The organism is Candidatus Filomicrobium marinum, from assembly GCF_000981545.1.
Lineage (GTDB): Bacteria > Pseudomonadota > Alphaproteobacteria > Rhizobiales > Hyphomicrobiaceae > Filomicrobium > Filomicrobium insigne.
This window is the reverse complement of sequence record NZ_LN829119.1, coordinates 2,685,743-3,147,115: the sequence shown is the minus strand read 5'-3', so window position 1 is coordinate 3,147,115 and position 461,373 is coordinate 2,685,743. Positions and strand designations below refer to the sequence as shown.

The following is a 461,373-nucleotide window of genomic DNA, read 5'->3' as shown; positions in this document are numbered from 1 at the left end:
GCAAGAGTGGCGATGTCCCTGAAGCTCAAGTTCAATCCTTGTGCACCTATCGGCGGGGCGACGTGTGCGGCTTCCCCTACGAGGGCAATTCGGTTTCGGCCCATGCTTTCTGAAGACATCATAGAAAGTGGAAACACGACGCGAGGGCCTAAATCGCTCAGTTTTCCAAGCAAGCCCTGTAGATTGTCCTCTAGCGTGTGCAAGAAGTCTGCTGCGCTGATTGAGGCGAGGCGATGAGCAACATCTGGGTGTTCAACCCAAATGAGGCTTGAGGCGCGCCCTGGCATTGGAACGGTGGTCATGGGGCCTGCACGACGGTGGAATTCTGTCGAAATCCCATGGTGCGGCACAGCATGTTTGAACGTGCATGCCAACGCGGCCTGATTGTAGGTGTGTGAGGCCGTGGCGATACCGGCGGCGTGCCGGCAAATAGACCGACGGCCATCAGCCCCGATAATTAGTTGCGTGGTAAGGGTTTGACCTTCCGCAAGAGTAAGAGATGCGCGGTCCGCATCTACCGCAATATCCTGCGCGCCAGCGCTTTCGATCACCGTCAATCCGTGGCCAAACCCGGCCGCAGCCTGTCTGAGCGCAGCAACAAGGGCCTGTTGAGGCACGTTGTAGCCAAACAGGTCATGGCCAATTTCGGATGCCTGGAAAACGACCTCAGGTGCTCGCAGCAGCGCGCCCGTATCATCAATCAGCCTGATGGCATTCAATGGCGCGCTTGCAGGCTCACAGGCCGTCCAGGCGCCGATGTTCGACAATAGTGTCAAGGAATTTTTAAAGAGCGCCGCAGTCCGTGTGTCGGCGCCGGTAGCGGCGGGATTGTGGGGCGCGGCGATAAGAGCGACGCGTAGGTCGGATTGGGCAACAGCGAGAGCGGCGGCGAGCCCTGTCGGGCCTGCACCGACGATGATGGCGTCGTAATCGGAAGAATTTCGCATTGCTTTAAATGGACTTTTTGTGCATGCGCCGGTTCTTGGTCGAGCCGAGCGATATTTCAGCGAGCAGGTCGTTTGGAGATGTTCAGATCTTATGCACATGGTCTCGCAGAAAGGACAAGGTGGCTCTGCGGCCCGTATTGCGGAGGTTGTACGCAAATCAGCTGGTGGAATTGGTGATAGTAGCAGATGCTATTTATTGTGGCGTTACTGCCACGAATCACAGCTGATTCGGGTCACACGGTCGAATGAGGTTTACGGGCGATCCGGCATTGGGATACCACTTGTGAAGCCAAGCCGAGGCTGGGACGTAAAATTCCCGCTGAGATGAGAAGGGACTTGGCACAGAGTCAATTCGCGGTGCCCAGTCTAACGGCTTGAGTGCCACAAGTGTTAGTAAACGGAGATGTTCAGTTATGATCGGGGGACTCTTCAAGACCACCAGCACGCTAGCGCTTGCGGCTGTTGCTGGTCTTATGGTGAGCGGCGTATCCGCTAAGGCTGCAGACCTTGGTGGCGATTGCTGCGCAGACCTTGAGGAGCGCGTTGCAGAACTTGAAGCAACGACGGCTCGTAAGGGCAACCGCAAGGTAAGCCTGGAAGTCTATGGCCAAGTGACGACCGCTGTGATGTGGTGGGACGATGGCTACGAAGACAACGTTTACGTTGTCGATCCGCAGACGTCGAACACGCGCTTCGGCTTCAGAGGCTCTGCTCGTGTTACCCCGGATATTTCCGCTGGTTACCAGATCGAGCTGGCTTGGCAGCAAGCTGACGCCACGAAGGTGCGCGAAGACAACGACGAGGGCGCGGATATGCCCGAGTTCCGTCAGGCGCACTGGTACATCAAGAGCGAGACCTGGGGTAAAGTTCGCGTCGGTTTCGCCGACACGGCAAACTCGGGCATCGCAGAAATCGACCTGTCGAACGCCAGCGTTGCTGACGGTATGTCGTCCTCGCAGGCTGGCTCGGCCATCATGACGAGTGACATGGGTGGCCCGGCATTCGGCAACTACGAGTTCAACCGCGCCAACGTCGTTCGCTACGACACGCCGACCTTTGGTGGTTTCGTGGTGTCTGCGGCCTGGGGTGAAGATGACCTTTGGGACGTTGCTGTCCGCTACGCCGGTGAGTGGGGTGGCTTCAAGATTGCTGCTGGTATCGCCTACGGTGAGAACACAGACCGCAACAACGGCGCTGGCCCTTCGGATGATCCGGCTGTTGAAGTGCTGAACGGTGGTTTGTCCATCATGCACTCGCCAACGGGTCTCTTCGTTACGGGTTCGGCCGGTACGCGTGATGCCGATGACTTCGCCGATGAAGAGCACTTCTGGTTCGTGAGCGGCGGTATCGAGCAGAAGTGGAACTCGCTCGGCAAGACCACGCTGTTCGGTATGGGCGGCGAGCAGGAAGACTCGAGAGATCGCACGGCGACCTTCTGGGGTCTGGGTGTTGTCCAGAAGATCGACGCTGCTGCGATGGATCTCTTCGTCAGCTACCGTCACTACGAACTGGACGGCGGTACAGTTGGCCTGTTCGGTCCTGAAGATCAGTTCGACACCGTTGTCGGTGGCGCACGCATCAAGTTCTGATCGATCTCACGATTGGCAGATTACGGAAAGGGTCGCTTCGGCGGCCCTTTTTGTTTTTTGAAGTCTGAAGGGGCGCAGCAGGTTGGCTTGTTCAGGCTGGATGCCCTCACAAACCGCGAAGTAGAGCCCCAATTATTGTGGATAAGACTTGCTGAGCGACCGTGGGCTATAGGCGCAACTCAGTTGCTGGTGCGTGCCAAGGCGTCTTGCATCAGCTGTGCGTCTGTGTCTGCTCATTGCTGCATCGATGATTGATTAAGTGACGATTTGAGTAGTGTGAGCCGTTGCATTTAACGATCAGGATTCGCATGGAAATTCTGCGGAGATCGCTTCCGAAAGAGAGACTGATCGGTGACACTACTCTGTAGTAATCAGGCAACATCCCTCAGATGGGCTGTTCATAAAGAGCGATGTTTACGGTTCTTTAGGCCTCATTTCGGACTATCATTGCAGGCCATTAACACGGTGGCAGTTTGGCCACTCATGTGTGCCTATGGCTTGTTGCATCTGCGGATATGTTTGAAACCGGGGTGCTAAGAGCGTAGCGTCAAGTCGCTGACACGAATCGTCAGCAGTTTCGCCAGAGAATGGCGATTATGGCGTGCAGTTCATCGACGCGTGTCGTGCGTCGAGACGCGGGTGCAAGGGCTTTGCAAGTCGGCCGCAGTGCGGTTCCCGCGGTTTTGTTCCTGTAGCGTTTGTAAGCTTTCAGAGTTCGGTTGAGTTTCGGGGTTGGTCAATGCTGTGCATCTTTGCGCGCAGTCTGCCCCCTGCCCGAGCCGTTATGGGGTGTGCGCGTCGCGTGTGCTCCGTTGTCAGTGCGAATTCACGATACGACATTCAAGACTGTTGGGGGACACCAATGAAACTGATGACTGGCGTTGCGATGTTCGCCCTCATGGCGGCATATGCGACGAATGCTTCGGCCGCCGACCTTGGTGGCGATTGCTGCGCAGACCTTGAGGAGCGCGTTGCGGAGCTCGAGGCAACGACGGCTCGTAAGGGCAACCGCAAGGTAAGCCTGGAGGTTTATGGCCAAGTCACGACCGCTGTCATGTGGTGGGATGATGGCTTTGAGGACAACGTCTACGTCGTTGATCCGCAGACCTCTAACACCCGTTTTGGGTTCCGCGGTAAAGCGGCGATCAATTCCGACCTGGAAGCCGGTTATAACATCGAGCTGGCTTGGCAGACTGCTGACGCTACGAAGGTGCGCGAAGACAACGACGAGGGCGAGGACGTCCCCGAGTTCCGTCAGGCGCACTGGTACATCAAGAGCAATACCTGGGGTAAAGTTCGCGTCGGTTTCGCCGACACGGCGAACTCGGGTATCGCGGAAATCGACCTGTCGAACGCCAGCGTTGCTGACGGTATGTCGTCCTCGCAGGCTGGTCACGACATAATATTCCTCGATATGGGTGGTCCGAACCTCGATAACTTCGAGTTCAACCGTAGGAATGTCGTTCGTTACGACACGCCAACATACGCCGGCTTTGTGTTGTCGGCTGCTTGGGGTGAAGACGACATGTGGGACGTCGCTCTGCGCTATGCCGGTGAGCTCCGCGGCTTCAAGATTGCCGCAGGTATCGCCTACGGTGAGAACACGGATACCAGCAACGGCGGCAGTGGTGTCGCGGACCCGGTTATCGAAGTCGTAAACGGTGGCTTGTCGATCATGCATATGCCGACGGGCTTGTTTGTAACGACGTCTGCCGGTCAACGGGACCGCGATAATTGGGACACGGAAGAGTGGTTCTGGTTCGTGAGCAGCGGTCTTGAACGTAAATGGTTCACGATCGGTGCTACAACGCTGTTCGGCATGGGCGGCGAGTACGAAGATGATGACGAGGCCACAGCTCACTATTGGGGTCTGGGTGCTGTCCAGAAGATCGATGCGGCGGCGATGGATCTTTACATCAGCTACCGCCACTACGAGCTAGACGGTGGTGTGAATGGTCTCGCTGATCCTAACCAAGACACGTTCGACACCGTTGTCGGTGGCGCACGCATCAAGTTCTGATCGATCTCATAAGATCTGATAGCAGAGGGGCCGCTCTAAAACGGCCCCTTTTTTCTGCCTTTTCGTTGACACGCGTTGGTCACGATTTGTGGTGGCATTATGCAGGTTTAGGCAACAAAAAGGCTTTCTGGCTCAATATCGATTGTTGTGGTCAGCTGGTCACATGGCATCAGGAACACAGGCATTTCAAGAAACGTTCACTGGGGCTTAACTACGATGGAAACATGCTTGTGTTTCGCGGGACTGGCACTCATGTTCACTCCAGTGCCGGAGTCCGTGCATTGCGGGGTTTGATGAATACTATGAAATGGGTAAAGACTCTGGGGGCCGGGGTGATGTTGGTTGGACTTGCCAGCCTGCCCGCGTTCGCCTTCCAGGAACAGCAAGGTGGCAGCGCTTCTACGCCGCCTCCTGCAGCTGCTGCGCCCTCCGCACCGGCTGCAGACGTGGCTCCGCCCGCTGCTGATTTTTCTGCTCCTAACGCAGCCAGTGAGGCGGATCGTGGTACCGAAGTCAGCATTCCTGGCCTCGGTAAGCTCGGCGTGTTGCCCAAGATGGATTTTGGTTTGGAGTTGCTCTACGGAGCGAATGGGCAGCAGGACAAGATGGAGAATGATCCAGGACCAGAAACGGATGACTTACGCATTCGCGGGTCGGTCAAGCACCGTTTCTGAATCGCGTAGATCTTTTTGGATCTGAATGTTCTGGGGCGCTTTTGCGCCCCTTTGCTTTTACGAAATCGATGATCAGCTTTGCTGATTCCTGAGTTCAGGGCAGGCGGCAAAATGGGCGCTATTGCACATGGCTGAGCGTTATGTCGGTTTGGCGAGCTTGGACGGACCGGAATGCGAAACGGGCCGGTACAAAAGTACCGGCCCGTCAATAGCGGGGCACGGTGATACCTAGAGCCCGTTTCCTCGTCTCACTGTGCCTCGGGGGAAGCAGGAGCCGAGAAGGTTTGCAAAGGTATCGCCCTGTGACCAGCTGCAAATCTTAGTCGCGCGTCACGCTGAGGATCTTGAAATCCTTGTCCAGCTTGAAGTCGTATTGACCATCTTTGCACTTTGCATCGTCAACTTCGAAAACGCCGGTTCCTTCGGATTCTTTTTCGTATTCACCGCCACTGCAGCCCCAAGCTGAGATAGTCTCTTTGATCTTGGCGGCTTCGGCATCGCTTGGTTTTTCGTCGGCGAAAGCCAGGGAGCTGCCGAGAGTCAACGCGGCGAAAGCCACGACAAAGCGCTTCATTATACATACCTCCTCTAATTTAACTGCATCGAACGGAGCGAACACTTCGTACAACGCAGATGCACTACGCATTTATGACGTGTTCGTTCCGTTCCTAAAATGCGGCCCATTGCCCGTATGTTTTCGGGAAATATTCCCCATTAATTCGGGAAAATATCCCTAGCGCATTTGAATCCCAGAATTCTGGACTTTATCCCTTTACATTGAATATTGCGCGTTGCGTTTCGCCCGTTGTGTTTGGGATCTTCAAGTAAAAAGATCCGGGGCGAATTGTGACGAAGCTAATGACCGCTTCGCCTTCTCCGTCAAATTCTAATGATGATACGCCGAGAGGGCGGACTTCGATATCGTTGATGACGATTTCGTTGATCCAGATGTTGCGGAAAAACTCAGGTCCTTCAATGGCTAACTCCTGAGATCCATCCGCCTTGATCGTGAGTTTATAGTATTTTCCAGATTCGAGTTCGTAGGGCTTATCAGCGAGTGGCTTTCCGGCTGAGAGGGTAATCGGATCTAAACGAACCGCCTTGCCGAGCAATCCCGATTGTGCGCTTGCCTCATTGCCAAAAGCTACAGCCGTCAAAACCAATGCGGCGACGGCGGCTAGAACTTGAAGTCGCATATATTACACCCTTCCCTAGCGCGTTCTGTATTGGGCCGTAAGTCTTCAATTGTGCACTTTAGTTTACGGCCGTTGCGAAATAACGTTCCGGTTATAACCCGTAACGTCTGGCAAACAATATGGGGAACGCATTCTAATACGCCATAGCAATTCACCCCGAAGTTTCTTCCTATGTTGGTGTCCGGAGTAGAGCGGCAACGGATGAGAGGGGGAAGCGCTGTGCGTGCTACGAGATGCGGGCCGAGCCAGATTTACGGCGTGGATTCACGTGAAACCTTTGACTGTCGAAAGCTGATCGCATTTGTGCATTGGACTGCGACCGCATGAGTGCTCTGGTGGTGAACAATAGGTCCGTGCAGGATCACCGCTCCGTGAGCTAATGGAGTGGAAGTCTCGGTTTTTTCAAAGAAATTATGGAACCTTTAGAGAGGGGCGGCGTTCAGCCGTCATCGTCGTTGCGCTCTTGGTAGAGAAAGCGAGCATGCAACATCCGCCATCGACCCGAGATCCTCGTCCCCACCATGACCCCGTGCCGTTTGTTTCGTCGCGGCGTGCATTGCTGACGGGGCTCCCAGCTTTGGCATTGGGTGCCGGAGTGGCATTTACGGCTGAGGCCGAGATGTCCACCGGTCAACGATCAGATCCCCGTGCGCCAGAGTATCGGGAAACTCCTCATATCCGGACGTTTTACGCGCTCGCCCGACGATAATCCTGCCTTGCCGCGCAACGGCATAAACGTGCAGGAGCCGAATAGATGCTCAAGAAGAAGCGTTCCGGTGAAGCCGGGACTGCAGTTCTGTCGGATTTCGCCAGAACGAGCGGCATGTCGCGGCGTCATTTCTTAGAGGCGTCAGGATTTGCATCAGCCGCGTTTGTGGGCGCAGCCACGCTGAAGACGCGTCGAGTTCGCGCGCAGCCTCGTCCGGCTCCCACCTCTCCCACTGACATCCAGTTTAAGAAGACAATCTGTCCCTTCTGCGCGGTGGGTTGTTCCATCTGGGCGGAAGTCCAAAACGGGGTGTGGATTGGGCAGGAGCCTGCCTTCGAGAGTCCTATCAACCTTGGAACGCATTGTGCGAAAGGCGCGGCGACGCGCGAACTCGCTATCGGCGATCGCCGGCTTAAGTATCCGATGAAGCTCGAAGGTGGGAAGTGGAAGAGAATTCCCTGGGACGTCGCAATCGACGAGGTCGGCGATAAGATTCTCAAGGTGCGCGACGCCAAAGGACCTGACAGCGTTTATTGGCTCGGTTCGGCCAAGTTCTCTAACGAGATGGCATATCTGCACCGGAAGTTTGCGGCGTTCTGGGGCACGAACAATACGGATCACCAAGCGCGTATCTGTCACTCGACCACCGTTGCCGGTGTGGCCAACACGTATGGCTACGGGGCGATGACGAATACGTTCAACGACATGCATAATTCCAAGTCGATCTTTTTGCTTGGAGCTAATCCGGCGGAAGCGCACCCGGTCGCCATGCAACATGTGCTGCGTGCGAGAGAGAACGGATGCAAGTTCATCGTTGTTGATCCCCGCTTTACGCGGACCGCAGCCCATGCCGACGAATACGTGCGATTGAGGCCCGGAAGCGATGTTGCCTTCATGTGGGGTGTGTTGTGGTACATCCTCGCGAATGGTTGGGAGGACAAGGATTACATAAATCAGCGGGTGTTCCGCTTCGAAGATGTCCGTAAGGAAGTGAAAAACTATCCGCCGGACGTTGTTGCCAACATCACCGGCGTTCCGCCCGTTCAGATTGAGCGTGTGGCGAAATTGATTTCGGAGAACCGACCTGGCGCTCTCATCTGGTGCATGGGGCTGACGCAGTCGACCATCGGCAACAACAAGGTGCGGGCGGCCTCCATCATCCAGCTCGCGCTTGGAAACATCGGGAAGCCTGGTGGCGGTGCCAATATTTTCCGCGGCCACGACAACGTGCAAGGCGCCACAGACCTCGGTGTTACCTGTGACAGCCTCCCAGCATACTACGGACTTAGCGAAGGAGCTTGGAAGCACTGGGCACGTGTGTGGGGTGTCGATTATGAGTGGCTCAAGGGGCGGTTTGCTTCCAAAGATCTGATGGAACGCAAAGGCATGCCGGTGTCCCGCTGGTTCGATGGTGTTCTCGAAGATGCCAAGAACATCGATCAGCCGAACACGATCGGCGCCATGATCTACTGGGGGCATGCGCCGAATTCGCAAACGCGCGGGCCAGATCTCAAAAAGGGAATGGAGAAACTCGACCTGCTGGTCATCATTGACCCGGTGCCGACGAGTTCAGCCGTTATCGGCGACCGGCAGGACGGGGTGTACCTATTGCCGGCGGGCTCTACGATGGAGATGTCAGGCTCGGTCACGAATTCGAACCGATCCCTGCAGTGGCGGGAGCAGGTTATAGCACCGATGTTCGAGGCCAAGAGCGATTACGAGATTGCTTATCTGCTCGCTCAGAAATTCGGCTTCGCCGACAAGATGTTCAACCAGGTTGAAGTGAAGGACAACGCGCCGGTTGCGGAGGATCTCCTTCGCGAATTGACGCGCGGATGCTGGACGATCGGTTACACCGGGCAAAGCCCGGAGCGACTGAAAGTGCACATGGCGAACCAAAGCCTGTTTGATCCAACGACGTTGCTCGGCATGAGCGGGCCCGTGAAGGGTGAGTACTACGGGCTCCCGTGGCCCTGTTGGGGAACGCCGGAGATGAAGCATCCCGGTACGCCGCTGCTCTACGATCTTACCAAGACTGTGGCGCAGGGTGGCCTTCCGTTCCGCGCGGCGTGGGGTGTTGAGCATGAGGGCGTAAACCTGCTTGCCGAGAACTCTTATCCCGAAGGTTCTCCTATCAAGGATGGATATCCGGAAATTACCGTCGCGGTGCTCGATAAGTTGGGCTTCGTGGATCAATTGACGCCGCGCGAAAATTTCATCATCGCGGCGATTGCGTTGGGTGATTATCACCCGCGCCTTCTTAAGATAACGGACGATGAAGCCGCGCAGCTCATGAAAGAGGGGGGGGGTGGTGCGGCGATGCCACCGAGTGCCAACGATGCAGAAGGTGCAGCCAAAGCGCAGCAACTCGGTTTGCGTGCGTTCGCGCCGAACGCGCGGGCGGCCATTGAAGGGTATCTTGCGCATCATCCGAACAAGACCAACGGTGCATCGAAGCAGGGCGATGGCGGTTCGCAGTCGAGTAGTGGCGAAACGGCGGCGCGCGACCAAGGCATGGTCGAGCCCGATACGGACGTGATCGAAAAAATCCTGAAGATCAACTGGAAGACGGACCTCTCGGGTGGCGTTCAGCGCGTAGCGGTGGCCAATGGCTTGGCGCCTTTCGGTAACGGCAAGGCGCGTGCGCTGGTTTGGAACTTCCCGGATGGCATTCCTGTCCATCGGGAGCCTCTCTACACCGTGCGGCGCGATCTCCTGCCCCGTTACAAGACCTATGAAGACCGTAAAGATTTCCGTTTGCCGACGCTCTACTGGTCGATCCAGAAGAACGACGTTTCAAAAGACTTTCCAATGATCCTGACCTCCGGACGTCTCGTTGAGTTTGAGGGCGGAGGCGATGAAACGCGGGCGAATATCTGGTTGGCGGAATTTCAGCAGCGGATGTTTGCGGAAATCAATCCCGAGGATGCTACTGCGCTCGGCATCCAAGACGGCTCGATGATCTGGATTGCTACGCCTGAGAAAGCACGTGTGCGCGTGACGGCCCAGGTTACGAAGCGCATCGGAAAGGGGGCGGTGTTTATGCCGTTTCACTTCGCCGGCATGTGGCAGGGCGAGGACCGATCCGACCGCTATCCCGAAGGCACAGTGCCTTACGTTATCGGTGAGGCCGCCAATACAGCAACGACATACGGCTACGACGTGGTGACCTTCATGCAGGAGACGAAGGCAACGATCTGCCGCGTCGAAAAAGCGTGAGAGACCGATCGGAGGTTAGTAAATCATGGCACGGATGAAGTTCCTATGTGACTCCGATCGCTGCATCGAGTGCAACGCGTGCTCCACCGTTTGCAAGAACGAACATGGGGTGCCGTGGGGCATACTTCGGCGTCGGGTCGTGACGATCAACGATGGTGGGCCGGGTGAAAAATCTATAGCTACGTCCTGCATGCATTGCACGGATGCGCCTTGCATCGCGGTGTGTCCGGTCAACTGCATTTATCAAACCGACATCGGCATCGTGCTGCACAACAAGGATATCTGCATCGGGTGTGGGTATTGCTTCTACGCGTGTCCGTTCGGTGCGCCGCAGTATCCGCAGGCGTCGAATTTCGGTTCCCGCGGCAAGATGGACAAATGCACGTATTGCGCGGGCGGTCCTGAAAAGCCGGGTTCGGAAGCGGAATACAAGAAGTATGGGCGTAACCGCATCGCCGAAGGAAAATTGCCCCTTTGCGCTGAGGTTTGTTCGACGCGCGCGCTGTTGGCTGGCGACGGAGATATCGTCTCGCAAATTTATAGAGAGCGTATCGTCAGGCGCGGTTATGGCGCCGGCGCTTGGGGCTGGTCTACGGCCTATTACAGTTCACAAGCAGTGCAAGGATAAGGAGGCAGGTGATGTCTGCGTATCGCGTTGCCGGTGGTCTCGCTGCAGCTTTATTGGCGGCCTTGTTGATATGGATGGCGACGTATGCCGCAGCGCCCAAGCCCATGGTGCTGCCGAGTGTCCAGATCGGGGGCGAACCTGGTGAACGAACCGTCTGGGTCGATCGTTCGAAACTGCTGTCCGACCGGAATGCGGCAGAGACGCTACCAGCGGTTGCTCGTCCGCAAGAGGATGTCGTGGCCGGTGGTACCCAGGCTGGCGGTTCGGTGTCCAATCCAAAGCAAATTGTGCAGAGCTGGAAGCTGGATAAAGCGGACAGCCAGATCCTGATTACTCCGGAGAAGCGCACTGGAACAACGTCACTTCCTTATCGCAATACGAACCTGCTGGAGCAGCCGCAGGGTCGCGACTGGCGGAGAGCCCGGAACGGTACAGTCGTCTATACGGGCGGTTGGTTGATCCTTGGAGTTTCCTTGGCACTGGCGCTTTTTCTATTCGCACGCGGGCGTATTCGTATCGCGGAAGGCCGGAGCAGCGGCACGGTCGAGAGGTTCAATCAGGTTGAACGTGCCAATCATTGGATGACGGCGACGGCGTTTGTTGTGCTGGCTCTTACGGGGCTCGTCGTTCTTTACGGAAAACCGCTTCTGCTTCCGTTCATAAGTCCATCAGCATTTCATGAGGTGGCTTCGATCAGTGCGTGGCTCCACATGGCGGCGTCGGTAGCGTTTGTCATTGGTGTGGTGGCGATGGCCTGGCTTTGGTTGCGGGAGAATTTGCCATCACGTCTTGATGTGGAGTGGCTCAAAGAGGGTGGCGGTTTTCTTTCTGACGGTCGTCACAATCCGCCAGCGCGTAAATTCAATGCGGGTCAGAAGATTGTCTTTTGGGGTGTTACGCTTGGTGGGCTGGCGGCGCTTATTTCCGGTGTCACGCTGATGTTTCCGTTTGCGTGGCTCGGCTTTGATGGGATGCAGTGGGCTCAGCTTGCTCATGCCGTTATCGCGCTACTGATGATCGCTCTGATCATCGGCCACATATACATCGGCACCGTCGGTATGGAAGGCGCGATCGATGCGATGTGGTCAGGGCGCGTCGATCGCAATTGGGCGAAAGAGCACCACAGTCTTTGGTATCGCGATATCAGTGGCAACTGGCGCGACCCGGACGGGACTGGGACCGAGCAAACGTCTTCCACGCATCACCACCACCCAAAGGCTGCCGAGTAAGAAGAATTTCGCAACACAATAATGAGGTTTGCCAACATGAAGACATTCCTGACCGGGCTGGCCATCACCGTGCTCATCGGGTCGCTGGCGTGGGTAGCGTTGGACCGGACACACATTTCTGTGGTGCAGGGAGCACTGTGGCATGGAGACACCCGATTGGGTCCACATCACGGATAACGGCTTGCCAAACGGGCGTCAGGGGAACTTCGTTGGTGCCGACATCGTTGGCCTCTTCAGGAGGTATAACGATGGATTCGATTTCACCGTTCAAGCTAGCGGTTTGCGTTTCGGTACTGGGATTGAGTGTAACAACGTCGGCCTTTGCAGACACGCCACCTCCGCCGGCGAATGCGGGGACGTTGACTTGCACGATTCCAGCAGATGCAGAAGCGCAGCGAAAGTTGCCTGAAGGGGCGACGGCTCTTTCATGTGAGTACGAAGCCCTTAGTGGGCCTGGCGGGCGCTTTGACGGTGTCATCAAGCGGATCAGCAGCGACAAGGAGGCTGAACCGAAGGTTATCCTGTCCTGGGCGGTGCTGGCTCCTACGCCGGACGTTGAGCTCAAGGATCTGGAAGGACAGTATATGGGGACGTTGAATTCTACATCTTCGTCGCCCGATGGTACGGCCGCTGGCTTGCGTGGAGGCGCTAACGACACGATCGAATTGCGTCCCGTGAGTGATCCGCTCTCACCTTCTTCGGAGCCCGCAATCTCCGTTTTGGAGTTGGCGCTTCATTCCATAAAGGCGTAGCACTGATCGTTGAACCAACTGTACCCGTGCGGAAATGACTTGGAACAGACCTTCGGCGCCAACGTTTTCCTCCGATATGGCCGATCAACGGCCGCTATAAAGGAGGATATCATGAGAAGGGAAGTTTTAGGCCTCGCTGCTATCGCTGTGTTTGCGTCCTCGCCGTTGCTTGCCGGCAATAGTGCGCAGCTATCATCTGAGCGAGGCGGTCAGCTTGCTCAAAGTCAAACTGGCGGTTCGAGCGGTAAGGCTCAAGAAGATGTGCACGCCCCGACAAATCGCGTCGGTGAGAGCGTCCCAACGATGAAGGCTGAGCCTAAGGCTGACACTCAGCAGAGTGGGTCTTCTACGCACAAAAAGGACGAAACCCAACACGCGCCGACAAACCGTGTGGGCGAAGCTGTGCCGGACATGAAATCGGATAAGACAAAATAACTCCCTGCCTGGAGGGCGCAGCGGTTCGCGAGACGTTCACTCGGTTATCGAGTGTGCGTCTCAGCCATTCTTTTCCGAACTATTCAAGAACGCGATGTAGCTCTGGTTTTCATAGTGATCGAGCTGCAGCGTTCCTATGAGCTGCCGCAGCGCGTTAGGGTCAGTCGATTCTAACGCGATACTACATAGAGAATGACCGTCAGCGTCGAGGCTCACGTATTCTGCATTGCAAGCTCCGAGGGACCATTTCACTCGATCCTTGTTGAGTTCGATGAGGGCCAACGGAGGGCAATGAGCTTGTACAAGTTCGATGAGTGCATGGGCCGAGAAACGTGTGCCTGCCTTGAGCGAAACAGAAAGGCCGAGTGGAGCAAAGAGGTGCTCTTCGACTTGATCTGCCGTGACGGGGAGTGGTGCAACGAAGCGATATCGCCAGCGTTCGAGGCAATCTAGCTGGCCGAACCGCTCTTTGACCTCTAACCGGTCCTCGCGCAGCTTGATGCTGATATGATCGTAGTTGTGCCGGACGATATAGGTCTGTGCACCCTGATCGCGCTCCGGTTTTTTTGCGCCGGGCAACGCACGTAGGCGTTCTATCAGATTGGCACCGTTGGTCGTGAAGATGCGAAACTCGTATCGGGCCGGTGAGACTGCGCTCGTTGTTTCGTTCATCTGCAACTCTCGATCAGCTTTCGGCGTCGCCTCTCACTTACGGAACGGATTGAGACGACCTTTGGTTTTGTTGTTGCCGCGTCTTTACAATGACAAGCACTGGGAAGCGAGTGGACCTGTTCGACATATCAGTGGTTTCACGGACACATGTGCCGGAACTGGAGATCACAATGCGGTTGCTGCTTGCTGCAGGGCTTGGCGGAGTGATCGGAATTGATCGTGAGCTGAAGGACAGGCCGGCCGGTTTGCGAACGCATATGATGGTCTCGCTGGCGGCGGCGCTCTTTACCATCATCACTTTCGAGATTTTCTATCAAGTTCGCGGAGAGTTTCCGAGCGGGAACGTTGATCCGATCCGTATCATCGAGGCGGTGACGGCCGGCGTCGCTTTTCTGGCCGCCGGCTCGATCATCGTCAGTGGCCGGAAAATTCAGGGGCTGACGACTGGCGCGGGGATGTGGCTTGCTGGTGCCATCGGGTTAGCTTGCGGTGGCGGATATTACTACGTTGCCATCGTCGCGGTCGTCATATCCATCGTGATTTTGGCATTCGTTAAGCGGCTGGAAGATCGAATTTTTCCGCCCGAGCCGCCGTTAGATCCTAAGAACAATGACGAGGCCTGAGATTGCTCCGCGAGGGTGTTTCAAGGACGCCCCGTGGCGGAACCTCACTCGTTTAGAGGCGTTTTACCCATTCGCCTGCCATGACTGGACTCTGCGCAAAGAGGAGGAATGATCATGAATAGAGAATCCCAAAGCGCGCCAGTTCTGACGACGAACGAGGCGCGTCAGGCGAAGAGAACCGGACTGATTTGGGTCCTTGCTATCTCGTTGCTGCTCGCATTGGCAGTGGGATTTGGTATCGGCGTCTATTGGCCGGGCGTTTTTGCTGGGTAATTCACGAAGGATGTCTCGTATGGGCGAACGGCTGAAGATTGACCGGGAAGCCGCCAAGGCGGAACCTGAATCTCAATTTCAGACTCCTGATGATCTCGTGGCGTCTGAAGGTTTGACGCGTGGTGAGAAGATTGCCGCGTTGAAGCGCTGGGCTTTTCTCGTCAACCGGCGGCTTGCTTCCGGCGATGAAGGAATGCCCGTTTCAGGCGCGCAGGAGGCGGCTGACGCTGAACTGTTGCGCAAGATCGAAAGTTCTCGCAGCGCGTTGATTGCGGGTGATGTCCCGGAAGAAGAGACCTAATCAATCTGCTGTCACATTCGCGCCCTGCCCCTACAGCGCGCGCAGAGCCACGATGCCGCTTTCGGTGAGCTTCACGGCTCTGCCTCTTTCGATCTCAATGAATGATTTTTCTTTGAGTTTATCGAGAGCTTCGTGGATTTCGGCGTCATCGATGGTGAGCGTGGGATCGGCGATGGCACCAATCATACGGCGAAAGCTCGTGTAGTCGCCGCGGTCGTTGCCGCTCTTCTCGATCGCTCTCAGGATTTCAATTTCACTTGATGTGAGGTCCATTTAGGTCCTCCTCATTGTGCTGGCCCAGGGAAGACGAGGCGTTGTGCATCATGCGGGACGCATCTGCTGCCTTTGCAACTCCGGGTGCGAGCTCACGACCTGATTACGCTCCACGTTTCGATTTGTGCGGTCCATCGCGGACGCTGTGGAGTGCGTGAACTGAAACGCCCCCTCAGCTTCACCGGTTCCGATGGCATGATGCAGAGCGCCCCCACAAAAAGTTGCCCGCGGCGAAGGGGAGCGACGCCGCGGGCCATGGGAGCTGGTGCAAGCAGGGGGAGGGGGAGGGGGGGAAACTTGCGACCGTGGCTCCAACTTACCCATCCCAATGCATCAGTTCGGCATGCGGTTCCGTGGGGGTTCGAATTTTTTTCGTTCGCTTTCGACTTTTTGGGTCCGGACCAAAGAACGGCCCGGTCACAGGTGAATGCTTGTGCAACATTGATGCGGAACTGGGCGCGCGCCGGGCCAGTTTTTAAGGAAGCCGCCGCTGAGGATTGCCTTGGCGGGATCCTAATTAACTGGAAGGGTTTGTGACATGCCAGCGCAATCAAAAGCCCAGCAGATGGCCGCAGGAGCCGCGCTAGCGGCCAAGCGCGGCGAGGCCAAGGTGTCAGAGCTTAAGGGCGCATCGCGGGAGATGTACGACTCCATGACGGAGAAGGAACTGGAGGAGTTCGCCTCCACTAAGCGCAAGGGCCTCCCGGAAAAGAAAAGCGAATGAGTAATAATACTCGCCCACGTTGCATTTCTGAGGTTTTCGCAGCTTGAAGTCAGTTCTATTCGGCACAGAACAGCCTGCGAGATGAGGTGTCCTGTGAAGGTGGTGTCGTATCGCGCTGGTTTTCTTATTCTATATCATTTATCTGAGATGAGTTCTGAGAAAATATTATTGAAATACTTCTGGCTTGGAACTGTCGGCTCGACTTTTCAGGCAGCTGACCCGCCATTTCACGGGAAGCTCTGCCATTGGGCATGTTTAATATCTTTGGCGTTTTTATTGGGATGCCAGCGTCTTAATAGTATTGTTGTGATGCAAATTTTACCGACAGGCTTCTGCTGCTGTTTTTTTACTCGTAGCTATCAAGAAAAACTTGTGACTGGCTGGGGATGTGCTAACGATCGATTGTGTGTAGAGCGTTTCAGTCAGGTGAATTTATGGGGAGCCAAAACCTGGCATCCATCAGCGGCGAGCCGATGCAATTTACCGCGCGTGTGCTCGTCGTGGAGGATGAGCCGATCGTGGGGATGGATATTGAATCCATCCTTGCTGCGGTTGGCTTTCAGGTTATCGGGCCGGCTGCGTCGGTGTCGGAAGCTTTGGAATTGATTGGAACGCAGGACGTCGATTGCGCTTTGATTGATTACTTGCTGACAGACGGCGATGCGCATGACGTCGTCGAACGGCTCATGGAAAATGCGGTCCCCTTTGCATTTGTCACTGGCCTCAGTCGAGATGCGCTTCCCAAGGCATATTGCGATGTTCCAACAGTCGGGAAGCCCTTTGTCGCCGCAGACCTGCTGAATTGTGTGCAGACCATGTACCTAAAGGCGCAGGTCGCCTAACAACCTCGCGGGTACAATTCCGCTGTGTGAGGCCAGGCCACCGCGTCGTCAGGATTCTATTTTTCTTCCCGTGCTGACACGCCAGAGCTCATAGGATGAGAGCAGCAGGACAATTGCGCCGATGATGATGGCGTTCGCTGTGCCCATCGGGTGGATGAATTCCAGGACGAACGGAGAGACGATCAGCCATGCTCCGATGAGTATCGTTGCCCACTCTTCCCACGGCCGGAATGCCGAGAGCGTCACCACTTCCGCAAAGATCAAAAGGAATCCGACGATGACGGCATTGCGTAGCGCCGGTGAGTCATCGGAGTAGTGCAGTGTCCACGGTGAGAGCAACAGCCAGAAGCCGAGAATCCAACTGACCCAATCCTGCCAATGCTTCGGAACGTGGAACGATGCGGGCATCTCTTGACCTCCAAATGAGCAAACCTCTGTCATCTGAGATAGGAGCGATGGAGAGGATACCCAAACATAACGCCCGTTAGTGGAACTCGGGTCCATGGGCCCAGAGGGTTAGTGAATAGCGGGCGTTATGGGTCACGGGCGTCACCCTGTGCAGGACAAAGCTCGGAAGGAGCATAGCCGTTCCGCATGCCCGCGAGGCGCGCCGCACGTTTCCGTCGGCATTAGTCTCAAGATCTCCGCCCGTATAGCTGTCGTCCTCACTCAGTTGCGTGACGATTGTCAGCTTGCGGTGACGGGCGAACTGGCCGTCGCCGATGTCGATGTGCCAGTCGAAGAAGGCTTCCGTCTCGGCGCCGTAATAGGCGACCTGCATCCGTTCGGAGAATTCCTCAAGCCCGAACTTGAAGTGATGCCTGTTGGCTTCCGAAACGGTGTCGAGCAACCGTCGGAAGACCCACTCATCTTTGTCGGTATCATCCAGCCATGTGATGCGGGCGCGGCGCGTATTGTCTTGCCGGGCCCCGTCGATCAGGCGCGCGTCGGCATAGGCTTTTTCATCGGTGGTGGAGATAATCTTTTTACATTCGTCGGGAGAAAATACGTTGGCAACTTCGATCGGCAAAAGCATGGAGCGGTGTGCCTAGCTAAGGGATGATGGGATCAATAAGACCCATCAAGTGGGTTGGCCCGATGCATCCTGCAATGGATGCGAGCCTCCCTTTATCGGCATACGGCTCCTCAGGATAGGTTGTGTGGTGCGCGGCGGACGCAGGAGAAGGCCAGCACGGCGCTGAGGCACATTAGGCTTGAAACAACGAGTGTCCCTGCCCCATAGGCTTCGATGAGCAACCCGAACGCCAGCGGAGCGGCCGCTTGGCCGATGCGTGTTGGCGCATTGATCAGGCCGACGCGGTAGCCGTAGTTGTCCGGTCCGAAGACGGCGAGGGGCACCGTGCCGCGGGCAATCGTGAGGATGCCGTTGCCCGCGCCGTGCAGAAATGTGAAGGGCAGCGCGAGGGCTCCGCCTCCGATGGCGACCAATCCCGCCCCTATCGGGTGAAGCATCATCGCGATGCGCGCACTGATCAGGGGATTGTATTGACTGAAGATTGCGGCTTCGGCCAACCGGGCGATGACCTGAGCCGGGCCGATGAGGGAGGCTGCGATGAGCGCTTGTGATGCCGTTGCGCCCGCGGCTTCGAGCAGACGTGGCAGGTGTGCGGCCATGCCTGCCGAAACCATCCACCCGACAGCGAAGGCGAACCCGAGCAGCATCATCGTGCGGTCGATGGGCACGTGCGGCTTTGCGGCGTGCGTCTCCGTCTTCACTTCGTGTCGCGGTGTTTTTGGTATGGCGAGCAGATTGAGGGGCAGACCGATGCAGATCTGCGCTGCCGCCCAGGCGAGGCACGTCCAGCGCCAGCCGATGGCATCAACGCCCCATGCGGAGAGCGGCCAGCCAACAGTGCTTGCCAGTCCGCCGAGAAGCGTAATGCCGGTGATGGCGCGGCGTGCGGATAATCCATAGATGCGGCTGAGTGTGGCGAAGGCGGCGTCATAGAGCCCGAGGCCCATGCCGATCCCGAGCAAAAGCCATCCCGCCCACAACGTGATGGGGTCATAGGCACAGGCAAGGGTGACGAGCGCGGCGGCGTAGACAAGGTTGGAGCCGGCCAGGACGCCCCGTCCCCCTATCAAATCTATGGTGCGGCCGACCTTGGGCCCGACGAGGCCGGAGACGAGAAGCGCCACGGAGAAAGCGGCGAAGACCATCGTTGAGCTAATATTCAAGCTCTTGGCCATCGGGTCGCCGAGGATGGCGATAAGGTAATAGCTTGACGCCCAGGCGAGCATTTGGGCGAAGCCGAGCGCGACAGTGATCCCGACCCGGGATTTTTGAGAAGCGTCAGTCACGTGATTGTCCTTGGTCGCCCTGATCGACAGGGACCGGCGTCCTGAGAATGGAGGGACGGCATTGCCGGCGCGACGCTGTGTTCGGCCCGCCGTGTCGGGTTGCCTAAGGCTTTAGGACGGGCGGCTGTGCCGTCGCGTTTCATGGGCCATGGCTGTGCGTTGCTCTGACGAAGAGTCAATGATACGTCCGGAACTGTCGAAATAAGGCGGGTTGCCGCTGGGTGTCGTTCCTTGTTTTTCCCCTCCGTTGAACGGGAACGACGCAGTGCAGCAATTGATCATAGCAAAGAGTGTGGCTGCCCCTGAAGGCAAAACGTCTCATACTTAGGATGATGCCGTGACGCAGGACGATCGGACTTTTCCCGCACTGAACGCGGAACATCTGCATCCGCTCGATGTCGAGCGGCTCTTTCCGCTTAAGCGCTCGACGCATCCGCCGCGCATTCTCATGCTTTACGGATCGTTGCGAGAGCGCTCCTACAGCCGCTTTGCGACGTTGGAGGCGGCGCGGATTCTGGAGCGGCTTGGTGCGGAGGTCCGCATCTTTCACGCCAACGGTTTGCCGTTGCCGGACGATACGCCGACGTCGCATGAGAAGGTGCAGGAGCTTATGGATCTGATGATCTGGTCCGAAGGGCAGGTGTGGTGTTCGCCCGAGCGTCATGGCTCGATGAGCGGCACCATGAAAACGCAGATCGATTGGATTCCGCTCTCGAAAGGCGCGGTGCGTCCGACGCAGGGCAAGACGCTTGCAGTGATGCAGGTGTGCGGTGGTTCGCAGTCGTTCAACGCTGTCAATCAGATGCGTGTGTTGGGCCGCTGGATGCGGATGCTGACGATCCCCAATCAATCTTCTGTCGCGCGCGCCTTCAACGAGTTCGACGACGCGGGCCGCATGCGCCCGTCCTCTTATTACAACCGCATCGTCGATGTGATGGAAGAACTGGTGAAGTTCACGCTGCTCACGCGCGATGTGTCCGCCTACCTCACCGACCGCTACAGCGAGCGGGTGGAAAGCGCGGAAGCTCTCTCAGCGCGGGTCAATCAGGATGGGATTTGAAGGTGGTGGTGTTGTGAGCTGCCTCTCGTTAGCGCGCTCTGGGCCTCTCTGTTATGCTTGGCGGCAACCAAGGGGGAGGATCTGGCCATGCGGTTCATTATTGGGCTCGCGATTGGCATCATAATTGGTGCCGCGACTTCTGGTTACGCGCAGACGGTTGTGGGCACAGGATATCTGATCGGGTGGGACGTAATCAAAGATGGAACTGTGATCTGTTCGGATCCTTTCATATGGGAAGGGACAATGGAACTGGAGTGTGATTAGTGCCTAAAGGCCCTAAAAGGGCAAAAGCGCTCTGCTGACGTCGCCAGAAAGGCGGTCGGAAATCCCAAAAAGGGCCACGGTAAGCGTGGAAAACAGGTCGATAAGTAATTATCTGTTGACATTTTTTCTGAAATATCGGCTTTTGTTGATTGTTTCTCAATTCAACGGAGATTCCGATGGTCGATGCGGTCAATCCCGCTCAGCAGCTTGCGGATGAAGAGTTTGCACCAAATCTCAGACCGCTCGTGCCACCTGCTCTGAAAAGGGCCTATGCCACCGTAGAGCACGTCATTGATGAACAACCTTGGCTCGCAACGCCAAGCGCTCGATACGGGCGGGGCGATCTTGTTCGTCTAGCGTCCGAATACGAGTTCTACAAATTGATTCAGACTGGTGCTCTACCTTTTGAGCCTTCTTGGGAGCCCTATTCCAGACCGACTGGAAAGCATCTGGTGATGCGTACAAAACGAGCGCTGATAACAATCAACCAGGTTGAGTCGCCATCGACGATGCCACGCAAGGCCGTCTTTCGAAATACTTTTGGTCTGCCCAACACAAGCTTCCTCTTTGAGGATTGGAATCGCGAGATTGAAGAGCGCGCAGATCGGAAACACTTGCTGCTCGTTCATGGGTATCAAGAGCTTACTTTTTCAAATCTTGCGATGCCGAATGTGGAGACCAAGCAGATTGCATGGAAATCAGCAAATCTTTTGGATTTGCCGCACCAAGTTACCGAACCTGCGAAAGACGAAGGCCCCACCGACTCACCTGATCCAGAGGCCATCGAGAATATAATTCGCATGATCAACGATAACGACCTTGGTAATGAATAGAATCGTTCAATTCCCTGCGCGGGAAGGCTTCATTCCGCAACGCTTGAGCGAAGCAAGACTGTCGCTAATGATGTCGCGGGCAGATCTTGCGCGCAGACTCGGCGTGACAGGACAAGCTATCGGGTACTACGAGACGGGAGAACGCTGTCCGGACATGCAGACATTGTTGCGCCTTTCTGAAGAGTTAGAGCAGCCGGTAAGTTATTTTCTTAAACCACATTCTCCTATTTCCGGCGTTGTCGGAGCCCGTTTTTTTCGGAAAATTGGACCAAAGAGCAATAAACTAAACCAGTCTCTCGATGTGAGAACGAAGTGGTTATGGGAGAATGTACAGTTTCTGCTTCGCCATGTGAGACTACCATCACCAAATATACCGCTCGTAGATGGTCCTGCGAACGACTCCTACACGCTTTCTGAAATCGAAGAAATTGCTGAACGAGTTAGGCGGACATGGGGGCTTGGTGATGGCCCGATAGCAAACATGATTGCGCTGCTTGAGACGAATGGCGTAATCGTCTCACGCTTCGAAGTTGGGCTATCTGGAGTTGATGCCTTTTCGGCCTGGATTGATGGACGCCCATACATTTTGCTTGGATCGGACAAAGGTTCCGCCGCACGCTCTCGTTTCGACGCTGCCCATGAACTTGGACACATGATACTTCATAGGGACATTTCCCAAGAAGATCTTGATGACAAAGCAATTAGAGACCGCATTGAGAGGGAGGCGAATTGGTTCGCGAGCGCTTTTCTCGTTCCTCGTAAAGCCATATTGGCCGAGTTTTATTCGACACGGTTGCGCCATCTGGAGGGTTTGAAACAAAGGTGGCGAGTATCAATGCAAGCTCTCGCACACCGTGCTCGTGACGTCGGCGTAATTGATGATGACCAGTATATTCTGTTTCGGAAGCAGGTCAGCGCAAGAAAACTTCTGACTAAAGAGCCTCTTGATGATGTCTTGCCACTTGAGCAGGCAACCCTGCTGCTGAAAGCATGGCGCTTGGTCATGGAAAGAGGCGTTGTCGACCGGGTAAATTTCGAACAAGAGGTCGGTTTTTCACTTGAGATAGTGCAGCGCCTAAACGGGAAAGTTCCTGAGCAGCGGGAAGTCAAGCCGGCAAATAACGTTACGTTGCTCCATCCACGCAACAAGAATGCTTGACGCTAAGCATGAAAATTTACCCTCTGTGGATTGCCGCGTGCCGATTGCGCAAATGCTGTGGGGCCTTACCAAAAGTCCCACCCCTCTACATCTTCCCCTCCGTGCAAGATCATGACAATGCTGGGAGTTCGTGCAGACGGACGATGCTGATCAACGGGGTGGATTACTAAGGTGGCGCAGGGGAACAAGTTTCAATCCATCGCTATACTGGTCGTCGCTGAAATTCTGACATTGAGCCTCTGGTTCATCTCCGCGGCGGTGCTGCCGGAGATGGTGGCGGAAAGTCAGATGTCGCCTATGCGCCAGGCGCTTCTCTCCAGCGCGGTGCAGGCCGGGTTCGTCGTCGGTGCGCTGATCTCGGCGTTCCTCGGGCTGGCGGACCGGTTCGATCCGCGCCGCGTCTTCATGGTGTGTGCGGTGACGGCGGGTGTGGCTAACGCCGTTCTGCTCGTGGCTCCTATCGGCGGCGTGCTGGCGATTTTCATGCGGTTCGTGACCGGCGCGCTGCTCGCGGGGGCTTATCCCGTCGGCATGAAGATCGCGGCTGGGTGGGGCACGAAGGATCGCGGGCTGCTCATCGGTCTTCTTGTCGGCGCGGTGACGCTGGGGTCTGCCTCGCCGCATCTGGCCTCGCTGCTTGGCGGCGCAGACTGGCGGACGGCGGTGAGTATCACATCCGTTGCAGCTATCCTCGGCGGGTTTCTCGTTCTCGCAAGCGGTCTTGGGCCGTATCACGCCCGGGCCAAGCGCTTCGACATCAACTGCATTAAGGTCGCGTGGACGGACCGGCGCATCCGGCTCGCTTATGGCGGCTATCTCGGCCACATGTGGGAGCTTTACGCCATGTGGGCGTGGATCGGCGTGGTGGCGGCGACGTCCTATAGCGCGACGATGCCGAACAACGAGGCGGTGGAGTTTGCCAAGCTCACGGCGTTTCTCGCGATCGGGCTCGGCGGTGTGGCGTGTGTGATCGGCGGGCTCTTTGCGGACAAGATCGGTAAGCCAGAAGTCACGATCATCGCCATGGTGGTGAGTGGGGCGTGCGCTGTCGGGACCGCGCTGACGTTCGGTGGTCCGGCGTGGCTGACGTTCGTTCTGATCCTGCTGTGGGGCATCAGCATCGTGCCGGATTCTCCGCAATTCTCCGCGATTGTGGCGGATACGGCGGTGGCGGAGAACGCGGGCAGCCTCATGACGCTGCAAACGGCGCTGGGTTTCGCCTTAACCATCCTCACCGTGCAGCTGGCGCCTTTACTTGCGGAGACGACCGGCTGGCCCGTCGTTCTTATCATTCTGGGGCTGGGGCCGGTGTTTGGCGTCTTCTCGATGTCGCGATTACGCCAGCTTACGGGCCGCAAGCCGACCCCGTCTCCGGCAAAAACATGAGTGTGATCAGGGGCGAATGGAACGAAGTTCATCCGGCGCGGTTCTCAAAACGTACATTGACTCCCCATGTATGATTTTGAGGTTCCCCAATGGCAGAAATGGTTGCAATTGGTTTTGATAACCCGCAGGAAGCCGATCAAGTTCTGACCGACCTCCGCCGGATGCAAAAAGAGTATCTGGTTGATCTTGAAGACGCCGTTGTTGTGATTAGACAGCCCGACGGCAAAATACAGCTCAAGCAAAGTGTGAATATGGTCCGCATGGGCGCGGCGACCGGCGGATTGACCGGCGCGCTCTGGGGCACGCTCGTGGGACTGCTGTTCCTCAACCCGCTCGCAGGTTTCGCGATTGGCGGGCTCGCGGGCGCCGGTGGCGGTGCGCTGTCGGGCACGCTCGTCGACTACGGTATCGACGACAAGTTCATCGAATCTCTGGCGCAAACGCTCCCCAACGACAGCTCCGCGTTGTTCGTTCTGGTGCGGAAAGCGCAACCTGAGAAAGTCTTGGCCGAACTCTCGAAGTTCCCCGGCCGCGTGCTGCGCTCGTCGCTGTCACCGGAGCAGGAGGCACGGCTGCAGGAGGCGCTGTCGAAACACACGGCGGCCAACGATGCAGCGGCCGCACCTCAATCCAAGGCATCGTAAGCGCAGGCGGGAGAGAGGCCTGTCGCTCCTCTCCCGCTGATCCCCGTTAGGTCAATTCCAGCAACGCTTTTTGCATCGCCGGCAGAATGCCCGGCTCGTTGACGTCGTGGCCCGCGCCATCGACGAGTTCGAGCTTGGCATGCGGCCAGCGCTGGGCGAGGGCGTAAGCCGCCGAGGGTGGGCACAACAAATCGTAGCGGCCTTGCACGATGGTTCCGGGGATGCGTGCGAGCGCGTGCGCGTTGGTGAGTAACTGGCCGTCCTGCAGGAAGAAGTCGCTGGCGATGTAGTGCGCTTCCATTAGCGCTGTCGGGGGCAGTCGCGCTTTTTTATCGAAGCTCGTTGGAAGTTTGGCATTGCGCGGCGCAAGCTGCGACAGCGCGCGTTCGTAGGCGTTCCACATGTGCGCGGCGGGGGCGTAGACGGCCGGGTCGGGATTGTTGAGCCGGGCAAGATAGGCTTTGAGCGGATCGTCGCGCTCCCGCTTATCCAGGAACGCGACGAAGGCGTCGTAGAGTTCGGGGCGGAAGCGTTTCGGGCCCTCGATGAACGCCCATTCGACTTCCGCGCGTGTCCCCAGGAAAACGGCGCGCAGGACCAGTCCGGTGACGCGCGCCGGGTGGGCTTCGGCATAGGCGAGCGCGAGGGTCGAGCCCCAGGAGCCGCCGACCACAAGCCACTTCTCGATCCGGAAGTGTGAGCGGATGCGTTCGATATCATTGATAAGGTGCGCGGTCGTATTGGCGTGGCGCGCGAGGTAGGGATGGCTGCGGCCTGCGCCGCGCTGATCGAACAGGATGGCGCGGTGGCGTTCGGGATCGAACACGTTGCGGCTCGTGTGCTGGGCGCCGCTGCCCGGCCCGCCGTGCAGGAACAGGGCGGGGACTCCGTCGCGGTTGCCTACCTCCTCGACGTAGAGCCAATGCCCGTCGCCGACATCCAGCATGATCGCGTCATAGGGACGGATCTGCGCGGGGCGGATCTCGGGTTTCTTTTCTGCGGCTTCAGTCATAAGGGGCGTGCGGCCTCGCGGTTCAGTTGATGTCATCCGCGCAGACTGCACGACTTCGCGCCGGTGCTCCAGTGCTGCCGGCGTTCGCTCAAAACGTTCAGAGCAGGCTCTCGTTCATTCCGCCGCGAGTTGCTCGGGCGAAAAGTGTCCGCACCAGTCTTCGGCCGCCACAACCGGCCATAAGCCGTGGCCGAGCGGATCGGGCTGGTTCACCGGCGGGTTGAAGCGGCATAGACCGTGTTCGTCCTCAGCGGTCGCGTCGTTGAGTTTGTGGTCGTCATAAAAGCGACAGCTCTCGCAAGCGGCTGTGTGTGAATTGGGCATGGTTTACTCCATCGATGGTCAGTCTTTGGTCGATGCAACTTTGAAATGCGCGGAAGCCGCACTTGGTTTCGTGCGGCCGGCGGCGCAGGGGCTTGCCTTGACCAGATGGCGGTGTGTCGGGCGGTATGGTTCGCAGCTCACGCGCTGGGGAAATTCGCGGCTTCGATCTTGTTGCCGTCGGGATCGTAGACGAACGCGGCGAAGTAGGGCGTCATCGCGGCTTGGCGCGGGCCCGGTGCTCCAGCGCTGATGCAGCCTTCCGCGAGTGCGATATCGAAAAAGGCGCGCACGGCGTCTTCGGTCGGTGCGCGCAGGCAGATGTGGAAGCCGGTATCGGCGGGCACGCCAACGAGGGTGGGCCGTTGATTGAGCCAGAGTTCGGGATAGCGCTTGCCGAAGCCGATAGCCGTTTCGCGGGTGACGAGCCGCGTCAGCCCGAGTGGGGCGAGCATGCCTTCATAGACTTTGCCGCTGAGCTCCAAGTCGCGCACGGCCACCGAGACATGATCGATCATTGCGCCGCCTTTCTTGAGTGATGTGGCACGTGGTTTCCCATAAACACTGTCGGCCGCTCACGAACTTTCTTTGCGCCGGATTGGAGGCATTTGGCATGCCAGATTGCGAGCCCTCGCAATCAGATGTGCGAGCGCGTCGAAATTTGGTCAGCGAGCCTGAGTATGTCATAGAACGCGCAGGCGAGGCTTGGTCCTCGCCCGAAGATCGATTCAATGGGGGATACAAAATTGATGCGATATCTTGCGATGACTCTCTCGACGATCCTCGTGACGGGTTTAATGGGATCATCTGCCTTCGCGCAGTACCCGGAGCCGGACACCACCCCGGCACAGACACAAGACCAGGCGCCGGCTGCGGCTCCGTCTGGGCCGGCTGCAGCACCTGCGGAAGAACCCGCTCCGACCGAACCAGCGGAGAAGGCTGCGGAGCCTGCCGCCACGCCATCAGAGCCGGCTGCTGCCCCGGCAGAAGAGGCGGCTCCGAGCGAACCTGCTGAGAAGGCAGAGGACCCTGCGGCAACGCCGTCTGAACCGGCTGCTGCACCGGTGGAAGAACCGGCTCCAGCCGAGGCGCCGGCTGAAAAGGCCGAGACACCTCCTGCGGCTCCGGCCCTTACGGCGTCGGACGTCGACGGTCTGAACGTCGTTGACTCTGCAGGGAAGGAACTCGGCAGGGTCGTCGGTGTGAACGAGGCCGATGGTAAGGTTTCCAGCGTGGAGGTTGAGACCTCCGGCATTCTGGGCTCGGGCTTCTTCGCGACGACCTACGTTCTGCCGATCGACAAGATCAGCAAGGATGGCGACAAGCTCTCAGCCTCGCTCACGAGCAAAGAGGCTGAGGCGTTCAAGAAGAAGTAGGTTTCGAAGCCAGCGTATTGGGCCTAACGACGAGCGAGGACGCACCGGTTGCAGACATGCGCCGGTGCGTTTTTGTGTTTGGCGCTAGCGCGTGTGCGGCGACTGCCTCGTGCCGAGATGGTACGCGCATGCGTTCACGCACCCACTACCGTCATCCCGGCATTTATTGCCGGGATCCAACCCTCGGCTGGGGTGTCCGTTGCGCGGTTTTGCTTCACCCGTCGCGTCGGCAACCGCTGATCCTTGGATCCCGGGGACAAGCCCCGGGATGACGGATGAGATGTTTTTCTCGGGTCTTGCCAGCCACGAACGCTTGCGTTCACTGCATACGCTTCACGCCCTCAACACCCACCACGGTCATCCCGGCATTCATTGCCGGGATCCAACTCTCGGCTGGGGTGTTCGTTGCGAGGTCGTGCTTCACCCCTCGCGTCGGCACTGAACCTTGGAGCCCCGGGATGACGGTTGAGGTGAAGCTAAAGCTTCCTGAGCGGCGCGACACCCGGCAACGAAGGATAAAGATCAATCCAATTCGGATTGTCTCGCTCGATGAGGTTCAGCTTCCAATCGCGCGGCCATTCCTTCAGCGTCTTTTCACGCTGGATCGCCTGCTGCACATTGGGGAGTTCCTCAAACCACACGAGGCGATGAATGGCATACCGTCGCGTGAACACCGAGCCGGTTCCGTCGCGATGCTCTTCCACGCGCCGGACCAAACCGTTCGTCATGCCGATGTACAGAGTTCCGCGTGGACTGCTGGCGAGAATGTAAACCCAAAATCGGCGCATGCGGATCTCCTGCATCATCGGAGTATGCCGTGCCCTGGCTATCTTTCAACGCCCGCCACTGTCATCCCGGCATTTGCTTGCCCCGGCATTCATTGCCGGGGTTGCCGGGATCTAACGTGCCGCTGGGGAAACCGTTGCCCGGTTCTGCTACCCCCTTCGCGCTGGCAATCGCTGAACCTTGGATCCCGGGGACAAGCCCCGGGATGAAAGGCGGAGTTGTTTGCAGGGAAGCCGTCCGCCACGAACGACTGCCTTGTCGGCTCAGGCGTCACGCCCACCACATCCGCGACCGTCAGCCTGCCATCCTAGCCTTTGCTCACCAGACTCCGCACGTCCCCCACTCCCCAACCGTCATCCCGGCATTTGCTTGCCCCGGCATTCATTGCCGGGGTTGCCGGGATCCAGAGCAGAGCTGGGGAGTCCGTTGCGCGGTTCTGCTGCCCCCTTCGCGCTGGCAACTGCTGAACCTTGGATCCCGGGGACAAGCCCCGGGATGACAGGTGGAGTTGTTTGCAAGGACTCCCTCCGCCACGAACGACGGCCTTGTCGGCTCAGGCGTCACGACCTCCACATGCGCGACCGTCAGCCTGTCATCTTAGCCTTTGGTTGCCAGCCTCCGCACGTCCCCCACTCTTCAACCGTCATCCCGGCATTCATTGCCGGGATCTAACGTTCTTCTGAAGAGCCGTTTCGAAATTGAATTTCACCTCTCGCGTCCCGATGCAACATCCCACAGGAAATCCGGATATCGGACATTGACACCGTTGCTATGCGGTCGTCACGGTGCAAACGTTGCCCATTGCCTTAAGGGGGGGTGTTATGTGGCGAGGATTTGCTCTGGCTTTATTTCTTTTGGGCGGTTGTTCAACACCATATCAAGAAATGGGCTTTGCTGGTGGCGTCGGTGCTCAGCAAATGACTTCGGATACATTCCGGATATCGGCGCGGGGGAATGGTTACACGGGTAGAACGCAGGTTCAGGACTATCTCATGCTGAAGGCTGCGGAGACGACGACGCAGCACGGCGGCACCCACTTCATTGTGATCGATGCAGCGGATGCGTCTGGAACTTCGCAAATCGTTACAGGTGGGACTGCGACGACAACGTATAACCACAACGTTGCTACGACAAACTATACCCCGCCAATGGTCCATAATGTTTTCAAGCCGGGCCAGGATGCGTATATCCGAATATTGAATATCGGTCCGGGCCAGCCGGTACCGGGAGGCGCAGTTTCAGCTTCGGAGATAATTCAGTTTGTCGGGTCGCGTGTGAAGCGGGGATGAAACTCGCCAAGGTAGAATCCCAATATGGAGATGATTTATGGGTATGATGGAGGAAATTGAAAAGTCTCTAAAAAGAATTCAGGGATTTGATCCATCGAAACTGTCGCGAGAGGAAGATCTTGGCAAGCAGCTGAGTTTTTCTGAAGCGGTTGAGCCGGCTCGAAAGGTCGTAGCTTTATTTAATCAGTTGCCCATTAGTATTCTTTCTGAACTGCCGTCCCAGGAATTAAACAAGCTGAAGACGCAAGCCGATAGTGTGTTCAACGTTTTTGGAAAGTGCCTGGAGTTCAGCAGTATTGGTGAGACTGAAGGTGGGACGCCAGAGCAACGGCGAAACGCTATCCTGAAGGAGGTGCAAAATTTATATCAGCAGGCATTTTCTGGGTTGCATCCGTTTATTTCGTTTGCCAGTAGTAGGACGGTAGACTTCAGCAATCTCCAAGTGCAGGGTCGCGCTGCAATTCAAGCGATCGAAGATAAAGCTGATGAACTCACTGAGGCTCTTCAAGAAAGATCCAAAGAGGCTGCTTCAATTGTAGAAGAGGTGCGGCGAGTGGCTGCTGAGCAAGGTGTTTCTCAGCAGGCTATTTATTTCCGCGAGGAGGCGGACGCGCACCGTACTTCAGCAAATTCGTGGAGAATAGTTACTTTGGTGGTGGCGGGAATTCTAATTTGTTTGGCTGTGTCGAGCATGTTTATCCACAAGTGGGAATATCTGGCGGCGGATAATATACAGAACGCGCTGCATGTGCTTGCCGGAAAAATATTGGTTTTTGGTACAGCGGCGTACTTGTTGGCTCTTTCAGCGCGAAATTATTTATCCCACAAGCACAACGAAATAATTAATCGGCATCGACAAAATGCCTTGATGACATTTACGGCGCTTGTGAAGGCTTCTGGCAATAAAGATGGACAAGAAATTGTTTTGTCTCACGCTGCGGCCTGCATATTTGCTCCGCAGTCTACTGGATACAGTAAAGTATCCGGTTCGCCTTTGCAGGCTTCTGGGATGACAATGGCGGATATAATACCGAGGGCCGTTTCTTCGAGATTTAGTGGTTCGTCAGATGTTGCGTGAGTTTTAAAGATGGGATTAAAACCCAAATTGGTTCCGACCTCAGCTTTTTTGGTCTTTGCCGATTGAATCCACCCCACTCGGATCCCTCCCCTGCACGGCATCGATCAGGCAGAACACCGCGTAACACGCGGTCAGGACGGTCACGATGCCGAGGCCGATGAATTGCCAACTGGGGAAGGGGAAGGTCATGGTGACGGCGGCTTCGCCGATGGTGATGGCGGTCACGACGATGAAGATCAGGAAGGCTTTGGCGCGCACGCTGAAGAGTGCGAGGAAGATCAAGAGCCCGAAAGCGCCGAAGCCGAGCCCCAGTTCGCGGTGGTAGGGGACGTCCTCCCGCAACTCCGCGGGGCCGACAAAGCAGAGGACAGCACCGGCGAGCGCGCCCAGCGCGACAATCGCCAGTTTGATTTTGTCGGACAGCGACAGATTGGGTCCCATGATGCCCTCCCTGATCCCGGACCGTTTTCTGGGGCCAATCGAATTGTCAGTGTGCCCTCAATATATCCGCGCTGCAATCCTGTATGGACGTCAGGACTCCGCGTAAACGCTAGCGTTTTTGTCGAAAACTTCGGTTCTTGCATCAGTGTGTGATGCCTAATCATCGGCATAAACTTACCCCCGTGCCGTTGGGTGGCTTTTATTCTGAGCGCAACCGCGTTTCCGAGGGGTGCCGTCCGGAGGCTGACCTGAAGGCAGGCGCGGGGGAGCAAGTCGTTCAAAACAACAGGGCTTTAAGCCAAGCCCTGTGAACGGCGGGCCGGCCGGGCGGACGTGATGCCTCTGACGGCGCCACCCGCATGCATCATCAACCTGGGTCCCTTGCGTCGGCCGTGGCCGCCCGCCGCAACGTCCAGGGGAAACCGGATCGGTGGCCTTGTCCGATCATGTTCGGATCGGTAGCTCGCGGGGCGGCGTCAAGGCCGTACCAAAACACCCTTCGCGGCTTTGACGCCGCTCCGCACCCCTCGAAATTTCGCGAGGGCTTCACCTCCGCCATCACCTCGGCGCCGTCCGGCGCGCGGGGCAATTCGGGGTGGGCCGGCGCACGTCGCACCGGCCATGTCCGTCGCTTCAGAGCTTGACCCCGCGCAGGCGCGCGGCGTTGGCGATGACGCTCACCGATGAGAGCGACATGGCAGCGGCCGCGATCATCGGTGACAACAGGATGCCGAACGCGGGATAAAGGATGCCCGCCGCGATGGGCACGCCCAGCGCGTTATAAATGAACGCGAAGAACAGGTTCTGCCGGATGTTGCTCATGACCGCTTCCGACAGGCGACGGGCGCGGACGATGCCGTTGAGGTCGCCCTTGAGGAGTGTGATGCCCGCGCTTTCCATGGCGACGTCGGTGCCGGTGCCCATGGCGATGCCGACATCGGCGGCGGCGAGAGCGGGCGCATCGTTCACGCCGTCTCCGGCCATGGCGACCACGCGGCCCGAACTCTTATGCCGTGCGACGACGGCGCTTTTCTGGTCGGGCAGCACTTCGGCTTCCACTTCGTCGATGCCGAGTTGCCGGGCGACAGCCTTTGCCGTCGTCCAATTGTCTCCGGTCAGCATGACGACGTGAATGCCTTCGTCCTGCAGGGCCTTCAGGGCTTCCGGCGTCGATGCCTTCACGGGGTCGGCTATGGCGAAGATGGCGGCGGGCTGGCCATCGACACCCATGAAGATGGCGGTCGCTCCATCCTGGCGCAGGCGGTCGGCTTCTGTGCTGAGCGGACCAACGTCGATGCCTTGCTCGGACAAGAACGCGCTGTTGCCCAGGACGATCCGTCGTCCTTCGACAGTGCCCAGGGCGCCTTTGCCCGTCGGCGAGTCGAAATCGGTAACCGATGCCGTTGGCATCCCCCTATCTTCAGCTGCGCGTACAATGGCGTTCGCCAGAGGATGCTCGCTGGCCCGTTCGACACTGGCGGCAAGACGGAGGGCTTCGGGTTCCGTCAAGCCTTGGGAGGGTATGATGGCGGTGACGGCGGGTTTGCCCTCGGTGAGGGTGCCGGTTTTGTCGACGACGAGGGTGTCGACCTTCTCCATGCGCTCCAGTGCTTCGGCATTCTTGATCAAGACGCCGGCGTGGGCGCCGCGGCCGACGCCGACCATGATGGACATGGGCGTGGCAAGGCCCAGTGCACACGGGCACGCGATGATGAGAACGGAGACGGCAGCTAGGAGGCCGAAGGAAAAACGCGGCTCAGGCCCCCAGATCGCCCACGCGGCGAAGGCTACGATGGCCGCGAGGATGACGGCGGGCACGAACCAGCCCGAGACCTGGTCGGCGAGACGCTGGATTGGCGCGCGGCTGCGCTGGGCTTCGGCGACGAGTTGGACGATCTGCGACAGCATCGTGTCGCGTCCGACTTTTTGAGCCTCTATGACGAGGCCGCCGGATTGGTTCATCGTGCCGCCAATCGCTTGGCTGCCAGCTTCCTTCGTGACGGGCATCGATTCGCCGGTCACCATGGATTCATCGACGGCGCTACGGCCTTCTATCACCTCGCCATCAACCGGGACTTTTTCGCCCGGTCGGACGCGGAGATGGTCGCCGACCTGGATGTCATCGAGTTGGACTTCTTCCTCTGTACCATCGCTCTGGATGCGTCGCGCGGTCTTGGGTGCGAGATCGAGGAGGGCACGGATGGCGCCACTCGTGCTTTCGCGTGCCCGCAACTCGAGGACCTGACCAAGCAGGACGAGAACCGTGATCACCGCGGCAGCTTCAAAATAGACCGCCACGGAGCCATCGGCAGCACGGAAGGCCGGCGGAAATATACCCGGGGTGAGCGTGGCGAGCATACTATAGACCCACGCCGTTCCCGTTCCGATGGCGATCAGGGTGAACATGTTGAGATTGCGGGTGACGAGCGATTGCCATCCGCGTTCAAAGAAGGGCCAGCCCGCCCAGAGGACGACCGGGGTCGCCAGGAACATCTGAATCCAGTTGGATGTCTGCTGGTCGAAGAAGTGCCAGCCTACAAGGTGGCTGCCCATTTCCAAGATGAAGACAGGGAGAGTGAGGGCTAGCCCGATCCAGAAGCGGCGGGTCATGTCGATCAGTTCGGGATTGGGTTCCGAGTCGAGGCTGACCAATTCGGGCTCCAGGGCCATGCCGCATATGGGGCATGAGCCCGGGCCGACTTGCCGGATCTCAGGGTGCATGGGGCACGTGTAGATCGTGCCTTCGGGGACGGGTTCCTCAACGCGGTCGCCGAGGTAGTGCTCCGGATCGGTAAGGAATTTGCTCCGGCAGCCCGCGGCGCAGAAATAGTAGGTGCGGCCTCGATAGTCGGCGCGGTGCTTTGCGGTATGCGGATCGACATCCATGCCGCAGACGGGGTCTTTGACTGTGGTGCCAGCGGCCGGTGTGGTTTCAGCGCCAGCGTCGTGGCGGTGGTCGTGGCCTGAGCAGCAGCTTCCATGGCTCTTGTGGTCTTCGGATTTCGGCCCTTGTGGTGGATGGCTCATGGTGTCCTCGGATTTGGAATTTTAAACCCCTGGGGGGTATAGTCGTTGACACTTATACCCGGTAGGGGTATGCGTCAAGCATGGAACCCGAAACGGCGTCGACGTGCCTTAAACGTCTGAGCAAAATCGAAGGCCAGGTCCGCGGCATCTCCAGGATGGTTGAGGAGGACCGCTACTGCATCGACATCATCACGCAGATCGCGGCCGTCCGCGCGGCCCTTCGGCGTGTCGAAGAGGCGGTTCTCAAAGATCACGTGAGCCATTGCGTCGAGCATGCGATTGCGAGTGGCGACGCGGATGAGCAGCGGACGAAGGTGGCTGAGTTGATGGAAGTGCTCGCCCGGACAAATCGGTGAACGTCCGAAGCTGAGACTCGTTGCATCTGAGGCCGAGGATGTGGGGCTTGCCCCCGAACTGCCGGATTTTGTGGTTTGAGTTGTTACTGACCGTTGGTGAGATGAAGTTCATGTTGACGGTGGATCTGACAAGCTTGTGTGCTTGACTGATCGGGAGAATTGCTGCTCATGTCCGCGTATGCGAGGGCTATTGCTACGACTGTTGACCATACTGATGATTGCTGTCACCTGCGTAGGTGGCGGTAGGCATATTGCTGCGATCACAGATGCTCACGCGGTGCCCTTGGAACTCGCCCACGCGACTGTTTATGTGGGTGAAGCCTGCGGTGCTCACGATTGCGACGAACACGGGGCCGATCATTACGGTTGCCCGCATGCCCACGTAAATTGTTGCGGTACTTTGGCACTAGCGGCAATCGAGACACCGTTCACATTTGAGGCCCAAGGCCGCACGTCGCCTTTTGATCTGGGATCGGCTGTACCGTTGAGGCAACCATCTTACTTGCCCCAGCGCCCCCCCAGTTTCGCCGCGTGATCCGCGGCGGCACGGCGTCTTTCCGTGTCGCTTGGTATGATCGGCGCGGCTTCTTTACGCTCAAATTAATGTCGCTCGACATGTTGGGTATGGCGGAATCGCCTGCCCCTTCTGGGCGAGCGTTACGCGGGCAAGAGCCGGTGCCGAACTTAAAGCGAATAAAAGGTTCGACGCATGCATTGGCTCTTTGCCGTCATTCTATGGGCGTTTACGCTCGCGCACCCCGTTCTTGCGGGGCCCGGACATGATCACGGACACGATCATGGTGCTCAATCTGAGATTGCCGCTCCTGAAATCCCTCGGCTTCAGAGCTCCAGTTCCGATCTTGAGCTGGTGGCAACAGCGGAAGGTCATACGCTTACGATCTATCTAGACCGGTTCGCGACCAATGAGCCTGTAGAAGGCGCAACGATCGAGGTTTCCGGTGATAGTATCCCTACGGTCACGGCGTCCCCGGTTGGGGAGGGTGTCTATGAGATTGAGGGTGAGTGGCTCGACCATCCTGGGACGTACGCACTGATCTTTATGGTGAGCGCGGGCGACACCATGGATTTATTGAATGGCACGCTCGATATCCTTGGTCCTGAAGCGCCAAAACAGGATGCTGCAAATTCCTGGTCCGATCTTTTGGCTCAGCCCATGGTGTGGGCGATCGGCGGTCTCGCAGCCTTGTTTGGTTTCTTCTTTTCCTTCGCGTTTCGTCCTGCGCGGTTGCCGGGTGAACCTGCGGCCGGTGCTGTTCCTCATTCCGATACAGTCGCGAAGCAGGGTAGCAAGGCGGCGGCCGCTGTGTTGGTGGCTATCGTTAGCGTGTTGGCCCAGGCGTCCGATGTGCACGCGGGGCCGGGCCATGATCACGGAGAGCCCGCGGCGACACCCACGGGAGGGAACGCGCCTCGTAAGCTTCCGGACGGAACAGTCTTCGTTCCGAAAAATTCGCAACGGCTATTGCGTGTGCGGACGACAGTCACCGAGATCACAGACGCAGCGGAAGGCCGCGAATTAATCGGCGTGGTCATCTCAGACCCTTCTGCTTCCGGACATGTTCAGGCGCCGATGGATGGGCAGATCGAACTCACGGACCGAGGGATTGCCTTTGTCGGCCAGCGCGTCGGGCGAGGCGAGGTTCTGGCGATGCTTTCGCCAACGATCCCAGTGGCGGACCGGGGATCGCTGCAGCAATTGACTGCCGAGGTCGAAGGCAAACTGCGCATTGCAGAGCAAAAACTGGCACGCCTGACGCGGATCGCCGGCGTCGTTGCACAAAGGGAAATTGAAGATACCCAAACGGAGCTTGAAGCATTGCGCGAACAACAACGCGTGCTGGCTCCGAAATCAGCCGAGAAGCTGAAGTTGACAGCGCCGGTGGCTGGCGTGATTTCAATTGCAAACGTCAAGGCCGGACAAGTCGTTAGTGCACGCGATACGCTTTTTGAAATCGTGGATCCGCAACGGCTTTGGGTCGAAGCGATCGGTATTGGCGGCCATGACGAGATGAAAATTCAGGCGGCTTACGCGATTGATGCCGAAGGCCACAGTATCGCGCTTTCATATGTTGGCCGATCACCGACACTTCGTCAGCAATCGCTGCCAATCCTCTTCAAAGTTGAAGACACGCATGAGGCTCTGACTATTGGTTCGACACTTAGGGTCATCATGCAAGGCGAGAAGGAAGCACGTGGGATTGTGCTTCCGCAGGCCGCGGTTGTTCGCGCGCTCAATGGTATGGCTCAGGTCTGGGTCAAGGTTGCTCCGGAAAAGTTCGAGCCAATAACCGTGACAACTATTGCGCTCGATGGTTCGCGAGTTCTGGTTTCAAAGGGGCTCGACGCGGAGAGTCGTGTTGTCGTGGAAGGCTCCGAACTTATCAATCAGATCCGTTAGGGTGACCCAGAGATGTTTAATGCCATCGTGCGCGGTAGCCTCGCGAACCGGTTGTTTGTGTTGGTCGCCGGCGTCGTCATCATGCTCTACGGCTTGATGACACTTAGACAACTTCCTGTCGATGTTTTCCCTGATCTCAACCGGCCTACCGTCACGCTGATGGCGGAATCCGAGGGCTTGGCGCCAGAAGAAGTTGAACTCCTCGTCACGTTTCCAATTGAGACGGCGATGAACGGAATGCCCGGTGTTACGCGTGTGCGCTCGGTATCCGGCGTTGGTTTGTCAGTCGTCTACATTGAATTTGACTGGTCGACGGAGATCTATCGTGCGCGACAGCAAGTCTCTGAGCGACTGCAATTGGTTCGCGAACAATTGCCGAGCAACATCACGGCGCAAATGGGGCCCATCTCGTCGGTGATGGGCGAAATAATGCTGATCGCCATGTCGAGTACGACGGCTGATCCGATGACGCTTCGCGAGCTTGCAGACTTTACGGTGCGTCCGCAACTTCTCACGGTTCCTGGAGTATCTCAGGTCATCCCCATTGGGGGGGAGGTGCGCCAATATCGGGTTATTCCGGACCCCCGGCGTATGGCGGCGGTTGATATCAGCTTTGAGGCTATCGAGAAGGCGATTCAACAGTTTGGCGGGAACACGGGTGGTGGCTTTGTTGACCTCAAGGCACGTGAATTTTTGATTCGGAATATTGGCCGCACCACGAAGATCGAAGATCTCCAGAATTTGGTGGTGGCTTACCGCGATGGCCGTGTGATCTCGCTTAGTCAGGTGGCAAAGGTCGATTTCGCGGCGCGTACTAAGCGCGGCGATGCCGGGTTCAATGCAAAGCCCGCAGTAATCCTGGCCGTCCAAAAGCAACCGGCGGCCGATACGGTCACGATCACGCGTGGCATCGAAGAAATGCTGCCTGAACTCCAGCGCGTGATGCCCGAAGGCGTGCGTGTGACCGATGTGCAATTCCGTCAAGCAACGTTCATCGAGACTTCGATCAAGAATGTGATGACGGTGTTGGTTGAAGCGCTCGTGGTCGTGGCGATCGTGTTGTTCGCATTTTTGGTGAACTGGCAAACGACGTTCATTTCTCTGGTGGCTATTCCGCTCTCGGTGCTGACGAGCGTCATTGTCTTTCAGATCATGGGCCTTTCCATCAATACGATGACGCTAGGTGGCTTGGCGATTGCCATCGGTGCTTTGGTCGACGACGCGGTTGTTGATGTTGAAAACATCTATCGGCGTCTTGGATTACACCGTGCCTCCGGAGGGCGCGACCAACGTAGTATCCAGGAGGTGGTGGCAGAGGCTTCGATTGAGGTGCGATCAGGCATTCTCTACGCCACCGCAATCATCGTACTGGTGTTCATTCCTCTGTTCGCTTTGTCGGGCATCGAAGGGCGTTTGTTTACCCCGCTGGGTATCGCATTCATCGTGTCGATCGTAGCGAGCTTGATCGTCTCGATGACTGTTACCCCGGTGTTGTCGTACTGGATACTTCCGCGGATGCGGCACCTTGGCGAGCGCGAGAGCCCGTTAGTGCATGTTCTTAAGCGCTGGCAGAAGCGAGGGCTTGAGTGGTGCTTTGATCGCCCCACTTTCGTACTGGGTATCCCAGCTGTTGCGGTATTGGCGGCGATTTTCGCAGGGGGGCTACTCCCGCGCGCCTTCTTGCCAGCGTTTAACGAAGGTACGGTCCTGGTCAGCGTTACACTGCAACCTGGAATCAGTCTGGCGGAGTCTGACCGTATTGGCCGTTTGGCCGAAAAGATTGTGACGCAGGTACCAGAAGTGCATTCCGTGGGCCGACGCACGGGTCGAGCCGAGCTCGATGAGCATGCGGAAGGCGTCCACACGAGTGAGTTGGATGTCGATCTGAGGCAATCCGATCGTAGCCGTGAAGAGGTTCTCGCTGACATTCGCAGTCGCTTGTCGGTGCTTCCCGCCAGCATCACGGTGGGACAGCCGATCGCGCACCGTCTTGACCACATGCTTTCTGGGGTGCGGGCGCAGATCGCGCTTAAGATTTACGGTGATGATTACGACACGCTTCGTAGTCTAGCGACGGATCTGGAAAAAAGGCTTGAGAGTATCCCGGGTATCGTCGATCTCCAGACAGAAAAGCAGGTGCGTATTCCGCAGCTGCAGGTGCGCGTCGATTATGAGAAGGCAAAGCGCTATGGTCTCAATCCGAGTGTAATTACGGAAGCGCTGGAAACTCTTTCAAATGGCCGCGTCGTTTCACAGATTATCGATCAGTCAAAGCGGTTCGATGTCGTCTTACGTCTGAGCGACGAAGACCGCAGTACGCGCGCGCTGGGTGAAATGCTGATCGAAAGCCCCGCTGGTCGTATTCCTCTGAACGCGGTTGCGGAAGTTCTCGAGACGGATGGGCCCAATCAGGTTCTGCGGGAAAACGGTCGCCGACGAATCGCGGTACTCGCCAATACTGATGGTTCCGACATGGCCAAAATCGTGGAGGATATTCGTGCCGAGGTCGCGAGGTCAGATTTCCCGCAGGGCTATTTCACTAGCCTAGAAGGGCAGTTTCAAGCGCAGGAAGAAGCATCGCGGCTTATCGCAGCCCTGTCGATGTTATCGCTGCTCATGATCTTCGTCGTGCTCTATTCTCGTTATCGTTCCGGGGTGTTGGCTCTGATCATTATGGGCAACGTGCCGCTTGCGTTCATTGGCAGTGTGGCTGCGTTGTGGATTGCCGGGCAGCCATTCTCGGTTGCGAGCGCGATTGGATTTATCACCCTTGCCGGCATCGCGACGCGGAACGGCATTTTGAAGATCAGCCACTACATCAACCTCGTGCTGTTCGAAGGGGAGCAGTTCGGGCGGAAGATGGTGATCCGCGGAACGCTAGAGCGATTGACGCCAGTCCTTATGACGGCCTTTGCCGCGGGTATTGCGCTTGTGCCTTTGATGATTGGTGCAGGCGAGCCTGGGAAAGAGATACTCAATCCCGTGGCAGTGACGATTTTTGGGGGGCTGATCTCAGCCACGCTCCTCGACGCTTTCCTCACGCCAGTGCTGTTTCTGCGGTTTGGTCGAAAAGCCCTGGAACGGTTGATGGTCAATGAGGACACGCTGGTTCACGCCGAAGCCTTCTAAACCTAGAGAAAACGGAGGAATATATGGTCAAGCAACTCTTGGCAGTGCTCGCTCTCGCCGTCATCACGGTCGCGCCGCTGCAGGCTCATGAGGACGAGCACCATAAGAGCAAGCACGGAGGAGTGATGGTTGAGAGTGGCCACCATCACCTTGAAGTCGTCGCCAAAGATGGAACGCTAGAAATTCATGTCATTGGCGAGGATGGCAAGCCGGAGGATGTTACCGGAGCCAAAGCGAAGGCGACTATCTTGTCAGATGGCAAGAAGGTTGATGTTCCGCTCTCTTCGGCATCAGATGGTGTGCTGAAAGGGGCCGGTGCGTTCAAAGCGTCTAAAGGCGCCACTATCATCGTGACGCTATCAATGGATGGCCACAAACCGGAGCAGGCACGCGTCAAGCTCGATTAGGTTGATGGGGGCGGTGGCGTGCGTCGCCGCTTCTCACCTCAGCAAAAAGTTTTGCTGGCTCTTGGATTTCGAAAGTGCGCTAAACACAGCCGAAACCAAATCAAGCAGTAATTGTACTGTTGAGTAACGTGGCCGTGACAGAAAGAGGGCGTGGGGAGTGCCGCTGAGCGATGTTCAGTCCCGGGAGGAGCACATAGATAACGGTGCCGGCGGCTAGGTCTGCCTTTCTCATTATTGTTGGCAATTGCACGCCATGGTTCCACCCGTGATCGCTCGATGAGCTGATGCGGGCAGCCTGATCCGTTGGTTGGGGCGCAGATGCGGAATTGTGTCGGAATTTGGGTGGTGACTCACGCTGCGACTTTTTGGAGCGCGGGATAGGGAACCGTTGGCTCCGAGCGCACTTATGGGCCAAATTTGCGCACCGTGTCGCGTTATGATGTGCCTAAAGCGGTGCTGAGTGATATATAGCGCGGATGCTTGGGGAGCCCACGGGTTTGCATGCGAGAGACAATTTCCAAACTAAGCGATCTTCTTGACCGGCGCGAAAAGTGGCAGGCGTTGCTATTGCTTGTGCTGATGCTCGCTTTGGGATTGGTCGAAATGGTGGGGGTTGCGTCAATCCTCCCGTTGATCGCAGTTCTTTCGGATCCGAGCATTATTCAAACGAACCCCTATCTTCGCTGGGCGTATGAGGCGCTCGGGTTTTCTAGCGTAAACAGCTTTCTTATCGTCCTCGCTGCGTTGGTTTTTCTCGTCATTGTCGTGCGCACGGGGGTTACTGCTGTTACGAGTTATGGAGTGCTGCGCTACGCACAAATGCGGAGCCATGCCCTGAGCGTGAAGTTACTCACGTCTTACCTTCGCCGTCCCTACGCGTGGTTTCTGAACCGCCATAGCGCGGACATGGGCAAGTCGGTGCTCTCTGAGGTCGAACAGGTTGTCAACGAAAGCTTGATGCCGTGTTTGCAGCTCGTATCCCGGCTCATCATTACCCTTTTCATAACCGGCTTGGTCGTGGTTATCGAACCTGTCGTTGCTATTGGCGTGCTGGTTGGCGTCTCGTTGGCTTACGGTCTCGTGTTCCTGGCGGTTAGTACGTATCTACGCCGTCTGGGGAAGGAACGCGTGGCGGCTAACCGTGCACGGTATCAGATCGCGCAGGAAGTGTTGGGGGGCGTCAAGGAAGTTAAGATCGGAGGGCTTGAGCCGGGCTACGTGCGCCGCTTTTCAAAGGCGTCGCAGCATTTCGCACGTCTTAGAAGCCGTTTTCAGCTGGTGCGTGAAGTTCCGCGGCATCTGTTGGAGTTGGTGGCAATCGGTGGTGTTCTTGTTGTCATTCTCGTGCTGCTCTTTCGCGCTGATGGCAACCTCAAGACTGCATTGCCAATTATCGCCCTTTACGCCTTTGCGGGATTGCGGCTTTTGCCGGCTGTTCAGACGATTTATCAGAGCTTGGTGGCATTGCGTTTTGGTGGCCCTGCGTTGGATGCACTACACCGAGAGCTTTGCGAGGCTGATGGTCAAGCATCGGATTGGGCGAATGTGGTTCCGCTGCCTTTGCGAAGCCAGATCGAGCTTGATCATGTAGACTTTTCCTATCCACAGGCCGGGCGACCTGCGCTCAGGGACGTTTCGCTCAGAATACCCGTTCACACGTCTGTCGGGATTGTTGGAGAGACGGGGGCTGGGAAGTCGACGCTCGTTGATATCATCCTCGGTCTGCTTGAACCGCAAAATGGGCGGTTGCGCGTGGATGACGTACCTATCGAGCGTTCGAACGTGAGGGCATGGCAGCGCTCCGTGGGTTATGTGCCACAGCATATATTCTTGGCGGACGAGAGCATTGCGGCCAATATCGCCTTTGGGGTTCCACTTGATAAAATTGATCAATCGGCCGTCGAGCGCGCAGCGAGGATGGCGAAATTGCATGATTTTGTCATGAGCGAGTTGCCGCACGGGTATGCGACCGAGGTTGGTGAAAGAGGGGTACGTCTTTCAGGTGGACAGCGCCAGCGTGTCGGAATCGCGCGCGCCTTATATCACGATCCGGACGTGTTGGTTTTGGACGAGGCGACAAGTGCGCTTGATAATAGGACTGAGAAAGCAGTCATGGACGCCGTAAACAATCTGGCTCATCGCAAGACTATCATCATGATCGCCCACCGGCTGACGACTGTCAGGGGGTGCGACGCGATCTTTGTTGTTGAACAAGGCAAGGTGTCGGCAGTGGGACCCGACGCACTGGCCAGTTTAGGTGCGCCGTCATCAACGTTGGATGTGGCCTGATCAGGTTTTGATCTGACAGTTAGACCAAGGTCAATAACAAGGGTGGCCGCACGTGAAAATTATTCTACACATAGGACAGTCGAAGACGGGAACGTCGGCAATTCAGGCGTTTTTGACGTTTCATCGACTTAAGCTACAATCTAAGGGCGTCCTATATCCCTCGCCTCGTATCAACGGAATGCCACTGGATCTTGGCAGCCATAATCCGGTGGCTGATGCCTTGGCAGGAGTTAGTCGTTACCCTCACCTGACGGCAGATGAGTATTTTAAGCAGTTTTTTCTTCAGGCCGAGCGTTCCAATGCTCACACCATGATTCTTAGTGCGGAGCATTTTTTTGGCGGTCAGCCGCGTGTTTGGGAGGTGGCTAATGAAACGGATTATTTCTTTCATTACCGACGAAAAATTGAAGCTCTGCAACGTTATATGGTGAATTATGATGTTCACATCATAGTTTATCTTCGCCCACAGGTTGATTGGCTCTCTTCTAACATAACGCAGGTTATTACGCACGGAAAGTCTATTCATCACGACATGTCGTATGATGATGATTGGGGGCACTATAGAAAAAGAAAATTTTTACTCAGGTATTATAATCGACTGAGTATTTGGAATGATGTGATGGCACCCCGGGAATTCCATGTGGTTCCTTATATTCGCGATCGATTGTTTCAACAAAGTAGTGTGTCTGATTTTTTGAATCGTTGTGGAGTTGGAGTGGATTTTCTGGGAATCGACCCGGCTGATGTAAAAATAAATGAAACGTTGTCTCGTGAATATCTTGAAGTAAAAAAAATTCTAAATCTCACGCCTAAGTCTCGCGCTCAGGAGCGTGCAGTTGTCTATTGTCTAAAAAGACTTTCGCGAGAGAGCTGCTTGGGGACAGCATATCATTTGGATCCCGCTTTAGTTTCTGACCTCGAGGCATATGTTGCTCAGGATAACGCTAAGATTGCTCAGCATTTCATGCAAGGTGAGACGGATTTTCCATCCCGCGCAAAATATTCAGGTGACGACTTCATGCCATTGAGTTCGGAGGTTGTCGCAGCGGCGAAGGAAAGATATGAGCGGGAATATCGTAGCCCCCGCATTAGGTTTTATGCGTTTCAGCAAGCCGCTCTTGCGTTCCTGCGGCAGCGGGCCAAGCCTGCGCATGTTGTTCTTCATCAGCTTCGACGAGTTCGACGGCATCTTAAATATGGATAGGAGTTAGATGGTGCGCAATATCCAATAAATGGATCAACCTTGCTTTGTGGCATTTGTTATTTTCCAACCGCGTGCGCGGAGGGTGAAGGAGGGTGAAAGAAAGTCAATCAGCATGTTTATTGAATCACGATCTATGCGGAAGTGTAAAAAACGTGCGTGCCCATTAAAATAATCGAGAACATCGTTGGTGTGAGCTTCGTAAGTCTGTCGCCAGATCGTTTTGACGCCGCGTTCGTCAGTTTTCCATGCCGCCATGCAACGCTCAAGATGAGATCCATTGTGATGGTTCGAGCGAGATTTAACCCAAGCTTCCAGGTTTCTGTCGTTTAAGATAAAGTATGCCCGTGGAAACAATTCATGGAACAGTCGGAAGTGTTTGTTTCCTTCTATTTGCTCTCTGTGCGTTGAGTATATTATGTCGCTATAGGCAGTTGCTCTGGACAGATATTTTTTTAAATTGTTCTTATCGGATAGTAGTTTTTCGATGTCATCGGCTAGTTGTCCGTTATTCCAGTGTGTTGATCGGATTGCATGTTGAGTCATTAAATGGTGCAGCGATGTCGTTCCGCATTTATTGAATCCGATGAAGAATATTTTTTCATCAGGTGCGAGGGTTTGCTGCAGAATGTTGCGCCCGCGATCAATAATGTTGAGCATCTGAGAGTTGCCCCCTAATAAGGTAACGTCCGTATTGACTTAGCATCGATGGTAGTTTTGATAGTTGGTTCATTGTGTGTTTGAAGGATCACAGCATGGGCGACGAGTAGTGCTGAATTGACGGGGATAGCGCGCAGCGGTCGTAGGCGATTTTCGTGGGTGCAACAGGTTTTATCACCTTGTCATCAAAGCGTTACGTGTCAATAACGTGTGAGACGGGTATGCAGTCAAGCCTAGCAACAATTATAGCGTTGTTTGGGCGGGTTTAATTTGGTGAAAGGAATTGTTTGTGGCCGTTCGCACACACATGACGACTAATAGAGCCCGCCGTGACGAGAATGCCTTTTGGTATAACCGTCGACGTCAGGAAACTGTCAGTGCCGCTTCGGTTGTTCTCAAAGCCGTTAAGCAATGCATACCCATGGAAAGCGCCTTGGATGTGGGATGTGGTACTGGGACTTGGTTGGGCGTTGCGAAAAAACTGGGCGCACGGCGGATACTTGGTCTCGATGGACCGCATGTACCTATTGAATACTTGGATGTAGAGCAATTTGAGTTTCGCCCCACGGATTTGGCAAGCCCACCGAAAGATGTCGGTTTGTTTGATTTGGCGATTTGTTTGGAGGTTGCGGAACATCTGGAAGCAGATGCTTCTGATAGCCTTCTTGATCTTTTGGCAAACTCGTCTGAAAATATTATTTTTTCAGCTGCTATCCCGGGACAAGGTGGGAACGGTCATATCAACGAGCAGTGGCAAGAAAGCTGGATTTTACGTTTTGAGGCCCGTGGATATTACTGTTACGATTTTGTGCGGCCACTGATATGGGCAAGGGTAGACGTACCTTCCTGGTACTGTCAAAATATTTTTTTGCTTTCTAAGCGAAATGATTTATCTCAAACGCTTTCTGCGTTGGGATTTTACTGTCTTCCCGATGCGATGCGTAATTTGGTGCACCCTAGGACTTTATCGCCAATAGTTTTGCGCGCCAATAATCCTGGAATTAAGAGAAGTGCGCGTTTGCTTAAATCCGCTCTTGTATCTAAGTGTCGACGTGTTTTCTTGGATGGTGAAAACGCGTAATGGTTTGCATTGCAGCGCCTCTTATAACGATAGGTATAACCTGCCACAATGCTGCGGATACTATTGAGCGGGCGGTGAAAAGTGCGCTGGCTCAAGATTGGCCAAATGTGGAAGTCGTCGTTGTCGACGATTGCTCGAACGACGGGTCGTGGTCTGCGCTCGCGGAAATGGCGCGAACAGAACCTAGGCTCAAGGTGCTCAGACATTCGACAAATAGGGGTTATCCAGGAGCTCTTAACACAATCATAGAGGCTGCGAGAGGTGAATTTGTTGCGATTTTTGACGATGATGATGACAATGTTTGCGATCGCTTGAAGGCTCAGTATGAGCGACTTACGGGTTATGAGCGTGATACTGGAGCCAAGCTTGTATTTTGCTACTCTAACCGAAACGTCGTTAAGAGTGGGCAGGCTGAGCCTGACCATATTGCTTTGGCTATCGGGCGTTGTTCTCCAGAGCCCTATGGTGCCGCCGTTGCGGATTATCTCTTTTCCATCTCTGCTGAGCCGGGTTTTGTCTGGGGGATGTTCGGAAGCTGCACGCTGATGGCGCGTCGGGAGTCGTTTTTGACAGTTGGCCCCTTTGACGAAGCGTTTCGTCGCTGTGCCGAGTGGGATATGGCCGTGCGAGCCGCCTTTATGGGCGGGCATTTTATAGCAGTGGATCGACCACTGATAACTCAATATAAAACGAAGAGTGCTGATAAATCTGGCTCTGTGCCGCTTAAATATTCCTTACTTCTCCGTGAGAAGCATCGTGAGTATTTAAACGAGCGCGGTTTATATTTTGCGTCCCGCGCGCTCGCTTGTTCGAACTTTCACGGCAACAAAAAGCGGATGCTGAAAAGTCGCGCCTACCGCCTGCTCGCTTTCTTAGTTGGACCGTCACTCTTGGCTGCGCGGCTGATGGGTCGCTAACCCAAGAAGCGATCTCGCAATTTCCACAAATATGCCTTAGCTCTGTCCACCCGCTGTGGCGTATTGTGCAGCGCCATAGTATCAACCTCTGAGTCTCTGTTTGCGGCTGCTTGTATCGTTGGCGAGCGTCAGTAAATCATTGGATTTATAGCGGACCTGTGCTTCTTGAGCGGGGTGGGAAATTCCGGGCTGACCGAGGAGGGGGATGGTCGTTGCGCTCTACTTCTATGGGCTGAGCAATGCCGGTGGGGCGGAGCGGATGATTTGCCAGCTCGCCAATGCGCTGGATTTGCGCGGTTTCACAGTCCACCTCGTGTCGTGGGACGCTGAGGGGGCGCAGACGTTTTATCCACTTCGGTCCAGTGTTAGTTGGCATCGCCTTGGATTTCGCCCAGGAGCGAGGGACAAATTGCGCCGGACGCGGGCCCTCGCGTCCGTGTTGCGCAAAGCCGGTGCGCGGGCGCTGGTTGGTTTCGTTATGAGTGGCGACAAAACCGTTTACGCTGCGGCTAAGTTATCCGGTGTGCGGCTGATCGCGGCCGAGCGTAACAGTCCTTCGATGTATCGGCTGCGCTACAGTGCATTGCAACGGCGGATCAGCTTCGCGTCCCTGCGTTTGTGTGATCGCATTGCGGTTCAATTCACAGACTACATGGCCGGTTATCCCGCCAGTTTGCGTAGTCGCATGGAGGTGATCGGTAATCCGGTCGGATCTGCTGACACTTTGGCGCGTCCTGGTGTGTCAAGTGCAGATGGACGTTACACGCTGTTGGCGGCAGGCCGGCTTGATCCTTTGCAGAAACGCTTCGATCATCTCGTGCAAGCGTTTGCTGCGATCGCCGAGCGGCATCGTGATTGGGACTTACGCATTGTCGGAGGCGGGCCGCAGGAGGACGAACTCCGGAAGCTGATCAGGGAACACAGCTTGCAGGACCGCGTGAAGTTGGAAGCGACCACGCTCGATATCTTTAAGGCTTACTCTGAAGCGCACCTGTTCGCTATTCCATCGTTGTGGGAGGGGTTCCCGAACGTTTTGGCAGAGGCCATGAGCCATGGACTGCCGGCCGTCGGATATCGCGGTGCTGATGGCGTCGCTCAGCTCATAGAAGACGGTGCTTCCGGTTGGCTGGCAGAAGGGCTCCACGACCCGCAAATGCTGGCTGTGGAGCTTTCGCGCGCCATGGGGGACGCCAGTGAGCGGGTGCGTCGCGGTAGCAAGGCAAGCCTTGCTATGGCCGCTTATTCGCCAGAAATTCAGTATGACAGGTGGGAGAACCTGATCCGGACGTGTCTGGATGGGGAGAGAGTATGACGCAGCAGCCCTTGGTGACATGTGGCGTTACGGCTTTTAACGCTGCCGAGACGATTGAGCGGGCCTTGATGTCGGTCCTGGCGCAGACGTGGCGGCCGCTGGAGGTTGTCGTCGTCGATGACGCGTCTGACGATGATACGGTGCATGTCCTTGAAAACTTTGCGAAGGTCCATCCAGAAGTGCGGGTGTTCCGGCTCGAAGAAAACGGCGGTGTTGCTGTCGCGCGTAACCGTATCCTCGCTGAGGCCCGTGGGGAATTTGTTGCGTTCTTCGATGACGATGACGAAAGCCTTCCGGAGCGTTTAGCAATTCAGATTGAGCGCATCGTCGATTACGAACGTGATTTTGCTGATGGTGCGCCCGTCATTTGTCATGCCGCTCGCCGCGTTCTTTATCCCGATGGCACGGAAAAAATCGCAGGCACGATGGGAGAGGTAGAGGGCGCTTTAGCTCCCTCCGGTAAGCCTGTCGCCCATCGTATCTTGATGGGTACGCCGCTAAAGAATGGGTATGGTGCTTGCGCAACCTGTAGCCAGTGCGCGCGGCTCTCCACCTATCGTCATATTGGGGGGTTCGATCCGGTTTTGCGGAGGAGTGAGGATACGGATTTTAATGTGCGTTTGGCGCTGAGTGGGGGGCATTTCGTCGGTGTCGCACGGCCGCTTATTGAGCAAACGATGACCGCGACGTCAGATAAGTCTCTTGCGGCAGAATATGAGAACTTGCTTCGGATTATTGAAAAGCATCGGCAAGTGATCGAAGAGCAGGGCCAATATGAATTCTGCCGGTCCTGGATGTCTGCCAAGCAGGCTTGGCTCGAACGACGTTATTTGACGTTTGGCTGGGCTATGTCTTGGCTAGCTCTTACGCGTCCGGTGCTTACGAGCCAGCGGTTTATGCAGGCCGTTCCGCACGTTGGTCTCAATGTGGCGTTTCGCCAATTTCATAGCGCGCGGCACCCGCAATGACGGCGGCAGTTCACGACGACGGCTTGGTGACGATCGGGCTGACTTGCTACAATGCGGCGGATACGATCGAGCGGGCCCTGACGAGTGCTTTCGTGCAGGATTGGCCCAATGTCGAAATCCTGATTGTTGATGATGCTTCGACAGACAATTCCGCCGAAGTTGTTGCGCGTGTGATCGATGGCAGGCCAAATGCGCGTCTTATCCGTCATGAGACGAATGCGGGGCCGGCGGCAGCCCGGAACACGTTGCTCAGTGCGGCGAAGGGCTCGTTCTTGGTTTTTTTTGACGATGATGACGAAGCACTTCCAGAGCGTGTTCGGCAACAAATTGATTATCTGCGGGATTATGAGCAGCGAACAGGTGCTTCACTTGTAGCCTGCTATGCATCCGGCAAACGGCGATACTCCAGTGGATATGAAATGCAGCTGGCTGCCATTGGTTCGCGCGGGGATGTTGCGCCTCATGGGCGAGGTGTTGCTGACTACTTACTGCTTTACCGGAAAGAAACTGGTTGGTTTTTTGGAACCGGCACACCCTCGTGTTCGCTGCTGGCTCGGCGTAGCACGTTTGAAGCAGTTGGCGGTTTTGATGCAGGTTTACGCCGCGTTGAAGACGTCGATTTTGCGGTGCGGCTGGCGTTGAAGGGCGGGCATTTCATTGGCACGGCAGAGCCTTTGTTTGTGCAGCATTCCACTAGCGCGCAAGATAAGTCGCCGGAGCGGAACCTTGAATCAGAGCTGATGCTGGTGGGAAAGCACCGGCCGTATCTAGAGTCCATCGGTCGGTATCATTACGCGGCGAACTGGCCGAAGCTTCGCTATTGGCATTTCAAGCGTCGGTACGGGAGATTTATCGTTCAGTTTTTGAATGTGCTTCTTCGTCATCCCCTCACGGCTTCCCGTCATCTTCTTTCAACGGGGCCGCGACGTTTGCTTCATGAATACCGTATCAAGCGAGGGGGATAAACGTGCGGTTATTGTTTGCCGCGCGCGCCATTGACCGGATGGCCGGTGGTGTCGAGCGCATGATCATTACGATCATGAATGCGATGGTTGCCCGTGGACACGACGTAGAATTGATCACGTGGGACGTTGAAGGAGCAAAGGCCTTCTACGCGATGGATCCCCGGATTGTCTGGCATCAACTGAACATCGGCGATCCCATGGTCAAGGCTGATTTGTCCATGGTTGTTAAAAGGGCCACCACCGTGCGTGCTCTTTTAAGCAAGCGGCGGCCAGACGTTATTGTCGCGTTCCAAGACGGGCCTTTTCGCGCCTTGTGGTCCTATTGCATAGGACTTGGAATTCCCGTGATTGCTGCTGAGCGAAATGCGCCTACGCGTTTTGAGCACACCCGGCAAGGAGCAAGACGAAGTTTCATCGTATTCAATGCGTTTCGTTTTGCAAAATCAGTTGTTGTTCAATGCGAAGGGTATCGTCACGGTTATCCGTCTTATCTGCATAAACATATCGTCACGATTCCCAATCCTGTGCCTCCTGCAGTGCTTAGGGCTCAACCTGAGTGTGCTGATAAAGCAGGTCGATATCGGGTGCTCTCGGTTGGACGGTTGAGCTATCAGAAAAACCCTGAATGTCTGATTGATGCGTTTGGGCAGGTTGCCGACGGGTTCCCTAAATGGGATTTGGTTATTCTAGGTGATGGTGAGCTGCGCGAGAAACTGGAAGACAAAATTGCGGCCCTAAGTCTATCAGATCGCATTCTCTTGCCCGGGACCGTGCCGGATCCCAATCCACACTATGCAAACGCCCACCTTTTTTGTCTCGCTTCACGCTGGGAAGGATTTCCCAATGCGCTGGCGGAAGCACAAGCTCATGGTCTTCCTGCTATCGGGTTTGCAGATTGCGCAGGCACGAACGAACTTATTGATACTAAAAAAAATGGGCTGTTGGCTCAGGGAAATGGAGATTGTGCCAGCTTGGCTTCGGCGCTTGCCACGCTGATGAGAGATCCTTCGTTGCGGTCCAGGATGGGTTCTTCGGCGCGTGATTTGACAGAGACTTTTGCGCCGGATGGCATCATGGACCGTTGGGAGAGTTTGTTTGCGAGGAGTGCTAAGCGCCAATGAAGCTCTTCGCTATCAAAGGATTGGATAGGCCCGGTGGTGGAGCAGAGCGCGTGCTCGTCGACGTCGCAAACGGCTTGACGGCCCGCGGGCACAACGTTGGTATCATCTCATATGATCGTCCCTCTCAGGGCTCGTTCTATGAGCTTGATCCCCGTATCGAATGGGTGCGACTGGGGCTCGGACGTATCGATGAACCCTCTACGATGGGAGAAACTCTGGCGCGTATTAGAGCTCTCCGACGTACGATTCTGTCGCTTGATCCGGCAGTTGTGGTTGGTTTTTTACACAGCATGTTTGTCCCGCTTGGTGTTTCGCTTGTTGGCACGCGTATCCCGTTGATTGCGAGTGAGCACAGCGCACCAGCCCACTATGATACGCGGCCGATGCAGCGCGTCTTGGTGCAATTCACGCCATGGTTGGCCCGGCAGATGACAGTGGTGTCCGATCAGATTCTTTCTCAGTATTCTGAGAAGGACCGTCGACACATCACGGTTATTCCCAACCCTGTACAGCTGAATATTACGGCGCGTGCTGACGTTGTTGGGGAGGCGAGCAAGCGCAAAATTCTGCTGTCTGTGGGACGATTGGTTCCGCAGAAAGATCACCGCACTTTGATCGCGGCGTTTGCGAAGATTGCGTCGGATGTGCCTGACTGGGATCTGCGCATTGTTGGCGAGGGCGAGCTACGCTCGGATCTGGAAAAGCAGATCCATGAACTGAATTTGGGCCAGCGCGTACAATTGCCTGGGGCTACTGACAAGATTTATGTCGAGTATGAGAATGCGCAGTTGTTTGCGCTTTCGTCGCTTTATGAAAGCTTGGGACTTGTCGTGATCGAGGCTCTGGCTCACGGATTGCCATCCGTGGGTTTTGCTGATTGTCCCGGTGTTAATGACCTCATCAAGCCTGGCCTCAACGGTGCGTTGGTTTCGGGGAAAGACAGAGTTGGTGCGTTCGCGGAGGTTCTGCGTTCGCTCATGCAAGATAGCGATACACGTGTTCGTTTGGTCGCGCCGTCAACGGCAGTTCCTGAGGAATGCGACATTGAGCGTGTGGTGGATCGGTGGGAAGTGCTGCTCGAAAAATATGGCCGCCGATGAGTGAGCTTCCGGATGTAGCCGATGTCAATTAAGCAGCGACGCTTTCCGTTCTGTTGCGCCCGTTGTTTTTAGCGCGGTAGAGGCCGGTATCGGCTTGCTTCATCAGTTTGTCGATGTCGACACAGGAAACCGTTGATGAGTGAACGAGGCCGGCGCTCATCGTAACTTTGAACAGCCTCGCATCGTGTGTGATGACAGTTTTTTCTACCGCTCGGCGTATGCGCTCCGTCGCCTCTAAGGCCGCACGTGGTGATATGTCCGGCAGTATGACGGCGAATTCTTCTCCACCTATGCGCGCTACAAAATCCGTGGGACGAAGATTCTTTGTGCAGATTTCAGCGCATGTGCGTAGAGCCGCGTCGCCTGCTGCATGACCGTATTGATCATTGATGCGTTTAAAGTAGTCGATGTCAAAAAATATCACGGCGAGATTTGTGCTGGCTCCACTGTCCAGATGTTCCTGCAGTCTTGCTTCGAATGCACGGCGATTATGGATGCCGGTTAGCGGGTCTCGTAGTGCGGCATCACGTAGTTCCCTTGTGCTGCGTTCATAAGCGATTGAAAGGGCAAAGGCGCCGCTCGCCGTAGTGTGAAACAAGGCTACGAAGAGGTGGATCTGGAGCCAAGCGTCCTGCGGGAGGTAGCTCGTTAGGCCATTGCTTGTCAGAATGCCCTGACCGACACGTGCGGAGAACGATACTGCGATCAAGCCGTAAGCCAGCATAAGTCCGTAGCGTGATGGCAAGCCATCACCTCTATCACGCCAGAATTCGTAGGCGATCACGATAGTTTGGATGGCAAGGATGATATTTACGGCGATGTAGGTGGTGCGATATGCGAATATTGCCGGTAACGCAAACAAACCCAACGTCAGAACCGTAGGCACGATAATCACTGCAAGGGGGCTTGGACGGCCGCTAAACTGGCGTGCGGCCTGCCAACGTAGACCGTACCCCAGAACAAGCAGACAGTTGGCCAATATCATCGGCAGGAGCGATTGCCCGCCGAGTGCGATCATGAATAGAATTACGGCGAGGGCGAGCGTCATGTTGGCGGAACTCCAGGAGCTCCAGTAGACTTCTTGAGGGTGGCTTTCCCACGCTGCGAGGAACGCAAACGCAGTTACGATCAGAATGACCGCGTTGGCTCCAAACAATGTGAACGGATCCGCATCCATTTTCTTCGAATCTTATCTTTCGTCTCTGAGCAGCGGCGTCAATTGGGGGAAGAGATCACGAGTTTCTAATATTTCTTTGAGGTTGAGAACGGCTTCGAGCCCACCTCCTACAAAGCGGCAGGACGTCGGTACTTTCGACTAGCCTGGTCTGAAACGGATCATGGCCCTGCGCTTTGCAAAAGGCCGCGACAGCCTGTTTCTCGACGTCCATGAGATTGGGGAAGATAGATCGGTGTTTCCCGGCCTCTGCCAACCGATCCTCGGAGATCAATAGACTGATGCTGGGCGAGTAGGCCCGTCCGCCATTCGCGCAGTTGCAGCGAGTTCGCGCTTTGCCCGGATCGCAGACATTGCGCATTGGCTGTATATTCGTGGAAGTGGAAAGCGCCGAGAAAGGCCGCCACATTATAGAGTAGTGGCGGAGGGGGTGGGATTCGAACCCACGGTGGGCGTGAACCCACGCCGGTTTTCAAGACCGGTGCCTTAAACCACTCGGCCACCCCTCCGATGCCTGCGTAAAACCCTTATCGAGGGGCAAGCGCGCCCTCTCCCGATATCAGGGGAAGGCCCCTGCAATCAAGTGCCATTGCAACGGCTTGGCAAATAAGGGTGTTGTGCGCATGCCTCTCATGTGGATGAACGTATCAATCCTGTCAGGTTGACCACGTCTTGGCCATGATTGCCCGGTGTTGCTCTCGTGTACTTGCGGTGCCCGGTTTAGGCTGGCTAATTTCGAGGCGCCAATGTGCTCGCTTGGGCGCGCCGTGCCGCTGTGAAGAGTTACCTTACTGAAGGGCTGAGACGAGGGACGTGGGGTTGTCGGGGGTATTCCAGAAGGGTCCAGGCAGTTTGGCGCGCTGCGGTCTTCGTAGCTGTTCTGCGCGACGACGTTGGGTCTTGCTCATGGAAGTGCTGGTCATTGCAGGTCTGTGCAACTTTCTTACGGGGTGTTCCGAAAAACCTCAGATATCGCAAACGCCAATTTCCTGGACGACGGAAGTCAACCGTGAGCGTCCCATCGTCACCGCAAGCCTTAGCGATGCGAGCCAGACCAACAAGCCTTCTGAAAGCGCGGCGAAAGCCAGTCAGACCCTTACATCGAAGGCGCGAGCCGAACGGCGGCACAAACTGCGCAAAGGGGGCGGATATCACAAGATTGGCAAGCGCTATCAAGTTGCCGGTATTTGGTACACGCCGAAGCACGATGCGGACTACGAAGAAACAGGGATCGCCTCCTGGTATGGCGATAAGTTTCATGCGCAGAAGACCGCGAACGGCGAAATCTACGATCTGAATGCTCTGACGGCTGCGCACAGAACACTGCCGTTGCCGTCTTTGGTGCGCGTAACGTACTTGGCGAATGGCCGTTCGGTGGTGGTGCGTGTCAACGACCGTGGTCCATTCAAGAAAGGCCGCATAATCGATGTCTCGGCACGGGTCGCGCGGGAACTCGGATTTGCCGACAAGGGGACTGCGAAGGTCCATGTCAAGTACCTCGGTCCCGCACCGCTCGATGGCAGCGATGAACAAGAACAGGCTTCGCTGATGACGATACGCGCGCCATAAAAAGTCATATCTTCGTGTAGAGCCGCCAGGCCGTGGGTTTATCGGGGGTGCCGGCGTTGACCCCGTCGCCCATTATTCCGATAGTCGCGAGCGATTTGGATCAGCCGGCGGGGAGTGGCTGATGACAAAATCTGCTTGTAAAATCACGGTCGACGCCTCGCGGGGAGAAATTTTGACGCGCTTTGTTTTTTTGGGATTTGTTTTTTTCGTTAGTTTGCTTGCTGTTGCGCCAACTGGCTCTTCGGCCAGTGAATTTCGGACAGTTGCTAAGCAAGCAATTCTTATCGACGCCGACAGCGGTGCAGTTCTTTTCCAGCACAATGCTGATGTTCTGGCTCCGCCGGCTAGTATGGCGAAGCTTGTCACCGCGGCGGTGGTTTTCCGTGCCTTGAGGGAAGGGCGGTTGTCGCTCACGGATACATTTCCTGTGAGCGAACATGCTTGGCGTACGGGAGGGGCGCCGTCTGGCACGTCCGCGATGTTCGCGCCGCTGAACTCTCAAGTGACCATTGAGGATCTGCTCAAGGGCCTGATCATCCAGTCGGGTAATGACGCCGCTATCGTCATTGCGGAAGGCATGTCCGGATCAGAAGCTGCCTTTGCAAAATTGATGACGGAAGAAGCGCGGAAAATTGGCCTTAAGAAGTCAACGTTCGGCAATCCGACGGGCTTGCCTCATCCTGATCAGTTGATGACGGCCCGAGAGATCGCGTTGTTGTCTCAGTTTCTTATCAAGACCTATCCCGAATACTATGGTTGGTTCGGCGAGCGGCGTTTTCCCTACCAGCCTGAAGGGCGTCGGCAGCCTTACAAGTTCTTCAACCGCAATCCGCTCTTGTCTCTCGATATTGGTGCAGACGGCCTCAAGACGGGGCATTTAAAAGAGTCGGGATACGGTCTGGCGGGTTCGGCGGTTCAAGATGGCAGGCGCCTTATCGTGGTTGTCCATGGATTAGCAAGCAGTACGGCGCGGCGGTCCGAAGCGCAAAAGCTCTTAGGATGGGGCTTTCAAAATTTCTCGAAGTACAAGCTGTTCGATTCTGGCGAGATTGTTGGGTCGGCTCGAGTTTGGGGTGGCGAGAAATACTACGTGCCACTCACCGGCAACGGACCAATTGGGATTCTCATTCCGAAGTCGGAAGAATCGTCTCGGTTGAGGGCGGAAATTGTCTATACCGGCCCTCTCAAGCCCCCTATCAAACAGGGGGATCGCGTTGCGGTTCTTCGGGTCACAAGTGCTTCAAATACCGTCAATGAAGTGCCTTTGTATGCGGCGGAGGATGTCGATGAGGCCTCGATTGCATGGCGTGGACTTGACTCGCTGGCCGTGATGGCGTTCCGCTGGGTCGCCGATCAAGCTTCCGAGTTGATCGGAGGAACGTGAACAGCGGGTGCGGGCGTATGAAGGCGCCCCGGATGGGGCGATGACAACGGGTAAGCTCATCACCTTCGAGGGCGGTGAAGGATCGGGCAAGTCGACGCAAGCGCGTCAACTGGCCGAACGCCTCGGTGCGGCTAATATCAGCACAATTGTAACACGTGAGCCCGGTGGCGCCCCGCTGGCAGAAAAGATTCGGGATCTTGTGCTTAGCGACCGACCGGCAGCGGCGGTGACGGAACTCTTGCTCTTCGCTGCGGCGCGTGCGGAGCATATCGCTGTGACCATTGCGCCAGCGCTGGGAGCTGGCACGTGGGTGGTCTGTGATCGCTATATCGATTCAAGCCGGGTGTATCAGGGCGATATCGGCGGCATCGATAAGGCTTTTATCCGTGCCATCGAGCAGCAGACAGTGACGCCGTGGTTTCCCGATCTCACATTGGTCCTTGATGTTGGGGCGAAGGTGGGTATGGAACGTGCGCAGGCCCGCGGCGGCCTTACGCGCTTTGATGCAGCGAGTCTCGCGCAGCATGAACAGGTCCGACAAGGGTTTCTTGACCTTGCAATGGCCGAGAAGGACCGTTGCGTCGTTCTGAACGGTGCCGAACCGGAAGCCGAGGTGGCTGAGGCCGTGTGGAAGGCCGTTACCGAACGTTTGATTGCGACGGCCGGATAAGACGATGGCGCGGGCCCCTGTTGTTCAAGATATTGAGTATCTGCCGGAGGCGGATCGGCTGGAAGGTTACGCGCATCCGCGCGAGACCGCTTTGCTTTTTGGCCATGAGGGCGCGCAGCAAGAACTGGCCGTGGCGTTAAACCAAGGCAAGTTGCATCACGGTTGGCTAATCACGGGGCCGCAGGGTATCGGGAAGGCGACGTTAGCTTATCGGTTCGCACGTTATGCGTTGGCTGAGCCGGAAGAACGTGAGCCCGGTGGTTTGAGTGTCAGATCAGGAAGCATTGCAGCGCGACAGGTGACAGCGCTGTCTCATCCGGGCTTGCTCGTGATCCGGCGCGTCTATGACGTTAAGACGAAGCGGTTCACCGCTAGCATTCCAATCGATGAAGTGCGCCGACTGAGGGGATTTCTCTCGCATCGCTCGGCGGGTGGTTGGCGCGTCGTTATTGTCGATCAAGCGGACGAGTTGAACATCAACGCGGCCAACGCCATTTTGAAATCTCTGGAAGAGCCTCCAGAACGCACGGTCTTTCTCCTTATTTCTTCAGAGCCTGGACGCTTGCCGACGACAATCCGCTCCCGGTGCCGGCGGCTCGATTTGCAGCCGCTTGGGGCTGAGCCGTTACAGGCGGCCGTGCGGCAGGCGTTGGCGAGCGCAGAGCAACGTGAACCAGATGCAGATCAATGGCCGCAGTTACTGGCAATCGGTCAAGGTAGTGTGCGCCGTGTTCTGGGGCTTGAAGGAGACAAGGGCCTAGAGGTGTTCCGCTCGGTCGAGAGTTTGATTGCGGGTCTGCCCACGATTTCCTGGGGGTCGGTCCATGATCTTGCAGAGAGCTTAGGAACACCGGCGGCTGAGCAGCGTTTCGGGCTGTTCTTTGACTTACTTCAGGACTATTTGGCCCGACTAATTCGTGCCGGGGCCACAAGCGAGGGGAGCGATCGCGATCTCACCCTGGCCCAGCGCCTGATTAAGGACGGGCAACTTGCCACTTGGGCGGCCTTGTGGGAAACAATCACGCGCGAAAGGGCCGAGGCGCTAGCGCTCAATCTGGACCGGAAGGCTTTGATTCTCGATACGATATTGCGTATCGAGCAGACGGTACGCCGCTAGGGCAATCGGGCTTCGTTCAGTGGGTGGCGGTGAATGGGCCACCAGCAACAGGTCGATACAGCTCGATCTCAAGAGGATAATTCATGGGCTCTGCCACGCCATTTTACATTACGACAGCGATTTCCTACCCAAATGGCGCTCCGCATATTGGGCATGCCTACGAGGCTATCGCAACGGACGCGATTGCCCGTTTTGAGCGGCTCGATGGGCGGCCAGTCTATTTTCTGACTGGGACGGACGAGCACGGCATCAAGATGGTGCAGACGGCGCGTAACCAGAACATGACGCCTGCGGAACTTGCCGACCGCAACACGCCGTTGTTTCGTGCGATGGCCGAAGCGTTGAACATTTCCAACGACGATTTCATTCGGACACGTGAAGAGCGTCATCATCGCGCCAGCCAGGAGATGTGGCGGCGGTTGGAGGCGAACGGCGACATCTATCTTGGCCGCTATGCAGGCTGGTACTCGGTGCGCGATGAGGCGTACTACGATGAAGGCGAATTGTCTGTCACAGAGGACGGTACGAAGCTGTCGCCGCAGGGCACTCCGGTTGAGTGGGTGGAGGAGGAAACCTTCTTCTTCCGGCTGTCGGCCTATCAGGATAGGCTCCTCGCTTATTACGAAGCAAATCCCGAATTCATTCTTCCGCTTGAGCGTCGGAATGAGGTTTTGAGCTTTGTCAAAGGTGGGCTCAGAGACCTCTCGATTTCGCGCACAACGTTTAATTGGGGCGTGCCGGTGCCCGGGCATCCCGAGCATGTCATGTATGTCTGGGTCGATGCGCTGACCAACTACATCACGGGCGTTGGTTTTCCTGATGAAGCAGACCCTAAATGGAAGTTCTGGCCGGCGAACGTGCATGTCATCGGCAAAGACATTCTGCGGTTTCATGCGGTCTACTGGCCCGCGTTTCTCATGTCGGCTGGGGTAGAGCCCCCACGCCGTGTCTTTGCGCACGGGATGGTTCTGAACAAAGGTGAGAAGATGTCGAAGTCGGTTGGCAACGTTGCCGATCCGCACGATCTCGTCTCTACGTTCGGCCTCGATCAGCTTCGCTATTTTCTGCTGCGCGAGGTCGCGTTTGGGCAGGATGGGAGCTACAGCGAAGAAGCGATCATCAACCGGACCAACGCTGATCTGGCGAATGACCTTGGCAACCTGGCGCAGCGTTCGCTGTCCATGATCGCGAAAAACTGCGAGGGCCGGGTGCCGACACCAGGTGCTTTGACGGAAGAGGATCGCGCTATTCTCTCGGTGGCGGACGGGATGTACGCGAAGGCTCGCGAAGCGATGGAGCTGCAGGGCCTAAAGAAATACCTCGACGCCGTGTGGGCGGTCGTTGCAGAGGCCAACCGGTATTTTGCCAGCCAAGAGCCATGGGCGAAGAAGAAATCTGATTTCGCGCGCATGGAGACGATCCTTTACGTCACGGTCGAGGTTGTGCGGCAGGTTGCTATCCTGGCGCAGCCGGCGATGCCGGAATCGTGCGCCAAACTGCTTGACCAACTGGGGCTCGGTGAAGATCAACGGAGCTTCAGCCAATTGGGCGAGGGCGGCCGGCTTGCGTCCGGATTATCGTTGCCACCGCCAGCAGGTGTGTTCCCGCGCTATGTGAGTCCTGAGGAACAGGCGAAGCGGGAGGGGCAGGAGAAGCCGTCCGGCGGTAATGGAAAGTCCAAAAAGAACAAGGAACGGGGCTGACGTGACCAACGCAGCGATGCTCGTAGATCATCATTGCCATCTTGATTTCCCGCAGTTTGCAGAAGATCTCGACGGCATTATCGGACGCGCGAAAGCGGCGGGCGTCGGCACGATGGTGACGATCTCGACGCGCATTCGTCAGTTCGATCGCATTCGGGTGATCGCCGAGACGTATAAGGACGTCTATTGCTCCGTCGGAACGCATCCGCACAATGCGGATGAGGAACTCGATATTCCGGTCGAGGACATCATCCGCTTAGCGCAACATCCGAAGTGCGTGGCCATCGGCGAAGCGGGCCTCGACTATTACTATCAGCACTCCAGTGCGCAGGGGCAGGCAGAAGGGTTTCGGCGGCATATTCGGGCGGCGCGCGAAACGGGATTGCCGCTCGAGATTCATGCCCGTGATGCTGATGAGGATACAGCAACAATCCTGGCGGATGAGCATGCACAGGGTGCGTTTCCAGCCGTTCTGCATTGCTTCACCGGTGGGCGCGACTTGGCTATGCGGGCCGTTGATCTTGGCCTGTACGTCTCGTTCTCGGGCGTGGTGAGCTTTAAGAAGTCGGAGGCGTTGCGGGCGCTAGCTGCAGAGTTGCCGCTTGACCGGATCCTTGTTGAGACGGACGCTCCGTATCTCGCGCCAGTTCCTTATCGCGGTAAAACCAATGAGCCGGCTTATGTCGTGCATACCGCAGCGGCAGTGGCTGAAGCGCGCGGTATTACTCTTACGGAACTCGCTGCGGCCACAACGGAGAATTTTTTCAGGCTTTACACCAAAGCGCAGCCTCCTGAGGAGCTCGATCCTTCTTTGTTGAAGGGTGCGCCTCCACAATGAGCATACGGGTTACGATTATGGGGTGCGGCCCGTCAGGCGGTGTGCCGCGCATCGGGCCGAACTGGGGGCGGTGTGAGCCTTCCAATCCGAAAAACCGCAGAAGGCGGTGCGCGATCCTCGTTGATCGGTTCAGTAAACGAGGCCGCACGAGCGTACTTGTCGATACGCCGCCGGACCTGCGCGAACAGTTGATCGATGCGCGCGTCTCATCGATCGACGGAGTTCTTTACACTCACGACCATGCCGACCATACGCATGGGATCGATGACCTGCGCATGGTCTGCTATTCCATGAAAAAGCGCGTGGACGTTTATTTCGATGCGCTCACTCGCGACAGCTTAAGGTCTCGATTTGGCTACTGCTTCGAGACCAAGCCCGATTCCGGCTATCAGCCTATCCTCGATCCGCATGACATCGTGGCAGGAGGCAAAGTCGTTGTTGACGGGAAAGGCGGGAAGATCGAAGCCCTCTGCATTCCGCAGGTGCATGGCGATATTCCGAGCCTCGGCTTCCGCTTCGGCAGGTTCGGATATTCACCTGACGTGTCCGATATTCCGGATGCTTCCATCCCAATGCTCGAAGATCTTGATGTGTGGGTGGTGGATGCGCTGCGGTACGATCCTCACCCCAGCCATTTTCACGTTCGCCGTGCATTGGAATGGGCGGAGCGGCTCAAGCCAAAGCGCACGATCCTCACGCATATGACAACGGATCTCGATTACGACGCGCTCAAGCGCTCGTTGCCGGACAACGTAGAGCCGGCCTTCGATGGGATGGTGTTCGAGGTTTCAGGCTGAAGATTTGGTGCCGACGTGTTGGCGCAACCAACCGGGGCCGTCGAAGATTTCACCATTTGCCGTGCACTCTGGGCTCGCCAATTCAACAAACAGCGGTGCGATGTCCTCCGGCGTATAGAGCGTCGCAGGATCTTCACCCGGAAAAGCCTTGGCGCGCATTTGGGTGCGGATGGGACCGGGATTGATGAGGTTCACACGTACGTTCGTGTTGACCATTTCCCGCGCGTAGGTTTTCGCTAGAGCTTCCAAGCCGGCTTTGGAGACGGCGTAGGGGCCCCAGTACGCGTTCTTCGCCTTAGCGGCGCCTGACGTTACGAACACGGCCCGGCCAGCGTCTGAGCGACGCAACAGCGGATCGAGCGTGCGAATGAGCTGCCAGTTCACAGTTAGGTTCAGTTCAAGCACGCGCGCCCAGGCATCCATTGTGACATGTGGCAAGGGAGAGAGCGGCCCGAGCAAGCCTGCATTGGCAATGAGGACATCGAGGCGTCCGAAGCGCTGATAAAGCGTCGGGCCCAGTGCATCAATCCGTTCGGTTTGCTGCAGATTGAGGGGGATGAGTGTTGCTGTTCCGCCAGCGGCGCGTATGGCGTCGTCGGTTTCCTCAAGCGCGCTAGTCACTCGACCCGTGATGATCACATGCAAGCCTTCGGCCGCGAGGGCGATAGCGACTGCACGGCCGATGCCGCGTGTTGCGCCAGTCACGAGGGCTATGCGGTTCGGCTGTTCGCCGTCCGTGGGTGTTTCCGATTGGCTGGTCACGCAGTGTTCCGTGGTAATGGATGTGGCAGCCGATGGCTTATGCCGTTCGGCTGCTTGGGCTCAGCTCACTTCGGCGAGAAGTGATAGCTGGCGGGCGGCGGGATCGCCAGTCTGATCTGTCAGAGGCGTTGGATATTCGCCCGTCAAGCAGTGGTCCGTGAACTGCGGGGCGTTTGGATCGCGGCCTTCGAAACCGACTGAGCGATAAATACCGTCGATCGAAAGGAACGCGAGCGAATGGGCGCCCATGAACTTGCGCATTCCTTCGACATCGAATTTCGCTGCAAGTAGCTCTTCAGTGCTTGGCGTGTCGATGCCGTAATAGTCGGAATGTGTGATGGGTGGGCAGGCGATGCGCATGTGCACTTCGCGCGCGCCGGCTTCGTACATCAGCTGCACGATCTTCTTGGATGTGGTGCCGCGGACGACGCTGTCGTCGATGAGAACAATGCTCTTGCCGCTGATAATCGACGCATTGGCGGAGTGTTTCAGTTTCACGCCCAGTGCGCGAATTCGCTGTTCTGGCTCAATGAAGGTGCGTCCGACGTAGTGATTACGAATTATGCCGAGTTCGAAGGGCAGATTTGATTGCTGTGCGTAGCCAATCGAGGCTGGTACGCCGGAATCAGGGATCGGGACGATGATATCGGCATCCGCAGGAGATTCGATCGCCAGCTGCACGCCCATCTGCTTGCGGATGTCATAGACAGAACGCCCGCCGACGATTGAGTCAGGTCGTGCGAAGTAGATGTATTCGAAGATACAGGGACGCGCTGGACGGCGCGGGAACGGGCGGTGGCTTTCCAGACCGGCCTCGGTGATGACGACGACTTCGCCATTCTCGACTTCACGCACGAACTTAGCGCCGACGATGTCGAGGGCACAGGTCTCGGAGGCAAGAACATAACAACCGTCGATCTTGCCGATTATGAGTGGCCGGATGCCGATGGGATCACGTGCGCCAATCATCATATCGTTGGTGAGGCAGACCAGCGCGTAAGCGCCTTCGATCTGGCGGATGGCATCGACAAAACGTTCGACGATACGACGTTTGTTCGAGCGGGCGAGGAGGTGAAGAATGACCTCGCTGTCCGAGGTGGACTGGCAGATGGCGCCGGAGGAGATGAGATCTCGGCGCAAGGTGAGAGCGTTTGTAAGGTTGCCGTTGTGCGCTAGCGCGAAACCGCCTGTATCAAGATCGGCGAAAAGCGGTTGTACGTTGCGGATAAGGGTGTTGCCTGTGGTGGAGTAGCGGTTGTGGCCTACGGCCATGGAGCCCATCAAACGTTTGATGACGCTGCCTTTGTTAAAGTTGTCTCCGACGAGACCGAGGCGGCGCTCCGAATGGAATTGATGGCCGTCGTAGGTGACGATCCCGGCCGCTTCCTGTCCGCGATGCTGGAGGGCATGGAGACCGAGGGCCGTCAAGGCGGCGGCATCAGGATGTCCCAAAATGCCAAAGACCCCGCATTCCTCGCGAAGTCTGTCGTCGCCGTATCGAGAATATCCGGAATCCCATTGGGTTTCCGCTGCTCCGACGTTGTCGTCGCACGTCATGGCTGCCTCCCGCGATCGCATCCGTTGCCGCACAAACTGATCGTCACAATGGCTTGAGGTACCAGCCCGCTCATGGCTGCGCCACCGCTTCTGTGACGGATATATGAAAAACTGTGTACTTTTCCAGTTCTTTTTTGCACTGCAACAGGCCCCTTGGCCGGCGCACCTAGCCTTTTTGCGCTTCGTCGCCCCGAATTTCGATGGAACTGTCTTGCTGGTGCGACGCTTCGTCTTGCTTATTCGTTGCGCGATCTATGACCGGTACAACATAGGCAACGAGCATCGACTGGAGAGCTTCCCCAGTTGAGAGCAAGTAGGGTCGGGTGATTGACTTGGCGAGCCAGTCCGGGTGCTGCTCTTCTTTTGGGTAGAAGTGCAGTGCCAGCATGAACGGGATCACTACCAGGATAAAGCCCCGTACGAGGCCGAATACGAAGCCAAGAATCCGGTCAATCATGCCGACTTGGCTATCGAGAATGGAGTCGGAAATGCGTGCGGTAACCAGATGGACCACGATCAGCACGATCAGGAACAGCAGAACGCCAATAACGGCTTGTGCGATGATGAGCTGAGCGCCCATCTGCTCGGCTACTTCCGTTGCGAATTGGCGGTGATTCAGGATGAAGTAGAGAACGGCAACGGCCGCGATGATCCACGACAGGATGGCCAGAAGTTCGCGCGTGAGTCCGCGATAAAGGGCGAGCAGCCCCGATATAAAGGCGATCGCGATTACCCCGGCATCGAGGTACGTCAAAGGCCCGATCATTCTTGCTTCTCTCCACTGGGCCTAGAACTCCGGCCCACGTGCCGCTTAACCCTGTTTAGTCTCAGTCGCACGCCGTAACCCTTTCCGCAAGCATCTTGAGGTGCGAGAGCCGGCTCAAGTCCAGAGAAATGCCGGTCGCTTCGATTTCACCCAAGGCCGGGATGACCGCACTAGAAAATCCCAATTTTTGAGATTCTTTGAGACGTCCTGCGGTGTTGGCGGCGGCTCGGACGGCGCCTGACAGCGATATTTCACCGAAATAGACGGTTTCAGGTGGTAGGGGTTTGCCGGAAAATGACGATAGCAGCGCGGCTGCGGCAGCAAGGTCGGCGGCGGGTTCTGTGATTTTAAGGCCTCCGGCGACGTTCAGATAAACGTCGTTTTGCGCAAACGAGACACCGCACCGTGCGTCCAGAACGGCGAGCAGCATCGACAACCTGTTGCTGTCCCAGCCGACAACGGCGCGGCGCGGGGTTCCCAGCGCCGAGGGCGCGACGAGTGCTTGTATCTCGACCAGCAGGGGTCTTGTGCCTTCTATCCCGGCAAAGACTGCTGTGCCGGGCGCGCTGGCGTCACGGTCACCGAGGAACAATTCCGACGGGTTCTTGACCTGACGGAGGCCTTCGCCAGCCATTTCAAAGACGCCAATTTCGTCGGTCGGGCCGAAGCGATTCTTGACCGCACGCAGAATGCGGAACGGGTGGCCGCTCTCACCTTCGAAGTACAACACGGTATCGACCATGTGTTCGATCACTTTGGGGCCTGCGATTTGGCCTTCCTTTGTGACGTGACCGACGAGGAGTAGTGTGGCGCCGTGGCGCTTGGCGTGACGAATAAGGGATTGGGTTGCCGCGCGGACTTGGCTGACGGTCCCGGGCGCTGCTTCGAGCGTGTCCGACCAGAGCGTCTGGATCGAATCGATGACGATCAGTTGCGCGGAAGGTTCTGCATCCAACGTCGCCAGGATCGTCGAAAGGTGAGTTTCCGCCGCTAGTCCGACCGGGGCTTCGGCGAGTCCGAGGCGTTCTGCGCGGAGCCGGACCTGATCGATAGCTTCTTCGCCAGAGAAATACAGGCTGCGTCCACCGCGTTGCGCGATGGCTGAGGCGAGCTGTAACAGAAGCGTCGATTTTCCGATGCCGGGCTCGCCGCCAATGAGCAATGCCGAGCCGGGAACCAAGCCTCCACCGGTCACGCGGTCGAGTTCCTCTAAGCCCGTGGGGATTCGCGGGGTCCGCTTGGAAGAGCCCTTGAGCGACTCTAGGGTGATCGCCCGGCCTTTGCTTGCTTTGGTCAAACCGCTGCCGGGTGGGGGCCCGGTATCAGTTTCCTCAACAAGCGTATTCCATTCCTCGCATGACGCGCATTTGCCCGCCCAGCGCGGGGCGGTCGCGCCGCAGTTCTGGCAAACGAAGACGGTTTTGGCGGCACGTGCCATGGCTGCTTAGATGTCTCCGTCACGCTCGAGGTAGACCCGATGGAACCGGCGGCCGAGACGCGTGAGGGTCTCGTAGCCGATTGTGCCTGCTGCGGCCCCCATCTCTTCAAGGGTGATGGTCGGGCCCAGGATTTCTGCCCAGTCGCCGCGGACGACTGACGGATCGTTAAATGCGGTGACGTCTGTGGTTATGAGGTCCATCGAAACACGGCCCACTACGGGCGCGCGTTTGCCTGAGAAGGCGACGAAGCCCCCAGTTTCGCCGGCAGCGGCGCTGAGGTGACGGAAAAAGCCGTCGGCATATCCAGCAGCGATCACTGCGATGCGGCGTGGCTGTTCGGCGCTGTAGCTCGCTGAGTAGCCAACGGTGGCTCCCGGAGCGAGGTCGCGGACCTGAAGAACACGCGCGAAGGATTGGACAACCGGTTTGACTGGCGCCGGCCTGCCTTTCGAGGCTTGGCCGCCGTACAGGGCGTAGCCTGGACGCACCAAGTCAAAATGGAAGTTTGGCCCGAGCATGATGCCGTCAGAAGCGGCGAGGCTTGTGGCGGCGTTGGGCAGCAGCGGACGAAGTTGGCGCATGACGTCGTGCTGCTTCGCGTTTTTGGGATGGTCGGGCTCATCAGCACAGGCCAAGTGACTCATCACGAGGCGGATATCGAGTCGGCCAAGCAGATGCGTGTCTCCGGCGAGCGCTCGAATGTCAGGCTCGCTCATCCCAAGCCGATTGAGCCCGGTATCTATATGCAACGCACAGGGCGCAGGGGATCCGCGCTGGACGCCCTCTTGGCCCCACTCCTTGATTTCAGCCAGACTTGAGAGGACCGGCCAGGCGTTGATCTGCGTATAAGCTTCGGATGCGCCCGGTGTGATGCCATCGAGAACGAGGATGTTCCCTTGGGGGGCGAGCGTCCGTGCCTGACGCGCTTCGGCCAAAGTCGCGACAAAAAACACGCGGCAGCCGGCGGCGGCGAGGGCTGGGATTACGCGATCTGCTCCCAATCCGTATGCATCTGCTTTCACAACAGCCGCGCACTGCGCTGGCGCTACGTAATCACGCAGGGCCTGCCAGTTGGCAGCGAGTTGGTCCAGATCGATTGCAAGGATGCCGGGGGCCTCGGGAGGCGCTGCGGCGAAAAACGCATTACTGTTTGAGGGCATTAGATCGGGCCAGAGTCGCGTCAATCCGTCTTTCCTGCCAATGGGTGATGGCGATCGAGATTGTCAAAGCGCGTGAATTCACCGGTGAATTGCAGCCGTACCGTGCCCGTGGGACCATGTCGTTGCTTGCCGATGATCACTTCGCCAATTCCTTGTACAGCCTCTAACTCGGTTTGCCACTTGAGATGAGCTTCGACATCGCTGACGGACGGTTCACTCCGTTGGACATAGTATTCTTCTCGGAAGACAAATAACACCACGTCGGCGTCCTGTTCGATCGAGCCCGATTCGCGAAGGTCGGAAAGTTGCGGGCGTTTGTCTTCGCGGGTTTCGACCTGACGCGAGAGCTGCGACAGGGCGATGATTGGTACTTCCAACTCTTTTGCGAGCGCTTTAAGGCCGGTTGTAATTTCCGTGACCTCCTGCACACGGCCTGCGGCAGCTTTGGCGGCGGAGCCAGAGAGCAGCTGGATATAGTCGACGATCAACAGATCGAGGCCGTGTTGACGCTTCAGTTTTCTCGCTCGTGAGGACAACTGCGCAATTGAGATGCCGCCGGTCTGGTCGATGAACAGCGGGGCTTGCGATAGCGCTTGCGACGCCTGGATCAGCCGCTTCATCTCTTCCTCGTCGATCTGCCCGCGGCGAATCTTGTTGGAAGGGATTTCAGCCTGTTCGGACAGAATACGAGAGGCCAGCTGTTCCGCCGACATTTCCAGCGAGAAAAAACCCACTACGGCGTCCTCTACGGGCGCATTGGGATTGGTTTGCAGGCGATGTAAGCGCTTTGCGCTCGCGACGTTCGTCGCGATATTGGTGGCGAGCGCTGTTTTGCCCATAGACGGCCGGCCGGCGAGCACGATGAGATCGGAGGGCTGGAGGCCGCCCATCATGGCGTCGAGATCGATAAGGCCAGAGGGCAAGCCGGACAGCCGATCGCCGCGCATCCGCGCAGAGTTGGCCATATCGACGGCTTGGGTGAGCGCGGTCGAAAAATTCAGAAAACCCTGGCCGTATTTTGATGGTTCGGCCAATTCGTAGAGGCGGCCCTCGGCCTCTTCGATCTGCTTAGTCGGTGTCTGATCGACGGAGCTATCGAAAGCGACATTGACCATATCCTCGCCGATGAGAATCAGCTGTCGGCGGATGGCGAGATCATAAACGGTGCGTGCGTAGTCGTGCGCATTGATTACGGTGGTGGCATTGGCTGCTAACCGTACGAGGTATTGGGGAACCGTCAAATCAACGTCGATCGGCTCAAGGTTTTCAAAGAACGTCTTGAGCGTAATCGGGGTGGCTTCTTTCCCCGCATGGATCAGCTTCGACATTGTCTCAAAGATCTGCGCATGGAGGGGATCGTAGAAATGCGCAGGTTCCAGAAAGCCCGAGACACGGTCTAGCGCTTCCTTATTGATGAGAATCGCACCGAGCAGGGCTTGCTCAGCTTCAATGTTGTGGGGCGCTTGGCGAAAGTGCACAGGTTCCTCGGAACCGGCAGCGGCGCGGAGTTTGTCAGTCGGGAGGAGGGCTGTCTGTGTCATGCCCCTTGAGTATTCGACTCGTCCCCGTGGCGTCCTTCGCGAATCGTAGGAGCGGTTGGCGTCAACAGCGGCTTATCCAAGATATGCACAGAGCTGCTGAAGCTAGATGACCGTTGCGGCGATGTAGACCGCCGACAAAAACAATTCGCCGCATCGGTCATAACGCGTTGCGACACGACGCCAGTCCTTTAGCCGGGCGACCAGGTTTTTTGACGCTATGCCGTTTTGGTACAACTTGACATCATGGTTCGCAGGATGCCTTCGACCTCGCCGTGCTGTAAAGCCAATGCAGCCCTTGACCTTCTGACAAAAAAGTCAGGGCGCATGTTTCGGTGGCATCAGTCCGACGGCAGCATCTGCGGATTCCAGACTACTTCCCACAGGTGTCCATCAGGATCAGTAAAGTAGCCTGCGTAACCGCCATAGAAGGTATCCTGTGGTGCTTTGATAATCTCTGCCCCTGCACGCTGGGCCTTGCGCATGATGTCATCAACATCCTCGCGGCACAGAACATTGTGCCCGATGCTGCCAGCGGTGGTGCAAATCGGATGCTTGGGCAATCCGGTGTCATATGCAAGGTCATCTTGTGCCCAGATGGCGAGTTTCAGACCACCCGAGAGATTGAAGAATGCGACCGCGCCATGCTCGAATTCGCGCCCAATGACGCCCTCAGTCGGCAGACCAAGCCCATCACGATAAAAGGAAAGCGAGTTTTCGAGATTGGAGACGCCAAGCGTGAGAACGGAAATACGTGGTTTCATGTCCATGCCCATTCTATCGGCGTCCGCACCATGCGTACGCCTTGATAGTCTTGGGCCGTCACCTTGATGACAGAAGGACCCGCCAAGCGGGGGCCGGGCCAACCTTCCCGAACCTAACCTGTTTTAGACGTGATAACGATAAGGACAGGACCGCTCCCGCGTCAACACACACTCGTACGCAACGCGGTTGGCGCTATGATTTCAGTGAACGTCCTTGTTGGGGGAACCTAACGATATAGTGGAAGTCTGTTTAATAGGTCCTGACCTTAGATCATTACTCTGAATCAAAACGAGCTCCGACTAAGTCGGAGCTCGTTCTTTTCTGCACAGTCTTGGAGCGCGCCAAGGGCTATTCGCGGGCTTCTTCGGAAGATTCTTCTGCGTCATAGCTTCCACCGTGCTCTTCGGCGTCAGGGTCGAACGTCTCAAGTTCAATTGCTTCGTCCTTGATGACGGTGACGTCTTCACCCTGAGCCTGGCGCTCAGCTTCGTCCTGTGTTCTGGCAACGTTGATCATCACCTGCACAGAAACTTCCGGGTGCAAGGAAATCGTCACGTCATGAAGGCCGAGTTCCTTGATGGGACGTTCGAGAACGACCTGACGGCGCGCGATGGTGAAACCACCTTCAGTGATGACGTCTGAGATGTCGCGCGGAGAGACCGAGCCATAAAGCTGGCCGGTGTCGCCGGCTTGGCGGATCGCGATGAAAGACTGGCCGGCGAGCTTTTCGCCGATGGCTTCAGCTTCTTTCTTTTGCTCAAGGTTGTTTGCTTCGAGCTGAACGCGCTGGGCTTCGAACTGTGCCAGGTTTTCCTTGTTGGCGCGTAGCGCCATCTTCTGCGGCAGCAGGTAGTTGCGGGCGTATCCATCACGAACCGATACGACGTCGCCCATCTGACCGAGATGTCCAATGCGCTGTAAAAGAATGACTTCCATTTTCTACTCCTTCGAATCTGCCGGGTAGGCAATCGCTTGATGTGCTTGCAGGTTTTTTATGCGTCAGGTTGGAGGTCCGCCGTTCGGGCCCGGTGGTTTTTTCGGGGGGGAGGGCGGCCTCAAAAAGTCTCGCCGTATCGGTGAGAAAGGTTCGAGCAGTGCCATCACGACAAGGATCAATGAGAATCCCGTGTTGAGCACGAGGAAGGCGAAATACACCGACCATAGGATCAGTGGACGCCACGCATTTCCGCGCGTGATGTAGTGGAGGATCGCCAATCCAAGGAGGATATAGGCGAAGTAAATCGCGCCGGCTGCTGCGGAGGAAAAAAGGCCCAGCATTCCAGGCGCGTAGGCGGCTCCAATGACCGATATGGCCAGGAGGAGAGGTATTCCAGAAGGATATGTGATCGTCGCCAAGTCTGGCCAGGGGCGGCGTAAGCGGCCGGTGGCGAGCGTGATGCGCCCCGCGAGCCAGAGATTGAACAATAGCGTTCCCATGATCGACATCACGGTAATTGCGGGCAGCAATTTGAGGCTGATATCGGTGATGGTATCGAGCTCGGCATCCGATATGGCGCTCTTAACCGTGCCTTGATCGGGCATGCCCTGTTCAACGACACGCTGAATGAACTCTCTGAGTGCGCGTTTTAGGCTGTCCACGTCCTGGCCCAAGAGCATCAACATGCCCACCGACAGCACAATCGCGATCAAGGCTGTCCAGACGATGAGCCGACCGACAGGATACCATTCGAGAGCTTGCGGCTGGTTCGGTGCTGGTTCTGGGACTGAGGGGCCTGCAGAGCGGGCAAGCTGGGAGAGGTAGCTGAGTATCCCAGCGGGGGCCAACTGCGATGCGGCAAAGACAATGCCGATTACCGGAGACGTAAAGACTGCGAGAGCTATGCCCCCGACTAATCCCGCGACCGATGCAGCAACCCAGCTCACGCTCAGGCCAGCAAGATAAACCGGCAGCGGAGTAAGAAGGAAAAGCACGAACTGGATCAACGGCGAGCCGGTCGTTGCGGACGCGAACGTCACTGCCGAAATCAGTCCGGCGCCAATGCCAGAGAGGAGAATCAGTTGCACAGCTTAGCTGTCCCGCGGTTAAAACGCGGTTAGAGGCGGCTGTACATCTTGGATGACCGCCGCCCCAACCCGTAGCTTTAAATTCGCAGGCTTAGCGCCTGCAGGTGTTTATCGGCTAATAAGCCGACTGACTTACTTGATCACGTAGGGCAGAAGGCCCAGAAAGCGAGCGCGTTTGATGGCTCTGGCCAGTTCGCGCTGTTTCTTTGCCGAGACAGCGGTAATGCGGCTCGGAACGATTTTGCCGCGCTCAGAGACGTAACGGCCGAGGAGACGGACGTCCTTATAGTCAATCTTTGGAGCGCTTTCGCCGGAAAACGGGCACGTCTTGCGGCGACGGTGGAACGGGCGGCGAGGTCCTGCTGCAGCCATTTCTTATTCCTCCGAGCCAGAGTTTGCTTGTTCATCGCGAGGGGGGCGCGGGCCGCGCGGGCCGCCTGGACGATCGCCGCGCGGTGGGCGATCACCCCGATCACCGCCACGGAAGCCGCCGCCTTCGCCACGTGGGCCGCGGAAGCCACCGCGGCCACCGCGTGAATCGTCGCGGTCAGACTTGCGCATCATCACGGATGGCTCGGTTTCATGCTCTTCGACGCGGATGGTCATGAAGCGGATGATGTCGGTCGATAGCCCCATGCGGCGCTCCATCTCAGCGACCACGTCATGGGGAGCTTCGATGTTGAGCAGCGTGTAATGCGCTTTGCGGCTCTTTTTGATCTTGTAGGCGAGGGCTTTGAGGCCCCAATACTCCGACTTGGCGATCTTTCCACCGCCTTCAGTGATGATGTCGGAGAATTCTTTTGTGAGTTGCTCGACCTGGGCGTTTGATACGTCCTGGCGCGCAAGAAAAATATGCTCGTATAGCGGCATACCGCTTCTGGCCCTTCTGTTTCTATGTTGTCAGTCCCGGCGCAAAGCCCCTTGCAGGCCCTGGCCGCTCGTTTGCGAGCGTGAAAGGCCCACCAGAGAAACCCACGAGAGCGGAGACACTGGGAAACAGGCAAATACCTCACGCCAAATACTCGGCGTTCCCATTCAGCCTCCAGCCGGAGCTGGTAGAGGGGCGGTTTATACATGGGTTTGGAGAAACATCAACTAATTTGCTTTGCAGCCCAGCGGACCTTTCGTCTTTATGAGGCGGGCGGGGGTGTCGGCGTTAGAGGCAGGTGTGAAGGAACCCGCGGGCGGCTGCAGCTTGACAGATCACGACTGCGCATGCCTTAAGCGCGGCCGGATATTAAACATTTCACAGGGCCGTGATGGCCCCAGCCCGAAGGAAGCTCGTTATTGTGACGGTTGCATTCGTATTTCCCGGCCAGGGCAGCCAAGACGTTGGAATGGGACGAGAACTTGCCGAAAACTTTAAATCGGCGGCGGAAGTTTTTGCTGAGGTGGACGAGGCACTTGGCGAGAAGCTCTCTCAGGTCATCTTTGAGGGCCCGAAGGAAACACTGACGCTTACTCAAAACGCCCAGCCTGCCCTTATGGCTGTGTCTATGGCTGTCATGCGGGTGTTGGAGAAGGACTTCGGCCTGAATCTGCGTGATAAGGTTCGCTATGTAGCAGGGCATTCTCTCGGTGAATACAGTGCCTTAGCCGCTGCTGGCTCCTTCAGTTTGGCGGATACGGCGCGTTTGTTGCGTCTTAGGGGGCTCGCTATGCAGGCGGCTGTTCCCGTTGGCCAGGGCGCCATGGCCGCTCTTCTCGGTGTTGGGCTCGATGTTGCGCAGACCGTTGCGGCGGAGGCTGCGCAAGGTGATGTTTGCCAAGTGGCAAACGACAATGAGCCTATGCAAGTCGTTCTGTCGGGCCACAAAAGTGCGATCGACAGGGTTGCGGAGATCGGTAAGAAGCACGGCGTGCGTCGTGCAGTGCCGTTGCCGGTTTCGGCTCCGTTCCATTGTGAAATGATGCAACCCGCAGCAGATGCGATGGCCGAAGCGCTGGCGCAAGTCGACATCAAGCCTCCGATGGTGCCTTTGATTGCCAATGTGCTTGCCGGCCCAGTCAATGAGCCTGCAGATATCCGCAATCTACTTGTCGAACAGGTCACCGGCACGGTTCGGTGGCGCGAGACTGTTACCTACATGGCAGAAAATGGAATCACCGAAGTCTACGAGATCGGTGCCGGCAAAGTGCTGGCGGGGCTCTGTGGACGTATCGACAAGTCGATTAAGGCTATGAGCGTCAGTGCTCCTGCCGATATTGAGGCGGTGCGGACTGCCCTTGGATTGTAAGGATTGGTCGCTTCGTGTACGCGCTGCGAGACTTCGAAAAAGGACGATTAGGACGTGATGTTTGATCTTACCGGCAAGACTGCCCTTGTGACGGGAGCAACAGGTGGAATCGGTGGGGCTATCGCCCGCGCGTTTCACGAAGCTGGAGCCGTGGTGGGGATATCCGGGCGACAGAAAGATAAACTTGAGGCTTTAGCGGCGGAACTCGGTGATCGCGTTCATGTTCTTCCTTGCGATCTCGCGGATCGCGTGAGTGTTGCCAAATTGGTTGACGACGCGATCGCAGCGATGGGGCGGCTCGATATTCTTGTCAACAACGCAGGGTTGACGCGAGACAATCTCTTCATGGTCATGAAAGATGAGCAGTGGGATGACGTCATCGCGGTCAATCTGACGTCGACATTCATGCTGATGCGTGCCGGGGCACGTCATATGATGCGCAACAAAACCGGGTATGGGCGGATCATCAATATCTCGTCCGTATCGGGTGTGTTTGGTAACCCGGGACAGGGAAACTATGCGGCTTCAAAGGCCGGCGTCATTGGTATGACGAAGTCAATGGCTCGCGAGGTTGCATCGCGCGGTATTACGGCTAACTGTATTGCGCCAGGGTTTATCAAGACGGCGATGACAGATGTGCTGAACGAAAAACAGACTGAAGAAATCGCCAAGATGATCCCAGCGCAGCGATTCGGTGAGCCAAGTGATATAGCCGCGGCAGCGCTCTATCTCGCGAGCAACGCGGGCGGTTACGTGACGGGACAGACGTTGCATGTCAATGGAGGCATGGCGATGCCCTAAACCGCTACCGTGCACTGCAGCGAATTTTGTCGCGATTTTTAAGGGTTGCGATCATCGAATTCGCAATTAGAAATGGCCTGCCGTCGTCGACTTTGTGTCGCTGGCCAATACAGGGGAAGTGTGATACCGAGCCGTCGCTTGGCGGTTTGACAGATGGGCTGAGACCGTGTTGGTCGCGAGGGATTTTTGGAAGGTCTGAAGATCCAGACGACCGCGTGTGAACGGGTTGCGCTCTGCAGGGCGGTCGTACCGAGGATAGCAATGTCCCAGCCCAAAGTACGAATTCCGGGCTACAAAGCCTAATGATGAGCTAATAGGACAAGAGGATTTAAGATGAGCGATGTCGCAGAGCGCGTAAAGAAGATCGTCGTGGAGCATCTGGGCGTGGAAGCCGACAAGGTGACCGAGAACGCCAGCTTTATCGACGACTTGGGCGCTGACAGTCTGGATACCGTCGAACTGGTCATGGCCTTCGAGGAAGAATTCGGCTGCGAGATCCCTGATGATGCCGCAGAGCACATTCTGACGGTCGGCGATGCCGTTAAATTCCTGGAAAAGAACGCAAGCGCAGCCTGAGACGGCGCGATTGGGTTTTTTCGGTCGGATTTTATAGCGGGGTGGGGTGCGCCGCTCGTGTGCGAGGTTCCCCGCCCGTTAAGCTTACAAGGCCGTCCACAAGGCGCCTGTGCCACGCTCTATTCGCTTTAAGCGGGTGGGTATATTCATTCATAGGTATTTGCGTGGGCACCGGCATCGGTCTATTTGTCTGCCGGTTTTAGCGGCAGATTTTACGACAATCGGGTTATTCGAATATGCGCCGCGTTGTCATTACAGGACTCGGTTTAGTCACGCCGCTCGGCTGTGGTGTGGAGGCGTCCTGGTCGCGTTTGCTTCAGGGGAAGAACGGCGCACGCCGTATCGAGGAATTCGAAGTTTCGGACATTTCCTCGCAGATTGCTTGCTTCGTTCCCAGAGGTCCCACGGAAGATGGTCTGTTTAATCCAGACGATTGGATGGAGCCAAAAGAGCAGCGCAAGGTAGACGATTTTATCGTCTATGCTATGGCGGCTGCCGATCAGGCGTTGGCCGATTCTGGATATAAGGCGGATACCAAAGAAAAGCAGGAGCAATCCGGCGTTCTTATTGGTTCAGGTATCGGCGGGCTATCCGGGATCGCGGATACGTCGATCCTGCTCAAGGAAAAGGGGCCGCGGCGCGTTAGCCCATTCTTCATTCCCGGTCGTTTGATCAACCTGGCATCCGGCTATGTGTCGATCAGACATCAATTGAAGGGCCCCAATCACGCAGTCGTCACGGCTTGCTCGACGGGTGCGCACGCAATCGGTGACGCGGCCCGCCTGATCGCGCTGGGCGATGCTGAGGTCATGGTTGCTGGAGGCACGGAAAGCCCGATCTGTCGCATTGCGATGGCCGGATTCGCGGCCTGCAGGGCGCTTTCGACCCAGTATAACGATACGCCTCAAAAAGCTTCGCGGCCCTATGATAAGGATCGCGACGGGTTCGTGATGGGTGAAGGTGCCGGGATCGTTGTGCTCGAAACGCTAGAACATGCGCAGGCGCGCGGAGCACACATCTACGCCGAAGTCATTGGTTACGGCATGTCGGGGGATGCCTATCACATCACGGCACCGGCTGAAGACGGAGATGGCGCGTATCGGTGCATGAAGGCGGCTTTGAAGAAGTCAGGGCTGGCTGCGTCGGATATCGACTATGTGAACGCGCATGGTACATCGACACCTATGGGCGATGAGATCGAACTTGGTGCGGTGGAGCGGTTATTTGGCAATACGGCCGCTAAGCTAACGATGTCGTCGACAAAGTCTGCCATCGGGCATTTGCTCGGGGCTGCGGGTGCTGTCGAGGCGATCTTCTCGACGCTTGCCATTCGTGACAACGTCGCGCCGCCTACGCTGAACCTTGATAATCCATCGGTTGAGACTGCGATTGATCTCGCGGCGCATGAGGCCAAGAAGATCGAAATCAATACAGTTTTGTCCAACTCCTTCGGGTTTGGCGGTACCAATGCTTCTCTGATCCTGCGCCGAGTCGCGTAACTGCGTCTTCGCGCAGGTCAGCGTGTCGTCGTTGTCGGCAAGGATGTAACAGGTCCTGGACACTGTTTGCGTCTTGGTGCGTTTGTTCGACGTTTTGCCATATTTGACGCTAGGTTCCTCGCAACAATCTTTTCGCAGATTGGCAGGTTTCGCTCCTGTGATGCGTAAAGAGTGATATTTCGTTGGCGTATGTTCGGGGCCGACCAGCCTGACCAGGATACCGCTCGTAGAGATTTTCCGGGTCCTTTAGAAGGAGGGTAGCGTTTGATGAGCATGCGTCGCCTGGAACCGGAATTGCCCTCTAGCGGCCGATCAATCAGACCTCGCAGTCCTGCTGAAATGCTGGAACCTTCACGAGCTCCCGAGCGTCCACGTGGACGTAAACATCGCCGCGGCCGCAGTTCATTGAGCGGATTTGTGCGTGTGATCAGTGGTGTCTTGACCACCATCCTTGTCGTGATGGTGGTTTTGGTCGGCGCCATGTTTCTGCTTAATCATCAGTTTGAAAGCCCTGGTCCGCTCGAGGTGTCGCGTACGATCGTGATTCCGAGAGGTGAGGGACGTATCGAGATTGCCACCCGCCTGGAGCGCGAAGGGATCATCGCCAACCGTTGGACCTTTATTATCAACCACCTCGTACGCAACGTGCTGAATGGCGAGCGGTTAGATCTGAAGGCCGGCGAGTTTGAGATTGAGAAGGCGGCAAGCATGCGCGCTGTTCTTTCCGAACTTTCGGAAGGACGGGCGATTGAATACAAGCTTACGATCCCAGAGGGGCTGACCAGTCAGCAGATCGTTGAGCGGATCAGGGCAGATACGAACCTAACCGGTGAGATCACCGCTATTCCTGCTGAAGGATCGCTGCTGCCGGATACGTATGCTTATTCGCGCGGAATGGATCGCCAAGCGTTGGTTGATCGCATGCGCGCGGAGCAACGTCGGGTTCTCATGGAAGCATGGGAAACAAGGCAGGCTGATCTGCCGATTTCTTCACCTGAAGAGGCTGTCATTCTCGCGTCGATTATCGAAAAGGAGACTGGCGAGCCAGATGAGCGCGATCGTGTGGCCGCAGTGTTTGTCAATCGCTTGCGGAAACGGATGCGGCTCCAGTCAGATCCGACAATTATCTATGGTATTGTCGGTGGTCAGGGTAGCTTGGGGCGACCGATTTATCGCTCTGATATCAAAGAAAAAACAGCCTACAACACGTATCATATTTCTGGATTGCCACCGACGCCGATATGCAATCCAGGGCGCGATGCAATTAAAGCGGCGCTGAATCCATCAAATTCAAAAGACCTTTATTTTGTCGCTGATGGCACTGGCGGGCATACGTTCTCCGAGACTCTGCAAGAGCATAACGAGGCTGTCTCAGACTGGCGGAAGATTGAGCGTGAGGCCCGCGCGAAGGCGAAGGCTGCTGCCGCTGAGAAGGGTGCTAATAGCTCGGATTCTGCTGAGGCATCGGATCAGGCCGATGCGAATGTTGCCGCGCAAGCTGCTGCGGCTGAACCCGGCACCGCCGCTGTGACGTTGCCGGTTGCAGGCGCGGTTCCTATTCCGGTGCGCAAGCCGCGGTGAGGCGCAGCGTCCCGAATTGGTGCGCATACGTATTATTTGTCATGTAAAAGTTTTTGTACGGCGGGGCGTGAGCTTGTTGCAGCGGTTGGAAGCGGATAAGTTCCCGCCGGGTTTAGCCGTTTTTTAGGGCGGTGCCTGTCTTGATCGTCAATCCTCAATAACCAGGCTCTAATTTCTCATGACCCTGAACAGTATGACCGGGTTCGCCCGGGCCGATGGCAGTAACGGCAACTCTTCCTGGTTCTGGGAAGTACGCAGTGTTAACGGCCGTGGGCTCGATTTGCGTATTCGTCTGGCGCCGGGGCTGGAAGTGCTTGAGCCTAAGGTTAGGGAAGCGATCTCTAAACTTCTCACCAGGGGCAACGTGTCGGCAACACTGACGATGCAGCGACCGACTAGTGACATTGAGGTGAGGCTCAATGAAGAAGTCGCGGCGCAGGTTATCAGGGCCTCCCGGCGCATGCAGGAATTGGTCGGCGGTGACATGCCTGATGTGGCTAACCTTATGAGCATAAAAGGTGTTCTTGAGGTCGGCGAGGTCGCAGTTGATGAAGAAGAGGTTGCGGCCCGCACAGCGGCAGTGTTTGCGACGCTGGGTGAGGCTTTGACGCAAGTGGCGCAAGCTCGCGGAGACGAGGGGGCTCGTCTTGCTCAAGTTATTTCTCAGCAGCTCGATGAGATCGAAGCGCTTGTCGATCAAGTTGAGCGTTCACCGTCGCGAAAGGTGGACGTGGTCAAGCAGCGACTTACGGAACTGGTCGCGCGTCTTGTCGAGACGGGGCAAGCATTAGATCCAGTGCGATTGCATCAGGAAGCGGTTATTCTGGCGACGCGGTCGGATGTAGAAGAGGAGCTGAAGCGCTTGCGCTCGCATGTGGCGGCTGCGCGAGATCTTTTGCGAAGTGGCGGTGTCATTGGTCGTAAGCTGGATTTCCTGGCTCAGGAATTCAATCGGGAAGCCAACACGTTGTGTTCGAAATCAAACGACGAAGGCATCACTCAAGCAGGGCTTGCCTTGAAAGTGCTCGTCGATCAGATGCGCGAGCAGGTGCAAAACATTGAGTGAGGGACCTGCGCAAACCGGTGACGCATCACTTGGACGGCGTGGCCTGCTGTTGGTGTTGTCCTCACCCTCAGGCGCCGGCAAGACAACGCTTTCGCGACGGCTGCTTGACGTCGAAGGCTCGCAGCTTTCGATGTCGATTTCAGTGACGACGCGGCCTCCTCGGCCTGGCGAGGTTGACGGACAAGACTATTGGTTTGTCAGCGAGAGCACGTTCACGGAGATGCGCGAGGGCGGCCGGCTGCTCGAATGGGCTCAGGTGTTCGGCAATCTCTACGGCACGCCTCGTGATAGCGTCGAGGCCATGCTGCGAACGGGGCACGATGTTCTCTTTGACATCGATTGGCAGGGTGCGCGCCAGCTCGCGGAAAAAATCGCCGAGGATGTTGTGCGCGTGTTTGTCCTGCCACCGACGGCAGCTGCGCTTGCGGAGCGTTTGGAGCGACGCAATCAGGATAGTGCTAGCGTTGTGGCCCAGCGCATGGCTCAGGCGGCTGATGAGATCAGTCACTGGGATGAATACGACTATGTGATCGTTAATTTCGACGTTGAGGAAAGCCTCGCAGAACTGCGTGCGATTCTATTAGCCGAGCGTGCACGCCGGCAGCGCTTGAAGGGGCTTCCTGATTTTGTAGCGAAGCTGCACAAGGATCTTGGCAAAGCCGTGTGAATAGATGCGGTTTAGACGGCGCGTGCGAGGCGTGTCAGCGCGGGGGGCCCGCGCCGGCATCAAAGGCCGCAGCGAGCTCGGCAAATTGTGCGACGGTCAATGCTTCAGCGCGTAGTTCGGGCGATATTCCGGTCTTGTGCAGGAGCAACTCCGGCATGGGTGTCAGTGTCTTCAGGCTTTGACGTAACATCTTACGGCGTTGTCCGAAGGCTGCGGCTGTGACGCGGGCCAGCGTTTGTGGGGAGCAGGAGGGAGTGGGGTTCTGCCGAGGTTCGAAGAAGACGACTGATGATGACACCTTGGGAGGCGGGGTGAAGGCTTCCGGCTTGAGGTTGAGTACGATACGGGGGCGCGTACGCCATTGCGCAATGACGGCAAGGCGGCCATAGGCCTTGGTGCCCGGTTCTGCAACGATGCGCTCCGCGACCTCTTTCTGAAACATCAAGGCCATGCGCTTGTACCAAGGTGGCCAAGGTTCTGCTTCGAGCCAGTTCGTTAGAAGCGCAGTTGCTACTCCGTAGGGAAGATTGGCAACGATGATTGTCTCGTCAGTATTAGTGTCTTCAAGAAGTTTTTGCCAGTTGACTTTGAGCGCATCCCCCTCATGCACGGCAAGACGGCCGGGATATCTGTCGGCGATTTCGGCAAGGGCTGCGAGGCAGCGATGGTCACGCTCAACGGCGACGACGCGGTGGGCTCCTTCCATCAGGAGGCCGCGGGTCAATCCGCCCGGACCGGGGCCGACCTCCACGACGGTACAATTTTCAAGCGGGGCAGCGGCGCGGGCAATTCTCCGCGTCAAGTTCAGGTCCAGAATGAAGTTCTGACCCAGACTTTTCTTTGCGATGAGGCGGTGTTTTTCGATGACATCGCGCAGCGGTGGCAGGTTATCGCTTTGGGCCGCTGCGTTCATTGATGTGCGTGGGGACGATGCTCTTGCGGATTTTTCGCTCACCGGTGAGGTCCCGCGGCTTCAAGCGAACGCTGAGCCAAGAACGCGTTTTCAGCGGACTTCATTGTGGTCGCCATGTGGATTGCTGCTATCAGGCTTTCGGGTGAAGCGCGGCCTTGGCCGGCGATATCGAATGCGGTTCCGTGGTCGGGAGATGTGCGGATGAAGGGTAGGCCAAGCGTTACGTTGACGCCGCGATCGAAGGCCAAGGTTTTGATGGGGATCAAGGCTTGGTCGTGATACATCGCGACGGCAACATCATAGGTCTTCCGAGCTGCTTCGTGAAACATTGTGTCGGCGGGGGCTGGACCAGTCGCGTTGATGCCCAGTGCGCGTAGGGTGTGGATGGCAGGCTTAATTGTCGATTGTTCTTCTGTGCCGATGCTTCCGGATTCTCCGGCGTGTGGATTGAGACCGGCAAGACGGATGCGGGGTGAATCTATCTCAAAGTAGCGTTCCAGGGCTTCCGCTGTGATCCTGACCGTTTCGACAATGAGTTCCTGGGTCAATTCCTGAGGGACGTTCGACAGCGGGATGTGAATTGTAACGGGTACGACGCGCAACTCATCACAAGCTAGCATCATGACAGGATGTGTTTTGCTTCCGGGTTTCGCGCAGTCGGCGAGATAAGCGAGAAATTCAGTGTGGCCCGGATAGCTGAAACCTGAGGCATACAGCACGGATTTTGCGATCGGATTGGTTACGACCGCGGCCGCGGAACCGGCAAAGACAGCGGCGGTCGCTGCCTCGATAGATGTGATGACGGCTTGAGCGTTTTCAGGATCAGGGTCGCCGGGCGCAGCTGGTTTTGCGAGACTTATTGGAATGACTGGCAAGCCGCGTTCAAAGCTGTCCGTTGCCGCACGAGGATCTGCAACCGTTATGCATTTTGTGATGAGCCCGATGTCTCTCGCACGGGCCTCAAGCATGGCGGGATCCGCATAGATCGCGAATGGAGGTAAAGCGCGCTTGGATCGTTGCTCATAAGCGAGCAATGTGATCTCCGGGCCTATCCCGGCAGGATCTCCCATCGTGAGTACGGGAGGAGCCGGTGATGCGGGTCCACTATGATTTGTTTGCGACGGTGCGTTGATCACCTAGCGATACTCGATGTGCGCGTCCTGACGCAGGTCCTTCAGGTGACGCTCAGCGAGCACGTTGAATTCCTGCTGCCGCAATTCTTTTACAGCTTCGTCGCGCTGGGTTTCCTTTGCTTCCACTACCTTGCGGCCGCATAGCACCCAAAGCTCGATCCCTTCCGACCCAACTGTGGCGGGGAGCATTTCCCCATCACTCGCGTTGAGTAGCAGCGTCCGCGTCGGTTCAGCGATGGTTGAAGCGGCCCGTGGGCCAATATTATCGAAACGTGTCGCGCCTTCGGATTTTGCGAGCGTGCCCGTCATGGAGCAGCCTTTGAAATTCTGGCGTAGCGCGCTGGCTTCGCGCAGACGCCGTGCCACGACGGCTTGATCGACCTTGTCCGGCACGATGAGCACAATGCGTTGAAGGTTCAGTTCGGTCTGGTCTTCAGCCTGAACCTGGGAAACGGCGCGGTCCAGGTCGCGGTCCGTAATTGCGATCTGATGTCCAAACTGGCGGCGCACGACGTTTTGCCAGGACATCATGGCCTGAAATCTCGTGCGCATCGTATAAACATCGGTACCCATTTTCTTCATATGGGCCTCGAATTGCTTTTCATTCATTTTATTGCGTTCAGCCAAGCCGGCGATGATTTTATTGACCTCGTCATCTTCAGCCAGAACATTGAGCCGTTTGGCTTCTTGGAGCTTTAGACGTTCCTCGATCAATTCTTCGAGGGCTTTTTTGCGTAGCCCAGGCAGAACGCTTGCACGCGCGCTAGAGACGGCCTGTTCTTGTAAACCTTTGGCAAAGTCCTTTTTCTTCTGTTCGAAGATGGCCAGGATCTCTTCGCGAGACTTGCCCTGATTTGCTTTGATCGTGGTGTCCAGGATAGCCTTGAGCTTCGTGTTCGTGCTCTCAGCTTTGACAAGTTTTTTGAAATTTGCTTGCGCGCGTTCTTGTAGGCCGCCGACATTCATGGCCAGAAGCTTTTGGCGCAATTCGATTTCGTAATTCGTAATAGGTTCGTCGTTGACCAGAACGGCGATGCCTTGTGTGCGACTAGCGGTGACGTGTACCAGCGCAGCTCCGTGAGCCTTGGCCATGGCGCCAGATGCGCGCGCCAAAGCGGCGGGATCGGCGCTGACTGTGGAGGTCAAGGCAGCCCAGCTTCCGAGGGCGATCACGCTGCAAAGAGCCGAGCGGACTAAGCGCGGGCAGAAGAGACGGGATCGGGGCATCGCAATTGGCCTTGTTTTAAGCTCTCGAAGTAAGGGCGCAGCCCTATTCTGTCCGTTGGCTGTCATCCCGCAGATTGTTGAAGACTAACCATCAACCTCGGCGAGGGCATGGCGAAAGATCTGCAGCAAATAGCATTATGCGCTTGAACGGCCAAGGGTTGCCATCAGTCAGCTGTGGAGCTGTGCCTGAGTTTCCCCGCCATCATAGCCCGGGACGCAAACCCCAAGCTCATGAGAGCTTATGCAAGCTAAGGTGCTGCCGACGCATACGAGATGCAACCGTTATTGCGGCGAATGCGGCGGCTGCTGATCGCCCATGACGTAGTCGAGCGCGTCGGTCTTATACTGGAAGTCGCCAAGATGCTTGAGTTCGAAGCGCAGGAATAGTGTGCGATCGGTGTCGATGTCGCGCAGAGGATCGTTGTAGAAGTTTTCGGCGTAGGTTGCGGTCAGTACGAAGCACTCGTCGGCATAGCGCAGCTGAATTGCGTCGCTCAGCACGAAATCATCATCAATGTCATAGCGAATGCGCCCGCGAACGCTCCAATTTTCCGTAAGTTGCACACCCAGCGAGCCAGAAATGTCTTGCTGGTCGTCGTCGCTGTAGCCGCCGCTAAGAGGATAGTTACTCAGGTTGGCTGTGTCCGGCGCATATGTGTAGGTGGCGTCGCCAAAGAACGGCCCAAACCTGGCAAGAAGCGCAGCGTCCTGACGACGTAACGCTAAGTTATTGTCGTCAAAGCGGCTTTGAGAGATCAAACGGAACGCATCCGTTGGTGCCAAGTATAGCCCGACCACATAATCCGACTCGCGGGTCTCAAGGCCGCTATTCGGATTGAACACGGGGTTGCGCTCGCTAGGCGGTGCGTTTGGATCGACGTATCCAGGGTTGGCGAAGGGGTTGTCGCCTGCGAGTTGAAAGCTTTGACCTGCGAGAAGCCGAGCATATCCCCCAGTATTAGCCTGGAACGTATACTGGACGCCGACGTTGGCGCGCGTACCGGTTTCGACACGGTCATAGCCGGAGAACTTGTCGAAGAGGAATAGGGTGGTGTCGTCGAACACCAAGCTCTTGGCATCTTCATCAGGCAACTCGCGCTGCGGCACGCTGGCTGTGCGCGCGATGATCTGACCGATCGGCTCGACGGTGTGGGTTGCGTTGAAACCGCTGGCGATCCAGGGGTACGACACGGTGGCGCCCGCAGCGGCAACGCCGCGCGCGATTGATTCATCGGCTACCGCCTCACCAGTTATCGGATCAATGTAGTTGTTGATCTGGTAGAGATCGCCGCGCAGGTTGGCGAATGGCGTGTAGGTGATGCCGAGGTTGTCGATTAGCTTACGACGCCATGTCACTTCCGAAATGGCACGCGTCATGTCCTGCGAGCTTGTGCCGTCGACATGATAGTCGCCGCGCGAGAAGCTGAGGAAGTTGCTAGCGACTTTGAGTTCACCGCCAAGGATCGGGTCGGCGAAGACATAGTTGTGGTCGATGATCGGGTGAACGCGGCTTTCCGACTGAGGCGTGTCCTCAAAGGTCAAGCCACCGAAGTGGTACAAGTTCACACCGAAATAGTTGCGGTCTGACTGACCTTCCATGAACACGCGGTTCACGCGATCGGTCAGCAGGATGCTGTCGAGTTGATAGAAGCGCCGGAAGGAGTCGTCGCTTTCCAGAGTGATATCCCAGCCGCCGCGCCACCAGCTTGATAGCGAGAACAGGCCTTTTGTTTCGAGACTGCCGCGGAATCCATCGAGATCTTCGCACCTGCCCCGGTCGGCGCGGATCGAGTCGGGAAGATCGCCGCAGTTCTGATCGATCGCTGCGAACTTGATATTGTACTGACCGTTCGCCAACCGATGGCGGAAATCACCCTGCCAGAGCACACCCTGCTTGGTCATGTACCGAGGATGGAATGTGAAATCATAGTTCGGCGCCAGGGCGAAATAGTACGGAACCGAGGTCATGAAGCCCAGGTCGGAAGAAGTTCCGTAAGTTGGCATCAGGAAGCCTGAGCGGCGCTTTACCGAAGGATCGGCGTGCTGGAAGTAGGGCAGATAGAAGATCGGTTGGCCAAAGATCTCAAACTGAGCATCCTGGTATGTGATGGTTGCCGCTTGCTGATCATGAATGATCGTTTGGGCGGAGATACACCAAAGCGGCGGCGAGCCTCCGTCTGTCCGACACGGCGTGAATTTGGCTTCGTTGAATTCTGTGATGTTGCCTTCGCGGCGTGTCGCGCGTGCAGCAGCGATGCGCGTGTCGTCTTTTGCGACGACGCTGAGCGACTGCACAAAGCCATCGCGGAAATCATCGGTTAGCGTGTAGCGGTCGGCACGGATTATGTTGCCATTAGGTTCTTTGAGCACAACATTGCCAACCGCTGTTAGCGTGTTTGCGCTCTGATCGTAGGCAACTTCGTCGGCCGTTAAGATGTAGTTGTTATAGTAGATCTCGACGTTGCCGCGGGCGATGACCGTGTTGCCCGAATTGTCATAAACCAACTGGTCGCCCTGGAGATACAAAGGCTGGGAGCGATCAATTTTGGTCGATGGCATGAGGCTGGATGAATTACCGAACGTCGGTGCCGGTGCCGCGTGTTTCTTGAAGCCATCGCTCTGAGCGGCGGCTTCGTGGCTGAACGACAGGCAAGCGAACGCCGTCGCGGCCGCTAGAGCCACAGCACATGCCGATAGTCGGTTACGGATGGGCGCAACGAATGCCGAGGGAATCGCCGAGCGAGCAGGACCGCGGAAAAGCCGCCGGTCTGCCTTCTCTGCGCGCCCCCTGCCGCAAACGCTTTGCGGTTTCCGCGCTCGACGCATCACTCAGCCGTCCTCCTGGTGCAAGAGCACCGTCAACGAAACCAAGATCACCAAAACAACCGGCAACCAAACTGCCGCCCAAGGCGGCACTAACCCCGCGGCGCCGATTTGTCGTGAAACTTCAGCAAGCAAGAAGAAACCCAATCCCCCTACCATTCCGGTGACGACCATAGTCTGGATGCCGCCTGATCGGAATGACCGCAACGACACAGTCGCCGCCAAAAGCACCATCGCAAAGCACAAGAGTGGCCTTGACAGGAGGAGTTCGTACTGAATGCGCAGGGTTGTGGCTGAAAGTTTTGCTTTTTCAGCGACTTCGATGAGGCCAGGGAGCTCCCAGAAGGAGACGGAAATAGCCGTTCCGAGAGCGTCCTGAACGCGATCCGGTGTAAGGTATGTGGACACCATGTAGAAATCGTATTTTTGCGGCTCTCTCCCGACGCCGGAGACCCACGCATCGCGAAGCTCCCAGTACCCTTCTTTGAGATCAGCGCGGGCTGCATCGATGCGTTCGACGAAGCCGCCATCATTGTCGTAGACGAACACGATGACGCCGGTCAGCGTAAGCCCCTGATTTGAGGCCCGGACGGCATTGATCACGGATTGTCCGTCAATGCCGTTCTGACGAAGCCATGATTCACCCGATTTGGCTCTTAAGAGATTGACGTCTCTTCCAAAAGCGTCCGCGAAAATCGCTTCCGCCTTTTCGCGCGCTGCGGCTGCCAACGGATTGTAGAGGGTCGTTGCAAAGACGCCCAACGTGACAGCCACGATGAAACCAGGCAGCAGGAATTGCCAGACCGACATGCCGCCGGCGCGCATCACAGCGAGTTCGCTTTTGCGGCTCAGTTGCAGGAGGGCGGCGATGGATCCCGTCATGATTGCAAACGGTAATAGGAACTCGGTGTACGCCGGCAATCGGAGAAGCGCCATCCATGCCAACAGCCAAGCGGGAACGCTGCCGTATTTTCCCGCTTGGCGAAGCAACTCGACAAAGTCGATCATGAAGATGAGTGCGCTACACAACAAAAAGGTGCCGAGGATGGTCGTCAGGAACCAGCGTCCGACGTACCAGTTGAGTGTGGCGGTTCCGATCCCCACGATGATCAACGGCTCCTAGATGTTGCGGGGCCTGGGCCTGCCGGCTGCGGTCGTGCCAAGCGGAGGCGGCCCAGCAAGCTCGTGATGACAGTGCCAATAGCGGTGGTCACCACGTCTCGTAGGCTCTCCAGGCGAGAAGGTCCAGCGCGTGGGCGGGCGTTGTGCACGACAAGAGCGAGCGCGGCAATACAAGCGAGGATTGGAAGCGCGTAGAGCAGCGGGATGAAGACGGGATTTAGCGCTACGAGATTGTTGACTGCGAGGCCGCCCATACGGACGCCGGTGGCAGCAACAAAACCTAGGATTACGCCCTCAGTGCGGTTCTGTCGTGTTGATTTCGCCTGACCTACGGCAGCCAAGGCTATGAGTACGAAGGCGATGGGATATAGCGGGTTCGCGAAGCGCTCGTGCAACTCTGCGCGGAAGAGGCCTGGTTGGGCGTGGTAGGTTTTATCGTCGGGCGCTGGATTGAGAAGCTCGTCCAGATAGCGCTCGCGCGGCTTATAATCGACGTGAGAAGGCTCGTTCTCGTCGAGCGCAGCGAGATTGATGGCGTATTTTTGAAATTCGATGATCTGAGCTGCGTCGCTATCTTCAGCCCGTCGCAGAATGTGGCCGTCCGTCATGACGAGGAACGCACCCGACTCCTGTTTCACGATCTGACCGACTTCGGCGAGATATGCCTGAGATAGCTTCTTGTCGCGCGTATCGTTGATGATCAGGCCACGCAAATCGCCGTTCGGGGTGCGTTCGCGGATATGGAACGTCAGGCCTTTTTCGGCGGTAGAAAAGCGTCCAGGTTGAATAACTTGTGTTAGCAGATCGGTGCGGACCTGGATGATGTATTCACGCAGCAGCCGGAGGCTCCACGGCATGCCGATGTGATTGACGAACCCGACCGCCATCGTAACTAGCAACGCGAGAGCGATGAGGGGCCTCGCAGTTGTCCACACAGTAGCGCCGGAGGCCGTCAGCACGATCAACTCACTGTCGCCGTTCAGCCGGTTCAGTGTGTGCATGACAGCGATCAGCATCGCGAACGGTGCGATGATTGCCAGCAGGTTGGGCAAGGCCAGCGTCGTCATTTTCAGCAATAACCAGCCGTCCTGGCCTTGCGAGGTGACGACGTTCAACTGCTTGAGCGCCAATGCGATCCAGACGATGCCGCCCAACGACAGCAGAATCAGCAGCAACGCGCCCGCAGCTTGCCGAAATACGTATTTGGAGATGATTGACATCTATGTTTTGGCTTTAGCTGTGGCGTCAGGGTAGAGCAGTTCCGTGATCCTGCTTATGAGAGACTCTATGCTATCAACGGGAAGCTGGTTCGCTCTCATAGCACGGTGGCGGAAATTCGGCTGGTGGTCCGTGCGCTGTTGAATGTGTGCTCATAAGTGTCCTCGCCGGGCTTATTTCAGCCGGAAAGCGGCCGAAATTGCTGAGAATCTAGGTTAATATCACTTGGCGGGCGGCTAGCGGCTTGATCGAGCCGTGCGGGTGACTAATCTGCGGCTATTCTAATCCCTTCGGAGCCCAATCGACGCTTGGCGTGGCGCACGCCTCACCGGCCCAATACGGATCTCGCGTAAGTGACCATGTATCTGGACCGCAAGCCCCAGCGTCTTCTTCTGAAGCTGCAAATTCGTCAAACCCTGAATGGAGCCAGCTAATGCCCGCCAAAAAGGCACCCGCGTTCGAGATTACGTTTGCGCCCTTGAAAGCCGACCGCGAGAACGTCACCTGCTTCCTGGTCGCCCGTGATCTTGTTTTCTCAGAGGTCGGACGTGAGGCAAACGAAGACGCATCTGGCGGTCTGGAAAAAGCGGCTAAGGCGGCAGCTTTCTCAGGAAAAGCCAAAACGACGGTGGAAGTGCTTGCGCCTCACGGACTTAAAGAGACGCGGGTCATTTTGCTCGGTGTTGGTGATCCGGCCGATGCCCGTGAAGATGACTGGGTGCTACTGGGGGGAACTGCAGCTGGGCAGATCCTGTCGCGTAAAGCCAAGTCAGCAAGCATCGTTGCACAACTCGACGCCGATGAGCCCAGCGCCGTCGATTTGGCTGCGAACCTCGCATTCGGTGCTCAGTTGCGCCACTACAACTTCCGCAAATATCAGTCCAAAGCAACGAAGGAAGACGAGGGCGAGGACGCTCAGGCCAACGGGTTGGAAAAACTCGTCATTCATTGTGCTGAGCCCAAGAAGGCGGAGAAGGCATTTGCTCGCCTAAAGGGAATTGCGGAGGGTGTGCATCTCGCGCGGGATCTCGTCAATGAACCAGCCAATGAGCTTGGCCCGGTTGAGTTTGCCGATCGCGCGCAGGCTCTTGAGGATGTGGGCGTTAAAGTCGAAGTGCTCGACGTTGACGATCTCAAAAAGCTGAAAATGGGCGCGCTGCTCGGCGTCGCTCAGGGCAGCGAGCGTCCGGCTCGGGTTGTCGTGATGCGTTGGCAGGGCGGCAAGAAGGATGCTCCACCCGTGGCGTTCATCGGAAAGGGCGTTGTCTTCGATACGGGCGGTATCTCCATCAAACCCGCTCAGGGCATGGAAGACATGAAGGGCGACATGGGCGGGGCGGCTTGCGTCGTTGGCCTGATGTACGCCTTGGGTGCGCGCAAAGCCAAGGTGAACGCCGTCGGTATTATCGGCTGCGTGGAGAATATGCCGTCGGGCACCGCTCAGCGTCCGGGCGACATCGTGCGCTCGATGTCCGGTCAGACCATCGAGGTGTTGAACACGGACGCCGAAGGCCGGCTCGTGCTGGCTGATGTCCTCTGGTATGCGCAGGAGCGCTTCAAGCCAAAGCTCTTGATTGATCTTGCAACGCTGACTGGCGCCATCATGATCGCGCTGGGTAAGGAATATGCGGGGCTCTATTCCAACAATGATGCGTTGGCGGACAACCTGCTCAAAGCGTCCAAGGAGACGGGTGAGAAGATCTGGCGGATGCCCTTGGATAAGGCTTACGACAAGCTCATCGACTCTAAAAACGCGGATGTGAAGAACCTGGGCGGTCGCTGGGCGGGGGCATGCACCGCAGCACAGTTCATTCAGCGCTTTGTCAAAGACAAGGACACGCCTTGGGCGCACATCGACCTCGCGGGCACGGCGATGGATTCTTCGCGCAATGCGATCAACCAGAGCTGGGCATCCGGTTGGGGTGTGCGTCTGCTCGATCGGTTTGTCGCCAATGAGCATGAGGGCTAAGGCCTCAATCTGATCGTTCGCTGGCGGGAGGGGTTTCACCGTCCGCCAGCAACTTTTTAACGCACTGTTAAGCTGCGTTCATATTTTACAATTTTCCATAATATATATTATGCGAATGAGCTTCGAGGTTGCCCGACAATAGCGGTTTTTCGTGCGTAAGGGGATTTCTCTCCTCGATGGCCGGAGATTGTCCGGAACGTTGATTAACCTTTCTGCGCTTTATCTTGAGCGAGATCATAGGGAAGTGGCCCGCCGGCGGCTAAGTGTCACGAAGACGAGCTGATACGGGAGGCTCGCACGTGGCACGAAATCGGCGTTATGTCCTGGGCTTTACGGTTCTTCTGCTTGCGAGCGTGGCTCATGCGCTCGGCGTGCGTGCGCTCGCCCTCGACTGTCCAGGGATTCCGATTGAGGTCTCTGGCAGTTCTGACGTTGAGGGTAGAGCGGTATGTGCGTCTGCCAAGCGTGCGAACGCATTTTTCGAATATTGCGGACTGCCGCAGAAGCGCAAGCTTCGTGTCGAGATCTTAAGTGAGGTCATTCAGCCGTTTGGGTTGCCGGTTATCGCCCTGTTCGATGCCAAACGATGGCGCATCCAGATTTCGACGTTTGAGGCGATGCGGACAATCCTTCTACCTGGCTCTGCATATCGCCGGCTTCCTCTCCGCGATGTATACGACAGCCTTGTTGTTCACGAAGTTGCGCATGCGGTTTTCCGCGAGCACATCGGGCATCGGAATCTTCCGATCGCAGCGCATGAGTATGTGGCCTATGCGGTCCAGATAAACTCGATGCCAACAAAGACTCGTGATCTGTTCCTGTCGACCTTTCAAAGGCCTACATCGCTTGATGTTGAGATGTTCAACGACATCTACCTAGCGATGGCGCCATTGCGCTTCGGAGCAAACGCGCACCGACATCTCTTTCGACATGGGCAGTCTTGCGAGATGCTCAGCAAGATAGTTGCAGGGCGTGTTGTGTTTTCACAGGAACTCGAATGATTGTGCCACTGTGATGACCAATTCAGCTCTCGATGAGAGCGTGAGGTTGTTTCTTCAGGGCGAGGCGTCTTCAAGCCAACGAACGGCCTCGGCGATGAGGACAGCGTAGATCGCGATGACGAATCCGCTCAGGACATTCACGCTGACGAGCGTTCCAGCAAGTTGCGCAGCTTCGGGGCTCATGAAGCCTGAGAGTGCCAGCACGATCATGGCATCGAACTTCTGCTTGAGGACGAAGAGAACCTCGCTGGCTTGAGAGATGCTCGGTTTGGCGGGAAGGTCGAATACGATCGTCATGCCGATATCGGCAAAGCTCTTAGTGGGAAGGAAGGAGAGGGCAAACGAGAAGAGGAGCCCGAGAGGGGCTGCCAAACGGAAATAGCCCCAGCGGGAAGGTTGTGCATTGAGCGAGATCGACAGGCGTCGCAATAGACTCGATCCAGCAAAGATGGAAACGCCAAAAAAGATCGCGACCCAGAAGAGGCGTTCCGGATCCGTTCCGGAAAACGTAATCAGCGCCATTAGTCCTGCCAACAATGCTTTCACAATGGCATCGATAAAAGCCATCAGTCGCGCGAACAGAGCGTGGCCAGAAAATCCTTTGCCAAAATAGAACGGTAACTCGTGTCTCAGGCGTGCATGTTCCAGCACTAAGCCAAAGGCGAGTGTCAGACCCGCCGTAAGGGCGGCAAAAGTAAGCGGATGATGCAAGCCCAGCCAAGCGGCCGCAGCGACCAAGGCGATTTCGAAGGCCAGTATAGCGACGTTGACGATGAACCTCAGGACGATCATACCGGCCTCATAGCGCAGGTTTTCCGACTTGTGCCCGAACATGCTGCTGACACCCAGCCGCACATCCACAAGGTGTTCTTAGACTAACTTCGTGGGAGCTGTTGTGAATAACGACGATGCCGGAAAGAAGACGATCGGAGATCTGCTCGTGGTGATGGCGGCGTTGCGGACACCCGTAACGGGATGTGCTTGGGATCTCGAGCAGGACTTTGCTTCGATTGCTCCCTACACGCTTGAAGAAGCGTACGAGGTTGCGGATGCGATCGAACGAGGAGACCTCGTAGACCTCAGGGAAGAACTCGGCGACCTCTTGCTTCAGGTTGTCTATCACGCGCGTATGGCTGAGGAAGCTGGTGCATTTGATTTTCATGATGTGACGGACGGCATCACTCGCAAGATGCTGCGGCGACATCCCCATGTGTTCGGAACTCCTGCCGAGCGAGCCGTGGGCCTGCAGAAGGGTGCATGGGATCGGATCAAGGCTGCAGAGAAGGTGGAGAAGGCCGCAGCAAAGGGAGATGACGCTAATGGCGAGACGGGTGGTCTTTTGGCCGATGTTCCCTTGCCGCTACCGGCTCTTCTGCGTGCGGTGAAGTTGCAGAGCAAAGCTGCGAAGGTGGGCTTTGACTGGCCGAGCCTTAAGCCGGTGTTCGATAAGATGCGTGAGGAACTCGCTGAGCTCGAAGAAGTGGCGTTGCCACACGATCCTCGAGGGGAGGGAGAAGCTTCACAAGAGCAATTGCCCGAACGTGTTCGCGAAGAATTCGGGGACTTGCTTTTTGTCATGGCGAATGTCGCGCGGCATTTGAATGTCGATCCGGAGGATGCGCTTCGCGCAGCGAACGAGAAATTCAGCCGACGGTTTAGGTATATCGAACAGAGACTAGCGGAGCGCGGGAAGAGCCCATCCAGTAGTGATCTCATCGAGATGGATGCACTTTGGGATGAGGCTAAGGACCAGGAGCGCAAACCGACTACTGGATGAGAGATGAGGCTGAGGTTAGGCCAGCGCTCCTCTGGGCTTGAGCACTTCAGCGCTTATGTGTTCAGGACGGACACCCAATCCGATGAGACGGCCTGCTAGACGCCGCAGAAGCGGTGTTGAGGAAATGAGCCGCAGAGGGAGCGGCGGATATTCGGATAGTTCACCTGCAAGCAACGGCGTCAGGAGCCTGTTATGAGCAGCGGCTTGTAGGGTTTGAGTTACCTTCGTCGGCCACATGCGACGCTTTTGGACCGCAGCCAAATTCTCGCTGTGGACGTTCCGCCGGCTAAGCCGATCGAACAGAATGTTTGCCGTAGCCACTGCGTCCTGGACCGCGAGGTTGATCCCCACGCCACCAATGGGCGACATCGCGTGAGCCGCGTCTCCTATGCAGAGCAGCCCTTTCGTCCACCAGGTTTCGAGGCGATCGAGGCGCACATTGAGAAGCTTCACATCGTTCCAGTCGGCAAGTCCGTCGATTCGGTCAGCTGCAAAGGGTAAGAGCTCGCGTAAGCTCGCGTGGAACTCGTGCAGTCCTTTGCTTTTGAGTTCGTCGAAGCTGCCCTTCGCGATGATATATGCGCATTGCCAATAGTCTCCGCGGTCGAGCAGTACGGCCATGTGGGGGGGGGCAAACTTCGCCATAGTCTGGGAAGGATCACTCGTGTGACGGGGAACGCGAAACCATAGAACGTCTATGGGAGCGCCAAGGTCTCGAACGTTCAATCCTGCGCTTTCGCGAAGAAGGGAGCCGCGTCCGTCCGCGGCGATCACCAGATCGGCATGGAACGTTTGGTCCCCGTTAGGAGTGCGTGCTCGCACGCCTACGATATTATCTCCCTCGCGAATGAGACTTATCGCTTCCGTTTGCATATGAAGTTCGAAGCCAGGATAGCGATGCCCCTTCTCAGCGAGGAAATTCAGAAAATCCCATTGCGGCATGAGAGCGATATAAGGGCAGGCAACGGGGAGCTTTGAAAAATCAGCGACGGGCAAAAATTGGTCGGCGTAGTCCGCTCCGATCTCGGATACCTTTTGATGAGGAAGTGCCAGGAATTCTTCTAGCCAGCCAAGTTCTTTGATCACTTGCAGTGTCGAGGGATGAATTGTGTCTCCGCGAAAGTCGCGGAGAAAGTCGCTATGCTTTTCCATCACAATGACGTCGAGCCCAGCGCGCGCAAGCACGACCCCAAGGACCATCCCGGCGGGACCACCACCAACAATGCAGCAATGGGCTTGTCGTGAATCGGCCATGGAATGCCTCTGTTGGCTCCAGGTTTACGATTAGTTCGCCTACTGAACGCGCAATCTCAAATGCTGTAATTGCGCCAAGAGCCGGCCGCGCTTTTCCGCGGCAATCCTCAAACGTAGAGTCGTTTCACCGTTGTCGTCGACGGTGCGTTCAAGGATCTCGCTGTTGTCATGCAGCCAGCTCAGCAGTTTTCCTTCGCGGGCAGGCACGACGAGTGTCAGATAGGTATCGTCGGCCCCGAGGCGCGTATCGATGGCGGCGAGTAAATCCTCAATGCCTTCACCAGTTTGCGCGGAAACAAGGGCAGGTCGGTTTTCCTGGCGCTGGGCCGTTGCTTCGGTTACGCCGCGCACATCAGATGGTAGGAGATCGATCTTGTTCCAGACCTCAAGAATAGGCCGGTCGGTTGGCGTGAGATCAATGTCGAGATCGGCAAGAACGCGTTCTACGTCTTGACGCTGGAGTTCGCTTTCCGCGTGGCTAATGTCGCGCACGTGCAGGATGAGATCCGCTTCGATGACTTCTTCCAGCGTAGCACGGAATGCGGCGACGAGACTTGTAGGTAGATCGGAAATGAAGCCGACCGTATCCGACAAAATGATCTGCCGTCCGCTTGCCAACCGAACTTCGCGCATTGTCGGATCGAGCGTCGCGAAGACCTGATCCTTGGCCAACACGGATGCGCCGGTGATCCGATTGAAAAGGGTCGATTTGCCTGCGTTCGTATAACCAACGATCGCAACAATCGGATAAGGAACTTTGCGCCGGCCTTTCCGATGAAGGGCACGTGTCTTGACGACTTGGTTCAATTCTCGACGGATGGCGTCGATGCGTGTCTGCAGCATGCGCCGGTCGAGTTCGATCTGGGCTTCACCTGGACCGCCGAGAAAGCTCGCGCCGCCTCCTCCGCCACCACGTTGGCGTTCAAGGTGGGTCCATGCGCGAACGAGCCGGCCCTTCTGGTAGGACAGATGCGCCAGTTCGACCTGAAGGCGGCCTTCTCGGGTTCGCGCACGAGCGCCGAAGATCTCGAGGATGAGGCCGGTTCGGTCGAGGACTTTAATATTCCAAGCGCGTTCGAGATTGCGCTGCTGAACCGGACTGATGGCATGATCGATGACCGCGAGGGTTATTTCCGATTCAGCGATCAGTTCGCGAAGCTCTTCGACCTTGCCCGAGCCGAAGAGCGTAGCCGGGCGTGGGGTCGCGACAGGGACGATCAGGGTTTCCCTGACATCCAGATCAATGGCTTCAGCGAGCCCACGTGCTTCCGTCGCACGTTCTTCCGGTGAGTGTACGGAGTTTTGTGATGTGTCCGTGCGGACAGACACGTCCGTCCCCGTTCTGCGGGTTGGCAGAACGGGGACAAGAACGATGGCGCTCGGGCGATCCGAACCTGTTTTACGCAGCAACAGCGGCGCCTTCGTTGGCGGCGTCGCCATTGGGTCGGCAGGCTTGTATGTGCGATCGTCTATGGGGACCTACCCGGTCGTTGTCTCAGTGGATTCTACATCCATCAAATGTACTGGCTGGCCCGGCATGATGGTTGAAATAGCGTGTTTGTAGACAAGCTGGGAATGACCATCGCGGCGCAACAACACGCAAAAATTGTCGAACCAAGTGACGATGCCTTGTAGCTTTACGCCGTTGATAAGGAAAATTGTCAATGGAGTTTTGTTCTTACGTACGTAATTCAGGAATGTGTCCTGAAGGCTTTGGACTCGCTCTGCCGGCATAGTTTTTCTTTCCGCCTTTTCTCGTCTTTTGGATCGGGCTGAAAAAAGCGCCCGTCGTGACGTGCTTGTGCACGGAGCTACTGTACCTCAGGTATTTGATAAATTCAGCAGCGACCTCGCATGTTCTTGCTCGTTGAGTGAACTTAGGGCGCGAATGCCTGGTTTTCGAGCTTTGAGGGAACATAACCGACCGGAGAATGCTCAGCTACACGGGCAAAACTTCGGCGCAGTTGTCGGCACAAGGGACCGGGTGTCCCCGATGAGATCCTTTGTCCATCGATCATAATGACGGGCATTACGGTATTGGTCGCTGATGTTATGAAAGCCTCGGCAGCATCCAACGCTTCGGCGACGGTGAAGGGGCTCTCTTCGACAACGAGGCCAAGTGAGGCTGCCGTATCCATTACGGTTCGACGCGTGATGCCGGGCAGGATGGTGTTGTCCAGCGGGCGCGTTAGTAATCGGCCGCTACGGTCGACGATCCATGCGTTACTTGAAGCGCCTTCGGTGATGAGACCTTCTGCATCAACGAACCAAGCCTCACTCGCTGATTGTGCATGGGCTTGTTGCTTTGCCAGACAGGCCGGGAGCAACATAACTGTTTTGATGTCGCAACGCTTCCAGCGCGTTTCGGGCATGGTGATAATGTGAATGCCTGTTTCCGCTCGTTGATCGACTTGAGCTGGGATCGTTGCACGCGCCAGACAGACGAGCGTTGGGGGGACCGGGGGATCCGGGAAAAGAAAGTCGCGAGGGCTTTCTCCGCGGCTCACCTGCAAATAGACCAAGCCATTGCGCACGCGATTGCGGCGTATGGTTTGCCCCATAACATGGCGCAGGGCGGGTTCACTCATTGGTGGGGAGATGGAGAGTTCAGATAGCGAGCGCCACAATCGGGTCAAATGTCGAGTTGCATCAACTAAGGAGTTATCGCTGACTTCGATGACTTCATAAACAGCATCGGCAAGCTGGAAACCTCGATCTTCGACGTGAACCTTGGCGTCGTGGTAGGGCAGGTAGCGGCCGTTGACGTAGATGACACGGGTCATTGCAGCACTCAACTTTACGCATTCGCGCGGACCTTATAGCCGCTCGAGCGGGTTCTCAGTCTCAGAAGTAGTCGGGGCTGACACGGAACATCTGTTCGACTTCGCGAACATAGTCGGCGCCGGCAAACAGTACGACCCGATCTTTGACCTCCAATTCGAGTGCGCCGTTTGGTTTTATGACCTCACCATCGCGCAAAACGGCACCAATACGCACACCCTCCGATATCGGAGCATCTCGCAGCGGATGATGCAAGATGGGAGCCGTTTCGAGGACTTCGGCTTCGATGATTTCGCCTGTCCCGTTATGGATGGAATGAACACCGCGGATGCGTCCCCGACGCACGTACTGGAGAATGCGGCTTACCGTAGTCGCACGGGGATCAATCTGCGCGTCGATGCCGAGACTGCGGATCATGCCTGAATAGTCGGCACTGTTGACCAAGCAAAGGCTTGATTTGCATCCGAGCTGCTTTGCCAACGCCGAAGTAAGCAGATTGATCTGATCGTCATTTGTCACGGCGACGAGCGTGTCGGCGGATGTGATGTCGGCTTCTCGCAGCATGTCTTCACTCAAGGAGGAGCCATGAAGGACGACAGCACGGTCGAGTTGTTCGGCGATCTCGAAAGCGCGCTCACGTTGTTTTTCGATGACTTTGACGCGAAGGTTGGGATCGCGCGTTTCTATTGAGTGGGCAAGGTAGAAACCAATGTTGCCACCTCCTGCGATAACGACACGTCGGGCTTGACGTTCCTCGTGCCCAAATATCTTGAGGATGCGGGCAATCTGTTCGGTTGGGGCGATTAGGTAGACCTCATCGCCTTCCTCAATCTGGTCTTGCCCACGCGGTGTAAAGAGTTTGCCGTCGCGTGCGAGAGCGACTGTGATGGCGGGCAGGTCGGGGAAGAGTTCCGTCAGCTGCTTCAGCGGAGTATCTACGACAGGGCAGTCGGGGCCGCAGAAGATGCCGGCCATTGTCACTTTACCGTCGGCAAACGTTGCCGTTTCAAACGCACCGGGCAGCTCAAGGCGGCGGAGGATCGTATTGCCGACCTCGATCTCAGGCGAAATGATGTGGTCGATGCCCATGGATTCTCGGGCGAACAGGCGAGACCATTGCTTCTCGAGATACGTCTGCGCGCGTACACGAGCGATCTTGGTCGGGATGTCGAAAAGAGTGTGCGCGACTTGGCAGGCGACCATGTTGACTTCGTCATGCAGGGTGACGGCGATCAGCATGTCCGCGTCATTGGCACCAGCGCGCTCCAGGACATCGGGGTGCGCGGCATTGCCGGCGATGGCACTTACCTCGAGCGCTTCGTTGGCGCGCTCAACGAGTTTCGGGCTGGCATCGATGATGGAAACATCGTTACCCTCGACAGATAGCCGCTCGGCGATGCCGGAGCCTACCTGACCTGCTCCGCAGATAATAACTTTCATGGTGCTCCATGGCCGCCCCGAGGGGGGCAGCTCAACCGGCTGTTACCGCGATGCGAATATTCATCGACACGGCGAAGATCAGCCAGATTGAGGCGCTGCGGTCAACTCCTCTTTGCGGCCTGGGTTTCACGTCAGCTGGCGCGCGCTTCACTGCTCCGCTGGTCGGAGGATACGCCCAGCGCGCGCAGTTTGCGGTGTAGAGCGGACCTTTCCATGCCAACAAACTCGGCCGTTCGTGAAATGTTGCCGCCAAACCGGTTAATTTGGGCTAGCAGATATTCACGTTCGAAGATCTCGCGGGCCTCACGCAGCGGCAAAGACATTAGGTGCTCAGCGCCGCCATTAACGGGTAGGGGCACGTTAGAGCCAATTTCTTCCGGCAGCATATCGGAGGTAATCACGGTGTTCGGGTCCCCGCCGGCGAGGATCATGAGACGCTCAATGTTGTTTCTCAGTTCGCGAACGTTCCCGGGCCAGTCATGGGCCTGGAGAACCGCAATGGCGTCTTCACCAATGCGCCGTGGCGCAAGGCCGGAGGCCTGCGCGAGCTGGGCGATAAAATAGTTGATCAGCTCGGGAATGTCGTCGCGGCGCTCGGCGAGACTTGGCACGCGGAGCGGCACGACGCTCAAGCGATGATAAAGGTCTTCACGGAACCGCCCCTCGCGCATTTCGAGGTCGAGATCGCGGCTCGTCGACGAGATAATGCGAACGTCTACGGCAACTTTCTGTGAGCCGCCCAAACGGAGGAATTTCTGTTCCACGAGAACGCGCAGTACCTTGCCCTGGGTTTCCAGCGGCATATCGGCAACTTCATCGATATACAGCGTGCCGCCGTGTGCTTCTTCGAGAGCACCGACCTTGCGTGGGCCGCCGACGCGGTCCTCCGTGCCGAACAGTTCTTCTTCGACGCGTTCGGGTGCCATGGCCGCTGCGTTGAGGACGACGAACGGGCCTTCCGCACGGTGCGACTTCATATGAATGACGCGCGCTGAAAGTTCTTTGCCGGTCCCGGACGCGCCGCGGATCATGATGCGACTGTTGGTGGGCGCGACTTTTTCGAGCTGATTGCGCAGCTGATTTACGGCTACCGATTTGCCGATCATCTCGGCCGACACTGTGGAACGTTCGCGGAGTTCCTTGACCTCGCGGCGAAGCTGATACGCTTCCAGCGCTCGTAAGGTGACGAGGATCAGGCGGTCTGCCTTAAACGGTTTTTCGATGTAGTCGTAGGCACCGCGCTTGATGGCAGTGACCGCGGTTTCAATATTACCATGGCCGGAAATGATCACCACGGGCAGTTCTGGATAAGTGCGCTTGATGATGGAAAGAACTTCGAGGCCATCGAGACGGCTACCTTGTAGCCAAATGTCGAGGATGATCAGTTGTGGACGGCGCTCTTCAATGGAGCGCAGGGCCTCGTCGCTGTCACGTGCAACGCGGGTTGCGTGACCTTCGTCTTCGAGGATTCCAGCAATCAATTCGCGAATGTCGGCTTCATCGTCGACGATCAGAATATCAGCAGGCATCGGTGGCTCCTTAGTGTCGCAGGGGACGTGTTTGCGGTTCAGCCGCTTGTCGTCGCCGGGGATTCTGTTTGATCGGTTGTATTGGGGGATCCGCCGCTTTCGGCGGTTTTATGAGGGCTCTCCTGGAGCGGTAGCGTTATGCGGACGACGGCGCCTGTGGTGTCTTCTCCGGTTACGCATGCGGCATCCTCGAGTGTCAGGGTGCCACCATGCTGTTCAGTGATTTTCTGCACCATAGCGAGGCCGAGTCCCGTGCCTTTGTGGCCCTTCGTCGTGACGTAGGGCTCCAACAGACGCGTGCGGTTCTGGCGTGGCAACCCGGTACCGTTGTCGATCACCTCGATGTGGACGCGATCACTTTCGGGGCGCACGCGCGTCGTTACGCGGCCATGCCAGTCGGCAGGTTTGTCACCTGACTGAGCAGCGGTTTCAATGGCCTCGGTTGCGTTCTTCACGAGGTTGGTGACGGCCTGAGAGATCAGCCTTCGGTCCAGCAAACTAGAGATTGGAGCGCGTGGGATTTCCAGCGGGTACTCGATGTTGGGATGCGCCTCCCGGAACAACAGAACGGCCTCCTGGACGGCATCCCGTACGTCCGTAGGGTTCATTTCGGGTTTAGGCATCCGGGCGAAAGCTGCGAATTCGTCGACCATCCCTTTGATGTGACCGGCTTGACGTTCGATTGTTTCCGTCAGCTTGTTGAAGGTCTCACGGTCACCCTCAATACGTTCTCCGTACTTACGGCGAAGACGCTCGGCCGACAGTTGTATGGGCGTTAGTGGGTTTTTGATCTCATGGGCAATGCGGCGGGCTACATCAGCCCAAGCGCTCGTGCGCTGGGCGACAACGAGTTCGGTTACATCGTCGAACGTGACGACAGAGCCGACGTCCTGGTCTCCGGCCTTTTCATGAGTGATCCTGACTGCATATGTGCGTTCTTCGCCCTCAACGACGGTTGAGATCTGCTCCTGCGGTCGCGCTTTGAGATTAGGTTCGTTGGACTTCTCCAGGACCTGTGCGAGTTCAGGCAAGGCGACGGTGAATGGTTTGCCGACAAGGTCATCTTGTTCGACACCAAGGAGTTCGCAGGCGGAGCGCGAAACCAGGGTAATGCGGTCTTGGCTGTCCAGGCCGATGACGCCGGCGGATACGCCTGAAAGAACGGCCTCCATAAAGCGGCGGCGGATTTCGAGTTGTTCGTTGGCCGTGACAAGCGCGTCGCGTTGATGTTTGAGTTCGCGCGTCATGGTGTTGAAGGTTTGAGACAGACGCCGCAGATCCCCTTCGCCGCGCTTTTCAGGCAGAGCGACTTGTAGGTTCCCCGTTGAGACTTCCTGGGCCGCTGCAATCAAACGTCGGATGGGCGCGACGAAGCGTCCGGCGAACCACATGCCCGCCCAGATAGCAGCAAGCAGCGCTGTCATGGAGATCGTCAAGTACATCAAACCGTGCGCCCATTTGAGGCCGCCGCGGGCGCGACGCAACGCCGTGTATTCGGCGGCATTGCGCTCCGTTTGGTCGAGATGGCGCAGGACGGTCGGGCTGATGCCGCGGCTGACGTAGAGATATTTTCCGGGGAACGCATCGAGCTTTGCTATCGCTGAGATGCGGTGATCGCGCATCGATACGGAGAGTGGAATTTGCCCTGCCTCAGCTTCGTGGATGGCCGCAGGGGTGGGCAATGTGAATGGTAGTTTCTGGTCTTCCAGCGCTGTCAGTTCGCGTTTTCCGGCATTGTCGATGAGGAATGCTGACGGCAGGTCTCGCAGGGCGGCCTGGGACAGGATGACTTCTTTCAGCCTTTTTGGATCCTTCGAGACTTCATCAGCTGCCGCGTTGACGTCGCGGGTCATGTTGACGATGTCGGTGCGAATGACCTGGCTGTGTTCAGCGACGTACGTGCGGGCGACATCCACTGAGTTGTCGATGATTGCGCGAACGCGGTCCGAGAACCAGTTGTCTAGCGAGCGGGCGAAACTCACAGTCGCCGCGATGGCGAGAAGGATCGCAGGCAACGCGGCGATCAGAGAGAACAGTCCGACGATCCGGATGTGCAGGCGGGCTCCTGCCACCTTTTCGCGCCATGCCCGCACGAGCCCGCTGATTTGCGAGGCTACGATGATGATCATCGCAATGATCAGACTGACGTTCAGAAATAGCGCGCCAACGACAACCTCAGGGCGCGGTACAATGGGTGTGAGGCCGGTCAGGATAAGAAAGGTCAGAAGCGCGGATATCAGCGATAGGACAACCGTGACCAAGCCGACTCTGACCATCAGCTTACCAGGGTCGAGACCGGGTTGTTCATCGTCACCGACCTGGTTCAGGATTGTGCGGAGCCGCATCGCAACAAGCTGGGTGTGCTTGTTGAGCCATGCAGCAGCACTATGCGTACGGGTCCTGAGCGTTTCAACAATTGAGGGCATTACGTCTCGTTTCCCGCACGGATTAGCTCCGGGCGTCCTGGATTCCACATACGGCGCGATCAATTCTGCCGACTGGTACGCAACACTGGCGCGTGTCAGTCACAAGTAGGTCTAAAACTGTGACATTCTCGCGACGGAAGCGAGCCTAAAAGCAGTATCCACGCAACAAGTGTGGCAGGAAACGGGCGATGAGCGGCAAAAAATATTGTTACCTCGGGCTGTTTTCCTCAGACAAGATCAAGGCTGAGGAGAACGGAAGACCTTGATATCAAGCATTTTTATGCGGGCCCTCAGCGTGTTCCGGTTAAGTCCTAAGAGTTCGGCTGCACGGATCTGATTGCCACGGGTTGCGGCGAGGGCGGCGGAGAGCAGTGGGCGTTCGACCTCGCGGATCACGCGGTCATAGAGGCCTGCGGGTGGCAAGTCGCCTCCAAAGCCCGAAAAATAACCCTGCAGATATCGCTCGGTTAGTTCGCCCAGGCTCGCCGGGTCATCGACGTCCCCCGTCGACTGCGGCAGTACTGTTGCAAGCTCCTGATCAATAACTTCAGCGGACAACGTGTCCTGCGTGTAAAGAGCGACAAGGCGTCGGACGAAGTTTTCGAGTTCGCGAACGTTGCCGGGCCAGGGATGGAGCCGCAGGCGCTCGATGGCTGCGCTTTCGATGGCGCGTTGGCCAAGTCCCTCCCGCGCCGCTTGGCGGAGGAAGTGGCGGACAAGGTCGCCGATATCTTCGACGCGCTCGCGCAGTGGCGGCAGCCGTAAGGGTACAACATTGAGCCGATAGTAGAGGTCTTCGCGGAAGAGACCCTGTTGGATCTGGGTGCGCAGCTCGCGGTGTGTGGCGGCGACAATGCGAACGTTGGTGCGGATAGGTGTGCGGCCGCCGACTGTCGTGTACTCGCCTTGCTGGAGCACGCGGAGAAGACGGGTCTGAGCTTCGAGCGGCATATCGCCGATCTCGTCGAGGAAGAGCGTTCCCCCTTCAGCCTGTTCAAAGCGGCCTTGCGTGCGCACCTGTGCGCCGGTGAAGGCGCCCTTCTCGTGACCGAATAATTCGCTTTCGATCAGTTCGCGTGGAATGGCGGCCATGTTCAACGCGACGAACGGGCCTTGGCGCCGTCGGCCGAAGTCATGGAGGACGCGTGCGACAAGTTCCTTACCTGTCCCGCTCTCGCCGGTGATCATAACGGTGAGGTCGGTCTGCGTGAGACGCGCCAACACACGGTAGATCTCCTGCATCGCCGGCGAGCGGCCGATCAGCGGGAGTTCATCGCCCTCACCCTCGGCTGCTGTGCGTGCTGGCTTGCGCGCCGGTTCATGCAGTGCACGGCCGACGATGGCTACGACTTCGTTGATATCGAAGGGCTTGGGCAAATATTCGAAGGCGCCCTTCTCGGCTGCTGTCAGAGCGGTCATCAGCGTATTCTGGGCGCTCATGACAATTATCGGCAGATCCGGCCGGACTTTCTTAACTCTTGGAATCAAGTCGAAAGCGTTTTCGTCGGGCATCACGACGTCTGTGATGACAACGTCGCCCTCGCCCTGAGATACCCAGCGCCACAGCGTGGCAGCATTGCCAGTGGCGCGCGGTGAATATCCTGCACGAGCGAGGGCCTGATTAAGGACGGTGCGGATCGCCGTGTCGTCGTCTGCGATGAGGATCGTACCTCGAGCCATGCTTTGCCTTTCTCTTGCTGTCAGCCAGGTTTGCCTAATCGCGGCTGGTCGTGGGTGGGCAGCAGAATGCGGAAGATTGTTCGGTTGGGTTCGCTGTCACATTCGATGACGCCGCCGTGGTCACCGATAATCTTGGCGACGAGGGCGAGGCCGAGTCCGGTTCCTTGTGGCTTCGTCGTGACGAAGGGATCGAACAGGTGCGGCCTGAGATATTCGGGAACGCCAGGTCCGTTGTCCTCGATCTGAATCATCAGTGGCAGGGCGACGCGCGTTTCAGTGCCGGGGACCGAGAGGCGGACGCCGGGACGGTAAGCGGTTTGTATCGAGATGCGGCCGTGCTCGCGATCGCGTATGGCTTCGGCGGCGTTTTTGACGAGGTTGAGAAGCGCCTGGATCAGCGTATCGCGTTTGCCTGGTACGGGCGGAAGCGAAGGATCGTAGTCTTCGACGAAGGTGATGCCTTTAGCAAAGCCGTTTTCGGACAGGCGACGTACGTGGTCGAGTACGTCGTGGATGTTGATTGGTTCTTTGACTAGGGGGCGTTCGTCGCCAAACACTTCCATGCGGTCAACGAGTTTCCGGATGCGATCAGTTTCGGCGCAGATGAGCTGGCTGAGTGCGCGGTCGGCGTCAGAGAGGTTTTGTTCCAGGAGCTGTGCCGCACCGCGAATTCCCGACAACGGATTCTTGATTTCGTGGGCCAGTACGGCAGCCATACCCGACACCGAGCGTGCCGCTGCGCGATGTGTGAGCTGGCGTTCAATCATGTGCGCCATGGAACGCTGCTGCAGCATAAGGACGACGGCGTCCGGCACCTCGATGATGGGCCCGCCGTAGACATCGACCAATTTGGGGCCGGAGAAGCGTGGGGTGACAACCTCGACTTCGTATTCGTTCAGAGTCGAGCCGGTCTCGCGCACTTGCTCAGCAAGCGCGATGAGCGGACAGCCAAAGCCGAGCAGATCATCCAGACGTACGCGACGTAGCATTGCTTCCGACGTCGAGAAGAAGGACTCAGCGGCGGAATTTGCGAAGATGAACTGGTTGTCGTGTGCAATGACAAAGATTGGATGTGGCAGCGCTGCCAGCAAGGCTTCCTGGGTCAGCGGATACCGTGCATTTATCTCGGCTGCTGAAGCAAGCTTGTTCGGACCCGGGCGCCGCTTGATGCGATAATCCGGCGCCAGCGTGAAGGCAGGCCGCGAGGGTGGTGGTTCTGCCGAGGGCGTTGAAAGGATCTGTGTTTCGACGGGTTTCAGCGTCGGTGTGATGGGCGTGGACGTCGGCTTTGACGCTTCGGCTTCGGGCTTCACGGTTTTCGCTTTTGGTGCGGTTCCGGCTTTTGGCTTGCCCTGGGCTGCAGCGCTCTTTGCAGGCTTCTTCGTGGGAGCCTTGCGTTTTGATTTGCCGCCGGCGTTGTCGGACTTGTCGATCATGCGGCGACCTCGCCGGCGTGATCATAGAATTCAGCGAGCCCCTTTAAGACGCGAATGGGGTTGTCATCCGTGCACAAGCGCCGTCGCCAGGATTTCAGCTCGCTGGTTAATCGGCCGCTAGTCTCAAGATACCAGCCGATATGCTTGCGGCCATTGCGCAGGCCGAGTGCTTCGCCATAGTGGGCCAGCATCGCGGTTATGTGTTCACAGGCGATGCGTTTTTGTTCGGGCAGTGATGGCGGACCCATATCGCGTCCGGCGGCTAAGCTTCGTGCAATACGTCCGGGCTGCCAAGGAGCGCCATATCCTCCACGCCCGATCATGACGCCATCGGCGCCCGAGAGCTCCATGGCGGTTTTCGCGTCGTCCGGCGTCGTAATGTCGCCGTTGACGATGACGGGAATGCTGACGGCGGTTTTGACTTCGGCAACCCTGGCCCAGTTCGCCTTGCCCTTGAAAAACTGGCAGCGGGTGCGGCCGTGGACTGTGACGAGCTGTATTCCGGCACTCTCGGCCTTGCGGGCGAGTTCGGGCGCGTTGATCGTGTCCTGATCCCAGCCCAAACGCATTTTGAGCGTGACGGGGACGTCGACAGCTTCGATGACAGCTTCGATGAGGCCCAGCGCGTGTTCTGGGTTCCGCATCAAGGCGCTGCCTGACAGCTTGCCTGTCACTTCGCGCGCCGGGCAGCCCATGTTGATATCGATAATCTCAGCGCCTAGATCGCAGGCAATTTTCGCGCCCTCGGACATCCAACGGGCTTCGCGTCCGGCCAACTGCACAACGAACGGTGTCAGCTCGGAGCCAGTTGCACGCCGCAGGACGTCAGAGCGCTGTGCGACAAGTTCGGAGCTGGCGACCATCTCGGATACGACCCAGCCTGCCCCTAAACGGTGGGCGAGTTGGCGGAACGGCAGATCCGTCACCCCTGACATTGGCGCGAGGAGTACGGCGTTTTCTGACGTATGTCGGCCGATAGTTAAGGGGCCGGCGGGTATCATGCTCATCCAGATTGGCCTACTTTTTGTGCATGTAATTTTTATGCCTTGGTATTGTGCAGATTAGGGCAGGCAGATTTCTTTCGCAAGTGCGTCATGCACGCTTTTGCCGGGGCAATTGCTGAAATCCCAGTCGGTAGGTATGAAGGCGCGTCTGGGCGCAGCAAAAAGGCTAAGACTTTGAAGGTTGCAGCATTGGTCGTCGCCGCGGGGCGGGGACATCGAGCCGGCGGGACGATCGGATCGCCGAAACAATATGCCTTGGTCGGCGGTGTTCCTGTTCTTCGGCGCTCTATTGATACGTTCGACGCTCATCCCCGAATCGATCTGCTCGCCGTCGTGATTCATCCTGACGATCAGGAGTTGTATCTCGGCGCTACTCGGGATTGCTCGATGAAGTTGCGCGCTCCCATCGTCGGTGGCGACACACGTCAGCAATCTGTTCTTGCCGGGCTTGAAACCCTGGCCGGGGAACACCCCGACGTCGTGCTGATCCATGATGCCGCTAGACCGTTCGCCGATGCCAAGATCATTGATAGGGTTATCTCCGCGCTCGAAGCAGGAGCGAGGGGAGCGATTGCGGCGAGCGCTTTGGCTGATACGCTCAAGCGCGTCGATGACAGAGGGCGCATAGGTGCCACTATTCCCCGCGAGGAGTTGTGGTGCGCACAGACTCCGCAGGGCTTCACCTTCGCTGAAATATTAGACGTCCATCGAAAGGCCGCGGCTTCGGGTGAAAACCGCTTTACCGACGATGCGTCCATTGCTGAGTGGGCGGGCCTGGATGTCGTTGTAGTTGAGGGTTCCAGCGCAAATCGAAAGCTGACAACGGCGGAGGATCTCATTCTGGCTGATCGACTTCTATCATCGAGAGATCGTGACCTTGTCCCGCACGTTGGAACGGGCTTCGACGTTCATCGCTTCGGCGACGGTGACCATGTTTGGCTGTGTGGGGTGCGCATTGAACATAGCCACAGTCTTGTTGGCCACTCGGACGCCGACGTTGGACTTCATGCTCTCACAGATGCGCTCCTTGGAGCCCTGGGTGATGGTGATATCGGCGCGCATTTCCCGCCAAGTGACATCCAGTGGAAAGGGGCGCGATCAAATATCTTTCTTGAGGATGCGGCGCGTCGGGCGCGTGAACGCGGGGGCCGTATCAGTAACGTTGACGTCACGTTGCTGGCAGAAACACCTAAGATCGGTCCGCATCGAGATGCGATGCGTGCGGCGATCGCTGCGATCCTCGAAATCGATATTCGGAATGTCGGCGTGAAGGCAACGACGATGGAGGGGCTTGGCTTTGTCGGTCGGGGCGAAGGTCTCGCGGCAATGGCAAGCGCCACGGTTCTGTTGCCGTATTAGGGGGCTGGATGGCGGAGTGGCGTTGCCGGTTCGCCTCACTTCAGCATCCCATTGATTGATTTGCGCTTCGCAGAGTTGCCGCCCCCTACGATTTAGGTTCGATTGTGACGGGGTTTTGATTGCCCTGTGGAGAGAATCGCGCCATTAGGGGTTGTATGAACACAATCCGGCTTTTTGGGGGGCCCAGATGAATATGATGGCCGAAACCGTCGATCGTCCTGTCATGCAGGAGCCATCGATTAAGGAAATCGCCGATAGCACAGCTACGTCGTGTCTCGCAACGCGCGTGCGTCAGCTTTCGCGCATCGTGACGCGCGTCTATGACGATGCGATGCGGCCTTTGGGCATTACGGCGAGCCAATACACGTTGCTGGCGCAGTTGGCTGCACGCGATGGTATCACGGCCGTGGAGATCGGCCACGAACTCGACATCGAGAAATCAACACTGTCGCGCAACCTGAAGCGGCTACTGGCGCTGGGCCATATCGTTATGGATCCTCCGGCTGGACGTCGTGGCCGCGGATTGCATCTGACGCCAAAAGGTCAGGCTGTTTTGAGCGACGCCTATCCCATTTGGTCAGATGCTCAGCGACGGGCAACCAAGGCCATGGGCGCTGAGAGCCGCGATATCCTGGATGGGCTTCTGGTTCAGGCCGAACGGCTCGTGGCGGCCTAAGACTTGGTGAATGCTCGTCCGGGTTGGCGAGGTTTGGCAGTTGTGATTGCATAAGACGGCGTGCTTATCTGGCGCGCCGTTTTTTTCGTATCGCGTCGGGTAGGGCGATAATGGAGATCGGTTCTGTCCATGCTGAATGCCGTGATGATAAAGGATGCGGTTCGCCTGGTGGGCGAATTGCGCGCAGCAGATCTCAAAGTTGCCTCGGCGGAAAGCTGTACGGGCGGGCTCATCGCGGCTGCATTTACGAGCGTTGCCGGCTCGTCGGAAGTTTTTGAGCGCGGGTTCGTTACCTATTCCAACGAGGCGAAGAGCGAGTTGCTCGGTGTTAGTCCTGCACTCATCGCAACGCAGGGGGCGGTCAGCAGGGATGTGGCGCGTGCGATGGCCCTTGGTGGTTTGGACCATGCTCATGCGGATATCTGCGTTGCTGTGACGGGGATTGCGGGACCGGGAGGCGGTAGCGCCACGAAGCCAGTAGGGCTTGTTTATCTTGCGGCAGCACGAAGGAACCGTGAGTGTATCGTGGAAGAGAAGCGCTTCGGTGATGTCGGCCGTAATCAAGTGCGTGAACTAACCGTCGCAGCAGCTTTTGATCTCGTTCGCGGTATGATCGCTGATCCTGACGCCTGAGGGTAAAGGTCGGAGATTTAATAAAATGGCTCTTGCTTGGTGTCGCGGTTTTAGAGGTTCAGCTATCGCTGGATGCTACGTGGCGGGGCTTTTTCTCGCTGGAACTGGCGTCGTCTTTGCTGCCGACTTCAGCGTGCGAGATATGACCGAGAGGCTTTTTGCGGCCGACGCAGGAACTCCGGTTGACTTTGCCGGGCATGATCTTTCGCAGCTTGATCTCGCAGGGCTAAATTTTAAGGCCGCGAAACTATCGGGAGCGGATCTGTTTGGAGCGGATCTGTCAGGCGCCGATCTCAGTGGCGTTGATCTGGTCAGGGCTCGTCTCGATCGTACTGTGATCATCTCCAGTCGATTTGTGCGCGCAAACCTTTCCGAGGCCAGTCTATTGCGGCCATCAACCTCAAATGAGCTTGTTCCTCGTGCTGGGGAGGCTGCAGATTTCACGGATGCGAATCTCACGAACGCGAAGCTGTTCGGGCGTTTTGACGGCGCGAGCTTCCGTGGGGCGAATATGTCAGGAGCAACTCTGGCACCATTCGGCCGGACAGGCTTTATCGAGAATATCTGGCGTAGCGATTTGCGGTCGGCCGACCTTTCGGGCGCCAACCTGACCGGTGCTAATCTCGGCCACGCGATGTTGGCCTTTGCGAAGCTGAGGGGAGCCAACTTGCGTGATGCACGATTGTGCGATGCGGATCTTTCCGGGGCCGATCTCAGTGGAGCCGATGTCGCGGGCGCTGACTTTACCGGCGCGATTTTAGATGGCGCCAAGCTCAATGACACGATCGGGTTGGCGCAGGCCATTGGGATGGCGAGAAAACGCGAATTGCAGTAGACGCCGTCGTTCCGATGCGGATTGAGCGTTCATCCGCTCGCTGAAGCGGCAAGGCCGTATGGGCCGTACACTTTGCGGGCCCGCTCTTCAAAAGCTTTCGTGAATTTGCGAAATGCTTGATCGAATAACGCGCCCATCAGCATCTGCAGCATCATCGATTTGAATTCGTAGGTTATATAAAAATCTACGTCGCAGCCGTCAGGCGCGTCGTGAAAACTCCAGCGGTTTTCGAGGTGCTTGAAGGGGCCATGGAGGTATTTGACAAGGATGCGGTTCTCGTTGGGCTCCAGCAAAACCTGGGTCGTCATGTTCTCCCGGATCGCCTTGTAGCCGACGTCCATGCGAGCAACGAGCATCGTATGGTCGGGGTGTTCGTCCCGCCGCGTGATGGTGAGATTCTCACATAACGGAACGAACTGCGGATAGGTTTCGACGTCAGCGACCAGATCGAACATCTGCTTGGCTGTCCAGGACATGCGATGTCGAGTTGAGAAGCTGGGCATGGGCCTTCGTGAGCCTGTAAATTTGATTGGCTCAGTTTCGAGCCTGTTCCGGTAACGATCCCGTCGTTCTTATCAGGGCGCAGGCGTTGGGCAATCGGCTGTTTGTCGCTGGTTGAGCGATTGCAGCTGAGCCTCGCGGGCAGCGCGTAGACGCGCGAAGTCCTCACCTGCGTGGTGGCTGGAACGCGTAAAGGGGCTTGCTGAAACGATCAGGAAGCCTTTCGTCAGAGCGATACGTTCATAGCTGTGGAATTCGTCGGGGTGCACGTAACGTTTCACCTCTGCGTGCTTCAGCGTGGGCTGCAGATATTGGCCAATGGTGAGAAAGTCGACATTCGCAGAGCGTAGATCGTCCATGAGCTGTTGGACTTCTTCGCGTGTTTCACCCAGTCCCACCATGATCCCTGACTTCGTGAACATAGAGGGGTCGAGTTCTTTGACGCGTTGAAGTAGGCGCAAAGAGTGGAAGTACCGCGCGCCTGGACGGATACGTAAATAGAGGCTCGGGACTGTTTCCAGGTTGTGATTGAACACATCGGGTTTGGCTGCCACGACCGTTTCAAGTGCGCCATCCTTGCGCAGGAAATCCGGGGTAAGGATCTCGATTGTTGTGCTGGGTGTTGCCGCGCGAATAGCTTCGATGACCTGAGCGAAATGAAGGGCGCCGCCGTCAGGTAGATCGTCTCGGTCCACGGACGTGATGACGACGTGGCGTAGCCCCAAGCGCGCAACGGCATCGGCGACGCGTGCGGGTTCGTTCTTGTCGAGCGGTAAAGGAAGGCCGGTTTTCACGTTGCAGAATGCGCAGGCGCGCGTGCAGGTGTCGCCCATGATCATCATGGTAGCGTGACGGCTCGTCCAGCACTCACCAATATTGGGGCAGCCAGCTTCCTCGCAGACGGTATGCAGGTTGTGTTCGCGCACTATGGCGCGCGTCTTGGCGAACGCGTCCGAACTGGGTGCCTTGATCCGGATCCATGACGGTTTGGGTAAGCGTTCCGTGTCAGGCCGGTGGGCCTTTTCCGGGTGGCGCGGGCGTTCCGGCGGCGAAACCTTGTCGATAACAGTAACCATGATGATCGGGGGCAAACCTATGTTGTGTGCTGTGACGCACTATTAGGTGGCTAAATAGGCCCTCCGATCAACCCCTCCGTCCGCCGTAGTCTCGTCCCCGTTTAGCGCGCAATCAGCCTTGCTAGAAGAACGACGATGATCGCACCAATGGTCGAGACCAGAATTTGCGTTCCGAACGGAACTTGACTGGTTACATCGGTGACCGAGGGTGGGAGAGCAATAACGCCCAACTGGACCAGCAGTCCGCCAAGAAGCGCGCCCAGGATGCCGACGATCAAATTACGGATCAGGCCCCCGCCGCCGAGCAGGAGACCAGCCAACCAGCCTGCAATCAGGCCGTTGATCACCATGACAACCCATGGGTTGTCGAGATAGACGAGCGCGTCTTCCATGGTATCGCCCCAGTTAAATCGATTTTGTTTGAAGCAGGTTAGGCGATCAGGCGGGCCAGAAGTACGACGACGATAGCGCCGATCGTCGCTGTGATGATCTGGCTCAGTAGTGCACTGCGTATGCCGAGGCGGATACCCAGCGCGTCGAAGAGATACCCGCCAACGAAGGCGCCGATCACACCGGTGACGAGATATCGGATCAGCCCGCCCCCGCCGACGACAATAGAGGCAAGCCAACCGGCGAGGATGCCGATCAGGAGGAAGATTAGAAGTTGCTGTGTTCGGCGGTCCATTGCGCGATTATCCCGTTGCCAGTTGATCAATTGAAGTCCCGGCTCGTCCGAAGACTAACGCACAGATCTCATGAGTACGAGGGAACGCTGATCACGCCCCCCGTTCTGATTGCTTCAACCCGACGTAGACAACATGGTGACGCAGAGCCGCTTACACGTGGCAGCGCGCACCCAAATAACTATTGAGAAGCGAGTTATAGCGGTTCGCGAGTTCGCGATCTTTTGAGGAGACGCTGCGTCCGGCATTTACAGCTTCTACCTTGGACGGAATTCCGCGTGCGTCCATGCGGTTGAGTTCCGCACGAATGGATTTGCAGCTTTCACCCGCCGGTAACGCTCTCGCACCCGGATCGCCGTAGCCACTGCCACCCTCATTGGCGCAACCAGCAATCAGCATCGCTGCTGCGGCCACGACCAAAAATTTCATGAAACGCGTGTCTGCAGTAGACTTCGACACGTCTCCCTCCGATTCGAAAGTCCCGTAATTAATAGCGGTTTCATCACAGCCGCAGCCGGTTAGCAAGGGCTCGCGGCAACGATGTGTCCTTGTTGCACCACAGCAAGCGTGCTGCTGGCTCGTGGATGTGTTTTTTGCTGAACTTATTGAGATTGCCGACGCTCGGAAATCGCTCAATTCGGAGGCAAAATGCACATTGGCGGGCCAGGAATCCGGCCCGCCAATGTGATGCGATCAAAACCGATGCGTTGTTATTGAGCTGCAGCGGCAGCTTGCTGGGTGTTTGTTGCGGTCGTAGCTGCTTGCTTGGCTGGCGCCGCCGTCGCTCCGGCTGCCGGAGCTGGTGTCGCCGCGGCTGCGGTTGTCGGGGCGAGCTTCGAGCACTTCAATTGAAACTCGCTGTTCGCCTTATCCAACTCGGTCAGTTTCGCGAGTGCTGAGCGCTTGATATTCACCGTCGAGCTTTTGCCACTGGAAATCTTTTCAACCCGATCCGGGGTTCCTTCCTGGCGCAACTCCTGGATCTTCGCCATGAGCTTCATGCACTCGGGGCTGATGCGATCACTCTCGGCAACTTTGGTTTCATTGCCGCCTAACGATCCGGTCGTCAGCAAACTGGTACCATCAGCGGCGCAACCACCGAGAGCTAGTGCGCTACCCAGCAGGAGTCCTAAAACGAGTTTGCCTTGATACATAGATCACCCCTAAGTCCCGTTATGTGTCACCGACTCCCCGTCGGACCGCTACAGCATCTGAAGCATGGCAGGTGAGTCGCCTCAAGGTTCAAAGCTACCTTGCGGTAGGCTTGCGTCGGACGATAGGTGGTAAAGTGTGGATAGGTGCGCGGCGTTGCGATTCAGACACTGAAGAGAGGAGTGCCGATCGGAGGGCTGAGCATGCTCATGGGCTCTTCGACTAAGGCCTTGATAGTTGCGAGCAATTCGGCGGCGACAGCGATCGGTATCGCGCGAACATCACATGTTAATGTGCAGTTGATTATCGACGCGCTGCGGATTTGGCCGTCAATTACTATTGGCCGGTGTTCCTTTGCCCCGAGGCTTAAGCTGAGCGCGCGTGGAGGTTCGACCACGGGTTCGAATGAGCGTACGCCATAGGCGCCGAGGTCAAGAATAACGGCGGCGGCACCTTCTAGTTCAGCTTGCTCCAAATTATTGGTGTGGGCGCGCTGCGTTAGGTCGATTACGGTTTCGGCAATCTCATCCAAAGTCAGCGTGTCGGCGTTACGTATGACCGGTGAGACTTGCAGTTCTGGAATAAGGACTGCGAAGGCGACGTCTGCTGTTTGATGATGCAGCAGCGCTTTTGGTGTCCACGTGACGTTCGCGGCTGGGATATCATAGAGCGCCAAGCCCAACGCCTTTGCGAAAACGACGCCAGGTGAAGTCGCGGCGGGCAGAGTGGCGAAATCTCCCGATTGACCGCTATGGACGCGTCGCAGGCGAGGCAAGCCATCCACGATGCAGTCAATCGTGAGGCGCGCGCACGGGATTTCCTGTGCCGCTCTTTCAAGCAAGGTGGCGCGCGTGGCCATATGTGGTGTCACGGGAGAGGAAGGAATCTCTCTGACTTTTGGCGGCGATGGTGCTGGACTCGCAAGTGAGGGCCTGATCTCGGCTTCCCACGCCGTCTCATTGGCGCTTGGCGACTTGTTGTGTTCAACTTGACGCCTCTTCGGTGCGGGCTTTTCGCTTGGCGTGTCTTGGTTCGCTTTGAGCGCAGCTTCGACATCCCGGCTAACAATCCGGCCTCCAGGCCCTGAGCCGCGCACCATGTCCAGATCAATGGCGTAGGTTTTTGCCAAGCTGCGCGCCCGGGGTGAAGCGAGATGCTTCGAGCAGCGCGAGTGAGTGTCTTGCGGTGGCTGCGTGGCCCTCTGTTCCCGTTGGGGGGCGGCTTGCCGTTGCGGTTCGGGAGAGGGTGTTCGCGTCTGTTGATTTTGAGGCTTGGTCGCACTGCGTCTCGGCGCATCGAGAGGTCGCCAAACTTCGTCAGTCGGCTCGCCGCTGCTCTCAACGCCGCTATCGTCGGGATCAAGAAGCGCCAGGGCAACGTTAGGCGGCATGCCCCACGTGTTCTCCGGCACCAAAATGCGCTTTATGCGGCCTGAGACAGTGGATTCGACCTCGATTGTCGCTTGTCCGGTGTCGATGTCGGCAATGATGTCACCAACAGCAATCTGCTGGCCGACGGACACGCGCCAGCGCATTAAGCGCGCGGGTGGCGTCCGTGGGGGTAGTGCCGGCAGCAGGATCTGGATGGGCATCGGTATCCCGGCTCAGAAACGGATGTATCAGTGCTCCGTGCGACCTTTTATCCGACCGGTCGTTCCTGGTTGGTCTGAATGAACGTGGCGGTCGAATGCATCATACATCTGGGCCAGCGCGTCGGAGCGGTTCATTTGGCCGTCCATCTCGACGGCATTGGCGACATGCTGAGCGACGTCGGCGAGGAGGCGGCCCCATTCGGATACATCATCATGGAATGTTTCGGGATCAAAGATAACGTGCAACGCCCCGTCAGCGACCCAGGCACGAAGGACCTCGATAGCTTCATCCGCCTCGACGACGCCGTCGGGTAGGTCGAGTTCCTCGGGGAGGTCGTCGTCGATATCCATTTGGGCAACTCCTCGGCGTATGTCGCCGCGCATCATTCAAACATGTCAGTCTTGGAACGTAGCAGACCATGCCGGGCTGCCGCGATCCATTGGACAATGATGCCTAACCCCGTTTCAAAATTTGCGCCAGTTGAACGGCACAAAGGGGCGGGAAGTCTTGAGGATATTGCCGTTGATAGCGTTGGAGGTAGCGCTTACAGGCGTCACCTTTACTCGCGGAGCACGATAATCCGGTCTGAGGGATGGGCGTAGCCCAGTACGCCGCGCGCAATCTCTTCGACGAGATCTGGGTGCGGCGGATTTTGATTGAGGAGTGCCACGTCGCGAGCCAGTGCCGACCTGGCGGCCTCGAGACTCTTGATCTCAAACTCCAACAGAGTGGAGCGATCGATCAATCTGGAGCGAGCCTCGAGACCGTGTCGGCCGTGGATCGCGTGGTGGGCGAAGTAAGCTGTGAAACTCAGGCAGGCAAGCAACACCGTAGCCTGCGACAGCTTAGGCCGCCTTACTTGGAAGGTGCGACGAGACACTTTGTTCGAACTCACAATACGCTGAAAAAGATTTGGAGTGGGAACCCCCCTGTCATAGCCTCCGCTGTCTTAAGAGCGTGTGAACAAGACCCAATTTTTTTGCAAATGCGCTCTGGGGTTAGGTGTAGATGATGATCTTTAAATGGAAAGCCCCGCGCGTCGTAGCGACTTGCGGGGCTTTTGCTTGTTTCGAGCCTAATCTATGATAGCTTAACTCCGTCCAGCGCGGATTACGCTGCGGCCGGCGTATTGAGCTACGTCCCCAAGTTCTCCCTCAATCCGGATTAACTGATTATACTTCGCCAGGCGGTCTGAACGGCTGAGCGAGCCTGTCTTGATCTGACCTGCATTGGTCGCAACTGCGAGGTCGGCGATCGTTGAGTCTTCAGTTTCTCCGGACCTGTGGGAGATCACGGCCGTATATCCAGCGCGCTGGGCCATGGCGACCGCATCGAGTGTTTCTGTCAGGGACCCAATCTGATTAACCTTCACTAGAATGGAATTGGCGATGCCTTTTTCGATTCCTTTGGAGAGCCGCTCGGTATTCGTGACGAATAGATCGTCGCCTACTAGTTGGCAGCGATTGCCAATCAATTCGGTCAGAGCTAACCAACCGTCCCAGTCGTCTTCACCCATTCCATCTTCGATCGAGATGATGGGATAGCGGTTGACGAGATCAGCGAGATATTGCGCCATTCCGGCGGAATCGAGCGTTTTGCCTTCGCCGGATAGGTTGTATTTGCCGTCTTTGTGGAATTCGGTTGCGGCGCAATCGAGCGCGAGCATGACATCCTCGCCCGGCTTGTAACCGGCCGCTTCAACGGACTTCATGATAAAGCTCAAAGCCTCGTCTGCGGACTTAAGGCCGGGGGCGAAGCCACCCTCGTCTCCGACGTTCGTGTTGTGACCGGCGGCACTCAAGTTTTTCTTTAGAGCGTGGAAAATTTCAGCTCCGGTCCTGATGGCGTCCGCGCATGACGGTGCGTTGACCGGCATGATCATGAATTCCTGAATATCGATCGGATTGTCCGCGTGTGCGCCACCGTTGACGATATTCATCATGGGAACGGGGAGAACATGGGCGGTGACCCCGCCAATGTAGCGATAAAGCGGTAATTCTGACGCGGTCGCTGCGGCGCGCGCTGTTGCCAGGGAGACGCCAAGAATGGCGTTCGCGCCGAGGCGGCTTTTGTTTGGCGTTCCGTCAATCGCTATCAACGCCGCGTCGATACCGCGTTGGTCTTCAGCATCCATGCCTACGAGCGCGTCGAAGATCTCTCCGTTCACAGCGTCAACGGCTTTGGTTACGCCTTTGCCATTAAAGCGTGAGGCATCTCCGTCTCGCAGTTCCACAGCTTCGTGTGCGCCCGTTGAAGCGCCCGAGGGTACTGCTGCGCGGCCCATCACTCCGTCTTCAAGAATGATGTCGACCTCAACGGTAGGATTGCCGCGGCTGTCGAGGATTTCGCGACCGATGATGTCGATAATTGCCGTCATTCTTGCTCCTTAATCGCCGTCTCGACGATGCGTCTGCCCAAGCAGGTTCAGTTCTTAAGCGTCAGTTTTGGGGAAATTCCCTCAACTCGAAGCGCATTCTTAGCCGAGGCGGTGCGTGTCGGGCTAGGGGCTTTTACGCCCGTCTTTTCGGACTCTCAGAGACCGTAGCTCTGCTGATCGCGCCAGAGTTAATCGGTCGTTTCGACAGGGATAACTGTATCGTATTCGCCACAGGCGTCTGATCCAAGCACCACAAGCGGTTCTTGATCCATATCGAATCGCCTATGCCTTCATCGGAAGCCGGTCTGCAGTAGAGTTTTTATGTTGAGTGGCCGGGGGCAAGTTCATAAACAGCAAAAGGCCTCGCGCGGGGAAAACCACATGACGGAAAAAATCAAAACAACGGCTCTCGGTCTTGTCGCCGGTGCCAGCTTACTGGCTCTTACAGCTTACACGGCGCCAGCTAGCGCTGCCGACCTCGGCGGTGACTGCTGCGCAGACCTTGAAGAGCGCGTTGCAGAACTTGAAGCAACGACGGCTCGTAAGGGCAACCGCAAGGTAAGCCTGGAAGTCTATGGCCAGGTCACGACCGCCGTGATGTGGTGGGACGATGGTTTTGAGGACAACGTCTACGTCGTTGATCCGCAGACCTCTAACACCCGTTTTGGGTTCCGCGGTAAAGCGGCGATCAATTCCGACCTGGAAGCCGGCTACAACATCGAGCTGGGTTGGCAGACGGCCGACGCTACGAAGGTGCGCGAAGACAACGACGAGGGCGCGGACATCCCCGAGTTCCGTCAGGCGCACTGGTACATCAAGAGCAATACCTGGGGTAAAGTTCGCGTCGGTTTCGCCGACACGGCAAACTCGGGCATCGCGGAAATCGACCTGTCGAACGCCAGCGTTGCTGACGGTATGTCGTCCTCGCAGGCTGGCTCGGCCATCATGCAGAACGACATGGGCGGCCCGGCATTCGGCAACTACGAGTTCAACCGCGCTAACGTTGTTCGTTACGATACGCCAACCATGGGCGGTTTCGTAGTGTCGGCTGCTTGGGGTGAAGACGACCTTTGGGACGTCGCTCTGCGCTATGCCGGTGAGCACGGTGGCTTCAAGATTGCTGCAGGTATCGCCTACGGTGAGAACACGGATCGCAACAATGGCGCTGGCCCTACGGATGATCCGGCTATTGAAGTCCTGAACGGTGGTTTGTCCATCATGCACATGCCGACGGGTCTGTTCGTCACGACCTCGGCCGGTACACGTGACGCCGATGACTTCGCTGATGAAGAGCACTTCTGGTTCTTGAGCGGTGGTCTTGAGCGTAAGTGGTTCACGATCGGTAAGACGACGCTGTTCGCCATGGGCGGTGAGCAGGAAGATCGTTCTGATCGTACAGCGACCTTCTGGGGCCTTGGCGCTGTCCAGAAGATCGACGCTGCGGCGATGGATCTTTACATCAGCTATCGCCACTACGAGCTGGACGGCGGCACGGCTGGACTTGTCGATCCTAACGAAGATAAGTTCGACACCGTTGTCGGCGGTGCACGCATCAAGTTCTGATGTAACGATAAATATTTGGGTCCCCCGACCCAAACTCTTAAAGGGCTGCCATTGGCAGCCCTTTTTTCTTACATTGGGCCAAAGTCCGAACATGAGGAGTTTGAGGGTGGGCGGCGATGCTCGATAGTGCGTTGGTGTTATTCTCGGGTGGCCAGGATTCCACCGTTTGCTTAGCGTCAGCGCTGGACCGCTTTGAGCGCGTTGAAACGGTCGGGTTTGCTTACGGTCAACGGCATGCGCTTGAGCTTGATGCGCGATTGAGGGTGCGCGCGCGCATATCGGAGCTGAATTCGCGTTGGGGTGAGCGGCTCGGAGACGATCATTTCCTCGAACTGCCTGAGTTTGGCAAAATCAGCGATACGGCTCTAACGCGTGACCGCGAAATTGAAATGACGGTGGCCGGATTGCCGTCAACGTTTGTTCCCGGACGCAATTTACTTTTCTTTACGTATGCAGCTGCCGTTGCTTATCGGCGCGGCATTGAAGTGCTCGTTGGCGGTATGTGTGAGACCGACTATTCCGGCTATCCAGATTGCCGTGCAGAGACGCTCGACGCGCTGGAGAAGGCGATTTCGCTCGGTATGGGGCGAACTTTTAAGATTGATACGCCGTTGATGTTCATCGATAAGGCGGCGACCTGGGTCATGACGGAAGAACTTGGCGGCGCGCCGTTGGTCGACCTGATTATCAACGAGACACATACCTGCTACCTCGGAATACGAGGCCGGCTGCATGAGTGGGGCTATGGCTGCGGACATTGTCCGGCTTGTCAGCTGCGGCAGAAAGGATGGGAAAAGTGGCAAGCCGCAAAGAGCTAATCCGTGCGATTGACCTGATCCTTTCAGGTGAAAACGACAAGGCTCACGCCATCGTTCAAAAGAACGATACAGATGCCAATGCCTGCTACATCCACGCCGTTCTACATCGCCTCGAAGGCGATAAGGAAAATGCAAAGTATTGGTACGGGCGGGCAGGCCATCATGAGTGGCCGGCTTCGGATCCAGAAGGGCAGTTGCTGCGCCTTCGAGACGACCTGCTCTTTCAACCCTGATTTGTGCAAGTCATTCGGCCCACTTGACATGGCCGTCACGGCTGGCAACTGCTTGCGCCATGTATCACGTCAAAGAAATATTTCTCACGCTGCAGGGAGAGGGCGCCAACGCTGGCCGGGCTGCCGTGTTTTGTCGGTTTGCCGGCTGTAACCTCTGGTCGGGACGTGAAGTCGACCGGAGCGAAGCGACCTGTCAGTTCTGCGATACGGACTTTGTCGGTACGGATGGCACGGGGGGCGGCCGATTCGGGACTGCCCCGGATTTGGCCTCAGCGATCTTGTCCAATTGGGCTGGCGGGGAGAACGAGCGTTTCGTCGTGCTGACTGGCGGTGAACCGATGCTTCAGGTTGATGCCGCGCTGATTGATGAGTTGCATCGACTGTGTTTTGAGGTCGCAATTGAGACCAACGGGACGTTGCCAGTTCCTGATATCGTTGACTGGATCTGTGTAAGTCCGAAATCCGGCGCAAAACTGCAGCAAATTCATGGGCATGAGCTAAAATTGGTCTATCCGCAGCCGGGTCTCGATCCAGAGGATCTTGCATACCTTGACTTTGGGCATAGGTACGTTCAGCCCATGGATGGCCCTGATCTTGCGGCCAATACCGCCGCGGCGGTGGCTTACTGTCGCAAACATCCAGAATGGCGATTGTCGTTGCAGACGCACAAACTGATCGGCATCGCCTGATTGGTAGGTCAATTGCTGGTAATGGCTGAAAAAATCTCTTAGAGACGGCTTATGCGAATATATAAGGACTTCAATTTCGAGGCGGCGCACTACTTGCCCAGCGCTCCTCCTGGCCATCCAAATTCCCGCATGCACGGGCACTCATTTCGCGCGCGTATCTGGGTGGAAGGAGAGCCGGATGCGCATAGCGGCCTCGTGTTCCATTTCGACGAGCTTTCGGGGGCGATCGCTGATGCGCGCGAAGCGCTAGACCATCGGCTTTTGAATGATGTCGAAGGCTTGGAAGCGCCGACGCTTGAGCGCATCACGATCTGGCTCTGGAACCGACTTGCCAATCGGGTGCCAGGTTTGGCGCGTGTCGAAGTCGCACGTGATTCCTGCCAGGAAGGCTGTGTCTATGATGGACCCGATCGACGCATGCCACTGGCGGCGGAGTAAATAATATGGGCAGCAAACCAGACGTAACGCTACTTGGCCATGCGGCAGCTATTCCTCAGGCTCCGGAAGAGGCTGTCCTTGAGCGTGTAGAAAATCCACATGTGGACACCCATTACCTTGCACGGTTTACGGCGCCTGAATTTACATCCGTGTGTCCCGTGACTGGCCAACCCGACTTTGCGCATCTGGTTATCGATTATGTGCCTGATGCTTGGCTCGTCGAATCAAAGTCTCTCAAGCTGTATCTGACGTCGTTTCGTAATCATGGAGCGTTTCACGAAGATTGCACCGTGACGATCGGCAAGCGTATCGCTGATCTGATCGCTCCCCACTATCTGCGCATCGGGGGATATTGGTACCCGCGCGGGGGCATTCCCATCGACGTATTCTGGCAGGTTGGCAAATGTCCAGAGGACGTGTGGCTTCCCGATCAAGGAGTAGCTCCTTATCGAGGTCGCGGCTAAGGGCGGACAGATAAATCAATTTTACGCCCGAATTAGCCCAAAATTTGTGCGCTAATTGCTCATTATAAGTCCTGTCTGTAGGCGGCTCTTCATGCCGCAGGCAAATAATTGTAACTCGGCGACGGATTTCGCCGGGTCCAGACGTTCTGCCCGTACGCCGGGAAACGCCAAAGGAGAGAGTACCTCATGAAAAAACTACTCGCGGCGGCCATCGGCCTGTTCGCACTCGGTGCTGTTGCCACCAGTAGCGCCAGCGCTGCTCCGCTTTCGGGTGCCAATGGTTTGGCGGCCAAAACGGAAACCAGCAACGTGATCCAGGTCCATGGCCGGCACCGTGCGTGCAGGCTCGACCGGCGTGGCTGGCACCGTTCGTATCATCGTGGTTCGCGTAGCTGGTGCCGGCCGCGGTGGAAGCGTCACCGCCATCATCATCACCGTTGGCACAAGCGCCGGCACCACCACAAGCACCACCACCACCGGCGCCATCGCCACTAAGTTTTGGTGCTTTCCAAAAAAGATTGGGCCCAGTGCGACGACGTCGCGCTGGGCCCTCTTTCTACCAGGTTGTGCCCTTACGCAGGTTCTTTGACCGGGGCTAGTTCCCTGCGTTGATCAGGCGCAACAGCTTCACGTGTGAGCACACCGATCGCTTCGGACAGCGGCATAACCTGCTGTGCCTGACTTCCTAACCTGCGGATCGATACCTTGGCTTCTTCGGCTTCCCGCTTGCCGACGACGAGGATTACCGGAATTTTCTGCAGTGAGTGTTCGCGGACCTTCAGATTGATCTTCTCATTGCGTGTATCGATCTCAACGCGCAGGCCTGCGGACTGCAGTTCTGCGACGACTTCGCGTGCGTAATCGTCGGCCTCCGACACAATCGTCGCAACGACGACCTGAACCGGTGCGAGCCACAGCGGGAAATGCCCGGCATAGTTTTCGATCAGAATGCCCGTGAAGCGTTCCAGCGAGCCAAACATGGCGCGATGGATCATCACCGGTGTCTTTTTTTCGCTGTTGGCGTCGATATAGAATGCGCCCAGGCGACTGGCCAGATTGAAGTCGACCTGCGTTGTTCCACACTGCCAATCACGCCCGATGGCGTCACGCAGGACGTACTCAAACTTAGGACCGTAGAAGGCACCTTCCCCAGGATTGATGCTGGTTTTAATGCGTCCGGCGCCTTCGCGTTCAATACGTTCCAGAACCTTGGACATCACTGCTTCGGCGCGGTCCCACAAGGCGTCATCGCCAACACGCTTTTCGGGTCGCGTCGAAAGCTTCACGACGATTTCTTGGAAGCCGAAGTCTTCATAGATCGACAACATCAGCTCGTTGATCTTCAGGCATTCGTCTTCGAGCTGATCCTCGCTGATGAAGATATGCGCGTCGTCTTGCGTGAAGTGACGTACACGCATGAGCCCGTGCAAGGCTCCGGATGGTTCATAACGATGGACTTTGCCGAACTCAGCAATCTTCACGGGTAAGTCGCGATAGCTTTTCAGGCCATGCTTGAAGATCTGCACATGGCCAGGACAGTTCATCGGCTTACAGCAGAAGACGCGCTCATCGGGCAACGTCGTGGTGAACATGTTCTCACCGTAGTTTTCCCAGTGGCCCGATAGCTCCCAGAAGTGCTTTTCCATCATGTCGGGCGAATTCACCTCGACATAGCCGGCATCTGCCTGGCGGCGGCGCATGTAAGAGATCAGGGTCTGGAACAGCGTCCATCCTTTAGCGTGCCAGAATACAGAGCCCGGTGCCTCTTCCTGGAAATGGAACAGGTCCATCTCGCGGCCGAGGCGGCGGTGGTCGCGCTTTTCGGCCTCCTCTAGCATCGACAGGTAGTCTGCAAGTTCCTTATCGCTCGCCCAAGCCGTTCCGTAGATACGTTGCAGCATGGGATTGTTGGAATCGCCGCGCCAATAGGCCCCAGCGATCTTCATCAGCTTGAAGGACTTGCCGATTTGTCCGGTTGAAGCCATGTGCGGCCCGCGGCACAAATCGAGCCAGTCGCCTTGGCGGTAGATCTTAAGATCCTGCCCCTCGGGAATGGCGTCGACCAACTCAACCTTGTAGCTTTCGCCCTTGCCGTCAAAGTACGACTTGGCCTTGTCGCGGCTCCAAATCTCCTTTGTGAAGGGAGCATTGCGCGCGATGATCTCGTGCATTTTTGCTTCGATTGCAGCCAGATCTTCAGGATGGAACGGTTCGTTCTTGGCGAAGTCGTAATAGAAGCCGTTGGCGATCACCGGACCAATCGTTACCTGAGTGCCCGGATAGAGTTCCTGCACAGCTTCCGCCATGACGTGCGCGGCATCGTGCCGGATAAGTTCCAGCGCCTCAGGATCCGTGCGTGTGACGATGCGCACCTGAGTGTCTTCATTAATGGGATCTGACAAATCACTCAGTTCACCATCGCGAACAATGGCGACGGCCTTTTTTGCGAGTGATTTGGAAATGGCTTCGGCGAGTTGAGCGCCTGTGATGCCCTTTGGGTAGGAACGTGCGGCACCATCGGGGAACGTAAGAGTAATATCGGCCATTAGCTGGGCCCCTTCTCTCAATCGCTGCATACCAAGCAGGTAAGATGGGTTGGACGTTGTCGCGTCGCGAGCCGCATTCAAACTGCTGCGGGAGGCTGGCATCTGCGCGGCAGGCGTGCGCCATGTCAAGGCCTGCGCGGCAGTTTGTTGGTTCTTTGGCCCGGTAGTCTCATATGGGAACGCAGGGAGATCAAAGCTACGAGATCAACGTGCGCCGAGGCGCCGCGGCGCGGGACCTTACCTCTGAAGCGATCACGAGATCGCCCAGCTCCTGCCACACATTCTCCTTCTCCGCGTCGAAAAAACGCCCCCAGGCTGGCACCACCTAGGGCACGGAAAGGCAAAAGGTTTTTGCCGTTTGCTGACTGTGGTTGTCGGGGCCACACGAGTTTTGGCAGGTTGGGGAGCCTGCTTGAGTAGTGTTTGCGTACAGGGGCGCGCGTAAACGATGGGCTTCAATTCCATTGGTATGGGTGGTGGGTATCTCACCGCGGCTGCTGGATTTGGTGTGTCCGCACGGATTTTTGCTGCTGTTGTTTTCTCGTTCGCAGTATCCCTAACTGCTTCGGCTCAGCCAGCGAGGTCTCCAGCTGCCGGGAAGAGCGGTGGCAACGTCGATGCACAGGCTTTTGTCAGTCGCGTCGCGTCGACTGACGATTTGAGAAATAGACAGTCTCTGACTCTCCTTGCTGGCAGCTCTGGTAGCACCGCTCTGCAAATGGCGCAGGATGCCTCCATCGTTCTCGGTGGTGCGGACGATGTCCGCGTGCTCCCGATTGTCGGGAAGGGCGGACCACAGAACATCTCCGATTTGCTGTACCTGAAGGGTATCGATCTTGCGATTACCCAATCAGACGTCCTGGCGGCTTTGTCCCGTGGAGAGCTGGGCGGTGACATCAAGAGCGAGCAGATCGCCTACATCGCCAAGCTGTGCAATGAGGAGCTTCATGTCGTAGCGCGCGGTGACATCGGCGATCTGGGTGAACTTACCGGTCGTGCTGTCAACTTCGGCGAACACGGCAGTGGGACGCAATTTTCAGCGCGGCGCGTTTTTGCGGCGCTCGGCATTGAAGTGCGCGAAGTCAATTTGAGCCATGCCGACGCAATGGAACGGCTCCAGCGCGGTGAAATCTCAGCGCATGTTTTTCTCGGAGGCAAACCTACTCCAGATGCGCTTGTGATGGAGCGGATTGAGGGCCTTCGCCTTCTGCCCATTGCATATCCGCCGTCATTGGAGGCTGATTACCTTCCCGCCAAGCTGACACATGCGGATTATCCCGATCTGATAGGGGAGGGACAAAGCATAGATACGGTCGCGGTTGGTGCTGTTTTGACCGTCGTGAATTGGCCCGCCAAGCACGAGCGCTATCAGTTGTCGGCCCGGTTTGTTGAAGACCTGTTCGGTAATTTGAAAGGGCTGCGTGAGCCCGCGCGGCATGCGAAGTGGCATGAAATGAATCTACCGGCGCCTGTGCCGGGCATCGTTCAGTTCGGGCCCGCTAAGGCTTGGCTTGAGCGAGTACTCACCGGTGCCCGCTCGAAAGCTTCAGCGACGCAATCTTCGTCGCGCCAATCTGAGCTGACGAGCCGGTCGAGTGGGGGAGAGGCGGAGAAGCGGTTGCGCTAACCGGGTTGTCCGCAATGCGCTCGAGCTTGGTTCGAGGTGCAATTACCAAAGACTGGGGAAGTACATGAGTTATTCGTCAGGGACATCACAAGACAGCTCGATCAAGGCGCTCTTACGCCGGCTCGACGCCGTGGACCCGCTCGGCGATGAGTGTATCCGTTCCGATCCCATGCAGGTATTGCGTGAGGCTCGTATGAAGGTTGCTGCGCAGGCCTCGCGCAATGATGAGGAACGAGAGACTTCGGATATTGAGGACGGCGAACTCGTTGGCGAGTTCGTTGGTGTCGCTCCCTGGCATGAAATGAGTTCCATCGACGTTTCATCATCATCCGCGGTGAACGACATCAACTCCGAGCGCGAGCCTAGTAAAGGGGAATTGGTCGTTGTCGAAGCTGTAACGGATCAGGTTGTTCGGTCGCGACGTTGGCCGCTTATTGCCGCCGGTTTGGCTATTGTTGTCGTGTGTGCGGGGGCTACGTTTGTGTACGAGCCGACACTGATTAGTGGGCTCGAACAAGCTGGGATTGAGTTGTCTTCCATAATGTCAAATCCAGCAGCAAGTGAAGCGCCACCAATGAAGGCGGCGTCCGTGCAAGATCCTGTCGTTGAGGGTGTCGGTCGCTTTACCATTGCGGCGTTCAGCTTGGTCGGCGCAAATGCGGCGAATATGTCAGCGGAGCCTCGTGCGGAGAACGCTAACTCTGAGATGACCGTCTTAGCGCAGCGGGATGAGACTGCGATCGCCGCTGATGCTGGTGATGAAGTGCGTCTGCCGATTGAACTTAGTCCGGCTCATGGTACTGGCGAAGTCGCGGCGATTGTGCTGCGTGGCTTGCCCCCGGACTACAATGTGGCAGGCGCTATGCCGAGCGGAGATAACAGCTGGGTTCTTTCACCGGATAGCCTGGATGGTGCTCGCATTATCGTGCCGCCGGGCGGGGCTGGCGATGTCACTGTAACTGCCGAACTTTTCGACATGTCGGCCCAGCCGATCGGTTCGCCGCGCTTTATTCTCAAGGTCAAACCGACTGAGGTGACCCGCAGTCTTGATCCTCAGCGCGCACAGGCATTGCTGGCAAGGGGCCGTGGCCTTTTGCAAGCTGGAGACATCAGCGGTGCACGGCTCTTGTTTGAAATGGCTGCGGAGAGCGGTGTCGCGGAGGGCGCGTATGCCTTAGGCGAAACGTTTGATCCGCTTCAGCTTGCTGCTCGCGGCGCAGTCGGTCTGACGGGTGATGCAGCGCGTGCGCGCTTCTGGTATGCGCAGGCCTCTGAAAATGGGGTTGTCGCCGCGAGAGAACGGTTGGCCACGCTGGAGGCAACCAACTAGTCGTTCCGGTGTGGCCGGGATAGCGACTCCGTTGGGCTGGTCCACTGCTCCTCCATATGAGCGCCCGTCCAGCGGCCGTATCTCCATGGCGCAAATGGATGGCGTTCGGTGGAAATGTCCGGCACCGGATCGTAGCCGGCAGATCCGCCCGGCCGGCAGCGGGCCAGGCGAGATAGAGTCAGCCAAAAGCCGCGCCAAGCGCCATTACGATCGATTGCTTCTAGTGCGTATTCGGAGCATGTCGGCAAATGTCGACAATGCCAGCCGAAGAACGCTTTGAAGGTATAGCGGTAGGCGTGGATCGGCGCTTTCAGCAGCAGGCCTGCCCAACCTGACCTTCTGTCGGTAGGGGTGTTAGGGCTGTGATCGTGCTGCTTACAAGTGTTCAATCGGATCAGGTCTCCGTTGTGGCTGCCGTTGTCGGCTGCTCACCAGACTTTCCATGTTCGCCTTCGGCTTCATTGATGGCTTTGCGTAAGGCATCGAAGACAAGCAGTGTTGACGCGTGCCGCGCTTTGTAGTCACGCACCGGTTCCAGAACAGCAAGGTCGGCCCAGCGCCCCTGGGGAGGAGGGCCGTCCTCCTTGAGCATGCGGCGCATGGTCTCCGCGATGTCCGTAAACTCCTCGATTGGGGTGCCGATAATTTCTCGTCCGACGACGGAGGCGGCGGCTTGTCCCAGAAGACAGGCTTTCACCGTTTGCCCGAAGTCGACGACACGGCCATCGGATAACTTCACGTCGACATCGATCGTGGAGCCGCACAGCTTTGAGTGCGCGGATGCCCGTGCGTCAGGATCCGCGAGGCGTTCGGTGCGCGGTATTGCTGCGGCGAGTTCGAGGATCCGCGTGTGGTAAATTTCATCGAGGTCGGCCATAGAAGTCCCTTCGGCTACGCCGATGGCGGAGGATTAGTCCTCCCGCCCAATTCAATCACTATATAGGAGATGGTGCAGGTTGACTCTTGGCGGGTCAATTTGCGGGTTCCTCCTGTATGTAGTGCCGGTCAAGGCGGAGGGAAGCGATTATGTCTCTAATGGGTCCTGGCGAGGACAAAAGCAACTTGGAGGAGGGGCTGGCATTTCAGCCGCGTTTTGACGGCGCCGGCGTCATCCCGGCCATCGTCACAGACGCGGACACTGGGCAGGTTCTAATGTTTGCCTTCATGAACGCGGAAGCTCTGCAGCTGTCCCTCGAGACGGGAATAGCACATTTCTGGAGCCGATCCCGAGGACGCCTCTGGAAAAAAGGCGAAGATAGCGGCAACCGGCTTCAAATTATTGAGATGCGAACGGATTGCGACCAAGACGTTATCTGGATGCAGGTGCGGATCGAAGGGCATGGGGCGGCTTGCCACACGGGGCGACGGACCTGTTTTTACCGGCGCGTCGTTTTCGAGTCTGAGTCCGACGTTAAACTCGTTCCGAGCGATGACACCCGATTGTTCGATCCTGAGACAATTTATAGCAAACCTGAAGGAAAATGATCTGTGTGGAAGGCAAAATCTTGAGAGGGTGCGTTTAGGGGCTATGGTTGATGCGGACTAGCGCTGCGTTAATCTTATTGCGGTATTGTGCTTAATCTCGATTAGTACCTCCGTTTTGCTTGCATGAACTCGGTACGCAGACGGTTTGTCGTGCCCAAAGCAGCAGAACGGGAGACGAACACGGTAGCTGTAGGCTCTGGAGACGTTTTATGGAGTACGGCAAGATCGGTTTGGCCCTTGGCGGCGGTGCCGCACGCGGCTGGTCGCATATTGGCGTGATCCGAGCTCTCAGCGCTGCCGGTATCGAACCTGACATCATTGCAGGCACTTCTATCGGAGCTGTTGTCGGTGGCTGCTATGCGGCGGGCCACCTTGACGATCTCGAGGACATGGCCCGAGGGCTGACCGTTCGGGGTGTTTGGAATTTCCTCGATTTCAATCTGGCGGGTACGGGTCTCATCTCTGGAACACGGCTCAATTCGCGATTGAAAAAGGTTTTCGGCGATGTGCGTATCGAAGACCTCGATTGTAAATTTACAGCAGTTGCCACGGAGATCGGGACGGGTCATGAAATTTGGCTGTCTCGTGGAGAACTTGGAGATGCGGTTCGGGCCTCTTATGCACTTCCAGGCGTTCTTAAGCCGGTCAAACTCAATGGGCGTTGGCTGTTTGATGGTGCGTTAGTCAATCCTGTTCCGGTTTCTGTTTGCCGGGCGCTGGGCGCGCGCTATGTCATCGCCGTTAATCTGAATTTCGACCTGTCGAGCCGTGGGACGACCGCCGCTCAGTTTGATCTTTCTGAGGTGGTCGAGGACGAAGAGGCGGAGCCTCTCGCGGATATCGCCCCGCGCAGTTTTTCCAATGGCTTTGGTGCGCGCAGGCTGCTGCAGCGGCAGATCTTCGGAAAAGGCGACAAAAGCGTTCCGGGGATTTCTACGGTTATGGTCGATGCTTTCAACATCGTTCAGGATCGCATTGCGCGCTCCCGGCTGGCTGGCGATCCGCCGGATGCGATGATCAGCCCGCGTCTGTATGGCTTCAATCTGTTTGATTTTCACCGCGCCTCCGAACTTATTGATCTCGGACGGCTCGCGGCGGAACGTGAGTTGGAAACAATACGTCAGGAAATTTCTGTGCGACGTCAGCTCGGTCGCCTCAAGGCTGGGGTCGCATAACATCGGACCTGTCGTAGATCTGGCCGGTGCCTTACGCCACCGGCCAGAATAATTAATCCGAAGCATTTCAGCCGGTGGCCAGATATCCCTGCATTGCTGACACTTGCATTTCCACCTCGGCGAGATGGTGTTTTACGACGTCGCCAATGGACACGACTCCGACGAGTTCTCCATTCATGACGACTGGAGCGTGACGGAAACGACCCTTGGTCATCATGCCCATTAATTCGTCGAGGGTAACGCTCTCTTCGCAAGTTACGACGCTCTTGGTCATAACAGTGGAAACCGGCGCGCGAAGTACTCCTTCGCCTGACGCGGCTATGGCTCGAACGATGTCGCGTTCGGAAATGATTCCGATTACAGTGTTGTCGTCATTGACGATGACGAGAGCACCAATTCGCTTAGCAGCGAGTTGAGAGGCAATCTCCAGCAGTGTTGTGTCTGCTCCGGCCACTGCTACAGCACGGCCTTTGGCCTTTAAAACTGCGGCTACGTTCATTTACAGGCACCTCCAATTCAATGGGTCGCCGCCCTTGCCTTTTGTAATTTGTTGCATATGGCAAGACTGCAAACCCGGTCGGTGCGTTCCGTCAGTTAACGGAACGCCCTGGTTCCCTCCGGAGGTGCATGGTGCGACGATACGACAAAAGTCGCAAGCGTCAGTTGACGAGATAGGGGCGAGGCCTACTCGTAGGCGCGCGGTTGTCGAAGAAGCCAAAGCACAAGAAGCCCGCCGCGTAGCCACCCACGTGCGCTTCCCAGGCGATGCCACCGCCGCTGTCGACGCCAGGTATACCAAGGACGCTGAGAGCGTTAAGCAGAAGCCAGATTGCGGTGACGGCAATAACGCGTTTGTCCGTTAGGGCTTGGTTCAAGCTCATTAGCGGGACGCTGTGGGGAGCCTCGCGCAGAGCTGCGAAATTGTGCCGGTCGATCGCGGAAAACAGGAAGCGCATGACGCCCCCCATCATTCCCGAGACGGCTCCGGAGGCTCCGACGACGGGAACCAGTTCACCAAAGTGGAACGCTAAAAACGTTAATGCTCCGATGACGCCCGTAAAAGCTGTGAAGGCAAGAAAGCGGGGTCCGCCGATACGCAGAGCGATTGCGCCTCCAAAAGCCAGAAACCACGCCGAGTTAAACATCAGATGGGTGACATCGCCATGGACAAGCATGTGCGTAAGGAACGACGTGATGGAAGCGATTTCCCCACCCGGCAACTCTGCGGCGTAGCCTGAGTAGCGCGCAGGAACGAAGGCCATGGCGACGGTCAGCCATTCTTCCTGATCCACAGGCAACATCTGCCGTACGATATGGACCGCAATGAAAATCGCGATGAGCGCCAGCACTGAGTTTGGGACGTTGAAGATTGGCTGGTGATATCGCACTTAAAGTTCCTTTCGCGGGGGGCCGTTTTACGTGTCGCGAGCTTTGAAGCGTTACAGCCAGCCCGCGCCTTGGACAAGCTAATCCCCTTAGTTGTACCGGAGTTGAACGCGGCGCGTCGGACCCTATCTGGTCCTCGTTCCTTATTAGGCAAGATTAGACAAGTGTTGTTCGGGGTGCGGGCCTCTTTTCGCTGTAGTGCGGAGGCTGGCATGGAAGGTGCTCAATCAAGGCTATACCCGGTTATGGGCGGTAAATCGTCCCGTTTCTGGACAGTGATTGAAATAGCTTTGACTGGTCTGTCCGCGTTTGGCGGTCGACCCATCGTTCGGGGCCCGCGAGAGCAATGCGACATTCGACTAGCCGTAATTTGTATCGGTATTGGAACGAGGTAAGGGGAGATCGTATCGCCCCCCGGCGATTTGAGATCGAGCCTTCGCGCATATCACATTTGCTGCCAGAGACATTTATTCTGGAAGCTGTGGATGAAGGCAACTTGCGCTACAGGCTGGCGGGCACGCGACTTACGGAGCAGTTCGGCCAGGAATTCCGCGGAGCAAATTTCTTTCATCACTGGATAGGGCTCGAACGCGGGACCGTGATGAGTAAACTCTCAGAGGTCATGCGCTCCGGTTCAGTTGCGGTTATCGCTACGGAGGCCCTCTGTAGCCGCGGACGAAAGGCGAGCTTTGAGTTTGTTGTGATGCCCTTGGTTCATACTCAGGGTTCGATCGATAGGTTGCTTGGAGCTGGAAGTTGCATCAACCCTCCAGCCTGGCTTGGGCAAGAGCCGTTGGTTCGTCAACGTCTGATTGATGTTCGAATTATTAGCCCTGAACAGCCGGTTTCATTAAAACTACCGGAGCTTTCTCCGCCCGCAGAAGATCCACCTCCGTTTTTTTCTCATGTGCGCAATGCTCGGATCGTTCGGCAGGACCGACGCCAATTCCGCGTTTATGATGGCGGGCTCTTGACACGGGGAACTGAAACTTAACGACGTTCGCATGCCGTGATTCTGCCACCTCCTGACTGTTTCATATTTGGACGGGACGTTAGCCTAACGTTAACGGCCTCTACCGCATAATCCTCAGCGATGTTCTGAGCACTTGGTGTCTCAGTACGAAACGCGGCGTCTGCCAGCGCGTGCGGGCAGGCGGTGAGAAGGTGCGCATATGTCAGCGACTACGGCACAATTGGTGCTGCGGCACCTCGCGGGTGAACCCGGATCAGGCAGCGAAACTACGCGGCGTAGGTATCGTCGTGTGATGCTGTCGTTGCCTGGGCGCTTTATGCGTGCCGACAAGACCGAGCATGATTGCCAGCTTGTGGATATCTCTGTGGGCGGGGCTTCAGTGAAGAGCGCCGCCACCGTGGAGAATAATGAGCGCATCGTTGTTTATTTCGAACATCTCGGAGCTCTTGAGGGCGTTGTCGTGCGCGCATTTGCGGGAGGCTTTGCCCTGCGAAGCAGCCTGTCTGCCCATAAGCGCGAACGTCTTGTCGCAAAGCTGACGTGGCTCATCAACCGCAGTGAACTGGAGGACTTCGAGGCGCGCAAGGAAGAGCGTGTCCGACGGTCTGGAAACACGGCGTTGCTTCGTCTGGAAGATGGTCGCGAAGTCGAATGTGAGCTGATCGATATGTCCGTGTCAGGGGCTTTGCTTGCCACGACGTGGCGTCCGCCGCTGGGGTCAATTGTGACTGTCGGCAGACAAAGCGCCACCGTTCGTCGTCATCACCGAACGGGCATCGGCATTGAATTTGGAGCGCAGTAGGGCGGAACCTGATGATGTCCAAACTGTTGAGAATGGGATTGGCAACGGCGTGACGAGGCAAGCACACAAGCCGGTATTAACAGCCAGTTGCCTTGGTGAGGGTTGCGCTGACAAGTGCGTATGTCAGTATGAAACGAGTATGCGGGGGTAATCGAGTATGACGCGCGTCGGTACCGTTTTGACGTTGGCCGTTCTGTGCGCTGCCGTTGGTGGCGCAGCGCAGGGTCAGCAGGTTACGGGCTCTCATCATAAGCCCAGCGCGTCTTATAATGGGCACCGCGCTCCCGCCTTCATGAAAATCTTCGGTCCCGCTCAGCCACCCTACGGTTTCGTACGGTTCTGCGAGTCCAATCCGAAGTATTGCGCACCTCACGGGATTGCCGAGACGCGGCTTACCGCAACGCCAGAGCGTCTCATCGAGCTTGATGAGGTCAACAGGTATGTGAATGATCGTATTCAGCCGCTGACGGATCAGGAGATCTACGGGGTTACGGAATATTGGACCCTGCCTGACAAGTACGGCGACTGCGAAGATTATGTGCTTCTGAAGCGGCAGATTTTGATCGAGCGTGGCTGGCCGCCGAGCGCACTTCTGATCACGGTTGTTCGGGACGAGTATGGTGATGGCCACGCTGTGTTGACCGCGCGGACATCTCAGGGCGACTACATCCTCGACAATAAGGTGTCTGAAGTTCGCGTCTGGAGTTCGACGCCCTACCAGTACGTTATGCGGCAGTCTTACGTGAACCCGCGTGTCTGGGTGTCACTGGAGGAGATGCTGGTGGATCAGCCGTTGGTGATGTCGGGTAACTCCGGTTCCGACCGTGACTGAGCGCAAAATCATTTGCTCCGGCGGGAAAGCTTTTTAGCTTTCCGCTTGGGGCTTCATGCGATCCGAAAAGCGCTTCCAGTTTTCCACATAACGTTCGGCTGCGAGGGAGAACTTCGCGACGTCTTCTTCGCTTAGTTCCCGCACAACGCGTCCGGGAGATCCCATCACGAGAGATCTTGGCGGGATCACTTTGCCTTCTGGAATGAGGGTGTTGGCACCGATAAGACTGCCTTCGCCGATAATACAGCCATTGAGCAAGATCGAGCCGATGCCGATCAAGCTGCGGGTGCCGATTGTGCACCCATGCAGCATAACCATGTGTCCGATGGTGCAGTCGGATGCGATGGTCATGGGAAATCCAGGATCGGTGTGCAGCACGCACCCATCCTGGATGTTCGAACGGTCGCCGATACGGATTGGCTCGTTGTCTCCCCGGATGACGGTACCGAACCAAACGCTCGCTTCGTCGCCGATTTCGACATTGCCAACCACAACGGCGTTCGGAGCTACCCAGTATGCTCCGCTGGCAGGCGTGCGCACCTGATGATCAAGTTCAAATAGGGCCATGAGATCGTCGTTAATGTCGAACCGGCACATTAAGCCGTGAGCGGCGGCTGTGCGGGCTATCGCTTTGTTTAAATGCTCAAGCTTGGTGCGTAATTCACGCGTCCTCGAGATCCATCTCTAGGATGGCCATTTGGAACTGATATTCGGTCTCGCCGTCTTCCACGATTTTGTAGAGCGTGGCGACAAATTCATTGGCGATGAACACCTCGGCCATATCGTTCTTTTTAGGCTGCGGCCGAACTTCAAGGCTCGGGGCGCCGAACGTCTTTCGCAAATAGCCTTGCAGGCGCTCGATCTCGGTTTTCGTCACCGTTTACGTCTCCAGTTCTTATAGGTCGTTTTGCCGGACGAAAGTCCGGCACTCGATGTTGCGCGATTATTCTCCAGGCAGATCCTGGTTCATCGAACGCGCAGGCTCAGAGCATCCTGCCGGACCAACGACTTTCGCTGGAACACCGGCCACTGTGGTTTCGTCGGGGACATCCCGCAGCACGACACTGCCGGCGGCCACGCGCGAGCAATTGCCGACACGGATGTTTCCGAGAATTTTGGCACCGGCGCCGATCAGGACGTTGCAGCCGATCTTGGGATGGCGATCCCCGCCCACCTTGCCGCTGCCGCCAAGGGTCACGCCGTGCAAGAACGAGCAATTGTCCCCAACCACGGCGGTTTCACCAACCACGAAGCCCGTCGCGTGATCAAGCATGATGCCTTGGCCAAAACGCGCGGCGGGGTGGATATCCACGCCGAAAAGCTTCGATGACTGGCTTTGTAAGTAGAGTGCAAAGTCGCGACGTCCTGCGGCCCATAGCTCGTGGGCGAACCGGTACGTCGTGATGGCGTGAAAGCCCTTAAAGTAGAGGAGCGGCTCGATATAGCGCTGGCAGGCAGGATCACGATCATAGACTGCAGCGAGATCTGCGCGGAAGGCGATGCCAAGTTCCGGCTTTTTGGTCAAAACGCCCCGGAAGATATGGCTGATAAGGCCCCCATCTACGTCGGAGTGATCCAGGCGCTGTGCAAGCCGGTGCACGACAGAATCTTCAAGCGAACTTTGACTCAGGACGGTTGCGAACACAAAGCTGCCAAGGGCTGGCTCGCTCCCCATGAGTTCCTCGGCCTCGCTACGGATTTGCGACCAAATAGGGTCGTGTGTCTGCAGCGTGTCAGAACGGGCTTGTGGATTTGGTGACGCCATAGCGACCTCGACGGGTGTGCTGGTCAGGGTTTCGTCTCGGGCTGTAGGACCGAGCCGTAACGATCCGATGTATTCAAGTCAATGTAGAGATCGGTGAGATGATTGCCAGAGTGAGTGCTGAAAGCCCCTTATTGTAGGGGTTGTGAGGCGGTTCGGCGCAGTGCGGTCTACATTTTGTCACTAGGGTTTAACGCAGTCTAAGGCTAAAGCATTAGCCAAATGCGGTGGGCAGGCGAGAACTGAGTTGCTGATACCGAAATGCGTTTTACGTCTCAAACGACCTTTTTTCGCCTCGCTGTGCGGAAGGGGGCGTATCCCTGCTATTATCGCTGCTGCTGCCTTAACCTTGGGTATGGTCACGCAGTCGGGTGTCCGCGCGCAGTCGGGCGATGATATTCACATGCCTTCGTTTGGGGATAGCCGGCTTCTGTCAGCGTGTTTTTCACCTAGTGCGCTCAAAGGACAGCGCGGTGAAATCAAGCCGGTTAAGGGCGTCAGGACCTTCGACGCGACGACAGCGGCGCGTACCTTGGCGGCTCATTCGCCAATCCCGGCTGGATTATCCGGGGCCATTCGTCGGGTAAATGTGAGGAATGGTGCCAAGCTGATCGCCCTCACGCTCGATCTATGTGAGCAGACCGGAGAGATTGCCGGCTACGATGGTCCCATTATCGATTACCTTCGTGAGAACCGGATCAAAGCGACCCTGTTTACGGGCGGCAAGTGGATGCGATCGCATGAACTGCGGATCCAGCAGCTCATGGCCGATCCATTGTTTGAGATAGGCAATCACGGCGAAGCCCACCGCAATCTCAGACTCTTGTCACCGCGTGCTCTTGGGGCTGAGATTGAAGGTCCGCAGCGGGCTTATGAGGCAGCCAGGGAGGGCTTCGCGAAAGAGCAGTGCGTTGGGAATGTGCCGGGTGGATTGTCGACCGTTCCGCCGCGGATGGGCCTTTTTCGCTTTCCGTTCGGCGCGTGCAACGCTCAATCCCTGAATGCCGTAAACGCGGCGGGGCTTCTTGCTATTCAATGGGACATCTCTACGGGCGACCCCGATCCCAATACGAGCGCCAAAGCGATCGTCAACACCGTGATGAGAAAAGTGAAGCCTGGTTCCATCATCATCGGGCATGCCAACGGGCGTGGCCATCATACGGCGGCGGCATTGTCGCAACTCATCCCGAAGCTTCGGGCGCAAGGCTATAAGTTTGTGACGGTGAGTGAGCTCTTGGCTGCCGGCACGCCGGAAATCGTGCCGACCTGTTATGATTCACGTCCGGGGGACACGGATCGTTATGATCGACTGCCGTTTCAGAAGCGCGCTACGACTGCCACAGCGCGTCCAGCAGCGGGAGCTGGAGCGGCGGACAGATGACGGCGCGCTATTCGGACCTGCCCTATGAAATTGGTTCGGTCGTTGCGCGGGGCGGACGTCAAGAAGCAGTAAGGCTTGAGGCTCTTTCATCGGATTGTGCCGATTATTTCGGAGCGCAATTTTCAGCAATGACGCCGTGGGCCGAGTATGGGTTTTCGCATCAGGATCTCGCTAAGTTCCTGGCGACTTCCGAGGTCGGTGCGGCGCGCATACTGATTAGGGTTGCCGAAGCTCCTGCTGGTGTCGCTGTGATCCGAGGACAGTGGCTGCGTGGCTCCTACCTGCATTTCCTTGGCATTCTCCCGGCCTTTCAGGGACGCGGTGTTGGGGCCGCCGTCCTGTCTTGGTGGGAAACGCATGCGCGCGGCTTCGGTGATCGCAACCTTTGGATCACCGTGTCCGAGTTCAATACGCCGGCGAGATCATTTTACGGGCGACAGGGTTTCAAAGAGGCAGCAGAAATCCCGGGGCTTATTGAAGAGCCTCATTCCGAGATCCTGCTGCGTAAGCGCCTTATCTGAGTTTGCTCTACTCGATCTCGAGAACGACGCGCCCGCGAACTTCGCCGGCCAGGATTTTCGGTGCTAACCCAATGACGTCAGCTAAGGGATGCGTCACGGTGAGTTCGCTAAGCTTGCTGCGGTCCAGGTCTCGGGCGAGACGATCCCACGCTTCCACACGTTTGGCTTTGGGCGCCATAACGCTATCGATTCCGCATAGCGTAATGCCGCGTAGAATGAACGGCGCTACGCTTGCCGGAAGATCCATGCCTTGTGCGAGTCCACATGCAGCAACGGTTCCGCCGTAGCTCGTCATGGCGATAGCATTGGCAAGTGTGGTGCTGCCGGCAACGTCAACGGCACCGGCCCAGCGTTCTTTCCCAAGTGGCCGAGCTTTTCCGGACAGCTCGCTACGATCCATTATTTCAGCGGCGCCAAGTCCCCTTAGAAATTCCGTCTCGCTGGTCCGGCCGGTGGATGCGATGACGTGGTAGCCCAACCTGGCGAGCACTGAGACGGCAATAGATCCGACGCCACCTGCGGCGCCCGTGACCAGGACCGGGCCGGATGCGGGGACGACGCCATGGGCTTCGAGTGCTAGAACGCACAGCATTGCCGTGTAGCCAGCTGTACCAATTGCCATAGCCTCAGCGGCAGTGAAGGCTGCGGGTTGGTGGATCAGCCAATCGCCGTTTACGCGTGCGTATTGGGCGTAGCCACCGTGATGCGTTTCGCCGACGCCCCAGCCGTTTAGGATCACAGCATCACCGGGTTTGAAATCAGGGTGATTCGATTCGGCTACGGTGCCTGAAAAGTCGATTCCGGGAATCAATGGCCAGCGGCGCACGATGGGCGCGCTCGCCTCCAAAGCGAGGCCGTCCTTGTAGTTGATTGTCGAGTGGCTGACGCGAACCAGCACATCGCCTTCCATCAGGTCTTCAGTGCCGAGTTCCACCCAGTCAACTGATTGGCCACCCTCGTCTTTTTTCGAAATCATCAAGGCCTTGAAGCGGTCCATCCAGAAGTCCTTTCAGGCAGTTTACTGGGGCTCAAAGAGCGGCTAGTTCACGCTGAAAAATGGTCGGTTTCCTGGCATATCGTCGACCAAATTTCCGGGTGCGAATACGATGGCGTTATAATTTTTTTGCAGGAGGCCTGCGCAATTTTTTTGCGATGCACAGGTGGGAAAAGCCACACCCGGATTGCACAACTTTGCGTGTATTCAATTCTTCGAAAATCTTAATGGTTACCGACAAGTTGCTGCGAAACATCCTGATGACGAAAGTCGTTAAATTGGAATGGATCTGTATACATAAGCAAGCTGATCGTCGTGTTATAAATAGCTCTACTGAAGCTGCCTAAATGACACGCTGCGAAATGCCTAATTCCACTGCAACGCAGCAATTTTTTCGCTTGTCTCACTTTTAAACACGCAACTAGGATCTGCCAATGGTGTGGTTCTGACTACACTAGGATAGCTACCGTTTATCGGTACAAGGAGGCAACGATGACGCTGCAGATGCGACTTAATTTATTAGCCGCTATCATCTCCTTCGGTTTTCTGGCTGCCATCGTGCTCGGCGCCATCTAACGAAGGGACCGTTGGCTTACCAAGCGGCGGATGATGCTGCAGATATAAAAATCAAAGCCACTCAAGGGCAGAAAATACAAAGAGGCGTGGAACCGGACGAGTTCCGCGCCTCTTTCGCGTTTGGAGTCTGATGTCAGGTAACTCGGCGAAGTTTCAAGGGGCCGCCAGCGCTCGCGATCAACGGCGGGCGAGATATCCCAGGATCGCACCCGCAAGTGGAATGAATTGTGGATTGATTGCTCTGGGAATGCTGACGCCGAATGCCGGAAGGAACACCACGATCGCGGCACCGATGAGAGCGCCGACAAGAGCGGTGGCGAGCGTTGGCGTGCCGGGCATCCGCACGTCTTTCAGAACGAAAGAAAACAGGACGCCAATAATCCACACGATAAGAGCGTAGATCGCCGCTTCGATTGCCGCAGTCGCCAAGCTTCCGAGGTTACTCGGGATGTAGCTCATGACTTTCGGCATGCCGAACCAAGCGGCAATGATTTGCAGGATGACGAGAACGAGGTATCCGAGCATCGTTTGGCCCTCACACTTGGCGTGCAGCCCCCCACGGGCGCAAGTTGCCGTTATCCTCGCGGACTAGCACAGCTGTGGGTTTGGGGAAACGATGCAAACGATGTCGGACGAATTTGTGCCTGGGCACACGTTCGTCCGACACACTTTTGGGGCCCGGCCGAATAGTCAGCCGGGATTGATCAGGCGACTTTCGCGCTACGTTCACGCCGCGGGTCGTAATTGAGAATCGGGGCCAGCCAGCGTTCGGCTGTTTCGATGCTCCAACCCTTGCGTGCGGCGTAGTCCTCGACCTGATCGGCTTCGATCTTGGCGACACCGAAGTAGTGGCTGTCGGGATGCGCGTAGTAGAAGCCCGAGACGGCGGAACCGGGCCACATAGCGTAGCTTTCCGTCAGCTTGATGCCTGTCTGTTTTTCAACGTCCATCAATTCCCACAGCGTGGACTTTTCTGTGTGATCGGGCTGTGCCGGGTATCCCGGTGCCGGACGGATGCCGCGATACTTCTCAGCGATCAGTTCTTCGCTGGTCAGTTTTTCGTTGGGAGCGTAGCCCCAAAGCTCGCGGCGTACTTTTTCGTGCATGGCTTCGGCGAAGGCTTCGGCCAGACGATCAGCCAGCGCCTTGAACATGATCCGCCCATAGTCGTCGGTCTTCTTGAAATGGGCTTCCAATGCTTCTTCTTCGCCGATGCCGGTGGTGACGGCGAAACCGCCGAGGTAATCCGCAAGACCCGTCGATTGCGGCGCGATGAAATCCGCCAAAGCCGAGTGCGCGCGTCCGCGATTGTGATCGCGGGCGATCTGCTGGCGCAGGGTGTGGGCGGTGGCGCGGACGTTTTTGCGATCGTCGTCGTCGAAGAGAAGGATGTCATCACCGACAGCATTCGCTGGCCAGAAGCCGACAACGGCATTTGCCGTCAGCCATTTGCCTTCGACGATACGATTTAGCAGTTCCTCTGCATCAGCGAAGAGCTTGCGCGCTTCGGGGCCGACGGTGTTGTCGTCCAGAATGGCGGGATAGCGGCCGCGCAGTTCCCACGTTGAGAAAAATGGGCTCCAGTCGATGTAGGGGACCAGATCCGCCAGCGGATAGTTTGAGAACGCCCGCGCGCCCGTGAATGACGGCTTCGGCGGTTCATAGTTCGGCCAATCGATCTCGAAGCGGTTGTCGCGTGCGGCCTGCAGCGTTATCCGGTTTTTCTTGGCTTCGCTGGCATGGTGCGCTTCACGGACCTTTTCATATTCCGCTTGGATGTTCTCTACGAATGATCCGCGATCGTTGTCAGACAGCAGCTTGGAGACAACACCTACGGCGCGGCTCGCGTCGAGAACGTGGATTGCCTGGTTGCGTTCGTAGTTTGGCGCAACCTTGACGGCAGTATGTACGCGACTTGTTGTGGCGCCGCCGATCAAGAGTGGGAGCTGGAACCCTTCGCGCTCCATTTCAGCTGCGACAAAGCACATCTCATCGAGAGAGGGCGTGATCAGGCCAGATAGGCCAATGACGTCGACCTTCTCCTTCTTTGCGGTTTCAAGAATCTTGGCGGCCGGAACCATGACGCCCAGATCGATGACTTCGTAGTTATTACACTGAAGCACGACGCCGACGATGTTCTTGCCGATGTCGTGCACGTCACCCTTTACGGTGGCCATCAGAATCTTGCCTGCGGCAGGCTGATTAACGAGCCCCATTTCCTGCTTTTCCTTTTCCAGGAAAGGCTGCAGGTAGGCGACGGCCTGCTTCATAACTCGTGCAGATTTGACCACCTGTGGGAGGAACATTTTACCCGCACCAAACAAATCGCCGACGACGTTCATGCCGGTCATGAGCGGCCCTTCGATGACATGAAGCGGGCGTTCGGCTTGCTGGCGGGCTTCTTCCGTGTCCTCTTCGATCCAGTCGTTGATTCCGTGGACAAGAGAATGTGTGAGACGATCCTGAACCGGCTTTTCACGCCATGAGAGATCCTGTTCGCGCTTTTTGGGCCCGCCTTCGCCCTTGAAACGCGGTGCCGCTTCAAGCAACCGGTCGGTCGCATCGGGGCGGCGGTTCAGGATGACATCTTCGACCAGTTCACGCAGATCAGCCTGAATGTCGTCATAGACAGCCAGCTGACCCGCGTTGACGATGCCCATGTCCATACCCGCCTGGATGGCGTGGTAGAGGAACACAGAGTGCATCGCCTCACGGACGGGATCGTTGCCGCGGAAGGAGAACGACAAGTTCGAGACGCCGCCCGAAACATGTGTCAGCGGCATCTCTTCCTTGATACGGCGCGTCGCTTCGATGTAGGCCACGCCGTAGTCATTGTGCTCTTCGATGCCGGTTGCGACGGCGAAGATGTTGGGATCGAAGATGATATCCTGCGGTGGGAAGCCGACTTTTTCGGTCAGCAGCTTGTAAGCGCGTTGGCAGATGCTGAATTTCTGCTCGGCTGTTTCCGCCTGTCCCTGTTCGTTAAAGGCCATAACGACCACGGCGGCACCGTAGCGCAAGATTTTGCGCGCTTGTTCGAGGAAGGGACCTTCACCTTCCTTCATTGAGATCGAGTTGACGACGGCCTTGCCCTGTACGCACTTGAGGCCTGTTTCGATGACGCTCCATTTGGAGCTGTCGATCATGATTGGGACTTTGGAAATGTCCGGCTCTGACGCGATTAGGTTGAGGAACGTTTGCATCGCCTTTTCAGAGTCGAGCAAACCCTCATCCATATTGACGTCGATCATCTGTGCGCCGTTCTCGACCTGCTGTCGGGCAACGGAAAGCGCTGCCGTGTAGTCGTTGGCTTCGATGAGCTTTCTGAATTTCGCGGAGCCGGTGACGTTCGTGCGTTCGCCGACGTTGATGAACCGCATTGCTGCTGATGTCATTTACACTTCAACGGACTGATGGGTCCGCCGCCTTTCGCGTTTCTTTCCCGATCTTATCGGCATTTGCCGCAACCGCTTACTGGGTTGATCGAATTCAATCTTGATGGAGGCTGTCCGTGAGTCGATGGGACGAGATCACCCATGTACGAATGGTTCGAGCCCTGACAAGCGCATCTTGGGAGCGATTTCTGGAACCTCACGAGGGGCGTGTTTTTCAACGTGCTCGCGGACGTGCTGGATGTGTTCTGGCGTTGAGCCGCAGCATCCACCAACGATATTCAGTAGACCGTCCTCGGCCCAGGGTTCGAGCAGACACGCCATCTCGTGAGGTGTTTGATCGTATTCGCCCATGGCGTTCGGCAGGCCGGCATTGGGGTAGGCCGACACCCGTGTATTCGCGACGTGGGCAAGTTCAGCCACGTAAGGACGCATCAACTCGGCACCCAACGCACAGTTCAACCCGATCGAGAAGGGTTTTAGATGCGCCATCGAATACCAGAATGCTTCTGCGGTTTGCCCAGAAAGCGTGCGGCCGGAACGGTCCGTGATCGTACCTGAAATCATGATTGGGAGTTCGACGCCTAATTCATCGAACACCTCGAGGGTGGCATATCCTGCGGCCTTGGCGTTCAAGGTGTCGAAGACCGTCTCGATGAGGATGATGTCTGCGCCACCATTTACCAAGCCGCGCACCTGCTCCGAATAGGCTTCGCGCAGGACATCGAAGGAAGTGTTGCGAAAGCCGGGATCGTTGACGTCCGGAGATAAGGAGGCTGTGCGGTTCGTCGGGCCAACGGCGCCGGCAACAAAGCGGGGTTTGTCCGGTGTCTTCTTCGTCCATTTGTCGGCAGCAGCGCGGGCGATGCGTGCTGCCTCAACGTTGATCTCGTATGACAGCTCTTCCATCTGATAGTCGGCCATCGAGATGCGCTGTGCGTTGAACGTATTCGTTTCGAGGATGTCAGCGCCCGCGGCGAGATATTCCTCATGAATTTCCATGATCATGTCTGGCTGGGTGAGCACCAACAGGTCGTTATTGCCCTGCACGTCGCACTTCCAGTCCTTGAAGCGTTCGCCGCGATAGTCGGCTTCGGTCGGTTTGCGTCGCTGGATCATGGTGCCCATGGCGCCGTCGATTATGAGAATTCGCTTTGCGGCAGCAGCTTCCAGTGCGGCCCAGCTCGGCTTTCTTTTCATTGTTTTTTATGACTCCATTCTTTTGTTCGCTTGGGCACTCGCCTCGTTGGGCGTAATACAGTTGGGTGCCGTGTTTCAGGCGGCATTTGCCTTTGCTTTTGCGCTATCGACCGGCGCCGGCCGCAGGCCTAGCAAGTGGCAGATCGCGTAGACGAGATCGGCGCGGTTCAAGGTGTAGAAGTGGAAGCTTTTGACACCTTCATCCACGAGTCCCAACACCTGCTCAGTGGCTACGGCGCTCGCGACGAGGTGGCTGGTCTTTGGATCGTTCTCAAGCCCTTCGAAACGGCGCTCGATCCACGCCGGTATCGTTGCGCCTGTCTTTCGTGCAAAGCCTGAAACCTGCGCGAAGTTGTGGATCGGGATAACGCCTGGTGTAATGGGAACCCAAATCCCTGCAGCGCGTGCGCGCTCAAGGAAGCGCAGGTAATAGTCGCCGTCAAAGACGAACTGCGTGATGATGCGATCAGCTCCAGCGTCAACCTTCGCTTTCAGGTTTTCTATGTCGGCGTCGAGGTTGGCACTTTCAGGATGGCACTCGGGATAACCTGCCACTGAGATCTCAAACGGTGCGATGGACTTGAGCCCGCTGACCAGAGCCGCAGCATTGGCATAACCACCCGGTGTCGGAACATAGTGATCGCCGACGCCGCTGGCAGGGTCGCCGCGCAGTGCAACGATATGGCGGACACCGGACGTCCAGTAATCACGGGCGACGTCATCGACTTCAGCCTTCGTGGCATCGACGCAGGTCAGATGTGCTGCTGGTTTCAGGTTCGTCTCCTTTATGATGCGGGAGACGGTGGTGTGCGTGCGCTCACGCGTGGAGCCGCCGGCACCATAGGTGACGGACACAAACTCCGGGCGCAAGGGTGCCAGTCGGTGGATGCAATGCCAGAGCGTTTCTTCCATCTTCTCTGTCTTAGGCGGGAAAAACTCGAACGAAACGTCGATCTCTCCGTCTCCCACCAACCTGCTCTTGGGTTCCATATGCGGTCTCTCCTATTTCTTGAATGACGGATGCACGCTCGACGCGCATCGTCGTCACGCCGCTTCGGACTTTTCTGCCAGCCAAAGCGAGACTGTTAGGTTGTCGGTTTTGTCGCCGTGTTGTGGTGAGGGCGGCAAATGGCGGGTCGTGACAGGCTTCAAGCCGCTATCGGCGAGCCAGTTCGTCATGGTGTCTGTTCCAATGCCGAGGCGCTCGTGGGCGTGATCGCGCAGGAATTCGAGCTCATGTGGTGCGAAATCGACGATCAACAAACGGCCGCCTGGGCGAAGTATGCGGGCTGCCTCGTCCAGGGCGCGCTGAGGATCTGACAGGTAATGCAAGATCTGGTGCATGACGACGACATCGGCTTCGTCCGGCATAAGTGCAAGGTTGTAGATGTCTCCGTGGCGCACTTGTGCGTTACGTAAGCCAGCGTTGTCGATCTTGCTGCGCGCATAAGCGAGCATGGCCTGGTTTATGTCGATGCCGACGGCGCGTTGATAACGTTCGGCTAACAATTCGAGCGTTCGACCGGTTCCAGTCCCTAGATCGACAAGAAACTCTATTGGGGCTGGCCCGAGCGCTTCGCTCATGGCCGCTTCAACTTCCGCTTCGGCGACATGAAGCGAGCGGATTTGGTCCCAATCGCTGGCATGGCGCTCGAAGTACTGTTGGGCAATGGCTTCGCGATCGCGCTTCAGGTGTTCGGCACGTTCTCGGTCCCGAATTACGATGGGGTCGTTGAGGTCCGCCATCGCCAGTAACACGGAAGCCAATCGGCCGTTTGCGGTCCTATCGGACAAGTGGAAATAGACCCAGCTTCCCTCGCGGATGCGCTCGATCAAGCCGGCTTCGACCAACAGCTTCAGGTGCCGGCTGAGCCGAGGTTGGCTCTGGCCGAGGATCTGCGTCAGGTCCTTAACGTTGAGTTCGCCCGACGTAAGCAGCAACAGAATGCGCAGCCGCGTAGGTTCGGCCGCTGCTTTCAGGGCTATCACCATCTGGCTCGTAGCCAGTGGCAGCCGCGTTGGGGACAGATCGTTCATGACGGCAATAGATATAAAGATATCTTTATATGTCAAGCGATATGTCGTCTTCTTCAAGCTTGCTGGCTGATCGCGCGTCGCGAAGGCTTAGGTTTGGCTTAAGACCTGGCAGTTATGCTGGCTTTTAGTGTTTCCCAACCGCTGTGCCGCTTCAGATTTCTTGCTTGCTCATGCCATTTTCTTCCTTCGAAACGGTCTCAATCACCGCGCATCGTGATGGATTGCCGGCACACATAGAACAGCGCGTGTGCAACACCGCAGCTCTTGCGCAGCTTTTCTTCCTGCTTCCGGTTCTAGGATTGTTTGCCGCGCCTTATCTGGTGCTGGGTGTTGGTTTTGTTTCTGAACCAATCTTTTCAGAAGTCGTCGCAGAGCGCCCGAGCGCCTTTCTTGCCGTCCTTGCTGGTTTCGGAATGGGCGGCATTTTACTGGGGTTGCCGACTGTCAGATGCCTGCGCCGGCTAGGGAAACGACGCGAAATCACTCTTACGAATAGCTATGTTGAAGTCGACGACCGGAACCTTTGGGGGGCGAGCAAATGGGGGTGTCCGCTCCGCGAGTTCAGTGGCGTCACTCATCACATACGTACCAATGTGTCAGGTGTGCGCCATGAGCTGATCCTTGTGCACCCTGTTTCGCGGCGCTGCCTATTGTTGCGTATTGGGGATCAAATCAGCCTGGAGGACACCCAGAGTCTGGCGGATCTGCTGGGATTGCCGATGCTTTCAGCGTCGGCCCTCTTTGCTCGGCGATCGCCTCAGGGCACATCTTCAGGCGACTTTGCAGGTCAACATCGCAGTATTGAGATCAGTGAGGGGATCCGTTGCCCTTAACTTGCCATCTAAGCTCAGTAGCAGGTTTAATGTGCTTTTTTTGGCACGCGGGCGTGCCGTCATTTGGGTTCAGATAAGTTTGACGGGGCGGGGTAGGCATGAAGATTGTATTTTGCCAACCATCAATCAGTTATCGCAGGCCAGCGATTGGACTGCCAAAACAAGCGCGTAGCGCCATGGAGATGTTCATGACCATTGCCCGTTTGCGTTCGGGTCACGGTTTCTTACGGACTCGGTTCGGGGTGTTGGTGCTGGCCAGCATCGCAATGGTCAGTTTCGGAATGGGCGCTGCGCGGGCCGAACAGCCAGTTCAGTACATGCAGCGTGTGGCCAATGAGCTTGTCACCGCCGCACGCCAGGGCACGAGCGATGCCTTCATGCAAGTCATGGAACGGCACGCGGACCTGCCCTCTATCGGGCTCTATTCCCTAGGGTCTTATGCCAAAGCTCTGCCGAGCAGCGAGCGCACGTCCTACTATTCAGGGATGATGTCGTTCATCTCACGCTATGCGGCGTCGCAGGCACCTCAATATCCCGTCGTCAAGGCGGTTGCTATCGGTCAGACGGAAGAAACACGGTCTGGCGTTTACGTGGATAGCGTTGTGACAATGCGTGACGGCACCTCATATGAGGTGCGTTGGTGGCTGATCCGCCGTGGTAGCTCCTTTAAGGTTGGCGATGCGGAAGTTATGGGCTTTTGGGCTCGCGAGCAGCTCAAGCGGCTTTTTGAGACTTACATTTCGGAGAATGGCGGAAACCCAAAAACTTTGGTTCTCGCGCTCAACCGTTGACAATCAGCACGGCTTGAAAAATTACGCCGCCCGAAAGGTCTGACCATCGGGCGGCGTTTTCGTTTCTTGCGCTTTGAAGTTCGCGCGATTAGCGCTCGAAGCGCTTGTATTTGATCCGGTGAGGTTCGACTGCGGCGTCGCCAAGGCGACGCTTCTTGTCTTCCTCGTAAGCTTCGAAGTTGCCTTCGAACCATTCCACGTGACTGTCGCCCTCGAAGGCGAGGATGTGCGTAGCGAGACGATCAAGGAAGAAGCGGTCGTGGCTGATGACCACGGCGCAGCCTGGGAAGTCTTCCAAAGCAGCTTCGAGTGCGGAGAGGGTTTCGGTATCAAGGTCGTTGGTCGGCTCGTCGAGGAGGAGCAGGTTGCCGCCCTCTTTCAAAAGCTTGGCAAGGTGGACGCGGTTGCGCTCGCCACCCGAAAGCATATCGACCCTCTTTTGCTGATCGGCCCCCTTGAAGTTAAACCAGCCGCAATAGGCGCGTGAAGGAACTTCCTTCTTGCCGCCGAGCAATATCTGGTCGAGGCCGCCGGAGATTTCTTCCCAAACAGTCTTCTTGGGATCGAGGTGATCGCGCGACTGGTCGACGTAAGACAGCTTCACCGTTTCGCCGAGTTTAAAAGTTCCAGCGTCGGGTGTTTCCTGGCCGGTGATCATCCGGAATAGCGTCGTCTTACCGGCGCCGTTGGGACCGATAACGCCTACAATGCCACCAGGAGGAAGCTTGAAGGACAGGCCGTCGATAAGCAGGCGATCGCCGAAGCCTTTCGTCACGCCGTCGGCTTCGACCACGACGCCGCCAAGGCGTGGACCTTGAGCGATGTGGATGGTGGCGCGGCCAACATCCTCGCGACCAGCTTCCTCGGCCAGCTTTTCATATGCCGTAATACGGGCTTTGGATTTCGCCTGACGTGCCTTGGGGCTTGAACGGATCCATTCCAACTCGCGGCTGAGTGCACGCTGCTTGGCTTCTTCCTGGCCCTTTTCGACTTCGAGGCGCTTCGCTTTCTGTTCCAGCCAGCTCGAATAGTTACCGTGGTAGGGCACGCCCTGGCCACGATCCAATTCGAGGGTCCACTCGGTCAGGTTATCGAGGAAGTAGCGGTCGTGCGTTACGAGAATGACGCAGCCGGCGTATTCCTTGAGGAAGCGTTCGAGCCAGGCGACGCTTTCAGCGTCGAGGTGGTTCGTCGGCTCATCGAGCAGGAGAATGTCGGGCTTCGACAAAAGTAAACGGGTCAACGCGACGCGGCGCTTTTCACCACCTGACAGCTTGGTGACGTCGGCATCGCCCGGCGGGCAGCGCAATGCATCGAGGGCCTGTTCGACCTGTGTGTCCAGATCCCAGAGGTTCTGGGCATCGATCTGGTCCTGGAGAGCCGCCATCTCGTCGGCGGTTTCTTCGGAGTAGTTGGAAGCGATCTCGTTGTAGCGGTCGATGAGTGCCTTCTTTTCGGCGACGCCTTCCATGGCGTTGCCAAGCACATCCTTTTCAGGATCGAGTTCGGGTTCCTGAGGCAGGTAGCCGACCTTGACGCCATCCGCGGCCCAAGCTTCGCCGACGAAGTCGGTCATCTGGCCGGCCATGATCTTCAACAGTGTCGATTTACCGGCGCCGTTGAGACCGACGACGCCGATCTTGGCGCCGGGTAAAAATGATAGGGAAATGTCCTTCAGGACCTGCTTGCCGCCCGGATAGGTCTTGGACAGCTTGTGCATGTGATAGACGTATTGCGGGTTCGCCATTTAATTGGGCGCCTCTCTCGCTGGATTGTTCGGGAGTCTTGATCTGCGCCGGTTCTAGCCGATCGCGCGGCGCGGCGCAAAGGGATGCCTTACTAATCCCATCGAGCGCTTGAACGACTGATGGAGCCGTCAGTCTCGCGGTCAACTGTATCCTGAAAAATCAGGAGCGCTTCGGAAAATCTTCTCACCGCACGCAACGACTGAATTATCATCGAAGCGATAAGTAAGGCCGGCAAATAGAATAGAGCTGTCGCCGCGTAGGTTGCCAATAGCTCCGTTGTTCCGTGGATGCTTTCGCGGCTGGACAAAATACCCCAAGACATCAGTACTACGATCACTGTTGCCTGCAGACGGACTAATTGCGTTCGTCCACTCCTGACCATCAGTGCGAGGGCAAAAGGTACAAGTGAACCAGCGAACAAAAAGCTTCCAATAATCAGCAAATTAAGTGACCAAAATCCGTTTCCAATTGGCATGAGGAAGTCCACGAGGCCGGGTCGGTGGACGCAGGAAATCACTATGGCCGTGCAGGATAAGGCCGCGTGCAGGAGTATAATTGTCAAGGCAGTTGCCCGATCTACCAGGGTGCCCCGAAAAGTTCGATCCGCCCACAGCACCAGCAGGCCAGATAAGAAACCAGAAATTATTGTCTCGGACGACATTGGCGAATTCCGTATTGGTGTGCGTGTGGACTTGCCATTGTTCTCTTTTTGTTCCAGTTGAAATTGGTTAAAATATGGACTCCCGTGTACGAGTGTGAGCGCATAATTGCGCAGCGAGAGGCCTCTCAAAACGCCCATTTGATCATGGAGAAGTTCGAGACGCCGGTGAAGAAGTAGTGGCCGAGGCCGACGGTGAAGACGAGCCAACCCCAAAGGGTGTGTTCCAGCCAGACCGCCCAGAAGGATCGTGTGGCTTCGTAGCGGTAGGCCAGCAAGGTGCCGATGACGGCTGTCCCGGCGATTGCGATCCAATTGCCGAAGAGAAAATGGGCAAAGCCAAAAAGGATGCCGTTGGCGAGAATGAGCGCGCCGCGTTCCTCTCCGAAGAGGGGGCCGTAGCGGTGGAAGAAGAAGGTGCGATAGACGAGTTCCTGCACCGGCACGGACAACATCGGGTACAGGATCATAATCCTTTCCCATGTCTCCGGACGTTGAAGTGGGAAATTGAGGTAACGCGCTGGCATCTCTTGCGCGACATATGCTGCGACCATGCCGCCCGCGATGGCGCAGATCGCGAGCATGGAAAACAGTTCTTTCGGACTCGGCAGACGGATCAGCTCGCGCCGCAGGTAGAACGTCCGGTCCCAAAGCAGAAAAACAATAAAGGCGAGTAGTACGGGCTGCAAAACGACAAACAACGGGACGGATTCGCTGTGTACAGCGTAGTCCAGCGCGATAGGCAGTCCGATGAAGAGCCCCAGCATTTCGATGAGCAGGAGGAGACGTCGCAAAAGCGATGGGACGGCATAGCGCTGTTCGCGCGGCAAAGTTCCGCCGGCGGCGAGGCCGGGCTCTCGGAGCAATAAGCGGTTTGTGCTGGATACTTCCGCCATTCTTCGCCGCACACCTGCCTTGTCAGAGCGGATTTCCGTTAGCTGGCGGCTGTCATCTTTTTGACGGCGGCTGAAAGCGAATGGCGGATCTTGTGCCAGCCCTTGCTGCCTTCGCTGGTCATCCAATTCATTTGCAGCGAGCGCCGCTGGCCTTCGAAGGGATGATGACCATGCCAGGAATTGTCCGAGCGTTTGAAGACTAGGAGAGTGCCGTTGTCCGGAGGAACTTCAGCGACGTAATCGTCCACGTCGGTTCCGTTACGCAGGATGCGCAAGCGCCCGCCGTCCTGGTTCCAGTTCTCATTGAGATAGAGCAGGACCGTGATGATCTTGTCTTTTGAATCCGTATGGATGCGGCCGTCTTTCGCTCGCGTGTAGCCACGCAGGGAGTACATCTTCGGGCGGCCTTCAAGCTCGACTGCAAACTTTTCTTCGATGGCACGCTGGAAGTCAGGGCCGTCCAGCTCCTCGATGACCTCTTTGATGGTCATGTTGGATTCGAGGCTTTCGATCGGGTAGGAGCCACCCTTTTCGATATTCGGATAGGTTTCGGTGATTTGGCGGATACTGTCCGGCGACAGGAACCCAGGTACGATCGTGTGGAGATAAGGCTCGGTCTCGAGGCTGGCGTCCCGGAGAGCGTTAAGGTTCAAGTGCGCCATGCGGATCATCCCTGATGCTTGAAAAAGGGGTTCCTGATCGTCGTCTGTCGTCTTAGCTAGGGCAATGTTCTGCCGGAAATGGGGCCGCGCGCCCAGTTAAAAGACCGCGCGCCTTCTTAACTCATAATACCCGAGAGCATCTGCTTACGCTTTGCGTAGCGGTGATTGATCTCACCGGCAATCCGGGCGGCGGAATCAAGCGGTTCATAAGTCCAGTTTTCGAGGTTTTCAAAGACTGTCGGCAAGGGCCGTGTGGCCCCATGCTCGGCCAATCCCTGGTGAAAGCGCGCGAACTTCGCCGAACCGCCGGACGGCGTGAATATGTAAACGGGCTTTCCAGTGGCGCAGGCTTCACCGCACATGTTTACGCTGTCCGCCGTCACGATAAGAATATCGGCAGCGGCCAGAAAATGTGGATAAGGATTGGCGCCTTCGCCCGTCCAGAGGATGCAAGGGGCATCGCGCGTGGCGTCCTCGGCGGCTGCGATGAGGCGTTGGTGAGTTCGCCGTGATGGCGTGATCAGGAAACTGGCCCCGAGTGCGGATAAGGATCTGAGACTGGCCGCGAAACGTGCGTCATCATCCTCGGTAAATTTGTAGACGCCGTTCTTTCCACCTAGAACAACGGCGACGCGCGGGCTTGGCAGGACTTTGATTTCGTCAGGTAGTTCGTCGGCCAGCTGCTTCAAGCGCGCCGGCGTGAAGCTGTGCGGAGAGGTCAGGGTCGCCAAGACATTGGGGCCGCGGCGCTTATCGTGTTGCGGTACCCAAATCAAATCAGCGGTGCCGGGGCCTGATTTAGGGTCTTGAAGAACGACGGTGTATGTTTGGGGACCCGCAAGTTTCTTGATGGCACGGATATAGGGAATGCTGGCGCGCCCTGTGGCAATGGCGACGGCGGGCCAAGGTGGTGCAAACACGCTGCCGGGCTGCCCCAATTTTGCTGCGGGATCGACTGGTCCCCAAGGCGCCAATATGCGCCAGATCCCCGATGGGTCGACGTCCTTCATCACGTAGTCGAGGCCCAAAGCATCGGCGACGCCCTTGGCCTGGACCACCATGCCCGCTTTGCCATCGGTGATGATCCAGCCCTTTCGTCCAGCCAGAGAACTGGCTGGGGCGGGTGATTGACTGAAAGGTTGTGTCATGTCGGTCATACGGCGGTTTTGACTGTTACTGCGCCTATTGTCGAGTGCGCAAAGGGTCTGAGTGTCTCTTTGCGAGAACTCCCGTTGCCCCATAGGCGGCATACGCTGGCGCGCAATATTATTTCTCTCGTTGATGATAAGGTTGCGCATTATTGCGCCTTGCCCGGCGTTATCCTACCGTCAGGCTGAACGCTGTCCACGCTAGTCCAGGATTGTGATGGGACACACACTCGATACCATTGATTGGAAAATACTGCGGGAGCTCCAGAGCGATGGTCGAATCACGAACGTCACGTTGGCGACCCGCGTTGGACTTTCCGCGCCCGCGTGTTTGCGTCGCGTGCGTGCGCTGGAAGAGTCTGGGTTAATCGCCGGCTACACGGTGCTTCTAGACGAAGTTGCGCTGGGCTTTTCGCTCACGGCTTATGCAATGGTTGGATTACACAATCAGGCCGAAAGCGATCTTCGGGCGTTTGAAAATTTGATCCTGAGCTGGGTATACGTGCGCGATGCTTACATGTTGTCCGGTGAAACGGACTACATGCTGCGCTGCGTCACCCGCGATCTAGCCGAAATGCAGGAGTTCGTTCTCAACGAGCTTACCGCCGCCCCAAATGTAGCGAGCGTGAAGACGTTCTTGACGATCCGTCGCGTCAAACGGGAGCCTGGCATCGCGGTGAAACTGCCGACGGGTTAGCCCTGTCGGCAGCCGCCCAGACTATTTCCAGTCAATGTTGAGAATTTCGAACGAACGGGCCCCTTTAGGCGTCGTCACCTCGGCAGAGTCGCCTTTGGACTTGCCGATGAGTGCACGTGCGATAGGCGAAGAGATCGAGATCTTTCCGTCGCGCAGGTTGGCCTCCAGATCGCCCACAATCTTGTAGGTCACCTCTTCGTCGGTGTCTTCGTCGACGAGTTTGACTGTAGCACCGAACTTCACGGTATCGCCGGACAGCGTCGATACGTCGATGACGTCGGCGCGCGAAAGCTTGTCTTCAAGCTCCGCGACCTTGGCCTCGTTCAAGCCCTGAGCTTCTTTCGCGGCGTGATACTCCGCATTTTCGGAGAGATCGCCGTGCGCCCGCGCTTCCGAGATCGCTTGAATGATGCGCGGGCGTTCTTCCGATTTCAGGCGGTGCAGCTCCTCTTCGAGCCTGCGGAACCCTTCGGTCGTCATGGGTACCCGTTCCATCGCCATAGCTTAACGTCTCCTGCGTGGCCCGGCTGATTGGCCGGGACCAATAGACTTTCTGTCAGTGTACGCGTTTTGAGGTTGCTGCCCAGCATTACGCTCAGGCTGCGAGGGACTAACTTATGCGGCTTGTAAAGCTCTGCAACGGCGCAACTTTGATACCGTCTCCCTTCAGTGCCCTAATTGCGCGGGTGACAGCAACTGCGCCGGCAAGGGTTGTATAGTATGGAATGTGGTGAAGCAAGGCTGTTCGGCGGATATCCTTAGAATCCGCAAGTGCCTTGGCTCCTTCAGTTGTATTGAACACTAGCTGCACCTCGCCATTTTTCATGGCGTCTACGATATGTGGCCGTCCTTCGAGGACTTTATTGACCACTTCGCAAGCAACGCCGTGCTCCTCCAAGTAACGCTTCGTCCCTCTCGTCGCGAGGATTTTGAAGCCCATCGCCGACAATTCTTCCAAGGGCGCCACAATACGAGCCTTGTCGGACTCTTTTACTGAGGCGAAGACTGTTCCGGCGAGGGGTAGCGGTTGGCCGCCACCAATCTGGCTTTTGCAAAAAGCCATGGCAAAGTCCGTGTCAATGCCCATGACCTCACCGGTCGAGCGCATTTCTGGGCCCAGAATTGGGTCAACACCGGGGAAGCGCGCGAATGGGAAGACAGCTTCCTTGACCGCGATGTGATTGAGCTTCGGCGTCTTGAGATTGAAGTCGGCCAGCGGACGACCCGCCATGATCTGTGACGCAATCGCTGCGATGGGGAGACCGATGACCTTCGCGACGAATGGTACCGTGCGCGAAGCCCGCGGATTGACTTCCAGGATGAAGACTTCGCCATCCTTGATTGCGAACTGAATGTTCATCAGGCCGACGACGTTGAGCGCGATTGCCAGGTCCTGCGCCTGACGTTCCATTTCGGCGATGATAGTCGGGTCAAGAGAGTGAGGTGGTAGAGCGCAGGCGGAATCGCCAGAGTGGATCCCGGCTTCCTCAATGTGCTCCATAACACCCGCAATGAACGTGTCCTTGCCATCCGACAGACAATCCACGTCAACCTCGACCGCGTCCGATAGGTAGCGGTCAATGAGTAGCGGGCGGCGGTCGGAGACGATCAGCTCGGAAGGCCGATCCAGGGTAGCGGACAGGCGCGTGATGTACCGATCGATCTCATGGCCGTCATGGACGATTTCCATGGCGCGTCCACCCAACACGTAAGATGGCCGGATGACGACTGGATAGCCGATCCGATCGGCGACGGCGCGTGCTTCGCCGGGTGTTCGTGCAATGCCGCTGGCGGGTTGCTTGAGGCCCAGTTTCTCGATCAGTTCCTTAAAGCGGTCGCGGTCTTCCGCAAGGTCAATGGCATCGGGCGACGTGCCAAGGATCGGGACGCCGGCCTCTTCGAGCGCAGCGGCGAGCTTCAGCGGCGTCTGACCACCGAACTGAACGATGACGCCCTTAAGCTTGCCATTCTTGGATTCGGTACGGACGATTTCAAGCACGTCCTCCGCCGTCAGCGGTTCGAAGTAGAGGCGGTCGGACGTGTCGTAATCGGTTGAAACCGTTTCCGGGTTGCAATTGACCATGATGGTTTCATAGCCCGCATCCGTTAGGGCGAAACAAGCATGGCAGCAGCAGTAGTCGAACTCGATACCCTGGCCGATCCGGTTCGGACCGCCGCCGAGGATAATGATCTTTTCGCGATCGCTGGGCTGGGCTTCGCAAGCGGGTTCATCCACCAAGCCGGACTCGTAAGTGGAGTACATGTAAGCGGTCGGAGATGCGAACTCTGCGGCGCATGTGTCGATGCGCTTGTAAACCGGCGTTACACCGAGCGACACGCGCAGGTTTGTAACGTCAGCTTCTGACATCTTCGCGAGCGTTGCCAACCGTCCGTCTGAGAAACCCATTGCTTTGAGCACCCGCATTTGGCGTGCGGATTTCGGCAGGCCATGGGCTTTGACGCGCGCTTCCATGTCGATGATTTCCTGCAAACGCGCCAGGAACCAAGGATCGATCTTGCAGAACGCGTGGACCTGCTCGTGATCGAGGCCAAGCCGTAGGGCTTGGGCGACCTTCAAGAGGCGGTCAGGTGTTGGTCTGGAGACGGCAGCACGGATGACATTCTTGTCGTCACCCTGGCCAAGACCCTCAAACTCGATATCGTCGAGTCCCTGCAGGCCTGTCTCCATCGAGCGGAGCGCTTTTTGCAGGCTCTCGGCGAATGTACGACCAATCGCCATGACTTCGCCGACGGACTTCATCGATGTGGTCAGTGTGGAGTCGGCGCCCGCGAATTTTTCGAACGCGAAGCGGGGAATTTTGGTGACGACATAATCGATCGTAGGTTCGAACGAGGCGGGTGTGGCTCCCGCTGTGATGTCGTTTTCCAATTCATCGAGCGTGTATCCAACTGCAAGCTTCGCCGCGATCTTTGCGATCGGGAAGCCTGTTGCTTTGGAAGCCAACGCAGAGGAGCGAGACACGCGTGGGTTCATCTCAATGACGACAAGACGGCCGTCTTGAGGGTTTACGGCGAACTGGACGTTAGACCCGCCGGTTTCAACGCCGATCTCGCGCAGCACCGCGATGGAGGCGTTGCGCATGATCTGATATTCTTTGTCAGTGAGGGTCAGCGCCGGTGCGACAGTAATGGAGTCGCCAGTGTGTACGCCCATTGGGTCGATGTTCTCGATCGAGCAAATGATGATGCAGTTGTCAGCGGTGTCGCGAACAACCTCCATCTCATATTCTTTCCAGCCGAGAACGCTTTCTTCAACGAGCACTTGGCTGGTGGGCGAAGCATCCAAGCCGCGCTCAATGATCTCAAAGAACTCTTCGCGATTGTATGCTATTCCGCCGCCTGTGCCGCCCAGCGTGAACGAAGGCCGGATAATGGCTGGCAGGCCAACGAATTCCAGTGCGGCTGAGGCTTCGTCGCGATTGTGCGCCAGTTGGGAACGTGGCGTTTCCAAGCCGATTTTCCCCATAGCCTCGCGAAACAGCTGACGGTCCTCGGCCTTGTCTATGGCCTCCGCATTCGCGCCGATCAGCTCAACGTTCAGTGCAGCGAGCCGACCCTGCTTGAAGAGAGTTAGGGCTGTGTTGAGCGCGGTCTGGCCTCCCATTGTCGGGAGGATTGCGTCGGGGCGTTCGATCTCGATGATCTTGGCGACGACATCGGGTGTAATCGGCTCGATGTATGTCGCGTCGGCCAGATCGGGATCGGTCATGATCGTGGCTGGGTTCGAGTTGACCAGGATGATCCGATATCCTTCGGCCTTCAGCGCTTTACAGGCCTGAGTGCCGGAATAGTCGAACTCGCAGGCTTGCCCAATAACAATGGGCCCCGCGCCGATGATGAGGATGGACTTGATGTCTGAGCGTTTCGGCATATCGGGGGCGTCTTCTATTGCAGGGCAAGCTCTTTGGCTATAGGGCGCTTGCGCATGGTTTGTCGCGGTCGGCCGCGAAGCGGGCGATTTTGAGAATGTAGAGTAAAGATTGTGGTCGTCGTTGTTTTCAGGCAGCAACCGACAGCTGCTGCCTATGTTGTCGTGCGGGAGAGATCCGCGCTCTAATTGCTGGTGGCCGGGGGCTCAATCTTGATCGAGTCCGGATAAGTGTACTTCGCCGTGAAGAATGGGCGCTCGGGTTTGCCGACAGGCGCGACCTCGTTGCGAACCGGGCGACCTGTTTCAGGATCGACGTAAAGCCGGCGTACCGGTAGCCCTTCAGCATGGTTGCCATTCTTCTCAGGTTCGGTGCCTACGTAGAGCTTCATTGGGCGGCCGTCTAGTTCCGCGTCTACACCGCATTTGTAGCTTAGCGGATCCTTAGGCGGATCAACGACGGTTTGCCTCATTTGCTCGTGGAGTTCCTCTGCAAAATCGTCCGGCATGACTTTCCAGCCTTCTCCGTTATTGGACCAGGCCTGATTGCCGATCAGAATAATTTCGCTCGGCTTTGGGTCCGTGAGCGATTTCGCGGTCTGATGCAGCTTATTGGGCAGAACGTAGTCGACGGTCATTTGCACGAGACCGCGTTCGTTAATCAGGTTCGAAACCATGCGGAACGAGCCAGCTTCGCGTTGTTTGGCAAAAGCCGCATCGACTTCTTCGTTGCATGTAGCGGCATGTGCGGTGGCCAGCGGAAGTGATAGAGCAACAAGCGTGAGGGCGAGCAATCGGCGCATAATATTAACTCCGTTGGGAACCGTCGGGCTGCAATCTTTAAATCCAAGGGCGAGGGAGCAGGCAAGCCTACCGATTTCATCATCCTTTAAACGATCAACTACGGCTTCACATCTGTGGCTCTATTCCGCGCCGGTTCAGATTTCTTTTCAGTTGAAGGGGTTGGAGCACCTTTGCTCATATCTTTTCGCATCTTCTCGCACGGGTCAGGCCTGTCAGTGCGCGGTGTAAAAACGACGTAATCAACCGCAGGTTTCCCTTCAGGCGTACTGTCAACGTATGCTGCGGGGTTCGTTTCGCCAGGGCGGACCTCCACATGTGCAATACTGACGATCTGCTTCGGGGTGACACCTCGTGCCATGAGGAAAAAAGGAACTCCACGGTCGCGTCGAACATGGCCGTTGCCTGCGATGAGTATGGCTCCCTTGTAGGGGCCGACTGATAGCATGGCGTCCGCCATGGTGGCATCGCGGAAGCGTTGGACGCGGGCCATGGCGGGGAACGCAGCCTCCGGAATCAGCCCACAGTGACTTTTTCCGATTTCCGCTGTGAGTGCATTTTCCAGATCACTTGAGAACGCGATATCGAGGCCCAATCGCTTAATCTCGCCTTGTGAAAGAGCGTTGTCCCAGTCCTTGGAGACCTTGCGGCTCAGCTCCTTCGACGGGCTTGCTGGTACGATCACGAGCTGTTCGTAGAGCGCCTGGGATATAATTGGTTCGTATATCTTGAAATCCGGCCAGCCTGACTTGTCCCATTCAAGAAAACGGGCAAGCGCCTTTGGGGGGCGAGGGCGTGGAACTTCTACATCGCGCCCGTAGAACCTATCGAGAGCCGCATATTGATCGGCACGGATCATTTCCATGGCGATCACGTCGATCTGCGGGTGCCCCTCAACGATGCGGGCGCCGCGCAGTTTAGAGACCGCCCGGATGGCCCAGGCTTGCCACAAATGGTGATCTGGATTGTCGTGAATTTCGCCGAGCAGCACGAAGCGTGCGAGTGCCAGCGCGCGGCCCATATCTTGTGCTGAGACAACGGTGTTCGAGGCTGTCGCGTAGATTTTCCCAACGAGCGGGTGATCACGGTCGAGTGTGGAAACCCAGTCCGTTGGAGGGGAGGGGACATCTCGATTGTCGGCTCGCGGAGCCGATACGTTCACGAGCATCAGTATCAAGATGAGCGCGACGAACGTAGCGACTGGGCGCCGTAGCATCGAGAAAAGTGTCTTCACCGTGCCACCGATCCCGCAGGCATCGAGCGCTTATGCTCCCGGATGAGTTCCATAAACCGCGTGAAAAGGTAGTGGCTATCCTGTGGGCCGGGAGAGGCTTCTGGATGGTATTGTACGGAGAAAACCGGTTTACCTTCCAACGTGATCCCGCAATTGCTGCCGTCGAAGAGCGATCGGTGGGTTTCCTTTACGCCGTCTGGGAGACTCTCGCGATCAACCGTAAACCCATGATTCATGGATGTAATTTCGACTTTTCCCGTCGCGTGGTCCTTGACTGGGTGATTGGCGCCGTGATGCCCCTGGTGCATCTTTCTGGTTTTAGCTCCGAGGGCTAAAGACAGCATCTGATGACCGAGGCAGATGCCGAACATCGGCAACCCCGTATCGATCAACTTCTTGATCTCTGGCACCGCATAAGTGCCTGTGGCGGCCGGATCGCCTGGGCCGTTGGATAGAAAGATGCCGTCGGGCTGGCGTTCAAGAACGTCGGTGGCCGTTGCTGTGGCGGGCAGAACTGTAACACGGCATCCGGCACTGGCCAGACAACGCAAAATGTTGCGTTTAAGGCCATAATCAATAGCGACCACGTGGAATTCGGGATTCTCCTGCCGCTCGTATCCGACATTCCAGCGCCAGCGCATCTCATCCCACGTATAGGATTGTCCGGTGGTAACGTCCGGCACGAGATCCATGCCATCAAGCCCTGGCCATGCCGCAGCATCGGCGGCCATCTTCTCGATATCGAATTTGCCGGAGGGTTCGTGTGCGATGACGGCATTCGGCATGCCCTGCTTGCGAATGAGCGCGGTCAAAGCCCGGGTATCTATGCCGCCGATCGCAATAATGTTGCGAGCCTTCAACCATTGATCGAGGTGGGCCGTCGCACGGTAGTTGGAGGGATCACTGATTGGTGCGCGCAGTACACAGCCACGGACGGCGGACGTAGCAGCGAGATTGGAGGTTTCGCCGTCTTCGTCATTAACGCCGACGTTGCCAATGTGCGGAAATGTGAATGTGATGATCTGGCCGGCATAGGAGGGATCAGTCAGAATTTCCTGATAGCCGGTCATCGCCGTGTTGAAGCAGACTTCACCGATTGCAGAGCCGGTGGCGCCCAGTCCTTGACCTGAAATGACTGTGCCGTCCGCCAAAACAAGGCGTGCCGTCAAGGGTTCGTCATCCCATGAGGCCGGAGCGTCTTTGAAGGGGGTTGAAGTCAACTCGAACTGTCCCGATGTTGCATTGCCGCGGGCCCGATATAAGGCGTTCGGCGGGCAGATACAGCCCTGCCGCTCGTTCCAGTAACCGGAAATATCATTAAGGTTGTGTGCTTATCGGCTGGTGGCGGGAAGTCAAGAGAGCCTAGCTCAAGTTTCCATACTCCCCGACGTTCTATGCGACTTTTTTCGACAACAGGCTAAATACGTGAAGGGTGCTTGCAGGTATTGGCCTTGCCCTCTAAACCACGCGGGACTTGCCGCCGCGAAAAGCGCGATATCGGCACACAACGGCTCAGGTAGACACTGGCGCCACTTTTGGCCATGGATACAGACAGTTCCGGCACATAGGCGTCCCGCAGCCCAGCTCCCGGCTGTGGAATTTACGTTATGGAGGCGATATGCGCGAACGCATCAACCAAGCGATGAAGGACGCAATGAAATCTGGCGAGAAGGCCAGGGTTTCGACTTTGCGGCTCATAAACGCGGCAATTAAGGACCGCGACATCGCCGCACGTGCCGATGAAAAGGGACAGACGACCGGCAAAGACCGCGCGGACGAGCAAGATATACTCGCATTGCTGCAAAAGATGATTAAGCAGCGCCGCGAAGCGGCCGACACCTACCGTCAGGCAGGCCGGATCGAGTTGGCCGAGAAGGAAGAAGCCGAGATTCCCATCATCGAAGAGTTTCTGCCGCAGCAGATGAACGAGACAGAGATGCGTGCGGCCGTGAAGACCGTTATGGATGAGGTGGGCTGCAGCGGCTTGAAGGACATGGGACGCACCATGGGTGTGCTGAAGGAACGATTTGCCGGTCAAATGGACTTCGGCCGGGCCAGCGCGATGGTCAAAGAGGAACTGAAGTAGCCTCTTTGAACCAAGTTCCTGTGGAAAGCGGGTAGAGAGCATGGCGCTTTGCTTGCTCCAGGCCTACCCCAGGACGAATCGCTCTAATCTCTGTGGATAGCGTCGTTTTTTGTGCGCTCTCATGAAGCGTTCGAGCCTTATCTGCGCGTTGGTGCGGATGACGCGAGCGCTGCAAGCGGGGTTGAAGGCGATATCGCGCCTCAATCAAGGGGAAAATCGAGATCGCTCAAAAATCTGCAGGCAGGCTCGCCCGGCAGGTTGAGGGCGATACGGTTAGAGAACTGCGATCGAGATACCGCTGATGCGTTTTCCACCTCACATTCTCGATGAGATTCGCTCACGCCTGTCTGTCAGTCAGGTGGTTGGGCGCAAGGTGGCGTTGAAAAAGCAAGGGCGTGAATTCGCAGGCTTGTCCCCCTTTAAGACTGAAAAGACGCCTTCCTTTTTCGTGAATGATCAGAAGGGGTTCTACCATTGCTTCGCTTCGGGTGAGCATGGTGACATCTTCACGTTTCTGATCAAGACGGAAGGCTTGTCGTTTCCTGAGGCCGTCGAGCGTCTGGCGGAAGAAGCGGGTGTTACGCTGCCAAAACCGGCGCCGCGCGATCCCGAATCCCGGGCGCAGGAAGACGAACGGGAACGTCTTTACCGCCTCCTGGAAACGTCGGCGAAGTTCTTCGAAGATCAGTTGCATACGCGCGATGGCCGGGAAGCGAGCGGCTATCTTGTTCGCCGCGGCCTAAGTGAAGCGACGGTCAGCGGGTTTCGCTTAGGATATGCGCCTCATGATCGGACACGGCTGAAAAGCTATCTAAGTGCGGCGGGTTTCACCGAACGTGAGATGATCACGTCGGGAATGTTGATCGGCGGGCCGGATATTCCAACCTCGTATGATCGTTTTCGCCATCGCGTGATGTTCCCGATCACCGATCATAAGAGCCGGGTGATCGCATTTGGTGGACGCGCGCTCGATGATGGCCAGCCTGCTAAGTATCTCAATTCCCCCGAGACGCCGTTATTTCATAAGGGTTGGGTTCTTTTCAATCTTGCGGCGGCTAGGCCGGCCGCGCATGAGGCTTCGCGCATCATCGTTGTCGAAGGCTATATGGACGTGATTGCTTTGGCGCAGGCTGGCGTCAAGGAGGCGGTCGCGCCGTTGGGTACGGCATTGACGCAAGAACAGGTGCAGCTGTTGTGGCGGATAGCTCCCGAACCCATCTTATGCTTCGACGGCGACAGCGCTGGGCGCAAAGCGGCGCATCGAGCGCTCGATACTGCTCTTCCGCATCTGAAGCCTGGAGTTAGTTTGTCTTTCGCGTTCATGCCGGATGGCCTTGACCCGGATGATATGTTGCGCCAATCAGGTCGAGAGGGGTTTGAAGGCGTTATGGCGCGGGCACGGGGCTTTGCCGATGTGTTGTTCTCCCGCGAGTGGGATGCAGGGGATTGGTCAACGCCGGAACGACGGGCGGGCCTGGAGTTGCAGATCCGCAAGTTGACCGCTCAAATTACGGATGACGCGGTGCGTTCTCACTATGAACGCGATATGCGCGATAGGTTGTTTAAGGCCTGGAGGCCGCAACCTGGAGCTGGTGCGCAGCCTGCGCATGCGTCAGGAAGTATGCGGAAACCTGCTTACGGTGCGCCGGCCGCCGCCGGCAAGTGGAGTAGTGGGCCTCCTGGTAAGGCTGCTCGACAAGGAACCCGCGTTGCAGCTAGCAGTAGTTTGAAGCAAAGCCGGCTGGTTGCCGCGGGTGGAGGGTTCCCGCAGAGAGAAGTGCTCCTGATACGGACATTGTTAAATCATCCGTGGCTTGTCGCCGATTACGCCGAGGAAATCGCCGATATTCAGTTCAGTGCAGAAGGATTGGCGAAGATCAGAGATGGGGTTCTATCTGCTCAAGCGACCGAGAAATCACTTGACAGAAACGAGCTTCGTTCTCATTTGACCTGTTTGGGACTTGACAAGTTCGTCGAACTTGTCGAGCGCTCTATTACGCACCGGTGCGATAAGTTTGTCGAACCCGAAGCCGACGCCGCAGAGGTGGAGACTGGCTTTTGCCACTCCCTCGCGCTCCATGAGAGCCAAGTCGGGCTTCAGAGTTCGCTTCGTGCGGCTTGGCACGAAGAAGACAGCAGCGCAGCATTGGCGCAGATCTGCGAGATCAAGCGGCAACCGTCGACGGAGGCGGAGCCTGCTCTTTCCCCAGTCAAGTCGGGGGATAGTGAGGCTTGAGAGTCGTGGGTCAACATTCAGGGCGAAGGGGCCGCCCATGCAAAGACAGGAACCGAACTTGCATGACGAATGATGGCAAGCCTACGAGAAATTCAGGCGGCACTTCGTCAGTGGTACTCGGGGATCGTTTGGCCACTTCCGACCCAAAACGAGGATTCAACACGAGATTCGATCGTACGTGAGCTGGCGGCAACAACGACGAGGCCGGCTGAACGTCGTCGAGGCCCAACACAACTAGGGTAATCGCGACCATGGCGAATGTGAAAGAAGAAGATCAGGCGAACGCGTCGAGTGCAGAGATCGAGCGCGACAGCCCGCTTCTCGATATGTCCGACCAGGCGGTCAAGCGCTTCATCAAAGCGGGTAAGGCACGCGGTTATGTTACATATGAAGAGCTGAATACCGTTCTGCCGTCTGAGGAGGTTTCCTCAGACCAGATCGAAGACCTTTACGCGATGCTCGCGGATATGGGCATCAACGTCGTCGAGTCCGACGATACCGAAGAGCGCGAGGGTGAAGAGCAATCTGAAGGCGAGGACGAAGAGGAAAGCCGCGCGCTGACCACGCAGGCCGTACCGGCGCGGGCTGAGACGAAGTCTGAACCTAGCGAGCGTACAGATGATCCCGTCCGCATGTATCTGCGGGAAATGGGATCGGTCGAACTGCTTTCGCGCGAAGGCGAAATTGCTATCGCGAAACGCATCGAGGCCGGTCGCGAGGCAATGATCGCAGGGCTTTGCGAAAGCCCGCTGACGTTCCAGGCCATCATCATCTGGCATGACGAGTTGAATGACGGGCGCATTCTCCTGCGCGACATCATCGACCTCGAAGCGACGTACGAAGGTCCGGAAGCCAAGGAGGCCGGCGAGGCCGAAAGTGCGAACGGCTCTACCGAAGAAGGTGGAGAAACCGAAGGCGAAGCGAACGCTGAAGGAGCCGAGAGCGAAGAAGACGAGGAGGACTTCGAGAACTCCATGTCTCTCGCGGCGATGGAAGCCGAACTGAAGCCTAAGGTTCTGGAAACCTTCGAGCGTATTGCGTCCAACTACAAAAAGCTTCGTAAACAACAGGATCGGATGCTTGAGCAGCAGGTGGCGGGTGATCAAGCCTCCAGCCAGCAGCAGCGCGCCTACGACAAGCTCCGCGATGAGATCATCACGGACGTCAAAAGCCTTTCGCTCAATAACAACCGTATCGAAAGCCTCGTTGAGCAGCTGTACGCCATCAACAAGCGGCTTGTTGGTTTCGAGGGGCGTCTGATGCGGCTCGCCGATTCCTGCGGTGTTTCACGGCAGGCTTTTATTGGCGAGTACTTCGGTAACGAACTCGACCAGACTTGGCTCGACCGCATGGCGCAGCAGGGCAAGAAGTGGGCGAACTTTATCAATAATGAACGTGCCCAGATCGACGTGATACGCGGTGATATTCACGAGCTGGCGAGTGAAACCGGCCTTGAGATTCCAGAGTTTCGGCGCATCGTAAAGGCGGTGCAGAAGGGCGAACGGGAAGCCCGCCAAGCCAAGAAGGAAATGGTCGAGGCGAACCTCCGGCTCGTGATCTCAATTGCGAAGAAATATACGAACCGTGGCTTGCAGTTCCTCGATCTCATCCAGGAGGGCAACATCGGTTTGATGAAGGCGGTCGATAAGTTTGAATATCGCCGCGGTTACAAATTCTCGACTTACGCGACGTGGTGGATCCGGCAGGCGATCACGCGGTCTATCGCGGACCAAGCTCGTACGATCCGTATTCCGGTGCACATGATCGAGACGATCAACAAGATCGTTCGTACATCGCGTCAGATGTTGCACGAAATCGGTCGGGAACCGACACCGGAAGAGCTGGCTGAGAAGCTCGCGATGCCACTTGAGAAGGTACGTAAGGTTCTCAAGATCGCGAAGGAGCCGATCTCGCTTGAAACGCCAATTGGCGACGAAGAAGATTCGCACCTCGGCGACTTCATCGAAGATCGCAATGCGGTGTTGCCAATCGATGCTGCGATTCAGTCGAACCTACGTGAGACCACAACACGGGTGCTTGCATCACTCACGCCGCGTGAAGAGCGCGTTCTGCGTATGCGCTTTGGTATCGGTATGAACACTGATCACACGCTGGAAGAGGTTGGTCAGCAGTTCTCGGTTACGCGTGAGCGCATTCGGCAGATTGAAGCCAAGGCTCTGCGTAAGCTGAAGCATCCAAGCCGTTCAAGGAAACTGCGTAGCTTCCTCGACAATTGATCGTGCATCACCCAACGATCTCCAAAACAAAAATAGGACCGCGCAATGCGGTCCTATTTCTTTCCGGGGGCAGTGATCTTGGTCGTCAGTATTGAGTAATGGCTTGCTGTTCTGCAGGGCTCAAATCGATGAGCGCGCCGGGCATTTCTTTGTTCAGTTTGAATGTCTGCATCATGCTGCGCTCGGTTGCAGCCTTGACGCCGACTTTCTTTGCCGCCAGAGCCGCCGCGCATTTCGCATAGGCCCCGATACCGTTCGCTGAGGTCGACCGGGGTTTGACGCCCAGACGGCGACGCATCAGGCCATTGGTGTAGTAAACGCCATAGCGGCGCTTGGTCTCCGGCGTGAAGTAATCCGTCGTGATGGAGACGTTGAGCCCTTCGAGATTGTCAACGCGGTGAGGGGCATTGTGCGGCCAGCTCAAGGCGTACCCTGGTTCGAGAACGATACTTTGAGCTGTCTGATCCCATGACTGGTCGTAGGGGATTTCCTCTTCGGTTTCGCGCAACATGATCCCTTCAAGGACTTCGTCGGGAAGGTGCGTCTTGTCGTTGGGGTCGTATAGCCAAACGCGCTTGCGGCCGCGCAAATGCCAGAGGGAAACCATCGGAATATCGGCGTGGTAGAGCACGCGTGCGCCGGGAGACGAGATCAGAAGGCTCGATTTATGTCCGCTGGTCGTGAGACCGGGGTTCATGCTTTCGATCTGGGCGAATGCATCCGCGACGAGGTCATCGTATTCCGGTGCGATCAGGTCGAAGCGACGGAGGCAGAGCCAGAGTCGTCCGTTGCGGATCGCCTCAAGCGCATACTCTCCCGACACCCCGTTGAGGTCGCCGTTGCGCCATTCCGGCTTCTGACCCTGCTGGGTCATCGTGGTTATCATATAGTATTCGCGCGGATAGCGTTCGATCAGGCGCGCGAGACGTTCGTCCGTGAATAGTCCGGACGAAAGGAAGTCATGTTGAAAATGGGACAGTCCCTTGCCGAATTGGGACATGTCGTTGTTCGGAAACGTGACGCTGCGCGGATGCTCGGTGTGTTGAACCACGGTTTTTTGCTCCTGTTGCCGGCCACAGGCGTCATAAAGGGCGCTCGGTGTGCTGAATTGATCTGGTGGCGTTTCAGGAAGCAAAGCTGAGGCCATGATCTGACCATAGGAGGCCTGCCGGGGATCAGATTTCTCCCAGCATTAAGAATGTCTTGCGGCGTGTAAGGATACGTGTCGGAAGCGCGAAGCGAGCTATCGGCGTCGCGCGTTCGACGGTGCTGGTTGGAAATGGTTCTGACCGCGAGCTTCTGCGAGATCTATCTGGCGCTGCCGATCCGCTGCGCGATTCAGTCGCTCTGGATCAGCCTCAGTCGCGCACTTTTCACACTCTTTAGTTGCATAACCTCCACCCTGGCCGGTCGGCGACGAAATCGGTTCCCGGCAGACGGAGCACAGTTGGTAGGAGCCAACCTTTAATTCGTGGCGAAGGGAGACGCGTTCGTCGAATACGAAGCACTCACCCTTCCAGAGGCTTTCATCTGCGGGGACATCCTCCAGGTATTTCAGGATGCCGCCTTTGAGATGGTAGACCTCCTCGAAGCCTTGCTGTTTGAGCAAAGCGGTGGCCTTTTCGCAGCGGATCCCGCCGGTGCAAAACATTGCGACCCTGGGCTTTTTACCAGCGTCAAGATTTTCGCGGACCCACTCTGGAAACTCTCGGAATGATTGGGTCATTGGATTGATGGCGCGTGTGAATGTTCCGATCGCGACTTCGTAGTCGTTGCGGGTATCTATCAGGATCGTTTCCGGATCAGATATCAGCTCGTTCCAGTCGGCAGGATCGACATACGTGCCCACCGTCGTGCGTGGGTCGATACCCTCAACGCCCATTGTCACGATCTCGCGCTTGAGGCGCACCTTCATGCGCTTGAAGGGCTGCGTGGCGGCTGGCGACTCTTTCCACTCGACATCGTCGCATCCAGGAACCGCCCGGATCGCAGCAAAGAGGCGGTCTATCGCTTGCCGGGTTCCGGCAACGGTTCCATTGAGGCCTTCCGATGCAAGAAGCAGGGTGCCCCGTATCGCCTCGCGCTCGCACAGGGCGAACAGCTGATCGCGGAGTGCGGAGCAATCTTCGATTGCGGTAAACTTGTATAGGGCGGCGACGGTGATTCCGCTTGCTGGTTGGGCCACGTCGTGATCCCCAGGTTCGATTTCTGTTCTCATGCGTCTGCAGGTAGCGCGTGGTGGCACTGTGTGCAAGATCGCCGTCTTTACTTCGCCGGATAACTGCGGCGCTTCATGACTTGGCCAGGACGAGCGTGGCTGCTAAGCAGAGTTTCGATTTTCAGCATATCGCATGGGAGAACAATCGCCGATGAGCGACAATGCAGCGCAATCCGCCGCTCGCCAAGAGACGGCTGCTTTGATCCGCCGCTATTATGACGCGTTTAATGCCGGTGATTCTGACACGATGCTTTCGTTCCTGACGGATGACGTCATTCACGACGTTAACCAGGGCGAGCGGCGTCAAGGTAAAGAGAAGTTTGCCGCATTCAACGCGCGTATGGCGCATCACTATCGCGAGCAGCTCGAAGACGTCGCTGTCATGGTCGGACGCGATGGTACCCGGGCCGCGGCTGAATTTAACGTCGTTGGCACCTATCTCAATACTGACCAGGGTCTGCCAGAGGCCAAGGGTCAAACCTACCGGTTGCCGGCGGGGACTTTTTTTGAAGTGCGGGCGGGGAAAATCGCGCGCGTTACGACGTATTACAACCTCACAGATTGGATCGCGCAGGTTGCCGGCTGACGTTCCAGCCAGAGCCTCGCCATCACGGAGCCTGCCTATGCTCGTTACGATGCTGAAATGCAAACTGCATCGCGCCACCGTTACGGAATGCGACCTCAACTACGAAGGATCGATCTCGATCGATCCAGAGTTGATTGCAGCGGCCGGGCTTTTGCTCAACGAGCGCGTGGAGATCTATGACATCGATAACGGCAATCGCTTTGCCACCTACGTCATTGAAGGCGCTCCGGGTTCCGGTGTCATCGGTCTGAACGGTGCGGCCGCGCGCCTCGTTTGTGTGGGCGACAAGCTCATCATCTGTGCTTACGCTCAAATGGAAGAACGTGAAGCCCGCAACTGGCAGCCGACCGTTGTTATATGCGATGCCAACAATAGACCACAGAAGCTGCGGATATGAACCTGACTGTCGATTCTCTGACCGGCGATCAGTTGAAATCAGTACTGCCGGATCTGGCGCGCTTGCGGATCGCCGTATTCCGGGCTTGGCCTTATCTTTACGAGGGCTCAGCGGCCTATGAGGAAGAGTATCTGGCCAAGTTCGCCGCGGGTCGTGGCGCGGTCTGCATTGTTGCCCGTGACGGCGACAAAGTGGTCGGGGCGTCCACGGCCTCGCCCATGGTCGAGACCGATGCTGAGTTCATTGAGCCCTTCGAGTCCGCAGGGTACGATATTTCGAAAGTGTTTTACTGCGGAGAGTCAGTGCTGCTGAAAGAGTACCGCGGGCACGGTCTTGGGCATGCATTTTTCGATGGCCGTGAAGAGCACGCGAGGAAACTTGGTGGCTTCGATATCTCGACGTTTTGCCGTGTCGTGCGTCCCGATAATCATCCGTTGAAAGAGCCTGGGTATGTGCCGCTCGATGCGTTCTGGCGTAAGCGCGGCTATGCCCCGGTAGAAGGGCTCGTAGCGCACTATTCCTGGAAGGATATCGGCGAGGACGAGGAGACCTCAAAGCCGATGCAATTTTGGGTGAAGGCGCTGACATGACATTCCGTAAAACGCTGACCGTCGCCTCGGCGCAATATCCGATTGGCGAGCCCAAGAGCTTGTTCGAATGGCAAGACAAGGTTGCAGAGTGGGTGGCGGATGGCGCCAACAGCGGCGCTGAGTTGTTGTTGTTCCCTGAATATGCGGCGATGGAGCAGGCCGCCATTCACGGGATTGAAGTCGCTAGCGATTTGCGGCGTAGCCTTGCTGCCGTCGCGGAGATGGCCGGCGAGCGAGTTGCCTTCCACGCAGCGCTCGCAAAAGAACATGGCGTTCATATCCTTGTTGGCAGCGGCCCCGTCATAGGCTCAGATGAGCGCTATCTCAATGCTGCTCAGTTGGTGACGCCGGACGGCAATATTGGCGAACAGACGAAGCTCATGATGACGCCGTTTGAACGCGATTGGGGCATCTCTTCGGGTGGTCCTGCTCGTGTGTTTGAGACTTCGTTGGGGCGAGTCGGCATCGTGATTTGTTACGACAGTGAATTTCCGCTCATTGCGCGGTCTATGGCCGCCGCCGGCGCTGAGTTGTTGCTTGTTCCTTCCTGTACGGAATTCGTTTCGGGCTATCATCGGGTCCGTACGGGCGCGCTTGCCCGCGCGTTGGAAAATCAGATTGCCTGTGTGACGAGCCCGACGATTGGTGACGCGCCGTGGTCTCCTGCGGTCGATCGCAACAATGGTGCGGCTGGTATTTTCGTGCCTTCCGAACATGGGGTGTCGGATAGTGGTGCGTTGGCGGAGGGCGGCTTGAATTCTCCGGGTTGGGTGTCTGCGACGATCGACTTTGAAGGTCTTCGCCGGCTACGGTCAGCCGGGGAGATGCGTAATTTCACAGACTGGGCCCTGCAGCCCGGGGCTGAGGACAATGGCAGCTCCGCGGAAGTCATCAGCCTCATTTAAGTTGCGATAGCGATGTCGCGGTCCAATTCAACCCGCAACATCGCTTCGGACCTTCTCAGTTCTTTCAGTCGAGTTCCCACGTCACCGTAACGCGTGCTTCCAGAGTTTCCTGGCCTGGCGCGACAGGAACGGCTGAGGCCATCTTTGCGGCGCGGAACATCGGGCGCGGTCCGCCCTCTTCTGAGGAGACGTCTTCGGAAATGCGGACGACGTCCCCGACTTTGGCTCCGGCGGCCGTGGCATAGAGCTTGGCGCGACGTTGCGCGTTTGCGATAGCCTCGCGACGGGCGTCATCCTTCAACGTCTCTGCGTTGGTGACGATAAAGTTCATCCCCTGCATCTGATTGGCGCCGAGAGAAACCATAAGGTCCAGGATTTCACCGAGCTTAGGCAGGTCACGGACGAGTACGTTGACGGAGTTGTTGACGCTGTAGCCGACAAGTTTGGGAGGCCCACCATCCTTGGGGTTATGCTCGTGACGTGGATGTATGCTGAAGTTGGATGTCTGGATGTCTTTGTCAGTGATGCCAGCAGCCTTCAGCCCGTCAATCAGGTTGCTCATGCTCTTCGTGTTCGTATCGAGCGCCTCCCGGGCGGTGGCAGCTTCGCTGACGACACCGCTCATGATGCTGGCGGCGTCAGGATCGACCTCAACCGAGGCGGAGGCTGAGACAGTGACAGTGCGTTTCATATCGTCGGCCTTGGATGGGGAAATGGCAGTCATGCCGAAGAACAGGACGGCGGCTGCAAAAGTGGCAATTTGGCGCTGTGACAGGGTCATGTTGTCCTCGATTATTGTCGTCGAATGAATAATAACGACGATTGGCACAAAAAGAGGGCTCAAGAGGCATTTAGCGCTACGCGCAAGTCTGCTAAGAACCCGCTTTCGGCGTAATGGAGGGGCCCGTAGCTCAACGGTTAGAGCGGGCGGCTCATAACCGTCTGGTTGCAGGTTCGAATCCTGCCGGGCCCACCACGCGCTGCCTGCCTTTGGGCTTCCCCAACGGCGTTTTCCAAGTCGACCTCGATTGGTGAAGCAAACCGGGGATGCGATGCGCGCGCTCGAAGCCCTGATCTTATCGGATGGCCGGCCGGGCCATTATTCCCTGTCAGAGGGCATCGTGACCGCGATTGCGCAGGTACGCGAGGTCAATCTTCGGCGCATGCAGGTTGAGCGTCCCTGGTGGTTACCTGCGCGTGCGCTCTCCTACCTCGTCAATTATGGCGTATCGCCTGAGCAAATCCTGCGTCGGGTTTATGGCGTTGACGTGCATGCCTTGGGCTCTCCCGACCTTATCGTGTCTGCTGGCGGAGATACATTGGCGGCCAATATCTCCGCTGCACGTGTGACGGGTGCTGCGAATGTTTTCTATGGTTCTCTGCGCCGTTATCGCCCGAGCGACTTCTCGCTCGTGCTTACATCTTACGCGGAGCAGGCGAAGGGCCCCAACCGCCTGATGACTTTGAAGCCCAGTTCGAACAATCCGGACGAAGCGGAAGCAGCAGGGTCAAGGCCCGTTCGAGCGCCAGGGGACTTTCCACGTGTCGCGGGTCTCATCATTGGTGGAGATGCGGGAACGGTGCGCTACACGGATGAAGACTGGCGAGAGCTTCTGGTGTTCATTTCCGAGTGTGCAGAACTCTGGGGGACGCGTTGGATCGTTTCTAATGCGCCGAGAACGCCGGATCTCGTGTCGGGAATGCTTGCCGGGATGACGGGACCGCAAAGGGCGGTGCAGCAGTTCATCGATATCAGGCAGGTGGGACCGGGCACTCTTGGACCCTTGCTGACCGACTCCGAAGTTATCGTCTGTACTGCGGATTCAAGCACGATGCTTTCCGAGTGCGTGTGGATGCGCCGTCCGGTTGTATCGGTCACGCCACGTGGGTGGGCTCTACCGGCAAACGAGGCTTCGTACCGGGAATGGCTTTCAGCCAATGGCTGGGCCAAGCAGCTTCCGATTGCTCAATTGAATCCTGATAGCTTTTTGGACGTCCTTGATGCCATAGAGCCGCTCGACGTCAATCCGCTCGACAAGCTTGCCGAAGAGCTCAAAGAGCGTCTGTCGCTTCTCATTGAGTAGTGGCTTCAGCTATCGGCTTCGATGATCGCAATATGCTCGCCTGCATGTACGCCGCGCAATTGGCGCACGTCGTCCAGAGCCTGGGCCCAGATGTTACATGGGCTAACGAGTCGGATTTCACCCTTACGGGAAATGGGGGTCGGCCCAAAGCCGATTGCGATGGCGACGCCGTCTGGCCAAAAGGCGATCTCACCGGCTTCCACGACGTCCCGTGCGTCAGGCTCGCGGACATTTTCAACTGGGGCTTCAAAGTAGATTTCTTCGCCCCAGGTGCGGGCGTTGGCGTATATCGGCAGGTTTTCCCAGATCCGATTAGCGGTCGGTGTGTCGAGGAGGCGTGCGCGGATCGCCACCTCTCCCGAACGGATGAGAATTTCGCGCATCGAACCCTCCCAAGTACGTCACGCTGATTTCAGCCGTTCGCTGCGGCCTTGATTGTTACCTTCTCACCGGGCGTCACGCTCTGCAATACGGATGTGTCGTCTATGGCCCGCGCCAGAACGTTGCAGGGGGAGGGGAGGCGGATTTCGCCCGAGCGCGAGATGGGGGTTTGGCCGAACGGGATTAGGAGGCGTTCTTCATGGCTCCAGAAGTATATGTAGCCATGTTCTCCGTTTAACCGCGCGTTGCGTTCCCGGCCACTGCGTACGGGAATTTCGAAATGAAGGCTGTCGCCCCAGCGTTCCGCAGTCGAGAATAGCGGCAATGCCGCCCAGATGCGGTCCGCTCCCGGTGTATCGAGCAGTTGGGCGCGGAGTTTGGCTTTACCCGCAGTTATCTCAATGATGCGTGGTGCGCGCGAGGTTGGTTTGGGCTGGGGACGTGGGGGCTTGTCGCGCGAACGCAGGAAGTTCGTCGGCATGACCGGCTATCCCAGAAGTTGTGGCCGAGCAGCTGCCCGGCCACGTTATCTGCGCGTGATCGTCAGGCAGCCGGTGCTGGGCCGAAGACCAGAACCGCGTTCAGGCCGCCGAAGGCGAAGGAGTTCGACATTGTGTATGTGACCTCCATTTCGCGGCCTTTGTTGGGCACGTAATCGAGATCGCAGGCTGGATCTGGATCGGTCAGACCGATCGTCGGCGGGACCCAGTTTTCTTCCATTGCCTTGATGCACGCGACAGCTTCGATGCCACCGCCCGCACCTAGCGGGTGGCCATGCATCGATTTCGTCGACGAGATTGCCAGCTTACGGGCGTGATCGCCGTATACTTGCTTGATGGCGTTCGTCTCGTTTTCGTCGTTGATGGCGGTCGCCGTGCCATGCGCGTTGAGATAGTCGATTTTTTCCGGCTCAAGCTCCGCGTCAAGTAGTGCGAGACGCATGGCTTCGCTCGGGCCTTCGACTCCGGGGTTGACCATATCGCGGGCGTCCGAAGTGCTGCCGTATCCAACGATCTCAGCCAGGATGTTCGCGCCACGCTTGCGGGCGTGCTCCAGCTCTTCAATGACGAGGATACCGGCGCCTTCTCCGAGCACCGTACCGTTGCGCTTCTTGTCGAACGGGAAGCAGCCTTCCGGCGACAGAACGTGAAGGGCCTGCCAGGCTTTCATGGTGCCGTAGTTGATGACGGATTCGGAAGCGCCAGCGATTGCGACGTCGACGACGCCGCGACGGATATATTCAAGCGCCAAGCCGATTGCGTGGGTTGCTGTGGAGCAAGCCGAACACGTCGCAAAGGTCGGGCCCTTGATGCCGTATTCGATACCGACGTGCGCTGCTGCCGACGAACCGATGATCCGCAAAAGTGTCAGTGGATGGGTCGCGCGCTTGTTGTGGATGAAGAGATTTCGATAGGCCTCTTCGTAGGTGGTTAGGCCTCCGGCACCGGAGCCGATGATGCATGCCGTCCGGTACGGGTCAGCGACGGGCATCTCGAGGCCCGATTGCTTGACGGCTTCATCTGCCGCCGCACCCGCGAACCAGGAGTAGCGGTCAGCGTGCATGATGATCTTGTCACGGCTGAAGTGCTTCAGACGGGCCTTATGGTCGAAATTCTTGATCTGGGCCGCGATCAGGATTTTGAGATCTTCTAACGGGAAGCCGCCAAGCTCGCTTACGCCGCACTTGCTTTGCTTCATCGAATCCCAAAACTCTGGGACGGTGGTACCAATCGGAGTCACGACTCCAGTACCGGTCACGACGACGCGGCGCCTGCCGTTCGTTTCAGTCATTGTTTTTCCAATTCTCCGGCGCAGGACCCGTTAAAAAGCGAACCCCGTACAATAGCGCTAACATGGTTTGGCGCGCCGTGGCGCGACGAGTCCGTCAGGGAACTCCGCCTTCACGCGTGAATGCGGAGATCACGGACAGGTCAAGCCTTCGCAGCTGCAGCACCACCGCTGCTGGCTTCGACGAGCGCGCGGACCTTATCGACAACAGAGCCGACTGTCTTAAAGTCTTCGACGTCTTCATTGGCGTTGTAGGGGATCTCAATACCGAAGGTGTCTTCGATATCGAAAACAATCATCGCGAGATCTAATGACTCGATCGACAAGTCCTGAAGTTCTGTCGAGAGTGCGATATCGTCTCTCGGCTCCTTCATATGCTTCTTCAGAATATCGACAATTTTCGATGCGACTTCGTCCATCTCGCTCTCCTCCCCTAAGTCTTTAAACAAGGGGACCCTTAAATTTCGGTTTCTGACAGTTGAAGGCCCAGGACTATGACAGCTGCGGCGTGACATATACGCAATCGCCGAGCAAGTCTAGCCGCGACCGACCTTACCTTCGTGACCGTCATTATGGCGGCCACGACGACGATATCGCAAGATGCGTGCCGGTTCTGTATCGCACGTTACGTCCACGTTCCCGATGCAGGCACGATCAGCTCTGCTGATGGCGTTCGCCGATGGAAACGTATTGTATGAATGCTTAGCTATTCCTTCAGTAGGCCCGTGGCAATATCCTTTACGCCTACTACGGCTTGTTGCAGACCTGAAGGATATTCCGGTCATAGGACTTAGCCGTCTGCGCGGGGAGTGAAAACCAGCAATGACGAGCCATGATGTCGCAGTATCACCTCAATCCAAGGCTGAATGGCCGTGGTTGAAGGGCTATCCAGAGAATGTCGACTGGTACCGAACGTACAAGAGCGCGCCAATTTACGTGCTTTTGGACGAGGCTGCCTCGTCTCATCCTGAGAATATCTGTACCGATTTTTTGGGTCGAAAGCTTACCTACGGTGAAATTAGCAAGCTTGTAGACGAAACCGCGGCGGGCCTGCAGGCTCTTGGCGTCGGGGCTGGGAGCCGAGTTGGTCTCCTGCTTCCGAACTCGCCTACGTATATCGTTTACTATTTTGCCATCCTGAAGGCTGGAGGCGTGGTTGTTAACTATAACCCGCTTTATACGGTCGAAGAGCTCAGTGCGCAGGTGGTCGATAGCGATACCGAGATCATGGTCACCTTGGATCTGCGCATTCTGTTCGACAAAGTCGAGGCGCTGATCAGCAATGGAACACTGAAGCAGGCGGTGGTGGGGTCGTTCCCTGGATTATTGCCTGCGACGAAAGCGGCGCTTTTCAAGCTTTTCAAGTGGCACGATCTGGCCCGTCCAACGGCTTCACCGGTCAGCGATAAGATTCTTCTGGATGCCGACGTCAGGAAACCTGGCGGAAAGCCCGTGCTTCGCGAGATTGATCCCGACAAGGAACTCGCGGTCCTCCAGTACACAGGTGGCACAACCGGCGTACCCAAAGGCGCCATGCTCAGCCATGCCAACATCTACATCAATACACTGCAAGTCAGTGACTGGGGTCCGGTGTTAGCGCACGGTGAGGAACGTTTTCTCGCCGTTTTGCCGTTTTTCCACGTGTTCGCCATGACGGCGGTGATGAACGTGGCGGTGAAGATGGCGGCGTCCATGATCATTATGGCCCGTTTTCGTCTGAACGATACGCTAGCGTTAATTCACTCGAGCAAACCGACGGTCATGCCGGGAGTGCCGACGCTCTTCAATGCTATTATTAACCATCCGAAATTGAGCTCTTACGATCTCAGTTCGCTGAAATATTGCATCTCGGGGGGGGCGGCGTTGCCCTTGGAGGTGCGCACGCGATTTGAAGAGCTGTGCGGTTGTCCTCTCGTTGAGGGCTACGGCTTGTCGGAAACCTCTCCTGTTGTGACGTGCAATCCCATCGATGGGACGGCTCGGAGCAATTCGATTGGGTTACCGGTTCCAGCGACCATTATTTCGCTACGTGATGTCGATGATCCCGAGCGGGAGGTTGCGACAGGCGAGAAGGGCGAGCTGTGCGTCAAGGGCCCCCAAGTCATGATGGGCTATTGGAAGAACCCCGAAGAGACGGAAAAGGTCTTCACCAAGGACGGCTTTCTGAGGACCGGCGATGTTGCGCGAATGGATGAGGATGGCCGCTTTTCCATCGTGGACCGGATGAAAGACCTCATCATCTGCTCGGGTTTCAACGTTTACCCGCGCCGCGTGGAGGATGCGATTTATGCGCATCCCGATGTTGTCGAAGTCACCGTTATCGGCATCGAAGACTCCTATCGGGGTGAAGCGCCTAAGGCCTTCGTCAAACTCAGGGATGCCGCCGAGGTTACCGAAGAAGATCTTATGACGTTCCTTGAGCCCAAGCTCTCAAAGATTGAGATGCCCTCCGTTATCGAGTTCCGCGAGGAATTGCCGAAGACGCTCATCGGTAAACTTTCCAAAAAGGAGCTCAAGGAGGAAGAACGTCAGCGCCGCGCAGCGAACTGAGTAGTTCGAACAGGGGCGTTCTTTATGCCTATCACCGGTAAAGGTCGGCTCGGGTGGGCGGCAGTGCCGGTGGACGCTTCGCCGACTTCGAAGCAAGCGTCTGGTATAATCGCGCCGTTCCCCTGTTAAAGCTGATGGCGCAACCTGCTAAGTACGCGACATAAATACGATATTTCGCTTCGCCGACGATGGCGATCGCCGCGTCTTTTTGGGCGATGAGCCGATCATGCCATAGGGTGCAGGTGCGCGCGTAGTGCAAGCGCCAGGCTTCGACATCTTGAACTTCGAAGCCGGCGCGCTCCATCTGCTGAACAGTGTTGCCGATGTCGTCGAGGGCCCCACCAGGAAAGATGTACTTTGCAAGGGCGCGCTGTTCGGGACGCAAGCGATCCGGCCAAAGGTTGCGGCGTTTCTTTGCGCGCCGGGAGATGGCGTGGTTCAGGAACAATCCGTCTTCGCTTAGCAGTGAACGAATCTTGCGCATGTAAGTCGGAATGTTATCGAGACCGATATGCTCGTACATGCCGACCGATGCGATCTTATCGTACGTGCCAGTCAGATCGATGTAGTCGATGAACTCCAACGTCACCCGGTCCTGAAGCCCGAGGGCGCGTACCTTTTCTTCCGCGTGGCTTAACTGCTCGACGGAAAGCGTAATGCCGTGGGCGGTAACGCCGTAGTTTTTTGCTGCGTGCGCTACGAGCGCGCCCCAGCCGCAGCCGATATCCAGGAACCTGTCGCCGGGCTTTAGACGCAGCTTGCGGCAGATCATGTCCAGCTTGTCATGCTGCGCGGTGGCGAGGTCGTTTGTCCAATCCGTGAAGTACGCGCAGGAATAGACCATCTCCGGATCGAGGAAGAGCTCGTAGAAGGCATTCGTCAGGTCGTAATGGAATTCGATAAATTCCTTGTTTTCGCCAGCAGCGCGGTTTGCTCCGGTGATGTTGCCGCCGAAGGCGCCTTCCTCGGGCGGCGGCTCGCTAGAGGCGAAGAGAAATGGACGCAACTGGGCGATAACCTTGGCGATATCCATGGCCGTTAGTTTGGCTGAGCGATTGCCTTTGTTGAGGTTCGCCCCAAAGTCGATGAGCGAACCGCCCGAATAGTCGATGCCCTTATTGACGTATTGGCGGATGATGGTGTCCAGCGTCGGCCGGCGCAGGATCGAGGTGATCACGCCTGGCGAGGCGATTTTAATTTCGAAATCGCTCGTAACGTTCTGGCCGAGGGGATGGCGTGAACCATCCCACAGTCGCACACTGGCATCCATGTTGAGGCGGTTCGCCAAGCGCTTTACGAGATTGGTCGCCGCGGCGATCTGCTTGGCGTGTTTGTCCTCGCTGCCCGCCATGGTGCCCTCTTCCGTCGTTGTGCTCGTAGATGTCTTCGAGCAGAGGGCTTAGCGCATTATGACGGTCCCGTCTCGCATTGCGGCGTGGCATGCGAAACGGGAGTGTTGAAACGTTATCAGGCTGCTACGTCCATCGCCTTCGCTTTGGGGCTTTCCAGAATCGCCGCCACGCCCATACCTCCGGCTGTGCAAACCGAGATCAATCCGCGGCCGCCATTCTGATCGAGCAGCTTGGCGAGGTTGGCCATGATACGTGCCCCGGTCGCGGCAAAGGGGTGCCCCACGGCGATGGATGAGCCTTTGACGTTGAGCTTGGTGCGATCGATGGACCCTAGAGGTGCATCTTTGCCAAGTACGTTTTTACAATATTCCGGATCTTCCCAGGCTTTGAGTGTGGCGAGAACCTGGGCCGCGAAGGCTTCATGGATCTCGTAGAAGTCGAAGTCCTGAAGCGTGAGGCCGTTACGATCAAGCAGCTTGGACACCGCGATCGTTGGCGCCATGAGAAGACCTTCGCCGGATACGAAGTCATTACCGATGTGTTGCGCGTCGACGAGATAAGCTTGGATTGGCAAGCCGCGTTCAGCCGCCCATTCTTCCGATGCGAGGAGCACAGCTGCTGCTCCATCGGTCAGGGGGGTGGAGTTGGCTGCTGTCAACGTTGCGGTGTCGGATTTGTCGAAAGCGGTTTTCAGAGTCGCGAGCTTATCGAGGCTGATATCTTCTCGAATGTTGTTGTCGCGAAAAACGCCGGCGCAGGGCACGACCAAATCGTCCATATAACCAGACACATAGGCTTCGGCTGCGTGCTTGTGGCTTTCGTAGGCCAGCTCATCCTGCTCGACCCGAGGGATCTCCCACTTCTTGGCCATAAGTTCGCAGTGCTGACCCATTGAAAGGCCCGTCCGTGGCTCGCTGGTTTGCGGCGGCTGCGGTACGAGTTCACCAGGCCGAAAGCCGCTAAACACCTTAAAGCGCTCCATGACCGTCTTCTTGCTGGCCATCTCGGTCATACGGCGCGCAAACTTCTTGCTGAAGACGATAGGCGGATCTGAGGTTGTATCTGATCCCACAGCAATGCCGCTCTCGATCTGACCTGCCGCAATCTTGGCGGCTATCCCCATTGCCGCCTGCAGGCTTGTGCCGCATGCCTGCATCATGGTGATGCCCGGTGTGGATGGCGCGAGGGTCGTGCTCAGCACCGCTTCACGGGCCAGGTTCCAATCCTTGGCATGCGTGACAACGGCCCCGCCGACGACTTCGTCGACATGGGCCCCTTTCAGATTGAATCGATCGACGAGGCCGGAAAGAGCTGCTGTCATCATGTCGAGGTTGGACAGATCAGCGTACAGCGTCCCCGAACGACAGAACGGAATTCTGACGCCGCCGATGATGGCGACTCGGCGTAGCGTTTTGCTCATTGGGGTGGGGCCTCCAAAAGGATCATAACTATGGTCACTCGGCAGCGTCGCGTGCGGCGGCTTCCGCCTGTTCTCTTGCCCTGAAATGTAGCGGGCCGCCTCGGAACGGAGCGAAACCAGTTCCGAAGATCACACCGGCATCGACAAGGTCGGCATTGGCGACGATGTGGTCATCGCGCGCTCGTTCCGCTTCCGCGATCAACGGTTCAACGAGTTCACGGCCGAGCTTCTTGATATCGGCCTTGTCCCAACGTTTGTCGTTGGACTTTTCGGGTTTGCCGTCTTTCCAGACGTAGTAGCCCCGTCCGGTCTTCTTGCCGAGTTTGCCGGATTTGACGAGTTTGGCGGCGCCAGAGACTTCGTCGCCAAGGCCCAGAATTTGGCCAACGCTTGCGCAGACATCGAGCCCGACTGTGTCGGCCAATTCGATGGGGCCCATAGGCATTCCGAAAGCGCGCGCGGCTTCGTCGATTTTTTCCTTATCCTCACCCGCATCGACGCGAGCCATAGCAGCCATCATGTAGGGTGCGAGAACACGGTTGACGAGGAAGCCTGGGACTGACTTCACAACGAGCGGGAACTTGTCGATCGCAGCAACGAAGATCGCACCCTTGTCGACTTCGCCCTGGCGGCTCATTTCACCGCGAACGACTTCGACCAGAGGCATCTGCGCGGCCGGGTTGAAGAAGTGGATACCGACGAGACGGCCAGGGTCGGCCATCGTCGCGGCAATATCCTCGATTTTGAGGGACGATGTATTGGAAGCAAGCAGGGCGTCAGGCTTGACCTTGTCTTCGAGTTCCTTGAACAGTGCTTGTTTGATTTCGAGCTTTTCGATGATGGCTTCGATGATGACATCGGCGCGAGGTACACCGCGCCCGTCGGGATCTGCGATCAAACGAGCCTTTGCAGCGTCTTGCTGCGCTTTGGTCCGGAATTTTCGCTTGAACAGCTTGCTCTGTGCAGCGATGCCCTTTTCGATCTGACTTACCGACAGATCCTGCAGCGTAACCTCCATGCCGCATGCCACGCACCATCCGGCGATATCAGCGCCCATAGTGCCGGCACCGATAACGTGGACGCGCATCGGCCTCCAGGAAGATTGCTTGGGAGCCTGCGCTTTCAATGCTTCGGAAAGAAAGAAGACACGGCGCAAATTGCGCGACGTGTCCGACACCATCAAAGGAGCGAACGCGGGGCTTTCTTCACGCTTCATATCAGCGTAGCTGCCGCCGTAGCGCTCAAACAGATCAATCAATCGGAAGGGAGCAGGGTAGTGGTCTTCCCGAACCTTCTTGGCTGTTTCGGAACGCATTTTGCCAGCTAGGTATCCGCGGGCTGGCCATTTGGCCAACAAGCCGGCGAAGCCTCCTTTGGCCTTCGACTTGCGGTTCTGAAGAACGGCTTTGCGGGCTGCCCAACGCAGAGCTCCGCGACTTTCGACGAGTTGATCGATGAAGCCTTGAGCGCGCGCTGCGCTGGCGCGGATCATCGAGCCCTTCAGCATCGCCTGCATGGCATTGAGCGCGCCGGCTTGTCGGATCGAGCGTGCGGTTCCGTTGAAGCCCGGGAAGATCCCGAGCTTGACCTCGGGGAAGCCTACACGGGTCGCATCGTCGCGCGTGGCGATGCGGTAGTGGCACGCGAGGACCAGCTCCAACCCACCGCCCACACACACACCGTGGATGGCCGCGACGACCGGAACGGACATTGCCTCAATACGATCGAGCAACGTATTGACCGGCTTTAGCGCCTCGATCACCTGCTGTTCGGTTTTGAGGTCGGCGAATTCGCGAATGTCGGCTCCGACAATGAAGCTCTTCTGCTTGCCGGACATGATCACAAGACCGCGGATCGTGCCTTCGCGCGCACCGGATTGGACGCGATCGATGATTTCGCCAAGTTCTTCGAGGGGGCGGCGCCCTAGCGCGTTAGCCGATTCATTCTCGCGGTCGAAGATGGCCCAGGCGATTCCTTCGAAGTCCACTTCGAAGCGCCAGTCCTTAAGTCCAGTCAGATCCGCCGCAGTTGTTTCGGTCGTCATTTGCTGTCGTTCTCCTTGGCCACGCTTACTCGGCCGCTCTGGACGCCAGCCGCGATTCACTGCGGTCAGCTACTTCATAGTTGGGTTTGAGTTCGGCAGGGTCAAAGTGGTCAACCGCAATCGCGCGAGCGACGTGTTGATCCGCATCGCGGAGTTGATCGGCTTCTGCTTGGGTCAGAACGCCTTTGCTGACGGCTTCGGCGTACCAATCCAGTCCGTGATAGCGACGGACCGTTCCGGCGCGGATAGCACGTTCCAGCTTCTTTTCTGCAGGTTCGGCCGCGATGACCTTTGTGAGGGTAACCTCGAGCAATCCGCCTGCATCATCGGCATCATCGCTGACGTAGATGTAGCGCGTCAGGCGATCGCGCGCTTCACCCGGCTCAAGAGCGAGCGGCAGGATGCTTTTCGCGAGACGGTCCGATGCCGGGCGGTAGGGACGGCCGAACGGGAAGACCAGAACGCTCAGAATGAACCGCATCGGCATCATGGGGAAGTTGTCGATCACGCCGATCAAGGCTTCCTGGCAACGGAACAACCCGTTGCGGGCGGCCAGCTCAACGAGAGGTTTGTCGCTCGGCGGGCGGCCATCATCCTCGAAGCGTTTCAGTACGCACGAAACCAAATAAAGTTCAGAGAGCGCATCGGCCATGCGGCCGGTTAGTTTTTGCTGCGTTTTCAACCCGCCGCCGAGAGATATGACCATCATGTCGGCCAACAGGGCGAAGTTTCGGCTCTGGCGGGAGACTTGGCGATACCAGCGTTCGCGCATGCCGACGTTGTCCGGCGTTCCAGCGAACGCGCCGAAAGTGAGGTTGTGGAACAAAGCGCCAGCGATGTTTGAAATCGTGAACGAGATGTGTCCACAGAAGGCTTTGTCGAAGGCGTTGAGCCCCGCAACACGATCCGGATTCTGGATCGCCTTGACTTCATCGTAGAGATGCGGGTGCGAGCGCAAAGCGCCTTGCGCGAACGTGATCAATGTGCGCGTAAGGATATTAGCCCCCTCAACGGTAATCCCCACGGGGACCATCTGATAGGGTGAGAGCAGATAATTGTGTGGCCCATCGCAGATCGCACGACCACCGTGGATGTCCATCGCATCATTGACGGCGCGACGCATGCGTTCGGTGGTCTGGTATTTCATCAGCGCAGAGATCACCGACGGTCGTTCGCCGCGGGAAACCATGGCTGCCGTTACGGCACGTCCGGCTTCGTTGACATAGGCGGACTCGACCAATCGCGCGAGCGGTTCACCGATGCCGTCCATACGGGCTATGGGAATGCCAAACTGTTTGCGAATGCGTGCGTAGGCGCTCGTGAGACGCAACATCGCTTTTGTTCCGGCCGTTGCGGAGGACGGAAGTGAAATAGCGCGGCCCGCGGCAAGGCATTCCATCAACATGCGCCAGCCATTGCCGGCTTGCGCTTGCCCGCCGATTACCCAGGTCATGGGAATGAACACGTCCTTGCCCCAGGTCGGACCGTTGGGGAAAGCCTGACCGCAAGGCAGATGTCGACGGCCGATCTCTACACCTGAGTGTGAGGTAGGGATCAACGCTAGGGTTATGCCGACATCAGTGCCTTTACCGAGCAAGTTGTCTTCGTCGAATAGCCGGAATGCCAGGCCCAGCAACGTCGCCTTGGGGCCGAGCGTAATGTAGCGCTTGTCCCAGTTGAGCCGGATGCCCAGGACTTCCTGGCCTTTGTAGAGGCCGCGGCAGACGTGGCCGATGTCACGCATCGCGGCCGCATCGGAGCCCGACGTTGGGCCCGTCAGCGCGAAGCAAGGGATCTCCTCACCCTTTGCGAGGCGCGGAAGATAGTGATGTTTCTGTTCGGTGGTCCCGTATTTTTCGATGAGTTCGCCTGGGCCCAGGGAGTTGGGGACCATGACGATTGTGGAGACATCCGGCGAGCGTGATGCGATTTTTCCGAGAATAAGCGACTGGGCCTGGGCGGAGAAGCCAAGCCCGCCATGCTCCTTGGAGATCAGCATCCCGAGGAAGCCGTGTTGGGCTACGAAATCCCAGATTTCCTGGGGAATTTCGCGCTCGGTGAAGCGTATCCGCCAATCATCGATCATCCCACAGAGTTCTTCAGTTGGCCCGTCAAGAAAGGCCTGCTCCTCGTTTGTCAGCACGATTGGAGGAAGGCCACGTAGTTTGTCCCAATCCGGACGGCCGGAGAACAATTCAGCGTCGAAGCCGACGGTGCCGGCTTCAAGCGCCTGCGTTTCTGTGTCCGAGACTTTGGGGAGTGTGCCTTTGAGGAGGCCATAAGCCGGTTTGATCAACACGGCACGGCGCACAGCGGGCAACGTCAGCAGGGCCAGCACGATGGCTGGAATCCAGGCGAGCAGCTGGGTGGCTCCAAACTCCGGTGCGCGGGCAACACCGTCAATCAGGTCGGATTGCGCCAGAAAAGTTGCAATAGCAATTACACCCGCCCAGACCGTCAGAGGGGCGCGTCGGATCGCAAGGACCCACAGCACTGCTACGAGGACGACAACAAACAACATCAGTTGGTTCTCCACCATGCGGAATTATGTGTGCCAGCCGAAGGTGCCTTGTTTTTCAAGCTAAGCGCATATCAGTGGGCCGAATTTCTTGGCCATAATATAGTGCGGCGCGTTAACCTCGGCTTGACAGCCTGGAAAGATATTTTTCGCAGTGAAATTCGACCTTTAGATCGGTCCAATTCCAATACTCATGCTGGCATGGAGGCGACCGTCCGTTTGTGCACGTTATCGCGCTGGACGGTGCATTTGCCACGGGAGCAAGTATAGCCACATATTCACATGGCGTTCGAGTGGCGCCAAAGGCCGCCGTGACCGGCGAACGCGAGCCCCCAATATTAGTTGCAGGTGGCACGGGAGAAGAACGACGTGGTATTGGAAAGTGATGGTTCGGTTGAACCAGAAGCCATGGAAGCCCCGGATGGTGACTTTCTCGATGCGATGCGCGCGGCGGCTTTAGAGGCGACCAAGCTGCTCAAATCCATCGGTAGCCCGCATCGTTTGATGATTTTGTGCCTGCTTATGGATGGAGAAAAGACTGTCAGCGAGATCTCCGAGGCGATCGGCGCGCAGCAAAGCTTGACGTCTCAACATTTGACGCGGTTGCGTCTGCATGGCCTTGTGGCCGTCGAGCGGCGTGGACAGTTTGCGTATTATTCAATCGCGGACATTGCGGCGCGCGAAATCGTGGAAGTGCTCTATCGTCACTATTGCGCGGGCAAGATGGCCGGCGTCTGAGCTCTGGAAACACCGAGAGGTGTTTTGTCTACGATTGGGCTTACGGCAGCCGGGAGTTCTTTGTCGTCACTGCGGATGCCAGCTTGGCCAAGCAATTTTTCCAACGCAGACCAGAAGTATTCATTGCCTGGATAACCGATAATCCGGCCAACCTCTTTGCCGTCGCTACGCACCAAAATGAAGGTTGGCGTGTAGACGACGCGTTGGAAGCGCTGCGCGGTTGATGAGTCTATATCAAGCTTGACCAAGGGCGCATACCGGCCCGCGGGTGTCGAGGGGTAGTAGCGCCCGACCTCTTTGTCCCAGAGCTTGCAATAGCTGCAGTCGTCCTTTTCGATCATCACCAGACCCAGCTTGCCAGCCTGAGGCGCGGCGAACGTTGCTACGGGATCAATTGCGAGGAGGAAGGCGATCGCCCAAAGCGCGAGAAACGAGGGTGCGCGCGCGCGTTTCACTCTCTTGGCAATTTGCAGCGTAAGACTTTTTGACATAGTTCTGTTCGCCTTGTTCGCTATATGTGAAAGCGGCCTGGGCTTAAGTAATGTGTTTGCCTATATAGAAGCAGATTACTGAAAACCCCTACATCCTCTATTAAATACGTCGTGAGCGGGGGATTATGGCGCCGAACGTGCTTTGAATGAGTGGCTTGGTTTATAGCCGCTGATATCGGGGATGCTCAGACGACGTTGATACATAGTGTTTGCGGGAAGGAGGCCCGGATACATGGTCATGCAATTGCACTTGGAGACGCTCGACCGGCGTCAGTTTGTGGTGGGCGCTGGTGCTGCGGCTGCCATTTTTGCATTGTTCCGCTCAATTCCAGCCTCCGCCGAAAAACCGCAGGATTTCGATGCCACTTTTAAAAGTATTGTTGGCGATGCCGAAACCGGTGATAGCGGCGTAGAAATCACATTGCCTGAAATTGCTGAGAATGGGAATACCGTCCCATTTTCGATCGCGGTTGAGGGCGCAATGTCTAAGGATGATTGCGTCAAAGCAGTTCATTTGCTTTCGACCGGAAATCCTCAGCCAATGATCGCAACATTTCATTTCACGCCACTGTCCGGTACCGCGGACGTCTCAGGCCGTATGCGTCTCGCAAAGACCCAGGAGATTGTGGCCGTTGCTGAGCTGAGCAATGGCAAGTTTCTGGTCGGCAAGCAGATGGTCAAGGTGACGATCGGCGGATGCGGCGGTTAGCCGGGAGGAGAACAGAGCAATGTCTAACAATAAACCCCGCGCGAAAATCTCTCCTGCGAACCCGAAGGTCGGTGACGTCATCGAGGTCAAGACGCTGGTCAGCCACGTGATGGAAACCGGGCTGCGCAAGGATAAGAATGGCCAAGTCATTCCGCGCAATATCATCCACTCGTTCAAAGCGACCTTTGAAGGAGAGCCGGTATTCAGCGGTGATCTCTACCCGGGAATCTCGGCAAACCCGTACATCGCCTTCCACATGAAGGTGACCAAGCCTGGGGCGCTCGAACTCACCTGGGTGGACGACGCCGGCGAGACGTTGTCGACGACGGTTTCGGTCACGGTCGGCTGACGGCTATAGTCAGATCGGGATCGAGATCACAAGGCCTGTCCAAACTGGACAGGCCTTTTTTGTGACGTGGGTGGCGCTTGGCAATCGTTAGAATAGGATGCCCGTGTCGGTGCGCGGCCTTGTGCTCAATGAGTAGAGCCGCTAATGGCGAAGGCTAGATTTTGAGCACAGGCGGGCCAATGGCCTGACGTCGGGGAGGATGTGACGTGTCGGATGAAAGCGTAGTTGCCCAGAAGGGCCCCTATCAGGTCGAGCTTGTCGGGGGTAAGGCCTACTTTTATTGCCGTTGCGGCCGCTCTCAAAAACAGCCCTTCTGCGATGGCGCACATAGCGCGACCGATATTCAACCGTTACGCTTTGTTCCCGCTGAGTCCGGTACTTACAATTTGTGTGGGTGCAAAACGACGGATGACGAACCCTACTGCGACGGCTCGCACAACTTGCTCTAAGATTGTTACCAACAGTCTATGAAGTCCGACTGCTGCACGGTGTTTGCCGCGTTGAGGTGCATTGTTCTATGGGCTTTCGCCTCACTAGGATGCAACACGCCTGTCCATAATCGCACCTTTGCTCAAAATTGCAGCTTTCCTCTCTATTGCCTAGACACTATGAAAATTAAGGTCGGCGGCGACCGCATATTTTTGCTCAATTCAACCGATGAGACCTTATGGATTATTTCGTTCAACAGCTGCTCAACGGTCTTACTCTCGGGTCGGTCTACGGGCTTATCGCCATCGGATACACGATGGTCTATGGCATCATCGGCATGATCAACTTCGCCCATGGCGATGTGTTCATGGTCTCTGTCTTCATCGGCCTCATTCTATTCCTGCTGATCACATCGCTTTTTGGCGGGCTCGCGATCGCGCTGGCGCTCATTATCGTGCTCGTGGCGGCGATGGCTCTCACGGCTCTATGGAGCTGGACCATCGAACGAGTTGCCTATCGCCCATTGCGAGGTTCGTTTCGACTGGCGCCGCTGATCTCAGCGATTGGCATGTCAATTTTCCTGGTCAATTTTGTGCAGCTCGTGCAAGGGCCTCGCAACAAGTCCATACCTCCTATCATTGATGGAAGCTTTACGTTGCCTATGATCGACGGGAACGTAACCGTGGCCTACAAACAGCTCCTCATCATGGGGACGACGGTCGTATTGCTCACTGCATTTTGGTTCATTGTTCAGAAGACGTCTTTGGGACGCGCTCAGCGGGCGTGTGAGCAGGATCGCAAGATGGCGGCCTTGCTCGGCATCAATGTCGATCGCACTATTTCGCTGACATTTGTCATGGGCGCTGCGCTCGCTGCTGTGGCCGGCGTACTGTATCTTGTTCAATATGGGGTCGTTAGTTTTGCTGATGGCTTCGTGCCAGGCGTGAAGGCCTTTACCGCAGCGGTCCTCGGCGGTATCGGTTCGCTTCCCGGAGCGGTGATCGGGGGCTTGTTGATCGGTTTGATCGAGGTTCTTTGGTCAGCGTATTTCTCGATCGATTACAAAGACGTCGCAGCGTTTTCCATTCTCGCAATCACCTTGATCTTCATGCCTTCGGGTATTCTCGGTAAGCCCGACGTAGAGAAGGTCTGAACCAATGGTGGGGACCGGCAAGCGGCGCGAGCCCGCCGACCTCCAGGCCTCGCCCGGCTTTTTGGGCGCTGTGAAAGACGCCGGCTTTCTGGCTCTGCTTACGTTTGGGCTTTCATTTCCGCTCGTTGCTTTCAACGCTTATCAGCATCTTACAGCCGGGCTCATTCTTGAGCCACGTTGGGGCTTGGTGGCCTGGGCGTGCGGCATCGCGTTTTTTGCGCGGCTCGCATGGAACCTGTTTGGCGGTTACATTTCGCGTGGCGGCAGCGCCGCCATCGGCGCGATGTCGAGCTTGGGGAGCCGCACAGGCCTCAGTGTCAATCATATTCGCTGGATAGGGCTTATCTGGCTGCTTTCCTATCCGTTTCTTGCTGTCGCATTGGCAGGACCGGGTGGCGCGCTCAAGTGGATCGATAACTTCGGTATCCAGATTTTGATCTACGTGATGCTGGGTTGGGGGCTCAACATCGTTGTTGGCCTCGCCGGTCTGCTGGATCTCGGATATGTAGCTTTTTATGCCGTCGGCGCTTACTCGACAGCGCTGCTGTCTACCACCTTCGGTTTTTCATTTTGGCTGTGCTTGCCGCTTGCAGGCATCTTTGCTGCGTTCTGGGGGATCTTGCTCGGATTTCCGGTGCTGCGGCTGCGCGGTGACTATTTGGCGATTGTCACGCTCGCCTTCGGCGAAATCATCCGGCTGGTGTTGATCAACTGGGTGGACGTGACGGGCGGTGCAGCAGGCATTTCCGGTATTCCTCGGCCGACTTTCTTCGGCATTCCCTTCAATGCCTCTGATGAAGGGTTCGCGGCGACGTTCGGGCTGACCTTCACTCCCTTGCACAGGCTCTTCTTTCTTTTCTATTTGATCCTCGCCATGGCTCTGCTGACGAACTGGATCACGGTGCGTCTGCGGAAGTTGCCGATCGGGCGTGCTTGGGAGGCGCTGCGGGAAGACGAGATTGCATGTAGGTCTCTCGGTATCGATACGGTTCTGACGAAGCTTACGGCATTTTCGATCGGCGCAATGTTCGGCGGCTTTGCCGGCGCTTTTTTTGCCGCGCGGCTGGGCTTCATCAGTCCGAAGTCGTTTGAGTTCATGGAAAGCGCGGTAATTCTGTCTATCGTTGTATTGGGTGGGATGGGTAGCCAGATCGGCGTGGCGATCGCGGCCATTGCCATGATCGGCGGCACAGAAATCCTGCGAGAGCTCGGCTTCCTCAAGGCTTTGTTTGGCCCCGCCTTCGACCCTGCTCAGTATCGGATGCTTGTCTTCGGGCTTGCGATGGTCGGCATGATGGTCTGGCGGCCGCGCGGCCTTATTTCAAAGCGGGAGCCGTCAATTTTCCTTCGAGAGAAGAAGGCCATTTCCGGGGCCCTGGTGAAGGAGGGGCACGGGTAATGGTGGGCGGTGCTTATGAGCCCTTATTGCTGGTTGAGAATTTGACGATGCGCTTTGGTGGCTTGGTCGCCGTCAAGGATCTATCGTTCACCGTCGGCCGTGGTCAGATCACAGCGCTGATCGGGCCCAATGGCGCAGGCAAGACGACAGTATTCAACTGTCTTACCGGCTTTTATAAACCGACAGGCGGACGTATCGCGCTTGTCGGCGGCGGTGGTGATGTGGATGCCGCTTTAGCCGCCGTTACGGATAGCCCCCGGCGATATCTTCGCTCCCCTGACCGAGAAGTCTATCTGCTCGAGCGGATGGGCGATTCAGAGATCAACGCAAAAGCGAGAGTTGCGCGAACATTCCAGAATATCCGGCTGTTCCAAGGCATGACAGTTCTCGAGAATCTTATTGTCGCGCAACACAACGCACTTAACCGCGCGTCTGGTTATTCCCTTTTGGGGCTTGTGGGAGCGAAGTCATTCCGGGATGCCGAGCGGACTGCGGTTGATCGAGCGGCTTATTGGCTCGACAAAATCGGGCTACTGCATCGCGCGGACGACCCAGCGGGCGATCTTCCCTACGGGGATCAGCGACGTCTCGAGATTATCCGAGCGATGTGCACCGAACCGGCATTGCTCTGTCTCGATGAACCTGCAGCGGGTCTTAATCCGAAAGAAAGCGCTGACCTAAAGGCTTTGATTCTCGAGATTCGGGCTGAGACCGGTACATCTGTGCTCTTGATCGAACATGATATGAGCGTGGTTATGGAGATTTCCGACCACGTCATCGTGCTCGAATATGGGATCAAAATCTCAGATGGCACACCTGCGGAGATCCGCGATGATCCGAAAGTCATCGCGGCGTACTTGGGTGTCGAGGATGAGGAAGTTCTCGCGGTGGAAGCGGAGTTCGAACAATGACGCTTCCTTACGATCCATCATGGGAAAATGCCGGGGATGCCCCAATGCTATGCGTGCGAGGCATTCGCACCTACTACGGGAGCATTATGGCGCTCCGTGGCGTAGATCTGGATGTCTATGCTGGCGAAATCGTCACAATGATCGGCGCCAACGGGGCTGGCAAATCGACGCTGATGATGACGATTTGCGGAGACCCTGCGGCGCGAACCGGCAGCATTCATTTTGAGGGGCGCGATATCACGCGCATGCCGACGCATGACATTGCGCGCCTTAAGATCGCGCAGTCTCCGGAGGGGCGGCGTATCTTTCCGCGCATGACTGTGCTCGAAAACCTCCAGATGGGCGCAGGGCTCGCGGATCCTCGTCATTTTGACGATGACCTCAACTATGTGACGAGCTTGTTCCCGCGCCTCAGGGAAAGGTTGCATCAGCGCGGCGGCACGCTTTCTGGCGGTGAGCAGCAGATGCTTGCGATCGCGCGTGCCCTGATGAGCCGACCTAAACTCTTGTTGTTGGATGAGCCCTCTCTCGGGCTAGCGCCATTAATTGTGAAGCAGATCTTTGAGGTCATCGCTGAAATCAATCAACGCGATGGCGTCACGATCTTCCTCGTTGAGCAAAATGCTTATCATGCGTTGCGGCTGGCGCATCGCGCCTACGTGATGGTCAACGGCGTGATTACAATGAGCGGCGCAGGGGCAGAATTGCTTCGCAGCCCCGAGGTCCGCGAGGCTTATCTGGAAGGTGGACGGCACTGACGCCCATTGCGGCTTTGCGTCTGCGGTTGCAGCGCTGATCGTGGGAAAAGGGAGGGTTTATGGACACATTTTATCCGGCTGAACCCCACGCGTTCGCCGTATTCCTGTTTGCCACGGTCATACTCGGCGGGGCGGCCTCTTGGGCAACGGGGCGCGCTGTCGCCCTAACCTGGAAGCCGTTATGGCAGCTTGTTTTCTATATGGGTCTCATGACGTTGGCTGTGCGCTTTATCCACTACGCGCTCTTTCATGAGGTCTTTCTCTCTCTTCAGCATGTCGGCGTGGATTTTGTGGTCCTCGCTGCCATTGCGTGGCTCGGATACCGGCAGACACGCTCTAGGCAAATGCAGTCCCAGTACCCCTGGCTCTTTAGGCGAACCGGCTTGATAAGCTGGCAACGTCGGAGTTGACCGGATTGGGATGCGTGCGGATTAAAATTGGATGCTGATACCCGACACTTGGTGACAAGCGGGCAAATTTCGGCTCAACATTAGCCATTCACAGCCAAGGGATGATGAGACTTTTCTTTTGGGGCAGCACTTCGTTTGCGGATTTTGTCCGCCATCCAGCAGTTTGAACACATGGAGATCTTGTAAATGCGATTAGGTTGTCTCGTTGGCTTGACCCTTGCCACAGGCCTTGCGCTGGCGGCGTGCGGTGACAGCAACACTCCTGAGGTTGCTAAGGAAGAAGCGATCAAGATCGCGGTCGCCGGACCGCTCACCGGCAAAGACGCGGCTTTTGGTGCCCAGCTCAAGAACGGCGCGGTTCAGGGGGTTGAGGATATCAACGCAGCGGGCGGCATCCTTGGCAAAAAGCTCGAGCTTTCTATCGAAGATGATAACGCCGATCCAAAGCAGGGTGTCTCCATCGCCAACAAGATGGCCGGGGAAGGCGTCAAATTCGTCATCGGCCATTTCAACTCTGGCGTCTCCATTCCGTCTTCGGACGTCTACAACGAGAACGGCATGCTGATGGTGTCGCCGGCATCGACCAACCCGACATTTACGGACCGTGGTTTGTGGAACGTGTTTCGGGTGTGCGGACGTGACGATCAGCAGGGCACAGTCGCCGGGCAGTACATCGCCCACAATTTGGCCGATCAGAAGGTCGCTATCGTTCACGACAAGACGACGTACGGCAAAGGTTTAGCCGATGAAACCAAGAAAGCGCTCAACGAGGCCGGCATCCAAGAAGTTCTCTACGAGGGCATCAATAGTGGTGAGAAGGATTTCTCCGCTCTGATCGCCAAGATGAAGGAAGCTGGCGCGCAGCTCGTGTATTTCGGAGGTGTACACACCGAGGCTGGACTGATCGCACGACAGATGCGCGACCAGGGGCTCAATGCCACGCTGATGTCGGGTGACGGCATCGCCACGGATGAGTTCGCTTCCATCGCCGGCCCGGCTGCCGAAGGGACGTTGATGACGTTTGCCCCCGATCCTCGCAAGCGCGAGGAAGCGGCTGGAGCTCTCAAGAAATTCGAGGAAAAAGGCATCACGCCTGAGGCCTACACGCTTTATTCCTACGCCGTTGCTCAGATCTTCAAGCAGGCTGCGGAAGCTGCCAAGTCCACCGAGCCTAAGAAGGTGGCAGATCAGATGCGCTCGGGACAGACGTTCAATACGGTTATTGGTGATATCGCTTTTAACGACAAAGGCGACGTAAACCGGTTGGATTACACGATGTACACTTGGAAGAAGGTGGACGGGGATCGGATCTCGTACGTCGAAAACTGATCTTCGTATTGCTGATAGCTATCGACGCGAGCGCCTCCGAATTTCGGAGGCGCTTTTTTGTTGAGAAACTTTGTGCTGCGCAGCATTTGATACGAGATCGATTGGCCGTGTGATTGGTTTCGCGGGATTTATAGTGTGCTTCTATCTGGCGATAGCGCACACGCGCATGAAGCGCCGGCCCACAGTCGGCCGATTTGGGCCGGCCAGATAAAACATGTGCTCGTAGATTGTCCGATGGAATAGATAATAGGTTGGGGCATTCGTGAGATAAATCCCACCTAATGGCGCGTTGTTTTTCGCGCACTTTCTTTAAATCGTTGTATTCAAATAGCGGTCATTCGCATTCCGAACCAATGTGTTCGATTTCTGCCATCAGCTATTTTTGAAAATATCTAGCAGAGAACGCGCAGGTCGCGTTTCGGCTCTCTTATGTGGGCCAAACCAAATTCTGCGTATTCTTCATCGGCGTGCTCTAAATTAGCGAAACCGATATGTGTATAATTGCTATCTCTATTTCATGTGGCATACCGGCTTAAGAATGAGCACGTAAGCCACCTTGGTGCGTTAGACTGACCTCTCTCGTAAAACACGTCGCTCCCACGCTCTTGGCATAAGTCAGCGCCCTTGCGACTGAGCCAAACAATCTCTCAATAGCGCTGCTTCGAGACGGCGCAGATCGTCAGGGATTGTCTGACCAGCTTCGCGGCGGCGGCGGATGCATTCTTTGACCATCGCATAGCCTTCGCGTGGATCTTCCAACGCGTCGATCCGACCGTTTAAGTCGGCGACTTCTTGTTGAACCTCATTTAGCATTCCATTCTCCCTTAGTTCTGAAATCCTGAACAACTAAAACTCTGGCCTTCTATTGGTTTTTACGTCCAGCGATTCATTTGTTCAGCCTAGTAGACAGATAACGTTTAAAGGCAGCAATTTCAGTTGCTGTCCTTAAAAGTGTTGAGCTCCCGTTGCGATTTGAACACTTCTGGCTCGTCCTCCTGCGAGGTATTTCCCGGCGGCCACGCGATAGGGCCCGAAATTGTGCTCAGATCTTGACCCACTCACAGAAATCAAAGGTTCCTTTCTCAAAGTGTTGCAGGCGTGGCGCAACCATGATTGCGTCAGGCTCCTGCATGTTCGTTTTGCGGCACCCTCGTGCGAAAGCCCCGTCAATTCACATAGGTCCGAATTTTCGGATCACAACTCGAATGAAACAATGAGCGCTCTCCGCAATCACATCTGTGATGTTAGACAAATCCAAGTTGGCTCCGCGCACGATGCGTCAATTTGTTCCGGCGTGACGGTTGTACTTCCGACGCGCCCTTGCATTGCCGCCGTGGATGTCCGTGGGGGCGGGACAGGCACCCGTGAGATTGAGGCCTTGGGATTGGCTGGTACGGTCGATGAGGTGCATGGGATCGTTCTGGCGGGTGGCTCGGCTTTCGGATTGGCGGCGGCTACCGGGGTTCAAGCTTGGTTGGCCGAACGCCGGATCGGCTTGAATGTCGCCGGCGCGCGCGTTCCGATCGTGGCGCAGGCGATCTTGTTCGACCTTCTAAACGGGGGAAACAAAAGCTGGGGGGAACGCAACCCTTATGAGCGTCTGGCGCGGACTGCCTGCGACGAAGCGTCTGGGGAGGCTGCCGAGATCGGGAGCGTTGGCGCCGGCTTCGGTGCAACGACCGCGAACTTGCGCGGTGGATTAGGGAGCGCTTCGGCAGATGTTGGTGATGGTGTGGTGGTGGGTGCGCTGGTGGCCGTCAACGCCGTTGGGTGCGTTACGATGGGTGATAGCCCTCATTTCTGGGCATGGCCGTTCGAACAGGATGAGGAGTTTGGCGGGCGCGGGCCTCCGGTTTCTTATCAAAACAAAGGCGCGCCACCCCTTCTCAAGGGTGGGCCGGGGCAAAATACTACGATAGCGGTGGTCGCGACGAACGCACGGCTCGATAAGCGTCAAACTCACCGGTTGGCCGTAATGGCACAAAGCGGTCTCGCGCGCGCTATCCACCCTGTGCATTCTCCGCTTGATGGAGATCTGGTTTTCGCGATGGCGACAGGCGAAGTCGAACTGAAAGATCCCATCATCGGCTTGACCACCCTCGGCTGCGCTGCAGGCGACGCGCTGGCGCGTGCTGTCGCGCGGGGTGTTTATTTTGCTGCACCTGCGCAAGCCGGTTGGCAGGGCCCCCAGAGCTATCGTCAAAGATTTGGTGCAAGACCAGCAAACAAATAGAGGAAGCGGCCGGGTCCTCAATTGAAGCCGGGTAGCTGCTCTGCTACAGGCTCAGTGGATATTTGGAACCCGTAGAAAGACGCCAATGATCCCTCGTTACTCCCGGCCGGAGATGGCCGCCATCTGGGCCCCTGAGTCCCGTTTTCGTATCTGGTTCGAGATCGAGGCGCATGCTGCCTCTGCGATGGCCGAGATGGGTACGATACCGAAAGAAGCGGCCGAGACTATTTGGGCTAAGGGACGCAACGCGACATTCGACATCTCTCGGATCGATGAAATCGAAGCGGTCACGAAGCATGACGTGATCGCGTTTCTGACGCATCTGGCGGAAATCGTCGGGCCAGACGCCCGATTCGTTCATCAGGGCATGACGTCCTCCGACGTTCTCGACACCTGCTTCAACGTCCAGTTGGTGCGTGCTGCCGACATTCTCATTGCGGATGTCGATCGATTGCTGACCGCTTTGAAGGCGCGCGCCTTCGAGCACAAGAACACCATCACGATCGGGCGCAGCCACGGTATCCACGCGGAACCCACAACCTTCGGCGTGAAGCTTGCCTACGCGCATGCTGAGTTTGAGCGTGCGCGCGACCGTTTGCTGGCTGCGCGCGATGAGGTCGCGACCTGCGCACTGTCCGGTGCGGTAGGCACATTCGCGAATATCGATCCTCAAGTCGAAATCTACGTGGCGGAAAAGCTCGGGCTTAAGCCGGAACCGGTGTCGACGCAGGTCATTCCGCGCGACCGACATGCGATGTACTTCGCGACCTTGGCGGTTGTTGCCTCGTCGATCGAGCGGCTTAGCGTTGAAGTCCGCCATCTTCAACGGACCGAAGTTCTCGAAGCCGAAGAGTTCTTTTCGCCAGGGCAAAAGGGTTCTTCAGCCATGCCTCACAAGCGTAACCCTGTGTTGACGGAAAACCTCACGGGGCTTGCACGTATGGTTCGCGCCTATGCACTGCCGGCGATGGAAAACGTGGCGTTGTGGCACGAGCGCGATATTTCGCATTCATCTGTCGAGCGGATGATCGGACCAGATGCGACAGTTACACTGGACTTTGCGTTGGGCCGTCTCGCGGGCGTGATCGAGAAGCTTGTGGTTTATCCGGGCACCATGCAGCGTAACCTCGACAAGCTCTCGGGCTTGCATAACTCCCAACGCGTTCTGTTGGCGCTTACGCAAAAAGGCGTCAGCCGGGAAGACGCCTATCGCCTGGTGCAGCGCAATGCCATGAAAACGTGGGAAGAGGGGCGCGATTTCCTCAGTGAACTCAAGGGAGATAGCGAAGTTAGCGCGCATTTGTCGGCTGCAGAACTCGATGCGATGTTCGACAATGCATATCATCTCAAGCACGTGGACACGATTTTTGCGCGGGTCTTCGGAGAAGCCTGACGGACCTGCCATCACATGATTAGGTCATACGAAGCCGTTTTGGAGCGATCAAACCTCTCATGCGCACTTCAGACGTGGAAATTCTGATTGTGCCGGGCTGGTCTGGCTCTGGGCCCGATCATTGGCAATCTCGGTGGGAGCGCAGCCTCAAGACGGCACGACGTGTCGAGCAAGAGGACTGGTTGAAGCCGCAGAGCGAGCAGTGGTCGGCTCGGATCGCCAGCGCGGTGGCAACGTCGGAAAAGCCCGTAGTGCTGGTGGCTCACAGTTTGGGTGTGATTTCGGTGGCCCACGCTGCACCGCGTCTCGATCTGACGAAGGTGGCCGGAGCATATCTGGTCGCACCGGCTGATATTGAAAACGCGAAGGACTGGCCGGTTACCGAAGGGCATTCGTTTGAACAGGATGTGCGGGACTTCGGCACGATGCCCCGCGAACCGCTCCCATTTCCTTCGACGCTCATTGCTTCGCACACCGATCCCTATTGCAGCTTCGAACGGGCGAAGGAGATTGCAGCGATGTGGGGTTCGAAGTTGCTTGAAGCGGGCGACGCAGGCCACGTCAATGTTGCGTCTGGTCATGGCCCCTGGCCGGAGGGGCTTTTGCAGTTCGGCCTGTTCTTGAAGGATTTGCAGGAGCCCGCTGCAGGGACGAAATGACGATCATCCCTGCAGCCTTCTCCAAGGACTGCCGTGCACAAACTTCTCGGACAGCGATCCGTTAGCTCGCGCTGCCTTCGATCTGATTGATCGCTTGCGCGAGCATTTCGACCATCTGCTGCTGGATCTCTTCGTCGCTGACCGAAATTCCCTTCGCCTCGAAGTCTGCGCGAAGCTTTCGGATCACGTCGTCATCGCCCTTTTCCTCAAGGTCCGCACGCCGGACTTCCTTCTGATATTCGGCAACGGCGTCTCCCGTGAGGCCGAGCTTTTCGGCGGCCCAGGCGCCAATCAGATTATTGCGACGTGCTTCCGCTTTGAATTTAAGTTCTTGATCATGCGCGAATTTTTTCTCAAAGCCCTTTTGACGCTCATCGAATGTGGTCATGCTGTTTCTACCTGTGATTGCTGTTAACGAAAACTACTCGCGCTTTAATCGCTACCGCGATGTCGCACCCCTTGGCGGCGGACTTGGCCTGAATAACGTTCGAGTGTTGGCAAATCAATGACTTGCCTGTTGTCGATAACCGTTCCGCAAATCGCCTATTGTAAAGATTGTTTATGGGGGTGCATTCAGCTAGTGTCAGCCACCTGGACCAGACCGATCTGGACTCGCTGATGTTGCAGCGCCACATAGAGTGGCACGCAGCAAAATCCCGACATCAGACCGGTCTAGCGTTGCGGTCCCATTACAAAGAACACACTGAGACATGAGCTCCATCATACTTAAAGGACCAGGCATGAACAGGCGCCGTCGTATCTACGAAGGTAAGGCGAAGGTTCTGTACGAAGGACCCGAACCGGGAACGCTCATCCAGCATTTCAAGGATGACGCTACGGCCTTCAACAACAAAAAGCATGCCTTAATCGAGGGCAAAGGCGTCCTCAACAATCGTATCTCGGAAATGGTCTTTCAGAGGCTGGGCGAGATCGGAGTTCCGACGCATTTTATCCGCCGTCTCAACATGCGCGAGCAATTGATCCGCGAAGTCGAGATCATTCCGCTCGAAGTCGTTGTCCGCAACGTTGCGGCCGGCTCGCTGGCGACACGGCTGGGACTTGAGGAAGGCGCGCAACTTCCACGTTCCATTATCGAATTCTACTACAAGGCTGATTCCCTGAACGACCCGATGGTTTCGGAAGAACACATCACGGCGTTTGGATGGGCAGCGCCGCAGGAGATCGATGAGATCATGCAGCTCGCACTGCGGATCAACGACTTCCTGGTCGGTCTGTTCCTCGGAATCGGCATCCGTCTCGTAGACTTCAAAGTGGAATTCGGCCGTCTTTGGGAGAATGATCAGATGCGCATAGTTCTGGCTGACGAGATCAGCCCGGACTGCTGCCGTCTGTGGGACATCCAGACGTCGGACAAGCTCGACAAGGACCGTTTCCGTCGCGACCTCGGCGGTGTGCTTGAGGCGTATCAGGAAGTTGCCCGGAGGCTGGGCGTTCTCAATGAGAATCGGCCATCCGTGGGCGCAACGCCTGTGCTCGTTGCGTCCAACCCGACGGGCAAGCCGCATTAGGGTCTTTTGCTTTTCGTTGAAAAGCGGAAAGTCCCTAACTGTTCGTTTTGGCGTGCGTCGTGTCGGAAAATCAGTTTCCACTCTTCCGGAAGCACGCTACCAGTTGAGAGATCCCGAGGCGCTCAATATACGTTGGGCGCCTCGCCGCTTCATTTCGGCGCAGCCCCATTTTGTCGGCTCGCGGCTAAAGAGACGTCATGAAAGCACGCATCAAGATTACACTCAAAAACGGCGTTCTCGATCCGCAAGGCAAGGCGATTGAGCATGCATTGTCGTCCCTTGGATTTTCCGGCGTCAACGAAGTGCGTCAGGGAAAATATATCGAGGTCGATCTGGCGGATGGTGATGCGGCGAACGCGCGCGAGACCGTCGAGAAGATGTGCAAAGACCTGCTCGCCAATACGGTGATCGAAAACTACGACATCGAGATTGCCAGCTGAGGTGATTGCGGGGCGTTGTGTGCTTGCGCCTATAGGGCGAGAGTTCGCCGCTGGCGCTGATTTGCGGCCTAGGGAGACATAATCAAATGATCCGCTCCGCTGTTATCGTGTTCCCCGGTTCGAACTGCGATCGCGACGTGAAGGTCGCTCTTGAGGCGATCACGGGTTTTCCGGCGCGGATGGTGTGGCACGGCGAATCAGAAGTTCCTGCTTGTGATCTGATTGTTCTGCCTGGCGGATTTTCCTATGGCGACTATCTGCGCTGCGGTGCGATGGCTGCGCATTCGCCGATCATGCGCGATGTCGTGGCCAAAGCTAAGGCCGGAACCCCATTGCTTGGCATTTGTAACGGGTTTCAAATTCTGCTTGAGACCGGTCTGCTGCCGGGTGCGCTGATGCGGAATGCCTCGCTGCGTTTCATCTGCCGCGACGCCTTTTTGCGCTGTGAAACGAAGGATACGTTCTTCACCCGTTGCAACCGTGTGGGTGAGGTTCTGCGGATGCCGGTCGCGCACCATGACGGGAACTATTTCGCGGATGAAGATACGTTGGACCGTCTTGAGGAGGATGGTCGCGTGGTCTTCCGCTATTGCGATGCTGATGGAGCGGTTACGGAGGCTGCGAATCCCAATGGCTCACAACGTAACATCGCCGGCATAACAGACAGTACGGGACGAATTCTCGGGCTGATGCCGCACCCTGAACGCTTGTTCGAGCCCCAGCTTGGCGGAACCGACGGACGTCGGATTTTTGAAAGCGCTGTGGTCAGTATCGCTGAAGCAATGGTCGGCTGACGCCACGTTGCTGCGTTTCGATCGTTTATCTCTGAGACATAAAGCAAGAGAGGGCTGAAGCCCTCTCTCGGCCGCATCCCAACCCCTGCGTGTTTTTCGGCTGGGTTCTGCGGAACTGGTTAGATGCGCGGTGCGACGGCGACGTGGTCAAGCGGCGTTACCGTCATCTTCGCGGCGTTCGCGGTGCAATCGAAGCCGAGCGATTTACCGTTAGATGTATCGACACGGGCGGGACGGCCCGGGGCGACGGCGACAATCATGCGTGTTGCTGCGCCAGAAACGGTGTCTTCTGTGTAAGCCTCGGTAAGCATAAGGGTGAGGTGGCAAACACCATCACGATCCAGAAAATAGCTTACGGCGCGTTTGTTTCCCAAGTCGAAGCTCTGGCCGTGACCGGGCGTCAGCTCAATTGGGCGTACACCCTGGCCAGCCATGACCGTCGTCGCGGTAATGACGCAGACTGCAACAGTACTCAGTATGGTTTTAAACGGGGTCATCAGAGTGCTCCTCGCAAAGATCATCTCATCGTCAGCTCATGCGGCTAGCGTCGATGCCGGGCTTGCAAGACTTTGTGCCCAGTCGTTAGTGGCCAGCGTGGAGAAACACTTAGCGCCCTTCTCATTGGTGAGGCATGCTAATTTGTGCATTGCAGCAATACGCATGCTGCAGCGCGGTTCGGCCGCGCGGCAGAGCGCTTCACCCGCTCGGTGAAAAGGCACTACCCGAGTGGGTGAGGTCTCCACCGGATATTGTGCCGCATTAGGCGTTGAGGCTCTGGGATGTCGCGAGTTTGGCGTCTATAAGCGGGCCAGGCTACACCGGCGCTTGCCGTCCCCCGTCGCGAGAAGAAAACAGCAATGAATGATGCCACCGAAAGCACGGTTCCGTTCGAAGTGACTGATGAGCTTATTGCCGAGCACGGTTTAAAGCCGGATGAGTACACACGGCTGCTCGAGATCATGGGGCGCCAACCGTCGCTAACGGAGCTCGGCATTTTCTCCGTGATGTGGTCAGAGCACTGCTCCTATAAGTCTTCGCGGTTCTGGCTGAAGACGTTACCGACGTCGGGTGCCTGCGTGATTCAGGGGCCAGGCGAAAATGCCGGCATTGTCGATCTTGGCGAAGGCTGGGCGGCCGTCTTCAAGATGGAAAGCCACAATCACCCTTCGTACATCGAGCCTTATCAGGGTGCTGCGACAGGGGTCGGCGGTATTATGCGCGACGTGTTCACGATGGGTGCGCGCCCGGTTGCCAATCTTAATGCGCTCCGCTTTGGCGATCCCTCCCACCCCAAAACGCGCCACCTTGTTTCAGGCGTCGTGTCAGGCATCGGCGGATATGGCAATTGCGTGGGCGTGCCGACTGTCGGCGGTGAGGTGAACTTCGACGCGGGCTACAACAACAACATTCTCGTCAACGCCATGTGTGTCGGCTTAGCACGCACCGACAAGATCTTTTATTCGGCCGCCAAGGGCGTTGGGTTGCCTGTCGTATACGTCGGTTCCAAAACGGGCCGTGACGGCATTCACGGCGCGACGATGGCTTCGGCGGAGTTTGACGACAAGTCGGACGAAAAGCGCCCAACTGTACAGGTTGGCGATCCCTTCACAGAAAAGCTGCTCATCGAGGCTTGCCTCGAGCTGATGGCATCGGATGCCATCATCGCCATTCAGGATATGGGCGCTGCAGGTCTGACGTCGTCCACCGCGGAGATGGCGGACAAAGGCGGGGTCGGGATCGAACTCAATCTGGACCAGGTTCCGCAACGCGAAACCGGCATGACGGCCTACGAGATGATGCTGTCGGAGAGCCAAGAGCGGATGCTGATGATTCTGCGCCCGGGCTCCGAAGCCGCAGCGGAAGCCGTGTTTCGCAAATGGGATCTGGACTTTGCGGTGATCGGGCGCACGACCGACACAGGCCGGATGATCGTGACACACAAGGGGAAAGTAGAAGCCGATATCCCCGTTGCGACGCTCGCCAATTCGGCGCCGCTCTATGAGCGCCCTTGGGTGCCGCACGAGCCGGCAAAAGTTATCCTTCCACAATGGGTGCCACCGCCTGACGCTGGTATTTTGCCGTGCCTCAAGACGCTTATGGGTACCCCGGCGCTAGCCTCGCGTCGCTGGGTCTGGGAGCAGTACGATCACATGGTGATGGGCGACACTGTTCAGCGCCCGGGTGGTGACGCTGCGGTGGTGCGTGTGCACGGGACACAAAAGGGGATTGCGGCCTGTTGCGATGTTACGCCTCGATATGTGGCTGCGGACCCAGAGATGGGTGGCAAACAAGCGGTCGTAGAGACGTGGCGGAACCTGACAGCCGTCGGTGCGGATCCACTCGCAGTCACTGACAATCTTAATTTTGGCAACCCGGAGCGACCCGAAATTATGGGGCAGATCGTCGGTGCCATTAAGGGAATTGGGGAAGCTTGTCGGACGCTCGACTACCCGGTCGTGTCCGGGAACGTCTCCCTTTATAATGAAACAAATGGCGTTGGGATTCCGCCGACGCCGGCCATTGGCGGCGTGGGGCTCATTCCTGATGTCCAAAAAATGGCTTCCGTCGGTCTCAAGCGGGAAGGTGAGCTTCTCGTCCTGATCGGCGAAGAGAAGGGTTGGCTTGGCCAATCGCTCTACCAACAGCACGCTGCGGGAAAGCTCGAGGGCGCCCCGCCGCCGGTCGATCTGGCTGCGGAGCTCAAGGCGGGGCGGCTTGTGCGCGCGCTGATCCGTGAGCGCGTGTGCGATACCGTGCACGACTGCTCGGACGGTGGTTTGTTGGTTGCCGTAGCGGAAATGGCTCTGGCGGGTGACATGGGTGCAGAGCTTTTCGTTTATGAAGGCAAGCTACCGGGTCATAGCGTCTGGTTCGGTGAGGATCAGGGGCGCTATGTGGTTTCTGTTGCTCCGGCGGCGGCTGAAGAAGTTCTCGGCCGGGCGCGTCTGCTGGAGTTGCCAGCCCGGATCGTTGGCCGTACCGGAGGGGCGTCGTTGACGCTGGCGGGTGAGGCCTCATTGCCGCTCAGTGAGCTTCGCGTGGCACATGACTCCTGGCTTCCCAATTATATGGCTGGTGTTTAAGGCTTTTTACTTGGCTTGGCAGTGACGGTGGCTCGCTTTGCTCTAGCGACATCTCTATAATTTGAGGCCAAGGGGTGCTTTGCGCCCGTATGCTAATCAGCTAGAGGAGAAGCGGTACGATATGCCGATGACAGCCAATGAAATCGAGCATCTGATCAAGGAAGCGTTTCCCGACGCTGTCATCGAAATTCGGGATCTGGCGGGCGATGGCGATCACTTCGCTGCGCACGTCGTAACGTCAGCTTTTAAGGGCAAAAACCGCGTCCAGCAGCACCAGATGGTTTACAGCGCGTTGCAGGGACGAATGGGTGGCGTGTTGCACGCGCTGGCATTGACCACGGCGGTGCCCCAAGATTGACTTTAACTGAAGCGACACCCAAGTTCGATGCTGGCGGATTGTCGAGATCCTATCGGCGAATTACGCCGGTGCAGATTTTTAAGGAAGGGCGGAGATGAGTAGCCAAGACGTCAATGACTGGATCCGCAAGCAGATCGCGAATCACGACGTGGTCTTGTTTATGAAGGGGACGAAGCAGTTTCCGCAGTGCGGATTTTCGGGCCAAGTTGCGCAGATCCTCGGTTATCTGGGCGTTGATTATCAAGACATCAACGTTCTCGACGACATGAGTGTGCGTGATGGCGTCAAAGCCTTTTCCAATTGGCCGACGATCCCGCAGCTCTACATCAAAGGCGAGTTCCAGGGCGGTTGTGACATCGTCCGTGAGATGTTCCAGGACGGCTCACTGATGCAGGTGCTCGACGAAAAAGGCATCCTCTACGACAAGTCGAAATTGATGGCCTGATCGGCTGTCATCCGCCTCATATCTGCTCGTTATCTTGACCTCGGGGAGTGCAGTTGTCGCTATTTGCTCTCCCCGGACGTCGTTTCCGTTGAATCGTCCTAATTTTATCCCTCAGCATGCTTTAATGGATGTGGTCGTTTCGACGGCCGCGTACAGTCGCGCGCACTTTCAGGATTGTGGGGAGGACGAACTCAGAGGATGTGGCTTGGAGGCCGGCGTTTTTTCCTAAGCCTGGCTATACTCGGTGCGAGCGTATGTCTTGCGCTTGGGATCACATTGCCGGTCATCCGACTTACCCAATACATGTTCTGGTCGACCCAGCACTCCTTGCTTTCGACTGTCGAGGTTCTGCTTGCTGATGGCCAGCTCTTCCTCGGGCTGACGGTGCTGGTCTTCTCGATTATCTTTCCCGTAGTGAAGCTCTTGTACTTGTTGCTCGTTTCGACGCTTCCACATGAGGAGATTCTTCGTCAGCGCTGGCGTTTGAGGGCTCTCGAATGGCTCGGCAAATGGTCAATGCATGACGTGCTCGTACTGGCGTTGATGATTTTCTTCATCAAGAGCCAGGGTGTTTACGACGCGACGAGCCTTAACGGCGTGTACTTTTTCACCGCTGCCATCGTTCTCATGATCCTAGCCTACGCGTGGCTTCCGGCCGTGGCCAAGGACCGGGCTTTGATCGCTGCGCGCGCTTCCGGCACCGTACTGCCTGACATGACGCCGGCGGGCGCTTCCAGCCGAAGCCAGCTTCCGCAGATTTCAACGCAGGAAAAACCAGTTCAGCGCCGAACTGCGATGCGCAATTTCGTGCTGTCGTTTTTGATCATCCTGGCGACTGTGTTCTTCGCGCTCGGGGTGATCCTGCCCGTCATCCGCTTCACGACGGTCTATGTCTGGACCAATGAACATTCTCTCGCGACGATCATCTACGCACTCTATCGGAACGAGGAGTTTTTCCTTTGCGCCGTTTTGTTTGTCTTTTCGGTGCTCTTTCCGTTCCTGAAGCTGTTCTACCTGCTGACGCTCGTTACCTCTCCAGACCTCAGTCCCGAATTTCGCGACAAGTCGATTTCGACGATGGAATGGCTTGGGCGTTATTCCATGACCGACGTCATGGTACTGGCGTTGATGATCTTTTATGTGAACTCGTCGGGATATACGGAGGCGCGCGTTCTTCCGGGCGTCTATTTCTTTGCAGCCTCGGCGCTTATCACCATGCTCGCTTATGGCTGGGCCAGCACGACTGCACCCGCTCCTTCTCCGTCGGCGAGCAGCCGTGTAGATGTGGAGCCCGACACCGATAGCAGTCGTAGCCCGCAGCGGCGTCCTGCGCAGGTTCCTGAGCTTTAATTCGGAGAGAGAATTGGCGGCGGAGCCGTTAAGTCACTCCGCCGGCCAGAAGAAATATCAGTCTTCGCGATAGACGCGTTCACGACGTTCGTGACGCTCTTGCGCTTCGAGCGAGAGCGTCGCAATGGGCCGTGCGTCCAGACGCTTCAACCCGATCGGTTCGCCGGTCTCCTCGCAATAGCCATAGCTTCCGTCATCGATCCGGGCCAGGGCCGCGTCGATCTTGGAGACGAGCTTGCGCTGGCGATCGCGTGCGCGGAGTTCTAGCGCCCGGTCGGTTTCAGACGTTGCTCGGTCTGCAAGGTCAGCATGCTGCGTTGCATCCTCATACATGCCCGCCAGAGTCTCGCGCGTTTCGCGGATAATCTCCTCTTTCCAGTTTAGTAGTTTCCGCCGGAAATAGGCGCGCTGGCGATCGTTCATGAACGGCTCGTCGTCGCTTGGGCGATAGCCCTCTTCGAGCACTATCGACGACGCCGCAGCGCGCTGCGCGTCTTGGCCGCGCGGGGCATTCTCACCTGCCGTCTTAGTCGTGTCCCGCTTGCTCATCAAAGCCTCCAGGAGCAGATCGTTGACGTTCCTGTACCCATCAACAAGGGCTCCGTGCATGTTTTGTGCCCGGTATGTATGTGAACCTCTGTGACTGTCAAGAATTTGTAGATGGGGCAAGAAATATCGTTGAATTCTGGTGCAGCGCTACAATGCGAAGCGCGCACGCTCAAGGTATTTTTCTGCCCTCCCCCTCACATGCGGGTGATCCCTTGGTGGCATGTTCGCCTGCTGCGCTGGCGTTCTGAGTATTTCGCGGGGGTGGCGTTTTCTCCAATTGGGTCATAAAAGTGGAATTAACGAGGCTGGCAGCTCCGATAGTGGGAAACCGGCCCATATAAGGGATGACCATGAAATTCGAAGGTAGCTCGTCGTACGTCGCGACGGATGATCTGCGTATCGCTGTGAATGCCGCCATCATGTTGGAGCGGCCACTGCTCATCAAGGGTGAGCCGGGAACGGGAAAAACGGTTCTCGCACTTGAAGTTGCGAAGGCGCTCGGGCTGCCGATTATCGAATGGCACGTTAAATCCACGACAAAGGCGCAACAAGGCCTCTACGAGTATGATGCCGTCTCGCGGCTGCGTGATAGTCAGCTTGGAGAGTCGCGGGTTAATGACATCAAGAACTACATCCGCAAAGGCAAACTCTGGGAAGCGTTCGACAGTGAAGTGCGGCCCGTTCTGCTGATCGATGAGATCGATAAAGCAGATATCGAGTTCCCCAACGATCTTCTTCAGGAACTCGACCGGATGGAGTTTCACGTCTACGAAACGGGGGAAGTTGTGCGTGCCGCGCAACGCCCCGTCGTCATCATTACCTCGAACAATGAGAAAGAGCTCCCCGACGCCTTTCTGCGGCGGTGCTTCTTTCATTTCATCAAATTTCCGGACCCGGACACGATGCGTGAAATCGTGGATGTCCATTTTCCCAATCTCAAACAACAGCTCGTTTCGGAGGCGCTCCGGGTATTTTACGAACTCCGTGATGTTCCAGGCGTGAAGAAAAAGCCGTCGACGTCAGAGCTCCTTGATTGGATTAAGTTGCTCTTGAACGAGGACATCGGTCCGGAAACGCTACGTGAAAGCGATCCACGCAAGCTCATTCCACCGCTTCACGGGGCCCTGCTCAAGAACGAGCAGGATGTTCATCTGTTCGAACGGTTGGCGTTCATGGCGCGGCGCAAGGGCGAAGCTTAAGGCGTTTGTCTGCCCTGGACTACATCTTAAACATACGCACAAGCGCGCTCATCCTACGTTCAGGATCAGCGTGATATTTCTTTGCCATCACAAGTTCTTGAGAGCCAAAGGAGCTCAATACTCGGATGGCGGGAGAAATTATCCGTAACAGCATCATTCTGATTGTCGGCTTAATCGTGATTGGAGCCGGGATCCTCGTGTTACTGCCAGCTTGAAGGTCGAACGTGCGTTGTAGTGCATATCCGTCGCTGGATCTTGCACTGCGTCACGACATTAGCGACTTATGGGGAGGTATGAGCGAGGCCTTCTATTGAGACTCCCCCAAATTTCCCGAGACACCCGTTTCACGCTAGAGCACGCCGGTGCGTATGTTGGCGACTTGATCACGCCCACTCTGCGGTTGGGTGTGACCGGGCTTTCGCGTGCGGGTAAGACCGTTTTCATCACGGCCCTCGTCAAATGTCTCTGTGAGGGTGGTGCCAATCCACCTTTCGCTCGGCTCTCCGGTATCGAAGGATTTCGCGCCTATCTTGAGCCGCAACCGGACGACGATGTCCCGCGCTTCCAGTATGAGGATCACCTCAATGCGCTTCAGAGTGAACCGCCTCATTGGCCGCAAAGTACGCGCCGTATCAGTGAACTGCGGCTTACGTTGGAGTGGCCTTCGCGCGGCGGTCTATTCGAGTTTCTCGGACTTTCTCAACGGTTGCATATCGACATCGTCGATTATCCGGGTGAATGGCTGATTGATCTGGCGCTGCTGGACCAATCCTATCAAGAGTGGTCCCAACACGCGCTTTATACGGTTCAGCGGCCGGTCTTTTCCGCCTTGGCCAAGCCGTTTCTGGAATTTCTGTCGACCGTTGATCCGGAAGGCGTTGCGGATGAGCAAGTGGCGATCCGAGGCGCGGAACTTTACACTCAATTTCTTCAGTCGGCGCGAAATTCAGGCACGCCCTGTGCTGGACTTGGCCCTGGTCGTTTTCTTTTGCCGGGGGATCTTGAGGGGTCGCCACAGCTCACGTTCTTTCCCACGAAGACGGAAGGCGGCGCGGTTGAGTCTGAAAGCCTCCTGGCGCTACTCGAAAGGCGTTTTGCCAGCTATCGCAAGAATATCGTCAAACCGTTTTTTGAAGCACACTTCAGCCGGATCGACCGTCAGATCGTCCTTGTCGATGTGCTCAGTGCTTTAAACGGGGGGGCAGAAGGGTTACGCGCCCTCGAAGACGGCCTTGAAGGCGTTATGCGTGCCATACGTCCGCGTTCGGAGAGTTGGCTGGCCTATATCCTGGGGCGACGTATTGATCGCATCGCCTTCGCCGCAACAAAAGCCGATCACGTGCACCGCAACGCTCATAGGCAATTGGAAGATATTCTTTCCAACTCGGTCTCTCGGGCTGCAAAGCGCGCGGAAGCAGCGGGAAGTGCTTTCCAGTGTATTGCTTTGGCCGCTCTGCAGGCGACAACCGATGTTCATAAGGACATTCAAGGGGAGCACCTTTTTGGAGTGCGTGGGATACCGGAAGCTGGCGAGCGGATTGGTGGGAGAACGTTCGATGGTTCACGCGGCGCCGTCGTATTTCCCGGTGACCTCCCGGAAGATGCGCTTGACGCTTTTGATGAGGATCGGGCCCGCCCGGAACATTTTGGGTTCGTAAAATTCAGGCCGCCGACGCTTGAGTGTCGGGAAGCCGGAGCCCAGGTAAGCGCCTGGCCGCACATTGGGCTAGATAAGGCTTTTGCGTTCTTGTTCGAGGATCATTTGCCATGACCGGTGGTGCACGCGGAGGACGAAAGCCACAAGCCTTCGACCCCGACGATCCCGATTTCATCGTTACAGAAGAGATTCCGCAAAGGCAAAGCGATGCCGGCGGGGCGCCTTCAGATGCGACAAACACGGATGCCGGTGACACCAGCGTTTCTTCACTTCGGACGACGACGCGTAGGAGCCTTGGCTGGGGAACCTTGTTGCTGGGCTCGCTTGTGAGCCTCGGGCTTCTCGCCGCCACGCTTTGGGTAACGGACTTTGTCACCGCCACCCTGGCGAGAGACGATTGGGTTGGCTGGCTCGCGCTTGGACTTGCGTCTTTGGCAGCGCTAGCGGCAACAGCACTCATTCTTAGAGAGCTCATTGGATTTTTCCGCATGGCGCGTCTGGCGCGATTGCGCCGCGATGCGGAAACGGCTTTGCGCACGCGCGACGCGGCGATGGAGCGACGCGTTGTCCAAAGCCTGAAGACCCACGTGGCGCGGTCGCGAGACGGCCGCTGGGATGTTCGGCGGTTTCGCGAAGAAGAACGTCACATGCGGGCACCGGGAGCCTTGCTTAGCTTAGGGGAGCGGGTTCTTCTCGCTCGGCCAGACGCTCAAGCCCGCCGGCTTGTGTATGAATCCGCGCGCCGCGTCGGGGCTGTAACGGCTCTTGTTCCGATCGGGTTTATCGTTGTGGGGTTCGTACTTTTTGAAAACCTTCGCATGGTGCGGCGGCTGGCGGGCGCTTACGGGGGGCGTCCAGGGTTTTTCGGGGGCCTGCGTTTGTTTGGCTGGATTATCGGGCATATGGCGGCGACGGGCGTGATCGCCTTGACCGATGACCTTTGGGGTCAAGTGCTCGGGCAGGATATGCTTCGCCGGATATCTCGGAAATTGGGGGAAGGTGCCTTTAATGGCGCCATGACAGCACGGCTTGGGGTTGCGGCGATTTCAGTCTGTCGACCGGTTCCCTTTACCGAAACCAAGCCGCCGCGGGCTCGTCACATTTTTTATGAGGCTTTTCCAGAGCTACGACCGGCCTTCGGCGCAAAGGGCACATCCAAAAACCGCGACAGTCAGGGGGAAGACTAAACTTTTGGTCGCCGTGGCCTGATTTTCCTAAATGGTACACCCTCACGACAAGCGTGACTTGTGTGCAACTGAGGCGAATCATTCAGGCTTACAAATAGTAGGCGCCTATTTCCTCATTGTCATTATTCTGCATAAGTCGTGGGCGAGCGGTGATTGTGTTGGGAGGAAGCCTCACATCGCTTTGGGACCTTGGGTTGCGTTGCATCGCGTGCTCCGCGCTTAAGAGTAGAGTAGACGGGAGAAGGTAAATGCATAAGTTTAGCTTAGGCGCGCTGGTCGCAGCCGGCCTTCTGGCAGGCGGCCTGACATCCGGCAGCGCATCCGCGGCAGATCTTGGGGGAGACTGCTGTGCAGACCTCGAAGAGCGTGTTGCAGAACTCGAAGCGACCACGGCCCGCAAGGGTAACCGCAAGGTGTCGCTCACAGTCTCCGGCTGGGTCGGGCAGCAGGTGATGTTCTGGGACGACGGTGTAGAATCCAACACCTACGTAACAGACCTGGGCACCACGCTGGGTTCTCATTTCAAGTTCACTGGCCAAGCACAAATTTCGTCAGAGTGGAGCGCCGGTTACGTGCTGCACATCGAAGCGATTTCGAATGACAGCTTGGGTGTCAGCCAGGACGTTCCCAACACGGGAGGCTCGGTTCTCGGCAACAGCGCGCAGCTTCTTCAGTCCTACTGGTTCTTGAAGAGTGAGCGTCTGGGTAAGCTGTCTGTCGGTCAGCAATCTCAGGCCTCTGACAACGCGGCGATCCTCGTGGACGGTTCGGGCTCACTGGTTCCGGCGAACTGGGTGGCGTTCGACGTCAACAGCTTCTTCATCCGCGATAGCGCTGGCAACCTTACGGACGTTACCTGGGGTGCGGCCGGTCCTTGCCATGGCATGGGCGGCGCTTGGGGTGACTGCAACGGCCTGACAACGAATTCCGTTCGCTACGACACGCCCGTATTCGGCGGCTTCTCGGCGTCTGCTTCCTGGGGCGAAGATGACTTCTGGGATGTTGCCATCCGCTACGCCGGCGAATTCAGCGGCGTAAAGATCGCTGCAACTGCTGCCTATAACCAAGTTACCGATGCGGGCATGGGTGCTGGTAACAATGAGACGCTGAGCTATTTCCAGGCCGGCCTTTATTTGCAGCACATGCCTTCAGGTTTGTTTGTTCTCGGCAACTACGGATATCTCGAGTCCGAAGACTTTGCTGAAGAATCCGAAACTTGGTACGTCAAAGCTGGTTGGCGCACGCGCTTTAACTCGCTTGGCCACACGGTCTTCTACGGCGAATACCTGAACAATCAGGCTGATGATCTAGCAGGCGGCCTTATCAAGGATCCTTTTGCTGGCTTTAACGCCACGAGTTCAGAACTCGATGTCTGGGGTCTGGGTGTCGTGCAGGAGATCGACGCAGCTGCGATGTCAGTCTGGGTCAAGTATCGTAACCTTGAGTATGATGATAACTCGGGTGTCGGTTACGATGACTTCCACTACGTCGGTGCAGGTGCTCTGATCTCCTTCTAATCAGAGCGCAAACCACCAGAAGCGAATAACGTTGAAGCGGTTCCCAGATTTTGGGGACCGCTTCTTTCTATTTTAGAGCGCGGTGATTGTTTTATGGCGCGGGCTCACGGTTTCCCCATGCAAGCTCGATTGTCACGCTGCTCGGAACGTGAGCGATCCATACGATCCTTATGTTCGGCGTCGGAGTTGTGCAGTTCCATTTCTTTATTCGAAGCGAGATCCGTCATAGCGCTGCGCTATTCGCATGTGCGCGCAGTGCGTTCTGTCGTAAGAGACACTCTCGTTAGCTGGCCTGCATGACGTCCTTGTTTCCGTGCTCACATGCCGAGGTGTGCATTTGTGCATCACTTTTCGGCTTTTCAGGACGTTCAAGCACCTTCTGCGGCATACGCCATGCTCATATTTTGCACAGCATTCCGCATTTATTACCCAACTCTTAACCGATTTGAGTCTGTCGTTGATGTTGCCGGTTGGTTTTCTCTTTTTCCTTCGGCGCCAACGCGTTGCGTGATTTTCGTTTGAAGCGACTGGTGAAACTCCTCAAACGTTATGTTGCTGCCTTGCCACTATTTCATCCACCGGCGATTTAATTCACCACTCATTGTTTGTGGCGGGAATGAGAATCAACCAACCTCCGGGCAAGCGGTATTGCCATCTTTAGATTGATTTGGATGCCGCGTTACGAGAGCGCGGCATAGTTTTGCGTTTGTGTATTCGGCGTCCGCCATCTTGAAGCCAACGCTGACTAGGAGACGGTCAATGAATAAATTTAGTCTGAGCGCCCTGGTGGCCGCCGGCCTGTTAATAGGCTGGCTGACGCCGAGCGCGTCGGCTGCAGACCTTGGGGGAGACTGCTGCGCCGATCTTGAGGAGCGCATTGCTGAACTCGAGGCCACGACAGCCCGTAAAGGCAACCGCAAGGTGTCCCTTACGATTTCCGGCTGGGTCGGACAGCAGGTGATGTTCTGGGACGACGGTTTGGAATCCAACACTTACGTCCACGACCTCGGCACCACGCTGGGTTCGCACTTTAAGTTCACTGGCGGCGCTCAGATCAACTCTGAGTGGAGCGCTGGTTATGTGCTGCACATCGAAGCGATTTCCAGCGACAGTTTGACGATCAGCCAAAATGTCGACAACGGCCCGGCGGCTCTCACCGGTCGCCCGCAGGATGCTCAGGTTCTTCAGTCCTACTGGTTCTTGAAGAGCGAACGGCTCGGTAAATTGGGCGTCGGTCTTCAATCTCAGGCGACCGACAACCTCGCAATTCTGGTTGACGGCTCCGGTTCGCTGGTTCCAGCCAACTGGGTGGCCTTCGACGTCAACAGCTTCTTCATCCGTGACGGTGCCGGTAATCTTACTGACGTTACGTGGGGTGCTGCTGGGCCCTGCGCCGGCATGGGTGGTGCCTGGGGTGACTGTAACGGTATTCCCCGGAACGTCGTTCGCTACGATACGCCGACCTTCGCCGGCTTCTCGGCTTCGGCATCCTGGGGCGAAGATGACATGTGGGATGTCGCTGCGCGTTACGCGGGCGAGCATGGTCGCCTTAAGTTGGCTGCCGCCATCGGCTACAACGAAACGACCGACATGGATATGGGCGCTCTCAACAACGAGACGACGCGTTACTTCCAGGCTGGTCTCTACGTTCAAGATATCTCTTCTGGCCTGTTCGTGCTGGGTAACTACGGATACCTGGACTCGAGTGAATTCAGCGGAGATTCACAGACTTGGTACGTCAAGGCCGGTCTGCGTCGGAAATGGCACGCACTTGGCCACACCGTGCTTTATGGTGAATACCTGAACAACGAAGCAGATGGTACACGCTTCGTAGCTGACCCTGGCGTAGCTGGTTTCGGTATCCCGTCTGACTCCGGTCTCGATGTCTGGGGCCTGGGCGTTGTTCAAGAGATCGACGCCGCCGCTATGTCTCTGTGGGTCAAGTATCGCAACCTCGAGTATGATGATAACTCGGGCGTTTCCTACGACGACTTCCACTACGTTGGCGCGGGTGCTCTGATCAACTTCTGATCCTAGACACGCAGCTATACATAAACGAGAAGCCGCTCATTTGGGCGGCTTCTTTGTTTTGTGATAGGGGTCGATACCCTGTATTCTTGATGCGTTCTCAGTTTTGTATGGCAAGGTGCGATAGCTCGTGTTCGTAGACTTCTTCCATCAACTCAAGGCAGCAAAGGTGCCCGTCACTTTGCGCGAGTACCTCACTTTGATGGAGGCTCTCGCGGCTGATCTTGCCGGTCGGCGGGTGGAGGATTTCTATTATTTGGCGAGAGCAACTCTCGTGAAAGACGAGCGCCATCTCGATCGCTTTGACCAGGTCTTCGGACAAACCTTCAAAGGCTTGGAGACATTGTCTGACGGCGTGACTGAAACCGAGATCCCGGAAGAGTGGTTGCGATCTCAAGCGGAACGTTACTTTACCGAGGAAGAGAAAGCCCAGATCGAGGCGCTCGGTGGCTGGGAAAAGATTATGGAGGAGCTGCGCAAGCGGCTGGCCGAACAAAAGGGACGTCATTCCGGCGGCTCGAAGTGGATTGGGACCGGAGGTAAGTCACCGTTCGGCGCGGATGGGTATAATCCCGCCGGCGTTAGAATTGGTCAGAAGGGCAACAGGAATTTTCGTGCCGTCAAGGTCTGGGATAAGCGCGAGTTTCGCGATTTCGATGACACGCGGGAACTTGGGACCCGGAACATCAAGGTGGCGCTCAGGAAGTTGCGCCAGTTTGCTCGCGCGGGCGCTGCGGAAGAACTCGATCTTGAAAGCACGATCCGCCACAGCGCCGATAAGGGCTATATCGATGTTCGGTTGCGCCCGGAGCGCCGCAACGCAATCAAGGTACTGATGCTTTTTGACGTCGGCGGGTCTATGGACTGGCACGTCCAAGGCGCCGAGGAACTGTTTTCAGCCGCCCGGAGCGAGTTCAAACATCTTGAGTACTACTACTTCCACAATTGTCCTTACGAGTTTGTTTGGCGGGACAACGAACGTCGTTGGACGGAGCGCACACCAACGTGGGACGTGCTTCATACTTATCCTTCGGACTACAAAGTGATCTTCGTCGGAGATGCCTCGATGAGCCCGTACGAGGTCAGTATCGCCGGCGGCTCTGTTGAGCATATGAACCCGGAAGCTGGCGCCGTCTGGCTTCAACGTGTCCGGGATACCTTTCCCAGCTGTGTTTGGCTCAACCCTGTAAGCGAAGATGTTTGGGATTGGACGCCGTCCATCAAAATGGTCCGGCAGCTAATGGGGGGACACATGTATCCCCTTAATCTGGATGGCTTGGAACGGGCTATCCGCGAGTTGATGCGGTGACCGTGTCGCAACTTTACGTAACGAAAAGTTACTTCTCAGCCCTCTGAAATGGCGATTCTGGGGAAGGTTCGTGGCTTGTTCGCCCATACTCATTGACGCCTTCAAGGAGCTAGGGCAAACCTTTGCGACGCCTAAAATTCTCGGAGGACCTCCCATGTCTGCTCGGTTGGTGATGAGCGCATTTCTCGTGCTCGGGCTTGCAGCCTGTTCCTCCGCAGGTGGCGTGACCACGGGCTCACTGATTGGTGGCGATGATCAGAAAGCCGCAGCGGCTGCGCCCCAAGTCAGCAATGACCCAACAGCACGCGCACTGCAGGTAGGGAGCCTGTCAGCCCGGGCGTCCAAATGCGGCTATAACTTTGATGCTGCGGCCTTGAAGTCGAATTACCTCGCGTATGAAGCCGCACAGGGCGTTCAAGTCACGGATCTTGGCCGGCTCGAGGTGATCTACGAGACGGGTTACAACGGCGTCGGGAAAGCCGCGGCAGCTGACCCCAATTACTGCAATGCCACCCGGACGGCGCAGATCAAGACGGATCTCGCACGGCATCTCGCGGGAGATTATTCTGCACCGCCTCAACAGGTTGCAAGGGCCGAGGAGCAGGGTTTTCTGGGCGGGTTCTTTGACGGCGATACCGTCGATAGCGGCCCATCATTTGGCTCTGAGAGCTGGTGGGAGAGCCAGCGCGACAAGCTTCCCTAATTGCATTGCTATTTGCTGGCGCGCATCTCGCTCGGCTCTACTCTTAGCGAACCCGTCGAATTGGGCGCGAGGGACTTTTGCAGCAATTACTGTGGCTGGAAACTCTGCTGAAGGCGACGGGCGGGGCTGTGTTGCTGCTGCTGCCGCTGACGGCCTGTCGCATACTGGGACTTCCTAAGCCTCAAACGGGTTTTTGGCCGCGCCTTCTCGGCGCGCTGCTTCTTGGTGTTGCTGCGGCATCTTACGCCGAGGGTGTTGGCTGGCGTGGCATCGGGCCTACGGGCTTAATCCTTATTAACTTCATCTCGGCTAGCGCGATCTTCGCGCTCTTGGTCCTCCAACGCGCGGCAGAGACTGCCCGTGGCCGGCTGGTGCTGAGCGTACTCGCCGGGTTGCTTGTGCTGCTGAGCCTCTTGGAAATCGCTCATATCTAGCGCACCCCAGCGGCTGCACGGCGTTTCCTTTCCGGGTTGTGTGTACGCGTGACGCGACGGCATGAAGTTTGCCGGGTTCATGGGCAGATGTTCCAAAGTAATACGGACAGCCCCCATGTACGCCTTCGCTTCCGCAGACAGCTTTTTCGGCTCCTCTAATTTCGATCGCGCCGATAGCCCGATCTTTACGCGAACTTGTGAAAGTTGCCGTAATCTGCAGAACGGCTCCTGCCTCGGGTCGAGGTGCCACAATCGCAAAGGACAGCGCAAAGGCGCACCACAGTATGAGGCAAGTCTCTTGCTCGAACTTGTTACGGACCGCGCCGAATTTGATGCGCTGGCTGAGGAATGGGCGGAGCTCTATGACCGCTCCGGGGCCTTCAGCAATCCGTTTCTTTCTTTTGGCTGGTGTTGGAACTGGTGCAATCACTTCCTTGGTGAAGGCTCCGGCACGGAGCTGTGCATCCTGACGGGACGTCGGTTCGGACGGCTTGTGATGGTCTGGCCCATGGTGCGCCAGCGTGTTTTCGGAATGACCAATCTGACCTGGCTCGGAGCGCCCGTATCTCAGTATGGCGATGTGCTCGCCGAGAAGTCTTCCGATGATCTCGAATTGCTGGAGATGGGCTGGGACTATCTGCGTCGGGAAGTGAGCGCGGATTTCATCTCGCTTGGACGGGTGCGCGACGACGGCACCATCACGCCGCTTCTAAAGAAGCTCGGTGTACAGGTTACGCGACAGGATTCGGCGCCTTACGTCGATCTGGCGAGCGCGGACAGCTTTGATGCTTACGCGGAACGTTATTCGTCCCGTCATCGGAAAAAGCGCCGGCGCTCGCTGCGGCAGCTGGAAGAGAAAGGCGTTGTCAATCACGCGTTTCATTACGACGGCGCCGAGGCGCGCGTGCTGACGGAGCGCATCATTGAGATGAAGCATCGTTGGCTCAAGGAAAAAGGCATCGTTTCGAGCGGGCTGTCAGATCAGCGGACGACAGCGTTCTTCGCCGACGTTGCCGAAGGGGTTGGCGGGTATTCTACGGGTTGCCGTGTCATCGCGCTTACCTGTGGCGACGAGCTCGTTGCGGGAGAGATTTCCTTCGCGAGCAAAGACAACGTCAGCGGCCATATCGTTGTGTTCAACAGCGACTACGACAAGCAAAGCCCTGGGCTGCTGATGACGGAAGATAATCTGCGGCTCTGCAAAGAGTTTGGCTATGAGCGTTATGACTTCATGGGCCCCTGCGAGCAGCACAAGCTGGACTGGGCCGATGGTGTGGTTGACATGAACGACTATGCGAAGGCTTCAAGTCTTCGCGGCTATCTCTGGGTCAATGGATATCTCGGCTGGGGCCGCCCGCGCCTCAAGACGCTCGTGAACTCAATTCCACCGGGCGTTCGAGCCCGGGTCGCAAAGCTGCATCCGGCGCTTGCTCGGTTCGCTTAAGGGATCGCCCAATATTCCGCAAACGTCGGTGTCCGTAACACGGCATTACCCGCCCAATACGTTGTTACGTCCAGCAACGATTAGGCGTTCTTACTCTGTATCTAATGGACGTTGTTAGCCATACCTGCCGCTAGCCCGTGCTCGCGTTGCGCATGCCGCCTATGGTTGCGGCGCGAAGACCCATCATTTCTAGTGGCCTGGCAAATACGGAGGATGGACTTATGACGTCGACGTCCGTGGCCAATTACGTTTTGGCAGCTCTCATTTTTTCTCTGGTTGCTACGGGCAACGCCTCAGCAAAATCGCAATCGATCACTGAGGATGAAGCCAACGCGATCGCGACTAACGCCTACATTTATTTTTATCCCATCGTCACGATGGACGTTACGCGCAAGCAATTGACGAACCTGAAGCCTGACTCCGGATCGTATGGTGGACCGCCTAACTGGTTCGCGAACGTCCGCGCGTATCCTAAAGCGGAAGACAGGGGCGTCGTGCGGCCCAATTTCGATACGCTTTATTCCAGCGCATGGCTCGATCTCAGCAAGGAGCCCGTCGTTATATCGGTTCCAGATACCGACGGCCGTTATTACCTGCTTCCCATGCTCGATATGTGGACGGACGTGTTTGCATCGCCGGGTTGGCGGACCACAGGCACCGAAGCTGCAAATTTCCTCATTGCACCGCCAGGGTGGCGGCCGGATCTGCGGGATCGGTTTGCGGAAGAATTCAAGCTGCCGGAAGGCACGCAGCGGATCGACGCGCTGACGCCTCATGTCTGGGTCATCGGACGCACCAAGACGGACGGCCCCTCGGATTACGAGGCCGTCCACAAAATTCAGGACGGCTTTAAGGTCACGCCTCTGACGCAGTGGGGCAGAGAGACAAAAGTGCCGGAACATAAGATCGATCAAAGCGTCGACATGAAAACGCCGCCAAAGGAGCAGGTCGATACGATGCCCGCCGGCAAGTACTTTGCCTATGCTGCCGAGCTGCTGAAGGAAAACCCACCCCATGGCACGGACCAGCCGATCCTGGCGCGGATGAAACGGCTGGGTATCGAACCCGGCAAGAGCTTCGACATTGCGAACGTTGATCCCGTCATCAGAACGGCGTTGGAGAACGCTCCGAAGGCTGCACGGCAGTTGATGGATTGGAAGTTGCCGACGCTTGCCCGGGTAGCCAATCATTGGTCGTTGAACACTGACACGATGGGCGTCTATGGGAATTACTACCTGAAGCGCGCAATCGTGGCTCAGCTCGGTCTCGGCGCCAATGTGCCGGAGGATGCGATCTATCCGCTCAGCCTGGGCGATAGCGAGGGCAAGCCCCTCGACGGCAGTAACGCCTACGTTCTGCATTTCGACAAGGCGGATATCCCGCCGGTCGATGCGTTCTGGTCAGTAACCCTTTACGACAAGGAGGGCTTTCAGGTCGCCAACAGTCTAAATAGGTTCGCCATTTCGAGCTGGATGCCATTGCAGCGGAATGCCGATGGATCTCTCGATCTGTATTTCCAGCGCGAGAACCCCGGCAAGGACAAGGAAGCAAACTGGCTGCCGGCACCAGAAGGGCCGTTCAACCTGACGATGCGTCTGTATGCGCCGAAGACGAAAGCACTGACGGGTGAATGGACGCCGCCGGCGATCAAGAAGATGGATGCGATTCCCAGTCTTGCGATTCAGTGAGGCAGAGTCGGGACACTGTGACTTCAATGGTCACAGTGTCCAGTTGCGGCGTGAAGTCAGCTTTGCACGGGCCACTGCTCGGCAGATCTGGAGATGTTCAGTTACTCGGGACCTAAGACCTTTTTGACGCGATCGCGGAGAAAGAGTCCGACAGATAGACCCAAGCCGATGATGCTGATGAGCGCGAGCCAGTACGACGTATTCGTGGCTTCACCGCTCGCAGCGGAAACAATGCGCTCCTCCACATTTTCAAGCGTTTCACCGATCAGATACTCGGCGTCGAGTGTGCCGTCAGGCGTCACGGTACCAACAGCGATCACGGGACCGCCAGGCACAAAACCGCGAAAGCGTCGTGCACGGGTCCACGTTCCCGGAGGTTCCGTTGTTCTTGCTTGGGTGTGGTCCCATTCCGAAATCACGGGATCGTTTGACCAACTTACGCGGGGCGAGAAAGTGTAGTTGGGTCGCGCAAGGCGCATTGCCCCAGTGGATGTGTCGATGCGGAATGTCTTTTTCCAGCTGGTTTCTTCTTGCCAGGTTCTGGTTTGGTGTCTGCCACCACCGTGGTAGGACTCTTCCACGTAGGCGACAAAGTGCTGGAATATCGGTTCTTCATCACGCGCGATCGTTCCTGTTAGCACGGCCCGTGTGCCTGATGGCTGTCCGACTGCATCCGGCAGGGCTGCCAGATCGCTTTTTACGGTTTCGGCCTTCGATGTCACTCCGTAGTGATCGGCCGCCGTGCCCGCGAGAATGATCAGGAACATCAGCGCAAACATTCCGTAAGCAATCAGATCATTACCGAGGTTATCCGTGAGGCGGTCCCAAGTGCCTACTCCGGAAGAATTGTCAGGTGCTGATTGTCCGGGATCGCGACTTTGCATCGTCCTGCGGCTTTGGAGGTAGAGTGTTTCGTTACGCTCCTTATACGCCTTTTTTCTTCTTTTGCGTGCCGGCAGGTCGAGAATTAGCGTGGGACGTGTTTAGCGCCACGGCGGCGCGAATGAGTGCCCTCAGTGCCTTTTCGTCAATCTTGTCGCCTTCGTGGATATCGATGGCACGCCTCGCATTGCCTTCGAGGCTGGCGTTGAAGAGGCCTGACGGGTCGTCCAACGACGCGCCCTTGGCGAAGGTCAACTTCACTTTGTCCTTATAGGTTTCGCCGGTGCAGATGATGCCCGCGTGCTCCCACACTGGAACGCCATTCGGGTTCGACGGCTTCCGCCATTTCACCTCTTCGACGATTTCGGGATCGGCCTTTTTGATGACGCTGCGCACCCGCGCGAGCATCGCGCCGCGCCAATCATCGAGAGCTTCGATTTTTGCGTCGATGAGTTGGGAGGGGGAGGGTGTGGGGGAATTCATTTCCTCACAGCAGCAGTCGTTTTTTTCGTTCACCTGCACGAAGGGAGCCGGCCGGTACCAGTGGCTGACGTCGTCTATCGGCTATTCACGTGGTTCATCACTTTTGGGAATGCTTATATTGAAATGCGTTCCGGCAATGGAGGGAATTCGTGTGCCTTCCCTACAAACGATCCGGAGCGTGATCATTCCACAAAGTGTCACGGTATCAAGCGCTGCTTGGTGTATCTCAGTATCCGACAAGCGACTGGTTCCGTGAAAGAGAGCACTTCTAATATTATACAGCCTATCCCACTCCTTTCGTAAGTGATTTTGCCCAAGGCCTGCTAGTAAACGCTTAACACCTTGACGTAAGCTCAACCGGAAGAGCCCGGTCTGAATTGCCCGAGCTACTTCCGCGCGCTCATCCGCGGTTCCTTTCTGAGATGTCTGGGCGGAGATAGCCAATTTCTGAATTAGGTCACGTTGTGCCACGCTCCATTTTTCGTTCTGGCTCAGTTCTTCGACGGCAGAAAAAGCCAGAACCATCTGTGACAGAGGTTCCGAAGTCATCAGTGCGAAATTCAGCAAGCGCACGGCGTTTCTTGCATCCCCAAAGTCAATGCTGACATTTTGGTCTAAGTCCTGAAGTGCCGACAGGAAATGCTTGGGATCTGCTGTCACTGTTCCTCGGATACTGATCGTTGGAATCCGAGTATTGTCATCGTCTGGTAATATCGCGAGACCGTGCACATTTGGCGCGACGCGTTCGTGTTCCTGTATTATTCCCTTTGATCGGGCAAATTCTTCGCTAATCCAGGATGTGGCTTTGTCTTCGCCAACATCGACGCCTAATCGCGTCGATAGAGCCGCAAGTTGCACAATAGAACGCAACCGGCCTCCAAACTGTCTTGCGTGATGTTCTTTCGAGAACCCGCGCACGCTTAGAACAATCCACCGCGATCTGTTTAGTGGCTCGTCTTTGTTTTGCGAGGTTATAGTGACTTCCTTATTTGCCACTACGAGATTTAAGCTCGTGGCCTCTGTCGTGAAACCCTTTGCGGTACGCACAAGTAGCCTGACACGGAACCCACTCGCGTCTGCCATACTTAAGCCCCTTTCTTGCCGCGCATGCCTTGCGCGTTATCCCTCACATCTTCTCCCCCGGCAATTTACTCGCTTGTTTCACCCAATCCGCGAATTGGGTTTCGTCGAGTTCGTCGTGCTCGTAGATGTCGAGATAGCGCACGTCCTTTTGCTTGGATGTGCCCGGCGGCACGGGCTTCAGCGATGCGCCGCGGAAGAACGCCACTTTGATGTATTTCGTGAAGCAGTGGAAGCTGAGGAACCAACCGTTGTCTTCAAGACCATAGAAGGGTGAGTTCCATTTGACGGCCTTGCTGACGTTGGGGACGGCGCTTTCTATGAGTGAGTCGAGACGGCGGCCAACCTCGCTTTTCCATTCCGGCATCGCTGCGATGTAGGCCTGGACGGGCGCATCACCATAGCCCTTGGCGATTTGAGGATTGCCGCCTGACAGCAGGACGACTTCGCCGGGCTTCGGTTTCGGCATCGCCTTGGGCGGTTTGGTCGTTTTCTTGGCTGCGGGCTTCTTCGCGGCCGTCGCTGATTTTTTGGGTGTCTTGTCAGCCATCCGCGATCATCCCTGCCCGACGGTTTGCCCTTCGCGGCGCCACTTGGCGGCATACGGAGCCACGAACATATACAGGCCGGTCAAAAGGAGCAGGAACAGCGGCGGCAGCGGCGCGTAGACCACGAAGGCGGGAGGTTCGCTTAGCCCCACGGCGACGAAGTTGGCGATGACGGTCGCCGTGAAGATGATGGACACCCAGCGATGAAATTGCCGAATCCAATTGTTCCGGGTCATGCGAAGCTCCTTTTGATTGTGAGGCACCTGTTTGGCGGCGGCATTCATTTCAAGCCAACGGACTTCAGTCCGTCCTCGCCAAAACTTGCTCCAAGTTCGCGAAGAACTGCTGCCACCCCGCTTGAGCGCCGCCGAAAGCCTGCTTCTGATCCGGCCGGAAGCCCGACTGCTCCATGCGCAGGAGTGTGCCTGAGCTCGTGGGTGTGAGTGTAAAGGTCACCACGCTCTTGAGATTGTAGGCCGCATCGTCGTGCGCAAAATTCCAGGTGTATGACAACGCCTTGTTCGGCTCGATGGCGAGGACTTCGCAGTCCAGCACCCCGCCCCAGTCCCCGCGAAGATTGAACTGGTGACCAACGACCGGCTTGAAGTCGTTCTTCATGAGCCATTCCTCAATCAGGTGCGGTTGCGTGAGCGCGCGCCAGATCTTTTCCGGCGGATGGGGGATCTCACGTTCGACAGCGACAGAACGCGTTTCGGTCATTGATCCATCCTTCTCAGTAAGTCTTCGAGGTCGTCGAACCGGCTCTCCCAGAATCCAGCCATCTGGCTTGTCCAGTCGATCAGTGGGGCCAACGCTTCAACCTGGGCGCTGTAATGCGTTTGGCGGCCTTCATGGCGGTCATGCACCAGGCCGGCCTGCTTCAGGATTGCAAGATGCTTTGAGACGGCCGGTTGTGAGATTCCCGCGTGTGCCGTCAGGGCCCCGACGGTCTGCTCTCCGTTGCGGCACAACCGCTCGAAGATGGCCCGCCGCGTCGGATCGGCGAGCGTTTTGAAGAGCTGGTCGGGAGCGTTCGACATTGATATCCATAACTCAGCGGTTATGGATTGACGTATAACCGTTGGATTATACGTGAGTCAAACGGGTGCTAGGAGCGGCACTCCCTACATCGCGGCATCGCGGAGTGGACGCAGCGGTGCGGATGTGACGTCGAGCTTTCTCTGGAGGCGTTCGGCAACCAATATCATCGCGCGTTCCGCCAGCGCGGTAATCGTCAAGAGCGGGCTGACGCCGATCGCGGATGGGGCGGCTGCGCCGTCGCATACGTAAAGCCCATCGTGAACACCTGTGGGTCCCTTTGCCGGGTCAAATACCCGACCGTCGTGTGCGACGACGCCGTTCTCCACCGTGTCACCCATTCCACATCCGCCGAGGGGGTGGGCTATGATCCGGTTGCCGCCGAAAGCCCTCATCGTAAACGGATTGGGGCTGAATACGCCTCCGACGCCTTCGATCAACGCCTTGACCTTCTGCTCCGCTCTTTGGCGTTCCGGTGCGCTGCTGTAGCCTGGCCAGTCGACGATTACGCGGTCGTTTTGAAGTTTCAGGCGGCCGCTGGCGTCGTCATGCGCGACGACGTAGAGGAGCTGTGTCCGGCTCATTTCGTTGCCGTAAATGCCGTCCTTGAGAAGCTTACGGGCACGCGTGATGTTCAGTTGCAGCAAATTCTTGACGGGGGCGAGCCCGGCCATGACGGTCAACATGGTACCGTCGTGAATCCACAACGGCCCATCTTCGTCGCCGAGATCGATCAGCGCCATGCTGTGAGGCCCAACCGTTGCGGCTCCACGCGGGGCCTGAGACGGGAAGCCCGTGGCAATGGCATTGACCGGTTCGTCAAGTCCGCTCGCGATGACGAGGTCGTCTCCGTTCGCTGAAAAATTCTCACCCAGCTTTGTCGAAAGTTTGAGGCCATGCTCCTGCGCGCGCAAAAGCAATTCCGTGGTGCCCAGCGTGCCGGCAGCGAGAACGACGATCGGCGCCTCGATGCGCCTGGGCGCGCAAGCGTTTTCGCCGGACAGATCCTGGACAACGACCGCCCAGCCGTTTGCTGCCTTGGAGATCATCTGGACACGGCTCTCGCAAAGGACCGTCGCTCCATGGTCCACCGCATCGGCAATGTAGGTGATGCCAACCGTGTTCTTCGCACCTACGTTGCACCCCGACCAGCAGTCTCCGCAGTACTTGCAGGCGTACTGCATGACGCCCGCAGCGTTCGGTCCGGGACGATGCGAGATCGTCATGGGCGGCAACTGAACCTTGCAGCCGACAGCTTCGGCCGCCCGGCGCATCCCGGCATATTTGGCAAAGCGCTGCGGATGAGGGACTGGCGCGACGCCCAGCATCGTCTCTGCTCTGGAAAGCCCTTCGCGCAGAAGTCCGTCGCCGATGACCGCCTCAGGCCAGCCGGCCTTACGCAATCTGTTCAGATCGGGTCGCAGAACAACGCCGGCGTTGATCAGCGATCCACCGCCGAGCCCAGATGCGCCGAACACGGTCAGTCCTTTACCAACGGAGAGGTAGTACAGGCCCGTGGGATCACCGAGTCTCGGTGCGCGGCCTGTTAACCGTGTCGTCTTGCGCCGCGCCTTGGCCGTGATCGGAAAGTCGCCGGGACGCCAAAGCCGCCCCTGTTCCAGGATCGCCACGCGCAGCCCCATGCGCGCGAGGCGGGATGCGGCGACGCCGCCGCCGTAGCCAGAACCGATGACGACCGCATCGTAGGCTGGCATCGCATCGCCGATTGTTCTGTTTGCAAAGACCATGAACCGCGTGATCCGTCTTCGGAAAGAACTCGTTCGTCCCTTCCACAAGTAGTTCACGTAGACGCGGATGCCCACCAGTGCGAGCGAATTTGACTAATAGCTTTGTTTTGAGTGGACAAAAATAAACCGTTACCCGGGATATTTTCCGGAACTGCCGACTTAGTACGGAGCGGGCTCGTACGGGGCTGGCCCTTTAGCGCACACCGAGCTTCTTCTGAAGGCTGGAGGACGATGTGGTGTATTGGAACAGCAGCTTCTTATCCGGGTAGATGATGTGGTGTGCTTGCTGTGCCATCAACGCGGCTTCGTGGAAGCCGGACAGGATCAGCTTCAGTTTGCCCGGATAGGAGTTGATATCGCCGATGGCGAAGATGCCCGGCTCGTTCGTCTCGAACTTTTCCGTATCAACCGGAATAAGGTTTTCTTCGAGATTGAGGCCCCAGTCCGCAATGGGACCGAGCTTCATCGTCAAACCGAAGAAGGGCAGCATCGTATCGACGTCGAGACGTCCTTCGCCTTCCTTGGTTTTGATTGTGACGCCTTCAAGCCGGCCGCCGCTGCCTTGTAACGCGGTGACCTGTCCAATTCGCAGCTGCATTTGATCGCCGGCCACCAGCTCGCGCATTTTGGCGACCGAATGCGGCGCGCCGCGGAATTCGTCGCGCCGATGCAAAAGCGTCAGGCTTTTCGCGATCGGCTGAAGGTTTAGGGTCCAGTCGAGCGCAGAATCTCCGCCGCCAACGATGAGAATCTTGCGGTCGCGGAAGTCCTCCATTCGGCGAACAGAGTAGTGGACGGATGTTCCTTCATAGCCTTCGATCCCTTCCAGTGGCGGGCGCTTAGGCGTGAAGGACCCGCCACCAGCGGCGATAACGACCACCTTGGCGAGAAAGCGATTGCCGATATCCGTCTTAAGTAAGAAGCGCCCATCGGGCTGACGCGTTAGCTCGTCGATGCGCTGACCGAAATGGAAGGTCGGTTCGAACGGCTTGATCTGCTCAAGCAGACGGTCGGTCAACTCCTGCCCGGTAACGATCGGAAGGGCAGGAATGTCGTAAATTGGCTTTTCCGGATATAGCTCGGCACACTGTCCTCCGGGCTTGTCCAGGATGTCGATGACATGCGCACGAATGTCGAGAAGTCCGAGCTCGAAAACCGCAAACAGGCCGACCGGACCAGCGCCGATGATCACGACATCGGTTTCGATCAATTCGTTCGCGGCCGACGTATCAATTGCAGCCATGTCTTGCTCGTTCTCTTCAATAGCCTAGCGAAGCAGGGCGCCCCGGTGTCACATCGCAGATGAGATCAAAATTGCTTGGCGGGGACAGAAAGCACAAGTCCATCCAATGCATCCGTCACCTTTATTTGACAGCTCAGGCGGCTCGACTCGCGGACATCGAAGGCGAAGTCGAGCATATCCTCTTCCATCTCCGAAGGTGCGCCAACCTGCTCGCGCCAATCGTCAGAAACGTAGACATGGCAGGTCGCGCAGGCGCAGGCTCCACCGCATTCAGCCTCAATTCCAGGCACGCCGTTCAGTTTGGCTGCCTCCATCACCGTGGTTCCCGGCGTCGCCTCGACGACCTGAGTGCTGCCATCGGGCTGGATGAACGTAATTTTCGCCATAACCGGGCACGGGCTCCATTCGGTTTAAGACTGAGGATCACACGGATGCGCGCCGCTCCTGTCGCCACACGCAACCAGCGGACGGGTAACAGCGCAAATAAGCTTGGGAAGACTTGTTCCACACTTAACGGCCGATGGCCCTGACATCAAGTCCAACGACGGCCGGCGCGGCGGCATGGCGCGCTGCTGAGCGGTGTGATTTTTACGGTCTATGTGCGCTGAGGAAGGCCGCAACGGCTTGAGCCTCGCGCTCGATGACCACGAAGGCTTTATGGCGACTGTCCGGATCGGAAGGGTCAGAAATCGATTCAGCGGCTTGAGCGGAATCTGCAAGTGATCCAGCACCGACCGTCCGTGCCGAACCTTTCAAGGTATGGGCGGCGCGTAGCCACTCCTGCGCCGTTTCGGCACTTTTCAGTTTGCCGAGAGATGTTTCGAGTTGTGCAGCAAACAACTCAAGTATTTCTTTTTGAAGATCTGCATCGCCGAGCGTGTAACGCTGCAAAAATGCGAGATCTATCGCTGGGGAGGGTGTGTCATCCAAAGGAGACATAGACGCTCGGCCTCTCATTCGCTTCCACTTCGGTGCAGGGTTGGGAGGCCTTCAAGCGGACCATCAATTTAGAGGAGCATGCCGCGTGTTTGGTAACTTCTGGTAAACGAGATTGCGCAATTTTGGGTGCTCTGGTGTAGATTTCATTAACTGTGGGTCTGCTCCAAGGAGTCGTGGATAATCTTGGTTTTGCCCAAAATTCCTCCTAGACTCAAACTTTAACGGGGTGTGTGAGTGGGGCGTTCTTCAGGTGCACGGCGAGATTCGTCTGCGTACAACCACGACAAGCTGTTTGAGCCTGTCTGGCTGATTGACTATCCTGCTTCGTGAGGGATTGCTGAGGGACTGCGATTCCATTCGGACGGGCGGATGGCAAAAGACAAGCAAAATAACCTCAAGGGTTCAGGCGCGGCAAAGGCCGACGCCGGCAAACCACGCTCATCAAGCCTAGAGGCGCGATTGGCTACGGTGAGTTCGGCTACGGTTGGCAATACTGCCGTATCCCTGCCGCCGCCTCTGCCCATTCCAACCGGGGAGTTCAACCCCGGTGAAACTAAGGATGTTTCCGACTCGCCTATGACCAATTCAGTTTCCGCAGCGGCGGCGAAATCCGAAACATCTCTGCCAAAGAATTCTCCATCCGAGGGCGACGACGCGCCGGCGAAGCCGCCGCTTCCGCCGCCACTCCAGGATGCGCCTGACGCATCCAGCTCGGCTGCGCCAAAGCGGGAGGATCCGGAGACGGCTCCTCGCCGGCGTGCTGCGCGCCGGCGCCCCGCTGGTCCCGTCCGTGGCCGTATGGCGGCCAACGATGATGCGCCGTCTATCGGCGGGCTTATCTTCGCACTCCAGCAGACGCCATCATCAAAGCCCTTCAAGTACGCGACCATCGCAAGTGTCGTATGGGTCGTGTTGGGAACGGCGTTCCTTTGGTTGACGCTGTCAGCAGACCTTGACCAAGGTGAGACGCTGCTGCGCGTGCTCTCCAAGCCCACAACCTTCCTGATGCTTACGGCTGTAGCGGTTCCGATCGCCGTAATCTGGTTCCTCGCGCTTTTGGCGTGGCGCTCAGAGGAATTGCGTTTGCGCTCCTCAACCATGGCGGAAGTGGCGGTGCGGCTTGCCGAACCCGACCGCATGGCTGAGCAATCGGTGGCGTCGTTGGGGCAGGCTGTGCGCCGGCAGGTCTCCTTCATGAACGACGCCGTGAGCCGTGCTCTGGGCCGCGCTGGTGAATTGGAAGCGCTTGTCCATAACGAAGTTACGGCTCTGGAGCGCTCTTACGAAGAGAACGAACAGAAAATTCGTGGTTTGATCAACGAGTTGTCCAGCGAGCGCGGTGCGCTTGTTCGCACGGGGGACGACTTTGCGGTGACCTTGCGGGCCCTGGGTTCTGAGGTTCCAGCTCTGATTGAGAGCCTTTCGGCACAGCAGACAAAGCTTGCTTCGATCATCCAGGGTGCAGGAGAAAACCTGACGAGTCTCGAATCGTCCCTGGCCCAAAGTGCAGGCAAGTTGGAAACTTCGCTTGGTGCCCGTGCAGAAGAAGTTAAGGGTGTCATCGGTCAGTATACGACCGCTCTTGATAGCGCGCTGACGTCACGAACGGAGCAGCTTCAGGAAGTTCTCGCAGAGCACTCCAAGGAGCTTGGAGCCACGTTGGGCACGCGTTCGGAGGAAATCCGCGGCGCGTTGGAGCATCATACGGACAAGCTCGGCAGTACCCTCGGCGACACCAGCCAAAAAATGCAGGGTATGCTGGAGGACTACACGGCTGGTCTTGCTGCCGCGTTGGGCTCGCGTACTGAGCAGATGCAGCAGGCTTTCGACGATTACATGTCATCGCTCGACGAGTCGATTGCGACAAGGACCGACAATCTCCAGGCGGTGTTTGAGGAATACGCGCGTGCGCTGGACACGACGCTTTCAAATCGCGCCCAGGCCCTCGACACGCAGCTTGTTCAACGTACACGCGCATTGGACAATGCGTTCAATGAGCGCCTGCGCTTGTTTGACGAGTCCGTCATGCGCAGTACGTCAGCCATCGACGAGGCGGTGGGTGAACGTGCTCATGCACTGACAACTGCGCTCGATGCGCACGCCAAAACGTTCCGCGAAACGATCTCCCGGCAATCGGCCGACTTCGACGACTCGTTGGCCCAAGGCATTAACGCTGTTCGCCGTTCGAGCGAGAACATCACGCGCCAGTCTCTCAAGGCGATCGAGGGGCTCGCGAACCAGTCGGATCTCCTCAAGAACGTATCGGAGAATCTGCTCGGCCAGATCAACACGGTTACCAATCGGTTCGAAAACCAGGGCCAATCCATTATGCGTGCGGCCAATGCGTTGGAGAGTGCGAACCACAAGATCGATTCCACGCTGCAGCTGCGGCACACGGAGCTTTCCGATACGCTCGACCGTCTATCAGGGAAAGCTGACGAATTCTCCAACTTCATCGAAGGCTACTCGACGACGCTCGTCGGCTCACTCAATGAAGCCGATGCCCGCGCCCGAGAAACTGCGGAGCAATTGCGCAAGGGTACGGAGACCCAACAGCGCGCTGCCATGGAGGACATTCGGCGCTTCAAGGCCGAAGCCGACGCAGAAAGCACGCGCGCGCTGCAGGACCTTCGCAAGCGCTTTTCGACAGTCTCTCGCGAAGTCACCTCCCATCTCGGCAACCTGTCAACGCAGTTCGATGTGAGTTCCGAAAAATTGCGGGAACGCGCGCAGCAAGCCACGCAGGCTATTGAGGAAGAACAGGCGCGTTTACAAGCGGAACTCGCCAGCATTCCCACGAGCACAAAAGAGAGTGCAGAGGCTATGCGCCGGGCGCTGCAAGACCAGCTGCGTGCCCTCGAGCAATTGTCTCAGCTCACGACGCGGGAAGCCTCTCAGCGCGACGTCTCGACACCGCAAAATGCTGCCCGGCCCGGTGAAGCTGGGGGAGAACGTCGGCTCGCTTCAGAGCGCCAACTTTCGAGCCTTACGTCGAGCCTCGCGCGAGAAATGCAATCACAAGTTCAAACCGCGCATACCCCGGCTCAGGGCCATTCGCAACAGCCTGGCGGTCCTGCCCGGCAAGGCGGTGGTGCAAACCTCCCCGTAGCTACAGGTTCTTCGCCTTCACAGTATGATGCTGGGGGCGATCGCTGGGCTCTAGGAGATCTGCTCAAGCGCGCTTCGGTAGAAGAAGAAGCTAGCGCACCTCATGAGGCTGCCCCGGTCGCACCTCGCAGTGGCCCTGTGCTTCCAGATGTCGAACTGATGGTGCACGCAATCGACCCGGCAACCGCGTCAGCCATCTGGCAACGTTTGCGCGCCGGCCAGCGTGGCATCATGGTACCGAGCATGTACAATGGCGCTGCGCGGTCTGCATTCGATGAGCTGTCTCGCCGCTACCATTCCGACGCGGAGCTACAGCAAGCCGTGAGCCGGTTCCTGGTAGACTTCGAGCGCACGCTGCGCGACGCCGAACAGCGTGATCCCAGCGGGCGGCTTTTGCAAAGTCATCTCGTCTCTGAGATGGGACGGGTGTATCTATTCCTTGGTCATGCGAGCGGGCGGCTGGGTTAAGTCCGTTGCCGTAATCGCGTCTCTGCTTCAGCTGGGCCCAATTCGGATTTCCTAGCCTCATGGCGGACAATGGCAAGCTTCGCATTGATGCCGCAGCAGAGGATTGGCGGCTTGCGCAAGCATTCGTCATCTCACGCGGCGCTAAAACCGAAGCGCGTGTCATCGTTGCCCATATTAGTGACGGCGAGGTCTGCGGGCGCGGTGAGGCCGTGCCTTATGCGCGCTACGGAGAAGACGTCGAAGCATCACTTAATCTGATCAAGTCGTGTCATGCTCGCAGTCGCGAAGAGCTACAATCCGCGATGCCAGCGGGCGCAGCGCGTAATGCGTTAGATTGTGCTTTCTGGGATTTTGAAGCCAAACGTGCGGGCGTTGCTGTCTCCGAATTGGCTGGCGTGCCCGAGGTTCGGCCGGTGGAGACAGCCTACACGCTGTCGCTGGACAGCCCGTCTGCGATGGCGGAGCAAGCCCGACGCGTGGCGCATCTGAATATTCTCAAGCTCAAGTTGGGTGCAGATGGTGACGCTGAGCGCATGCGCGCCGTGCGTGACGCTCGACCTGACGCCCGCATGATCATCGATGCGAACGAGGGATGGGCTGTTGACGCGCTCTCCGGCTTGATGGCCGTTGCGGCGGATGTCGGCGTTGAGTTGATCGAGCAGCCGTTGCCAGCGGGTCGCGATAACGTTCTGAGCCAGGTTCAACGACCCGTGGCTGTTTGCGCTGATGAAAGCGCGCTGACATCTTCCGATCTCGGCCGACTTGTCGGATGCTACGACGCGGTCAATATCAAACTCGACAAGGCCGGGGGACTTACCGAAGCGTTGACGATGCGAGATGCCGCCCGCGCAAAGCGTTTCAAGATTATGGTCGGATCAATGGTGGCGACGTCGTTGGCCGTGGCTCCTGCCCTGATCCTTGCGCAAGGGGCAGATTGGGTCGATCTCGATGGCCCCTTGCTCCTGGCCGAAGACCGGCCGCACGGACTTGCCATTCGCGATGGTTGGATCACGCCCGCGTCTCCCGATTTGTGGGGCTGATGATCACGCTTTTTGGATGTGGAGCTCAATGACATAGCCACCACGCCAGAGACGTGCCATCGCCAAAGCGGCTATGAGCCCGAGCGCCGCAAGGCCAGCCATTCCGAGATAAGCGCCACCGGCGAAGCGCTCATAGAGAACACCAGAGATGAGTGTCGCGATGGCCATTGCGAGCCCCATGCCCACGCTCGCATAAAGCGCCTGTGCCGTACCTGCCAATTTTTCGGGTACCGCTTGCGACATGAAGTGAATGGCAGCGATATGGGCGGCCCCGAATGTCATGCCATGAAGAAGTTGCAGCGGGAAAAGCGCCCAAAGCGGCGGATCAACACTCATGGCGGTCCATCGGATGACGGCGCTGGCGGCTGCCGTGATGAGAAGGCCACGAATGCCGATCCAGGCAACGACGCGACCTGAAAAGGCGAAGAGCACCACTTCCGCGATTACGCCCAATGCCCAGAGCGCTCCTATGATCAGCGGCGTAATACCCTGGCTTGTCCAGTGGAGGGTCGCGAAGGTGTAATAGGTTGCATGAGCGGCCTGAACAGTGCCTCCTGCTATGAGGAACAACACGAAGAGTGGTGTCACAGCCAGTCGTGCGGCCATGCCTAAGCTCAAGGCGTGTGTGCCTTCGCTTTGCGACATATCGCGATCCGCTCTGGGAAGAAAATGCGCCGCTATCAACGTTATTGCGAACGCTGCCGCCAGCATCCAAACCACACTGGAGCTACCTGTTCGGGCAATGACTTCCGCTGCGCCGACGTTGGCCACGACGAACGTCAGCGATCCCCACAAACGCACGCGGCCATAGTCGTAACCTGTCGTCTTCATGCCGTGCAGTGCGATCACTTCGGTCAGCGGCATGGTGGTCGTCATCGCTATCGAGGCCGCAACGGCGAAGATCAATATCGGCCAGAACCCCGACGTCTGGCTTAGTGCCAACGTCGCAGCCACGCCGATCCAGGCGAGCATTATGATGGTCCGGCGATGGTTTGCTGTCCGGTCCGCATAGAACGCGACAGCTGGCGTCACGAGGTCACGCAGAATGTAGGGCGTGGCTGTAATGATCGCGATCTGGCCGACGCTGAGGCCTTGCCCCTTCAGCCACAACGGCATGTAAGGGAGATATACGCCGTAGATGAGAAAGAGGGCTCCGAAGAAAACGGAGACGCGCACCGCATAGCCGGTGGACAGGTGAGGTGGAGTTTGCGGTTTGGGCTTTGCAGGACGGTGCATGCTTAAAATGTGAGGTGTCGCGGGCGATCCGTCCAAATCGGATAACGTTCCAGATTAAACGGCCCGATTTGTAATTAATGTAAAAAGCCGGCCCGGAGTATCTCCGAACCGGCTTTCTTTGCCGAGGTGCGGCCTTTTCGGCGCTCCCAGCCTCCCCCGTCAGCCCCCATCAGATCTACGTTGGCGATCTGAAACTGACGCTGGTTAATCTGCTGGATTGTGCGGGAGATTCAAGTCTAACTGCACAGTTAGTGTCAAAGCGGTTGGGCGGCGATGCAAACAGGTCACATGCAGGTGCGCGTGCCAAGGGCGTGCATGTGGTCAAGCGGGCCTGATCCGTGCCCCAGCTTTTGCTGCGTAGCGCTTTCCAGCGCATGCCAGACAAACTCTTTCGCACATCCTACCGCGCTTCTGAGGTCTTGCCCCATCGCAAGATAGGCTGTGATGGCTGCAGACAGGGTGCATCCAGTGCCGTGGGTGTTTTGCGTTATGAGGCGCGGCCGCTCGAAGATCTGGCAGCCTGCTTTATCGACCAATAGATCGATCGCGACGTCGCCGCTGCCGTGACCACCTTTAATCAGCACAGCGCCGCAGCCGAGCTTCAAGAGCCGGCGGGCCTGATCTTCAACGGCATGGATGTCTTCAACCGGCTGTTCTTGAAGTAAATCGGCCGCTTCAATCAGGTTCGGCGTCAGCAGATCCACGCGCGGGATTAGCTCTTCGCGTAGCGCTGCGATTGCGTCGGCTGCAAGTAATCGATCGCCGCTCGTCGCCACCATGACAGGATCAAGGACAATGGGATGAAGCCGGTAGGTCTCAATCGCGGCGGCGACGGTCTTGATGATTTCCGCGTTGGCCAACATTCCGATCTTGCTGGCATTGACCTTCAAGTCATCAAGGACGGCGGCAATCTGCGCTTTGAGGAACTCGACCGGCGTTGTGTGAACTCCTCGAACACCAACGGTGTTTTGTGCGGTAAGCGCAGTAATCGCAGAAGCGCCGTAAACCCCAAGAACGGTGAAGGTCTTCAGGTCGGCCTGTATGCCGGCGCCCCCGGAACTATCAGATCCTGCAATCGTCAGAGCGACGGCCGGCGTCTTAGCGTGGTCGATCAATTCTCCAAGCTCTTCTTCATGATGTCATGCTGCAACGAATCCGGCGTTGCCCACGCTTCCACCTGTGCAAGCCAAGGGAATGTTTCAAGCATCCATTGACCGAAGAAATTCATGGAGCCAGTTAGGAACAGGACGCCGGTGAGCACTAATAGCACACCCATTCCTTTTTCAACGACGCCAAGATGGCGACGAAAGCGCTGCATGAATGACAGGAATGGTCGGATCGCGACGGCTGCCAGGATGAACGGCACGCCAAGCCCTAGCGAATAAGCCAGAAGTAGACTGACCCCGGCACCAAGTGTCCCTTCATTGGCGGCGACCGCGAGGACAGTTGCCAGAATAGGGCCGACGCATGGGGTCCAGCCAAAGGCGAATGCCAGTCCAATCAGATAGGCGCCAAGGAAACTCGCGCCTGTCATTTCTGCATGGTAGCGCTTTTCAGCGTACAGGAACGGGATTTTGAAAATGCCGAGAAAATGAAGCCCGAAGAGAATGATCACCACACCGGCGATCATCGATAGCGTGCTCTTATGTGCCTGGATGAGCTGACCAAAAACCGATGCGCCGGCGCCCAAGCCGACAAAAACGGTGGTGAACCCCAGAACAAAGAATATCGAGGCTGCCACGACGCGACGCCACACCCGAGCTTCCAGGCCTTTTTCCGCCGTCATCTGATCGATGGTTGTGCCACCGAGATACCCAAGGTAAGGCGGCACAAGCGGCAGGACGCATGGACTTAGGAAGCTGACAAGGCCCGCAAGGGCAACGCCCAGATAGATGTGTAGGTCGGCAAACATCCCGCACCATTCTCCCCGATCGCTCGATTATCTGAGCAACTGCAATAAATCCGCCGGCCCTCACAACGTGTTCAGCGGTCGCAAGCTTATGTATGCGGCGCGAGACGGGCGCAACACTGCGCCCATCACTTCGCCGGGAGTTGTGCGTGAGTTTGGACCTTTCGGTCGTAACTCACGGTGTGCCCATTGGGTCTTAGCGCCTGACGGATGGTGTTTCGATCGGCAGTCCCTGACCGCGCCAAGCCAAGTAAAGCTCCAGATTGACGTACTCGTCGGAGCCGCGGTCGAAAGCTTTGGACCGCACCTGTTCGTTGCAGCCACGGAAACGACGATGAAGCGTCCCGGGCTTTTGCCACTTCAGCCGGTAGGTTGGAAAGCCGTTGGACTGCCCCTGGCTCAGGGTCTCTGCGCGGATGTGCTGGCCGTAGTTGCCCTCGTGGCAATGTTTGCAAGCCATGTCGAGCTGGCCACGCCGCTGATAGTAGAACTCTTTGCCTTTTTCGAAGAAGGGGGCTGCGGGCCCATCGATCTTGACGTCCACCGGCATGCCGCGCGATTGCGACTTAACGTGGATCATCATGCCGATCATCTGATCGCTTTCCCACTTGTAGGGCTTTGCCTTCATATTGTTTTCGCGGCAGTAGTTGATGCGCTGTTCGAGCACCATCATCTTCTTCCACGGTTCGAAGTAGACGGGATAGCGCGCGCCCACACCTTTCATGGATTGCGCTGCGTCGTCGTGGCAGCTGGCGCAGGATTTACCTGCTTCGCCTTCGACTTTGCTCCACTCTTCCTCGCCGATGGCCTGCCAGGGTCCCGACGGATTTGCGAACTCGTCGTCCTGCATTTCCTGCGTCGTTTCCGATGCCCATTTTTTTCCGGACCAGAGCTCTTTTAGCGGATTGTCCTTAGACGCTGGCTTAACCGCCTCGGTCACCCCATCCGCTGCGGACAGCGCGCCAACACCCGCAAAGCTTGCTGCCACTAAGATCGCTACCGGAAGTGCAATTGATTTGAAAATATTCATCTTCGTTATCCTCCCACAGCTCACATCGGTCTGTGTGTCATTGTCACTTCAGCGTTTTCAGGAACGCCACAACGTCTTCAACCTGTTGAGCGTTGAAGATCGCCAAGCCCTGACAATCTGGGTGAACACGCGTGAAACCGGAGTTCTTGTGAAAGGCCGGCATGATGGTGTCGGGGAACGCCGTCTTTGGGTCGACAACCAGCATGCGTAGTTCGCCCTCGGTGTAGCGGTTAGCTACGCCGTCTAACGGAGGGCCGATTTCTCCGTGAATGCCGAGAGGCATGGATGATGTCTTGCCATTCAGAGCCGTGACCTTAATGCTCGGGGTCTTTTCGGCCATGGCCAAGACCTTGGAGATCTTGTGGCAGGCGAGGCAGTTACCCAGTCGCCGATGCGCCATCCATCCCAGACCTTTATCGGCATCGCCCGTCTTCCCATCGAGCGGTTCGTTGATTGCCTTTTCGAGCGTTTCGCCCTTGCTGATTTTATATGTTGCGACCTCGGAGGGTTCGCCATCCTGGCAACGGTCTTTAGCCTTCGGTGGTGCCTTTGCTTCGCTCTTTGCCGCAGCAGCCGGTGCATCCTTAGCTGCGGTTGGCGCAGTCTGTGCCGATGCTGGAATGGCGAATCCAAACATCGCCGCGGCCAGCACGGCCATTGCAATACGTACCATTCGGCAATCCTCCCCTTTATCCCTGCGCACTTTGGCGCCGACGTTTTCCTATATATCCAACGAAACCTGCCGAAAATCCATTGGCAGATCGTCAATCGGGCATAACGGCGGTCTGTGATTGGCGTGGGGGTGAGTTTAGCCGTATTTCAGTGTTGCACAATTCTATTGCAAACGTTGTCGAACCGAAGCGTGTCGCAACGTGCGTTTTATTCGCTCAGAAGAGCGGCGACGCCTGGTAATTCGCGACCTTCCAGCCACTCCAGGAACGCGCCGCCTGCTGTCGATACGTAGGTGAAATTCTTACCCACACCTGCAGCGTTCAATGCTGCGACGGTGTCGCCGCCGCCTGCAACGGAAACCAGGGCGCCAGCCTTCGTTAGGGCCGCGGCGGCTCTAGCAAGTGCGAACGTTCCTTCGCCGAAGGGTTCGATTTCAAAGGCGCCCAGGGGGCCATTCCATAACAACGTCTGGCAGCTGCCGAGGACGTGAGTCAGGTGGGCAACCGATTTTGGGCCAACGTCGAGGATCATGGCGTCGGCTGGTACGGCGTCGATCGGGACCGTGTTGCATTCCGCCTGCACCTTGAATTCTCGCGCCACTACGGCGTCATCGGGCAGAAGAATCTCGCAGCCACTCTCCGCTGCAGCGGCCATGATCTGACGGGCTGTGTCGTGAAAATCTGGCTCCGCAAGGGATTTGCCGACTTCCACGCCCTTGGCCTGAAGGAACGTGTTGGCCATACCGCCACCGATGATCAGCTTGTCCACCTTTGCAACGAGGTGCGTGAGGATCGGTATCTTGGTCGAGACCTTTGCGCCTCCAACAACGGCTACCGTCGGTCGCTTCGGTTCTTCGAGCGCGGCTCGCAGCGCGTTGATTTCCTCAAGCATCAGAGGCCCTGCGTAGGAGGGCAGCAAATGCGTAATTGCTTCCGTCGATGCGTGAGCACGATGTGAGGTGGAAAATGCTTCGCCAACAAAGATATCTGCGTTTCGCGCCAGCTCTTGGGCGAATGCGGGATCGTTGGCTTCTTCCCCTGGGTGGAACCGCAGATTCTCAAAAAGCGCGATATCGCCAGGCACAAGGTGTTCAACGGCATCGCGCGCCTCCGGGCCAATACAGTCTGCAGCGAAACGGATGGGTTTCTGCAGGACCTCTCCCATTCGCCCGGCTACGGGCACGAGGGAGAACTCTTTCAGAGGCTTACCTTTCGGGCGGCCGAAGTGGGAGATGACGATAACCTTGGCGCCGCGCGACGCGAGGTCGAGCAAACAGGGGGCGATGCGGACAATACGAGTTGCGTCGGTGACAACGCCATCGCGCAAGGGCACGTTGAGATCTACGCGCACCATGACGCGCTTCCCGTCGACGTCGAGGCCTTCGGTTGTTCTCAGTTTTGAAAAGTCCATTTTCCCGCCCTGCGCATATTTTTCTGAGGCGCTTGCCGGGATCCCGCACAAGCGCCTCTCGTTTGTTTATTTGACGAGTTCAGTGGCAATGCCGGCGATATGGTCCGCGGTCAGGCCAAATTGCTTGTAGAGCTCACCGGCCGGCGCGGATGCGCCGAAATCTTTGAGGCCAACGAAACGGTCGCCAGGGCGCAGCCACTCGTACCAGCTCTGAGCAATTGCAGCTTCGATGGCGATGCGCGGTGCAGCGCCTAAGGTCTCCTCCCGGTATGCGTCATCCTGAGCCCGGAAAAGTTCCATCGATGGCATAGATACGACGGCCGCTTTGATGCCGCGTTCTGCCAGCTGCTTGGCTGCACTGCGTGCGAGGCCGACTTCTGTACCCGTGGCGATCAGAGTGACGTCACGTGCTCCCTCGGCCTCATCGAGAACGTAGGCACCCTTGGCGCAACGGTTTTCGCTGCTTGCATCGGTTCGTAGACGCGGCACGCCCTGACGCGAAAGAGCAAGGATCGTTGGAGTTTTCGTGGCGCCGATGGCGAGTTCCCAACATTCGGCGGTCTCGACGCCATCTGCCGGCCTCATAACGTGCAAATTGGGAATCGCACGCAGCGCCGAAAGGTGCTCAACAGGCTGGTGAGTCGGCCCGTCTTCGCCAAGACCAATGGAATCGTGCGTCATGACGTAAATGACGCGTTGATGCATCAGCGCGGACAGGCGGATTGAAGGACGGCAATAATCCGTAAACACCAGGAAGGTGGCGCCGTAAGGGATGATGCTTCCCGACAGAGCCAATCCGTTCATTGCGGCAGCCATGCCGTGTTCGCGGACGCCGTAGTGAATGTAGTTCGCGGAAAAGTCGTCGGGCGTCACAGATTTATGGTGAGACGTTCGTGTGCCGTTAGACCCCGTCAGATCGGCGGAGCCGCCGATAAGTTCGGGAAGTGCAGGGACGAGATGTTCCAGCGTCAGCTGCGACCAGACGCGCGTTGCCTTCTGGCTTTCGTCCGCCGCGAACTGTGTTTTGGCGGCGGTCACGGCAGCTGCGAGGGCTTTCGCGCGCGGCTCGCCGACCGGCTTTGCAAACAGAGCCTGAACATCAGAGGATGCTGAGGAAATTCGCTTGTTCCACGCTTCAACTTCGCCTTCGTGAGCGGCCCCAAGTGCCCGCCAAGCGTTGAGGACGTCCTCGGGCACGTCGAAGGGCTGATACGGCCAGCCGAGCTTTTCACGGGTCGCAGTGATTTCGTCGGGACCCAGCGGTTCACCATGGGCCTTGGCGGTGCCAGCCCGTGCTGGCGAGCCGTATCCGATGACGGTGCGGCAGGCGATGAGCCACGGTTTGGAACTGTCCGCACGCGCCGTGGCGAGCGCCTTGCTGATCGCCTCGGGATCATGGCCGTCGATCCGCATCGTATTCCAGCCGCTCGCCGCGAAACGGGCAACTTGATCGTCAGAAACAGCTAGGCTCGTTGACCCATCGATCGATATGCCGTTGTCGTCAAAGAGCACAATTAGTTTGCCGAGACGCAGATGGCCCGCGAGCGAGATCGCTTCCTGCGAAATGCCTTCCATGAGGCAGCCATCACCAGCGATACAATAGATGTGGTGATTGATGAGATCGTTACCTGCGCGCGCGTTGAGCAAGCGCTCAGATAAGGCCATGCCGACAGCATTAGCGATGCCCTGCCCCAACGGGCCGGTCGTCGTTTCGATGCCTGCGGCGTGACCATATTCAGGGTGACCGGCGGTCTTGGAGCCCCATTGGCGGAAATTCTTGATTTCCTCGATGGTCATGCCCGGATAGCCGGTGAGGTAGAGCAGGGAATAGAGCAGCATCGAACCGTGACCGGCCGATAGAACGAAACGGTCGCGGTTTGGCCAATCCGGAGCGTTCGCGGAAAAGCGCAAAACGTCCCTGTAAAGAACGGTGGCAACATCGGCCATTCCCATCGGCATGCCGGGGTGGCCGGACTTTGCGGCCTGTACGGCATCCATCGACAAGGCCCGAATGGCATTGGCCATGTCGGCATGGCTGACCGCTTCGGTGGCGCCCGTGCGGGTCTGCGCCTCGTTCATTTGCTCTCCCTTCCAGGTCTCTCAGGTCTCGTATCGGCGACCTTTAGCGAGGTCGCGGGCGGGCGTCTATGCCGTTGCAATCAGACTTTGTGCCCGGCAATGCAATATTAGCGGCTGCGGCGACAGTGGCCGCATACGGGTTTCACCCATACTCTCAATGAATGAGTTCGTGTCTTTGCGTGCCGGTTTACACCGGCGCGCGTGCCGACTTAACCACGCGATCAATCGCCTGCAAGTCTTTCATGAGAGCTTCGAAGTCGCACAACGGGACCATGTTGGGACCGTCCGACGGCGCGTGGTCTGGATCTGGATGCGTTTCAATAAAGAGACCCGCGACGCCGACAGCTACTGCTGCGCGAGCCAAAACGGGCACGTATCGCCGGTCTCCGCCCGACGATGCGCCTTGGCCACCAGGCTGCTGTACAGAGTGTGTCGCGTCGAAAATTACAGGGCATCCGGTCTCGGCCATGATCGGCAGGGCTCTCATATCGCTTACGAGAGTGTTGTAGCCGAAAGATGCGCCACGTTCCGTCAGAAGGACGTTGGCGTTGCCGGACCCAACGACTTTGTCGACCGCATTCTTCATATCCCAAGGAGCAAGGAACTGCCCCTTCTTGATCTTGATGATCCGGCCCGTCTTGGCGGCGGCAATCAACAGGTCCGTCTGGCGGCATAAAAAGGCCGGGATCTGCAAAACGTCGATGACTTCGGCAACCACGGCGCACTGCTCGGGTTCATGTACGTCTGTCACAACGGGAAGACCCAAGGTTTCTCGGATCTCTGCGAAGACGGGGAGCGCAGCTGCGAGCCCCATGCCCCGTTTGCCACTCAACGACGTACGATTAGCCTTGTCGAACGACGACTTGTAGATCAGGCCGATGCCAAGCCGCTCGGCGATCTCTTTTAGCGCGGAAGCACATTCCAGCGCGTGTTCACGGCTTTCCATCTGACACGGGCCAGCAAATACGGCAATCGGAGCTGCGTTGGCTAGCGTGACGCCCGCAATCGAGACGGAGCTATTAGGACGGGGTGGGTGCATGGACATGGCGGACTTATAGCGCCCGTGTCGCGCCATGACGAGAGCGTTAATCGCTCCGCAGCTGTTCCCCACATCGCAATTTCGTGCGAACGCCACGGACTATGTTGCACAAATCCCACTGAATACTTTCGTCGCAGGCTGGCGTCCAAGTGGATTTTATTAAAAAGCGCAAGGAACCCTTTGAAAACGGGGCCTTGCATCTTCTTACGGCTTCGCAATTCGCGCGCATGAGCCTCTGATAAATCTAGCCATTTTGTCGCACTTTGCACGCTTCGTCTCGTTGCTGCCGCATTTCGGTTCGACCTGCCCGCCGCGCCTCGATGAGTGGGGGACAAAAATAGAACACGCCCATCGAGCGCCAACGGGAACAAAATCGGAGTGATTGTAGCAATGTGTAAACTGAGCGGGCTGTCGCGCATGGGCGCGATCCTTTTTGCCCTAACTTGTTTTGCTTTTGTCGAGGCTTCTACTGTTACGGCGCAGGCCTCCTGCCTGCCGAGCGGCCTCAAAGCAAAGCTCAGCCAAATCCGTGCGAAGTTCGGCCCCGTACGTATCGTTTCAACCCATCGGCCGGGCGCCCGAATCGCCGGTTCCGGTAAGCGCAGCTATCACGCGTCCTGCCGTGCGGTAGACTTCCACCCGCCCAAGGGTAAGCACAGTCAAGTCGTTGCTTGGCTAAAGGCCAACCATGGTGGCGGTGTCGGAACGTATAGCTGCGGAATGCACCACATCCATATCGACAATGGACCGCGTGTGCGTTTCCACCATTGTGTGAATGCCAAAGGTACGCCCATCGGCAAGGGTCGCAGTTACGCTTCGAAAAAGCGTTCAGGCAATAAGAAGTACGCTTCTTACAAAGGTAAGAAGAAGAGCTCAGGTGCGCGTTACGCCAAGAAGGGTACCACGCGTCCGAGCATCGGCTATGCCGCGCCGAAGCGTTCAAACTTCAAGATTACCGCTTATGCTCACTGACATCTGGCAACTCAACCTCTGTTGAGCCGGCTAAAAAAATACGGGCGGGGGACTTCCCTCGCCCGTACGCATTTTCAGATCGCTCTAACTCGAGAAAGATCAAACAAGCCGGCTTTGCTCGAGCGCTGCGTGGATAAAGCTCTTGAACAGCGGATGCGGTTCAAAGGGGCGTGATTTCAGCTCTGGGTGGAACTGGACGCCAATGAACCATGGGTGGCCCTTGAACTCGACGATTTCCGGTAGGAGCCCGTCGGGCGAGACCCCGGAAAATATGAGACCGGCGTTTTCAAGCAATTCCCGGTAGCGCATGTTGACTTCGTAGCGGTGACGGTGACGTTCCGAAATCTTGGTCGAACCGTAGATTTCTGCGACGGCACTGCCAGGCTTTAGCTCAGCAGCGTAGGCGCCGAGGCGCATCGTTCCGCCAAGATCATCCCTGCCGGTGCGTTGTTCCATTTCGTTACCGCGCATCCATTCCGTCATAAGGCCGACAACGGGTTCGTCGGTCGGTCCGAATTCAGTGGATGAGGCGTTCGTAAGGCCAGCTGAACGAGCCACTTCGACGGTGGCCATCTGCATACCGAAGCAGATTCCGAAGTAGGGAACCCCTCGGCTGCGCGCAAAGCGCGCTGCGAGCATCTTACCTTCCGAGCCGCGCTCACCGAAGCCGCCAGGAACAAGGATGCCGTTTACGCCTTCAAGGTAAGGCGCAGGGTCCTCGCGTTCGAAGACTTCCGATTCGATCCATTCCAGCTTTACCCGCACCCGGTTGGCGATGGCGCCGTGAATAAGCGCCTCGTTCAATGATTTGTAGGCGTCTTTGAGCCCCGTGTACTTGCCGACGATGGCAATCGTCACTTCGCCCTCAGGGGTCGCAATGGCTTCTGAGATCGTCTGCCAGCGGCTCAAATCTGGTTCTTTGGCATCCGTGATACCGAAAGCGGCAAGGACCTGTTTGTCCAACCCCTCACGATGGTAAGCCAGAGGAACGTCATAGATCGAAGCTACGTCCAAAGCCTGGATTACAGCATCCTCGCGGACATTGCAGAACAGCGCGATCTTCTTGCGTTCCGACAGCGGGATGTGCGTGTTGGCCCGGCACATCAGGATGTCTGGCTGAATACCGATGCCGCGAAGCTCTTTGACGGAGTGCTGCGTCGGCTTAGTCTTCAACTCGCCGGCCGATGGGATGAACGGCAGAAGCGTCAGATGGATGAAGATCGACGCGCCGCGCGGCAAATCGTTACCCAACTGACGGATAGCTTCGAAGAATGGCAGACCTTCGATGTCGCCGACCGTTCCGCCGATTTCAACCAAGACGAAATCAACGCCTTCATTGCCCTTCAGCACGAATTCTTTGATGGCATCGGTGACATGCGGGATTACCTGGACGGTAGCGCCCAAGTACTCGCCGCGGCGCTCCTTGGCCAGAATGTCCTGATAGATACGTCCGGTTGTCACGTTGTCGGCTTTGGACGCCGGCACTCCGGTAAAGCGTTCGTAGTGACCGAGGTCGAGGTCCGTTTCGGCACCATCATCGGTAACGAACACTTCGCCGTGTTGATACGGGCTCATCGTGCCCGGATCGACGTTCAGGTAAGGGTCAAGCTTGCGCAGGCGCACGGAATATCCGCGAGCCTGGAGCAGAGCTCCCAGCGCGGCTGATGCGAGGCCTTTGCCGAGTGAGGAGACCACGCCGCCGGTAATGAAAATGTACCGTTGCATGGGCTTTGGGTTTCGCATGGATCGGCCATGATTCGTAGCGGCATTATCGCCACATCCACGAGACTTGGTAGGTCGGGGTGCAACCGGATGACAACTTTACGTCGCCCAAGACCAGCCGCGATGACCTCTGGTAAGAACAGAGGCCATATTTCCGCCTACCGCGAAAAATCAGCTTTTAGCGCGTGCCAGGAACGGTCGGCAGCGGCGCACGTCCGCGTTCCAGATCATCAAGCAGTCCGCCTCCACCGCCATCGGTGGGCGCTGACGGGGCCGATTTCTCTGTGCCGGCTTTCGTATCCGTCGCAGCAGGTTGGCCCGCGTTATCGAATACCGAGCCCCGCGGGCCGCCGGAATTGGCAAGCAATGTCAGAACAATGCTGGTCGCAAAGAAGCACATTGCCAAAACGGCGGTCGTTCGGGTGAGCAGGTTGGCCGTGCCGCGTCCGGTCAGAAAGCCGCCTCCGCCTCCGCCTCCTCCACCCATACCAAGTGCCCCGCCTTCCGAACGCTGCATAAGCACAACGACGATCAGCGCGACGGCGATCATGATGTGGACGACAAGGATGACGGTTATCATAAGGTTGCAGATCCCAATTCAAGGCGCTGTCGGTCGGGCAGCAGGTTGCTGGATGGGCGGCTTCTACACCAGCCGCACTCATGCCGCCACCCCCTGCGATTAATTGGACGGTCCAGCCGAACTCTTAGTCCTCAGCGGGTCGCCCGCTCCGGTAGCGGTGGCCCTGGGGGTGCGGGTTGCGGCTTTGCACGTGCCATCGTCACGGGCTTTCTCTCCGGCAGCATGGGGTTCTTGGCAAATTCCGCCAAGCGTTCTGCCCAACGTTTTGCCTCGAGAGCCTCCTGACGTGCCCGCTCCTCTTCGGCTTTCACCGCTGCAGAAGCAAAAACTTCTGGGCAGCGAAACTTCAATTGTTCGTCTAGGTGGATATAGCGCATGATTTGCTGCAGCCGGTTCGCTGGCAGGTTGGACCGCGCCCACTCCGGCCCTTTTTGCATATCCGCATCGACTCCCGTCGCCACGAGTGTTGTACGCTCGGTCTCATAGGCACGGCATTGGGCGACATTGGCTTCAAGATCTCCAGCCGTTGCGGCTGTGCTTAAAAGCACGAAAAATACGGGAGTTATCCTGCTGAGACGCATGGTGCCTCTACTCTGATCGCCGCCTGCCAAGGACTTATTATGGGGGTTCTCGCTGCCCCCTGCAACGAAGGCCGTTCGCATTACCTTAGGTGCCAGAGGCCGACGTTACGCACTGAATTGCAAAGAAAGTGTGGGAGGCGGAAGCTGGTTACCTGCCTACGGTTTGGGTTGAACCCTATTACCGATTGCCATGCGATATACATGCGCTCTTTGCCAGAGGATTAATTTTCAGAGGCGGCCAGTTGCTTGAACACCTGAAAGCTTGGGCAAAAGCGGTCAAGCGTGACGTGATCGCTCTTTGGATCGCGGCTCGCGACCGACGCACACCTTGTCTCGCGAAACTTCTGGCTGCGCTGGTTGCGGGCTATGCCCTTTCTCCAATCGACCTGATCCCCGATTTTATCCCGGTCCTGGGATACCTCGATGACGTCGTAATTCTTCCGCTTGGCATCGTCGCCGCAGTATCATTGATCCCCGCGGCTCTGATGGCTGAATTTCGCGTCGAGGCAGAGAAAATCTCTGCTCGACCGAAAAACCGAATTGCCGTTGCGGTGATTATCGCTGCCTGGATCGGGACGACCATTTTGGCGGGCTGGCTCGTTTCCCGGTATCTCGCGGCATAGCCCTCGCCAGCCAATTACTTGCAGTAGGCTTCCAGGATTTGGATCAAATCCGCGGCTTTAAGGCTGGCGCCGCCGACCAAAGCTCCATTTACGTTTGCGACGCTCATCAATTCGGCGGCGTTCGAGCCCTTTACGGAGCCTCCATACAGGATCCGCATGCGGCTCCCCGCGACATCGAAGCGTTTCTGTAAGGCCTCGCGGATCATCGCGTGCACTTCGGCGACATCGTCGGCTGTCGGCGTCAGTCCCGTGCCGATTGCCCAGACCGGCTCATAAGCAACGATTGTATTTTCCGCCGTCACTGCGTCGGGAATGGAGCCTTCCAACTGACGGGCAACGACTGGAAGCGTTAGCCCAGCCCCGCGCTGGCCTGCGGTTTCGCCGACACAGACGATGGCCGTCAATCCGGCACGGTGGGCAGCTTCTACTTTGGCGCGAACACCATTGTCGGTTTCCGCGTGGTCGGAACGGCGTTCAGAGTGGCCGAGAATGACAGCACTGGCCCCTGCATCGGCCAACATTTCAGCGGAGATGTCGCCGGTGTGGGCGCCTGATGCCAGGGGATGACAGTCCTGCCCGCCAATCAAAACCTTACCGTTGGAGCACAATTCGGCCATGACCATCGTCAATGTGGCTGGAGGGCAGATCATCGTATCCGCCTTCAAAGTGTTACCCGCGCTATCGATCCAATCCGATATCGCAATCACTTCAGCCAGAGCGGCCTTGGTCCCGTTCATTTTCCAGTTTCCCGCCACAAGCGGCTGGATGGCGGGGAGAGGGGAACCGGCGTCCGTCATTCGTTAATCCTTGTTTTGCGCAGTGATGGCAGGCGTAGGAATGATCTAAGTGCCAAAAAACGCCCATTTCGCAAAGTGCCATATCGCACGCACCCTTGCTTTCGCGGACAGCCTGCGCTTGATATCACCCACGAAATGCTCAGGTTGCGCGGATTGGGATGATCGCGCATAGGGCCGTCGCTGGCGCGGTTCAGCGTCAGGCAATATCTAGAAGTCAGCGAACACAGCGGAAAATTACGCGCAATGCTCGAATCACTCAAACGCTGGGCCTCCGGTTGGGTCGCCTTTTTCATGATGTCTCTTTTGATCCTCAGCTTCGCGATCTGGGGCATCGCCGATTACATTACCGGCGTAGACCGCTCTGCTTTGGCAACCGTCGGCAGTGACGAGATTTCCGCGGACCAATTCCAGCAGGCCTTCCAGAACGAGTTGAACGCGATTTCCCAGCAAGCCGGTCAGCGCATCAGCTATGAGCAGGCGCGCGCCGTCGGTCTTGACCAACGGGTCCTCTCGCAGCTCGTTGGGTCGGCCGCCGTCGCAGAACATGCGCGCTCACTCAATCTGGCGCTCTCGCAAGAGGCCATTGTCGAAGGCCTGATGCGGGACCCTGCGTTCGAAGGTCCCGATGGAAAGTTTTCGCGGACGGCCTTGAATGCGGCTCTTCGCGAGCTTGGTCTTAGCGAAGCGCAGCTGCTTCAACGGCGTCGCCGCGATGAACTCCAGCAGCATCTAACCACGGCGCTGCTGCGCAGCACGGTTGTGCCGAGCCCGATGATCGACCTGCTTCACCAGCGGCGCGAAGAGAAGCGGGCGATTGAACACTTCACCATAGTAGCGGAAAAGGCCGTCATCATCCCTGAGCCGACGGAAGAGCAGCTGAAAGAAACGTATGATCAGAACAAATCGCGTTTTATGACAGCGCCCACCCGACATCTGTCCGTTCTGATGTTGTCCGTCGATGGCATTAAGAAGCAGGCGGATATTACAAACGAACAGCTGAAGGAGAGCTACGAGCAGACGAAAGCCAGCTACGACAAGCCCGAAAAACGGCAGGTCCAGCAAATCTCTTTCAAGGATAAGGCTGCTGCGGAAGCGGCTAAAGCTGAAATAGCTGGCGGCAAAGACTTTCTTGAGGTTGCGAAGGCCAACGGCGCCGATGCCAGCGATGTTGACCTTGGCCTGTTGGAACGCGGCCAGCTGATTGATTCCAAGATCGCAGAGGCGGCTTTCTCCCTGGAGAAGGACCAAGTGTCCGACGTCATCGAAGGGACGTTTGCGACTGTGCTCCTTCGGGTTACGGAAATTCAGCCGGGAGAGCAGAGCACGTTCGAGGGCTCGAAAGATCAAGTGCGCAATCATCTCGCCGAGACCTGGGCCCGCAATCAACTGCAAACGCTCTACTATAAGGTCGACGACGGTCGCGCAGCCGGCAAGCCTCTGAAGGAAATCGCGTCGGAGATGCAGCTGCCGTTTTATGACATCGAGTCTGTCACGCGCGATAACACAACGCCCGATGGCAAGCGTGCGCTTGATGTTGCAGACGCTTCCGCGATCATCACTGAAGGCTTCCGCGGTGAGGTGGGCATCGAGTCCGATCCAGTTCGTTTGCAAGATGGCGGTTACGCGTGGGTCGACGTTCTTGATCAAACGCCGTCGACTCAGCGCCCGTTCGAAGAGGTGCAAGACGACGTCAAGAAACTCTGGTCCGACACCCAGCGCCGTCAGAAACTGTCGGCCCTTGCCAAGACTTTGACCGATCGGGTCAAGGGCGGTGAAGATATGGCCAAGGTCGCCGAAGAGGTTGGCGGAAGCGTTGTGATGGCTCCCCCAACAACACGTGCACGTCTTCCCGATGGTCTCACACAGGCAGCTATGGGACAGGCGTTCGTGCTCCCGCAGGGCGGCGTCGGCAATGCAGAAACATCTGACGGAAAGTCACGCACCGTGTTTCGCGTCGCGGAAATTACGGCGGCCGGCCCGGCGACGGAGGCCCAACGCAAAGCTCTGCAGACCGAGCTGCAACAGCAGCTTCGCGCGGACCAGATCGCTGAGTATGTGGGCGCCCTGCGTAACCGTTATGGGGTGAAAATCAACGAATCGGCCTTCCGGCGTATTACCGGCGCAGATACGGACGATCCGTCGGGGAGGGCATTTTGAGCACATTTGAGCGGCGTAGCGGGGCACCAGAAGCCTTACCGTCGCTGGCGGCCTTTAGCGAGCGTTTCGATAACGGCACGGCACAGGTCGTTTATACGCGCCTTGTCGCGGACCTCGAGACCCCGGTCTCCGCTTATCTCAAGCTCGCGGGTAAACCCGGCACGATCGGGTTTCTCCTTGAATCGGTGGAAGGCGGCGCTCAGCGCGGACGGTATTCGATCATCGGGTTGGAACCCGATCTGATCTGGCGCGCGCATGGAGATGCGGCGGAAATCAATCGCACGGCGCAAACAGATATCGAGACGTTTACGCCTGAAGATAAGCCGACGCTGGAAGCTCTGCGTTCGCTTCTGGCTGAAAGCTCGATCTCACTCCCAGACGAACTCCCTCCCATGGCTGCCGGGGTGTTCGGCTACATGGGATACGATACCGTCCGTTTGATCGAACGGCTTCCCGATGAACCGCAGGATGATCTGGGCGTGCCCGATGCCCTGTTCGTTCGTCCGACAATCATGGTGATCTTCGACAACGTGCGGGACGAGATGACCCTCGTTACTCCAGTACGTCCAGAGGGTCGCGATAATGCGGCTGCGGCGTACAAAGCAGCATGTTCACGGCTTGAGAAGGTCGTGTCAGCGTTGGAAGCGCCCCTCGCTCACGAAACGGCATCAATCGAGCGGGAGCTAGCCGCACCGGACCCTGTCTCCAACACTTCTTCTGCTGAATACCTCGATATGGTAGCCCGGGCGAAGGAATACATCGTCGCCGGCGATATCTTCCAGGTTGTTCTGTCTCAGAGATTTTCGGCACCATTTGATCTGCCGTCGTTCGCTCTCTATCGCGTATTGCGGCGGCTCAATCCGTCTCCGTTTCTCTTTCACCTCGACTTCGGTGACTTTTCGCTCGTCGGGTCTTCGCCAGAAATCCTGGTGCGCGTGCGCGATGGCGAAGTTACGATTCGTCCCATTGCCGGGACGCGACGTCGCGGCGAAACCTCCACCGAGGACGCCCATCTTGAGGCAGATCTTCTGGCCGACCCAAAGGAGCGGGCAGAACACCTCATGTTGCTCGATCTAGGCCGGAACGATGTCGGACGAGTTGCAGAAGTCGGCACCGTCAACGTCACCGCTCAGTTTGTTATCGAGCGTTACAGTCATGTGATGCACATCGTCTCGAACGTTGTCGGACGTTTGGACAGCAAGACCCATGATGCTGTTGACGCGTTGATGGCCGGTTTTCCAGCGGGCACCGTGTCGGGCGCGCCCAAAGTTCGCGCGATGGAGATCATCGACGAATTGGAGAAATCCAAGCGCGGTCCTTATGCCGGTTGCGTGGGCTACTTCTCCGCGGACGGAAACATGGACACGTGCATCGTGTTGCGAACGGCGTTGGTAAAGGACGGTATGCTGCACGTTCAAGCCGGCGCCGGCATCGTGCACGACTCCGTTCCTGAAAATGAACAGCAGGAATGCGTGAACAAGGCCAAAGCTATCGTACGTGCCGCAGAAGTCGCCGTGCGATTTGCGTCCGGGACGGCACGCTCAGCGCCGAAAACCTCCAGCAGCAATGGCGGATTGTTCGGGTGATCGGCACATGCTGACGTTATCCTTGTTGCGCCATGCAAAATCGAGTTGGGATGAGCCTGATCTGCCCGATCACGAGCGGACGCTCTCAAAGCGGGGCACAAAGGCGGCGACGGAGATCGGACGCTACATTGAGCGCAATGAGGGCCGTCCTGAACTCATCTTGTCGTCAGATTCGGTACGGACCCGCGCAACTGTGTCCCTGGTTCTTGCAGAACTCTCCGGCAATCCGCCCGAAGTCGTGTTCGACGAGGGTCTTTATCTCGCCTTACCCGCGATGATTTTGGAACGGCTGCGCAAGGTAAAGGGCGGGCAAAAGCACGTCATGGTCGTAGGGCATAACCCCGGGTTGCATGCGCTTGCATTGTCCTTGACCGGAAGCGGGGATCGCAAGGCGATTCAGAAAATGGCGATGAAATTTCCAACTGCCGGGCTTGCCGTGATCACCTTCGATGCCGACGATTGGAATGCCATAAAACCGGCTGCCGGCACACTGAAGGACTTCATTATCCCTCGCGAGCTGGCTTGACGCGATAGGGCCCGCTTTCTACAGCTTTGAGCTGGACTTTTGGAGTGCCGCCGAAGATGCTGCTGCTCATCGATAACTACGACAGTTTTACCTATAACCTCGTGCATTTTCTGGGTGAACTTGGCGCGGAAAGCACCGTGCGCCGGAACGACCAGATTAGCGTCGATGAGGCGTTGAAGCTCAAGCCGCAGGCGATTGTGCTCTCGCCTGGGCCTTGCACGCCCAACGAAGCCGGGATTTGCCTCGACCTCATCGAAAAGGCGGCGGGGAGAATCCCACTGCTCGGCGTATGCCTAGGTCACCAGTCGATAGGTCAAGCCTATGGCGGCAAGGTGGTGCGTGCGCCCATTCCGATGCACGGCAAGTTATCGACGATCCGTAGGCGTGATACCGGCATCTTCAAAGGACTGCCGGAAACCTTCGAGGTCACTCGCTATCATTCGCTGATTGTCGAACGGGAGAGCCTGCCGGACTGCCTCGAGATCACAGCTGAGACTGATGACGGCATCATCATGGGACTTCAGCACTGCGAGCACCCTGTGCACGGCGTTCAGTTTCACCCTGAGAGCATCGCGTCAGAGAAAGGGCACGATCTGCTGGCGAATTTCCTCGAACTCGCAGGCTTCACGCCCAATCGGCGTGACACGGTCACGCCGCGGCCGCGCGCCGCCTAACCAACCGGGAATGCGATGGGGCAAGTAGACATAGCTGCGGCGCGTGGAGACGGTATCAAGACCGTTCTCGACAAAGTGGCTAGCGGCACGACCTTTAGCGAGGACGAAATCAGAACAGCGCTCGAGCTGTTGATGACAAGTGCCGCTAGCGATGTGCACCGCGCCGCTTTCCTGATGGGGCTGCGCGTGCGCGGTGAAACCATCGCAGAGATCACCGGCGCTGCACGCCTGCTGCGCGCGCGCATGCATGCGGTGTCCGCGCCGCCAGGCACCATCGATATCGTGGGGACGGGCGGCGACGGTCATGGGACTTATAACGTGTCGACATGCGCCGCGCTCGTTGCTGCCGGTGCCGGCGCTACAGTCGCCAAGCACGGCAATCGCTCGGTATCTTCGCGCTCCGGAGCCTCGGACGTTCTCAGTGCGCTTGGCGTCAAGATCGACATTGATGCCGATAAGGTCGCGGACGCTATTCGACAAGCGGGCATCGGCTTCATGTGGGCGCCCATGCATCATCCGGCGATGAAGACGTGGGCGCCGGCTCGCGCGGAACTCAAAGTACGGACATTGTTCAACGTGCTCGGTCCGATTGCGAATCCGGCGAACGTCAAACGACAGGTCGTTGGCGTGTACGATGTGCGGTGGGTGGAACCTATCGCAGATGCCTTGAAGGGCTTGGGGTCGGAGCACGCATGGGTCGTGCATGGATCTGATGGGCTCGATGAATTGACGACCACTGGCCCGTCAACCGTGGCAGAGGTCAAAGATGGGGCCGTTTCTGTGTTTGAAATTTCCCCCGAGCAGGCGGGGCTTGAACGCACATCACTTTCGTCCCTGCAAGGGGGGGATGCGCAAGAGAACGCCGCGGCGATCCGTGCGGTGCTCGATGGTGCGGCCGGACCCTTCCGGGATATCGTGTTGTTGAACACGGCCGCTGCCCTGGTGGTTGCAGACAAGGCGGCCAATCTCATTGACGGCGTTGAGATTGCGTCGCGCGCAATCGACAGCGGCGCGGCGCGTGCCGTGCTTGATAAGCTCGTCGCCGTTACCAACGCGGACGCATGACATATGGCTGCTGACATTTTGGAAAAAATCACCGCGTACAAGCGGGAAGAAGTCGCGGCGGCTAAAGCAGAAGCTCCGCTGCAGATCATCGCCGAGTATGCACGTAGCGCCGGACGGCCGCGTGGTTTCGTTGCCGCGATCAACGCGCGCATGGCATCGGGACAGCCCGCGCTTATTGCCGAGATCAAGAAGGCAAGTCCATCAAAGGGGCTTATTCGCGCAGACTTCGATCCCCCCGCGCTTGCCGAAGCCTATGCCGCGGGCGGCGCAACCTGTCTGTCCGTGCTAACCGACGCACCCTCGTTCCAAGGTTCGCCGGACTATCTGAGGGCTGCACGTGCAGCATGCACGCTCCCCGCTCTACGCAAGGACTTCATGATCGACACGTATCAGGTCGTCGAGGCACGAGCATGGGGCGCGGATTGCATCCTCATCATCCTGGCGCAGGTCGACGATGAAACGGCTGCGAAGCTCATCGCCGCCGCGGCGGACTGGGGTATGGACGCGCTCGTTGAAGTGCATGACTCCGCGGAATTGGCGCGCGCCGCATCGCTTGGCGCGACTTTCATTGGAATCAACAATCGCAATCTGCGCACATTCGAGACGACGCTAGAGACCACCGAGCGTCTCGTGCCCGAGGCTCCGGCGGGGGCCACGCTCGTGACGGAAAGCGGCATCTTTACCGCTGCCGATGTCGCACGGATGCAGCGCGTCGGGGTGAACGCTTTTCTGGTGGGCGAAAGCCTTATGCGGCAAGCCGATGTGCGTCGTGCGACCGAGGCTTTGATTGGCAGGACGGAGGCCGCGTGAACAAGCTTTCCCATCTCAACGAGAAGGGCGAAGCCCGTATGGTCGACGTCTCCGAAAAGGGCGTCACCAGCCGGACGGCCATTGCGGTGGGTTTCGTCGCGATGCAGCCCGAGACGCTGGCACTTGTCGAATCCGGAGAAGCCAAGAAGGGTGACGTTCTCGCGACTGCGCGCATCGCCGGCATCATGGCGGCCAAGCGGACGCACGAGTTGATCCCGCTATGCCATCCGCTCGCGATCACCAAGGCCAGCGTCGAATTTGAAGCGTCTCACGCCCCCGCAGGGATTCGCGTTCGGGCCGAGGTTAAAGTCGCCGGTCAGACAGGCGTTGAGATGGAGGCGCTGACTGCTGTTTCGGTTGCCTGTCTGACGATCTACGACATGCTGAAGGCTGCCGATAAGGGCATGGTATTCAAAGACATCCGACTGATTGAAAAAACGGGCGGACGGTCGGGAACATTCCGCGCAGAAGGACAATAATAATGGCGCCGCTTTCCGTGCCCGAAGCCCTCGCGCGCATTCTCGACGGCGTTCGCGCAACCGAGATGGAAGAGGTTGATCTGTTTGGGGGACGCGGACGCATTCTTGCCAGCACGTTGACCGCGCAATTCTCCCAGCCGCCGTTTGATGCGTCCGCGATGGACGGCTACGCTGTGCGTGATGCAGATGTGGCAACGCTTCCAGCCCGTTTGACGGTGATCGGCGAAGCTGCGGCTGGACATCCCTTCGCCGGCACGGTCGCAGAGGGACAGGCCGTTAGAATTTTCACAGGCGCGCCGGTTCCAGAAGGAGCCGATGCGATCGTCATCCAGGAAAATACCGATCGCGAGGGTGATGTTGTCGTTGTCCGCGAGGGCAAACCGGATCCTGCGCATGTCCGCAAACGCGGAGGTGATTTCACGAAGGGCGATGAACTTCTTCCTGCAGGCCTGAAACTTGCCCCGAGGCATTTGTCGCTGGCCGCAGCCATGGGCTACGGCAAACTCCCGGTGATGCGCCGTCCGGTCGTTGCAATCCTGGCAACGGGCGACGAGTTGGTCGAGCCCGGGACACCGGTTGCGGCAGGACAGATTGTCTGCTCCAACCCATACGGCATTGCGGCGATGGCTGAAGCCGTGGGTGCGGAAGCGCGATTGATCGGCATTGCACGTGACACAGTGGACAGTCTGACTGAAAAGATCGCTACCGCTGAAGGTGCAGACATCCTTGTCACGATCGGCGGAGCGTCCGTCGGCGATCACGACCTCGTCGCCAAAGTTCTCCAAGCGAACGGCATGACGCTCGATTTTTGGAAGATCGCTATGCGGCCAGGTAAGCCGTTGATCTTCGGACGTCGTGGCGCGCAACGCGTGATCGGCGTACCAGGTAATCCTGTGTCGTCCTTGATCTGTACGCGCGTCTTCGTTGTTCCCCTCATCCGCAAACTGCTGGGCCTCGATACTGGAACCGACGCTCTCATGACTGCGCGGCTAACCCACGCAATCGAGAAAAACGGGCCGCGCCAGCACTATATGCGCGCACGTCTCATGACGGGCGAAAATGGTGTCATGGAAGTTCGCGCCGCGGGATCGCAGGACTCATCGCTGTTGGAGCCGCTGTCGGCTGCGAATTGTCTGATCGTGCGCCCGGCCGATGCTGAAGCGCTTCCGGAAGGCGCGTCCGTCAACGTGCTGCGTATTGATTTTTGAGGCCGCCTTCGCTGGCATTTCTCCCGCGACGCAAAACTACAACAGCCAGTGAGCTAATATGATGTAAGCTGTTGATCAGTTGCCTAATTTGAATTGAGTAATACTCAGTCCACGTCTAATCTCCCCACAATTTATGGGGAGGAACCTCAATGCGCGGCAATTTTTTTGTCGGATTGATCGGTGTAGTTTTGGGTGGATGTGCCTCCGCTTCGAGCGAAATTACGGCTCAATACGTTTCGCCAATTCCATATCAGAACTACACATGCGATCAGATTGGCGCGGAAGCTGCCCGAATTTCTCAACGGGCGGCTCAACTCGCCGGTATTCAAGATTCAAAATCCACAAATGATGCTGTCGCAATGGGCGTCGGGCTAGTGCTTTTCTGGCCGTCGTTGTTCTTCATAAAAGGTGATGGTCAGACCGCAGCAGAACTTGGCCGACTAAGGGGTGAGTTCGAAGCTTTGGAGCAGGTATCAATTCAAAAAAACTGTGGCCACAAATTTAGACGCGACATCCAATCTTCACCAACGACGACAAGTTCAGTCACTCCGCCAACGTAAGGCAGTTGTGTCGTCGGTGGCTGCCTATTTCTCAATACCTTCGCTGCGCCCTCTTGTAGAACGTGTCAAGAACGGTTAGTGTCTGTTCATGGTTTGTACAGATTCTGTCCTAAACGCGGCGAGAGAGTTGAGGGATGTTCTCCACGCCCATTCGGGCTTGGTTTTGAGAACGCCTGAAGCTCGCGTCGCCGATGAGAAAGCGGCTAGCGGGGCGCGCTGAAATTATGCTGACACAAAAACAAAAAGAGCTTCTTCTGTTCATTCATGAGCGCATGAGTGAGACGGGTGTTCCGCCGTCGTTCGATGAAATGAAGGACGCGCTCGAACTCAAATCGAAGTCTGGTATCCATCGGCTCATTACGGCATTGGTGGAGCGTGGCTTCATTCGACGGCTTCCGCATCGAGCACGCGCTATCGAGGTCATCAAGCTTCCTGAAGGCTCAGAATCGGGTGGTGTCAAAGTCGGCGGCTTCAGGCCAAGCGTGATCGAAGGCGGAGGCGGCTCCAAGCCAGTCGAGCTCTCAGCGCCGAGCACAACTGTGATCGACTCCCAAACGGTATCCGTGCCGATGATGGGCCGTATTGCGGCGGGCGTTCCGATTAGTGCGATCCAGAACCATACCCATGATATTTCCTGCCCACCCGACCTTCTGGCTAAGGGCGAACATTTCGCGCTGGAAGTCCACGGCGATTCGATGATCGACGCCGGCATCCATGACGGCGATATCGTCATTATCAAGCGGTGCCATACGGCGGAGAACGGCGACATCGTTGTGGCTCTTGTCGATCGGGAAGAGGCGACGCTTAAGCGCTTGCGTAAGAAAGGCTCCACCGTCGCTCTCGAAGCTGCCAATCCGCAATTCAAGACGCGTATTTTTGGTCCCGATCAAGTGGATGTGCAGGGACGGCTTATCGGATTGATCCGACGGTATTGATATGTTGTTTGGCGGATAGAAATTGCCGAAGCCCTTTCGCTAATCATCATCCTGGCATTCATTGCCGAGATCCAATCTGGCACTGGGGAGGCCGTTGTCTGGTTGTGCTTTCCCCCATTGCGTTGGCCCGGGTTGAACCGCGGATCCTGGGAATACTCCCCGAGATGTCTCACGGCGCTGCTTCATCCGTGCTTTGATAGGCCGCTGTCCACGGCCTTCTTCCCCGAGCGCCTTCAACCGTTTCGACGCGTAATGCGCCAGATTTGTCGAGATAAACCGCGTGCGTTCCCTCGCGTTCTAATGCGGATCGATCGATGGTGAGTTGGGGCTGCGTGCAAGATCGCGGACGTGTGCCCTGGACAATCAGTATGTGCGCTTGACGGCAATCATCACGTAACGCTGCGGGGTGGCGCGTGATGGCTACGATCTTTCCATCAATCGCACCGACGCACCCGACACCGTCGCAGGTCAAAGCGGGTGCGCGGGTTACATCGGCAGGTCTTCGTGCATCTCCGTCACGCGCAAGCCAGCGTGAGAGTTCGAATTCATCGCGCGAACTGCTGAGGCCGTTGAGGAAGCCGTCCGCTCCGCGCAGGAGCACGAGATTCCCGGTTCCGCCGACAAGAAGCGCAGGGCGTTCTGCAGTTGGGGCAAGAGCAATGCCGGCAGCAATCACTAGGACGCCTAACAATCGCCAGCGGTACCGCATCAGCGTCAACCACAAGCACCCCGCCGCGACAAGAGCGATTGCGACATTGGGAACAACTGGTAGAAGGCTGACAGCGCCTTTGAGGCCGGCAACCCAGGTGGCGGCCGCGGTCATTGCTTCAATGCCGTACCCCATTACAATGAGCGGCAGCGTCTCTAAGCCCAGTGGCATCAAGACGAGCGTTGTCAACGCAGCCGGCATGACAACGATATTGCAGATCGGGATTACGGCGAGGTTGGCCAGAACCGCATAGTGCTGGTTTTGATGAAAGTGGTAGATGGCGAAGGGTGCGATCGCCGCGCTGGCAATAATGGTCGATAGAACGATCCCGCTGAAAAAATAAAAGAACCGCATGTGCACGCCGCGATGGGGACCAGACGGCGCACGGAACCGTTGATTGATAGCTTCGTAACTTGCGACCAGAGCAATCACGGCGGCGAAGGACATCTGGAAACCGGGATCGATGACGCTTTCTGGAAATAGAATGAGAAGTATGAATGCTGCGACGGCAACGTTACGGAGGGCCACGGCCTGGCGATCTAACAGCATGGCTGAGAACATGACGGTGATCATGAGAAACGCGCGCACCGTGGCGAAGGTACCGCCTGAGATCATGAGATAGCCAAAAGCGCCGAACATCGCGCCGACAGCAGCCCATTTCTTTATTGGGAAGCGCAGGGCGATGGACGGAAAGAGTGCAAAGAGGAAGCGTAGTGCGACGAAGACAGAGCCCCCCATGATCGCCATGTGTAGGCCTGAAATCGACAGGATGTGATAGATGCCCGACGCACGATAAATCTCGTTTGTCGCATCGGAGATGCCGCCGCGCTCGCCAGTGATCAGGGCCGTCGCGATCGCGCCGCGTTCATCCGGCAACGCGGCTGTTATGCGATCCCCGATATGTTTGCGCAGGCGTGCAACCCAAGTTTCCAGCTTCTGGGCGAGGTTTTCTGGTGCGCCGTCTTCGATGACAATTGGAGGAGAGGTGGAATACCCGACGGCTCCGATGCCTCGATACCAAGCGTATCGCGCAAAATCATAACCTCCTGGAAGTGCCGCACGCGGTGGCGGCGACAGGTTGGCTGTGAGTGTTATTTGATCTCCCAAGCTCACGCCTGCCGTTGGATTTCTCGTAGTCACGCGAATGCGCGCGGGCAGTGCGTTTGGGGTGAGCTTGTCAACGCTTAGGGGGCGTAAGGTTAAGCGCTCGCCCCCCTCCGCTTTCGGCTCGATCTGTTCCACGATTCCGCGCACCGCCACGGGCCCGATTTGCGTTTGTAACACTGGCGCGCGGACCCACTCGGTCCGCAGTTTTGCCGCAACCAATCCGAGGCTTGCTAGTCCGGTGAACGCAATCAGACTGCCGAGCAAAGTGGCGCTAGGCCGCATTATGATGAGTACCGTCGCAGCCAACGACACCGCTAAGAAGAACCAAACAGCCGGTTCAAGGGGCAGTGCAAAATATAAGGCGCAGCCTGTTCCAAAAGCCACGGGCTGCCAGTAGAACCACCCTGCCCGTTCCGCTTCGAGTTGCGCAGACAGCCATGCAAAGGGCGCGCGTAAGAGCCCCGTGCGGCGCGGGGCAGCAATCACATCGCTGGGCTCGTCCCGCAAAAGCGTCATAGGCTCGGTCCCGCCTCCCCCCTCACCGGCTCCTTAACCTTCGCGCTCGCCTATGCTACAGGGCCTGCAAAACAAAACCAGCCGTTGCGGCAGCTGATGTCGCGACTGCGCTCAAAACATGTGAGCTCATGACAAAACCTTCGAAGGCGGGCCGCACCGCTCCCGTCGTCCGCTTCGCTCCTTCACCCACCGGTTTTCTTCACATCGGGGGGGCCCGTACAGCGTTATTCAATTGGCTTTACGCCAAAGCGCGGGGAGGACGTTTTCTACTGCGGATCGAGGACACCGATCGTGCCCGGAACAGTCCCGAGGCCGTTGCCGCCATTCTCGACGGTTTGAAGTGGCTCGAACTGGACTGGGAAGGTGATCCCGTCTCCCAATACTCGCGCGCAGAGCGCCATCGCGAAGTCGCCCACGCTCTTCTGGAGGCGGGTGGCGCTTATCGCTGCTACCTGACACAGGACGAGCTCGCCCAGATGCGCGCGGAAGCTGAGGCGGAAAAGCGTCCATTCCAGGTGCGCTCACCGTGGCGGGACAAACCGGCCTCGGATGCCCCGCAAGACAAACCCTTTGCCATCCGCTTGAAGGCTCCGCGCGAAGGGGAGACGACGATCGCTGATCATGTGCAAGGGGACGTCACATACTCGAATAAAGAACTAGACGACCTCATCATTCTGCGATCGGACGGTTCGCCGACGTACAATCTCGCGGTCGTGGTAGATGATCACGATATGGGCGTGACGCACGTTGTTCGCGGCGTGGACCACCTCACGAACGCCGCTCGTCAAACGCAGATTTATCAGCTCATGGGATGGGACGTGCCGGAATGGGCGCATGTTCCGCTGATTCACGGGCCTGACGGTGGGAAACTGTCGAAACGGCACGGAGCCCTCGGCGTCGAGGCATACCGGGCGATGGGCTATCTTCCGGCCGCGCTGCGCAACTATCTCGTTCGGCTCGGCTGGAGCCACGGAGATGACGAAATCATCTCGACCGATCAGATGATCTCCTGGTTCGATTTGGACGGTATCGGCAAGAGCCCTGCGCGTTTTGACTTCGCCAAGCTGGAGGCCTTGAACGGTCACTACATTCGTTCAACGGACGATGCGGAGCTCGTCGCTCGAACCGAAGCGATTTTGCCTGAGATTGAACGTGGTCGCGATATTCCGACGAGCCTCGATGATCTCGGCCGCGCTCGGCTCATTGCCTCGATGCCGGGATTGAAGGAACGCGCGAAAACACTTGTCGAACTGATCAACAGTGCGAGCTATCTGTTCGCGCAACGGCCCCTTAACCTGCAGGAAAAAGCAGAAAAACTCTTGGACACCGATACGCGGGCTATGCTGGGCCGTCTTTTGCCGCGTTTTGAAGCGTTGTCCGGCTGGGAAGCGGCCGACCTTGAAACGGAAGTGCGGACCTTTAGCGAGCAAGAAAACCTGAAGCTTGGCAAGGTCGCGCAACCCTTGCGTGCCGCACTTACGGGTTCGACGGTTTCGCCGCCTGTTTTTGACGTGATGGCCGTGCTCGGCCGTGAGGAAGCGCTTGCGCGCTTACGAGATCAAGTTGCCTAGCCAATCTCTTCAAGGCTTTGAAAGCCATGGTGTATTTTTCTGCATCGGCTCAACTTATTCAGTCGATTGCTTAGAATTTCGGCACGGGCTTGCGTAAAAAGTTCGGCTGATGTTCTAGCTGACAATCCCACCATAGGTTATCTTGCCGCGCGTGCGAATGTGCAGTACGAGGGCTGCATTCTCAAGCGATGACGGCCCTTTCGACCCCCGTCGGGCCTACCTTCAATCATCGCCCCGAGCCGCAACGCCTGACTCGAGGGATACCATCATGACCGCGCAAAACGATGCCAGTGGCAACGCCACTCTCACGCTGCACGACAAGAAGACCGACCTAGCGGTTCGCGCAGGTACAATCGGTCCCGACGTCATTGACGTCGGCAAGCTCTACAAAGACACGGGTTGTTTCACTTACGACCCCGGTTTCACATCAACGGCAAACTGCTCGTCGAAAATCACCTATATCGATGGTGACGCCGGGATCCTGCTGCATCGCGGCTATCCTATTGATCAGCTTGCGGAACAGTCTAACTTCATTGAAGTTTGCTATCTGCTGCTGAACGGAGAACTGCCAAACGAGCAGCAATATCGCGAGTTTGACCGGGCGATCACTCAGCACACCATGGTGCATGAGCAGATGAACCGGTTCTTCACCGGCTTCCGTCGCGACGCGCACCCCATGGCGGTTATCTGCGGTGTCGTTGGTGCGCTCTCGGCCTTCTACCACGACTCCACGGACATTAACGATCCTCACCAGCGGACGGTGGCGGCCCGGCGTATGATCGCGAAAATGCCGACGATTGCCGCTATGGCTTATAAGTATGCCATCGGACAGCCGTTTATCTATCCGCGGAACGATCTCGACTACACGTCGAACTTCTTACAGATGTGCTTTGCGGTTCCTTGCGAGCCATATTACGTCAACCCGGTCGTCTCGCGCGCGCTGGACAAGATCTTCATCTTGCACGCCGACCACGAACAGAACGCTTCGACCTCGACGGTACGGTTGGCCGGTTCGTCCGGAGCTAATCCCTTCGCCTGCATCGCCGCCGGTGTAGCCTGCCTCTGGGGCCCGGCACATGGCGGCGCCAACGAAGCCGCGCTCAACATGCTGGCCGAAATCGGAACGGTCGACCGCATTCCGGAATACATCGACAAGGCGAAAGACAAGACCTCCGGCTTCCGTCTCATGGGCTTTGGCCACCGCGTCTATAAGAACTACGATCCGCGCGCGAAGGTCATGCAGAAAACCTGTCACGAGGTGCTCGATGCGCTTGGTGGGCATGATGAGCCGCTTCTGAAGGTTGCGCTTGAACTAGAGCGTATTGCCCTTGAGGACGACTACTTCATCGAAAAGAAGTTGTATCCGAATATCGATTTTTATTCGGGCATCACGCTGCGTGCGATGGGCTTCCCGGTTTCTATGTTTACGGCTCTGTTCGCCGTAGCGCGCACCACGGGTTGGATCGCGCAGTGGAATGAGATGATCGAAGATCCCGAGCAACGGATCGGTCGTCCACGGCAGCTTTACATCGGATCGCCGCAGCGCGATTTTGTGCCACTCAATCAGCGTGACTGACCGCCGAACCCTGTGTTCAGTTGTCTCGCTGTAGTTAGGAAATAAGGGCCGGAGGGAAAAAGACGCTCCCGGCCTTTTGCTTTTTTATTCGTCTTTCTTGGCCGCGGCTTCCGCCGACGTTGGCATGGCCGCTTGGCGGCCTTCGAGGATGAACCGGTGAACGATTGCGGCTGCGGTTTCACTTGGACTGTCGCCCTCGAACCGCATTTTATCTGGGAATTTCTCCAGCGCGTTCAGCTGCGCTTGGCGTTCCGGCGTGTCCTTGAGCAGCAACTCTACAGCGTTGGCCAATTTTTCAGGTGAGCACTCTTCCTGGAGGAATTCAGGGAACGCGTTCTCCCCAAGCACGAGGTTGGCAAGAACGACCGACGGCACCTTGAGCAGGAAGCGCAACCGCGCGGCTAGCGGATCGACGCGGTAGGCCACAACCATTGGGGTGCCGACCATGGCAAGCTCCAATGTTACCGTGCCGGACGCAGCAAGGGCCGCATCGGCGAGCGCGAAGGCCTTGAACTTATCTTCTTCACCTTCAACGATATGCACGGGCCCTGGCCAGGAGGCCGCATGCTGATCGATGAGTTCGCGCACCCAGGGTACAGCTGGAATGATGATCTGTGGGAGAGACTCACGTTTTTCCAGGAGAGAAAGTGCCGCGCCAAACGGGCCCATAAGGCGGCTAACTTCAGAGGCACGGCTTCCCGGCAAGACGACCAGAACGGGGCGCTTGGGATCAATCCCGCGACGGCGGGCCAAATCCAGACCATTCATAGCCCTGAGCGATTGCATGCGTTCGCTCAGGGGATGGCCGACATATGTGCAAGGTGGACCGCCGAGCCGTTCATGAGCCTCTGGTTCGAAAGGCAGTAGAGCGAGAAGATGATCGACATAGGCGGCCATTTTTGCCGCCCGACCTTCCCGCCATGCCCAGACGCTGGGGCTCACGTAATTGATAATCGGGATCGCTGGACGACGTTTGCGTATGCGCTTTGCGATGGCGTGTGTGAATTCTGGACTGTCTATGATGACGACAACATCGGGTTCGGCAGCAACGCAGGCGTTGACCGTGTGATACACACGGCGCACGAGCCGCGGAAGACGCGATAGAATTGATAACGGCCCCATCACCGCGACATCAGAAAGCGGGAACTGCGAGATCAGTCCGTGCCGCTCCATTTCCTCCCCGCCGACGCCTAGGTAGCGAACACGACCAGAGAGACGCTTGTTTAGCGCTGCCATGAGCGGACCACCAAGCGCGTCGCCGGAGTGTTCCCCAGCAACGATAAAGACGCAGAACTGACGGCTGTCCTCTTCTATGACGAGCTTGCCCCTCTGCTTGATCTTCGCGGCCTCTTTCGTGTCCGCCGAAGCTGTCATCCTGGTTCTCCCTGCCCCCACGTCAAGCCAGCGATGAACAGTCCGCGCTTGTCGGCCTCTTCGATCACCTTCCGTTCGATAGCTAGCGTGGAATCCCCAAGCATGACCGCAATGCCAGCCAAGCCGGTTTCCGCCGCGCGGGCCAGTAAAGTCGCATCCAGGTCACGACTATCGGCCAGAACCGTCACGCCAGCATTACGCATCCATACTCCTCGGCCCCATTGGCGTAAATCGCCACTTCGCAACAGGATCTGATCAATACCTTCGCCTGTTTCGATTGCGAGCACATGCGCGCGATGGACCACCGTAGCGGCTGCGGCCACCCCCTCTTGGGCCAGCACAGTCAGTACGCCACCACCCTTGATGCAATCCGACCGCTGAGTTGCGCTGGCACGGCGCCGTCCAAAGACCTGAAGATCGAGCGTTACCCTGTCGGCCTTGGCGCGTTTCTGCAATTCCCCAAGGGCGACACCTTCAACGTAAACGCCCGCGGCATCAGCCGTATTTCGCAAATCATCGCGTTCTGCCGTCAGCGTGCATCCTACAGCAACGGCGATTCCGGATAATCCTGCCGCTTGAACGTTATGCACCGTGTTTGGACCAATAGTCGGCAAATCGATTCGCATCTCTTGGCCGGGTTTCGGCCCCTTGGTGAGCACGCCGCATTCCAAGTAGTTTTGATTTGCACGCCTCGCGACCAGCCGTTGGAGCATTCTATCGGTGCCTTCGGCTCCCTCTACGGCCAGCACAACGCCCTGTGCGACCACAACACCTTGGCCGACGTCAAAGGGTGCCAGTCTCCGGATGACCGCCAAGCCTTTGGCTATGTCGAGTTTTTGCCGGCTGTCGGCACCGTGACGCCCCAACGGGCCTGAAGATACCAAAAGTTCAGGAACCACATCAGCAGGGCCCACAATGCGAACCCCGTGTTTTTCAAAAAACGCGATGACCCCGCGCAGTACAGCATCGTCTCCGCCGGCGCGGATGAGCCGGATCACTGTTGGGACTGCGCGAAAAAAGCCGAGGTCGGGTTTGATGTTTGCCAGATCCGGGCGCTTGACGGAGCCTATGATGAGCATTTCCGTCAGCTTGTCATTTTTCAGGACGCTGAGAATCTTGCCAATCTGGGCGAAATCGACGCTCGTCTGCAGCGTCGCATCGTCCTTGATCTCAGCTGCGCCATTGATTGCCAGGATGTGGACGTGATCGCCACGCGCCTTAAGGCGATACGCGATTTCTTGCGGCAGGCTGCCGCCTCCTGCCAAGATGGCGATGCGTCGGGGCAAAGGGCTACCTGTCAACGATCCTCTGGCTCCCCAGTGCTCCGTATGTCGAATACGAGCCGGCAGCGAGCGAACATGCGCCCCGAATCAGGGCGCGTCCTTTGGCGTGCATAATGACCGCTTACCGCCTTCGCGTATGAAGTCCAGTATCTCGACGACGATGGCGTGGTCTGCAAATTCCTGCGCGACATCTTCCATTCGTTCGGCGAGGTTACCTTCATCGGCGAACAGCAACCGATATGCGCGTCGTAAATCATGGATTTGCTGGCGGGTAAAACCGCGACGCTGAAGGCCTACGATATTCAGGCCTGACAGGTATGCACGGTTGCCAAGCGCCATGCCGTAAGGGATTAAATCGTTTTCGAGCCCCGACATACCCCCTAAAAATGCATGCGCGCCGACACGTGCAAATTGGATGACAGCGGCGCCTCCACCCAAAATCACGTAGTCACCGACCTGGCAGTGTCCGGCCAGCATGACATTGTTAGAGAAAATCACATGACTACCGACGTGACAGTCATGCCCGATGTGTGAGTTTGCGAGAAACGCACAATGGTCGCCAACGGTAGTTTCCATACCGCCGCCTTCAGTGCCGGGGTTCATCGTAACACCTTCGCGGATCATACAGTCGGCGCCGATCGTCAACGTCGACGGCTCGCCCTTGTACTTGAGATCCTGCGGCTGATGCCCGATTGACGCGAACGGAAAGATCCGCGTGCGTGCCCCAATTTTTGTGCGCCCCTGCACCACCACATGGCTTAGGAGTTCGACATCCTCGGCCAGTTCGACCTGAGGACCGACGATGCAGTATGGGCCAATGCGGCACCCCGCACCGACCTTGGCTCCATCTTCGATAATTGCCGTGGGATGGATCTGCAGATCAGCCATTCTTACTCGCAAAGGCACGTGCTTCGGCTGTATCAGCCAGCATAGCTGAAATTTCAGCTTCGGCGGCGATTTCACCGTTTACCTTTGCTTCGCCGTAGAATCTCCAGACGCGACCGCGATTGCGGATCTTGCGCACATGGTAGTGGAGTTGGTCGCCGGGGAGTACCGGCTTGCGGAACTTGGCCTTGTCGATTCCCATAAAGTACACGAGCTCGGCCTTATAACCTTCGCCAAGGCTGTGAACGCACAAAGCACCGGCCGTTTGAGCCAAACCTTCAATGATCAGCACACCGGGCATCACGGGATACTGAGGAAAGTGGCCCGTAAAGAACGGCTCGTTGATTGTGACGTTCTTCAGTCCAACCGCACTTTGATCGCCGTCCATATCGTAGATGCGATCAACGAGCAGGAACGGGTATCGATGCGGCAACAGCTGCATGACACGCGCGATGTCCGCCGTGCCCATCACCGGATTCTCGACCACCTCATCCATTTCCTTTTCGCTCCACTTCAATCATTCCGGGCGCGATGGCGAAGTTTTAAAGCACTCGCATCGCTCACGGCAAACTCTTCAATTACCAAGGCTTAGCCTTTGGCAAGTGTTAAACTCGCGACGGCGCATCAGCACACCGCCATAACACGTCAGTCCTCGCGTTTCGCCAGCCGCGTTAAAGCTGCCAGCTCCCGGCCCCATTGACGCAACGGCCGCGCCGGTGTTCCACCGACACGTGCTCCCGCTGGAATATCGTCCTTTGGGTGGGACGCTCCAGCCACCTGGGCGCCGGTGCCAATTTTGATGTGGCCGACGGTGCCCGACTGGCCGCCCATCACTACAAAGTCTCCCAGTTCGGTAGAACCCGAAATACCAGTGTGGGCCACGATCACGCAGTGCCGTCCGATACAGACGTTGTGCCCGATCTGTACAAGATTATCAATTTTCGTGCCCTCACCGATGACGGTATCCTTAAGAGCACCTCTATCTATTGTTGTATTAGCTCCAATCTCAACGTTATCTTGAATGATGACGCGGCCAATTTGCGGCACTTTCAGATGCCCGTCCGGCCCCATGGCGAAGCCGAATCCATCCTGTCCGATGCGTGCTCCGGCGTGGATGATGACTCGGTTGCCGAGCAATGCATGCTGCAGCGTCGCTTGCGGACCGATGTAGCTGTCGCGTCCGACGTACACGCGGTACCCGATTACTGCGCCAGCAGCGATGCGGGAGCCGCGGCCGATAGAGGCCTGCGGGCCGATGATCGCGCCAGGTTCGATCGTGCAATCAGGCTCGATATGAGCCGAGGGATCGATGTTGGCACTTCCAGGCTCTGCAACGCGTGGCCAAAGCGCTTGCGGGTAAAAAGTACGAAGCGCGAGCGCAAAGCCGTGATATGGCCGCTTCGTGAGCAGCGGCACGGTCGCTTTCGGAACCCGCTCTACGAACGCAGGCGTCACGAGACAAGCTCCGGCGCGCGTTTCACTCAAGAGCGGCAGATATTTGCGGTTATCGAGAAATGCCACATCGTCGGGTCCTGCATCGGCGAGGGTGCGGACGTCCGACAGCCTGCGGCTGGCCAATTCATCGGGAAGGCCTGCAGGAAGCGTTGCGGCCGTAGCTTTCGCGACCTCAGATATTGCGATCGGAGCTGCCCGGTCGAAGAAGCCTGGATGATCCATCGGCGCCCCCAAATTCCCGACATATCTTAAGGGTGGTACAGAACGGGCCACCAAGCGGACTATAGTTCCGGAAAGGTGGCTGGCGGGTGTCAATTGATAGCCATGTCCATAGAGGCTGAAAACCCTCTTGGGAAGCGCGATCCATGGACGCGTCACGGCGTTGCCATCTGAGGGATCGCTTTGCGCCAGAACCTTAAGGCGTTGGCTTTTGAGCTGAAACTGCTGAAGTGTAACGAAATAAGGGGGCCGAAGCCCCCTTAAATTCAATGGACTTAGAATTTCGATGAGGCGCCGAAGCGGAACCACTGCTCGTCGTCGTACTCTTCCGATGCGAGAACTTTGGAGAAGTCGACACGCAGCGGACCTACGGGCGAATTCCACAGAAGGCTTGCACCAACGGAAGCACGTACCGAGGCGTCATCTTCAAGGTTGTTGCCCAAAATGTCCTTCACGTGCTGGGAGGCATTAAAGAGCGAACCAGCGTCGGCGAAGACTGCACCACCAAGTCCGAGCTCTTCAGGCACGAACGGGATCGGGAAGCGGAGTTCCGCAGTTGCCGCCCAGTATGTCTTACCGCCGAGCGCGTCACCGGTTCGTGCGTCACGTGGTCCGAAACCCGAGCGGTCAAAGCCACGGACGGTCTCACCACCACGGAAGAACTGGTCGAGCACGCGGACATCCTCGTCACCCCAGCCTTCGATATGGCCGCCAACAACGCGGCTGACGAAGGTGATGTTTTCCGTAACCGGGTAGTAGCCACGGGCTTCAGCCTGGACGCGGACGTATTCTGCGTCGCCACCGAGGCCAGCGAAGTCTGCCGTACCTTGCAGGTAGTAGCCGCTCGTTGGGTTGGTTGGGTGATTACGCTTATCGTAGGTGATCATCGTGCCGGCGGACGAAGTCCAGTACGTACCGTCGCCACAGTTAGCTCGGTTTGTCGCCAGGACCGTATCACCGCATGCGTCCTTGATCGCCAGCGATGCGTCATCTTCCACGTCGAAGATCTGATCGCGCGACAGCGAGTAGCTGGTCTGCATCCAGAGATCTTCCGACAGCGGGAAGCCAAGGCGCAGCTGACCGCCGCTCTTACGAGACCGGAAACCGGACTGATCGCGCTGATCGAGTTCCTTGTGATACAGGTCGAAGCCGGCCGACAGGTTACGGTCGAGGAAGCGCGGTTCCGTGAAGCTCAAGTCAACCTGGGCACGCTCGATGGAGCCACCGACGCGGAGCCGGATGTACTGACCGTTGCCGAGCAGGTTGCGCTCACTGATGGATACGTCACCGATGACGCCTTCCGCTGTCGAGTAACCGGCACCAAACGAGAGCTCACCGGTCGACTGCTCGGTTACCTGAACGTCAAGAACGACGCGATCGGGCGCAGAACCTGGGCGGCGCTTGACATCGACGGCCTTGAAGAAGCCAAGGGCCTTCAAACGCTTCTCGGCGCGATCAACCATCAGCGGGTTAAAGGCATCGCCTTCGGCCAGACGGAACTCACGACGAATAACGTGATCCTTCGTGCGCTCGTTACCCGAGATATTGATACGTTCGATATAAACACGCGGGCCTTCGTCGATCACATAGTTGATCGCGATCGTGCGAGCGTACATGTCGGGTGTGGCGCGGGGACGGACACGAGCAAAGGCAAAGCCACGTTCCGCGACAGCAAGGGTCAAACGCTCAACGGTCTTGTCGAGCAGCGAGCCGTTATAGACGTCGCCGCTATAGGTCAGCAGGTCGCCGCTCAGGGACGCAGCATCCAACCCCGTGAGCGAGCTGTCGATCACGATATTGCCGAAGTGATAGAGCTCGCCCTCTTCAACCGTGAAGGTCAGGAAGAAACCTGAACCGTCGCGATCGAGTTCGGCGTTAGCTGAAGTCACGCGGGCGTCGGCATATCCGTTCTTCAGGTAATACTGACGCAGAAGCTCACGGTCGAGATTCATGCGATCTGGATCGTAGATGCTGGTGCCGGATAGGAAATCGAACCAGCCAGCCTGCGTCGTAGAAATGATGTCGCGCAGCTGCGCGTCACTGAAGGCGCGGTTGCCGATGAAGTTGATGCTCTTCACCTTCGTCGCGGAACCTTCCATGATCTCGAAAACGAGATTCACACGGTTCTGCTCAAGTTCGATGATTTTCGGCTCGACGTTAGCGGCATATCGGCCCTGACGGCTATAGACGTCAAGGATGCGCTGAACGTCAGCCTGAACGCGAGCGCGCGTATAGATCGAGCGCGGCTTCAGCTGAACTTCGGCTTGGAGAGTGTTGGTATCGACTTCGGAGTTACCTTCGAAGGCAACTTGGTTGATCACAGGGTTTTCTTCGACCCGGACCCGAACCACATTGCCGTCACGGAAAATCTCAACGTCTGCAAACAGTCCCGTCGCGAAAAGTGCGCGCAAAGACTGATCGACGCGCCCAGCGTCGTAGACATCACCCGTCGTGAACTTCAAGTACGACCGAACCGTCTCGGGTTCGACACGCCGATTACCAATAACTTGAATTTCGCTGACAACGACTTGCGCATGCGCCGGAGTCGAAAATCCTACTGCATCGACACTGATGACTACGAACGCAGTCAAGAACAGTGAAAGAGCGACGCGTAGGGCCCCCAACGACATGATCCGATACTGAGACATTCGCGGATCTGCCCTCGTTTTGCCGATCCCCAGAGATGCGGTGCCTGTCGGCAACTGAACACCACACCTTGACCTTCTTTAAGGCGCGCAACCCGCCACCACGATCACTCGTAGTGCTTCCCTCGGGTCGTTACACCAAAGCTCACTATGGGTTTTTAACGATTCCGCAAGCAGTAGGGAAGTGGCAAGAATGCGTCACCCGCACTGATTTCACTTCGTTTTCTCGGGTCAGCGCCCCTTTTTTAAGCGCAATAATTGGGAACCAAGACGGCCTGCAACGCACTGTTCGTCCCCAATTTTCTCACCGCTTAGCTGAACCAGGAGAACCATCGCGCCAAAATTCCACGATCGTTGTAGAAGCCGAACACCATCAGCATAACGATCAATGCCAACCCGATTCTGAAACTGAATTCCTGCGCACCCTCACTCATGGGCCGCCCTCGCACGGCCTCGATGCCGTAAAAGAGCAAATGTCCACCATCGAGAAGTGGGATCGGGAAAAGATTTACTAAGCCGATGCTCACTGAAATGAATGCTGTGAACAGAATCAGCTCGGCCACTCCAAGGGCCGCGAACTTACCTGCGGCGTCAGCAATTCTGACAATCCCACCAATCTGTTCCGCGCCCTGGCGGCCCGTAAAGACATCGCCAATGTAGGACAACGTGCCCGCGGCGATATCCCACGTGCGTTCCGTACCTAGCCAAACGGCTTCGAGCGGACCAACATCACGATGAACAATCCGGCTTGTTTCCCCTGAGGCTTCGATCCCGATAACTGGTCGGCGATGTTTCCCGGCTATGGCATCGTTCAGCTCACGCAGAGCTGGTGTTACCATCAAAATGAGCTTTTGCCCGTCACGTTCGACCTCGAACGCGAGTTTTCGCCCGACGCTGGTCGAGACGACCTGCTGAACGGTTGCGAAGCCATCCACCGGTGTTCCATCAATCGCAACGATGAGATCGCCCGCCTGGAAGCCTGCCGAAGCTGCTGGCGAGTCGGGCGCCACACGTCCCACACGCGGTTCCATCGTGCGATTGCCGAACAACCAAAACATCATCGCAAATATCAGAATTGCCAGGATGAAATTGGCCGCCGGGCCTGCAGCGACGACGGCTGCTCGTTGCCACAAAGGCTTGAGCTGAAACGCGCCTTTGCGCTCCTCCTCGGTCAGACCGCTCAGCGCGTCGCGCGATGGGACGCTGGCGGCATTCTCATCGTCCATAAACTTTACGTAGCCACCGACCGGAATCCAGGCGATGCGCCAGCGGGTTCCATGACGATCCGTGAACGAATAAATCTCTTTACCGAAGCCGATTGAGAACGCCTTCACAGTAACGCCGCACCAGCGCGCCACCAGAAAGTGTCCCATCTCATGGATGAAGACGACGATCGTTAAGGCGAACAGGAAACCGATCGCAATGATGAGCGCTCCCGATAGGTTTGCGCCAAGTTGCGAGATGAAATCCATGAACCGAGTTCCTTACGAGTGTGTCGACGGTTGGGGTGCTCGCGGATGTAACGCGACAGGATAATCAGGACAACCGTTCCAGAGCGATGGCGGCCAAGCGCCTCGCTTCGTGATCTATGCTCAGGATGTCGTCGAGACAAGCGGCTGGAGCAATTACACCTGCCCGATCGGCCTGTTCCAGACAGTTTTCTACGGATCTGGCGATATCGAGGAATCTTATACGCCCCGCCAGAAACGCTTCAACGGCTATTTCATTCGCGGCGTTGAACACTGCAGGCGCAGTTTCTCCGCGCGCCAACACTTCACGCGCAAGCCGCATCGCGGGGAATCGGTCTTCATCGGGGGGCTCGAAGGTGAGCTGGCCGATCTCCGCCAGATCAAGTCGCTTCGTCGGTGCCTGCATCCGGGCAGGCCAAGAGAGTGCCAGCGCGATCGGCGTGCGCATATCGGGTTCGGACAGTTGCGCCAATACGGAACCGTCGGCAAAGGCGACTAAGCAGTGCACGATTGACTGCGGATGCACGACAGCGCTGAGTTGATGAGGTTCCACCGGAAACAAGTGATACGCCTCGATCAACTCCAGCGCTTTGTTCATCAAGGTTGCCGAATCGATCGTGATCTTGGCTCCCATCGACCAGTTGGGATGACGGAGCGCCTCTTCACGCGTTGCCTTTTCGAGCCGTTCGCGTGACCACTCTCGGAAGGGTCCACCAGAAGCCGTCAGAGTAATCTTTTCAATTGCCGAGGGCTCTCCTGTTCCAATGAGCTGGAAACAGGCGGAATGCTCGCTGTCGACCGGGACGAGTTCGGCTCCCTGGCGTTCAACTTCGGCCATAAAAACGCTGCCTGCTGAAACGAGGCATTCCTTGTTGGCCAGGGCCAACCGGCTGCCTTGGGCAAGCGCCGCAAACGAGGGCTCAAGGCCCGCAGCCCCAACAATGGCAGCCATGACGCAATCTGCCGGCTCACAGGCCGCCGTTACGAGGGCTTCTGGTCCCGCCGCTGGCTTCACCGACGTTCCAGCCAGCAGACTCTTCAGTTCAGCAAACCGCGTCGCATCACCTATCACTGCGTAAGCCGCGTTGTGCTTGACCGCGAGACGCGCGAGTTCTGCCACGCTGTTTTGCGCCGTGAGAGCAACGATTTCGAACTCTTTGGGCTGGCGAGCGACGAGATCGAGGGTGCTCTGGCCGATCGAACCGGTGGCGCCCAGTATACTTAACCTACGCGCCCGAGGGGAACGGGTGCCGCGCGCCGTCTCGGTCCGATCAGGGACAACGCTGAGCCGTCCTGGTTCCACTCGTCATTTCCTCCAGCGTTGGCCACATCGGCAAAGAATTTTTAGTCTGCCCGAGAACGTAGAAACGAATTCACAGCTTCACGCAAGGCTAGGGTCACGCACCGAACAGGAGCGCCTTGGCAGGCTGGTTGATATCCATCAGCAGACAGATCAGAGCGGCAAAGGCCGCCGCAGCGGCGATTCCGTCCAGACGATCCATGAATCCGCCATGGCCAGGGATCAGATTACTGGCATCCTTAAGCCTATATACGCGCTTAAATGCGGATTCCGCGAGGTCACCTGCCAGAGCCACCAACCCGAGCACCGTCGTACAGATGATCAGATAGAGTGACGGCGCGCCCGTCAGTAGGAACGAGAATATCGCGCCGACCAACGCACTCGCGACGAGGGCTGAGCAGGTTCCCGCCCACGTCTTATTCGGCGATATACTGGGCCAAAATTTTACTCCACCGACTGTCTTGCCCCCAACATAAGCGGCGGTGTCGGCGGCCCAGACGACAGAAAAGATCAGTAGAATCGCTGTGAAGCCATAAGGGACGTCATTGCGGAGCCAGACGAGCGAAATCGCTGGGATCCCGATGTAAAAAAGCCCGGCGGCCGACATTAGTCCATTCTGCCTGCCATAGGTGGCCGCCATAGCGATCGCAGCCACACCTAACGCGACAAGGGCAAGTTGAGATCTGCCAATTGCGGCGAGCGCAATGCAAACGACGATGGCTGCTGCGTGCAGGAGAAAGCCGAAATCGTAGCGTCGGGAGCGAACGATTCCACCCCATTCCCAAGCCATCATAATCGCCATAACTGCTACGAGCCCAGCGAAGGCATACGACCCGGCGAAGGTTGCGCCGAGGCTCACCAACCCGAGAAAGACACCGGACGCGATACGCGCGATCAACCGGCGCGGATGATGTCCGGTTGCACGTGAACGCGCATCTTCGCCGGTCCAAGGCTCATGCCAGGAGGGTTCGTGCATTGTGGTCATCCTCACGCCGTGGATCGACGCGACAATCCACCGTAACGGCGATCTCGGACGTGATACTTTGCGATTGCTTCTTCAAGCTGGTCTCGCCCGAAATCGGGCCACAGGCAATCCAGGAAGACAAATTCCGTATAGGCCGCCTGCCACAGCAAGAAATTCGACAGCCGTTGTTCACCACTCGTCCGGATCAGGAGATCCGGATCCGGGACGCCGCTGGTATCGAGAGCCTGAGAGATCGCATCGACATCAATGGATTCCAGGCTCAACCGCCCTTCAGCAACTTCCGTTGCGAGATGCCGGGCCGCACGGGCAATTTCATTGCGGGCGCCATAGTTGAAGGCAATGACCAACGTCAGGCCAGTATTCGTGCTGGTAAGGTCCGTTGTCTCGTCCACAAGAGACAGCAGTTCGGGATCTACGCCTTCTCGGTCTCCAATCACCAGAATGCGGACATTGGCCTGATGAAGTTCGGCCAAGTCCCGGCGGATGAAACGCTTCATCAGCCCCATCAACTCGTCGATTTCTTCCGCAGGCCGTGACCAGTTCTCAGACGAAAAACTGTAAATCGTGAGATAGGGGATGGAGAGTTCGATGGCGGCCTGCACGGTCCGCCGGACGGCTTCGACACCTTCACGATGGCCAATGCTTCGCGGAAGGCCGCGTTTTTTGGCCCAGCGCCCATTGCCGTCCATGATGACCGCGACGTGTCGGGGCGCCTGCGGACCGAGTGGGGGTGTTCGCGGTGTCTGCGATAAATCGGCCAACGACTGGCCCCTATCTAGATGTTGCGGACATGTCTGAGAGAAGTATACGCCTCAAACCGTCTGAATTTCGGTTTCTTTCGTGGCCAACAAATTGTCGATCTCTTTGACGTACTTGTCGGTCAATTCTTGGACCTTGCTCGAGTTTTTGTGCTGCTCGTCCTCGCTCATGTCTCCAGACTTCTCGAGCTTTTTGAGCAGGTCCATACCTTCGCGGCGTACGTTGCGGACTGCAACACGCGACTGCTCGGCGTATTTGTGTGCCACCTTCACGAGCTCTTGACGCCGCTCGGCGGTAAGAGCCGGAATTGGAAGGCGTAAAACAGCTCCGTCGATCACTGGATTAAGGCCCAGGCTCGACTCGCGAATGGCCTTTTCAACGGCGGAGACGTTCGACTTGTCCCAGACCTGGACGGAAATGAGACGAGGCTCCGGAACAGAAACTGTTGCGACCTGGTTGAGAGGCATCCTGGCGCCATAAACCATCACCTGGATAGGATCGAGCAGATGGGTGCTGGCGCGTCCCGTACGCAGGCCACTCAGCTCACGCTTCAAGGCATCCATTGAAGCCATCATGCTTACTTCAAGATCGTCCAAACTAAATGTGTCGCTCATTTCCAATTTCCTTGCCGGTGCCGGCCGAGTTCACCCGACCGACCGAGCCACCTCTTTCGACGGGCTTCATCCCGCTCATAGCGTGCATGGCATCGAAAGACCAGCCGATGCCGCTGTATTCCGTTCAGAACCCCAATTCCCGCGCTTTAGCCGGGCTGGATTACTGTGGCGCGCGCCTCTCCCTTCAATAGTTTGAGGAGATTGCCTGGTTCAGCGATAGAAAACACAACTACCGGAAGACGATTATCGCGGGCAAGTGCGATCGCCGCGCCATCCATCACCTTCAAGTCTCGAGCAAGGACCTCGGAGTAACTCAGCGCATCATAGCGCACCGCATCCGGCGTCGTCTTGGGGTCTGCAGAATATATTCCGTCAACCTGCGTGGCCTTGACGACCGCGTCGCAACCCATCTCGATGGCGCGGAGTGTTGCCGCCGTATCGGTTGTGAAAAACGGATTGCCAGTGCCCGCCGCGAAAATTACGACGCGGCCTTTTCTCAGGTGATGCAAGGCCTTGGGACGAACGTAAGATTCGCAGACGGTCGTCATGGGAATCGCCGAGAGCACGCGCGAAGATGTCTTGAGCTGCGACAGTGCGCCGGATAGGGCCAGCGCGTTCATGACGGTTGCCAGCATTCCCATGTAGTCGGCCGTTGCGCGCTCCATGCCGCGGGCGGCACCCTGCAGGCCACGGAAGATGTTCCCGCCCCCAACGACAACAGAAATTTGGCATCCAGCGGCTGCGGCTTCGGAAATTTCCTTAGCAAGGCGCCCAACGACCTCAGGATCGATGCCGTATGCGCCGTCGCCTGCAAGAGCTTCACCGGAGAGCTTTAATAGAAGACGTTTGTATTTCAGTTCACTCTGGGTCCCGCTCATGATCCCTCCCGTGGCGTGTCCAGTTCAGCAGTGATCGACGACCTTGGGATCGCCCGTTGGCAGCTCATTGGCGGCCAAGACATGCCGCATCCCGGGGTACATGACCAGAGGTTAAAAAATACCGGCTGACTGCGAAAGCAGCCAGCCGGTATCATTTTTTGAATTTTCGCGGGTTATCGGCTTATTTTGCGCCCGAAGCCGCAGCAACTTCAGCAGCGAAGTCGTCTTCCTTCTTTTCGATACCTTCGCCCAGACCATAGCGCACGAAGCCCGTTACCTTGATGGGGGCGCCAACGGTCTTGGCTGCATTGGCAATCGCCTGCTCCACGCTAGCCTTGCCATCGAGCACAAATACCTGCTGAGGCAGAACAACCTGCTGGAAGAATTCCTTCCGCAGGCGGCCTTCCACCATCTTTTCGATGATTTCAGCCGGCTTTCCGGATGCTGCAGCCTGCTCCGTATAGATCGCCCGTTCGCGCTCAATGACGGTGTTGTCGAGTTCTTCCGGAGAGAGTGCCAGCGGGTTTGCCGCGGCGATATGCATAGCGACCTGGCGGCCGAATTCAGCGAGCTTGCTCTTGTCGCCAGAGCTTTCGAGGGCGACGAGAACGCCGATCTTTCCAAGGCCGTCAGCGGCCTTGTTGTGGACGTACTCAGCTACGACGCCATCGCTGACTTTAAGCGTGGCGGTCCGGCGTACCGTCATGTTTTCGCCGATCGTCGCGACCATTTCCTTGACGTAGTCTTCGACGGTCAGGGATTTGCCAGGATAGTTCATCGCCAGCAGCTTTGCGACATCGCCCTGCGCTTCGCTTGCAAGGGACGCAATGGTACGAACCATGTCCTGGAACTGGTCGTTACGTGCAACGAAGTCCGTTTCGGAGTTGACCTCGACAACGGCGCCTTCCGTTCCGGAGGCGGTGACCGCGACCAAACCTTCCGCGGCAACGCGGTCAGACTTCTTAGCAGCCTTTGACAGGCCTTTTTTGCGCAGCCAGTCGATGGCGGCTTCCATGTCACCGCCGTTTTCTGTCAGCGCCGCCTTGCAATCCATCATGCCCGCGCCGGTTTTTTCGCGCAGCTCTTTCACCATCGAGGCGGAAATCGTCGTCATATCAATGCTCATTTGTTGGCGGGCTCAGCCAGTGCTAAGCCCGCTGCTTAAAGACTTTGTGACGCCTGCCACCGCTTGGGCGACAATTGCCGTTTAAGCGGCCGACTGTGCAACGATCTTCTTGGCGGCGTCGATCCAACCCTCGGTTGCGATCTGCCCCTTGAGCTTCAGCAGACGGTCAAGCGCTTCAGCCTGCTCTGCGTCAAGATCTGCAATTTGCCAGTAATGGAAGACGCCGGCGTCGTTGAGGCGCTGTTCAAGCTTCGGGTTGATGCCGGTAATCGCCTTGAGATCGTCCGGTTCGCCGCGTGGAGCTTCGATGCCCTTGAACGTCACCACAGCTACTGGCAGATCTTCAGCTACCGGCGCCTCCGAAGCGCCGATATCCACGCCGGATGCGGTTTGGCTGCGTTCTAGACCATCCAGTGCCGCGCGTGAGACCAAGTCGCAGTAAAGAGTGATCGCTCGGCCTGCGTCGTCGTTGCCCGGGATTGGGAAGTCGATACCGTCAGGATCGCAGTTCGTATCAACGATCGCAATAATCGGGATACCCAACTTACGAGCTTCCTTGATCGCGATAGATTCCTTGTTCGTGTCGATAACGAACAGAAGGTCCGGCACACCACCCATATCCTTAATACCACCCAGCGACTGGTTGAGCTTGTCGCGCTCACGCTGGATGTTGAGGATTTCCTTCTTGGTGCGCCCTGAAGGCTCGGCGAGGATGTCATCAAGCTGACGCAGACGGCGGATTGACTGAGATACGGTCTTCCAGTTCGTCAGCGTACCACCTAGCCAACGGTGGTTCATGAAGTACTGCGCCGAACGCTGAGCAGAATCCGCAATTGCTTCCGAGGCCTGACGCTTTGTCGCGACAAAGAGTACGCGGCCGCCACCAGCAACGGTGTCGGAAATCTTAACCAACGCCTGATGCAGCAGCGGCACCGTTTGCGTCAGGTCGATAATGTGAATGTTATTGCGTGCGCCGTAGATAAAGGGCGCCATCTTGGGGTTCCAGCGGTGTGCCTGGTGACCGAAGTGAACGCCAGCTTCCAATAGCTGACGCATGTTGAAGGCGGGAAGCGCCATCTCGCAAATATCCTTGTTTTCCGGTTGGACCGCCGCGAACCTGGAGAAAGGCGCACCCCATACATATCTGGGGCCGACCTCACCGGAGCGACCGGACGGGGCTTTTAATCCGCCAAGCGCTGAAGGTTCGCGTGTGAAGTGCGACGGCTTATACGAGTCTTCGGCCGTGATTGCAAGAAGGGCGGGCAATTTCGGCTAGCACGCGTTCGTCACGGTCTCAGGGCGAGCCACGGGGCTCTAACTCACTTGTATCGGCGCCCATCCGGATCAGATTTCTACAATCTGCTCAATGCCACGTAAGGTTGCCAAGATTCCTGCCTGGGCTGGGGAAACGTCATATTTCCCCGGAAGAGCGAACTCTAGCTCACGGTCTTTGACGGGCAGCACAAAACGCACCTGTCCGCCGCGCGCGCCGGGCGCGGGTGGCTTGAGGTAACTTTTCAACTCGTCGAAAGTTGCATCGGCGTTTTTGATGTGGGCTGGGCTGAAGCGCAGTAACAGTCCACGATCTATGGCCGCCGTGGCCGCATCCAGGCTTTCGAGACGCTGGACGCGCATTTTGACCGTGTCGCCATCGCGTTCGGCTTCGACGGTCACGAGAACGGGCGTGCCCGCCTGGAGCAGATCGCGTCCGGCAGCCAGGGTATCGGAGAAGATGACAGCCTCGAACTGACCGCTGGCATCCGAGAACATTGCAAAGGCAAACTTATTTCCCTTCGCCGAGCGCCGTTCGCGCGCCGATACTACGATGGCCGCAAGTCGAGCCGAGGTTGCCCCCTTCGCCGTTGCGAGCTCGAACTCCGCATAGCGGCGGACGCCGAGCTTTTCGAGAACCATGGCGTACTGGTCCAAGGGGTGACCAGACAGATAGAACCCGACACTGGCAAACTCGTTTTCCAAACGCTCTAAAGGCGTCCAGCCTTTGGCGGGGCGCAATGCCAATGTGGGCTCGGTTTCGCCCAATCCGAACAAGTCGTTTGTGCCCGCTGCTGCATCGGCATCGCGCCGCTGTGCCGCTGCGAGGATAAGGTCGGCATTTGCACACACGATCGCGCGATCGGGTTCGAGCGCGTCGAGCCCGCCCGACTGTGCCAACATTTCGATCGCGCGTTTGTTGACCGCCTTTGGATTCAGGCGGCTCGCAAAGTCGGCCAATGACTTATAGCGGCCGTTCTCCTCACGCGCCGCCACGATGGTTTCGACGGCGGCCGGACCTACGTTCTTCAACGCCGCGAGAGCATAGCGGATTGCTCCCCGTGCAGTCTGAGGCCCTGACGGTGCCTCCTCGGGTGAGGGTTCAGCGAGAAACTCAACCTCGGACGCATTCACACACGGTGGCTTGATCTCGATGCCGCTTCGTCGTGCTTCGGCGACAAACACAGCGAGCTTGTCGGTGTTGGCCATATCGAGCGTCATCGACGCCGCAAGAAACTCTTCGCGGTAGTTCGCTTTGAGGTAGGCCGTGTGATAGCTGACCAGCGCGTAGGCGGCGGCGTGAGATTTGTTGAAGCCGTACCCGGCGAATTTGTTGACCAGTTCAAAGATATAAGCTGCGTCGGCTTTCTTCACACCGCGCTCGACGGCCCCCTCAATGAACCGCGCCTCGTGGCGCGCCATCTCGGCTTTGTCTTTCTTACCCATGGCGCGCCGAAGCATGTCGGCTTGACCAAGCGTGTAGCCGCCCATCACCTGGGCAATCTGAATGACCTGCTCCTGGTAGATGATAACGCCGTAGGTTTCCGAAAGGATGCCCTCGAGCATCGAATGGAGACAATCAACGGGCTCTTCGCCATGTTTGCGATTGATGTAGGTGGGGATGTTGTCCATCGGGCCAGGCCGATAGAGAGCAACCATAGCGATAATATCTTCGAAGCGGTCGGGCTTGAGACGCTTCAAGCTCTCGCGCATGCCCGTGGATTCCAACTGGAACACACCGACCGTATCAGCCCGAGCTAGAAGCTCGTAGCTCTTGCGATCGTCGAGCGGCAGCGCTGAAAGATCAATCTTTATGCCTCGACAGCGTTCGACCATTTCAACGGCCTTCTGCAGCACTGTCAGCGTTTTGAGGCCGAGGAAGTCGAATTTCACGAGGCCCGCGGCCTCCACCATCTTCCAGTTGAACTGGGTGACGGGCATCTGCGATTTCGGATCGCGGTAGAGGGGGACGAGTTCGTTGAGCGGCCGGTCCCCGATCACCATACCAGCGGCGTGCGTCGACGCGTGACGGTAAAGCCCCTCAAGCTTCTGCGCTTTTTCTAGAAGCTGAGCGACGATGGGTTCGGCATCTCGCTCCTCCTGGAGACGTGGTTCGGTCTCGATCGCCTCCGCCAATGTGACTGGATTGGCCGGGTTGTTGGGAACGAGCTTGCAGAGCTTGTCGACCTGCCCATACGGCATCTGCAGCACGCGGCCGACGTCGCGTAGAACCGCGCGTGCTTGCAGCTTACCGTGCGTGATGATCTGGGCGACACGATCCGCCCCATACTTTTCCTGCACGTAGCGGATTGTTTCGTCACGCCGGTCCTGACAGAAGTCGATGTCAAAGTCCGGCATCGAGACGCGTTCGGGGTTCAGGAAGCGTTCGAACAGAAGGCCAAACCGCAACGGATCGAGGTCTGTAATTGTCAGCGCGTAAGCAACCAACGAGCCCGCGCCGGAGCCGCGCCCAGGACCCACCGGGATGCCCTGCGACTTACTCCATTTGATGAAGTCAGAAACGATGAGAAAGTAGCCGGGGAACTTCATCTTCGAGATAACGTCAACCTCGTAGGCAAGCCGCTTCTCGTAATCTTCCCGAGTAAAACCCGCCGCGAGAGGATGAGCCGCCAATCGCCGCTCCAGACCCTCTTCCGCCTGACGTTTAAGTTCGGCGGCCTCCTCTTCGAGCAGATCTTGCTCAGTCTTGCCTTCCAGGCTTGCAACGAACCGCGGCAAAATCGGCTTGCGGCCGAGCGGCCGGTAATGGCAGCGCTGTGCGATCTCAACGGTGTTCGCCAGGGCCTCAGGAAGGTCCGCGAATGTCTGAATCATCTCCTCGCGGGATTTGAAGTAATGCTCCCGCGTCAGGCGCCGCCGGTTGTCTTCAACGACGTAGGACCCTTCAGCGATGCAGATCAGGGCATCGTGGGCCTCATAGTCATCCGGCGTCGCGAAGTAGGCCTGGTTGGTGGCAACGATTGGAATTTCAAGATCATACGCCAGTTGCAGAAGTTGTGGCTCGTTTGTCTTTTCGACGCGGACACCGTGCCGCTGAATTTCAACGTACAGACGATCGCCGAAGGCCGCTCTCAGCTTTGTCAGCCGTTCATGGGCGAGTTGCTGTCGATCCTGCGCCAAGGCCGTATCGATCGGTCCGTCGGGGCCGCCTGTGAGGACGATAAGCCCTTCGGCCAGTTCGCAGAGAGCAGAAAACTTCACATGCGGTGGCTCTCCATCAGCCACATCCAAATGCGCCGCGCTGACCAACTTCATGAGGTTTGCGTAGCCGGTCTCGGAGGCCGCCATCAGTGCAAGGTAGCCATCTCGTGCAAAGCCGACGGGCCTTTCGGCGCGGCGCAGCTCATCCTTTTCCCCATCCTCAAAATCGACGCTCAGCGTTGCGCCGACGATGGGCTGAATGCCGGCTCCGGCTATCTTTTCTGAAAACTCTAGGGCGCCAAACAGATTATTCGTATCCGTAAGTCCCAAAGCCGGATAGCCATGCGTGGCGGCCAAGCCCGTGAGCTTTCCGATCGGCAAGGCGCCTTCCAGTAGCGAGTAAGCAGAATGCACCCGCAGATGCACAAAACCTGGCTGCGCCGTCGCAGCTACCGGTTTGGCGGTCACGGAGGATGGAGTTGGAGCGTTCATAACGGGCGAACTTATAGGATTCTATCCTCCGAAAGCGAGTAGGTCCCGTCGTCCTGTTAACAAGCTGGTGATGGCTGGCGTGGAGGATTTCCGTGGCTCGGAGAAAACACACGACCCGAAATAAACGGCACGTGTCCTTTCGAACACTAAACACTCAACAATGTCGCCATATCACACTCAGTTGAACGTTCGGCAATCCCTGGCAAAACGGCGCATTCCATCCCCCCGCGACGCAGGCGAATCGCTGACGAAATAAAAAACGAAGCTTTCCTCCAGCTATATTCTTCATTCGACTTTAAACTCAGGTTTTTTTTCGGGGAACATTTCGCCCAGTGCGGTCGTTGCTTTTTTGACAACACCACCGCAAGTCGGTGACATGCTGGGGAAATCGGCGCGTAGCGTCTCGATCACCGGCCATAATCTAGTAGCCTCGTGGAGACGAACTTGGGCGATGCAAAACTTAATTACGATAAACAAAGATTTTGCCGTCGCGAAATCTGAACCACACCCAGAGCAGCTGAAGGAATTCGCTGCTGATGGTTTTCGTTCGATCGTAAATCTGCAGCCCAAAGAAGAAAAACAAAAGATTCCCGAGGATGTCGAAAGGCGATTGGCTAAAGAAGCTGGGCTTACTTACCGCCACATCGCTGTTTCGAGGAATGAGCTGGATAGCCAGGTCGTGGAGAAATTTCGACAGGAAGTCGAAACGCTTCCCAAGCCCGTGGTAGTCCATTGCGCTTCCGGCAAGCGTGCAGGGGCGCTCACAATGATGCATGTCGGTGTGACGACAAATCAGTCGGGAGAGGAGACTCTCCAGCACGCCAAAGCAATAGGATTTGACTGTGACACGCCACAACTCGCAAACTTCATCCGGGACTACGTCGACCGCGCCCGCGACGCGTAAAATGGGTTCGCCTGCCCCTCTTGACGTAAGACATGCGGCTGGCTTGGTGCTGTACGGCTCCGTAGATGGAACCTCTGATGCGCTCAAGCAGTTCATTCGATTGGCGAAGAATGATCGCTCGCTTATCGAGAAGCTTCGCTAGATCGGCGTGCTTCGCAGATCTCGTTTCATAATGGAGTTCCCCGCGTAACATCCCACAGCATTTGGAGCCCGTAGAGTTTGGGGAAGCGGATAACGCGCTTTTGCGTTGTCCCCATCACCTCAAAGGGCCGCAATGCTATGCGTCGGGCAATCTCCGTTCTTGGAATTGGCATTCTTTCGCTTTGGGCTTCCGTCCCTAGTTTTGCCGGGATGCAGAATGATTTGAAGGACTGCGCTGCGGCAAACCGTACGCAGAGTGCGGGAGCATGCACACGCATCCTCGCCAGCGGCCGTCTTCCGAAAAAGCAGTACTACATCGCATACTTCAATCGCGGCTGGTCCCACCGCAACGCGGACGACAATGCGAAGGCGTTGGCTGATTTCAATCGTGCCGCGAAATACCATCCCGGCTACTCTCGGACATATGCGAGCCGCGCTCTCGTCCACAACGACCTGGGAAACCTCGAGGAGGCCGTTCGTGACCTCGACCGCGCGATCGCGCTGAACTCTGCGGATTGGTCCGCGTTTTTCAGCCGGGCCGTTATCCTCCGCAAACTCTCGCGTCGCGAAGATGCGCTCACCGATCTGGATAGATCCGCGCAACTCAAGAAGGACGAAGCCAAGGTCGGCATCTTGCGCGGGCTCGTTCTCGCGGAATTGGGCCGCTTCGATGCGGCGCACCGCCAAGTTCAAGACCTCGCGTCTACCAAAGCCAGCAAGGCGGAAGTTTCGTATGTGCGCGGCGTGCTGGATCTGCGCGAAGGAAATTTATCGAACGCATTGGCTCACTCCAACACTGCTATAGATCTGGAGCCGACATTTACCGCAGCATATGCCCTGAAGGGCGAGATCATGGAAGCACGCGGCGATAATGCGGCGGCCAAGATAGCGTACGAGCGAGCGCTCAGCGCGCCTCCTCGCCTCCTGGATGGCAAGCAGGCCAAGCTCACAGCGCAAGAGCGTGTTGCGAGTCTGACCGGCAGGCTGCCTTCCGGAACGACGGCGATGCAGAACAAACCTTCCGTTTCAGATGGTCCGTTAGGATGTCGCCGGTACATCCCCGGAGCGTCACTGACGATCGCTGTTGCTTGCGACTAGGTCCGGCAGCAACGCTGCTTCCTTCTCAGAGACAATTTTCGAATATCAGTCGGGCGGTAGACCCATTAGATCCACCGCCCGGCTGCCCCCGATCGCGTCACCCTGCATGATACTAAGACGCGCCTTGGCTCACGCCGAATAGTGCGACGCTAGCCAAACATTTTTGCGAAGAACCCTTTCTTTTTAGGAGGGGCGGCCGCAGCTTCGGCGGCTTTGGTCATTACGCCTTCGAGAGTTGTATACGTAACGAGCCAGGCTTCTTTCGTCTCTGGCGTAAAGTCATCACCCAACCCCTTCTCCAGAGTGTAGATGAGCGCGGCACCCACAGGCTTATAGTGCTCGGCCGTTACGCCATATCCGACGTGACGACGTCCGAGATCTTCCACGGCCGGCAAAATCTTCTCGATCTGGTGAAGATTGGTGACCGCAGTTGCCAGCATGCTCATCAACTTATCCTTCTGACCTGAAAGGTCTTCGGGAAAGAGAGGACGAACTTCAGGCGCGATCTCGAACAGGCGCGTGTAGAAAATATCCGCCGCCTGTGGTGCGATCGGCACGACTTTCTTGAAACTCTCCTGGACGAGTTTGACTTGCTCCGGTGTCATCATTTATCTCCGACGTTGTCCAATGGCCGACCGCCGCGCGCTTGTTGCCCAGCGCACTGAGCACACGCTTGGTTACGTTGTTCCTTACTCGGTCATCGGAATGCGGATCACGACGCCGCCCAACACGTCTCCCAACTTGAAATCCGTGCGCGGACTGTCTTTGTGACCGTTGTGGCAAGATGCACAAACCGGCGCCACGGCAACGTCTGCATAGACGGCGGTGAAGTACTTCTTGCCGCCGAGCTCTTCGACCGCGGTGTACTTCTCGTCCTTGTTTTTAGATACGAATTCCAAGCCAGCCTTTTCAGCGTCTGTGCGCGGAGCGTTTTGCTTGTTGATCGGCCACAGCGACAAGAGCGAGTAGGAGAACTTGTCAGTCTTGTCGGCGACCATCTCAGCACCGAATCGGAACATCTGCGCCGGCAAAGGGAGCGCCTTGTTGTCTTCGAAGTGCTCACTTGCCGTGATGACCTTGTCTTTAGTGGTCAGACGCCCAACGACCTGTTTGGTGTATACGGTGCGGTCGGCGACCATGACTGCGATCAGCATGTCGGCGACGTCTTCATATGCGACCCCTTTGGCGTTGACTGCCGCCGCCGCACCCGCGCACAGCACAACAGCACCCGACAGGACCGCTACAACAGCCGACTTCGAAAATTTGACCATTATCTTCTCTCCTTTTCTCGACCTGTGAGACTTCGAAAACTCCGACGCTTGTTTTGACGGCCATTATTGACTGGCCTTGGCTTTCTCCCGTTCCTCAACACGCTTCTTCACCCAGTCGATGCTTTCGACCTTCACGGCGGGCTGTCCCGAAAAATTGCGTTTGATGAGGTTTTGATCGGCGAGGGCATCGATCGAAAAACCGAGTCCATGACACTCCATGCAGACGGAGCGGATCATCTTTTCGTTGGGTCTCAGATTGTCGTTCTGATTGTGGTTTGCGACGATGCGTTCACTGTATGTCGCAGGATCTTCGACCCATTGCCGTGGCATATGGCAGGTCGCGCAACTGACGCCCGTTCCCTTCGGTTTGACGCCTGCGATTTCGTCTTGCCAGAGCTTGTAATGAGCCGATCGCTCATAGGCCTTCGTGTGCTCGTCAGCGTGACAGGACGTGCAGCTCTCGACCTGGGCTTTCACCGCAGCGAAGGTGTGGGCGCTATGGCAGCTTGTGCAGGTAAGTTGTTCCGCGTGGGCTTTGCTCGACATCGGCAAACGCGCCATTGAAACCTGCATGGGCGTCAGTGGCTTGTCGCGGAAGATGCCGAAGAGGCCTGCAACTTCGCTTTTCATTCCTTTTGCCAAACGCATGCCGTGCTTGCCTTGGGTGAAGGACGAGGCTTCGGGCGCATGGCATGTCGTGCAGACGGCGGTACTGGGCTTGTCGGTCCAGGCGTCAGCTATTTCGGCTGCGTCCTTTTTGTCGGGTGCGTGACAGCCCGCACAATTCACACCGGCTTGTGCGTGGGTGGTGGCCAACCAATCATTGTTGATCTTTTGGTCGCTCAGCTTGTCTGCTGGTGCATTGGCCACGCCGATAGTGATCAACGGTTCGCGCGGTTCAAGCGGCTCATTCTTTTCCGCGCGCAGCTTGAAGATTGCCAGCTCTTTCACATCCTGCTGCCCGGCGTGCTTTTCCAAGAAATCTTCATAGAGAGCGCGGTTGTCATGGTAGTTGTGGCACCCCGCGGACGCACAAGTATCAAAGCCAATATTCAAGTGGCTCGGACGATCCTTGCCGACTTTCTCGTGGCACAGTTCGCAATAGTCGCCAGGCTGCGTGACGCCCATCGGCCCCGTGATGTCCGGCTTGTGCTCTCGATGGCAGGTTACGCATTGCGTCGCGTTGAGCTTGGCCAATCGGTCGGCATTACGAGGATCGCGAAACTTCTTGAGCGGGTGTGAATCCTTGGCGGCGGCAAGCTCGGCCTTGTGGCAGCTGAGACAGGCTTCCTGCAGCACCTCTCCTCCACCAAACGGTGAAGTATGGCAGGCTTCGCAGGCCAGTTCGATCTGGTGATGACCACTCGTAGTCTTCCCAATTAGAAGGCTGGCGCGCAGAGGTCCTCCGTAGATCATCGCAGCCAGCAAGATGCCGCCGCCGACGAGCGTTGAGACTACCCACAAGATCCATAATTTTGCGGTGCGGCTCACGGGTGCGACCTCAATAAAAATAGACGCTGAGGATGTGCAGCGAGAGCAGCGTCGGCAGAGGCCAAAAGGCCAAGAGGTGCAACCAGAACGATGCATCCTTTAGTGTCGCCGCAGTCCGTGCATTACCGAACAACCGGTGTTCCAAAGCCGTTGCTATCCCTGCCGCCGCGCCTGCTAGCGCGAGGGTTAGAAAGCTCGCCATCAGCCAAAGATTGAGATTGTCTCCCAGACGAAATCCGGTGTGCGCGGCGAGGACCGCCAGCGCGGTAACGCCTATGAGGATGTGGAACACGCGCCAGCCCGCGTAACCTCCGAGCTTGCGCAGGATGGGGACACGCTTACGCACCGATAAAACGACGGCGAGTACGGACAACGCCAGCAAGACGTAGCCGCTGATCTGTTTCGTGATACCGTCAAGAAAGAGGAGTTCGGGTAAGCCGCGTCCCGTGATCGTGGTCGCTGTCGACCAGATCGGCAGAACCAATATCAGCGCCGCGAGGATCGCTGCTATGCCAGATGTCACCGCGATTGCCGTTGCCGCGCCGGCAGGTTCGCGTTTCGGCGGCGCTCCCAACAATTCGCCGATGTGTATTTTACAGCTTCCGCACACGGTCGACGCGCCGGTGTCGCGCTTGATGTCGTCGAGTGATCCCGCACCAAGCGCAATCGCATCACCAATCTGGCCGCGTGTTACGCCTGTGCAATTGCAAACGGTCGCGGCGCGCGGCCAATCACGCACTGATTGAGGTTCGCGTTCCGGCCAGACGATGCCATTCGCTTTGAAGCGGAACCGCTGCCAGGGCAGCAGAAGCATCTGCTTCCTGATTGCTTCCTGCAGCCGATTGATTTCAGACCAATCGCCGATCGCGACCGCACCGACAAGGCGGCCACGCTTCAAGACCAGGCGGCGATAAATTTTGCCGTCGGCGTCGGCATAGGTCAGGCTGTCGAGTTCTGGGCGCTGATCAAGTTGTTCGGTATCGCCCATGCTGAAGACATCGGTGCCGATGACTTTCAGCTTCGTCACGGGCATCGAACCGTCGTATGTCGAAGCCTGACCTGATATGTGGCGGGCGGCGATCGCCGCTTGGTCCAGGCCGGGTCCCACCAGACCATAGACGTGTCCGTTGAACTCCGCGCATTCGCCAGCGGCATAGATGTCAGGATCGCTCGTTTGAAGTGTGGGGCCGACCTTGATGCCGCGTCCTACGGCCAAGCCGACATCGCGGGCGAGTTCCATGTTCGGGCGGATGCCGGTGCAGATTATGATTGTATCGCAGTCCAGCACTTCGCCGGATACCAGCTCCAACCCGGTTACGCGATCTTCTCCAACGATGCGGCTGACCGTGCTTCCCGTGCGCACGCCGATGCCCATTGCTTCGACGTCACGTGCCAAGAGTTCACCGGCGCACGCATCGAGTTGGCGCGCCATGAGGTAGCTTTCGTGTTCAACAACAACCGTGTCGACGTCCCGGTCCGCCATACCGCGCGCGGCTTCCAGGCCCAGAAGTCCACCCCCGATGACGATGGCTCGTCTGGCGCGAAACGAGCGCGCGACAAGCTTTTCGACATCATCGAAATTGCGGAACGTGTAGACGCCATTTTTGTCCGCTCCCGGAATGGGGGGAACGTGGGCGCGTGAACCGGTGCAGATGATCAACTTGCCATAGGGCCAGATGCTGCCTTGGCCGGTCGTGACGACCTTATTGGTGCGGTCTATGTCGACGACGCTATGACCGGAATATACGGCGACCGTTCCTGGCCCGGAAAACTCCAAGCTTTGCGTGACTTGTCCAAGCTGGACTTCTCCGGACAACAAAGGTGTGAGCTTCACGCGGTTATAAGGACGCCAGCGTTCGGCGTTGAATACGATGACGTTCTTGCCGGCACGTGACAGTTCCTGAGCGGCGCGAATGCCCGCCGGACCACCGCCGATAACGACGATGGGGTCCTGTGCGATGCGGCGCTTTCCGTCGACGAGGGTCGATGCGTCTTTCAGTGTTTCGGCGCGGGCCGTGACGTTCATGACCGCAACTCCCAGGTACGCCTGGAGGCGGTTCTCGTCACGCTGAGGATCGTGGCTCTGTTAGAGTCGTTCAATCGTGCCCCCGCGAATTTTTGGTGCGGCGCGCCCGATGTCAGTTGCTGCCCGAACGCGCCGCTTCTATCCCGAAGGCCACTAAGGCCCCCGATGCGGCGGAGCTCCTTGCCGAGCGGCTCCAACCGCGGGTGCAGTGCGAATGACGGTCGTAGAGTTCGCACATGCGATCTGCTTAAGAACAAGATCTGTGCCAATCTGCTGCAACGCAGCATTGGCGGGCTTTCGCGAGATAAAAGCGGTATCAATCAGTGTGGAATTGACTGCCGAATTGGCAGTGTTGCCATGTAAATGTTCACGCCATCTCTAATGGGCGCGAAAATCTCGCGGCGCGGCGAAAGAAGCCCATTTCCATTGGGCCAACGCAGTCGTTTCGGGCACTTGAACGCTCTGCAAACGGGAATAAAAATAATAATCGCAGCAATAAATGCGAGGCGACGTGCGTGATATTCCACCACGCCGCCTCGGTCATTTTCTGAGGTCGGCGACTTTAAAGGGATGCCGTTGCGCCGTCAGCGCGTGGATCCGTGGCACCTGAAATGACGCCGTCCGGTCCGATCGAAACCATGCCGGCATGCCCCATCATGTCGTCGTAAGCCTCAACGACTTCGACGTCATGACCAACCTTCCGCAGCGCATCGATCAGTTCCGGCGCGAACCGGCTTTCGACTTTCAAGTTTGTAGAGTCTTCTCCCCACGTCCGGCCGAGTAGCCATCTCGGTGCGGAAACGGCAGCCTGCATATCCTGTCCGAAGAGAACGTGGCGGGTGAAGATCGCGGCCTGTGTTTGCGGCTGCCCCTCGCCTCCCATCGTGCCGTAAGCGACCGTGCGCCCATCATTTAGCCGCGCGAGAGAGGGGTTCAGCGTATGGAACGGCAAGCGGCCGGGTTCCAATTCGTTTGGACCTGGGTGAAGCGTGAAGCTCGCTCCCCGGTTCTGCCATACGACTCCAGTGTCAGGGACGACCAGTCCAGAACCAAATTCCCAGTAGATGCTCTGGATATAGCTGACAACGTTGCCGTGTCTGTCGGCCGCGCCCATCCAAATCGTATCGCCCGGCTTTGCCGTGTGAGGCCACGGCGCTGCACTTGCGGTGTCGACCGCGGCCGCTTCGCGATCGAGTGTCGCCTGCTCAAGCCAAGTTTTCCAGATATCGCCCATGCGATCTGGATCGCCCAAGTGAGCGTTGCGATGGATGAAGGCCCGCTTTGTCGCCTCAACGAGACCATGGATGTGATCGAACCCGTCGCGCTCTTTGACGCCGAGACGCTCAAACACACCTAGGATCATCAATGCCGACGCGCCCTGGGTCGGGGGCGGCATGTTGTAGACATCGCCAACGGCGAGACGGACGGTGGCAGGTGTCACGCGCTTTGCGCGGAATGCTTCGAGATCATTTAAACTCAGAGGGCTGCCCGTCGCCTCCAATCCGGCTCCTAGCTTGCGCGCGAGATCGCCGCGATAGAAATCATCAAGCCCCGCATCCACGAGCTGTTGCAGCGTGCTTGCGAGTGCCGGTTGCTTCAGGACTTGCGCGAGCTTCAGCGGTCCATCGGAGGCGAACGTTGCCGTGAAGCCCGGCACGTCTTTCAGTTCGCTCCACTTGGCTTGCGTTAGGTGGACCTGTGATGCCGTGACAGGAACGCCATCGCGCGCATGCCGGACGGCGTCTTCAAGCAACCGTGCAATCGGCACGCGCCCTCCCGCCTCAGCCGCCAGACTGTGCGCTTCCGCCCATCCCGAGATGGCTCCGGCAACGGTCAGCGCCGCACGCGGTCCTCGCGTCGGTATCGCGGAATCACCGTGCTCTTCGTAGAAGGCCTTCGTCGCTCTCGCCGCGGCTGGTCCACATGCGCGTACGCCGACCGGCTCTTTGCCGGGGCGGGAAATCACCCAAAAGCCATCTCCGCCAATGCCATTCATGTGTGGATAGACGACCGCTACGGCTGCCGCCGAAGCGATCATTGCTTCAATGGCATTGCCACCTTCACGCAGGATAGTGGCGCCAGCCTCAGCTGCCAGATGGTGCGGTGCGGTGACCATCCCTCCGAGACATGTGCGTGTGCGAAGCATGTTTTCGTCCTTCTCTTTCTGTATATCCCGAGTTAGTCTTCCGTTGTCTGCACATAAATCAGGCACAGTTAGACCTGAACCAGACCGGGCAGGATACGTACTGATCAATCTCTAGGCTTTGTGACTTTCGATCGAGCAGCAAGATATTCTGCCGAATATAAAAATGGCGCGGATTCAATTGGTTATTCACTGGCATGGCAGTTGCTAGCATGTTTGGGTCCGCAACACGGGTAGGAGGATTGCTATGAAACGACGGGATTTTCTAAAGGCCGCCGGTGTGACGTCTGCAAGCACCGCTGCAGTCGTCGCCGCACCAGCGATCGCGAGGGCACAGAGCTCGTTCAGTTTTAAGATGACGAACGCGTACCCACCGGGAGCGCCTTTCTACACAGTAGGGCCGGGCAGTCCGACCGACTTCTGTAAGAAGGTCGAGACAATGTCAGGTGGCCGCCTCAAAATCCAGCACTTTGCAGCCGGTGAGTTGATCCCTGCTCTTGAAGGTTTCGATGCAGTCCAGGCCGGGACCGTCGAAATGAATGCCGCCAACGCCTACTTCTGGGCCGGCAAACTGTTCGCTGCTCAGTACTTTACGACCGTCCCATTCGGCCTGAACTTTTCAGGCGTGAATGCATGGCTCTATCACGGCGGCGGTCTCGAGCTCTGGCACGAATTGTACAAACCGCTCGGTCTTATCGCGTTCCCGATGGGGAACACGGGCTTGCAGATGACCGGCTGGTTCCGCAATCCGATCAAGTCGGTCGACGACTTCAAGGGCCTCAAGATGCGTATCCCGGGCCTTGCGGGGAAGGTCTACAAGGAGCTTGGCGTCGATGTGAAGCTGTTGCCGGGTGGCGAAATCTTCCCGGCTCTGGAGCGCGGCGTTATCGATGCTGCCGAGTTCGTCGGACCGTTTCAGGATCGCCGACTGGGACTGCAGAACGCAGCGAAGTACTACTACACGACGGGCTGGCATGAGCCTTCCAACGTTACGGAACTCCTTATCAGCCTCAAGGCTTGGGAGTCGCTGCCACCAGACCTCCAGCAAATCGTCAAGACGGCGGCTATGGCTTGCAACCTGGAAAGCTATGCCTGGTCTGAAGCCAACAACGCCGATGCGCTTGAGGATCTCGTCAAGAACCATGGTGTGAAGGCGGACGTTCTCCCGCCAGATGTCGTGACGAAGCTTCGTGAAATTACCTTCAAGGTCTTGGACGAAGAAGCCGCCAAGGATCCGCGTACGAAGAAAGTTCACGATGCATTCATGGCCTTCCGGGCGAAACATCGTTCCTGGTCAAACCTCAGCGAGAAGCCGTACCACGACTCTCTCGAATAGCTCCGGGGCGAAATTGCTCTCATGCGAACAACGCTCATGTCCGCCGTCGGCCGGATCGACAGTTTTGTCGGTCTGGCCGGCAGGGTGACCGCATGGCTAGTCCTTGGACTGGTTCTGTTGGTCGCCTTCAACGTGCTCCTGCGCTACGGCTTCGCGGTCGGCACTGTGGCTTCACAAGAACTCGAATGGCACATCATGGCGGTTACTGCTCTGATCGGTATGTCATACGGGATCAACAGAGGAGATGAAGTCCGCGTTGATATTCTCTACGCAGACTACGGCCCGAGGATGAAAGCTGCCGTCGATGTGCTGGCAGGTGTTCTGACGTTTTTCATCGCTCTCGTTTTCGCCTACCTCTCTCTGGCTTATGTGGCGCAGAGCTATTCCTTCCAGGAGGGATCTCCTGATCCGGGTGGGCTACCTTACCGCTACATTCTCAAGGCGTTTCTAACGGTCGGATTTGTATTGCTTGCGCTGCAAGCGATCGTGCAGACGGCCCGAGCCCTTGTTGCTTTCCTCGATGCCGGGAAGAGTGGCGCACAACAAGCGAGTGTTTCCCCAAATGGAAAATGACGTTTTGGCCATGTTGATGGTCGGTGGGTTCTTCCTGCTGCTCATCACAGGGATTCCAGTTGGGATCAGTCTTGCTGTTTCCGGATTGGTTTGCGGTTATCTCGGCTTCGGTCCGGGCCTCTTCAACCTCCTGCCGGCACGGGTCTACGGCGTCGTTACGAATTATACGCTGCTCGCTCTGCCGTTATTTATCTTCATGGGGGTGATGCTCGAAAAATCCCGGTTAGCGGAGGACTTGTTAGAGACGATAGGGCTCGCGATGGGCGGGCTGCGGGGGGGAATGGCGCTCGCCATCATTCTCGTGGGCGTGCTCATGGGGGCTTCGTCCGGCATCGTCGGTGCGACTGTTGTAACGGCCGGCCTGATCGCGTTGCGTCCGCTCATCAAGCGCGGCTACGATCACGGGGTTTCCTGCGGCGTCATTTGCGCATCCGGCACGCTCGGCCAGATCATCCCTCCTAGTCTCGTTCTCATTCTGCTTGCCGACATTATGGGGGAATCTGTCGGCACTTTGTTTGCCGCTGCTCTCTTTCCTGGGCTGCTGCTTTCCGGCCTCTTCGTGCTCTACGTTCTCGGGCTGGGACTACTGGCTCCCAAGACAGTCCCGGCCATTCCGCAAGACGAACGCCAGGCTCTCTCGAGAGGTGAGCTCGCGAAACGATTGGTGAAAGTCGTCCTGCCGCCGATTGGTCTCGTCATAGCGGTCCTTGGCTCGATTATCGGCGGGGTCGCCGCCCCAACGGAAGCAGCTTCGCTCGGTGCGTTTGGCAGCGCTTTGCTCGCGTTGGCATCCGGGCGGCTTTCCTGGAATGTGTTACGTCAAGTCTCTCGTGCGACGCTGTCGACGAGCGCCATGGTGTTCTTCATCCTGATTTGTTCACAGCCGTTCAGCCTGTCCTTCCGCGGGCTTGGGGGCGAGCACATGGTCCAGGAGATGTTTGCCTTCGTCCCGGGTGGTCTTGAAGGTCAGATCCTGTTCTTGATGCTGATCCTGTTCGTGCTCGGCTTCTTCCTTGAGTGGATCGAGATTTCTTACATCGCGCTGCCGATGTTCCTCCCGATCTTCGCATCTGCCGGCGTGGACATGACCTGGATCGCAATCCTGGTTGCGGTCAACCTGCAGACGTCGTTCCTGACCCCACCTTTCGGATGGGCACTCTTCTTCCTGAAAGGGGTCGCACCTCCAGAAATCACCACTGGGGACATCTATAGAGGCGTTGTGCCCTTCATCATGATTCAGTTGGTAGGGCTCAGCATGCTGTTCTTCTTTCCGGGCATTGCCACGTGGCTACCGAATGCCATTGGTTGGTAGCGCTCACCAAACGCAAACGGGCAGCGAAATTCGCTGCCCGTTTCGGTTTCATTCCCCTCGAACGCATTGACGGTCAGACGAGTTGACCCGGCGTCATTTCCACGAGATGGCCGTCGGCCAATCGCACAACACGATCCATACTCGCGGCCAATTGTAGATTGTGCGTCGCGATGAGCGCGGAAACGCCAGTGCGGCGGATCAGATCAATCAGCGATTCAAATACATGATCGGACGTTTTCGGATCGAGGTTGCCAGTCGGCTCATCAGCAAGAAGCAGGCGCGGCGCATTGGCGAGCGCACGGCAGATGGCTGTGCGTTGCTGTTCGCCACCCGACAATTCCGCCGGCCTATGATGCAGACGTTCCGCGAGCCCCATGTTGCTTAGCAATTCACTGGCGCGGTGATTGGCTTGCCGCCGTGACGTGCCCAGGATCAATTGCGGAATAACGACGTTTTCGACCGCGGAGAACTCTGGCAGAAGTTGGTGGAACTGGTACACGAACCCCATCTCATGCCGGCGCACGCGCGTCCGTTCACGATCCGAAAGCTTCGAACAGTCGCGCCCTCCAATAAGGACGTGACCTGAATCCGGTGTCTCCAACAGGCCGGCGACATGTAGCAGCGTCGATTTACCCGCGCCGGACGGACCGACGAGAGCGACGGCTTGGCCGGGGTAGATTTCGATACTCGCACCGTCGAGCACGCGGATCTCACGGTTGCCCTGACGATAGTGGCGCCGCAGATCTGCGAGTTGAAGAACGGGGTGGATGCGGGGTGCCTCAGTCACGGTAGGTTGCCTCACTCGTAACGAAGGGCTTCGACGGGATCGAGCGTAGAGGCTCGCCATGATGGATACAGCGTCGCGAGGATCGACAACGCCAACGCCATTAGCACGATGTAGATTGTCTCATGAACATCGATGCTGGCGGGCAAACGTGTCAGGTAATAGACGCTCGGATCAAAGATCTGCGTGTTCGTGATCCAAGCCACGAACTGACGGACCTCCTCGATGTTCGCGCAGAACACAATGCCAAGAATCAATCCTGCGAAGGTTCCCACGATACCAATCGAAGCGCCGGTGATCAGGAACACGCGCATCATTGCGCCTCGGCTGGCCCCCATCGTTCGCAAGATTGCGATATCTCGTCCCTTGTCTTTGACCAGCATCATCATGCCGGAAATGATGTTGAGCGCCGCGACAAGGATGATCAGCGACAAGATGATGAACATGACATTGCGTTCGACTTCGAGCACGGTGAAGAAGGACGCATTGCGCTGCCGCCAGTCTGTGACCTGCACTCCCTCTCCGGCCGCCGCTCGTATGGCATTCGCGTATTCGCCAACCCGTTCGGGATTATCGACAACAACTTCGAGAACGTCGGCAGCGCCGTTTCGCGAGAAGTACTTCTGCGCCTCGTCGAGCGGCATGAAGATCATCGTGCGGTCGTATTCGGACATGCCCATCTCGAACACGGCCTGGATCTTGTAGGCCTTGGTGCGCGGCGCAGTCCCGAACGGGGTGGTGGCGCCACGCGGGGATACGAGAGTTATAGAGTCGCCAAGCATCACGCCCAGCGCGTTTGCTAAGCGCGTGCCTATGGCGATGCCGCGGGCTTGGTCAAAGCCATCAAGCGTTCCGAATTGGATGTTGTCGGAAATGAGCTTAAGGGCTTTGACGCCATCTTCGGTTATGCCGCGGACCAAGCCGCCGGTTGCTTGCGCCGGCGAGGAGACCATGACCTGGCCTTCAACCAGGGGAAGCGCATGGTGTACGCCGGGCACCCTTTCGATCCGCGCTGCCACATCATTGTAGTCGGTGAACGGTTCATTGGTTTTCAGCACGACGATGTGACCGTTTAACCCGAGGATTTTTGAGAAAAGATCCTCGCGGAAGCCGTTCATGACCGCCATCACGATGATGAGCGTGGCGACGCCGAGCATAATGCCGATAAAGGAGAAACCCGCGATAACGGAGATAAAGCCTTCTTTACGGCGGGCCCGCAGATAACGCCAAGCCAACATCCATTCGAAGGGCGCAAACGGAGCCGTGTCAGGTATCGACGTCTGCTTCACGTTTGCCATCCGCTTTCCTCTGGTTGCTACCGTCCGTCCGCTGCGTCCTAGCAGAGAACCCGCCCGGACTGCACCAGATCTATGACGCGCGCAAGGCCAGCTTCGAGCGAAACGGTCTCACGGGTGCCGTCGGCACGCACCTTAACCTCAAGTTCGCCCGTTTTGAGGCCCTTAGGCCCGACGATCAGTTGATACGGTATGCCTATGATATCCATAGTGGAAAATTTCGCCCCGGCGCGTTCGTCGGTATCGTCATATAGAACATCGATGCCGGCGTTGCGCAGTTTCCCGTAGAGATCTGCACATGCCGCATCCGTTGCCGCGTCGCCGGTGCGCAGGTTGAGAAGCCCGACTTCGAACGGTGCAACAGGCAGAGGCCAAACGATCCCTGCGTCGTCGTGGCTTGCTTCGATAATCGCCCCGACGAGACGGGACACCCCAATGCCATAAGACCCCATTTGGAGCGTAACCATCTGGCCGTCCGGGCCCTGCACACGCGCGCCCATGGGCTCTGCGTATTTCGTGCCGAAGAAGAAGATGTGTCCGATCTCGATGCCCCGCGCCGTAACTTGGCTTTCTGCGGGTACTTCTGTGTCGAAGCGCTTCGCATCGTGCATTTCATCGGTCGCCGCGTAAAGCGATGTCCAGGCGTCAACGATCGGAGACAGATCTCCCAGGAAGTCGGTATCCGCTGGGGGAATTGCGCCTTCGATGAGGTCGCGATGGCAGAAGACCTGGCTCTCACCCGTATCGGCGAGAATGATGAACTCGTGGCTCAAATCACCGCCTATGGGGCCGGTATCCGCGGCCATAGGTACTGCCTTCAGTCCCATACGGGCAAACGTGCGAAGGTAAGCGACGAACATGCGCTGATAGCTGCGCCGCGCGTCTTCCGCGGTAAGATCGAACGAATAGGCATCCTTCATAAGGAACTCGCGACCACGCATCACCCCAAAGCGGGGGCGGATCTCGTCGCGGAACTTCCACTGGATGTTGTAAAGGTTCTTGGGAAGGTCGCGGTAGCTCTTCACGCTGTCGCGAAAAATAGCGGTGATCACTTCTTCGGCAGTCGGGCCATACAGCATGTCGCGCTCATGGCGATCGGTGATGCGCAACATCTCCTTCCCATAGGCCTCATAGCGCCCGGATTCGCGCCAGAGATCGGCCGATTGCACCGTCGGCATAAGTACTTCAACAGCGCCTGCGCGGTTTTGTTCTTCGCGCACAATCGCTTCAATCTTCTTGAGCACCTTGAGCCCCAGAGGGAGCCAAGAATAGATCCCCGCGGCGGACTGCTTGATCATGCCCGCGCGTAGCATCAGCTGGTGGGAGACGATCTCCGCTTCCTTAGGCGTGTCTCGCAGAACAGGAAGGAAATAACGGGAAAGATGCATGACGCGCGTTTCGTCTCCTAAGATGGGATCGCAGATGTTTCGCGGATCGCGGCAGCTCGGAGCAACGGAAGCACGAAGACGATCCCGCTCCCCATGCGTCAAACGTCAAATCTATACGGCCGTCGACCTGTGCCGCTCATAACCATGATTGGTGTAGCTTGCAATCCTGCCCGCGATTTATGCCGCGTTCTGCAGGGTTATATGCTGTTCTCAGTCCCAGCTTTTCGCGACACGAAAGTCCGTTTTCTCGGCTTCGAATTTTCTTTGCAGATTCTGCACTTTCCACCGTGACAGTCGGCCGCAGCTGAGCTATGTTCCGGCCGTCAAGAAAAAGGGTCGAAGCCGATGTATCGAGCGGTAAGCGCCCAAGTCTAGGGGAAGAAGCACCATTAGAGCCGACTCGTTTGGCTCCAATGTACTCCAGTTACCCTGTTCGTGTAGCAGGGGGAGGTCCTAATAAGAAAGGCGGTTCAGCCGCCGACCAAGAAAGGAGCAGCGGCTTACACCGGGCTCCTTTTTTGTTGTCTATTGCTCGTCGGTTCACAAAGTTCGTAGCGTTCAACTGGGGCGTGCGCCCGGTGCCGTCGGCATTCCAACATCGATGAGCCGATACGTAATGACGACCCAGACGATCGCAAACACGATGGCGGCAACCAACGTGTTGATGAGGAAAGTCCGCAGCATTCGCGGCCTTGCTGGAGCACTTTCCGGCGTACCTGGCACAATCTCCCCTTCTTCATCTTGGCTCCGGACGCCAAAGGGAAGCACCGCAAACAGCGTCAACCACCAAATAATGAAGTATAATGCCGCCCCGAGGGTGAAGTTCATTTTTCATGTTCCTTAGGTGCGTTGGCTCGCCGCTTGTCGGGCTCTGCGTCCGACGCGGGAGGCCTATGGCGTTGTCGCGAGGACTTACGCTTGCTCCAATTCGGTCAGCGTTCCGCAGAAGTCTTTCGGGTGCAGAAACAAGACCGGCTTACCATGTGCGCCAATTTTCGGCTCTCCGTCACCGAGCACACGCGCACCTTGCGCTTTCAATTGGTCTCGCGCAGCGATGATGTCATCGACTTCATAGCAAACGTGATGAATGCCACCATCAGGATTGCGCTCTAGAAATTTGGCAATCGGCGAGTTCTCGCCCAGCGGCTCCAAGAATTCGATCTTGGTGTTCGGCAGTGTCACGAAGACGACCGTTACGCCGTGGTCAGGCTCGGCCGTAGGTTCGGAAACAGTGGCACCTAGCGCATTGCGATAGACGGATACCGCCGCGTCGAGATCGCGCACAGCGATCGCCACATGGTTCAAACGGCCGATCATTCTTGAAGTCTCCTGAATTCTGAAGTTGCTTGTTATTTCGAGCGGGGCGCCGACTGCTGGTCGATCACATGTAGCAATACTTTTACGATCGGCTTCTTTCCCCACTCCTCATAGATAGAGGAGCGTACCGCACGGCGAACCGCATCACGGACCATCTCGTGGTCCTTGCGTCTTGCCACCGGAATGCTGGCCATTGTGGCATCGACGGCATCGAGCGCAACATCTTCCATAGCATCGCCATCCTCCGTAACGAAGGGGATACCATCCATCGCGAGATCGGCTTCGCCAATCATGATGCCACGACGGGACAAGGCGATCGATACCACCACAATTCCAACGACAGAAAGCTTGCGGCGCTCGCGGACGGGACCTTCTTCAGCGGGAATGATCAAACGGCCATCGCGATAGAGTCGGCTGGTTGGGACGTTCTCTAAGATCTCGGCTGGCTGCGGTGCGAGCCGAACGATATCGCCGTTCAATGGGCTCACAACCTGCGGCACGCCGGCGTTGGTTGCTAGGCGCGCGTGCTCTCGTAGATGGCGTGCTTCTCCGTGCATCGGCACGGCCACCTCCGGTTTGATCCAGCTGTAAAGCTGCTTGAGTTCATCGCGGCGTGGGTGGCCCGTAACGTGCACGAGCGCTTCATTATCTGTGAGCACGTCGCAACCTATTTGCGCGAGCTTGTTTTGTATGCGGCCCACTGCCTTTTCGTTTCCGGGAATGTTCCGGGACGAGAAGATCACTAGGTCGCCCTTGGAGAGTTGTATATCTGGATGTTCGTTGTCTGCTACGCGCGCCATCGCCGCGCGGGACTCTCCCTGGCTTCCGGTCAGGAGCAACACGACGTCGGAGCGGTCGATGTATTTGAATTGCTGCTGATCCAGATACTGCAGCTTCTCAGGCAGATAGCCGGTTTCTTTCGCGACCTCTATCACGCGATGCAGGGCGCGGCCCGCGACGACGAGTTGTCGGCCGGATGCTGTGGCTGCCTCGGCGACGGCTTTGACGCGACCGACATTCGAGGCGAAGGTCGTAACAGCGACGCGATGCGTGGCCTTTTTGATGATTTCGGTCAACGACCGCGCAACCTTGCTTTCGGAAGGAGAGATCCCTTCCCGCAAGGCGTTGGTTGAATCGCAGATCATCGCGTGGACGCCCTCGGCTCCGAGAGCCTGGAGCTTCGCGGCATCGGTTGGTTCGCCCGTCATAGGCTCGGGATCGATCTTCCAATCGCTCGTGTGCAAAGCCGTGCCGACGGATGTGCGCAAAATCAGGCCGGAGGTTTCCGGAATAGAGTGGGCCATGGAGACCAACTCAACGTCAAAGGGGCCAGCCTGAAAGCGCCCGCCGACCGGGATCTCGTTAATCTCGATGGCCATTTGTCCGCCGAACTGCGCCAACTTTGCGCGCAACATTCCGACTGTGAACGGCGTTGCATAAATCGGGACCTGAAGGCTCGGCCATAGCTCTATGACGGCACCAATGTGGTCTTCGTGCGCGTGCGTGATAACGATCCCAGCGAGCGCATCTCGCTGCGCTTCGATGAAACGCAGATCCGGCAGCACCACATCAACGCCCGGCTCGCCCTCTCCGGGAAACGTAATCCCCAGATCGACCATCAGCCATTTGCGCGACTTCTTTGCGCCGACCCCGTACAGGTAGGCGTTCATACCGATTTCGCCCAGCCCGCCGAGGGCTAAGAATACGAGTTCGTCTTCGCCATTGGCGGGTTTGCGCGCCATCAATGCCTTCTTTTTGTTTTCAGTTCGTCGGATGGGCAATTTCGTCGGCCGAGAAATTCCCGGTAGTCGGAGGGTTTAGGCAAGAGCGTCCACAATCTCGCCAAATGCAATCCGGCGAATCGTCCCGCCGTCTTCCTTCAGCAAAAGTGCCCCGTCGAGATCCAACCCGGCGTAACGGCCTGAAAAGCGGGTTCCAGAGGCATTCACGGAGATCGCCTCGCCAGGTGTCCCCGCGAAGCGCTGCCATTCCGCACAAATGACTGGAAAACCAAGCCCTAATTTCCAATCCCCCATGCGCCGCCCCATCGTGGCGTCCAAGCTCGCAAGCAGGGCCGAGCTGTCAGTCACCATCCCGTGGTCATAAAGGCATGTCACGGCCCGGTCGAGCCCCTCGGGGCTGGCTTTAATGTTAACGCCGAAGCCAATCACACAAGCGAGCTGGCGCGCCTCGATCACGCTGGTCTCGACCAATATCCCGGCACATTTTGCCGTTCCAAGCAGCAAGTCATTCGGCCACTTAAGCCTGAGGTTGCCTGCTACACGCTCAAAGCCCGGTTGTTCTGCGACGGCTTCCCGCAATGCGAGGCCGGCGACAAGGGAGAGCTGAGTGGCGGTTATCGGCTCGCAGGCCAGCCTGATGAGGAGGCTCGCACTGAGATTTCCGGGCGGCGATGTCCACGTACGTCCCTGCCGACCTCGTCCGCCAGTTTGTTTTTCGGAGGCAACCCAAAAGGGGCCCGCCTCACCAGCGAGGGTGAGGCGCATAGCCTCGGCGTTCGTCGAGGCGCATTCTTCGAGCTGCAAAACTGGAGCAAAGAACTCAGAGTGATCACTCATTACGTCAAATGCACTTGTCAAAATCTCAGCGATTTAGCTGCCGCACCAGCTGCGTCAACGATAAGTCCGCCGACAAATGGCGTCGCAAATACGAAGATGAAAACTAAGGACGCAGCCATTACGAAGCCAAGCTTCCCGGACACCGGCGCGAATTTCTCTTCCGGGTCCTTCACGAACATAATGAGTACAATGCGAATATAGTAGTAGGCACCTACGACACTCGCCAAAACGCCAATGACCGCGAGCGGGAAGAGCCCTGCCTGAACGGCGGCGCTAAACACGTAAAGCTTGGCAAAGAAACCGGCGAGCGGCGGGATTCCAGCGAGCGAGAACATGAGCATGCCCAGCGTAAAAGCCATGGGCAGATTTGTCTGGGCCAGTCCCGATAGCTGATCAATTTCTTCGATCATCTCGTCGCCGCGGCGCATCGACAGAATGCATGCGAACGTTCCCAGCGTCATCACGATGTAAATCACAAGATAAATGAGAACGGCTTGCGCTCCCTCATGCGTTCCGGCGGCAAGACCGACGAGCGCAAAGCCGACATGACCAATCGACGAATAGGCCATCAGCCGCTTGATGTTTGTCTGGCCGATCGCAGCGAACGAGCCGAGCAACATCGACGCGATGGCGACAAACCAGATGATCTGGAGCCATTGCGGTTCAAGACCGGGGAAGGCTACGCCCAGCGAGCGCATCAAAAGCGCCATTGCTGCGATCTTCGGTGCGCTCGCGAAGAACGCTGTCACAGGCGTTGGCGCCCCTTCGTACACGTCGGGCGTCCACATATGGAAAGGAACCGCAGACACCTTGAAGGCAAGACCGACAAGGAGAAACACGAGGCCCACAATCAATCCGACGTTCTGAGCGGCATCGTGGGCTTGGGCGACTCCGGCGATGACGGGGAAGCTCGTCGAGCCTGTGAAGCCGTAGATCAACGATGCGCCGTACAGCAGCATGCCGGAGGCCAGGGCGCCCAGGACGAAATATTTCAAACCCGCTTCACTTGACCGAAGATTTTCCCGCTGCATCGACGCCAAAACGTACAGCGCCATGCTCTGCAATTCGAGGCCAAGGTAAAGCGCGATGAGGTCGTTGGCGGAAACCATCATCATCATGCCGACCGTGGAGAGAAGTACGAGCACCGCGTACTCGAACTTCATCAGTCGTTTCTTCTTCAGGTAATCCACCGACAGCAAGAGCGCGCCGGCCGAACCCAACAGCACCAGCAGTTTTATAAACCTGCTGAAGCGGTCAACGACAAAGGCTCCCTCGAAGAGTTGCTCGGTCTTGGGCGGTTGCAGAACTATAAGCGCCGCTGCGGCAACGATCAGCAAGAGGGCCAGCCACGTGATCTGCTCGCCGGATTTTTCGTTGTCGGGACCGAAGGCGCCCAGCATCAGCAGCGCCATCGCGCCAACCGCTAGCAAGATCTCGGGCAGGACCGGAGCGTAACCGACCAATATGGACATGCGTTGGTCCCTTCCCTTATTGCGCGGCGACCGCTGCGGCCTGGCCGATAGCAGCTTGATAGTTCATCACGAGATTCTTCACCGACACCGCCATAACATCGAGCAGTGGCGCCGGATAGAAGCCGAAGAAGATCGTCAGGATGACCAACGGAGCAATGATGGCGATCTCACGCGGTTTCATATCCGCAATGTTCATCAGCGACTGCTTTTCGAGCGGCCCGAACACGACACGACGGTAGAGGTAAAGCGCATAGCCCGCCGACAGAATGATGCCCGTCGCCGCAAGGAACGCCACCCACGTATTGGCTTGAAACGCCCCGAGCATGGTCAAGAATTCGCCAATGAACCCAGAGGTCCCCGGCAAACCGACGTTGGCCATAGTGAAGACCATAAAGCAGAATGCGTAGATGGGCATACGCGCGGCAAGTCCACCGTATGCTGCGATTTCGCGCGTGTGCATTCGGTCGTAGATGATGCCAACGCAGAGGAAGAGCGCTGCCGAAACAATGCCGTGCGAGAGCATCTGGAAGATGGCGCCATCGATTCCCTGATGCGTGAACGTGAAGATGCCCATGGTCACGAAGCCCATATGCGCCACTGAGGAGTAGGCGATGAGCTTCTTGATGTCTTCCTGCGCGAGTGCCACGAGCGACGTGTAGATGATGGCCGTCACGGACAAGACGAAGATGAGCGGAGCCAGCTCATGGCTTGCCAGCGGGAACATCGGCAGCGAGAAGCGCAAGAAGCCGTAGCCACCCATCTTCAGCAGAATGGCCGCCAGGATGACCGAACCCGCCGTCGGGGCTTCAACGTGCGCATCCGGCAACCAGGTGTGGACCGGCCACATCGGCATCTTCACCGCGAACGAGGCGAAGAACGCCAACCACAACCACCACTGCATGTCGCGTGGGAACTCTGTCTGCATCAGGGTCGGGATATCGGTGGTCCCGGCCTGCCAGTACATCGCCAGCATGGCGATCAGCATGAGCACTGAGCCCAGCAACGTATAGAGGAAGAACTTGAAACTCGCGTAGATGCGCCGCTTACCGCCCCAGATGCCGATGATGAGGAACATCGGGATGAGACCGGCTTCGAAGAACAGGTAGAACAGGATCAGATCCAGCGCGCAGAAGACGCCGATCATCAACGTCTCAAGCACCAGGAACGCGATCATGTATTCCTTGACGCGGTGGTTGACGGATTCCCAGCTCGCCAGAATGCACAGCGGCATCAGGAACGTCGTCAGGATGACGAACAGCATCGAAATACCGTCGACACCCATCTTGTAGCGCAGGGGCCCGAGCCACGCGTGCTCTTCCACGAACTGGAAATCAGCCGTCGTTGGATCGAAGTTGAGCCAGATCAACAATGATATAACGAAGGTGAACAGCGTCGCGTAAAGCGCGATCCAACGGGCATTGCGATCGCCCGCCGGTGTGCTTGGCAAGAATGCGATGCATAAAACGCCAAGCAGCGGCAGGAAGGTGATGATCGATAGGATCGGCGTAGTGGTCAGATTCATTGGCCAGCTCCACCTGTCATCACGAGGCCGCGCAGGAAGTAGGTCAGGATCAGCGCGACGCCGATCAGCATGGCGAACGCATAGTGATAGATGTAGCCGCTTTGCAGTTTGACGACGCGTCCCGTTGTCCATTGCACGCTGTCGGCCGTGCCATTGATGGTGCCATCAATGACGGCGCCATCGCCCGCCTTCCAAAGGAAGCGGCCCAGACCTTTGGCGCTCCTGACAAACAGCCAGTTATAGAGTTCGTCGAAGTACCACTTATTCAGCAGGAACAGGTAGATCGGGCGGAATGTGCGTGCCGTCGCTTCGGGCAGCCAGGGAGCCTGGACGTAGAAGATCCATGACAGCGCAAAGCCTGAAGCCATGGCCAGGAACGGTGCCCAGTAGACCCACTCTTCGACGTGATGCATGTCGTGAAGAATGTGATTTGAGGGAGCGGTGAAAAGCGCCTTGCCCCAGAACTCAGCGTAGCTTTCCCCGATGAAGTAGGGCGCGAACACAAAGCCTGCGACAACGGCACCAAAGGCCAAAACGAACAACGGCACGAGCATGACCCAAGGGCTTTCGTGGGCATGCTTGAAGACGTCAGGCGCGGCGCGCGTTTTGCCGTGGAATGTCATAAAGACGAGCCGCCACGAGTAGAACGCGGTCAGGAAGGCCGTGAACACGAGCACCCAGAAGACGAAGTTGCCAGGCGTGTGCGCGGCGAAGGTTGCCTCGATGATGGCATCCTTTGAGTGGAAGCCTGCGAACCCAGCCACATGCGGAATACCAACACCGGTCAAAGCCAGCGTGCCGATCAGCATCATTGCCCAGGTGATGGGAATTTTGCCGGCGAGGCCACCCATGTTCCGCATGTCCTGCTCGTGATGCATTGCGTGGATCACGGACCCGGCTCCGAGGAAGAGCAAAGCTTTGAAGAAAGCATGGGTGAACAGGTGGAAGATGCCGACGCTATAGGCCCCGACGCCCAAGGCTGCAAACATGTAGCCCAGCTGAGAACACGTCGAATAAGCGATGACCCGCTTGATATCGTTTTGAACGAGGCCGACGGTAGCTGCGAAGAATGCGGTAACTGTCCCAACCAGCGTCACGACCTCGAGCGCAGTGGGTGCATACTCGAAAATGGGTGATAGCCGGGCGACCATGAAGACACCGGCGGTTACCATCGTTGCTGCGTGGATCAGGGCGGAAACTGGAGTTGGGCCTTCCATCGCGTCCGGCAGCCAGGTGTGCAGCAGGAACTGCGCCGACTTACCCATGGCTCCCATGAACAGCAGCAGGCACAGCGTCGTCAGAATATCGACCTCGTACCCGAGGAAGTTGAACGATTTGCCGGCGGCCTGCGCGGTCGCTTCAAACAGCGGATCGAAGTTCAGCGTGTTGAAGACGAAGAACAAGCCGAACATGCCAAGCATGAAACCGAAGTCGCCGACACGGTTCACGACAAAAGCCTTGATAGCGGCGGCATTCGCTTCCGGCTTCGTGTACCAAAACCCAATCAGCAAGTATGAGGCGAGGCCAACGCCTTCCCAGCCAAAGAACATCTGAAGCAGGTTGTCGCTGGTCACGAGCATGAGCATCGCGAAGGTAAAGAGCGACAGGTAAGCGAAGAAGCGAGAGCGGCTAGGATCTTCGTGCATATAGCCGATGGAGTAAACATGCACGAGTGCAGACACCGTCGTCACAACAACCAGCATGACGGCCGTCAAGGTATCGATGCGTAACGACCACGCGATGTCGAGTTCACCGGAGGTGATCCATCGCATAACCGGGACGCGGGCCGTCTCGGCATCGAAGCCAACGCGCACAAAAGCAACCCACGAGAGAACGGCGGCGATGATGAGCAAGCCGGTCGTGATGAATTCCGAGGCCCGCGCTCCGATAAAGCGCCCAAATAGCCCGGCAATCAGCGCGCCAACAATCGGCAGAAAGACGATGGCAAGATAAATCATGGAGGCCGGCTCCTAGCAGCGCGGGCTGCTAGCCCTTCATCATGTTGATGTCTTCGACGGCGATGGAGCCGCGATTGCGGAAGTAGACGACGATGATGGCAAGGCCGATGGCACTTTCGGCCGCCGCCACGGTCAGGACGAACAGAGCGAACACCTGGCCGACCAGATCACCTAAGAAATGAGAAAACGCGACCAGGTTGACGTTGACCGCCAGGAGCATCAGCTCGACCGACATCAAAATGACGATGACGTTCTTGCGGTTGAGGAAGATTCCAAAGATGCCGAGCGTGAATAAACACGCGGCAACCGTCAGGTAATGCCCGATGCCGATATCCATCTCAATTCCCCCTCGACCCGCGCACATGGCGGGGCCTGATGAAGTGCGGCTCAATCATGAATTCTGTCCTTGGCTAGAAGGAACGATGGCGCTGCCGGACGGAACCTTCACGACTTCAACGGCCGTAGCTGGATTACGTGCGACCTGAGCAGCAATCGATTGGCGTTTCACGCCTTCCTTGTGGCGCAGCGTCAGTACGATTGCGCCGATCATCGCGACGAGCAAAATGAGACCAGAAGCCTGAAAGAAGTAGACGTACTTGGTGTAGATGAGCCGGCCCAATGCCTCGGTATTCGCGATCCCTGATTCTAATGGCGGCGTTGCAGCCTGCAGCTTTCCTGCGGTGCCAAGATCGAACCCGTGGACAATGAACAATAACGCCAGCTCCACCAGGACAATGCCGCCGACGATGGCGCCCACAGGGGCATTCTTGATGAAACCCGCCTTCAGCTCGGCGAAATCGACGTCAAGCATCATAACGACGAACAGGAACAACACTGCCACAGCGCCGACGTAGACGATGACAAGCAGCATCGCCAGGAACTCGGCACCGAGCAGCACGAAAAGTCCCGCTGCATTGAAGAATGCCAAGATCAAGAACAACACCGCGTGAACCGGATTGCGCGCGATGATGACCATTGCCGCCGACGCGATGCATAGGACAGCGAACACATAGAAGAAGAAGGCAATCAACGTCATTTCGATCCCGCGTGCTTTTCGTCGTCCCTGATGGACCTCCGACCCGACGGTCCGTTCGCTTGTTCAGTTCGCATCGCCCTGGCGGCGACGCGCCATCTCCTGTTTCACTGCCGCACAGTGGCCTTGCCACAGCCGTCGAATTTTGGCGCTGCGCCAAGGCCAATAGAGCAATCCGACCGCTGCCACCGACGCGTAGAGCGTCGACATGTCCGGCCCCTGCCGCGCGGCACGCCACACAAGCCAGACCGTCAGTGCGACGGAGGTCGCGAGCAGGAATAACTGGGCCCAGGCCCAACGGCGCTCCTGTCGCACCTGATCCATGGCCATAGCGGCGTACTGGTCGAGTTCCTCGTCACTCAGGACCTTGAGAAGCTCGCTCCAGCCCTCACCGGAATTTAGCGTCGAGCCCAATGTTCTTTGCTATCTCCCTCTCCCAACGATCGCCGTTATCAAGGAGGCGTTCCTTGTCATAGAACAGCTCCTCTCGGGTTTCGGTGGCAAATTCAAAATTTGGCCCTTCCACGATAGCCTCGACCGGGCAAGCCTCCTGGCAAAGACCACAATAGATGCACTTCGTCATATCGATGTCGTAGCGCGTCGTGCGGCGTGTGCCGTCATTGCGCCGGGGCCCAGCCTCAATGGTAATCGCCAAGGCCGGGCAAATTGCTTCGCACAATTTGCAGGCAATGCACCGCTCCTGGCCATTCGGATAACGCCGCAGCGCATGCTCCCCGCGAAATCTTGGGCTGAGTGGCCCCTTTTCGAACGGGTAGTTCACCGTCTTCTTCGGCATGAAGAAGTAGCGCATGGCGAGAAAGAACGCCGAGACGAACTCGGTGAGGAACATCGACCTGACTGCTTGGGCGATCGCCATATTTTAATTCGCCTCCAGGTATCGTCGAACCGCATAACGGGCGGGGGTCCGCCGCGAATATGCCGTAACAATCGGGCCCAGGACATACCTGAGCGTCATCAATAAGGCCAGCCCTTAGAGAGCCGTAATCCCGTCATTACTCCAACCGGTTGTCCGGCTGTGCGCATTCACACGAACCCGCCGTATTGGAGGACGCCGGCAACCACGACGACCATCAGGAGCGACAACGGCAGGAATACCTTCCACCCCAGGCGCATGAGCTGGTCGTAGCGGTATCGTGGAACCATCGCCTTGACCATGGCGAACATGAAGAACACCGCCACGACCTTCAGGAGGAACCAAAAGAACCCAGGGATCCAGTTGAAGGGCGCAACATCGATCGGCGGCAGCCAACCGCCCAGAAACAGGATCGTAGTCAAGGCGCACATGGTGGTGATGGCCACGTACTCGCCGAGCATAAACAATAGATAGGGGGTCGAAGAGTATTCGACCATGAAGCCTGCCACGAGTTCAGATTCAGCTTCTGGTAGATCAAAGGGCGGCCTGTTCGTCTCGGCCAGGGCCGAGATGAAAAACACTACGAACATCGGCAGCAAGGGCAGCCAGTACCAGTCGAGGAACGAATTCGGCAAACCTATGCCGGTACCGAGCCCCTCCTGCTGTGCATTCACGATTTCCGTAAGGTTCAGTGAACCGGCGCAAAGCAGCACGGTGACAATGACGAGGCCGATGGAGACTTCATAGGAAACCATCTGCGCGGCTGAGCGCAGGGATCCCATAAACGGGTATTTCGAGTTCGATGCCCAACCGCCCATGATAATGCCGTAGACACCGAGGGATGAGATTGCCAACAGGTATAGAACCCCGACATTGAGATCGGCGATTACCCAGCGCCCCCAATCGTTTTCACTCACTGGGATTACGGCCCAAGCAGTGAGTGCAAGAGTTGCCGTGGCGACCGGCGCGGCGAGAAACACGCCTTTATCGGCTCCCGCCGGAATCACAGGCTCCTTGAAAACGAACTTCAGAAGGTCGGCGAACGATTGGAATAGTCCGAAGGGCCCGACGACGTTGGGTCCCTTGCGCATTTGCACCGCAGCCCAGACCTTACGATCCATCAGCAGCAAATAAGCGATGATTAGCAGCAGGCCGACGATCATCAGGAGGCTGAAGCCGATGACCGTCAGCAGCCAGATTCCGTAGGTCCAAAGCGTGTCTATGGTTTCCTGCGTCATGCCTCTGGGCTCATCTGGTATTGGACGGACGCTTCGTCCGTACCGAACGGCGTCACGCGGGCGTCGGTTGCCGCGGCGGCTTTCAACGCGCTTAACTGGGCCATGACACGGGATGCGCGCGCGATGGGATTGGTGAGGTAGAAGTCGGAAATCACCTCAGCAAACGGCGTATCACTCACTTTGCCCTCTCGTGCGATGAGTGCCGAACAGGGATCTTCCGTAGCCGGGGTGACGTCGTCAATACGCTGAAGTTGAGGGGCCTGCTTGTACATGGCAGCGCGCAACTCGGTCAGATTATCGAAGGGCAGAGTATGACCGAGCTGCGCCGACAGCGCCCGTAAGATCGCCCAGTCCTCCTTGGCTTCCCCCGGGGCAAAGACCGCTTTGAGCCCCAACTGCACGCGTCCTTCGGTGTTCGCGTAAGTGGCGCTTTTTTCTGTGTAAGCGGAGCCGGGAAGGATCACGTCCGCGCGGTGTGCGCCCGCGTCACCATGGCTGCCTTGGTAGATGACGAACACATCGTCAGGCGGCGGCATATCGAATTCGTCAGCACCCAGCAGATAGAGCACTTCAAGCCCGTCATGCTTGGCAAATTCGAGCATGCCGGCCGTATCAAGGCCGCCTTTGCCAGGCACGAACCCAAGGTCCAGGCCTGCAACGCGTGCGGCGGCAGTATGAAGCACGTTGAACACGCGCCAGTCGGCAGCTTTGTCTTTTCCTGCGGCTCGTGCGATGCGTGCAGCAAGAGCCATGACCGCTTCGCCGTCAAACCGCCGATAGGCTCCGGCTCCAACGATCACCATTGGCGCCTTCGCCTTGCTCAGAATTTCTGCGAAGGCATGTTTTCCATCGGCCAGCTCAGAAAGCGCGGCAGGCCCTGTTCCCAGATGTTCGTAGCGATATGTCAGGGGCACCTGAGCCCCAACGAGAGCAATCTCACAACCGCCCTTTAGATAGCGCTTGCGAATACGCGCGTTGAGAATCGGGGCTTCCAGACGCGGGTTCGTTCCCACGAGGAGGATCGCGTCGGCGTCGTCGATGCCCTCGATTGTCGTGTTGAACAGATAGCTTGAGCGCGGAAGCGAGGGATCAAATGCTTCGTGGGCTGCGCGGCAATCAACGTTGGCCACACCCATGCGATCCATCAAGGATTTGAGTGCGAACATCTCCTCGGCGCCACACAGATCGCCTGCGATAACGCCGATCCGGGAGGCTTCCGTCTGAGCTAATTTCTGCGTCACTACCCCCAGCGCCTCTTCCCACGTCGCAGGACGCAGTTTGCCGCCACGGCGGACGTAGGGCTGGTCAAGCCGCTGTGTCTTGAGGCCGTCCCAGACGTGACGCGTCTTATCCGAGATCCACTCCTCATTCACTGAATCGTTGTTCCGTGGAAGAATGCGCATGACTTCCGGCCCGCGCGAATCGACCCTGATGTTGGAACCGACGGCGTCCATGACGTCGATCGTTTCGGTTTTCCGCAGCTCCCATGGCCGCGCCGTGTTGGACCACGGGCGATGGGTGAGTGCACCCACAGGGCACAGATCGTTGACATTGGCGGAGAGCTCAGAGAGCATTCCGTGCTCAAGGTAGGTCGTTATCTCCGCGTCTTCACCGCGTCCGATGAGACCCAATTCGTCGACGCCGGCAACCTCAGTCATGAAGCGCACACAGCGCGTGCAATGAATGCAGCGGGTCATGAACGTGCGGATCAGCGGGCCGAGGTACTTTTCTTCAACAGCGCGCTTGTTCTCAACGTAGCGCGAACCGCCGACCCCATAGGCCATCGCCTGGTCCTGCAAGTCGCACTCGCCGCCCTGATCGCAGATTGGGCAATCAAGCGGGTGGTTGATCAGCAGAAATTCCATCACACCCTCGCGCGCTTTCTTAACAAGCGCGCTCTTGGTGAGAATGACGTTCGGCGAACCGTCTGGATTGGGGCGCAGTTCGTTCACGGTCTGCGCGCATGAGGCTATGGGCTTTGGCGCGCCTTTGACCTCGACGAGGCACATGCGGCAGTTGCCGGCAATGGACAATCGTTCGTGGTAGCAAAACCGCGGAATCTCGGCGCCCGCCTGCTCGCAGGCCTGAAGCAGCGTGATACCGTCTTCAACCTCGATTTCAGTGTCGTCGATGATGAGCTTCTTGGACATTGGTTCTCCCGCGCAGAACCGCTTCCGGCGTCGTCGACAGCCAGGCTCACAAAGTGATGTTTCCTGGTAACGCGTGAACGACGCTATGGAAAGAGTGACATGCTGACCGGATCGTCGGCACTCCTGTAACCGCTAGAACCCCACAAGCGCAAGCGACATTGCCGCAAAGCCCAAAGGTCGATCAATCTTTTGGGAAATTGAGCCCCATTTCACGATAGCGTTCAGGATCGCCCTCCCATCCTTCGCGGACCTTGACGAACAGGAACAGATGAACTTTCGTCTCAAGTATCCCTTGGATTTCCTGACGTGCCTGCGATGAAATCTGCTTGATCGTCTGTCCGCCTTTGCCCAGCACGATGCTCTTCTGACTGGCGCGCCCGACAAAGATCGTCTGTTCGATACGAACAGATTTATCGCGCAGTTCCTTCCAACTCGTCGTCTCCACCGTAATCGCGTACGGTAATTCCTCGTGGAGCCAGTGATATATGCGCTCGCGTGTGATTTCGGCCGCCAACAAACGCATGGGCGCGTCCGAAATATCTTCTTCGGGATAGTGCCAAGGCCCTTCAGGCGCCGCTGCGGCCAACCAGGTCTTCAAATCCTCGACACCATCGGTATTTAGGGCCGAGATCATGAAAACCCGCTCGAACGGAACGCGCGCGGACAACTTGGCCGCAAGATCAAGCAATGTCGCCTTGTTGGCGACCCTGTCGACCTTGTTGAGGATTAGGATGCGCGGTAGCGAGATATCCGCCAGCCTACCGACAATCGCGTCGACGCTTTCCTCCAATCCCCGTGCGGCATCAACGATCAAAGCAACGATATCTGCCTCGCCCGCCCCACTCCATGCGGCATCAACCATGGCCCGATCGAGCCGTCGTCGCGGCCGGAAAATTCCCGGAGTATCGATGAAGATAAGTTGGCTCGGGCCCGATATCGCAATGCCACGAATGGGAGCCCGGGTCGTCTGAACCTTGTGGCTGACGATCGTGACTTTGGCTCCCACGAGGGCGTTTACGAGGGTCGACTTTCCAGCATTCGTCGCGCCGATAATGGCAACAAAGCCACACTTGGTGCCTCCCGGCGTGGCAGCTTCTGAATTAGGCATTGTCATTGGTTACCCGCCGCACGCCTTCGCGCTGCAAAACAGAACTCGCCGCAGCCTGTTCGGCTGCGCGCTTGGATGGGCCTTCGCCACGGCCCGGCTCAGTGCCGTCGATTTGTACTTCCGCTATGAAAACGGGTGCGTGATCGGGGCCGGTCCGAGAAATCTCCACATAGCGCGGCAACGGCATTCCGCGGCCTTGTGCCCACTCCTGAAGTGCAGACTTCGCGTCCTGGTCGCTACATGATGGTTGACGGCACTGTGGCTCCCATAGGCTGCGCACGGTCGCGCGGGCCTTAGGAAAGCCACCGTCGAGAAAAATTGCAGCAAGCAGGGCTTCCATGGCATCGGCCAAAATCGTGTCCTTGTCACGCCCGCCATTGTCGGATTCGCTCGGAGAAAGAATAAGGTAGCGTCCGAGATTTATCTGTCGCGCTACGGTGGCGCAGGTTTCACGGCGTACGAGTTGATTGAATCGGCGTGCAAGATCGCCCTCGCGGGCGGTCGGCATCGTTTCGCCGAGCAATTCGGCCATCACCAGCCCGAGCACTCGATCTCCAATAAATTCGAGGCGTTCGTTATCGTCGGTATCGGCGTCCACGCTGCGCGCACTTGAGTGCGTCAACGCGCAGCGCAGCAAATCATGCGACTTAAATTTATAGCCCAGCGCCGTTTCAAGCGCCTTCAGGTCTTTGTTCTTTTTGATCATGCGGCCAGTTAAGTAGGCCAGCATTCGAGCCCTATCAACGGACAAGTTTGAAAAAACGCGTCCAACGAATGTCAAACGGCCAAGTCCACGGGGTGAGCAGATTAAACGCCCCCGGCTCATCCACAGCTGCGGAGAAGAAAATGATCTCGGCACGTCCTATCAGGTTTTCGTAGGGAACATACCCAACACCCCAAAGCGCGCGGCTGTCAGTGGAGTTGTCGCGGTTGTCGCCCATCATAAAATAGTGGCCCGCGGGCACCTTATAGGGGCCCACATTATCGAACGGGCCATTGGGCTCGGCGTCCAGAACATCATAGGAGACACCATTGGGGAGCGTTTCCCGATACCGGGGAATTGTCTCCGTGACACCTCCGTCCTCGTATGTCTTGAACGTTCCGGCAGGTGTTCGCTTCACTTCATCGCCGTTGATGAAGAGTATACCGCCGCGCACGACAATCTCATCGCCCGGCAAGCCTATGACGCGCTTGATGTAATCGGTCGAGTTATCGCGCGGGAGTTTGAAAACAACGACGTCGCCGCGATGTGGCTCAGCGCCAAAAATGCGACCATCGAAGAGGTCAAGGCTCAACGGAAACGAATAGCGGCTGTAGCCATAAGACAGCTTAGATACGAACAAGTAGTCACCAACCAGCAACGTGTCCTTCATAGATCCTGAAGGGATGTTGAAGGGCTGATAGAAAAACACTCGCACGATCATGGCGATGGCGAGGGCCTGAATCACGATCTTGATGGTTTCCCACCATCCGTTAGCGCGACTCCTGCTTGCGTTCGTATCCAGGCTCATCGGTTGATCTCCACCGCCGACTTTTCGGGCGACTCATTCAAGGTCTTTATCAACCGGCAGCTTGCGTAAGCCGGATGGGTTTGAACTATTGGCCCGCTATAGCCACTTATGGTGACCGCTGCAAACGAGCAGCTTGTCCAAGTGCGGACTTTTCTAGTAGCGCCAATGCGGAATCGAGGTGCTGGAGCATTACCGGTTTAGGCAAAGGCTCACGTAGCTCATATTTAATTGGGCACTATCGCTGAGGGTTCTGTTTGCGCGAGCACGTAGGTTGTCACGCGGCGAAATGTCTTTCTGAACTATGGATTTAGACTCTTTGGCTAAGATATGGCTCACGATAGCTGATCTGCCATACGCCGCGCGCGGGCTTCGCTTTCGCGGCGCGCCTCATTCATCAATTCGCGCATATGCCTGACAGCCGCATTCAGCCCGCCAAAGATTGCCTCGCCCACCAAAAAGTGACCAATATTCAGCTCGACAACCTCGGGCAGCGCCGCAATCGCTTTAACCGTGTTGTAGGTCAGCCCGTGCCCTGCATGAACCTCAAGTCCGGAGTCAGCGGCCATGGCTGTTGCCTGGGTGATCCGGTTTAGTTCTCCGGCGAGTGCCTTAGCGTTGTCTTCCAACGCCTTTTCGCAATACGCGCCTGTGTGGAGCTCGACGATGTCAGCGCCGATTTTCGCGGACGCGGCAATGGCGCGTTCATCCGGCTCAACAAAAAGCGACACACGAATTCCCGCAGCCTTCAGCTCTTCCACAATACGCCGCAACCGGTCTCCTCCGGCAATTACGTCAAGCCCGCCCTCGGTTGTGCGCTCTTCCCGCCGCTCGGGTACGATGCAGCAGGCGTTGGGAATATGGCGTAGCGCGATCGCCAGCATCTCATCGGTCGCAGCCATTTCGAGATTGAGTGGGCGCGTCAGCTCGGCCTTCAGGCGCGCGATATCCGAATCGGAAATATGCCGCCGGTCTTCACGAAGATGTGCCGTAATACCATCGGCACCCGCTTCGACGGCGATGTGCGCGGCGCGCAATGGGTCCGGGTGACGACCACCCCGTGCATTACGAATGGTCGCGACATGATCAATATTCACGCCTAGGCGCAAAGGCTTGGCCAAGCGGTTACTCATGAGTATTCCGGATCATACGTCGCCAGCAGATCGCCGAGCGGATACCCGCTGCCTTGCGGCGACAATCTGCGGCGACGTTGTTGATGCGCGTGCGCCGCACGCTTACAGAAGATATAGCAAACAGTGGCGATAACAGCGCCGACGGGCAATGTGCCAATTAGCATCGGCTTCATATAGGGCCACGCCAATCCTAATGCGGCGAGGATCATCTCGGGAGACAACTGCCAGACGGTATCCCAGAAGAGGCTAAGCTGCTGCGCAAGGTCGGCTGTCTTGGTTGCTGCCGGTATTCCAAGCAAAAAACTGCCTGTTGCATAAGTTGCAGGCCAAACGATAGCCCACGTCAGCGGATTTCCGAAAAACGTGCCAAGCATTGCTGCCGTGAAGCTCGCCCGCAGAGCCAGGGTGATCACCCCCGCGATCAGCATCTGAATGCCTACCAACGGCGTAATCGCAGCGAAAACACCCACGGCAAAGCCCAGCGCCAACTGGTGAGGTGTCGCGCGCACGCGCATCAGCCGCAAGGCGATGTACTTTAGTGATCTTTCCCAGGTATGCCGCGGCCACACAAGAACCCGCACCCGCTCAAGGAAGGTTGGCGGCGTACGCCGCTTGAAGATCATCTATCAGGCCCCCCGACCTGTGGTCTTGACGATGCCGCACATGCCTACTTCCCTCAGCTCAATCAAACACGCGGTCTGCATGGCTGACAACGCTTTGCGACTTCAAACCTGACAAAATCATATTCAAATGTTCCAGATCCCACACTTCCACCTCTATGAGCATTTTGGTGAAGTCAGGGCCTCGACCGACCATTCTGACTTGGTCGATGTTGCCGCTAGCTTCGCCAATTACATGGGCGATCTGGGCTAAAGTTCCAGGCTCATTAAGGGCGGTGACTGCGATGCGGGCTGGAAAGCGCTCTGGCTGGTCACGATTGATATCCCATGTGACGTCGATCCAACGTTCATGCTCGTACGCCTTCAAGCGCGGCGAGTGGATCTGGAAGATGCGGATTCCCTCCCCTGGCGTCAACACACCGACGATGCGATCACCGGGGACAGCGCCTCCATCCTCAAATGTCACAGGAATATCGCTCTTGAGCCCCCGCAAGGGAATGCTGCCAGGCAGCGACATTCCTTCTTCGATCTCTTGCCCGACACGAAATTTCAGGCCCATCACCTTGGAAAGATTGAACCATCCTTCTTGGTTCGAGGGCTGGTGCCGGCGGGCTTTCGCGCGCGGCGATTTCGCCAGCGCCGGCAAGTTGGCATCTGGGAGAATGGCTCGCACAACCTCGTCGACCGCAATTTCATTGCGTGCCACGCCAGCGAGCACGTCTTCCACCGTTTTCCCGCCGGCGATGCGTGGAAGCGCACCTTTGAGCCGATCGTCAGAGTAGCTTTCGCTTTGAGCCTGAAGGGCAGAGGTTACGAGCCGGCGCCCAAGTTCCGTGTACTGCCGCCGCATCGTATCGCGGGCTGCGCGGCGAATTGCACTTCTGGCTCTACCCGTAACGGCAAAATGCTCCCAGGCAGCCGGAGGGGTGTGCGTCTTCGACGTTAAAATCTCGACTTCGTCGCCATTGCGGAGCTGGGTGTCGATAGGCATATGCCGACCGTTAATGTACGCCCCAACCGCGGCATTGCCGATATCCGTATGGACAGCATAGGCAAAATCGAGGGGTGTCGCTCCGTGGGGCAGCGCAATGAGGCGCCCTTTTGGCGAGAAGCAGAAGACCTGATCCTGGAACAATTCCAGCTTGGTATGCTCTAAGAACTCAACGGGATTTGACCCCTCCAGCAGAGTGTCGACCAATCTACGCAGCCAGTGATACGGGCCGCTGTCGGGATTGAGCACCGTTGAGCTACCGTTGCCTGAGGCCCCATTTGTCGGTTCTTTGTAGAAGGTGTGCGCGGCAACCCCGTATTCGGCCACATCGTGCATTTCCTTCGTCCGGATCTGTAGCTCAACGCGCTGATGACGCGGCCCTACAATGGTCGTGTGGATCGATTGGTAGCCGTTCTGTTTGGGCGTTGAGATGTAGTCCTTGAACCGGCCGGGAACGGTTCGCCATGTCGTGTGAGCGACCCCGAGCACGCGATAACAGTCGGCAATGTTTTCGACGATGATGCGAAAACCGTAGATATCGGAGAGTTGCTCCAATCCGATCTGCTTGTTCTGCATCTTGCGCCAAATCGAATAGGGCTTCTTTTCCCGACCGTGTACGGCAGCCTGCATTCCAACGTCTGAAAGCTTAGCTTCAAGCGCTATACGGATTTCTTCGACAAGCCCTTCATTTTTCTCGTGAATATCAACCAGTTTGTGAACGACCGTTTCATACGCTTCCGGATAGAGCCAGCGAAACGAGAGGTCCTCAAGTTCCTCACGCATGGCCTGCATACCCATCCGTCCGGCCAGCGGCGCGTAAACCTCGAGTGTCTCCTCCGAGATGCGCTGTCGGCTTGCCGGCTTCATGTATTCCAGCGTGCGCATGTTGTGGAGACGATCCGCAAGCTTAACGAGTAGGACGCGGATATCACTTGAGATTGCAATCAAGAGCTTGCGGAAATTCTCCGCCTGCTCCGCCTGCTTCGAGACGAGGTCGAGCCGCTTGATCTTGGTCAGTCCATCGACCAAAGCCCCGATTTCTGCCCCGAACAGCTGATCGATTTCCGCGCGCGTTGCATCGGTATCTTCGATCACGTCGTGTAGCAGCGCCGTGGTAATGGTCGCGCTATCCAAATGGAGATCGGTCAAGATCGCCGCAACTTCGAGAGGATGTGAAAAATAAGGGTCGCCGGAGGCACGCTTTTGGTGACCGTGCGCCTTCATGGCATAGACATAGGCCCGGTTCAGGAGAACCTCATCTGCGCCAGGATCATATTTCGTTACGCGTTCAACCAGCTCATACTGGCGCATCATCGAAAGGCGTGCTCCCAATCGCAGTCCTCGGGGAAGGTCAAGGGCTACACATTACAACAGCGGTGCGGTCGCGCATCCGGCCTTGACGCCAACTCGCGCGGGGCGCTCAGAATTCAACTAGGCGGCATAGCATCTAGCAGCGCAGACAGGAATAGGGGCGACACATGCTGCGCCGCCCCTGTCTCGTCAATGGGTTACGATCCTATCAAGGCTTGGGACAAGCTGGGACGCTCATGCCGAGCCTGCAGCTTAACGGCCGCGATCACGAGGCCCATTGCCGCCGGAGGCTGATGGCTCCATAGGGGTCATGGTCTCAAGCCCGCGCAGAAGCTGCTCTTCCGTCAAAACATCAACGACGTTGTCGCTCGATTGATCATCGCGACCCAACATTGGCGCGCGTCGCTCAACTGCGAGCACCGGTGCCGCGCCGGCTTCGGGTTCGTCGACTTCCACGTTACGCTGCAACGTGTGGATAAGACCTTCGCGCATGTCCTCGGGAGGAATCGTTTCTTCCGCAATTTCACGAAGTGCGATAACCGGATTCTTGTCGTTATCGGGATCAATCGTAATCGAGCTGCCGCCCGAAATGTTGCGAGCGCGGTGAGCCGCGAGCAAGACAAGCTCAAAGCGGTTAGGGATTTTATCGACGCAATCCTCAACGGTGACGCGTGCCATTCGTCAAAAACCTTTCGGAGCTAGAAATAGCTACTCGCCACGACGCACTTCAACACGTGCGGAATAATGCAATTCCACATCGATTGGAGGCGCTGCGGCGCTGTTATCAATTTAGTCTAACGCATTTTGGTAATCGCGCAAGCTGCGGGCTATGGCTATAGCCCTGGTTGCACCAACTTCTACTCGTTATATGCTCAAGTATATCCCAGACGATTTTCCCGCCTTCCAAATACTCGCCCGAACAAAGGCTGGCGTTTTTCTAATGCTGCATACCTCATATTCCACTCCTTTCGTCGAAATTGACGACGTGGGGAGAAGCAATATGATTTTTTTTCACTTTCCTTGGTGTGTTACGGGGAACTTACCTGCATGGCGCGACGTTTCGCCACAAAACCCTAGAGTTCTTGACGGTGAATATTCTTTGCCTCTCAATACATATCTGTTATGCACGCTGTTCATCAAAAAGTTGGCACCTTAGCTTTGTAGGCTCCCCACGTATGCCTTTGATATTATTATAGGCATGCCAGACTTCGATGAACTACCCCAACTACACATGATTTTCGTCGCGCCTCCTGATTTGAGCCGCTGACGCACAGCAAGGAAATCCGAATGTTCTTTTACCCGAACGAGCGTGTTGCTCTGTTTATCGATGGTGCGAACCTCTACGCAACATCGAAGGCGCTCGGTTTTGATATTGATTACAAGCGGCTACTCGCTCACTTCCGGCAGAAGGGGCATCTTGTTCGCGCGCTTTATTATACGGCGCTGGCGGAAGATCAGGAGTATTCGTCCATTCGCCCGTTGATAGATTGGCTCGATTACAACGGCTTTACGATGGTGACGAAGCCCACCAAGGAATTCACGGACGCGACTGGACGCCGCAAAGTTAAAGGCAACATGGATATCGAGCTGACGGTTGACGCCATGCGTCTTGCCGAGCACCTTGATCACATCGTTCTCTTCTCTGGTGACGGTGACTTCCGTTGCCTCGTGGCTGCCCTTCAGCAGATGGGGCGGCGTGTTAGTGTCGTCTCCACGTTGCAAACGCAGCCTCCCATGGTCGCCGACGAGTTGCGCCGGCAGTCGGATCAGTTCATTGATCTGGCGGAACTCGAAGCTCTCATCGGCCGCGACGCCGGACGCGGACCCCAACGTGAACGGGCCGCGCCACACGGCGGTTATCGCGGCGAGAATGACCCTGTTCCGTATGAAGACGACGATCTGTCGGAAGAGGAAGTTTAAGAGGGGCGCTTTGATTGCCCCCATACTGGTAGGGGGCACGAAACGTGCGGCTTGGTACGACGGAAGAACGGGCGGTTCCCCAGCAAATTACGCCGGAACCGCCACATGATTGCGCCTTGTGCCCGCGCCTTGTTGCCTACCGTAATGAAAACAAACGCGCTGAACCCGGTTGGTATAACGGGGCGGTCGGCTCGTTCGGCGAAGAAACAGCTCGCTTATTGATCGTGGGATTGGCGCCGGGACGCGGTGGCGCCAATCGTACGGGACGTCCCTTCACCGGTGATTACGCCGGTGATTTGCTCTACGCGACGCTTCTGGATTTCGGCTTTGCGGAAGGGAGCTATCAAGCTCGACCAGACGATGGGCTTGAGCTTCGCGATTGCATGATCACGAATGCAGTGCGGTGTGTTCCCCCTGAGAACAAACCTACCGGCGTGGAGATTTCCACCTGTCGTCAGTTCTTTAGCGCGCGTATGGAAACGCTTCCCAACCTCTCCGTTATCTTGGCGCTTGGGCGCATCGCACATGATCAAACGCTTTCAGCGCTAGCGTTGCGCAAATCAGCGTTCAAGTTTGGGCATGGCGCGCGCCACGAACTCGGTGGAGGGCGACTTCTCTTCGACAGCTTTCACTGCTCCCGTTACAACACCAACACCGGCAGGCTGACGACGGAAATGTTCCACGCTGTATTTGATGCGATCAGGCGTGAGCTTGACCAGATGCCGCCACGCGCTTGAACACCTCATGCGCATGGGTGTGGGGAGGATGCACGGGATAGTCCACGTGCTCAATGCATCCATCTGCGATGATCAACGTCAACCGCGCTAGATAGCTCGTATCTCCCGCTTTGAAGGTGGGGAGCTTAAGCGCTCGGGCGAAGGCAAATTCTGCATCGCTCAGCAACGGAAAGGGCAGCCCGATCCGTTCTGCGAATTCGGCTTGCCAGTCTGTGTCTTGGGTACTCAGGCCATATACGGAAATTTCCATCTCGCGAAGGCGCGGATATAGCTTGGCGAACCCTTCTGCCTCGGGCGTTGATCCATGGGCACCGGGAATGTCATCCCATCCCGGAGGGTTGGGCATACCCGGTTGCCCCGTCCATGGATAAGCGAACACGATCGAACGGCCTGGCAAATTTGCCAACGCAATACGATCGCCCGATGTTGCGTACAGGGGAATTTCGGGAAGCTTCAGCCCCACCCGCAGGTGGTCGGCGGCCCCATCGTCCAACGGTGCGGGATATGGCCACGGCTCGGCCATGGTTTCACCCCTTATCACGCAGCAATCGCGCTTTTTCCCGATTCCAATCGCGCTTTGCCGCGTCCTCTCGCTTATCGTGCAGCTTCTTACCTTGCGCTACGGCGAGACGAACTTTGGCGAGACCGCGCGGATTGAAATAGAGTTCCAATGGAACGATCGTCATGCCCTGGCGCGAACTCGCGATCCATAGCTTGTGGATCTCCTTCTTGTGCATGAGCAGGCGGCGTTTCCGGCGCGGCTCGTGCTGGAAGAAGTTGCCCGCGGATAAGTACTCGGGGATGTTGGCATTGATGAGCCAAACGCCCCCATCCTCGATGGCTGCATAACTTTCAGCGATATTCGCTTGGCCTTTGCGCAGGGATTTGACCTCGGTGCCCGTCAAGACGATCCCAGCTTCATATGTTTCGCCGATCGCGAATTCGTAGCGCGCCTTCCGGTTTTCGGCGATGACCCGGCGGCCGGCATCTTTTTTGGCCGCCATGACGGACCTCTCGTGACTTAATGTGGTTTGGCGCTACGTCTCGGAAGCCGTAGCGCTCACCTATCGTGCGTCGCGTATCTTGCGATTTTACTCGGCAGCCTTGGCGCGTAGGAGACCGACTTTGACGAGCGCGTTATCCACTGCCTGCTTTGTGGCTTCTGTGAGCGGAACAAGGGGAAGCCGAGTGTCGGGCGTGCACATCCCAATCCGCCAGAGAGCATATTTAACCGGTGATGGGTTTGTTTCAAGGAACAGCACATCGTGCAGCGGCATCAAACGATCCTGCAATCCCAGCGCGGTCGCATAATCGCCCTTCAGGCAGGCGTTCTGGAACTCCGCGCAGAGTCTTGGCGCAACGTTCGAGGCAACCGAGATGCAGCCTTGTCCACCGTGCGCCATAAAGCCAAGTGCCGTCGCGTCTTCACCCGAGAGCTGATTGAACTCAGGCCCCATGGCCGCACGTTGCTGAGAGACGCGTGCGAGATTCGCCGTTGCATCCTTGACGCCGACAACGTTGGGCAACTCAAAGCACCGGCGCATCGTCGCGACCGACATATCGATCACGGAGCGGCCCGGAATGTTGTAAATAATGATCGGCAGGTCTACGGCGTCGCTGATCGCCTTGTAGTGCTGATAGAGACCTTCTTGTGTCGGCTTATTGTAATACGGGGTGACAACAAGAGCGGCGCTCGCGCCTACAGACTTCGCATGCTTCGTGAACTCAACGGCCTCTTTCGTGGAATTCGAGCCGGCTCCAGCGATGACAGGCACACGACCTCGTGCGGTGGCTACTGTCAGCTCGACGACACGCTTGTGCTCGTCGTGAGATAAGGTGGGGCTTTCACCTGTCGTGCCGACCGGCACCAAACCATGTGTACCTTCTTCAATCTGCCACTCTACGATGCGAACAAATGCATCTTCGTCGAGTGCACCGTCACGGAACGGCGTAATCAGCGCAGTATAGGAGCCCTTGAACATCGTGACCGTCTTTCCCCGTTGCCAAAATGGCACGTTTTTAATTCGTGTTGACCAAATAGATTTCAGCTTACCGGTGCCGGCAATTGCTGTCTGCTTTCGCCATGACGCTGACAGTCAGGGCACGCGGCCGGCAGCGCAATCCTTGAACGGGATTGACTCGCTTGTTAGGGTCCAGGCAAACGCGCACGCTTGTGCTGGCGCGAGTTGATTCGACCGCCGAGCAGTAGATTACGTGTTTGACTGACAGCTCGCAAGCGATGCCATGGGGCTGGGCAAAGCGAGGCAACGTTGAAGTATTTTAACCCTATCATTGGCTTTACATCAGTGCGGCGCATTCACCAGTCGTGGGGGACGCTCACAGGCCAATCTGGACACCGGCATTCAGAGCATCTCGGCCGTGTCGGGTGGCTTCTTGCGGTCGCGTTCGCGGCCTATACGATGTTGCTCCCCGCAGCACATGCGCAGCCGCCTCCACCACCCGGTACGAATCCTGAACGCGATCTCCAGTCGCTCAAGGCTGCCTACCGATTGCTGGATCACGATGGTCAACTCACGACGATCCGGATTTCCGAAGCGGAAGCCCGTTCCAACGCCATTTTTGACAAAGCCATCGCACCGGTGCGCACGCTTCCGCTTAGTCCGGCGGATGGTGAGGCTCTAAAGGCCGCTTTTGATGCCATTGGAAAAAATGATTTCGCGAATGCGAAATCTTTGCGCGGGCAAATCGATAACCCTGTCGCGCAAAAGCTGATTGATTGGGGGCTTCTGCGTCGGGGCGAGGGCGCGATCGAAAGCTACCAGGCGTTTCTTGCGGCCAATCCACAGTGGCCTAATCGCTGGCTGCTGATCGAACATCTGGAAGCCATGATGCTTCAGGTTTCCAATCCGCGCGTGGTGCTCGGGTATTTTTCTGGTCGAGAGCCTGAGACGGCTGCGGGTGAAGCAGCACTCGCGGCCGCCTATGCTGCGAGCGGTCAACGGAACCATGCCGTGAAGCTCGCCTCTAAGGCGTGGCGGGATGGCGATATTCCGGATGACTATGAGGACGATATTTTGGAGCGCATCGGATCGCTCCTGACGCATGCGGATCATAAATGGCGCCTGGATCGGCTTCTTACGGACGACTTCCGATGGAGCTCTTCGCGCAATACCCGGGCGGCAGTCGTTCGTCGCCAGATGAAACGTGTTTCCGAATTCGAACAAGCCAAAGCCAAGGCGCGCTTGTCGGTCTTCTTGCGTCAAAACGCTGCCGGGAAATTACTCGCAGACCTACCTGAAAAAGCACATACGGATTGGGGTGTGAGCTTCCATCGCATCATGCACCTGCGCCGCAGCGGCAATAAGGAGGAGGCTGCGAAGCTCCTGCTCAGCGCCCCGATCACCAAATCGGAAACAGTCAATCCGGATGCCTGGTGGGATGAGCGACGACTTACGGCCTATGCAGCGCTGGATGATGACAATCCGCAACTTGCCTATGAACTTGTGCGCGATGCGGGTCCGCTGTCTGTAAATCCGCTCAAAGAGCAAGCCTTCGTCGCAGGCTGGATCGCGCTGCGCTACCTCGGTGATGCGAAAGCAGCGATCAAACATTTTCGGGTGATGCACGAAGCTGCAGACGGTCCTCTCAGCAGAGCAAAATCCGGATATTGGCTGGGTCGGGCGCTCGAAGCGGTTGGCGATAAGGCGGCGGCCCGGGGCTATTACAAACAGGCTGCGGAGCAGTTCGACACCTTTCACGGCCAGCTCGCTATGCAGCGGCTGAAGCCCGGCATTCAAGCTCTGCCGATTAGGCCGCCGCAAGCGCCGACGTCTGAACAAATCGCGCGCTTCCAAAGCAACGACGCCGTGCACGCCGCAGTCATCGCCGATAAAGCAGGGCTGGGCCGCAGCATTACGCGTCCCTTTTTAGCAAATCTGGGTGCGCTCGCAGATAATGAGGCGGACGCTGCGCTTGTGGCTCACTTAATGCGTGCTCTTGGGGATACCCAGCAGTCTTTGCGTATTGGGAAGCGGGCCATCGGTGCGGGCATGAACCTGCATTACTACGCCTACCCCGTGCAGGCGCTCCCTAAATACAAACCATTGCGGACGCCTCCTGAGACCGCTTTCCTGTTCGGCATTGCCCGGCAAGAAAGCGAATTCAATACTCAGATCGTATCAGGCGCTGGCGCGCGTGGCATCTTGCAGGTCATGCCGGTCACGGCGAAGCATGTTTGCCGCGACTACAGACTTAAATGTGAGATCTCGCGCCTGGGACGGGATGAAGCCTACAACCTGATGATCGCTTCAGCGTACATCGGCGACCGCATGGGGGAATTCCGCGGATCCTACGTGCTTGGTCTCGCAGGTTATAATGCGGGGCCTGGACGTGCGCGGCAGTGGATCCGTGAGTTAGGCGATCCGCGTGCTGCTGATCTCGATCCGATCGATTGGGTCGAGCGCATTCCGTTCAAGGAGACACGTGAGTACGTCGCGAAGGTTCTCTCTAATATCCAAGTCTATCGTGCGCGCCTCGGCGCCGGCGACAAGGCGCTCCGCCTTGAGGAAGACCTCGCGCGCGCCCAAGCCAGTGGGTCGCGCCGCAAATATGCTCCTGGTGCACGACGGACACGAGCTGCGAAGGACGGCTAAAATTCTTCACCGCAGACTTCGGTCTTGATTTGCGTCGCACGGCTGTTCGGCCGCAAAATGCTCCGAAACGGAGGAAACGGATATTTGTTTGCTCGCTCAGCGCCGGAGAAAACCCGGCTCCTGGGAAGCGCACAAAAACTTTAGCTAGCCAGACCACTGTGAGGGCGGGTGTTCTGGCTAGTATGGCTGTGGCTTACGTGATGGCGGCTAGTAGGCGCCATAGCGCTTTTTTTTTGCGGGGATGTTCGCATGTCGGTCATGCAGAACCATTTTGACGATTTATTTTTTCGTGTTCGCGATGGGCTCAAATTGCACGGTCGCGTTTATCGCGCGCCGGCGTCACGGCTTAGACCTGTCGTTTGCCTGCCGGGGCTTTCGCGCAATTGCAAAGATTTCCACGATCTGGCTTGCTATCTTTCTGCTGCCGGTGCTCACGCGCGCGATGTTTATGTGCTGGACTATCGGGGTCGCGGGCAATCCGAGTGGGACCCTGATTGGAAAAACTATACGGTGCCAACTGAGGCGCTCGACGTCCTCGACTTCCTGGCTTTTGCGGGCCTCGATCATGTCGCGATCATTGGCACATCGCGCGGCGGTCTTATCGCAACCATTCTTGCAGCTCTTCAACCGGCCAGTGTCGGCACGATCATCCTCAACGATATCGGCCCCGTGATTGAAACAGACGGGCTGATGCGCATTGCAGGTTATGTGGGACGCATTCCGTTGCCGCGCTCTTGGGAAGAAGCTACCGCGCTTATGCGAGATATCAATCAGCGGCGCTTCCCCAACGTCCGCGCGGAAGACTGGGAGCTTCTGGCGCGCCAATGGTACAATGAAAAAAACGGCAAACCGGCCGTCAGCTACGATCCGAAACTCAAGAACACGATGTCCATTCTCGATGGGCCGATGCCGGCCTTGTGGCCGCAGTTCGAAGCATTGAAGCGTGTCCCGGTGCTCGTATTGCGCGGCGAGAATTCAGACATTCTCTCTCGCGCTACCGTTGAGGAAATGCACCGTCGGCATCCGGCTCTGTCCGATCTAGAAGTCCCCGGCGAGGGCCACGCCCCATTGTTGCGGGACGAATGGAGCATGCAGGCTATCGCTTCGTATCTTTCTACACACGACGGGACGCAACCGGCTTCTCACTCTGCGCATGCAGGATCAGTCAGCCCGAGAAGCCTCGCCCAGCGGGTCCTTGCGAGTTAGTCACTCGAAGGGGGTGACCATTGCAGGCTATCCACGGTCAAGGCGGCTGGAAAATTCCGTCTGCCCACCGGAAGCGAGGATGCGCGCCTGTTCTACCCAAGCTTCGCGTTCGATCCGCCCCTTGAAGTCGAGCACCTGACTGATCCTATCGATTTCAGCAGCACTCCAGTTGGCGATCTGCTCGTAGCGGTTGATACCCAGAGAGTTCAGTTTTTTCTCGATAAGCACGCCAATTCCGCGGATGCGTTTGAGATCGTCATAGCCTGTTTCAGTCTTCGCCTCGCCACCGTTGAGCAGGGGTGACTTTACCGAACGCAAACCGGAGAGATCGGCCTCCATCGGCTCCGCGTAGCTTTGCTCTGCCTCGCCGACAGGCACCTCGACGATAGGGGTCGCGATAGCATCGGCGACGTCGAAGTTCTCTACGGTGGCATCCTTCACGGACGGTGCAGGGGTCTCTTCCGGAGAAGCTTCGAGGACTTCAGTTTCTCGCGCTTCGACGTCGGCAAACCGAGGCTGTTCGTGCCAGACTGGTTGCGGTTCCAAGCGTTGGCGACGAGAAAAAGCAGTCTCGCCTCCACCGGCAAGGATTTGCGCCTGTTCTATCCAATTTTCCTGACGGATGCGTCCGACCGGACCAATCAAGCCTTCGAAACGGCGCACCTCGTCTGGGTTCCAATTTGCAACCTGTTCGAACCGGTTCACGCCATTCGCGGACAAGATCGCGACTGCATCGCCATTGATGCCGCGGATGCGCAGGAGATCATCAGTGACCGGTGGTGGTGCATCGATAGGTGCAAGGGCCGCCGTGGATGATGCCTCGTCGTTATCCGACTGATTGTCATCTGTATGGGTTTGGGCTTTCGCAAGCACAGCCGCCGCTGCCATGATTGCCGCCGTTTCATCGGCGGCATCGGCGTTAGAGGTGTCGTCCCCTTCCTCAACCGGTGGCTTTGCGATCTCTTCAGTCGTGCATAGATCCTCGCGAGGCTCCCCTAGAGCTGCTTCTTGCGGCGCGTCTCTCAGACCTTCCGAGCTCCCCGACGTTTCCGGGCTGGTATCGACTTCCGGCTCCATGCCCTCCCGATAGACCTCGGCGGGGGTTGGCAGTGGCTCGCCTTTTCCTGAAAGTCGGCGTGCGTAGGCCGTCTCGTGTCCACTCGCGAGGAGCTTGGCCTGTTCGATCCACCCCTCCCGGGAGATCCGCTGCTGGCCAAGGCTCGCTTCAACTCTGTCAACGTCTGCGCGTGTCAGACCCGCCAAGCGCGCATAGGAGGCCATGCCCAGTTCAGCCAAACGCGTTGCTGTTTCCTCATCGATGGCATGAATGCGCGTGAGGTCGTCTGGGCTTTGCGTCACAGAAGGCGCCAACGGCGCTGACGCACCTGTCACCCCGCCCGAGCTACCGGCGGCTGGCAAGCTCGGAAATCCTTCACCCTGCGAAACCGGAGCGGATGTGGATGGGGGCTCATAAGGCGGAACGGCTGGAGCCGGAACGACGACGCGCGCCGGGGGCTGCCCGGCTTCGATAACGGGTGCGGTCTCTTGCGAACGCAAGTCACCGACTGACTTCAGACGCGTCCCAACAAGCGCGCGTTCGAACCTATTTTCATGCGACAGGTCCGCGACTTCCGGCGCCGGACCTGTCGCGGTCTCGATCATGGGCTGATCCGAAATTGCCGCTCCTGCAGCAACCAAGCTGTCGTCCGCGCTGATTGGAGCCACGAGCATTCGGTGCAACCAGCACCCACACACGGCTCCGAGCACGTACACCGTCAGCAACAAAAGCGCTGTCTGCAAAGTCAGAAACATCATTTGAGCTGCCCTTTTCCTTTACGCGCGTACTCCCGTTCGCATGCGCTCAAGCGAGGCTTAGTCACGCGCACGGCTGCAGGAAAACCAGCCGACAAACAAGCCGATGGCGAAGGCGATAGCCAGATACCAAATCAATTTGACGAACAGATAATCCATGCCCGTCTCCTCCCGATTACATTGAAGCCGGTCAATCCGTCTTTACAGAGAATTCGATCCGCCGGTTTCTCGCCCGATTACTCGCGGACGTATTAGGTACTATCGGACGCGTTTCACCGTATCCAGTTGCCGAAAGGCGAGACGTGTCGACGCCGGCATTGGTCAGATAATTGATGACAACTTGCGCGCGCTCTTTGGACAGTATGAGATTTTGATCACTGGGCCCGATAGCATCAGTGTGCCCGATGACCTCAATGCGGAAGTCTGGGCATCCCTTCACGATCTCGACCAAACGGTCCAGAGTTCCCGTGCTGCCGCTTTCAAGACGTGCACTGGCGAACCGGAAGCGTATCGAGCCCGTCGCTGCTGCAGACTGTAGCAGCTCTTCGCAACGGCTAGCTTCCGCCTTGCGTTGCTTCTGCTGTTCAGTTGACGGCGATGGATCGTTATTCGGCTTATTCGCAGCTCGTGCTTGTGCTGCTGCGGCTGCAGCCGCCTCGGCTTCGCGTCGCCGGTCGGCCTCCTCTTCAGCTTTACGTCGCGCTTCCTCAGCAGCCTTCTGAGCCGCTTCTTCCTCGGCAGCGCGGCGTGCGGCTTCCTCCGTTGCCCGCTGCGTCTCAAGGCGCGCTTGTTCTTCCTGCTTGCGCGCTTCCGCTTCAGCCGCCTGGCGTTGCGCCTCTTCTTCGGCGACGCGATCGGCCTCTTCTTTTTGCTTCGCCGCTTCCTCAGCCTGACGGCGCGCGGCCTCCTCAGCAGCTTTGCGCTTGGCTTCCTTATCCGCCCAGATCATGGCCTCTGAACGCACAATGATTTCAGGCTTTCCGACGTACCCCTTAGGCAGCGTATGCGAAATCTGATCTTTGACTGCGGAGGCAACCGCTGCGTCGCTTGCTTCTCCGCGCAACGTCAATTGCTGGCCATCAAGGATGGCCTCACCACGGCGCAATTTCGCGAGGAGCTGCAAGGCAGCAACGGAAACCTTTTGCCATTTTTCTGACGTTCCCGAAGCAAGCGTCATCTTGTTGATCAAACGTGCCCCGGAGAAAAGCTGCTCGGCGCTGCTAACCAAGAGCGTCTCGCTCGCTTTATCCGGCACCTCGCCTTCCAGTGTTAGTTCACCGTTGCCAGTGCTTTCAGCGCGCCACTTGAGATTAGGCTCGGGGGGAACGTCCAAAGCGATCTCAACCTTGCTGTCGCATGCGCGATTGGCGGCGGCGCGCACCTGAGCCGGCAAAGCCTCTGCAAGCGCTTCATCCCGCGTTCTGCCAGTGAGTTGCATGGAACGATCGCTTAACGCGAGTGTGCCGTTTCCAAGTTTTGCCAAAGCATCCAGCCCCGCGAAGAGGCATGCCTGCCAGCCTTCCGGTGCCCCAGACCCCAGCGCGAGTTTGTCAACGGACTTCGCATCGGGCAGAAGTTTCTGGAGTTGCGTCATCACGGCGGTCCGCGCCGCATCACTTGGCACATATCCCGTGAGACTTACAAAACCCGGCCTCATCTCAATGTGTGTCGTGAAGGGACTAACAATCGGCGGCGGCGGCGGCGGATAACTCAAATCTGTGCGCGCTTTGAATGTCGCGGGAAGCGCACTCTGAAGCGCAGCTACCACGCGCGCGGCCGTCGCCTCATCGGGGGTGCGCCCCTTTAACGTGATGGCGCCATCCGATGCCTGTACGTCTGCCTCGCTGAGGCTTAGCAGGCTATTCAAAACCGCAACAGCGGCAGCATACCATCCTTCCTGCGCTCCACCGGCGACTTCCATCCGGTCGATGATTGCGAGCTTTGGGAATGTGGTTTTCGCTTTGTCAAACAGCTGCTCGCGTGTGCTCTGGTCCGGTACGTAGCCGTTCAAGACGATCTGTGTCGCTGTCTTCTGCATACCCCACTTAAAAGGGGATACGACCGGCGGCGTAATTTTATCGGCGATCAAGGTGGCCCCAGGGGGCAGATCACCGGAGAGCGCAGACTTGGCGCTTCTGTACGCAGCATGAGACAGCGCTTCACCCGATACGGACAGCGCCAGTTGGTGAACCTCTACATTTCCAGATTTGACTTGGCCAAGACGGTCCAACCCAAAGCCGATCGTCTTGAGCCACGGATCGGGGTCGGGGCCTCCCAGACCGATCTTCATTCGATCGTCGATCGGCCGATCGGGAAAACGCTCGCGGACCAATCCGATAACGGTATTGCGTTTTGTCTCGTCAGGAACGTATCCCGCCAAGCGAATACCGCTGTCGGCCGCTTCCGCCTGCCAGAAATAATCATTTATCGTGTCGGCTCGCCTGATATCGGCTGCCAACGTCCGGACGCCCCAAACGCTGTGCGCGATTTGAATGGCCTTTTCTGGTTCGGCGTCATGCGACGTGTGTCCGGCCAAAGTGCCTTCACGACCCGAGAACGTCAGATTTGCCCAATCGACTCCGGCAACCTTCAGCGCTTGCTGCGTGCGCGCCGTCAAGTCGGCTTCGATACGCGGGCGCTCTTCCACCACCGTCAGCCAAACTAGTATGGCCAACGGAAGGAGCCCCCAAAGCCAGCGCCAAGGATTGCAACTCATCTGGCCTTCTGCTCCCACGTTCGTTGCGGATGGCTATTTCCGCGCGTTCCGATCTGGCGTTGCGGCTGACGGCCATCTACTGGCCACCGTGCCTGACGTGCCTATTGGTCGCCGACACTCTTGAGGATCGAGGATCCTGTTACCGCAAACTCGACTTGTAGCACCACAAGTGCAGATCCGTACTTATAACGCACGATCCGCCCAAGGCCCCCTATTGAGCCGTGTGGCAGGCCAAGGTGCAAGCCCCAGGATCATATTCGATCTGCCGGAGAGCATCATTTCGCAGGCAGGTGTGACCGGGCAATGACGGCTACGTAGAGGTAGAGCATCCATGTAACCAGGATATTGGCCCGTTTACCATGAACGAGTTGCCCTTGCCTCCAGCCCTATTTCCATCGTTGATCCCGGAACCGTCTGCGCTACACCAGCTCAGACAAGCCCGCGTCCGCGTGCGATTGCCGCGATGCCGGTACGGGCGACTTCGACGAGGCCGAGTTCGTTCATGATTGAAATAAACTGATCGACCTTTGATGAACGCGCACTGAACTCAAACACAAAGTGTTCTGTCGACGCATCAATCACTTCCGCCCGAAAGATTTCCGCCATACGCAACGCTTCAATACGCTTTTCGCCCTTGCCCTGAACTTTTACCAGGGCCAGTTCGCGCTCCAAGGGTTGTCCTGTCTCGGTCAGATCATGAACGCGGTGCACCGGCACCAGTCGTTCGAGCTGGTGCTTGATCTGCTCGATAACCATCGGGGTGCCTTTGGTTGCGATCGTGATGCGCGAGATGTGCTTCTCGTGCTCGGTCTCCGTCACCGTCAAGGAGTCAATGTTGTAACCACGCCCGGAAAACAAACCGATCACGCGTGCGAGAACGCCAGGTTCGTTGTCAACGATCACGGAGAGCGTTCGGGAAACGATCTCTTCGTGGGTTGAGAGGTTCGGGTAGTGAGACTGCGTTGTCGTTTGTGTCATAGGACGGTATCCATTTTCTTATGTGATGGTGTTTGATCTGATACGGGGTGCTGTTTCAGGCGGTGGCCTCGGCGCGAAGGTCAGCGACCACTTCATGGCCCTCTTCGTAGGCGTGAATTGTCCAGGGTTCCTTGAGGGCTTCCCGCTTCCAGCGCACGAATTCCGGATACGCGAGGACAGCGTCCATGTACGCCCGCGTCTCAGGCCGAACCTTGATCTGATAGGTATCGAGACGTGTCACGACCGGTGCGAACATCGCGTCCGCTGCGCAGAAGTCACCAAACAGGAATGGCCCATCCCCCGCGAAGCGCTCACGCGTCGTCATGAAAATCTCTTCGATGCGTGCAACGTCCGCCGCAACGTTCTCGCCGAAGTCGCGCGGAGCAAAGCGCTTACCCAGGTTCATGGGGCACGCTTGGCGGAGTGCTTGAAAGCCGCCGTGCATTTCCATCGAAATAGACTTCGCATGAGCGCGCGCGGCATCTCGGCCGGGCCAAACCGGCTTATCGGGAAAGCGGTCTGCTAGACAAGAAATGATCGCGAGGCTTTCCCAGACGACGACGTCGCCCGAGATCAATACTGGCACCTTGCCACTGGGCGAAAATTCGCGAATGCGTTCACTTGAATCCGGCTGTCGTAATGGAATGACAGTCTCTGTGAAGTCGAGCGCAATGGCACGCATCACAAGCCAGGGACGCATCGACCACGATGAGTAAAGTTTATTCGCGATAATCAAATGCATTGCGACGTTCCGCTTCAATGAGTGGTGGCAACGAGATCCCGTTGCCGAACATTGCTCCCCGCTGCAAACGCATGCTCGGAGAACGTCCAGTTCTGCGCCCAGGTGCCGCCCATCGTGAAATCGCAGATGAAACGGGCAACGCATGTCTCATTCATGGTCGCGATTGCCTTCTCGCGCCCGGCGCGTGCCATCTTGCGCCAGGGTTCGCCAGGACCCAGCGCGGTGACGAGCCTCCTCGATAGGTCAGCAAGACCATCGAAGAACAGCATCTCGTCTTCGCTAAACACGGCGTCATAGCCTGACGCCCTGGGCGTCGCCAGGAGCAGGCCGTTACCCAGGAACTGGCCCATGCGATCGGAAGCGTATAAGTCACCATCGCGGCGGTTAAGGTTGAGACCAATCTTCGTGTGGGACAGCGTATCGACGTAGTCAGCGCCGCGCAGCGCGTCCCCCGTTTTGTTTCCGTACAGTCCGACGCGAATGCTCGAAGGCAGTTCTTTTTGCAGTGCGGCTAGGAACTGCCAGCGCGCATCGACTGGCGGCTGGTGACAGGCGAAAAAAAGCTCGAAGCGATGTTTCGTTTCGGCGAAGGCTTGTCCCGTATCGATTGAAAGATCGATGGGGTTCGGGATGAACGCGACAGGTTTGCTTCCCGCAAAATCCTGGAGGGTCTCCCCGCCTGTCGTGGCAAAGCCCGCATCGGCCGCCTCTAATAGATAGCGGAATTGCGCAGCCGGTCTTTCATGGTCGATATCGTCAATACAGATCGCGGCGATCTTAATGCCCGGCACCAATTCGCGAATACGACGCACCGTTTGCGGTGTAATCAAATAGCTGAGCAGGAGAACCATCATTTCCGGCCGCAGCTCTTTGGCTATGTCGAGCAAACGCTTGTTGGCCAGCCAGCTCCCAATTTGGCGAACACCCAGCGCGTAATCAGCCGTGTCTCGATCGCTGTAGGCGTAGACGAAGTGGCCGGACCGGATGAAGCCGTTGATCAAGCGCCGATGGAAGGCGTAGTAGAAGCCTCCCCCGTACTTGTGATTATTACCGGGCCCGACAAATAGGATTTTCATGCGGAAATCCTTCTGGACTTCAGCGTTTTTCTCGCCTGTATCGATACAGTCCGGGCCATAACCAAACAGAGTTCCGTATTCGATGACGTCTTCAACGGGGCGGCAAACTCGGTCTCAGTTCGCGCCGCTAACCTTTGCCTGCTGTGCCCACGGATTTGCTGTTCATTCGTCCGAGCGGAAGGCGCCGACAGCGATTGCCGGCGCCCAATCGGTAACTTCCAAAGACCCGGCTTGGGTCAGACGAGCACCTTGCCCTCTTCGCCGATGGCATTTTCGACATCTTCGTCGGAAACGTCCTCGCCTAGCAGCATCTCATTGTGCGCCTTGCCCGACGGGATCATCGGGAAGCAATTGGCGAGCGCTGCTACACGACAATCGAAGATCACCGGCTCCGGCGTATCGATCATTTCACGGATAGCGTCATCCAGGTCTCCGGGCTTGTCGCAGATCATCCCCTTCCAGCCATAGGCTTCGGCGAGCTTGACGAAGTCGGGCAATGCCTCCGTATAGCTCTCGGAAAGGCGGTTGCCGTGCAGCAACTGCTGCCACTGGCGCACCATGCCCATGTACTGGTTGTTCAGGATGAACACTTTCACCGGAAGACGGTACTGAACGGCGGTCGACGCCTCCTGGATATTCATGAGGATCGAGGCATCGCCAGCGATGTCGATAACCAGCGACTTGGGGTGTGCCAACTGCGCGCCAATAGCCGCCGGGAGGCCGTAGCCCATGGTTCCGAGACCGCCCGATGTCATCCAGCGGTTGGGCTCTTCGAATTTGAAGAATTGCGCCGCCCACATTTGATGCTGACCGACTTCGGTCGTGACATAAGGGTCGCGATCTTTCGTCAGTTCATAGAGTCGTTCCACCGCGTATTGCGGCATGATGACGTCTTCGTTCTGCTTGTAAGAAAGCGACTTCTTCATCCGCCACTTATCGATCTGCTTCCACCAAGTTTTGTGGGCAGCCTTTTCGAGTTGAGGCGCCTTCGCCTTCCAGACGCGCAAAATGTCTTCCAGCGTGTAGGCGACATCACCGACGATCGGAATATCAACGCGAACGTTCTTGTTGATCGACGAGGGATCGATGTCGATGTGGATTTTCTTGGAATTCGGCGAGAAGGCATCGAGCCGCCCGGTGATGCGGTCGTCAAACCGCGCGCCGATGGAGATCATAACGTCGCAATCGTGCATGGCCATGTTGGCTTCGTAAGTGCCATGCATGCCGAGCATTCCTAGAAACTGCTGGTCAGAGGCCGGAAATGCGCCGAGCCCCATCAGGGTCGATGTGACCGGGTAGCCCGTCAGCTTGGCGAACTCCCGCAGCAGCAGACTTGCTTTCGGCCCGGAATTAATGACGCCACCGCCCGTATAGAGGATCGGCCTCTTGGCATTGGCCAACAGGTCGACGGCCTTGCGGACGGCCATCTGATCCGGCTTCATGCGCGGCTTATACGTTTTGTGCTGTACGTTCGACGGACCGACGTAATTGCCCGTGGAGAACTGCACGTCCTTTGGAATGTCGACGACAACCGGTCCGGGGCGTCCTGACTTGGCGATCTGGAAAGCTTCATGCAGGACGCGCGACAGGTCGTTCACGTCCTTAACGAGCCAGTTGTGTTTTGTGCACGGACGCGTGATGCCGACGGTATCGCATTCCTGAAATGCATCATTGCCGATCAGATGCGTCGGGACCTGCCCCGTTATGCAGACGACGGGGATCGAATCCATCAAAGCGTCGGTGAGCCCGGTCACGGCATTCGTCGCACCCGGACCTGAGGTCACAAGAACAACGCCGACCTTGCCCGTCGAGCGTGCATAGCCTTCGGCTGCATGGACGGCCCCACCTTCCTGACGAACGAGGATGTGACGGACCTTTTCCTGCTGAAACAGCTCATCGTAAATTGGCAGAACAGCACCACCAGGATAACCGAAAACATGCTCGACGCCCTGGTCTGCCAGCGCCTTGATTACCATTTCGGCGCCCGTCATCGTTCTCGCCATAACTTTTAAGTCTCCTCTCGTTAGAGGCAGGTCGATTTGAATAGCCGTTTTATGAAGGCCGGCGGCCGGTCAGGCCTGCCCAGTCCGCCCTATGTGGCGGATGCAGCGAGGTCAGTCAACGAAACTAAAGCCTGATCGCTTAATTTGTTCCATTTCTTTCGTTTGAATCCATTTCCACGAAATCATATTTCGCCTCAGCCACGTTAGCTGCCGCCGAATGTAATGTCGGGTATCTCGACACGTGAGCCCCGAAGCCTCTTCAAGGGATATTTCTCCTGCTGTGCACGCCATCAGCGGTGCCAGCCCCAATGCCCGGGTTGCCGGCAAATCGGGATCAAGTTGCATTGACCTCATAAGGACGACCTCTTCCAAAGCTCCCTCAGAGATCATCTGGGCGAAGCGGGTATCCGCACGAGCATAAAGGTCCTCGCGGGGACGATCGACGACGAGGCCGACATACTCCTCGGGGCTAAGGAGCGGCGTGCCGGGCTTTTCCTGCCACTGTGCCAATGGTGTTCCCGTGGCTTCGTACACCTCAAGGGCGCGCACGATGCGCTGGCGATCGCTTTCGCGCAGCCGCGCAGCCGTAATAGGATCCCGGCGGCATAGCTCCTGATAAAGCTCTCCCACCGGGCGTTCACACGCCGCCTGCCGCCAGTATCTGCGTATCTCGTCGGGTATGGATGGCACTGGGGAAAGGCCGCGTGTCAAAGCCATGAAGTAAAGGCCTGTCCCGCCGATGATAATCGGGACGCCCCCCGAGGCGCGCACATCGCGAATTGCCGCTTCGACATCTTTTAGCCAGGTAGCAACGGAATAATTTTGGGTGACACTGACGTGGCCATAAAGGCGGTGCGGCGCAATTTCCTCGTCGGCGGGCATCGGACGGGCTGTCAGAATCCTTAGCTCCGCATAAACTTGCATTGAATCGGCATTGATAATCGTTCCGCCGCAGGACTTGGCGATGGCTATCGCTAAGGCCGACTTGCCGCTTGCTGTCGGCCCTGCGATAAGAATTGCCCGATTTTGTTCCATATGACTTAGCTTAACCCGAGCTCGCTCAATCCGCGAGACAACGTGGCCCTCCTTACCGGACTTTTGGCGCGCGATGACCGATTCCAATGGGCAGATTCTTATCGCAACGTGCGCACACGATGCACCCTGCCTTAACCGAACGCTGACGGATACGATGGCGCGGCTTCTCGCCAAAGACGCCGTCATCGATCAACGGTGGCTGTGTGAAGGCGAGGCGTGGGAACTCAAATTTGTCGCCCAGGCCGATGGGGGCGCGCACGTCAAGAAACAAGCAAAAACAGCTACAATCGGCCTGCCTGTCGACATCAATATCGTACCCGACGAAGGTCCCCGCCGTCGCAAGCGCCTGCTGCTGGCCGACATGGATTCCACCATCATCCAGCAGGAGTGCATTGACGAACTCGCCGATGCCGTCGGTCTCGGGGACGAAGTGGCTAGCATCACCGAGCGGGCGATGCAGGGGGAACTGAATTTCGATGAAAGCCTTCGAACGCGCGTTGCATTACTCAAAGGGCTCTCGTCGGACGTGCTTGAGGCTGTGCTCGGGACACGTATTTCGCTGATGCCGGGAGCACGCACTCTGGTGGAGACAATGAAAGAGCACGGCGCGTTTTGTGCCCTCGTCTCCGGAGGGTTTACAATTTTCGCCGGACGTGTGGCGGAGGTCGTCGGCTTTGATGACCATCAAGCCAACGTGCTTGAGATCGCGGACGGCACGCTTTCGGGCCGTGTTGTTGAACCCATCCTCGGCCAGGAAGGCAAGCGAGACGCGCTCACACGCTTTGCCAAAGAGTTGAATATTCCCCTTGGCGATACGCTTGCCGTAGGGGACGGCGCAAACGATCTCGGCATGATAGCTGCAGCTGGCCTAGGAGTCGCGTTCCGTGCGAAGCCCGTCGTTGCTTCCGCTGCGAGGGTTTCTCTCAACCACAGCGATTTACGTGCCCTTCTGTATCTGCAGGGCTATGGCCGCGAAGAATTCTCCAGCTAGGGCTGACAGCAGACATCCGTCATTCAAAGGTATCGTATGCGTCGGCCTTCCGGGGAATGGCGCCTACACGTTCGGCTTCTTCTATAGCGTGGGCCAATTCCTCGCGGGCCTTCTCGGCTTCGCGCTGCCGGTTCCAGAGGCTGGCGTAGAGCCCGCCCTTGGCCATCAACTCGCCGTGGGTGCCCTGCTCAACAAGCTGTCCCTTTTCCAAGACGAGAATGTTGTCGGCATGCACGATCGTTGAGAGGCGATGTGCGATGACGAGTGTCGTGCGGTCCTTGGCAACCTGATCGAGCGCGTCCTGAATTTCCTTTTCCGTATGGCTATCAAGTGCGCTGGTGGCCTCGTCCAGGATCAAAATTGGCGGTCCCTTAAGCAAGGTCCGCGCAATTGCGACGCGTTGCTTTTCACCGCCGGACAATTTGAGGCCACGCTCACCCACCATGGTTTTGTAGCCGTCGGGCAGCATCCTGATAAAGCCATCGATCTGGGCCATTTTGGCCGCCGCCATGACCTCCTCTTCATTCGCATCAGGGCTGCCATAGCGAATGTTGTAGAGAATGGTGTCGTTGAAAAGAACTGTGTCCTGAGGCACCACGCCTATGGCCGCTCGAAGAGAAGTTTGCGTGACCTTATTGATGTCCTGTCCGTCGATCGTCACACGGCCGGAATCGATGTCATAGAAGCGGAAGAGTATGCGGCTGATCGTCGATTTACCCGCCCCAGAGGGGCCGACGATCGCCACCATTTTTCCTGCCGGCACCTCAAATGAAATGTTTTTGAGGATCGTACGCTCGCGATCATAAGAGAACGACACATTCTCGAATCGGATAGTTCCTTCCGTTTGGACGAGCGGGCGCGCGTCCGGCGCGTCACGGACTTCAGGCTTTTCGCGCATGATCGCAAACATGACTTCGATATCGACCAAGCCCTGTTTGATCTCTCGATAAACCATGCCCATGAAATTCAGCGGCATGTAAAGCTGGATCATCAGCGCGTTGATCATCACGAAATCGCCGATGGTGTGCGTGCCGGCGGCAATGCCGCGAGCGGCCATCCACATCACGGCGGTCATGCCGGCCGTGAAAATTGCGGCTTGGCCCGTGTTGAGGATGGCAAGGGAGTAGTACGTCTTGATCGCAGCCTGCTCATAGCGCGCCATGGACTTGTCGAAGCGTCGCGCTTCCAGATCCTCGTTACCGAAATACTTGACGGTCTCGAAGTTCAGCAAGCTATCAATGGCCTTCGTGTTGGCCTCGGTGTCGCTGTCATTCATTTCGCGGCGAATAGCTATACGCCACTCCGAAGCTGCGAACGTGAACCACATGTAAAGTGCGACTGTCGCAAGAACGATCAGCACGTAGAACATGTCGAAGTAAAAGAACAGGATTCCACAGACGAGGAGCAGCTCCATCGCGGTGGGCACCACGTTGAGAATGCCCATGCGAATGATGAGCTCTATGGCGCGCGCGCCGCGCTCCAGGACACGCGAGAGCCCTCCGGTACGCCGTTCAAGGTGAAAGCGGAGACTGAGACGATGCAGGTGTTCGAAGGTTTTCTTATTCAGCTCGCGGACAGCGTGCTGTCCGACCTTCGTGAAGAAGACGTCGCGCAGCTGATTAAGCGCCATCATCACGACGCGCGCGACGCCATAGCTCAGGATGAGCCCCGTGATTACCAGCGATAAAGTTCCGACCGTACCAAGTTCACCGTTAGCCACGCGCGTCAGTTCATCGACTGCTTCTTTGTAGATGATCGGTGTCGCGACCGTGATCAGCTTTGCAACGAGCAGCATTGCAAAGGCGAATACGACGTTGCGTTTGAGGTCCGGCCGCGCCGCCGGCCAGACGTATGGCAGCAGACCTTTAAGGACCATCCAGTGATCCTCGCGCGCACCCAATAAGGTGTGGTCAAGCGGAGGACCGCTGGGTGAACGACGGGATGCGGAACGTGGACTCATTTAGCCTTCTTAGCGGCGCGAGGTGTGAACGGCATTGCCAGTTACTGCGAAACGTGCGCTGGCAGCAATATCCAGCCTCCGCTGACAATAGTTCAGAAGCAGGCGCACTCGTGCCGGTCGTTGGATCGGGCCCACCTTCTAACCCGCCACATCGTCTCTGGCCAGTGGTGCCGTGTCGGCCTTTAGCGGCGGTGCACTCTCAGACGCGGCAACCAGAGCCGCTGGCACGGATAAATCCAGCGTGAATGCCTGATCTTGCGGCGGTTCGCGCGGCGGATACGTTTGTACAGGTAGCCTGCATTGTAGTGGCGTTCCGCGATGCCCCAGAGGGTATCGCCATACGCCACGATGTACGTCCCAGGCGGGGTAATGGTGCGTCCTGCTCTCGGATTGCTGCACCAGCGATACCGATCGAGCGCTGGCTCACCTTCGCGCTTGCTGCTGCCATTAACATCGCGCTCCGCCACCCTCACGTCTATTGCCGACTGACGGTCCGGCTTCTCGCCGGGCATTGGTACGGCTGCCGCAACGATCCTGCGCGCTTCCGGTACAGGGGGGAGCGAAACGGTTTGCTCTCGATGAGACAACTGGCGCGGCTTTGCTTCCGGCAGGGCGATGCTCGCGACGTCTTCAGCCGTTATGTCCGCGGTCGCTGGAACAGCCTCAGCCACGTGTGATTGCGATGCTTTGGCTTCAGGTGCAACGGACAGCTCGGGTTGGGCCGGTTGGCTATGCGCTGTCTCATCAGTTTGGGCGGCACGGAGCGTCGGAGCGATGGTCACCGCGTCCATTTCCGTCGGTGCAGGGAATTTTTCACGCTCGGCAAGGAGCTCCTTCAGCGCGCGTGCATTCCCCGATTCTTGGTCTGCGCTGTGAGCAACACGTTGACGTTCTTCTTCAACCTGACGCTGCTCTTCCGCCGCCCGGCGCGCTAGTGCTTCCGTCTCAGCGGCGACCCGCTGACGTTCGGCTGCCTCCGCCGCGCGGCGGTCCTCTTCCTCCAAACGGCGCGTCTCTGAGGCCTGTCTTTCTTCTTCTGTCTTGAGCGCGGCGTGACGTTTTTCGTCGACCTCTCGACCCGCCTTCGTAGTTGTCGCCTCTTCTGCAGGCTGCTCCGTTTGGTTTGATAGAGCAGCTACGTCTGTGTGTCCGTCTGCAGGTGCTTTCTCGCGGACAGCAAGCCGCTCGGCAGCTCCGCGCCTTTTCAATTGGTCAACCAGCTGCTCCTGGTATTCACGGTTAGCTTGCTGCAGCCAATTCATCGCGATCTGGATATAGCTGACACCATCATCCGGACGTTCAGGAAGCGGTGGCTTGACCGCTAAGTCTTGTTCTGGGTTTTGGGCGATGCTCCCGCGGCGGTTGGGATCGGACAGCCCGGCGATCAGCACTTCATTGTATTCACGCCTAGCACGCGCGAACCACCCCGCGATGCCGCTGTAAGAATTTCGCGGCTCGCTCGTTTTTATATCGCCATCGTTCCGCTCGGGAACCTGACCGCGCTGATCGCTTTTAGATGTTGTCGGCTTTTCAGCCGTCAGTTTGTCAAAATAACTGTTGGCATCGCGCGCCAATTCGGCGGCGCGACGACGGGTAGCCGCGTTGGGTGGCTCCACATCGGCGTGTGACACCGTATCCGGTGGCGCATAAACGGGCGGTGCGAGTTGCGGGATAGCGATGCGTACTTCTTCCGAACTCTTAGGTGTTGCGCCCGGCGAGGACGTCGCGACCGCCATCGCGGCATAATCCCCCGGTGGAAGGGACTGAGCGAGGGCAACGCGCCATTGGCCTTCGCCATCAACGCGTGTCGCTACCGTCCGATCGCCGTCGATATAGAGCGTGATCTCGTCGCCCGGCGCACCTGTGCCCTCAAAGCTGATATCCGCCGGTAACGATATGATAATGCGTGTAAAGGTCGGGATTAAACTCGCAGCCGCTTTGTCGGGGGGTTGCGCCCATGCACGCGACGGCGCCAACGCGTCAGAGAGCGGCGTTTCGCCCGTCGACGCCAGGATCTTTGTTGCGGACTGCTGTGGCGATGCGGGAACAAGGACGGGGCTATGCGCGTTCACCACGCACACTAAAACTCCCGTCATCCAACAAGCCGCCAGCACCACTGGAGGACGTGGCAAGTACATCGTACCGTCCCCCCAACGGACAGAGCGTAATAACTTGAAATTCCCCGTATTTTTTAACTGCGCACCCTGTGATGTACGCAATTGCCGGGAGCTTAGCGGAGAAGCTGACGGCAGCCAAGACGGAGGGGGCAACACCTCCACAATGCGTTGCAGATCGGCCTCTCATTTCCCCCGCGTCTTCTTAGCGATCAACCGATTGAATAAGGCCCCGGCGCCGCCATGCCCCTTTTCGGCCCAGAGTAATACCTAAATAATAGAGGAGGGCTCAGCGCTTCGTCAGGTCGTCATCGCAATGGTGCAAAACGATCCGGCAGCGTCATGCCCCTTCCCGAAGGAAAAAAGACACTATGCAGAAGAAAATTCGTTCCGAGTCAAAGGTTCACTTGCAGGCTCCCGCCGCGCGAGGCCGGGGCGGACTGAGGAATATTTGTGTTTATTGCGGCTCCGGTCCCGGTTCCGTGCCAGTCTACGCTGAAGCGGCGCGCACCCTTGGACACGATCTGGCGCGCTCGGGCATCGGGCTCGTCTATGGTGGCGGCGGTTTAGGGCTGATGGGTGAGGTGGCGGAAGCGACAATTGCTCACGGTGGCCGTGTTACGGGTATTATTCCGGAATTTCTCACGGTACGCGAACACATGCTCCGCGCCGCAGACGAATTGGTCGTCACGGCCAACATGCACGAACGCAAACAGCTTATGTTTGATCGCTCAGATGCGTTCGTCGCTCTGCCTGGCGGCGTGGGTACGCTGGAGGAACTCGTTGAGCAGCTCACGTGGTCGCAACTCGGTCAGCACCAAAAGCCGATCATTATTGCCAACATCAACAATTTCTGGGATCCGCTTCTCACTCTTTTCGAGCACATGAAAGCGCAAGCGTTTATCCGTGAGACCCTGCATCTGAAATTCACGGTGGTTTCGCGCGCTGAGGACATTGTCGATGCTGCTGTTGAAGCGTGCGAATCCGCGCAAAATGGGGCTTCAGAAGAATCCGTACTTGCTAAGTTTTAAGGTCGGGCGACACCCGACGAGCGCGGAACTATGATTGCCGACATAGGGCTCGCCATGGCATCCTGCATGGTGCGCCCTAGACCGTTCGGCAAGACGCGTGCGCTTAGTCATTCGGGGTTTCAGTGTGTCCAGTCCGTTGCTTGATCCGGCGCAAGTAGAAGCGCACCAGCGCAGCAACTTTGTGCATTCGATTTTGCTGATCGGCGGCATTGCTCTCGTTCTGGCGGCGGGCGCCTATCTGCTGTTCGGAGCGGGCGGCATCGTTGCGGCATTCGTCTCGGTGGGCGTACTGTCGCTCATTGCCCCCCAAATCCCGCCAGAAATGGTGATGCGGCTTTATCGTGGAAAACTTCAACCGCCGGGACACGACCAACTTTCGCGCATCATCGATGAGTTGAGTGCTCGTGCTGAGTTACCCGCACGGCCTGACTTCTACGTTATTCCGAGCGCCACATTGAATGCGTTTGCGACGGGCAATCCGAAACATTCAGCCATTGCAGTGACGGAGGGTCTCCTGCGGCGGCTGACAATGCGCGAGATCATCGGCGTCATCGGGCATGAGATGAGCCACATCCGCAATAATGATCTGTGGCTAATGAACGTGGCCGATGTCATGACCCGGTACGTACAGGTGATGTCGTATGTTGCGCTTTACTTCGCGATCACCAACCTGTTGGCGCTTACGACGGGCGACATGACCGTGTCATGGTTTGGCATTGCGTTGCTCTACCTCGCACCCGCCCTATCGAGCTTGTTGCAGCTGGCGTTATCGCGAACGCGCGAATTCGACGCCGACCGGGAAGGCGCAATGTTGACGGGCGATCCCTTGGGGCTCGCCTCTGCGCTCAGCCGACTAGACAATTCGACAGGGCATTTTTGGGAAGATCTTGCCTTTCCCGTGCCGGCTCGACGAACGCCGCAGCCATCATTGTTGCGTTCCCATCCGCTGACTGAAGAGCGCGTATCCCGCCTGCGCAACCTCGTGCCTCAAGAGCGGATGCCGCAGCTTGGCATCGTCGAAGAACCCATGGTGTCCCTCATTGGCTGTGGCCCGATCGAGATGCGGCCGCGGTATCGGTGGCCCGGCGTCTGGTTCTAGTCGCCTCGAGTAGAACACGCCGTGAACAGAATTTTGTTACCCCTCATTATTCCGTACAATTTTCCCATATAATGATTTGAAATCGGAGTTTCCGTCAGCGCCTGAGACGGAACTGATAGCGTTTGCGGTTTGGCGTGGTCCGCCGGCTCGTCAGCATGATCCGAACGCCCATCTGGAAGGAGGTATCGTGTCTTGCCGACCAATTACATCTCTTCTCTCATCGTTACGCATGGTGACGCTCGCAGCAGTAACTGCGGTTGCCTCTCTTACTTTGTTTGCCGTCGTAACGTCGCAAGAAGCCTACTCTGACCAAACCTCGTCCGCACCGAAGGCGGATGTTGACCTAGATGTTCTCATTAATGCGGTATCGGATTTTGGCCGCTGGCAGCAGCACGATGACTTCGGCATCGTGTGGATCCCTAATGTCGATGAAACATGGCGACCCTACACACTTGGTCAGTGGGCCTACGATGAACAATCCGGCTGGACATGGGTTTCCGAGGAGCCCTTCGGCTGGGTGGTGTACCACTACGGCCGCTGGTCACGCGCTGACAATCTAGGGTGGTTCTGGGTTCCGGGAACGACATGGGCTCCGGCCTGGGTCGCCTGGCGCGAAACGGATGAATATGTCGGCTGGGCCCCGCTGCCTCCCGACCCTCCCACGCGTTCCGACTACCGAGGCCCACGATACGTTCCTCACACGGTTATCTATGAAGACCCGCTATATGAGCCGTTCTGGGTATTTGCTGCTTATTCGCTGTTCGTTGAACCTCACATCTACCGGCATCTCGCACCCCGGCACCGGTATCACCGCTTTTATCGAAACTCTCGCCGCGGCCCCTATGCGCGCTGGAGGCACCGCCGCGTCGTAAACCGGGGTGTTTCACTGAGAGATGTTCGTCGGCGCGCGCATCGCGATGTCCGCCCTTCGCGTGTCGTCTATTCGCACGATAAACGCGCGCGGCGCCACGCGCATCACCGCGGCAAACGTCAGATCCGACAGGTTTATCGCCCTCGGAGCCACGCGAAGCAGCATCGCCGTTCGGCGCGCCAGGATATCAAGAGCCGCGTTCGTAAAATCGAAGAACGTCGTGCGCGCAAGCATCGCAGCAAAACCCATCGGGCCAAACGTCCGGACGTCCGGCGCTTCAGAGATCGTCGCGCTGTTCATAAGTCGCGCAAAGCGCGCTCGGAACGGCGTGCCGAGCATCGGGCACGCAACACGCGGAAAGCGGCCAAGGTCAAGAAAAACGCTAGGCGGCATATCAAGCGCTCGGTCAAACGCAAAAAGCAAACCCGTGCCAATCAACACATAAAACGCAAACGTAAGGCCCACCGCCGATCGAAAGCACGGTCGCGTGTACATAAGCGGCACAGGGCGAATAAACGCGGCCGGGCGAGCGTAAAACGTCACCAGCGCTCCAGGGGTGGGCACAAACGAGGTGGCCCGCGGAAGCGACGTTAAGGTTGTGAGTTAACCGGTGCTTTCTGGCACTCTCTTGATCACTGACGCCGGTACGCGTATCAGCGATTGCCATGAACCAGAATAAGCCCCACGTGGCGGAGCAGCCCCCGGCACAGGTTGCAGACGCTTCAATTTCGGATCAGGTCGCGCGGCTCCTCGCCGGCGAGCGGCGAGCTATCGCGTCCGCTGTCACGGAACTCGAACGTCTTTCGACGTCGGCTCCGGCGTTGCTGCGGGCTCTTCAACCGCATCTGGGCCGCGCGCTCGTTATCGGCCTGACTGGTCCTCCCGGGGCAGGGAAGTCGACGCTTGTCAACGCACTTATCCGGCATGCTCGCACCCAGAACCTTAGAGTCGGCGTCATCGCCGTCGATCCGTCGAGTCCGATTTCCGGCGGCGCTATTCTGGGCGACCGGATCCGTATGACGGCAGCGCTGGATGATGATGGTGTGTTCGTGCGTTCGCTCGCGAGCCGAGGTTATCTTGGCGGCTTATCGCCGGCAGCCGTTCGGATCATTGATGCGTTAGATGCGGCGGGCTTTGACCTCGTTCTGTTGGAAACTGTTGGCACCGGGCAAAGCGAGGTCGATGTGGCGGAAGTCGCCGACATTCGCATCGTTATTTCGGCGCCTGGGCTCGGTGACGATATTCAGGCGATGAAATCCGGCCTTCTGGAAATCGCGGATATTCTCGTCGTCAACAAAGGCGATCGGGACGGCGCAGAGCGGACGATGCAGCAGCTCATGGGCGCTCTGTCGATCCGCGCGGGCAATCGCTCCGAGGTGCCGGTTCTCAAAACCACGGCGACAACCGGTGCCGGCGTGCCAGAGCTTATGACGGCGATTGAAAAGATCGGTCAACCAATCCTTGCGGAAAACGCCGTAGATCGCCGCCGGCGCCGGGCCCGTTATTTAATTGCTCGCGCCGCCGCAGATTTGGTCGCGCAACGTATCAAGTCAGACAAGGATGGCGGTGTCGACAAACTGGCTGACGAGATCTTGACCGGTCAATTAAGTCCGACTGATGCTGCACGAAAGCTAATCACTCCGTGAGCAATAACGAAATACTCGTGCTGCATCAGTGTATTATAGCGTTTGTCGGGGTGCGTGGCCGTGTGGTCACTGCGGCAAGCGGCCACTCTAGTTTCCGTTGACTTGTGCGACGCAGCATGTGACAAGGCAATCGTCGCTCAGAGAGCGGTTCTACGCTCCAGATGCGTGATGGGATTGAAGGCACCGTAAAGCTTTCGCCGATGTCCCCTGCCGAGCGAATATTCCCTACTCATCCTGACAGCCCTTAGTCACGCGGGTTGTCGCCAGAAACCCCGCGTCTCTCGTTGGCGAATTACCTTCGCCAACTGTAGGCGGCCGTTCGCGCGAATATTCGCGAGAAGGAATACATTTGACTTCTTTTCATGAACTTGGCCTTTGCACCGCGCTTCTCGAAGTGCTCGACGCCGAAGGCTACACAAACCCGACGCCAATTCAGGCGCAAGCTATTCCCAGTGTCCTGGCAGGCAAGGATTTGCTCGGTATCGCACAAACCGGTACTGGCAAGACCGCTGCCTTTTCTTTGCCCATTCTGCAGCTCCTAAGCCAGAATAAGCGCGCGCCTATCCGGCGTGGGTGCCGTGTACTCGTCTTAAGCCCGACCCGCGAACTGGCAAGCCAGATCGGAGATTCGGTCAAAACGTACGGCCGCAAGCTTGGGATCTCGCAAACAGTAGTTTTCGGTGGCGTTCCCGCCGGTCCGCAACGACGCGCAATGGCGCGCGGCGTTGATGTGCTGATCGCGACGCCTGGTCGGCTTATAGACCACATGCAGGAAGGCGACATCGATCTGTCGGCAACAGAATTCCTGGTACTCGATGAAGCCGATCAGATGCTCGACCTCGGCTTCGTGAAGCCTATCCGTCGCGTCGTCTCTTTTATGCCGCGACAACGACAAAACCTGTTCTTCTCTGCGACGATGCCCACAGACATCGGCAAACTCGCAGGCGAGCTTCTAACCGATCCCATAAAAGTTTCCGTCACGCCGGAATCAACGACCGTCGAGCGTATCGCTCAGAGAGTGATTCACGTGGAACGTCCTCGTAAGCGGGCGCTTCTCTTGGATCTCCTGGCCGATCAGGGCATGACGCGCACGCTTGTCTTCACACGTACCAAGCGCGGTGCAGATCGGGTCGCGCGTCAGCTCGAGGTCGCAAACATCCCTGCGGCTGCCATTCATGGCAACAAGAGCCAAAGCCAGCGTGAGCGGGCCCTTCACGCGTTCCGTAACGCCAAGATCCGCGTGTTGGTCGCTACCGATATCGCAGCGCGCGGCATCGACATCGATCAAGTCTCTCACGTCATTAATTTTGAACTTCCCGAAGTCCCGGAAGCTTATGTTCACCGTATCGGGCGGACTGCACGAGCTGGCACGTCGGGTGTCGCGATTTCCTTCTGCGACGGCGAAGAGCGCGGCTTGTTACGCGACATCGAACGCGTTACCCGCCAGAAGATCCCTTCAGAGGACCGCCGCGGCGACCAAGCATTGGCCGTTCGTTTGCCGGAAGTCCGCGAGCCCGAGCGTGGTCCCGCCAGAGGCGCCGCCGGTCGTCAGGGACAGCCGCATCGTTTTTCTCGCAACGGTGGCCCGCGGCGGAGGGACGGCCACGCAGAAGGTCGCGCCGACCAACTCAATGGTGCTCCTGCTCCTCGCGCGCCCGGCCACAAGCGAGCCGATGATAACGCCTCGGCGCGGCCCGAGCGGGCCCATCGCGGTTCGCCGCATGCGCATGCTCATCACCGTGGAGAGGGTCAGGGCAGTGGCGGCGGACATCGCGCCAACCAGAACCGGCCCCGCCGGGGTGGTGGGGGTAGACCCTGGACGTCTGAAAAGAACGTCGAACGCGCACAGTAACGCTTGATATAAAAAAGGGGCTGGTTCTTCGAGAACCAGCCCCAAATTCTTTGAGACGTTATCGCTAAACGCTTGCGGCTCAGTAGCCGCCGAAATCAAAGCGGTATGCGGCGCCGATCATGCCCGAGAACTGGTTTTCGGTTTCCACGATCGGGCTATCGGCTGCGTCACCGAGCAAGCGGCCGTAGCGCGCGCCAGCCCGCAATTGCCAGCGATCTGTCAGGTCGATCCGTGTACCCAATTCAAAGTGAACGTCTTTGATACCGCTGGACGCATCATATGCTGAAAGACCGGCAACCGAAGACGCGGACTGCGCAGCGGATATGCCGAAGTAAGTGTCCATATAATTGTCGTCAGCAAATGTCGCGCCAACGCGCGCTGTGACGATAGCGTTGCTGGCAACGCGCTGTTCGATTTCGCCACCGAACCGGATCTGGTAGCCCGTGTCGTCCCCCGACACGATGTGGTGATAGGAAACGTCGAGCAGTACGACACCAAAGCGATAGCCTGCGTAGGCACCCAAGACGATGCCGTCGTCAACATCACCTAGTCCACGGAGCAGGTCGCCGTCGTCCTCGTCCCGTCCGAAGGCATAGCCGGCAAGCGGGCCCACCTCGAAACCACCGGTTTCAAACACCCTCAGGCGAACGTCATCCGCGCCACGGATTTTGATGCGGTCTGCAAATCCGTTACCACCGCCGAACTGCGGAAAAATTATAGGGAAGCCGTAGACGTCGTATTCGTCCGAGCCTTCATATTTCGGTTTGATCGCGACGACGCCGCCAAGGCCGACACTCATGCCGGATGGAGCGTCATACCCGTCTTGCGCAACAGCTGGCGTCGCAGCAGGCAGAGAAACCGCAAGGGAAAGCGCTAACGCCCCAAAGCAAATCGAACTCGTTTTCACCATGTTCGGTCGCGGTGCCCCATTTTACAATTTTCACCGCGGAAAACGCATTCCACAGCCAGTCGTCGATGGAGACTACCAGATCAGCACAGATGCGGCAGCGTAGAGCGGTTGGAAAATTTAAATCTCCAACGCTTTGCACAGCCTGTGTGGCCTGGAAGATGCACCGCCGGAGCAAACTGGCGTCTTTGAGTCTAGTATCGCGACACGACCTTGACATGCTCTGCGGGGGCGCTGTCCTTCATCAGCTTGAAGTTGATGGAGTCGAGCAGCGCCTCGAAGCTTGCATCAATTATATTGGGCGAGACTCCGACAGTGATCCAACGCGCACCTGTTGTCGTGTCGTGGCTTTCCACTAGCACGCGCGTGATGGCTTCGGTGCCGCCCGTCAGGATACGCACCTTGTAGTCAACGAGTTCCACGCCCTCGATATATTTCTGGTAGCGACCGAGGTCTTTGCGAAGTGCGCCGTCGAGCGCGTTGACCGGGCCATTGCCTTCGGCAACGGACCATAACGGTTCGCGGTCGCCATTGATGAACACCTTCACCGTCGCTTCGGATACAGTCACGAGATCGCCGACGGCATTGTGACGTCGTTCGACCATGACGCGGAAGCTATCGACGGTGAAGTATTTCGGCACCTCGCCCAGCGCACGCCGGGCCAGCAGTTCGAAAGATGCTTCGGCAGACTCGTAAGTGTAGCCCTTAGCTTCGCGTTCTTTGACCTCTTCGAGCAAGTTGCCGATGCGTGGATCGTCCTTTGAGATGGCGATGCCAAGACGATCGAGTTCGGCAAGAATGTTAGAACGTCCGCCCTGATCGGAGATCAGCAGACGACGCGTGTTACCGACGGATTCGGGAGCTACGTGTTCGTAGGTCTCGGGCTCTTTCAGAATTGCCGACGCATGAATGCCCGCCTTCGTCGCAAAAGCGCTTTCCCCGACATAAGGTGCGTGTTTGTACGGGCTGCGATTGAGGATTTCATCGAGCACGCGGCTGGCATGTGTCAGCGTACGCAGGCGGGCCGGCGTCACTCCGGTTTCGAAGTGTTCGGCAAATTCGCTCTTTAAAAGCAGCGTTGGGATGATCGATGTCAGATTGGCGTTGCCACACCGTTCACCGAGGCCATTCAACGTGCCTTGGATCTGACGGCAACCGGCGCGCACAGCCATGAGCGAGTTGGCCACTGCATTTTCGGTGTCGTTGTGAGTGTGGATGCCCAGGTGTGTACCAGGCACGACCGTCACGACGTCCGTCACGATGTCATGAATTTCATGAGGTAACGTGCCACCGTTTGTGTCGCACAACACGACCCAGCGGGCACCGGCCTCGTAAGCCGTGCGCGCGACTGCGACGGCATAGTCGCGATTACCCTTGTAACCATCGAAGAAATGTTCGCAGTCGAGCATCGCCTCTCTACCCGAGGCGACGATTGCCGAGATCGACTGAGCAATGCTCTCCAAATTCTCGTCGTTAGTGATGCCGAGCGCAACGCGAACGTGGTAGTCCCACGACTTGGCGACGATGCAGATGGCGTCTGCTTCGGACTGCAGCAGGGCCTGAAAGCCGACATCGTTTTCAAGTGATCGACCGGCACGTTTTGTCATACCGAACGCGGTAAACGTTGCGTTGGCAAAATCCGGTTTGCTCGCAAATAGCTCCGTGTCGGTCGCGTTAGCGCCGGGATATCCGCCCTCAATGTAGTCGAGGCCCAGATCGTCCAGAACCTTGCAGATGCGGCGCTTGTCTTCGAGCTTAAAGGCGACGCCGGTCGTCTGCGCACCGTCGCGCAGCGTCGTGTCGAAGAGGTAAAGGCGTTCTTTTGTCATTCTGTTCTCTCACGCGAAACCGAACAGGCGCAGGGCAACATAAGCGGCTATCAAAAGCACGGCGATCTTTATGAACAAATAATAGCGGCGGTGCTTGGTGAAGGGCGGCTGGCTTGGATCATTGCTCATTGGGCTGTCCCTCCGATATTCGCGAACACAGGTTTGCGCATGCTATGCCCTGAATTCTGGCAACCCCGGCGCCAGGTGCCGCTCAACCATCGTGACTGTTGGCCACGCGGGTTAGAGGGTAAACCAACAACATCAACCGTTATTCCGGGGCTTGTTCCCGGAATCCAACGCCCAGCAGTTACCCACGCCACGGGTGTAACAGGACCGCACAGCGGACTCCCCGGCGAACGTTGGGTCCCGGCAATGACTGCCGGGATGACCGTAGTATCTGATTGAACAGTCACCGCATAACTTCCCAAGTTGTGGTGAATTCGCCGGTTGTGGGATCCTTCGCGTCCTTGAGCTGGATTCCCATCTCGGCGAGCTCATCGCGGATGCGGTCGCTTTCCGCCCAGTTCTTTGCCTTGCGGGCTTCCAGGCGTGCCGTGATGCGCGCTTCGATTTCACCCTCATCGAGCTTGGCGTCGGCATTCCATGCCGCGAGCCACTCGCTCTGCGTCATGGTCAACAAACCGAGAAGATTAGCCGCGCTCTTGAAGCGTGCCAGTGCCGATGCATCGCCGCCGTTGCTCAGAGCGTCAGCCATCGCGTGCAGCGCTGTGATCGCCTGCGGTGTATTGAGGTCGTCTTGGAGCTTGGTTTGAACATCACTTTGTCCATCGCCTGCCTCGCAGGCCGTCGCATCGCCGATAAGCCGATACCAATTGCGAAGCACCTTTTCAGCAGCCTCCAAGGCGGTGGCTGTAAAATCGATCGGCTGGCGGTAATGCGTCATCAGCATTGCAAGCCTTAGGACTTCACCTGGCCATCTCCGTCCGCCGAACTTGTCAGTCTTGAGTAGCTCATGGATCGTGATGAAGTTGCCGAGGGACTTCGACATCTTCTCGCCCTCGACCTGCAGGAAGCCGTTGTGCATCCAGACGTTGGCCATGACAGGTGTGCCGTGAGCGCAGCGGCTCTGTGCCACTTCGTTCTCATGGTGTGGGAAGGTCAGATCAATTCCACCACCATGAATGTCAAACTGGTGCGGGCGGGCCTTTGCCTCGTTTGACAGCTTGTCTTTAACTTCTTCCCAGAGCCATCGATCAGACATGGCCGAGCATTCGATATGCCAGCCGGGGCGTCCTGCCCCTTCAATGCCGCAAGGCGACGGCCAGCCCGGCTCCCCCTCTTTTGAGGGCTTCCATAGGACGAAATCCATGGGGCCTTTTTTATATGGGGCAACTTCGACGCGCGCGCCGGCTTCCATCTCATCGAGTGAGCGGTTCGACAGGCGGCCATAGTCGGGCATTGATGCGACGTCGAACAGCACGTGACCTTCGGCGACGTAGGCATGCCCTTTTGCGACTAGCGCTTCGCAAAGCGCCTTCATTTCGTCGATGTGTTCGGTGGCGCGTGGTTCGACCGTCGGGGGCAGTATGCCCAGCGCAGCAATGTCTTCGTGAAACTGGCGAGCCGTGCGTTCGGTCAACTCCCGAATGGAGATGCCTTCTTCGGCCGCCCGCGCGTTGATCTTATCGTCGACGTCCGTGATGTTGCGGACGTAGGTAACGTGATCCGCGCCGTAGACGTGGCGCAGAAGACGGAACAATACGTCAAAAACTATAACGGGCCGCGCATTGCCGATGTGCGCGTAGTCGTAGACCGTCGGTCCGCAGACGTACATGCGCACGTTCTTCGGATCAATCGGCGTGAACGGCTCCTTGCGGCGCGTCAATGTATTGTAAAGTGTCAACGACACGACAAAACCCTTCCTGGCCCCTTCCGGCGGGCGGGGCGTCCTCTGTCCATGGAATTTCAGGCAAGGGGAATGGGCCGCGCGCCAGCGTTATGCTCAGCTCGCAATAATAATGGCGCGACAGAAATCGCCGACTGTAATGCGCAAATCCCAGTTCATGGCCGTGTTTATGGGGGGCCGCGGGCGACACGTCAAGCGGTGCATTTTGGGGATAGAGCTTATATGGCTTGCGGATGCGCCCCGCCTGTGCAGGTTTGGCCAAATTCGTAGTGCAAAGTTACGGCGACAGCGCGTCACGGCGACGGAACGCCATTATTGCGCTGCATTGACCGCCTAGCAGGCGAAGCAGATACTTTACATAAGAGGCTGTAATTGAGCCTCGCCAAGGTCGACACGAAATGGCTCGCGATACCAAAGGGATGAACAAGCGCACACGGTGGCCGCGTTGGCTGCTGGCCGCTGGCCTGATGGGTGCCGCCGTGACGGCAGGGGCAGCGCTGCCCGCGCTGGCCCAAGGTTTCACGTGGCCTTGGGAAGAAGAGCAACCGCGCCGGCCACCGCCGCGGCAAAGGCCGCAAGAGGCTCCAGTCTATCGTGACGATCCTGGTTACAATCAGGGCGGCCCTATGCAGGGTCAACCTCCACCGGGTGGTGGCTGGCAGCAGCAGTCGTCAATCTGCCTGGAGCTGGAGCAGCGTCTCGTCCAGGAATCCCAATCTGGCGGCAACGCGCGGCAACGCCTACCACAGCTCGAAGCGGAAATTCGCGATCTCAATCGACAGGTTCAATCGGCCGAGCGCAACCTCGATGCCGCGGACTGCTACGAGTACTTCATATTTTCTAAGTCGCTGCGCCGATCGAGTAAGTGTCTGGGCTTGGCGCGCAATGCTGACGATGCGCGGCGGCGTCTGGCACAACTGGAAGGCGAACGCCAGGACATCGCTTCGCGGTCCAACCAGTCCTATCAAGACGAGATTATCCGGGAACTTGCCCGCAACGGCTGTGGTGACAGCTATTCGCAGGAGGCGCGGCGCCGGGACCGTAAGCAGTTTTCGCCATTCTGGCAGGATGAAGAAAGCAGCGGCGGGTCAGGATATGCTAACTCGTACAAAGCGCTTCCATTCGCGACCTACCGGACGGTGTGTGTCAGGTTGTGCGATGGATACTATTTCCCCGTAAGCTTCTCGACCCTACCCAATCACTTCCAGCGCGATGCCGAAATTTGCCAGTCGAAGTGTGCTTCGCCAGCGACGCTTTACTATCACCAAAATCCAGGCGCTGGCGTCGAGCAGATGGTAGCGTACGGAAGCAACGAACCCTACACGCAGCTCAAGTCCGCATTCCGCTATCGCAAGGAATACATCAACGGCTGCAGCTGCAAAGAATCCGAATACATCCCACAGTCGCCCATGCCCGACGGCTCCGGCCGACAAATAGACGGCGCGGCACCCCAGCCGGACGGAGCCCCCGCTCGACGTGCTGAGGCGCCCTCACCCGCTGCGCCAGCCCAGTGAGTTTGATTTCCTCGTTTTGTGCCTGTCGGTCGACGAAAAACTGCTTGTCGCAAAACTGATGCGTGTTCCGGTTACTTTTCCGGGATTTCGAGAGTTTTTTGCTAGTGAGACCCGGGTCGTGTTCACGTCCCTCCATGTGGTCCTTGTTTTTTGATTGGTCGCCTTGAGCCGGGCTTCAGGCTCCTTAGGAGCCCCTGGCGCGGGAGGTGAGCGATGCCCACGGAACTCGAGCCTGAAACGGAGGGCGGATTAGGCCGTACGTTGGATATCCGCCCCGTACGCGTCGATGCGCTTTCGGCTGTGCGCTACATTCACGCGTCGGCGCTGCGCAGTCAGGGCTCCGCATTTTACACGGCGGGGGAACTCGAAGCCTTTGAGAACCTTGTTCGGTCGGTTCGCTACGGTGAAACTGTGCTCAAGGACACCATGATCGGAGGCTGGATCGGCCCTGAACTTGTCGCAACAGCTGCCTGGGGCATCGTGGACGACAGCGGCCGTACCGTTCGCATATCTTCGGTTTATGTTCGGCCGTTCTTCACCGGTCTTGGTATCGGCCAGCGGATGGTCACGGCGGTGGAAGATCTTGCAGCACGGGCCGGCTACAGATCCTTCAGCGTCCGCTCTACGCTCAATGCCGTACCGTTCTTCGAACAGCTCGGTTACGCCGTGACATCACATGGTACGCGCGCGCTCGCCCCGGACATCGGGATCGCTGTCTCGTTCATGCGTAAGGATTTTCGCGGCCCTGGCGCGTCATCCGAATCAGAGCAAAAGGCCTAGCTCCAAGCCGCCTGTTATGCGGCCTGCCCCTGTAACCGGGCTAGTGCGCGTGGGCGGCCGATGAGGGGTAATAGCACCTTCAATTCGGGACCTGCTTCACGGCCGGTCAGTGCGAGGCGGAGTGGATGGAAGAGGGATTTGCCCTTGGCTCCGGTCGCCTCCTTGACTGCCTTGGTCCACTCTGACCACGTGTTTCCGCCCCACGGCTCAGGTGGCAGAAGCTCGGCCGCTCTCGTAGCGAAGGCAGCGTCCTCAATCACGGGAGTCACCGTGCCAGCAACAACCGACCACCATTCCTTGACGTCGTCGAACTTCTCCAGATTGCCACGCACTGCATTCCAAAAGGCTTCGTCTGTTTCAATTCGGAGTCCTTTCAACCGGTCAGCGACCATTGAGAAGGGCAACTCATGCAGCAGCTTGGCATTAAGCGTTGCAAGCTCTGCCGGATCGAAACGTGCCGGAGCGGTGGAGATTTTCGATGGCGAAAAGAGCTCTACGAGTTCTGCCACATCTGTGTGAGGCTCAACGGGATCAGATGTGCCGATCAAAGCGGCGTGGCTCACCACGGCCATGGGCTCCAGGCCATCTTCGCGGAGGCTCGCGATGGACAGCGCACCCAACCGCTTCGATAGGGCCTGCCCATCCGCGGCCACGAGAAGGCTATGGTGACCAAGCTGCGGCGGAGTGGCGCCGAGCGCATTAAACAACTCGATCTGAACGCCGCTGTTGGTCACATGGTCTTCGCCGCGAATGATGTGACTGATGCCAAGATCAATATCGTCGATCACGCTCGTAAAGGTATAGAGATAGGAACCGTCGGCGCGAATCATGACCGGATCGGAGAGTGAGCCGACATCGACGGTTTGTTCTCCGCGAATGACGTCGATCCAGTTGATGAGCGTTGGTAGCGGCGTCAGGCTGTCCGCACCTTCTGTGTTCGCGAGACGGAAGCGCCAATGCGCGACGCGGCCTTCGCTTTCTAACTTCTGGCGATCTTCATCGCTGAGCTTCAGGCCGGTGCGGTCGTAAATCGGCGGTAGCCCGCGCGCGAGTTGCCGGGCCCGCTTGCGGTCGAGTTCGTCAGCGGTCTCGTAGCATGGATATAATCGCCCAGCGGCCTTCAGCTGTTCAGCGACGGCATCGTAGCGTGCCGTACGGTCGGATTGCCGGGCCTCTTCATCCCAGCTCAGACCGAGCCATTGCAGATCCTCGCGGATCGCAACGACGTATTCTTCCTTGGACCGCTGAAGGTCCGTGTCGTCAAAACGCAGCAGGAACCGACCGCCCTCTTTCCTGGCAAACAGCCAGTTCAAGATTGCGGTGCGGATGTTGCCGATATGAAGCCGGCCGGTGGGGCTCGGCGCGAAACGGACGGTGACGCTCATGTGAAAAATTCGAGGCTCTCGCTAGCGATTGGCGCGCGAACCTAACCGCTTTGGCGTCCGAATAGAAGCGCAGATGGACGCACCACGCGTACAGCCGTCGTCAGCGGCCTATAGCGTGGTCGAGAAAGGCGATCAGCCGGGCGATGTCACGGTTATCCGCGCTGGTGTAAGTAACCGGCCGCGAGTCTTGGGAAAATATGCTGATACGGAAGCGACGGCGGCTCGTAACACCGCAGAGTTCCGCGAGGCCGGCGATGACAAGCCCTGACAAGATCACAAACCCAGCAAGGAGGCATTCTAACCAACCGAAGCCAAGGATGCCGGCAAGCGTAACCACACCGGCGGCAAAAGCGAGCGCACCCGCAACCAGTGGCGCGCTGAAATCACGTTCCACGACCTCTTCCAGTCGATAGGAAACGATGCCTTCGAGGGGAATGCCATCCGGGCCGAAGCGCAGCACGTCGCCTTCGTCGGCGAGCCGTTCAGTACCCATACCGGGCTCAAGCCACCACATCGGCGGTGACCGATTAATCAGTACCGTATCGTTCATAATCCAATGCAGCCGATTGCTACTTACGACGCGCCACGGCGGCGGCATCCTAAGCTGCAGTCTCGCAGAATAAGGTTGGCAAGATCCTAACGACTGACCGCGCTTAGGTTGTATGGGTGAACGCTCTTACGCGGCAGTGTTGGCTTTGAGCCGCCTTTTGGTCGAGCTATTGTGGATCTCGATCCGGTTCCGGCCATTGAACTTTGCTCGGTACAAGGCCGCGTCGGCACGGCCCATGAAATCTTCCATGTTCGCCTCGCCGCGATACTGCGCGATGCCGAAGCTGCAGGTCAATTTGCCCACATCGTCGAATGTCACGTCGCTGATCAGATTGCGCAGGCTCTCCGCTAGATTTTGGGCCATGCTTTCATCAGCGCCTGGAAGCAAAATTGCGAATTCTTCGCCACCCCACCGCGCCAGGATATCCGTGCCGCGGATACGGTCAGCAATCAGATCCGAAAGCTGAATGAGAACCTTGTCGCCGACGAGGTGCCCGTGACTATCATTGATGTTCTTGAAGTGATCGATGTCGTAGAGCACGAGCGACAACGGCGTGCCGTAGCGCTGTGACCGCATCATCTCTAAAGACAAGACTTCGTTGAAGCGCCGCCGATTGTTGAGCCCCGTGAGCGGGTCGGTAATTGCGCTAAGCTTTAACTCACTTGCCAGTTTTTGCAGCTCCAGCCGCTTCATCATCTGGATGCTGTCCTGAATCGACCAGCCTCGGCCCAGAGCATAAATCAATGTCGCGATCATCATGAACAGCGTGATGACAATGCCGAGCATGCGGCTCGCAAAGACTTCCTGCACTGGCCTGATAATTACCAACGACCAATCGCTCGCATGGATAAAGCGACGCTTCACATAAGCGCGTTCGCCATCAATCGACGCCCACCTTCCCTCTGACAAGGAGCGACTTAATAGCGGCTTATCCTGAAGGTCAGGAAATTCGTTCTGCAATTGTGCGCGTACTGCGTCGCGTACCGGCCACATCGTGCGATATCGCATCTCCGGCCTATTCGTGAGAACGACGACACCATTCGGATCAACCAGGTAGAAAGGGCGATCGTATCGCCTGAGGTCATCGATAAAATCGGAAAGGGGTTTTTCTAAAACGGCGACGCTGACGATTTGCCCCCATTCGCCGAAAATCGGGCTGCTGGCATAATAACTGGCGCTGCCAGTATCATTGTCGAAGATAATGCCCTGCGCCACCTGGCCCTTCATCGCCGCGTAGAAACAACGCGAAGAAGGAAAGTTGCGCGCGCTTGTTAGGGCTGCTTGCTCACGACCTGATGTTGCCAGAATACGTCCAGCGGGATTGATGATGTAGCCGAGCTTAGCCCCGGTCGCCTCCACCGCCAAGTTCAGTATACGCTTTTCATTTCCGGAGATGCCGACAACTGCCTTCTGCACGTCCGGCGCGCCAGCCACAACCTGCACCATTCCGATGACACTCGCGGCGTCGCCGTTAAAGCGGCTCGCAATGAGATCAAGTTCGCCACTTGTCTCAGCTTCGGTGTTCTTTTTATAGACAGATCCCAAGTATTCCGTGAGCGCCCAACCGGACAACAAGACAATTGTCAAGGCTGCGAGCGTTCCAACAATTTGCCTTTGGAAGTGCGTCGTATAGCGCCCAGTCGAGAGATCCTCGATCAGTCTCTCCCCCCATAATCCCCAGATGGACAGTGCGATACTATACGCGACAGCTCCGCGAATGAGCTGAACGGGAACCCCCGTCATATCTGCGAACCAATCTTCGTTCACGACAGACGCAGGCCACACAGGCGCAACGGGCACGACCAGTCCTGCTACAACCGCGTAGGTCAAGAAGCCAGCTGCCGCCGCATATCCGCAAACTTTTTGTCCTCCAGTCACTTTATTTGCGTTCCAAGCAAATGCGAGAGCAGCCAACGCTGCACCTGGAATTGCCAGAGTGTACCGCGCGAACACAATTGCCATACCCGTGCCCTCTGAGAGCCAAGCGGCAACTACGATCATTGCTACTGGAACGTAGATCCAAGGACCCGGCACCTTGGCACCGAGCCGCTGCCCTTCAAGGCGAGCAAACTCAAGCAGAAGAGCATAGGAGATAGCGAGAAGCGCCACACGTGCGCTGGTAAAGATCTCATGATCAAATATTGTGAAAGCGATCAGATCAAGCCATTCAACAACGCCATGAGTAAAGCCGAACGCAGCTAAAAACAGCCAAGGCCCACCCCGGTGTCCACGCGCAATGGTAACGCTGACGGCGCCCAACAGCAGGAAAGCCAGCCCATAAAAGAAATAAATGAAATCGAGCTGTGAGCTCATAAACGCGGCCATGAACCCTCTGTGGCAAAGGGAAAATATCTTCTGCGCAGAGTGCCGGCTGCGCTGATTTTCCGGTAACGTGCCTGAGGCTGAGTGATCGCGCTAAATGGTTACTTCGGCAACAACATATATAGTATTGCTATAAAATCCGCTTAACAAAGTACTTATCTCAAGAACCGCATTTTATTATTTTTAAGTTTTAGATATTCACCAAAACCGATTTCCATATTCGATACGGATTTATAAACGGACGGTCTCAAAGAGCTCAGTGCTCGCGGAAACGGTTGGTGATCGGGTAGCGACGGTCACGCCCAAAATTGCGCGAAGAAATCTTGACGCCTGGCGCCGCTTGCCGTCGTTTGTACTCGGAAATATAGAGGAGGTTCTCGACGCGTGTAACGGTATCGTGATCAAAGCCCTGCGCCACGATTTCGCTAATGGGCAACTCCTCCTCAACCAGACCTTGCAATATGGAATCAAGAACATCGTAAGGCGGCAGACTATCCTGATCAGTCTGGTTCTCACGTAGTTCGGCGCTCGGAGCTTTCGTCAAAATGTGCTCAGGAATCACGATGCCGCCCGGCCCTCTCCCACTTTTGGGCGTGTGAGAGTTGCGCCACCGCGCCAAGCGATAAACGTCCGTCTTGTAGAGGTCCTTTATGGGATTGAAGCCACCATTCATGTCGCCATAAAGCGTCGCGTAACCAACCGACATCTCGGATTTATTGCCGGTGGTTAAAACCATGCTGCCAAGCTTATTGGAAATCGCCATGAGAAGCGTGCCACGGACACGACTTTGAATATTTTCTTCCGTGATGTCCGGCGTACGGCCTGCAAATAATGGAGCCAGAGAGGCATTCATCGCCTCCACGGGTTCAACAACCGGCACAATGTCGTAACGTACCTCCAGGGCTGAAGCGCAGGCTTTGGCGTCTTCGAGGCTTGCCTTCGACGTATATCGATAAGGCAACATCACGCAGTGAACACGATCAGCGCCTAGCGCATCGACGGCAAGTGCCGCCACGAGTGCTGAATCAATGCCACCGGACATGCCCAGGACGACACCAGGGAACCGGTTTTTGTCCACGTAGTCGCGAAGGCCAAGCATGCAGGCCTGATAGGCTGCCGCATCTCTTTCGCTGAGGGTTGCAAATTCGCCCTTTGCGCAGACCCAACCGTCTTCGGTTTTCGACCATTCGGTCAGAGTGAGACTTTCTTCCCAACCCGGCAGTTGCGCCGCGAGGCTGTGGTCGGCGTTGATCACGAAGGAGGCGCCATCGAATACCAATTCGTCCTGGCCGCCCACCTGATTAAGATAAACCAGCGGAAGCTCGGTCTCCACCACCCTGGCCAAGACGACGTTTGTCCGCGCGTCGGGCTTATTCCAGTCGAACGGAGAACCATTGGGAACAATCAGTATTTCTGCGCCGCACTCTGAGAGACATTCCACAACGTCTTCGCGCCAAATGTCCTCACAGATCGGAACGCCGAGCCGCACTCCGCGGAAATTGATGGGGCCCGGCATGGGGCCCGGCTCAAACACGCGCTTTTCGTCAAAGACGCCGTAATTGGGAAGATCCACCTTGTAGCGAACGGCTACTACTTCACCGGCATCGATGAGTACGGCAGCATTGTAGACCTTGTCCCCGTCCGGCCATACCGTTCCCAGAAGGACGGCGGGACCATCTCCTAAGGACTTCGCCAGCGCTTCGACTGCCGAACGGCAAGCGGTCTGGAAGGATGGCCGGAGAACCAGATCTTCTGGTGGATATCCAGATATGAAGAGTTCTGGAAATACGACGAGATCCGCCTCCATAGCGGCGGCTTTCTCACGCGCCTCACGAACGCGCGCAACGTTGCCGGCAATGTCTCCGACGGTCGGGTTGAGCTGGGCGAGTGCGATCTTCATCGGAGAACCAGTTCATCACGCGATGTCGAAACAAGAAGCGGACCGCGTATCCAAACATGCGGCGCCATCTCAATGATGACGCCGCTTTTTCATGCGCACGAAGTCATGCACGATTTTAGGCGCTGGCCGCGACGGGCACAGGCCCGCTCGCCCTCTTGCGGCGCATGCGCTCCGCGATGAGGAACGCCAGTTCCAACGATTGGTCCGCATTTAAACGCGGATCGCAATGCGTGTGATAGCGATCCGAGAGATCGGCCTCCGAGATCGCTGACGCACCGCCAGTGCACTCGGTGACATTCTGGCCGGTCATTTCGACATGGATGCCGCCCGCATGGGTGCCTTCACTGTCGTGTACTGCGAAGAATGCCTCGACCTCACGCAGGATGCGATCGAAGGGCCGCGTCTTATACCCACCGGCGGCGCCAATCGTGTTTCCGTGCATGGGATCGCATGACCAGACGACGACACGCCCTTCACGCTCGATCGCCCGGATGAGCTTGGGCAGATTAGCCTCGACCTTATCTGCTCCAAAACGGCAGATAAGCGTCATGCGACCCGGCTCATTTTTCGGATCCAGGACATCAAGAAGCTTGAGCAAGCCATCCGGCTCCATTGAGGGGCCGCACTTGAGACCAATCGGGTTCTTCACCCCGCGCGCGTATTCAACATGCGCATGATCTGGCTGACGCGTCCGGTCGCCAATCCAAATCATATGACCGGACGTCGCGTACCAATCGCCGCTTGTTGAATCGAGCCGTGTCAGACCCTGCTCGTAGCCTAGAAGCAAAGCCTCGTGGCTCGTGTAGAAGTTGGTCGTATGGAGCTGCGAAGTGTTGCTCGAATTGATGCCGCACGCACGCATGAAGGTCAGGCAATCGGAGATGCGATCGGCCATTTCCTGGTAGCGGTGGCCCTGCGGCGAATCCTTCACAAAGCCCATGTTCCACTGATGCACGCGCTCAAGGTCGGCGTAGCCGCCCTGTGCGAAGGCGCGGATCAGGTTAAGGGTCGCAGCTGCTTGCCGATAGGCCATAAGTTGACGGCGCGGATCCGGGATACGGGCTTCCGGCGTGAACTCCATGCCGTTGATGATGTCACCGCGATAGCTGGGCAGTTCCTCGCCGTCGCGCTTCTCGACGGGAGAAGATCGTGGCTTGGCAAATTGCCCTGCCAGACGGCCGACCTTCACCACCGGAATAGCTCCGGCATAGGTCAGCACGATCGCCATTTGCAGGAAGACCCTGAAAAAATCGCGAATGTTGTCGGCGCCATGCTCGGCAAAGCTCTCAGCACAATCGCCGCCTTGCAACAGGAAGCCGCGCCCAGCGGCTACTTCCGCCAGATTTTTTTTGAGCTCACGCGCTTCGCCCGCGAACACGAGCGGCGGGAACGTCGCAATCTGAGCTTCGACGTCTTTTAACGCTTCGGCGTCGGGGTAATCCGGCACCTGCTGGATTGGCTTCGCCCTCCAGCTATCGGGAGTCCATGTCGGTGCCATGGTGGTGTGCTCCTTCGTCATTAGCAACGCGGAAACCAGTCGGCGCGGCTAAAGCCCGCTCCGTCCGGCTTTGTCATCCGGCAACTGCCCTATCGTGTGATTGCCATCTGCATATGGCTTATAGGTAATTTGCCCGGCCGTGACCAGTCGGCAACATGTAGGTCGCCTTACTTCTGGAAACCAGTCTATCAGGGCCGCTTAAGCATCTCGACCTCAATCGTGATGCGTATTTCGTCCGAGACCAGAGGAATAGTACGCGAAATTCCCCATTCAGAGCGCAAAATTTGCGTTCTTGCCGAGAAGCCTGCGGCCTGGACATCCTTGTAAACGGGATTGACGTTCGCCAGCGGGTGTTCGCCCAGAAAGTTCCAAACAGCGCTCAGGGTCACCGGCTTCGTAATGCCGTTAATCGTCAAATCGCCTTCGATGTTCGCGCTCTTGGCGCTGGTCATCGCGACGCTGCGGCTACGAAATGTGATATTTGGGTACTTGTTGACGTCGAAGAAGTCCGTGGTTTCTTTCAAATGCTTGTCGAGCGCGGGCACCCCGGTGGAGATGCTGGCCACCTTAATGGTTATATCGACACTGCTTTGCTCCGGCCGGTCGGGCGAGAACTCTACGCGACCAATCACGTCGTTGAAATTGGCGGATTGCCGAGAGATCCCCAAATGATCCCACGACGCCCGCACCTCAGTGTGATCGCGGTCGAGGACAAACGTCTCAGCCCTTGACTGCGTGACCGTGATCTGGAGCAAACTGGCTGCTGCTAGAAGCGCTAGAGCCAGATTTCGCAAACGCCCAACCATGCTTCGTCCTCGATTGCAGATCCTCTTGAAACCGGTTCCCGCTGTGGCTGTTGCCCCCGGCTGCCCACCTGTAACAGCTCGGTCCTCATGGTGGAACATATCACATGCGCGCAGGCGCTATGCTGTGCCCTTTGAGGGTGTCTCCCCGAGCCGCGCTTTGGTTTCGGCCGCCCATTCGTCGAAACGACCCTCGCTGATCGCGTCGCGCATAGCTTGCATCAGCTCCTGATAGAACCAGGTGTTGGCCCATGAAATCAGCATCGCCCCGAGGTATTCGCCCGATTTGACCAAATGGTGGAGGTAAGCGCGAGAATAGTCGCGCGCTGCCGGGCAGCTGCTTTCAGGATCGAGTGGGGACGTGTCCTCAGCATGGCGGGCGTTGCGCAGATTGACACGACCGTTCCAGGTGAAGGCCAGCCCATGGCGACCATTGCGGGTCGGCATCACGCAATCGAACATATCGACACCACGGGCAACCGCCTCAATCAAGTCGAGCGGCGTGCCTACGCCCATCAAGTACCGTGGCTTTGCCTTGGGAAGGAACGGTAGCGTTGCCTCCAAAGTGCTCAACATGAGTTCATGACCTTCCCCAACAGCGAGGCCGCCAATGGCGTATCCCGGGAAATCCATGTCGACTAAAGCCTCAGCGGAAACCCGCCTCAGAGCCGCATCGGTGCCGCCCTGGACGATCGCAAACAAGGCCTGACCGTCACCGGCTAAACCGTTGTCTCGTGCCTCTTCGAATGCGGACTTCGATCGCTCCGCCCAGCGCAAGGACAGCTGCATCGCGCGCTCAACCTCGGACCGTTCGGCGGGAAGTTCGATACATTCGTCGAACTGCATCTGGATGTCTGAGCCAAGCAGGCACTGGATCTCGATTGAGCGTTCAGGGCTAAGCATGTGGCGAGACCCATCGATATGGGACGAGAATTCCGCCCCAGCCTCGGTAATTTTTCGGATCGTCGCTAGGCTCATCACCTGGAAACCGCCTGAGTCAGTCAGGATCGGGCCTTCCCAGCGCATAAAGCTATGCAAGCCGCCGAGGCGGTGGATCCGCTCGGCGCCAGGACGCAGCATCAGGTGGTATGTGTTGCCGAGAATGATATCGGCGCCGGCAGCCTTGACCTGATCAGTGTAAAGCGCCTTCACGGTGGCGGTCGTCCCGACAGGCATGAATGCAGGTGTACGAATGACGCCGCGCGGCGTCAGGATCTCGCCACGTCTCGCAGCACCGCTTTGGGCCAAGAGGCGGAATTCAAATTTCGAAGTCGTATGTTGCATATCGCCGTTTCTTGCTCGAATACCGCCTGCCGCTTTTTACTTACTCTGCGCGGAACAACAGAGATGCATCCCCATAAGAGTAAAAGCGATAGCGCTCGGCCACCGCATGGGCATAGGCTTTTGTCATTGTGTCCGTCCCTGCGAGAGCACAGACCAGCATGAACAGGGTCGACTTTGGCAGGTGAAAGTTCGTTAAAAGAATATCGACGGCCTTGAAACGGTAGCCGGGTGTGATGAAGATGTCAGTGTCTCCGGAAACCGTCTGGATGATGCCGTGATCGTCTGCCGCGCTCTCCAAGAGGCGCAAGGCCGTCGTGCCGACCGCAACAATCCGGCCTCCGTTGCTTTTCACAGCATTAAGCGCCGCAGCGACCTCGGAGGACACCTCTCCCCATTCGGCATGCATGCGGTGGTCTTCGGTGTTCTCAACCTTTACCGGCAGGAACGTGCCCGCACCCACGTGAAGCGTGACGAATTGGGAGCACATGCCCTTATCGTAGAGGGCGGACAGAAGCTCTTGCGTGAAATGCAAACCGGCCGTGGGGGCGGCCACAGCACCCTCTCGGGTTGCATAGATCGTTTGGTAGTTCACGCGATCAGTATCATCCGCCGCGCGGCGGGCCGCGATATAAGGCGGAAGCGGCATCTGCCCAACCAGGGCGATGGCTGAATCCAAATCCGGCCCAGCCTGGTCGAAAGCAAGCGTTACTTCCCCCCCTTCGCCCTTAGCCTTCACCGTTGCCTCCAAAGGTGTGGCATCGGTTTCTCCCGCGGACTTCACGAAGCGGATGCGGTCCCCGTCCGCCAAACGCTTCGCTGGACGTGCGAATGCCCGCCAGTGCCGTTCGTCAACACGGGCATGGAGGTTGAAGTGCACTTCTGATACTTGATCCCCACGTATACGCTGACCGAGCAACGCTGCAGGAACGACACGAGTATCGTTAAAGACGAGGCAGTCTCCCGGCCGCAGAAGACTGGGCAGGTCGCAGAACATACGGTCGGCGGGCGGCTCGCCCGGCTTCACAACCAACAGCCGGGACGCGTCGCGCGGCGACAGCGGTCGGAGGGCTATGAGGTCTTCGGGTAGCTCGAAATCGAAGAGGTCAGTGCGCATGGGGCAACCCTCTGGCGATCCTGACCGGCTTCGTCAACAGGTATGATGCCGCGTAGCTTCAGCCCGCCGGGCGCGCTATGCGCCTGATTTTTTTGAAATGTACAACCACACGCCCGCCCGAACGATGCTATAGGGGCGGGCTAATTCGAATTGCTGAACAGAGCCTATGGACGACAAGACCGCCACCGATGAGCTTAAACCCGCCGCAGATGCGCCAGCCCAGGGCAAGCCTGGGAAGCTGGCGCACGAGATTTCGCGGCGGCGCACCTTCGCGATCATCGCGCACCCTGACGCCGGTAAAACAACGCTGACCGAAAAGTTGCTGTTGTTCGGCGGCGCCATTCAGCTTGCGGGGCAGGTTAAGGCGAAGAAGGACAAACGCAACACGCGGTCCGATTGGATGGCGATCGAGCGTTCGCGCGGCATCTCGGTCGTGACTTCGGTGATGACGTTCGAATATCAGGATACCGTCTTCAATCTGCTCGACACACCCGGCCACGAGGACTTCTCCGACCATACGTATCGCACTCTGACGGCCGTTGACTCAGCGATCATGGTGATCGACGCGGCACGCGGTATCGAATCTCGGACGTTGAAGCTATTCGAGATCTGCCGACTCCGTGACATCCCCATCATCACCTTCATCAACAAACTGGACCGCGAAGCGCAGGAGCCGCTCGAACTGCTCGATGAGATCGAGAAGACGCTGGCGCTCGATACCGCGCCGATGGTCTGGCCGATTGGCAAAGGCCGCCGCTTCCGTGGCACCTATGACCTCGCGACACCTCGTATTCGCTACATCGATCAGGACCCGGCGGGACAGCCCGTGTCCGGCCCGGACGATCCGATTATCGATACGCTAATGGAGCCGGAGGAAGTTGGTCCCTGGCGCGAAGAAGTGTCCCTCGTGCAAGACGCCTGCGGCAGCTTCGATCTCAAGGCGTTCCGCGAGGGGACGTTGACGCCGGTATACTTCGGCAGCGCCCTGCGCAATTTCGGCGTCCGCGATCTCCTTGACGCGTTGGTGTCCTACGCCCCGCCGCCGCGCAATCAGAAGGCCGCAACGCGAACCGTTGAAGCTGCCGAGGACCGGATGACCGGGATCATTTTCAAGATCCAGGCGAACATGGACCCGAACCACCGGGACCGCATGGCGTTCATGCGGGTTTGCTCGGGGCGGCTCACGCGCGGCATGAAGGTCAAGCTGGTTCGCACCGGCAAGACGATGGCACTCAGCGCGCCGCAGTTTTTCTTCGCTCAAGACCGATCGCTAGCGGAGGAAGCCTACGCGGGCGATGTCGTCGGCGTGCCCAACCGCGGTGTGCTGCGGATCGGGGACGCGTTGACGGAAGGCGAAGACATCACCTTCCTCGGCATCCCCAGCTTTGCCCCGGAAATCCTGCGCCGTATTCACCTCAATGACGCGATCCGTGCGAAGAAGCTCAAAGACGCGTTGCGGGAGATGGCGGAAGAAGGTGTCGTCCAGCTCTTCAACCCGGTGGATGGCTCGCAGCCCGTCGTCGGCGTGATCGGGGCTCTGCAGCTGGACGTTCTTGGTGACCGTTTGACGGAAGAGTACGGCCTCCCGATCGCGTTTGAGGCTGCGCCTTGCGACACGGTCCGCTGGTTTTCGTCGGACGATGCCGCCGCACTCAAGAAATTCCTCGAACGCTATCGGTCCACGATCGCGCAGGATCTGGACGGCGACTACGTTTATTTAGCGCCGTCCATTTATAACCTGTCGTCCACGCAGGAGCGTCATCCCGAGATCAAATTCGCGAACGTGAAATCGGTCAACGTGGGCTAACTCGCGGCACCGTAACGCTGCTGCAACGAGTGTGTTAGTCCTGTGGTTCGCAGAATGTAATCCGGTTGCTGAAGGGGTCTGTAACCGTGAGTTCCCGGCCCCATGGCTGGGTCTCGATGGCGGGCTTCATATACCGGTAGTCCTTGGCATTGAGTTCAGCATGCAGGGCCTCGATGCCGGATATATTGACGAAGGCCCGTGCGCCGGGGCTGGCGTCACCGGCATGTTCGCTCAAGTGAAGCGTCAAGCCGCTGCGAGAGACCTGCGCATAGAGCGGAAAATTGTTTCCGAAGCGATGTTCCCAATCGGCGGTGAAGCCGAGAAAGTCCCTGTAGAACTCGAAGGCTTTTTCGACGGAGAATATTCGGAAAATTGGAATGGCAGACCGGATCGCTACCGCTTCGCCTCGTCCGCCGTCATTCTTCTCGGCCTCTATCTTCGCAGCCAGAATATTCCAGTTCGCGAGGCCAAATTGGCGGGCGACGATCTCCAGGGCTGTGCTGTGTGAAATTTCCAGGTCCCGGGTGGCAACCTCTTCGCGCAGAGCCTTCGCCATTACCTTGGCGTCTTGAAACGTACGCACGTCATTATCCTTCCGTTTGCGACGAACAGGACTTGTCAGTGCCCGCATTGCTGACCCGTTCGCCATCAAACGCCTTCCGGCAGGGATATGACGGTGGTCTCGTGGACGCATTCACCTTGAGCGCGTGAAGCGCCGCGGGCGGCCGGCTGCGTCTGGCCGACCGCGAGGATAGCCGAGTGTTCTCCCAGCGATCAAGCTGCGCGCCCCCTTGGCTCTCAGCGGCAAGGGCGGGCTCTGTTGTGCGAACCCACCCTTACCCTAGGTTCAGTTCAGCTTGATGCTACCGAATACCCGCACGCTTGCGCCTGGAAGTAGAACATTTTCGCGACGCTTGAAGGAAGCGTGGTTGAGCACCTCATCGTCGGCAAGGTTCTCGCCTTTCACACCGATCGTCACTGTTTTGCCAAAGCCGCTATTCACGTCGAGTTCCGCCGTGTAGCTCAGTTCGGCGGACACTAACGTGTAGCCCGGTGTTGCTATTTCTCCGTCTGCAAACTGGTTCTGGTCGAAGGCGTGCAGAACACCGGCGCGCGCGAACCAATTTGCATCCTGATAGTAGAGGCCACCACCGAGGCGGTGCGGAGGGATGCGCGGAACGTTTTCGCCATTGGAGAAACGCGCCCGAACGAAGTCATACTGCCCATCGATACCCCACACGCCGTTCCAGATGGGCGCAACATCGTATTGGCCGGCAATTTCCGCACCAGTGAATGTCGCATCCCGCTGCTTAAAGAACATCAGGTCAAAAGCGTGGTCATGACCATGACCGCCGCCATGCCCTGCAGGATCGCAGTGGAAGTGTCCGGCGTGCGGCTCGGGATCACATTCGAGCCCCGTGTCCTGCCGGTAGATGAAGCCGTTGTAGCGGGTGTGATAGACGGAGGCGTCGAACCGAAAGGCACCCGTCGCCTTCTTCAACCCAGCTTCGATTGTTGTCGCCTTTTCGACGTCAAGGAAGGGGTTGCCGACTTCGAAGGTTCCCGTCGCTTCGTGCATGCCTTTGGAGAACAGTTCTGCAGCATCCGGGGCACGTTCGACGTATTGCCCCGTGAGGCGTGCGACCGTCGCGAAGGGAAGTTCGTAGAGTATGCCCAGTGCGCCACTTACGGGCGTGAAGCTGCGCTCTCCCGCGAAGGTGTGGGTATGGTACCCATGCCCCTCTTCCTCGAATTCTTCCCAGCCCGTGCCATCGACCTTCGTACCTTCAATGCGCGCGGCGGCCTGCAACCGAAGGCGGTTCGTGACGTCGAACTCCTCAAACCAGAACGCGGCAAGACTTTTGGTGTGAGCGGGTTCAAGGAGGGATTCCCCTTCGAAGCTTTGACCACGCGTTTTTCGGTTGCCCCAATGCACGCCGATGGCACCGCTCATCCGTCCCAGCACGGTGCCGACGGGCACATGCTGAATTTCGACGCGAGCCTCCTGCTCCTTATTGGTGAAGAGTGAGCCGACCTCGTACTCGGACTCATGATCGGGATCGTGGATGGCCAATTCTTCGTGCGCGTAATCCGACGCGCCGAACCAAAACCGAATGGCCTCGATCGCGCTGTCGCGCACGCGCCATTCTCCCTTGGCCTGAAATCTATCCTGGGTGAGATCGATACGCGGGTTGACGCCTTCTTCTGCTTCCTCTCCGGGAATGCCATAAAAGCTATTAATCCGCGCGAAGGATACGCCGACGAAACCATCTGACCAGACGTAAGATGTGCCAGCTGCGAGCCCCTCGCTATCGACGAAAGTGTTAGCCTGACGACCGTTGGGCGTGTCGTAGTCATCGGTTTTACGCTTGAAGCCATCGGCATGGATGACAATACCGTTGGCACCAGCTGTGGCCTTGAATGCGCCATCGCGTCCTTCGTCGACGGACGTCAGACCGCCCCTGATCTCGCCACTGAACCCATTGCGCGGCATGAAGGTGGGGATGCGTTCGTTTTCTACTGAGACAACGCCGCCGATAGCTTGGCTTCCATAGCGCAGAGTCGCCGGGCCACGCACGACTTCGACGCGGTCCGCCGCGAACGGATCGATGGGGACCGCGTGGTCCTCCGATATGGCGGCGACGTCATGCGCGCCGATACCATTTTCCTGCACCCGGACGCGATAGCTGTCGAGGCCGCGGATGATGGGTCGGCTGGCACCGGCAGCAAAGTTGGTGGCGCTTATGCCGGGCTTGGTCTGCAGCGTATCGGCGATGGTTGCGCCTTGCTGGGCGATAATCTCGCGCTCGGTAGCTACGGTCACTGGAACAAATGCGTCTTCGACAACGACCAATGTTCCCGGAGTCGTAACAAAAGGCTGTGGGGTGGCAGGCACTGGAGGTGCTGCTCCCGGTGAGCTTAATGACGATTGTGTAGATGTGGGCTTCTTCGGATTTTTCTTTACCGGACTTGGCGTCGTGACAACGACGGCTGGGAGTTCAACGACATCACCTGTCGGTGCTTCCTGAGCTTGGGATGAGGAAATGGACGTAGAAGATAACAACGCTGCAGCCGCCGTCAGAACACGGCATGGCTTTAGGGTCGGCGCGCGTTTCATGGAACTGCCCCCTGATACATGGCATTCGAATTTTTGGATTTGTCGGACGCGCCAAAGCGCCTTACCTGGCAGGAAGGCGGGCGCAGCCGTTGCTGGTCCGGGACGCCAGATGCGCGCCGCGCGGACTAACTCACGAGGGTAGGAGGTGCGCGCGCGTGGAAGCCATGCGGGATGGGAAAGGTCGGGAGTGCTGTCGTCTGTGACGGCCTCGCGATATGCTGTAGAGGTCGCCGCAACGCGATGACCGGAAAGGCCGGTAACGTGAGGGCACCTGCAAGCGCCTTGGTCCAGCACGTCGGGCAGTCGGGGTGATCGGCGGGGTGGTGATCGCTAGGATTATGCGCCCCCGTTGAGGGGCCCTCGTCATGTGCGTGCTCTAAGTGATTTGCGGTGTGCAGCTTATCGAAGCCGGCAACGCCAAGGGCACCATTGCTCGCATTGTGAAGGTGCACGTGGCCAGCCGCCCAGGTGAGCTGCACCGCCAGAGCGAGCACTCCCCAGATAAATAGCCAACGTTGTTTGCGCAGCACTTTCACGCCGTATCCCCCAACATAGCTTGTGATATTATCCGTTAGCTCCCGCATGACAACGGAATTCTCCGCGCACGGCGTGTGTCCAGAGATGGAATGCCTTCGCGCATCCGCTTATTTTGGGGCTTTTGGAGACTGGAAGAGGCGGCAACCGATACCCACTTATGTTCAGCGGCGTGGCCGACGGGTCACAAAATCTCGAGGTTTGCAGATCACATCAGAGTTGCACGCGTCCTGCGAGGCTGCGGCGTTTTCGCGCTGCGCGTGGAGCCGGCGGATTCCCTCAAATCACACAAGTCTGATTGCCGCCCCGCGCGGGTTCGGCTAACTGGTTGGCATGGCAAAACAACGTAAGACCGGGGGCGCTCTGACGCCTCAGCCTATGGCTGGCGTCATTCACGTGCGTGGCGCGCGTGAGCACAACCTGAAGAACGTCGACCTCACGATCCCGCGCGACTCTCTCGTCGTGTTTACGGGACTATCCGGCTCGGGCAAATCGTCTCTCGCGTTCGACACCATCTACGCGGAAGGCCAACGCCGTTACGTCGAAAGCCTGTCAGCCTATGCGCGCCAGTTTTTGCAGATGATGCAGAAACCCGACGTCGATCACATTGATGGTCTGTCTCCCGCCATCTCGATTGAGCAAAAGACGACTTCGAAGAACCCGCGCTCGACTGTCGGCACCGTAACCGAGATCTACGACTATCTGCGTTTGCTGTTTGCGCGGGTGGGTGTCCCGCATTCTCCGGCGACGGGCTTACCCATTGAGAGCCAGACGGTCAGCCAGATGGTGGACCGGGTGTTGGCGCTAGAGGCAGGGACCCGTCTTTATCTGCTGGCGCCGATCGTGCGCGGGCGAAAAGGCGAATACCGCAAAGAGCTCGCCGAACTTCAGAAGAAGGGCTTCCAGCGGGTCAAGATCGACGGGACTTTCTATGAGATCCCGGACGCGCCCGCTCTCGACAAGAAATACAAACACGACATCGACGTCGTCGTGGATCGCGTGGTCGTGCGGCCCGATATGGCGTCGCGGCTCGCGGACAGTTTTGAAACCGCGCTCGATCTTGCTGATGGCATCGCGATTGCGGAATTTGCCGATAAACCTCTCTCAGCTGAAAAATCCGGTGGTGCGGAAGGCAAGGCCGCAGGTAAGGACAAGGACACCGGCATCCTTCGTAATAAGAACGAAACGCACGAACGCGTTGTCTTCTCCGCACGCTTTGCTTGTCCCGTGTCCGGTTTCACGATTGACGAGATCGAGCCACGTTTGTTTTCGTTCAACGCGCCTGCGGGTGCTTGTCCCGTGTGTGATGGTCTCGGTACGGAACTGCAATTCGAGCCTGACCTCGTTGTGCCTGACGCAACGCTTTCTCTGGCCGATGGCGCTGTCTACCCATGGGCCAAGACAGGCGCGACGTCACCTTATTACGAGCAAACGCTGGATGCTCTCGCCAAGCACTACGGGGTGTCGATGCGCACACCGTGGGAGCGGCTGCCTAAGCACGTACAGCTAGCCATCCTCTTCGGCTCTGGCGAAGAGGAAATCGCGTTCATCTACGAAGACGGGGTCCGGCGCTACAAAACCGAGAAACCATTTGAGGGCGTCATCGGCAATATCGAGCGGCGCTGGCGGGAGACGGAGTCCGATTGGGTTCGCGAAGAGCTGTCGCGGTATCAAGGCGCGCATCCGTGCGAAGCCTGCGGCGGGTATCGTCTCAAGCCGCAAGCCCTAGCGGTCAAGATCGCTGGACTGCACATCGGTGAGACCGTCGAGATGTCCGTGAAGGCTGCGGATGAGTGGTTCTCGACGCTGCCCGAAAAGCTGACAAAGAAGCAAAACGAAATCGCCGGACGCATTCTCAAGGAGATCACCGAGCGGTTGCGTTTTCTCAATGACGTCGGTCTCGAATATCTCACGCTGTCTCGTAATTCCGGAACTCTATCGGGCGGTGAGAGCCAGCGTATCCGGCTCGCGAGCCAAATTGGTTCCGGACTTACGGGCGTGCTTTATGTCCTCGACGAACCGTCGATCGGCTTGCATCAACGCGATAACGACCGGCTTTTGGTGACGCTGAAACATCTGCGCGATCTGGGCAATACGGTGCTCGTGGTTGAGCATGACGAGGATGCCATCCTCAGCGCCGACCATGTCGTTGATATGGGTCCCGGAGCCGGCGTGCATGGCGGCGAGATCGTTGCACAAGGCACGCCGGATGAAATCAAGGCTTCAAAACCCAGCCTAACCGGCCAGTATCTGACTGGGGTGCGTAACGTCCCCGTACCTTCGGTGAGGCGTCAGCCGCAAAAGGGACGGACGCTTTCCGTCGTCGGTGCGCGTTCCAACAATCTGCAGAACGTCACGGCAGAAATTCCGCTCGGCCTGTTTGTGTGTATCACGGGCGTTTCGGGTGGCGGCAAGTCCACCCTCCTGATCGATACGATTTACAAGGCCGTTGCCCGACGCCTCAACGGCGCGCGAGACAACCCTGGTGAACATGACCGTATCGTTGGCCTCGAACATCTCGACAAGGTGATCGACATCGATCAGTCACCGATTGGGCGGACACCAAGATCGAACCCGGCGACGTATACGGGCGCATTCACACCCATCCGCGAATGGTACGCCAATTTGCCGGAGGCCAAGGCCCGCGGGTACGCGCCTGGCCGCTTTTCCTTCAACGTGAAGGGCGGACGCTGCGAAGCGTGCCAGGGCGACGGCGTTATCAAAATCGAGATGCACTTCCTTCCCGACGTCTACGTCACGTGCGACCAGTGCAACGGCAAGCGCTATAATCGAGAAACGCTTGAAGTGCGCTTCCGCGATAAATCGATTGCCGACGTTCTCGACATGACCGTCGAAGAGGGTGCCGAGTTCTTCAAGGCGGTGCCGTCAATCCGCGACAAGCTCGAGACGCTGACCCGCGTTGGATTGGGCTACATCAGGGTCGGTCAACAGGCGACGACACTATCCGGCGGCGAAGCCCAACGCGTTAAACTCGCCAAGGAACTTTCCAAGCGTGCCACGGGTCGAACGCTTTATATCCTCGACGAGCCTACAACCGGGCTGCATTTCCACGACGTCGCCAAGCTTTTGGAAGTTCTCCATGAACTCGTTGACGCCGGCAACACCGTCGCCGTCATCGAGCACAATCTGGAGGTGATCAAGACTGCGGACTGGATCATCGACCTCGGCCCGGAAGGCGGCGACGGGGGCGGGCGTATCGTCGTAACCGGGACTCCGGAAGTTGTAGCGGCGGAAGATGCGAGTTACACAGGAAGATATCTGAAGGATCTTCTGCAGCGGCGCGGCAAGACACCAGCCAAACCGCCGGATAGCGACGCAAAAAAGCCCGCTCCGAAGCGCAAGACTTCTTCCGGGAGACGGACAAGGCGGCAGGCAGCCGAGTGAGGCGTCAGTGCGTAGATGAGCGAGCATCGGAAAATCACCACGATCGATGCCGCTGGCGAACTTCTCGACTGGTCCATACGCGTTCTGCTCGACTACCATTCTCCTCTGCCGTCGATCGCGCTCGCGACAGCGGCCGATAATATTCTCGCTCACATTGTCCGCGCCAAAGAGGGACATCTTTCCTTAAAGGAAGCGTTGGCGCTCGAACGCCATTCGCATCCGCGCGAAAATCCGGAGCCGATGGACACACTGCGGGATCTCATACGCTATGGGCAACGCGACGACTGGCTTATGGCTGGGCGTGATCTTGAAACCGAAGCCATCGAACTGATCGCCCGTGGCATCATAGACTTGCATGGCCTTGGCGGCACTGTCTCCTACGAAGCCGAACGTTTCCGTCATTGGGTGCTGCAGGCCCGGCCCGAACTTCGTGAGGATGAAGGCTGATCCGGGCTTTACCGTCCGTTTAACTTGCGTCCGGCAAAGAGACGCTTAGCAAGATCGCATTATCCATTGATTCTTATGGACAAAGCTTTTCCATCAGATCACTTCTCAATTTAATAAATCCTCAGAACCCGACATCGTAATCACTTCAGCGTTGTACCCGAGTTGGAGATTAATGATGCGGAAGTTCGCCTGCGCCTATGTCGCGCTCGTCACTTTGGGTTGCGGCGTTTCAGATGCGGCAGAACAGGTTGTCGCGAACGTTGCACCCGGTAGCGGTCTGTCCATTTCAGAGGACCCACCTGCTCCCTCGGGCAAGTCTTCCGCCGAGAGTAATGCGGTTACGGCGGTCATTACTCCGCCAGCGCCAAAGCCAGCGGATATCAAGCCGCTGCCCCCAAGCCTCAAGGTGGCCATCAACCTTTCAAGACAGCGCATGACCGTATCCTCGCATGGCGAAGTCATCCATAGCTGGCCGATCTCGTCGGGCCGCGAAGGCTACCGGACGCCGACGGGCACCTATAAGCCGCAATGGATGACGCGCATGCACTACTCCAAGAAGTATGACAACGCGCCGATGCCGCATTCGGTCTTCTTCCATCACGGCTACGCAATCCACGCGACCTATGCCACGGGCGCTCTTGGCCGCCCGGCTTCCCATGGCTGCATCCGTTTGGCGCCATCGCATGCGAAGACATTTTACAAACTCGTTGAGAAACACGGAAAAGCCCGCACGCGCATCTCGCTAAGTGGCGTTGCCCCGGCCTCTGTCGCGAAACGGCCGAGCACCACGCGGCAGGCTAAATCGACATGGAGTTCTGCCAGTCCCTCCGCCTCAGCCGGCAGGCAGGCACGGCGTTCCGCGTCGCGGCAAGTCTACCGCGCGCCGTCTCAGGGCTACGTTTGGCCCGGCGATCCGACGCCGCGTTACTACAAACCGCGCTACGGCTCCCGAACCTATTCCTACGGGTACTAGAGGGCGATCAGAACGGGTTCCACGTCGGTTCAGACGTAAAGCGGACGTAGCCGACATTGGCGCCGACGCGGAGACCTAAACCGGTTCGGATCGGCGCCATGATCGTCGGTCCGCCCTTCAGTAGGGTGACGCCAACGCCGCCGACCAAATAGGCCGAGCCATCAACGCCGATGTACCTGCGGAACAACTTTGACGGATCGTGCATGTTGTAGATGAGGAACATGGTCCGCGAGGACTCTGCGCCGAAGTCATAGCCGAGCGAGGGACCGTGCCAGTGCACCGTCTGGGTTCCGCCCGTTCGCAGATAAAGCATTCCCTTGCCGTAGCGTAGTCCGGCGAGCAGAGCGCCCCCGCCCTCGGTTCCCAGAACGTAGGCTGTCGGACGCCCCCAGTTCCGGAACGTGTGCTCGATAACTGCTGCCAAGTTCGCAGAGATAGAACCGAAAAAACCACGGCTCGCATCGCGAATTTCTTCAATCGTGTAACCATCATCCGGATTTTCGAAGGCATCCGGTGGAAGTCCCGCCGGCGGCAAATTTTCTTGCGTGTATCCGGGTACACTTGCGTCCGGTCGGCGTTCCAGAAACGCGGTGTCCGGCACACGCGACGTGTCCCCGGCGGACGAGTGGGACGGATCGGATTGCGTTGTCGTGTTCCAGGGCGCCGGTGCCGCGCGCTCCTGCATCTTCGGCGCCGGCGCTTTTTCAGCAGTCCGCTGTTGCGGAGCAGCCCTCGGAGCTGGCTCCTGAGATGGTGCGATCAAAGGCGTACCCGTTTCGCCGCCTGCGACCAGTGGGGCGGAGGGTTTGGCTTTGGCGGGGTTCAACTCCCCATCAATCTTACCCAAAATGTATTTCGACTTTGCCTTCATGACCGCGAGCAATTCCAAGCTCGTGGCCTTTAGTTCGTTGAGCTTGCTACAGTCGGGGGCGACGTTTTCGTCGGTGCTACCAAGTTCATCGACCTTGGCAAGGAGATCGTTGGCTTTCTGATCGAGGCCCGCGATGCGCGCGTCATGCAGATAGTCCATCGCCATCTGCTCGTAGGCGGCATCCGTCCACCCTTTGCGAGCTTTGAGTTGGCGCAGCTTGGCCGACAGTTCCGGCGCGGCAGAGCTATTGTAGGACCGCATCGCCGCACCCGCCTCATCAACCGCTGAGGCGAAATCGTCTCTCGTGCATGTATTGGCGGAGCTCGCGCTCGGCACGATGCACACGAGCGCGAAGATAACGGTGGCGAGCCCGCCGCATACGCCACGCAGCAACTTCTTCATTGCCGTCAACTCTCCCATCCGCGCTCATTATAACGCCGACTTGTACTTAAAAGCGGCGCGGGTCGTCTTGCGCGTTTATTCCCAAGCGACCCCAAAACGCAGTGGAGGGGCCGTCAGTTGCCTGTAATTGTCCGGACCACGCTCGACACCGGGCGGCTCGATGCGGTGGGTCCGGCAAATTCCTTAGCGATCTCCGTATCATACTGTTCCAGCGACACCACTCGATCCTTCGCCGTCAAGTGAACGACGCGATAGCCCTTTTCCTTGAGCTTTTTCAAAAGCTCCGGCATCGCCTTTGCCGTCGACTTCTGGAAATCATGCATCAAGATGATGCCCTTGCCCTGCTTCTCGAGCTTATCGAGAACCGCCTTGATCACGCCCTCGGGCTTACGGTGCTTGAAATCGAACGAATCCAGATCCATCGAAAAAATGGCGATGTTACGCTCAGCTAGGTAGCTGACCATTTCCTTCGGGTCTTGAAGAAACGGGAAACGGAAGAAGGGGGACGGGGCGTCGCCCAGTGCGAACTTCGTTGCGCTTATCCCTTTTTCGATTTCAGCTTTCCCGGCATCCCCCTTCATTTTCCCTTTGGAGAGATTTGCGTGTGACCAAGTATGGGTCCCGATGGTGTGGCCTGCCGCCGCAACTTTTTTCAGGATTTCCGGATGCCAGACGGCGTGTTTTCCGATGATGAAAAAGGTTGCTTTGGTGCAATGGCTGGCCAGGGCGTCGAGAACCGCCGGCGTGGTATTTGGCCATGGTCCGTCGTCAAATGTCAGGACGACTTCACCTGGTTCAAGAAAGTCGTAGATCTTATATTGAGCAAAGCCAAACCCCGGCCCTCCCTGGGTGTCTATTTCGACCGTACGTGAAACGCCAAGCGCTTGGTCATTCCCGGGGCACTGCTCGGCCGAGACTGGAGCAGAAATCGCCAAAGTGGCGGCCATGGAAATTACGGCGGATATGAAAATCTGTCTCACGTCTGGCTCCCAAAATATCGTGGCCGGATAAAATGCTGCCACGTCCCGTGGGGGATAATGCGCCGCGCGACCTAGCGAATTCAAGATGCCCCATGATGGCATACACAGCCAGCGCACTCTTAGTGTTGCAGCAATGCCGTCTATCGCATGCAAGGCGTTGAAAATTTAGGTGGCACCTGTTTCCCACGGAACAGAATGTCGATTGCTGCATTCTTAAGTTCACAGTGGCGAGCGCGTTAGCCCATCGTAACGTTTTGACGAACGGATCGCTGAGCTGGGTACTCGCCGACGCTCCACTTGTTCCCCAGAGCCTGACTGCCCCGAGACCGCGCGTTTCGGGGCATTTTTCGTTTTTTCGCAGCTTTGTACCCAGCCGCGATCTTCGCGCCGGAACATGCGCAACTGCCAGAGCGTTAGGAGATCAAATTCGGGAAACTTGACATCGGAATTTTGAGGGAGAAGCGATCATGGCTCGCATCGTTGGACTCATTGCGAGCAGTCCTGTTGCTCTTGCTACCATTCTTACCGTCTTTTCAACGTCCTCCGCGTCGGCCTGCTTCCGTCACACGTTCGACAAGTGTGCCTCTCAAGAAGCGCAGATCTATAGGCTGAGTTTGGATCGCAAGACTGGCAAAACCGAAATCGAAGAAGTGGTCGACGCACCTCTACCGCGTATGGCTCCGGAACGTTTCCAACAGGTCGTCGACAACGTGAAGACCAAGGACGCGGAAGAAAACAGCAAGGGAAGAAAAACGGCTCCGATTACAGAGGGTTGGGACGCGAAAGTTACCCCAACAAAACCGCGAAAAAAGCCTGTCGCCACCGTGTTTGCGCAGTCTGAGGCCGTAAAGCACACGGTTCGCTAAAGCCTTCCCGATTGGCCGAGGCTACCGGCGTCAGGTCTAGTTGCCGAACAGTAGTTGGAAAAATGATTTCGGCTTCTTGGCCTTTCGGGCTCGACTCGCTGAGCGCGAACGGTGGGACGGGTCAGACGCCCACGGGCCTTCGTTCCAAGGTGCCCAATACGGATCCGAAGACTCTCCACGGTCTTGCTGTCGATAACGAGAAACGGTCGGCTCCTGTCTCACTTGACGCAGCGTGAATTCGTCGGTCACACCATCAACGCTTGCGATCGTCACGCGGCCATTCTCTCCCCACGTCCAGTTGGAGACTTCCTTGCCTTGCCGATGTGGTTCGATAGCCACCACACTATTGGACTTCAAATCGATAATAGCGGCTAATTCGACTTCTTCCGGCTTCTCGCGGCCCTCAATCACGCCGCCATGATAGGTCAGCACACCAATATCGCGGAACGGTGCGTCCTTGAGCTCCCACGACAAAATTCGCGGTTGACCTTCTCCGAGTGGCTCGAGCGGCACCCGGATGTTGGGGTGATTGTCGCTCACAGCGTAAAAACGGCCACTGTTGGCGATCACCTGCCAGCCGAACCCACCAAGTCCTTTAACTGGGGTGTCACTTGCCGAAGCGAGCACAAAACCCAAACGTTGGAGAGAATCGGCCGCGCGTTTGAAGTCAGGTTTGATCGCCAGAGCGCGTCGCAAATGCTCGATAGCTTTCTCTGACCTGCCCTGCGCTTCTTCTGATTCTGCCAATGCCCAGAGGACTTCGGGGTTGTCCTTTTCCAACGCCGCCGCGGCGTCGAGATCACGTTGGGCGATGTCGGGTTGGCCGTTCCGAACATAGGCAAATCCGCGATACGCAAATGCCGTAGCGGAACGCGGATTGAGGCGGATAGCCTCATTAAGATCCGCAAATGCGGCATCGAACGCTTCGGCCATTGTATTCGCCAGCCCACGCGCCTCATACCCGATCGTATCGGAGGGCGCCAACTCGATGACGCGTGTGAAATCCGTGACAGCAGCCGGTGCGTCGCCAATCGCCAGATAGGAATGACCGCGCAATAGATAAGCCTCGGGGTTCGCCACATCGAACGCGATGGCCCGGGAAAGGTCTTCTATGGCTTCGTTGTAGTGGGCAACCTCAATTTTGGCTTCGGCGCGGTTGCGATAGCCTGTCGCGAATCGCGCGTCCGCACCGACGGCCCGCGAAAAGTCGCGGATTGCAGCGTGGGGGCGGTCTTGAGACAGATACGCTTTGCCGCGTCCGGCCAGGGGCGCCGGGCTCGATGGCATCAACTTGATCGCTCGCGTGTAATCGCGGATCGCATCATCGGCGTGACCGAGACGCGACTGGGCTCCGGCACGATTGTTATAGGCCGCAGCATAGCCTGGCGCCAAAGCGATGGCGCGATTGAAATCTTTCAATGCTTCGCCGTGGAGCCCAAGCGCCATCAGAAGATTGCCGCGGTTATTGTAGACCGCTGCATATTCGGGAAATAGGACAACGGCTTTGTTGTAGTCTTCAATCGCCTCGCGTGTCTTACCAAGACGAACATAGGCGACCGCTCGATCGTTCAGCAGAGTTGCCCGCCGGTCGTCGGGAATGTTCTCTTCAGCAAGAATTGCTGTGTAGTGATCAACGGCAGCAACCGAATCGCCACGAGAGAGCGCGATCGCCGCGTCGCGGGCGCGTAATTCGCTTATTTCCGAACGCGCCGGCAAAGCTGAAAACAAGACCGCCACAGCTGCAGATACGACTGCAGCTGTTATCGCCCGCGTCGTCGCGGCCCTTTTTTCAACTGACCTATCGGTATCCGACATTGTCATAAATCGCGGGGTGCTCATCCAGATGGTCACACGTCTGACGAACCGAATGCGTCACGTTGGTTAAGTCGCGACGCGTCTTCAACTTATACAGCTAACACGTCCCGCCCGTCGATGTGTGACCGAGCTGCGGCAATCAGCATGTGCGTTTCGCTTCATAACACGTACCGCTCCAGCACTTTCGGTAGAACCTCCGGTAAATCTTCTGAGATCAGTCCGGGTCCGAACATATTGGCGCATTCGCCGTGGAGCCAAACGGCGGCACACGCAGCCTCGAACGCGGGCATGTGTTGCGCCAGAAGACCGGTCACGAATCCCGCCAACACATCGCCGGAGCCTGCTGTCGCCAACCACGGAGGCGCGTTTTCATTGATCGCAGCGCGTCCATCAGGCGCCGCAACGACGGTATCAGGTCCTTTGAGGATGATCAGCGCGCCGCTCAATACGGCTGCGCGGCGCGCGCGCTCTAGCTTGGAGACAACAGTCTGCGCCTTGTCAAAGAGGCGCGTAAACTCGCCTTCGTGCGGCGTCATGACGGTTGCCAAGCCGGGCCGACGTCGCCGGATCTGGTCGAAAAAGGCTACACGAAGATTAGAAAACGAAGTCAATGCGTCGGCATCGAGCACGACGCTCGCCTGCGACACGAGCGCAAGCTCCACAGTGCGCCTCGTTTGCTCCGAGACGCTCGCGCCGGGTCCAATCAGCACGGCATTGCGGCGGGTATCTGCCAGAACATCCGCGAAGCCGTCGGGAAACTCCGTTGGAATCAGCATAACGGACGTTAGATGCGCGGCATTGACGGCAATCGCGTCAGGCGGGCTCGCGACAGTGACGAGCCCTGCGCCGATGCGGAGCGCGCCCCGCGCGCCCAGGCGCGCTGCCCCGGTTGCATGCGCCTGCCCCGAAACGACGACGGCGTGTCCGCGAGAATATTTGTGTCCGCCCGGTTTCGGCCGCGGAAAAACGTGCGCCCAGAGATCGGGAGCGTTGGCAAACGCCTGGGGTTTAATCTCCTCCAGAACGTCGCTTGGAGTTCCGATGTCTGCGACGCTTGTCTCCCCGCAAAGGCTACGACCCGGCTCAAGCAAATGGCCGGGCTTACGGCGAAAAAACGTTACGGTTTCCGTTGCCTGGACCGTGCCCTCGAAAGCGCGTCCTGATCCGCCATCGAGGCCAGTGGGAACGTCTACGGCGACGACGGGTAGAGTGACGGAATTCATCGCGCCGGTCACCTCGGCGACTTCTTGTGTTAGGGGTCGGGCGAGACCGGAACCGAAGATCGCGTCTATAACGAGCCCAGCTCCTTCGAGAATCTGAGGCCCCCAGGGTTCGACATTTCCCTCCCAGCGCTGCGCCATCACTGCCGCGTCGCCGTGCAGGCGATCCCTGCTCCCCAACAACGCCACGCGCACCTCATAGCCGCGCTCGCGCAGCAAACGCGCGGCTACAAACCCATCTCCGCCGTTGTTCCCAGGTCCGCAGAAAACGCCGATCGGTGCGCCTGCGGCCAGCCGCTCTGCAGCGTCCGCCACCGCCCGACCTGCTTTTTCCATCAGGGCCGTTCCTGGCACTCCGCGTTCGATGGCAAGCCGATCCGCCTCCGCCATTTCGGAGTTGGTCAGTAATTCGAGGCCTTGGTGCATTGAGAACCAGCTCCTTTTGTGGTGGATCTTCTCGTCAGATATTTCAATCCGATCGTTTTTTGAGCAGAACGGCTAATTATTGTGCAATCAAATAACGGCATTCTGCTCTAAATTTCGCCGCTCCGTCGTTACGCGATTGTTTTCTAATGACTTTATATGTCACTCACGAACTGGCATGCCGCGTGCTAACCAAGGCGGGTCTACCGTCCGCGTTCACGCTGACAGGCAGATGAAGGGAAGTCCGAGGAAATCATGAAAAAGATCGAAGCCATTATCAAACCGTTCAAGCTCGACGAAGTGAAGGAAGCTTTGCAGGAAATCGGCCTGCAGGGCATCACGGTAATCGAGGCCAAGGGCTTCGGACGGCAGAAGGGCCACACCGAGCTCTACAGAGGTGCCGAATACGTCGTCGACTTCCTTCCTAAAGTGAAGGTGGAAGTTGTGCTTGCTGACGAGATGCTGGACAAAGCGGTGGAAGCCATCCAGAAAGCCGCGAAAACTGGCCGCATCGGCGACGGGAAGATTTTTGTTTCCGCGATCGAGGAAGCTATACGCATTCGTACCGGCGAGACCGGCGCGGAAGCCATTTAGTAGCGCCTCGAGGTGCCCCGCCAATAGCGGGGCCAGACTTCAAATCAATGACCTAAAACTAGCCGCTCACAGGGGAGCCGATATGAAGACCGCAGGTGATGTAATTCAGTTACTCAAAGACAAGGACGTCAAGTTCGTAGACTTCCGGTTCTCGGATACGAGGGGCAAGATGCAGCACGTGACCGCCGATGTATCATGCATCGATGAAAGCGTGTTTACGGATGGCTATGCTTTCGACGGCTCCTCCATTGCAGGTTGGAAGGGCATCGAAGCCTCCGACATGCTTCTTATTGCAGACCCAACCTCTGCCCATGTCGATCCCTTCTTCGCCCAGACGACGCTGGCGGTCTTCTGCGACGTACTCGAACCCTCCACGGGCGAGCCTTATGAGCGCGACCCTCGCTCTATTACAAAGAAGGCCGAAGCCTACATGATGTCGACCGGCGTTGGTGACGCCGTCTACTTCGGTCCGGAAGCCGAATTCTTCATGTTCGATGACGTGCGCTTCACCGCCGATCCTTACAACACCGGATTCCGCGTAGACTCCACCGAATTGCCGTCAAACTCTGGCACTGAATATGAAATGGGCAACCTCGGACACCGTCCACGCATGAAGGGTGGCTACTTCCCGGTACCTCCCATCGACAGCGGACAGGACATTCGTTCTGAAATGCTCTCTGTCATGGCCGAAATGGGCGTGAAGGTTGAGAAGCATCACCATGAAGTTGCTTCGGCTCAGCACGAGCTCGGCATCCAGTTTGCGCCGATCGTTACGATCGCTGACCATCTGCAGATCTATAAGTATGCAATCCACAACGTGGCGCAGGCTTATGGCAAGACTGCCACCTTTATGCCGAAGCCTGTCTTCGGCGACAACGGCTCGGGCATGCACGTGCACCAGTCGATCTGGAAGAATGGATCGCCGGTGTTCGCAGGAGACAAGTATGCAGATCTCTCCGAGACCTGCCTGTTCTATATCGGCGGTGTCCTGAAGCACGCCAAGGCGCTGAACGCGTTCACGAACCCGTCGACCAACTCTTACAAGCGATTGGTTCCAGGCTACGAGGCTCCTGTGCTGCTGGCCTACTCGGCTCGCAACCGCTCCGCTTCATGCCGCATCCCCTACACCACCAGCCCGAAGGCAAAGCGCATCGAAATCCGCTTCCCGGATCCGACCGCGAACCCCTACCTTTCATTCGCTGCGTTGCTCATGGCTGGCCTCGACGGCATTCAGAACAAGATCCATCCGGGCGATGCGATGGATAAGAACCTGTATGACCTGCCACCTGCCGAACTGGCGAACATCCCGACGGTTTGCGGCAGCCTACGCGAAGCTCTGGACAGCCTCGACAAGGACCGCGCCTTCCTCAAGATGGGCAACGTGTTCACGGACGATACCATCGACGCTTACATCGAGCTGAAGATGGAAGAGAACATGCGTTACGAGATGACGCCGCATCCCGTCGAGTACGACATGTACTACTCTGTTTAATTCGACCAACTTCGTCTTTCGAGACGCCAACGGCCCGGGAGCAATTCCGGGCCGTTTGATTTTCAGGCGAATGGAGTGACGGAACCAGCCGACATCAGATGTAGATGAGGATGAGCAGTAGCGCGCCACAAGCGCAGATATAGCCGAAGTGGCCCATGTTCTCGTTCAGCCATTTCACTACGCGGCGAGGGATCTCTATCCAGCAAATCTTGGCCAACTGACACAGGGCGACCCCACCCAAAACGCCCGCGATAAACGATATCGGATCAATGTGTAGCTGAAATCCGTTTTGGGCGAGTTGTCGGCCGATGGCATCTGCCGAGTCCGGCTGAGAGAGCCCCGTTGAAAGAAAAGTTCCAGCAATCAGAACACCGGCGAAAATCGATAAGATACCGAGAACGCGCTCCATATCCTGCCTCGCAAAAATCTCCCCAAAACTCCAAGACTTGAGCCGCAGATCACCCTGTCAATCGGTCCACGGAAAGTCGGCGTTCGAGTAGTTTAATGCTTCAGATTTCAATACCGGGTTAACCACGACGAAGATCGCCAGTGACGGTTTTCGAAAAAATGAAAAATCAAAACTCTCGGGTCTTGCGAGGCTCCCTCGGCATTGACACATAGATAATACGAGCGCAAGATTAGCGTCTCGAACAGAAGGAGGTTTAAGAAAATGCTCCCACCTGGTCAGATTATCGCCGCGCAACTTCTCGCCCAAACACAGTAGTTTCGCGTGGCGTCTCAATAATCAAAATTTGAAATCTATGATCGAATAAGGTTTGTCTCTGCACGCTCTATCGTAGAGCTTTGCGACAGCATCGTGGGAGAAGGATTCGATGCGAACGTCCAACGATGGGCGAAGGCGCAGGGGCTCCGATCCAGCAAGCTGAGATGATCCGAATTCGAAAATGACCTGAAGTGTTCTGGTCGGACGCCCAAGGAGGATAGGACCAACTGGCGTGCGAGGTCGGCACCGCGTCAAACACCGAACGGAAACCGCGCTTAGTCGTGGTGCGGTTAGGCCCGGCAAACCGAACCCGCAATGCTTCATGTCCACCCCACCGCTGAAAGGTGCGCCCAAAACCGACACGGTTGAGCCCGGGGGTTTTTAACCCACCGGGCTCTGTCTTGCTTGCGATGATCCTCAGTCAGCAAAGCCCGAATGCTCACACCGCTTCGAGCGCTTGCTCCAGATCCGCGATAATATCAGCCTTGTCTTCGATGCCGATTGAGAGCCGCACGACATCGTCGCCAGCCCCAGCAGCAGCGCGCTGCTCGTCCGTAAGCTGGCGATGCGTAGTCGAAGCTGGATGGATCACAAGGCTGCGGGTATCGCCAATGTTTGCGAGGTGGCTGAACATCTTCAGCCCCGCAACAAACTTCACGCCAGCCTCGTAACCGCCTGCCAGCCCAAACGTGAAGACGGCTCCCGCCCCCTTGGGACAGATCTTGTGGTGTAGGGAGTGGTACTTGTTGCCGGGCAACCCCGCGTAGTTCACCCACTCCACTTTCGGATGGCGTTGCAGCCAGTCTGCGACTGCAAGGGTATTCTCGCAATGGCGCTGCATGCGCAGAGGCAAAGTCTCTATCCCTGTTAGAATGAGAAACGCATTCATTGGAGAGATCGCCGGACCCAGATCCCGCAATCCCATTACGCGTGCCGCTATGGCAAAGGCAAAGTCGCCGAATGTCTCGGCGAGGCGCATGCCATTGTATGAGGGATTTGGCTCAACCAGCGTCGCATAACGATGACGGCTTCCCAGCCAGTCATAGGTTCCACAGTCGACGAGCGCGCCACCGATTGAGTTCCCGTGGCCGCCCATAAACTTCGTGAGTGAGTGGATGATGATATCTGCGCCGTGTTCCTTGGGGCGGCACAAGTATGGGGTCGCCAAAGTGTTGTCGACAATGAACGGCACTCCAGCTTTCTTTGCGACCGCCGCAATGGCCGGGAGATCGACGATGATCCCGCCTGGATTTGCAATTGACTCGCAGAAGATCGCTTTTGTCTTAGGCGTTACAGCCGCCGCAAAACTCGCGGGGTCCGTAGCATCAGCCCAAACCACGTTCCATCCAAACTTTTTGAAGGCGTGATTGAATTGGTTGACGGAGCCGCCGTAAAGCTGCCGGCCAGCGATGAACTCATCACCCGGCTCTAGCAACGTTTGAAACGTGAGAAGCTGCGCAGCGTGACCTGATGCAACGGCCAGCGCGGCTGTACTATCCTCCAACGCAGCAATGCGGGCCTCCAGCACAGCTTGTGTTGGATTCATAATCCGCGTGTAGATGTTGCCGAAGACCTCAAGGCCAAACAATGCCGCGGCATGCTCGGCATCATTGAATACGTAGGACGTCGTCTGATAGATCGGCGTCGCTCGTGCACCTGTTGAGGGATCTGGTGCGGCGCCGGCATGTACGGCCAGCGTCGCGAATTTGGGGGCGCCTTGATCTTGCGTCATTGCGAATCCTAGTTGGTATGGACTGATACCAATGGATATACGCGAGGCACCGAACGACGGGAATACCGCAGGAAACCCTGGAACGTAGTCGGTGAGCAGATCAGGCCTTCGCCGTTTGCTTTACCCGTCCACACGTCCAGCGTGCTACGCGCCAATTGGGGTGGCCTTCTTGCCACCTAGCAATTTCGCTCTGCCCATGAAGCATGCACTGATACGGCGTGATGCTCCCAGCCATGTAACTTAGGTTTACATCTTTGCAATTCGCGGGTTCAGCGATCAAACAGACCGATAGTACAATCTCTATCATGGTTATGCTCCATAAGTCTCGATGGACCGGCGGCTATAGCCGGGCACATTCCACTTAGGCGCACTTCCCAACCTGGATTTTTTTGTTATCTCTTCTCGCCAATATTTTCAGGTTAACTTTGCAACGACATACTAGACAAGATAGAAACTTAGGCAGGATCTGGTTATCCGCTAGGCATTATCTGTGATTCGGCGATGTTCCTTTTCGGTCAATCACGATAATTGATGCTTTTACATCACTTATTGGTGCTTTTGCGCGACGCTTAGTTTATATGGTCGCATCTGAGCTGCTCGAAAGTTAGCCATCACTTTTCGAGAAACATGGGAAAAATTCCCGATGACACTCTTCTGAAGCAGTTTCTTCGGCCCGGATCGGTATCGAGTTATGAGTCGTGCATGACGGTATTTCTTCGTCCGCGCTTGCGCGGTATGGTACTTCTCAGACATCGTTCGAACTGGATCTTCATGTAAGTAGACGTGGCATGGCCGGTTCACCTGTCTCCAAGCCTCAGATTGACACGCTGTTCGCTGGTCTTCTGGCGGGCCGGGATTTTTTCGGACCCGATAAGATCGCGGTTGAGGATTCTGAGGGGCAAAAACTCAGCTACAGTCGCCTTGTTCTCGCCAGCCTGATTCTGGGACGGCGACTGTGTAAAGGCTCTCGTCAGGGCGAAGCCATCGGGATTTTGCTCCCCAACGTTTCCGGCTTTCTCATTACGTTATTCGGCCTGAACGCCTTTGGACGGGTTGCAGCGATTCTCAATTACACATCGGGTTCGCGCAATCTGACATCAGCTGCCCAGACGGCTCTTATACGGACTGTCGTTACATCGCGCCGGTTCGTAGAGATGGCCAAACTTGAACCCGTTATCGAGGCGATAAGCGAAACGCGGACCGGCAGCGGCCAGATGGTGCGCATCGTCTATCTTGAGGACGTGAAAAAAAGTATCGGCCTCTTCGATAAAGCTCTTGGGGCGATGCGTAGTCTGTATGCTGGGTGGTTTCATCAAGGGCAAGGCAGTGGTCCCTCAAAAGCTGCCGCGGTACTCTTTACGTCCGGCACTGAGGGGTTGCCGAAAGGCGTCGTCCTGACCAACGCCAACCTGATGGCCAACTCTCGCCAAATGTTCGCGCATGCGGATGGAGTGCTTTCGACGGCCGATGTCGTGCTCAACCCACTGCCCATGTTTCATTCTTTTGGCCTCACGGCGGCGACGCTCATGCCGCTGCTCAACGGTTTGAAAGTCGTATTGTATCCAAATCCATTGCAGTATCGGCAAGTGGCGCGCGCCATTCACGCGAGCCGCGCTACCGTTCTGATGGCCACGGATACCTTCCTGCTGGGGTATGCGCGCGCGGCAGAACCAGGAGAGCTGGATAGCATCCGTTTAGTTGTTGCTGGGGCGGAACCCGTCAAGGAGGAAACGCGTCGCCGGTGGGCTGCTTTCGGAACTGAGATTTTGGAAGGGTATGGCGCAACTGAATGCGCGCCCGTTATCGCGTTCAACGTACCTGCTACCAATCGTTTCGGCACCGTTGGGCGGGCGTTGCCGGAAATTGAAACCAACCTCGTGCCGGTACCGGGACTTGCCGACGGAGGACGGCTGCGAATTCGTGGTCCCAATGTCATGGCTGGATATTTAGCCGCCGAAAATCCGGGTGTTGTTGTTCCTCCCGAAGGCGGATGGCATGACACCGGAGATATCGTCAGGATAGATGACGATGGCTTTATATCGATCCAGGGCCGCGCGCGGCGATTTGCGAAGATCGGCGGCGAAATGGTTTCGCTCGCTGCGATCGAACTCCTAGCACAGGGGCTATGGCCGGAATCGCAGCACGTCGTGGTGAGCCTGGCGGATGTCCGGAAGGGCGAACAGCTTGTGCTGGTTACGGACGCTCGGGAAAGTTCCGCCGAAAAGTTGCGTGCTTGCGCACGGGAGCAGGGCTTTCCGGAGTTGTGGGTGCCCAAGATGATTTTGGTCGTCCCGGCGATCCCCGTTCTGGCTACAGGCAAGGTAGATCTCCCAGCCACAATCGCCATGGTACATCAATGGCGCGATGTCTCCTGAGGGTGTCGTCATAAATGCATTGTTTGGTAGATTCAGGGATCGTGATCAGGCAGCAACGGCGCTCTGCGAAACGCACAGAAACGCTTTCGGCCTATTGACCAGAAACCCAACCTCTTCCATCAAAAGCCTATAGTTAACCCTCGGGGTTCAGCAGTGCCCCAGGATGCGTTTGAAGGCCGGTGTTGGCCTTTTCTTTGGGGCATTTGTCATGAGCATGGGTTCGATTCCCGAACAAGCCGCCGAGGCTGGTTTCGGGGCACCTAAATTCGGTCTCGTGTGGGCGCTTAAGCGCGCCCTTCTTGGTATTATTATTTTAGTTGTTTCTCTTGGCAGTCTAGCGTGGCTGACGCATGCCGCCATCGATCCGAATCTTGAAGAGGCTGACGGCCTTATCCCGACGATCGGACGCGTCGTTGGTAATTTTTGAACCTGCCCCGCGATCGCAGGCCTAATACTTTCGAATAGCAGCCGGTTGCGTTTTGCTGTGCTTGCACAGTGTGCCACCTGGTTTCATCGCCTTTGAATGTGTGCGTCGGGAGATGCCTTGTTTCCTTGAAACCGGCTCAATACGAGCGCATGTCCAGTCTTTACCGCGCACACGACATTTATTCAGATCTGCGAAACCCTTCGCACTGCAGGGCGGCCGCGCAGTACCGCAAGTGGCTTGATCAGCCCAGCGGTTCACATAAGATCATCATTTGCCTCCGTTTATCGTGACGGCGGCGCACGCCGGTGGTCCAGCCGGCTGTCGAGGGATACAAATGTCGGAACAAGGTAAAACGTTTCCCGAGTTCTACATTACCTCACCCCAGCCCTGCCCTTACCTGCCTGGCCGGCTGGAGCGGAAGCTTTTCACGCATCTCACTCGCGATAAATCGCCAGGCCTGATCGACAATCTCTTGAAGGGCGGTTTCCGGCGCAGTCAGAATATCGCCTACATGCCTTACTGTGACGGCTGCAATGCATGTGTTTCCGTGCGCGTCCTGGTCGATGAATTTGCTCAGGGCCGTTCGATGCGGCGCATCGTAGACCGCAACCGCGACCTCGCTTCTCGTTGCGTTGCACCGGTTTCTACGAGCGAGCAATACCGCTTGTTCCGGCAGTACATCGATACGCGACATGGCGATGGAGGGATGGCTGACATGACCGTCCTCGACTACGCGATGATGGTCGAGGACAGCGTTGTTGACACGTTCTGCACGGAGTATCGCCTCAAGCCCGAGGATCCTCTCAGTTCAACTCAAGTGTCCGACTGGCCGTTGATGGCTATGGCACTTTGTGACCGGCTGTCTGACGGGATTTCTATGGTGTATAGCTACTTTGATCCTGACGCACAGAGCCGCAGTCTCGGCTCCTACATGATCCTCGATCACATCGATCGGGCCCGGCGTCTTGGCCTACCTTATCTTTATCTCGGGTACTGGATCGCAGGGTCTCGGAAGATGTCTTACAAAATGCGTTTCCAGCCGCAGGAGCATCTCACGCCCCAGGGATGGCTTCCCTTATCGCCCCGCCGCTAATCCATAAGCCTCTACCGTCTCACAGACATTTCCAGCCTCAACCTATTGTGAACAAGAAAAAGGCGTTCTCGCCCTTTTCTCGATACAGACGGTCTGTTCGTATTGGCGCGCATCGTTTGCCGGTGAACCATTCCGGTCTATCGCGCGTTGACGCATGACGTCGGCGCTTAGCCTCCCAATCCGTTCATAGCTACTCCAAGAAGGGACTTTTTTTCATGCCAGCGTCCCCCGAGGATTCGGCGCAACGCCATCGCATTTCCGATACGTCCGTCTCCCTAGGAGAACGGCTTCACGCAAGCCGAGAGCTCTCCCTCACATTGGCCCGGCCACTCACGGACGAAGATCAGACTGTGCAGGCCATGGATGATGCCAGCCCGACGAAATGGCATCTCGCGCATACGACTTGGTTTTATGAAGCGTTTGTGTTGCGCAACCACATGCCAGGCTACCAGCCATTTTCCGATCGGTTTGAGTACTGCTTCAATTCCTACTACGAAACGCAAGGCCCCCGACATCCTCGTGCGCACCGCGGATTGCTGACCCGCCCCTCGGCGGAAGAAGTTCGCCGCTATCGAAGCCATGTCGATGAAGCGCTCATGGGGCTTATGAGTGACGAAGGCTCTCTTGCCCCCGAAGTTAAGGAATTGATCGAGCTCGGAATCAATCACGAGCAACAGCACCAAGAATTGCTCTTAACTGACATCCTCAGCCTTTTCGCGGCTCAGCCTCTGCGTCCCGCTTATCAACCTCTGACGCTCGTAACAGAAGCCAACAGTCTCGCCTCAGAGACACGTTGGATTTCTTTCGAGGGTGGCATCAAAGAGGTGGGCCATGACGGGCAGAGTTTCTCCTACGATAACGAACTGCCCCGCCACGACGAACTGATCCGTCCATTCAAGCTTGCGCATCGCTGTGTCAGTAACAGCGAATGGCTCGAATTCATCGAGGATGGCGGCTACGTTAACCCGCTCTTATGGCTTGCGGACGGCTGGGGCGCAGTCAAATCAAATGGCTGGCAGGCACCTGGCTACTGGGAGGAAACGGCTGACGGCTGGCGGCAAATGACTCTGCACGGTCTCGTCCCACTCAATCCAGCGGCACCCGTAAGTCACGTCAGCTATTATGAGGCTGATGCTTTCGCTCGCTGGGCAGGAAAGCGCCTCCCGAGCGAATTTGAATGGGAGCACGCTGCGCAGACAACCGATGCCGCAAACAATCCCGCTAATACGCTTGGTAGCGGCACGCTTCGCCCTTGCCCGGCTAGTGCCGATGCTCCGGTGGACCGCGTCCAACAAATGATGGGCGACGTGTGGGAGTGGACGGGGAGCGCTTACCTACCTTACCCGGGCTACCGTCCGCCGCCCGGTGCTGTTGGCGAATACAATGGCAAGTTCATGTGCTCGCAGCACGTGCTGCGCGGCGCATCATGCGTTACGCCTGACGGGCATTCGCGCATTACGTATCGCAATTTCTTTTACCCCCACCAGCGTTGGCAATTCATGGGCCTAAGGCTCGCGGAGGATGCGTGATAATGTTTGAAGAGATCGACGACAATCTCCAGGATGATTTCGAGGTTTCATCAACCCAGCGCGATAATGATTTCGCGCAGGCGCTGCTCGCCGGATTGTCCAAGAAGAAGAAATCGATTCCCTGCCGCTTCTTTTACGATGGGCGTGGCAGCGAGTTGTTCGAGGAAATCACGCGGCAGCCCGAATACTATCCGACGCGGACGGAGACCGCGATTTTACGCGCCTGCGCGCCCGAGATTGCGCAAGGCACACCATCGGGTGCGGTCCTTATCGAGTTTGGATCGGGTTCGAGCCTCAAGACCGAACTCCTGCTAACGGCACTCGATAAACTTCACGCGTATGTGCCGATCGATATTTCACATGATGCGTTGGCGGAAGCGAAAGCCCGGCTTTCCAAAAAATTCCCGCGTATCGCTGTTCGCCCGATTGCAGCCGACTTCAGCCGTCCTGTGAAACTTGATCCGGATCTGGCGAAGCGCTCTCTGCTCGGCTTCTTCCCAGGCTCTACGATCGGTAATCTGGAGCCTGACGCTGCGATCGACCTTCTCAAAACAATGCGCCGCGTTCTTTCACCTGAGGGTCGACTGATCATCGGGGCGGATCTCCGGAAAGACGAAAAGCGCTTGCTCGCAGCCTATAACGATGAGGCCGGCGTCACAGCGGCGTTCAACCGCAACGTCCTGGTGCACGCTAATCGAGCTCTTGGCACGCACTTCGATCCTGATCGTTTTGAGCATTCTGCCACCTACGACTCTGAACATGGCCGCATCGACATGCACCTCGTCAGCGCACGTTCTCAGACGGTGCGTGTTTTAGGGCACGACATTCATTTCAAAAAGGGCGAACGCATCCATACGGAGCATTCGCACAAATATACGATTGAAGGGTTCCAGGCGTTGGCTCGGAAAGCAGGATGGTCCCCCGATAAGGTTTGGACGGACCCCGACCGACTCTTTTCGGTGCACGAACTGCGCTGTCCCTAATCGCGCTGCGCTACGAACGCAAACAGCAGAGCCCAACGTTTTCCGTCGGGCTCTGCCTATTTTTGGTGTCGATCACCGCGAGCTAGAGGCGATGATCTGCTGCAAGGCGTCGGCGTCGCGACGCAGCCTGTTCAAGGTCGCAGCTTCCGCCGAGAGCCCTATCACGCCCTTCGCCGTCACGTAGGGCCGCCAGATCCTTTCCCACCGCTCGGGCGAGATAACGAACTCGTCGCCCACCCCGAGCATGGCATGCGGGTCTGCCGGTTGGACCGCGAGCCACTCCAAGACGGCACGCCAGATCTGCTCAGAGACCCGGGTGTTTCCCGGCCCCTGAAGCTGAACGATGGCATAGCCACCCCCAGGCGTGCCCCGTGGTCGAATCTCAACCGTAGCCACGCGCTTATCCTGGACGCGAACCGAGAGGATCGTGCAGACACCCTGTGCCACTAGCGCGGCATAAGTCGCCACGCAGTGGTTCATGATACTGCCCTCTTGGTGCAGCTGGGCCGCCGTGCGAAGCGGTACCACGCGATAGCCATTTGGCACCCGCTGACGGCTGTAACGCCCAGGACCACGCCGTCTGATACGCGGAGCCTCGAAGCACGCCACGATCTTTTCGATCCATGCGATCGTGGCGGTCGCAGCGACGCTGAACGGCATGCGACGGTTCCACGGTTCATCGATCAACTCGCGTGCCGCGCCTTCCTCGACACCGGAGTACCAAGCGTAAGCGGCAAGCGGCAGGAGCGGAAATCCGAGGCCCAGTTCGCGCTGGAAGAACTTCTGGCTGGCCAGCCACATGGCGAACTCGGAGTTCGCCGCGCAATGACCAAACTGCACCCACTGCAACCAACGCCTAGCCGCTTCCGGGTTCTTCGGCACGAGTTGCGCCATGCGTCCCTCGAAATTCGAACCCACCGGCAAGGCGTTCAACGGCTGCGCCAGAACTTCCGGAGGCAGACGCCGTGCCCAATACGGTACGCCCAGCACACGAGAGACCTCACGCAGGCTCTCACCGTCCTTGGCCATACGCGTAGCCGTTCCCCTGGCGCTCGCATTGAGCTCAGGAGAGACGATCGCCACCACCGCCGCGGGGAAGCTCGTCACGAGGTCCGCGAGGCGGGGAGACAGGCCAGCGTATTGGCGCACACGACGGCGAAAGCTCGGGTGGTATCGCCGGATCTGCCGTTCAATGGCTTCGTTCTTTTGAAGCGTCTGTGCCATGGTCTTTAAGTCCTGCTGCATCAGACGCACGTGCAATGGCGCAGCCGGAAACGCTCAGGGCTTAGATGAGGCCCTTCGTGGTTCAGGTTTGGCCGTGCTTCCTCTCGGAAAACCGGTGTCCACTTTTCCGGAAGCACTCTGGCCAAATCAGCCGGAAATCACGTACGTCGTACCTGCTCGCGCTCCACGCTCATGCGGGGAACGTGCCTGTCGTCATCGAAGGCAACGAAGTTCGGCTCAGAAGCCGAGGTCGAGCGTTGGCAAATAATCGCCAATGACGCGCGCAAGCTGCCACGCGCCAATTACTGGCGTGTCGAGTAAATCTCGTTGGGCTTCGCGCATGGGGTTCTCACAACAGTAGAAAAAATGATTGGCAATGGCGCGGGCTTCTAAACAGAGAAGTCGGCAAAGTAAAGGCCGTAGGGTGAGAAATTATTCAGAGGCGCGTTTAACGCAGCTCCGTGTCGGCTATTTCTTCAAAGCTGTCTCAAGTTTTGAGAACATGTATTTCCATTTTTCGGTCTGCGTTTCGACCAGCACCGTCATCCTGGCTTTGAGTTCGGAAAGCACTGCGCAATCGGGCGTGCTCGCTTCTGCGCCTTCCTGCCCCAACGTCGCGATCGCCGCGAGCAGATCCTGCGATTTTGTATCGTAGACCGCAATGGTGTCGTCGCGAACGAACGGTGCGGCTGCGACCATGAACTGATCATGATCCCACCCGTTTTTCTCTTTCAGCTCGCGTAGCTTTTCCTGAAATACAGGCCGATTTGCATTGTTCAGATCGCGCAGGGCGGAAGCGGCGTCATCAACCACAGCTTCAAAATCACCGCGCGCGCAATTCGTCTCCTGAGCCTGTGCCGGGGTCCGGACAAGCATCAAAAATAACGCAAAAAGGATGAGTGCCCACTTCCCCATCAGGGGTCTTTCCCAGCCTATCAATGCCCAATCGAACGATACCCATGACTTAGTTGTGAGCCAAGTTCAAGGCATGGGACGCGGCTGTTCCAGCAGATGGGTGTTGAAAGCCACACCGCTGCGGTATTCAAGTGACGCCTACCGGAAGAGCGCCCGGCAGGCATTTGGTACGCCAGGCATCCGGACGGACTGGCTTTGTTGCGCCGTGCTTCTTATCGGAAAACCGGTTCTCACTTTTGCGGAAGCACGCTAGCCGAACGCTGGACCGAAGGAGTTGGACCGCGGGAATCTCGGCGGCACCGTGCGGCCAGCCTGCGCCCGCGCCCCGACCCAATCAGCGAGATCATCCAGCGACATCGTGAACGTGCGGTTGGCGCTGTCGACCCAGGTCAGGCCCGTCTCGGCATCGAAAGCCTTAACATCTGAAAGACCACCATCACGGAACCGCTGCAGGATCACGCCCTTGCCGCGCGTCATCTCATTGACTTCCTGCGTCTCAAAAATGAGAAGCCTGCGGTTATCTCCAACCGTTGCAATTCGGTCGCCTTCGACAGGAACAACAAGCTTCGCCTCATCCGGCTCGCTGACATTCAGCACCTGCTTGCCCTTGCGGGTTGCGGCGACGACTTCATCCTCGGGCACAATGAATCCGTAACCCGCCGTAGACGCGACGAGCAAACGGCGTCCCGGCTGATAGACAAACGCAGTGACGATGTCGTGATTATCCTCAAAATCGACCATAAGACGGACCGGCTCACCGTGTCCGCGTCCGCCGGGCAACTGGCTTGCTTCCAGCGTGAAGAATTTACCGTTGGTCGCGAACATCAAAATCTTGTCGGTGGTGTGCGCGTGGAAGGCCCGCTTGAGCTTATCGCCCTGCTTGAAGTCCAGCTTACTCAGGTCGTCAACATGGCCCTTCAGAGTCCGCACCCAGCCCTTTTCGCTGAGGATGACGGTGACGGGCTCCTTCTCGACAAACGCCTGATCCAGATCGACCTCAATGGTGGGCGTTTCCGCGAACGAAGAGCGCCGACGTCCGAGGTCAGTTTTTTTCGAATAGCGCTCGCGCGTCTCCTTGATCTCTTCGGCAACTTTGGTCCACTGCAGATCTTCTGAGGCGAGCAACGCCTTTAGGCTATCGCGTTCCGCCGACAGCTTGTCGTGCTCGGCACGGATCTGGATTTCTTCAAGCTTGGAGAGAGCCCGCAAGCGGAGGTTCAGAATGGCTTCGGCCTGCACATCGGTAAGCTCGAAGGTCTCGATCAGTTTCGCCTTCGGTTGGTCCTCGAAGCGAACGATACGGATGACCTCGTCGATGTTCAGGAATGCGATCAGATAGCCCGCGAGTACCTCGAGGCGGTGCTCGATCTTCTGCAAGCGATGGTTCGACCGCCGGACCAACACTTCAATGCGATGTTCAAGCCATTGCCAGAGCACATCGCGCAAGGACAGAACGTTGGGAATCTGTCCGCCGGACAGAACGTTCATGTTGAGCCCGAAGCGGATTTCGAGCTCGGTGAGCTTGAACAGGCTCTCCATAAGCAGGATGTGATCCACCGTGCGGGTTTTGGGCTCCAGCACGAGCCTGATCTCTTCCGCCGACTCGTCACGCACATCGCCCAAGAGCGGCAGCTTGCGCTCACTCATCAGTTCGGCAATTCGCTCCACGAGCTTCGACTTCTGAACCTGGTAGGGCACCTCTGTAATGACGATCTGATAGCCGCCGCGGCCGAGGTCTTCTCGCTCCCACTTGGCGCGCAGCCGGAACCCACCCCGTCCCGTGCGATAGGCCTCAAGAATCTGCTCACGAGGCTCGACTATGACGCCACCCGTCGGGAAGTCGGGTCCTGGAATATACTCGACGAGCTTCTCGATCGTGGCGTTGGGATGCTTGATCAGATGCAGGAGTGCGTTGCAGAGTTCCTCGGCATTGTGCGGAGGAATGTTGGTCGCCATGCCCACAGCAATTCCGGAGGAGCCGTTCGCGAGCAAATTGGGGAACGCAGCCGGGAGAACGACGGGTTCATTATTCGTGCCGTCGTAGGTCGGACGGAAATCAACCGTATCGTCATCGATGCCGTCCAGCAGCAGCGTTGCGGTCTCGGTCAGACGGCTCTCGGTGTAACGCATCGCCGCCGCGTTATCGCCGTCTATATTGCCGAAGTTGCCCTGGCCGTCGACCATCGGGTAGCGCACGGCAAAGTCCTGCGCGAGACGGACGAGCGCATCATAGATCGCCTGGTCGCCGTGCGGGTGATAGTTACCCATCACTTCGCCGACAATCTTCGCACACTTCTTGTAGCCAGAATCCGGGTCGAGCTTCAGCTCGCGCATCGCATAGAGAATACGCCGATGCACAGGTTTGAGACCGTCGCGCACATCTGGCAGCGCTCGGCCCATAATGGTTGAGAGCGCGTAGGCGAGATAACGCTCTTCGAGCGCATCGCGCAGGTTTACGGGCTCGATCGGACTGTCGTCGGGTAGAATCGGTTTTTGGCTCATGGAGATCGGTTACTGCGCCGGACCTGCCGGCTCAAGTGCTGCAACGCCACAGGTTGCAGAAACACACTGAATTGAAGGGCTGCGCGCTGCAAACGGCGCACTCCGGTTATTTTACAAAGTCTTGCCGCAACAGGCGAGCATAACAATGCGTCACGCTCCCCCAATCGAGAGACGGTCCACATGACACCCGTTGCTCCGGATGTTCCGGCGGTTGAAGTCCAAATTATCGAGATGACCAATGCCTACCGCGCCAAAAATTCGCTAGGTGCGGTCCACCGCAACGCAGCTTTAGACAAGGCGGCCCGGGCCTATGCGGAATATTTGAGCCGCACCAACACCTTCGCGCACGATGCCGATGGCCGACAGCCATCGGCTCGGGCTGAAGCGGCGGGCTATACCTACTGCCAGATCGCAGAGAATCTCGCGATGGCGCTCGATAGCCGCGGCTTCACCACTTCCGCCCTCGCGAACCAAGCTGTGGAGGGATGGATCAAATCTCCTTCGCATCGCAAGAACCTGCTTGCTCCCTACGTCAAGGAAATCGGTGTCGCCGTCACGCGCGTCCCCGATAAGCATCCGAAATACGTCTCCGTGCAGCTTTTCGGTCGGCCTACATCCGAGATGTACGCGTTTCGCATTTCCAACCGTGCCCGACAGAGCGTTGACTACACATTCGGCGGCGAAACGCACGAAATCGGACCGGGATACTCCGTGCAGCATAAAACCTGCGAACCAGGCTACATCGCCTTTGATATCGCAGGAAAAAGTGCAGGGAAGGTCCAGAGTCGTTATACGGCCGCCGATGGGCAATCCTATCGCCTGAGTCAGGATCGCTCCGGCCAGATTCGCATCGAGATCGAACCCGTGAGCGGACGTTGATCACCTGCTGGTCTGTTACGCCTCGGCCTGCGCACGCCGCTCAATCAATTCAACCATGCGGTGGCGCACATCCGGCACCTTAGCGTCCCTTGGTGCGAAGACGCGCGTTTGCAGAAAATGCCCAGTCAGCGCCAAGCCGGCACGCACATCCTCGGATGTAACGGGTACTTTTCGCCCCTTGATCAGGAAGGCCGGGAGCGCCAGAAGCTTGTCGCGATAGGGTTCGCCAGCGGACGCGGATACCGCGCGGCCCGACTTAGGCGAGACGTAGATCAGATCATCATTGATGCCGGTTGCAGCACAAGCTGTGAGGTCCAAGCCGAACCCCATTTCATCGAGCAGTGCCAATTCCCACCGCACCATCAAGGCAGGCCAAACGCTATCGTCGTCGAGGAAGCCTAGAACAAAGAGAGTGATCTCATAGAGATTGGGGTGAGGGTCGCGCTCCGGCATCAGGTGCAGCAGCGTACAGAGGGATGACAGCGCGGCGAGCGAGCCGGGGTCAGACATGGCCGTTGCGGCAAAGCCCCGACGCAGTTCGATTTGCATATGGCCCAACTGATCCGCCAGACGGGCCTTCCAGGTTGCATCGACGTGATTGCCGATTTGCAGCACGGGGCGTAACCGACGAGAGCGGCCGCCATGGACGAGACCGAGATGGCGCCCATGGGAGCGGCTGAATAGCTCCGCGACCGCCGCCGTCTCACCGTGCGCACGGACCGCGATGACAATGCCTTCGTCCGTCCATTGCATAATCGAGCGTAACCGGGCTCCTACCCATGTTTCGGCGATGCGATCCACCCAACTCCGCCGACAGACGTATCGCGCTTAACCCTTATTCGGCAGCCTCGCTCATCGCAGCTTGATTGGCGTCGATACGCGCCTCTATTTCGTGGCGGAAGTGGCGAATCAAGCCCTGGATGGGCCAAGCGGCAGCATCACCCAGCGCGCAAATGGTGTGGCCTTCAACCTGCTTCGTGACATCGAGCAGGAGATCAATCTCGCGTTTTTGAGCCTCGCCCTTTACCAACCGCTCCATCACGCGCCACATCCAGCCTGTGCCTTCGCGACAAGGCGTGCACTGGCCACAACTCTCGTGTTTGTAGAAATACGAGATGCGGGAAATCGCTTTGATCACATCGGTGGACTGGTCCATCACAATGACGGCAGCGGTGCCGAGACCAGACTTCACCTTCATCAAGGCGTCGAAGTCCATGGTCAGCTCTTCACACAGATCCGCAGGCACGAGAGGGACTGACGATCCGCCGGGGATCACAGCCTTCAGGTTCTTCCAGCCGCCACGCACACCGCCAGCGTGTTTCTCTAGGAGTTCGCGAAGCGGAATGCCCATTTCCTCTTCGACGACGCAAGGCCGTTCGACGTGACCGGAAATCTGGAACAGCTTGGTGCCGGTGTTATTCGGCTTACCCAGCGAAGAAAACCAGGTCGCGCCTCGGCGGAGGATTTCCGGCACAACCGCGATCGACTCGACGTTGTTGACCGTCGTCGGCGCGCCGTAGAGGCCGCAACCTGCCGGGAAGGGAGGCTTCAGACGCGGCTGGCCCTTCTTGCCTTCCAGGCTTTCGAGCATCGCGGTTTCTTCGCCGCAGATATAAGCCCCCGCGCCGTGATGCACGACGAGGTCAAAATCCCAGCCGTGAATGTTATTCTTGCCGATCAGTCGTGCCTCGTAGGCTTCATCCACCGCAGCTTGAAACCGCTCACGTTCGCGAATGTATTCGCCACGAAAATAGATGAAGCACTTGTGCGCGCGCATCGCGAAGGAGGCCAGGAGCGCGCCTTCAATGAGTAGATGCGGATCATGCCGCGTAATCTCGCGGTCCTTGCAGGAGCCGGGCTCAGATTCGTCGGCATTGATGACGAGGTAAGACGGCCGTGGATCGCTCTTGGGCATGAACGACCATTTAAGCCCCGTTGGAAAGCCCGCACCGCCGCGACCACGCAGGCCTGAGTCCTTGACCTGATCGATGATCCAATCGTGCCCTTTATCGATAAAGGCCTTGGTCCCGTCCCAGCCGCCGCGCTCCCGTGCGCCGGCAAGCCCGGCATCGTGGAAGCCGTACAGGTTTGTAAAGATTCGGTCCTTGTCTGCGAGCATCGCTTGTATTCGCTCCCGGTATCGTCTCGGCTTGCGGCGAACGGTGATCGCGTCTAGGGGCGCGACCGGCCTACCTTAGTTCTTCGTTCCTTCGCCAATATTGCCGTCAGAAACATTCCTGCGCTGCGCCATGACGTGCGCAACATCCTTCAAAGTTGTTGGACCACCTGCTGGGCACGAAGCCGTGCGGCCAATCTGCGACCCCGGTTTCGGAGGATTTCCAGCAGCAAAGCTATCCAACAGATGTTCAAGCAGTTCCGGAGTGAGGTCTTCATAGGTGTCCTTGAAGATCTGCAGCATCGGCGCGTTCGCGCACGAGCCCAGGCATTCGACCTCTTCCCACGAAAAGCGACCATCCGCTGTCAGCGTATTTTGTGTCGGGGAAATACGCTGTTTGCATACTTCCATAAGAGCCTCAGCCCCCCGCAGCATGCACGGTGTCGTACCGCACACCTGGAGATGCGCCGTTGTTCCAACCGGCGAGAGGTGGAACATCGTGTAGAACGTCGCAACCTCGTAGACGCGGATGTAGGCCATACCGAGCATTTCCGCGACGTAACGGATAGCCGGCTCCGGCAGCCAGTTCTCGTGCTGTTCCTGAGCGCGCCACAAAAGCGGAATAACCGCGGACGCCTGCTTGCCTTCCGGGTACTTGGAGATGGTCTCCTTGGCCCAGGCAAGGTTCTCTTTATTAAACTCGAATGAAGCTGGCTGAACGGGGTCTAAGCGTCGGACGGCCATCGGGGCTCCTTCATCGATTGCCAGCGTACGGTATCCGGCCGCCTTGCCGTCATCATACCCGTGCGCACACGCGTCGACCAAACCTAGTGTCGCCGCGCCCTCTTCGGAACTTCTCAAACATCCGCGCCTACCACGTTTCAGCCGTTTCGGCCCAGCGGCGCAGTTAATGCCGATAAGGCTCTAAGGTGTGCCGCGCTGCAACGCAAGAGGCAGGGTGAGGTCCCCTAGGGATGTAATCGCCCGCCCGCCCTCTACCAAGAGACCACGTGCCACAGCGTCACACGCATGATTGCGGCTCGCCAGCCTGCCACATTGTTTCACGTTAAACGCTGCCAAGCCAACCCAACACAAGGAGTAGTGCTGCTGCCGGCGCCAGAAAGAGCGCTATTTGGGATCCGACACGTAAGAAGCCGGTCCAGAAGGCGGCCAGCAACAGGCCACAACCAAGGATAATCCAGCCTCCCTCCGTTGCGCGCGTTGCAGCGAAGGTGACGCCCAGTAACAGCGCCACTGTGCCGATCGTTATGGGTATCAGCGGTTGCGAGACATGTACCGCGCCCATGGGCCAGCCGTAATGGGTGGCAATAAGCCGGTAGGTGGCAAGGCTCAGGCCCAGGCCCACGGCAAACAGGGCAAGGAGAAACAGGCCGTCGATCATCTGATCGGTCCTCACACAAACTCACGGCTGCGCTCGTTCTGCGCACAGGTCACGTAGTATAGCCAAACACTCTGCCAAATTCAGCAGTTAGGCGTTTTTGCCAACTTATCGTGGAAGGCGCCAGTGTGATCGCTAGCCGGCGTGCGCTTCCTTGTTGGACAGACGCCATGCGGCCACGCCTAAAACCAGGCAAAAGACGCCTGAGCCCGTATGGAAGGCGATGGCCAGCCGTGGACCTCCGGACGTCGCCACGATGGCCGCGTCGGCCCAGCAGACCAGGACACCGAACAAAAACCACAAGGCCAACGCACGCCACTGGCCAAGCAGGGCGAAAGCGATGGCAAGTGCTCCGAGCCAGATGTCCCGCAGACCAATAATGGCGTGGAGTTGAGCGCCCGCCATTGCCGGGGTTAGCCCAAAGGTTTTGGCCGCGCTATCGGGCACTAGAAGGAAGCGGATGCCAATTAACGTCAGGAGAGCCCCGGCAATGACCGCCAGGGCCACAATAGGTTTGCGTCTTGTCAGCATCGGGCCATTCCCTTCACGTGTGCCGGGTGAAGGATGGCGGAAGAGCAGGGCGTGCGCAATGCTGGCCCCGCCCTACATCTGCTAACGGTCGATTTCGCCGAAGACGATGTCGAGAGAGCCCAGAATGGCCGATACGTCTGCAAGCATATGGCCTCGGTTCATGAAATCCATGGCCGCCAGATGCGGGAAGCCCGGCGCCCGGATTTTGCAGCGATAGGGCTTATTGGACCCATCTGACACGAGATACACGCCGAACTCGCCCTTCGGAGCTTCGACGCAGGCGTAGACCTCGCCTTCGGGTACACGATGACCTTCGGTGTAGAGCTTGAAGTGATGGATGAGGGCTTCCATCGAGCGCTTCATTTCCGGGCGCTTAGGCGGCACCACCTTTTTGTCATCGGCGACATGCGGCCCAGCCCCTTCGGGCGAACGCAGTTTCTCGCAGGCTTGCTTCATGATGCGCACCGACTCGTGCATCTCGCGCATGCGGATCAGATAGCGGTCGTAACAATCGCCGTTTTTGCCTACGGGAATGTCGAAGTCGAATTCCTCATAGCGCTCGTACGGCTGGGATTTGCGTAGGTCCCACGCTGCGCCGGACCCGCGTACCATTACGCCTGAGAAGCCGCGATCGAAGCAATCGTCCAGGTCCACGACGCCAATATCTACGTTCCGCTGCTTGAAGATCCGGTTGTCTGTCAGCAGGCCTTCGATATCGTCGCAGACCTTCAGGAACGGATCACACCAATCGTAGATATCGTCGATCAACTCTGGCGGCAGATCCTGGTGAACCCCGCCGATCCGGAAGTATTTTGCGTGCATACGGCTGCCCGAAGCTCGCTCATAAAACACCATCAACTTTTCGCGCTCTTCAAAGCCCCAAAGTGGAGGCGTCAGCGCACCGACGTCCATGGCCTGTGTTGTGACGTTCAGGAGATGGGACAGGATGCGGCCGATCTCCGAATACAGGACGCGGATGTAGCTCGCGCGCGGAGGAATGGTGAGTTCAAGGAGGCGTTCGGCCGCGAGGCAGAAGGCGTGCTCCTGATTCATCGGGGCAACATAGTCAAGGCGATCGAAATACCCGATCGCCTGAAGGTACGTCTTATGCTCGATCAGCTTTTCGGTACCGCGATGCAAGAGTCCGATATGCGGGTCAACGCGCTCGACTACTTCGCCGTCCAGCTCCAGAACGAGCCGGAGCACGCCGTGCGCGGCAGGGTGCTGCGGACCAAAGTTGATGTTGAATTGGCGCAGTTCGGTTTCAGCCATTTATGCGTCTCAATCGTTTGTTGCGTCGCCGGTGAATAGCGCGAAAAGCTCTGCGCCGGTCATCTTTTCGGTGTCGTCGGCGAACTCATAATAGGGAGGCTTTTGGTCGATAAAGACTTCGGTCTTGAAAACCAAGCCTTCATCCGAGTCGAGCGCGCCGACAGAAATGACAGCGTGGCTACCGTCCTGAGTGCGCCAAAACAGCGAAGCCCCGCAATCGCGGCAAAAACCGCGTTCTCCCCAGTCGGACGAGCGGTAGACGCCGAGGCTTGCTTCGCCCGACGTAATCTCGATCGGCCTGCTCGTATCGACACCGAGGAACGGGCCGGCCGCCCAGCGCCGGCACATAACGCAGTGGCACGTGCCAATTTCCAGCTTGCCTATATGCGCTTTGAATTGCACTGCGCCACAAAGGCACCGCCCCGTTTTTTCAACATCTGGCGCTGTGCTTGCTTCCGTTCCGCTCATGGATCTTATCCACTCCGCTTCGCCGTTCATTCCTTCACGGGCGCCAGTGGCGCGACGCCTGCGGCTTTCGCCTTCTTACCCAGAATCGCCTCGAAGCGATTCCAGGCCATAACGATGCGTTCGTGCCGCCCCTCGCCGATCGTCTCGATTCCGTCGTGGGCACGAACATAAAAGCCAATACGGCGGCCTTGTATCGACGTGCACTCCGCATCCACCGTGACCGTCTGGCCGGGCAGCGTCGCAGCAGAATGCGACACGTCGATGTGAACCCCCAAGCTTCCCTCGCCTTCGTCCAGATGATCGGCAAGAACTTTCATGCAAGTCCATTCCATCAGGCCGACCATGAAACCCGTGGCGAAGACCGCTGGCATTGCGGAGAACTCTTTCGCTTCCGGATAAAGGCCCGGAACGGTTTTCGATGCCGGCACCTCGTAGGCAAACTGAACCCGATCGCCGACCTTCAATGTGTCCCGCATCGATACTAGCTCTTATTGCCAGGCGCTTGGCTGGCTTTTTCGTCTCCGGGAAGGATGTACTCCGTGCCTTCCCAAGGGCTCTCGAAATCGAATGCGCGAAATTCCTGAGTGAGCTTCACAGGCTCATAAACGACGCGCTTCTTGGAGTCGTCGTAACGGACCTCGACATACCCTGTCAGCGGGAAATCCTTGCGCATCGGATATCCCTGGAAGCCGTAATCCGTCAGTAGACGGCGCAGGTCTGGATGGCCTGAAAACAGGATGCCATACATGTCGTAAGCTTCGCGCTCGTACCAGTCCGCGTTGGAGAATACTTCTACTGCGCTTAGAACAGGTGTTGTCTCATTGACCTCAAGCTTGACGCGGATGCGCTGATTATTGCGCGGCGACAGCAGATGGTAGACGACGTCAAAGCGGTTAGCGCGCGCTGGCCAGTCCACGCCGCAGATATCGATCAACACTTCGAAACGGCAGCGGGCATCGTCGCGCAGAAACTTGAGGACACGCAGGATGTGCTCACGCGCGATATTGATCGTGAGTTCGCCGTAAGCGACGTTCGTACTCAAAAGCGCGGTTACCATCTTGGAGTTCAGGTAATCGCCCAGATCGTCGTTGGTTTCGTCCATTTTCATCCGCACTTCTCAGATGTCGTCGGTCGCATGGTCGTCGTCGACGACTAGTTTTAGCAACTAGCGCGCGATCGTACCCGTGCGCCTAATCTTTCGTTGCAGCAGCAGGATACCGTAGACCAGCGCCTCGGCTGTCGGTGGACACCCGGGAACATAAATATCCACAGGTACAATCCGATCGCAGCCACGCACGACGGCATAAGAGTAGTGATAGTAGCCACCGCCGTTTGCGCATGACCCCATGGAAATGACGTAACGCGGCTCAGGCATCTGATCGTACACTTTGCGAAGTGCCGGCGCCATTTTGTTGGTCAGCGTGCCAGCAACGATCATCACGTCGGACTGTCGCGGCGAAGCGCGAGGGGCGAAGCCAAAGCGCTCTACGTCATAACGCGGCATCGATGCCTGCATCATTTCGACCGCACAGCAGGCCAGCCCGAACGTCATCCACATCAGCGAGCCTGTACGTGCCCAGTTAATCAGATCGTCCGTGCTCGTGACGAGGAAACCTTTGTCCGCCAGCTCATTGTTGATGTCGGTGAAAAAAGGATCTGCTGCACGCTCGACGGTGGTTGCTCCGCCTGCGCCTTCGCGCGGCGTATCACGGACGAACTCAGGAGGCAGGATCAATCCCATTCCAGGGCTCCCTTCTTCCATTCGTAAATGAAGCCGATCGTGAGAACGGCGAGGAAGATGATCATCGACCAGAAGCCGAACAGCCCGATGTCGCGGAAGGCCGCCGCCCACGGGAACAGAAAGGCGATCTCAAGGTCGAAAATGATGAACAGCAGACAGACGAGGTAAAACCGGACGTCGAACTTCATGCGGGCGTCATCGAACGCATCAAATCCGCATTCGTAAGCCGAAACCTTTTCCGGGTCCGGATTGCGCACCGCGATGATGAAGGGCGCGATCATCATAGCTAACGCGATCGCGAGTGCGACAGCCAGGAACACCGCAATTGGAAGATATTCGAGCAAGAGCTGCGTCATGAAGTCAGATCCCTTTGCCGCATTTGGCCTCGTCCAGCCGGGATACGGCGGCGTCCCAGCTTTTAGACCGGGCTAGGATGGTCGAAGCGGCTACGGCCGTTCGCCTGTTCGATCAGGTGTTAGCTTAGCCTTCAGGCCCGCGCAACTGCGCCAGCGAGGGTGCGCCTATTCTTTTAACGTGGAGGCCTCTTGTGCTGGGGACAAGACCGGCGAGGTTATCCGCGGCACAGTAGACGTCACCCCCCTCAAATTAGGGGGCGCGCATCACATCAAAAATGGGCTGAAGTGAAAGAAAGGATGGCGCGAGAGACGGGACTTGAACCCGCGGCCTCCGGCGTGACAGGCCGGCGCTCTAACCAACTGAGCTACTCCCGCAATCCTTGCGCTCGGCATCTCGTTGATGCCTGCGTTGCAGAGCGCTGGATGTACGTGTTCGTGACGCTTAAGTCAAGCGGGAGAAACCGCCTTTTCACACACGTTCAAGCAGCGTCGCGTTCTGCTTTTAAACTGGCGAGATCGCTGGCGCGCAAAAGGGAATCGACGTTAGCGCGGACTTTGCGCAATTCTGCGACCAATGCGTCAGCCTTGGTGTCGAGTTCGCGCTTATCGTTCGCCTTTGAAACGAGATCGAGGGTGCGTCGCTGTGCCATCGACGTATCTGCGATTGCGTTGCTCATGAGAACGTCTCCTGATCTTTACCCTGGTCGCTGTATAGGTCGCCACCATGCCAACGCCGCCACACCACACACAGTGGCAATCCTGTCTTGTCCACCTCTCAAGTGATTCGGTGGAGAGATCGTGGCGGGCTCTTTGACGTGGCGTAAACTCCCCACGGCAGGTTCCACGGGATAGCATAGGCAACGCGCAAAACCTGTTACCTCAGGAACAACATTGGGAAACTATTGGTTCCGTGCGTGCGCTCAGAGAGCGGGGATAAAGCTCACCGATTGATTCGCTCGTAGAGGGCCCCAGGCCGCTGTCAGATCGACAGAGCGTGAGGAGCCGCAAATCGGGCCCCTGCGGGGAAGAAGAGCATAGCTTAATCGGAAGAATGGTGGGCGGTGAGAGGGTCGAACTCCCGACATCCTCGGTGTAAACGAGGCGCTCTACCACTGAGCTAACCGCCCACAACATGAGCCGCAGACATTAGCGGGCTGAAGCCAGCCGCGCAATGAGGGCGAATTGCCGCTTATACGAACGATGCGACAAGAAATCGATTTTGTGTCCCGCTCCTATGAGGTGGAGGGACACGAAAGAGGGGCGTAGTGCGCCCCTCTTCATTATGTACTCTCAGCAAATGCCGAGCACCTGCTCTTAGTTGAGCAGATCCTTCAGGCCCTTCGAAGGGGTGAACTTGGCCACCTTCGAAGCCTTGATCTTGATGGTCTCGCCGGTAAGCGGATTGCGGCCGTCGCGAGCCGCGCGCTTTGTTACCTTGAAGGTTCCAAAATCAGGGATGCGTACCTCTTCGCCCTTCTTCATTGACGACTTGATGTGCGAAAGCATCGCGTCGACAGCCGAGCCCGCCTTCTCCTTGGTCAAATCACATTCTTTGGCGATGGCGTCGATGAGGTCTTTCTTGCTCATTGCTTTCCAATCCCTTGATTCACGCTGCACCCGAATTGCGATCAGGACATTACCGATGACTTCGCCTGGTGCTTCTTGATCTGTACGTGACAGAGGTCGCAAAAAGCGCTGAAAATAGGCGGTCGTCAAGAGGTAATACACGCTGAAAAGCCCGAAAATACAGGGAAAATCGCCTGACAAGGTGTATAGGACGACATAAAGACGCCGCCCGAGGCAATCCAGGGGCGGCGTCCTTGACTTTATGGCACGGTTGGTGCTGGCGTCAGGTCAGTGCGCAACCGGACGTTCGTCCGTGCTATCAGTGCCTTTTTCGGCCACCGCAGCGGCCTGCTGGGCATCCTCATCCCACGTGATCGGCTCAGGCATGCGATCGAGCGCCTGCTTCAGCACTTCTTCGACTCTTGAGACCGGGACGATTTCAAGTTTCGTCTTAATCTCATCGGATATGTCAGCGAGATCTTTGACGTTTTCCTCTGGGATCAGGACTTTCTTGATGCCGCCGCGCAGCGCTGCCAGGAGCTTTTCCTTCAGACCACCGATCGGCAGCACGCGACCACGGAGCGTGATTTCGCCGGTCATAGCCACATCCTTGCGGACAGGAATCTGTGACAACACGGAGACAATCGCCGTCACCATCGCAACACCAGCAGATGGACCATCTTTCGGCGTCGCACCTTCCGGCACGTGTACGTGGATATCGAACTTTTCAAAGATCTTCGGAGAGATTCCGAAATCGACCGAACGCGACCGCACGTAGGCGTTCGCGGCCTGAATCGATTCTTTCATCACATCGCGCAGGTTGCCCGTGACGCTCATCTTGCCTTTACCGGGCATACGGATGCCTTCGATGGTCAAGAGCTCGCCGCCGACTTCTGTCCAGGCCAGTCCCGTGACGATACCGATCTGATCTTCGAGTTCGGCCTGGCCATAACGGTACTTGGTCACACCCAGGTAATCGCCGACGTTCTCTTCCGTCACCGTTACCGAGGTATTTGACGATGTCAGGATCTCCTTCACCGCCTTGCGGGCCAGCTTAGCTAGTTCCCGCTCCAAGGAACGAACCCCAGCTTCGCGGGTGTAACGACGGATGATCTCGAGCAACGCGCTATCTTCGACAATCCACTCGCCTTCTTCCAGCCCGTGAGACTGACGCTGCTGCGGCAGCAAGTGCCGCTTGGCGATTTGCAGCTTCTCGTCCTCGGTGTAGCCGGCGAGACGAATGATCTCCATACGGTCCATAAGAGCCGGTGGAATATTCAGCGTGTTGGCCGTCGTGACGAACATCACATTCGAGAGATCGTAGTCGACCTCAAGATAGTGATCGTTGAACGAAGCGTTCTGCTCGGGATCAAGAACCTCAAGCAATGCCGCTGCCGGATCGCCGCGGAAATCAGAACCCATCTTGTCGATCTCGTCGAGCAGGAAGAGCGGGTTGGTCCGCTTCGCCTTGCGCATCGACTGGATGACCTTCCCCGGCATCGAGCCGATGTAGGTCCGACGGTGACCGCGAATCTCAGCTTCGTCGCGAACACCACCGAGGCTCATGCGAACGAATTCGCGTCCGGTCGCATTCGCAATCGATTTGCCAAGCGAGGTCTTACCGACACCCGGGGGACCAACGAGGCACAGAATCGGGCCCTTGAGTTTGTTTGTGCGGTTTTGGACGGCGAGATATTCAAGGATGCGTTCCTTGACCTTCTCCAGTCCGTAGTGTTCCGCATCAAGGATCGACTCGGCTTCGTTGAGGTCTTTCTTTACCTTGCCCTTGACGCCCCAGGGGATCGACAACAACCAGTCCAGGTAGTTGCGGACGACGGTTGCCTCAGCGGACATCGGGCTCATTTGCTTGAGCTTCTTCAACTCAGCGAGCGCCTTGTCGCGGGCTTCCTTCGACAGCTTGGTGTTTTCGATCTTCTCCTCGAACTCAGCGATATCATCGCGTTCGTCCGTGTCGCCGAGCTCCTTCTGAATGGCTTTCATCTGCTCATTCAGATAGTACTCGCGCTGCGTCTTCTCCATCTGACGCTTGACGCGCGAGCGGATCTTCTTCTCGACCTGGAGAACGGAGATTTCGCTTTCCATCAAGGTGTAGACGCGCTCAAGGCGCTCGGAGATCGTCGTGACCTCGAGAACCTCCTGCTTGTCGGAGATCTTGATCGCTAGGTGTGACGCAATCGTATCGGCCAGCTTCGAGTAGTCCTCGATCTGGCTAATCGTGCCGAGCACCTCTGGCGAAATCTTCTTGTTGAGTTTCACGTACTGCTCGAACTGGGACACTGTCGAGCGTGCGAGAGCTTCAATCTCCTCTTCGGCGCCGACTTCCTCTTCGACGCGCTCGATTTCAGCTTCGTAATATTCGGCGTTCTCCGTGAATCGCTTGATGCGCGCACGCGTCGTGCCTTCGACCAACACCTTAACGGTGCCGTCGGGCAACTTCAGCAGCTGCAGCACAGAGGCGAGGGTGCCCATTTCATAGATTGCGTCGGATGCCGGATCATCATCGCCAGCGTTCTTTTGGGACGCCAAGAGGATATGCTTGTCGCTGCGCATCACCTCTTCGAGGGCGCTAATCGACTTCTCGCGGCCAACGAACAGCGGCACGATCATGTAGGGGAAGACCACGATGTCGCGCAACGGCAGGACCGGATACAGCTCCGTGCCGTGCTCGGGGGACCGTGTCTCGTTAGTTTCGCTCATTCTATCACCTGTCCATCAAAGTCGAGCACCGAAGGGCATTCGACTGGAGTTTGCAGTCCCTTGCGACCAAGGCCGGCGCCCCTTGATAAAAGGCAGCGATGCCTCGTCAGTCTTGGACTGCTTTCGGAGGTCACTTTAACATCTTCGCGTACTCATACGATACCGCTTGCGGTACCCCGCCCGACTTGAGCGAGCCATCGTATCACTTTTGGTAACCTTAGCACGCACAGCCGACGTGATGTGGTGGCTCACCAGATCAGATCAAGTCTGCACCGACGCTGTCTGTCGTTGCTCTGCGACGTGCCGATATTGTGCATCAGCAACGCCGCAGAACAATTTTCTGATCGCGATCAGGACGCAGTGGAGCCCTTTTCTTCGGCGCGGTCAGCGTAGATACGCAACGGACGCGCGCCGCCCTCGACAACCTCCGGACCTATTACAATCTCTTCGACACCCTTCAGCGCTGGCAAATCATACATTGTGTCGAGAAGAATGCCTTCCATGATGGATCTCAATCCACGGGCACCAGTCTTGCGCTCGATCGCTTTCCGGGCAATTGAACGTAGAGCCTCGTTGGTGATGTTGAGATTGACATCTTCCATCTCAAACAGCCGTTGATACTGCTTGACGAGCGCGTTCTTGGGCTCGGCAAGGATCTGCACCAAGGCGTCCTCGTCCAAGTCCTCGAGTGTTGCGATCACAGGCAGACGACCGATGAATTCGGGGATGAGGCCGAACTTCAGGAGATCTTCCGGCTCGACCTCACGGAGGACTTCACCGGTACGACGCTCCTCGGAACTGCGCATCTTCGCGCCAAAGCCGATAGACGATCCTTTCCCGCGGCCAGAAATGATTTTCTCTAGGCCCGCGAACGCACCGCCGCAGATGAAAAGTATGTTGGTCGTGTCAACCTGCAGGAATTCCTGCTGGGGATGCTTGCGTCCCCCCTGTGGTGGCACGGATGCAACCGTCCCTTCCATGATCTTCAGCAGCGCCTGCTGAACGCCTTCGCCTGACACGTCGCGTGTAATCGAAGGATTGTCAGACTTGCGCGAGATCTTGTCGACCTCGTCGATATAGACGATGCCGCGCTGTGCGCGTTCGACGTTGTAGTCAGCGTTCTGCAGGAGCTTGAGAATGATGTTTTCGACGTCTTCGCCGACATAGCCGGCTTCGGTAAGCGTCGTGGCATCAGCCATCGTGAAGGGCACGTCGAGAATACGCGCCAGCGTTTGCGCCAGCAGCGTCTTACCGCAGCCTGTCGGACCGACCAGCAGGATGTTCGACTTGGCGAGCTCGACGTCATTGTTCTTGGACGCGTGATTGAGACGCTTGTAGTGGTTGTGGACCGCAACAGAGAGCACACGCTTAGCGTGATACTGGCCAATGACGTAAGAGTCCAGAACCTCACAGATTTCCTGTGGTGTTGGAACGCCGTCACGCGACTTTACGAGGGTGTTCTTGTTTTCCTCGCGGATGATATCCATGCAGAGTTCAACGCATTCATCGCAGATGAACACGGTTGGCCCGGCAATCAGTTTTCGAACCTCGTGCTGGCTCTTTCCGCAGAAGGAGCAATAAAGGGTGTTCTTCTCGTTCGCCATTCTCTTATCTCACCCGTAGTCGAGGAACGCGATCTGCGCGCCTTAGCCAGTTTCGGTCTGTTATCGGCCGCCCAGCGATCTGGGGGACGAGGCCTTTGAGAAGGCACGGGATCCGAATAAGCCGATCTGAGCACGCTACCCCAGCGCAGATCAAGATTGGATTAACGGCCCGTACACCACCTTGGCCCGCATGAAGACCAGATTGCCACAAAACTGTGACGTCGAACGCCTAACATAGGCAGGTTGTAAGCCGCTTGTAATGCTTCGTCCCCAGCCTAATCGAAAAATTGCTGAAAACGGGCGTCTAGCTGCCAATAACCCTACCGCCACGTAGGCATGGTTGTCCGACAAGGCGACGGCAATAGGGCTTCTAAGCGTCAAAGCAGCGAAATATCCGCAAATGAGATCCTAAGTATCTCTTGCGCCGTCATTTATCTTTGAAAAACCGGCGCGGCTGAATCGCCGCGCCTAGAGCACAAACTATAGCGCGCTCAGCTTTCCTTTGGAGTTGAATCTTCTGTCTCCACGTCAGCGCGTTTCGTTAATACTTGATCAACGAGACCAAATTCCATCGCTTGCTCCGCAGTCATAAAGTAGTCGCGATCAAGCGTTTTCTCAATTACCTCGTAGGGTTGAGATGTATGCTTGACGTACACTTCATTCAATCGACGCTTCATCTTGATGATATCTTCAGCGTGGCGTTCAATATCTGAAGCCTGACCCTGGAAGCCGCCGGAGGGTTGATGCACCATGATGCGCGCATTGGAGAGCGCGTAGCGCATGCCCTTATCCCCAGCGCACAGCAGGAGCGAGCCCATAGAGGCCGCTTGACCGATACAAAGAGTCGCGATCGGCGGACGGATGAACTGCATGGTATCGTAGATCGCCATGCCGGCCGTGACCACGCCACCGGGCGAATTGATGTACATAGAAATCTCTTTGGTCGGGTTCTCCGATTCGCAATACAGCAGCTGCATGCAGATGGATGCAGCCATGTGGTCTTCGATCGGTCCGGTCACAAAGATGATGCGTTCTTTAAGCAGGCGGGAGGGCAGATCGTAGCCGCGCTCGCCGCGATTGGTCTGCTCGACGACCATCGGCCAAAAGGTATTCGTCAACGTTGCGATGGGGTCGCGCATGGGGTCGTTTCTCCTGCTTATCGAACGGGCGGGCGCCCGAAATGGGCTATCGGTGGGCGGACGGTAAGACGTCCAGTCATGTTGTCATGGAGCCAGAATCGTCCGCCGCACGCAATCTGCCTGTTTCATCACCCGACGCCAATGCCGGGCGAGCCGGATATCACCCGCCGGTCGTGGAATATGGGGAATTAAGCCTGCCCAACAAGGACACCTTAAGACTGAACCGCCTCGTCCTCATCGGGCTTTAACAGCTCTTCCTTGGTGACAACCTTCTCGGTTGGCTTCGCCAACTCCAAGATATAGTCGACGACCTTGTCCTCAAACAGAGGGGCACGAAGTTCGTTCAAAGCGCCGGGCGTCTTTTCGTAATATTCGTAGACGAACTTTTCCTGACCGGGATAGCGGCGGGCCTGCTCCATGAGAGCCTTGCGCAATTCGTCCGACGTGACGTCAATTTTGTTCTTGTCGCCAATCTCGCCGATTACCAGACCAAGCCGCACGCGACGTTCGGCGATGGCGCGGTATTCCTTGCGCACTTCCTCCTCGGGCTTTCCCTCATCCTCGAACGTCTTGCCTTCCTGTTCGAGGTTGCGGGTCAGCTGCCCCCAGATCATGTCGAATTCGCGATCCACCATTGAGGGTGGAAGCTCAAACTCGTGGGCTTTTTCAAGTTGATCGAGAAGTTTCCGCTTAAGCTTCAAGCGCGAGGCCTCGCCGAATTCGCTCGTGATGCGCTCACGCAGCAGCTCTTTCAGCTTTGCCAAGTCTTCGATGCCCAACGTCTGGGCAAATTCGTCACTGGCTTCGGGTTGCTTAGGCTTGGAAACCTTGTTGACCTTGACCTCGAACTCAGCAGCCTTACCGGCCAGATGGGTCGCCGGATAATCCTCTGGGAACGAGATATTCAAGGTCGGCGTGTCACCTGCCTTCGCCCCTGTCAGCCCTTCCTCGAAGCCGGGGATGAACTGGGCCTGTCCAAGGACGAGATCAACACCTTCTGCCGATCCACCTTCAAATGCTTCGCCGTCGATCTTACCGACGAAATCGATGTTGATCTGATCGCCTGCGGATGCAGCACGACCCTCTTCCTCTTCATAAGCGACATTACGCTCAAGAAGCTGGCCAAGCGCATCCTCGATGTCCGCATCAACCACCTCAGCGACCGGCCGCTCAAGCTGCAACTTTGCAAGATCGGTCACCTGAATATCCGGAATGACCTCGAAGGTCATCGAATAGGCGAGATCAGCCTCACCGTTGATGATCTTCTCGATTTCCTGCTGGTCTTCAGTCAACGCGATAGCTGGCTGGAATGCAGGGCGCTCCTCGCGATCCTTCAGTGCCTTGACGCTGGTTTCCTTGACCGCCTCTTCCAGGACTTCGGCCATCACCGCCTTGCCATACACCTTCTTCAGATGTGCGACGGGGACCTTGCCCTTGCGAAACCCCTTGAGGTTCACGCGATCCTTCATGGCGCTCAAGCGGGCGCTGAAGCGCTCGTTAAGCTCATCGACGCCAACGACCACCTGAAGCTCGCGCTTCAATCCTTCCGAACTGGTTTCCGTGACCTGCATTGATAATTCTTACCTACGATCAATTTCGATTGTCATGCGACAGCGTAAAGCCACCTTCAGCGCAAATGCAGCGGCTCGCAACGAGCAGGTTGCAGCCTCGGTGACGCGAAATCGGATTGCGGTCGCGGGTCATGTTGGTGCGGGCGGAGGGACTTGAACCCCCACAGCCGAAGCCACCAGAACCTAAATCTGGCGTGTCTACCAATTCCACCACGCCCGCATTCGACATCGGCCCGAGAAGGCAAGGGCGCGTTCCAATTACGCCAGTAACAGGCTCTCGCGCCGCGGTCCAGTCCTAAGGTCCGGCGGCGGAGCGCTCGCGCGCATCCCGGGAGTTCACAGGACAAGCATATATCGGGTGTTTCGCAATAAGATCAATCGCAAATCAATCAGTTGCTTCAGCACTTTCTGCAAGCGCGACAAAACAGACTCTTGGTCACAGAAAAAGAGGCCGAACCCTATTAGGAGTTCGACCTCATCTATCCCACGGTCGGCTGCACGAAGCTTGCCCTCCAGGGCACTACTTCATTGCATATTGGCAGCAGTTATCGCGGCCACCAAAATGGTAGCGCAGACCAACCTTGATTTCATGAGCATACAGATCGTCGATGTAGACTCGCGGATTCACGTAACCAGCATTGTCGAGATATCCCGACTTGGCTTGCCCCAGGTCGATGAAACGGTAGCCGAAGTCCAGAATCATGCGGTCGGAGATCTGGTAGCCGACACCTGCCATCACGGCCCATGCAAACGAAGTTTTACTGGCACCGTCGATGGTATTCACCAAGTTTGGATTCTCGGTGAAGTATGCGTACCCCGTCTTATTGAAACTAACGCCGATGCCTGCGCCGACATAAGGCACAAAGCCATAATAACGACCGAGGTCGTAGAAGGCATTGAACATTAATGTGTGGGATTCGACGTTGGTGTGCAGAGGATCCTCGTCGAGGGGTATCGGATCCCAGAGACCTGGCTCGCCATCAATGTCGCGCTTGCCTCGATAACTGTACGTGAACTCGCCACGAAGCCCTCGCGAACCAGAGCCGCAGCCGACACCGACCTCGCCCAGCCACGTGTTCTCCATAGAGACGTTGGTGACATCGTCGGTTATGAATTCGCCTGTGACATCGTCAGTGACCAGCCAGTTGACCTGCGGCGTTTGCGAGATGGAGTAGCCCGCATCAGCGCGCAAATAACAAGGACCTGCAGGCCGATGCACGACCGGCATCGGAGCGATATAGCCGTCCTTTAAGGAACCACCTAGATCGGCGGCGTTTGCCGGGACGCACAGCACAGCAAAAACCGCCACGGCCGCCGAACCTAGCGCCGCTTTCACGACTGAATACATCGAATACCCCTCCTGCGCAGGCACACTGACTTGGCCGCCCGCCACCCTCTCGTTTGCATATTGACATTAGGGAGGAGGGGTTAAACGGCAGTTAAGTGTTGTTTCGCTCCGCGACAGCGCGCCTTGGAAACCAGCTTCATGCCGGTTGCAGGCAGCAAGGGTCGGCTTTACTTTGTGCGCCCAACCTAGAACGACATAAGGGCGCCGCTGAGCGCTTCACACGACTTTGGAGGGCGCTTCTCTTGAATTTCAAAGCCAGCATTGTCGATGCGGTCGGCAAAACGCCTCTCATCAAGTTGCGCCGAGCCTCGGAGATGACGGGCTCTACGATCCTGGGCAAAGCCGAGTTTATGAACCCGGGCCAGTCAGTTAAAGATCGTGCCGCGCTTTATATCATCCGAAACGCTGTTAGCTCAGGCGCCCTTAAGCCAGGAGGCGTGATCGTTGAGGGTACAGCGGGTAACACTGGCATCGGACTAACGGTCCTCGCCAATGCCATGGGCTTTCGTTCGGTCATCGTCATTCCCGAAACGCAATCCCAGGAGAAGAAGGACACGCTACGCCTGCTGGGAGCGCAACTCGTAGAAGTGCCGGCGGTCCCTTACAAGAATCCCAACAACTATGTGAAGTATTCACAACGGCTCGCCGCCGCCCTCAATGAGCGCGAAGCGGCAGGTGCGATCTGGGCCAACCAGTTCGACAACGTCGCCAATCGCCAAGCGCATATTGAGACCACGGCAGAAGAGATTTGGGCCGACACGGATGGCGAGGTCGATGGCTTCATCTGCGCAGTGGGGTCCGGCGGTACACTTGGTGGTGTGTCTCTTGGGCTCAAGGCGAAGAACAACGCCATCACCATCGGACTTGCTGATCCACCGGGCGCGGCGCTCTTCAGCTACTACTCGAGCGGTGAATTGAAGGCAGAAGGCTCATCGATCACCGAGGGTATCGGACAAGGTCGGATTACAGCCAACCTGGAAAATGTCGTCGTCGACAAGGCCTACCAGATCCCCGATGCGGACGCCGTTTCGACGGTCTTCCAGCTCCTTCAGGAAGAGGGGCTTTGCCTCGGAGCGTCCTCGGGCGTCAATGTCGCCGGGGCCGTTCGGCTGGCGCAGGACATGGGCCCCGGTCATACCATTGTGACCGTTCTGTGCGACTACGGCACACGGTATCAGTCGAAACTGTTCAATCCAGAATTCCTACGCGGAAAGGGCCTACCGGTGCCACCTTGGCTCGATGGCAAACAGGCTGACGTTCCGGATGTGACGGAAACCGTGGCCAACTCGTAAGCCTTTTCGTTCCTATCGTTTCTGACCTAGCCGGCCACCCCTCAACCGTTGCCGGAAGATAAAAATTGGGAGGATCGCGGTGTCGATCGAAGCCAGTAAGTGGATTGTCGAGACAGATTGGCTGGCGGAGCATCTGGACGCTCCAGATCTCGTAATTTTTGACGGCTCGTGGCATCTGCCAACGCAGAACCGCGATGCAAAGGCTGAATTCGAGGCCGAACACATCCCAGGTGCGCTGTTTTTCGATATCGACGAGATCGCGGATGACGCGACCGACCTACCCCATATGTTGCCCGATCCAGCCAAGTTCGCGAGCCGCATGAAGCAAGCCGGAGCGGGCGATGGTGTCAGGGTCGTCGTCTACGATTCCGTCGGGCTTGTTTCTGCACCGCGTGTGTGGTGGATGCTCCGCGCGATGGGGCATGAGGAAGTTGCCGTCCTCAACGGTGGCCTGCCGAAGTGGAAAGCAGAGTCTCGCCCCCTTGAGGATGGCCCCGCGCAGGTCCGAACGGCGCGTCACTTCACCCCGCGCGTCAATGCAAATCTCATCCGCGATATCGACGACATGCGCGCGATGCTTACTACGCCTAACGCACAAGTTGTGGATGCTCGTCCCGCGGCGCGTTTTGAGGGGCGACAAGCGGAACCCCGCGCAGGCCTTAGGTCCGGGCATATGCCAGGCGCTCGGAACGTACCATTCAATCAGGTCCTCAACTCTGACGGGACGTTGAAATCACCGGAAGAGATCCGGGCGATTTTTTCCGGGGCTGGGATCGATGCCGTGCGCCCCGTTGTTACGACCTGTGGGTCGGGTGTCACGGCCGCTGTGCTGGCGTTAGCGCTCGCCATATCCGGCAACCCCGACGCGTCCGTCTATGATGGGAGTTGGGCGGAGTGGGGACAGGACAACGGCTTACCGGTTGCCACTGGGCCTGCTTGACTACACCGGCCCGTGGGACTTTCCCTCGTCAGTCCCATGCATATCTGATCCGGCTCCCGAGCGGCGGAGGCTTTAGATCTTCGTCGCTCAAGTTTTCGGCTCCCGGTCGCAGACGCTGCACCATCAGATAGAGTTCATCGTTGAGCGCTTTGCGGTCCTCGCGATGTTTTAGTTCGTTGAAAGGCGTCACCGCACCAACGCGTGCGGTATAGGGCTTACCTGGGAAATTTCGGAATTCTGAAACCAACAACGACAGACGCAGCGTCAAACTGAAACGGCTGACGGCATGAAACAGCGCTGAATTCTGCCCCTCGAAGTAAACCGGCAGGACCGCCGCTTCGGCTAACTGAACAAGGCGCGCAGCGAACGTCTTCCAAGGCAATTCTTGGGCCCGTCCGAATGGGTTTGGAGCAGTCGCAACACCGCCGGCCGGAAAGATTATAATGGTGGTGCCTTCCTTGAGCAGGCGACGCGCCTCCGCCCTTGAGCGCAGGTTCATCTCGGTCGCTTCGCGCGTCTCTGAAAAATCGATCGGCAGAGAATATGGCCGTATCTCCGGGACCTTCAGCAGATCGTTGTTTATCAGCACACGATATGGCCGCCCGAGTTGCTCCGCCAGGGACAATGCCACCATGCCGTCGCCGATCCCGAAGGGGTGGTTCGCAATCATGACCAACGGCATCCCGTCGGAGATTTTCGGCGGCCACGGCCACTTCGATTCTATACGCAGATCGACGTCAATCAGCTTAAGGCAGTCCCCCATAATCTGATGTGACGTGCCGACAACTTCCTGGCGCCACTTTTGATACAGCGGCAGATAGCGTTGACGACCTGAGAGATCTTCAATCGCCCCAATTGTCCAGCGCTTCCAGGCAGGATCGCCGGGTGAAACGTAGCTCAGTTCGCGCATCGGCTCATGACAGCTCTCGTTACCGGCCCTTTTGTTGGCCTTCCGCACATGTTTCCGTGCGCACGTGCGCACGGCATGCACGTTCACAAACTATCATGGCGTGACGTGATCAAGCCAGAGGGGCATCCTCTGGAAAACCGGAGCGGCAGATCAGGGCCACTCGGGCAAGGGGATAAACTCCTTCTCGTCGCCAGGAACGGGAGCGAAATTTCCTGTTTTCCAATCCGACTTCGCCGCTTCTATCCGGTCCTTGGAAGAAGAGACGAAATTCCACCATATATGACGCGGACCATCCATCGGCTCGCCGCCAAGCATGATCACGCGCGCTTGGCTTAACGCGAGGACAGAAACCCTATCGCCGGGATGAAGTACGAGAAGCCTACCAGGGCCGAAGACGTCGCCGGCGATGTCGATTTCACCTGAAGCGATATAAATCGCTCGCTCATCGTACTCAGGATCGATGGGCAGGATGGCGCCAGGAGCCATCACCGCTTCGGCATAGAGCGATGGGTGCGGAAATTCTGCCGGGGACGTTTCGCCGTATAGCGCGCCCATGACGAGTCGGACGCGTTTGCCGTCCCCCTCTATCCGCGGGAGCTCATCGAGCCCGTGATGCGCAAATTGCGGTGCTTTTTCCTCATGCGCTTTAGGGAGAGCCGCCCAGGCCTGTATCCCGAAGATGCGCCCTCCCACACGGCGATCTGTCTCGCTAGTCCGTTCGGAGTGAGCAATTCCACTCCCTGCGATCATCAGATTCAACTCGCCAGGACGAATTGCCTGCTCTGTTCCCAGGCTGTCGCGGTGAAGGATCTGGCCGTCGAACAAGAAGGTCACGGTCGCCAGACCGATGTGGGGATGCGGCCGAACGTCGAGTCCCTCGCCCAGCAGGAACTCTGAAGGTCCCATCTGGTCGAAAAATATGAAAGGGCCGACCATCTGGCGACCTGCAGCAGGCAACGCGCGCCGGACTTCAAACCCGCCAATGTCGCGGGCTCGGGGCACGATCACTTGTTCAATGAGATCACATGCACGCGCGTCGCCTAACTTAGGATCGTCGCAGGGTTGCCAGCTCATGGGGCGTTTCCTCGCTTGCGGGGGGTGCTTTTGAAACGTGCATGCGCCACCGAGGGGGCCTGTAGATCTTAAAGTAGATGATCCGTGCGAGACAGCCCGCCAGCGGCCGCAACCAATCACAAAATGGGTAGGCCATTCACTGCACTGCGCAATCGGATGGATGCGGAAAAACTGACTTGTGACGGCAAGATAGCGGTATTTTTCCGTGCAGATTTCAAGCGTCGCGAGATCCGCATTTCCAAATTATTTCGATGATACTGTTGAGTCATTCGGCTCATGCGTTTACAAGAAGCCAGTCTCCGATTGGCGTTCGCCTTATATCGGGACAGCACGCCACGCCATCTCGGCATTGCGCCTGCGCACATGTATTTGCATCATTCAACAGCTAATCTTTGACTTTTTGTAAGTCTTAATGCGCGCGCGATCCGAAATACATATGAACAACACGATTGTACGGGTAGATATACTTTTGCGCGTCAATCTCTTTCAAAATGGGAGTCGAGAATGACCGTAGCGAATACCGATCAGGAGGGGAAACTCCGTACAAGCTCACAGGCAGCTCAGGATTTTGGAGATGACCCTCTGGCGGTGCGCGAAACCAGCCACTACCAGATGGAGTACGTGGAATCTTTCGTCGACAAATGGGACGCGCTGATCGATTGGGACCGGCGCGCGAAAGCAGAAGGCGAGTTCTTCATCGAAAAATTGCGGGACCTCGGCGCCAAGAAGGTGCTCGACGTCGCGACTGGGACTGGGTTTCACTCGGTCATGCTTCTCAAGGCTGGCTTTGAAGTCACCAGCGTCGATGGCAATGAGGAGATGCTTGCCAAGGCGTTTTCCAACGCACGCGACCACGGTCATATGCTGCGCACGATCCACGCGGACTGGCGATGGCTAAACCGGCATGTGCACGACCTTTACGACGCCGTCATCTGCCTGGGTAACTCCTTCACGCACCTGCATAAAGATAACGACCGGCGCAAGGCACTTGCTGAGTTCTATGCGACTCTACGTGCCGAAGGGACCCTCGTCCTAGACCAGCGCAACTATGATGCGCTTCTCGATCACGACGTCGAGCCGACACACAACTACTACTACTGTGGCCAGGACGTTCGCGCTTTCCCCGAGCACATCGACGAGAGCCTCGCCCGCTTCTGTTACGAATTCAACGATGGCGCGCAATTCCACCTCAACATGTTCCCGCTACGCAAAGCGTACGTTCAGAGGCTCATGAAAGAGGTCGGCTTCCAACGCGTGTCGACGTATGGGGACTTCCAGGAGACTTTCCGCGAAAAGGAACCAGACTTTTTCATTCATGTGGCTGAGAAGGCCTACCGCGACCTCGAGGATGACAACGCGTGACACAGGCTTATTCAGAAACCGTGCAGACGGCGCGGGAATACTACAACAGCGAAGATGCCGATAACTTTTACTTCCACGTGTGGGGCGGGGAAGACATCCATATCGGCCTCTACGAACGTGAGGACGAGCCGATTGGCGTCGCCAGCCGACGGACGGTTGAACGGATGGCGGATCACTTGCCTCCGCTCAATGCTAATTCGCGGATTCTCGACATCGGATCGGGCTATGGTGGCGCCGCGCGCTATCTTGCTGAACGGTTTGGCTGCAACGTCACTGCGCTCAATCTTTCAGAGAAAGAGAATGAGCGGAACCGGGAAATGTCGCAGGCAGCCGGACTGGCCTCGCGCATTACCGTGGTCGACGGATCCTTCGAGGATATCCCGCTGGAAGACGCCAGCGTCGATGCCGTCTGGTCACAAGACGCCATTCTGCACTCGGGTCAACGGGAACGCGTTATTGCCGAAGTCGCACGCGTCCTGAAACCAGGGGGGCACTTTATCTTCACGGATCCCATGGAGAGCGGACGGTGCTCGCAAGGCGACCTGGAGCCTGTTCTTGCGCGCATCCATCTCGACACGTTGGGATCGCCGGATTTCTATAAGAAGACCGCCATCGCAAACGGTCTTGAATTCGTCGAGTGGCTCGATAAGACGGATCAATTGATCCGTCACTATTCGCGCGTTCGCGAGGAACTCCTGTCGCAACGGGCGATTCTCACGAAGGGCATCTCAGAGACCTACATCGACCGAATGGCGACTGGTTTGTCGAACTGGGTCACTGCTGGACAACGTGGCTGTCTGGCGTGGGGTATCCTGCACTTCAAAAAGTCCTAAGGCTTATGTCTGCACTTTAAGACATTGAGTTTGAAGTGAACTTTCAGAGCCCGGTGACACCTGTCACCGGGCTCTTTGCGTTTCTATCCGACTTTTCTCGGGGCCTCCCTTTAGCAGTGGACAGCTTTGCGCAAGTCCTTTCTGGCACCCAATCTAGCCTAGTCGGTACGGCGTTGTGCTCACCTAGCAGGGGTTATCGAAACGTGACTGCGCAATCTGTGTCCGTGCTCATCGTCGAAGATCGTATCGTTATGCAGAAAATACTCTGCAGACTTTTGGCTCAGCTCGGCTTTAAACGTATCGATACAGCGCTGAATGGCCAACTCGCGCTGAACCTCGTCTCCAGCAAGCACTACGATCTCATATTGTCAGATTGGAATATGGACGAGATGAATGGCCTCGAACTCTTAAAGGCCGTTCGACAAAACAAAAAGAGCGCAGACACACCCTTCGTTCTCATTACGGCCGAAGCAAAGTCAGCCAACATCCAAGCAGCCGAACTCGCCGGTGCCAACGGTTACCTGATCAAGCCATTCAAGCTGATCCAGCTGCAGAAGACGATTGAACAGATCCTGGGTCCGATTGATCTTCCGGATGAGTCCTACGCCCCCACCGCCTAGATCAGGCGCCCACCTAACGCCCATATCGCCCCGAACACCATCATCGATGCCGCAATGAGCAGCAGAACGGCCTTTAGCGCCAGATGTGACGTGATGCCCACTGAGGCATCAGCATAGTCGCGGCGCGGCTTGCGGCCGGTAATCATCGCTGTAATCAGCGGCTCTCGCTTGAAGAGCTGGTAGATCAGATTTGCCCCGATGTGCAGAAGGATCAGCGGCAGAATCAGTCCCGTAAAGGACCAACGGTGCCATCGTGAGATATCCTTGACCGTGCCACTCCCAACCAAGCGGTACAGCGGGCCTGCGGTGAGATCGTTGTGTTCGACAGTGAAAAGACCAAGCACTGCCTGTATCGCTACGATGCAAAGCAATCCGATGACCATCAACGCTCCGAGTGGGTTGTGGCCGAGGTAAGGCTGTGCCTTCCCGAACAGCGTGTCCCGTGCATGTGCCATGGCGCCAGCAATGCTGGGGATAAAGTTCCCGAAGCGGGATGTCGATGAACCAAACACGCCCCAAAGCAAGCGCCAGACGATGAGAACCAGGATCGCGTAGCCGTTCCAGCGGTGCCACTTCAGAAGTGGATCACCAAGCGCTTCGGCGTACTCGAAACTCACCCAAGCGCTGATTATCAGAATGACGAGTGTCCAATGGAAGACTCTGGTCGGCCAGTCCCAGACCGCTACGTATTCCTGCTTCACGTTCCGTTTCCCTCCAGACATCATGCACGAGTAAACGCACTCAGGGGTTCGCACCCGTCGCGATGCTGTCGTTGACAGCCGCATACAGGGGTCAGATTGCCCCTTCGACGACATCACGTTGGATTGCGGAGATCCTCCCCGATCGTCACACTGCGCTCGGACCTCAATAACCCCCGACGCGCAATATGAGCACGCTTCCTGCCCCTCTCAACTGCGCAATCCATGTCCTGCCAAAAGACTGACAGTAAGCGACCGGCCGTAAAGCTTACGAGGTCCTCGCATCTCACCCCATCTTCGAATCCACCCCTCCCCGTGACGTCACGCCTCATGGGGAGGCGCGGAACATAAGCATAAAGATGTATTTTTCGCGCACCTTTCAATCGGTGAGCAGAGGGAAAGCTGTCTTGATCTCGGCAATTGGAGCGGTTTCATGAGCGAACGCTTTACCAAGGCTGCGGCTCGCAACATTTTTTATGGCGGCTCGGTTTTCTTCTTCGTGCTTTTCGTGGCTCTGACAGTCCACAGCCACGTTTTTATCGTCAACACCAGCAGCAACTCCGACACGCTCAACGCCAATGTCGCGCGGGGTAAGCATGTCTGGGAGAAAAACGCGTGCATCAACTGCCACACGCTTCTTGGCGAGGGTGCTTATTTCGCGCCCGAACTCGGCAATGTCTGGGTGCGCTATGGCGGTCGCGACGACGCTAAGGGGGCTCGCGATACCCTCATCGCTTGGATGCAATCGCAGCCGAGCGGCGTCGAAGGTCGTCGGCAGATGCCCGACTTCAAACTGAACGATCAAGAGCTCAACGATCTCGTCGATTTTCTGGAATGGGTTAGCCGGATTGATACGCAAGGCTGGCCGCCGAACGATGCTGGCTGAGGAGTACGATCCCAATGAAATACGCAACGCAGCGGGTCGCCTACCCGTACTTCATCTGCGCGATGGTGCTATTCCTGGTCCAGGTGCTGTTTGGCGCTCTCGCCGGGACCGTCTACGTTTTTCCAAACTTCCTATCCGAAACACTGCCTTTCAACATTCTTCGCATGATCCACACCAACGCGCTGATCGTGTGGCTGTTAATGGGGTTCTTCGGGGCGGCCTACTATTTGATTCCTGAAGAGGCAGAGCGAGATCTTGAGAGCCCGCTCCTCGCTTATGTTCAGCTCGGGCTCTTGATGTTCGGTGCTCTGGCCGCCGTGATCGGCTACATGTTTGGGATCCACGAGGGCCGCGAATTTCTTGAACAACCGCTTTGGATCAAGATCGCCATCGTCGTCGTCGCCCTGATCTTTCTCTACAACGTCTCGATGACCGTATTGAAGGGGCGCCGAACAGCAGTCACTAACGTGCTGCTGCTTGGAATGTGGGGCATCGCGGTATTTTGGCTGTTCGCATTTTACAATCCAGCCAACTTAGCACTCGACAAAATGTACTGGTGGTACATCGTCCACATCTGGGTCGAGGGCGTGTGGGAATTGGTCATGGCGTCGGTTCTCGCTTTCCTTCTGATCAAGATGACGGGCGTCGATCGCGAAGTTATCGAAAAATGGCTCTACGCCATTGTCGGCCTCGCCTTGTTTTCCGGATTGCTCGGCACCGGTCACCACTACTACTGGATCGGAACCCCGGCCTATTGGCAGTGGATCGGCAGCGTCTTTGGGGCTCTCGAGGTGTTGCCCTTCTTTGTCATGGTGATCTTCGCTTTCACCATGGTCTGGCGGGGACGTCGCGACCACCCAAATCAGGCCGCGATGCTATGGTCTCTCGGATGCACGGTCGGCGCGTTCTTCGGCGCTGGCGTCTGGGGCTTCATGCATACGATATCGTTCGTGAACTATTACAGTCACGGAACCCAAGTGACGGCTGCACATGGGCATCTCGCTTTTTACGGTGCCTACGTGATGTTGAACCTCGCCATCATCACCTATGCGATGCCCTATTTGCGCAACCGAAAGCCGTATAACCAGGTACTCAACATGTGGAGCTTCTGGATCATGAGTTCCGGCATGGCCTTCATGACGTTCACACTAACTTTCGCAGGCGTTGTCCAAACCCATCTGCAGCGCATCCTCGGCATGTACTACATGGAAGTGCAGGATCAGCTCGCCCTGTTCTATTGGATGCGCCTTGGAGCGGGTGTGTTCGTCGTCCTGGGTGTCTTGCTTTACCTCGTAGCGATATTTGGTCCGACACGGGAAGAAATTCCGGGACGGATGAAAGCAGTGGCTCAGCCGGCAGAGTAACGTTTGCATCGGTGACGAGCGGGCGCTTCGCGCCCGCCGTTACGGGAAAGATTCATGATGCCCAACGCTTCTTCAAAAGTTGCGGCGATCACTATGGGTGATCTGCCGTTCTATTCCCCTGCAGGTTCCGAATGCGAGTTGTTCGAGCGTGCCTATCGCAATCAGCTCCCCGTCCTTTTGAAAGGACCAACGGGCTGTGGCAAAACACGCTTCGTTGCGCATATGGCTGCCAAACTCGGGCGGCCGGTTTACACCGTGTCGTGCCACGATGACCTGACAGCCGCGGACCTGACGGGTCGCTACCTTCTCAAAGGCGGCGACACGGTCTGGGTCGATGGCCCTTTGACCCGTGCGGTGCGCGAAGGCGCGATCTGTTATCTCGACGAAGTCGTGGAAGCCCGCAAGGACGTGACAGTTGTGGTGCATCCACTTACGGACGATCGTCGCATATTGCCGCTCGAACGTACTGGCGAGCTGTTGCAGGCCCCTGCCGAATTTATGCTCGTCGTGTCCTACAATCCTGGCTATCAGAACGTCCTGAAAAGCCTCAAGCCAAGCACACGTCAGCGTTTTCTAGCCCTTGAGTTCAGCTTTCCTTCTCCCGACATCGAGGCGTCAATCGTCGCCCGAGAAAGCGGTCTGCCGAGGGATCGCTGTGTGCCGCTCGTGCGCATCGCCAATGCCCTGCGTGATCTCAAACAACAGGATTTGGAGGAAGGCGCGTCGACCCGGCTTCTCGTATATTGCGCCGTTCTAATCCGTGATGGTGTCAATCCACAAACTGCAATCGAAGCGTCGCTCATAGAGCCCTTGAGCGACGACGCGGACGTGAAGCAGGCGCTGTTACGCGTCGCAGACATCGCTCTGGGCTAACACGCCATGTCGATCTTCGAGCCCGAAGAGACTATCGGCATCTACTGGCATCGCATGATCGGCGGCGCTAGCACTTACCGCCATTATCCGCAGGCTGCAGTTTCTCTTGATGCTCTACGCCGCCGCCTCGCTATCCTGTTTCACGCACTGGGCGGGAGTGGCGCGGTGCGAATTTCTGCTGGAGCCCCGTTCGACACCGGGCATCGGCTGAGCCTGAAGCAGCGTATCGGTCTGGGGCGCGAGCGTATTGAACATGCCGTACTCGATACGAGTACGTTGCGCTTGCCGACGTCGATCGACATTTTTCCGACGCGCTCCGACAATGAAGCGCTCTACGAGTGGCTTGCGGCCTGGTTCGCCCACGCCGTCCCACCTACCGCAATCTCTAGCGATCCATTGCAAAGCGATATTGTAAGACTGCGTGCCTGCCTCGCAACCACGGAAGCGACCATCACGGCCTGGCCCGGTCTGAGACCGATTTACAGACGACTAACGGGCGAACTCATCAGCGCTTGGCCTCAACGTTCGCTGCCACGGACCGAAGCCGCTATCGACGCTTCCATTCAAACGCTGCTTGATGGCGCCCCACGGCCGGCCACCGACGCCGAGCTTCTCCGTGCTATTCGCGATCCGACCGTTCCACTCGAAAACATCCGTGCCCCGCGCGGTTACAGGAGATTTCTTCCAGTTCCGCTCTGGGGCGATTTGCAAGTCGATGCTGAGGGCACACAGCACGACGACATCGATGAGGGCACAGGTATTTCGGCCCCGGTCGACAATCGCCGCCGCCACGCGTCGCGCCGAGAGACCGACCGCAGCCAACGTGACGACCCGCTGCTACTCCACCGGTTCGAGACAATTTTTAGCTTGTCAGACATGGTCAACGTCAATCGCCCGGTGGAGGACGACGATGAGGATTTAGCCCGCCAAGCCGCTGACGATTTGAACGACCTTACAATTGGCTCAAATCAAAAGCGCGCCTCGACCCGGCTCAAACTAGATCTCGACTTGGCCCCGCCGGCCACGGAGGATGGCGCGATTGTCGCTGACATCACTTATCCCGAATGGGACTGGCGCCGAGGGAGCTATCGGCCGGACTACTGTCGCGTTGTCGCTGGAATGGCTTCCGAGGAAGGTGGGGACTGGGCACCGGACGCCACCATGCAACGCTGCATAAAACAGGTACGCCGCCAGTTCGAAGCGCTTCGCCCCAAATGCCAAACCTTCTACAGTCAGCCGGATGGCGACGAACTCGATTTGACGGCGTTGGTTCAGGATGTCGCTAACCGGCAAGCCGGGGCTCCTGCTACCGAACGAATCTTCCTTCAAGCGCGAAGTGCTGCACGGGATGTGTCTCTCGCCGTCCTTTTGGACGTCTCGCTCTCAACGGACGCTTGGCTACAGGATTGCCGTGTGCTTGACGTTGAAAAGGGCGCGTTACTGGCTCTTACGCACGGCTTGGCCGCCTGCGGAGACGAGCATGCGATCTTTACCTTCACGTCGCGTCGTCGCCACTGGGTGAACGTCCAGACCGTAAAGGATTTCGGCGAGGACGTTGGACCTAGGGTAAGCCGTCGCATCCAAGCTTTGAAACCCGGTCAGTACACACGTATCGGGGCCGCTATACGCCACGTTTCGATTGCGCTTCAAGAACGTCCACAACGTCATCGGCTGCTGCTTGTTATCACCGATGGAAAACCGAACGACATTGATCATTATGAGGGCCGTTACGGCATTGAGGACACGCGGATGGCTATCCGCGAGGCCCACCGTGCTGGATTGCGTGTCTTTGGCGTCACGGTGGACGAACAAGCCCGCGATTATTTTCCCTACATTTTCGGACGCGGCGCCTACGCGATCTTTCCAAACATCTCTCGACTACCTACGGCCCTACCCGCCATCTATCGGCAGATAACGAAATAAAACATCGCCCGACGCCGTGGCGCCAATCGGCCGGCAGACGTAGCAGCCAAGTATCGAATCGGCATCCGAGACGCTTATGGGGCTTTGGAGAACAATCACCTCAAACACATGTTAAGCAGGATATTAAACAGCTCTGCATAGCATGGGCGCACATAGGGCGCGATTTTGAGAATTTTTTGAGGGGGTTACCGTATCTTGTCAAAATTGCATATGGTAGACGGGGAGGGGATCGAACCCTCGACCATTCGATTAAAAGTCGAATGCTCTACCACTGAGCTACCCGTCCAAACCAATGAAAACGGGCCCCTCGGGGCCCACGTTGTTGATTAGCCGATCAAAGCCACAGGATCAACGCCTAACGTGACGCGGCCTTGAGACACGAGCGGAAGACCGGCAGCAGATATTTCTTGCCTGCTGCATGGCCATCAATCCGTACGCGATCCAGGTTTGAGCCGAACCTTGAAGATCCTCGCGAACACAAAGTCTGATGACGCATCTGCCGCCGCCTGTCCAGTACCCTGCGACACATATCCGAGATTTTGGCAGAGCAATCGCCATGATGGCGGTCGCGCTGATCCTATTTTCATGCCTTGATGCGACAGCGAAATACCTAGCTGGGCGGGTTGGGGTTCCGGTAACTCAGATCATTTGGGTCAGGTTTCTAGGTCAGTTTTTCCTGATGCTCACGTTTGTACCGTTGCTTGGCCTCATGGACGTGCGCTCGATGTTCAGGACCAGGCGGCTTCCCTGGCAGCTCGCGCGATCGACGCTTATGGTGACGGTCACTGCGCTAAATTTCCTCGCGCTCAAGTACCTCAGGCTCGACCAAACCGTCACGATTACCTTCCTGGCCCCCCTGGTGGTGGCCTTATTGGGGGGGCCTCTCCTCGGCGAATGGGTCGGCTGGCGGCGGCTCATTGCCATTCTGGTAGGGTTTGGCGGCATACTTATCGTCGTGCGGCCTGGCTTTGCCGAGATTCACCCCGCGGTGGGCTTTTCGTTCGCAAGCATGCTGGCCTATGCGCTGTTCATGCTAATCACGCGACACATCGCCGGCGAGGATCCGCCGATCGTGACGCTCTTTTATTCAATGTTTGTAGGAGTTTTTTTGGGAGCGCCTTTCGCCATTTCAGAATGGCAGTGGCCGCAGCAGCCCGAGGTTTGGCTGATGCTACTCTCGCTTGGCGCGTTTGGGGGCGCCGGGCATTACCTGTTCATCCTGGCCTATAAGCTGGCTCCGGCGAGCAGAATCACGCCCTTTCTTTACTTGCAGATACTTTCAATGGCAGGGCTTGGATATCTGGTCTTCGGTGATCTGCCGGATATCTGGACGGCCGTGGGCTCCTGCGTCGTCGTATGTTCAGGTATCTACCTGATAGACCGGGAGCGGCGCGTGCGTGCAGGTGAACGCTAGAAAGGCGCTGCCCGACGCGATGCGTCGGGCGCCACGTAAGTGAAACACGGACTGCAGTCCCATTACTGATTGGCGGGGGCCGGTTCGGCAGCAGGTTCGCTGGCTGGCTCAGAGGCAGGCTCAGTAGCGGGTACTGTTGTGACGGGAGACGGGTCAGCTGCCGGCGCTTGTGCCGCAGGCTCCGCGGCAGGGGCCGCAACGGCGGGGTTCACTGTCTGACCTGAGACATGAGTTTGGCCAACGTCGATGCCGTGCGGATAGTAATTCCAGCCAACATACCCCACCGAAAACAGGATTGCGGTCAAGATCGCGGCAAAAAGCAGCGTATCACCCAGGGCTCTGTTGATCCCCATGCCGATGAGGGACGCAATAAATGCCAGTCCGGCATACACGCCGACATCGATCCAATTCACTTGCGACCAATCTATAATGTCCATACTTCTTCTCCATTGGCGGCTAGAGCGAATGACTCTAGACTAGAATTCGATCCAACCTGGTAAGTTGCGCAGAGCCGGGACGGCTTTGTTTGGCAACCGTCTTGGCACGAATTAACCAAATACGCCATGATTTGCGACGGGAGTATGATGGCAAGGCAAGATCAATGTCGCGCTGCAGTTGCTTTATATGCCATCCATCTACCTAGAAACGTCCAAGCGCTCACAGCGCAGCTGCTCCGGCACCAATGCCCTCAGATGCGCGTGCCCGCACTACCCGCCTCCCGCTATTGGATTGGGTTCGCAGCAGGTATAGAAGCGTCTTTCCAGCCGTATGGGGTAGGCCAGTGTGTCGCTTCAACAGCTACCTGAATTCGGGTTTGAAGTCCTCAAACCCGCAAGAAATCAATTGTTTGGCCGAACCTGCGGTCTCTGCGGACGTGCTCGGCTTTATCGTTGCGCTCGTTGGCATTCCAGCAGCTCTCGTAATTCAGTCGCTTTGGAGCTCGTTCGGTAGCCACTGGTTGATCGTTCTGCTGCCGCCCATTGCTCTCGCGGCTGCTTATCTCGGTGGGCTGCGCGGGGGGGCTTTGGCGCTTTTGCTTTCGATCGGAGCTCTCCTCGTTGCAAACGCCTTCAAGCTCCAACCCAATGTGACACTAGGTGAGATACTGCTGTCACTGGGTCTCACTGCAACATTGGCTTATGTCGGTTGTACGCACCGCAGCATACTGCTTGAGACACGCCGTTTGAGCGAGAACCTCAGCGCGCGCGAAGCACACCTTCGCTCCATTCTCGATACGGTCCCCGATGCTATGGTCGTTATTGAACGTGACGGAACCATCGTGGCCTTCAACCGCGCTGGCATACGGCAATTCGGCTACGAAGAAGAAGAAGCGGTGGGCCAAAACGTGCGCATTTTGATGCCCGAACCCTACCGCAGCGAACATGACAGCTACCTTCAACGGTATTTATCGACGGGCGAAAAGCGGATCATCGGAACCGATCGCGTTGTCGTTGGCCGACGCAAGGACGGTTCGACATTTCCGATGATGCTCGCCGTTGGTGAGATGAAGAGCGGTGACAATCTTTTTTTCACAGGCTTTGTACGCGACCTCACCGAGATCGCAGAATCGAAGTCGCGGCTGCGAGAAATACAAAACGAACTCGCGCGGTTAGCCCGGCTCAACGAACTGGGCGAAATGGCCTCAACCCTCGCTCACGAACTTAATCAGCCGTTGTCAGCGATAGCGAACTACGTCCAGGGCTGCATCCGGCTACTGAGGAATATGAAAGGTCCGGAAGCATCGCGCGTGCAGGATGCTCTAGAAGAAACCGTGCGGCAATCGCTTCGTGCCGGCCAGATTATTCGGCATTTGCGCGAGTTCGTGACAAGAGGCGAGACAGAAAAGCAACCTGAGCAAATTCACAAACTGGTTGAAGAAGCCGGTGCGCTAGCCTTGGTCGGATCACGTGAAATGGGGGTCCGTACCGTATTCGAGTTTGAGTCAGGATCGAAGCTGGTCATGGCCGACCGGGTCCAGATCCAACAAGTCCTCATCAATCTGATGCGAAACGCAATGGAGGCAATGCGGGAAAGCGAGCGTAGAGAATTGCTGGTTAGGATTTCCTCGGAAGACATCGGGAAAATCATGATCGAGGTTGCCGACACGGGGCCAGGTGTCTCCCCCGAAATTGGTGCCCGCCTCTTCAAACCATTCACGACAAGTAAGCCAGGAGGTATGGGGGTCGGCCTCTCCATTTCCAAGCGCATCGTTGAAGCCCACGGAGGAGAGCTTTCGATGTACCGCAATAGCGAGGGGGGGGCCACGTTCCGTCTCGTGCTACCGGCTATTAAGGACCAGGAGCTGCATGATGGGATCTGACATCGTAGTCCATATCGTGGATGACGAAGAGGACGTGCGCACGTCCGTGGCTTTTCTGCTCACAACGTCTGGGCATACGGTTCGCGTTCACGAATCGGCCATGGAATTTCTGAATGCCGCACTAACAGGCAACCTTCAAAACGATTGCCTCATCACCGACCTGCGCATGCCCGACATAAGTGGCGTCGAATTGTTGAGGCGGTTGCGTGAGGCTGATGCCATGCTACCCGCCATCGTGATCACCGGACACGGCGATGTATCGATGGCTGTAGAGGCTATGAAGACCGGGGCGCTCGACTTCATCGAGAAGCCGTTTGAAGAACAGATTTTGCTCAACGCAATTAAACACGCAGCTTCAGAACTGAAGAACCGGCCTCGGGATATCGATGACATCGCGTCGATCCGCGCTCGATTGGACTCACTCACGGATCGTGAACGACAAGTGATGGAAGGCGTCGTCGCCGGGCAGCCAAACAAAACGATCGCTTTCGAGCTGAATATCAGCCCTCGGACGGTAGAAGTGCATCGCGCGAACGTTATGGCCAAGATGCAGGTGAAAAGCCTGCCCGAACTTGTCAGACTTGTATTGGCGGCCAACGCGTCTGATTGAACTCGCTTAAATCAGGTCAGCGGCTTGATTTAGCGCAAAGCTAAATTGCCTGGGCTTCCGCTAACCTTCTTCATGCGGCGAAGCGCCGCTTGCGCAATTCATTCCAGGCCCCGCTGTGTCTCTCTCCGCCGCCATACTCGCCATTGCGCCTGATCCAGCATTTGGTGCGTCTCTAGGCTTCGTACTTGAAGCCGAAGGTTGTGAGGTTTTGTTACTCAAGGCTTTGCCCTCGACTCATGACTCTATGAATACTTTTGACTGCGTCATAGTCGATGACAATGCACTGATAAATAAAGAAAAAAACTTAAACCATCTGCGCGCGTTGGCGTCACCGATTATCCTACTTGTTGATCGCAGCGACGAGTTCTCAGTCGGCGAAAGCTTTTGGATAATCGAGAAACCGATACTCGGATTGAAGCTGATTGAAGCCGTCCGCTCTGCTCTTCGAGCAGCATATGAGCTGCGACCACAGATCTACGTTACGTAGTTTCCCTTAGGGATATCCCTAATTCAAACAGAGTAACAGTTGGTCCATTCATGACTCCGACGCGTTTGCCGGAGGCTTGATATGTATTCTCAAATCGCATTTCCGCCGTCTCACTATGCAGATCGCACCGCTCGCACGGACATTTCCAAGTCGTTTCCGCCGTCGATCATCGAAGACACTCAGCTTCATCAGCTCGTCGTGTTCGCACCCAACGCTGAAATTTACGCGCAAGGTGAACCCACGTCATCCCTGTACCAAGTCGAGTTTGGCACAGTGCGCATCTATCGGCTCCTCGCCGATGGCCGCCGCCAGATCACCGCCTTCCATGTTGCTGGGGAATTCTTTGGCTTCGAGGCGGACGATGCTCATCATTTCTTTGCTGAGGCTGTGGACCGTTGCGGCATCCGGATCTGTCAACGCCCGCTTGATAAGGGGCTAGCCTCAGAACTTCTGCCGATAGCTCTGGATGCTCTTGTGCGCGCACAAAAGCATTTGCTCGTCATCGGGCGCCAATGCGCTGGAGAACGGGTTGCGGCGTTTCTGATCGATATGATGGAACGGCAGGGCGACATGCGTCACGTTGAGCTCGCCATGTCTCGAACCGACATTGCAGATTACCTCGGTCTGACGATCGAAACAGTTTCGCGGGCGTTCACGAAGTTTAGAGAACGAGGCTACATCCGGCTGAAGAGCGCTCGCACCATCGACATAGTGGATGTTGATGCCTTACGCATCTTGTGTGCTTGATTATTCCTTTTCTCAAAAGTTGCGCGCGAAAGTAATTTGCGAAGGTTTCATTTTCGCACGTGGTCCCTGCTCTCTTTATGAGGAGATTGATCATCCGCAGGTTGATCGAAGAGGATGCGCTCCGCCGCGCCATCTAGATCCTCGTACTGTCCGCTTTTCAGCGCCCAAAGAAAGGCCGCTAAACCAAGCCCTCCCAGGAATAAGGCGGCGGGAATGAGCAGGATGAGGTTCGTCATTTAACCCTCCACAAGTGCATTTGCCCGCAGTGGCGCCCGTGACTTGGCCTTTCCGGTATGCTTGGCTTCACGCATTGGGCGGCCTCGCAGTCGCATCGCGTTCCCAATGACGATGAGAGAAGATAACGACATCGCTACGGCAGCGACCAGCGGCGTAACGTAACCGGCGACCGCGATCGGAACCGCGACCGCATTGTAAGCGATCGCAATAGCGAAGTTCTGCCGGATCAACGCTCCGGACTTTTTAGAAACATCTAGTGCGAATGGAACGGCTGTCAGGCTTTCGCGCAAGAACACGAAATCTGCTGCGTTGCGGCCGATGTCTGCAGCCGTTGCGGGGGCCATAGCGACGTGGGCCATAGCCAGAGCCGGAGCATCGTTCAACCCGTCTCCGACCATCAGTGCTTTATGTCCGGCAGCAGTCAGTTCAGCAAGCCGTGTCGCTTTTTCGGATGGCAACGCCTCAGCATCCGCTCGCGCAATAGCCAGCTTATCGCCAACGGATTGGACTGCGTCACGACGATCTCCCGATAGCATTTCAACCGCAAGGCCGGCGTCCTTCAGTTCGGCGACCGCAACTTCAGCATCGCGCCGCAGGACATCCTCGAATTTGAACGTCGCGATTTCCTCACCGTTGCGGGACAGGACCGTACCGACAGAAGATGATATCCCGGCCGTTGCCCAATTTGCTCTGCCCAAGCGATAGACTACGTCCCCCGCTTTCGCTTCTAAGCCGCAGCCCGGAGATTCCTCAACGGATGTGAGAGGAATAGGGCTGAGATGATGCTTTGCCGCGATTTCACGGAGCGCTTGCGAAATGGGATGACGCGAGTGGTCGGCCATTGCAGCCGCAATTGCGAATGCTTTGCGGTTGATCTCTTCTGCGTTGATGAGGCGTGGACGGCCGAGTGTCAGCGTGCCGGTTTTGTCAAAGACAACGGTGTCGATTTCGGCCAAGCGTTCCATCGCCGAACCGTCCTTGACCATGATGCCATTCTCAAACAGACGTCGCGCTGCAACGACCTGAACGATGGGAACCGCAAGCCCCAGCGCACACGGGCATGTAATGATGAGCACGGCGATGGCGATTGTTACAGACTGATGCCAGTCGCCTGACACCGCCATCCAGCCTAAAAAGGTTAGAAACGCGGTGAGATGTACGAGGGGAGCGTAGAGTGCAGACGCCCTGTCGGCGATACGTCGGTATCGCGCGCGGCCACCTTCCGCGGCTTCCATTAGCCGGATCATTTCAGCCAGGAAGGATTGGTTGGCGGCAGCCGACACCTCGATGGTGATGGGCTGGGTGAGGTTAAGCGTGCCGGCGCGGACCATATTTCCGGCGGCTACAGTTTGTGGGTCACTTTCACCCGTCACAAGCGCGCAATCTAGTTCTGTGGTGCCTCGTCTCACGCATCCATCAACCGGGATGCGTTCGCCCGCCGCAACCAGAACTTTCATTCCCGGCCCGATTTCAGCCAGGGGCAGGTATTCGTGTCCGCCATCCTCTCGTACAACCATGGCGCCGAGAGGGGCCATACGTGCGAGCCCCATCACAGCCGTCCGAGCCCGTTCGCGCATCACATGATCAAGCGTTCGGCCGATCAGCAAGAAGAAGAGGAGCGAGACCGATGCATCGAAGTAAGCATGGGCCCCATGATTGATCGTCTCGTAGAGGCTCAGGGCATAGGCTAACGAAACGCCGATGACGATCGGGACATCCATATTTGTCCGGCCGTGCCGCAATGCGCTCCAGGCCGACCGGAAGAAAATGCGCCCGGAAAAAGCTAGCGCCGGCAGCGCGATCAAGGCGGAAACCCAATGGAAAAGGTCTCTGGTTGCCGCGTCCGCCCCGGACCATACCGATACGGACAACAGCATGATGTTCATGGCGGCGAAGCCAGCAATCGCCATACCGCGGATGAGTTCTGACAGCGTATCATCGTGCGCCTTCGCCGCAGCTTCAAAGAGGTGGGCCTCGTAGCCTAACCTCTCAAGGGTGGCGATGATCGGTGGCGGCGTTCTGCCATGCCAACGCACGCTCACGCGCTTCGTCGACAGGTTTACGCGTGCGCGTTCTACGTTATCGAGCCGCATCAAGGCCGTCTCGATGGCCTGGATGCACCCTCCACAGTGAATTCCGGGAACGGAAAGATCCGTCTGGTAAGTGCCGTCAGCAATTCTATGGCTTGCGAGCTGTAATTCTTCCATAGATGGCCCGGTTGCATTCGGACCAAGCTCGCTGGCTGTTGCGATGCCAACGGCACAGCATGTCATTGCAGCACCCCGTTGCGGATCATTATGCGTCGGACATACCGATAGGCGGCCGGCTTACCGACGTCGGCATGAGCTTCGACAATCCAAACACCATCTGCAATCGCGGCTTCCGCGGCGAATTGATGGCTCGCGCCATCGCGTGTCAGAACAACCGTCTTGTCTTCGGTGACCGTTGCCGGCCGCCGGAAAGTGACCGTCACGCTCTGCATATCGATAGGAAAGCCTTCGCGGTTTCTCAGCAGATAGTAGATGCGCCCCGCGTTGTAGCTAAACCGGCTGGTCCAGCCCAGCGCCGCTTGCGCTCGGCCTTCCGCTGCTTTGTCGTTGAATTGCTGGCTTGCTACGTAGGAATTCGCAACGACGAAACCCGTCCAGGTTCGGTTTGCCGCGATTGCCATTGTCAGATTCGCTACAATGATTGCCGCAAAGAAACAGACCATAACAATCAGCATGTGACGGCCAGTGAACTCCTTCGGCCCAGAACCGTAGCTCATTTATGTTCTCCGGGTGCGTTAAAGGTCGCTGTGTACGCGCTAGTCTCTTGGTTCACCTTATCCTCGACGACAAACCTAAACGTCTGTCGTTCGGGGTGAGCCTGATCCGCTGGTTGCCTGACAAAGACCTTGAGAGCCCGTAGCCGATCCGGCTCAACGGGCACGTTGACAGATCGTTCCTCTGGGCCCGTGTGAAGCCCGCTCACGCTCATCGACGCACCGGGTAACCCTTCGAGGCGCAAAGTGATGGTACGTGGTTGAGGGATCATGTTGAGAAGTTTGACGGTGTAGCCATTGCGTACGGACCCATCCGACAGAATGACATACTGCGGATTACGATCCCTCAAAACGTTCACCTCCAAACGGTCCCGCGTCAGCAACGCATAGAGCATGATCAAACCAATCAGCGTCCAGATCGTTACATAGATTAAGGTGCGAAGTCTCAATACGCTGCGCCAATTGAAGTCAGCTATTCCTGGCACAAACCGACCGTCGCTTCCGCGTACCCGAGCCGGATCAATCGGCGTGGTGCCCCCGACTGTGGCCAGCGCCATGTTGGCATCGTAATCGCGAAACGTAGCGTAGGAGATAAGCCCGCGCTCTTTGTGCAGCTTGTCCATCACGCCGTCGCAGGCGTCGATGCAGAGGGCACAGGTTATGCAAGCCAGCTGCTGACCGTCGCGGATATCAATGCCCATCGGGCACACAGCGACACAGGCGTTGCAGTCAACACAGTCGCCATTGCGTTCCCCCGCGGCGACGGCCTTCTTAGTGTGCCGCGAACGGGGCTCACCGCGCCAATCATTGTACGTGACGGTCAGCGAATTTTCGTCGAGCATCGCCGCCTGGATGCGTGGCCAGGGGCACATATAGATGCAGACCTGTTCACGCATGAGACCGCCAAAGGTGTAAGTTGTAGCGGTCAGAATGGCGACGGTGATGTAGGCCACAGGTGCTGCCTGGCCGGTGAAGAAGTCACGGAAAAGCGTGGGGGCATCGGCGAAATAGAAGATCCATGCACCGCCGGTTGCTACAGCGATCAATAGCCAAGACATATGCTTGGTCAGCCGTAATCCCAACTTGCGAAAACTCATGGGGGCTTGGTCAAGCTTAATGCGGGCGTTGCGGTCGCCTTCAATCGCGCGTTCTACGACAAGAAAGAGATCGACCCATACCGTTTGCGGACAGGTATAGCCACACCATGCGCGGCCGATGGTGGACGTTAGCAAAAAGAGTCCAATCCCGGCCATGACCAACAGGCCGGCGACATAGAATAATTCCTGCGGCCATATCTCGATAAAAAAGAAATAGAAGCGGCCGTGCGCAAGATCGACGAGTACAGCCTGATCCGGGGCATGCGGACCACGATCCCAGCGCAGCCACGGCGTCAAGTAGTAGATGCCCAGCGTGATCGCCATGACAATCCATTTGAGCTGCCGGAAATTTCCCGACGCGCGCTTGGGATGGATCTTACGGCGCGCAACATAAAGTGGCTGTCGGTTCGAAGCGGAATTCACCGCTTCGACATCCAGCTTTTCGATCTCTGCGGGATTAAGCATCGTAAAGCCCTTGCCAGCCCATATTCATATCTGATGTTGGACCGGACGTTTTAGGACGTTGATCCAGGTCAAGATGTGGGAACGTGCCGCAGTAAGGTTCCGGCACGTGGCGGCCGCCCCCCGGCCATTCCCACACGCTTCGCTACTCTTCGCCTCCTCCTAGCGAATGGACGTAGACTGCGAGTTCCTTGACAGTCGTTTCGCCAAGGCGCTCCAACCAAGCGGGCATCGCTCCATGCTTGGGTGCGCGTACCTGAGCGGCTATTTCAGCTTCGCTGGCGCCATAAAACCAGATTGCGTCCACGAGATTAGGTGCGCCCATATCACGGCCACCTTGACCACCATCGCCGTGACAGGCCGCACAGTTTTCCTCGTAAACGACCTTTCCGGGCTCGACCAATGCCGGATCAGAAGACGTGTTCGAGAGCGACGCAACATAAGCCGCGACCTCTTTAATTTGCTTGTCTTCGAGGACGCCTGCGAATGCCGGCATTTCGGATATGCGCGTATCAGGGTCGCCGTTGAATCGAATGCCGTGCGCGATACTCTGGTAGATGCTTTTGATGTCACCGCCCCAGAGCCAATCGTCATCATTGAGGTTGGGATAGCCCGGTGACCCCTGAGCACCGGAGCCATGACACTGCGAGCAGTTGACTTTAAATGCCGCGGAGCCGGCCGATATTGCAAAGCGCCGCAGCTCGTCATCCGCAAGAATTTCGTTCAGCGACTTCTCTTTTATTGCCGTGCGTCGGCTGGCCTGGGTGGCCGTGGCCTCGTCGAGCTCTGCTCTCAGCTCGGCGCGACTCGAATAACCAAGAACGCCCTTTGTTGCCGACTCGATCATCGGCCACGCAGGCATGGCGATTGTGTATGCGATACCCCAGATGATCGTGGCGTAAAACGTACGGACCCACCAGCGCGGCATCGGGTTGTTGAGTTCCTTGATGCCGTCCCACTCGTGTCCCGTCGTGGAAACGCCCGTTACCTCGTCAATCTCTTCCTTGCTCATCTCAATCGTCCTTAAGAGGAATGCGGGCGGCTTCATCGGCAGCCTTCTTGCTGCCGGGACGGAAGGCGAAAACAACGACGCCAAGGAAGAAAACGGTCAGGAACAACAGGCCCCAGCTGTCCGCGAATTCGCGTAATGAATGGTAATCCATGCGGTCCCTCCTCAGCGGTAACCAGCGGCTTCGTCGTAGGTCGAGAAGTCGACAAGCGTGCCCAGCATCTGCAGGTAAGCGACAAGCGCATCCATTTCGCTCAGCGCTTCCGGATTGCCGTCGAAATCGCCGATCGGAGCTTTAGGATAACGCGCAAGGAGGCCAGAGCTGTCCGCATTGAGGTCTGCTTGTGCCCTCAGATCAGCTTCCGCGTTTTCAATCATTTCGTCCGAGTACGGCACGCCAACACGTTGATTGGCGACCAGTTCAGCCGAGAAGTTTCCCACCTCGAGGGGCGTGTTCATAAGGAAGGAATAACTCGGCATTACAGATTCCGGCACAACCGAACGCGGATCGATCATGTGCTGGACGTGCCACTCGTTGGAGTAGCGCCCGCCCACGCGAGCTAAGTCCGGCCCCGTCCGCTTCGAGCCCCACTGGAAGGGGTGGTCGTACATCGACTCAGCCGCCAAGCTATAGTGGCCGAAGCGCTCGACCTCATCACGAAACGGGCGGATCATCTGCGAGTGACACGTGTAGCAGCCCTCCCGCACATAAATGTTGCGGCCAGCCAGTTCGAGCGGCGAATAGGGCCTCATGCCTTCTACCTTCTCGATGGTGTTCTGGAGGTAGAAGAGCGGCACGATCTCGACGATACCGCCCACCGTGACCACCAAGAACGAGAAGATGAACAACAGGGTCGCGTTGCGTTCGATAATTTTGTGCTTGTCCAACAAGGCCATGGTTCAGGCTCCCTGCTCGGCTGGGCGAAGGGCGGTCGTGCGGCCACCGATCGGCTCCTCTTGTCGTTGATGCCCGCGGATCGTCATGACAATATTGAAGGCCATGATCAGTGCGCCGACGAGGTAGAGCCCACCGCCAATCGTGCGTAGGACGTAGTAGGGATGCATGGCCGCGACCGTCTCGGCGAACGAGTAGACGAGGAAGCCCTGCTCATCATAGGCACGCCACATCAAACCCTGCTGAATGCCTGAAACCCACATCACGGCCGCGTAGATGACGATTCCGATGGTCGCGAGCCAGAAGTGCCACGTGACAAGCTGGAGCGAGTAGAGTCGCTCACGACCCCACAACCTCGGAACCAGGAAGTAGATCGCACCGAAGGAAATCATCCCGACCCAGCCCAGGGCGCCGGAATGCACGTGTCCAATGGTCCAGTCGGTGTAGTGAGACAACGAGTTGACCGACTTGATGGACATTACCGGGCCTTCGAACGTCGACATGCCGTAGAAGGCTAGGGCAAGCACCATGATGCGAATAATCGGGTCGGTGCGGAGTTTGTCCCAGGCGCCGGACAGCGTCATGAGGCCGTTGATCATTCCACCCCATGACGGCATCCACAGAATGACCGAGAAGACCATGCCAAGCGTCTGCGCCCAGTCGGGCAGCGCTGTGTAGTGAAGGTGGTGCGGCCCCGCCCAGATGTAGAGGAAGATCAATGCCCAGAAGTGGATGATCGACAGGCGATACGAATAAATCGGCCGTTCTGCCTGCTTCGGCACGAAATAGTACATCATGCCTAGGAAGCCGGCGGTGAGCAGGAACCCAACCGCGTTGTGACCGTACCACCATTGCGTCAGAGCATCTTGGACGCCTGAGAATAGCGAATAGCTCTTGGAACCGAGGAAGGAGACCGGCACCGCAAGGTTGTTCACCACATGCAACATCGCGATGGTCACGATGAACGAGAGGTAGAACCAGTTCGCGACGTAGATGTGTGGCTCTTTGCGCCGGGTGATCGTGCCAAGGAACACGGCAAGATAAGCGACCCAAACAACGGTCAGCCACAGATCAACGTACCATTCCGGCTCAGCGTACTCGCGGCTCTGGGTGATACCCAGCAGGTATCCGGTCGCTGCCATGACTATGAAGAGTTGGTAGCCCCAGAATACAAACCACGCGAGGTTTCCCCCGAAAAGGCGCGCACGGCATGTTCTTTGGACGACATAAAAGGACGTCGCCATCAGTGCATTGCCACCGAATGCAAAGACCACTGCCGAGGTATGCAGCGGACGTAAGCGGCCGAAGGTAAGCCAGGGCTCGACGTTGAGGTCGGGATAGGCGAGTTGCAGCGCTGCCACGACACCAACAATGAGGCCGACTACGGCCCAGAACATCGTGGCGATAACACCGTACCTCACGGGGCCATCGAGATAGTCCGCATCCGTCGCGACGTGCGCATTGCCAGATGAATCGGAATTGCGAATGAGCAGTATTACGAAGACGAGCAATACGTAGAAAAGGACCCACATGTGGGTCGCAAAGGCGGCATCGTGCGCGAAGACGGCGGCTAAAAGCGCTAGGAACGTCGCGAGACTTACGAACGCAATCTCGGTGCCATATTTCATGGAAGGAGAGCCCCGCTGGTCAGACATCATGGCGGCCGGGCCTCGTGCTTCGGCCGCGACTTCGTTCTCACAAGATTGCGATGAAACAGACTTTGATTTGAATCAAAGGGGAAGATCGGCCGCACCGGCGGAATGACGCATGCCGATGGTTTTGCCGCCAAAGTGCTCTGCGTGGCGATTTAATTCATGGACGCACGCGCACGGGGTAGTCCAGTTCGATGACGAAGACCTGCTCTTCATCGACACGTATTTGTAGCCGTCGCGTATGCACGACAAAGGCAATGATCCCTTCCGCCGATGCAATCTCTACGATGTCTCCTGGCAACAGGTCGGCTTGGGGTACGGTATTGTGCAGTATCGTAAAAATCCCGCAGGTCTCGGCATGTTGGCGCGCGGTGGCTGTCAGTTCAATGCGTGTTTGCATGGATACGTCCGCCTGTCACTGCCACCCGATGTCTGCCTGTATTTCCGCGCCCTATGCGATCGAGGTTCTACTATGACGCTGCGCTACGCGAAAATTTCAATGGTGCTGGCTCTGGCCACGTTCGCCTTCCTGGTGACCTTCAATAATATCACCGACTATGGGTCGAATTTCGTCTTTGTGCAGCATGTCCTCAGCATGGACACGACATTTCCGAACAATTCGTCGATGTACAGATCCATAAGCACTCCGGCCCTCTGGCACGCCGCCTATTGGCTCATCATCGCCGGCGAAGGGATAACGTTCATTCTCCTTCTGCTGGGTGGTATCGCGATGTTTCAAGCACGTGAAGGTAGCGCCGCAGAATTCAACTCTTCGAAGAAATGGGCCATCGCCGGGTGCGCCGCTGGATTCTTCGTTTGGTTTTTCTTCTTCATGGTGATCGGCGGCGAATGGTTCTTGATGTGGAAATCGTCAACCTGGAACGGGCAGGACGCTGCGTTCAGGTTCTACATGACCATTCTGGGCGTTCTGATCTTCGTCAATCAGCCCGAACGTGAGCTCGGCTGAGACAGAGCGATCATCGCGTACCTCTCCGTCAGCATCGTAGACATATTGCCTGCGCACGTGCTAACGATCCTGTATATATGAGTATATAGGATGGGGACATGCAGGGCTTGAAGAAGCTTGTTCTCGGCCTGATTGTTGGCGCCGTGTGCGTTGCGCCGATACCGGTCATGAGCGAAGCACCGAAAGTGGTGACGGTATTTGCCGCTGCCAGTCTCACCAATGCGCTCCAGGCGGCCGCTGACGCCTTTACGGAAAAGACCGGGATACGGACGAAGCTTTCCTTTGCGTCCTCGTCGACCCTGGCAAAGCAGATCGAGGCGGGTGCCGGGGCTCAGCTTTTCCTTTCCGCCGATGAAGGCTGGATGGATTACGTCCAAAAGCGCGACTTGCTTGCTCCGGACACGCGCCGGTCGCTGTTGGGAAATGGGCTTGTCTTGGTCGTTCCTTCGGACAAGCCGTTGGAAATCAGGATCACCGCTGATCAATCGTGGCTGAAGCAGCTGACGAAGGGGCGCATCGCAGTCGGCGATCCCGCCCATGTCCCTGCGGGCAAATACGCAAAGCAAGCGTTAACGCACCTGGGCGTGTGGGAGGCGGCCGCGCGCCGGCTTGCACGCGCGGATAACGTTCGGAATGCGCTCGTTCTCGTCGAGCGAGGAGAGGCTGTTGCCGGCATCGTTTACAGCACGGATGCTGCGATCTCCAAGGGCGTGACGATCGCCGCTCGTTTTCCCGAGACTACGCACAAGCCAATTACCTATCCGATCGCCCTGATGCGCGGCCACGAAACAGGGGCATCCCGGGCGTTCTACGACTTCCTCCAAACTGATGCCGCGCGCTCAATTTTCCTCGGCTATGGTTTTCACTTTGCCGAGCGATCCTATGAGCGGTCTTGAGTGCTAAGCGCGGTTGAAATCGAGGCGTTTTCACTCAGCCTCAGGGTCGCATTGCTTGCGTCGGCTTCGTGTTTGTTGCCTGCTCTCGTCGTAGCATGGGTGCTGTCACGCACGCGCCTCCCCGGCAAATCCGTGCTGAACGTCATTGCTCATGCGCCGCTTGTCCTGCCGCCGGTCGTTATCGGCTATCTCCTGCTCCTCACCTTCGGTGTCAGAGGTCCCGTTGGCGCGTGGCTCAACGACACGTTCGGCATCCGGTTGGTTTTCAGTTCCACGGGCGCTGTGCTGGCGGCCGCTGTCATGGCGTTTCCGTTGATGGTGCGCGCAATCCGTCTGTCGCTTGATGCCGTTGATCAGGGCCTAGAATTCGCGGCGCGATCACTTGGCGCTTCGCCGTTTGATGCGTTCCTGACGATAACTCTGCCGCTGATGCTGCCCGGTATTCTTTCCGGCTTGATCATGGCGTTCGCTGCCAGCCTCGGCGAGTTTGGTGCGACGATCACCTTCGCTTCGAATGTCGAAGGGGAGACCCGTACGCTCCCACTCGCTATCTACACGGCCACACAAGTTCCGGATGGAGAGGCAGCCGCTCTCCGGCTCGTCGTGATTGCCATTATCCTTTCGCTGCTGGCCCTTGGTCTTTCCGAAGCAGCTGAGCGTTGGGCGCGGCGGACGGTTTACGGTTCATGATCGACATTCGCCTGCGCAAACGGCTTTCGGACCTGCAGCTCGATGTAACGTTCGCGGCGAAGTCGCGTGGTGTGACGGCAATTTTCGGACGCAGCGGCTCGGGCAAAACCTCCATCGTACAGGCTATCGCCGGCGGCCTCGTCCCCGATGAAGGCCGCATCGCTGTCGATGACCGCGTCTTTTTCGATAGCGTAACGCGTATCAACATGCCGATCCATGAACGCCGGGTTGGGTATGTGTTTCAAGACAGCCGGCTGTTCCCGCACCTGTCAGTCAGGAAGAACCTCGATTACGGGCTGCGTCGCGCACGTGGCTCCTCTCGCATTGACTTCGACACGGCGGTCGAACTGCTCGGCATTACACATCTTCTCTCTCGGCGGCCGCACAACCTATCCGGCGGGGAACGGCAGCGCGTCGCAATCGGACGGGCGCTTCTTGCACAGCCTTCGCTCCTGCTGATGGATGAACCGCTGTCCTCGCTCGATCCTCCGCGGAAATCAGAGCTGCTGCCCTATATCGAAGGGCTCCGCGACGAACTTGGACTGCCCATCCTTTATATTAGCCACGCATTCAACGAAGTCGTCCGGCTGGCCGACAACATCGTGCTGATCGACGGTGGCCGGGTACTTCGCTCCGGTCCGTTGCTCGATGTCGCCTCCGATCCCGAGCTTTCACCGCTGATCGGCCGGTTTGAAGCTGGCTCGGTTATCGAATGTGTCGTCGCACAGCACGATGAGGACCTTGCGCTTTCGACGCTTAGCTTTTCCGGCGGCATGCTGCGCGTGCCCCGCGTCGACCTCGATATCGGCGCACCCGTGCGTGTCCGCATCAGAGCACGCGATGTCGCACTCGCGCTTACGCCTCCGGTTGATATTTCCATCTCGAACAGGTTGCCTGGAAAGTTGATGAGCCTCACCGAACGTGGCGGCCCTTACGTTGAGGCCTCCGTTGACCTCGGTGGCGCGACGCTGCGCGCATTGATCACGCGCGCGTCGGCAACGCGCCTTAAGCTCACGCCCGGCCAAGAGCTGTGGGCTCTCGTCAAAACTGTCGCTTTGGATAGCCGTTCGGTCGGCTTCATGCGTCGCGCGCGCTCGTTTTCTTTCCCGTCCGCGTAGCGCCATCGCGCTCGTAAGCGACGTCAGTCGCTGCGACGATCTCTTCAATGGATCCTGCGGCCGCCTTCTTACACCGGCGCTCAGCCGTCCGATATATCGCGATCAGCCGTTCTCCGAATGGGGTCAGTTCAGCGCCCGAGCCCTGGGAGCGCCCGGGGAATGTCGCCACCGCCGGTTCACTAAAGGCCCGATTTACGTCATCGATCAAAAGCCACGCGCGCCGATACGACATATCAAGATCGCGCGCGGCAGCCGAAATCGAACGCCGGCGTTGTACCGCTTCGAGAAGCGCAATCTTACCCGGTCCCAAACGTGAGCCGTTTGGGAGATCAATACGCAGAGAAAGACGCGGGGTGGTCATCGCGGATGAGAGGCTCACTACAACGGTGGATTCGCTGCATCGTAGCATCTCAGGCTGTCGGCGGCACTAAGTGCGCCAGAAAGGGCGAGACGGATCACGTGCTCCGGCTCGCATTCTGCGTCAGGGATATGAGACGGGAGGAAGTTGTTCGATTGCCCTGCGTGCCGTCGGGTCAAGCCCTTCGCCCCCAGCAGCCAAGTGCGCATGAATGCCGGCCCGCATCCGCGGGTCCCAAAACATCCGGATATGGGTGGCCGTTCCGGCTACCGCCTTTTCCTCCCCTTGCACGGCCAGATTTCGCGCGATCTGGTTGGCCATCATGACAAGCTTTTCAGCAGGCTTCATGAAATGCGTTCTCCTTAAGCGTTGAATTCTTTTGTTCCGGACTGTGCCGGAGCCGTTCGCGATGGGTGAAAACCTCGAAACTGTCGTCACGCGCGATCGCGATGAGGGTAATTCCAGCGGCCTCAGCCGTGCGCAGGGCCAGCGCGGTGGGTGCTGATACGGCGACCACAACGGGAGCGCCGAGCTTTGCGGCCTTCTGAATCATTTCCACTGAAACGCGGCTGGTCAGAACGATGACGCCGTTTGAGGCCTCGGCGCCGTTGCGAACGCACGCGCCTGCCAGCTTATCGAGAGCGTTATGCCGCCCGACGTCTTCGCGTAGTGCAACCAAGCCGTCGCCCTTCCGCCATAGCCCAGCGGCATGCATCGCTTTGACCTGAGCGTTCAGCACCTGGGCAGGCATCACGGAGTCGATAGCCGCCAGCACGTCTTCCACATTTAGGGCCAAGTCGGACTCGACCTGCTGCACGACGGGCAAAGCGGCGTCGAGACTTTCGACACCACACAAGCCACATCCTGTAGGCCCGAGTAACGATCTGCGGCGTTCCGCATTGGCGACGCCCGCACGGGGTGCCAGCCAAACGCGCGCTTCTATGCCGTTTTCACGTGGCACGATATCGACTTCAACGACATCGTCGAGGCACGAGATCTTGCCTTCCGTGAAACTAAAGCCAATCGCGAAGTCGTCGATGTCAACGGGGCTCGCCAGCATAACGGCATGGGTGACGCCATCGTAAACCAATGCGATGGGCGTCTCCTCAGGGATCATGCGGCCGATCCGTTCGCACTTCGCCGATGAGACTTTCAACGGCGAAGTGCGTTCGAGAGCCTCGGACATGTCCGCTACTCCGCGGCTTCCACGGCCATGACGCGGCGGCTGCGTTCGGAGAACTCGCGATACTCCTCCTGCGATTGCGTCGGTCCATTGGAGAGCGAGACTTGCACCGCGGTCACCTTGTATTCAGGACAGTTGGTTGCCCAATCCGAATAGTCGGTGGTCACGATGTTGGCCTGTGTGAGGGGATGGTGGAACGTCGTATAGACGACCCCCGGTGCCACGCGATCGGTAATGAGCGCACGCAGCGCCGTTTCACCAGAGCGGCTTCTCACGGTGATCCAATCACCCTCCTTCACGCCGCGCTGTTCAGCATCGTGCGGATGGATTTCCAGGCGATCTTCCTCATGCCACATCACGTTGTCGGTGCGCCGCGTTTGAGCACCCACGTTGTACTGCGACAAGATACGGCCCGTCGTCAGAATGAGCGGGAAGCGTGATCCCGTCTTCTCATCGGTCGGGACGTACTGGGTGAGCATGAACCGGCCCTGTCCGCGGGTGAACGTCTCGGTATGCATGACCGGGAAGCCGCTGGGATGCTCGTCATTGCAGGGCCATTGGATCGAACCGAGTTCTTCGAGCTTCTTGTAGCTCACGCCATTAAAGGTCGGCGTGAGCAGCGCGATCTCGTCCATGATCTGGCTCGGATGCTGGTAATCCCAGTTCAGCCCCATGGCCTTCGCAATAAGCTGTGTGACCTCCCAATCCGCATAGCCGTTCTTGGGCGCCATTACGCGGCGTACAGGCTGAATGCGGCGTTCCGCGTTTGTGAACGTTCCGTCCTTTTCCAGGAAGGTAGACCCAGGCAGGAAGACGTGTGCGTAGTTCGCGGTCTCGTTCAGGAAGAGATCCTGAATGACGACGCATTCCATGGCCCCAAGCCCCGCAGCTACGTGCTGCATGTCGGGGTCGGACTGCAGAATATCTTCGCCCTGGATGTAGATTCCCTTGAAGGTACCTTCCACCGCCGCGTCGAGCATATTGGGAATGCGCAGACCGGGTTCGGGATTGAGCTTTACGCCCCATGTTTTCTCGAACAACGAACGTGTCACTTCGTCCGAGAGGTGGCGATAACCGGGAAGCTCGTGCGGGAAGGAGCCCATATCGCACGAACCCTGCACGTTGTTCTGGCCACGCAGCGGGTTCACGCCGACACCTGGACGGCCGATGTTTCCAGTCGCCATCGCTAGGTTGGCAATCGCCATAACGGTGGTCGACCCCTGGCTGTGTTCGGTCACGCCGAGACCGTAGTAAATCGCGCCGTTGCCGCCGGTGGCGTACAGGCGTGCGGCTGCCCGAACTGCTTCTGGATCAACACCGGTGTACTGTTGCATCCGCTCCGGTGAATTGGCTTCGGCAGAGACGAAATCGGCCCATTCCGTGAATTCGTTCCAGTCGCAGCGCGCACGCACGAACTCTTCGTTCACGAGGTTCTCGGTCACAATCACATGTGCGAGCGACGTCAGCATTGCGACGTTTGTGCCCGGCTTCAACGCCAGGTGTTGCTCCGCTGAAATGTGCGGGCTGCGAACGAGATCGATGCGCCGCGGGTCAACGACAATCAGCTTAGCGCCTTCGCGGAGCCGCTTTTTCAGACGGCTACCGAACACGGGGTGGCCATCGGTCGGGTTCGCACCGATGACCATGACCACGTCAGCATGTTCAACGGAATCGAAGTCCTGCGTACCGGCGGATTCACCGAACGTCGTCTTGAGGCCGTAGCCAGTAGGCGAGTGGCAAACACGCGCGCAGGTGTCGACGTTGTTCACGCCGAAGCCCTGCCGAATGAGCTTCTGAACAAGAAAGACGTCTTCGTTGGTGCAGCGCGAGGACGTGATGCCCCCGACAGCGCCTTTTCCGTACTTTTCCTGAATGCGCTTGAATTCGGAAGCCACGCGTCCGATCGCTTCTTCCCAGGTCGTCTCGCGCCAGGGCTGGTCGATGCTGTCACGGACCATGGGATTGAGAATGCGATCGCGGTGCGTCGTGTAACCGTAAGCGAAGCGGCCCTTAACGCAGGAATGGCCACGGTTCGCTTTGCCGTCCTTGTAGGGGACCATGCGAACGACTTCCTCGCCGCGCATCTCAGCCTTAAACGAGCAGCCTACCCCGCAATAGGCGCATGTCGTCACCGCAGAGTGTTCCGGTTGGCCGATCTCAATAAGGCTCTTTTCCGAGAGCGTTGCCGTCGGACACGCCTGGACGCAGGCGCCGCAGGATACGCATTCGGATGACAGGAAGTCTTCGTCCATGCCCGGCGACACGCGGCTATCAAAGCCCCGGCCGGAGATCGTTAGAGCGAACGTGCCCTGCACTTCCTCACATGCGCGTACGCAACGGTTGCAGACGATGCATTTGGAGGGGTCATACGCGAAATACGGGTTCGATACGTCCTTATCCATGAACAGATCGTTCTTGGAACCACACTGGCTTTCAAAGACATGGTTCGCACCATCGTAGCCATAGCGCACGTCGCGCAGGCCGACGGCGCCGGCCATATCCTGAAGCTCACAGTCGCCATTCGCGGCGCAGGTCAGGCAGTCCAAGGGGTGGTCGGAGATGTAAAGCTCCATCACACCGTTGCGAATCTCTTTGAGCCGCTGTGTCTGTGTCCGCACGACCATGTCGGGAGCGACAGGTGTGGTGCACGATGCAGGCGTGCCATTACGGCCTTCAACCTCAACGAGGCATAGACGGCAAGATCCGAAGCTTTCCAGCATGTCGGTGGCGCACAGTTTGGGGATGGCGGTTCCCATCTCCATAGCGGCGCGCATGATGGACGTTCCCTCCGGAACGGTAACCGACGTTCCATCGATCGTCAGCGTCACCGTTTTTTCAGATTTCGACTCAGGCGTCCCATAGTCGATTTCTTTGATGATCGTCATTGTCATTACTCCGCTGCGGCCGGCAATTTGCGGGCACGGCCAAAATCGTCTGGAAAATGGGTCAGGGCGCTCATAACGGGATATGGCGTGAAGCCGCCGAGCGCGCACAGCGAACCGAATTTCATCGTGTTGCAGAGGTCCGCGACCAGATCGAGGTTCTTATCGCGATCCTGCCCGCCCATGATCTTGTCCATGGTCTCCCGGCCGCGGATCGCGCCGATCCGACACGGTGTGCATTTTCCGCAGCTCTCGATTGCGCAGAAGTCAAAGGCGAACCGGGCCTGCCGCGCCATGTCGACGGTGTCGTCGAACACCACGATGCCGCCATGGCCGATGAGGCCGTCCCGCGCCGTGAAAGCTTCATAATCAAACGGCGTATCAAACAGGTCCTGAGGGAAGTACGCGCCCAGCGGCCCACCGACCTGAACGGCCTTGATGGGACGGCCCGAAGCGGTGCCACCGCCGACGTCTTCGACGAGCTCGCCCAGCGTGATACCGAACGCAACCTCGAACAATCCGCCCTGCTTGATGTTTCCGGCAAGCTGGATGGGCATCGTCCCGCGCGAACGCCCCATCCCGAAGTCCGCATAGGCCTGCGCACCCTCGGCAAGAATGAAAGGTACGGCCGCCAAGGATAGTACGTTGTTGATGATGGTCGGCTTGCCAAACAAGCCTTCGTGCGCCGGAAGCGGGGGCTTGGCACGCACAAGACCACGCTTGCCCTCTAAGCTTTCCAGAAGGGAGGTTTCCTCACCGCACACGTAGGCGCCCGCGCCGAGGCGTACTTCGAGTTCGAAAGCGTGGGACGAGCCACAAACAGTCTGGCCGAGGTAACCCGCTGCCTTTGCCGCGTCGATCGCTTCGTTCAGCGCTGTCGCTGCGTGGGGGTACTCAGAGCGCAGATAGATATAGCCGCGGGTCGCCCCAACGGCGATACCGGCGATCGTCATGCCTTCGATGAGGACGAAGGGATCGCCTTCCATGATCATGCGATCCGCAAAGGTTCCGCTATCGCCCTCGTCAGCATTGCAGACGATGTACTTCTGATCAGCCCTGGCATCGTGGACCGTTTGCCACTTGATGCCCGTTGGGAACCCCGCGCCGCCGCGCCCTCGCAAGCCTGATTTCTTGACCTCGTCGATAATGCCTGAGGGCTCCAACGCAAGCGCCTTTGCGAGTCCTTCATATCCGCCATGTGCTTTATAGTCTGCGAGCGAGACAGGATCCGTGATCCCGCAGCGCGCAAACGTCAGCCGTGTCTGACGCTTAAAGAAGGGAATTTCCTCCGTCAGACCCAGCGCTTTCGACGTCTTGATGCCTGCGGCTGCCGCGCCCTGGCTGAGTTCTGCGACAAGGCCATCAACGTCGGCCGGGGCGATTGGACCAAACGCGTAACGCTTGCCCTGATCTTCTATCTCGACGAGCGGCTCCAACCACAACATGCCGCGCGAACCGTTGCGCACAATCTCGACGTCTATTTTCGCCTGCTCAGCCAGCAATGCGAAACGCTTCGCAACGTCATCAGCTCCACAGGCGACGGCCGCGGCATCGCGCGGAATAAAAATCCGTTTTGTCATGCGCCGGCCTCGCCGAGAATTGCTTCGAGTTTTTCGACATCGAGACGGCCAATCAAACGGCCATCGAACATGGCGGACGGCGCCGTTGCGCAAAGCCCCAGACAATAGACGGCTTCCAGCGTGACGCGGCCATCGGGGGTGGTCTCACCGCACGCAACGCCGATGCGGTCTTCCGCCTTTTTCACGAGCGATTCGCAGCCCATCGCTTGACAGGCCTCAGCCCGGCACACCTTGAGAACGTAGTGACCCGCCGGCGCATCGCGGAAATCATGATAAAATGTGACACATCCGTGCACTTCAGCGCGCGATAGGTTCAGCGCTTGGGCTATGACCGGAACAGCAGCCTCGGGCACACAACCGAAGGTCTCTTGGACTTCGTGCAGGATTGGGAGAAGTGGGCCTTCTCGGTGCGCGTGACGGGAGACGATTGCGAGCGTCTCGCTTTCGTTCCAGGCATCGTGACGGGGCATTCTTTTATCTCCAGAATTTGCGTTGTCCGACCTTGTTTGGGATGGTTCTAAGTTTCAATAGAGCTGTTCCGTTGTGCGATTGCACATGCTTATCGTTCCATTTTTCCATGCTTATACTGTGCGTTACGATTTCTTATGCTGCGTCGCAGCAATCCACAGCGTCAAGCCGGATGCAGCTCGTCCGCACGCGCGAAGACACGCTCGGCGACCCTAAGAAACTTGCTGACGTTGGGGGTGTGGGTCTCGCGATTCGGCAGAATCAAGCCGATCGAGTGTGTGATCGTCGGTTCAACGATCGGGATTGCCCGCAAGCGGCCCGGACGGGCCATTTCTTCAGCAAAACATACAGGAATGATGCTGGCCCATTCCCCCGTCCTCACGTGGGCGTACAAGATTAGCATCGAATTGGATTCGAGCGTGCACGTGGGATTCGCACCGGCATCGCGGAGATGGCGTTCAATCAAGCGGCGATTCTGCATGTCGGAAGACAACTGGCAGAGCGGCAGGCTGCCAGCCTCAAGCCAACCTACCGAGTCGCGATCTGCGAAAGGACCGTCAGGAGCAGTGAGCAGCGCATAGCGCTCCTCGTAAAGGTGCATTCCTTTGAAACGCCCCAGGGGCTCGGAATCCAAATATGAAATGCCCACATCAATTTCGAGATTATCGAGCGTCGCCAAAATCTCAACGGACGCCATCGAGGTAATTCTCAGGCGGACGTCACGGCAGCGCTCGCGAAATGGCAGCGTCAACCTCGTCATGATCGGCAAGGCTGTCGGGATGACCCCAACGCGCAGCTCGCCGGACAAGTTGCGCCGCAGCGCTTCGATCTCCTGGCGCATCGCCCGAGCGTCGCCGGACAATTGACGCGCCCAGGTTAGAATTCGCTGCCCCTCCGGCGTGAAGCCCTGAAAGCGTGATCCGCGCTCGACGAGGAGCACTCCAAACTGATCTTCAAGACTTTTGACGGCGGACGAGAGCGTCGGCTGAGTCACGCCGGCGGACTGCGCAGCCCTACCAAAATGCCGCTCGCGGGCGAGATGCAGCAATAATTCGAGTTTTTCGATCATGCGACCTAGAGGGGGCGGCCGTAGCTGCCCTGGCATCCGTGTGGTGCTGAGCCGTTATCCGGGTTCCGTTGAACCGATCTGCAGCGGCGGCTTCAGCCTATGGAGCAACCATAGCTCAACCTCAACGGTCGTGCAAAATTTACTCTGTCTATGTGTGAATTACATTTTTATGAGTCTGTTTTGAAATTTATGCATACGATATTTCGGCCGCCAGCTGGCCTTGACATGGCGAATTCTCATGCTTTCTCGCACCTTATGGTTGTGCCTTTGATTTGAGGTCGTCTTCGGATCGCCCCCTGGTGGGGCGCCGTGTCAGCCGGTCCAGTCCTCGAAGTGATCTTCGCGCGTGACGGGCACTCGTGTCTTCGGCGGGCGCATTGCTGTTCCAATTGAGAGGAAGCCGATTAGCCGTTCTGAGGGCTTTTTGCAGAAGGCCTGCTGAAGTGTCGGCGTATCGATTTTGCGCCCGCTGGTCATCATGGCGCCGTAACCCATCGCGTGACAGGCGAGAAGCATATTGGCTGCCGCAGCTCCCAAAGAGATGTACTGCTCATGGACCGGCACCTTGGGATGGTTCTCTGTAATGTCGACCAAAAGTGCGATGAGTGTAGGCGCGTTAAAGGCGCGCGCGCGTTCTGCTTCAACCTCGGCCTCTGTGGCCTCGGGCTGATAGAGTCGCTTTTCTTCCGCAAAAAGATTCGCAAGATGCGCACGCCGCTCGTCGGGCACTCGCAGAAAACGCCACGGACGGAGTGGGCCATGGTCGGGAGCAGTCAAGCCTGCCGCGATGATGAGTTCGAGTTCGTCTTGCGACGGTCCGGGTGCACCCAGCCGTTTCGGCGCTACTGATCGACGAGAAAAAAGAGTCTCGAAGAACGCCTCACGCGCTGTCCCCGTCAACGGCTCACCGTTGATCAACGCACTTAGTTCGGCATTGTCGTCATTGACGGGCTTTTGCGCTTTGGCTGCCATGTGTTCTCAGTTGTTATCAGCCCGGACAGAACTATCTCTGCCAAAAAGCGAAAATCAGCTCTCGCTTCCCGCCCGGATGATAACGGCTGTCATCCGACTGACAAGAATGTTCTCCGAGGCTCAGCTCAGTCATACTTTCTCTCTTGCCGACTTCCTCCGAGTTCTTTAGCAGCCAGCCGATGATTATCCGTCCTTACACGCATGCTGACAGCGACGCCGTATGGTGCATCATTGAACCTGTGTTGCGCGCTGGTGAGACTTACGCCTTGCCCGCCGACTGGACCCAAGATGAAGCCCTGGCCTATTGGCTCCAGCCCGGACACGACGTGTTTATTGCGGAGGACGAAGACCAGATTCTTGGGACTTACTATCTCCACGCGAACCAAATGGGTGGGGGTGCGCACGTCGCCAACTGTGCGTTCATGGTCGATAGTCATACTACCGGACGCGGTGTCGCTGGAGCCATGTGCGCGCATGCGTTGCGACACGCTGAGGCTCTCGGCTTTCGGGCCATGCAGTTTAACTTTGTGGTGAGCACCAATACGCGTGCGGTCGCTCTGTGGCTGCGTCACGGCTTCGAGATCGTCGGAACTCTTCCCGCCGCCTTCCACCACCCGACGCTTGGCTTTGTCGACACCTACGTCATGTATCAAACGTTGTAGAGATCAAGGTTGGTCCAGAGACCGGTCCCTTCCTGTCAGGGGTAACTGTCGAGAACGCCTGCAAGCGCCTCATCCAGTTCCCGATACCTCGGCAAAGCGAGAAGAAAAATGGTCTCCAACGCGTGCCGCATCTCGTTCACTGTTTCCAAGAAATGCCGCTCCGGCTCTTGACCGAACCGGTGCAGGGTCAGGCGGTTATTGGCGAGAGCATAGCGCACGCCACGAATCGGCCGAGATGCGATCAAACGGCGTCTGAACGGAGACGCTGGATGCGTTGAGACATAGTAATTGGAGACCTCGTAGTCGGGCGGATAGTGTCCCTGAAGATCAAACCGATAGATTGATCTCCACTCTCGACCGTCCCATAGCTCCAGAATCCAGTCACCTTCAGCTTCCGTCAGTCGGAACGGTTCGTTTGGAGTGGATTGCTCGATATCGGCCTCAAGCCGCAACGGCGCTGTCGGTGTATTGCCGCCGAAACCGACGTCCACAATGTACGGCGTCTCTTGGACTTCGACGAACAGCAACATGTGGCTTCTTTCGACGACAGTGCCAGGCGGCTGGTTCCATAGGACCCGCGCCGCGAGCCCGCGGACCTTGTATCCCAATGATTTGAGCACACTTGCAAGGAGCGTATTCTGCTCGAAGCAGTATCCGCCGCGTCTTCCATGAACGAGTTTGGATTGGAGCGCGCTGATATTCAGGAAGACCTGACGGCCGAGAAATGAATCGAGATTCTCGAACGCGATAGCTGCAGTGTGTTTGGCCTGCAGTGTTCTCAGCGTCTCGAGGGAGGGCGTGTCCGGCCCGGAATAATTGATGCGCTTAAAGTACGCGCCGAGATCCAAATTCGCTTCCATTACATGCGTGCTCCCGATCTATTGAACAATCCGGAGCCCCTCTATAAAACCTCAAGCATACTTGAGGTAAAGCAAAAAATGGCAAGCAAAACAAACTCTGGTCTCGCCAAAGATCTCTCCGTGGGAGAGGTCGCCGACCGTAGCGGTCTCGCGGTGTCTACTCTCCACTTTTATGAGTCGAAGGGGCTGATCACGAGCTGGCGTACGACGGGCAATCAGCGCCGCTATTCTCGCGATGTCCTACGCCGCGTCGCCATCATCAAGGTGGCGCAACGCACCGGCGTCCCGTTGGCTGCCATTTCCGAGGCGTTAAAAGTCCTGCCTGCGGACCGATCGCCTACAGCTCAAGACTGGCGGAAGTTATCCGCGCGGTGGAAAGAGGAGCTTGATGACCGCATTTCAAAACTGACCCAGCTCCGTGACGACTTGAACGGCTGCATCGGTTGCGGCTGCCTGTCATTAAAGCAGTGCCCGTTACGTAATCCCGACGACGAAGCCCATCTCCACGGTCCCGGCGCACGGGCCTTCGATTGAACGGTGACGACCTCACGCGTTCCCGGGGGTGACGGTTGTGTCGCGCGCACGCTCATTCGTTGAGCGGAAATCCCGGGTGAACAGCGCCCCGATGCTGCATAATTTGCATCTTTATCTATGATTTATTGCATTGCGTCGTCCAAACCGTAGAATACTTAAAAATGCAGCATGCAAGGGGATACGGCGGTGGCTGAACGAGGGTATGGGAAATGCGGATGCGCATTCAAGGTTGCGGTGCTGAGTGCCGTCTTCGCGGGATGGACCACGGCCGTGACTTCCGCTGAAGATATCAATCTCTACGCGGCGGGGAGCCTGAAGGCCGCGCTGACGGATGTCGCGAAAGCTTTCGAGCAAAAGTCCGGCGGACAGCAGAGCGTTAAAACGACGTTCGGCCCTTCCGGTTTGCTGCGGGGGCGCATCGAAAAGGGCGAGCCCGCGCACGTCTTTGCATCGGCGAATATGGCTCATCCCAAAAAGCTCGCCGAAGCCGGAAAGATATCCGGCTCTGTGAAGATGTTCGCCCGCAACCAGCTTTGTGCTCTCGTGAAGCCCGGTCTCGCAGTCACCTCGGAGACCCTTCTGGACACGATGCTTGACGAAAAGGTTCGTGTCGGGACTTCCACACCGAAAGCGGACCCGTCAGGGGACTATGCTTTTGCGCTGTTTGCCAAGGCCGAGCCTCTTAAGGCAGGTGCTCAGGCCAAGCTTGAAAGCAAGGCCTTGAAGCTGACCGGTGGACCCGACTCCGCCAAACCACCAGAAGGTCGGCACCTCTATGCGTGGGTTATGTCTGAAGACAGAGCCGACTTGTTTCTGACCTACTGCACGAATGCAGTGCTGGCTAAGAAAGACACGCCCTCGCTCGTCATTGTCGATATCCCGAACGCGTTGGCTGTCGGTGCTGATTATGGTCTTGCTGTAATGGCTTCAGCGCCCGCGGAGGCTGATGCTCTTGCCAACTTCATTCTCGGCCCGGACGCGCAAGCGATCCTCGCAGAGTATGGATTTGGCAAGGGAGATGATGTGCGTCCAGCCGGCAAGTAGCGCCGCGCGTGCGGTTTGCTTTAACGCACGGCGCGGCTACTCTCCCCCGTGCATTCCAACTAGCAGGTCGCTCGTGTCGATATACCGCCAGCTCAAGGTTTGTTTTCTCGCTCTGGCTTGGCTGTCAGGCTCAAGCGCTTTGGCGCGCGAGCTTGTCGATTCCGGTGGGCGCCCCATCAATGTGCCGGAGCAGATCACCAAGGTCTTCGCGGCGGGGCCCCCGGCTTCGATTTTACTCTATGTCCTAGCTCCGGAGAAAATGACCGGCTGGCCAAACCCGTTGCGTCCGGCCGAGGCTCCTTATGTTGCAGAGCCTTTTCGCGACCTTCCCGCACTCGGGCGCCTTACGGGCAGAGGCGGCACGGCCAATCTCGAAGTCGTTTTGCGCGTAAAGCCCGATCTCATTCTTGATTTCGGCTCGGTGCGGGACACCTACATCTCGCTTGCCAACGCAGTGCAGTCGCAGACGGGCATCCCGTATGCCCTGATCGATGGACGGTTTGCTGCGACTCCCGCATCCTTGCGGTTGCTCGGCAAAATCCTCGCCGTTGAGGAGCGCGCCGAAACACTCGCCAGTTATGTTGAGAAAACTTTCAACGAGATTGATTCTGTAATCGCATCCATACTCGAGAGCGATCGTCCCCGCGTCTATCTAGCCCGTGGCCCGGATGGACTTGAGACGGGCGTCAAAGGATCAATCAATACTGAAATCATCGAACGTGCGGGCGGGCGGAACGTTGCCGACGCGCCCGGTCAGCGCGGCATCGTGCGCGCGTCCATCGAACAGGTAATCGTCGCCAACCCCGACACCATCATCACCTGGGACCCGATCTTTTACGAGAATGTCTACAAAGATCCGTTGTGGTCGGGGATAGAAGCCGTCGAGCGTCGGCGAGTCTACCTCAGTCCCGTGGCACCGTTCGGGTGGATTGACCGGCCACCGTCAATCAATCGGGTCATCGGCCTGAAATGGCTTGCGGGTCTTTTCTATCCTGACAAACTCGGCGGCGATCTCAACGCCATGACGCGTGAGTTTTATAAGCTATTCTACCACGTGGATCTGAGCGATGCCGAATTGGAGACGCTGATCGAATGGTCGAAGGGACAAGCACCCTCGAACGCCGGCGCACGCTGAGCGAGCATCCCACCGCCATCTTGTTCGGATTGACGGGCTTGCTCGTCGTCCTGATCGCCGTGGCGGCATCCACAGGTGCTTATCCCATCAGCTTTGGTGAGATGCTCGCCGCCATATGGCGTTGGCTCACCGGACAAGATCCTATCGGAACCACGGACACCGTTCTATTTGAAATCCGGCTGCCGCGGGTCTTTGCGGGTGTTCTCGCGGGTGCGGCTCTCGCCGCGGCCGGTGCTGCCTATCAAGGTCTCTTTCGGAATCCGCTCGTTTCGCCGGACATTCTCGGCGTCTCATCGGGCGCCGGGCTCGGTGCCGTCATCGGTATTTTCTTCTCGTTGCCGATATGGGCCATTCAATTTTCGGCGTTTGCAATGGGGCTGGCCACTGTTGGCGTGGTCTATCTCATTGCCAGCATGGTGCGGGGGCGTGAGCCGCTCCTGGTGCTCGTGCTGGCCGGGGTTGTTGTGGGTTCCCTTACGGGTGCGGCGATCTCGCTTTTAAAGATCCTCGCCGATCCCTACGATCAGTTGCCGGCCATTGTCTTCTGGCTGCTCGGCAGCTTGTCCAGCATCCGCAATGCCGACGTTATCAACGCCGCGCCGCTCGTTCTCATCGCGCTCATTCCTCTCATCCTGCTGCGCTGGCGCATCAACGTCCTTTCGCTCGGAGATGAAGAGGCCAAGGCCCTCGGCGTTGATTCAAGCAAACTCAGGCTCGTTGTGATTTTTGCCGCGACGCTCATGACCGCGAGTGTCGTTGCCATCTCTGGCGTTATCGGTTGGGTCGGTCTCGTCATTCCACATCTCGCCCGCATGCTCGTGGGCCCGAACTTCGAACGCCTGTTGCCTGCCTCCATGCTCATGGGCGGCGGTTATTTGCTCTTGGTCGATACGGTGGCGCGGTCCCTCACGGTTACGGAGATCCCGCTCGGCATTCTGACGGCGATTATTGGTGCGCCGTTCTTCCTTTGGTTGCTTGCGCGCGGCC

The 461,373-nt window shown here is 57.4% G+C and carries 419 protein-coding genes, 6 tRNA genes and 1 pseudogene (2 of these 426 only partly in view); 184 read left to right on the top strand and 242 right to left on the bottom strand.

Annotated elements, in window-relative coordinates:
- Window positions 1–947, bottom strand: partial view of an FAD-dependent monooxygenase gene (locus YBN1229_RS14750; RefSeq protein ID WP_046478520.1) — the 5' portion only. It extends 316 nt beyond the left edge of the window; only the first 947 of its 1,263 coding nucleotides appear in the window; it begins with the start codon at window positions 945–947; its stop codon lies off the left edge, out of view.
- A 413-nt stretch (window positions 948–1,360) separates the two neighbouring features.
- On the opposite strand from YBN1229_RS14750, the gene YBN1229_RS14745 reads away from it, so the two are divergent.
- The 3 genes from YBN1229_RS14745 (at window position 1,361) to YBN1229_RS14735 (ending at window position 5,230) form a co-directional block, all read left to right on the top strand.
- Window positions 1,361–2,536 carry a porin gene (locus tag YBN1229_RS14745; protein WP_046478521.1) on the top strand — a complete coding sequence of 392 codons (1,176 nt, stop codon included), beginning with the start codon at window positions 1,361–1,363 and terminating at the stop codon, window positions 2,534–2,536.
- An 862-nt stretch (window positions 2,537–3,398) separates the two neighbouring features.
- Entirely contained in the window at window positions 3,399–4,556 is a 1,158-nt protein-coding gene (locus YBN1229_RS14740; protein WP_076605323.1) for a porin, read from the top strand.
- A gap of 302 nt (window positions 4,557–4,858) precedes the next feature.
- Entirely contained in the window at window positions 4,859–5,230 is a 372-nt protein-coding gene (locus tag YBN1229_RS14735) for a hypothetical protein (protein ID WP_139165394.1), read from the top strand.
- A 319-nt stretch (window positions 5,231–5,549) separates the two neighbouring features.
- Here the strand turns inward: YBN1229_RS14735 and YBN1229_RS14730 are convergent, their stop codons facing one another.
- Window positions 5,550–5,804, bottom strand: a complete 255-nt coding sequence (locus YBN1229_RS14730; RefSeq protein WP_046478524.1) for a hypothetical protein — start codon at window positions 5,802–5,804, stop codon at window positions 5,550–5,552.
- Between the two features lie 190 nt (window positions 5,805–5,994).
- Window positions 5,995–6,426 (bottom strand): hypothetical protein, encoded by a 432-nt coding sequence (locus tag YBN1229_RS14725; protein ID WP_052743972.1) that lies wholly within the window; start codon window positions 6,424–6,426, stop codon window positions 5,995–5,997.
- A gap of 754 nt (window positions 6,427–7,180) precedes the next feature.
- On the opposite strand from YBN1229_RS14725, the gene YBN1229_RS14720 reads away from it, so the two are divergent.
- The 5 genes from YBN1229_RS14720 to YBN1229_RS14700 all read left to right on the top strand — a co-directional run bounded on the left by YBN1229_RS14720 (window position 7,181) and on the right by YBN1229_RS14700 (window position 13,398).
- Entirely contained in the window at window positions 7,181–10,354 is a 3,174-nt protein-coding gene (locus tag YBN1229_RS14720; protein WP_052743971.1) for a formate dehydrogenase subunit alpha, read from the top strand.
- 25 nt (window positions 10,355–10,379) lie between these two features.
- Window positions 10,380–10,982, top strand: a complete 603-nt coding sequence (gene fdh3B / locus YBN1229_RS14715) for a formate dehydrogenase FDH3 subunit beta (RefSeq protein WP_046478525.1) — start codon at window positions 10,380–10,382, stop codon at window positions 10,980–10,982.
- Window positions 10,983–10,993: 11 nt separating this feature from the next.
- A complete protein-coding gene (locus YBN1229_RS14710; RefSeq protein ID WP_052743970.1) occupies window positions 10,994–12,211 on the top strand; it encodes a formate dehydrogenase subunit gamma in 1,218 nt (405 codons plus the stop codon).
- Between the two features lie 248 nt (window positions 12,212–12,459).
- Window positions 12,460–12,963 (top strand): DUF992 domain-containing protein, encoded by a 504-nt coding sequence (locus tag YBN1229_RS14705; RefSeq protein WP_046478526.1) that lies wholly within the window; start codon window positions 12,460–12,462, stop codon window positions 12,961–12,963.
- Between the two features lie 111 nt (window positions 12,964–13,074).
- Window positions 13,075–13,398: a hypothetical protein gene (locus YBN1229_RS14700; RefSeq protein ID WP_139165393.1), complete on the top strand. Its 324-nt coding sequence runs from the start codon at window positions 13,075–13,077 to the stop codon at window positions 13,396–13,398.
- 60 nt (window positions 13,399–13,458) lie between these two features.
- Here YBN1229_RS14700 and YBN1229_RS14695 read toward each other — a convergent pair whose 3' ends face one another.
- Complete coding sequence (locus YBN1229_RS14695; protein WP_046478528.1) at window positions 13,459–14,070, bottom strand: hypothetical protein; 612 nt, start codon at window positions 14,068–14,070, stop codon at window positions 13,459–13,461.
- A gap of 170 nt (window positions 14,071–14,240) precedes the next feature.
- Here YBN1229_RS14695 and YBN1229_RS14690 point away from each other — a divergent pair, with 170 nt between their 5' ends.
- The 3 genes from YBN1229_RS14690 (at window position 14,241) to YBN1229_RS14685 (ending at window position 15,267) form a co-directional block, all read left to right on the top strand.
- Window positions 14,241–14,693 carry an MgtC/SapB family protein gene (locus YBN1229_RS14690; protein WP_076605324.1) on the top strand — a complete coding sequence of 151 codons (453 nt, stop codon included), beginning with the start codon at window positions 14,241–14,243 and terminating at the stop codon, window positions 14,691–14,693.
- Between the two features lie 114 nt (window positions 14,694–14,807).
- Window positions 14,808–14,966, top strand: a complete 159-nt coding sequence (locus YBN1229_RS18925; RefSeq protein ID WP_160298718.1) for a hypothetical protein — start codon at window positions 14,808–14,810, stop codon at window positions 14,964–14,966.
- 19 nt (window positions 14,967–14,985) lie between these two features.
- On the top strand, window positions 14,986–15,267 hold the full coding sequence (locus YBN1229_RS14685; protein ID WP_046478530.1) for a hypothetical protein: 282 nt from the start codon (window positions 14,986–14,988) through the stop codon (window positions 15,265–15,267).
- A 30-nt stretch (window positions 15,268–15,297) separates the two neighbouring features.
- Here YBN1229_RS14685 and YBN1229_RS14680 read toward each other — a convergent pair whose 3' ends face one another.
- Entirely contained in the window at window positions 15,298–15,540 is a 243-nt protein-coding gene (locus tag YBN1229_RS14680; RefSeq protein WP_046478531.1) for a hypothetical protein, read from the bottom strand.
- A 538-nt stretch (window positions 15,541–16,078) separates the two neighbouring features.
- Here YBN1229_RS14680 and YBN1229_RS14675 point away from each other — a divergent pair.
- Together YBN1229_RS14675 and YBN1229_RS14670 are read left to right on the top strand one after the other, a co-directional pair.
- Complete coding sequence (locus YBN1229_RS14675) at window positions 16,079–16,264, top strand: DUF3008 family protein (protein ID WP_046478532.1); 186 nt, start codon at window positions 16,079–16,081, stop codon at window positions 16,262–16,264.
- A gap of 434 nt (window positions 16,265–16,698) precedes the next feature.
- Window positions 16,699–17,106, top strand: a complete 408-nt coding sequence (locus YBN1229_RS14670) for a response regulator (RefSeq protein WP_052743969.1) — start codon at window positions 16,699–16,701, stop codon at window positions 17,104–17,106.
- 48 nt (window positions 17,107–17,154) lie between these two features.
- On the opposite strand, the gene YBN1229_RS14665 is transcribed toward YBN1229_RS14670, so the two are convergent.
- The 3 genes from YBN1229_RS14665 to YBN1229_RS14655 form a co-directional block, all read right to left on the bottom strand.
- Window positions 17,155–17,514: an SPW repeat protein gene (locus tag YBN1229_RS14665; RefSeq protein ID WP_046478533.1), complete on the bottom strand. Its 360-nt coding sequence runs from the start codon at window positions 17,512–17,514 to the stop codon at window positions 17,155–17,157.
- 76 nt (window positions 17,515–17,590) lie between these two features.
- Window positions 17,591–18,142: a 2OG-Fe(II) oxygenase gene (locus YBN1229_RS14660; RefSeq protein WP_046478534.1), complete on the bottom strand. Its 552-nt coding sequence runs from the start codon at window positions 18,140–18,142 to the stop codon at window positions 17,591–17,593.
- A gap of 110 nt (window positions 18,143–18,252) precedes the next feature.
- The gene (locus YBN1229_RS14655; protein WP_348270690.1) at window positions 18,253–19,428 is read right to left on the bottom strand and encodes an MFS transporter; all 1,176 of its coding nucleotides are present in this window, start codon (window positions 19,426–19,428) and stop codon (window positions 18,253–18,255) included.
- Between the two features lie 367 nt (window positions 19,429–19,795).
- On the opposite strand from YBN1229_RS14655, the gene arsH reads away from it, so the two are divergent.
- The 6 genes from arsH (at window position 19,796) to YBN1229_RS14630 (ending at window position 24,774) form a co-directional block, all read left to right on the top strand.
- Window positions 19,796–20,488, top strand: a complete 693-nt coding sequence (gene arsH / locus YBN1229_RS14650) for an arsenical resistance protein ArsH (protein WP_046480401.1) — start codon at window positions 19,796–19,798, stop codon at window positions 20,486–20,488.
- An 87-nt stretch (window positions 20,489–20,575) separates the two neighbouring features.
- Window positions 20,576–20,752, top strand: a complete 177-nt coding sequence (locus tag YBN1229_RS18920; RefSeq protein WP_160298717.1) for a hypothetical protein — start codon at window positions 20,576–20,578, stop codon at window positions 20,750–20,752.
- A gap of 176 nt (window positions 20,753–20,928) precedes the next feature.
- Window positions 20,929–21,585, top strand: a complete 657-nt coding sequence (locus YBN1229_RS14645; RefSeq protein WP_046478536.1) for a hypothetical protein — start codon at window positions 20,929–20,931, stop codon at window positions 21,583–21,585.
- Complete coding sequence (locus YBN1229_RS14640) at window positions 21,578–22,744, top strand: ImmA/IrrE family metallo-endopeptidase (protein WP_052744695.1); 1,167 nt, start codon at window positions 21,578–21,580, stop codon at window positions 22,742–22,744. The genes YBN1229_RS14645 and YBN1229_RS14640 overlap by 8 nt, the downstream gene beginning before the upstream one ends.
- 171 nt (window positions 22,745–22,915) lie before the next feature.
- Window positions 22,916–24,130, top strand: a complete 1,215-nt coding sequence (locus tag YBN1229_RS14635) for an MFS transporter (protein WP_052743967.1) — start codon at window positions 22,916–22,918, stop codon at window positions 24,128–24,130.
- A gap of 89 nt (window positions 24,131–24,219) precedes the next feature.
- On the top strand, window positions 24,220–24,774 hold the full coding sequence (locus YBN1229_RS14630; protein ID WP_046478538.1) for a DUF1269 domain-containing protein: 555 nt from the start codon (window positions 24,220–24,222) through the stop codon (window positions 24,772–24,774).
- 46 nt (window positions 24,775–24,820) lie between these two features.
- On the opposite strand, the gene pip is transcribed toward YBN1229_RS14630, so the two are convergent.
- From pip to YBN1229_RS14615, 3 genes are all read right to left on the bottom strand, one after another.
- A complete protein-coding gene (gene pip / locus YBN1229_RS14625; protein WP_046480403.1) occupies window positions 24,821–25,786 on the bottom strand; it encodes a prolyl aminopeptidase in 966 nt (321 codons plus the stop codon).
- 114 nt (window positions 25,787–25,900) lie between these two features.
- On the bottom strand, window positions 25,901–26,110 hold the full coding sequence (locus YBN1229_RS14620) for a hypothetical protein (RefSeq protein WP_046478539.1): 210 nt from the start codon (window positions 26,108–26,110) through the stop codon (window positions 25,901–25,903).
- A gap of 137 nt (window positions 26,111–26,247) precedes the next feature.
- A complete protein-coding gene (locus YBN1229_RS14615) occupies window positions 26,248–26,625 on the bottom strand; it encodes a VOC family protein (RefSeq protein ID WP_046478540.1) in 378 nt (125 codons plus the stop codon).
- Between the two features lie 231 nt (window positions 26,626–26,856).
- Between YBN1229_RS14615 and YBN1229_RS14610 the strand changes: the two genes are divergently transcribed.
- Window positions 26,857–27,483: a PRC-barrel domain-containing protein gene (locus YBN1229_RS14610; protein ID WP_152025142.1), complete on the top strand. Its 627-nt coding sequence runs from the start codon at window positions 26,857–26,859 to the stop codon at window positions 27,481–27,483.
- Window positions 27,484–27,959: 476 nt separating this feature from the next.
- Here the strand turns inward: YBN1229_RS14610 and YBN1229_RS14605 are convergent, their stop codons facing one another.
- Complete coding sequence (locus YBN1229_RS14605; RefSeq protein ID WP_046480405.1) at window positions 27,960–28,271, bottom strand: GIY-YIG nuclease family protein; 312 nt, start codon at window positions 28,269–28,271, stop codon at window positions 27,960–27,962.
- A gap of 819 nt (window positions 28,272–29,090) precedes the next feature.
- Here YBN1229_RS14605 and YBN1229_RS14600 point away from each other — a divergent pair.
- Together YBN1229_RS14600 and YBN1229_RS14595 are read left to right on the top strand one after the other, a co-directional pair.
- Window positions 29,091–29,558 carry a CC0125/CC1285 family lipoprotein gene (locus YBN1229_RS14600; RefSeq protein WP_052743965.1) on the top strand — a complete coding sequence of 156 codons (468 nt, stop codon included), beginning with the start codon at window positions 29,091–29,093 and terminating at the stop codon, window positions 29,556–29,558.
- A gap of 37 nt (window positions 29,559–29,595) precedes the next feature.
- Window positions 29,596–30,636: a hypothetical protein gene (locus YBN1229_RS14595; protein ID WP_046478541.1), complete on the top strand. Its 1,041-nt coding sequence runs from the start codon at window positions 29,596–29,598 to the stop codon at window positions 30,634–30,636.
- Between the two features lie 39 nt (window positions 30,637–30,675).
- Here YBN1229_RS14595 and YBN1229_RS14590 read toward each other — a convergent pair whose 3' ends face one another.
- Window positions 30,676–31,077: a hypothetical protein gene (locus tag YBN1229_RS14590; protein ID WP_046478542.1), complete on the bottom strand. Its 402-nt coding sequence runs from the start codon at window positions 31,075–31,077 to the stop codon at window positions 30,676–30,678.
- Window positions 31,078–31,710: 633 nt separating this feature from the next.
- Complete coding sequence (locus YBN1229_RS14585) at window positions 31,711–34,104, bottom strand: heavy metal translocating P-type ATPase (RefSeq protein ID WP_046478543.1); 2,394 nt, start codon at window positions 34,102–34,104, stop codon at window positions 31,711–31,713.
- Window positions 34,105–34,184: 80 nt separating this feature from the next.
- Between YBN1229_RS14585 and YBN1229_RS14580 the strand changes: the two genes are divergently transcribed.
- The 6 genes from YBN1229_RS14580 (at window position 34,185) to YBN1229_RS18745 (ending at window position 43,908) form a co-directional block, all read left to right on the top strand.
- The gene (locus YBN1229_RS14580; protein ID WP_046478544.1) at window positions 34,185–34,460 is read left to right on the top strand and encodes a metal-sensitive transcriptional regulator; all 276 of its coding nucleotides are present in this window, start codon (window positions 34,185–34,187) and stop codon (window positions 34,458–34,460) included.
- Between the two features lie 709 nt (window positions 34,461–35,169).
- A complete protein-coding gene (locus tag YBN1229_RS14575; protein WP_046478545.1) occupies window positions 35,170–36,879 on the top strand; it encodes an efflux RND transporter periplasmic adaptor subunit in 1,710 nt (569 codons plus the stop codon).
- 12 nt (window positions 36,880–36,891) lie between these two features.
- Complete coding sequence (locus YBN1229_RS14570; protein ID WP_046478546.1) at window positions 36,892–40,008, top strand: efflux RND transporter permease subunit; 3,117 nt, start codon at window positions 36,892–36,894, stop codon at window positions 40,006–40,008.
- Window positions 40,009–40,031: 23 nt separating this feature from the next.
- Window positions 40,032–40,415 carry a hypothetical protein gene (locus tag YBN1229_RS14565; RefSeq protein WP_046478547.1) on the top strand — a complete coding sequence of 128 codons (384 nt, stop codon included), beginning with the start codon at window positions 40,032–40,034 and terminating at the stop codon, window positions 40,413–40,415.
- Window positions 40,416–40,916: 501 nt separating this feature from the next.
- Window positions 40,917–42,704, top strand: coding sequence for an ABC transporter ATP-binding protein (locus tag YBN1229_RS14560; protein ID WP_046478548.1), 1,788 nt, complete (start codon window positions 40,917–40,919; stop codon window positions 42,702–42,704).
- Between the two features lie 52 nt (window positions 42,705–42,756).
- Window positions 42,757–43,908, top strand: coding sequence for a hypothetical protein (locus YBN1229_RS18745; RefSeq protein WP_152025001.1), 1,152 nt, complete (start codon window positions 42,757–42,759; stop codon window positions 43,906–43,908).
- Window positions 43,909–43,941: 33 nt separating this feature from the next.
- Here the strand turns inward: YBN1229_RS18745 and YBN1229_RS14545 are convergent, their stop codons facing one another.
- Complete coding sequence (locus YBN1229_RS14545) at window positions 43,942–44,565, bottom strand: sulfotransferase (RefSeq protein ID WP_046478551.1); 624 nt, start codon at window positions 44,563–44,565, stop codon at window positions 43,942–43,944.
- Window positions 44,566–44,854: 289 nt separating this feature from the next.
- Here YBN1229_RS14545 and YBN1229_RS14540 point away from each other — a divergent pair, with 289 nt between their 5' ends.
- The 7 genes from YBN1229_RS14540 (at window position 44,855) to YBN1229_RS14510 (ending at window position 52,029) form a co-directional block, all read left to right on the top strand.
- The gene (locus tag YBN1229_RS14540; protein ID WP_152025002.1) at window positions 44,855–45,646 is read left to right on the top strand and encodes a class I SAM-dependent methyltransferase; all 792 of its coding nucleotides are present in this window, start codon (window positions 44,855–44,857) and stop codon (window positions 45,644–45,646) included.
- A complete protein-coding gene (locus YBN1229_RS14535) occupies window positions 45,646–46,563 on the top strand; it encodes a glycosyltransferase (RefSeq protein ID WP_052743964.1) in 918 nt (305 codons plus the stop codon). The genes YBN1229_RS14540 and YBN1229_RS14535 overlap by 1 nt, the downstream gene beginning before the upstream one ends.
- 205 nt (window positions 46,564–46,768) lie before the next feature.
- Entirely contained in the window at window positions 46,769–47,875 is a 1,107-nt protein-coding gene (locus tag YBN1229_RS14530) for a glycosyltransferase (protein WP_046478553.1), read from the top strand.
- Window positions 47,872–48,843 carry a glycosyltransferase family 2 protein gene (locus YBN1229_RS14525; RefSeq protein ID WP_046478554.1) on the top strand — a complete coding sequence of 324 codons (972 nt, stop codon included), beginning with the start codon at window positions 47,872–47,874 and terminating at the stop codon, window positions 48,841–48,843. Before YBN1229_RS14530 ends, YBN1229_RS14525 begins: the two co-directional genes overlap by 4 nt.
- Entirely contained in the window at window positions 48,840–49,808 is a 969-nt protein-coding gene (locus tag YBN1229_RS14520; RefSeq protein ID WP_046478555.1) for a glycosyltransferase family 2 protein, read from the top strand. The genes YBN1229_RS14525 and YBN1229_RS14520 overlap by 4 nt, the downstream gene beginning before the upstream one ends.
- A gap of 2 nt (window positions 49,809–49,810) precedes the next feature.
- A complete protein-coding gene (locus tag YBN1229_RS14515) occupies window positions 49,811–50,929 on the top strand; it encodes a glycosyltransferase family 4 protein (protein ID WP_082101156.1) in 1,119 nt (372 codons plus the stop codon).
- Complete coding sequence (locus YBN1229_RS14510; protein ID WP_046478556.1) at window positions 50,926–52,029, top strand: glycosyltransferase family 4 protein; 1,104 nt, start codon at window positions 50,926–50,928, stop codon at window positions 52,027–52,029. Before YBN1229_RS14515 ends, YBN1229_RS14510 begins: the two co-directional genes overlap by 4 nt.
- A gap of 28 nt (window positions 52,030–52,057) precedes the next feature.
- On the opposite strand, the gene YBN1229_RS14505 is transcribed toward YBN1229_RS14510, so the two are convergent.
- Window positions 52,058–53,206, bottom strand: coding sequence for a GGDEF domain-containing protein (locus YBN1229_RS14505; protein ID WP_046478557.1), 1,149 nt, complete (start codon window positions 53,204–53,206; stop codon window positions 52,058–52,060).
- Window positions 53,207–53,622: 416 nt separating this feature from the next.
- A tRNA-Ser gene (locus YBN1229_RS14500) sits at window positions 53,623–53,712 on the bottom strand.
- 397 nt (window positions 53,713–54,109) lie between these two features.
- On the opposite strand from YBN1229_RS14500, the gene YBN1229_RS19305 reads away from it, so the two are divergent.
- The 7 genes from YBN1229_RS19305 (at window position 54,110) to YBN1229_RS14465 (ending at window position 61,281) form a co-directional block, all read left to right on the top strand.
- Window positions 54,110–54,772, top strand: coding sequence for a septal ring lytic transglycosylase RlpA family protein (locus tag YBN1229_RS19305; RefSeq protein ID WP_052743963.1), 663 nt, complete (start codon window positions 54,110–54,112; stop codon window positions 54,770–54,772).
- Between the two features lie 121 nt (window positions 54,773–54,893).
- The gene (locus YBN1229_RS14490) at window positions 54,894–56,156 is read left to right on the top strand and encodes a D-alanyl-D-alanine carboxypeptidase family protein (protein WP_082101155.1); all 1,263 of its coding nucleotides are present in this window, start codon (window positions 54,894–54,896) and stop codon (window positions 56,154–56,156) included.
- Between the two features lie 40 nt (window positions 56,157–56,196).
- Window positions 56,197–56,826: a dTMP kinase gene (gene tmk / locus YBN1229_RS14485; protein ID WP_046478558.1), complete on the top strand. Its 630-nt coding sequence runs from the start codon at window positions 56,197–56,199 to the stop codon at window positions 56,824–56,826.
- 4 nt (window positions 56,827–56,830) lie between these two features.
- Window positions 56,831–57,943, top strand: coding sequence for a DNA polymerase III subunit delta' (locus tag YBN1229_RS14480; RefSeq protein ID WP_046478559.1), 1,113 nt, complete (start codon window positions 56,831–56,833; stop codon window positions 57,941–57,943).
- 83 nt (window positions 57,944–58,026) lie between these two features.
- On the top strand, window positions 58,027–59,646 hold the full coding sequence (gene metG, locus YBN1229_RS14475) for a methionine--tRNA ligase (protein WP_076605326.1): 1,620 nt from the start codon (window positions 58,027–58,029) through the stop codon (window positions 59,644–59,646).
- A gap of 16 nt (window positions 59,647–59,662) precedes the next feature.
- The gene (locus YBN1229_RS14470) at window positions 59,663–60,484 is read left to right on the top strand and encodes a TatD family hydrolase (protein ID WP_046480412.1); all 822 of its coding nucleotides are present in this window, start codon (window positions 59,663–59,665) and stop codon (window positions 60,482–60,484) included.
- Window positions 60,481–61,281, top strand: a complete 801-nt coding sequence (locus tag YBN1229_RS14465; RefSeq protein WP_046478560.1) for an MBL fold metallo-hydrolase — start codon at window positions 60,481–60,483, stop codon at window positions 61,279–61,281. The genes YBN1229_RS14470 and YBN1229_RS14465 overlap by 4 nt, the downstream gene beginning before the upstream one ends.
- Here the strand turns inward: YBN1229_RS14465 and YBN1229_RS14460 are convergent.
- The 12 genes and pseudogenes from YBN1229_RS14460 to rpsF form a co-directional block, all read right to left on the bottom strand.
- Entirely contained in the window at window positions 61,273–62,043 is a 771-nt protein-coding gene (locus tag YBN1229_RS14460; RefSeq protein ID WP_046478561.1) for an SDR family NAD(P)-dependent oxidoreductase, read from the bottom strand. The genes YBN1229_RS14465 and YBN1229_RS14460 overlap by 9 nt on opposite strands.
- A 60-nt stretch (window positions 62,044–62,103) precedes the next feature.
- Window positions 62,104–63,600 carry an amidophosphoribosyltransferase gene (gene purF, locus YBN1229_RS14455; protein ID WP_046478562.1) on the bottom strand — a complete coding sequence of 499 codons (1,497 nt, stop codon included), beginning with the start codon at window positions 63,598–63,600 and terminating at the stop codon, window positions 62,104–62,106.
- A 166-nt stretch (window positions 63,601–63,766) separates the two neighbouring features.
- Complete coding sequence (locus tag YBN1229_RS14450; RefSeq protein ID WP_046478563.1) at window positions 63,767–64,366, bottom strand: CvpA family protein; 600 nt, start codon at window positions 64,364–64,366, stop codon at window positions 63,767–63,769.
- A 61-nt stretch (window positions 64,367–64,427) separates the two neighbouring features.
- Complete coding sequence (gene radA / locus YBN1229_RS14445; protein ID WP_046478564.1) at window positions 64,428–65,804, bottom strand: DNA repair protein RadA; 1,377 nt, start codon at window positions 65,802–65,804, stop codon at window positions 64,428–64,430.
- Window positions 65,805–65,810: 6 nt separating this feature from the next.
- Complete coding sequence (alr, locus tag YBN1229_RS14440) at window positions 65,811–66,989, bottom strand: alanine racemase (protein WP_244464918.1); 1,179 nt, start codon at window positions 66,987–66,989, stop codon at window positions 65,811–65,813.
- Window positions 66,986–68,506, bottom strand: coding sequence for a replicative DNA helicase (locus YBN1229_RS14435; protein WP_076605327.1), 1,521 nt, complete (start codon window positions 68,504–68,506; stop codon window positions 66,986–66,988). Before YBN1229_RS14435 ends, alr begins: the two co-directional genes overlap by 4 nt.
- 102 nt (window positions 68,507–68,608) lie before the next feature.
- Window positions 68,609–68,704: pseudogene (locus YBN1229_RS18740) on the bottom strand (IS5/IS1182 family transposase); the annotation flags it as partial.
- Window positions 68,705–68,844: 140 nt separating this feature from the next.
- Window positions 68,845–69,267 (bottom strand): VOC family protein, encoded by a 423-nt coding sequence (locus YBN1229_RS14430; RefSeq protein ID WP_046480414.1) that lies wholly within the window; start codon window positions 69,265–69,267, stop codon window positions 68,845–68,847.
- Window positions 69,268–69,616: 349 nt separating this feature from the next.
- Window positions 69,617–70,204, bottom strand: coding sequence for a 50S ribosomal protein L9 (gene rplI / locus YBN1229_RS14425; RefSeq protein WP_046478566.1), 588 nt, complete (start codon window positions 70,202–70,204; stop codon window positions 69,617–69,619).
- 63 nt (window positions 70,205–70,267) lie between these two features.
- Window positions 70,268–71,293 carry a DUF2232 domain-containing protein gene (locus YBN1229_RS14420; protein WP_052743962.1) on the bottom strand — a complete coding sequence of 342 codons (1,026 nt, stop codon included), beginning with the start codon at window positions 71,291–71,293 and terminating at the stop codon, window positions 70,268–70,270.
- Between the two features lie 132 nt (window positions 71,294–71,425).
- Complete coding sequence (gene rpsR / locus YBN1229_RS14415) at window positions 71,426–71,665, bottom strand: 30S ribosomal protein S18 (protein WP_046478567.1); 240 nt, start codon at window positions 71,663–71,665, stop codon at window positions 71,426–71,428.
- A gap of 3 nt (window positions 71,666–71,668) precedes the next feature.
- Window positions 71,669–72,163: a 30S ribosomal protein S6 gene (gene rpsF / locus YBN1229_RS14410; protein ID WP_046478568.1), complete on the bottom strand. Its 495-nt coding sequence runs from the start codon at window positions 72,161–72,163 to the stop codon at window positions 71,669–71,671.
- A gap of 419 nt (window positions 72,164–72,582) precedes the next feature.
- On the opposite strand from rpsF, the gene fabD reads away from it, so the two are divergent.
- The 7 genes from fabD to gmk all read left to right on the top strand — a co-directional run bounded on the left by fabD (window position 72,583) and on the right by gmk (window position 79,720).
- Window positions 72,583–73,530, top strand: a complete 948-nt coding sequence (gene fabD / locus YBN1229_RS14405; RefSeq protein WP_046478569.1) for an ACP S-malonyltransferase — start codon at window positions 72,583–72,585, stop codon at window positions 73,528–73,530.
- 57 nt (window positions 73,531–73,587) lie between these two features.
- The gene (gene fabG, locus YBN1229_RS14400; RefSeq protein WP_046478570.1) at window positions 73,588–74,331 is read left to right on the top strand and encodes a 3-oxoacyl-[acyl-carrier-protein] reductase; all 744 of its coding nucleotides are present in this window, start codon (window positions 73,588–73,590) and stop codon (window positions 74,329–74,331) included.
- Window positions 74,332–74,664: 333 nt separating this feature from the next.
- Entirely contained in the window at window positions 74,665–74,907 is a 243-nt protein-coding gene (locus tag YBN1229_RS14395) for an acyl carrier protein (RefSeq protein WP_046478571.1), read from the top strand.
- Between the two features lie 236 nt (window positions 74,908–75,143).
- Window positions 75,144–76,406, top strand: coding sequence for a beta-ketoacyl-ACP synthase II (gene fabF / locus YBN1229_RS14390; protein WP_046478572.1), 1,263 nt, complete (start codon window positions 75,144–75,146; stop codon window positions 76,404–76,406).
- 267 nt (window positions 76,407–76,673) lie between these two features.
- On the top strand, window positions 76,674–77,987 hold the full coding sequence (mltG, locus tag YBN1229_RS14385) for an endolytic transglycosylase MltG (protein ID WP_046478573.1): 1,314 nt from the start codon (window positions 76,674–76,676) through the stop codon (window positions 77,985–77,987).
- Between the two features lie 178 nt (window positions 77,988–78,165).
- Window positions 78,166–79,053, top strand: a complete 888-nt coding sequence (locus tag YBN1229_RS14380; RefSeq protein ID WP_046478574.1) for a YicC/YloC family endoribonuclease — start codon at window positions 78,166–78,168, stop codon at window positions 79,051–79,053.
- The gene (gene gmk / locus YBN1229_RS14375) at window positions 79,046–79,720 is read left to right on the top strand and encodes a guanylate kinase (protein WP_046478575.1); all 675 of its coding nucleotides are present in this window, start codon (window positions 79,046–79,048) and stop codon (window positions 79,718–79,720) included. Before YBN1229_RS14380 ends, gmk begins: the two co-directional genes overlap by 8 nt.
- A 34-nt stretch (window positions 79,721–79,754) precedes the next feature.
- On the opposite strand, the gene rsmA is transcribed toward gmk, so the two are convergent.
- The 6 genes from rsmA to lptF all read right to left on the bottom strand — a co-directional run bounded on the left by rsmA (window position 79,755) and on the right by lptF (window position 88,158).
- Entirely contained in the window at window positions 79,755–80,633 is an 879-nt protein-coding gene (rsmA, locus tag YBN1229_RS14370) for a 16S rRNA (adenine(1518)-N(6)/adenine(1519)-N(6))-dimethyltransferase RsmA (protein WP_046478576.1), read from the bottom strand.
- 38 nt (window positions 80,634–80,671) lie between these two features.
- Window positions 80,672–81,769, bottom strand: coding sequence for a 4-hydroxythreonine-4-phosphate dehydrogenase PdxA (gene pdxA / locus YBN1229_RS14365; RefSeq protein WP_280136712.1), 1,098 nt, complete (start codon window positions 81,767–81,769; stop codon window positions 80,672–80,674).
- A complete protein-coding gene (locus YBN1229_RS14360) occupies window positions 81,770–82,912 on the bottom strand; it encodes a SurA N-terminal domain-containing protein (protein WP_160298716.1) in 1,143 nt (380 codons plus the stop codon).
- A gap of 363 nt (window positions 82,913–83,275) precedes the next feature.
- Window positions 83,276–85,819 (bottom strand): LPS-assembly protein LptD, encoded by a 2,544-nt coding sequence (locus tag YBN1229_RS14350; protein ID WP_082101152.1) that lies wholly within the window; start codon window positions 85,817–85,819, stop codon window positions 83,276–83,278.
- Between the two features lie 3 nt (window positions 85,820–85,822).
- A complete protein-coding gene (gene lptG / locus YBN1229_RS14345; protein ID WP_244464919.1) occupies window positions 85,823–86,920 on the bottom strand; it encodes an LPS export ABC transporter permease LptG in 1,098 nt (365 codons plus the stop codon).
- Window positions 86,921–86,925: 5 nt separating this feature from the next.
- A complete protein-coding gene (gene lptF, locus YBN1229_RS14340; protein ID WP_046478580.1) occupies window positions 86,926–88,158 on the bottom strand; it encodes an LPS export ABC transporter permease LptF in 1,233 nt (410 codons plus the stop codon).
- Window positions 88,159–88,589: 431 nt separating this feature from the next.
- On the opposite strand from lptF, the gene YBN1229_RS14335 reads away from it, so the two are divergent.
- Window positions 88,590–90,125, top strand: coding sequence for a leucyl aminopeptidase (locus YBN1229_RS14335; RefSeq protein ID WP_046478581.1), 1,536 nt, complete (start codon window positions 88,590–88,592; stop codon window positions 90,123–90,125).
- 299 nt (window positions 90,126–90,424) lie between these two features.
- Window positions 90,425–91,126: a DUF6639 family protein gene (locus YBN1229_RS14330; RefSeq protein WP_046478582.1), complete on the top strand. Its 702-nt coding sequence runs from the start codon at window positions 90,425–90,427 to the stop codon at window positions 91,124–91,126.
- A 54-nt stretch (window positions 91,127–91,180) separates the two neighbouring features.
- Here the strand turns inward: YBN1229_RS14330 and YBN1229_RS14325 are convergent, their stop codons facing one another.
- The gene (locus tag YBN1229_RS14325; protein ID WP_244464920.1) at window positions 91,181–91,960 is read right to left on the bottom strand and encodes a hypothetical protein; all 780 of its coding nucleotides are present in this window, start codon (window positions 91,958–91,960) and stop codon (window positions 91,181–91,183) included.
- 61 nt (window positions 91,961–92,021) lie between these two features.
- Between YBN1229_RS14325 and mazG the strand changes: the two genes are divergently transcribed.
- The gene (mazG, locus tag YBN1229_RS14320; RefSeq protein ID WP_280136711.1) at window positions 92,022–92,903 is read left to right on the top strand and encodes a nucleoside triphosphate pyrophosphohydrolase; all 882 of its coding nucleotides are present in this window, start codon (window positions 92,022–92,024) and stop codon (window positions 92,901–92,903) included.
- 15 nt (window positions 92,904–92,918) lie between these two features.
- On the opposite strand, the gene YBN1229_RS14315 is transcribed toward mazG, so the two are convergent.
- From YBN1229_RS14315 to dusB, 10 genes are all read right to left on the bottom strand, one after another.
- Window positions 92,919–94,157, bottom strand: a complete 1,239-nt coding sequence (locus YBN1229_RS14315) for an FAD-dependent oxidoreductase (protein ID WP_046478583.1) — start codon at window positions 94,155–94,157, stop codon at window positions 92,919–92,921.
- A 39-nt stretch (window positions 94,158–94,196) separates the two neighbouring features.
- Entirely contained in the window at window positions 94,197–95,597 is a 1,401-nt protein-coding gene (hflX, locus tag YBN1229_RS14310; RefSeq protein WP_082101151.1) for a GTPase HflX, read from the bottom strand.
- Window positions 95,598–95,636: 39 nt separating this feature from the next.
- On the bottom strand, window positions 95,637–95,891 hold the full coding sequence (gene hfq / locus YBN1229_RS14305) for an RNA chaperone Hfq (RefSeq protein WP_046478584.1): 255 nt from the start codon (window positions 95,889–95,891) through the stop codon (window positions 95,637–95,639).
- Between the two features lie 143 nt (window positions 95,892–96,034).
- Window positions 96,035–96,940: a D-amino-acid transaminase gene (locus YBN1229_RS14300; protein ID WP_046478585.1), complete on the bottom strand. Its 906-nt coding sequence runs from the start codon at window positions 96,938–96,940 to the stop codon at window positions 96,035–96,037.
- Window positions 96,941–97,001: 61 nt separating this feature from the next.
- Window positions 97,002–98,378, bottom strand: a complete 1,377-nt coding sequence (gene trkA / locus YBN1229_RS14295; RefSeq protein ID WP_046478586.1) for a Trk system potassium transporter TrkA — start codon at window positions 98,376–98,378, stop codon at window positions 97,002–97,004.
- 131 nt (window positions 98,379–98,509) lie between these two features.
- Window positions 98,510–99,907: a sigma-54-dependent transcriptional regulator gene (locus YBN1229_RS14290; RefSeq protein WP_046478587.1), complete on the bottom strand. Its 1,398-nt coding sequence runs from the start codon at window positions 99,905–99,907 to the stop codon at window positions 98,510–98,512.
- Between the two features lie 38 nt (window positions 99,908–99,945).
- Window positions 99,946–102,333 (bottom strand): sensor histidine kinase NtrY-like, encoded by a 2,388-nt coding sequence (locus YBN1229_RS14285; RefSeq protein WP_052743960.1) that lies wholly within the window; start codon window positions 102,331–102,333, stop codon window positions 99,946–99,948.
- 237 nt (window positions 102,334–102,570) lie between these two features.
- Window positions 102,571–104,013 carry a nitrogen regulation protein NR(I) gene (gene ntrC / locus YBN1229_RS14280; protein ID WP_046478588.1) on the bottom strand — a complete coding sequence of 481 codons (1,443 nt, stop codon included), beginning with the start codon at window positions 104,011–104,013 and terminating at the stop codon, window positions 102,571–102,573.
- A gap of 20 nt (window positions 104,014–104,033) precedes the next feature.
- The gene (locus YBN1229_RS14275; RefSeq protein WP_082101150.1) at window positions 104,034–105,449 is read right to left on the bottom strand and encodes a two-component system sensor histidine kinase NtrB; all 1,416 of its coding nucleotides are present in this window, start codon (window positions 105,447–105,449) and stop codon (window positions 104,034–104,036) included.
- Window positions 105,446–106,456 (bottom strand): tRNA dihydrouridine synthase DusB, encoded by a 1,011-nt coding sequence (gene dusB, locus YBN1229_RS14270; RefSeq protein ID WP_082101149.1) that lies wholly within the window; start codon window positions 106,454–106,456, stop codon window positions 105,446–105,448. Before dusB ends, YBN1229_RS14275 begins: the two co-directional genes overlap by 4 nt.
- An 87-nt stretch (window positions 106,457–106,543) precedes the next feature.
- Between dusB and YBN1229_RS14265 the strand changes: the two genes are divergently transcribed.
- From YBN1229_RS14265 to YBN1229_RS14250, 4 genes are all read left to right on the top strand, one after another.
- Window positions 106,544–107,812, top strand: a complete 1,269-nt coding sequence (locus YBN1229_RS14265; RefSeq protein ID WP_082101148.1) for a bifunctional 2-C-methyl-D-erythritol 4-phosphate cytidylyltransferase/2-C-methyl-D-erythritol 2,4-cyclodiphosphate synthase — start codon at window positions 106,544–106,546, stop codon at window positions 107,810–107,812.
- Between the two features lie 187 nt (window positions 107,813–107,999).
- Window positions 108,000–108,488, top strand: a complete 489-nt coding sequence (locus YBN1229_RS14260; protein WP_046478591.1) for a MarR family winged helix-turn-helix transcriptional regulator — start codon at window positions 108,000–108,002, stop codon at window positions 108,486–108,488.
- A gap of 129 nt (window positions 108,489–108,617) precedes the next feature.
- Window positions 108,618–109,121: a CinA family protein gene (locus YBN1229_RS14255; RefSeq protein WP_090230633.1), complete on the top strand. Its 504-nt coding sequence runs from the start codon at window positions 108,618–108,620 to the stop codon at window positions 109,119–109,121.
- Window positions 109,122–109,146: 25 nt separating this feature from the next.
- A complete protein-coding gene (locus YBN1229_RS14250) occupies window positions 109,147–109,956 on the top strand; it encodes a pentapeptide repeat-containing protein (protein ID WP_076605329.1) in 810 nt (269 codons plus the stop codon).
- A gap of 29 nt (window positions 109,957–109,985) precedes the next feature.
- Here YBN1229_RS14250 and YBN1229_RS14245 read toward each other — a convergent pair whose 3' ends face one another.
- From YBN1229_RS14245 to eno, 10 genes are all read right to left on the bottom strand, one after another.
- Complete coding sequence (locus tag YBN1229_RS14245; protein WP_046478594.1) at window positions 109,986–110,459, bottom strand: type II toxin-antitoxin system RatA family toxin; 474 nt, start codon at window positions 110,457–110,459, stop codon at window positions 109,986–109,988.
- A gap of 72 nt (window positions 110,460–110,531) precedes the next feature.
- Window positions 110,532–111,533 carry a lipoyl synthase gene (lipA, locus tag YBN1229_RS14240; protein WP_046478596.1) on the bottom strand — a complete coding sequence of 334 codons (1,002 nt, stop codon included), beginning with the start codon at window positions 111,531–111,533 and terminating at the stop codon, window positions 110,532–110,534.
- Between the two features lie 101 nt (window positions 111,534–111,634).
- Window positions 111,635–111,925 carry a hypothetical protein gene (locus tag YBN1229_RS14235; protein WP_046478597.1) on the bottom strand — a complete coding sequence of 97 codons (291 nt, stop codon included), beginning with the start codon at window positions 111,923–111,925 and terminating at the stop codon, window positions 111,635–111,637.
- A gap of 38 nt (window positions 111,926–111,963) precedes the next feature.
- Complete coding sequence (locus YBN1229_RS14230) at window positions 111,964–112,218, bottom strand: GlsB/YeaQ/YmgE family stress response membrane protein (RefSeq protein WP_046478598.1); 255 nt, start codon at window positions 112,216–112,218, stop codon at window positions 111,964–111,966.
- A gap of 151 nt (window positions 112,219–112,369) precedes the next feature.
- Window positions 112,370–112,675, bottom strand: a complete 306-nt coding sequence (locus YBN1229_RS14225) for a hypothetical protein (RefSeq protein ID WP_244464921.1) — start codon at window positions 112,673–112,675, stop codon at window positions 112,370–112,372.
- Between the two features lie 251 nt (window positions 112,676–112,926).
- A complete protein-coding gene (locus tag YBN1229_RS14220; protein WP_046478600.1) occupies window positions 112,927–113,370 on the bottom strand; it encodes a hypothetical protein in 444 nt (147 codons plus the stop codon).
- Window positions 113,371–113,531: 161 nt separating this feature from the next.
- On the bottom strand, window positions 113,532–114,959 hold the full coding sequence (locus YBN1229_RS14215) for a dihydrolipoamide acetyltransferase family protein (RefSeq protein WP_046478601.1): 1,428 nt from the start codon (window positions 114,957–114,959) through the stop codon (window positions 113,532–113,534).
- Window positions 114,960–114,986: 27 nt separating this feature from the next.
- Window positions 114,987–115,310, bottom strand: coding sequence for a DUF5076 domain-containing protein (locus YBN1229_RS14210; RefSeq protein ID WP_052743959.1), 324 nt, complete (start codon window positions 115,308–115,310; stop codon window positions 114,987–114,989).
- A gap of 209 nt (window positions 115,311–115,519) precedes the next feature.
- Window positions 115,520–115,840, bottom strand: coding sequence for an FtsB family cell division protein (locus YBN1229_RS14205; protein WP_244466773.1), 321 nt, complete (start codon window positions 115,838–115,840; stop codon window positions 115,520–115,522).
- Window positions 115,841–116,050: 210 nt separating this feature from the next.
- Entirely contained in the window at window positions 116,051–117,337 is a 1,287-nt protein-coding gene (eno, locus tag YBN1229_RS14200) for a phosphopyruvate hydratase (protein WP_046478602.1), read from the bottom strand.
- Between the two features lie 381 nt (window positions 117,338–117,718).
- Here eno and YBN1229_RS14195 point away from each other — a divergent pair, with 381 nt between their 5' ends.
- The 7 genes from YBN1229_RS14195 (at window position 117,719) to YBN1229_RS14165 (ending at window position 122,037) form a co-directional block, all read left to right on the top strand.
- Window positions 117,719–118,900, top strand: a complete 1,182-nt coding sequence (locus YBN1229_RS14195) for a porin (RefSeq protein WP_046478603.1) — start codon at window positions 117,719–117,721, stop codon at window positions 118,898–118,900.
- Window positions 118,901–119,016: 116 nt separating this feature from the next.
- Complete coding sequence (gene queC, locus YBN1229_RS14190) at window positions 119,017–119,718, top strand: 7-cyano-7-deazaguanine synthase QueC (protein ID WP_046478604.1); 702 nt, start codon at window positions 119,017–119,019, stop codon at window positions 119,716–119,718.
- Window positions 119,697–119,951: a hypothetical protein gene (locus YBN1229_RS14185; RefSeq protein WP_052743958.1), complete on the top strand. Its 255-nt coding sequence runs from the start codon at window positions 119,697–119,699 to the stop codon at window positions 119,949–119,951. The genes queC and YBN1229_RS14185 overlap by 22 nt, the downstream gene beginning before the upstream one ends.
- A 59-nt stretch (window positions 119,952–120,010) precedes the next feature.
- Window positions 120,011–120,640, top strand: a complete 630-nt coding sequence (queE, locus tag YBN1229_RS14180; protein WP_046478606.1) for a 7-carboxy-7-deazaguanine synthase — start codon at window positions 120,011–120,013, stop codon at window positions 120,638–120,640.
- A gap of 51 nt (window positions 120,641–120,691) precedes the next feature.
- Window positions 120,692–121,078, top strand: coding sequence for a 6-pyruvoyl trahydropterin synthase family protein (locus YBN1229_RS14175; protein WP_046478607.1), 387 nt, complete (start codon window positions 120,692–120,694; stop codon window positions 121,076–121,078).
- 5 nt (window positions 121,079–121,083) lie between these two features.
- Entirely contained in the window at window positions 121,084–121,542 is a 459-nt protein-coding gene (gene queF, locus YBN1229_RS14170) for a preQ(1) synthase (protein WP_046478608.1), read from the top strand.
- 186 nt (window positions 121,543–121,728) lie between these two features.
- Window positions 121,729–122,037, top strand: a complete 309-nt coding sequence (locus YBN1229_RS14165; protein ID WP_076605330.1) for a hypothetical protein — start codon at window positions 121,729–121,731, stop codon at window positions 122,035–122,037.
- A gap of 77 nt (window positions 122,038–122,114) precedes the next feature.
- Here the strand turns inward: YBN1229_RS14165 and thrS are convergent, their stop codons facing one another.
- A complete protein-coding gene (gene thrS / locus YBN1229_RS14160) occupies window positions 122,115–124,088 on the bottom strand; it encodes a threonine--tRNA ligase (protein WP_046478610.1) in 1,974 nt (657 codons plus the stop codon).
- Between the two features lie 448 nt (window positions 124,089–124,536).
- Between thrS and YBN1229_RS14155 the strand changes: the two genes are divergently transcribed.
- The gene (locus YBN1229_RS14155; RefSeq protein ID WP_052743957.1) at window positions 124,537–125,715 is read left to right on the top strand and encodes a TAXI family TRAP transporter solute-binding subunit; all 1,179 of its coding nucleotides are present in this window, start codon (window positions 124,537–124,539) and stop codon (window positions 125,713–125,715) included.
- A gap of 64 nt (window positions 125,716–125,779) precedes the next feature.
- Window positions 125,780–127,045 (top strand): sel1 repeat family protein, encoded by a 1,266-nt coding sequence (locus YBN1229_RS14150; RefSeq protein ID WP_052743956.1) that lies wholly within the window; start codon window positions 125,780–125,782, stop codon window positions 127,043–127,045.
- On the opposite strand, the gene yidD is transcribed toward YBN1229_RS14150, so the two are convergent.
- Both yidD and YBN1229_RS14140 read right to left on the bottom strand, forming a co-directional pair.
- Window positions 127,042–127,434, bottom strand: a complete 393-nt coding sequence (yidD, locus tag YBN1229_RS14145) for a membrane protein insertion efficiency factor YidD (protein WP_076605331.1) — start codon at window positions 127,432–127,434, stop codon at window positions 127,042–127,044. The genes YBN1229_RS14150 and yidD overlap by 4 nt on opposite strands.
- Window positions 127,435–127,439: 5 nt before the next feature.
- A complete protein-coding gene (locus YBN1229_RS14140; RefSeq protein ID WP_046478611.1) occupies window positions 127,440–127,922 on the bottom strand; it encodes an iron-sulfur cluster assembly scaffold protein in 483 nt (160 codons plus the stop codon).
- Between the two features lie 149 nt (window positions 127,923–128,071).
- On the opposite strand from YBN1229_RS14140, the gene hisI reads away from it, so the two are divergent.
- Both hisI and YBN1229_RS14130 read left to right on the top strand, forming a co-directional pair.
- On the top strand, window positions 128,072–128,530 hold the full coding sequence (gene hisI / locus YBN1229_RS14135) for a phosphoribosyl-AMP cyclohydrolase (protein WP_046478612.1): 459 nt from the start codon (window positions 128,072–128,074) through the stop codon (window positions 128,528–128,530).
- Window positions 128,531–128,739: 209 nt separating this feature from the next.
- Complete coding sequence (locus tag YBN1229_RS14130) at window positions 128,740–129,705, top strand: patatin-like phospholipase family protein (protein ID WP_046478613.1); 966 nt, start codon at window positions 128,740–128,742, stop codon at window positions 129,703–129,705.
- A 67-nt stretch (window positions 129,706–129,772) separates the two neighbouring features.
- Here YBN1229_RS14130 and YBN1229_RS14125 read toward each other — a convergent pair whose 3' ends face one another.
- Together YBN1229_RS14125 and YBN1229_RS14120 are read right to left on the bottom strand one after the other, a co-directional pair.
- Window positions 129,773–130,204 carry a CBS domain-containing protein gene (locus tag YBN1229_RS14125; protein WP_046478614.1) on the bottom strand — a complete coding sequence of 144 codons (432 nt, stop codon included), beginning with the start codon at window positions 130,202–130,204 and terminating at the stop codon, window positions 129,773–129,775.
- Window positions 130,205–130,364: 160 nt separating this feature from the next.
- Window positions 130,365–131,093, bottom strand: coding sequence for a rhomboid family intramembrane serine protease (locus YBN1229_RS14120; RefSeq protein ID WP_046478615.1), 729 nt, complete (start codon window positions 131,091–131,093; stop codon window positions 130,365–130,367).
- A gap of 344 nt (window positions 131,094–131,437) precedes the next feature.
- On the opposite strand from YBN1229_RS14120, the gene YBN1229_RS19365 reads away from it, so the two are divergent.
- From YBN1229_RS19365 to YBN1229_RS14105, 3 genes are all read left to right on the top strand, one after another.
- Window positions 131,438–132,085: a PAS domain-containing protein gene (locus YBN1229_RS19365; RefSeq protein WP_046478616.1), complete on the top strand. Its 648-nt coding sequence runs from the start codon at window positions 131,438–131,440 to the stop codon at window positions 132,083–132,085.
- A gap of 178 nt (window positions 132,086–132,263) precedes the next feature.
- Window positions 132,264–132,866 carry a PilZ domain-containing protein gene (locus YBN1229_RS14110; RefSeq protein WP_052743954.1) on the top strand — a complete coding sequence of 201 codons (603 nt, stop codon included), beginning with the start codon at window positions 132,264–132,266 and terminating at the stop codon, window positions 132,864–132,866.
- 157 nt (window positions 132,867–133,023) lie between these two features.
- Entirely contained in the window at window positions 133,024–133,698 is a 675-nt protein-coding gene (locus YBN1229_RS14105) for a transglutaminase-like cysteine peptidase (protein WP_046478617.1), read from the top strand.
- Between the two features lie 33 nt (window positions 133,699–133,731).
- On the opposite strand, the gene YBN1229_RS14100 is transcribed toward YBN1229_RS14105, so the two are convergent.
- The 3 genes from YBN1229_RS14100 to cysE form a co-directional block, all read right to left on the bottom strand.
- The gene (locus YBN1229_RS14100) at window positions 133,732–134,265 is read right to left on the bottom strand and encodes a gamma carbonic anhydrase family protein (protein WP_046480435.1); all 534 of its coding nucleotides are present in this window, start codon (window positions 134,263–134,265) and stop codon (window positions 133,732–133,734) included.
- 94 nt (window positions 134,266–134,359) lie between these two features.
- On the bottom strand, window positions 134,360–134,575 hold the full coding sequence (locus tag YBN1229_RS14095) for a DUF3126 family protein (RefSeq protein WP_046478618.1): 216 nt from the start codon (window positions 134,573–134,575) through the stop codon (window positions 134,360–134,362).
- A 66-nt stretch (window positions 134,576–134,641) separates the two neighbouring features.
- Window positions 134,642–135,463: a serine O-acetyltransferase gene (gene cysE / locus YBN1229_RS14090; protein ID WP_046478619.1), complete on the bottom strand. Its 822-nt coding sequence runs from the start codon at window positions 135,461–135,463 to the stop codon at window positions 134,642–134,644.
- 400 nt (window positions 135,464–135,863) lie between these two features.
- Here cysE and YBN1229_RS14085 point away from each other — a divergent pair, with 400 nt between their 5' ends.
- Together YBN1229_RS14085 and YBN1229_RS14080 are read left to right on the top strand one after the other, a co-directional pair.
- Window positions 135,864–136,841, top strand: a complete 978-nt coding sequence (locus YBN1229_RS14085; protein ID WP_160298715.1) for a polysaccharide deacetylase family protein — start codon at window positions 135,864–135,866, stop codon at window positions 136,839–136,841.
- Window positions 136,838–137,362: a GNAT family N-acetyltransferase gene (locus YBN1229_RS14080; RefSeq protein ID WP_052743952.1), complete on the top strand. Its 525-nt coding sequence runs from the start codon at window positions 136,838–136,840 to the stop codon at window positions 137,360–137,362. Before YBN1229_RS14085 ends, YBN1229_RS14080 begins: the two co-directional genes overlap by 4 nt.
- A 7-nt stretch (window positions 137,363–137,369) precedes the next feature.
- Here the strand turns inward: YBN1229_RS14080 and YBN1229_RS14075 are convergent, their stop codons facing one another.
- From YBN1229_RS14075 to YBN1229_RS14050, 6 genes are all read right to left on the bottom strand, one after another.
- Window positions 137,370–138,359, bottom strand: a complete 990-nt coding sequence (locus tag YBN1229_RS14075; RefSeq protein WP_046478620.1) for an MDR family oxidoreductase — start codon at window positions 138,357–138,359, stop codon at window positions 137,370–137,372.
- A gap of 750 nt (window positions 138,360–139,109) precedes the next feature.
- Window positions 139,110–139,457, bottom strand: coding sequence for a hypothetical protein (locus tag YBN1229_RS14070; protein ID WP_046478621.1), 348 nt, complete (start codon window positions 139,455–139,457; stop codon window positions 139,110–139,112).
- A 179-nt stretch (window positions 139,458–139,636) separates the two neighbouring features.
- Complete coding sequence (metH, locus tag YBN1229_RS14065) at window positions 139,637–142,327, bottom strand: methionine synthase (protein WP_052743951.1); 2,691 nt, start codon at window positions 142,325–142,327, stop codon at window positions 139,637–139,639.
- A 135-nt stretch (window positions 142,328–142,462) separates the two neighbouring features.
- Window positions 142,463–143,524, bottom strand: coding sequence for a homocysteine S-methyltransferase family protein (locus YBN1229_RS14060; RefSeq protein WP_046478622.1), 1,062 nt, complete (start codon window positions 143,522–143,524; stop codon window positions 142,463–142,465).
- A 75-nt stretch (window positions 143,525–143,599) separates the two neighbouring features.
- Complete coding sequence (gene metF, locus YBN1229_RS14055; RefSeq protein WP_046478623.1) at window positions 143,600–144,514, bottom strand: methylenetetrahydrofolate reductase [NAD(P)H]; 915 nt, start codon at window positions 144,512–144,514, stop codon at window positions 143,600–143,602.
- Window positions 144,515–144,568: 54 nt separating this feature from the next.
- Complete coding sequence (locus tag YBN1229_RS14050; protein ID WP_244466772.1) at window positions 144,569–145,597, bottom strand: ArsR/SmtB family transcription factor; 1,029 nt, start codon at window positions 145,595–145,597, stop codon at window positions 144,569–144,571.
- Window positions 145,598–145,731: 134 nt separating this feature from the next.
- Between YBN1229_RS14050 and YBN1229_RS14045 the strand changes: the two genes are divergently transcribed.
- Window positions 145,732–146,394 carry a hypothetical protein gene (locus YBN1229_RS14045; protein WP_052743950.1) on the top strand — a complete coding sequence of 221 codons (663 nt, stop codon included), beginning with the start codon at window positions 145,732–145,734 and terminating at the stop codon, window positions 146,392–146,394.
- Window positions 146,395–146,582: 188 nt separating this feature from the next.
- A complete protein-coding gene (locus YBN1229_RS14040) occupies window positions 146,583–147,185 on the top strand; it encodes an ABC transporter substrate-binding protein (protein WP_046478624.1) in 603 nt (200 codons plus the stop codon).
- Between the two features lie 88 nt (window positions 147,186–147,273).
- Here YBN1229_RS14040 and ettA read toward each other — a convergent pair whose 3' ends face one another.
- The 5 genes from ettA to YBN1229_RS14015 all read right to left on the bottom strand — a co-directional run bounded on the left by ettA (window position 147,274) and on the right by YBN1229_RS14015 (window position 152,306).
- Window positions 147,274–148,932: an energy-dependent translational throttle protein EttA gene (gene ettA, locus YBN1229_RS14035; protein WP_046478625.1), complete on the bottom strand. Its 1,659-nt coding sequence runs from the start codon at window positions 148,930–148,932 to the stop codon at window positions 147,274–147,276.
- 92 nt (window positions 148,933–149,024) lie between these two features.
- Window positions 149,025–149,594 carry a hypothetical protein gene (locus YBN1229_RS14030; protein ID WP_046478626.1) on the bottom strand — a complete coding sequence of 190 codons (570 nt, stop codon included), beginning with the start codon at window positions 149,592–149,594 and terminating at the stop codon, window positions 149,025–149,027.
- A 125-nt stretch (window positions 149,595–149,719) separates the two neighbouring features.
- Entirely contained in the window at window positions 149,720–150,487 is a 768-nt protein-coding gene (locus YBN1229_RS14025; protein ID WP_052743949.1) for a CPBP family intramembrane glutamic endopeptidase, read from the bottom strand.
- 38 nt (window positions 150,488–150,525) lie between these two features.
- Window positions 150,526–151,149, bottom strand: coding sequence for a 2OG-Fe(II) oxygenase (locus YBN1229_RS14020; RefSeq protein WP_046480450.1), 624 nt, complete (start codon window positions 151,147–151,149; stop codon window positions 150,526–150,528).
- A 116-nt stretch (window positions 151,150–151,265) separates the two neighbouring features.
- Window positions 151,266–152,306, bottom strand: a complete 1,041-nt coding sequence (locus YBN1229_RS14015; RefSeq protein WP_244464923.1) for a mitochondrial fission ELM1 family protein — start codon at window positions 152,304–152,306, stop codon at window positions 151,266–151,268.
- A 208-nt stretch (window positions 152,307–152,514) separates the two neighbouring features.
- Between YBN1229_RS14015 and YBN1229_RS14010 the strand changes: the two genes are divergently transcribed.
- Entirely contained in the window at window positions 152,515–152,994 is a 480-nt protein-coding gene (locus tag YBN1229_RS14010) for an Lrp/AsnC family transcriptional regulator (RefSeq protein WP_046478627.1), read from the top strand.
- A 21-nt stretch (window positions 152,995–153,015) separates the two neighbouring features.
- On the opposite strand, the gene greA is transcribed toward YBN1229_RS14010, so the two are convergent.
- From greA to carA, 5 genes are all read right to left on the bottom strand, one after another.
- On the bottom strand, window positions 153,016–153,489 hold the full coding sequence (gene greA, locus YBN1229_RS14005) for a transcription elongation factor GreA (protein WP_046480454.1): 474 nt from the start codon (window positions 153,487–153,489) through the stop codon (window positions 153,016–153,018).
- A 115-nt stretch (window positions 153,490–153,604) separates the two neighbouring features.
- Window positions 153,605–156,886 (bottom strand): carbamoyl-phosphate synthase large subunit, encoded by a 3,282-nt coding sequence (carB, locus tag YBN1229_RS14000; protein WP_046478628.1) that lies wholly within the window; start codon window positions 156,884–156,886, stop codon window positions 153,605–153,607.
- A gap of 182 nt (window positions 156,887–157,068) precedes the next feature.
- Complete coding sequence (locus tag YBN1229_RS13995) at window positions 157,069–157,686, bottom strand: hypothetical protein (protein WP_046478629.1); 618 nt, start codon at window positions 157,684–157,686, stop codon at window positions 157,069–157,071.
- Window positions 157,687–157,784: 98 nt separating this feature from the next.
- Window positions 157,785–158,918: a ChaN family lipoprotein gene (locus YBN1229_RS13990; RefSeq protein ID WP_046478630.1), complete on the bottom strand. Its 1,134-nt coding sequence runs from the start codon at window positions 158,916–158,918 to the stop codon at window positions 157,785–157,787.
- Window positions 158,915–160,087 (bottom strand): glutamine-hydrolyzing carbamoyl-phosphate synthase small subunit, encoded by a 1,173-nt coding sequence (gene carA / locus YBN1229_RS13985; protein WP_342027546.1) that lies wholly within the window; start codon window positions 160,085–160,087, stop codon window positions 158,915–158,917. The genes YBN1229_RS13990 and carA overlap by 4 nt, the downstream gene beginning before the upstream one ends.
- Window positions 160,088–160,536: 449 nt before the next feature.
- Here carA and YBN1229_RS13980 point away from each other — a divergent pair, with 449 nt between their 5' ends.
- From YBN1229_RS13980 to rpoD, 3 genes are all read left to right on the top strand, one after another.
- Window positions 160,537–161,004, top strand: a complete 468-nt coding sequence (locus YBN1229_RS13980) for a GatB/YqeY domain-containing protein (protein WP_046478632.1) — start codon at window positions 160,537–160,539, stop codon at window positions 161,002–161,004.
- Window positions 161,005–161,305: 301 nt separating this feature from the next.
- Window positions 161,306–163,240, top strand: a complete 1,935-nt coding sequence (gene dnaG, locus YBN1229_RS13975) for a DNA primase (RefSeq protein ID WP_046478633.1) — start codon at window positions 161,306–161,308, stop codon at window positions 163,238–163,240.
- A 251-nt stretch (window positions 163,241–163,491) separates the two neighbouring features.
- Entirely contained in the window at window positions 163,492–165,477 is a 1,986-nt protein-coding gene (rpoD, locus tag YBN1229_RS13970; RefSeq protein WP_046478634.1) for an RNA polymerase sigma factor RpoD, read from the top strand.
- Between the two features lie 85 nt (window positions 165,478–165,562).
- Here rpoD and YBN1229_RS13965 read toward each other — a convergent pair whose 3' ends face one another.
- Window positions 165,563–166,528, bottom strand: coding sequence for a cupin-like domain-containing protein (locus tag YBN1229_RS13965; protein WP_152025004.1), 966 nt, complete (start codon window positions 166,526–166,528; stop codon window positions 165,563–165,565).
- Between the two features lie 192 nt (window positions 166,529–166,720).
- A complete protein-coding gene (locus YBN1229_RS13960; protein ID WP_046478635.1) occupies window positions 166,721–167,695 on the bottom strand; it encodes a rhodanese-related sulfurtransferase in 975 nt (324 codons plus the stop codon).
- Window positions 167,696–167,846: 151 nt separating this feature from the next.
- Here YBN1229_RS13960 and YBN1229_RS13955 point away from each other — a divergent pair, with 151 nt between their 5' ends.
- The 4 genes from YBN1229_RS13955 to YBN1229_RS13940 are packed head-to-tail and all read left to right on the top strand — an operon-like array spanning window position 167,847 to window position 170,173.
- Window positions 167,847–168,281: a ketosteroid isomerase-related protein gene (locus YBN1229_RS13955; protein WP_046478636.1), complete on the top strand. Its 435-nt coding sequence runs from the start codon at window positions 167,847–167,849 to the stop codon at window positions 168,279–168,281.
- Between the two features lie 37 nt (window positions 168,282–168,318).
- Window positions 168,319–168,678 (top strand): aspartate 1-decarboxylase, encoded by a 360-nt coding sequence (panD, locus tag YBN1229_RS13950; protein ID WP_046478637.1) that lies wholly within the window; start codon window positions 168,319–168,321, stop codon window positions 168,676–168,678.
- The gene (locus tag YBN1229_RS13945; protein ID WP_046478638.1) at window positions 168,675–169,268 is read left to right on the top strand and encodes a GNAT family N-acetyltransferase; all 594 of its coding nucleotides are present in this window, start codon (window positions 168,675–168,677) and stop codon (window positions 169,266–169,268) included. Before panD ends, YBN1229_RS13945 begins: the two co-directional genes overlap by 4 nt.
- The gene (locus YBN1229_RS13940) at window positions 169,265–170,173 is read left to right on the top strand and encodes a carbon-nitrogen hydrolase family protein (protein WP_046478639.1); all 909 of its coding nucleotides are present in this window, start codon (window positions 169,265–169,267) and stop codon (window positions 170,171–170,173) included. The genes YBN1229_RS13945 and YBN1229_RS13940 overlap by 4 nt, the downstream gene beginning before the upstream one ends.
- Before the next feature lie 64 nt (window positions 170,174–170,237).
- On the opposite strand, the gene YBN1229_RS13935 is transcribed toward YBN1229_RS13940, so the two are convergent.
- On the bottom strand, window positions 170,238–170,954 hold the full coding sequence (locus YBN1229_RS13935; protein ID WP_052744131.1) for an SIMPL domain-containing protein: 717 nt from the start codon (window positions 170,952–170,954) through the stop codon (window positions 170,238–170,240).
- A 119-nt stretch (window positions 170,955–171,073) separates the two neighbouring features.
- Between YBN1229_RS13935 and YBN1229_RS13930 the strand changes: the two genes are divergently transcribed.
- Window positions 171,074–171,149: transfer RNA gene (locus YBN1229_RS13930), tRNA-Ile, on the top strand.
- 55 nt (window positions 171,150–171,204) lie between these two features.
- Window positions 171,205–172,257 (top strand): mitochondrial fission ELM1 family protein, encoded by a 1,053-nt coding sequence (locus YBN1229_RS13925; RefSeq protein ID WP_152025005.1) that lies wholly within the window; start codon window positions 171,205–171,207, stop codon window positions 172,255–172,257.
- Window positions 172,258–172,262: 5 nt separating this feature from the next.
- Here the strand turns inward: YBN1229_RS13925 and YBN1229_RS13920 are convergent, their stop codons facing one another.
- The 4 genes from YBN1229_RS13920 to YBN1229_RS13905 all read right to left on the bottom strand — a co-directional run bounded on the left by YBN1229_RS13920 (window position 172,263) and on the right by YBN1229_RS13905 (window position 174,845).
- A complete protein-coding gene (locus YBN1229_RS13920) occupies window positions 172,263–172,640 on the bottom strand; it encodes a cyclophilin-like family protein (protein ID WP_046478641.1) in 378 nt (125 codons plus the stop codon).
- A 29-nt stretch (window positions 172,641–172,669) separates the two neighbouring features.
- A complete protein-coding gene (locus YBN1229_RS13915; RefSeq protein WP_052743946.1) occupies window positions 172,670–173,119 on the bottom strand; it encodes a cyclophilin-like family protein in 450 nt (149 codons plus the stop codon).
- A 62-nt stretch (window positions 173,120–173,181) separates the two neighbouring features.
- Window positions 173,182–174,429, bottom strand: coding sequence for a beta-ketoacyl-[acyl-carrier-protein] synthase family protein (locus YBN1229_RS13910; RefSeq protein ID WP_046478642.1), 1,248 nt, complete (start codon window positions 174,427–174,429; stop codon window positions 173,182–173,184).
- Between the two features lie 140 nt (window positions 174,430–174,569).
- Window positions 174,570–174,845, bottom strand: coding sequence for an acyl carrier protein (locus YBN1229_RS13905; RefSeq protein WP_046478643.1), 276 nt, complete (start codon window positions 174,843–174,845; stop codon window positions 174,570–174,572).
- A 403-nt stretch (window positions 174,846–175,248) separates the two neighbouring features.
- Between YBN1229_RS13905 and YBN1229_RS13900 the strand changes: the two genes are divergently transcribed.
- Window positions 175,249–176,976, top strand: coding sequence for a long-chain-fatty-acid--CoA ligase (locus YBN1229_RS13900; RefSeq protein WP_046478644.1), 1,728 nt, complete (start codon window positions 175,249–175,251; stop codon window positions 176,974–176,976).
- A gap of 31 nt (window positions 176,977–177,007) precedes the next feature.
- Here the strand turns inward: YBN1229_RS13900 and YBN1229_RS13895 are convergent, their stop codons facing one another.
- From YBN1229_RS13895 to YBN1229_RS13880, 4 genes are all read right to left on the bottom strand, one after another.
- The gene (locus tag YBN1229_RS13895) at window positions 177,008–178,327 is read right to left on the bottom strand and encodes an SAM-dependent methyltransferase (RefSeq protein ID WP_052743945.1); all 1,320 of its coding nucleotides are present in this window, start codon (window positions 178,325–178,327) and stop codon (window positions 177,008–177,010) included.
- Window positions 178,328–178,443: 116 nt separating this feature from the next.
- Complete coding sequence (locus tag YBN1229_RS13890) at window positions 178,444–179,748, bottom strand: acetyl-CoA C-acetyltransferase (RefSeq protein WP_046478645.1); 1,305 nt, start codon at window positions 179,746–179,748, stop codon at window positions 178,444–178,446.
- 34 nt (window positions 179,749–179,782) lie between these two features.
- A complete protein-coding gene (locus YBN1229_RS13885; protein WP_046478646.1) occupies window positions 179,783–181,792 on the bottom strand; it encodes a 3-hydroxyacyl-CoA dehydrogenase NAD-binding domain-containing protein in 2,010 nt (669 codons plus the stop codon).
- A gap of 25 nt (window positions 181,793–181,817) precedes the next feature.
- Window positions 181,818–184,313 (bottom strand): acyl-CoA dehydrogenase, encoded by a 2,496-nt coding sequence (locus tag YBN1229_RS13880; protein WP_046478647.1) that lies wholly within the window; start codon window positions 184,311–184,313, stop codon window positions 181,818–181,820.
- Between the two features lie 366 nt (window positions 184,314–184,679).
- Here YBN1229_RS13880 and YBN1229_RS13875 point away from each other — a divergent pair, with 366 nt between their 5' ends.
- Window positions 184,680–185,048 carry an ArsR/SmtB family transcription factor gene (locus tag YBN1229_RS13875; RefSeq protein WP_244464926.1) on the top strand — a complete coding sequence of 123 codons (369 nt, stop codon included), beginning with the start codon at window positions 184,680–184,682 and terminating at the stop codon, window positions 185,046–185,048.
- Here the strand turns inward: YBN1229_RS13875 and YBN1229_RS19090 are convergent.
- A complete protein-coding gene (locus tag YBN1229_RS19090; RefSeq protein WP_076605333.1) occupies window positions 185,018–185,539 on the bottom strand; it encodes a hypothetical protein in 522 nt (173 codons plus the stop codon). The two genes, YBN1229_RS13875 and YBN1229_RS19090, sit on opposite strands and share 31 nt — an antisense overlap.
- 232 nt (window positions 185,540–185,771) lie before the next feature.
- Here YBN1229_RS19090 and soxY point away from each other — a divergent pair, with 232 nt between their 5' ends.
- From soxY to YBN1229_RS13825, 9 genes are all read left to right on the top strand, one after another.
- Complete coding sequence (gene soxY, locus YBN1229_RS13865; RefSeq protein ID WP_046478648.1) at window positions 185,772–186,248, top strand: thiosulfate oxidation carrier protein SoxY; 477 nt, start codon at window positions 185,772–185,774, stop codon at window positions 186,246–186,248.
- A gap of 19 nt (window positions 186,249–186,267) precedes the next feature.
- The gene (soxZ, locus tag YBN1229_RS13860; protein WP_046478649.1) at window positions 186,268–186,597 is read left to right on the top strand and encodes a thiosulfate oxidation carrier complex protein SoxZ; all 330 of its coding nucleotides are present in this window, start codon (window positions 186,268–186,270) and stop codon (window positions 186,595–186,597) included.
- Between the two features lie 206 nt (window positions 186,598–186,803).
- Window positions 186,804–187,046, top strand: a complete 243-nt coding sequence (locus YBN1229_RS13855; protein WP_076605334.1) for a CDGSH iron-sulfur domain-containing protein — start codon at window positions 186,804–186,806, stop codon at window positions 187,044–187,046.
- 218 nt (window positions 187,047–187,264) lie between these two features.
- Complete coding sequence (locus tag YBN1229_RS13850) at window positions 187,265–188,179, top strand: branched-chain amino acid ABC transporter permease (RefSeq protein WP_046478650.1); 915 nt, start codon at window positions 187,265–187,267, stop codon at window positions 188,177–188,179.
- Between the two features lie 4 nt (window positions 188,180–188,183).
- Window positions 188,184–189,578, top strand: a complete 1,395-nt coding sequence (gene livM / locus YBN1229_RS13845; RefSeq protein WP_046478651.1) for a high-affinity branched-chain amino acid ABC transporter permease LivM — start codon at window positions 188,184–188,186, stop codon at window positions 189,576–189,578.
- Window positions 189,578–190,489: an ABC transporter ATP-binding protein gene (locus YBN1229_RS13840; RefSeq protein WP_046478652.1), complete on the top strand. Its 912-nt coding sequence runs from the start codon at window positions 189,578–189,580 to the stop codon at window positions 190,487–190,489. The genes livM and YBN1229_RS13840 overlap by 1 nt, the downstream gene beginning before the upstream one ends.
- Window positions 190,486–191,247, top strand: a complete 762-nt coding sequence (locus YBN1229_RS13835) for an ABC transporter ATP-binding protein (RefSeq protein WP_046478653.1) — start codon at window positions 190,486–190,488, stop codon at window positions 191,245–191,247. The genes YBN1229_RS13840 and YBN1229_RS13835 overlap by 4 nt, the downstream gene beginning before the upstream one ends.
- Window positions 191,248–191,306: 59 nt before the next feature.
- Complete coding sequence (locus YBN1229_RS13830) at window positions 191,307–191,657, top strand: DUF6867 family protein (protein WP_046478654.1); 351 nt, start codon at window positions 191,307–191,309, stop codon at window positions 191,655–191,657.
- A gap of 186 nt (window positions 191,658–191,843) precedes the next feature.
- Window positions 191,844–192,986 carry a branched-chain amino acid ABC transporter substrate-binding protein gene (locus YBN1229_RS13825; protein ID WP_082101146.1) on the top strand — a complete coding sequence of 381 codons (1,143 nt, stop codon included), beginning with the start codon at window positions 191,844–191,846 and terminating at the stop codon, window positions 192,984–192,986.
- A 615-nt stretch (window positions 192,987–193,601) separates the two neighbouring features.
- Here YBN1229_RS13825 and YBN1229_RS13820 read toward each other — a convergent pair.
- On the bottom strand, window positions 193,602–193,799 hold the full coding sequence (locus tag YBN1229_RS13820) for a hypothetical protein (RefSeq protein ID WP_046478655.1): 198 nt from the start codon (window positions 193,797–193,799) through the stop codon (window positions 193,602–193,604).
- A gap of 400 nt (window positions 193,800–194,199) precedes the next feature.
- Between YBN1229_RS13820 and YBN1229_RS13815 the strand changes: the two genes are divergently transcribed.
- From YBN1229_RS13815 to YBN1229_RS13805, 3 genes are all read left to right on the top strand, one after another.
- Window positions 194,200–195,219, top strand: a complete 1,020-nt coding sequence (locus YBN1229_RS13815; RefSeq protein WP_046478656.1) for a P1 family peptidase — start codon at window positions 194,200–194,202, stop codon at window positions 195,217–195,219.
- Window positions 195,220–195,304: 85 nt separating this feature from the next.
- A complete protein-coding gene (gene purB / locus YBN1229_RS13810) occupies window positions 195,305–196,612 on the top strand; it encodes an adenylosuccinate lyase (protein ID WP_046478657.1) in 1,308 nt (435 codons plus the stop codon).
- 59 nt (window positions 196,613–196,671) lie between these two features.
- On the top strand, window positions 196,672–197,271 hold the full coding sequence (locus YBN1229_RS13805) for an RBBP9/YdeN family alpha/beta hydrolase (protein ID WP_046478658.1): 600 nt from the start codon (window positions 196,672–196,674) through the stop codon (window positions 197,269–197,271).
- Between the two features lie 61 nt (window positions 197,272–197,332).
- On the opposite strand, the gene YBN1229_RS13800 is transcribed toward YBN1229_RS13805, so the two are convergent.
- Complete coding sequence (locus tag YBN1229_RS13800; protein ID WP_046478660.1) at window positions 197,333–197,659, bottom strand: DUF1476 domain-containing protein; 327 nt, start codon at window positions 197,657–197,659, stop codon at window positions 197,333–197,335.
- 352 nt (window positions 197,660–198,011) lie between these two features.
- Here YBN1229_RS13800 and purC point away from each other — a divergent pair, with 352 nt between their 5' ends.
- The 3 genes from purC (at window position 198,012) to purQ (ending at window position 200,034) form a co-directional block, all read left to right on the top strand.
- Complete coding sequence (gene purC / locus YBN1229_RS13795) at window positions 198,012–198,800, top strand: phosphoribosylaminoimidazolesuccinocarboxamide synthase (RefSeq protein WP_046478663.1); 789 nt, start codon at window positions 198,012–198,014, stop codon at window positions 198,798–198,800.
- A gap of 197 nt (window positions 198,801–198,997) precedes the next feature.
- On the top strand, window positions 198,998–199,240 hold the full coding sequence (gene purS, locus YBN1229_RS13790; RefSeq protein ID WP_046478666.1) for a phosphoribosylformylglycinamidine synthase subunit PurS: 243 nt from the start codon (window positions 198,998–199,000) through the stop codon (window positions 199,238–199,240).
- An 86-nt stretch (window positions 199,241–199,326) separates the two neighbouring features.
- Window positions 199,327–200,034 carry a phosphoribosylformylglycinamidine synthase subunit PurQ gene (gene purQ / locus YBN1229_RS13785; protein ID WP_082101145.1) on the top strand — a complete coding sequence of 236 codons (708 nt, stop codon included), beginning with the start codon at window positions 199,327–199,329 and terminating at the stop codon, window positions 200,032–200,034.
- A gap of 119 nt (window positions 200,035–200,153) precedes the next feature.
- Here the strand turns inward: purQ and YBN1229_RS13780 are convergent, their stop codons facing one another.
- A complete protein-coding gene (locus YBN1229_RS13780; protein ID WP_052743944.1) occupies window positions 200,154–200,531 on the bottom strand; it encodes a hypothetical protein in 378 nt (125 codons plus the stop codon).
- A gap of 360 nt (window positions 200,532–200,891) precedes the next feature.
- On the opposite strand from YBN1229_RS13780, the gene purL reads away from it, so the two are divergent.
- The 4 genes from purL to YBN1229_RS13760 all read left to right on the top strand — a co-directional run bounded on the left by purL (window position 200,892) and on the right by YBN1229_RS13760 (window position 205,270).
- Window positions 200,892–203,117 (top strand): phosphoribosylformylglycinamidine synthase subunit PurL, encoded by a 2,226-nt coding sequence (gene purL, locus YBN1229_RS13775; RefSeq protein ID WP_046478667.1) that lies wholly within the window; start codon window positions 200,892–200,894, stop codon window positions 203,115–203,117.
- Between the two features lie 121 nt (window positions 203,118–203,238).
- Window positions 203,239–203,475 carry a BolA/IbaG family iron-sulfur metabolism protein gene (locus tag YBN1229_RS13770; RefSeq protein WP_046478670.1) on the top strand — a complete coding sequence of 79 codons (237 nt, stop codon included), beginning with the start codon at window positions 203,239–203,241 and terminating at the stop codon, window positions 203,473–203,475.
- A gap of 94 nt (window positions 203,476–203,569) precedes the next feature.
- Complete coding sequence (grxD, locus tag YBN1229_RS13765) at window positions 203,570–203,920, top strand: Grx4 family monothiol glutaredoxin (RefSeq protein WP_046478671.1); 351 nt, start codon at window positions 203,570–203,572, stop codon at window positions 203,918–203,920.
- 198 nt (window positions 203,921–204,118) lie between these two features.
- Entirely contained in the window at window positions 204,119–205,270 is a 1,152-nt protein-coding gene (locus tag YBN1229_RS13760) for a paraquat-inducible protein A (protein WP_076605336.1), read from the top strand.
- Between the two features lie 57 nt (window positions 205,271–205,327).
- On the opposite strand, the gene dksA is transcribed toward YBN1229_RS13760, so the two are convergent.
- On the bottom strand, window positions 205,328–205,693 hold the full coding sequence (gene dksA / locus YBN1229_RS13755) for an RNA polymerase-binding protein DksA (RefSeq protein WP_046480480.1): 366 nt from the start codon (window positions 205,691–205,693) through the stop codon (window positions 205,328–205,330).
- Between the two features lie 476 nt (window positions 205,694–206,169).
- Here dksA and YBN1229_RS13750 point away from each other — a divergent pair, with 476 nt between their 5' ends.
- The 10 genes from YBN1229_RS13750 (at window position 206,170) to YBN1229_RS13705 (ending at window position 218,985) form a co-directional block, all read left to right on the top strand.
- Window positions 206,170–207,018 carry an AAA family ATPase gene (locus YBN1229_RS13750; RefSeq protein ID WP_197540917.1) on the top strand — a complete coding sequence of 283 codons (849 nt, stop codon included), beginning with the start codon at window positions 206,170–206,172 and terminating at the stop codon, window positions 207,016–207,018.
- A 310-nt stretch (window positions 207,019–207,328) separates the two neighbouring features.
- Window positions 207,329–208,789, top strand: coding sequence for a YcjX family protein (locus YBN1229_RS13745; RefSeq protein ID WP_244464927.1), 1,461 nt, complete (start codon window positions 207,329–207,331; stop codon window positions 208,787–208,789).
- The gene (locus tag YBN1229_RS13740) at window positions 208,786–209,862 is read left to right on the top strand and encodes a TIGR01620 family protein (protein ID WP_046478676.1); all 1,077 of its coding nucleotides are present in this window, start codon (window positions 208,786–208,788) and stop codon (window positions 209,860–209,862) included. Before YBN1229_RS13745 ends, YBN1229_RS13740 begins: the two co-directional genes overlap by 4 nt.
- 248 nt (window positions 209,863–210,110) lie before the next feature.
- Entirely contained in the window at window positions 210,111–211,379 is a 1,269-nt protein-coding gene (locus YBN1229_RS13735; protein ID WP_046478679.1) for a porin, read from the top strand.
- A gap of 759 nt (window positions 211,380–212,138) precedes the next feature.
- On the top strand, window positions 212,139–213,410 hold the full coding sequence (locus YBN1229_RS13730; protein WP_046478682.1) for a porin: 1,272 nt from the start codon (window positions 212,139–212,141) through the stop codon (window positions 213,408–213,410).
- Between the two features lie 127 nt (window positions 213,411–213,537).
- Entirely contained in the window at window positions 213,538–214,716 is a 1,179-nt protein-coding gene (locus YBN1229_RS13725) for a vWA domain-containing protein (RefSeq protein ID WP_046478684.1), read from the top strand.
- Between the two features lie 154 nt (window positions 214,717–214,870).
- Window positions 214,871–215,419, top strand: coding sequence for a hypothetical protein (locus YBN1229_RS13720; protein ID WP_052743943.1), 549 nt, complete (start codon window positions 214,871–214,873; stop codon window positions 215,417–215,419).
- A gap of 77 nt (window positions 215,420–215,496) precedes the next feature.
- Entirely contained in the window at window positions 215,497–215,853 is a 357-nt protein-coding gene (locus YBN1229_RS13715) for a hypothetical protein (protein ID WP_046478686.1), read from the top strand.
- A gap of 115 nt (window positions 215,854–215,968) precedes the next feature.
- Entirely contained in the window at window positions 215,969–217,297 is a 1,329-nt protein-coding gene (locus YBN1229_RS13710; protein ID WP_052743942.1) for a GNAT family N-acetyltransferase, read from the top strand.
- Window positions 217,298–217,518: 221 nt separating this feature from the next.
- A complete protein-coding gene (locus tag YBN1229_RS13705) occupies window positions 217,519–218,985 on the top strand; it encodes a DUF1254 domain-containing protein (RefSeq protein ID WP_046480489.1) in 1,467 nt (488 codons plus the stop codon).
- A 101-nt stretch (window positions 218,986–219,086) separates the two neighbouring features.
- Here the strand turns inward: YBN1229_RS13705 and YBN1229_RS13700 are convergent, their stop codons facing one another.
- The 11 genes from YBN1229_RS13700 to YBN1229_RS13650 form a co-directional block, all read right to left on the bottom strand.
- On the bottom strand, window positions 219,087–219,869 hold the full coding sequence (locus YBN1229_RS13700) for a hypothetical protein (RefSeq protein ID WP_046478687.1): 783 nt from the start codon (window positions 219,867–219,869) through the stop codon (window positions 219,087–219,089).
- Window positions 219,870–219,909: 40 nt separating this feature from the next.
- Window positions 219,910–220,350 carry a DUF1801 domain-containing protein gene (locus YBN1229_RS13695; RefSeq protein ID WP_046478690.1) on the bottom strand — a complete coding sequence of 147 codons (441 nt, stop codon included), beginning with the start codon at window positions 220,348–220,350 and terminating at the stop codon, window positions 219,910–219,912.
- 81 nt (window positions 220,351–220,431) lie between these two features.
- Window positions 220,432–221,220, bottom strand: coding sequence for a hypothetical protein (locus YBN1229_RS13690; protein WP_152025006.1), 789 nt, complete (start codon window positions 221,218–221,220; stop codon window positions 220,432–220,434).
- A gap of 256 nt (window positions 221,221–221,476) precedes the next feature.
- The gene (locus YBN1229_RS13685) at window positions 221,477–221,980 is read right to left on the bottom strand and encodes a DUF1801 domain-containing protein (protein WP_046478694.1); all 504 of its coding nucleotides are present in this window, start codon (window positions 221,978–221,980) and stop codon (window positions 221,477–221,479) included.
- A gap of 6 nt (window positions 221,981–221,986) precedes the next feature.
- A complete protein-coding gene (locus YBN1229_RS13680; RefSeq protein ID WP_046480491.1) occupies window positions 221,987–222,214 on the bottom strand; it encodes a hypothetical protein in 228 nt (75 codons plus the stop codon).
- A 64-nt stretch (window positions 222,215–222,278) separates the two neighbouring features.
- Entirely contained in the window at window positions 222,279–222,698 is a 420-nt protein-coding gene (locus YBN1229_RS13675; protein WP_046478696.1) for an SRPBCC family protein, read from the bottom strand.
- On the bottom strand, window positions 222,695–223,018 hold the full coding sequence (locus tag YBN1229_RS13670) for an ArsR/SmtB family transcription factor (RefSeq protein WP_046478698.1): 324 nt from the start codon (window positions 223,016–223,018) through the stop codon (window positions 222,695–222,697). Before YBN1229_RS13670 ends, YBN1229_RS13675 begins: the two co-directional genes overlap by 4 nt.
- A gap of 84 nt (window positions 223,019–223,102) precedes the next feature.
- Window positions 223,103–224,764: a GMC family oxidoreductase N-terminal domain-containing protein gene (locus YBN1229_RS13665; protein ID WP_046478700.1), complete on the bottom strand. Its 1,662-nt coding sequence runs from the start codon at window positions 224,762–224,764 to the stop codon at window positions 223,103–223,105.
- A 193-nt stretch (window positions 224,765–224,957) separates the two neighbouring features.
- A complete protein-coding gene (locus tag YBN1229_RS13660) occupies window positions 224,958–226,007 on the bottom strand; it encodes an NAD(P)/FAD-dependent oxidoreductase (protein ID WP_046478702.1) in 1,050 nt (349 codons plus the stop codon).
- A 65-nt stretch (window positions 226,008–226,072) separates the two neighbouring features.
- Entirely contained in the window at window positions 226,073–226,393 is a 321-nt protein-coding gene (locus tag YBN1229_RS13655) for a 2Fe-2S iron-sulfur cluster-binding protein (protein WP_046478704.1), read from the bottom strand.
- A gap of 202 nt (window positions 226,394–226,595) precedes the next feature.
- Window positions 226,596–226,946, bottom strand: coding sequence for an Hpt domain-containing protein (locus YBN1229_RS13650; RefSeq protein WP_046478707.1), 351 nt, complete (start codon window positions 226,944–226,946; stop codon window positions 226,596–226,598).
- Window positions 226,947–227,315: 369 nt separating this feature from the next.
- On the opposite strand from YBN1229_RS13650, the gene YBN1229_RS13645 reads away from it, so the two are divergent.
- Both YBN1229_RS13645 and dgcA read left to right on the top strand, forming a co-directional pair.
- Window positions 227,316–230,522 carry an apolipoprotein A1/A4/E domain-containing protein gene (locus YBN1229_RS13645; RefSeq protein ID WP_052743941.1) on the top strand — a complete coding sequence of 1,069 codons (3,207 nt, stop codon included), beginning with the start codon at window positions 227,316–227,318 and terminating at the stop codon, window positions 230,520–230,522.
- Between the two features lie 59 nt (window positions 230,523–230,581).
- A complete protein-coding gene (dgcA, locus tag YBN1229_RS13640) occupies window positions 230,582–231,562 on the top strand; it encodes an N-acetyl-D-Glu racemase DgcA (protein ID WP_046478710.1) in 981 nt (326 codons plus the stop codon).
- 3 nt (window positions 231,563–231,565) lie between these two features.
- Here dgcA and YBN1229_RS13635 read toward each other — a convergent pair whose 3' ends face one another.
- From YBN1229_RS13635 to kdsA, 8 genes are all read right to left on the bottom strand, one after another.
- Window positions 231,566–232,834: an MFS transporter gene (locus YBN1229_RS13635; protein ID WP_152025007.1), complete on the bottom strand. Its 1,269-nt coding sequence runs from the start codon at window positions 232,832–232,834 to the stop codon at window positions 231,566–231,568.
- A gap of 248 nt (window positions 232,835–233,082) precedes the next feature.
- Entirely contained in the window at window positions 233,083–233,913 is an 831-nt protein-coding gene (thiD, locus tag YBN1229_RS13630; protein ID WP_244464928.1) for a bifunctional hydroxymethylpyrimidine kinase/phosphomethylpyrimidine kinase, read from the bottom strand.
- Entirely contained in the window at window positions 233,910–234,710 is an 801-nt protein-coding gene (locus YBN1229_RS13625) for a cytochrome c biogenesis CcdA family protein (protein WP_046478717.1), read from the bottom strand. The genes thiD and YBN1229_RS13625 overlap by 4 nt, the downstream gene beginning before the upstream one ends.
- Before the next feature lie 193 nt (window positions 234,711–234,903).
- Window positions 234,904–235,737 carry a sulfur oxidation c-type cytochrome SoxA gene (gene soxA, locus YBN1229_RS13620; protein WP_046478720.1) on the bottom strand — a complete coding sequence of 278 codons (834 nt, stop codon included), beginning with the start codon at window positions 235,735–235,737 and terminating at the stop codon, window positions 234,904–234,906.
- 43 nt (window positions 235,738–235,780) lie between these two features.
- Window positions 235,781–236,410: a c-type cytochrome gene (locus tag YBN1229_RS19185; protein WP_052743940.1), complete on the bottom strand. Its 630-nt coding sequence runs from the start codon at window positions 236,408–236,410 to the stop codon at window positions 235,781–235,783.
- Between the two features lie 206 nt (window positions 236,411–236,616).
- Entirely contained in the window at window positions 236,617–237,819 is a 1,203-nt protein-coding gene (locus tag YBN1229_RS13610; RefSeq protein ID WP_046478724.1) for a phosphoglycerate kinase, read from the bottom strand.
- 66 nt (window positions 237,820–237,885) lie between these two features.
- Window positions 237,886–239,898: a transketolase gene (tkt, locus tag YBN1229_RS13605; protein WP_046478728.1), complete on the bottom strand. Its 2,013-nt coding sequence runs from the start codon at window positions 239,896–239,898 to the stop codon at window positions 237,886–237,888.
- A gap of 187 nt (window positions 239,899–240,085) precedes the next feature.
- A complete protein-coding gene (kdsA, locus tag YBN1229_RS13600; RefSeq protein ID WP_046480504.1) occupies window positions 240,086–240,937 on the bottom strand; it encodes a 3-deoxy-8-phosphooctulonate synthase in 852 nt (283 codons plus the stop codon).
- Between the two features lie 390 nt (window positions 240,938–241,327).
- On the opposite strand from kdsA, the gene YBN1229_RS13595 reads away from it, so the two are divergent.
- Window positions 241,328–241,909 carry a YcbK family protein gene (locus YBN1229_RS13595; RefSeq protein WP_082101141.1) on the top strand — a complete coding sequence of 194 codons (582 nt, stop codon included), beginning with the start codon at window positions 241,328–241,330 and terminating at the stop codon, window positions 241,907–241,909.
- 99 nt (window positions 241,910–242,008) lie between these two features.
- Here the strand turns inward: YBN1229_RS13595 and YBN1229_RS13590 are convergent, their stop codons facing one another.
- The 3 genes from YBN1229_RS13590 to YBN1229_RS13580 all read right to left on the bottom strand — a co-directional run bounded on the left by YBN1229_RS13590 (window position 242,009) and on the right by YBN1229_RS13580 (window position 244,792).
- A complete protein-coding gene (locus tag YBN1229_RS13590; protein ID WP_046478731.1) occupies window positions 242,009–243,634 on the bottom strand; it encodes a CTP synthase in 1,626 nt (541 codons plus the stop codon).
- A 175-nt stretch (window positions 243,635–243,809) separates the two neighbouring features.
- Window positions 243,810–244,211 carry a preprotein translocase subunit SecG gene (secG, locus tag YBN1229_RS13585; protein ID WP_046478733.1) on the bottom strand — a complete coding sequence of 134 codons (402 nt, stop codon included), beginning with the start codon at window positions 244,209–244,211 and terminating at the stop codon, window positions 243,810–243,812.
- A 131-nt stretch (window positions 244,212–244,342) separates the two neighbouring features.
- On the bottom strand, window positions 244,343–244,792 hold the full coding sequence (locus YBN1229_RS13580) for a hypothetical protein (protein ID WP_046478736.1): 450 nt from the start codon (window positions 244,790–244,792) through the stop codon (window positions 244,343–244,345).
- Window positions 244,793–245,034: 242 nt separating this feature from the next.
- Between YBN1229_RS13580 and YBN1229_RS13575 the strand changes: the two genes are divergently transcribed.
- On the top strand, window positions 245,035–245,415 hold the full coding sequence (locus tag YBN1229_RS13575; RefSeq protein ID WP_082101270.1) for a YkvA family protein: 381 nt from the start codon (window positions 245,035–245,037) through the stop codon (window positions 245,413–245,415).
- Window positions 245,416–245,429: 14 nt separating this feature from the next.
- On the opposite strand, the gene tpiA is transcribed toward YBN1229_RS13575, so the two are convergent.
- Complete coding sequence (gene tpiA / locus YBN1229_RS13570; protein ID WP_046478738.1) at window positions 245,430–246,212, bottom strand: triose-phosphate isomerase; 783 nt, start codon at window positions 246,210–246,212, stop codon at window positions 245,430–245,432.
- 243 nt (window positions 246,213–246,455) lie between these two features.
- Between tpiA and YBN1229_RS13565 the strand changes: the two genes are divergently transcribed.
- The 10 genes from YBN1229_RS13565 to lexA all read left to right on the top strand — a co-directional run bounded on the left by YBN1229_RS13565 (window position 246,456) and on the right by lexA (window position 256,212).
- Window positions 246,456–248,369 carry a SurA N-terminal domain-containing protein gene (locus tag YBN1229_RS13565; protein WP_046478739.1) on the top strand — a complete coding sequence of 638 codons (1,914 nt, stop codon included), beginning with the start codon at window positions 246,456–246,458 and terminating at the stop codon, window positions 248,367–248,369.
- Window positions 248,366–249,955, top strand: a complete 1,590-nt coding sequence (gene trpE, locus YBN1229_RS13560) for an anthranilate synthase component I (RefSeq protein WP_082101140.1) — start codon at window positions 248,366–248,368, stop codon at window positions 249,953–249,955. The genes YBN1229_RS13565 and trpE overlap by 4 nt, the downstream gene beginning before the upstream one ends.
- 7 nt (window positions 249,956–249,962) lie before the next feature.
- Window positions 249,963–250,481: a SixA phosphatase family protein gene (locus tag YBN1229_RS13555; protein ID WP_046480515.1), complete on the top strand. Its 519-nt coding sequence runs from the start codon at window positions 249,963–249,965 to the stop codon at window positions 250,479–250,481.
- A 56-nt stretch (window positions 250,482–250,537) separates the two neighbouring features.
- A complete protein-coding gene (locus tag YBN1229_RS19085; RefSeq protein WP_046478742.1) occupies window positions 250,538–251,155 on the top strand; it encodes an anthranilate synthase component II in 618 nt (205 codons plus the stop codon).
- Window positions 251,156–251,170: 15 nt separating this feature from the next.
- Entirely contained in the window at window positions 251,171–252,220 is a 1,050-nt protein-coding gene (trpD, locus tag YBN1229_RS19080; RefSeq protein ID WP_046478745.1) for an anthranilate phosphoribosyltransferase, read from the top strand.
- Window positions 252,221–252,223: 3 nt separating this feature from the next.
- On the top strand, window positions 252,224–253,030 hold the full coding sequence (trpC, locus tag YBN1229_RS13540) for an indole-3-glycerol phosphate synthase TrpC (RefSeq protein WP_046478747.1): 807 nt from the start codon (window positions 252,224–252,226) through the stop codon (window positions 253,028–253,030).
- A complete protein-coding gene (gene moaC, locus YBN1229_RS13535; RefSeq protein ID WP_046478750.1) occupies window positions 253,027–253,509 on the top strand; it encodes a cyclic pyranopterin monophosphate synthase MoaC in 483 nt (160 codons plus the stop codon). Before trpC ends, moaC begins: the two co-directional genes overlap by 4 nt.
- A gap of 2 nt (window positions 253,510–253,511) precedes the next feature.
- Window positions 253,512–254,717 carry a molybdopterin molybdotransferase MoeA gene (locus YBN1229_RS13530; RefSeq protein WP_046478752.1) on the top strand — a complete coding sequence of 402 codons (1,206 nt, stop codon included), beginning with the start codon at window positions 253,512–253,514 and terminating at the stop codon, window positions 254,715–254,717.
- 149 nt (window positions 254,718–254,866) lie between these two features.
- The gene (locus YBN1229_RS13525; RefSeq protein ID WP_046478754.1) at window positions 254,867–255,277 is read left to right on the top strand and encodes a hypothetical protein; all 411 of its coding nucleotides are present in this window, start codon (window positions 254,867–254,869) and stop codon (window positions 255,275–255,277) included.
- A 224-nt stretch (window positions 255,278–255,501) separates the two neighbouring features.
- Window positions 255,502–256,212 (top strand): transcriptional repressor LexA, encoded by a 711-nt coding sequence (gene lexA, locus YBN1229_RS13520; protein WP_046480517.1) that lies wholly within the window; start codon window positions 255,502–255,504, stop codon window positions 256,210–256,212.
- A gap of 169 nt (window positions 256,213–256,381) precedes the next feature.
- Here lexA and YBN1229_RS13515 read toward each other — a convergent pair whose 3' ends face one another.
- Window positions 256,382–258,544 (bottom strand): ComEC/Rec2 family competence protein, encoded by a 2,163-nt coding sequence (locus tag YBN1229_RS13515; protein ID WP_046480520.1) that lies wholly within the window; start codon window positions 258,542–258,544, stop codon window positions 256,382–256,384.
- Between the two features lie 128 nt (window positions 258,545–258,672).
- Here YBN1229_RS13515 and gltX (YBN1229_RS13510) point away from each other — a divergent pair, with 128 nt between their 5' ends.
- Window positions 258,673–260,115, top strand: a complete 1,443-nt coding sequence (gene gltX / locus YBN1229_RS13510) for a glutamate--tRNA ligase (RefSeq protein WP_046478756.1) — start codon at window positions 258,673–258,675, stop codon at window positions 260,113–260,115.
- 268 nt (window positions 260,116–260,383) lie between these two features.
- Entirely contained in the window at window positions 260,384–261,691 is a 1,308-nt protein-coding gene (gene gltA / locus YBN1229_RS13505; RefSeq protein WP_046478758.1) for a citrate synthase, read from the top strand.
- Between the two features lie 84 nt (window positions 261,692–261,775).
- Here gltA and lpxB read toward each other — a convergent pair whose 3' ends face one another.
- From lpxB to dnaE, 15 genes are all read right to left on the bottom strand, one after another.
- Complete coding sequence (lpxB, locus tag YBN1229_RS13500; protein WP_082101139.1) at window positions 261,776–263,065, bottom strand: lipid-A-disaccharide synthase; 1,290 nt, start codon at window positions 263,063–263,065, stop codon at window positions 261,776–261,778.
- Entirely contained in the window at window positions 263,062–264,366 is a 1,305-nt protein-coding gene (locus YBN1229_RS13495; protein WP_046478760.1) for an LpxI family protein, read from the bottom strand. The genes lpxB and YBN1229_RS13495 overlap by 4 nt, the downstream gene beginning before the upstream one ends.
- 69 nt (window positions 264,367–264,435) lie before the next feature.
- Window positions 264,436–265,236: an acyl-ACP--UDP-N-acetylglucosamine O-acyltransferase gene (lpxA, locus tag YBN1229_RS13490; protein WP_046478762.1), complete on the bottom strand. Its 801-nt coding sequence runs from the start codon at window positions 265,234–265,236 to the stop codon at window positions 264,436–264,438.
- Complete coding sequence (gene fabZ, locus YBN1229_RS13485; protein ID WP_046478764.1) at window positions 265,229–265,729, bottom strand: 3-hydroxyacyl-ACP dehydratase FabZ; 501 nt, start codon at window positions 265,727–265,729, stop codon at window positions 265,229–265,231. The genes lpxA and fabZ overlap by 8 nt, the downstream gene beginning before the upstream one ends.
- A gap of 149 nt (window positions 265,730–265,878) precedes the next feature.
- Window positions 265,879–266,910, bottom strand: coding sequence for a UDP-3-O-(3-hydroxymyristoyl)glucosamine N-acyltransferase (lpxD, locus tag YBN1229_RS13480; RefSeq protein ID WP_046478765.1), 1,032 nt, complete (start codon window positions 266,908–266,910; stop codon window positions 265,879–265,881).
- A 272-nt stretch (window positions 266,911–267,182) separates the two neighbouring features.
- Window positions 267,183–269,555, bottom strand: coding sequence for an outer membrane protein assembly factor BamA (bamA, locus tag YBN1229_RS13475; protein ID WP_046478768.1), 2,373 nt, complete (start codon window positions 269,553–269,555; stop codon window positions 267,183–267,185).
- Window positions 269,556–269,863: 308 nt separating this feature from the next.
- Window positions 269,864–271,024, bottom strand: a complete 1,161-nt coding sequence (gene rseP, locus YBN1229_RS13470; RefSeq protein ID WP_046478771.1) for an RIP metalloprotease RseP — start codon at window positions 271,022–271,024, stop codon at window positions 269,864–269,866.
- 64 nt (window positions 271,025–271,088) lie between these two features.
- Window positions 271,089–272,324, bottom strand: a complete 1,236-nt coding sequence (gene dxr / locus YBN1229_RS13465) for a 1-deoxy-D-xylulose-5-phosphate reductoisomerase (protein ID WP_046478774.1) — start codon at window positions 272,322–272,324, stop codon at window positions 271,089–271,091.
- A gap of 94 nt (window positions 272,325–272,418) precedes the next feature.
- Complete coding sequence (locus YBN1229_RS13460; protein ID WP_160298714.1) at window positions 272,419–273,297, bottom strand: phosphatidate cytidylyltransferase; 879 nt, start codon at window positions 273,295–273,297, stop codon at window positions 272,419–272,421.
- 11 nt (window positions 273,298–273,308) lie between these two features.
- Window positions 273,309–274,067 carry an isoprenyl transferase gene (locus YBN1229_RS13455; RefSeq protein ID WP_046478775.1) on the bottom strand — a complete coding sequence of 253 codons (759 nt, stop codon included), beginning with the start codon at window positions 274,065–274,067 and terminating at the stop codon, window positions 273,309–273,311.
- A gap of 51 nt (window positions 274,068–274,118) precedes the next feature.
- Window positions 274,119–274,679: a ribosome recycling factor gene (gene frr, locus YBN1229_RS13450; RefSeq protein ID WP_046478778.1), complete on the bottom strand. Its 561-nt coding sequence runs from the start codon at window positions 274,677–274,679 to the stop codon at window positions 274,119–274,121.
- 146 nt (window positions 274,680–274,825) lie between these two features.
- On the bottom strand, window positions 274,826–275,557 hold the full coding sequence (pyrH, locus tag YBN1229_RS13445) for a UMP kinase (protein ID WP_046478780.1): 732 nt from the start codon (window positions 275,555–275,557) through the stop codon (window positions 274,826–274,828).
- 181 nt (window positions 275,558–275,738) lie between these two features.
- Window positions 275,739–276,671: a translation elongation factor Ts gene (tsf, locus tag YBN1229_RS13440; RefSeq protein ID WP_046480525.1), complete on the bottom strand. Its 933-nt coding sequence runs from the start codon at window positions 276,669–276,671 to the stop codon at window positions 275,739–275,741.
- A gap of 93 nt (window positions 276,672–276,764) precedes the next feature.
- Entirely contained in the window at window positions 276,765–277,760 is a 996-nt protein-coding gene (locus YBN1229_RS13435; RefSeq protein ID WP_046480526.1) for a 30S ribosomal protein S2, read from the bottom strand.
- A gap of 267 nt (window positions 277,761–278,027) precedes the next feature.
- Complete coding sequence (gene dnaE / locus YBN1229_RS13430; protein ID WP_046478782.1) at window positions 278,028–281,609, bottom strand: DNA polymerase III subunit alpha; 3,582 nt, start codon at window positions 281,607–281,609, stop codon at window positions 278,028–278,030.
- 376 nt (window positions 281,610–281,985) lie between these two features.
- Here dnaE and YBN1229_RS13425 point away from each other — a divergent pair, with 376 nt between their 5' ends.
- The 3 genes from YBN1229_RS13425 (at window position 281,986) to YBN1229_RS13420 (ending at window position 283,752) form a co-directional block, all read left to right on the top strand.
- Complete coding sequence (locus YBN1229_RS13425) at window positions 281,986–282,513, top strand: beta-lactamase hydrolase domain-containing protein (protein WP_082101138.1); 528 nt, start codon at window positions 281,986–281,988, stop codon at window positions 282,511–282,513.
- Window position 282,514: 1 nt separating this feature from the next.
- Window positions 282,515–282,655 (top strand): hypothetical protein, encoded by a 141-nt coding sequence (locus tag YBN1229_RS18915; RefSeq protein WP_160298713.1) that lies wholly within the window; start codon window positions 282,515–282,517, stop codon window positions 282,653–282,655.
- A gap of 137 nt (window positions 282,656–282,792) precedes the next feature.
- Entirely contained in the window at window positions 282,793–283,752 is a 960-nt protein-coding gene (locus tag YBN1229_RS13420) for a tetratricopeptide repeat protein (protein WP_046478784.1), read from the top strand.
- A 149-nt stretch (window positions 283,753–283,901) separates the two neighbouring features.
- On the opposite strand, the gene YBN1229_RS13415 is transcribed toward YBN1229_RS13420, so the two are convergent.
- The 5 genes from YBN1229_RS13415 to YBN1229_RS13395 all read right to left on the bottom strand — a co-directional run bounded on the left by YBN1229_RS13415 (window position 283,902) and on the right by YBN1229_RS13395 (window position 290,686).
- Window positions 283,902–284,357 carry a globin family protein gene (locus YBN1229_RS13415; protein ID WP_046478787.1) on the bottom strand — a complete coding sequence of 152 codons (456 nt, stop codon included), beginning with the start codon at window positions 284,355–284,357 and terminating at the stop codon, window positions 283,902–283,904.
- A gap of 84 nt (window positions 284,358–284,441) precedes the next feature.
- Window positions 284,442–285,023 carry a Tll0287-like domain-containing protein gene (locus tag YBN1229_RS13410; protein WP_046478791.1) on the bottom strand — a complete coding sequence of 194 codons (582 nt, stop codon included), beginning with the start codon at window positions 285,021–285,023 and terminating at the stop codon, window positions 284,442–284,444.
- A gap of 63 nt (window positions 285,024–285,086) precedes the next feature.
- Window positions 285,087–286,514: a cytochrome c3 family protein gene (locus YBN1229_RS13405; RefSeq protein WP_046478794.1), complete on the bottom strand. Its 1,428-nt coding sequence runs from the start codon at window positions 286,512–286,514 to the stop codon at window positions 285,087–285,089.
- A 10-nt stretch (window positions 286,515–286,524) separates the two neighbouring features.
- Window positions 286,525–288,540: an FAD-dependent oxidoreductase gene (locus tag YBN1229_RS13400; protein ID WP_052743935.1), complete on the bottom strand. Its 2,016-nt coding sequence runs from the start codon at window positions 288,538–288,540 to the stop codon at window positions 286,525–286,527.
- Between the two features lie 562 nt (window positions 288,541–289,102).
- Entirely contained in the window at window positions 289,103–290,686 is a 1,584-nt protein-coding gene (locus YBN1229_RS13395; protein WP_046478796.1) for a gamma-glutamyltransferase family protein, read from the bottom strand.
- 244 nt (window positions 290,687–290,930) lie between these two features.
- On the opposite strand from YBN1229_RS13395, the gene YBN1229_RS13390 reads away from it, so the two are divergent.
- Genes YBN1229_RS13390 through YBN1229_RS13380 form a run of 3 tightly spaced genes read left to right on the top strand, consistent with a single transcriptional unit; the run spans window position 290,931 to window position 293,904 of the window.
- Window positions 290,931–292,019, top strand: coding sequence for a TRAP transporter substrate-binding protein (locus YBN1229_RS13390; RefSeq protein ID WP_046478798.1), 1,089 nt, complete (start codon window positions 290,931–290,933; stop codon window positions 292,017–292,019).
- A gap of 21 nt (window positions 292,020–292,040) precedes the next feature.
- Window positions 292,041–292,592 (top strand): TRAP transporter small permease subunit, encoded by a 552-nt coding sequence (locus YBN1229_RS13385; protein ID WP_046478800.1) that lies wholly within the window; start codon window positions 292,041–292,043, stop codon window positions 292,590–292,592.
- Window positions 292,582–293,904 (top strand): TRAP transporter large permease, encoded by a 1,323-nt coding sequence (locus YBN1229_RS13380; RefSeq protein WP_046478803.1) that lies wholly within the window; start codon window positions 292,582–292,584, stop codon window positions 293,902–293,904. Before YBN1229_RS13385 ends, YBN1229_RS13380 begins: the two co-directional genes overlap by 11 nt.
- A gap of 73 nt (window positions 293,905–293,977) precedes the next feature.
- Here the strand turns inward: YBN1229_RS13380 and YBN1229_RS13375 are convergent, their stop codons facing one another.
- The 23 genes from YBN1229_RS13375 to rpoZ form a co-directional block, all read right to left on the bottom strand.
- Window positions 293,978–294,691: an ABC transporter ATP-binding protein gene (locus YBN1229_RS13375; RefSeq protein WP_076605337.1), complete on the bottom strand. Its 714-nt coding sequence runs from the start codon at window positions 294,689–294,691 to the stop codon at window positions 293,978–293,980.
- A gap of 11 nt (window positions 294,692–294,702) precedes the next feature.
- Complete coding sequence (locus YBN1229_RS13370) at window positions 294,703–295,986, bottom strand: lipoprotein-releasing ABC transporter permease subunit (RefSeq protein WP_046478807.1); 1,284 nt, start codon at window positions 295,984–295,986, stop codon at window positions 294,703–294,705.
- A 38-nt stretch (window positions 295,987–296,024) separates the two neighbouring features.
- Window positions 296,025–297,371, bottom strand: a complete 1,347-nt coding sequence (proS, locus tag YBN1229_RS13365; protein ID WP_046478808.1) for a proline--tRNA ligase — start codon at window positions 297,369–297,371, stop codon at window positions 296,025–296,027.
- A gap of 558 nt (window positions 297,372–297,929) precedes the next feature.
- On the bottom strand, window positions 297,930–298,199 hold the full coding sequence (locus YBN1229_RS13355; RefSeq protein WP_046478812.1) for a DUF1467 family protein: 270 nt from the start codon (window positions 298,197–298,199) through the stop codon (window positions 297,930–297,932).
- A gap of 84 nt (window positions 298,200–298,283) precedes the next feature.
- Window positions 298,284–298,688 (bottom strand): methylmalonyl-CoA epimerase, encoded by a 405-nt coding sequence (mce, locus tag YBN1229_RS13350; protein ID WP_046478815.1) that lies wholly within the window; start codon window positions 298,686–298,688, stop codon window positions 298,284–298,286.
- 32 nt (window positions 298,689–298,720) lie between these two features.
- A complete protein-coding gene (locus YBN1229_RS13345) occupies window positions 298,721–300,430 on the bottom strand; it encodes a ribonuclease J (RefSeq protein WP_046478817.1) in 1,710 nt (569 codons plus the stop codon).
- Window positions 300,431–300,505: 75 nt separating this feature from the next.
- On the bottom strand, window positions 300,506–301,267 hold the full coding sequence (locus tag YBN1229_RS13340; protein ID WP_046478820.1) for a biotin--[acetyl-CoA-carboxylase] ligase: 762 nt from the start codon (window positions 301,265–301,267) through the stop codon (window positions 300,506–300,508).
- A gap of 17 nt (window positions 301,268–301,284) precedes the next feature.
- Window positions 301,285–302,739, bottom strand: a complete 1,455-nt coding sequence (gene nuoN / locus YBN1229_RS13335) for an NADH-quinone oxidoreductase subunit NuoN (RefSeq protein WP_046478823.1) — start codon at window positions 302,737–302,739, stop codon at window positions 301,285–301,287.
- A gap of 16 nt (window positions 302,740–302,755) precedes the next feature.
- Window positions 302,756–304,255, bottom strand: coding sequence for an NADH-quinone oxidoreductase subunit M (locus YBN1229_RS13330; RefSeq protein WP_046480530.1), 1,500 nt, complete (start codon window positions 304,253–304,255; stop codon window positions 302,756–302,758).
- Between the two features lie 2 nt (window positions 304,256–304,257).
- Window positions 304,258–306,219 carry an NADH-quinone oxidoreductase subunit L gene (gene nuoL, locus YBN1229_RS13325; RefSeq protein WP_046478826.1) on the bottom strand — a complete coding sequence of 654 codons (1,962 nt, stop codon included), beginning with the start codon at window positions 306,217–306,219 and terminating at the stop codon, window positions 304,258–304,260.
- Between the two features lie 28 nt (window positions 306,220–306,247).
- Complete coding sequence (gene nuoK / locus YBN1229_RS13320) at window positions 306,248–306,556, bottom strand: NADH-quinone oxidoreductase subunit NuoK (protein WP_046478828.1); 309 nt, start codon at window positions 306,554–306,556, stop codon at window positions 306,248–306,250.
- 54 nt (window positions 306,557–306,610) lie between these two features.
- Entirely contained in the window at window positions 306,611–307,255 is a 645-nt protein-coding gene (locus tag YBN1229_RS13315) for an NADH-quinone oxidoreductase subunit J (RefSeq protein ID WP_046478830.1), read from the bottom strand.
- Between the two features lie 63 nt (window positions 307,256–307,318).
- Complete coding sequence (locus YBN1229_RS13310) at window positions 307,319–307,666, bottom strand: hypothetical protein (RefSeq protein WP_046478831.1); 348 nt, start codon at window positions 307,664–307,666, stop codon at window positions 307,319–307,321.
- Window positions 307,641–308,129 carry an NADH-quinone oxidoreductase subunit NuoI gene (nuoI, locus tag YBN1229_RS13305; RefSeq protein ID WP_046478833.1) on the bottom strand — a complete coding sequence of 163 codons (489 nt, stop codon included), beginning with the start codon at window positions 308,127–308,129 and terminating at the stop codon, window positions 307,641–307,643. The genes YBN1229_RS13310 and nuoI overlap by 26 nt, the downstream gene beginning before the upstream one ends.
- 167 nt (window positions 308,130–308,296) lie before the next feature.
- Window positions 308,297–309,364: an NADH-quinone oxidoreductase subunit NuoH gene (gene nuoH / locus YBN1229_RS13300; RefSeq protein ID WP_090229170.1), complete on the bottom strand. Its 1,068-nt coding sequence runs from the start codon at window positions 309,362–309,364 to the stop codon at window positions 308,297–308,299.
- Window positions 309,361–311,514, bottom strand: a complete 2,154-nt coding sequence (gene nuoG / locus YBN1229_RS13295; protein WP_046478836.1) for an NADH-quinone oxidoreductase subunit NuoG — start codon at window positions 311,512–311,514, stop codon at window positions 309,361–309,363. Before nuoG ends, nuoH begins: the two co-directional genes overlap by 4 nt.
- A gap of 181 nt (window positions 311,515–311,695) precedes the next feature.
- Entirely contained in the window at window positions 311,696–312,622 is a 927-nt protein-coding gene (gene era / locus YBN1229_RS13290) for a GTPase Era (RefSeq protein ID WP_046478838.1), read from the bottom strand.
- On the bottom strand, window positions 312,615–313,352 hold the full coding sequence (gene rnc / locus YBN1229_RS13285; protein WP_244466771.1) for a ribonuclease III: 738 nt from the start codon (window positions 313,350–313,352) through the stop codon (window positions 312,615–312,617). Before rnc ends, era begins: the two co-directional genes overlap by 8 nt.
- A 10-nt stretch (window positions 313,353–313,362) precedes the next feature.
- The gene (lepB, locus tag YBN1229_RS13280) at window positions 313,363–314,133 is read right to left on the bottom strand and encodes a signal peptidase I (RefSeq protein WP_046478841.1); all 771 of its coding nucleotides are present in this window, start codon (window positions 314,131–314,133) and stop codon (window positions 313,363–313,365) included.
- 332 nt (window positions 314,134–314,465) lie between these two features.
- Window positions 314,466–315,263 carry a pyridoxine 5'-phosphate synthase gene (locus YBN1229_RS13275; RefSeq protein WP_046478843.1) on the bottom strand — a complete coding sequence of 266 codons (798 nt, stop codon included), beginning with the start codon at window positions 315,261–315,263 and terminating at the stop codon, window positions 314,466–314,468.
- Complete coding sequence (locus tag YBN1229_RS13270) at window positions 315,260–315,886, bottom strand: DUF2062 domain-containing protein (RefSeq protein WP_046478846.1); 627 nt, start codon at window positions 315,884–315,886, stop codon at window positions 315,260–315,262. Before YBN1229_RS13270 ends, YBN1229_RS13275 begins: the two co-directional genes overlap by 4 nt.
- 58 nt (window positions 315,887–315,944) lie before the next feature.
- Window positions 315,945–318,188, bottom strand: a complete 2,244-nt coding sequence (locus YBN1229_RS13265) for a RelA/SpoT family protein (protein ID WP_046478848.1) — start codon at window positions 318,186–318,188, stop codon at window positions 315,945–315,947.
- Window positions 318,189–318,437: 249 nt separating this feature from the next.
- Entirely contained in the window at window positions 318,438–318,863 is a 426-nt protein-coding gene (gene rpoZ, locus YBN1229_RS13260; RefSeq protein WP_046478849.1) for a DNA-directed RNA polymerase subunit omega, read from the bottom strand.
- A 609-nt stretch (window positions 318,864–319,472) separates the two neighbouring features.
- On the opposite strand from rpoZ, the gene YBN1229_RS13255 reads away from it, so the two are divergent.
- Both YBN1229_RS13255 and YBN1229_RS13250 read left to right on the top strand, forming a co-directional pair.
- Window positions 319,473–320,105 carry an NYN domain-containing protein gene (locus tag YBN1229_RS13255; protein WP_046478850.1) on the top strand — a complete coding sequence of 211 codons (633 nt, stop codon included), beginning with the start codon at window positions 319,473–319,475 and terminating at the stop codon, window positions 320,103–320,105.
- Window positions 320,106–320,149: 44 nt separating this feature from the next.
- Window positions 320,150–320,842, top strand: coding sequence for a uracil-DNA glycosylase (locus YBN1229_RS13250; RefSeq protein WP_052743934.1), 693 nt, complete (start codon window positions 320,150–320,152; stop codon window positions 320,840–320,842).
- Here YBN1229_RS13250 and YBN1229_RS13245 read toward each other — a convergent pair.
- The 3 genes from YBN1229_RS13245 to dapA form a co-directional block, all read right to left on the bottom strand.
- Window positions 320,805–321,365, bottom strand: coding sequence for a peroxiredoxin (locus YBN1229_RS13245; RefSeq protein WP_046478851.1), 561 nt, complete (start codon window positions 321,363–321,365; stop codon window positions 320,805–320,807). The two genes, YBN1229_RS13250 and YBN1229_RS13245, sit on opposite strands and share 38 nt — an antisense overlap.
- 4 nt (window positions 321,366–321,369) lie before the next feature.
- Window positions 321,370–321,846, bottom strand: coding sequence for an SsrA-binding protein SmpB (smpB, locus tag YBN1229_RS13240; protein WP_046478852.1), 477 nt, complete (start codon window positions 321,844–321,846; stop codon window positions 321,370–321,372).
- 87 nt (window positions 321,847–321,933) lie between these two features.
- The gene (gene dapA / locus YBN1229_RS13235) at window positions 321,934–322,824 is read right to left on the bottom strand and encodes a 4-hydroxy-tetrahydrodipicolinate synthase (RefSeq protein ID WP_046478853.1); all 891 of its coding nucleotides are present in this window, start codon (window positions 322,822–322,824) and stop codon (window positions 321,934–321,936) included.
- A gap of 288 nt (window positions 322,825–323,112) precedes the next feature.
- Here dapA and YBN1229_RS13230 point away from each other — a divergent pair, with 288 nt between their 5' ends.
- Window positions 323,113–325,455: a lytic transglycosylase domain-containing protein gene (locus tag YBN1229_RS13230; protein ID WP_152025008.1), complete on the top strand. Its 2,343-nt coding sequence runs from the start codon at window positions 323,113–323,115 to the stop codon at window positions 325,453–325,455.
- 249 nt (window positions 325,456–325,704) lie between these two features.
- Entirely contained in the window at window positions 325,705–326,661 is a 957-nt protein-coding gene (locus tag YBN1229_RS13225) for an alpha/beta fold hydrolase (protein WP_076605338.1), read from the top strand.
- Between the two features lie 27 nt (window positions 326,662–326,688).
- Here the strand turns inward: YBN1229_RS13225 and YBN1229_RS19180 are convergent, their stop codons facing one another.
- The 7 genes from YBN1229_RS19180 to miaA all read right to left on the bottom strand — a co-directional run bounded on the left by YBN1229_RS19180 (window position 326,689) and on the right by miaA (window position 337,023).
- The gene (locus tag YBN1229_RS19180) at window positions 326,689–328,476 is read right to left on the bottom strand and encodes a hypothetical protein (RefSeq protein WP_046478854.1); all 1,788 of its coding nucleotides are present in this window, start codon (window positions 328,474–328,476) and stop codon (window positions 326,689–326,691) included.
- A 187-nt stretch (window positions 328,477–328,663) separates the two neighbouring features.
- The gene (locus YBN1229_RS13215) at window positions 328,664–331,189 is read right to left on the bottom strand and encodes an OmpA family protein (protein ID WP_052743932.1); all 2,526 of its coding nucleotides are present in this window, start codon (window positions 331,187–331,189) and stop codon (window positions 328,664–328,666) included.
- 429 nt (window positions 331,190–331,618) lie between these two features.
- Entirely contained in the window at window positions 331,619–332,167 is a 549-nt protein-coding gene (gene ilvN, locus YBN1229_RS13210) for an acetolactate synthase small subunit (protein ID WP_046478855.1), read from the bottom strand.
- Between the two features lie 55 nt (window positions 332,168–332,222).
- Window positions 332,223–332,909: a glutathione S-transferase family protein gene (locus YBN1229_RS13205; protein ID WP_046478856.1), complete on the bottom strand. Its 687-nt coding sequence runs from the start codon at window positions 332,907–332,909 to the stop codon at window positions 332,223–332,225.
- Between the two features lie 14 nt (window positions 332,910–332,923).
- A complete protein-coding gene (locus YBN1229_RS13200; protein WP_046478857.1) occupies window positions 332,924–333,985 on the bottom strand; it encodes a glycosyltransferase in 1,062 nt (353 codons plus the stop codon).
- A 236-nt stretch (window positions 333,986–334,221) separates the two neighbouring features.
- Complete coding sequence (locus tag YBN1229_RS13195) at window positions 334,222–335,988, bottom strand: acetolactate synthase 3 large subunit (RefSeq protein WP_046478858.1); 1,767 nt, start codon at window positions 335,986–335,988, stop codon at window positions 334,222–334,224.
- 111 nt (window positions 335,989–336,099) lie between these two features.
- Window positions 336,100–337,023 carry a tRNA (adenosine(37)-N6)-dimethylallyltransferase MiaA gene (miaA, locus tag YBN1229_RS13190; RefSeq protein ID WP_046478859.1) on the bottom strand — a complete coding sequence of 308 codons (924 nt, stop codon included), beginning with the start codon at window positions 337,021–337,023 and terminating at the stop codon, window positions 336,100–336,102.
- Between the two features lie 73 nt (window positions 337,024–337,096).
- Here miaA and serB point away from each other — a divergent pair, with 73 nt between their 5' ends.
- Entirely contained in the window at window positions 337,097–338,014 is a 918-nt protein-coding gene (serB, locus tag YBN1229_RS13185) for a phosphoserine phosphatase SerB (RefSeq protein WP_046478860.1), read from the top strand.
- Between the two features lie 19 nt (window positions 338,015–338,033).
- On the opposite strand, the gene YBN1229_RS13180 is transcribed toward serB, so the two are convergent.
- Window positions 338,034–339,974, bottom strand: a complete 1,941-nt coding sequence (locus YBN1229_RS13180) for an ABCB family ABC transporter ATP-binding protein/permease (RefSeq protein WP_052743931.1) — start codon at window positions 339,972–339,974, stop codon at window positions 338,034–338,036.
- Between the two features lie 182 nt (window positions 339,975–340,156).
- A complete protein-coding gene (locus tag YBN1229_RS13175; protein WP_046478861.1) occupies window positions 340,157–342,049 on the bottom strand; it encodes a LysM peptidoglycan-binding domain-containing protein in 1,893 nt (630 codons plus the stop codon).
- 410 nt (window positions 342,050–342,459) lie between these two features.
- Here YBN1229_RS13175 and YBN1229_RS13170 point away from each other — a divergent pair, with 410 nt between their 5' ends.
- The 5 genes from YBN1229_RS13170 (at window position 342,460) to YBN1229_RS13150 (ending at window position 348,587) form a co-directional block, all read left to right on the top strand.
- Window positions 342,460–343,119: a TIGR00730 family Rossman fold protein gene (locus YBN1229_RS13170; protein WP_082101135.1), complete on the top strand. Its 660-nt coding sequence runs from the start codon at window positions 342,460–342,462 to the stop codon at window positions 343,117–343,119.
- A gap of 124 nt (window positions 343,120–343,243) precedes the next feature.
- Window positions 343,244–344,218: a zinc metalloprotease HtpX gene (locus tag YBN1229_RS13165; protein ID WP_052743930.1), complete on the top strand. Its 975-nt coding sequence runs from the start codon at window positions 343,244–343,246 to the stop codon at window positions 344,216–344,218.
- Window positions 344,219–344,405: 187 nt separating this feature from the next.
- Window positions 344,406–345,683: a DUF6600 domain-containing protein gene (locus YBN1229_RS18730; RefSeq protein ID WP_152025009.1), complete on the top strand. Its 1,278-nt coding sequence runs from the start codon at window positions 344,406–344,408 to the stop codon at window positions 345,681–345,683.
- A gap of 71 nt (window positions 345,684–345,754) precedes the next feature.
- On the top strand, window positions 345,755–346,735 hold the full coding sequence (gene meaB, locus YBN1229_RS13155; RefSeq protein WP_046478863.1) for a methylmalonyl Co-A mutase-associated GTPase MeaB: 981 nt from the start codon (window positions 345,755–345,757) through the stop codon (window positions 346,733–346,735).
- A 349-nt stretch (window positions 346,736–347,084) separates the two neighbouring features.
- A complete protein-coding gene (locus YBN1229_RS13150; RefSeq protein WP_076605339.1) occupies window positions 347,085–348,587 on the top strand; it encodes a DEAD/DEAH box helicase in 1,503 nt (500 codons plus the stop codon).
- A gap of 79 nt (window positions 348,588–348,666) precedes the next feature.
- Here the strand turns inward: YBN1229_RS13150 and YBN1229_RS13145 are convergent, their stop codons facing one another.
- The 3 genes from YBN1229_RS13145 to cysS all read right to left on the bottom strand — a co-directional run bounded on the left by YBN1229_RS13145 (window position 348,667) and on the right by cysS (window position 353,193).
- On the bottom strand, window positions 348,667–349,497 hold the full coding sequence (locus YBN1229_RS13145) for a MipA/OmpV family protein (RefSeq protein WP_052743929.1): 831 nt from the start codon (window positions 349,495–349,497) through the stop codon (window positions 348,667–348,669).
- A gap of 191 nt (window positions 349,498–349,688) precedes the next feature.
- Window positions 349,689–351,323 carry a citramalate synthase gene (gene cimA / locus YBN1229_RS13140; RefSeq protein WP_046478864.1) on the bottom strand — a complete coding sequence of 545 codons (1,635 nt, stop codon included), beginning with the start codon at window positions 351,321–351,323 and terminating at the stop codon, window positions 349,689–349,691.
- A 409-nt stretch (window positions 351,324–351,732) separates the two neighbouring features.
- On the bottom strand, window positions 351,733–353,193 hold the full coding sequence (cysS, locus tag YBN1229_RS13135; RefSeq protein ID WP_046478865.1) for a cysteine--tRNA ligase: 1,461 nt from the start codon (window positions 353,191–353,193) through the stop codon (window positions 351,733–351,735).
- Between the two features lie 416 nt (window positions 353,194–353,609).
- Between cysS and YBN1229_RS13130 the strand changes: the two genes are divergently transcribed.
- Both YBN1229_RS13130 and YBN1229_RS13125 read left to right on the top strand, forming a co-directional pair.
- Window positions 353,610–354,704 (top strand): DUF2865 domain-containing protein, encoded by a 1,095-nt coding sequence (locus tag YBN1229_RS13130; protein ID WP_160298712.1) that lies wholly within the window; start codon window positions 353,610–353,612, stop codon window positions 354,702–354,704.
- Window positions 354,705–354,917: 213 nt separating this feature from the next.
- Entirely contained in the window at window positions 354,918–355,484 is a 567-nt protein-coding gene (locus tag YBN1229_RS13125; RefSeq protein WP_052743927.1) for a GNAT family N-acetyltransferase, read from the top strand.
- Between the two features lie 14 nt (window positions 355,485–355,498).
- On the opposite strand, the gene gltX (YBN1229_RS13120) is transcribed toward YBN1229_RS13125, so the two are convergent.
- From gltX (YBN1229_RS13120) to queA, 8 genes are all read right to left on the bottom strand, one after another.
- The gene (gene gltX, locus YBN1229_RS13120; protein WP_046478866.1) at window positions 355,499–356,869 is read right to left on the bottom strand and encodes a glutamate--tRNA ligase; all 1,371 of its coding nucleotides are present in this window, start codon (window positions 356,867–356,869) and stop codon (window positions 355,499–355,501) included.
- A gap of 100 nt (window positions 356,870–356,969) precedes the next feature.
- On the bottom strand, window positions 356,970–357,419 hold the full coding sequence (locus tag YBN1229_RS13115; protein WP_152025010.1) for a hypothetical protein: 450 nt from the start codon (window positions 357,417–357,419) through the stop codon (window positions 356,970–356,972).
- A gap of 126 nt (window positions 357,420–357,545) precedes the next feature.
- Window positions 357,546–359,744, bottom strand: coding sequence for a sensor domain-containing diguanylate cyclase (locus YBN1229_RS19175; RefSeq protein ID WP_046478868.1), 2,199 nt, complete (start codon window positions 359,742–359,744; stop codon window positions 357,546–357,548).
- Between the two features lie 253 nt (window positions 359,745–359,997).
- Complete coding sequence (locus tag YBN1229_RS13105) at window positions 359,998–361,641, bottom strand: NAD+ synthase (RefSeq protein ID WP_046478869.1); 1,644 nt, start codon at window positions 361,639–361,641, stop codon at window positions 359,998–360,000.
- A 115-nt stretch (window positions 361,642–361,756) separates the two neighbouring features.
- Window positions 361,757–363,139, bottom strand: coding sequence for a class II 3-deoxy-7-phosphoheptulonate synthase (locus YBN1229_RS13100; protein ID WP_046478870.1), 1,383 nt, complete (start codon window positions 363,137–363,139; stop codon window positions 361,757–361,759).
- Between the two features lie 188 nt (window positions 363,140–363,327).
- Entirely contained in the window at window positions 363,328–363,945 is a 618-nt protein-coding gene (locus YBN1229_RS13095) for a YceI family protein (RefSeq protein WP_046478871.1), read from the bottom strand.
- A 117-nt stretch (window positions 363,946–364,062) separates the two neighbouring features.
- Window positions 364,063–365,226 (bottom strand): tRNA guanosine(34) transglycosylase Tgt, encoded by a 1,164-nt coding sequence (gene tgt, locus YBN1229_RS13090; protein WP_046478872.1) that lies wholly within the window; start codon window positions 365,224–365,226, stop codon window positions 364,063–364,065.
- A 40-nt stretch (window positions 365,227–365,266) separates the two neighbouring features.
- Window positions 365,267–366,340, bottom strand: a complete 1,074-nt coding sequence (gene queA / locus YBN1229_RS13085) for a tRNA preQ1(34) S-adenosylmethionine ribosyltransferase-isomerase QueA (RefSeq protein WP_046478873.1) — start codon at window positions 366,338–366,340, stop codon at window positions 365,267–365,269.
- A gap of 166 nt (window positions 366,341–366,506) precedes the next feature.
- Here queA and YBN1229_RS13080 point away from each other — a divergent pair, with 166 nt between their 5' ends.
- Window positions 366,507–368,147 (top strand): peptide chain release factor 3, encoded by a 1,641-nt coding sequence (locus tag YBN1229_RS13080; RefSeq protein WP_082101133.1) that lies wholly within the window; start codon window positions 366,507–366,509, stop codon window positions 368,145–368,147.
- A gap of 34 nt (window positions 368,148–368,181) precedes the next feature.
- Here the strand turns inward: YBN1229_RS13080 and YBN1229_RS13075 are convergent, their stop codons facing one another.
- The 3 genes from YBN1229_RS13075 to YBN1229_RS13065 all read right to left on the bottom strand — a co-directional run bounded on the left by YBN1229_RS13075 (window position 368,182) and on the right by YBN1229_RS13065 (window position 371,849).
- On the bottom strand, window positions 368,182–368,730 hold the full coding sequence (locus YBN1229_RS13075; RefSeq protein WP_046480563.1) for a glyoxalase superfamily protein: 549 nt from the start codon (window positions 368,728–368,730) through the stop codon (window positions 368,182–368,184).
- Window positions 368,731–368,994: 264 nt separating this feature from the next.
- The gene (locus YBN1229_RS13070) at window positions 368,995–371,265 is read right to left on the bottom strand and encodes a TonB-dependent receptor (protein ID WP_046478875.1); all 2,271 of its coding nucleotides are present in this window, start codon (window positions 371,263–371,265) and stop codon (window positions 368,995–368,997) included.
- Between the two features lie 125 nt (window positions 371,266–371,390).
- Window positions 371,391–371,849: a DUF2946 family protein gene (locus YBN1229_RS13065; protein ID WP_046478878.1), complete on the bottom strand. Its 459-nt coding sequence runs from the start codon at window positions 371,847–371,849 to the stop codon at window positions 371,391–371,393.
- A gap of 283 nt (window positions 371,850–372,132) precedes the next feature.
- On the opposite strand from YBN1229_RS13065, the gene uvrA reads away from it, so the two are divergent.
- The 3 genes from uvrA (at window position 372,133) to YBN1229_RS13050 (ending at window position 376,624) form a co-directional block, all read left to right on the top strand.
- A complete protein-coding gene (uvrA, locus tag YBN1229_RS13060) occupies window positions 372,133–375,204 on the top strand; it encodes an excinuclease ABC subunit UvrA (protein ID WP_172655245.1) in 3,072 nt (1,023 codons plus the stop codon).
- 15 nt (window positions 375,205–375,219) lie between these two features.
- Complete coding sequence (locus YBN1229_RS13055) at window positions 375,220–375,651, top strand: hypothetical protein (RefSeq protein WP_046478882.1); 432 nt, start codon at window positions 375,220–375,222, stop codon at window positions 375,649–375,651.
- 172 nt (window positions 375,652–375,823) lie between these two features.
- Window positions 375,824–376,624 (top strand): L,D-transpeptidase, encoded by an 801-nt coding sequence (locus tag YBN1229_RS13050; RefSeq protein ID WP_244464930.1) that lies wholly within the window; start codon window positions 375,824–375,826, stop codon window positions 376,622–376,624.
- A gap of 7 nt (window positions 376,625–376,631) precedes the next feature.
- Here the strand turns inward: YBN1229_RS13050 and YBN1229_RS13045 are convergent, their stop codons facing one another.
- On the bottom strand, window positions 376,632–377,897 hold the full coding sequence (locus YBN1229_RS13045) for a DUF1134 domain-containing protein (protein ID WP_076605412.1): 1,266 nt from the start codon (window positions 377,895–377,897) through the stop codon (window positions 376,632–376,634).
- A 113-nt stretch (window positions 377,898–378,010) separates the two neighbouring features.
- Window positions 378,011–379,042 carry a polysaccharide deacetylase family protein gene (locus YBN1229_RS13040; RefSeq protein ID WP_432264133.1) on the bottom strand — a complete coding sequence of 344 codons (1,032 nt, stop codon included), beginning with the start codon at window positions 379,040–379,042 and terminating at the stop codon, window positions 378,011–378,013.
- 302 nt (window positions 379,043–379,344) lie between these two features.
- Here YBN1229_RS13040 and YBN1229_RS13035 point away from each other — a divergent pair, with 302 nt between their 5' ends.
- Window positions 379,345–379,743 carry a hypothetical protein gene (locus YBN1229_RS13035; protein ID WP_046478885.1) on the top strand — a complete coding sequence of 133 codons (399 nt, stop codon included), beginning with the start codon at window positions 379,345–379,347 and terminating at the stop codon, window positions 379,741–379,743.
- A 36-nt stretch (window positions 379,744–379,779) separates the two neighbouring features.
- Here YBN1229_RS13035 and YBN1229_RS13030 read toward each other — a convergent pair whose 3' ends face one another.
- Together YBN1229_RS13030 and YBN1229_RS13025 are read right to left on the bottom strand one after the other, a co-directional pair.
- Complete coding sequence (locus YBN1229_RS13030) at window positions 379,780–381,558, bottom strand: tetratricopeptide repeat protein (protein ID WP_046480579.1); 1,779 nt, start codon at window positions 381,556–381,558, stop codon at window positions 379,780–379,782.
- A 158-nt stretch (window positions 381,559–381,716) separates the two neighbouring features.
- Complete coding sequence (locus tag YBN1229_RS13025; protein WP_046478889.1) at window positions 381,717–383,204, bottom strand: bifunctional ADP-dependent NAD(P)H-hydrate dehydratase/NAD(P)H-hydrate epimerase; 1,488 nt, start codon at window positions 383,202–383,204, stop codon at window positions 381,717–381,719.
- Between the two features lie 252 nt (window positions 383,205–383,456).
- On the opposite strand from YBN1229_RS13025, the gene YBN1229_RS13020 reads away from it, so the two are divergent.
- Both YBN1229_RS13020 and glnA read left to right on the top strand, forming a co-directional pair.
- Window positions 383,457–383,795, top strand: a complete 339-nt coding sequence (locus YBN1229_RS13020) for a P-II family nitrogen regulator (RefSeq protein ID WP_046478891.1) — start codon at window positions 383,457–383,459, stop codon at window positions 383,793–383,795.
- 82 nt (window positions 383,796–383,877) lie between these two features.
- Complete coding sequence (gene glnA, locus YBN1229_RS13015) at window positions 383,878–385,287, top strand: type I glutamate--ammonia ligase (protein ID WP_046478894.1); 1,410 nt, start codon at window positions 383,878–383,880, stop codon at window positions 385,285–385,287.
- 94 nt (window positions 385,288–385,381) lie between these two features.
- Here glnA and YBN1229_RS13010 read toward each other — a convergent pair whose 3' ends face one another.
- Window positions 385,382–385,696, bottom strand: coding sequence for a hypothetical protein (locus YBN1229_RS13010; RefSeq protein ID WP_046478895.1), 315 nt, complete (start codon window positions 385,694–385,696; stop codon window positions 385,382–385,384).
- Window positions 385,697–386,450: 754 nt separating this feature from the next.
- On the bottom strand, window positions 386,451–387,743 hold the full coding sequence (locus YBN1229_RS13005; RefSeq protein WP_046478897.1) for an O-acetylhomoserine aminocarboxypropyltransferase: 1,293 nt from the start codon (window positions 387,741–387,743) through the stop codon (window positions 386,451–386,453).
- Between the two features lie 788 nt (window positions 387,744–388,531).
- On the opposite strand from YBN1229_RS13005, the gene YBN1229_RS12995 reads away from it, so the two are divergent.
- From YBN1229_RS12995 to egtD, 5 genes are all read left to right on the top strand, one after another.
- Window positions 388,532–390,118, top strand: coding sequence for an AMP-binding protein (locus YBN1229_RS12995; protein ID WP_052743923.1), 1,587 nt, complete (start codon window positions 388,532–388,534; stop codon window positions 390,116–390,118).
- Between the two features lie 208 nt (window positions 390,119–390,326).
- The gene (locus YBN1229_RS12990; protein WP_152025012.1) at window positions 390,327–390,545 is read left to right on the top strand and encodes a hypothetical protein; all 219 of its coding nucleotides are present in this window, start codon (window positions 390,327–390,329) and stop codon (window positions 390,543–390,545) included.
- A 334-nt stretch (window positions 390,546–390,879) separates the two neighbouring features.
- A complete protein-coding gene (locus tag YBN1229_RS12985) occupies window positions 390,880–391,638 on the top strand; it encodes an arginyltransferase (RefSeq protein WP_046478902.1) in 759 nt (252 codons plus the stop codon).
- Between the two features lie 215 nt (window positions 391,639–391,853).
- On the top strand, window positions 391,854–393,167 hold the full coding sequence (gene egtB, locus YBN1229_RS12980; RefSeq protein WP_046478905.1) for an ergothioneine biosynthesis protein EgtB: 1,314 nt from the start codon (window positions 391,854–391,856) through the stop codon (window positions 393,165–393,167).
- A 2-nt stretch (window positions 393,168–393,169) separates the two neighbouring features.
- Window positions 393,170–394,150 carry an L-histidine N(alpha)-methyltransferase gene (gene egtD, locus YBN1229_RS12975; protein ID WP_046478907.1) on the top strand — a complete coding sequence of 327 codons (981 nt, stop codon included), beginning with the start codon at window positions 393,170–393,172 and terminating at the stop codon, window positions 394,148–394,150.
- Between the two features lie 72 nt (window positions 394,151–394,222).
- Here egtD and YBN1229_RS12970 read toward each other — a convergent pair whose 3' ends face one another.
- The 3 genes from YBN1229_RS12970 to parC all read right to left on the bottom strand — a co-directional run bounded on the left by YBN1229_RS12970 (window position 394,223) and on the right by parC (window position 398,791).
- Entirely contained in the window at window positions 394,223–395,374 is a 1,152-nt protein-coding gene (locus YBN1229_RS12970; RefSeq protein ID WP_160298711.1) for a PcfJ domain-containing protein, read from the bottom strand.
- Window positions 395,375–395,842: 468 nt separating this feature from the next.
- On the bottom strand, window positions 395,843–396,289 hold the full coding sequence (locus YBN1229_RS12965; RefSeq protein WP_244464931.1) for a hypothetical protein: 447 nt from the start codon (window positions 396,287–396,289) through the stop codon (window positions 395,843–395,845).
- Window positions 396,290–396,538: 249 nt separating this feature from the next.
- Entirely contained in the window at window positions 396,539–398,791 is a 2,253-nt protein-coding gene (gene parC, locus YBN1229_RS12960) for a DNA topoisomerase IV subunit A (RefSeq protein WP_046478911.1), read from the bottom strand.
- 180 nt (window positions 398,792–398,971) lie between these two features.
- Between parC and YBN1229_RS12955 the strand changes: the two genes are divergently transcribed.
- Entirely contained in the window at window positions 398,972–399,670 is a 699-nt protein-coding gene (locus YBN1229_RS12955) for a CAP domain-containing protein (RefSeq protein ID WP_046478914.1), read from the top strand.
- 15 nt (window positions 399,671–399,685) lie between these two features.
- Here YBN1229_RS12955 and recO read toward each other — a convergent pair whose 3' ends face one another.
- From recO to YBN1229_RS12850, 21 genes are all read right to left on the bottom strand, one after another.
- Window positions 399,686–400,423: a DNA repair protein RecO gene (gene recO / locus YBN1229_RS12950; protein ID WP_046478917.1), complete on the bottom strand. Its 738-nt coding sequence runs from the start codon at window positions 400,421–400,423 to the stop codon at window positions 399,686–399,688.
- A gap of 82 nt (window positions 400,424–400,505) precedes the next feature.
- Window positions 400,506–401,789: an NADH-quinone oxidoreductase subunit NuoF gene (gene nuoF / locus YBN1229_RS12945; protein WP_046478920.1), complete on the bottom strand. Its 1,284-nt coding sequence runs from the start codon at window positions 401,787–401,789 to the stop codon at window positions 400,506–400,508.
- A gap of 75 nt (window positions 401,790–401,864) precedes the next feature.
- Window positions 401,865–402,530 (bottom strand): NADH-quinone oxidoreductase subunit NuoE, encoded by a 666-nt coding sequence (gene nuoE / locus YBN1229_RS12940; protein ID WP_082101268.1) that lies wholly within the window; start codon window positions 402,528–402,530, stop codon window positions 401,865–401,867.
- Window positions 402,531–402,852: 322 nt separating this feature from the next.
- On the bottom strand, window positions 402,853–403,188 hold the full coding sequence (locus YBN1229_RS12935; RefSeq protein ID WP_046478922.1) for a hypothetical protein: 336 nt from the start codon (window positions 403,186–403,188) through the stop codon (window positions 402,853–402,855).
- A 132-nt stretch (window positions 403,189–403,320) separates the two neighbouring features.
- Complete coding sequence (locus tag YBN1229_RS12930; RefSeq protein WP_046478924.1) at window positions 403,321–403,716, bottom strand: DUF4267 domain-containing protein; 396 nt, start codon at window positions 403,714–403,716, stop codon at window positions 403,321–403,323.
- 81 nt (window positions 403,717–403,797) lie between these two features.
- A complete protein-coding gene (locus YBN1229_RS12925; protein ID WP_046478926.1) occupies window positions 403,798–404,988 on the bottom strand; it encodes an NADH-quinone oxidoreductase subunit D in 1,191 nt (396 codons plus the stop codon).
- A gap of 9 nt (window positions 404,989–404,997) precedes the next feature.
- Entirely contained in the window at window positions 404,998–405,456 is a 459-nt protein-coding gene (locus YBN1229_RS12920; protein WP_046480590.1) for a GFA family protein, read from the bottom strand.
- Between the two features lie 26 nt (window positions 405,457–405,482).
- On the bottom strand, window positions 405,483–405,932 hold the full coding sequence (locus tag YBN1229_RS12915; protein ID WP_046478927.1) for a thioesterase family protein: 450 nt from the start codon (window positions 405,930–405,932) through the stop codon (window positions 405,483–405,485).
- Window positions 405,933–405,937: 5 nt separating this feature from the next.
- Complete coding sequence (locus tag YBN1229_RS12910; RefSeq protein WP_046480592.1) at window positions 405,938–406,558, bottom strand: NADH-quinone oxidoreductase subunit C; 621 nt, start codon at window positions 406,556–406,558, stop codon at window positions 405,938–405,940.
- 63 nt (window positions 406,559–406,621) lie between these two features.
- Window positions 406,622–407,197, bottom strand: a complete 576-nt coding sequence (locus YBN1229_RS12905; protein WP_046478930.1) for a NuoB/complex I 20 kDa subunit family protein — start codon at window positions 407,195–407,197, stop codon at window positions 406,622–406,624.
- Window positions 407,188–407,553 carry an NADH-quinone oxidoreductase subunit A gene (locus YBN1229_RS12900; RefSeq protein ID WP_046478933.1) on the bottom strand — a complete coding sequence of 122 codons (366 nt, stop codon included), beginning with the start codon at window positions 407,551–407,553 and terminating at the stop codon, window positions 407,188–407,190. Before YBN1229_RS12900 ends, YBN1229_RS12905 begins: the two co-directional genes overlap by 10 nt.
- Window positions 407,554–407,851: 298 nt before the next feature.
- A tRNA-Asp gene (locus YBN1229_RS12895) sits at window positions 407,852–407,928 on the bottom strand.
- 104 nt (window positions 407,929–408,032) lie between these two features.
- On the bottom strand, window positions 408,033–408,230 hold the full coding sequence (locus tag YBN1229_RS12890; protein ID WP_046478935.1) for a hypothetical protein: 198 nt from the start codon (window positions 408,228–408,230) through the stop codon (window positions 408,033–408,035).
- A 375-nt stretch (window positions 408,231–408,605) separates the two neighbouring features.
- Window positions 408,606–408,680 (bottom strand) — tRNA-Val (locus tag YBN1229_RS12885).
- A gap of 187 nt (window positions 408,681–408,867) precedes the next feature.
- Complete coding sequence (locus YBN1229_RS12880; RefSeq protein ID WP_046480594.1) at window positions 408,868–409,140, bottom strand: HU family DNA-binding protein; 273 nt, start codon at window positions 409,138–409,140, stop codon at window positions 408,868–408,870.
- A gap of 267 nt (window positions 409,141–409,407) precedes the next feature.
- The gene (lon, locus tag YBN1229_RS12875; protein WP_046478938.1) at window positions 409,408–411,837 is read right to left on the bottom strand and encodes an endopeptidase La; all 2,430 of its coding nucleotides are present in this window, start codon (window positions 411,835–411,837) and stop codon (window positions 409,408–409,410) included.
- A gap of 350 nt (window positions 411,838–412,187) precedes the next feature.
- Complete coding sequence (gene clpX, locus YBN1229_RS12870) at window positions 412,188–413,441, bottom strand: ATP-dependent Clp protease ATP-binding subunit ClpX (RefSeq protein ID WP_046478941.1); 1,254 nt, start codon at window positions 413,439–413,441, stop codon at window positions 412,188–412,190.
- Between the two features lie 491 nt (window positions 413,442–413,932).
- Window positions 413,933–414,580 carry an ATP-dependent Clp protease proteolytic subunit gene (locus tag YBN1229_RS12865; RefSeq protein WP_046478944.1) on the bottom strand — a complete coding sequence of 216 codons (648 nt, stop codon included), beginning with the start codon at window positions 414,578–414,580 and terminating at the stop codon, window positions 413,933–413,935.
- A gap of 212 nt (window positions 414,581–414,792) precedes the next feature.
- Window positions 414,793–416,151 carry a trigger factor gene (gene tig / locus YBN1229_RS12860; protein ID WP_046478948.1) on the bottom strand — a complete coding sequence of 453 codons (1,359 nt, stop codon included), beginning with the start codon at window positions 416,149–416,151 and terminating at the stop codon, window positions 414,793–414,795.
- 135 nt (window positions 416,152–416,286) lie between these two features.
- A tRNA-Leu gene (locus YBN1229_RS12855) sits at window positions 416,287–416,371 on the bottom strand.
- A 300-nt stretch (window positions 416,372–416,671) separates the two neighbouring features.
- A complete protein-coding gene (locus YBN1229_RS12850) occupies window positions 416,672–417,499 on the bottom strand; it encodes an outer membrane protein (RefSeq protein WP_046478951.1) in 828 nt (275 codons plus the stop codon).
- Window positions 417,500–417,741: 242 nt separating this feature from the next.
- Between YBN1229_RS12850 and YBN1229_RS12845 the strand changes: the two genes are divergently transcribed.
- Complete coding sequence (locus YBN1229_RS12845; RefSeq protein WP_046478953.1) at window positions 417,742–418,791, top strand: cysteine synthase A; 1,050 nt, start codon at window positions 417,742–417,744, stop codon at window positions 418,789–418,791.
- A gap of 79 nt (window positions 418,792–418,870) precedes the next feature.
- Entirely contained in the window at window positions 418,871–419,731 is an 861-nt protein-coding gene (gene sseA, locus YBN1229_RS12840) for a 3-mercaptopyruvate sulfurtransferase (protein ID WP_082101132.1), read from the top strand.
- Window positions 419,732–419,759: 28 nt separating this feature from the next.
- Here the strand turns inward: sseA and YBN1229_RS12835 are convergent, their stop codons facing one another.
- Together YBN1229_RS12835 and YBN1229_RS12830 are read right to left on the bottom strand one after the other, a co-directional pair.
- A complete protein-coding gene (locus YBN1229_RS12835; protein WP_076605342.1) occupies window positions 419,760–420,641 on the bottom strand; it encodes a lysophospholipid acyltransferase family protein in 882 nt (293 codons plus the stop codon).
- A gap of 150 nt (window positions 420,642–420,791) precedes the next feature.
- A complete protein-coding gene (locus YBN1229_RS12830) occupies window positions 420,792–421,715 on the bottom strand; it encodes a pirin family protein (RefSeq protein WP_046478956.1) in 924 nt (307 codons plus the stop codon).
- Between the two features lie 504 nt (window positions 421,716–422,219).
- Here YBN1229_RS12830 and YBN1229_RS12825 point away from each other — a divergent pair.
- The 3 genes from YBN1229_RS12825 (at window position 422,220) to YBN1229_RS12815 (ending at window position 424,530) form a co-directional block, all read left to right on the top strand.
- A complete protein-coding gene (locus YBN1229_RS12825; protein ID WP_046478958.1) occupies window positions 422,220–423,077 on the top strand; it encodes a class I SAM-dependent methyltransferase in 858 nt (285 codons plus the stop codon).
- Window positions 423,074–423,910, top strand: a complete 837-nt coding sequence (locus tag YBN1229_RS12820) for an SAM-dependent methyltransferase (protein WP_046478960.1) — start codon at window positions 423,074–423,076, stop codon at window positions 423,908–423,910. The genes YBN1229_RS12825 and YBN1229_RS12820 overlap by 4 nt, the downstream gene beginning before the upstream one ends.
- Window positions 423,911–424,113: 203 nt before the next feature.
- Complete coding sequence (locus YBN1229_RS12815) at window positions 424,114–424,530, top strand: response regulator (protein ID WP_052743922.1); 417 nt, start codon at window positions 424,114–424,116, stop codon at window positions 424,528–424,530.
- On the opposite strand, the gene YBN1229_RS12810 is transcribed toward YBN1229_RS12815, so the two are convergent.
- Window positions 424,527–425,231: a cytochrome b/b6 domain-containing protein gene (locus YBN1229_RS12810; RefSeq protein WP_052743921.1), complete on the bottom strand. Its 705-nt coding sequence runs from the start codon at window positions 425,229–425,231 to the stop codon at window positions 424,527–424,529. The genes YBN1229_RS12815 and YBN1229_RS12810 overlap by 4 nt on opposite strands.
- A 430-nt stretch (window positions 425,232–425,661) precedes the next feature.
- Between YBN1229_RS12810 and YBN1229_RS12805 the strand changes: the two genes are divergently transcribed.
- The 4 genes from YBN1229_RS12805 to YBN1229_RS12790 are packed head-to-tail and all read left to right on the top strand — an operon-like array spanning window position 425,662 to window position 430,274.
- Window positions 425,662–426,114 carry a c-type cytochrome gene (locus YBN1229_RS12805; RefSeq protein ID WP_046478962.1) on the top strand — a complete coding sequence of 151 codons (453 nt, stop codon included), beginning with the start codon at window positions 425,662–425,664 and terminating at the stop codon, window positions 426,112–426,114.
- A 14-nt stretch (window positions 426,115–426,128) separates the two neighbouring features.
- Entirely contained in the window at window positions 426,129–427,478 is a 1,350-nt protein-coding gene (locus YBN1229_RS12800) for a cbb3-type cytochrome c oxidase subunit I (RefSeq protein WP_046478964.1), read from the top strand.
- Window positions 427,479–427,535: 57 nt separating this feature from the next.
- Window positions 427,536–428,351, top strand: coding sequence for a CbbQ/NirQ/NorQ/GpvN family protein (locus YBN1229_RS12795; protein ID WP_090229445.1), 816 nt, complete (start codon window positions 427,536–427,538; stop codon window positions 428,349–428,351).
- 6 nt (window positions 428,352–428,357) lie between these two features.
- Entirely contained in the window at window positions 428,358–430,274 is a 1,917-nt protein-coding gene (locus YBN1229_RS12790) for a nitric oxide reductase activation protein NorD (protein WP_046478967.1), read from the top strand.
- Window positions 430,275–430,485: 211 nt separating this feature from the next.
- Here the strand turns inward: YBN1229_RS12790 and YBN1229_RS12785 are convergent.
- Window positions 430,486–430,560, bottom strand: a tRNA-Lys gene (locus YBN1229_RS12785).
- A 201-nt stretch (window positions 430,561–430,761) separates the two neighbouring features.
- Between YBN1229_RS12785 and YBN1229_RS12780 the strand changes: the two genes are divergently transcribed.
- Complete coding sequence (locus tag YBN1229_RS12780; protein ID WP_244464932.1) at window positions 430,762–431,688, top strand: DMT family transporter; 927 nt, start codon at window positions 430,762–430,764, stop codon at window positions 431,686–431,688.
- Between the two features lie 62 nt (window positions 431,689–431,750).
- On the opposite strand, the gene YBN1229_RS12775 is transcribed toward YBN1229_RS12780, so the two are convergent.
- Complete coding sequence (locus tag YBN1229_RS12775; protein ID WP_046478970.1) at window positions 431,751–432,125, bottom strand: hypothetical protein; 375 nt, start codon at window positions 432,123–432,125, stop codon at window positions 431,751–431,753.
- Window positions 432,126–432,535: 410 nt separating this feature from the next.
- On the opposite strand from YBN1229_RS12775, the gene YBN1229_RS12770 reads away from it, so the two are divergent.
- The 3 genes from YBN1229_RS12770 (at window position 432,536) to YBN1229_RS12755 (ending at window position 435,852) form a co-directional block, all read left to right on the top strand.
- Entirely contained in the window at window positions 432,536–434,008 is a 1,473-nt protein-coding gene (locus YBN1229_RS12770) for a two-component system sensor histidine kinase NtrB (RefSeq protein WP_052743920.1), read from the top strand.
- A complete protein-coding gene (gene fixJ / locus YBN1229_RS12765; RefSeq protein ID WP_046478974.1) occupies window positions 433,998–434,618 on the top strand; it encodes a response regulator FixJ in 621 nt (206 codons plus the stop codon). Before YBN1229_RS12770 ends, fixJ begins: the two co-directional genes overlap by 11 nt.
- 568 nt (window positions 434,619–435,186) lie before the next feature.
- Window positions 435,187–435,852 (top strand): helix-turn-helix domain-containing protein, encoded by a 666-nt coding sequence (locus YBN1229_RS12755; RefSeq protein ID WP_046478978.1) that lies wholly within the window; start codon window positions 435,187–435,189, stop codon window positions 435,850–435,852.
- A 47-nt stretch (window positions 435,853–435,899) separates the two neighbouring features.
- Here YBN1229_RS12755 and ccoS read toward each other — a convergent pair whose 3' ends face one another.
- The 9 genes from ccoS to YBN1229_RS12710 all read right to left on the bottom strand — a co-directional run bounded on the left by ccoS (window position 435,900) and on the right by YBN1229_RS12710 (window position 444,368).
- Complete coding sequence (gene ccoS / locus YBN1229_RS12750; RefSeq protein WP_046478979.1) at window positions 435,900–436,088, bottom strand: cbb3-type cytochrome oxidase assembly protein CcoS; 189 nt, start codon at window positions 436,086–436,088, stop codon at window positions 435,900–435,902.
- Window positions 436,089–438,362, bottom strand: a complete 2,274-nt coding sequence (locus YBN1229_RS12745; RefSeq protein ID WP_046478980.1) for a cation-translocating P-type ATPase — start codon at window positions 438,360–438,362, stop codon at window positions 436,089–436,091.
- The gene (locus YBN1229_RS12740) at window positions 438,359–438,856 is read right to left on the bottom strand and encodes a FixH family protein (RefSeq protein WP_046478983.1); all 498 of its coding nucleotides are present in this window, start codon (window positions 438,854–438,856) and stop codon (window positions 438,359–438,361) included. Before YBN1229_RS12740 ends, YBN1229_RS12745 begins: the two co-directional genes overlap by 4 nt.
- Complete coding sequence (gene ccoG, locus YBN1229_RS12735; RefSeq protein ID WP_046478985.1) at window positions 438,853–440,415, bottom strand: cytochrome c oxidase accessory protein CcoG; 1,563 nt, start codon at window positions 440,413–440,415, stop codon at window positions 438,853–438,855. Before ccoG ends, YBN1229_RS12740 begins: the two co-directional genes overlap by 4 nt.
- Before the next feature lie 142 nt (window positions 440,416–440,557).
- Entirely contained in the window at window positions 440,558–441,424 is an 867-nt protein-coding gene (gene ccoP / locus YBN1229_RS12730) for a cytochrome-c oxidase, cbb3-type subunit III (RefSeq protein ID WP_046478987.1), read from the bottom strand.
- Window position 441,425: 1 nt separating this feature from the next.
- Entirely contained in the window at window positions 441,426–441,575 is a 150-nt protein-coding gene (locus YBN1229_RS12725; protein ID WP_046478989.1) for a CcoQ/FixQ family Cbb3-type cytochrome c oxidase assembly chaperone, read from the bottom strand.
- An 11-nt stretch (window positions 441,576–441,586) separates the two neighbouring features.
- Window positions 441,587–442,318, bottom strand: coding sequence for a cytochrome-c oxidase, cbb3-type subunit II (ccoO, locus tag YBN1229_RS12720; protein WP_046478991.1), 732 nt, complete (start codon window positions 442,316–442,318; stop codon window positions 441,587–441,589).
- A gap of 3 nt (window positions 442,319–442,321) precedes the next feature.
- The gene (gene ccoN, locus YBN1229_RS12715; RefSeq protein ID WP_046480608.1) at window positions 442,322–443,944 is read right to left on the bottom strand and encodes a cytochrome-c oxidase, cbb3-type subunit I; all 1,623 of its coding nucleotides are present in this window, start codon (window positions 443,942–443,944) and stop codon (window positions 442,322–442,324) included.
- Between the two features lie 184 nt (window positions 443,945–444,128).
- Window positions 444,129–444,368, bottom strand: coding sequence for a hypothetical protein (locus YBN1229_RS12710; RefSeq protein ID WP_046478993.1), 240 nt, complete (start codon window positions 444,366–444,368; stop codon window positions 444,129–444,131).
- A 72-nt stretch (window positions 444,369–444,440) separates the two neighbouring features.
- Here YBN1229_RS12710 and YBN1229_RS12705 point away from each other — a divergent pair, with 72 nt between their 5' ends.
- The 4 genes from YBN1229_RS12705 (at window position 444,441) to modC (ending at window position 447,639) form a co-directional block, all read left to right on the top strand.
- Window positions 444,441–444,935: a DUF2165 family protein gene (locus YBN1229_RS12705; RefSeq protein WP_046478996.1), complete on the top strand. Its 495-nt coding sequence runs from the start codon at window positions 444,441–444,443 to the stop codon at window positions 444,933–444,935.
- Window positions 444,936–445,033: 98 nt separating this feature from the next.
- Window positions 445,034–445,831 (top strand): molybdate ABC transporter substrate-binding protein, encoded by a 798-nt coding sequence (gene modA, locus YBN1229_RS12700; RefSeq protein WP_046478998.1) that lies wholly within the window; start codon window positions 445,034–445,036, stop codon window positions 445,829–445,831.
- A complete protein-coding gene (gene modB, locus YBN1229_RS12695) occupies window positions 445,832–446,521 on the top strand; it encodes a molybdate ABC transporter permease subunit (protein ID WP_046479000.1) in 690 nt (229 codons plus the stop codon).
- Window positions 446,518–447,639 (top strand): molybdenum ABC transporter ATP-binding protein, encoded by a 1,122-nt coding sequence (modC, locus tag YBN1229_RS12690; RefSeq protein WP_046479001.1) that lies wholly within the window; start codon window positions 446,518–446,520, stop codon window positions 447,637–447,639. Before modB ends, modC begins: the two co-directional genes overlap by 4 nt.
- Here the strand turns inward: modC and YBN1229_RS12685 are convergent.
- The 8 genes from YBN1229_RS12685 to YBN1229_RS12650 form a co-directional block, all read right to left on the bottom strand.
- The gene (locus tag YBN1229_RS12685) at window positions 447,599–448,000 is read right to left on the bottom strand and encodes a winged helix-turn-helix domain-containing protein (RefSeq protein ID WP_046479002.1); all 402 of its coding nucleotides are present in this window, start codon (window positions 447,998–448,000) and stop codon (window positions 447,599–447,601) included. The two genes, modC and YBN1229_RS12685, sit on opposite strands and share 41 nt — an antisense overlap.
- Window positions 448,001–448,120: 120 nt before the next feature.
- Entirely contained in the window at window positions 448,121–448,345 is a 225-nt protein-coding gene (locus YBN1229_RS12680) for a formate dehydrogenase subunit delta (RefSeq protein WP_046479003.1), read from the bottom strand.
- Window positions 448,332–449,183 carry a formate dehydrogenase accessory sulfurtransferase FdhD gene (gene fdhD, locus YBN1229_RS12675; protein ID WP_046479004.1) on the bottom strand — a complete coding sequence of 284 codons (852 nt, stop codon included), beginning with the start codon at window positions 449,181–449,183 and terminating at the stop codon, window positions 448,332–448,334. The genes YBN1229_RS12680 and fdhD overlap by 14 nt, the downstream gene beginning before the upstream one ends.
- 5 nt (window positions 449,184–449,188) lie before the next feature.
- Window positions 449,189–452,065: a formate dehydrogenase subunit alpha gene (gene fdhF, locus YBN1229_RS12670; protein WP_046480609.1), complete on the bottom strand. Its 2,877-nt coding sequence runs from the start codon at window positions 452,063–452,065 to the stop codon at window positions 449,189–449,191.
- A gap of 5 nt (window positions 452,066–452,070) precedes the next feature.
- Entirely contained in the window at window positions 452,071–453,642 is a 1,572-nt protein-coding gene (locus tag YBN1229_RS12665; RefSeq protein ID WP_046479005.1) for a formate dehydrogenase beta subunit, read from the bottom strand.
- On the bottom strand, window positions 453,639–454,112 hold the full coding sequence (locus tag YBN1229_RS12660) for a formate dehydrogenase subunit gamma (protein WP_046479006.1): 474 nt from the start codon (window positions 454,110–454,112) through the stop codon (window positions 453,639–453,641). The genes YBN1229_RS12665 and YBN1229_RS12660 overlap by 4 nt, the downstream gene beginning before the upstream one ends.
- Before the next feature lie 161 nt (window positions 454,113–454,273).
- Window positions 454,274–455,179 (bottom strand): LysR family transcriptional regulator, encoded by a 906-nt coding sequence (locus YBN1229_RS12655; RefSeq protein ID WP_046479007.1) that lies wholly within the window; start codon window positions 455,177–455,179, stop codon window positions 454,274–454,276.
- Between the two features lie 312 nt (window positions 455,180–455,491).
- Entirely contained in the window at window positions 455,492–456,151 is a 660-nt protein-coding gene (locus YBN1229_RS12650; protein WP_052743919.1) for a nitroreductase family protein, read from the bottom strand.
- Between the two features lie 179 nt (window positions 456,152–456,330).
- Here YBN1229_RS12650 and YBN1229_RS12645 point away from each other — a divergent pair, with 179 nt between their 5' ends.
- Window positions 456,331–456,813 carry a GNAT family N-acetyltransferase gene (locus tag YBN1229_RS12645; protein ID WP_046479008.1) on the top strand — a complete coding sequence of 161 codons (483 nt, stop codon included), beginning with the start codon at window positions 456,331–456,333 and terminating at the stop codon, window positions 456,811–456,813.
- 35 nt (window positions 456,814–456,848) lie between these two features.
- Here the strand turns inward: YBN1229_RS12645 and YBN1229_RS12640 are convergent, their stop codons facing one another.
- Window positions 456,849–457,673: an arylamine N-acetyltransferase family protein gene (locus YBN1229_RS12640; protein WP_046479009.1), complete on the bottom strand. Its 825-nt coding sequence runs from the start codon at window positions 457,671–457,673 to the stop codon at window positions 456,849–456,851.
- Window positions 457,674–457,751: 78 nt separating this feature from the next.
- On the opposite strand from YBN1229_RS12640, the gene soxR reads away from it, so the two are divergent.
- The 4 genes from soxR to YBN1229_RS12620 form a co-directional block, all read left to right on the top strand.
- Window positions 457,752–458,207 carry a redox-sensitive transcriptional activator SoxR gene (soxR, locus tag YBN1229_RS12635; RefSeq protein WP_046480611.1) on the top strand — a complete coding sequence of 152 codons (456 nt, stop codon included), beginning with the start codon at window positions 457,752–457,754 and terminating at the stop codon, window positions 458,205–458,207.
- A 186-nt stretch (window positions 458,208–458,393) separates the two neighbouring features.
- Window positions 458,394–459,251 carry a molybdate ABC transporter substrate-binding protein gene (locus YBN1229_RS12630; RefSeq protein WP_197540861.1) on the top strand — a complete coding sequence of 286 codons (858 nt, stop codon included), beginning with the start codon at window positions 458,394–458,396 and terminating at the stop codon, window positions 459,249–459,251.
- 73 nt (window positions 459,252–459,324) lie between these two features.
- A complete protein-coding gene (locus tag YBN1229_RS12625) occupies window positions 459,325–460,386 on the top strand; it encodes an iron ABC transporter substrate-binding protein (protein ID WP_046479010.1) in 1,062 nt (353 codons plus the stop codon).
- Window positions 460,344–461,373, top strand: the 5' portion of a protein-coding gene (locus YBN1229_RS12620) for a FecCD family ABC transporter permease (protein ID WP_046479011.1). 17 nt of this gene lie beyond the right edge of the window; 1,030 of the gene's 1,047 nt are visible here — the first part of the coding sequence; its start codon is at window positions 460,344–460,346; the stop codon falls past the right edge of the window. Before YBN1229_RS12625 ends, YBN1229_RS12620 begins: the two co-directional genes overlap by 43 nt.

What these genes read in the sequence shown, in the direction of transcription:
- YBN1229_RS14745 (WP_046478521.1), top strand. Translation starts at nt 1,361, where the DNA reads ATGATCGGGGGACTCTTCAAGACCACCAGCACGCTAGCGCTTGCGGCT.
- YBN1229_RS14740 (WP_076605323.1), top strand. Translation starts at nt 3,399, where the DNA reads ATGAAACTGATGACTGGCGTTGCGATGTTCGCCCTCATGGCGGCATAT.
- YBN1229_RS14735 (WP_139165394.1), top strand. Translation starts at nt 4,859, where the DNA reads ATGAAATGGGTAAAGACTCTGGGGGCCGGGGTGATGTTGGTTGGACTT.
- YBN1229_RS14730 (WP_046478524.1), bottom strand. Translation starts at nt 5,804, where the DNA reads ATGAAGCGCTTTGTCGTGGCTTTCGCCGCGTTGACTCTCGGCAGCTCC.
- YBN1229_RS14725 (WP_052743972.1), bottom strand. Translation starts at nt 6,426, where the DNA reads ATGCGACTTCAAGTTCTAGCCGCCGTCGCCGCATTGGTTTTGACGGCT.
- YBN1229_RS14720 (WP_052743971.1), top strand. Translation starts at nt 7,181, where the DNA reads ATGCTCAAGAAGAAGCGTTCCGGTGAAGCCGGGACTGCAGTTCTGTCG.
- fdh3B (WP_046478525.1), top strand. Translation starts at nt 10,380, where the DNA reads ATGGCACGGATGAAGTTCCTATGTGACTCCGATCGCTGCATCGAGTGC.
- YBN1229_RS14710 (WP_052743970.1), top strand. Translation starts at nt 10,994, where the DNA reads ATGTCTGCGTATCGCGTTGCCGGTGGTCTCGCTGCAGCTTTATTGGCG.
- YBN1229_RS14705 (WP_046478526.1), top strand. Translation starts at nt 12,460, where the DNA reads ATGGATTCGATTTCACCGTTCAAGCTAGCGGTTTGCGTTTCGGTACTG.
- YBN1229_RS14700 (WP_139165393.1), top strand. Translation starts at nt 13,075, where the DNA reads ATGAGAAGGGAAGTTTTAGGCCTCGCTGCTATCGCTGTGTTTGCGTCC.
- YBN1229_RS14695 (WP_046478528.1), bottom strand. Translation starts at nt 14,070, where the DNA reads ATGAACGAAACAACGAGCGCAGTCTCACCGGCCCGATACGAGTTTCGC.
- YBN1229_RS14690 (WP_076605324.1), top strand. Translation starts at nt 14,241, where the DNA reads ATGCGGTTGCTGCTTGCTGCAGGGCTTGGCGGAGTGATCGGAATTGAT.
- YBN1229_RS18925 (WP_160298718.1), top strand. Translation starts at nt 14,808, where the DNA reads ATGAATAGAGAATCCCAAAGCGCGCCAGTTCTGACGACGAACGAGGCG.
- YBN1229_RS14685 (WP_046478530.1), top strand. Translation starts at nt 14,986, where the DNA reads ATGGGCGAACGGCTGAAGATTGACCGGGAAGCCGCCAAGGCGGAACCT.
- YBN1229_RS14680 (WP_046478531.1), bottom strand. Translation starts at nt 15,540, where the DNA reads ATGGACCTCACATCAAGTGAAATTGAAATCCTGAGAGCGATCGAGAAG.
- YBN1229_RS14675 (WP_046478532.1), top strand. Translation starts at nt 16,079, where the DNA reads ATGCCAGCGCAATCAAAAGCCCAGCAGATGGCCGCAGGAGCCGCGCTA.
- YBN1229_RS14670 (WP_052743969.1), top strand. Translation starts at nt 16,699, where the DNA reads ATGGGGAGCCAAAACCTGGCATCCATCAGCGGCGAGCCGATGCAATTT.
- YBN1229_RS14665 (WP_046478533.1), bottom strand. Translation starts at nt 17,514, where the DNA reads ATGCCCGCATCGTTCCACGTTCCGAAGCATTGGCAGGATTGGGTCAGT.
- YBN1229_RS14660 (WP_046478534.1), bottom strand. Translation starts at nt 18,142, where the DNA reads ATGCTTTTGCCGATCGAAGTTGCCAACGTATTTTCTCCCGACGAATGT.
- YBN1229_RS18920 (WP_160298717.1), top strand. Translation starts at nt 20,576, where the DNA reads ATGCGGTTCATTATTGGGCTCGCGATTGGCATCATAATTGGTGCCGCG.
- YBN1229_RS14645 (WP_046478536.1), top strand. Translation starts at nt 20,929, where the DNA reads ATGGTCGATGCGGTCAATCCCGCTCAGCAGCTTGCGGATGAAGAGTTT.
- YBN1229_RS14640 (WP_052744695.1), top strand. Translation starts at nt 21,578, where the DNA reads ATGAATAGAATCGTTCAATTCCCTGCGCGGGAAGGCTTCATTCCGCAA.
- YBN1229_RS14630 (WP_046478538.1), top strand. Translation starts at nt 24,220, where the DNA reads ATGGCAGAAATGGTTGCAATTGGTTTTGATAACCCGCAGGAAGCCGAT.
- pip (WP_046480403.1), bottom strand. Translation starts at nt 25,786, where the DNA reads ATGACTGAAGCCGCAGAAAAGAAACCCGAGATCCGCCCCGCGCAGATC.
- YBN1229_RS14620 (WP_046478539.1), bottom strand. Translation starts at nt 26,110, where the DNA reads ATGCCCAATTCACACACAGCCGCTTGCGAGAGCTGTCGCTTTTATGAC.
- YBN1229_RS14615 (WP_046478540.1), bottom strand. Translation starts at nt 26,625, where the DNA reads ATGATCGATCATGTCTCGGTGGCCGTGCGCGACTTGGAGCTCAGCGGC.
- YBN1229_RS14610 (WP_152025142.1), top strand. Translation starts at nt 26,857, where the DNA reads ATGCGATATCTTGCGATGACTCTCTCGACGATCCTCGTGACGGGTTTA.
- YBN1229_RS14605 (WP_046480405.1), bottom strand. Translation starts at nt 28,271, where the DNA reads ATGCGCCGATTTTGGGTTTACATTCTCGCCAGCAGTCCACGCGGAACT.
- YBN1229_RS14600 (WP_052743965.1), top strand. Translation starts at nt 29,091, where the DNA reads ATGTGGCGAGGATTTGCTCTGGCTTTATTTCTTTTGGGCGGTTGTTCA.
- YBN1229_RS14595 (WP_046478541.1), top strand. Translation starts at nt 29,596, where the DNA reads ATGGGTATGATGGAGGAAATTGAAAAGTCTCTAAAAAGAATTCAGGGA.
- YBN1229_RS14590 (WP_046478542.1), bottom strand. Translation starts at nt 31,077, where the DNA reads ATGGGACCCAATCTGTCGCTGTCCGACAAAATCAAACTGGCGATTGTC.
- YBN1229_RS14585 (WP_046478543.1), bottom strand. Translation starts at nt 34,104, where the DNA reads ATGAGCCATCCACCACAAGGGCCGAAATCCGAAGACCACAAGAGCCAT.
- YBN1229_RS14580 (WP_046478544.1), top strand. Translation starts at nt 34,185, where the DNA reads ATGGAACCCGAAACGGCGTCGACGTGCCTTAAACGTCTGAGCAAAATC.
- YBN1229_RS14575 (WP_046478545.1), top strand. Translation starts at nt 35,170, where the DNA reads ATGCATTGGCTCTTTGCCGTCATTCTATGGGCGTTTACGCTCGCGCAC.
- YBN1229_RS14570 (WP_046478546.1), top strand. Translation starts at nt 36,892, where the DNA reads ATGTTTAATGCCATCGTGCGCGGTAGCCTCGCGAACCGGTTGTTTGTG.
- YBN1229_RS14565 (WP_046478547.1), top strand. Translation starts at nt 40,032, where the DNA reads ATGGTCAAGCAACTCTTGGCAGTGCTCGCTCTCGCCGTCATCACGGTC.
- YBN1229_RS14560 (WP_046478548.1), top strand. Translation starts at nt 40,917, where the DNA reads ATGCGAGAGACAATTTCCAAACTAAGCGATCTTCTTGACCGGCGCGAA.
- YBN1229_RS14545 (WP_046478551.1), bottom strand. Translation starts at nt 44,565, where the DNA reads ATGCTCAACATTATTGATCGCGGGCGCAACATTCTGCAGCAAACCCTC.
- YBN1229_RS14535 (WP_052743964.1), top strand. Translation starts at nt 45,646, where the DNA reads ATGGTTTGCATTGCAGCGCCTCTTATAACGATAGGTATAACCTGCCAC.
- YBN1229_RS14530 (WP_046478553.1), top strand. Translation starts at nt 46,769, where the DNA reads ATGGTCGTTGCGCTCTACTTCTATGGGCTGAGCAATGCCGGTGGGGCG.
- YBN1229_RS14525 (WP_046478554.1), top strand. Translation starts at nt 47,872, where the DNA reads ATGACGCAGCAGCCCTTGGTGACATGTGGCGTTACGGCTTTTAACGCT.
- YBN1229_RS14520 (WP_046478555.1), top strand. Translation starts at nt 48,840, where the DNA reads ATGACGGCGGCAGTTCACGACGACGGCTTGGTGACGATCGGGCTGACT.
- YBN1229_RS14510 (WP_046478556.1), top strand. Translation starts at nt 50,926, where the DNA reads ATGAAGCTCTTCGCTATCAAAGGATTGGATAGGCCCGGTGGTGGAGCA.
- YBN1229_RS14505 (WP_046478557.1), bottom strand. Translation starts at nt 53,206, where the DNA reads ATGGATGCGGATCCGTTCACATTGTTTGGAGCCAACGCGGTCATTCTG.
- YBN1229_RS19305 (WP_052743963.1), top strand. Translation starts at nt 54,110, where the DNA reads ATGGAAGTGCTGGTCATTGCAGGTCTGTGCAACTTTCTTACGGGGTGT.
- YBN1229_RS14490 (WP_082101155.1), top strand. Translation starts at nt 54,894, where the DNA reads ATGACAAAATCTGCTTGTAAAATCACGGTCGACGCCTCGCGGGGAGAA.
- tmk (WP_046478558.1), top strand. Translation starts at nt 56,197, where the DNA reads ATGACAACGGGTAAGCTCATCACCTTCGAGGGCGGTGAAGGATCGGGC.
- YBN1229_RS14480 (WP_046478559.1), top strand. Translation starts at nt 56,831, where the DNA reads ATGGCGCGGGCCCCTGTTGTTCAAGATATTGAGTATCTGCCGGAGGCG.
- metG (WP_076605326.1), top strand. Translation starts at nt 58,027, where the DNA reads ATGGGCTCTGCCACGCCATTTTACATTACGACAGCGATTTCCTACCCA.
- YBN1229_RS14470 (WP_046480412.1), top strand. Translation starts at nt 59,663, where the DNA reads ATGCTCGTAGATCATCATTGCCATCTTGATTTCCCGCAGTTTGCAGAA.
- YBN1229_RS14465 (WP_046478560.1), top strand. Translation starts at nt 60,481, where the DNA reads ATGAGCATACGGGTTACGATTATGGGGTGCGGCCCGTCAGGCGGTGTG.
- purF (WP_046478562.1), bottom strand. Translation starts at nt 63,600, where the DNA reads ATGACGTGCGACGACAACGTCGGAGCAGCGGAAACCCAATGGGATTCC.
- YBN1229_RS14450 (WP_046478563.1), bottom strand. Translation starts at nt 64,366, where the DNA reads ATGATCGGGCCTTTGACGTACCTCGATGCCGGGGTAATCGCGATCGCC.
- radA (WP_046478564.1), bottom strand. Translation starts at nt 65,804, where the DNA reads ATGGCACGTGCCGCCAAAACCGTCTTCGTTTGCCAGAACTGCGGCGCG.
- YBN1229_RS14435 (WP_076605327.1), bottom strand. Translation starts at nt 68,506, where the DNA reads ATGACACAGACAGCCCTCCTCCCGACTGACAAACTCCGCGCCGCTGCC.
- YBN1229_RS14430 (WP_046480414.1), bottom strand. Translation starts at nt 69,267, where the DNA reads ATGAAACCACGTATTTCCGTTCTCACGCTTGGCGTCTCCAATCTCGAA.
- rplI (WP_046478566.1), bottom strand. Translation starts at nt 70,204, where the DNA reads ATGGAAGTCATTCTTTTACAGCGCATTGGACATCTCGGTCAGATGGGC.
- rpsR (WP_046478567.1), bottom strand. Translation starts at nt 71,665, where the DNA reads ATGGCTGCAGCAGGACCTCGCCGCCCGTTCCACCGTCGCCGCAAGACG.
- rpsF (WP_046478568.1), bottom strand. Translation starts at nt 72,163, where the DNA reads ATGCCGCTATACGAGCATATTTTTCTTGCGCGCCAGGACGTATCAAAC.
- fabG (WP_046478570.1), top strand. Translation starts at nt 73,588, where the DNA reads ATGTTTGATCTTACCGGCAAGACTGCCCTTGTGACGGGAGCAACAGGT.
- YBN1229_RS14395 (WP_046478571.1), top strand. Translation starts at nt 74,665, where the DNA reads ATGAGCGATGTCGCAGAGCGCGTAAAGAAGATCGTCGTGGAGCATCTG.
- fabF (WP_046478572.1), top strand. Translation starts at nt 75,144, where the DNA reads ATGCGCCGCGTTGTCATTACAGGACTCGGTTTAGTCACGCCGCTCGGC.
- mltG (WP_046478573.1), top strand. Translation starts at nt 76,674, where the DNA reads ATGAGCATGCGTCGCCTGGAACCGGAATTGCCCTCTAGCGGCCGATCA.
- YBN1229_RS14380 (WP_046478574.1), top strand. Translation starts at nt 78,166, where the DNA reads ATGACCCTGAACAGTATGACCGGGTTCGCCCGGGCCGATGGCAGTAAC.
- rsmA (WP_046478576.1), bottom strand. Translation starts at nt 80,633, where the DNA reads ATGAACGCAGCGGCCCAAAGCGATAACCTGCCACCGCTGCGCGATGTC.
- YBN1229_RS14350 (WP_082101152.1), bottom strand. Translation starts at nt 85,819, where the DNA reads ATGCGTCGAGCGCGGAAACCGCAAAGCGTTTGCGGCAGGGGGCGCGCA.
- lptF (WP_046478580.1), bottom strand. Translation starts at nt 88,158, where the DNA reads ATGTCAATCATCTCCAAATACGTATTTCGGCAAGCTGCGGGCGCGTTG.
- YBN1229_RS14335 (WP_046478581.1), top strand. Translation starts at nt 88,590, where the DNA reads ATGCCCGCCAAAAAGGCACCCGCGTTCGAGATTACGTTTGCGCCCTTG.
- YBN1229_RS14325 (WP_244464920.1), bottom strand. Translation starts at nt 91,960, where the DNA reads ATGTTCGGGCACAAGTCGGAAAACCTGCGCTATGAGGCCGGTATGATC.
- YBN1229_RS14315 (WP_046478583.1), bottom strand. Translation starts at nt 94,157, where the DNA reads ATGGCCGATTCACGACAAGCCCATTGCTGCATTGTTGGTGGTGGTCCC.
- hflX (WP_082101151.1), bottom strand. Translation starts at nt 95,597, where the DNA reads ATGGCGACGCCGCCAACGAAGGCGCCGCTGTTGCTGCGTAAAACAGGT.
- hfq (WP_046478584.1), bottom strand. Translation starts at nt 95,891, where the DNA reads ATGCCGGCAGAGCGAGTCCAAAGCCTTCAGGACACATTCCTGAATTAC.
- YBN1229_RS14300 (WP_046478585.1), bottom strand. Translation starts at nt 96,940, where the DNA reads ATGACCCGTGTCATCTACGTCAACGGCCGCTACCTGCCCTACCACGAC.
- trkA (WP_046478586.1), bottom strand. Translation starts at nt 98,378, where the DNA reads ATGAAAGTTATTATCTGCGGAGCAGGTCAGGTAGGCTCCGGCATCGCC.
- YBN1229_RS14290 (WP_046478587.1), bottom strand. Translation starts at nt 99,907, where the DNA reads ATGCCTGCTGATATTCTGATCGTCGACGATGAAGCCGACATTCGCGAA.
- YBN1229_RS14285 (WP_052743960.1), bottom strand. Translation starts at nt 102,333, where the DNA reads ATGCCCTCAATTGTTGAAACGCTCAGGACCCGTACGCATAGTGCTGCT.
- ntrC (WP_046478588.1), bottom strand. Translation starts at nt 104,013, where the DNA reads ATGGCTCGAGGTACGATCCTCATCGCAGACGACGACACGGCGATCCGC.
- YBN1229_RS14275 (WP_082101150.1), bottom strand. Translation starts at nt 105,449, where the DNA reads ATGATCGACAAGTCCGACAACGCCGGCGGCAAATCAAAACGCAAGGCT.
- dusB (WP_082101149.1), bottom strand. Translation starts at nt 106,456, where the DNA reads ATGAGCATGATACCCGCCGGCCCCTTAACTATCGGCCGACATACGTCA.
- YBN1229_RS14265 (WP_082101148.1), top strand. Translation starts at nt 106,544, where the DNA reads ATGCACGCTTTTGCCGGGGCAATTGCTGAAATCCCAGTCGGTAGGTAT.
- YBN1229_RS14260 (WP_046478591.1), top strand. Translation starts at nt 108,000, where the DNA reads ATGAATATGATGGCCGAAACCGTCGATCGTCCTGTCATGCAGGAGCCA.
- YBN1229_RS14255 (WP_090230633.1), top strand. Translation starts at nt 108,618, where the DNA reads ATGCTGAATGCCGTGATGATAAAGGATGCGGTTCGCCTGGTGGGCGAA.
- YBN1229_RS14250 (WP_076605329.1), top strand. Translation starts at nt 109,147, where the DNA reads ATGGCTCTTGCTTGGTGTCGCGGTTTTAGAGGTTCAGCTATCGCTGGA.
- YBN1229_RS14245 (WP_046478594.1), bottom strand. Translation starts at nt 110,459, where the DNA reads ATGCCCAGCTTCTCAACTCGACATCGCATGTCCTGGACAGCCAAGCAG.
- lipA (WP_046478596.1), bottom strand. Translation starts at nt 111,533, where the DNA reads ATGGTTACTGTTATCGACAAGGTTTCGCCGCCGGAACGCCCGCGCCAC.
- YBN1229_RS14235 (WP_046478597.1), bottom strand. Translation starts at nt 111,925, where the DNA reads ATGGAAGACGCGCTCGTCTATCTCGACAACCCATGGGTTGTCATGGTG.
- YBN1229_RS14230 (WP_046478598.1), bottom strand. Translation starts at nt 112,218, where the DNA reads ATGGACCGCCGAACACAGCAACTTCTAATCTTCCTCCTGATCGGCATC.
- YBN1229_RS14220 (WP_046478600.1), bottom strand. Translation starts at nt 113,370, where the DNA reads ATGTATCAAGGCAAACTCGTTTTAGGACTCCTGCTGGGTAGCGCACTA.
- YBN1229_RS14215 (WP_046478601.1), bottom strand. Translation starts at nt 114,959, where the DNA reads ATGCCCATCCAGATCCTGCTGCCGGCACTACCCCCACGGACGCCACCC.
- YBN1229_RS14210 (WP_052743959.1), bottom strand. Translation starts at nt 115,310, where the DNA reads ATGGATATCGACGACGACCTCCCCGAGGAACTCGACCTACCCGACGGC.
- eno (WP_046478602.1), bottom strand. Translation starts at nt 117,337, where the DNA reads ATGACGGCAATTATCGACATCATCGGTCGCGAAATCCTCGACAGCCGC.
- YBN1229_RS14195 (WP_046478603.1), top strand. Translation starts at nt 117,719, where the DNA reads ATGACGGAAAAAATCAAAACAACGGCTCTCGGTCTTGTCGCCGGTGCC.
- queC (WP_046478604.1), top strand. Translation starts at nt 119,017, where the DNA reads ATGCTCGATAGTGCGTTGGTGTTATTCTCGGGTGGCCAGGATTCCACC.
- queE (WP_046478606.1), top strand. Translation starts at nt 120,011, where the DNA reads ATGTATCACGTCAAAGAAATATTTCTCACGCTGCAGGGAGAGGGCGCC.
- YBN1229_RS14175 (WP_046478607.1), top strand. Translation starts at nt 120,692, where the DNA reads ATGCGAATATATAAGGACTTCAATTTCGAGGCGGCGCACTACTTGCCC.
- queF (WP_046478608.1), top strand. Translation starts at nt 121,084, where the DNA reads ATGGGCAGCAAACCAGACGTAACGCTACTTGGCCATGCGGCAGCTATT.
- YBN1229_RS14165 (WP_076605330.1), top strand. Translation starts at nt 121,729, where the DNA reads ATGAAAAAACTACTCGCGGCGGCCATCGGCCTGTTCGCACTCGGTGCT.
- thrS (WP_046478610.1), bottom strand. Translation starts at nt 124,088, where the DNA reads ATGGCCGATATTACTCTTACGTTCCCCGATGGTGCCGCACGTTCCTAC.
- YBN1229_RS14155 (WP_052743957.1), top strand. Translation starts at nt 124,537, where the DNA reads ATGGGCTTCAATTCCATTGGTATGGGTGGTGGGTATCTCACCGCGGCT.
- YBN1229_RS14150 (WP_052743956.1), top strand. Translation starts at nt 125,780, where the DNA reads ATGAGTTATTCGTCAGGGACATCACAAGACAGCTCGATCAAGGCGCTC.
- YBN1229_RS14140 (WP_046478611.1), bottom strand. Translation starts at nt 127,922, where the DNA reads ATGGCCGACCTCGATGAAATTTACCACACGCGGATCCTCGAACTCGCC.
- hisI (WP_046478612.1), top strand. Translation starts at nt 128,072, where the DNA reads ATGTCTCTAATGGGTCCTGGCGAGGACAAAAGCAACTTGGAGGAGGGG.
- YBN1229_RS14130 (WP_046478613.1), top strand. Translation starts at nt 128,740, where the DNA reads ATGGAGTACGGCAAGATCGGTTTGGCCCTTGGCGGCGGTGCCGCACGC.
- YBN1229_RS14125 (WP_046478614.1), bottom strand. Translation starts at nt 130,204, where the DNA reads ATGAACGTAGCCGCAGTTTTAAAGGCCAAAGGCCGTGCTGTAGCAGTG.
- YBN1229_RS19365 (WP_046478616.1), top strand. Translation starts at nt 131,438, where the DNA reads ATGCGACATTCGACTAGCCGTAATTTGTATCGGTATTGGAACGAGGTA.
- YBN1229_RS14110 (WP_052743954.1), top strand. Translation starts at nt 132,264, where the DNA reads ATGTCAGCGACTACGGCACAATTGGTGCTGCGGCACCTCGCGGGTGAA.
- YBN1229_RS14105 (WP_046478617.1), top strand. Translation starts at nt 133,024, where the DNA reads ATGACGCGCGTCGGTACCGTTTTGACGTTGGCCGTTCTGTGCGCTGCC.
- YBN1229_RS14100 (WP_046480435.1), bottom strand. Translation starts at nt 134,265, where the DNA reads ATGGCCCTATTTGAACTTGATCATCAGGTGCGCACGCCTGCCAGCGGA.
- cysE (WP_046478619.1), bottom strand. Translation starts at nt 135,463, where the DNA reads ATGGCGTCACCAAATCCACAAGCCCGTTCTGACACGCTGCAGACACAC.
- YBN1229_RS14085 (WP_160298715.1), top strand. Translation starts at nt 135,864, where the DNA reads ATGCCTTCGTTTGGGGATAGCCGGCTTCTGTCAGCGTGTTTTTCACCT.
- YBN1229_RS14080 (WP_052743952.1), top strand. Translation starts at nt 136,838, where the DNA reads ATGACGGCGCGCTATTCGGACCTGCCCTATGAAATTGGTTCGGTCGTT.
- YBN1229_RS14075 (WP_046478620.1), bottom strand. Translation starts at nt 138,359, where the DNA reads ATGGACCGCTTCAAGGCCTTGATGATTTCGAAAAAAGACGAGGGTGGC.
- YBN1229_RS14070 (WP_046478621.1), bottom strand. Translation starts at nt 139,457, where the DNA reads ATGCTCGGATACCTCGTTCTCGTCATCCTGCAAATCATTGCCGCTTGG.
- metH (WP_052743951.1), bottom strand. Translation starts at nt 142,327, where the DNA reads ATGACATCAGCAGCAATGCGGTTCATCAACGTCGGCGAACGCACGAAC.
- YBN1229_RS14060 (WP_046478622.1), bottom strand. Translation starts at nt 143,524, where the DNA reads ATGAAAAGAAAGCCGAGCTGGGCCGCACTGGAAGCTGCTGCCGCAAAG.
- metF (WP_046478623.1), bottom strand. Translation starts at nt 144,514, where the DNA reads ATGGAACCCAAGAGCAGGTTGGTGGGAGACGGAGAGATCGACGTTTCG.
- YBN1229_RS14045 (WP_052743950.1), top strand. Translation starts at nt 145,732, where the DNA reads ATGCCATTTTCTTCCTTCGAAACGGTCTCAATCACCGCGCATCGTGAT.
- YBN1229_RS14040 (WP_046478624.1), top strand. Translation starts at nt 146,583, where the DNA reads ATGACCATTGCCCGTTTGCGTTCGGGTCACGGTTTCTTACGGACTCGG.
- ettA (WP_046478625.1), bottom strand. Translation starts at nt 148,932, where the DNA reads ATGGCGAACCCGCAATACGTCTATCACATGCACAAGCTGTCCAAGACC.
- YBN1229_RS14030 (WP_046478626.1), bottom strand. Translation starts at nt 149,594, where the DNA reads ATGTCGTCCGAGACAATAATTTCTGGTTTCTTATCTGGCCTGCTGGTG.
- YBN1229_RS14025 (WP_052743949.1), bottom strand. Translation starts at nt 150,487, where the DNA reads ATGGCGGAAGTATCCAGCACAAACCGCTTATTGCTCCGAGAGCCCGGC.
- YBN1229_RS14020 (WP_046480450.1), bottom strand. Translation starts at nt 151,149, where the DNA reads ATGGCGCACTTGAACCTTAACGCTCTCCGGGACGCCAGCCTCGAGACC.
- YBN1229_RS14015 (WP_244464923.1), bottom strand. Translation starts at nt 152,306, where the DNA reads ATGACCGACATGACACAACCTTTCAGTCAATCACCCGCCCCAGCCAGT.
- YBN1229_RS14010 (WP_046478627.1), top strand. Translation starts at nt 152,515, where the DNA reads ATGGGACACACACTCGATACCATTGATTGGAAAATACTGCGGGAGCTC.
- greA (WP_046480454.1), bottom strand. Translation starts at nt 153,489, where the DNA reads ATGGAACGGGTACCCATGACGACCGAAGGGTTCCGCAGGCTCGAAGAG.
- carB (WP_046478628.1), bottom strand. Translation starts at nt 156,886, where the DNA reads ATGCCGAAACGCTCAGACATCAAGTCCATCCTCATCATCGGCGCGGGG.
- YBN1229_RS13995 (WP_046478629.1), bottom strand. Translation starts at nt 157,686, where the DNA reads ATGCGCCGATTGCTCGCCCTCACGCTTGTTGCTCTATCACTTCCGCTG.
- YBN1229_RS13980 (WP_046478632.1), top strand. Translation starts at nt 160,537, where the DNA reads ATGCGCGAACGCATCAACCAAGCGATGAAGGACGCAATGAAATCTGGC.
- dnaG (WP_046478633.1), top strand. Translation starts at nt 161,306, where the DNA reads ATGCGTTTTCCACCTCACATTCTCGATGAGATTCGCTCACGCCTGTCT.
- rpoD (WP_046478634.1), top strand. Translation starts at nt 163,492, where the DNA reads ATGGCGAATGTGAAAGAAGAAGATCAGGCGAACGCGTCGAGTGCAGAG.
- YBN1229_RS13960 (WP_046478635.1), bottom strand. Translation starts at nt 167,695, where the DNA reads ATGAGAACAGAAATCGAACCTGGGGATCACGACGTGGCCCAACCAGCA.
- YBN1229_RS13955 (WP_046478636.1), top strand. Translation starts at nt 167,847, where the DNA reads ATGAGCGACAATGCAGCGCAATCCGCCGCTCGCCAAGAGACGGCTGCT.
- panD (WP_046478637.1), top strand. Translation starts at nt 168,319, where the DNA reads ATGCTCGTTACGATGCTGAAATGCAAACTGCATCGCGCCACCGTTACG.
- YBN1229_RS13945 (WP_046478638.1), top strand. Translation starts at nt 168,675, where the DNA reads ATGAACCTGACTGTCGATTCTCTGACCGGCGATCAGTTGAAATCAGTA.
- YBN1229_RS13940 (WP_046478639.1), top strand. Translation starts at nt 169,265, where the DNA reads ATGACATTCCGTAAAACGCTGACCGTCGCCTCGGCGCAATATCCGATT.
- YBN1229_RS13935 (WP_052744131.1), bottom strand. Translation starts at nt 170,954, where the DNA reads ATGACCCTGTCACAGCGCCAAATTGCCACTTTTGCAGCCGCCGTCCTG.
- YBN1229_RS13920 (WP_046478641.1), bottom strand. Translation starts at nt 172,640, where the DNA reads ATGCGCGAAATTCTCATCCGTTCGGGAGAGGTGGCGATCCGCGCACGC.
- YBN1229_RS13915 (WP_052743946.1), bottom strand. Translation starts at nt 173,119, where the DNA reads ATGCCGACGAACTTCCTGCGTTCGCGCGACAAGCCCCCACGTCCCCAG.
- YBN1229_RS13910 (WP_046478642.1), bottom strand. Translation starts at nt 174,429, where the DNA reads ATGACTGAAACGAACGGCAGGCGCCGCGTCGTCGTGACCGGTACTGGA.
- YBN1229_RS13905 (WP_046478643.1), bottom strand. Translation starts at nt 174,845, where the DNA reads ATGGACGAAGTCGCATCGAAAATTGTCGATATTCTGAAGAAGCATATG.
- YBN1229_RS13900 (WP_046478644.1), top strand. Translation starts at nt 175,249, where the DNA reads ATGACGAGCCATGATGTCGCAGTATCACCTCAATCCAAGGCTGAATGG.
- YBN1229_RS13895 (WP_052743945.1), bottom strand. Translation starts at nt 178,327, where the DNA reads ATGGCGGGCAGCGAGGACAAACACGCCAAGCAGATCGCCGCGGCGACC.
- YBN1229_RS13890 (WP_046478645.1), bottom strand. Translation starts at nt 179,748, where the DNA reads ATGAGCAAAACGCTACGCCGAGTCGCCATCATCGGCGGCGTCAGAATT.
- YBN1229_RS13885 (WP_046478646.1), bottom strand. Translation starts at nt 181,792, where the DNA reads ATGACGACCGAAACAACTGCGGCGGATCTGACTGGACTTAAGGACTGG.
- YBN1229_RS13880 (WP_046478647.1), bottom strand. Translation starts at nt 184,313, where the DNA reads ATGTTGTTTGTTGTCGTCCTCGTAGCAGTGCTGTGGGTCCTTGCGATC.
- YBN1229_RS19090 (WP_076605333.1), bottom strand. Translation starts at nt 185,539, where the DNA reads ATGTCAAAAAGTCTTACGCTGCAAATTGCCAAGAGAGTGAAACGCGCG.
- soxY (WP_046478648.1), top strand. Translation starts at nt 185,772, where the DNA reads ATGGTCATGCAATTGCACTTGGAGACGCTCGACCGGCGTCAGTTTGTG.
- soxZ (WP_046478649.1), top strand. Translation starts at nt 186,268, where the DNA reads ATGTCTAACAATAAACCCCGCGCGAAAATCTCTCCTGCGAACCCGAAG.
- YBN1229_RS13850 (WP_046478650.1), top strand. Translation starts at nt 187,265, where the DNA reads ATGGATTATTTCGTTCAACAGCTGCTCAACGGTCTTACTCTCGGGTCG.
- livM (WP_046478651.1), top strand. Translation starts at nt 188,184, where the DNA reads ATGGTGGGGACCGGCAAGCGGCGCGAGCCCGCCGACCTCCAGGCCTCG.
- YBN1229_RS13840 (WP_046478652.1), top strand. Translation starts at nt 189,578, where the DNA reads ATGGTGGGCGGTGCTTATGAGCCCTTATTGCTGGTTGAGAATTTGACG.
- YBN1229_RS13835 (WP_046478653.1), top strand. Translation starts at nt 190,486, where the DNA reads ATGACGCTTCCTTACGATCCATCATGGGAAAATGCCGGGGATGCCCCA.
- YBN1229_RS13830 (WP_046478654.1), top strand. Translation starts at nt 191,307, where the DNA reads ATGGACACATTTTATCCGGCTGAACCCCACGCGTTCGCCGTATTCCTG.
- YBN1229_RS13825 (WP_082101146.1), top strand. Translation starts at nt 191,844, where the DNA reads ATGCGATTAGGTTGTCTCGTTGGCTTGACCCTTGCCACAGGCCTTGCG.
- YBN1229_RS13820 (WP_046478655.1), bottom strand. Translation starts at nt 193,799, where the DNA reads ATGCTAAATGAGGTTCAACAAGAAGTCGCCGACTTAAACGGTCGGATC.
- YBN1229_RS13815 (WP_046478656.1), top strand. Translation starts at nt 194,200, where the DNA reads ATGAGCGCTCTCCGCAATCACATCTGTGATGTTAGACAAATCCAAGTT.
- purB (WP_046478657.1), top strand. Translation starts at nt 195,305, where the DNA reads ATGATCCCTCGTTACTCCCGGCCGGAGATGGCCGCCATCTGGGCCCCT.
- YBN1229_RS13805 (WP_046478658.1), top strand. Translation starts at nt 196,672, where the DNA reads ATGCGCACTTCAGACGTGGAAATTCTGATTGTGCCGGGCTGGTCTGGC.
- YBN1229_RS13800 (WP_046478660.1), bottom strand. Translation starts at nt 197,659, where the DNA reads ATGACCACATTCGATGAGCGTCAAAAGGGCTTTGAGAAAAAATTCGCG.
- purC (WP_046478663.1), top strand. Translation starts at nt 198,012, where the DNA reads ATGAACAGGCGCCGTCGTATCTACGAAGGTAAGGCGAAGGTTCTGTAC.
- purS (WP_046478666.1), top strand. Translation starts at nt 198,998, where the DNA reads ATGAAAGCACGCATCAAGATTACACTCAAAAACGGCGTTCTCGATCCG.
- purQ (WP_082101145.1), top strand. Translation starts at nt 199,327, where the DNA reads ATGATCCGCTCCGCTGTTATCGTGTTCCCCGGTTCGAACTGCGATCGC.
- YBN1229_RS13780 (WP_052743944.1), bottom strand. Translation starts at nt 200,531, where the DNA reads ATGACCCCGTTTAAAACCATACTGAGTACTGTTGCAGTCTGCGTCATT.
- purL (WP_046478667.1), top strand. Translation starts at nt 200,892, where the DNA reads ATGAATGATGCCACCGAAAGCACGGTTCCGTTCGAAGTGACTGATGAG.
- YBN1229_RS13770 (WP_046478670.1), top strand. Translation starts at nt 203,239, where the DNA reads ATGCCGATGACAGCCAATGAAATCGAGCATCTGATCAAGGAAGCGTTT.
- grxD (WP_046478671.1), top strand. Translation starts at nt 203,570, where the DNA reads ATGAGTAGCCAAGACGTCAATGACTGGATCCGCAAGCAGATCGCGAAT.
- YBN1229_RS13760 (WP_076605336.1), top strand. Translation starts at nt 204,119, where the DNA reads ATGTGGCTTGGAGGCCGGCGTTTTTTCCTAAGCCTGGCTATACTCGGT.
- dksA (WP_046480480.1), bottom strand. Translation starts at nt 205,693, where the DNA reads ATGAACGATCGCCAGCGCGCCTATTTCCGGCGGAAACTACTAAACTGG.
- YBN1229_RS13750 (WP_197540917.1), top strand. Translation starts at nt 206,170, where the DNA reads ATGAAATTCGAAGGTAGCTCGTCGTACGTCGCGACGGATGATCTGCGT.
- YBN1229_RS13740 (WP_046478676.1), top strand. Translation starts at nt 208,786, where the DNA reads ATGACCGGTGGTGCACGCGGAGGACGAAAGCCACAAGCCTTCGACCCC.
- YBN1229_RS13735 (WP_046478679.1), top strand. Translation starts at nt 210,111, where the DNA reads ATGCATAAGTTTAGCTTAGGCGCGCTGGTCGCAGCCGGCCTTCTGGCA.
- YBN1229_RS13730 (WP_046478682.1), top strand. Translation starts at nt 212,139, where the DNA reads ATGAATAAATTTAGTCTGAGCGCCCTGGTGGCCGCCGGCCTGTTAATA.
- YBN1229_RS13720 (WP_052743943.1), top strand. Translation starts at nt 214,871, where the DNA reads ATGTCTGCTCGGTTGGTGATGAGCGCATTTCTCGTGCTCGGGCTTGCA.
- YBN1229_RS13710 (WP_052743942.1), top strand. Translation starts at nt 215,969, where the DNA reads ATGTACGCCTTCGCTTCCGCAGACAGCTTTTTCGGCTCCTCTAATTTC.
- YBN1229_RS13705 (WP_046480489.1), top strand. Translation starts at nt 217,519, where the DNA reads ATGACGTCGACGTCCGTGGCCAATTACGTTTTGGCAGCTCTCATTTTT.
- YBN1229_RS13700 (WP_046478687.1), bottom strand. Translation starts at nt 219,869, where the DNA reads ATGCAAAGTCGCGATCCCGGACAATCAGCACCTGACAATTCTTCCGGA.
- YBN1229_RS13695 (WP_046478690.1), bottom strand. Translation starts at nt 220,350, where the DNA reads ATGAATTCCCCCACACCCTCCCCCTCCCAACTCATCGACGCAAAAATC.
- YBN1229_RS13685 (WP_046478694.1), bottom strand. Translation starts at nt 221,980, where the DNA reads ATGGCTGACAAGACACCCAAAAAATCAGCGACGGCCGCGAAGAAGCCC.
- YBN1229_RS13680 (WP_046480491.1), bottom strand. Translation starts at nt 222,214, where the DNA reads ATGACCCGGAACAATTGGATTCGGCAATTTCATCGCTGGGTGTCCATC.
- YBN1229_RS13675 (WP_046478696.1), bottom strand. Translation starts at nt 222,698, where the DNA reads ATGACCGAAACGCGTTCTGTCGCTGTCGAACGTGAGATCCCCCATCCG.
- YBN1229_RS13670 (WP_046478698.1), bottom strand. Translation starts at nt 223,018, where the DNA reads ATGTCGAACGCTCCCGACCAGCTCTTCAAAACGCTCGCCGATCCGACG.
- YBN1229_RS13665 (WP_046478700.1), bottom strand. Translation starts at nt 224,764, where the DNA reads ATGGTCTTTGCAAACAGAACAATCGGCGATGCGATGCCAGCCTACGAT.
- YBN1229_RS13660 (WP_046478702.1), bottom strand. Translation starts at nt 226,007, where the DNA reads ATGGCTGCAATTGATACGTCGGCCGCGAACGAATTGATCGAAACCGAT.
- YBN1229_RS13655 (WP_046478704.1), bottom strand. Translation starts at nt 226,393, where the DNA reads ATGGCGAAAATTACGTTCATCCAGCCCGATGGCAGCACTCAGGTCGTC.
- YBN1229_RS13650 (WP_046478707.1), bottom strand. Translation starts at nt 226,946, where the DNA reads ATGTCTCCTTTGGATGACACACCCTCCCCAGCGATAGATCTCGCATTT.
- YBN1229_RS13645 (WP_052743941.1), top strand. Translation starts at nt 227,316, where the DNA reads ATGGCAAAAGACAAGCAAAATAACCTCAAGGGTTCAGGCGCGGCAAAG.
- dgcA (WP_046478710.1), top strand. Translation starts at nt 230,582, where the DNA reads ATGGCGGACAATGGCAAGCTTCGCATTGATGCCGCAGCAGAGGATTGG.
- YBN1229_RS13625 (WP_046478717.1), bottom strand. Translation starts at nt 234,710, where the DNA reads ATGTTTGCCGACCTACACATCTATCTGGGCGTTGCCCTTGCGGGCCTT.
- soxA (WP_046478720.1), bottom strand. Translation starts at nt 235,737, where the DNA reads ATGAATATTTTCAAATCAATTGCACTTCCGGTAGCGATCTTAGTGGCA.
- YBN1229_RS19185 (WP_052743940.1), bottom strand. Translation starts at nt 236,410, where the DNA reads ATGGTACGTATTGCAATGGCCGTGCTGGCCGCGGCGATGTTTGGATTC.
- YBN1229_RS13610 (WP_046478724.1), bottom strand. Translation starts at nt 237,819, where the DNA reads ATGGACTTTTCAAAACTGAGAACAACCGAAGGCCTCGACGTCGACGGG.
- tkt (WP_046478728.1), bottom strand. Translation starts at nt 239,898, where the DNA reads ATGAACGAGGCGCAGACCCGCACGGGCGCCACCGAAGCGGTCAGCCAT.
- kdsA (WP_046480504.1), bottom strand. Translation starts at nt 240,937, where the DNA reads ATGCACCCACCCCGTCCTAATAGCTCCGTCTCGATTGCGGGCGTCACG.
- YBN1229_RS13595 (WP_082101141.1), top strand. Translation starts at nt 241,328, where the DNA reads ATGTGTAAACTGAGCGGGCTGTCGCGCATGGGCGCGATCCTTTTTGCC.
- YBN1229_RS13590 (WP_046478731.1), bottom strand. Translation starts at nt 243,634, where the DNA reads ATGCAACGGTACATTTTCATTACCGGCGGCGTGGTCTCCTCACTCGGC.
- secG (WP_046478733.1), bottom strand. Translation starts at nt 244,211, where the DNA reads ATGATAACCGTCATCCTTGTCGTCCACATCATGATCGCCGTCGCGCTG.
- YBN1229_RS13580 (WP_046478736.1), bottom strand. Translation starts at nt 244,792, where the DNA reads ATGCGTCTCAGCAGGATAACTCCCGTATTTTTCGTGCTTTTAAGCACA.
- tpiA (WP_046478738.1), bottom strand. Translation starts at nt 246,212, where the DNA reads ATGACGGACGCCGGTTCCCCTCTCCCCGCCATCCAGCCGCTTGTGGCG.
- YBN1229_RS13565 (WP_046478739.1), top strand. Translation starts at nt 246,456, where the DNA reads ATGCTCGAATCACTCAAACGCTGGGCCTCCGGTTGGGTCGCCTTTTTC.
- YBN1229_RS13555 (WP_046480515.1), top strand. Translation starts at nt 249,963, where the DNA reads ATGCTGACGTTATCCTTGTTGCGCCATGCAAAATCGAGTTGGGATGAG.
- YBN1229_RS19085 (WP_046478742.1), top strand. Translation starts at nt 250,538, where the DNA reads ATGCTGCTGCTCATCGATAACTACGACAGTTTTACCTATAACCTCGTG.
- trpD (WP_046478745.1), top strand. Translation starts at nt 251,171, where the DNA reads ATGGGGCAAGTAGACATAGCTGCGGCGCGTGGAGACGGTATCAAGACC.
- trpC (WP_046478747.1), top strand. Translation starts at nt 252,224, where the DNA reads ATGGCTGCTGACATTTTGGAAAAAATCACCGCGTACAAGCGGGAAGAA.
- YBN1229_RS13530 (WP_046478752.1), top strand. Translation starts at nt 253,512, where the DNA reads ATGGCGCCGCTTTCCGTGCCCGAAGCCCTCGCGCGCATTCTCGACGGC.
- YBN1229_RS13525 (WP_046478754.1), top strand. Translation starts at nt 254,867, where the DNA reads ATGCGCGGCAATTTTTTTGTCGGATTGATCGGTGTAGTTTTGGGTGGA.
- lexA (WP_046480517.1), top strand. Translation starts at nt 255,502, where the DNA reads ATGCTGACACAAAAACAAAAAGAGCTTCTTCTGTTCATTCATGAGCGC.
- YBN1229_RS13515 (WP_046480520.1), bottom strand. Translation starts at nt 258,544, where the DNA reads ATGACGCTTTTGCGGGACGAGCCCAGCGATGTGATTGCTGCCCCGCGC.
- gltX (WP_046478756.1), top strand. Translation starts at nt 258,673, where the DNA reads ATGACAAAACCTTCGAAGGCGGGCCGCACCGCTCCCGTCGTCCGCTTC.
- gltA (WP_046478758.1), top strand. Translation starts at nt 260,384, where the DNA reads ATGACCGCGCAAAACGATGCCAGTGGCAACGCCACTCTCACGCTGCAC.
- lpxB (WP_082101139.1), bottom strand. Translation starts at nt 263,065, where the DNA reads ATGACAGCTTCGGCGGACACGAAAGAGGCCGCGAAGATCAAGCAGAGG.
- lpxA (WP_046478762.1), bottom strand. Translation starts at nt 265,236, where the DNA reads ATGGCTGATCTGCAGATCCATCCCACGGCAATTATCGAAGATGGAGCC.
- fabZ (WP_046478764.1), bottom strand. Translation starts at nt 265,729, where the DNA reads ATGGATGAGGTGGTCGAGAATCCGGTGATGGGCACGGCGGACATCGCG.
- lpxD (WP_046478765.1), bottom strand. Translation starts at nt 266,910, where the DNA reads ATGGATCATCCAGGCTTCTTCGACCGGGCAGCTCCGATCGCAATATCT.
- bamA (WP_046478768.1), bottom strand. Translation starts at nt 269,555, where the DNA reads ATGTCTCAGTATCGGATCATGTCGTTGGGGGCCCTACGCGTCGCTCTT.
- rseP (WP_046478771.1), bottom strand. Translation starts at nt 271,024, where the DNA reads ATGGATTTCATCTCGCAACTTGGCGCAAACCTATCGGGAGCGCTCATC.
- YBN1229_RS13460 (WP_160298714.1), bottom strand. Translation starts at nt 273,297, where the DNA reads ATGCACGAACCCTCCTGGCATGAGCCTTGGACCGGCGAAGATGCGCGT.
- frr (WP_046478778.1), bottom strand. Translation starts at nt 274,679, where the DNA reads ATGAGCGACACATTTAGTTTGGACGATCTTGAAGTAAGCATGATGGCT.
- pyrH (WP_046478780.1), bottom strand. Translation starts at nt 275,557, where the DNA reads ATGAGCGGGACCCAGAGTGAACTGAAATACAAACGTCTTCTATTAAAG.
- tsf (WP_046480525.1), bottom strand. Translation starts at nt 276,671, where the DNA reads ATGACGACGATTTCCGCCTCGATGGTGAAAGAGCTGCGCGAAAAAACC.
- YBN1229_RS13435 (WP_046480526.1), bottom strand. Translation starts at nt 277,760, where the DNA reads ATGGCGCTTCCCGCCTTCAACATGCGTCAGCTATTGGAAGCTGGCGTT.
- dnaE (WP_046478782.1), bottom strand. Translation starts at nt 281,609, where the DNA reads ATGAACGCTCCAACTCCATCCTCCGTGACCGCCAAACCGGTAGCTGCG.
- YBN1229_RS13425 (WP_082101138.1), top strand. Translation starts at nt 281,986, where the DNA reads ATGCTGGGGAAATCGGCGCGTAGCGTCTCGATCACCGGCCATAATCTA.
- YBN1229_RS18915 (WP_160298713.1), top strand. Translation starts at nt 282,515, where the DNA reads ATGGGTTCGCCTGCCCCTCTTGACGTAAGACATGCGGCTGGCTTGGTG.
- YBN1229_RS13420 (WP_046478784.1), top strand. Translation starts at nt 282,793, where the DNA reads ATGCGTCGGGCAATCTCCGTTCTTGGAATTGGCATTCTTTCGCTTTGG.
- YBN1229_RS13415 (WP_046478787.1), bottom strand. Translation starts at nt 284,357, where the DNA reads ATGACACCGGAGCAAGTCAAACTCGTCCAGGAGAGTTTCAAGAAAGTC.
- YBN1229_RS13410 (WP_046478791.1), bottom strand. Translation starts at nt 285,023, where the DNA reads ATGGTCAAATTTTCGAAGTCGGCTGTTGTAGCGGTCCTGTCGGGTGCT.
- YBN1229_RS13400 (WP_052743935.1), bottom strand. Translation starts at nt 288,540, where the DNA reads ATGAACGTCACGGCCCGCGCCGAAACACTGAAAGACGCATCGACCCTC.
- YBN1229_RS13395 (WP_046478796.1), bottom strand. Translation starts at nt 290,686, where the DNA reads ATGCTTCGCACACGCACATGTCTCGGAGGGATGGTCACCGCACCGCAC.
- YBN1229_RS13390 (WP_046478798.1), top strand. Translation starts at nt 290,931, where the DNA reads ATGAAACGACGGGATTTTCTAAAGGCCGCCGGTGTGACGTCTGCAAGC.
- YBN1229_RS13385 (WP_046478800.1), top strand. Translation starts at nt 292,041, where the DNA reads ATGCGAACAACGCTCATGTCCGCCGTCGGCCGGATCGACAGTTTTGTC.
- YBN1229_RS13380 (WP_046478803.1), top strand. Translation starts at nt 292,582, where the DNA reads ATGGAAAATGACGTTTTGGCCATGTTGATGGTCGGTGGGTTCTTCCTG.
- YBN1229_RS13370 (WP_046478807.1), bottom strand. Translation starts at nt 295,986, where the DNA reads ATGGCAAACGTGAAGCAGACGTCGATACCTGACACGGCTCCGTTTGCG.
- proS (WP_046478808.1), bottom strand. Translation starts at nt 297,371, where the DNA reads ATGCATCTTTCCCGTTATTTCCTTCCTGTTCTGCGAGACACGCCTAAG.
- YBN1229_RS13355 (WP_046478812.1), bottom strand. Translation starts at nt 298,199, where the DNA reads ATGAACTTCACCCTCGGGGCGGCATTATACTTCATTATTTGGTGGTTG.
- mce (WP_046478815.1), bottom strand. Translation starts at nt 298,688, where the DNA reads ATGATCGGCCGTTTGAACCATGTGGCGATCGCTGTGCGCGATCTCGAC.
- YBN1229_RS13345 (WP_046478817.1), bottom strand. Translation starts at nt 300,430, where the DNA reads ATGGCGCGCAAACCCGCCAATGGCGAAGACGAACTCGTATTCTTAGCC.
- YBN1229_RS13340 (WP_046478820.1), bottom strand. Translation starts at nt 301,267, where the DNA reads ATGAGTGATCACTCTGAGTTCTTTGCTCCAGTTTTGCAGCTCGAAGAA.
- nuoN (WP_046478823.1), bottom strand. Translation starts at nt 302,739, where the DNA reads ATGTCCATATTGGTCGGTTACGCTCCGGTCCTGCCCGAGATCTTGCTA.
- nuoL (WP_046478826.1), bottom strand. Translation starts at nt 306,219, where the DNA reads ATGATTTATCTTGCCATCGTCTTTCTGCCGATTGTTGGCGCGCTGATT.
- nuoK (WP_046478828.1), bottom strand. Translation starts at nt 306,556, where the DNA reads ATGGATATCGGCATCGGGCATTACCTGACGGTTGCCGCGTGTTTATTC.
- YBN1229_RS13315 (WP_046478830.1), bottom strand. Translation starts at nt 307,255, where the DNA reads ATGACGTTGATTGCCTTCTTCTTCTATGTGTTCGCTGTCCTATGCATC.
- nuoI (WP_046478833.1), bottom strand. Translation starts at nt 308,129, where the DNA reads ATGGCGATCGCCCAAGCAGTCAGGTCGATGTTCCTCACCGAGTTCGTC.
- nuoH (WP_090229170.1), bottom strand. Translation starts at nt 309,364, where the DNA reads ATGACGCAGGAAACCATAGACACGCTTTGGACCTACGGAATCTGGCTG.
- nuoG (WP_046478836.1), bottom strand. Translation starts at nt 311,514, where the DNA reads ATGTCCAAGAAGCTCATCATCGACGACACTGAAATCGAGGTTGAAGAC.
- era (WP_046478838.1), bottom strand. Translation starts at nt 312,622, where the DNA reads ATGCCTAATTCAGAAGCTGCCACGCCGGGAGGCACCAAGTGTGGCTTT.
- rnc (WP_244466771.1), bottom strand. Translation starts at nt 313,352, where the DNA reads ATGCTGGCCTACTTAACTGGCCGCATGATCAAAAAGAACAAAGACCTG.
- lepB (WP_046478841.1), bottom strand. Translation starts at nt 314,133, where the DNA reads ATGAGCCTGGATACGAACGCAAGCAGGAGTCGCGCTAACGGATGGTGG.
- YBN1229_RS13275 (WP_046478843.1), bottom strand. Translation starts at nt 315,263, where the DNA reads ATGAGTAACCGCTTGGCCAAGCCTTTGCGCCTAGGCGTGAATATTGAT.
- YBN1229_RS13270 (WP_046478846.1), bottom strand. Translation starts at nt 315,886, where the DNA reads ATGATCTTCAAGCGGCGTACGCCGCCAACCTTCCTTGAGCGGGTGCGG.
- YBN1229_RS13265 (WP_046478848.1), bottom strand. Translation starts at nt 318,188, where the DNA reads ATGATGCGCCAGTATGAGCTGGTTGAACGCGTAACGAAATATGATCCT.
- rpoZ (WP_046478849.1), bottom strand. Translation starts at nt 318,863, where the DNA reads ATGGCACGCGTCACCGTTGAGGATTGCGTCGATAAAATCCCTAACCGC.
- YBN1229_RS13255 (WP_046478850.1), top strand. Translation starts at nt 319,473, where the DNA reads ATGTTCTTTTACCCGAACGAGCGTGTTGCTCTGTTTATCGATGGTGCG.
- YBN1229_RS13245 (WP_046478851.1), bottom strand. Translation starts at nt 321,365, where the DNA reads ATGGCCGAGCCGTGGCCATATCCCGCACCGTTGGACGATGGGGCCGCC.
- smpB (WP_046478852.1), bottom strand. Translation starts at nt 321,846, where the DNA reads ATGGCGGCCAAAAAAGATGCCGGCCGCCGGGTCATCGCCGAAAACCGG.
- dapA (WP_046478853.1), bottom strand. Translation starts at nt 322,824, where the DNA reads ATGTTCAAGGGCTCCTATACTGCGCTGATTACGCCGTTCCGTGACGGT.
- YBN1229_RS13225 (WP_076605338.1), top strand. Translation starts at nt 325,705, where the DNA reads ATGTCGGTCATGCAGAACCATTTTGACGATTTATTTTTTCGTGTTCGC.
- YBN1229_RS19180 (WP_046478854.1), bottom strand. Translation starts at nt 328,476, where the DNA reads ATGATGTTTCTGACTTTGCAGACAGCGCTTTTGTTGCTGACGGTGTAC.
- YBN1229_RS13215 (WP_052743932.1), bottom strand. Translation starts at nt 331,189, where the DNA reads ATGAGTTGCAATCCTTGGCGCTGGCTTTGGGGGCTCCTTCCGTTGGCC.
- ilvN (WP_046478855.1), bottom strand. Translation starts at nt 332,167, where the DNA reads ATGACACAAACGACAACGCAGTCTCACTACCCGAACCTCTCAACCCAC.
- YBN1229_RS13205 (WP_046478856.1), bottom strand. Translation starts at nt 332,909, where the DNA reads ATGCATTTGATTATCGCGAATAAACTTTACTCATCGTGGTCGATGCGT.
- YBN1229_RS13200 (WP_046478857.1), bottom strand. Translation starts at nt 333,985, where the DNA reads ATGAAAATCCTATTTGTCGGGCCCGGTAATAATCACAAGTACGGGGGA.
- YBN1229_RS13195 (WP_046478858.1), bottom strand. Translation starts at nt 335,988, where the DNA reads ATGGCGAGAACGATGACGGGCGCCGAAATGGTAATCAAGGCGCTGGCA.
- miaA (WP_046478859.1), bottom strand. Translation starts at nt 337,023, where the DNA reads ATGGAACAAAATCGGGCAATTCTTATCGCAGGGCCGACAGCAAGCGGC.
- serB (WP_046478860.1), top strand. Translation starts at nt 337,097, where the DNA reads ATGACCGATTCCAATGGGCAGATTCTTATCGCAACGTGCGCACACGAT.
- YBN1229_RS13180 (WP_052743931.1), bottom strand. Translation starts at nt 339,974, where the DNA reads ATGAGTCCACGTTCCGCATCCCGTCGTTCACCCAGCGGTCCTCCGCTT.
- YBN1229_RS13170 (WP_082101135.1), top strand. Translation starts at nt 342,460, where the DNA reads ATGCAGAAGAAAATTCGTTCCGAGTCAAAGGTTCACTTGCAGGCTCCC.
- meaB (WP_046478863.1), top strand. Translation starts at nt 345,755, where the DNA reads ATGAACCAGAATAAGCCCCACGTGGCGGAGCAGCCCCCGGCACAGGTT.
- YBN1229_RS13145 (WP_052743929.1), bottom strand. Translation starts at nt 349,497, where the DNA reads ATGGTGAAAACGAGTTCGATTTGCTTTGGGGCGTTAGCGCTTTCCCTT.
- cimA (WP_046478864.1), bottom strand. Translation starts at nt 351,323, where the DNA reads ATGACAAAAGAACGCCTTTACCTCTTCGACACGACGCTGCGCGACGGT.
- YBN1229_RS13130 (WP_160298712.1), top strand. Translation starts at nt 353,610, where the DNA reads ATGAACAAGCGCACACGGTGGCCGCGTTGGCTGCTGGCCGCTGGCCTG.
- YBN1229_RS13125 (WP_052743927.1), top strand. Translation starts at nt 354,918, where the DNA reads ATGCCCACGGAACTCGAGCCTGAAACGGAGGGCGGATTAGGCCGTACG.
- gltX (WP_046478866.1), bottom strand. Translation starts at nt 356,869, where the DNA reads ATGAGCGTCACCGTCCGTTTCGCGCCGAGCCCCACCGGCCGGCTTCAT.
- YBN1229_RS13115 (WP_152025010.1), bottom strand. Translation starts at nt 357,419, where the DNA reads ATGAACGATACGGTACTGATTAATCGGTCACCGCCGATGTGGTGGCTT.
- YBN1229_RS19175 (WP_046478868.1), bottom strand. Translation starts at nt 359,744, where the DNA reads ATGGCCGCGTTTATGAGCTCACAGCTCGATTTCATTTATTTCTTTTAT.
- YBN1229_RS13105 (WP_046478869.1), bottom strand. Translation starts at nt 361,641, where the DNA reads ATGAAGATCGCACTCGCCCAGCTCAACCCGACCGTCGGAGACATTGCC.
- YBN1229_RS13100 (WP_046478870.1), bottom strand. Translation starts at nt 363,139, where the DNA reads ATGGCACCGACATGGACTCCCGATAGCTGGAGGGCGAAGCCAATCCAG.
- YBN1229_RS13095 (WP_046478871.1), bottom strand. Translation starts at nt 363,945, where the DNA reads ATGGTTGGGCGTTTGCGAAATCTGGCTCTAGCGCTTCTAGCAGCAGCC.
- tgt (WP_046478872.1), bottom strand. Translation starts at nt 365,226, where the DNA reads ATGCAACATACGACTTCGAAATTTGAATTCCGCCTCTTGGCCCAAAGC.
- queA (WP_046478873.1), bottom strand. Translation starts at nt 366,340, where the DNA reads ATGCGCACTGACCTCTTCGATTTCGAGCTACCCGAAGACCTCATAGCC.
- YBN1229_RS13080 (WP_082101133.1), top strand. Translation starts at nt 366,507, where the DNA reads ATGGACGACAAGACCGCCACCGATGAGCTTAAACCCGCCGCAGATGCG.
- YBN1229_RS13070 (WP_046478875.1), bottom strand. Translation starts at nt 371,265, where the DNA reads ATGAAACGCGCGCCGACCCTAAAGCCATGCCGTGTTCTGACGGCGGCT.
- YBN1229_RS13065 (WP_046478878.1), bottom strand. Translation starts at nt 371,849, where the DNA reads ATGCGGGAGCTAACGGATAATATCACAAGCTATGTTGGGGGATACGGC.
- uvrA (WP_172655245.1), top strand. Translation starts at nt 372,133, where the DNA reads ATGGCAAAACAACGTAAGACCGGGGGCGCTCTGACGCCTCAGCCTATG.
- YBN1229_RS13055 (WP_046478882.1), top strand. Translation starts at nt 375,220, where the DNA reads ATGAGCGAGCATCGGAAAATCACCACGATCGATGCCGCTGGCGAACTT.
- YBN1229_RS13050 (WP_244464930.1), top strand. Translation starts at nt 375,824, where the DNA reads ATGATGCGGAAGTTCGCCTGCGCCTATGTCGCGCTCGTCACTTTGGGT.
- YBN1229_RS13045 (WP_076605412.1), bottom strand. Translation starts at nt 377,897, where the DNA reads ATGAAGAAGTTGCTGCGTGGCGTATGCGGCGGGCTCGCCACCGTTATC.
- YBN1229_RS13035 (WP_046478885.1), top strand. Translation starts at nt 379,345, where the DNA reads ATGGCTCGCATCGTTGGACTCATTGCGAGCAGTCCTGTTGCTCTTGCT.
- YBN1229_RS13030 (WP_046480579.1), bottom strand. Translation starts at nt 381,558, where the DNA reads ATGTCGGATACCGATAGGTCAGTTGAAAAAAGGGCCGCGACGACGCGG.
- YBN1229_RS13025 (WP_046478889.1), bottom strand. Translation starts at nt 383,204, where the DNA reads ATGCACCAAGGCCTCGAATTACTGACCAACTCCGAAATGGCGGAGGCG.
- YBN1229_RS13020 (WP_046478891.1), top strand. Translation starts at nt 383,457, where the DNA reads ATGAAAAAGATCGAAGCCATTATCAAACCGTTCAAGCTCGACGAAGTG.
- glnA (WP_046478894.1), top strand. Translation starts at nt 383,878, where the DNA reads ATGAAGACCGCAGGTGATGTAATTCAGTTACTCAAAGACAAGGACGTC.
- YBN1229_RS13010 (WP_046478895.1), bottom strand. Translation starts at nt 385,696, where the DNA reads ATGGAGCGCGTTCTCGGTATCTTATCGATTTTCGCCGGTGTTCTGATT.
- YBN1229_RS13005 (WP_046478897.1), bottom strand. Translation starts at nt 387,743, where the DNA reads ATGACGCAAGATCAAGGCGCCCCCAAATTCGCGACGCTGGCCGTACAT.
- YBN1229_RS12995 (WP_052743923.1), top strand. Translation starts at nt 388,532, where the DNA reads ATGGCCGGTTCACCTGTCTCCAAGCCTCAGATTGACACGCTGTTCGCT.
- YBN1229_RS12990 (WP_152025012.1), top strand. Translation starts at nt 390,327, where the DNA reads ATGAGCATGGGTTCGATTCCCGAACAAGCCGCCGAGGCTGGTTTCGGG.
- YBN1229_RS12985 (WP_046478902.1), top strand. Translation starts at nt 390,880, where the DNA reads ATGTCGGAACAAGGTAAAACGTTTCCCGAGTTCTACATTACCTCACCC.
- egtB (WP_046478905.1), top strand. Translation starts at nt 391,854, where the DNA reads ATGCCAGCGTCCCCCGAGGATTCGGCGCAACGCCATCGCATTTCCGAT.
- egtD (WP_046478907.1), top strand. Translation starts at nt 393,170, where the DNA reads ATGTTTGAAGAGATCGACGACAATCTCCAGGATGATTTCGAGGTTTCA.
- YBN1229_RS12970 (WP_160298711.1), bottom strand. Translation starts at nt 395,374, where the DNA reads ATGGCACAGACGCTTCAAAAGAACGAAGCCATTGAACGGCAGATCCGG.
- YBN1229_RS12965 (WP_244464931.1), bottom strand. Translation starts at nt 396,289, where the DNA reads ATGGGGAAGTGGGCACTCATCCTTTTTGCGTTATTTTTGATGCTTGTC.
- parC (WP_046478911.1), bottom strand. Translation starts at nt 398,791, where the DNA reads ATGAGCCAAAAACCGATTCTACCCGACGACAGTCCGATCGAGCCCGTA.
- YBN1229_RS12955 (WP_046478914.1), top strand. Translation starts at nt 398,972, where the DNA reads ATGACACCCGTTGCTCCGGATGTTCCGGCGGTTGAAGTCCAAATTATC.
- recO (WP_046478917.1), bottom strand. Translation starts at nt 400,423, where the DNA reads ATGCAATGGACGGACGAAGGCATTGTCATCGCGGTCCGTGCGCACGGT.
- nuoF (WP_046478920.1), bottom strand. Translation starts at nt 401,789, where the DNA reads ATGCTCGCAGACAAGGACCGAATCTTTACAAACCTGTACGGCTTCCAC.
- nuoE (WP_082101268.1), bottom strand. Translation starts at nt 402,530, where the DNA reads ATGGCCGTCCGACGCTTAGACCCCGTTCAGCCAGCTTCATTCGAGTTT.
- YBN1229_RS12935 (WP_046478922.1), bottom strand. Translation starts at nt 403,188, where the DNA reads ATGATCGACGGCCTGTTTCTCCTTGCCCTGTTTGCCGTGGGCCTGGGC.
- YBN1229_RS12930 (WP_046478924.1), bottom strand. Translation starts at nt 403,716, where the DNA reads ATGCTGACAAGACGCAAACCTATTGTGGCCCTGGCGGTCATTGCCGGG.
- YBN1229_RS12925 (WP_046478926.1), bottom strand. Translation starts at nt 404,988, where the DNA reads ATGGCTGAAACCGAACTGCGCCAATTCAACATCAACTTTGGTCCGCAG.
- YBN1229_RS12920 (WP_046480590.1), bottom strand. Translation starts at nt 405,456, where the DNA reads ATGAGCGGAACGGAAGCAAGCACAGCGCCAGATGTTGAAAAAACGGGG.
- YBN1229_RS12915 (WP_046478927.1), bottom strand. Translation starts at nt 405,932, where the DNA reads ATGCGGGACACATTGAAGGTCGGCGATCGGGTTCAGTTTGCCTACGAG.
- YBN1229_RS12910 (WP_046480592.1), bottom strand. Translation starts at nt 406,558, where the DNA reads ATGGACGAAACCAACGACGATCTGGGCGATTACCTGAACTCCAAGATG.
- YBN1229_RS12905 (WP_046478930.1), bottom strand. Translation starts at nt 407,197, where the DNA reads ATGGGATTGATCCTGCCTCCTGAGTTCGTCCGTGATACGCCGCGCGAA.
- YBN1229_RS12900 (WP_046478933.1), bottom strand. Translation starts at nt 407,553, where the DNA reads ATGACGCAGCTCTTGCTCGAATATCTTCCAATTGCGGTGTTCCTGGCT.
- YBN1229_RS12890 (WP_046478935.1), bottom strand. Translation starts at nt 408,230, where the DNA reads ATGAGCAACGCAATCGCAGATACGTCGATGGCACAGCGACGCACCCTC.
- YBN1229_RS12880 (WP_046480594.1), bottom strand. Translation starts at nt 409,140, where the DNA reads ATGAGCAAGAAAGACCTCATCGACGCCATCGCCAAAGAATGTGATTTG.
- lon (WP_046478938.1), bottom strand. Translation starts at nt 411,837, where the DNA reads ATGAGCGAAACTAACGAGACACGGTCCCCCGAGCACGGCACGGAGCTG.
- clpX (WP_046478941.1), bottom strand. Translation starts at nt 413,441, where the DNA reads ATGGCGAACGAGAAGAACACCCTTTATTGCTCCTTCTGCGGAAAGAGC.
- YBN1229_RS12865 (WP_046478944.1), bottom strand. Translation starts at nt 414,580, where the DNA reads ATGCGCGACCCCATCGCAACGTTGACGAATACCTTTTGGCCGATGGTC.
- tig (WP_046478948.1), bottom strand. Translation starts at nt 416,151, where the DNA reads ATGCAGGTCACGGAAACCAGTTCGGAAGGATTGAAGCGCGAGCTTCAG.
- YBN1229_RS12850 (WP_046478951.1), bottom strand. Translation starts at nt 417,499, where the DNA reads ATGTATTCAGTCGTGAAAGCGGCGCTAGGTTCGGCGGCCGTGGCGGTT.
- YBN1229_RS12835 (WP_076605342.1), bottom strand. Translation starts at nt 420,641, where the DNA reads ATGCGCGAACTGAGCTACGTTTCACCCGGCGATCCTGCCTGGAAGCGC.
- YBN1229_RS12830 (WP_046478956.1), bottom strand. Translation starts at nt 421,715, where the DNA reads ATGAGCTGGCAACCCTGCGACGATCCTAAGTTAGGCGACGCGCGTGCA.
- YBN1229_RS12825 (WP_046478958.1), top strand. Translation starts at nt 422,220, where the DNA reads ATGACCGTAGCGAATACCGATCAGGAGGGGAAACTCCGTACAAGCTCA.
- YBN1229_RS12805 (WP_046478962.1), top strand. Translation starts at nt 425,662, where the DNA reads ATGAGCGAACGCTTTACCAAGGCTGCGGCTCGCAACATTTTTTATGGC.
- YBN1229_RS12800 (WP_046478964.1), top strand. Translation starts at nt 426,129, where the DNA reads ATGAAATACGCAACGCAGCGGGTCGCCTACCCGTACTTCATCTGCGCG.
- YBN1229_RS12795 (WP_090229445.1), top strand. Translation starts at nt 427,536, where the DNA reads ATGCCCAACGCTTCTTCAAAAGTTGCGGCGATCACTATGGGTGATCTG.
- YBN1229_RS12790 (WP_046478967.1), top strand. Translation starts at nt 428,358, where the DNA reads ATGTCGATCTTCGAGCCCGAAGAGACTATCGGCATCTACTGGCATCGC.
- YBN1229_RS12780 (WP_244464932.1), top strand. Translation starts at nt 430,762, where the DNA reads ATGACGCATCTGCCGCCGCCTGTCCAGTACCCTGCGACACATATCCGA.
- YBN1229_RS12775 (WP_046478970.1), bottom strand. Translation starts at nt 432,125, where the DNA reads ATGGACATTATAGATTGGTCGCAAGTGAATTGGATCGATGTCGGCGTG.
- fixJ (WP_046478974.1), top strand. Translation starts at nt 433,998, where the DNA reads ATGGGATCTGACATCGTAGTCCATATCGTGGATGACGAAGAGGACGTG.
- YBN1229_RS12755 (WP_046478978.1), top strand. Translation starts at nt 435,187, where the DNA reads ATGTATTCTCAAATCGCATTTCCGCCGTCTCACTATGCAGATCGCACC.
- ccoS (WP_046478979.1), bottom strand. Translation starts at nt 436,088, where the DNA reads ATGACGAACCTCATCCTGCTCATTCCCGCCGCCTTATTCCTGGGAGGG.
- YBN1229_RS12745 (WP_046478980.1), bottom strand. Translation starts at nt 438,362, where the DNA reads ATGACATGCTGTGCCGTTGGCATCGCAACAGCCAGCGAGCTTGGTCCG.
- YBN1229_RS12740 (WP_046478983.1), bottom strand. Translation starts at nt 438,856, where the DNA reads ATGAGCTACGGTTCTGGGCCGAAGGAGTTCACTGGCCGTCACATGCTG.
- ccoG (WP_046478985.1), bottom strand. Translation starts at nt 440,415, where the DNA reads ATGCTTAATCCCGCAGAGATCGAAAAGCTGGATGTCGAAGCGGTGAAT.
- ccoP (WP_046478987.1), bottom strand. Translation starts at nt 441,424, where the DNA reads ATGAGCAAGGAAGAGATTGACGAGGTAACGGGCGTTTCCACGACGGGA.
- YBN1229_RS12725 (WP_046478989.1), bottom strand. Translation starts at nt 441,575, where the DNA reads ATGGATTACCATTCATTACGCGAATTCGCGGACAGCTGGGGCCTGTTG.
- ccoO (WP_046478991.1), bottom strand. Translation starts at nt 442,318, where the DNA reads ATGGCCTTGTTGGACAAGCACAAAATTATCGAACGCAACGCGACCCTG.
- ccoN (WP_046480608.1), bottom strand. Translation starts at nt 443,944, where the DNA reads ATGAAATATGGCACCGAGATTGCGTTCGTAAGTCTCGCGACGTTCCTA.
- YBN1229_RS12710 (WP_046478993.1), bottom strand. Translation starts at nt 444,368, where the DNA reads ATGCAAACACGCATTGAACTGACAGCCACCGCGCGCCAACATGCCGAG.
- YBN1229_RS12705 (WP_046478996.1), top strand. Translation starts at nt 444,441, where the DNA reads ATGACGCTGCGCTACGCGAAAATTTCAATGGTGCTGGCTCTGGCCACG.
- modA (WP_046478998.1), top strand. Translation starts at nt 445,034, where the DNA reads ATGCAGGGCTTGAAGAAGCTTGTTCTCGGCCTGATTGTTGGCGCCGTG.
- modC (WP_046479001.1), top strand. Translation starts at nt 446,518, where the DNA reads ATGATCGACATTCGCCTGCGCAAACGGCTTTCGGACCTGCAGCTCGAT.
- YBN1229_RS12685 (WP_046479002.1), bottom strand. Translation starts at nt 448,000, where the DNA reads ATGACCACCCCGCGTCTTTCTCTGCGTATTGATCTCCCAAACGGCTCA.
- YBN1229_RS12680 (WP_046479003.1), bottom strand. Translation starts at nt 448,345, where the DNA reads ATGAAGCCTGCTGAAAAGCTTGTCATGATGGCCAACCAGATCGCGCGA.
- fdhD (WP_046479004.1), bottom strand. Translation starts at nt 449,183, where the DNA reads ATGTCCGAGGCTCTCGAACGCACTTCGCCGTTGAAAGTCTCATCGGCG.
- fdhF (WP_046480609.1), bottom strand. Translation starts at nt 452,065, where the DNA reads ATGACGATCATCAAAGAAATCGACTATGGGACGCCTGAGTCGAAATCT.
- YBN1229_RS12665 (WP_046479005.1), bottom strand. Translation starts at nt 453,642, where the DNA reads ATGACAAAACGGATTTTTATTCCGCGCGATGCCGCGGCCGTCGCCTGT.
- YBN1229_RS12660 (WP_046479006.1), bottom strand. Translation starts at nt 454,112, where the DNA reads ATGCCCCGTCACGATGCCTGGAACGAAAGCGAGACGCTCGCAATCGTC.
- YBN1229_RS12655 (WP_046479007.1), bottom strand. Translation starts at nt 455,179, where the DNA reads ATGATCGAAAAACTCGAATTATTGCTGCATCTCGCCCGCGAGCGGCAT.
- YBN1229_RS12650 (WP_052743919.1), bottom strand. Translation starts at nt 456,151, where the DNA reads ATGGCAGCCAAAGCGCAAAAGCCCGTCAATGACGACAATGCCGAACTA.
- YBN1229_RS12645 (WP_046479008.1), top strand. Translation starts at nt 456,331, where the DNA reads ATGATTATCCGTCCTTACACGCATGCTGACAGCGACGCCGTATGGTGC.
- YBN1229_RS12640 (WP_046479009.1), bottom strand. Translation starts at nt 457,673, where the DNA reads ATGGAAGCGAATTTGGATCTCGGCGCGTACTTTAAGCGCATCAATTAT.
- soxR (WP_046480611.1), top strand. Translation starts at nt 457,752, where the DNA reads ATGGCAAGCAAAACAAACTCTGGTCTCGCCAAAGATCTCTCCGTGGGA.